This is a genomic window from Exiguobacterium sp. s35, assembly GCF_018617535.1.
In the GTDB taxonomy this organism is placed as follows: domain Bacteria; phylum Bacillota; class Bacilli; order Exiguobacteriales; family Exiguobacteriaceae; genus Exiguobacterium; species Exiguobacterium aestuarii.
On sequence record NZ_JACSKI010000001.1, the window covers coordinates 518,926 to 980,298 of the forward strand.

The 461,373-nt window shown below is 46.7% G+C and carries 483 protein-coding genes, 2 tRNA genes, 1 other RNA gene, 3 pseudogenes, 4 riboswitches and 1 other annotated feature (2 of these 494 cut by a window edge); of the genes and pseudogenes, 277 read left to right on the forward strand and 212 right to left on the reverse strand.

Annotated elements, in window-relative coordinates; genetic code table 11:
* The 14 genes from KNO75_RS02670 to KNO75_RS02735 all read left to right on the forward strand — a co-directional run.
* A protein-coding gene (locus KNO75_RS02670) for a bifunctional riboflavin kinase/FAD synthetase (RefSeq protein WP_214794039.1) crosses the window boundary here: on the forward strand, positions 1-665 show its 3' portion. It extends 262 nt beyond the left edge of the window; 665 of the gene's 927 nt are visible here — the last part of the coding sequence; its start codon lies beyond the left edge, outside the window; its stop codon occupies positions 663-665.
* Positions 666-789: 124 nt separating this feature from the next.
* Positions 790-1,059 (forward strand): 30S ribosomal protein S15, encoded by a 270-nt coding sequence (gene rpsO, locus KNO75_RS02675; protein ID WP_074034662.1) that lies wholly within the window; start codon positions 790-792, stop codon positions 1,057-1,059.
* A 128-nt stretch (positions 1,060-1,187) separates the two neighbouring features.
* Positions 1,188-3,404, forward strand: a complete 2,217-nt coding sequence (gene pnp / locus KNO75_RS02680) for a polyribonucleotide nucleotidyltransferase (RefSeq protein WP_214819678.1) — start codon at positions 1,188-1,190, stop codon at positions 3,402-3,404.
* A gap of 51 nt (positions 3,405-3,455) precedes the next feature.
* Entirely contained in the window at positions 3,456-4,673 is a 1,218-nt protein-coding gene (locus KNO75_RS02685) for a M16 family metallopeptidase (protein ID WP_214788709.1), read from the forward strand.
* An 84-nt stretch (positions 4,674-4,757) separates the two neighbouring features.
* Positions 4,758-6,218 (forward strand): UDP-N-acetylmuramoyl-L-alanyl-D-glutamate--2,6-diaminopimelate ligase, encoded by a 1,461-nt coding sequence (locus tag KNO75_RS02690; protein WP_251126021.1) that lies wholly within the window; start codon positions 4,758-4,760, stop codon positions 6,216-6,218.
* A 3-nt stretch (positions 6,219-6,221) separates the two neighbouring features.
* A complete protein-coding gene (locus tag KNO75_RS02695) occupies positions 6,222-7,475 on the forward strand; it encodes a lipid II:glycine glycyltransferase FemX (RefSeq protein ID WP_214788706.1) in 1,254 nt (417 codons plus the stop codon).
* Complete coding sequence (locus KNO75_RS02700; protein WP_214788703.1) at positions 7,472-8,125, forward strand: M15 family metallopeptidase; 654 nt, start codon at positions 7,472-7,474, stop codon at positions 8,123-8,125. The genes KNO75_RS02695 and KNO75_RS02700 overlap by 4 nt, the downstream gene beginning before the upstream one ends.
* Positions 8,126-8,219: 94 nt before the next feature.
* Entirely contained in the window at positions 8,220-9,887 is a 1,668-nt protein-coding gene (locus tag KNO75_RS02705) for a ribonuclease J (RefSeq protein ID WP_074034657.1), read from the forward strand.
* Positions 9,888-9,948: 61 nt separating this feature from the next.
* Positions 9,949-12,153 carry an FtsK/SpoIIIE family DNA translocase gene (locus tag KNO75_RS02710; RefSeq protein ID WP_214819680.1) on the forward strand — a complete coding sequence of 735 codons (2,205 nt, stop codon included), beginning with the start codon at positions 9,949-9,951 and terminating at the stop codon, positions 12,151-12,153.
* 401 nt (positions 12,154-12,554) lie between these two features.
* Positions 12,555-13,274, forward strand: coding sequence for a GntR family transcriptional regulator (locus tag KNO75_RS02715; RefSeq protein WP_074034655.1), 720 nt, complete (start codon positions 12,555-12,557; stop codon positions 13,272-13,274).
* Between the two features lie 130 nt (positions 13,275-13,404).
* Entirely contained in the window at positions 13,405-14,493 is a 1,089-nt protein-coding gene (locus KNO75_RS02720; RefSeq protein WP_214789852.1) for a BMP family lipoprotein, read from the forward strand.
* A 63-nt stretch (positions 14,494-14,556) separates the two neighbouring features.
* On the forward strand, positions 14,557-16,083 hold the full coding sequence (locus KNO75_RS02725; RefSeq protein WP_214794030.1) for an ABC transporter ATP-binding protein: 1,527 nt from the start codon (positions 14,557-14,559) through the stop codon (positions 16,081-16,083).
* Entirely contained in the window at positions 16,080-17,144 is a 1,065-nt protein-coding gene (locus KNO75_RS02730; RefSeq protein WP_214788691.1) for an ABC transporter permease, read from the forward strand. Before KNO75_RS02725 ends, KNO75_RS02730 begins: the two co-directional genes overlap by 4 nt.
* Entirely contained in the window at positions 17,141-18,100 is a 960-nt protein-coding gene (locus KNO75_RS02735; RefSeq protein WP_214745401.1) for an ABC transporter permease, read from the forward strand. Before KNO75_RS02730 ends, KNO75_RS02735 begins: the two co-directional genes overlap by 4 nt.
* 162 nt (positions 18,101-18,262) lie before the next feature.
* Here the strand turns inward: KNO75_RS02735 and KNO75_RS02740 are convergent, their stop codons facing one another.
* Entirely contained in the window at positions 18,263-18,511 is a 249-nt protein-coding gene (locus KNO75_RS02740; protein WP_214740203.1) for a ferredoxin, read from the reverse strand.
* 142 nt (positions 18,512-18,653) lie between these two features.
* Here KNO75_RS02740 and KNO75_RS02745 point away from each other — a divergent pair, with 142 nt between their 5' ends.
* From KNO75_RS02745 to KNO75_RS02775, 7 genes are all read left to right on the forward strand, one after another.
* A complete protein-coding gene (locus KNO75_RS02745) occupies positions 18,654-19,676 on the forward strand; it encodes a YpbB family protein (protein ID WP_214819682.1) in 1,023 nt (340 codons plus the stop codon).
* Positions 19,660-21,087: a RecQ family ATP-dependent DNA helicase gene (locus KNO75_RS02750; protein ID WP_353047451.1), complete on the forward strand. Its 1,428-nt coding sequence runs from the start codon at positions 19,660-19,662 to the stop codon at positions 21,085-21,087. The genes KNO75_RS02745 and KNO75_RS02750 overlap by 17 nt, the downstream gene beginning before the upstream one ends.
* A 41-nt stretch (positions 21,088-21,128) precedes the next feature.
* Complete coding sequence (locus KNO75_RS02755; protein WP_074034648.1) at positions 21,129-21,329, forward strand: hypothetical protein; 201 nt, start codon at positions 21,129-21,131, stop codon at positions 21,327-21,329.
* A gap of 130 nt (positions 21,330-21,459) precedes the next feature.
* A complete protein-coding gene (locus tag KNO75_RS02760; protein ID WP_214815942.1) occupies positions 21,460-22,323 on the forward strand; it encodes a MerR family transcriptional regulator in 864 nt (287 codons plus the stop codon).
* Positions 22,324-22,383: 60 nt separating this feature from the next.
* Positions 22,384-22,962 (forward strand): adaptor protein MecA, encoded by a 579-nt coding sequence (locus tag KNO75_RS02765; protein WP_214819684.1) that lies wholly within the window; start codon positions 22,384-22,386, stop codon positions 22,960-22,962.
* A gap of 97 nt (positions 22,963-23,059) precedes the next feature.
* Complete coding sequence (locus KNO75_RS02770) at positions 23,060-23,986, forward strand: D-alanine--D-alanine ligase (protein ID WP_214788675.1); 927 nt, start codon at positions 23,060-23,062, stop codon at positions 23,984-23,986.
* Between the two features lie 146 nt (positions 23,987-24,132).
* Complete coding sequence (locus tag KNO75_RS02775) at positions 24,133-25,401, forward strand: Glu/Leu/Phe/Val family dehydrogenase (protein WP_015881453.1); 1,269 nt, start codon at positions 24,133-24,135, stop codon at positions 25,399-25,401.
* Between the two features lie 40 nt (positions 25,402-25,441).
* Here the strand turns inward: KNO75_RS02775 and KNO75_RS02780 are convergent, their stop codons facing one another.
* Together KNO75_RS02780 and KNO75_RS02785 are read right to left on the reverse strand one after the other, a co-directional pair.
* The gene (locus tag KNO75_RS02780; protein ID WP_214819685.1) at positions 25,442-26,422 is read right to left on the reverse strand and encodes a YpdA family putative bacillithiol disulfide reductase; all 981 of its coding nucleotides are present in this window, start codon (positions 26,420-26,422) and stop codon (positions 25,442-25,444) included.
* Positions 26,423-26,473: 51 nt separating this feature from the next.
* Positions 26,474-27,445 (reverse strand): asparaginase, encoded by a 972-nt coding sequence (locus KNO75_RS02785; protein ID WP_214819686.1) that lies wholly within the window; start codon positions 27,443-27,445, stop codon positions 26,474-26,476.
* A 107-nt stretch (positions 27,446-27,552) separates the two neighbouring features.
* On the opposite strand from KNO75_RS02785, the gene prsW reads away from it, so the two are divergent.
* The 27 genes from prsW to KNO75_RS02920 all read left to right on the forward strand — a co-directional run bounded on the left by prsW (position 27,553) and on the right by KNO75_RS02920 (position 49,230).
* Positions 27,553-28,209 carry a glutamic-type intramembrane protease PrsW gene (prsW, locus tag KNO75_RS02790; RefSeq protein ID WP_214794009.1) on the forward strand — a complete coding sequence of 219 codons (657 nt, stop codon included), beginning with the start codon at positions 27,553-27,555 and terminating at the stop codon, positions 28,207-28,209.
* 14 nt (positions 28,210-28,223) lie between these two features.
* Positions 28,224-28,889, forward strand: coding sequence for a flagellar brake protein (locus KNO75_RS02795; protein ID WP_214819687.1), 666 nt, complete (start codon positions 28,224-28,226; stop codon positions 28,887-28,889).
* 74 nt (positions 28,890-28,963) lie between these two features.
* Positions 28,964-29,638, forward strand: a complete 675-nt coding sequence (cmk, locus tag KNO75_RS02800) for a (d)CMP kinase (RefSeq protein WP_214794003.1) — start codon at positions 28,964-28,966, stop codon at positions 29,636-29,638.
* Positions 29,635-30,258, forward strand: a complete 624-nt coding sequence (locus tag KNO75_RS02805; RefSeq protein WP_214794000.1) for a lysophospholipid acyltransferase family protein — start codon at positions 29,635-29,637, stop codon at positions 30,256-30,258. The genes cmk and KNO75_RS02805 overlap by 4 nt, the downstream gene beginning before the upstream one ends.
* 155 nt (positions 30,259-30,413) lie before the next feature.
* Positions 30,414-31,562, forward strand: a complete 1,149-nt coding sequence (gene rpsA / locus KNO75_RS02810; protein ID WP_214793997.1) for a 30S ribosomal protein S1 — start codon at positions 30,414-30,416, stop codon at positions 31,560-31,562.
* Positions 31,563-31,700: 138 nt separating this feature from the next.
* Entirely contained in the window at positions 31,701-33,011 is a 1,311-nt protein-coding gene (der, locus tag KNO75_RS02815; RefSeq protein ID WP_214788650.1) for a ribosome biogenesis GTPase Der, read from the forward strand.
* A gap of 17 nt (positions 33,012-33,028) precedes the next feature.
* Positions 33,029-34,054 carry an NAD(P)H-dependent glycerol-3-phosphate dehydrogenase gene (locus KNO75_RS02820; protein ID WP_214793994.1) on the forward strand — a complete coding sequence of 342 codons (1,026 nt, stop codon included), beginning with the start codon at positions 33,029-33,031 and terminating at the stop codon, positions 34,052-34,054.
* 94 nt (positions 34,055-34,148) lie between these two features.
* On the forward strand, positions 34,149-34,349 hold the full coding sequence (locus KNO75_RS02825; RefSeq protein ID WP_214788644.1) for a DUF2768 domain-containing protein: 201 nt from the start codon (positions 34,149-34,151) through the stop codon (positions 34,347-34,349).
* A gap of 3 nt (positions 34,350-34,352) precedes the next feature.
* Complete coding sequence (locus tag KNO75_RS02830) at positions 34,353-35,063, forward strand: hypothetical protein (protein WP_214788641.1); 711 nt, start codon at positions 34,353-34,355, stop codon at positions 35,061-35,063.
* 109 nt (positions 35,064-35,172) lie between these two features.
* Positions 35,173-35,445 (forward strand): HU family DNA-binding protein, encoded by a 273-nt coding sequence (locus tag KNO75_RS02835; RefSeq protein WP_074034634.1) that lies wholly within the window; start codon positions 35,173-35,175, stop codon positions 35,443-35,445.
* A 126-nt stretch (positions 35,446-35,571) separates the two neighbouring features.
* The gene (locus KNO75_RS02840; protein WP_214788638.1) at positions 35,572-36,144 is read left to right on the forward strand and encodes a heptaprenyl diphosphate synthase component 1; all 573 of its coding nucleotides are present in this window, start codon (positions 35,572-35,574) and stop codon (positions 36,142-36,144) included.
* A 20-nt stretch (positions 36,145-36,164) separates the two neighbouring features.
* Positions 36,165-36,866 carry a demethylmenaquinone methyltransferase gene (locus KNO75_RS02845; RefSeq protein WP_214793988.1) on the forward strand — a complete coding sequence of 234 codons (702 nt, stop codon included), beginning with the start codon at positions 36,165-36,167 and terminating at the stop codon, positions 36,864-36,866.
* Between the two features lie 3 nt (positions 36,867-36,869).
* On the forward strand, positions 36,870-37,832 hold the full coding sequence (locus tag KNO75_RS02850) for a polyprenyl synthetase family protein (protein WP_214819688.1): 963 nt from the start codon (positions 36,870-36,872) through the stop codon (positions 37,830-37,832).
* Between the two features lie 91 nt (positions 37,833-37,923).
* The gene (gene ndk / locus KNO75_RS02855) at positions 37,924-38,343 is read left to right on the forward strand and encodes a nucleoside-diphosphate kinase (RefSeq protein ID WP_214691868.1); all 420 of its coding nucleotides are present in this window, start codon (positions 37,924-37,926) and stop codon (positions 38,341-38,343) included.
* 100 nt (positions 38,344-38,443) lie between these two features.
* Positions 38,444-39,223 (forward strand): CheR family methyltransferase, encoded by a 780-nt coding sequence (locus KNO75_RS02860; RefSeq protein WP_214819689.1) that lies wholly within the window; start codon positions 38,444-38,446, stop codon positions 39,221-39,223.
* Between the two features lie 9 nt (positions 39,224-39,232).
* A complete protein-coding gene (aroC, locus tag KNO75_RS02865; RefSeq protein WP_214819691.1) occupies positions 39,233-40,396 on the forward strand; it encodes a chorismate synthase in 1,164 nt (387 codons plus the stop codon).
* Positions 40,390-41,445 carry a 3-dehydroquinate synthase gene (locus KNO75_RS02870; protein WP_214819693.1) on the forward strand — a complete coding sequence of 352 codons (1,056 nt, stop codon included), beginning with the start codon at positions 40,390-40,392 and terminating at the stop codon, positions 41,443-41,445. The genes aroC and KNO75_RS02870 overlap by 7 nt, the downstream gene beginning before the upstream one ends.
* Positions 41,442-42,692 carry a 3-phosphoshikimate 1-carboxyvinyltransferase gene (aroA, locus tag KNO75_RS02875; protein ID WP_214819694.1) on the forward strand — a complete coding sequence of 417 codons (1,251 nt, stop codon included), beginning with the start codon at positions 41,442-41,444 and terminating at the stop codon, positions 42,690-42,692. Before KNO75_RS02870 ends, aroA begins: the two co-directional genes overlap by 4 nt.
* Before the next feature lie 29 nt (positions 42,693-42,721).
* On the forward strand, positions 42,722-43,996 hold the full coding sequence (locus KNO75_RS02880; protein WP_214819697.1) for a tetratricopeptide repeat protein: 1,275 nt from the start codon (positions 42,722-42,724) through the stop codon (positions 43,994-43,996).
* A gap of 23 nt (positions 43,997-44,019) precedes the next feature.
* Positions 44,020-44,553, forward strand: coding sequence for a ReoY family proteolytic degradation factor (locus KNO75_RS02885; protein WP_214793970.1), 534 nt, complete (start codon positions 44,020-44,022; stop codon positions 44,551-44,553).
* 160 nt (positions 44,554-44,713) lie between these two features.
* Positions 44,714-45,154 (forward strand): DUF2487 family protein, encoded by a 441-nt coding sequence (locus KNO75_RS02890; RefSeq protein WP_214788617.1) that lies wholly within the window; start codon positions 44,714-44,716, stop codon positions 45,152-45,154.
* A gap of 110 nt (positions 45,155-45,264) precedes the next feature.
* Positions 45,265-45,765 carry a QcrA and Rieske domain-containing protein gene (locus KNO75_RS02895; RefSeq protein ID WP_074034622.1) on the forward strand — a complete coding sequence of 167 codons (501 nt, stop codon included), beginning with the start codon at positions 45,265-45,267 and terminating at the stop codon, positions 45,763-45,765.
* A gap of 19 nt (positions 45,766-45,784) precedes the next feature.
* Positions 45,785-46,456 carry a menaquinol-cytochrome c reductase cytochrome b subunit gene (gene qcrB / locus KNO75_RS02900; protein WP_026826162.1) on the forward strand — a complete coding sequence of 224 codons (672 nt, stop codon included), beginning with the start codon at positions 45,785-45,787 and terminating at the stop codon, positions 46,454-46,456.
* 33 nt (positions 46,457-46,489) lie between these two features.
* The gene (locus tag KNO75_RS02905) at positions 46,490-47,284 is read left to right on the forward strand and encodes a menaquinol-cytochrome c reductase cytochrome b/c subunit (RefSeq protein ID WP_214788615.1); all 795 of its coding nucleotides are present in this window, start codon (positions 46,490-46,492) and stop codon (positions 47,282-47,284) included.
* Positions 47,285-47,372: 88 nt separating this feature from the next.
* On the forward strand, positions 47,373-47,990 hold the full coding sequence (locus tag KNO75_RS02910; protein ID WP_214819699.1) for a DUF1405 domain-containing protein: 618 nt from the start codon (positions 47,373-47,375) through the stop codon (positions 47,988-47,990).
* A 38-nt stretch (positions 47,991-48,028) separates the two neighbouring features.
* Positions 48,029-48,712, forward strand: coding sequence for a zinc metallopeptidase (locus KNO75_RS02915; RefSeq protein ID WP_214745364.1), 684 nt, complete (start codon positions 48,029-48,031; stop codon positions 48,710-48,712).
* 59 nt (positions 48,713-48,771) lie between these two features.
* Positions 48,772-49,230 carry a GreA/GreB family elongation factor gene (locus KNO75_RS02920; RefSeq protein WP_214819701.1) on the forward strand — a complete coding sequence of 153 codons (459 nt, stop codon included), beginning with the start codon at positions 48,772-48,774 and terminating at the stop codon, positions 49,228-49,230.
* A gap of 39 nt (positions 49,231-49,269) precedes the next feature.
* On the opposite strand, the gene KNO75_RS02925 is transcribed toward KNO75_RS02920, so the two are convergent.
* The gene (locus KNO75_RS02925) at positions 49,270-50,145 is read right to left on the reverse strand and encodes a YitT family protein (RefSeq protein WP_214788607.1); all 876 of its coding nucleotides are present in this window, start codon (positions 50,143-50,145) and stop codon (positions 49,270-49,272) included.
* A gap of 112 nt (positions 50,146-50,257) precedes the next feature.
* Between KNO75_RS02925 and bshB1 the strand changes: the two genes are divergently transcribed.
* From bshB1 to nth, 14 genes are all read left to right on the forward strand, one after another.
* Positions 50,258-50,941, forward strand: a complete 684-nt coding sequence (gene bshB1, locus KNO75_RS02930; protein ID WP_214819703.1) for a bacillithiol biosynthesis deacetylase BshB1 — start codon at positions 50,258-50,260, stop codon at positions 50,939-50,941.
* Positions 50,938-52,059 (forward strand): N-acetyl-alpha-D-glucosaminyl L-malate synthase BshA, encoded by a 1,122-nt coding sequence (gene bshA / locus KNO75_RS02935; protein ID WP_214819705.1) that lies wholly within the window; start codon positions 50,938-50,940, stop codon positions 52,057-52,059. The genes bshB1 and bshA overlap by 4 nt, the downstream gene beginning before the upstream one ends.
* Complete coding sequence (locus KNO75_RS02940) at positions 52,056-53,195, forward strand: CCA tRNA nucleotidyltransferase (protein ID WP_214819707.1); 1,140 nt, start codon at positions 52,056-52,058, stop codon at positions 53,193-53,195. Before bshA ends, KNO75_RS02940 begins: the two co-directional genes overlap by 4 nt.
* Complete coding sequence (locus KNO75_RS02945) at positions 53,168-54,130, forward strand: biotin--[acetyl-CoA-carboxylase] ligase (protein WP_214819709.1); 963 nt, start codon at positions 53,168-53,170, stop codon at positions 54,128-54,130. The genes KNO75_RS02940 and KNO75_RS02945 overlap by 28 nt, the downstream gene beginning before the upstream one ends.
* 224 nt (positions 54,131-54,354) lie before the next feature.
* A complete protein-coding gene (gene panB, locus KNO75_RS02950) occupies positions 54,355-55,188 on the forward strand; it encodes a 3-methyl-2-oxobutanoate hydroxymethyltransferase (RefSeq protein ID WP_214793951.1) in 834 nt (277 codons plus the stop codon).
* A complete protein-coding gene (gene panC / locus KNO75_RS02955) occupies positions 55,188-56,018 on the forward strand; it encodes a pantoate--beta-alanine ligase (RefSeq protein ID WP_214788590.1) in 831 nt (276 codons plus the stop codon). The genes panB and panC overlap by 1 nt, the downstream gene beginning before the upstream one ends.
* Before the next feature lie 5 nt (positions 56,019-56,023).
* The gene (gene panD, locus KNO75_RS02960; RefSeq protein WP_015881490.1) at positions 56,024-56,407 is read left to right on the forward strand and encodes an aspartate 1-decarboxylase; all 384 of its coding nucleotides are present in this window, start codon (positions 56,024-56,026) and stop codon (positions 56,405-56,407) included.
* 107 nt (positions 56,408-56,514) lie between these two features.
* Positions 56,515-59,325 (forward strand): ATP-dependent DNA helicase DinG, encoded by a 2,811-nt coding sequence (dinG, locus tag KNO75_RS02965; protein WP_214793947.1) that lies wholly within the window; start codon positions 56,515-56,517, stop codon positions 59,323-59,325.
* 64 nt (positions 59,326-59,389) lie between these two features.
* The gene (locus tag KNO75_RS02970; RefSeq protein ID WP_015881492.1) at positions 59,390-59,575 is read left to right on the forward strand and encodes a YpmA family protein; all 186 of its coding nucleotides are present in this window, start codon (positions 59,390-59,392) and stop codon (positions 59,573-59,575) included.
* Between the two features lie 29 nt (positions 59,576-59,604).
* On the forward strand, positions 59,605-60,057 hold the full coding sequence (locus KNO75_RS02975; RefSeq protein WP_353047562.1) for a hypothetical protein: 453 nt from the start codon (positions 59,605-59,607) through the stop codon (positions 60,055-60,057).
* A 20-nt stretch (positions 60,058-60,077) separates the two neighbouring features.
* Entirely contained in the window at positions 60,078-61,265 is a 1,188-nt protein-coding gene (locus KNO75_RS02980) for a pyridoxal phosphate-dependent aminotransferase (RefSeq protein WP_214819713.1), read from the forward strand.
* A 20-nt stretch (positions 61,266-61,285) separates the two neighbouring features.
* Complete coding sequence (gene asnS, locus KNO75_RS02985; protein WP_214788579.1) at positions 61,286-62,587, forward strand: asparagine--tRNA ligase; 1,302 nt, start codon at positions 61,286-61,288, stop codon at positions 62,585-62,587.
* A 62-nt stretch (positions 62,588-62,649) separates the two neighbouring features.
* Positions 62,650-63,234 carry a DnaD domain-containing protein gene (locus tag KNO75_RS02990; protein ID WP_214819715.1) on the forward strand — a complete coding sequence of 195 codons (585 nt, stop codon included), beginning with the start codon at positions 62,650-62,652 and terminating at the stop codon, positions 63,232-63,234.
* Positions 63,234-63,893: an endonuclease III gene (nth, locus tag KNO75_RS02995; RefSeq protein WP_214793940.1), complete on the forward strand. Its 660-nt coding sequence runs from the start codon at positions 63,234-63,236 to the stop codon at positions 63,891-63,893. Before KNO75_RS02990 ends, nth begins: the two co-directional genes overlap by 1 nt.
* A gap of 38 nt (positions 63,894-63,931) precedes the next feature.
* On the opposite strand, the gene KNO75_RS03000 is transcribed toward nth, so the two are convergent.
* Positions 63,932-64,783, reverse strand: a complete 852-nt coding sequence (locus tag KNO75_RS03000; RefSeq protein WP_251126025.1) for a DUF3800 domain-containing protein — start codon at positions 64,781-64,783, stop codon at positions 63,932-63,934.
* Between the two features lie 356 nt (positions 64,784-65,139).
* Here KNO75_RS03000 and recU point away from each other — a divergent pair, with 356 nt between their 5' ends.
* The 8 genes from recU to KNO75_RS03040 all read left to right on the forward strand — a co-directional run bounded on the left by recU (position 65,140) and on the right by KNO75_RS03040 (position 73,918).
* The gene (gene recU, locus KNO75_RS03005) at positions 65,140-65,766 is read left to right on the forward strand and encodes a Holliday junction resolvase RecU (RefSeq protein ID WP_214788568.1); all 627 of its coding nucleotides are present in this window, start codon (positions 65,140-65,142) and stop codon (positions 65,764-65,766) included.
* A gap of 20 nt (positions 65,767-65,786) precedes the next feature.
* On the forward strand, positions 65,787-68,411 hold the full coding sequence (locus KNO75_RS03010) for a transglycosylase domain-containing protein (RefSeq protein ID WP_214819717.1): 2,625 nt from the start codon (positions 65,787-65,789) through the stop codon (positions 68,409-68,411).
* Between the two features lie 80 nt (positions 68,412-68,491).
* Positions 68,492-69,052, forward strand: a complete 561-nt coding sequence (locus KNO75_RS03015; RefSeq protein ID WP_214788562.1) for a hypothetical protein — start codon at positions 68,492-68,494, stop codon at positions 69,050-69,052.
* A gap of 17 nt (positions 69,053-69,069) precedes the next feature.
* Entirely contained in the window at positions 69,070-71,319 is a 2,250-nt protein-coding gene (locus KNO75_RS03020) for a DEAD/DEAH box helicase (protein ID WP_214819719.1), read from the forward strand.
* The gene (locus KNO75_RS03025; RefSeq protein ID WP_214819721.1) at positions 71,316-72,479 is read left to right on the forward strand and encodes a ribonuclease H-like domain-containing protein; all 1,164 of its coding nucleotides are present in this window, start codon (positions 71,316-71,318) and stop codon (positions 72,477-72,479) included. Before KNO75_RS03020 ends, KNO75_RS03025 begins: the two co-directional genes overlap by 4 nt.
* On the forward strand, positions 72,476-73,021 hold the full coding sequence (locus KNO75_RS03030) for an SLOG family protein (protein ID WP_214788552.1): 546 nt from the start codon (positions 72,476-72,478) through the stop codon (positions 73,019-73,021). Before KNO75_RS03025 ends, KNO75_RS03030 begins: the two co-directional genes overlap by 4 nt.
* A 4-nt stretch (positions 73,022-73,025) precedes the next feature.
* On the forward strand, positions 73,026-73,322 hold the full coding sequence (gene gpsB / locus KNO75_RS03035) for a cell division regulator GpsB (protein ID WP_214793934.1): 297 nt from the start codon (positions 73,026-73,028) through the stop codon (positions 73,320-73,322).
* Positions 73,323-73,342: 20 nt separating this feature from the next.
* On the forward strand, positions 73,343-73,918 hold the full coding sequence (locus KNO75_RS03040) for an NERD domain-containing protein (protein ID WP_214788546.1): 576 nt from the start codon (positions 73,343-73,345) through the stop codon (positions 73,916-73,918).
* 34 nt (positions 73,919-73,952) lie between these two features.
* Here KNO75_RS03040 and KNO75_RS03045 read toward each other — a convergent pair whose 3' ends face one another.
* Positions 73,953-74,240, reverse strand: a complete 288-nt coding sequence (locus KNO75_RS03045; RefSeq protein WP_074034596.1) for a hypothetical protein — start codon at positions 74,238-74,240, stop codon at positions 73,953-73,955.
* A gap of 96 nt (positions 74,241-74,336) precedes the next feature.
* Between KNO75_RS03045 and KNO75_RS03050 the strand changes: the two genes are divergently transcribed.
* Positions 74,337-74,588: a hypothetical protein gene (locus tag KNO75_RS03050; protein WP_214691944.1), complete on the forward strand. Its 252-nt coding sequence runs from the start codon at positions 74,337-74,339 to the stop codon at positions 74,586-74,588.
* 50 nt (positions 74,589-74,638) lie between these two features.
* On the opposite strand, the gene KNO75_RS03055 is transcribed toward KNO75_RS03050, so the two are convergent.
* Positions 74,639-76,177 (reverse strand): FAD-dependent monooxygenase, encoded by a 1,539-nt coding sequence (locus KNO75_RS03055; RefSeq protein ID WP_214819723.1) that lies wholly within the window; start codon positions 76,175-76,177, stop codon positions 74,639-74,641.
* 112 nt (positions 76,178-76,289) lie between these two features.
* On the opposite strand from KNO75_RS03055, the gene KNO75_RS03060 reads away from it, so the two are divergent.
* From KNO75_RS03060 to KNO75_RS03120, 13 genes and pseudogenes are all read left to right on the forward strand, one after another.
* Positions 76,290-76,913 (forward strand): NUDIX hydrolase, encoded by a 624-nt coding sequence (locus tag KNO75_RS03060; RefSeq protein ID WP_353047547.1) that lies wholly within the window; start codon positions 76,290-76,292, stop codon positions 76,911-76,913.
* A gap of 40 nt (positions 76,914-76,953) precedes the next feature.
* Positions 76,954-77,154, forward strand: a complete 201-nt coding sequence (locus KNO75_RS03065; protein ID WP_214788531.1) for a DUF2187 family protein — start codon at positions 76,954-76,956, stop codon at positions 77,152-77,154.
* Positions 77,155-77,171: 17 nt separating this feature from the next.
* Entirely contained in the window at positions 77,172-78,356 is a 1,185-nt protein-coding gene (locus KNO75_RS03070; RefSeq protein WP_214815997.1) for a DUF2157 domain-containing protein, read from the forward strand.
* Positions 78,353-78,805 (forward strand): GDYXXLXY domain-containing protein, encoded by a 453-nt coding sequence (locus KNO75_RS03075; RefSeq protein WP_214788525.1) that lies wholly within the window; start codon positions 78,353-78,355, stop codon positions 78,803-78,805. Before KNO75_RS03070 ends, KNO75_RS03075 begins: the two co-directional genes overlap by 4 nt.
* Positions 78,806-79,043: 238 nt before the next feature.
* Complete coding sequence (locus KNO75_RS03080; RefSeq protein ID WP_251126026.1) at positions 79,044-79,775, forward strand: 3D domain-containing protein; 732 nt, start codon at positions 79,044-79,046, stop codon at positions 79,773-79,775.
* A gap of 106 nt (positions 79,776-79,881) precedes the next feature.
* Positions 79,882-80,598: pseudogene (locus KNO75_RS03085) on the forward strand (ABC transporter ATP-binding protein); the annotation flags it as partial.
* A gap of 10 nt (positions 80,599-80,608) precedes the next feature.
* Positions 80,609-82,114 (forward strand): ABC transporter permease/substrate-binding protein, encoded by a 1,506-nt coding sequence (locus tag KNO75_RS03090; RefSeq protein WP_214788519.1) that lies wholly within the window; start codon positions 80,609-80,611, stop codon positions 82,112-82,114.
* Positions 82,111-82,983 carry a diacylglycerol/lipid kinase family protein gene (locus KNO75_RS03095; protein ID WP_214788516.1) on the forward strand — a complete coding sequence of 291 codons (873 nt, stop codon included), beginning with the start codon at positions 82,111-82,113 and terminating at the stop codon, positions 82,981-82,983. The genes KNO75_RS03090 and KNO75_RS03095 overlap by 4 nt, the downstream gene beginning before the upstream one ends.
* Positions 82,984-83,105: 122 nt before the next feature.
* On the forward strand, positions 83,106-84,470 hold the full coding sequence (locus KNO75_RS03100) for a sodium-dependent transporter (RefSeq protein WP_214819727.1): 1,365 nt from the start codon (positions 83,106-83,108) through the stop codon (positions 84,468-84,470).
* A gap of 196 nt (positions 84,471-84,666) precedes the next feature.
* Entirely contained in the window at positions 84,667-85,389 is a 723-nt protein-coding gene (locus tag KNO75_RS03105) for a 5-bromo-4-chloroindolyl phosphate hydrolysis family protein (RefSeq protein WP_214788511.1), read from the forward strand.
* Positions 85,373-86,602, forward strand: coding sequence for a toxic anion resistance protein (locus tag KNO75_RS03110; protein ID WP_074034586.1), 1,230 nt, complete (start codon positions 85,373-85,375; stop codon positions 86,600-86,602). Before KNO75_RS03105 ends, KNO75_RS03110 begins: the two co-directional genes overlap by 17 nt.
* Before the next feature lie 51 nt (positions 86,603-86,653).
* Positions 86,654-87,229 (forward strand): deoxycytidylate deaminase, encoded by a 576-nt coding sequence (locus tag KNO75_RS03115; RefSeq protein ID WP_214793923.1) that lies wholly within the window; start codon positions 86,654-86,656, stop codon positions 87,227-87,229.
* A 198-nt stretch (positions 87,230-87,427) separates the two neighbouring features.
* Positions 87,428-87,778 carry a hypothetical protein gene (locus KNO75_RS03120; RefSeq protein WP_214788506.1) on the forward strand — a complete coding sequence of 117 codons (351 nt, stop codon included), beginning with the start codon at positions 87,428-87,430 and terminating at the stop codon, positions 87,776-87,778.
* Between the two features lie 151 nt (positions 87,779-87,929).
* Here KNO75_RS03120 and hisJ read toward each other — a convergent pair whose 3' ends face one another.
* Complete coding sequence (gene hisJ, locus KNO75_RS03125) at positions 87,930-88,748, reverse strand: histidinol-phosphatase HisJ (protein ID WP_214816003.1); 819 nt, start codon at positions 88,746-88,748, stop codon at positions 87,930-87,932.
* 110 nt (positions 88,749-88,858) lie between these two features.
* On the opposite strand from hisJ, the gene KNO75_RS03130 reads away from it, so the two are divergent.
* The 9 genes and pseudogenes from KNO75_RS03130 to hisIE all read left to right on the forward strand — a co-directional run bounded on the left by KNO75_RS03130 (position 88,859) and on the right by hisIE (position 95,809).
* Positions 88,859-89,782 (forward strand): ATP phosphoribosyltransferase regulatory subunit, encoded by a 924-nt coding sequence (locus KNO75_RS03130; RefSeq protein WP_214788501.1) that lies wholly within the window; start codon positions 88,859-88,861, stop codon positions 89,780-89,782.
* Positions 89,779-90,387: an ATP phosphoribosyltransferase gene (hisG, locus tag KNO75_RS03135; protein WP_214793917.1), complete on the forward strand. Its 609-nt coding sequence runs from the start codon at positions 89,779-89,781 to the stop codon at positions 90,385-90,387. The genes KNO75_RS03130 and hisG overlap by 4 nt, the downstream gene beginning before the upstream one ends.
* Positions 90,384-91,601 carry a histidinol dehydrogenase gene (hisD, locus tag KNO75_RS03140; protein ID WP_214793914.1) on the forward strand — a complete coding sequence of 406 codons (1,218 nt, stop codon included), beginning with the start codon at positions 90,384-90,386 and terminating at the stop codon, positions 91,599-91,601. Before hisG ends, hisD begins: the two co-directional genes overlap by 4 nt.
* Positions 91,598-92,614, forward strand: a complete 1,017-nt coding sequence (locus tag KNO75_RS03145) for a pyridoxal phosphate-dependent aminotransferase (protein ID WP_214819729.1) — start codon at positions 91,598-91,600, stop codon at positions 92,612-92,614. The genes hisD and KNO75_RS03145 overlap by 4 nt, the downstream gene beginning before the upstream one ends.
* Positions 92,601-93,188, forward strand: a complete 588-nt coding sequence (hisB, locus tag KNO75_RS03150) for an imidazoleglycerol-phosphate dehydratase HisB (protein ID WP_214816009.1) — start codon at positions 92,601-92,603, stop codon at positions 93,186-93,188. Before KNO75_RS03145 ends, hisB begins: the two co-directional genes overlap by 14 nt.
* Positions 93,185-93,772: an imidazole glycerol phosphate synthase subunit HisH gene (gene hisH, locus KNO75_RS03155; protein ID WP_214793906.1), complete on the forward strand. Its 588-nt coding sequence runs from the start codon at positions 93,185-93,187 to the stop codon at positions 93,770-93,772. Before hisB ends, hisH begins: the two co-directional genes overlap by 4 nt.
* Positions 93,750-94,463, forward strand: a complete 714-nt coding sequence (hisA, locus tag KNO75_RS03160) for a 1-(5-phosphoribosyl)-5-[(5-phosphoribosylamino)methylideneamino]imidazole-4-carboxamide isomerase (protein WP_214816012.1) — start codon at positions 93,750-93,752, stop codon at positions 94,461-94,463. Before hisH ends, hisA begins: the two co-directional genes overlap by 23 nt.
* Positions 94,456-95,223: an imidazole glycerol phosphate synthase subunit HisF gene (gene hisF / locus KNO75_RS03165; protein ID WP_214819731.1), complete on the forward strand. Its 768-nt coding sequence runs from the start codon at positions 94,456-94,458 to the stop codon at positions 95,221-95,223. The genes hisA and hisF overlap by 8 nt, the downstream gene beginning before the upstream one ends.
* A pseudogene (hisIE, locus tag KNO75_RS15005) lies at positions 95,172-95,809 on the forward strand (bifunctional phosphoribosyl-AMP cyclohydrolase/phosphoribosyl-ATP diphosphatase HisIE). The gene hisF and the pseudogene hisIE overlap by 52 nt, the downstream one beginning before the upstream one ends.
* A 39-nt stretch (positions 95,810-95,848) precedes the next feature.
* Here the strand turns inward: hisIE and KNO75_RS03180 are convergent.
* Positions 95,849-96,772 carry a DUF7916 family protein gene (locus tag KNO75_RS03180; protein WP_214788471.1) on the reverse strand — a complete coding sequence of 308 codons (924 nt, stop codon included), beginning with the start codon at positions 96,770-96,772 and terminating at the stop codon, positions 95,849-95,851.
* An 85-nt stretch (positions 96,773-96,857) separates the two neighbouring features.
* Here KNO75_RS03180 and KNO75_RS03185 point away from each other — a divergent pair, with 85 nt between their 5' ends.
* Positions 96,858-97,412, forward strand: a complete 555-nt coding sequence (locus KNO75_RS03185) for a maltose acetyltransferase domain-containing protein (protein WP_285800641.1) — start codon at positions 96,858-96,860, stop codon at positions 97,410-97,412.
* Positions 97,413-97,434: 22 nt separating this feature from the next.
* On the opposite strand, the gene KNO75_RS03190 is transcribed toward KNO75_RS03185, so the two are convergent.
* The 6 genes from KNO75_RS03190 to KNO75_RS03215 form a co-directional block, all read right to left on the reverse strand.
* A complete protein-coding gene (locus KNO75_RS03190) occupies positions 97,435-98,448 on the reverse strand; it encodes a pyridoxal phosphate-dependent aminotransferase (protein ID WP_214819736.1) in 1,014 nt (337 codons plus the stop codon).
* On the reverse strand, positions 98,445-99,212 hold the full coding sequence (locus KNO75_RS03195) for a transporter substrate-binding domain-containing protein (RefSeq protein WP_214819738.1): 768 nt from the start codon (positions 99,210-99,212) through the stop codon (positions 98,445-98,447). Before KNO75_RS03195 ends, KNO75_RS03190 begins: the two co-directional genes overlap by 4 nt.
* A gap of 230 nt (positions 99,213-99,442) precedes the next feature.
* On the reverse strand, positions 99,443-99,811 hold the full coding sequence (locus KNO75_RS03200) for a hypothetical protein (RefSeq protein ID WP_251126027.1): 369 nt from the start codon (positions 99,809-99,811) through the stop codon (positions 99,443-99,445).
* A gap of 177 nt (positions 99,812-99,988) precedes the next feature.
* Positions 99,989-100,339: a VOC family protein gene (locus KNO75_RS03205; RefSeq protein WP_214819740.1), complete on the reverse strand. Its 351-nt coding sequence runs from the start codon at positions 100,337-100,339 to the stop codon at positions 99,989-99,991.
* An 8-nt stretch (positions 100,340-100,347) separates the two neighbouring features.
* On the reverse strand, positions 100,348-100,857 hold the full coding sequence (locus KNO75_RS03210; RefSeq protein WP_214821665.1) for a DNA topology modulation protein: 510 nt from the start codon (positions 100,855-100,857) through the stop codon (positions 100,348-100,350).
* Between the two features lie 33 nt (positions 100,858-100,890).
* Complete coding sequence (locus KNO75_RS03215; protein WP_251126028.1) at positions 100,891-101,391, reverse strand: hypothetical protein; 501 nt, start codon at positions 101,389-101,391, stop codon at positions 100,891-100,893.
* A gap of 143 nt (positions 101,392-101,534) precedes the next feature.
* On the opposite strand from KNO75_RS03215, the gene KNO75_RS03220 reads away from it, so the two are divergent.
* From KNO75_RS03220 to nhaC, 19 genes are all read left to right on the forward strand, one after another.
* Positions 101,535-103,001: a phytoene desaturase family protein gene (locus KNO75_RS03220; RefSeq protein ID WP_214819742.1), complete on the forward strand. Its 1,467-nt coding sequence runs from the start codon at positions 101,535-101,537 to the stop codon at positions 102,999-103,001.
* Positions 103,002-103,012: 11 nt separating this feature from the next.
* On the forward strand, positions 103,013-103,471 hold the full coding sequence (locus tag KNO75_RS03225) for a GNAT family N-acetyltransferase (protein ID WP_214819744.1): 459 nt from the start codon (positions 103,013-103,015) through the stop codon (positions 103,469-103,471).
* Positions 103,472-103,529: 58 nt separating this feature from the next.
* Positions 103,530-103,961 (forward strand): YlbF/YmcA family competence regulator, encoded by a 432-nt coding sequence (locus KNO75_RS03230; RefSeq protein ID WP_012726155.1) that lies wholly within the window; start codon positions 103,530-103,532, stop codon positions 103,959-103,961.
* 53 nt (positions 103,962-104,014) lie between these two features.
* Positions 104,015-106,543: a DNA mismatch repair protein MutS gene (mutS, locus tag KNO75_RS03235; RefSeq protein WP_214793876.1), complete on the forward strand. Its 2,529-nt coding sequence runs from the start codon at positions 104,015-104,017 to the stop codon at positions 106,541-106,543.
* Positions 106,544-106,547: 4 nt separating this feature from the next.
* Complete coding sequence (gene mutL / locus KNO75_RS03240) at positions 106,548-108,365, forward strand: DNA mismatch repair endonuclease MutL (RefSeq protein ID WP_214819746.1); 1,818 nt, start codon at positions 106,548-106,550, stop codon at positions 108,363-108,365.
* 165 nt (positions 108,366-108,530) lie between these two features.
* The gene (locus KNO75_RS03245) at positions 108,531-109,181 is read left to right on the forward strand and encodes a 50S ribosomal protein L25/general stress protein Ctc (RefSeq protein ID WP_214816029.1); all 651 of its coding nucleotides are present in this window, start codon (positions 108,531-108,533) and stop codon (positions 109,179-109,181) included.
* 236 nt (positions 109,182-109,417) lie between these two features.
* A complete protein-coding gene (locus tag KNO75_RS03250; protein ID WP_214793866.1) occupies positions 109,418-109,768 on the forward strand; it encodes a cupin in 351 nt (116 codons plus the stop codon).
* A gap of 51 nt (positions 109,769-109,819) precedes the next feature.
* Positions 109,820-110,092: a barstar family protein gene (locus KNO75_RS03255; RefSeq protein WP_214819748.1), complete on the forward strand. Its 273-nt coding sequence runs from the start codon at positions 109,820-109,822 to the stop codon at positions 110,090-110,092.
* A 169-nt stretch (positions 110,093-110,261) separates the two neighbouring features.
* A complete protein-coding gene (locus tag KNO75_RS03260) occupies positions 110,262-110,888 on the forward strand; it encodes a hypothetical protein (protein WP_214793860.1) in 627 nt (208 codons plus the stop codon).
* Between the two features lie 226 nt (positions 110,889-111,114).
* Positions 111,115-111,414: a hypothetical protein gene (locus tag KNO75_RS03265; protein ID WP_214816037.1), complete on the forward strand. Its 300-nt coding sequence runs from the start codon at positions 111,115-111,117 to the stop codon at positions 111,412-111,414.
* Positions 111,415-111,656: 242 nt separating this feature from the next.
* Positions 111,657-112,487: a formate/nitrite transporter family protein gene (locus KNO75_RS03270; protein WP_074035310.1), complete on the forward strand. Its 831-nt coding sequence runs from the start codon at positions 111,657-111,659 to the stop codon at positions 112,485-112,487.
* A gap of 191 nt (positions 112,488-112,678) precedes the next feature.
* Positions 112,679-114,529, forward strand: a complete 1,851-nt coding sequence (locus tag KNO75_RS03275) for an anaerobic ribonucleoside triphosphate reductase (RefSeq protein ID WP_214819750.1) — start codon at positions 112,679-112,681, stop codon at positions 114,527-114,529.
* Complete coding sequence (gene nrdG, locus KNO75_RS03280) at positions 114,507-115,019, forward strand: anaerobic ribonucleoside-triphosphate reductase activating protein (protein WP_214819752.1); 513 nt, start codon at positions 114,507-114,509, stop codon at positions 115,017-115,019. Before KNO75_RS03275 ends, nrdG begins: the two co-directional genes overlap by 23 nt.
* Before the next feature lie 141 nt (positions 115,020-115,160).
* Positions 115,161-116,249: an IS200/IS605 family element RNA-guided endonuclease TnpB gene (gene tnpB, locus KNO75_RS03285; protein ID WP_214820690.1), complete on the forward strand. Its 1,089-nt coding sequence runs from the start codon at positions 115,161-115,163 to the stop codon at positions 116,247-116,249.
* A 190-nt stretch (positions 116,250-116,439) separates the two neighbouring features.
* Positions 116,440-117,258: a fumarylacetoacetate hydrolase family protein gene (locus tag KNO75_RS03290; RefSeq protein ID WP_214795349.1), complete on the forward strand. Its 819-nt coding sequence runs from the start codon at positions 116,440-116,442 to the stop codon at positions 117,256-117,258.
* A 111-nt stretch (positions 117,259-117,369) separates the two neighbouring features.
* Positions 117,370-118,635 carry a S1C family serine protease gene (locus tag KNO75_RS03295; protein ID WP_214795347.1) on the forward strand — a complete coding sequence of 422 codons (1,266 nt, stop codon included), beginning with the start codon at positions 117,370-117,372 and terminating at the stop codon, positions 118,633-118,635.
* 56 nt (positions 118,636-118,691) lie between these two features.
* Positions 118,692-119,036 (forward strand): DoxX family protein, encoded by a 345-nt coding sequence (locus KNO75_RS03300; protein ID WP_078146805.1) that lies wholly within the window; start codon positions 118,692-118,694, stop codon positions 119,034-119,036.
* A 16-nt stretch (positions 119,037-119,052) separates the two neighbouring features.
* Positions 119,053-120,141 carry an amidohydrolase gene (locus KNO75_RS03305; protein WP_214819754.1) on the forward strand — a complete coding sequence of 363 codons (1,089 nt, stop codon included), beginning with the start codon at positions 119,053-119,055 and terminating at the stop codon, positions 120,139-120,141.
* A 162-nt stretch (positions 120,142-120,303) separates the two neighbouring features.
* A complete protein-coding gene (nhaC, locus tag KNO75_RS03310; protein ID WP_483298005.1) occupies positions 120,304-121,704 on the forward strand; it encodes a Na+/H+ antiporter NhaC in 1,401 nt (466 codons plus the stop codon).
* A gap of 18 nt (positions 121,705-121,722) precedes the next feature.
* On the opposite strand, the gene KNO75_RS03315 is transcribed toward nhaC, so the two are convergent.
* Positions 121,723-122,922, reverse strand: coding sequence for a helix-turn-helix domain-containing protein (locus tag KNO75_RS03315; RefSeq protein WP_214819758.1), 1,200 nt, complete (start codon positions 122,920-122,922; stop codon positions 121,723-121,725).
* 80 nt (positions 122,923-123,002) lie between these two features.
* Between KNO75_RS03315 and KNO75_RS03320 the strand changes: the two genes are divergently transcribed.
* Both KNO75_RS03320 and KNO75_RS03325 read left to right on the forward strand, forming a co-directional pair.
* On the forward strand, positions 123,003-124,133 hold the full coding sequence (locus KNO75_RS03320) for a mandelate racemase/muconate lactonizing enzyme family protein (protein ID WP_214819760.1): 1,131 nt from the start codon (positions 123,003-123,005) through the stop codon (positions 124,131-124,133).
* Positions 124,120-124,791 carry a hypothetical protein gene (locus KNO75_RS03325; protein ID WP_214795337.1) on the forward strand — a complete coding sequence of 224 codons (672 nt, stop codon included), beginning with the start codon at positions 124,120-124,122 and terminating at the stop codon, positions 124,789-124,791. Before KNO75_RS03320 ends, KNO75_RS03325 begins: the two co-directional genes overlap by 14 nt.
* A gap of 37 nt (positions 124,792-124,828) precedes the next feature.
* On the opposite strand, the gene KNO75_RS03330 is transcribed toward KNO75_RS03325, so the two are convergent.
* Positions 124,829-125,578 (reverse strand): GDSL-type esterase/lipase family protein, encoded by a 750-nt coding sequence (locus tag KNO75_RS03330; RefSeq protein WP_214795335.1) that lies wholly within the window; start codon positions 125,576-125,578, stop codon positions 124,829-124,831.
* 118 nt (positions 125,579-125,696) lie between these two features.
* Between KNO75_RS03330 and KNO75_RS03335 the strand changes: the two genes are divergently transcribed.
* From KNO75_RS03335 to hfq, 8 genes are all read left to right on the forward strand, one after another.
* Positions 125,697-126,617, forward strand: coding sequence for an ABC transporter ATP-binding protein (locus KNO75_RS03335; protein WP_214795333.1), 921 nt, complete (start codon positions 125,697-125,699; stop codon positions 126,615-126,617).
* On the forward strand, positions 126,610-127,608 hold the full coding sequence (locus KNO75_RS03340; RefSeq protein ID WP_251126029.1) for an ABC transporter permease: 999 nt from the start codon (positions 126,610-126,612) through the stop codon (positions 127,606-127,608). The genes KNO75_RS03335 and KNO75_RS03340 overlap by 8 nt, the downstream gene beginning before the upstream one ends.
* Positions 127,609-127,783: 175 nt before the next feature.
* Complete coding sequence (locus tag KNO75_RS03345; RefSeq protein ID WP_214819762.1) at positions 127,784-129,313, forward strand: M4 family metallopeptidase; 1,530 nt, start codon at positions 127,784-127,786, stop codon at positions 129,311-129,313.
* Between the two features lie 101 nt (positions 129,314-129,414).
* Entirely contained in the window at positions 129,415-130,275 is an 861-nt protein-coding gene (locus KNO75_RS03350; RefSeq protein ID WP_214819764.1) for a PPK2 family polyphosphate kinase, read from the forward strand.
* Positions 130,276-130,386: 111 nt separating this feature from the next.
* On the forward strand, positions 130,387-130,977 hold the full coding sequence (locus tag KNO75_RS03355) for an AmiS/UreI family transporter (protein ID WP_214819766.1): 591 nt from the start codon (positions 130,387-130,389) through the stop codon (positions 130,975-130,977).
* Between the two features lie 130 nt (positions 130,978-131,107).
* A complete protein-coding gene (locus KNO75_RS15010) occupies positions 131,108-131,347 on the forward strand; it encodes a hypothetical protein (RefSeq protein ID WP_251126031.1) in 240 nt (79 codons plus the stop codon).
* Between the two features lie 518 nt (positions 131,348-131,865).
* A complete protein-coding gene (gene miaA, locus KNO75_RS03365) occupies positions 131,866-132,798 on the forward strand; it encodes a tRNA (adenosine(37)-N6)-dimethylallyltransferase MiaA (RefSeq protein ID WP_483298006.1) in 933 nt (310 codons plus the stop codon).
* 27 nt (positions 132,799-132,825) lie between these two features.
* Positions 132,826-133,074, forward strand: a complete 249-nt coding sequence (gene hfq, locus KNO75_RS03370) for an RNA chaperone Hfq (protein WP_012726185.1) — start codon at positions 132,826-132,828, stop codon at positions 133,072-133,074.
* Positions 133,075-133,112: 38 nt separating this feature from the next.
* On the opposite strand, the gene KNO75_RS03375 is transcribed toward hfq, so the two are convergent.
* On the reverse strand, positions 133,113-133,625 hold the full coding sequence (locus KNO75_RS03375) for a hypothetical protein (protein ID WP_214788390.1): 513 nt from the start codon (positions 133,623-133,625) through the stop codon (positions 133,113-133,115).
* 155 nt (positions 133,626-133,780) lie between these two features.
* Here KNO75_RS03375 and KNO75_RS03380 point away from each other — a divergent pair, with 155 nt between their 5' ends.
* From KNO75_RS03380 to KNO75_RS03405, 6 genes are all read left to right on the forward strand, one after another.
* Positions 133,781-134,959 carry an HD domain-containing protein gene (locus KNO75_RS03380; RefSeq protein ID WP_214819769.1) on the forward strand — a complete coding sequence of 393 codons (1,179 nt, stop codon included), beginning with the start codon at positions 133,781-133,783 and terminating at the stop codon, positions 134,957-134,959.
* A 15-nt stretch (positions 134,960-134,974) separates the two neighbouring features.
* On the forward strand, positions 134,975-135,925 hold the full coding sequence (locus KNO75_RS03385) for a CobW family GTP-binding protein (RefSeq protein ID WP_214819771.1): 951 nt from the start codon (positions 134,975-134,977) through the stop codon (positions 135,923-135,925).
* A complete protein-coding gene (locus tag KNO75_RS03390; RefSeq protein ID WP_214819773.1) occupies positions 135,906-136,688 on the forward strand; it encodes a 5'-3' exonuclease in 783 nt (260 codons plus the stop codon). Before KNO75_RS03385 ends, KNO75_RS03390 begins: the two co-directional genes overlap by 20 nt.
* Entirely contained in the window at positions 136,669-137,061 is a 393-nt protein-coding gene (locus tag KNO75_RS03395; RefSeq protein ID WP_214819775.1) for a reverse transcriptase-like protein, read from the forward strand. Before KNO75_RS03390 ends, KNO75_RS03395 begins: the two co-directional genes overlap by 20 nt.
* A gap of 103 nt (positions 137,062-137,164) precedes the next feature.
* On the forward strand, positions 137,165-138,565 hold the full coding sequence (gene fumC, locus KNO75_RS03400; protein ID WP_214819777.1) for a class II fumarate hydratase: 1,401 nt from the start codon (positions 137,165-137,167) through the stop codon (positions 138,563-138,565).
* A gap of 168 nt (positions 138,566-138,733) precedes the next feature.
* Entirely contained in the window at positions 138,734-140,224 is a 1,491-nt protein-coding gene (locus KNO75_RS03405) for a GGDEF domain-containing protein (protein WP_214817469.1), read from the forward strand.
* Positions 140,225-140,239: 15 nt separating this feature from the next.
* Here the strand turns inward: KNO75_RS03405 and KNO75_RS03410 are convergent, their stop codons facing one another.
* Together KNO75_RS03410 and KNO75_RS03415 are read right to left on the reverse strand one after the other, a co-directional pair.
* The gene (locus KNO75_RS03410; protein WP_214819779.1) at positions 140,240-140,728 is read right to left on the reverse strand and encodes a dihydrofolate reductase; all 489 of its coding nucleotides are present in this window, start codon (positions 140,726-140,728) and stop codon (positions 140,240-140,242) included.
* Positions 140,725-141,519: a thymidylate synthase gene (locus KNO75_RS03415; RefSeq protein WP_214795310.1), complete on the reverse strand. Its 795-nt coding sequence runs from the start codon at positions 141,517-141,519 to the stop codon at positions 140,725-140,727. The genes KNO75_RS03410 and KNO75_RS03415 overlap by 4 nt, the downstream gene beginning before the upstream one ends.
* A 172-nt stretch (positions 141,520-141,691) precedes the next feature.
* On the opposite strand from KNO75_RS03415, the gene KNO75_RS03420 reads away from it, so the two are divergent.
* The 3 genes from KNO75_RS03420 (at position 141,692) to KNO75_RS03430 (ending at position 144,165) form a co-directional block, all read left to right on the forward strand.
* On the forward strand, positions 141,692-142,216 hold the full coding sequence (locus tag KNO75_RS03420; protein ID WP_214788362.1) for a type 1 glutamine amidotransferase domain-containing protein: 525 nt from the start codon (positions 141,692-141,694) through the stop codon (positions 142,214-142,216).
* 26 nt (positions 142,217-142,242) lie between these two features.
* Positions 142,243-142,977: a Bax inhibitor-1/YccA family protein gene (locus KNO75_RS03425; RefSeq protein ID WP_214819780.1), complete on the forward strand. Its 735-nt coding sequence runs from the start codon at positions 142,243-142,245 to the stop codon at positions 142,975-142,977.
* Between the two features lie 78 nt (positions 142,978-143,055).
* Positions 143,056-144,165 carry an NAD(P)/FAD-dependent oxidoreductase gene (locus KNO75_RS03430; protein ID WP_214788357.1) on the forward strand — a complete coding sequence of 370 codons (1,110 nt, stop codon included), beginning with the start codon at positions 143,056-143,058 and terminating at the stop codon, positions 144,163-144,165.
* A 36-nt stretch (positions 144,166-144,201) separates the two neighbouring features.
* Here the strand turns inward: KNO75_RS03430 and KNO75_RS03435 are convergent, their stop codons facing one another.
* Positions 144,202-144,765 carry a TetR/AcrR family transcriptional regulator gene (locus tag KNO75_RS03435; protein ID WP_214819782.1) on the reverse strand — a complete coding sequence of 188 codons (564 nt, stop codon included), beginning with the start codon at positions 144,763-144,765 and terminating at the stop codon, positions 144,202-144,204.
* A 121-nt stretch (positions 144,766-144,886) separates the two neighbouring features.
* Between KNO75_RS03435 and KNO75_RS03440 the strand changes: the two genes are divergently transcribed.
* The 6 genes from KNO75_RS03440 to KNO75_RS03465 all read left to right on the forward strand — a co-directional run bounded on the left by KNO75_RS03440 (position 144,887) and on the right by KNO75_RS03465 (position 154,444).
* Complete coding sequence (locus tag KNO75_RS03440) at positions 144,887-145,759, forward strand: ABC transporter ATP-binding protein (RefSeq protein ID WP_214819784.1); 873 nt, start codon at positions 144,887-144,889, stop codon at positions 145,757-145,759.
* The gene (locus tag KNO75_RS03445; protein ID WP_214819787.1) at positions 145,760-146,554 is read left to right on the forward strand and encodes an ABC transporter permease subunit; all 795 of its coding nucleotides are present in this window, start codon (positions 145,760-145,762) and stop codon (positions 146,552-146,554) included.
* Positions 146,555-146,619: 65 nt separating this feature from the next.
* Complete coding sequence (locus tag KNO75_RS03450; protein ID WP_214788345.1) at positions 146,620-147,432, forward strand: aldo/keto reductase; 813 nt, start codon at positions 146,620-146,622, stop codon at positions 147,430-147,432.
* A 116-nt stretch (positions 147,433-147,548) separates the two neighbouring features.
* Positions 147,549-148,301: a tryptophan-rich sensory protein gene (locus KNO75_RS03455; protein WP_214817471.1), complete on the forward strand. Its 753-nt coding sequence runs from the start codon at positions 147,549-147,551 to the stop codon at positions 148,299-148,301.
* A 255-nt stretch (positions 148,302-148,556) separates the two neighbouring features.
* Positions 148,557-152,996, forward strand: a complete 4,440-nt coding sequence (gltB, locus tag KNO75_RS03460) for a glutamate synthase large subunit (protein WP_214819789.1) — start codon at positions 148,557-148,559, stop codon at positions 152,994-152,996.
* On the forward strand, positions 152,993-154,444 hold the full coding sequence (locus KNO75_RS03465) for a glutamate synthase subunit beta (protein WP_214819791.1): 1,452 nt from the start codon (positions 152,993-152,995) through the stop codon (positions 154,442-154,444). The genes gltB and KNO75_RS03465 overlap by 4 nt, the downstream gene beginning before the upstream one ends.
* 138 nt (positions 154,445-154,582) lie before the next feature.
* Here the strand turns inward: KNO75_RS03465 and KNO75_RS03470 are convergent, their stop codons facing one another.
* The 3 genes from KNO75_RS03470 to KNO75_RS03480 form a co-directional block, all read right to left on the reverse strand.
* Positions 154,583-155,902: a Na+/H+ antiporter family protein gene (locus KNO75_RS03470; RefSeq protein ID WP_214819793.1), complete on the reverse strand. Its 1,320-nt coding sequence runs from the start codon at positions 155,900-155,902 to the stop codon at positions 154,583-154,585.
* A gap of 142 nt (positions 155,903-156,044) precedes the next feature.
* Positions 156,045-156,758 carry a YebC/PmpR family DNA-binding transcriptional regulator gene (locus KNO75_RS03475; RefSeq protein ID WP_214795291.1) on the reverse strand — a complete coding sequence of 238 codons (714 nt, stop codon included), beginning with the start codon at positions 156,756-156,758 and terminating at the stop codon, positions 156,045-156,047.
* An 80-nt stretch (positions 156,759-156,838) separates the two neighbouring features.
* Positions 156,839-157,285 carry a MarR family winged helix-turn-helix transcriptional regulator gene (locus KNO75_RS03480; protein ID WP_031423822.1) on the reverse strand — a complete coding sequence of 149 codons (447 nt, stop codon included), beginning with the start codon at positions 157,283-157,285 and terminating at the stop codon, positions 156,839-156,841.
* Between the two features lie 389 nt (positions 157,286-157,674).
* On the opposite strand from KNO75_RS03480, the gene adhE reads away from it, so the two are divergent.
* From adhE to KNO75_RS03535, 11 genes are all read left to right on the forward strand, one after another.
* A complete protein-coding gene (adhE, locus tag KNO75_RS03485) occupies positions 157,675-160,266 on the forward strand; it encodes a bifunctional acetaldehyde-CoA/alcohol dehydrogenase (RefSeq protein ID WP_214788327.1) in 2,592 nt (863 codons plus the stop codon).
* Between the two features lie 184 nt (positions 160,267-160,450).
* Positions 160,451-161,635, forward strand: a complete 1,185-nt coding sequence (locus tag KNO75_RS03490; protein ID WP_214819795.1) for a zinc-binding metallopeptidase family protein — start codon at positions 160,451-160,453, stop codon at positions 161,633-161,635.
* 88 nt (positions 161,636-161,723) lie between these two features.
* On the forward strand, positions 161,724-162,638 hold the full coding sequence (locus KNO75_RS03495; RefSeq protein WP_214819797.1) for an alpha/beta hydrolase: 915 nt from the start codon (positions 161,724-161,726) through the stop codon (positions 162,636-162,638).
* A gap of 145 nt (positions 162,639-162,783) precedes the next feature.
* Entirely contained in the window at positions 162,784-163,527 is a 744-nt protein-coding gene (locus tag KNO75_RS03500) for a DeoR/GlpR family DNA-binding transcription regulator (RefSeq protein WP_214819799.1), read from the forward strand.
* The gene (gene pfkB, locus KNO75_RS03505) at positions 163,524-164,453 is read left to right on the forward strand and encodes a 1-phosphofructokinase (RefSeq protein ID WP_214819801.1); all 930 of its coding nucleotides are present in this window, start codon (positions 163,524-163,526) and stop codon (positions 164,451-164,453) included. Before KNO75_RS03500 ends, pfkB begins: the two co-directional genes overlap by 4 nt.
* A complete protein-coding gene (locus KNO75_RS03510; RefSeq protein ID WP_214819803.1) occupies positions 164,450-166,357 on the forward strand; it encodes a PTS fructose transporter subunit IIABC in 1,908 nt (635 codons plus the stop codon). Before pfkB ends, KNO75_RS03510 begins: the two co-directional genes overlap by 4 nt.
* A gap of 142 nt (positions 166,358-166,499) precedes the next feature.
* On the forward strand, positions 166,500-167,021 hold the full coding sequence (locus KNO75_RS03515; protein ID WP_214788312.1) for a GNAT family N-acetyltransferase: 522 nt from the start codon (positions 166,500-166,502) through the stop codon (positions 167,019-167,021).
* Positions 166,966-167,610, forward strand: coding sequence for a hypothetical protein (locus KNO75_RS03520; RefSeq protein WP_214819805.1), 645 nt, complete (start codon positions 166,966-166,968; stop codon positions 167,608-167,610). Before KNO75_RS03515 ends, KNO75_RS03520 begins: the two co-directional genes overlap by 56 nt.
* A 67-nt stretch (positions 167,611-167,677) precedes the next feature.
* Positions 167,678-168,433 (forward strand): UMP kinase, encoded by a 756-nt coding sequence (gene pyrH, locus KNO75_RS03525; RefSeq protein ID WP_214819806.1) that lies wholly within the window; start codon positions 167,678-167,680, stop codon positions 168,431-168,433.
* A gap of 9 nt (positions 168,434-168,442) precedes the next feature.
* Positions 168,443-169,090 carry an alpha/beta family hydrolase gene (locus KNO75_RS03530; protein ID WP_214819808.1) on the forward strand — a complete coding sequence of 216 codons (648 nt, stop codon included), beginning with the start codon at positions 168,443-168,445 and terminating at the stop codon, positions 169,088-169,090.
* A gap of 59 nt (positions 169,091-169,149) precedes the next feature.
* Positions 169,150-169,677 (forward strand): GNAT family N-acetyltransferase, encoded by a 528-nt coding sequence (locus KNO75_RS03535; RefSeq protein WP_214819810.1) that lies wholly within the window; start codon positions 169,150-169,152, stop codon positions 169,675-169,677.
* A 62-nt stretch (positions 169,678-169,739) separates the two neighbouring features.
* Here KNO75_RS03535 and KNO75_RS03540 read toward each other — a convergent pair whose 3' ends face one another.
* On the reverse strand, positions 169,740-170,375 hold the full coding sequence (locus KNO75_RS03540; RefSeq protein WP_214819812.1) for a peroxiredoxin-like family protein: 636 nt from the start codon (positions 170,373-170,375) through the stop codon (positions 169,740-169,742).
* A gap of 241 nt (positions 170,376-170,616) precedes the next feature.
* Between KNO75_RS03540 and KNO75_RS03545 the strand changes: the two genes are divergently transcribed.
* Positions 170,617-172,590 carry a methyl-accepting chemotaxis protein gene (locus tag KNO75_RS03545; protein ID WP_214819814.1) on the forward strand — a complete coding sequence of 658 codons (1,974 nt, stop codon included), beginning with the start codon at positions 170,617-170,619 and terminating at the stop codon, positions 172,588-172,590.
* A 38-nt stretch (positions 172,591-172,628) separates the two neighbouring features.
* Here KNO75_RS03545 and cls (KNO75_RS03550) read toward each other — a convergent pair whose 3' ends face one another.
* The gene (gene cls / locus KNO75_RS03550) at positions 172,629-174,092 is read right to left on the reverse strand and encodes a cardiolipin synthase (RefSeq protein ID WP_483297997.1); all 1,464 of its coding nucleotides are present in this window, start codon (positions 174,090-174,092) and stop codon (positions 172,629-172,631) included.
* Between the two features lie 85 nt (positions 174,093-174,177).
* On the opposite strand from cls (KNO75_RS03550), the gene KNO75_RS03555 reads away from it, so the two are divergent.
* The 4 genes from KNO75_RS03555 to KNO75_RS03570 all read left to right on the forward strand — a co-directional run bounded on the left by KNO75_RS03555 (position 174,178) and on the right by KNO75_RS03570 (position 177,482).
* A complete protein-coding gene (locus tag KNO75_RS03555) occupies positions 174,178-174,612 on the forward strand; it encodes an OsmC family protein (RefSeq protein ID WP_214819817.1) in 435 nt (144 codons plus the stop codon).
* 74 nt (positions 174,613-174,686) lie between these two features.
* The gene (locus KNO75_RS03560; protein ID WP_214819819.1) at positions 174,687-175,175 is read left to right on the forward strand and encodes a GNAT family N-acetyltransferase; all 489 of its coding nucleotides are present in this window, start codon (positions 174,687-174,689) and stop codon (positions 175,173-175,175) included.
* Between the two features lie 55 nt (positions 175,176-175,230).
* Positions 175,231-176,226 (forward strand): Gfo/Idh/MocA family oxidoreductase, encoded by a 996-nt coding sequence (locus tag KNO75_RS03565; RefSeq protein ID WP_214819821.1) that lies wholly within the window; start codon positions 175,231-175,233, stop codon positions 176,224-176,226.
* Between the two features lie 215 nt (positions 176,227-176,441).
* Positions 176,442-177,482, forward strand: coding sequence for a GNAT family N-acetyltransferase (locus KNO75_RS03570; RefSeq protein WP_214795253.1), 1,041 nt, complete (start codon positions 176,442-176,444; stop codon positions 177,480-177,482).
* A 45-nt stretch (positions 177,483-177,527) separates the two neighbouring features.
* Here the strand turns inward: KNO75_RS03570 and KNO75_RS03575 are convergent, their stop codons facing one another.
* Positions 177,528-178,562, reverse strand: a complete 1,035-nt coding sequence (locus tag KNO75_RS03575; RefSeq protein ID WP_214745183.1) for a PTS sugar transporter subunit IIC — start codon at positions 178,560-178,562, stop codon at positions 177,528-177,530.
* Positions 178,563-178,826: 264 nt separating this feature from the next.
* Between KNO75_RS03575 and KNO75_RS03580 the strand changes: the two genes are divergently transcribed.
* Positions 178,827-181,490, forward strand: a complete 2,664-nt coding sequence (locus KNO75_RS03580) for a cation-transporting P-type ATPase (RefSeq protein ID WP_214788276.1) — start codon at positions 178,827-178,829, stop codon at positions 181,488-181,490.
* Between the two features lie 60 nt (positions 181,491-181,550).
* Entirely contained in the window at positions 181,551-181,679 is a 129-nt protein-coding gene (locus KNO75_RS15070) for a hypothetical protein (protein ID WP_260569900.1), read from the forward strand.
* Between the two features lie 61 nt (positions 181,680-181,740).
* On the opposite strand, the gene KNO75_RS03585 is transcribed toward KNO75_RS15070, so the two are convergent.
* From KNO75_RS03585 to KNO75_RS03595, 3 genes are all read right to left on the reverse strand, one after another.
* Complete coding sequence (locus KNO75_RS03585; protein WP_214788274.1) at positions 181,741-182,013, reverse strand: hypothetical protein; 273 nt, start codon at positions 182,011-182,013, stop codon at positions 181,741-181,743.
* A gap of 65 nt (positions 182,014-182,078) precedes the next feature.
* Positions 182,079-182,720, reverse strand: coding sequence for a hypothetical protein (locus KNO75_RS03590; RefSeq protein WP_214819823.1), 642 nt, complete (start codon positions 182,718-182,720; stop codon positions 182,079-182,081).
* A gap of 88 nt (positions 182,721-182,808) precedes the next feature.
* Positions 182,809-183,165 carry a PilZ domain-containing protein gene (locus KNO75_RS03595; protein WP_214788268.1) on the reverse strand — a complete coding sequence of 119 codons (357 nt, stop codon included), beginning with the start codon at positions 183,163-183,165 and terminating at the stop codon, positions 182,809-182,811.
* Positions 183,166-183,312: 147 nt separating this feature from the next.
* On the opposite strand from KNO75_RS03595, the gene KNO75_RS03600 reads away from it, so the two are divergent.
* On the forward strand, positions 183,313-183,561 hold the full coding sequence (locus KNO75_RS03600; RefSeq protein WP_214788265.1) for a hypothetical protein: 249 nt from the start codon (positions 183,313-183,315) through the stop codon (positions 183,559-183,561).
* 38 nt (positions 183,562-183,599) lie between these two features.
* On the opposite strand, the gene KNO75_RS03605 is transcribed toward KNO75_RS03600, so the two are convergent.
* The 6 genes from KNO75_RS03605 to KNO75_RS03630 form a co-directional block, all read right to left on the reverse strand.
* On the reverse strand, positions 183,600-184,295 hold the full coding sequence (locus KNO75_RS03605; RefSeq protein WP_214795247.1) for a queuosine precursor transporter: 696 nt from the start codon (positions 184,293-184,295) through the stop codon (positions 183,600-183,602).
* Between the two features lie 122 nt (positions 184,296-184,417).
* Positions 184,418-184,975 carry a hypothetical protein gene (locus KNO75_RS03610; protein WP_214819824.1) on the reverse strand — a complete coding sequence of 186 codons (558 nt, stop codon included), beginning with the start codon at positions 184,973-184,975 and terminating at the stop codon, positions 184,418-184,420.
* A gap of 156 nt (positions 184,976-185,131) precedes the next feature.
* Positions 185,132-185,202 (reverse strand) — tRNA-Thr (locus tag KNO75_RS03615).
* 108 nt (positions 185,203-185,310) lie between these two features.
* Positions 185,311-187,704, reverse strand: a complete 2,394-nt coding sequence (locus KNO75_RS03620; RefSeq protein WP_214819826.1) for an immune inhibitor A domain-containing protein — start codon at positions 187,702-187,704, stop codon at positions 185,311-185,313.
* Positions 187,705-187,842: 138 nt separating this feature from the next.
* Entirely contained in the window at positions 187,843-188,634 is a 792-nt protein-coding gene (locus KNO75_RS03625) for a class I SAM-dependent methyltransferase (RefSeq protein ID WP_214819828.1), read from the reverse strand.
* Positions 188,635-188,673: 39 nt separating this feature from the next.
* Positions 188,674-188,985 carry a hypothetical protein gene (locus KNO75_RS03630; protein ID WP_026826028.1) on the reverse strand — a complete coding sequence of 104 codons (312 nt, stop codon included), beginning with the start codon at positions 188,983-188,985 and terminating at the stop codon, positions 188,674-188,676.
* A 180-nt stretch (positions 188,986-189,165) separates the two neighbouring features.
* Here KNO75_RS03630 and KNO75_RS03635 point away from each other — a divergent pair, with 180 nt between their 5' ends.
* The 7 genes from KNO75_RS03635 to KNO75_RS03665 all read left to right on the forward strand — a co-directional run bounded on the left by KNO75_RS03635 (position 189,166) and on the right by KNO75_RS03665 (position 196,056).
* Positions 189,166-190,029 (forward strand): cation diffusion facilitator family transporter, encoded by an 864-nt coding sequence (locus tag KNO75_RS03635; protein ID WP_214819830.1) that lies wholly within the window; start codon positions 189,166-189,168, stop codon positions 190,027-190,029.
* Positions 190,030-190,116: 87 nt separating this feature from the next.
* A complete protein-coding gene (locus KNO75_RS03640) occupies positions 190,117-190,593 on the forward strand; it encodes an N-acetyltransferase (protein WP_214783163.1) in 477 nt (158 codons plus the stop codon).
* A gap of 47 nt (positions 190,594-190,640) precedes the next feature.
* Positions 190,641-191,630: a LacI family DNA-binding transcriptional regulator gene (locus KNO75_RS03645; protein ID WP_214819832.1), complete on the forward strand. Its 990-nt coding sequence runs from the start codon at positions 190,641-190,643 to the stop codon at positions 191,628-191,630.
* 107 nt (positions 191,631-191,737) lie between these two features.
* Entirely contained in the window at positions 191,738-192,676 is a 939-nt protein-coding gene (locus KNO75_RS03650; RefSeq protein WP_214819834.1) for a carbohydrate kinase family protein, read from the forward strand.
* Between the two features lie 2 nt (positions 192,677-192,678).
* Positions 192,679-194,109 (forward strand): sucrose-specific PTS transporter subunit IIBC, encoded by a 1,431-nt coding sequence (locus KNO75_RS03655; protein ID WP_214788236.1) that lies wholly within the window; start codon positions 192,679-192,681, stop codon positions 194,107-194,109.
* 19 nt (positions 194,110-194,128) lie between these two features.
* On the forward strand, positions 194,129-195,547 hold the full coding sequence (locus tag KNO75_RS03660) for a glycoside hydrolase family 32 protein (RefSeq protein ID WP_214819836.1): 1,419 nt from the start codon (positions 194,129-194,131) through the stop codon (positions 195,545-195,547).
* Between the two features lie 95 nt (positions 195,548-195,642).
* Positions 195,643-196,056, forward strand: coding sequence for a YhfM domain-containing protein (locus KNO75_RS03665; RefSeq protein WP_214819838.1), 414 nt, complete (start codon positions 195,643-195,645; stop codon positions 196,054-196,056).
* Positions 196,057-196,080: 24 nt separating this feature from the next.
* On the opposite strand, the gene KNO75_RS03670 is transcribed toward KNO75_RS03665, so the two are convergent.
* Positions 196,081-196,926 (reverse strand): alpha/beta fold hydrolase, encoded by an 846-nt coding sequence (locus KNO75_RS03670; RefSeq protein ID WP_214817509.1) that lies wholly within the window; start codon positions 196,924-196,926, stop codon positions 196,081-196,083.
* Between the two features lie 116 nt (positions 196,927-197,042).
* Here KNO75_RS03670 and KNO75_RS03675 point away from each other — a divergent pair, with 116 nt between their 5' ends.
* From KNO75_RS03675 to KNO75_RS03690, 4 genes are all read left to right on the forward strand, one after another.
* Complete coding sequence (locus KNO75_RS03675; protein WP_214819840.1) at positions 197,043-198,050, forward strand: helix-turn-helix transcriptional regulator; 1,008 nt, start codon at positions 197,043-197,045, stop codon at positions 198,048-198,050.
* Between the two features lie 200 nt (positions 198,051-198,250).
* On the forward strand, positions 198,251-199,111 hold the full coding sequence (locus KNO75_RS03680; protein ID WP_214819842.1) for a metal-dependent hydrolase: 861 nt from the start codon (positions 198,251-198,253) through the stop codon (positions 199,109-199,111).
* Positions 199,112-199,120: 9 nt separating this feature from the next.
* Positions 199,121-199,885 carry a DUF817 domain-containing protein gene (locus KNO75_RS03685; RefSeq protein WP_214819844.1) on the forward strand — a complete coding sequence of 255 codons (765 nt, stop codon included), beginning with the start codon at positions 199,121-199,123 and terminating at the stop codon, positions 199,883-199,885.
* Positions 199,886-199,966: 81 nt separating this feature from the next.
* On the forward strand, positions 199,967-200,410 hold the full coding sequence (locus KNO75_RS03690) for a hypothetical protein (RefSeq protein ID WP_214819846.1): 444 nt from the start codon (positions 199,967-199,969) through the stop codon (positions 200,408-200,410).
* Positions 200,411-200,429: 19 nt separating this feature from the next.
* Here the strand turns inward: KNO75_RS03690 and KNO75_RS03695 are convergent, their stop codons facing one another.
* Positions 200,430-200,744, reverse strand: coding sequence for a hypothetical protein (locus tag KNO75_RS03695; RefSeq protein WP_214819848.1), 315 nt, complete (start codon positions 200,742-200,744; stop codon positions 200,430-200,432).
* Between the two features lie 208 nt (positions 200,745-200,952).
* Here KNO75_RS03695 and KNO75_RS03700 point away from each other — a divergent pair, with 208 nt between their 5' ends.
* From KNO75_RS03700 to KNO75_RS03730, 7 genes are all read left to right on the forward strand, one after another.
* The gene (locus tag KNO75_RS03700) at positions 200,953-201,813 is read left to right on the forward strand and encodes an ABC transporter permease subunit (RefSeq protein WP_214819850.1); all 861 of its coding nucleotides are present in this window, start codon (positions 200,953-200,955) and stop codon (positions 201,811-201,813) included.
* The gene (locus KNO75_RS03705; RefSeq protein WP_214795084.1) at positions 201,813-202,853 is read left to right on the forward strand and encodes an ABC transporter permease; all 1,041 of its coding nucleotides are present in this window, start codon (positions 201,813-201,815) and stop codon (positions 202,851-202,853) included. Before KNO75_RS03700 ends, KNO75_RS03705 begins: the two co-directional genes overlap by 1 nt.
* Positions 202,854-202,956: 103 nt before the next feature.
* Entirely contained in the window at positions 202,957-203,868 is a 912-nt protein-coding gene (locus KNO75_RS03710; RefSeq protein ID WP_214819852.1) for an NAD(P)-dependent alcohol dehydrogenase, read from the forward strand.
* A 124-nt stretch (positions 203,869-203,992) separates the two neighbouring features.
* Complete coding sequence (locus KNO75_RS03715; protein WP_214819854.1) at positions 203,993-204,631, forward strand: hypothetical protein; 639 nt, start codon at positions 203,993-203,995, stop codon at positions 204,629-204,631.
* A 98-nt stretch (positions 204,632-204,729) separates the two neighbouring features.
* Entirely contained in the window at positions 204,730-205,275 is a 546-nt protein-coding gene (locus KNO75_RS03720) for a DUF2199 domain-containing protein (protein ID WP_214819856.1), read from the forward strand.
* Positions 205,272-206,015: a hypothetical protein gene (locus tag KNO75_RS03725; protein WP_214819858.1), complete on the forward strand. Its 744-nt coding sequence runs from the start codon at positions 205,272-205,274 to the stop codon at positions 206,013-206,015. The genes KNO75_RS03720 and KNO75_RS03725 overlap by 4 nt, the downstream gene beginning before the upstream one ends.
* 41 nt (positions 206,016-206,056) lie before the next feature.
* The gene (locus KNO75_RS03730) at positions 206,057-206,746 is read left to right on the forward strand and encodes a glyoxalase (RefSeq protein ID WP_214817533.1); all 690 of its coding nucleotides are present in this window, start codon (positions 206,057-206,059) and stop codon (positions 206,744-206,746) included.
* Between the two features lie 514 nt (positions 206,747-207,260).
* On the opposite strand, the gene KNO75_RS03735 is transcribed toward KNO75_RS03730, so the two are convergent.
* Positions 207,261-208,076 (reverse strand): GGDEF domain-containing protein, encoded by an 816-nt coding sequence (locus KNO75_RS03735; RefSeq protein ID WP_214819860.1) that lies wholly within the window; start codon positions 208,074-208,076, stop codon positions 207,261-207,263.
* A 218-nt stretch (positions 208,077-208,294) separates the two neighbouring features.
* Between KNO75_RS03735 and KNO75_RS03740 the strand changes: the two genes are divergently transcribed.
* From KNO75_RS03740 to KNO75_RS03750, 3 genes are read left to right on the forward strand one after another with little or no spacing between them, the layout of a single operon-like run.
* Positions 208,295-208,831: a Rossmann-fold NAD(P)-binding domain-containing protein gene (locus KNO75_RS03740; protein WP_214819862.1), complete on the forward strand. Its 537-nt coding sequence runs from the start codon at positions 208,295-208,297 to the stop codon at positions 208,829-208,831.
* Positions 208,828-209,214, forward strand: a complete 387-nt coding sequence (locus KNO75_RS03745; protein ID WP_214819864.1) for an NUDIX hydrolase — start codon at positions 208,828-208,830, stop codon at positions 209,212-209,214. Before KNO75_RS03740 ends, KNO75_RS03745 begins: the two co-directional genes overlap by 4 nt.
* 5 nt (positions 209,215-209,219) lie before the next feature.
* Positions 209,220-210,128, forward strand: coding sequence for an alpha/beta fold hydrolase (locus KNO75_RS03750; protein ID WP_251126113.1), 909 nt, complete (start codon positions 209,220-209,222; stop codon positions 210,126-210,128).
* Between the two features lies 1 nt (position 210,129).
* On the opposite strand, the gene KNO75_RS03755 is transcribed toward KNO75_RS03750, so the two are convergent.
* The 6 genes from KNO75_RS03755 to KNO75_RS03780 form a co-directional block, all read right to left on the reverse strand.
* On the reverse strand, positions 210,130-211,353 hold the full coding sequence (locus KNO75_RS03755; RefSeq protein ID WP_214819868.1) for an MFS transporter: 1,224 nt from the start codon (positions 211,351-211,353) through the stop codon (positions 210,130-210,132).
* A gap of 67 nt (positions 211,354-211,420) precedes the next feature.
* Positions 211,421-211,675: a binding site (T-box leader), on the reverse strand.
* Between the two features lie 123 nt (positions 211,676-211,798).
* Positions 211,799-212,203: a nucleoside 2-deoxyribosyltransferase gene (locus tag KNO75_RS03760; RefSeq protein WP_214819870.1), complete on the reverse strand. Its 405-nt coding sequence runs from the start codon at positions 212,201-212,203 to the stop codon at positions 211,799-211,801.
* Positions 212,204-212,221: 18 nt separating this feature from the next.
* Positions 212,222-212,506, reverse strand: a complete 285-nt coding sequence (locus KNO75_RS03765; RefSeq protein WP_214819872.1) for a hypothetical protein — start codon at positions 212,504-212,506, stop codon at positions 212,222-212,224.
* Positions 212,490-212,969 carry a helix-turn-helix transcriptional regulator gene (locus tag KNO75_RS03770; protein WP_214817550.1) on the reverse strand — a complete coding sequence of 160 codons (480 nt, stop codon included), beginning with the start codon at positions 212,967-212,969 and terminating at the stop codon, positions 212,490-212,492. Before KNO75_RS03770 ends, KNO75_RS03765 begins: the two co-directional genes overlap by 17 nt.
* 28 nt (positions 212,970-212,997) lie before the next feature.
* Positions 212,998-213,294: a hypothetical protein gene (locus tag KNO75_RS03775; RefSeq protein ID WP_214819874.1), complete on the reverse strand. Its 297-nt coding sequence runs from the start codon at positions 213,292-213,294 to the stop codon at positions 212,998-213,000.
* 99 nt (positions 213,295-213,393) lie between these two features.
* Positions 213,394-214,602 carry a cation:proton antiporter gene (locus KNO75_RS03780; protein ID WP_214819876.1) on the reverse strand — a complete coding sequence of 403 codons (1,209 nt, stop codon included), beginning with the start codon at positions 214,600-214,602 and terminating at the stop codon, positions 213,394-213,396.
* A 119-nt stretch (positions 214,603-214,721) separates the two neighbouring features.
* On the opposite strand from KNO75_RS03780, the gene KNO75_RS03785 reads away from it, so the two are divergent.
* The 5 genes from KNO75_RS03785 to KNO75_RS03805 all read left to right on the forward strand — a co-directional run bounded on the left by KNO75_RS03785 (position 214,722) and on the right by KNO75_RS03805 (position 218,484).
* On the forward strand, positions 214,722-215,090 hold the full coding sequence (locus KNO75_RS03785; RefSeq protein ID WP_031423744.1) for a PH domain-containing protein: 369 nt from the start codon (positions 214,722-214,724) through the stop codon (positions 215,088-215,090).
* Positions 215,091-215,191: 101 nt separating this feature from the next.
* On the forward strand, positions 215,192-215,872 hold the full coding sequence (locus KNO75_RS03790; RefSeq protein WP_214819878.1) for a hypothetical protein: 681 nt from the start codon (positions 215,192-215,194) through the stop codon (positions 215,870-215,872).
* Positions 215,873-215,878: 6 nt separating this feature from the next.
* Entirely contained in the window at positions 215,879-216,400 is a 522-nt protein-coding gene (locus KNO75_RS03795) for a hypothetical protein (RefSeq protein ID WP_214819880.1), read from the forward strand.
* Between the two features lie 252 nt (positions 216,401-216,652).
* Entirely contained in the window at positions 216,653-217,366 is a 714-nt protein-coding gene (locus KNO75_RS03800; protein WP_214819882.1) for a DUF2750 domain-containing protein, read from the forward strand.
* Positions 217,367-217,503: 137 nt separating this feature from the next.
* Positions 217,504-218,484 (forward strand): Gfo/Idh/MocA family protein, encoded by a 981-nt coding sequence (locus tag KNO75_RS03805; protein ID WP_214819884.1) that lies wholly within the window; start codon positions 217,504-217,506, stop codon positions 218,482-218,484.
* Between the two features lie 145 nt (positions 218,485-218,629).
* Here the strand turns inward: KNO75_RS03805 and KNO75_RS03810 are convergent, their stop codons facing one another.
* Positions 218,630-222,016 carry a dynamin family protein gene (locus KNO75_RS03810; RefSeq protein ID WP_214819886.1) on the reverse strand — a complete coding sequence of 1,129 codons (3,387 nt, stop codon included), beginning with the start codon at positions 222,014-222,016 and terminating at the stop codon, positions 218,630-218,632.
* A gap of 16 nt (positions 222,017-222,032) precedes the next feature.
* A complete protein-coding gene (locus tag KNO75_RS03815) occupies positions 222,033-222,653 on the reverse strand; it encodes an NAD(P)-dependent oxidoreductase (protein ID WP_214795043.1) in 621 nt (206 codons plus the stop codon).
* A gap of 175 nt (positions 222,654-222,828) precedes the next feature.
* Here KNO75_RS03815 and KNO75_RS03820 point away from each other — a divergent pair, with 175 nt between their 5' ends.
* The 5 genes from KNO75_RS03820 to KNO75_RS03840 all read left to right on the forward strand — a co-directional run bounded on the left by KNO75_RS03820 (position 222,829) and on the right by KNO75_RS03840 (position 227,564).
* On the forward strand, positions 222,829-223,920 hold the full coding sequence (locus tag KNO75_RS03820; RefSeq protein WP_214795041.1) for an FUSC family protein: 1,092 nt from the start codon (positions 222,829-222,831) through the stop codon (positions 223,918-223,920).
* Between the two features lie 270 nt (positions 223,921-224,190).
* Entirely contained in the window at positions 224,191-224,658 is a 468-nt protein-coding gene (locus KNO75_RS03825; protein WP_214819888.1) for a hypothetical protein, read from the forward strand.
* Positions 224,659-224,800: 142 nt separating this feature from the next.
* Entirely contained in the window at positions 224,801-225,475 is a 675-nt protein-coding gene (locus tag KNO75_RS03830; RefSeq protein WP_214819890.1) for a WGR domain-containing protein, read from the forward strand.
* A gap of 65 nt (positions 225,476-225,540) precedes the next feature.
* On the forward strand, positions 225,541-226,068 hold the full coding sequence (locus tag KNO75_RS03835) for a PH domain-containing protein (RefSeq protein ID WP_214819892.1): 528 nt from the start codon (positions 225,541-225,543) through the stop codon (positions 226,066-226,068).
* Positions 226,065-227,564, forward strand: coding sequence for a PH domain-containing protein (locus tag KNO75_RS03840; RefSeq protein WP_214819894.1), 1,500 nt, complete (start codon positions 226,065-226,067; stop codon positions 227,562-227,564). Before KNO75_RS03835 ends, KNO75_RS03840 begins: the two co-directional genes overlap by 4 nt.
* Positions 227,565-227,776: 212 nt before the next feature.
* Here KNO75_RS03840 and KNO75_RS15075 read toward each other — a convergent pair whose 3' ends face one another.
* Positions 227,777-227,899, reverse strand: a complete 123-nt coding sequence (locus KNO75_RS15075) for a hypothetical protein (protein WP_255349577.1) — start codon at positions 227,897-227,899, stop codon at positions 227,777-227,779.
* Positions 227,900-228,181: 282 nt separating this feature from the next.
* Between KNO75_RS15075 and KNO75_RS03845 the strand changes: the two genes are divergently transcribed.
* From KNO75_RS03845 to KNO75_RS03880, 8 genes are all read left to right on the forward strand, one after another.
* Entirely contained in the window at positions 228,182-229,444 is a 1,263-nt protein-coding gene (locus KNO75_RS03845; protein ID WP_214795032.1) for an NCS2 family permease, read from the forward strand.
* Between the two features lie 108 nt (positions 229,445-229,552).
* The gene (locus KNO75_RS03850) at positions 229,553-230,023 is read left to right on the forward strand and encodes a DinB family protein (protein ID WP_214819896.1); all 471 of its coding nucleotides are present in this window, start codon (positions 229,553-229,555) and stop codon (positions 230,021-230,023) included.
* Between the two features lie 204 nt (positions 230,024-230,227).
* Positions 230,228-231,151 (forward strand): hypothetical protein, encoded by a 924-nt coding sequence (locus KNO75_RS03855; RefSeq protein WP_251126034.1) that lies wholly within the window; start codon positions 230,228-230,230, stop codon positions 231,149-231,151.
* A complete protein-coding gene (locus tag KNO75_RS03860) occupies positions 231,111-231,908 on the forward strand; it encodes a DUF58 domain-containing protein (RefSeq protein ID WP_251126035.1) in 798 nt (265 codons plus the stop codon). The genes KNO75_RS03855 and KNO75_RS03860 overlap by 41 nt, the downstream gene beginning before the upstream one ends.
* Before the next feature lie 130 nt (positions 231,909-232,038).
* Entirely contained in the window at positions 232,039-232,350 is a 312-nt protein-coding gene (locus KNO75_RS03865) for a hypothetical protein (protein ID WP_214819898.1), read from the forward strand.
* A complete protein-coding gene (locus tag KNO75_RS03870; protein WP_214819900.1) occupies positions 232,311-232,757 on the forward strand; it encodes a hypothetical protein in 447 nt (148 codons plus the stop codon). The genes KNO75_RS03865 and KNO75_RS03870 overlap by 40 nt, the downstream gene beginning before the upstream one ends.
* Positions 232,758-232,879: 122 nt before the next feature.
* A complete protein-coding gene (locus KNO75_RS03875) occupies positions 232,880-233,467 on the forward strand; it encodes a hypothetical protein (RefSeq protein ID WP_214795018.1) in 588 nt (195 codons plus the stop codon).
* A 105-nt stretch (positions 233,468-233,572) separates the two neighbouring features.
* Complete coding sequence (locus KNO75_RS03880) at positions 233,573-234,124, forward strand: suppressor of fused domain protein (protein ID WP_214819902.1); 552 nt, start codon at positions 233,573-233,575, stop codon at positions 234,122-234,124.
* Between the two features lie 34 nt (positions 234,125-234,158).
* Here KNO75_RS03880 and KNO75_RS03885 read toward each other — a convergent pair whose 3' ends face one another.
* Entirely contained in the window at positions 234,159-234,869 is a 711-nt protein-coding gene (locus KNO75_RS03885; protein ID WP_214819904.1) for a GntR family transcriptional regulator, read from the reverse strand.
* 136 nt (positions 234,870-235,005) lie between these two features.
* Between KNO75_RS03885 and bglA the strand changes: the two genes are divergently transcribed.
* The 10 genes from bglA (at position 235,006) to KNO75_RS03935 (ending at position 242,361) form a co-directional block, all read left to right on the forward strand.
* Entirely contained in the window at positions 235,006-236,454 is a 1,449-nt protein-coding gene (bglA, locus tag KNO75_RS03890; RefSeq protein WP_214819906.1) for a 6-phospho-beta-glucosidase, read from the forward strand.
* 31 nt (positions 236,455-236,485) lie between these two features.
* Entirely contained in the window at positions 236,486-236,803 is a 318-nt protein-coding gene (locus tag KNO75_RS03895; RefSeq protein WP_214749121.1) for an ArsR/SmtB family transcription factor, read from the forward strand.
* A 126-nt stretch (positions 236,804-236,929) separates the two neighbouring features.
* Entirely contained in the window at positions 236,930-237,499 is a 570-nt protein-coding gene (locus tag KNO75_RS03900; RefSeq protein ID WP_214819908.1) for an NAD(P)H-dependent oxidoreductase, read from the forward strand.
* Between the two features lie 15 nt (positions 237,500-237,514).
* Positions 237,515-238,150: a peroxiredoxin-like family protein gene (locus KNO75_RS03905; protein ID WP_214819910.1), complete on the forward strand. Its 636-nt coding sequence runs from the start codon at positions 237,515-237,517 to the stop codon at positions 238,148-238,150.
* A gap of 89 nt (positions 238,151-238,239) precedes the next feature.
* The gene (locus KNO75_RS03910) at positions 238,240-239,049 is read left to right on the forward strand and encodes an MBL fold metallo-hydrolase (RefSeq protein ID WP_251126036.1); all 810 of its coding nucleotides are present in this window, start codon (positions 238,240-238,242) and stop codon (positions 239,047-239,049) included.
* Positions 239,050-239,118: 69 nt separating this feature from the next.
* A complete protein-coding gene (locus KNO75_RS03915) occupies positions 239,119-239,442 on the forward strand; it encodes an ArsR/SmtB family transcription factor (protein ID WP_214788098.1) in 324 nt (107 codons plus the stop codon).
* An 88-nt stretch (positions 239,443-239,530) separates the two neighbouring features.
* Positions 239,531-240,355, forward strand: a complete 825-nt coding sequence (locus tag KNO75_RS03920) for an SDR family oxidoreductase (protein ID WP_214819914.1) — start codon at positions 239,531-239,533, stop codon at positions 240,353-240,355.
* 149 nt (positions 240,356-240,504) lie between these two features.
* Complete coding sequence (locus KNO75_RS03925) at positions 240,505-240,729, forward strand: excalibur calcium-binding domain-containing protein (RefSeq protein WP_251126114.1); 225 nt, start codon at positions 240,505-240,507, stop codon at positions 240,727-240,729.
* Between the two features lie 131 nt (positions 240,730-240,860).
* Positions 240,861-241,415, forward strand: coding sequence for a helix-turn-helix domain-containing protein (locus KNO75_RS03930; protein WP_214819916.1), 555 nt, complete (start codon positions 240,861-240,863; stop codon positions 241,413-241,415).
* Positions 241,408-242,361: an alpha/beta hydrolase gene (locus KNO75_RS03935; protein ID WP_214819918.1), complete on the forward strand. Its 954-nt coding sequence runs from the start codon at positions 241,408-241,410 to the stop codon at positions 242,359-242,361. The genes KNO75_RS03930 and KNO75_RS03935 overlap by 8 nt, the downstream gene beginning before the upstream one ends.
* A 36-nt stretch (positions 242,362-242,397) precedes the next feature.
* Here the strand turns inward: KNO75_RS03935 and KNO75_RS03940 are convergent, their stop codons facing one another.
* Positions 242,398-243,234 (reverse strand): alpha/beta hydrolase, encoded by an 837-nt coding sequence (locus KNO75_RS03940; protein WP_214819920.1) that lies wholly within the window; start codon positions 243,232-243,234, stop codon positions 242,398-242,400.
* Between the two features lie 181 nt (positions 243,235-243,415).
* On the opposite strand from KNO75_RS03940, the gene KNO75_RS03945 reads away from it, so the two are divergent.
* On the forward strand, positions 243,416-244,174 hold the full coding sequence (locus KNO75_RS03945; protein WP_214819922.1) for a glucose 1-dehydrogenase: 759 nt from the start codon (positions 243,416-243,418) through the stop codon (positions 244,172-244,174).
* 16 nt (positions 244,175-244,190) lie between these two features.
* On the opposite strand, the gene KNO75_RS03950 is transcribed toward KNO75_RS03945, so the two are convergent.
* Together KNO75_RS03950 and KNO75_RS03955 are read right to left on the reverse strand one after the other, a co-directional pair.
* Entirely contained in the window at positions 244,191-244,976 is a 786-nt protein-coding gene (locus KNO75_RS03950) for a helix-turn-helix transcriptional regulator (RefSeq protein ID WP_251126116.1), read from the reverse strand.
* A gap of 159 nt (positions 244,977-245,135) precedes the next feature.
* Positions 245,136-245,396 (reverse strand): DUF1294 domain-containing protein, encoded by a 261-nt coding sequence (locus tag KNO75_RS03955; RefSeq protein ID WP_214794990.1) that lies wholly within the window; start codon positions 245,394-245,396, stop codon positions 245,136-245,138.
* Positions 245,397-245,604: 208 nt separating this feature from the next.
* Between KNO75_RS03955 and KNO75_RS03960 the strand changes: the two genes are divergently transcribed.
* Positions 245,605-246,387, forward strand: a complete 783-nt coding sequence (locus KNO75_RS03960; RefSeq protein ID WP_214749086.1) for a LysM peptidoglycan-binding and 3D domain-containing protein — start codon at positions 245,605-245,607, stop codon at positions 246,385-246,387.
* A gap of 47 nt (positions 246,388-246,434) precedes the next feature.
* On the opposite strand, the gene KNO75_RS03965 is transcribed toward KNO75_RS03960, so the two are convergent.
* Positions 246,435-247,655, reverse strand: coding sequence for a cation:proton antiporter (locus KNO75_RS03965; RefSeq protein ID WP_214819926.1), 1,221 nt, complete (start codon positions 247,653-247,655; stop codon positions 246,435-246,437).
* Between the two features lie 109 nt (positions 247,656-247,764).
* Between KNO75_RS03965 and cls (KNO75_RS03970) the strand changes: the two genes are divergently transcribed.
* Complete coding sequence (gene cls, locus KNO75_RS03970; RefSeq protein WP_214819928.1) at positions 247,765-249,231, forward strand: cardiolipin synthase; 1,467 nt, start codon at positions 247,765-247,767, stop codon at positions 249,229-249,231.
* A 48-nt stretch (positions 249,232-249,279) separates the two neighbouring features.
* Here cls (KNO75_RS03970) and KNO75_RS03975 read toward each other — a convergent pair whose 3' ends face one another.
* From KNO75_RS03975 to KNO75_RS03995, 5 genes are all read right to left on the reverse strand, one after another.
* Positions 249,280-250,257 (reverse strand): hypothetical protein, encoded by a 978-nt coding sequence (locus tag KNO75_RS03975; protein WP_214817616.1) that lies wholly within the window; start codon positions 250,255-250,257, stop codon positions 249,280-249,282.
* The gene (locus tag KNO75_RS03980; protein ID WP_214819929.1) at positions 250,254-251,282 is read right to left on the reverse strand and encodes a DUF58 domain-containing protein; all 1,029 of its coding nucleotides are present in this window, start codon (positions 251,280-251,282) and stop codon (positions 250,254-250,256) included. Before KNO75_RS03980 ends, KNO75_RS03975 begins: the two co-directional genes overlap by 4 nt.
* A 1-nt stretch (position 251,283) precedes the next feature.
* On the reverse strand, positions 251,284-252,192 hold the full coding sequence (locus KNO75_RS03985; protein WP_214819931.1) for an AAA family ATPase: 909 nt from the start codon (positions 252,190-252,192) through the stop codon (positions 251,284-251,286).
* Positions 252,193-252,324: 132 nt separating this feature from the next.
* The gene (locus tag KNO75_RS03990; RefSeq protein ID WP_214788057.1) at positions 252,325-253,023 is read right to left on the reverse strand and encodes an amino acid ABC transporter permease; all 699 of its coding nucleotides are present in this window, start codon (positions 253,021-253,023) and stop codon (positions 252,325-252,327) included.
* Between the two features lie 9 nt (positions 253,024-253,032).
* Complete coding sequence (locus KNO75_RS03995; protein WP_214817622.1) at positions 253,033-253,881, reverse strand: transporter substrate-binding domain-containing protein; 849 nt, start codon at positions 253,879-253,881, stop codon at positions 253,033-253,035.
* Positions 253,882-254,206: 325 nt separating this feature from the next.
* Here KNO75_RS03995 and KNO75_RS04000 point away from each other — a divergent pair, with 325 nt between their 5' ends.
* On the forward strand, positions 254,207-254,491 hold the full coding sequence (locus KNO75_RS04000; RefSeq protein WP_214819933.1) for a hypothetical protein: 285 nt from the start codon (positions 254,207-254,209) through the stop codon (positions 254,489-254,491).
* A gap of 194 nt (positions 254,492-254,685) precedes the next feature.
* On the opposite strand, the gene KNO75_RS04005 is transcribed toward KNO75_RS04000, so the two are convergent.
* The 3 genes from KNO75_RS04005 to KNO75_RS04015 are packed head-to-tail and all read right to left on the reverse strand — an operon-like array spanning position 254,686 to position 256,497.
* On the reverse strand, positions 254,686-255,138 hold the full coding sequence (locus tag KNO75_RS04005) for a GNAT family N-acetyltransferase (RefSeq protein WP_214788048.1): 453 nt from the start codon (positions 255,136-255,138) through the stop codon (positions 254,686-254,688).
* 15 nt (positions 255,139-255,153) lie between these two features.
* Positions 255,154-255,867: an MBL fold metallo-hydrolase gene (locus KNO75_RS04010; RefSeq protein ID WP_214794974.1), complete on the reverse strand. Its 714-nt coding sequence runs from the start codon at positions 255,865-255,867 to the stop codon at positions 255,154-255,156.
* Between the two features lie 12 nt (positions 255,868-255,879).
* Positions 255,880-256,497 (reverse strand): NUDIX hydrolase, encoded by a 618-nt coding sequence (locus KNO75_RS04015; RefSeq protein ID WP_214788042.1) that lies wholly within the window; start codon positions 256,495-256,497, stop codon positions 255,880-255,882.
* A gap of 131 nt (positions 256,498-256,628) precedes the next feature.
* Between KNO75_RS04015 and KNO75_RS04020 the strand changes: the two genes are divergently transcribed.
* Positions 256,629-257,135 (forward strand): DinB family protein, encoded by a 507-nt coding sequence (locus KNO75_RS04020; protein WP_214819935.1) that lies wholly within the window; start codon positions 256,629-256,631, stop codon positions 257,133-257,135.
* Between the two features lie 32 nt (positions 257,136-257,167).
* Here KNO75_RS04020 and parC read toward each other — a convergent pair whose 3' ends face one another.
* From parC to KNO75_RS04035, 3 genes are all read right to left on the reverse strand, one after another.
* The gene (gene parC / locus KNO75_RS04025) at positions 257,168-259,573 is read right to left on the reverse strand and encodes a DNA topoisomerase IV subunit A (protein WP_214794970.1); all 2,406 of its coding nucleotides are present in this window, start codon (positions 259,571-259,573) and stop codon (positions 257,168-257,170) included.
* A gap of 2 nt (positions 259,574-259,575) precedes the next feature.
* Positions 259,576-261,543 (reverse strand): DNA topoisomerase IV subunit B, encoded by a 1,968-nt coding sequence (gene parE / locus KNO75_RS04030; RefSeq protein WP_214819937.1) that lies wholly within the window; start codon positions 261,541-261,543, stop codon positions 259,576-259,578.
* 126 nt (positions 261,544-261,669) lie between these two features.
* Positions 261,670-262,074 carry a CoA-binding protein gene (locus KNO75_RS04035; RefSeq protein WP_211782816.1) on the reverse strand — a complete coding sequence of 135 codons (405 nt, stop codon included), beginning with the start codon at positions 262,072-262,074 and terminating at the stop codon, positions 261,670-261,672.
* Between the two features lie 340 nt (positions 262,075-262,414).
* On the opposite strand from KNO75_RS04035, the gene KNO75_RS15015 reads away from it, so the two are divergent.
* The 3 genes from KNO75_RS15015 to KNO75_RS04045 are packed head-to-tail and all read left to right on the forward strand — an operon-like array spanning position 262,415 to position 264,476.
* Positions 262,415-262,942, forward strand: coding sequence for a hypothetical protein (locus KNO75_RS15015; protein WP_251126038.1), 528 nt, complete (start codon positions 262,415-262,417; stop codon positions 262,940-262,942).
* The gene (locus tag KNO75_RS15020) at positions 262,939-263,466 is read left to right on the forward strand and encodes a GGDEF domain-containing protein (protein ID WP_353047549.1); all 528 of its coding nucleotides are present in this window, start codon (positions 262,939-262,941) and stop codon (positions 263,464-263,466) included. The genes KNO75_RS15015 and KNO75_RS15020 overlap by 4 nt, the downstream gene beginning before the upstream one ends.
* Complete coding sequence (locus KNO75_RS04045; RefSeq protein ID WP_214819939.1) at positions 263,463-264,476, forward strand: tyrosine-type recombinase/integrase; 1,014 nt, start codon at positions 263,463-263,465, stop codon at positions 264,474-264,476. The genes KNO75_RS15020 and KNO75_RS04045 overlap by 4 nt, the downstream gene beginning before the upstream one ends.
* 62 nt (positions 264,477-264,538) lie before the next feature.
* Here KNO75_RS04045 and KNO75_RS04050 read toward each other — a convergent pair whose 3' ends face one another.
* From KNO75_RS04050 to KNO75_RS04060, 3 genes are read right to left on the reverse strand one after another with little or no spacing between them, the layout of a single operon-like run.
* Positions 264,539-265,678, reverse strand: coding sequence for a hypothetical protein (locus KNO75_RS04050; RefSeq protein WP_214817636.1), 1,140 nt, complete (start codon positions 265,676-265,678; stop codon positions 264,539-264,541).
* Complete coding sequence (locus KNO75_RS04055; protein WP_214819941.1) at positions 265,675-266,886, reverse strand: hypothetical protein; 1,212 nt, start codon at positions 266,884-266,886, stop codon at positions 265,675-265,677. Before KNO75_RS04055 ends, KNO75_RS04050 begins: the two co-directional genes overlap by 4 nt.
* Before the next feature lie 55 nt (positions 266,887-266,941).
* The gene (locus KNO75_RS04060; protein ID WP_214819943.1) at positions 266,942-268,114 is read right to left on the reverse strand and encodes a MalY/PatB family protein; all 1,173 of its coding nucleotides are present in this window, start codon (positions 268,112-268,114) and stop codon (positions 266,942-266,944) included.
* Positions 268,115-268,229: 115 nt separating this feature from the next.
* On the opposite strand from KNO75_RS04060, the gene KNO75_RS04065 reads away from it, so the two are divergent.
* A complete protein-coding gene (locus KNO75_RS04065; RefSeq protein ID WP_214819945.1) occupies positions 268,230-268,883 on the forward strand; it encodes a M48 family metallopeptidase in 654 nt (217 codons plus the stop codon).
* A 21-nt stretch (positions 268,884-268,904) separates the two neighbouring features.
* On the opposite strand, the gene KNO75_RS15080 is transcribed toward KNO75_RS04065, so the two are convergent.
* The 4 genes from KNO75_RS15080 to KNO75_RS04085 all read right to left on the reverse strand — a co-directional run bounded on the left by KNO75_RS15080 (position 268,905) and on the right by KNO75_RS04085 (position 273,029).
* Entirely contained in the window at positions 268,905-269,810 is a 906-nt protein-coding gene (locus KNO75_RS15080; RefSeq protein ID WP_214819947.1) for a methyl-accepting chemotaxis protein, read from the reverse strand.
* Between the two features lie 157 nt (positions 269,811-269,967).
* Entirely contained in the window at positions 269,968-271,254 is a 1,287-nt protein-coding gene (locus KNO75_RS04075) for a hypothetical protein (RefSeq protein ID WP_214819949.1), read from the reverse strand.
* On the reverse strand, positions 271,251-272,546 hold the full coding sequence (locus KNO75_RS04080; protein WP_214819951.1) for a hypothetical protein: 1,296 nt from the start codon (positions 272,544-272,546) through the stop codon (positions 271,251-271,253). Before KNO75_RS04080 ends, KNO75_RS04075 begins: the two co-directional genes overlap by 4 nt.
* A gap of 99 nt (positions 272,547-272,645) precedes the next feature.
* The gene (locus KNO75_RS04085) at positions 272,646-273,029 is read right to left on the reverse strand and encodes a DUF302 domain-containing protein (RefSeq protein ID WP_214819954.1); all 384 of its coding nucleotides are present in this window, start codon (positions 273,027-273,029) and stop codon (positions 272,646-272,648) included.
* A gap of 161 nt (positions 273,030-273,190) precedes the next feature.
* Between KNO75_RS04085 and KNO75_RS04090 the strand changes: the two genes are divergently transcribed.
* Positions 273,191-273,586 carry a Spx/MgsR family RNA polymerase-binding regulatory protein gene (locus KNO75_RS04090; RefSeq protein ID WP_214692466.1) on the forward strand — a complete coding sequence of 132 codons (396 nt, stop codon included), beginning with the start codon at positions 273,191-273,193 and terminating at the stop codon, positions 273,584-273,586.
* Between the two features lie 30 nt (positions 273,587-273,616).
* Here KNO75_RS04090 and KNO75_RS04095 read toward each other — a convergent pair whose 3' ends face one another.
* From KNO75_RS04095 to KNO75_RS04115, 5 genes are all read right to left on the reverse strand, one after another.
* A complete protein-coding gene (locus KNO75_RS04095; RefSeq protein WP_214794951.1) occupies positions 273,617-274,279 on the reverse strand; it encodes a methionine ABC transporter permease in 663 nt (220 codons plus the stop codon).
* Positions 274,251-275,285 (reverse strand): methionine ABC transporter ATP-binding protein, encoded by a 1,035-nt coding sequence (locus KNO75_RS04100; protein ID WP_214819956.1) that lies wholly within the window; start codon positions 275,283-275,285, stop codon positions 274,251-274,253. Before KNO75_RS04100 ends, KNO75_RS04095 begins: the two co-directional genes overlap by 29 nt.
* An 11-nt stretch (positions 275,286-275,296) precedes the next feature.
* A complete protein-coding gene (locus KNO75_RS04105; RefSeq protein WP_214794947.1) occupies positions 275,297-276,118 on the reverse strand; it encodes a MetQ/NlpA family ABC transporter substrate-binding protein in 822 nt (273 codons plus the stop codon).
* A 73-nt stretch (positions 276,119-276,191) separates the two neighbouring features.
* Positions 276,192-276,295, reverse strand: a riboswitch (SAM riboswitch).
* Positions 276,296-276,336: 41 nt separating this feature from the next.
* On the reverse strand, positions 276,337-277,353 hold the full coding sequence (locus KNO75_RS04110; protein WP_214819957.1) for an iron-containing alcohol dehydrogenase: 1,017 nt from the start codon (positions 277,351-277,353) through the stop codon (positions 276,337-276,339).
* On the reverse strand, positions 277,350-278,525 hold the full coding sequence (locus tag KNO75_RS04115) for an aminotransferase class I/II-fold pyridoxal phosphate-dependent enzyme (protein ID WP_214819959.1): 1,176 nt from the start codon (positions 278,523-278,525) through the stop codon (positions 277,350-277,352). The genes KNO75_RS04110 and KNO75_RS04115 overlap by 4 nt, the downstream gene beginning before the upstream one ends.
* A gap of 78 nt (positions 278,526-278,603) precedes the next feature.
* Positions 278,604-278,703: riboswitch (SAM riboswitch) on the reverse strand.
* A 158-nt stretch (positions 278,704-278,861) separates the two neighbouring features.
* On the opposite strand from KNO75_RS04115, the gene KNO75_RS04120 reads away from it, so the two are divergent.
* The 3 genes from KNO75_RS04120 to KNO75_RS04130 all read left to right on the forward strand — a co-directional run bounded on the left by KNO75_RS04120 (position 278,862) and on the right by KNO75_RS04130 (position 283,112).
* Positions 278,862-279,962 (forward strand): AI-2E family transporter, encoded by a 1,101-nt coding sequence (locus KNO75_RS04120; RefSeq protein WP_214692476.1) that lies wholly within the window; start codon positions 278,862-278,864, stop codon positions 279,960-279,962.
* Positions 279,963-280,230: 268 nt separating this feature from the next.
* Positions 280,231-281,475 (forward strand): MDR family MFS transporter, encoded by a 1,245-nt coding sequence (locus tag KNO75_RS04125; protein ID WP_214819961.1) that lies wholly within the window; start codon positions 280,231-280,233, stop codon positions 281,473-281,475.
* 143 nt (positions 281,476-281,618) lie between these two features.
* Entirely contained in the window at positions 281,619-283,112 is a 1,494-nt protein-coding gene (locus tag KNO75_RS04130; protein WP_214787980.1) for a peptide MFS transporter, read from the forward strand.
* 43 nt (positions 283,113-283,155) lie between these two features.
* On the opposite strand, the gene KNO75_RS04135 is transcribed toward KNO75_RS04130, so the two are convergent.
* The gene (locus tag KNO75_RS04135) at positions 283,156-284,451 is read right to left on the reverse strand and encodes a glutamine synthetase family protein (RefSeq protein ID WP_214787979.1); all 1,296 of its coding nucleotides are present in this window, start codon (positions 284,449-284,451) and stop codon (positions 283,156-283,158) included.
* A 189-nt stretch (positions 284,452-284,640) separates the two neighbouring features.
* Between KNO75_RS04135 and KNO75_RS04140 the strand changes: the two genes are divergently transcribed.
* A complete protein-coding gene (locus KNO75_RS04140) occupies positions 284,641-285,681 on the forward strand; it encodes an SDR family oxidoreductase (RefSeq protein WP_214794938.1) in 1,041 nt (346 codons plus the stop codon).
* A gap of 28 nt (positions 285,682-285,709) precedes the next feature.
* Here KNO75_RS04140 and KNO75_RS04145 read toward each other — a convergent pair whose 3' ends face one another.
* Both KNO75_RS04145 and KNO75_RS04150 read right to left on the reverse strand, forming a co-directional pair.
* A complete protein-coding gene (locus tag KNO75_RS04145) occupies positions 285,710-286,030 on the reverse strand; it encodes a YflT domain-containing protein (RefSeq protein ID WP_214692491.1) in 321 nt (106 codons plus the stop codon).
* An 88-nt stretch (positions 286,031-286,118) separates the two neighbouring features.
* Positions 286,119-286,337, reverse strand: coding sequence for a hypothetical protein (locus KNO75_RS04150; RefSeq protein WP_214819964.1), 219 nt, complete (start codon positions 286,335-286,337; stop codon positions 286,119-286,121).
* Positions 286,338-286,421: 84 nt separating this feature from the next.
* On the opposite strand from KNO75_RS04150, the gene KNO75_RS04155 reads away from it, so the two are divergent.
* Together KNO75_RS04155 and KNO75_RS04160 are read left to right on the forward strand one after the other, a co-directional pair.
* A complete protein-coding gene (locus KNO75_RS04155) occupies positions 286,422-287,480 on the forward strand; it encodes a GTP pyrophosphokinase (RefSeq protein ID WP_224861169.1) in 1,059 nt (352 codons plus the stop codon).
* An 88-nt stretch (positions 287,481-287,568) separates the two neighbouring features.
* On the forward strand, positions 287,569-288,006 hold the full coding sequence (locus tag KNO75_RS04160; protein WP_074034413.1) for a MarR family winged helix-turn-helix transcriptional regulator: 438 nt from the start codon (positions 287,569-287,571) through the stop codon (positions 288,004-288,006).
* A gap of 91 nt (positions 288,007-288,097) precedes the next feature.
* On the opposite strand, the gene KNO75_RS04165 is transcribed toward KNO75_RS04160, so the two are convergent.
* From KNO75_RS04165 to KNO75_RS04185, 5 genes are all read right to left on the reverse strand, one after another.
* On the reverse strand, positions 288,098-288,745 hold the full coding sequence (locus KNO75_RS04165) for a class F sortase (RefSeq protein ID WP_251126039.1): 648 nt from the start codon (positions 288,743-288,745) through the stop codon (positions 288,098-288,100).
* Positions 288,690-289,487: a DUF4397 domain-containing protein gene (locus tag KNO75_RS04170; protein ID WP_074034410.1), complete on the reverse strand. Its 798-nt coding sequence runs from the start codon at positions 289,485-289,487 to the stop codon at positions 288,690-288,692. The genes KNO75_RS04165 and KNO75_RS04170 overlap by 56 nt, the downstream gene beginning before the upstream one ends.
* Positions 289,488-289,735: 248 nt before the next feature.
* Positions 289,736-290,416 (reverse strand): glycerophosphodiester phosphodiesterase, encoded by a 681-nt coding sequence (locus KNO75_RS04175; RefSeq protein WP_251126040.1) that lies wholly within the window; start codon positions 290,414-290,416, stop codon positions 289,736-289,738.
* A 23-nt stretch (positions 290,417-290,439) separates the two neighbouring features.
* A complete protein-coding gene (locus KNO75_RS04180; RefSeq protein WP_214819968.1) occupies positions 290,440-291,912 on the reverse strand; it encodes a carboxypeptidase M32 in 1,473 nt (490 codons plus the stop codon).
* A 74-nt stretch (positions 291,913-291,986) separates the two neighbouring features.
* The gene (locus tag KNO75_RS04185) at positions 291,987-293,519 is read right to left on the reverse strand and encodes an FAD-dependent oxidoreductase (RefSeq protein ID WP_214819970.1); all 1,533 of its coding nucleotides are present in this window, start codon (positions 293,517-293,519) and stop codon (positions 291,987-291,989) included.
* A gap of 195 nt (positions 293,520-293,714) precedes the next feature.
* Between KNO75_RS04185 and KNO75_RS04190 the strand changes: the two genes are divergently transcribed.
* Complete coding sequence (locus tag KNO75_RS04190) at positions 293,715-294,686, forward strand: D-alanyl-D-alanine carboxypeptidase family protein (RefSeq protein ID WP_214819972.1); 972 nt, start codon at positions 293,715-293,717, stop codon at positions 294,684-294,686.
* Positions 294,687-295,024: 338 nt separating this feature from the next.
* Positions 295,025-296,506, forward strand: a complete 1,482-nt coding sequence (gene putP, locus KNO75_RS04195; RefSeq protein WP_214787963.1) for a sodium/proline symporter PutP — start codon at positions 295,025-295,027, stop codon at positions 296,504-296,506.
* A gap of 52 nt (positions 296,507-296,558) precedes the next feature.
* Here the strand turns inward: putP (KNO75_RS04195) and KNO75_RS04200 are convergent, their stop codons facing one another.
* From KNO75_RS04200 to rnpB, 8 genes are all read right to left on the reverse strand, one after another.
* Positions 296,559-296,864, reverse strand: a complete 306-nt coding sequence (locus KNO75_RS04200; RefSeq protein WP_251126041.1) for a hypothetical protein — start codon at positions 296,862-296,864, stop codon at positions 296,559-296,561.
* Positions 296,865-296,879: 15 nt separating this feature from the next.
* A complete protein-coding gene (locus KNO75_RS04205) occupies positions 296,880-297,434 on the reverse strand; it encodes a hypothetical protein (protein ID WP_214787960.1) in 555 nt (184 codons plus the stop codon).
* 71 nt (positions 297,435-297,505) lie between these two features.
* A complete protein-coding gene (locus KNO75_RS04210; protein WP_214819974.1) occupies positions 297,506-298,336 on the reverse strand; it encodes a YihY/virulence factor BrkB family protein in 831 nt (276 codons plus the stop codon).
* A 106-nt stretch (positions 298,337-298,442) separates the two neighbouring features.
* Positions 298,443-299,861 (reverse strand): alanine/glycine:cation symporter family protein, encoded by a 1,419-nt coding sequence (locus KNO75_RS04215; protein ID WP_214819976.1) that lies wholly within the window; start codon positions 299,859-299,861, stop codon positions 298,443-298,445.
* Between the two features lie 59 nt (positions 299,862-299,920).
* Entirely contained in the window at positions 299,921-300,823 is a 903-nt protein-coding gene (locus KNO75_RS04220; protein WP_214819978.1) for a Gfo/Idh/MocA family protein, read from the reverse strand.
* A 53-nt stretch (positions 300,824-300,876) separates the two neighbouring features.
* Positions 300,877-301,059: a hypothetical protein gene (locus KNO75_RS04225; protein ID WP_074034388.1), complete on the reverse strand. Its 183-nt coding sequence runs from the start codon at positions 301,057-301,059 to the stop codon at positions 300,877-300,879.
* A 123-nt stretch (positions 301,060-301,182) separates the two neighbouring features.
* A complete protein-coding gene (locus KNO75_RS04230; protein WP_214794918.1) occupies positions 301,183-302,346 on the reverse strand; it encodes a THUMP domain-containing class I SAM-dependent RNA methyltransferase in 1,164 nt (387 codons plus the stop codon).
* Positions 302,347-302,471: 125 nt separating this feature from the next.
* Positions 302,472-302,839, reverse strand: an RNA gene (gene rnpB, locus KNO75_RS04235) — RNase P RNA component class B.
* Positions 302,840-302,959: 120 nt separating this feature from the next.
* Between rnpB and KNO75_RS04240 the strand changes: the two genes are divergently transcribed.
* The gene (locus tag KNO75_RS04240) at positions 302,960-303,364 is read left to right on the forward strand and encodes a hypothetical protein (protein WP_214817661.1); all 405 of its coding nucleotides are present in this window, start codon (positions 302,960-302,962) and stop codon (positions 303,362-303,364) included.
* Between the two features lie 44 nt (positions 303,365-303,408).
* On the opposite strand, the gene KNO75_RS04245 is transcribed toward KNO75_RS04240, so the two are convergent.
* Together KNO75_RS04245 and KNO75_RS04250 are read right to left on the reverse strand one after the other, a co-directional pair.
* Positions 303,409-304,857, reverse strand: coding sequence for a S8 family peptidase (locus tag KNO75_RS04245; RefSeq protein ID WP_214817663.1), 1,449 nt, complete (start codon positions 304,855-304,857; stop codon positions 303,409-303,411).
* A gap of 94 nt (positions 304,858-304,951) precedes the next feature.
* The gene (locus KNO75_RS04250) at positions 304,952-305,359 is read right to left on the reverse strand and encodes a type III PLP-dependent enzyme domain-containing protein (protein WP_214787908.1); all 408 of its coding nucleotides are present in this window, start codon (positions 305,357-305,359) and stop codon (positions 304,952-304,954) included.
* A gap of 169 nt (positions 305,360-305,528) precedes the next feature.
* Here KNO75_RS04250 and KNO75_RS04255 point away from each other — a divergent pair, with 169 nt between their 5' ends.
* From KNO75_RS04255 to KNO75_RS04275, 5 genes are all read left to right on the forward strand, one after another.
* Positions 305,529-306,422, forward strand: a complete 894-nt coding sequence (locus KNO75_RS04255; protein ID WP_214819979.1) for a hypothetical protein — start codon at positions 305,529-305,531, stop codon at positions 306,420-306,422.
* A gap of 71 nt (positions 306,423-306,493) precedes the next feature.
* On the forward strand, positions 306,494-307,159 hold the full coding sequence (locus tag KNO75_RS04260) for a response regulator transcription factor (RefSeq protein WP_214819981.1): 666 nt from the start codon (positions 306,494-306,496) through the stop codon (positions 307,157-307,159).
* The gene (locus tag KNO75_RS04265) at positions 307,156-308,502 is read left to right on the forward strand and encodes a sensor histidine kinase (protein WP_214819983.1); all 1,347 of its coding nucleotides are present in this window, start codon (positions 307,156-307,158) and stop codon (positions 308,500-308,502) included. Before KNO75_RS04260 ends, KNO75_RS04265 begins: the two co-directional genes overlap by 4 nt.
* A gap of 68 nt (positions 308,503-308,570) precedes the next feature.
* Complete coding sequence (locus tag KNO75_RS04270; protein ID WP_214794901.1) at positions 308,571-309,584, forward strand: FtsX-like permease family protein; 1,014 nt, start codon at positions 308,571-308,573, stop codon at positions 309,582-309,584.
* Positions 309,581-310,219 (forward strand): ABC transporter ATP-binding protein, encoded by a 639-nt coding sequence (locus KNO75_RS04275; protein ID WP_214819985.1) that lies wholly within the window; start codon positions 309,581-309,583, stop codon positions 310,217-310,219. The genes KNO75_RS04270 and KNO75_RS04275 overlap by 4 nt, the downstream gene beginning before the upstream one ends.
* On the opposite strand, the gene KNO75_RS04280 is transcribed toward KNO75_RS04275, so the two are convergent.
* Positions 310,209-310,619 carry a hypothetical protein gene (locus KNO75_RS04280; RefSeq protein ID WP_214819987.1) on the reverse strand — a complete coding sequence of 137 codons (411 nt, stop codon included), beginning with the start codon at positions 310,617-310,619 and terminating at the stop codon, positions 310,209-310,211. The two genes, KNO75_RS04275 and KNO75_RS04280, sit on opposite strands and share 11 nt — an antisense overlap.
* Before the next feature lie 178 nt (positions 310,620-310,797).
* Between KNO75_RS04280 and KNO75_RS04285 the strand changes: the two genes are divergently transcribed.
* Positions 310,798-311,721 carry an alpha/beta hydrolase gene (locus tag KNO75_RS04285; RefSeq protein ID WP_214787893.1) on the forward strand — a complete coding sequence of 308 codons (924 nt, stop codon included), beginning with the start codon at positions 310,798-310,800 and terminating at the stop codon, positions 311,719-311,721.
* On the opposite strand, the gene KNO75_RS04290 is transcribed toward KNO75_RS04285, so the two are convergent.
* Entirely contained in the window at positions 311,654-312,349 is a 696-nt protein-coding gene (locus KNO75_RS04290) for a CPBP family intramembrane glutamic endopeptidase (protein ID WP_214817678.1), read from the reverse strand. The two genes, KNO75_RS04285 and KNO75_RS04290, sit on opposite strands and share 68 nt — an antisense overlap.
* An 86-nt stretch (positions 312,350-312,435) precedes the next feature.
* On the opposite strand from KNO75_RS04290, the gene KNO75_RS04295 reads away from it, so the two are divergent.
* Positions 312,436-313,119 carry a lytic transglycosylase domain-containing protein gene (locus tag KNO75_RS04295; protein ID WP_251126120.1) on the forward strand — a complete coding sequence of 228 codons (684 nt, stop codon included), beginning with the start codon at positions 312,436-312,438 and terminating at the stop codon, positions 313,117-313,119.
* Positions 313,120-313,147: 28 nt separating this feature from the next.
* Positions 313,148-313,735: a DUF1643 domain-containing protein gene (locus KNO75_RS04300; RefSeq protein WP_214787884.1), complete on the forward strand. Its 588-nt coding sequence runs from the start codon at positions 313,148-313,150 to the stop codon at positions 313,733-313,735.
* A 193-nt stretch (positions 313,736-313,928) separates the two neighbouring features.
* Here the strand turns inward: KNO75_RS04300 and KNO75_RS04305 are convergent, their stop codons facing one another.
* The 7 genes from KNO75_RS04305 to KNO75_RS04335 form a co-directional block, all read right to left on the reverse strand.
* Positions 313,929-314,663 carry an energy-coupling factor transporter transmembrane component T family protein gene (locus KNO75_RS04305; protein ID WP_214819989.1) on the reverse strand — a complete coding sequence of 245 codons (735 nt, stop codon included), beginning with the start codon at positions 314,661-314,663 and terminating at the stop codon, positions 313,929-313,931.
* Complete coding sequence (locus tag KNO75_RS04310; RefSeq protein ID WP_214819991.1) at positions 314,645-315,988, reverse strand: ABC transporter ATP-binding protein; 1,344 nt, start codon at positions 315,986-315,988, stop codon at positions 314,645-314,647. The genes KNO75_RS04305 and KNO75_RS04310 overlap by 19 nt, the downstream gene beginning before the upstream one ends.
* On the reverse strand, positions 315,981-316,556 hold the full coding sequence (locus KNO75_RS04315; RefSeq protein ID WP_214819993.1) for an ECF transporter S component: 576 nt from the start codon (positions 316,554-316,556) through the stop codon (positions 315,981-315,983). The genes KNO75_RS04310 and KNO75_RS04315 overlap by 8 nt, the downstream gene beginning before the upstream one ends.
* Positions 316,549-317,139 (reverse strand): YkoF family thiamine/hydroxymethylpyrimidine-binding protein, encoded by a 591-nt coding sequence (locus tag KNO75_RS04320; RefSeq protein ID WP_214819995.1) that lies wholly within the window; start codon positions 317,137-317,139, stop codon positions 316,549-316,551. Before KNO75_RS04320 ends, KNO75_RS04315 begins: the two co-directional genes overlap by 8 nt.
* Before the next feature lie 82 nt (positions 317,140-317,221).
* A riboswitch (TPP riboswitch) is annotated at positions 317,222-317,322 on the reverse strand.
* Positions 317,323-317,381: 59 nt separating this feature from the next.
* Positions 317,382-318,581 (reverse strand): GTP-binding protein, encoded by a 1,200-nt coding sequence (locus KNO75_RS04325; protein ID WP_214794887.1) that lies wholly within the window; start codon positions 318,579-318,581, stop codon positions 317,382-317,384.
* 108 nt (positions 318,582-318,689) lie between these two features.
* A complete protein-coding gene (locus KNO75_RS04330) occupies positions 318,690-318,956 on the reverse strand; it encodes a hypothetical protein (protein WP_214787868.1) in 267 nt (88 codons plus the stop codon).
* 12 nt (positions 318,957-318,968) lie between these two features.
* Positions 318,969-319,850, reverse strand: a complete 882-nt coding sequence (locus KNO75_RS04335; RefSeq protein WP_214819997.1) for an SMP-30/gluconolactonase/LRE family protein — start codon at positions 319,848-319,850, stop codon at positions 318,969-318,971.
* Between the two features lie 137 nt (positions 319,851-319,987).
* On the opposite strand from KNO75_RS04335, the gene KNO75_RS04340 reads away from it, so the two are divergent.
* Positions 319,988-320,596, forward strand: a complete 609-nt coding sequence (locus KNO75_RS04340; protein ID WP_353047550.1) for a class I SAM-dependent methyltransferase — start codon at positions 319,988-319,990, stop codon at positions 320,594-320,596.
* A gap of 35 nt (positions 320,597-320,631) precedes the next feature.
* Here KNO75_RS04340 and rlmN read toward each other — a convergent pair whose 3' ends face one another.
* Positions 320,632-321,693 (reverse strand): dual-specificity RNA methyltransferase RlmN, encoded by a 1,062-nt coding sequence (rlmN, locus tag KNO75_RS04345; protein WP_214820002.1) that lies wholly within the window; start codon positions 321,691-321,693, stop codon positions 320,632-320,634.
* A 65-nt stretch (positions 321,694-321,758) separates the two neighbouring features.
* Positions 321,759-323,165, reverse strand: a complete 1,407-nt coding sequence (locus KNO75_RS04350) for an amidase family protein (protein WP_214820004.1) — start codon at positions 323,163-323,165, stop codon at positions 321,759-321,761.
* A gap of 113 nt (positions 323,166-323,278) precedes the next feature.
* Between KNO75_RS04350 and KNO75_RS04355 the strand changes: the two genes are divergently transcribed.
* From KNO75_RS04355 to KNO75_RS04370, 4 genes are all read left to right on the forward strand, one after another.
* Positions 323,279-323,440: a hypothetical protein gene (locus tag KNO75_RS04355; RefSeq protein ID WP_214692576.1), complete on the forward strand. Its 162-nt coding sequence runs from the start codon at positions 323,279-323,281 to the stop codon at positions 323,438-323,440.
* Between the two features lie 44 nt (positions 323,441-323,484).
* Positions 323,485-323,584, forward strand: a riboswitch (SAM riboswitch).
* A gap of 67 nt (positions 323,585-323,651) precedes the next feature.
* On the forward strand, positions 323,652-324,176 hold the full coding sequence (msrA, locus tag KNO75_RS04360; protein ID WP_214820006.1) for a peptide-methionine (S)-S-oxide reductase MsrA: 525 nt from the start codon (positions 323,652-323,654) through the stop codon (positions 324,174-324,176).
* A 100-nt stretch (positions 324,177-324,276) separates the two neighbouring features.
* Positions 324,277-324,798, forward strand: coding sequence for a DM13 domain-containing protein (locus tag KNO75_RS04365; protein ID WP_214820008.1), 522 nt, complete (start codon positions 324,277-324,279; stop codon positions 324,796-324,798).
* A 146-nt stretch (positions 324,799-324,944) separates the two neighbouring features.
* On the forward strand, positions 324,945-325,172 hold the full coding sequence (locus KNO75_RS04370) for a hypothetical protein (RefSeq protein ID WP_251126042.1): 228 nt from the start codon (positions 324,945-324,947) through the stop codon (positions 325,170-325,172).
* Between the two features lie 589 nt (positions 325,173-325,761).
* Here the strand turns inward: KNO75_RS04370 and KNO75_RS04375 are convergent.
* Together KNO75_RS04375 and KNO75_RS04380 are read right to left on the reverse strand one after the other, a co-directional pair.
* The gene (locus KNO75_RS04375) at positions 325,762-326,184 is read right to left on the reverse strand and encodes an SRPBCC family protein (protein ID WP_214820012.1); all 423 of its coding nucleotides are present in this window, start codon (positions 326,182-326,184) and stop codon (positions 325,762-325,764) included.
* Between the two features lie 206 nt (positions 326,185-326,390).
* Positions 326,391-327,254: a GRP family sugar transporter gene (locus tag KNO75_RS04380; protein ID WP_214782678.1), complete on the reverse strand. Its 864-nt coding sequence runs from the start codon at positions 327,252-327,254 to the stop codon at positions 326,391-326,393.
* 123 nt (positions 327,255-327,377) lie between these two features.
* Here KNO75_RS04380 and KNO75_RS04385 point away from each other — a divergent pair.
* The 3 genes from KNO75_RS04385 to KNO75_RS04395 all read left to right on the forward strand — a co-directional run bounded on the left by KNO75_RS04385 (position 327,378) and on the right by KNO75_RS04395 (position 328,522).
* Positions 327,378-327,450 (forward strand) — tRNA-Ala (locus KNO75_RS04385).
* A 112-nt stretch (positions 327,451-327,562) separates the two neighbouring features.
* Positions 327,563-327,895 carry a four-helix bundle copper-binding protein gene (locus KNO75_RS04390; RefSeq protein WP_214692613.1) on the forward strand — a complete coding sequence of 111 codons (333 nt, stop codon included), beginning with the start codon at positions 327,563-327,565 and terminating at the stop codon, positions 327,893-327,895.
* A 60-nt stretch (positions 327,896-327,955) separates the two neighbouring features.
* Positions 327,956-328,522: a 3'-5' exonuclease gene (locus KNO75_RS04395; protein ID WP_214820014.1), complete on the forward strand. Its 567-nt coding sequence runs from the start codon at positions 327,956-327,958 to the stop codon at positions 328,520-328,522.
* Between the two features lie 23 nt (positions 328,523-328,545).
* On the opposite strand, the gene KNO75_RS04400 is transcribed toward KNO75_RS04395, so the two are convergent.
* From KNO75_RS04400 to KNO75_RS04420, 5 genes are all read right to left on the reverse strand, one after another.
* Positions 328,546-329,607 (reverse strand): bifunctional glycosyltransferase family 2/GtrA family protein, encoded by a 1,062-nt coding sequence (locus KNO75_RS04400; RefSeq protein ID WP_214820016.1) that lies wholly within the window; start codon positions 329,605-329,607, stop codon positions 328,546-328,548.
* An 88-nt stretch (positions 329,608-329,695) separates the two neighbouring features.
* Positions 329,696-330,685, reverse strand: a complete 990-nt coding sequence (locus tag KNO75_RS04405; protein ID WP_214820018.1) for a sodium:calcium antiporter — start codon at positions 330,683-330,685, stop codon at positions 329,696-329,698.
* A gap of 187 nt (positions 330,686-330,872) precedes the next feature.
* On the reverse strand, positions 330,873-331,721 hold the full coding sequence (locus KNO75_RS04410; RefSeq protein ID WP_214820020.1) for an HD domain-containing protein: 849 nt from the start codon (positions 331,719-331,721) through the stop codon (positions 330,873-330,875).
* Between the two features lie 100 nt (positions 331,722-331,821).
* A complete protein-coding gene (locus tag KNO75_RS04415; protein WP_214820022.1) occupies positions 331,822-332,526 on the reverse strand; it encodes an SDR family NAD(P)-dependent oxidoreductase in 705 nt (234 codons plus the stop codon).
* 40 nt (positions 332,527-332,566) lie between these two features.
* On the reverse strand, positions 332,567-333,112 hold the full coding sequence (locus KNO75_RS04420) for a glycerol-3-phosphate responsive antiterminator (protein WP_214820024.1): 546 nt from the start codon (positions 333,110-333,112) through the stop codon (positions 332,567-332,569).
* A 115-nt stretch (positions 333,113-333,227) separates the two neighbouring features.
* Here KNO75_RS04420 and KNO75_RS04425 point away from each other — a divergent pair, with 115 nt between their 5' ends.
* Together KNO75_RS04425 and KNO75_RS04430 are read left to right on the forward strand one after the other, a co-directional pair.
* Positions 333,228-333,653 carry a GNAT family N-acetyltransferase gene (locus KNO75_RS04425; protein ID WP_214820026.1) on the forward strand — a complete coding sequence of 142 codons (426 nt, stop codon included), beginning with the start codon at positions 333,228-333,230 and terminating at the stop codon, positions 333,651-333,653.
* Between the two features lie 26 nt (positions 333,654-333,679).
* Positions 333,680-334,849, forward strand: a complete 1,170-nt coding sequence (locus KNO75_RS04430) for a cation:proton antiporter (protein ID WP_214820028.1) — start codon at positions 333,680-333,682, stop codon at positions 334,847-334,849.
* A 51-nt stretch (positions 334,850-334,900) separates the two neighbouring features.
* On the opposite strand, the gene KNO75_RS04435 is transcribed toward KNO75_RS04430, so the two are convergent.
* Positions 334,901-335,521, reverse strand: a complete 621-nt coding sequence (locus KNO75_RS04435) for a DedA family protein (RefSeq protein WP_214820030.1) — start codon at positions 335,519-335,521, stop codon at positions 334,901-334,903.
* 93 nt (positions 335,522-335,614) lie between these two features.
* Between KNO75_RS04435 and KNO75_RS04440 the strand changes: the two genes are divergently transcribed.
* The 5 genes from KNO75_RS04440 (at position 335,615) to argH (ending at position 341,760) form a co-directional block, all read left to right on the forward strand.
* A complete protein-coding gene (locus KNO75_RS04440; RefSeq protein ID WP_214820032.1) occupies positions 335,615-336,172 on the forward strand; it encodes a DNA-3-methyladenine glycosylase I in 558 nt (185 codons plus the stop codon).
* Positions 336,173-336,292: 120 nt separating this feature from the next.
* The gene (putP, locus tag KNO75_RS04445; RefSeq protein WP_214820035.1) at positions 336,293-337,780 is read left to right on the forward strand and encodes a sodium/proline symporter PutP; all 1,488 of its coding nucleotides are present in this window, start codon (positions 336,293-336,295) and stop codon (positions 337,778-337,780) included.
* A gap of 114 nt (positions 337,781-337,894) precedes the next feature.
* A complete protein-coding gene (locus KNO75_RS04450; RefSeq protein WP_214820037.1) occupies positions 337,895-339,037 on the forward strand; it encodes a CapA family protein in 1,143 nt (380 codons plus the stop codon).
* A gap of 127 nt (positions 339,038-339,164) precedes the next feature.
* Complete coding sequence (locus tag KNO75_RS04455) at positions 339,165-340,379, forward strand: argininosuccinate synthase (protein WP_214821669.1); 1,215 nt, start codon at positions 339,165-339,167, stop codon at positions 340,377-340,379.
* Positions 340,372-341,760, forward strand: a complete 1,389-nt coding sequence (argH, locus tag KNO75_RS04460; RefSeq protein WP_214820039.1) for an argininosuccinate lyase — start codon at positions 340,372-340,374, stop codon at positions 341,758-341,760. The genes KNO75_RS04455 and argH overlap by 8 nt, the downstream gene beginning before the upstream one ends.
* 45 nt (positions 341,761-341,805) lie before the next feature.
* Here the strand turns inward: argH and KNO75_RS04465 are convergent, their stop codons facing one another.
* Entirely contained in the window at positions 341,806-342,402 is a 597-nt protein-coding gene (locus tag KNO75_RS04465; protein ID WP_214820041.1) for a TetR/AcrR family transcriptional regulator, read from the reverse strand.
* A 169-nt stretch (positions 342,403-342,571) separates the two neighbouring features.
* On the opposite strand from KNO75_RS04465, the gene KNO75_RS04470 reads away from it, so the two are divergent.
* The 4 genes from KNO75_RS04470 to KNO75_RS04485 all read left to right on the forward strand — a co-directional run bounded on the left by KNO75_RS04470 (position 342,572) and on the right by KNO75_RS04485 (position 345,272).
* A complete protein-coding gene (locus KNO75_RS04470; RefSeq protein WP_214820043.1) occupies positions 342,572-343,390 on the forward strand; it encodes a hypothetical protein in 819 nt (272 codons plus the stop codon).
* Positions 343,391-343,465: 75 nt separating this feature from the next.
* Entirely contained in the window at positions 343,466-344,407 is a 942-nt protein-coding gene (locus KNO75_RS04475) for a DUF5692 family protein (protein ID WP_214794847.1), read from the forward strand.
* Between the two features lie 73 nt (positions 344,408-344,480).
* Positions 344,481-345,011, forward strand: a complete 531-nt coding sequence (locus KNO75_RS04480; protein WP_214820045.1) for a biotin transporter BioY — start codon at positions 344,481-344,483, stop codon at positions 345,009-345,011.
* A gap of 63 nt (positions 345,012-345,074) precedes the next feature.
* Complete coding sequence (locus KNO75_RS04485) at positions 345,075-345,272, forward strand: hypothetical protein (protein ID WP_214692645.1); 198 nt, start codon at positions 345,075-345,077, stop codon at positions 345,270-345,272.
* 21 nt (positions 345,273-345,293) lie between these two features.
* Here the strand turns inward: KNO75_RS04485 and KNO75_RS04490 are convergent, their stop codons facing one another.
* The 5 genes from KNO75_RS04490 to KNO75_RS04510 all read right to left on the reverse strand — a co-directional run bounded on the left by KNO75_RS04490 (position 345,294) and on the right by KNO75_RS04510 (position 352,027).
* Complete coding sequence (locus tag KNO75_RS04490; RefSeq protein WP_214820047.1) at positions 345,294-346,142, reverse strand: sulfite exporter TauE/SafE family protein; 849 nt, start codon at positions 346,140-346,142, stop codon at positions 345,294-345,296.
* Positions 346,143-346,211: 69 nt separating this feature from the next.
* On the reverse strand, positions 346,212-347,099 hold the full coding sequence (locus tag KNO75_RS04495; RefSeq protein WP_214820049.1) for an alpha/beta hydrolase: 888 nt from the start codon (positions 347,097-347,099) through the stop codon (positions 346,212-346,214).
* Positions 347,100-347,127: 28 nt separating this feature from the next.
* The gene (locus tag KNO75_RS04500) at positions 347,128-347,910 is read right to left on the reverse strand and encodes an AAC(3) family N-acetyltransferase (protein ID WP_214820051.1); all 783 of its coding nucleotides are present in this window, start codon (positions 347,908-347,910) and stop codon (positions 347,128-347,130) included.
* 5 nt (positions 347,911-347,915) lie between these two features.
* Complete coding sequence (locus KNO75_RS04505) at positions 347,916-350,924, reverse strand: AAA family ATPase (protein WP_214820053.1); 3,009 nt, start codon at positions 350,922-350,924, stop codon at positions 347,916-347,918.
* Positions 350,921-352,027 (reverse strand): exonuclease SbcCD subunit D, encoded by a 1,107-nt coding sequence (locus KNO75_RS04510; RefSeq protein ID WP_214820055.1) that lies wholly within the window; start codon positions 352,025-352,027, stop codon positions 350,921-350,923. The genes KNO75_RS04505 and KNO75_RS04510 overlap by 4 nt, the downstream gene beginning before the upstream one ends.
* Before the next feature lie 108 nt (positions 352,028-352,135).
* Here KNO75_RS04510 and KNO75_RS04515 point away from each other — a divergent pair.
* From KNO75_RS04515 to KNO75_RS04525, 3 genes and pseudogenes are all read left to right on the forward strand, one after another.
* Positions 352,136-353,620 (forward strand): annotated as a pseudogene (locus tag KNO75_RS04515) (ABC transporter ATP-binding protein); the annotation flags it as partial.
* A gap of 101 nt (positions 353,621-353,721) precedes the next feature.
* Positions 353,722-354,735: an NAD(P)-dependent oxidoreductase gene (locus KNO75_RS04520; RefSeq protein WP_353047563.1), complete on the forward strand. Its 1,014-nt coding sequence runs from the start codon at positions 353,722-353,724 to the stop codon at positions 354,733-354,735.
* Between the two features lie 45 nt (positions 354,736-354,780).
* Positions 354,781-355,008, forward strand: coding sequence for a DUF2188 domain-containing protein (locus KNO75_RS04525; RefSeq protein WP_074033180.1), 228 nt, complete (start codon positions 354,781-354,783; stop codon positions 355,006-355,008).
* Between the two features lie 19 nt (positions 355,009-355,027).
* Here KNO75_RS04525 and KNO75_RS04530 read toward each other — a convergent pair whose 3' ends face one another.
* From KNO75_RS04530 to KNO75_RS04585, 12 genes are all read right to left on the reverse strand, one after another.
* Positions 355,028-355,672: a DUF975 family protein gene (locus KNO75_RS04530; protein ID WP_214820061.1), complete on the reverse strand. Its 645-nt coding sequence runs from the start codon at positions 355,670-355,672 to the stop codon at positions 355,028-355,030.
* Positions 355,673-355,744: 72 nt separating this feature from the next.
* Positions 355,745-356,398 carry a copper homeostasis protein CutC gene (locus KNO75_RS04535; protein ID WP_214820063.1) on the reverse strand — a complete coding sequence of 218 codons (654 nt, stop codon included), beginning with the start codon at positions 356,396-356,398 and terminating at the stop codon, positions 355,745-355,747.
* Positions 356,399-356,411: 13 nt separating this feature from the next.
* Positions 356,412-357,182: a DeoR/GlpR family DNA-binding transcription regulator gene (locus KNO75_RS04540; RefSeq protein WP_074033183.1), complete on the reverse strand. Its 771-nt coding sequence runs from the start codon at positions 357,180-357,182 to the stop codon at positions 356,412-356,414.
* 173 nt (positions 357,183-357,355) lie between these two features.
* On the reverse strand, positions 357,356-357,976 hold the full coding sequence (gene plsY, locus KNO75_RS04545; RefSeq protein ID WP_483297451.1) for a glycerol-3-phosphate 1-O-acyltransferase PlsY: 621 nt from the start codon (positions 357,974-357,976) through the stop codon (positions 357,356-357,358).
* A gap of 11 nt (positions 357,977-357,987) precedes the next feature.
* Complete coding sequence (locus KNO75_RS04550) at positions 357,988-358,863, reverse strand: M15 family metallopeptidase (protein ID WP_214820065.1); 876 nt, start codon at positions 358,861-358,863, stop codon at positions 357,988-357,990.
* A 78-nt stretch (positions 358,864-358,941) separates the two neighbouring features.
* The gene (locus tag KNO75_RS04555; protein ID WP_074033186.1) at positions 358,942-359,358 is read right to left on the reverse strand and encodes an acyl-CoA thioesterase; all 417 of its coding nucleotides are present in this window, start codon (positions 359,356-359,358) and stop codon (positions 358,942-358,944) included.
* 31 nt (positions 359,359-359,389) lie between these two features.
* The gene (locus KNO75_RS04560; RefSeq protein ID WP_214820067.1) at positions 359,390-361,648 is read right to left on the reverse strand and encodes an AAA family ATPase; all 2,259 of its coding nucleotides are present in this window, start codon (positions 361,646-361,648) and stop codon (positions 359,390-359,392) included.
* Between the two features lie 56 nt (positions 361,649-361,704).
* Positions 361,705-362,382 carry a hypothetical protein gene (locus tag KNO75_RS04565; protein ID WP_214820069.1) on the reverse strand — a complete coding sequence of 226 codons (678 nt, stop codon included), beginning with the start codon at positions 362,380-362,382 and terminating at the stop codon, positions 361,705-361,707.
* Between the two features lie 102 nt (positions 362,383-362,484).
* Entirely contained in the window at positions 362,485-364,050 is a 1,566-nt protein-coding gene (locus KNO75_RS04570) for a BCCT family transporter (protein WP_214820071.1), read from the reverse strand.
* A gap of 124 nt (positions 364,051-364,174) precedes the next feature.
* Positions 364,175-364,666, reverse strand: coding sequence for a DUF3939 domain-containing protein (locus KNO75_RS04575; protein WP_214820073.1), 492 nt, complete (start codon positions 364,664-364,666; stop codon positions 364,175-364,177).
* A 116-nt stretch (positions 364,667-364,782) separates the two neighbouring features.
* Positions 364,783-367,497, reverse strand: coding sequence for an aconitate hydratase AcnA (gene acnA, locus KNO75_RS04580; protein WP_214820075.1), 2,715 nt, complete (start codon positions 367,495-367,497; stop codon positions 364,783-364,785).
* Positions 367,498-367,692: 195 nt separating this feature from the next.
* A complete protein-coding gene (locus KNO75_RS04585; protein ID WP_074033192.1) occupies positions 367,693-369,291 on the reverse strand; it encodes a peptide chain release factor 3 in 1,599 nt (532 codons plus the stop codon).
* A gap of 178 nt (positions 369,292-369,469) precedes the next feature.
* Between KNO75_RS04585 and KNO75_RS04590 the strand changes: the two genes are divergently transcribed.
* The 3 genes from KNO75_RS04590 to KNO75_RS04600 all read left to right on the forward strand — a co-directional run bounded on the left by KNO75_RS04590 (position 369,470) and on the right by KNO75_RS04600 (position 372,043).
* Complete coding sequence (locus KNO75_RS04590) at positions 369,470-369,901, forward strand: DUF2621 domain-containing protein (protein ID WP_074033193.1); 432 nt, start codon at positions 369,470-369,472, stop codon at positions 369,899-369,901.
* Between the two features lie 256 nt (positions 369,902-370,157).
* Positions 370,158-370,487, forward strand: a complete 330-nt coding sequence (locus tag KNO75_RS04595) for a DUF485 domain-containing protein (protein WP_214820076.1) — start codon at positions 370,158-370,160, stop codon at positions 370,485-370,487.
* A complete protein-coding gene (locus KNO75_RS04600; protein WP_214820078.1) occupies positions 370,484-372,043 on the forward strand; it encodes a solute symporter family protein in 1,560 nt (519 codons plus the stop codon). Before KNO75_RS04595 ends, KNO75_RS04600 begins: the two co-directional genes overlap by 4 nt.
* A 33-nt stretch (positions 372,044-372,076) precedes the next feature.
* Here KNO75_RS04600 and KNO75_RS04605 read toward each other — a convergent pair whose 3' ends face one another.
* Together KNO75_RS04605 and KNO75_RS04610 are read right to left on the reverse strand one after the other, a co-directional pair.
* Positions 372,077-372,529, reverse strand: a complete 453-nt coding sequence (locus KNO75_RS04605; RefSeq protein WP_074033875.1) for a CcdC family protein — start codon at positions 372,527-372,529, stop codon at positions 372,077-372,079.
* Between the two features lie 19 nt (positions 372,530-372,548).
* Entirely contained in the window at positions 372,549-373,247 is a 699-nt protein-coding gene (locus KNO75_RS04610) for a cytochrome c biogenesis CcdA family protein (RefSeq protein ID WP_214820081.1), read from the reverse strand.
* A gap of 188 nt (positions 373,248-373,435) precedes the next feature.
* Between KNO75_RS04610 and KNO75_RS04615 the strand changes: the two genes are divergently transcribed.
* The gene (locus KNO75_RS04615) at positions 373,436-373,618 is read left to right on the forward strand and encodes an aspartyl-phosphate phosphatase Spo0E family protein (RefSeq protein ID WP_074033196.1); all 183 of its coding nucleotides are present in this window, start codon (positions 373,436-373,438) and stop codon (positions 373,616-373,618) included.
* Positions 373,619-373,694: 76 nt separating this feature from the next.
* Here the strand turns inward: KNO75_RS04615 and KNO75_RS04620 are convergent, their stop codons facing one another.
* From KNO75_RS04620 to KNO75_RS04650, 7 genes are all read right to left on the reverse strand, one after another.
* Entirely contained in the window at positions 373,695-375,458 is a 1,764-nt protein-coding gene (locus KNO75_RS04620; RefSeq protein WP_214820083.1) for an ABC transporter ATP-binding protein, read from the reverse strand.
* Positions 375,448-377,202, reverse strand: a complete 1,755-nt coding sequence (locus KNO75_RS04625; protein WP_214821671.1) for an ABC transporter transmembrane domain-containing protein — start codon at positions 377,200-377,202, stop codon at positions 375,448-375,450. Before KNO75_RS04625 ends, KNO75_RS04620 begins: the two co-directional genes overlap by 11 nt.
* Positions 377,203-377,329: 127 nt before the next feature.
* Positions 377,330-377,563, reverse strand: a complete 234-nt coding sequence (locus KNO75_RS04630) for a YneF family protein (protein ID WP_012726454.1) — start codon at positions 377,561-377,563, stop codon at positions 377,330-377,332.
* Positions 377,564-377,688: 125 nt separating this feature from the next.
* Entirely contained in the window at positions 377,689-379,680 is a 1,992-nt protein-coding gene (gene tkt, locus KNO75_RS04635; protein WP_214820085.1) for a transketolase, read from the reverse strand.
* A 199-nt stretch (positions 379,681-379,879) separates the two neighbouring features.
* Positions 379,880-380,113, reverse strand: coding sequence for a DUF896 domain-containing protein (locus KNO75_RS04640; RefSeq protein ID WP_074033199.1), 234 nt, complete (start codon positions 380,111-380,113; stop codon positions 379,880-379,882).
* Between the two features lie 60 nt (positions 380,114-380,173).
* Entirely contained in the window at positions 380,174-380,818 is a 645-nt protein-coding gene (locus tag KNO75_RS04645) for a YneB family resolvase-like protein (protein ID WP_214821673.1), read from the reverse strand.
* A 71-nt stretch (positions 380,819-380,889) separates the two neighbouring features.
* On the reverse strand, positions 380,890-381,126 hold the full coding sequence (locus KNO75_RS04650; protein WP_214761519.1) for a hypothetical protein: 237 nt from the start codon (positions 381,124-381,126) through the stop codon (positions 380,890-380,892).
* 204 nt (positions 381,127-381,330) lie between these two features.
* Between KNO75_RS04650 and lexA the strand changes: the two genes are divergently transcribed.
* The gene (gene lexA, locus KNO75_RS04655; RefSeq protein ID WP_214820087.1) at positions 381,331-381,951 is read left to right on the forward strand and encodes a transcriptional repressor LexA; all 621 of its coding nucleotides are present in this window, start codon (positions 381,331-381,333) and stop codon (positions 381,949-381,951) included.
* Positions 381,951-382,391, forward strand: coding sequence for a metal-binding protein (locus tag KNO75_RS04660; RefSeq protein ID WP_214820090.1), 441 nt, complete (start codon positions 381,951-381,953; stop codon positions 382,389-382,391). The genes lexA and KNO75_RS04660 overlap by 1 nt, the downstream gene beginning before the upstream one ends.
* A gap of 132 nt (positions 382,392-382,523) precedes the next feature.
* On the opposite strand, the gene glnA is transcribed toward KNO75_RS04660, so the two are convergent.
* The 4 genes from glnA to hflX form a co-directional block, all read right to left on the reverse strand.
* Entirely contained in the window at positions 382,524-383,864 is a 1,341-nt protein-coding gene (gene glnA, locus KNO75_RS04665; protein WP_214692727.1) for a type I glutamate--ammonia ligase, read from the reverse strand.
* 47 nt (positions 383,865-383,911) lie between these two features.
* On the reverse strand, positions 383,912-384,316 hold the full coding sequence (locus tag KNO75_RS04670) for a MerR family transcriptional regulator (protein ID WP_214692728.1): 405 nt from the start codon (positions 384,314-384,316) through the stop codon (positions 383,912-383,914).
* Positions 384,317-384,408: 92 nt separating this feature from the next.
* A complete protein-coding gene (locus tag KNO75_RS04675; protein ID WP_214692731.1) occupies positions 384,409-385,707 on the reverse strand; it encodes a methionine gamma-lyase family protein in 1,299 nt (432 codons plus the stop codon).
* 2 nt (positions 385,708-385,709) lie between these two features.
* On the reverse strand, positions 385,710-386,957 hold the full coding sequence (gene hflX / locus KNO75_RS04680) for a GTPase HflX (protein WP_214692745.1): 1,248 nt from the start codon (positions 386,955-386,957) through the stop codon (positions 385,710-385,712).
* Positions 386,958-387,058: 101 nt separating this feature from the next.
* Here hflX and KNO75_RS04685 point away from each other — a divergent pair, with 101 nt between their 5' ends.
* On the forward strand, positions 387,059-388,063 hold the full coding sequence (locus KNO75_RS04685; RefSeq protein ID WP_214820091.1) for a tyrosine-type recombinase/integrase: 1,005 nt from the start codon (positions 387,059-387,061) through the stop codon (positions 388,061-388,063).
* Between the two features lie 39 nt (positions 388,064-388,102).
* Here the strand turns inward: KNO75_RS04685 and KNO75_RS04690 are convergent, their stop codons facing one another.
* A complete protein-coding gene (locus tag KNO75_RS04690; RefSeq protein WP_214820093.1) occupies positions 388,103-389,161 on the reverse strand; it encodes an enoyl-CoA hydratase/isomerase family protein in 1,059 nt (352 codons plus the stop codon).
* Between the two features lie 88 nt (positions 389,162-389,249).
* Positions 389,250-390,047, reverse strand: a complete 798-nt coding sequence (locus KNO75_RS04695) for an enoyl-CoA hydratase (protein ID WP_214820095.1) — start codon at positions 390,045-390,047, stop codon at positions 389,250-389,252.
* Between the two features lie 158 nt (positions 390,048-390,205).
* Between KNO75_RS04695 and KNO75_RS04700 the strand changes: the two genes are divergently transcribed.
* Positions 390,206-390,625: a MarR family winged helix-turn-helix transcriptional regulator gene (locus KNO75_RS04700; protein WP_214820097.1), complete on the forward strand. Its 420-nt coding sequence runs from the start codon at positions 390,206-390,208 to the stop codon at positions 390,623-390,625.
* 48 nt (positions 390,626-390,673) lie between these two features.
* On the opposite strand, the gene KNO75_RS04705 is transcribed toward KNO75_RS04700, so the two are convergent.
* Positions 390,674-391,222, reverse strand: a complete 549-nt coding sequence (locus KNO75_RS04705) for a GNAT family N-acetyltransferase (protein WP_214820099.1) — start codon at positions 391,220-391,222, stop codon at positions 390,674-390,676.
* A 15-nt stretch (positions 391,223-391,237) separates the two neighbouring features.
* A complete protein-coding gene (locus KNO75_RS04710; RefSeq protein WP_214820100.1) occupies positions 391,238-391,606 on the reverse strand; it encodes a hypothetical protein in 369 nt (122 codons plus the stop codon).
* A 158-nt stretch (positions 391,607-391,764) separates the two neighbouring features.
* On the opposite strand from KNO75_RS04710, the gene KNO75_RS04715 reads away from it, so the two are divergent.
* Complete coding sequence (locus tag KNO75_RS04715) at positions 391,765-392,922, forward strand: MFS transporter (protein ID WP_214820102.1); 1,158 nt, start codon at positions 391,765-391,767, stop codon at positions 392,920-392,922.
* A gap of 104 nt (positions 392,923-393,026) precedes the next feature.
* On the opposite strand, the gene KNO75_RS04720 is transcribed toward KNO75_RS04715, so the two are convergent.
* A complete protein-coding gene (locus tag KNO75_RS04720) occupies positions 393,027-393,821 on the reverse strand; it encodes a hypothetical protein (RefSeq protein ID WP_214820104.1) in 795 nt (264 codons plus the stop codon).
* 88 nt (positions 393,822-393,909) lie between these two features.
* Between KNO75_RS04720 and KNO75_RS04725 the strand changes: the two genes are divergently transcribed.
* Positions 393,910-394,458 (forward strand): DUF4256 domain-containing protein, encoded by a 549-nt coding sequence (locus KNO75_RS04725; protein ID WP_214820106.1) that lies wholly within the window; start codon positions 393,910-393,912, stop codon positions 394,456-394,458.
* 690 nt (positions 394,459-395,148) lie between these two features.
* On the opposite strand, the gene KNO75_RS04730 is transcribed toward KNO75_RS04725, so the two are convergent.
* From KNO75_RS04730 to KNO75_RS04835, 22 genes are all read right to left on the reverse strand, one after another.
* Complete coding sequence (locus tag KNO75_RS04730) at positions 395,149-396,330, reverse strand: glycine C-acetyltransferase (protein ID WP_214820108.1); 1,182 nt, start codon at positions 396,328-396,330, stop codon at positions 395,149-395,151.
* A gap of 13 nt (positions 396,331-396,343) precedes the next feature.
* Positions 396,344-397,420, reverse strand: coding sequence for an L-threonine 3-dehydrogenase (gene tdh / locus KNO75_RS04735; protein ID WP_214820110.1), 1,077 nt, complete (start codon positions 397,418-397,420; stop codon positions 396,344-396,346).
* 166 nt (positions 397,421-397,586) lie between these two features.
* Entirely contained in the window at positions 397,587-397,847 is a 261-nt protein-coding gene (locus tag KNO75_RS04740) for a stage V sporulation protein S (protein WP_012726477.1), read from the reverse strand.
* A gap of 26 nt (positions 397,848-397,873) precedes the next feature.
* Complete coding sequence (locus KNO75_RS04745) at positions 397,874-398,668, reverse strand: TIGR00282 family metallophosphoesterase (protein ID WP_214820112.1); 795 nt, start codon at positions 398,666-398,668, stop codon at positions 397,874-397,876.
* Positions 398,669-398,716: 48 nt separating this feature from the next.
* Positions 398,717-400,279, reverse strand: coding sequence for a ribonuclease Y (rny, locus tag KNO75_RS04750; protein WP_214748227.1), 1,563 nt, complete (start codon positions 400,277-400,279; stop codon positions 398,717-398,719).
* Between the two features lie 187 nt (positions 400,280-400,466).
* Positions 400,467-401,516: a recombinase RecA gene (recA, locus tag KNO75_RS04755; protein WP_074033216.1), complete on the reverse strand. Its 1,050-nt coding sequence runs from the start codon at positions 401,514-401,516 to the stop codon at positions 400,467-400,469.
* A gap of 76 nt (positions 401,517-401,592) precedes the next feature.
* Positions 401,593-402,819, reverse strand: a complete 1,227-nt coding sequence (locus tag KNO75_RS04760) for a competence/damage-inducible protein A (RefSeq protein ID WP_214820114.1) — start codon at positions 402,817-402,819, stop codon at positions 401,593-401,595.
* Positions 402,820-402,881: 62 nt separating this feature from the next.
* Entirely contained in the window at positions 402,882-403,460 is a 579-nt protein-coding gene (gene pgsA, locus KNO75_RS04765; protein WP_214692781.1) for a CDP-diacylglycerol--glycerol-3-phosphate 3-phosphatidyltransferase, read from the reverse strand.
* Between the two features lie 32 nt (positions 403,461-403,492).
* Complete coding sequence (locus tag KNO75_RS04770; RefSeq protein ID WP_214820116.1) at positions 403,493-404,365, reverse strand: helix-turn-helix domain-containing protein; 873 nt, start codon at positions 404,363-404,365, stop codon at positions 403,493-403,495.
* A 27-nt stretch (positions 404,366-404,392) separates the two neighbouring features.
* Positions 404,393-405,169, reverse strand: a complete 777-nt coding sequence (locus tag KNO75_RS04775; protein WP_214820118.1) for a YmfK family protein — start codon at positions 405,167-405,169, stop codon at positions 404,393-404,395.
* 93 nt (positions 405,170-405,262) lie between these two features.
* A complete protein-coding gene (gene ymfI / locus KNO75_RS04780) occupies positions 405,263-405,958 on the reverse strand; it encodes an elongation factor P 5-aminopentanone reductase (RefSeq protein WP_214820120.1) in 696 nt (231 codons plus the stop codon).
* The gene (yfmH, locus tag KNO75_RS04785; protein ID WP_214820122.1) at positions 405,955-407,214 is read right to left on the reverse strand and encodes an EF-P 5-aminopentanol modification-associated protein YfmH; all 1,260 of its coding nucleotides are present in this window, start codon (positions 407,212-407,214) and stop codon (positions 405,955-405,957) included. Before yfmH ends, ymfI begins: the two co-directional genes overlap by 4 nt.
* Positions 407,211-408,449, reverse strand: a complete 1,239-nt coding sequence (gene yfmF / locus KNO75_RS04790) for an EF-P 5-aminopentanol modification-associated protein YfmF (RefSeq protein WP_214820124.1) — start codon at positions 408,447-408,449, stop codon at positions 407,211-407,213. The genes yfmH and yfmF overlap by 4 nt, the downstream gene beginning before the upstream one ends.
* Positions 408,450-408,456: 7 nt before the next feature.
* The gene (locus KNO75_RS04795) at positions 408,457-409,008 is read right to left on the reverse strand and encodes a cob(I)yrinic acid a,c-diamide adenosyltransferase (protein ID WP_074033223.1); all 552 of its coding nucleotides are present in this window, start codon (positions 409,006-409,008) and stop codon (positions 408,457-408,459) included.
* A 50-nt stretch (positions 409,009-409,058) separates the two neighbouring features.
* A complete protein-coding gene (locus KNO75_RS04800) occupies positions 409,059-410,768 on the reverse strand; it encodes an ATP-binding protein (RefSeq protein ID WP_214820125.1) in 1,710 nt (569 codons plus the stop codon).
* On the reverse strand, positions 410,765-411,481 hold the full coding sequence (locus tag KNO75_RS04805; protein WP_026825821.1) for a response regulator transcription factor: 717 nt from the start codon (positions 411,479-411,481) through the stop codon (positions 410,765-410,767). The genes KNO75_RS04800 and KNO75_RS04805 overlap by 4 nt, the downstream gene beginning before the upstream one ends.
* Before the next feature lie 160 nt (positions 411,482-411,641).
* Positions 411,642-412,826, reverse strand: coding sequence for a c-type cytochrome biogenesis protein CcsB (gene ccsB / locus KNO75_RS04810; RefSeq protein WP_214692798.1), 1,185 nt, complete (start codon positions 412,824-412,826; stop codon positions 411,642-411,644).
* The gene (gene resB / locus KNO75_RS04815) at positions 412,826-414,370 is read right to left on the reverse strand and encodes a cytochrome c biogenesis protein ResB (protein ID WP_214820127.1); all 1,545 of its coding nucleotides are present in this window, start codon (positions 414,368-414,370) and stop codon (positions 412,826-412,828) included. Before resB ends, ccsB begins: the two co-directional genes overlap by 1 nt.
* Before the next feature lie 19 nt (positions 414,371-414,389).
* A complete protein-coding gene (locus KNO75_RS04820; protein WP_074033227.1) occupies positions 414,390-414,971 on the reverse strand; it encodes a redoxin domain-containing protein in 582 nt (193 codons plus the stop codon).
* A 136-nt stretch (positions 414,972-415,107) separates the two neighbouring features.
* Positions 415,108-415,866 carry a pseudouridine synthase gene (locus KNO75_RS04825; protein WP_074033228.1) on the reverse strand — a complete coding sequence of 253 codons (759 nt, stop codon included), beginning with the start codon at positions 415,864-415,866 and terminating at the stop codon, positions 415,108-415,110.
* Between the two features lie 4 nt (positions 415,867-415,870).
* Complete coding sequence (gene scpB / locus KNO75_RS04830; protein ID WP_214820129.1) at positions 415,871-416,464, reverse strand: SMC-Scp complex subunit ScpB; 594 nt, start codon at positions 416,462-416,464, stop codon at positions 415,871-415,873.
* Positions 416,442-417,209, reverse strand: coding sequence for a segregation/condensation protein A (locus tag KNO75_RS04835; protein WP_214692804.1), 768 nt, complete (start codon positions 417,207-417,209; stop codon positions 416,442-416,444). The genes scpB and KNO75_RS04835 overlap by 23 nt, the downstream gene beginning before the upstream one ends.
* Positions 417,210-417,292: 83 nt before the next feature.
* Between KNO75_RS04835 and KNO75_RS04840 the strand changes: the two genes are divergently transcribed.
* Positions 417,293-417,760: a DUF309 domain-containing protein gene (locus tag KNO75_RS04840; protein ID WP_214692805.1), complete on the forward strand. Its 468-nt coding sequence runs from the start codon at positions 417,293-417,295 to the stop codon at positions 417,758-417,760.
* 9 nt (positions 417,761-417,769) lie between these two features.
* Here KNO75_RS04840 and KNO75_RS04845 read toward each other — a convergent pair whose 3' ends face one another.
* From KNO75_RS04845 to KNO75_RS04885, 9 genes are all read right to left on the reverse strand, one after another.
* Entirely contained in the window at positions 417,770-418,072 is a 303-nt protein-coding gene (locus KNO75_RS04845) for a hypothetical protein (RefSeq protein WP_214820131.1), read from the reverse strand.
* Between the two features lie 91 nt (positions 418,073-418,163).
* A complete protein-coding gene (locus KNO75_RS04850; protein WP_031423428.1) occupies positions 418,164-418,520 on the reverse strand; it encodes a GCN5 family acetyltransferase in 357 nt (118 codons plus the stop codon).
* Positions 418,521-418,609: 89 nt separating this feature from the next.
* Entirely contained in the window at positions 418,610-419,050 is a 441-nt protein-coding gene (locus KNO75_RS04855; protein WP_074033238.1) for a peptidylprolyl isomerase, read from the reverse strand.
* 115 nt (positions 419,051-419,165) lie between these two features.
* Positions 419,166-420,467: a pyrimidine-nucleoside phosphorylase gene (locus KNO75_RS04860; protein ID WP_074033239.1), complete on the reverse strand. Its 1,302-nt coding sequence runs from the start codon at positions 420,465-420,467 to the stop codon at positions 419,166-419,168.
* Between the two features lie 28 nt (positions 420,468-420,495).
* Positions 420,496-421,305: a purine-nucleoside phosphorylase gene (locus KNO75_RS04865; RefSeq protein WP_214748190.1), complete on the reverse strand. Its 810-nt coding sequence runs from the start codon at positions 421,303-421,305 to the stop codon at positions 420,496-420,498.
* Positions 421,306-421,318: 13 nt separating this feature from the next.
* Positions 421,319-422,485, reverse strand: coding sequence for a phosphopentomutase (deoB, locus tag KNO75_RS04870; protein ID WP_214820133.1), 1,167 nt, complete (start codon positions 422,483-422,485; stop codon positions 421,319-421,321).
* Positions 422,486-422,508: 23 nt separating this feature from the next.
* Entirely contained in the window at positions 422,509-423,393 is an 885-nt protein-coding gene (gene xerD, locus KNO75_RS04875; protein WP_214820135.1) for a site-specific tyrosine recombinase XerD, read from the reverse strand.
* A 182-nt stretch (positions 423,394-423,575) separates the two neighbouring features.
* Positions 423,576-424,055, reverse strand: coding sequence for a ferric iron uptake transcriptional regulator (fur, locus tag KNO75_RS04880; RefSeq protein ID WP_012726507.1), 480 nt, complete (start codon positions 424,053-424,055; stop codon positions 423,576-423,578).
* Positions 424,056-424,167: 112 nt separating this feature from the next.
* A complete protein-coding gene (locus KNO75_RS04885; RefSeq protein ID WP_214692812.1) occupies positions 424,168-424,698 on the reverse strand; it encodes an NUDIX hydrolase in 531 nt (176 codons plus the stop codon).
* A 72-nt stretch (positions 424,699-424,770) separates the two neighbouring features.
* Here KNO75_RS04885 and KNO75_RS04890 point away from each other — a divergent pair, with 72 nt between their 5' ends.
* Positions 424,771-425,601, forward strand: a complete 831-nt coding sequence (locus KNO75_RS04890; RefSeq protein ID WP_214820137.1) for an aldo/keto reductase — start codon at positions 424,771-424,773, stop codon at positions 425,599-425,601.
* 6 nt (positions 425,602-425,607) lie between these two features.
* On the opposite strand, the gene KNO75_RS04895 is transcribed toward KNO75_RS04890, so the two are convergent.
* Positions 425,608-426,150 (reverse strand): PadR family transcriptional regulator, encoded by a 543-nt coding sequence (locus KNO75_RS04895; protein WP_214820139.1) that lies wholly within the window; start codon positions 426,148-426,150, stop codon positions 425,608-425,610.
* A 129-nt stretch (positions 426,151-426,279) separates the two neighbouring features.
* Between KNO75_RS04895 and KNO75_RS04900 the strand changes: the two genes are divergently transcribed.
* The gene (locus KNO75_RS04900) at positions 426,280-426,594 is read left to right on the forward strand and encodes a thioredoxin family protein (RefSeq protein ID WP_012726511.1); all 315 of its coding nucleotides are present in this window, start codon (positions 426,280-426,282) and stop codon (positions 426,592-426,594) included.
* A gap of 104 nt (positions 426,595-426,698) precedes the next feature.
* On the forward strand, positions 426,699-427,052 hold the full coding sequence (locus tag KNO75_RS04905; RefSeq protein ID WP_214820141.1) for a hypothetical protein: 354 nt from the start codon (positions 426,699-426,701) through the stop codon (positions 427,050-427,052).
* 16 nt (positions 427,053-427,068) lie between these two features.
* Here KNO75_RS04905 and KNO75_RS04910 read toward each other — a convergent pair whose 3' ends face one another.
* The 9 genes from KNO75_RS04910 to KNO75_RS04950 form a co-directional block, all read right to left on the reverse strand.
* Positions 427,069-427,995: an NAD(P)/FAD-dependent oxidoreductase gene (locus KNO75_RS04910; protein WP_214820143.1), complete on the reverse strand. Its 927-nt coding sequence runs from the start codon at positions 427,993-427,995 to the stop codon at positions 427,069-427,071.
* Positions 427,992-428,573, reverse strand: coding sequence for a CDP-alcohol phosphatidyltransferase family protein (locus KNO75_RS04915; protein ID WP_214692829.1), 582 nt, complete (start codon positions 428,571-428,573; stop codon positions 427,992-427,994). Before KNO75_RS04915 ends, KNO75_RS04910 begins: the two co-directional genes overlap by 4 nt.
* Positions 428,566-429,453: an ABC transporter ATP-binding protein gene (locus tag KNO75_RS04920; protein ID WP_214820144.1), complete on the reverse strand. Its 888-nt coding sequence runs from the start codon at positions 429,451-429,453 to the stop codon at positions 428,566-428,568. Before KNO75_RS04920 ends, KNO75_RS04915 begins: the two co-directional genes overlap by 8 nt.
* Positions 429,450-430,157 (reverse strand): ABC transporter permease, encoded by a 708-nt coding sequence (locus KNO75_RS04925; protein WP_214820145.1) that lies wholly within the window; start codon positions 430,155-430,157, stop codon positions 429,450-429,452. Before KNO75_RS04925 ends, KNO75_RS04920 begins: the two co-directional genes overlap by 4 nt.
* Complete coding sequence (locus tag KNO75_RS04930; protein ID WP_214820146.1) at positions 430,154-430,927, reverse strand: ABC transporter permease; 774 nt, start codon at positions 430,925-430,927, stop codon at positions 430,154-430,156. Before KNO75_RS04930 ends, KNO75_RS04925 begins: the two co-directional genes overlap by 4 nt.
* A complete protein-coding gene (locus KNO75_RS04935) occupies positions 430,914-432,089 on the reverse strand; it encodes an ABC transporter substrate-binding protein (protein ID WP_214820149.1) in 1,176 nt (391 codons plus the stop codon). Before KNO75_RS04935 ends, KNO75_RS04930 begins: the two co-directional genes overlap by 14 nt.
* Before the next feature lie 15 nt (positions 432,090-432,104).
* A complete protein-coding gene (locus tag KNO75_RS04940) occupies positions 432,105-432,848 on the reverse strand; it encodes an SDR family NAD(P)-dependent oxidoreductase (protein ID WP_214820150.1) in 744 nt (247 codons plus the stop codon).
* Positions 432,845-433,819: an MBL fold metallo-hydrolase gene (locus tag KNO75_RS04945; RefSeq protein ID WP_214820152.1), complete on the reverse strand. Its 975-nt coding sequence runs from the start codon at positions 433,817-433,819 to the stop codon at positions 432,845-432,847. Before KNO75_RS04945 ends, KNO75_RS04940 begins: the two co-directional genes overlap by 4 nt.
* 108 nt (positions 433,820-433,927) lie before the next feature.
* The gene (locus KNO75_RS04950; RefSeq protein WP_074033255.1) at positions 433,928-435,364 is read right to left on the reverse strand and encodes an NADP-dependent glyceraldehyde-3-phosphate dehydrogenase; all 1,437 of its coding nucleotides are present in this window, start codon (positions 435,362-435,364) and stop codon (positions 433,928-433,930) included.
* A 222-nt stretch (positions 435,365-435,586) separates the two neighbouring features.
* On the opposite strand from KNO75_RS04950, the gene KNO75_RS04955 reads away from it, so the two are divergent.
* The gene (locus tag KNO75_RS04955; RefSeq protein WP_214692850.1) at positions 435,587-436,468 is read left to right on the forward strand and encodes a chemotaxis protein CheV; all 882 of its coding nucleotides are present in this window, start codon (positions 435,587-435,589) and stop codon (positions 436,466-436,468) included.
* Positions 436,469-436,504: 36 nt separating this feature from the next.
* Here the strand turns inward: KNO75_RS04955 and KNO75_RS04960 are convergent, their stop codons facing one another.
* A complete protein-coding gene (locus KNO75_RS04960) occupies positions 436,505-436,867 on the reverse strand; it encodes an Hpt domain-containing protein (RefSeq protein WP_214821674.1) in 363 nt (120 codons plus the stop codon).
* A 156-nt stretch (positions 436,868-437,023) separates the two neighbouring features.
* Here KNO75_RS04960 and KNO75_RS04965 point away from each other — a divergent pair, with 156 nt between their 5' ends.
* The gene (locus KNO75_RS04965) at positions 437,024-437,959 is read left to right on the forward strand and encodes a magnesium transporter CorA family protein (RefSeq protein ID WP_074033258.1); all 936 of its coding nucleotides are present in this window, start codon (positions 437,024-437,026) and stop codon (positions 437,957-437,959) included.
* 186 nt (positions 437,960-438,145) lie between these two features.
* Here KNO75_RS04965 and KNO75_RS04970 read toward each other — a convergent pair whose 3' ends face one another.
* Together KNO75_RS04970 and KNO75_RS04975 are read right to left on the reverse strand one after the other, a co-directional pair.
* Positions 438,146-438,442 (reverse strand): transposase, encoded by a 297-nt coding sequence (locus KNO75_RS04970; protein ID WP_251126045.1) that lies wholly within the window; start codon positions 438,440-438,442, stop codon positions 438,146-438,148.
* A 193-nt stretch (positions 438,443-438,635) separates the two neighbouring features.
* Positions 438,636-439,748 carry a PP2C family protein-serine/threonine phosphatase gene (locus tag KNO75_RS04975; protein WP_214820153.1) on the reverse strand — a complete coding sequence of 371 codons (1,113 nt, stop codon included), beginning with the start codon at positions 439,746-439,748 and terminating at the stop codon, positions 438,636-438,638.
* 144 nt (positions 439,749-439,892) lie between these two features.
* Between KNO75_RS04975 and ytzI the strand changes: the two genes are divergently transcribed.
* Positions 439,893-440,084: a YtzI protein gene (gene ytzI, locus KNO75_RS04980; RefSeq protein WP_074033260.1), complete on the forward strand. Its 192-nt coding sequence runs from the start codon at positions 439,893-439,895 to the stop codon at positions 440,082-440,084.
* 15 nt (positions 440,085-440,099) lie between these two features.
* Here the strand turns inward: ytzI and KNO75_RS04985 are convergent, their stop codons facing one another.
* Positions 440,100-442,226, reverse strand: a complete 2,127-nt coding sequence (locus KNO75_RS04985) for a DNA topoisomerase III (RefSeq protein WP_214820155.1) — start codon at positions 442,224-442,226, stop codon at positions 440,100-440,102.
* 200 nt (positions 442,227-442,426) lie between these two features.
* Between KNO75_RS04985 and KNO75_RS04990 the strand changes: the two genes are divergently transcribed.
* Entirely contained in the window at positions 442,427-443,290 is an 864-nt protein-coding gene (locus KNO75_RS04990) for a DMT family transporter (RefSeq protein WP_214820157.1), read from the forward strand.
* Here the strand turns inward: KNO75_RS04990 and KNO75_RS04995 are convergent, their stop codons facing one another.
* The 3 genes from KNO75_RS04995 to KNO75_RS05005 form a co-directional block, all read right to left on the reverse strand.
* Positions 443,291-444,688 carry an MATE family efflux transporter gene (locus tag KNO75_RS04995; protein WP_214692868.1) on the reverse strand — a complete coding sequence of 466 codons (1,398 nt, stop codon included), beginning with the start codon at positions 444,686-444,688 and terminating at the stop codon, positions 443,291-443,293. It lies immediately after the preceding gene.
* Positions 444,689-444,766: 78 nt separating this feature from the next.
* Entirely contained in the window at positions 444,767-446,008 is a 1,242-nt protein-coding gene (locus tag KNO75_RS05000; RefSeq protein WP_214820159.1) for a peptidase U32 family protein, read from the reverse strand.
* Between the two features lie 9 nt (positions 446,009-446,017).
* On the reverse strand, positions 446,018-446,914 hold the full coding sequence (locus tag KNO75_RS05005; RefSeq protein ID WP_353047564.1) for a peptidase U32 family protein: 897 nt from the start codon (positions 446,912-446,914) through the stop codon (positions 446,018-446,020).
* A gap of 154 nt (positions 446,915-447,068) precedes the next feature.
* Between KNO75_RS05005 and KNO75_RS05010 the strand changes: the two genes are divergently transcribed.
* Entirely contained in the window at positions 447,069-447,860 is a 792-nt protein-coding gene (locus KNO75_RS05010; RefSeq protein WP_251126046.1) for an SDR family NAD(P)-dependent oxidoreductase, read from the forward strand.
* A gap of 31 nt (positions 447,861-447,891) precedes the next feature.
* On the opposite strand, the gene KNO75_RS05015 is transcribed toward KNO75_RS05010, so the two are convergent.
* The 7 genes from KNO75_RS05015 to rnz are packed head-to-tail and all read right to left on the reverse strand — an operon-like array spanning position 447,892 to position 452,553.
* Positions 447,892-448,224 (reverse strand): hypothetical protein, encoded by a 333-nt coding sequence (locus tag KNO75_RS05015; RefSeq protein ID WP_214748132.1) that lies wholly within the window; start codon positions 448,222-448,224, stop codon positions 447,892-447,894.
* Positions 448,225-448,265: 41 nt separating this feature from the next.
* Positions 448,266-448,811, reverse strand: coding sequence for a hypothetical protein (locus KNO75_RS05020; RefSeq protein ID WP_214820162.1), 546 nt, complete (start codon positions 448,809-448,811; stop codon positions 448,266-448,268).
* The gene (locus tag KNO75_RS05025; RefSeq protein WP_214820164.1) at positions 448,784-449,740 is read right to left on the reverse strand and encodes an ATP-binding cassette domain-containing protein; all 957 of its coding nucleotides are present in this window, start codon (positions 449,738-449,740) and stop codon (positions 448,784-448,786) included. Before KNO75_RS05025 ends, KNO75_RS05020 begins: the two co-directional genes overlap by 28 nt.
* Positions 449,718-450,404 (reverse strand): hypothetical protein, encoded by a 687-nt coding sequence (locus KNO75_RS05030; protein ID WP_251126047.1) that lies wholly within the window; start codon positions 450,402-450,404, stop codon positions 449,718-449,720. The genes KNO75_RS05025 and KNO75_RS05030 overlap by 23 nt, the downstream gene beginning before the upstream one ends.
* On the reverse strand, positions 450,355-450,762 hold the full coding sequence (locus KNO75_RS05035) for a DUF4430 domain-containing protein (RefSeq protein ID WP_074033270.1): 408 nt from the start codon (positions 450,760-450,762) through the stop codon (positions 450,355-450,357). The genes KNO75_RS05030 and KNO75_RS05035 overlap by 50 nt, the downstream gene beginning before the upstream one ends.
* Positions 450,759-451,646: a hypothetical protein gene (locus KNO75_RS05040; protein ID WP_214820166.1), complete on the reverse strand. Its 888-nt coding sequence runs from the start codon at positions 451,644-451,646 to the stop codon at positions 450,759-450,761. Before KNO75_RS05040 ends, KNO75_RS05035 begins: the two co-directional genes overlap by 4 nt.
* Before the next feature lies 1 nt (position 451,647).
* Positions 451,648-452,553: a ribonuclease Z gene (gene rnz / locus KNO75_RS05045; protein ID WP_214748118.1), complete on the reverse strand. Its 906-nt coding sequence runs from the start codon at positions 452,551-452,553 to the stop codon at positions 451,648-451,650.
* A 71-nt stretch (positions 452,554-452,624) separates the two neighbouring features.
* Between rnz and KNO75_RS05050 the strand changes: the two genes are divergently transcribed.
* Entirely contained in the window at positions 452,625-452,801 is a 177-nt protein-coding gene (locus KNO75_RS05050) for a hypothetical protein (protein WP_214821769.1), read from the forward strand.
* A gap of 454 nt (positions 452,802-453,255) precedes the next feature.
* On the opposite strand, the gene KNO75_RS05055 is transcribed toward KNO75_RS05050, so the two are convergent.
* The gene (locus KNO75_RS05055; protein ID WP_214821682.1) at positions 453,256-454,383 is read right to left on the reverse strand and encodes a M20/M25/M40 family metallo-hydrolase; all 1,128 of its coding nucleotides are present in this window, start codon (positions 454,381-454,383) and stop codon (positions 453,256-453,258) included.
* A 173-nt stretch (positions 454,384-454,556) separates the two neighbouring features.
* Positions 454,557-455,555 carry an aromatic acid exporter family protein gene (locus tag KNO75_RS05060; protein ID WP_214820168.1) on the reverse strand — a complete coding sequence of 333 codons (999 nt, stop codon included), beginning with the start codon at positions 455,553-455,555 and terminating at the stop codon, positions 454,557-454,559.
* A gap of 77 nt (positions 455,556-455,632) precedes the next feature.
* Between KNO75_RS05060 and KNO75_RS05065 the strand changes: the two genes are divergently transcribed.
* The gene (locus KNO75_RS05065) at positions 455,633-456,703 is read left to right on the forward strand and encodes an N-acetylglucosaminidase (protein WP_251126048.1); all 1,071 of its coding nucleotides are present in this window, start codon (positions 455,633-455,635) and stop codon (positions 456,701-456,703) included.
* Positions 456,704-456,741: 38 nt separating this feature from the next.
* Here KNO75_RS05065 and KNO75_RS05070 read toward each other — a convergent pair whose 3' ends face one another.
* On the reverse strand, positions 456,742-457,356 hold the full coding sequence (locus KNO75_RS05070; RefSeq protein WP_214820170.1) for a hypothetical protein: 615 nt from the start codon (positions 457,354-457,356) through the stop codon (positions 456,742-456,744).
* Between the two features lie 186 nt (positions 457,357-457,542).
* Here KNO75_RS05070 and fadH point away from each other — a divergent pair, with 186 nt between their 5' ends.
* Positions 457,543-458,313: a 2,4-dienoyl-CoA reductase gene (fadH, locus tag KNO75_RS05075; protein ID WP_353047565.1), complete on the forward strand. Its 771-nt coding sequence runs from the start codon at positions 457,543-457,545 to the stop codon at positions 458,311-458,313.
* 38 nt (positions 458,314-458,351) lie between these two features.
* On the opposite strand, the gene KNO75_RS05080 is transcribed toward fadH, so the two are convergent.
* The 5 genes in view from KNO75_RS05080 to KNO75_RS05100 are tightly spaced (at most 60 nt apart) and all read right to left on the reverse strand, a layout consistent with a single transcriptional unit that may run on beyond the window.
* A complete protein-coding gene (locus KNO75_RS05080) occupies positions 458,352-458,927 on the reverse strand; it encodes an HD domain-containing protein (RefSeq protein WP_214820175.1) in 576 nt (191 codons plus the stop codon).
* 2 nt (positions 458,928-458,929) lie between these two features.
* Positions 458,930-459,604: a metal-dependent hydrolase gene (locus tag KNO75_RS05085; RefSeq protein WP_214748101.1), complete on the reverse strand. Its 675-nt coding sequence runs from the start codon at positions 459,602-459,604 to the stop codon at positions 458,930-458,932.
* Positions 459,605-459,634: 30 nt separating this feature from the next.
* On the reverse strand, positions 459,635-460,357 hold the full coding sequence (locus tag KNO75_RS05090) for an amino acid ABC transporter ATP-binding protein (protein ID WP_074033278.1): 723 nt from the start codon (positions 460,355-460,357) through the stop codon (positions 459,635-459,637).
* A complete protein-coding gene (locus KNO75_RS05095; protein WP_012726548.1) occupies positions 460,354-461,013 on the reverse strand; it encodes an amino acid ABC transporter permease in 660 nt (219 codons plus the stop codon). The genes KNO75_RS05090 and KNO75_RS05095 overlap by 4 nt, the downstream gene beginning before the upstream one ends.
* Before the next feature lie 60 nt (positions 461,014-461,073).
* On the reverse strand, positions 461,074-461,373 hold the 3' end of the coding sequence (locus KNO75_RS05100; protein WP_214820177.1) for a transporter substrate-binding domain-containing protein. Its footprint extends 492 nt past the window's final position; only the last 300 of its 792 coding nucleotides appear in the window; its start codon lies beyond the right edge, outside the window; its stop codon occupies positions 461,074-461,076.

The window sequence follows — 461,373 nt, forward strand, 5'->3', positions numbered from 1 at the left end:
AGCGGTGTCTCGTCTTGACGTTTACGAAAGAGTTGGCTGGATTATCCCCTCAACAGTTTGTCGACGATTATTTAATTGCTGCGGGAGCCGTACATGTGACGGCAGGATTTGATTACTCGTACGGCAAGTTTGGCGAAGGGACGATGGAAACACTTCCATACCATTCGCGTGATCAGTTCACGACGTCCGTCGTTACGGAACAGACGATGGATGGAGAGAAGGTATCCTCGACTCGGATTCGTAAACTATTGGCTGAAGGTCACGTTGACGCAGCACATGAGTTACTCGGTGCCCCATATGTCATCTGCGGTGAAGTGATTCACGGAGATGCGAGAGGGCGAACGATCGGATTTCCGACTGCGAACGTGTTGATGGACGCCTCTTATGTCATGCCACGACTCGGGGTGTATGCGACACGCGTCACGCTCCCAGACGGCCGGACGTTCAAGGCGATGACAAACGTCGGACGTCGCCCGACTTTTTATGAGACGGGAGCAGTCTCTGTTGAGAGTCATCTCTTTGACTTTTCGGAGGATTTGTACGGGCAAGTGATTGAGATTGAGTGGATTCAATATATCCGCAACGAGCGAGCGTTCGATGGGTTGGATGCATTGGTCGCTCAACTAAAACAAGATGAGGTGTCGGCACGCTCAATCCTATCTTGACTTTCGGTTGCGGTTACGCTATCCTTGTCAAGTACGCAAAGTACACCGTTTCGCTTGGCTGGTCGATTCACCAACGCCGGCTCGGCAACACGGCAATTTTTTATTAAATGGAGGTGGAGAGGCAATGGCACTCTCAAAAGAACGTAAAAACGAAATTATCGCGGAATACGCGACTAAACAAGGTGACACTGGTTCACCGGAAGTACAAGTGGCAGTGTTGACTGAACAAATCAACACATTGAACGCTCACCTTCGTACACACAAGAAAGACCACCACTCACGTCGCGGTCTCTTGAAAATGGTTGGACGTCGTCGTAACTTGCTTACGTACCTTCGTAACAAGGACGTTACGCGCTACCGTGAATTGATTCAACGCCTCGGTCTCCGTCGTTAATCGATCGAGACTGTTTAACGGGCTGGGACAACGTCCTAGTCCGTTTCTTCTTTTTTAAGGAAAATGATTAGACATTCGTAAGATAGAGTTACATAATAAACTAGATAAGGTTTGAGAGGAGAATGTACATGTTAGGTACGAAACAAGTATTCTCTACAGAGTGGGGCGGACGCCCATTGTCTGTAGAGGTCGGTCAACTTGCGAAGCAAGCAAATGGATCGGCGCTCGTTCGTTATGGCGACACGGTCGTCCTTGCGACAGTTACGGCTTCAAAAGCACCAAAAGATTTAGACTTTTTCCCATTGACGGTCAACTATGAGGAAAAATTGTATTCAGTCGGTAAAATTCCAGGGGGATTCCTTCGCCGTGAAGGACGTCCGGGGGAAAATGCGATTTTGACATCACGTCTCATCGACCGTCCGATTCGTCCGCTCTTCCCAGACGGATTCCGCCATGACATCCAAGTCATGATTTACGTCATGTCGAACGACCCAGACTGCTCGGCAGAGATGGCGGGAATGCTCGGAACGTCAATCGCACTCTCGATTTCAGATGTACCGTTTGATGGTCCAATCGCAGGTGTTACGGTCGGACGTGTTGACGGCGAATTCGTCGTTAACCCAACGACGGCTCAAATGGAGAAAACGGATCTTGAGCTTCAAGTTGCAGGGACATCGACTGCCATCAACATGGTTGAAGCTGGCGCGAACGAAGTACCAGAAGATGTCATGCTTGAGTCGATCTTGTTTGGTCATGAAGAAATTCAGCGTTTGATTGCGTTCCAACAAGAAATCGTTGATGCAGTCGGCAAACCGAAGTTTGAATATACGGTCTCGAAATACGATGAGGCACTCACAGCAGAGCTTGAAGAAGCTCGTCCTGAAATCGTTGAAGCGGTTCAAGTGGAAGAGAAACATGCTCGCGATGAAGCCATCAATGAAGTGATTGCGAAATACGTGGCGATGTATGAAGAGCGCCTTGCTGATGAGCCTTCAAAACTTGGAGAAGTTTCAGGCATCTTGAACAAGTTCGTCAAAGATGAAGTTCGTCGCTTGATCACGGTCGACAAAGTGCGTCCAGACGGTCGTCGTCCGGATGTCATCCGTCCGCTCGCTTCAGAGGTCGGATTGCTTCCACGTGCACACGGTGTTGGTCTCTTCACACGTGGTCAAACACAAGTTATGTCGGTTGCGACGCTCGGTGTCATCGGTGATGCACAAATCATTGATGGAATCGGTTTAGAAGAGAATAAGCGCTTCATGCACCACTACAACTTCCCACCATTCTCGGTCGGTGAAGCACGTCCGGTCCGTGCACCAGGTCGTCGTGAAATTGGTCACGGAGCACTCGGTGAACGCGCACTCTTGCCAATCATTCCAAAAGAAGCAGATTTCCCGTATACGATTCGTCTCGTATCGGAAGTGCTTGAGTCAAACGGTTCAAGTTCACAAGCTTCAATTTGTGGATCGACGCTCGCCTTGATGGATGCTGGTGTACCAATCAAAGCGCCGGTCGCTGGGATTGCCATGGGTCTCATCATGGAAGGAGAGCACTACACGGTCTTGACAGACATTCAAGGACTCGAAGACCATCTCGGTGATATGGACTTCAAAGTTGCTGGAACGAAAGACGGGATTACTGCCCTTCAAATGGATATCAAGATTGCTGGAATCACGCGTGAAATCTTAGAAGAAGCACTCGAACAAGCTCGTGTCGGTCGTCTACACATCCTTGACCATATGCTCGAAACGTTAGACGCACCACGTACACAATTGTCGAAATATGCACCGAAAATTATCACGATGACAATCAACCCGGATAAGATCCGCGATGTGATTGGACCAGGTGGTAAGATGATCAACAGCATCATCGACCAAACAGGCGTCAAGATCGACATCGAACAAGATGGAACGGTGTTCATTGCTTCGACAGACCAAGAAGGTATCGATCTTGCGATGAAGATGATCGGGGACATCGTACGCGAAGTCGTCGTCGGTGAAGTATTTGATGCAACGGTACGCCGCATCGAGAAGTTCGGCGCGTTCGTCGAGCTCTTCAAAGGAAAAGATGCACTCGTACACGTCTCAGAATTCAGCCTAGAGCGTGTCGCGAACGTCGAAGACGTCGTGAAGCTCGGTGATACGATTCAAGTTAAAGTTACAGAAATTGATGATAAAGGTCGTGTCAACGCATCGCATAAAGCGCTCATCTTAGAAGGATTGTCTCCTGAAGAGCGTGAAGCGTATGAAGCGAAACGGAAGGCTGCACGTGAAAGCCGTCCACCTCGTGAAGGCCGTCCGCCACGTCGTGACGGGGACCGTCGTCCACCGCGCTCGACAAATTAATTATTCTGGCCATCGTCTTGGTGCGATGGCCTTTTTCATAGGAGTGAGAATATGGAATGGATGACACTACAAAACGGTGTCCGCGTCATCATCGAACCGATTGAAGGCTCTCGCAGTACGTCGACCGGTGTCTTTATTAAAGCCGGAACACGAACGGAGTCGTTTGAAAACATCGGGATCAGTCATTTGATTGAACATATGTTGTTCAAAGGGACGTCGTCGAAAAACGCGAAAGAAATTGCTTCCTTTTTTGATGAACTCGGTGGAAGCGTCAACGCCTTCACCTCGAAAGACCATACTTGTTTTTATGTGAAGACACTTGACGAACATGCGGTCATGGCGCTCGACGTCTTGACGGATATGTTATTTGACTCGGTACTTGATGAGACCGAATTAGAGAAAGAGAAACGGGTCGTCGTGGAAGAAATAAAAATGTATGAGGATACGCCAGAAGACCTCGTCCATGAACTGTTGGCGATTGCGGCATATCGTGATGATATTCTCGCACAACCAATTCTTGGAACAGAAGAAAGCGTCAATCGATTGACGCGGGATCAGCTCGTTGACTATTTACAAGAGCGATACGTGGCAGAAGAAATTGTCGTCTCCATCGCTGGACATGTCTCTGAAGAATTGATGGAGGCAGTGAAGCGTAGGTTTGCCAACATCCCTTCTAGGGAATCGTCGAAAGAACTCACTCAACCAGAACTGTTCGATGACACGTTGACGAAACGAAAGGAAACGGAACAGGCGCACCTCTGTTGGAACTACGAGGCCATTTCGGCAACGGATGACCGGTTACCCCACTTGGCACTCATGAACAATGCCATCGGTGCGACGATGTCCTCGCGCCTGTTTCAATCGATTCGTGAAGAAGAAGGATTGGCCTACTCGATTTATTCATACTACACGACGTTTGCGGATCATGGGACGTTCACCATCTATGTCGGAACGTCACCAGACACGTTGAATCAAGTCGAATTCATTTTAGAGAGAGAATTGAAGCGTCTCTTTGAAGAAGGATTGACGGATGAAGAAGTCGATAAAGGGAAACGCCAATTAAAAGGTTCACTCGTCCTAGGGAATGAAAGCTCAAGCGCACGCATGAACCGAAATGGTCGAAACTTGCTGTTACTCGATGAAGTAGAGCCGATCGAACACGTGATTCAAAAAGTGGAGCGAATCGAGCGCGATGAGGTCAATGCATTGATTCGTGAAGTATTGACACATCAACCAGCGAAGTCATACGTCCTCCCAAACGAAGCGTGACTTGAAACCGAATTGTAAGTTCTCTACACTGATTAAGAGGTATTCTTTAGTTTGGATAGGATACAGGTGAAAGAAGGGAAAGACTTGAACTTAACGGATTTAGTGAAGACGATACAACTAATTAACCAACCAAATCTTGAAGGCATCGTGGTGACTCACGTGACAACCGATTCGCGGGAAGTTGTCCCGGGGACATTGTTTGTCGCCATCAAAGGATATACGGTCGATGGACATGAATATGCGTCTCAAGCGGTAGAACGAGGGGCAGTTGCGGTTGTAAGTGAACGACCGCTCGAACTTTCCGTTCCGAACTTGATTGTGCGTGATAGTTCTCGCTCAATCGGGCTTTTGGCATCAGCATTTTATGCGTATCCTTCTGAACAGATGCGACTGTTCGGAATCACTGGAACGAACGGTAAAACGACAACGACGACGATTTTACGGGACGTCCTCGACGTCCTCGGACACTCGACCGGATTGATTGGCACAGTCGAAGTGCGAATTAATGACAAAGTCGTGCCGAGTAAAAACACGACACCTCAAAGTTCAGAACTTCAACAATTGTTGGCGCAAATGCGTGATGAAGGTGTGACAGACGTCATGATGGAAGTGTCATCGCACGGTTTAGAGCTCGGCCGCGTCATCGGAACGGATTTTGATATCGTTGGATTCACGAATTTGACGCATGATCATCTTGATTTCCACGGGACGTTCGAAAACTATGCGCGAGCGAAGGGATTGCTCTTCGCACAGCTCGGTCAAATGGCTTCACGTGGGAAAGTGGCTGTCTTGAATGCAGATGATGCACAGAGTGCCCTATATGAGACGATGACAGGTGCAAAAGTATTGACGTATGGAATCGACACGATGGCTGATTTGATGGCGTCTGAGATTGAACAGACGTTGTCTCAAACGAGCTTTGTGTTGAACTATCAAGGCACACGCCTACCGGTGACCGTTCAGTTTATCGGTCGTTTCAACGTGTATAATTTATTGCTCGCGACAGGTTGTCTCCTTGCAGCAGGATACTCATTGGAGAAAATCGCTCGAGCACTTGAAATGATTCATCCGGCCAAAGGACGCATGCAGCGCCTAGACGTTCCAGGTTACAACGTATACGCGGACTATGCCCATACTCCGGATGGGATTGAACAATGTTTAAAATCGCTCGTCGGCGTACCGAAAGAGAAGATTGTCTTTTTAATCGGTACAGGCGGTAATCGTGACGTGACGAAACGTCCGGCTATGGGAGAGATGGCATCGACTTATGCGGGGACGGTCATCATTACGACAGACGATCCTCGCTTCGAAGCGTATGAATCCATCACAAAAGGGATTGCGGCCGGAATGACGCACGATAACTACGTCGAAATCGGCGACCGGGAAGAAGCGGTCCGCTATGCGGCAAGCTTAGCCAAACCGGACAATATCATCGTGTTAGCAGGAAAAGGGCACGAAAAATATCAGATAATCGGAAACGAGAAATTGCCACTCGACGAAGAGGCGATTGTCCGATCGACCATTTTGAATACGGAGGAAGCATGATTTATGGCAGTACAACCAGTTACGTTGACAGAAAAAGAACATGACGACTTCGTCAAAAAACACGACCGTGGCGACCTATTACAACTATCAAGTTGGGGAGATGTAAAACGACAGAACGGATGGACGTCAGAACGAATCGCAGTTGCCCGCGACGGATTGACGACCGGTGTGGCTTTGTTGTTATTTAAACGTGTCCCGAAACTACCATATACGTTATGTTATGCGCCACGTGGCTTTGTCGTAGACTATGATGACGTGGCATCGCTCCAAGCGCTTGTAAAAGAAGCAAAGCGTGTCGCTGCGAACCATAAAGCAATCGTCATCAAAATCGATCCGAACATCGACCGCGATGAGATGCCGGGTCTCTTGACAGAAATGGAAGCCGTCGGATTTCGGCACAAAGGGTACGGGGGTGGCTTCGATTATGCACAACCTCGTTTCACGATGGAGACGGATTTACGTCCGAGTGAAAAAGAAATTTTTGCGAAATTCCATCATAAATTCCGCTATAACGTTCGTTTAGCAGAGAAAAAAGGAATCGTCTGTAAGGAAGTCGGTCGTGATGGATTAAAAACGTTCGCCGATCTCATGAGAGTGACGGGAGAACGTGACGGGTTTGCCATTCGCGGTCTTGATTATTTTGAGAATCTATATGATTGTCTCCAACCGAACGATGCTCGACTCTTTTTAACAAAACTCGAACCTAAAATTGCGCTCGATCAGCAACAAGCAACGCTTGAGAAAGCGAAAAAAGAGTTGGAAAAAATTGAACGTGGGTTAGAGAAGGAAACCGTCGAAAAGAAACGAACGAGCCTTCATAACCGTAAAGAACAGACGGTGGCACAAATTCAAAAAGCCGAGCAAGCGTTACCTGAGCTTGTCGAATTGAATCAGGCTTACCCGGATGGACTTGTCTTATCAGGTGGGCTTTTGACACTTGCGGGACGACGTTCTTATTACTTATATGGTGCCTCGTCAAATGAGTTCCGTGAATTCATGCCAAACCATTTGATGCAATGGACGATGATGCAAGCGGCGAAAGAGAGTGGAGCCGAGCGTTATGATTTTGGTGGCGTCTCGGGTAGCACGGATCCTGATGATGAATATGCGGGTCTCTATGCATTCAAGTCTGGATGGGGGAGCGACATGATTGAGAAAGTCGGAGAATTCGACCTCGTCTTAAATCGCCCGTTCTATATGGCACTCGAAAAAGGATTGCCCATCCTTAAAGGACTCCGTAAACGGTTAAGAAGATGAGATGGACCGGCGTGTTATCACTTGCGATGGTCGCCTTCTTGATTGGTATCATACTTGCTTACTTTTATATGCAGCCAGAACCTGTGCCATGGGTGGATGAGCCCACGTTTGAAGCGGACATGTGTGTCCGGGACGTAGGGGCGGAAAACACGATATTGGCAAGAACGAAGATTGATTTTGATCGCCTACATCCGCAAGTTGCGGAACGTGGTGCGATGTTCGTACGGTTGGCTCATTCTTGTCTCGATCTCGAAGTTCGATTGACGTCAGGGTATCGTTCAGCAAAAGAACAAAACGCTTTATATGCACAAGGGCGTTCTGAACCGGGACAAGTGGTGACGAATGCGAAAGCAGGTCAAAGCTATCACAATTATGGACTGGCGGTCGATTTTGTCATCATCCATAACAATAAGACGGACTATGACTTAAGCACGGATCGTAATCGCAACGATGTACCAGATTGGCAAGAGCTTGGGGAATTAGGAAAGGCGCTTGGTTTCGAATGGGGAGGCGACTGGAACTCATTCCCTGACTATCCGCATCTCCAGATGGACTTTGGCTTGTCAATCCGACAACTCGTCGCAGGGAAGCAACCGGACAAGAAAGCGATCGCACCGCTTGCCGATACACTAAAACCTCTACTAGATTGAACGGAAATGTTGGCAATGAAGCCGTTTTCCGATACAATATTCAGTAGCGATAAGGGACGAAACAGAATATGAAACATTTAGGAGGTTTTTGTTAGTGTCAAAAAAGAAGACAGAGAATATTAGCGTCTTTGCGCTTGGAGGCGTAGGCGAAATCGGGAAGAACATGTACGTCGTGGAGCTAGACGACGACATCTTCGTCATCGATGCCGGTCTCATGTTTCCAGGCGATGAGATGCTCGGGATTGATATTGTCATCCCAGACATCACTTATTTAAAAGAAAACAAGGATCGCGTCCGAGCGATTTTCATCACTCACGGTCACGAAGACCATATTGGTGGACTCAGTTACGTCCTACGCGATTTAAAACATGTTCCGGTATACGGGACGAAGTTGACTCTCGGATTGATTGAACTGAAATTAAAAGAGGCCGGTTTGTTGAAAGAAGTCGACCTTCGCATGATTGATGCCAAAACGAAATTGACTATCGCTGATCATCTCGTCACGTTCTTCCGCGTCAATCACTCGATTCCCGACTGCGTCGGTGTTTGTATTCAAACATCTCAAGGTGCCATCGTCCATACCGGAGATTTCAAGTTTGATTACACGCCAGTCGACGGGAAACAATCTGACTTTAACAAATTGGCGGCGATTGGGCAGCGCGGAGTACTTGCATTGCTTTCCGATTCAACAAACGCAGAGCGTCCGGGTCAAACCGGTTCAGAATCGATTGTCGGTGCTGAATTGAACGATGTGATCTATCAAGCCGAAGGTCGTGTCATCGTGGCATCATTCGCCTCGAACGTTCACCGCTTACAACAAGTCTTTGCAGCCGCAGAAGCGAATGACCGCAAAGTCGCGGTCGTTGGTCGCAGTATGGTCAACATCGTCGAAGTCGCACAAAAATTAAACTACTTACGTTTCAAAGCGAAGACACTTGTCGAGTTATCTCAAGTGAATCGTCTTCCTGACAACAAAGTCGTCATCTTGACGACGGGATCTCAAGGGGAGCCGATGGCGGCGTTGACTCGGATGGCACGTAATGCGCACAAGCAAGTAAACATTCGCTTGAACGACACGGTCGTCATTGCGGCAACTCCGATTCCGGGGAATGAGAAGTCGGTTTCGAAAACGATTGACCTATTGTTCCGTTCTGGGGCAAACGTCATTTACAACCAACGTAAAGTTCACGTATCCGGACACGGTTCGGCGGAAGAGTTGAAGTTGATGCTCAATCTCGTCAAACCGAAATATTTCTTACCGATTCACGGCGAATACCGGATGCAAATGGCACACTCGAAACTCGCTGAACAAGTAGGGGTCAAACCGAACAACATCTTCATCGTTGAAAAAGGAGATGTCGTCGAGTTCACAGGTCGTAAAGCCCGCATGAGCCGTAAAGTTCCTGCAGGTAACGTCTTGATTGATGGGATCGGTGTCGGTGACGTCGGAAATATCGTCTTACGAGACCGTCGCTTGTTATCACAAGATGGGGTCGTGCTTTGCGTGGTCACATTGAATCGGAAACAGAAGAAATTGATTTCAGGACCTGAACTCATCTCACGTGGATTCGTGTATATGCGCGAATCGGAAGAAATGATTTCAGAGGCAAACCGTATTGTCACAAAACAGATTGAAAAGAGTCTGCAAGCTGGCAGTGATTGGACCGAATTGAAATCAAATATCCGCGAGCGACTTAGCGTCTTCTTATTCGAGCAGACGAAACGTCGTCCGATGATCTTGCCGATCATCATGGAGATTTAATGGAATGAGAGTGAGGCAAAAGTCATCAGACTTTTGCCTTCTTTTTTTAGGAGGAACTGAAGTGGCTCAAAAAACGAGTAAGACACCCGTGAAGCGGAAGCGACCAGCAACGCGAAACACGAGAAAACGGAAAAAACAACCGATTGCGCCACGTACATATGGATGGGGAATTTTCGTTCTTTCCATCGTCGCATTCGTATTTGCCTTATTCGATTTCGGATGGATTGGTCGACAACTATCTGACTTGTCCGAATACCTGTTTGGTGGCTGGGGTGCGCTCACGTATCTGATGATTGCCATCTTATTATGGATTTTACTGAAACCGATGAAACCTATGGAGCGAGCTGGACTGTTCAGTATGACCGCCTCCTTTTTACTGTTTGGTGATTTACTGTGGGGAGAAGAACGAGGCGGCGTCAACGGTGCACTTTATGGCTTAAACCAATACTTATTTTCTGACTTCGGCCTCATCTTTTTAGGCATTGTCTGTCTGATTGTCGGCGTATCCCTTTATGTGCCAACGATTTGGGGAACGATTTACCATCGTCTAGAGGAATCTGTTGTGGCTGTGAAAAAGGAATGGCAGTCAAGGTCGAAAGTTGAGAAAAAACAAGAGATCAAGCAGAAGCAGGAACCGAAAGGGTCTCGTAAATCTTCGCCTAAACCGTTGCCGGTAGAAGCCGATTCGGATGTAGAATCGGAGTCAGATGTGGTCACGATGAATGATATCCCGATTGTCGGGTTCAGTGAGAAAGTGGTGGCAGAGAAAAAAGAGGAAACCAAAGCGGCACCTTCTACGGAAACAGACGCTTCCATTTCAACCGAGGAAATGATGATGACCGCGGCGCAAGACGTCTCGGACACATATGAACTCCCTCCGTTCTCCAATTTAAAAGAACCGGTAATCACCGATTTATCTGGAGAAAATGCGCGTTTAAAAGAGAATGCCGCTAAATTGGTGAAGACATTAAAGTCGTTTGGTGTAGGCGTGAAAGTATTAAAAATTCACCTTGGGCCGACCGTCACAAAGTATGAGTTACAACCGGACATTGGGGTGAAGGTCAGTCGAATCACTTCGCTTAGCGATGATCTCGCACTTGCACTTGCCGCGAAAGACATCCGAATCGAGGCACCAATCCCGGGTAAGGCGGCGATTGGAATTGAGGTACCGAACCAGGAAGTCGCTCCAGTCTGTTTACGAGAAGTGCTTGAAGCAGACCCAGTGAGACAGGACGATTCAAAGCTACTCGTCGCACTCGGACGAAGCATTAGTGGGGAGACTGTTGGCATCTCATTAAACAAAATGCCACACTTACTCGTGGCCGGATCGACAGGTTCTGGTAAATCAGTCTGTATTAATGGAATGATTGTATCCATACTGATGCGCTCTCGACCAGACGAGGTCCGTCTCATGATGATCGACCCAAAAATGGTTGAGCTGAATGTCTACAACGGCGTCCCACATTTGTTGACACCGGTCGTCACAGACCCGAAAAAAGCAGCACAGGCATTGAAACAAGTCGTCGCCGAGATGGAAAGACGATATGAGTTGTTCAGTCGCTATGGTGTCCGTAACATTGAAGGATACAATGAACTCGTCGATCAGTCCGATGATGAGGATGCGAAGCGTCTACCGTTTATTGTCGTCATTGTCGATGAGTTGGCGGATTTGATGATGGTCGCTTCAAATGACGTCGAGGACGCCATCATGCGCCTCGCACAAATGGCACGGGCCGCAGGGATTCATATGGTCTTGGCGACACAACGTCCATCTGTCGACGTCATTACAGGGGTCATTAAAGCAAACATCCCGTCTCGAATCGCGTTTGCAGTCTCTTCACAAACCGATTCCCGGACAATCTTGGACGGAGGAGGAGCAGAGAAACTACTTGGGCGTGGCGACATGCTGATGCTTGCAAACGGGATGAACAAACCAGTACGTGTCCAAGGTGCGTTCGTTTCCGATCAAGAAGTCGAAACGGTCGTCAATCATGTCATCGCCCAGCAACGAGCACAGTATGTGGAAGCGATGATGCCGAAAGAAGAAGAGGTGACGACAATCGACTCCGATGATTCATTGTTCGGAGAAGTCGTTCAATTCATCGTCACCCAAGAAACGGCTTCGACATCGATGATTCAACGAAGATTTCGAATTGGCTATAATCGGGCCGCACGCTTAATTGACTCGCTCGAAGAGGCGGGGTACGTAGGTCCGTCAGAAGGTTCAAAACCTCGAAAAGTTTTAATAAACGAACAAAATGAATAAGTGTATAAACGAACGATTGTATATCAATATATTCAATCGTTCGTTTTTTATTGCTTTTTAAACAATATGGAAATATTCGCGCAAATCAGAGAGGTTCGTTATAATATTCATGTAATATAGCACATATGACCTATATCGTTTATTAGTACATACTTTTAAAAACGTCTGAAACGCTTACATTTTTTAATAACGTTTACATTTTACAAAAGTTTTTCAAACTGAATCGAAAAGAGTAAAATGGACTCAGAGGTACGGTTCGAGATGGTTTTTTAAAATATTTCCTTGATTCCGAACAAAAAGTATTGCGTTCTAATTCTCGAATCCCTATACTTAATATTGGCAAGGACATTCATACGTCAGATGTCTGAGCACTGGTAAGTAAATTAAAGGTGGTGAGGCCAATGTCGATTAAGCTCGATCATCGATTGCTCTATCTTCGAGTGATTGAGAAAATTAAGCAAGATATCGACGCTGGTGTCTATCGTGAAGGTGAGAAATTACCTTCAGAGTTTGAGCTTTCGAAGCAACTCGGAGTCAGTCGAGCGACACTTCGTGAAGCGCTAAGAATTCTCGAAGATGAGAAATTTGTCGTGCGAAAACATGGGGTAGGGACGTTTATTAGTTCTAAACCGCCATTCACATCAGGGATCGAGGAATTATTCAGTGTTACTGATATGATCACACGTGCAAAAATGACACCAGGAACGAAAGTATTGGTGGCCGAGAAAGTGTTGGCAACAGAGAGAGAAGCCGAGCGTCTCAAGATTGAGCCGAACTCACCGATTTATCGAATCGTTCGAATTCGATATGCGGATGACACACCGGTCGTTTATTGTGTCGACAAAGTGCCGGCCCATCTCGTCTCAAATCCTGAGGCATTGACCGAAGGGAAGTCGTTGTTTGACTCTCTCGAAAAAGAGGTAGGACGTCGAGTCGCATATGCAATCACGCACATCGAACCGAGTGTCAGCTCTGAAATATCGTCACAACTTCAGACGGACCAACCGTTACTCGCATTAAAACAATTGCATTACGATGAGAGTGATTTACCATTACTCGATTCGGCCAACTTTTTCCGAGCTGATCGATTCGACTTCCATGTCGTACGTAAACGAGTGTAACCGAACAGTTTATGAACGGAAGAGTTATTTTTGGGGAACAGCGTGAAAGCGCTTTCTTATACCGGTGTAAAGACTACTGATAACATGACAACAAAATTTGTTATGAACCGAAAGGGGAAACACGACGATGATGAACAAAAAGAAAACGATTCTCTCAGCTTTAGCAGCAGGACTCACACTCTCTACAGTACTCGCAGCATGCGGTGGCGATGACAACGAAGGTGGCTCATCTTCAAACGGTGAAGGCGGAGAAGGCGGCGACTTCAAAGTAGCGATGGTTACAGATACTGGCGGTGTTGATGACAAATCATTCAACCAATCTGCTTGGGAAGGTCTCACAAAGTTCGGTCAAGACAACGACTTGACTGAAAACGAAGGATACAAATATCTTCAATCAGCTAAGCAAGCGGACTACCAGCCAAACTTGCAACAATTGGCTCGTGATAACTTCAACTTGATCTACGGAATCGGCTTCTTGATGGCTGAAGACGTACAAAAAGTTGCAGAGCAGTTCCCTGACAACAACTTCGCAATCGTCGATATGGTTGTTGATGCTCCAAACGTTGCATCGATCACGTTCAAAGAGCAAGAAGGTTCATTCCTCGTTGGTGTCATTGCCGGTCTCTCAACGACAACTGATAAAGTTGGTTTCATCGGTGGAGTAGAATCAGACTTGATCAAAAAGTTTGAAAATGGATTTAAAGCGGGTGTCATGGCTGTAAACCCAGAAGCAACAATCGACGTGAAGTATGCAGAAGACTTCAACTCGGCTGAAAAAGGAACTGCAATCGCTTCAGGTATGTACGGTTCTGGATCGGACATCATCTATCACGCAGCTGGTGGTACAGGTGTAGGGGTATTCACAGAAGCGAAAAACCGTAAGAAGAACGGCGAAGAAGTTTGGGTAATCGGGGTTGACCGTGACCAGTATGAAGAAGGTCTTCCAGAAGACGTTACACTTACGTCAATGGTCAAACGTGTAGATACAGCTACTTATGACGTATCGAAACAAACGATGGACGGAGAATTCCCAGGTGGCGAAATCATCGAGTTCGGTTTGAAAGATGACGGCGTCGGCATCGCAGAAACTTCTGATAAGCACGTTTCAAAAGAGATTCTCGATAAAGTTGAAGAATACCGTACACAATTGGTTGACGGAGAACTTACTGCACCAGCAACTGACGCTGAGTTCGAAGAGTTCATGAAAAACGTAAAATAATTCATTTGAGTGAAGGGGGGACCCATGTGGTCTCCCTTTACTTAAAGTTAGGGGTGAACTTCCTTGGAATATGTAATTGAAATGCTAAATATTCGCAAAGAGTTCGGTACGTTCGTTGCGAACGACAATATTACACTCCAATTGCGCAAAGGGGAAATCCATGCGCTTCTCGGAGAGAACGGAGCGGGGAAGTCGACGCTCATGAACGTGTTATTCGGTCTCTATCAGCCTGAAGGCGGAGAGATTCGTGTGCACGGAAAAAAAGTGGATATTGAAAACCCGAACATCGCCAACGAACTTGGGATCGGGATGGTCCACCAACACTTTATGCTTGTTGAAAAATTCACGGTCACAGAGAACATCATCCTCGGACTTGAGCCAAAGAGCGGTGTAACGATTGACCGTGCGACAGCCCGTAAAAAGGTCATGGATATTTCAGAACAGTATGGACTTAAGATTGATCCAGACGCGAAGATTGAAGATATTTCAGTCGGTATGCAACAGCGTGTAGAAATCTTGAAGACGCTCTATCGCGGGGCGGATATTTTGATCTTTGATGAACCGACGGCAGTGTTGACACCACAAGAGATTCAAGAACTTATCCAAATTATGAAACGTCTGATTGCTGAAGGTAAGTCGATCATCTTGATCACGCACAAGCTGAAGGAAATTATGCAAGTCGCAGACCGTTGTACGGTCATTCGCCGCGGACGTTATATCGGAACGGTTGAAGTCGACGAAACCGTTAACGAAGACAGTCTTGCTGAAATGATGGTCGGGCGAGAAGTCAATTTCGATGCGGAGTATTCGAAAGCCGATCCACAACAAGTTGTCCTTGACGTTCAAGGACTTGTCGTCAAAGACAGTCGTGGTTTGAAAGTCGTTGAAGGATTAGACTTACAGATTCGTGCTGGAGAAGTACTCGGGATTGCAGGAATTGACGGTAACGGTCAGACGGAACTGATTGAAGCAATCTCTGGGCTTAAAAAGCCAGAATCCGGTAAAGTTTTACTCAATGGAAAAGATGTGACGGGGCACACACCTCGTAAAATGACGGAAGCTGGCATCGGACATATTCCACAAGACCGTCATAAGCATGGGCTTGTCCTTGACTACTCGATTCGTGACAACATGGTTCTTCAAACGTACTATAAAGAACCTTTCTCGAAACGGGGTCTTATGAATTATAAAGCCGTGGCAGAGAAAGCGAAGGCGTTGATTGAGAAGTTTGACGTCCGAACTCCATCCATCGATGTGCCAGCGCGTGCCCTTTCTGGTGGTAACCAGCAGAAAGCAATTATCGCCCGTGAGGTCGACCGCTCGCCTGATTTACTCATCGCAGCACAACCAACGCGCGGTCTAGATGTCGGTGCGATTGAATTTATTCACGAACAACTCGTTAAAGAACGTGAAAAGGGCCGTGCTGTCTTGCTCATCTCGTTCGAACTTGATGAGATTTTACACGTATCCGACCGTATCGCCGTTCTTTATGAAGGAAAAATCGTAGGAATTCGTGATCCGAAAGAGACGACGGAACAAGAACTTGGCTTCTTGATGGCCGGCGGTCAGAGAGGGGACGACACAGAATGAAAAAATTAAGTTTAAACCAACTTCTCATTCCATTCCTATCCATCATTTTAGGACTTCTCGTCGGAGCCATCGTTATGTTGATTGGTGGGTACGACCCTGTTCAAGGCTTTATCTCCTTGTTTGAAGGGATGTTTGGAAGCCCGTATGCCATCGGGGAGACGTTACGTGCAGCAGCACCACTTATCTTCTCGGGTCTTGCGGTTGCCTTTGCATTCCGGACCGGGCTATTTAACATCGGGGTAGAAGGCCAAGTATTGATTGGATGGGTAGCAGCCGTTTATGTAGGGATCAACTTCGATTTGCCGATGTTTATCCATTTACCGCTTGCACTTCTTGCAGCGATGGTCGCAGCCGCAATCTGGGCTTTCGTTCCTGGTTTCTTAAAAGCGAAGTTTTACGTACACGAAGTAATCACATCAATCATGATGAACTATATCGCGCTTTACACGACGAACGCGATTTTGCGTAGCGTCATCGGTGTGACGAACGAACGTACAGACTCAATCAACGAATCGGCATCGCTTGCGTCACCATGGTTACAAGAGTTGACGACGTACTCACGTCTTCACTGGGGTGTCCTCGTTGCGGTGCTAGCAGCGATTGTATACTACTACATTCTTCAACGTACGACGCTCGGTTACGAGTTACGTGCAGTCGGGTTCAACAAACATGCTTCTCAGTACGCAGGGATGAGCGTTGACCGTAACATCGTCCTTTCGTTTGTCATCTCAGGGATGTTCGCAGGTCTCGCCGGCGCGATGGAAGGTCTCGGGACGTTCGGTAGTATGACGCTCTCGGCATCGTTCACAGGTGTTGGATTTGACGGGATTGCCGTAGCCCTCCTCGGTGCAAACACAGCGGTTGGTGTCATTCTTGCAGCGATTCTCTTTGCTGGATTGAACATCGGTGGATTGGCGATGCAACTTGGTGCGAACGTACCGTCTGAACTCGTCAAAGTCATCATCGCAGCAATCGTTATCTTTGTGGCATCTGGTTATGCCATCAACTATGTTATTGAGAAACTTAAAGGAAATCGTAAGAAAGGAGTGGAGAAAAAATGAGCTTCTTAGAAGTCCTCTATATCGTCGTACCGGTTGCACTCGCCTATGCGACTCCACTCATTATCGCAGCGCTTGGTGGGATTTTCAGTGAACGCTCGGGTGTCGTCAACATCGCACTCGAAGGAATTATGATCATCGGTGCCGCAACAGGAATCATCACAACGCTCACGTTGACAGACTTAGGAGCCGGTGCGTTTAGCCCATGGATTTCCTTGCTCGTTGCGATGGTAGTTGGAGCGTTATTCTCTCTCTTCTTAGCTGTTCCGGCCATCCTATGGCGTGCGGACCAGACGGTTCTTGGAGTAGCGATTAACATGCTTGCGATTGGTCTCGCGATTTTCGTTGTACGTGTGCTTTATAATAAAGGTCAAACTGACTTTATCGAGTATCGTATTGCGAAAGAGAACGTACCATTTTTGTCAGATATTCCTGTTCTAAAAATGTTCTTCATTAACGTTCAATATACGTCATTTGTTGCCATCGCATTAGCGTTTGTCGTCTGGTTCGTCATCTTCAAGACGCCGTTCGGACTACGTCTTCGCTCAGTCGGGGAACATCCGATGGCGGCCGATACGATGGGAATCAACGTCACAAAAATGCGCTTCATGGGCGTCATGCTCTCTGGTGCATTTGGTGGCCTTGCCGGAGCGGTATATGCCGTTACGGTTACGACAAACTTCAGCGGAACAACGATTGTTGGTCAAGGGTTCTTGGCGATTGCCGCGATGATCTTCGGGAAGTGGAATCCGCTCGGCGCACTCGGTGCCGGATTATTCTTCGGATTCGCTCAAGCACTTTCGATTATCGGAAGCAACTTGCCGGTCATCAATAACGTGCCACAGCTTCTCCTCTTGATTGCACCATATGCGCTCACGATTCTTGCGCTCGCTGGACTCGTTGGTCGTGCGGATGCACCGAAGTCAGTCGGTATTCCATATATTAAAGGAAAACGCTAATCTGGAATAGGACATATGTCCATTTTAGAAAGGTTGTTTGGTGCTTAAGCCAAACAACCTTTTTTGTTATACTTGGCTAGAGCTGTCATGATTGGAGTACGGTGGAGAAGTGAAAATGAAAAAAGACATATCGGTCAAAATGACCAATATGTCTTTCTTGGATTATTCAAACTTCAATGCATCGCCTTCGAACGATTCGTCTGCCACTTTGATTGAATCGGTTGGGCATCCTTCGAATGCATCCATCATGTCTTCGTATAACTCATCAGGAATTTCAACAGTACCTGTGTTGTCATCCATCAAGTTGAATGCGAGACCTTCATCATCGTAATCGTAAATATCTGGTGCTGCTGCACCACAAGCTCCGCATGCGATACATGTATCTTTATCGACGATAGTAAATTTTGCCATGATAATAACCCTCCAAACGGTTCGTTTCTCTTAGAAATCAATCTACTGTCTACGAGTAATTGTAGTCTACATACCCAATTATTTCAATGAGGAAACGAGTGTCTTTTTGGTAGGATAATGATTTTTTTAAGGATGTGACGACTTGGTTCATTTAGCAGACGGAGTTTTACTGCTGGCCATTAAGCGATTAAACGGAGAACGAAGTGAACGCAGCCTATTCCATGTCTTAAATGGAAAGCGTTCGGCGACAACGTTACAAGACGCGTTCTTTTATGAACTAGAACCTGTTTTTGGACAGTTTCCGCAAACAACGTATGCATATGAGTCCTTATTGAAAGGACTTGAGAAGCGGGGATGGTTAGACCGCAAACAGTTTAAACTGACAGAAGCGGGAGACATGTTGGCATCCCCTGAAGCTGTAGAGGATTTGTTCAATCGATTAGGTGGGGAGCGCCGTGATTTTAACGCGACGACATGGAAACGGCTTAGCCTTTTCGTACAGACGTTTATGTCTAAGGAACATGAACGAACATTTTATCCAGTCCAAGCCGATCGACCTGCAGAACAGTGGGTAAAGCGATTATTGCAACTCGACCGAGATTGGAAAGTGCTGATGCAATCGTTTCATCACGAAATCGAGATTGCGCTCGAAAAAATCGGAGATCCATATGCGACGGCGGTCGTCTATCGATTCACGGGAGCATTTGAAACCGGTCTGACTTATGAACAAATTGCTAGCCTACTCGATGTGGATGCCGAGACGGCTCGACTCTATTTTTTGGCTGGATGGAATGAGTTGTTGATAGCGTTACCGGAAGATGCGAAGTTACGAGGATTTACGTATGGATTGTCGACAGAGCGGATGACCTATTCGGCACGGGAATCATACGAACTCTTTTTGAAAGGGTATTCGTTCCAACAAGTTCAGTCACAACGTAGACTACGGACGAGTACGATTGAAGATCATGTGGTAGAGATGGCGATGTACTTAGACATCTTTCCCCTCGATCAGTTCGTCCCGGCCGAAGAAATTGTCACGATCGAGAGACTTCGACATCCGAACAGTTGGGCGTTGAAACCGATATTTGAAGAGATGGGAAACGTTAGCTACTTTCAAATACGTCTTGTGTTCGCAAGACTGAAACGAGGTGAGACATTTGTATGAATCGACATTGAAGCGTGTGTTCGGGTATGATACGTTCCGCCCAGGTCAGCATGAAATCATCCATTCCGTTGTAGAGGGTCAGGATGTATTGGCAGTCATGCCGACAGGGGCAGGAAAGTCGTTGACGTTTCAACTCCCCTCATATATCAAGAACGGAGGATTGACGGTCATCGTCTCACCACTGCTCTCTTTGATTGAAGACCAAATGCTTCACATTCGAGAACGTGGAGAACGAGGTGTCGCACGATTGACGTCGATGGAATCAGCAGAAGAAAAGCAAGAGATCATCAATCACTTGAAACGCTATCGCTTTCTATATTTATCACCTGAGCAGTTGGCAGTGCCATATGTCACACGAGCACTCTCGAACGTCAAGATTCAAATGCTCGTCATTGACGAGGCGCATTGTATCTCCCAATGGGGTCATGAGTTTAGACCGGAGTATGCCCGATTAGGGGAATTGCGTAAACAAATCGGAAGCCCGCAATGCATGGCGGTCACAGCGACCGCACCTGAAAGCGTGAAGCAAGACATCGTTGAAAAACTGGCACTCTTTTCACCTGAGCAGTTCGTTCATTCTGCGAATCGACCGGAAATTCGATTGATGGTCGAACGGCTCGAAAAAGAAAAGAAACTTGAACGATTAAAAGAATTGGTGCGAGACGTTCCGAAACCGGCTGTCGTCTATACGGCGACCCGTCGAGAAGCGGAAGCATTGGCGTTTGAACTAGATGATGCGTTATTTTATCACGGTGGAATGTCGACAGAAGACCGACGACTCGTGCAATCTCAATTTTTACGGAACGAAGTGTCGGTCATGGTGTGTACGAGTGCATTCGGGATGGGGGTAAACAAAGACAACGTCCGCTCCGTCATCCATTTTCAAATACCTGCAACGGTCGAAGCATATATGCAAGAGATTGGACGAGCGGGTCGTGATGGAGAGCCGGCGTTTGCTGTCCTCCTCTATGCAGACGGAGACGAGCGCATCCAACAATTTTTGATTGACGGTCAATATCCGAAAGACGAAGACATCCGTTTGGCGTATTTTGAACGCGAGAACGCCACGTCGGTTTCGCAGTTATCTCGTATATTGCGGATGAACGAAGAAGATCCGAAGTTCTTACTTTTGAAACAGTTGTTGTCTGAACGTTCGCTTCAAGAGGCGCTCGATTGGGTAAAAGAAAGAAGACGTGATCGATATCGTCAACTCGGACAGATGATGGATTATGCACTCATCCGTACGTGCCGACGTGATTATTTGCTTCGCTATTTTTCGGAGTCGACAATCGACCAAGAAGAATGTTGTGACCAATGTGGGGCGATTGAGTTTCCGGAGACAACACGAATCGTCCGAAAAAATGTGACAGAATGGAAAATACGGTTGACGCAAATCTTTTCCTTTGAATAATATCATAGTAAAATGATAAAAAAGGTAAAGGAGGGCATACGTTGCGACATCGGAATCAGGCAGATTCTTTACGCGAGCAGTTGGCGGATACGTTGCCGTCTCGATCGGAGAGGCAAGAACATGAACGGAAGAGAAAGTTGAACGATAACTTGATGAAGCGCCCGTTGGCGATGACATTGACCTTCGCCATGTTAGCGATTATTCTCATTTTCATATATATCGGGCGAGATGCCATATTTTAAGGTGAGGTGCGGACGATGTTCGCGCCTTTTTTTTATTTTTGAAAAATACTGGATTGCACAATAAAAGGGGTAAACCTTTTCAATTGAGGATATACTTATGTCATAGAACGAATAGGAGAGGAGGGCGGAGATGCCGAAATACTCCATTAAGACCGTGGCGACGTTGACCGGTGTCAATCCAACGACCATTCGTGCCTGGGAACGTCGATACCAATTTATCGTACCGAGCCGGACCGAATCAGGTCACCGCCTGTATTCAGATCAAGATGTCGAAAAAATCAAATGGGTGGTAGAGAAGCAAAGAGAAGGGTTATCCGTCTCACAAGCGATTCAACAGCTCCATCAGGCACCTGAACCGGAACCGACGTCTGCCAAGCTTTACGATGAGGAATTAAAGGACGGCTTGCTTCAGGCGTTGCTTTCCTTTGATGAGCGGACCGCACATGATTTGATCAATCGTGCTTTTAATACGTTTAGCTTTGAAAAGGTGACGAAAGACATCATTGGACCGCTTCTGATGGATATCGGCTCTCAATGGGAGCAAGGGTCGATTACAATCGCCCATGAACATTTTGCGACAGCTTTTTTACGGGCTCGTCTATCTACATTGTCACTTCAAATGCCAATGAATCCGTTCCTTCCGCGAGTCACTTGTGTCTGTGCACCCGGTGAGATGCATGAAATCGGACTTCTATTTGTCACACTTTACTTGCGCCAACATGGATACGACGTCATCTTTTTGGGAGCGGGATTCCCGAAAGAAGACTTGAGCAAGGCGCTGCATGACATCGATGCATCCTGTCTCATTTTTGCGTGCACATTGACGGATCACATTCCTCAGTTAATCGAGGCGATGGGCTATATTCAAGAAGAGCATCCTGAACTGAAGATTGGGGCCGGTGGATATGCGGTTAGCCTCGAACGTGATCGGTTCGAAGATGCATTTCTTGGCGATTCACCTGAAGAGTGGACGAAATGGTTATCAACTATTTGACACGGGATTAAAACGGGAGTAGCTTATTAGTAGGATTGAATATTCACTGGAGGTTTTCGATTGAGATTTGAAAAACAAACAAAAGAACATCTTCGTGTATATGTGACTGCGAATGAGCTTACATTACGTGGAATCGCCATCGATACGATCGTGGGGGAAAACGGTCAACAGCTGTGGAAAGAATTGCTTGAGACAGCAGAAAGTGAGTACGGATTCTCTCCGCAAGGAGCGGTTGACTTGAATGTGACGATGTTTCCTCGAGATGGCCTCGTCATTGACGTTCAAAAAGGTGAAGCCATTGCAGAGCTTGATCTCGAACAAGTTGAGATTCGCCTGACAATCGACGTCATCCATCATTTGATTTATCAGTTCGATGATCTCGAAGATGTGATTAACGCTTCGATTCGATTGTTTCCACATATACATGAAACCGAACAAGGTGGGGCACTTTATCATTATGAGGGTCGATACTATCTTCACTTCGTGGAAGTGCTTCCTGAGAAACTGGAAGAACGACTCGCCGCCATTTTGTCCGAATATGGAAAGACGACTACAGTCAGTCCGTACGTCATGATGGAATACGGAAAGACGATTCAAACTGAACATGCTGTGAAAGAGCTGTACGATGCATTCGCATAAGTACGGCTTTTTTTACTTTTCTGTTCCTATTGTTTTTAAGATGCCCGTGTTATGATTAGACATGAATTTTCAGTAGTTAGTTGAAGGAGAGATTGGAATGAAGGTCGCTGTATTGTATGGTGGAGTGTCAGGAGAGCGTGAGGTATCCCTCACAAGCGGACAAGGGATGATTGAGGCATTGACGGAACGTGGTCATGAAGTCACGGCAATCGACTTTCATCCAGAGCGCGCGAACGAGTTGTTGACGTTAAACGTCGACGTCGTCGTCAGTGCGTTACATGGGAAATACGGCGAAGATGGCCGTGTTCAATCATTACTTGAAATGGCTGGGATCCCGTACACAGGTTCAGGTGTATTGGCATCGGCTCTTGCGATGGACAAGGCAAGAGCGAAAATCATCTTCGCGGCATCGGGCATCCGTGTGGCGCGCGACGTGCTGATTGAATCTGTTGATTCGATTGATGAGAAAATAGCCGAGTGGGGAAATGAGTTCCCATGTGTCGTCAAGCCTGCCCAAGAAGGTTCGTCAAACGGTTTGACGATCGCAATGGACGAAAAGATGTTGCGTGCTGGCATTGAGAAGGCATTTCTATGTGATTCAGCGGTTTTAGTCGAGCAATACATTAAGGGGAAAGAACTGACTGTACCGGTTATCGGGAATTTTGGAAAAGAACAAGCCCTTCCGGTCATTGAGATCATTCCGAAAAATGAATTTTACGACTACGAGTCGAAGTATACAGAAGGTGGTTCGATTCACGTATGTCCTGCTGAAATTTCGGATGAATTGACGACAGAAGTGCAACAGGCGGCTGTCATGGCGCATCGCGCGCTCGGATGTTCAGGATACTCGCGTTCTGATTTCCTCGTATCCGAAGCAGGAGAGGCGTACATTTTAGAAACAAACACGTTACCTGGGATGACGCCGTTAAGCTTGTTCCCGGACAGCGCGAAAACAGTCGGGATTTCTTACGGTGAGCTATTAGACCGCTTTATCGAGCTCGCGCTCGAACGCGAGTCGAAGTAAGACATCTGTATCATTCCACACTTAAAGAAAACGCTTTCATTATTTTTGTAAAACCCTTTCAAATTGAGCGCGTATCGGCTATACTTTTAAACGAATACGAGGTTAATTCTTGGGGGAGAATTGACAATTTAGGGGAGGAAACCTTCATGATTACGGATCAAGAAAAAGGTCATCAAAAACGAAAAAACATCTTGGAATCGACACAAGAGGTAATTCACGAAGCATTAGATAAGCTCGGCTATCCAGACGAGATGTACGAGTTGTTGAAAGAACCGCTTCGCATGCTGACCGTTCGGATCCCAGTTCGCATGGATGATGGCTCGACAAAAATCTTTACGGGTTATCGCGCTCAACATAACGATGCGGTCGGACCGACAAAAGGGGGAATTCGGTTCCACCCGAGCGTAACTGAGGTAGAAGTTAAAGCACTATCTGTATGGATGAGCTTAAAAGCGGGGATTGTCGACTTGCCTTATGGTGGCGGTAAGGGCGGAATCGTCTGTGACCCACGTGAGATGAGTTTCCGTGAAATCGAACGATTGAGCCGTGGCTACGTGCGAGCGATCAGTCAGATCGTAGGACCGACAAAAGACATCCCAGCTCCAGACGTGTTCACGAACTCGCAGATCATGGCTTGGATGATGGATGAGTATAGCCGAATCGATGAATTCAACTCACCAGGATTCATCACAGGTAAACCACTTGTTCTTGGAGGCTCACACGGTCGCGAGACAGCGACGGCGAAAGGTGTGGCCATCATGATTCGAGAAGCGGCACTACGCCGTGGTATTGAGCTAAAAGGTGCACGTGTCGTTGTTCAAGGGTTCGGAAACGCGGGTAGTTTCCTGTCGAAGTTTATGTATGATGCGGGAGCGAAAGTGATCGCGGTCAGTGACGCTTACGGTGCCATCCATGATGAGAACGGTTTGGACATCCCTTACTTGTTAGACCGTCGCGATTCATTCGGTACGATTTCGACGCTCTTCAAAAACACGATCTCGAATAAAGAGATGTTAGAGCTCGACTGTGACATTCTCGTGCCAGCTGCCATCGAGAATCAAATCACGGAAGATAACGCCGATGCCATTAAAGCGTCCATCGTAGTGGAGGCGGCGAACGGTCCGACGACGAACGAAGCGACGAAGATTTTGACAGAACGCGGAATTCTTCTCGTGCCAGACGTGTTGGCATCGAGTGGTGGCGTCACGGTTTCGTACTTCGAGTGGGTACAAAACAACCAAGGTTACTATTGGACGGAAGAAGAAGTCGAGGAAAAACTTGAAAAAGTACTCGTTCATTCGTTCAATACGGTTTACAATACTTCTTCAGCCCGCAAGGTCGATATGCGTCTCGCGGCTTATATGGTCGGTGTTCGTAAGATGGCGGAAGCGTCACGCTTCCGTGGTTGGGTCTAAGTAAAAAAAGTTCGGTCAACACGTGTTGACCGAACTTTTTTTATACTTTAATACGGTTTGTGATTGTATCTGCGATGGCTTTCCCGTGGAATCGACCGTTCTCGATAAAAATCTTATTCGCATCGTTCCCGGCAGCGACGACGCCGGCGATGAACAGATGTTCGACATTCGTTTCGAACGTTTCCTCATCAAATGTCGGGACACCGCTCTCGTCATCGATCGTGATACCAGCATTTTCGAAAAGATGATGGTCTGGCTGATATCCGGTCATCGCGAAAATGTGATCGGCATAGACGTGTTTTTCTTCTCCATGCTGATGGTAATGGACACCGTCTTCGGTAATTCGATCAATCGTCGCCTCAAACTCCATTCGAACTTTCTCATGTCGGACGAGTGAATCGAAGTTAGGAAGAACCCACGGCTTCACGGAAGGACTATACGAGTCGCCGCGGTAAAGCACCGTTACATATGCGCCGGCCTTCTCGAGTTCGATTGCCGCATCGACAGCGGAGTTCTTCCCACCGATGATGGTGACATGTTGTCGATAGTATGGATGGGCCTCGTGGAAATAATGGTGTACGTGTGGCAACTCTTCACCAGGCACGTCGAGCAGACGAGGGCGTCCATAATACCCTGTGGCTAAGATCACATAATCCGCCTCGCGGACGGTTTCCCCACGACGCTCATGTCTTGACGTCACGATGAAACGGTCATCGATTTTTTCAACTGATTCGACGGTCTCGAACGGATAGACGTTTAGTCCGGTACGAGTGACGACTTCGCGATAGTAGACGAGTGCGTCTTGTCGCCGAGGTTTTAGATCTTTACATATAAACGGAATATCCCCGATTTCTAACAGACTCGCAGATGAAAAGAACGTTTGATGGGTCGGATAGCGATAAATCGCATCCACGATATTTCCTCGTTCAATTACGGTACAAGAAACCCCAATCTTCTCTAACTCGATGGCCGCTGATAGACCACATGGCCCGGCGCCAACGATAATGGCTTGTTTATTCACTGAAAATCACCTCTTTGCTCATTGTAGGGAAGGGGGCGCAGAAGCGCAAGGTTATTGCTGGAAGCTAAAGCTATGTTCCATGACGGATTGAGAAGACCCGGATTCGAGTTCTACGAGTAACCGCAAGCGAGCTTTTTGCGAATTTAACCCGTTCGAGAATATGATGCCCATCTCTTTTAATTGTTTCCCACCACCGTCATACCCATATACGTCTTGGACGATTCCGTTAAAGCAACGACTGACAATCACGACTGGGATTTCCTCTACTAAGCGCTCGAGAGCTGGCAAAAGTGTCGGAGGGACATTACCTTGTCCTAACACTTCGAGGACGAGTCCGTCGTATCCGAGTGTCATCACAGATTCAAGCAAATCAGGCTCCATTCCTGCAACGACTTTTAACACTGCTACCCGTTTTGAGATGGACGGAATCATTTTGGGCTGTCTTGTCGCCGGTTGACTATAGATGAGTACGTGGTCCTTTGTGACCATACCTACATTTCCAAAATGAACCGACTTAAATGTATCAACGGATGATGTGTGTGTTTTTGTGACGTTGAATGCCGAGTGAATCTCTCCATTGAACACGACGAGAACACCTTTTCCGCGAGCCGCCTCGCTTTTCGCGACTCGAAGAGCAGTGATCAAATTGAATTCTCCGTCGGATCCGACTTCGTTCGAGGAACGCATTGCTCCTGTCAATACGATCGGGACTGGTGCGCCGAGCGTGATCTGTAAGAAATATGCCGTCTCTTCTAGTGTATCGGTTCCGTGCGTAATCACGACCCCGTCATACGTGTCTTGTGTCAATTCATGTTGAATGAATTGAGCCAGTTCAAGCATTTTATCTGGTGTCATATGTGGAGATGGGATATTTGAAAAATGCTTTGTCGTAATTTGGGCGATGTCCGTCGCTTTCGGAAGTGTAGCATCAATCGGGTTCACATCGCTTGGTTCGACGTGACCTGTGCCAGATTGAGACATGGCGATCGTACCGCCTGTGTGAATGAGTAATAAATGATTCATAAATGACCTCCTAATATTTTTTAAGGATATTTCCATTTTCTAGGCGTTCTACACTTTTTCTTTCAGACAATTCAGTGTATGCTAATGAGAGAAAGGAGAGATGCGTCATGATCGCAATCGCCTTGTCTGCGGTTGCACCAGGGCTTGCCCTTCTTTCCTACTTCTATCTTCGCCATGAATTGGAAGCAGAACCGCTCGGATATGTGATTCGTTCTTTCGTGGCCGGGGCCGTTCTCGTTTTCCCGATCATGTTTATCCAATATGCGTTCGTTGAAGAAGGGGTGCTGACTGGGCCGTTTTGGCAGGCATATGTCACCACTGCCTTACTCGAAGAGTTTTTTAAATGGTTTATGATTTATTATACAATATATATACATAAAGTCTTTGATGATTACTACGACGGGATTCTCTATGCGGTCGCCTGCTCATTAGGCTTCGCGACGTTGGAGAATTTTTTATACTTATGGGTGTACGATTCATTAGAAATCGCCATTTGGCGGGCCATCTTGCCGGTGAGCGGGCATGCATTGTTTGCGGTCGTCATGGGTTATTGTTTGGGACGAGCCAAACATTCGGCACGTGAGCGGGTGTGGCTGTTTATGGCGATCTTCTCTGCGACGGTCATCCATGGGACGTTTGATTTGATTTTAATTTTAGAACCGGATCATAAGTTGCCAGCCGTGCTCTATATCGTCATTTTATGGATGGTGGCTCTATTACTCGTTCGAGCTGCCAACCTGTCCAATCGTCGTCAATTTAAATAAAGGGGAACATGCTAATGCTGAAAGAAGGACAAGAATTAAGAATTGAAGTAGAAGGACGCAACGAGGGGAAAACTAAAATTGCTGCCATCGTGGACCAAGTGGTTTGGATCGAATCTCCAAGTGACATGACGACGCTCAAAACGTTCTTTTTACATGAAGAGGAGGAGATGCGAGTCTACTTCTTCAAAGGGGATAACCAATTATTTGCATTCGATACGAAAGTTGTGAAACGAATCAGCGATGCGCAGATGACGATTCGCTATGCGTTCAAAATGCCGGATGAGAAAAAGATCAAACGGATTCAACGGCGGGAATATTTGCGCGTCCCTGAAATGATTGACGTGACAGTCGTTGCGGCTGACGGGGCGGACTTCGAATCATTCGAGACGACGTCGCTTGACGTATCAGCTGGCGGAATGAAAATCATTGCGAATCGTGCCCCGATTGAAGTGGATGAATCGCTCATCGTCGTTTTCCGAATTGAAGACGAGCAGGGGTCACCAAAGCTCTTTCGAGTGAAGAGTCGACTCGTACGGATACATAAGCAAGAAGTGAAGCAAGAACTTTCTTTAGCTTTTGAGGATTTGACGCCTCGTGACCAAGAAACGATTTTACGATACTGCTTCCGCGTTCAACTCGAAGCTCGTAAACGGACAGGGTCTGTATTTTCTTCAAGATAAAAAACTGTTATGATGTTCTCGGGATTATAGACCGAGAGGAGGAGGGTATCGGGCGCACTCGATACCCGTTTTGTATGAAAACATCGTTACAAATTGCTTTAGATGGACCGGCTGGTGCCGGGAAAAGTACAATCGCCAAATCGCTGGCGAAACAATTAGGCTATGTCTATATTGATACAGGAGCGATTTATCGAGCGGTCACATACCGCGCGTTAAACGAAGGGGTCAACCTTGAAGATGGTCCAGCTCTTGCGAAGATGATTGAGAACATGTCAATCCGTCTCGTTCCGTCAGACGAAGGGCAACGTGTATTTGATGGTGACGAGGAAGTGACCGACGTCATTCGCTCGAGTGAAGTGACGAATAATGTCAGTTTTGTCGCACGTCAACCGGAAGTGCGGGATGCGTTGATGGATTTACAACGCGATTTAGCAAAACATGGCGGTGTCGTCATGGATGGACGCGATATCGGCACACACGTGTTACCGAACGCTGATTTGAAAGTATTCATGACCGCGTCTGTCGAAGAACGAGCACGCCGCCGTCACGAGGAAAACGTATCAAAAGGAATCCCTAGCGATTACGAGCAATTGAAAGAAGAGATCGCCCTTCGCGACAAACGAGATTCAGAACGCGAAGTCGCTCCTCTCCGTCAAGCGGAAGATGCCCATTATCTTGATACGACGACGTTATCCATTGATGGGGTCGTCTTAGCGATTGAACGATTAATTGAAGAGGTGAAAGCATGAGTAAGCCGTTGAACAATGGTCCGTTTGGAATGTATCGGATGGCGAGAGGCGTCGTCAACATCATCCAACGTATATCGTTCCGTGTCGAGTTCATCGGACGCGAGCATGTCCCGAAAGATGGGTCAATCCTCGTTTGTTCGAATCACCAGTCAAACTGGGACCCGGTCCTTCTTGCATGTGCGATTCCAAAAGAGCGTCCATTGCGATTCTTTGCTAAAAAGGAATTATTTAGTGTTCCCGTACTGAAGCATATTTTGAACCGAGCGGGACAGATTCCGGTATCACGAGGGGAAGGTGACCGTCAGGCGCTACGAGTCGTTCTTCAAAAGCTGAAAGAAGAAGAGGTCATTTCGATTTTTCCTGAAGGTACACGTTCTAAAGACGGGACATTAGGAAAGGCTCAAGCTGGCGTTGGTTTCTTTGCGATGCGTTCGGATGCGCATATTTTACCGATTGCCATCATTGGTAAATATAAGTTCCGTACGAAATTGCGTGTCGTGATTGGGAAACCGATTGATTTGACTCCTTTGAAAGAACGTAAGGCGAGCGCACAAGAGGCGGCCGACTTAATCATGGATACGATCGCCGACCTTTATTTGACACATTCATTCACGAAGTAATCACGGGACTCGGGAATTGAGGTTTAAACTTCTTTCAATAGAGGTACAATCTTCATAACGCCTTGACAAATTCTCGGAATTATAAGAGATTTATACTAGGTGTAAGCGCCTCATGGCGCTCCTTTTTGTACTCATCGTGAGGGGGTAGTGTTGGAATGGTCGAAGAAATGAAAGATATGCCTGATTTTGAAATTAATCGTGGTCAGATTGTGACCGGAACAGTCGTCAAAATCGAGGACAAGCAAGCGCTGATCGATATCGGTTATAAGACCGAAGCGATTTTGCCAATTAGCGAAGTATCAAGCATGCATCTAGACGATTTAAACGAATCACTCCAAGTGAACGACGAGATTCGTGTCAAAGTTAAAAAAGTCACGGACGAAGAAGTGGTCGTTTCGAAAAAAGACGTTGATGCCGAGGCAGCATGGGATCGAATCGTCGAAAAATTCGAATCGGGTGAAGTGTTTGAAGTGATGGTGAAAGATAAGGTCAAAGGTGGTCTTGTCGTCGATATTGGAATCCGTGGATTTATCCCGGCATCTCTTGTCGAAAGTCACTTCGTAGAAGACTTCTCGTCATACTTGAACAAACCAATTACCGTAAAAGTCGTCGAGATCGATCGCGAGAAAAATCGCGTCATCTTGTCACATAAAGCAGTTGTCGAAGCAGAGATGAGCGCGAAGAAATCTGAGACGCTTGAATCACTTGAAGTCGGTCAAGTAATCGAAGGAACGGTTCAACGTTTGACAGACTTCGGTGCGTTCGTTGACATCGGTGGTGTGGATGGACTCGTCCACATCTCAGAAATGGCGCATAGCCGTGTCGAGAAGCCAAGTGATGTTGTGACTGAAGGCGACCGCGTCAAAGTGAAAGTCCTTGGTCTCGACTTAGATAATGAAAAAGTGAAGCTCTCAATTAAAGAAACACAGCCTGGCCCATGGGAGACGATTGAAGGGCAGATTCAACCAGGTGATGTGATCGAAGGAACCGTCAAACGTCTCGTGACGTTCGGTGCGTTCGTTGAGGTTGCACCGCAAGTGGAAGGTCTCCTTCATATTTCGCAAATTGCGAACCGTCACATCGCGACGCCATCTGAAGTGTTATCAGAAGGTCAAGAAGTGAAGGTGAAAGTGTTAGACGTTCATCTCGATGATAAGAAAATCTCATTGTCGATGCGTGCACTCGAATCATCTGAACCGACTCGTCAAGATGATGATCAAGCATTACTCGACGAATATAGCGACCAAGGAGGATTCTCTGTCTCTGAATTGACAGGTGATGACTCTTCGGACGACTCTAAATAAGATGATCGTTCAAGCGGGAGTCATGCTCCCGCTTCTTTTTGTATGGTCACTTAATTTTGCCTGTGATATGATAGGTGAGTTGCGTTTCGAAATGTTGAAATGATGAAATTTTGATAGAAAGATTAGTGAGGTGTTTTTATGGGAATTCCAGCAGTGGCCATCGTTGGCCGTCCGAATATCGGGAAATCCACAATTTTTAACCGCATCATCGGAGATCGTGTCTCGATCGTCGATGATAAACCGGGTGTCACACGTGACCGTATTTACGGCACAGGAGAGTGGTTAAACCGTAAGTTCCATTTGATTGATACAGGTGGGATTGAAGTAGGGGACGAGCCGTTGCTCGTTCAAATGCGTCATCAGGCTGAACTCGCCATCGATGAAGCAGATGTCATCATCTTTATGGTGAACGGTCGTGAAGGGATCACGGCAGCTGATGAAGAAGTAGCGAACTTGTTGTTCCGTTCGAACAAACCAATCGTTCTTGCCGTCAACAAAGTGGATAACTTTGAAATGCGAGATCTCATGTATGAATTTTATTCACTCGGATTCGGTGACCCGTTCCCAATCTCGGGTACACACGGTTTGGGTCTTGGAGACTTGTTGGATCAAGTATTCGAACTCGCCCCTGAAAAGGATGAATTTGAATATAACGAAGATGTCATTCAGTTCTCGTTAATCGGGCGCCCGAACGTCGGGAAGTCTAGTTTGACGAACTCGATTCTTGGAGAAGACCGTGTCATCGTCTCGAATATCGCCGGAACGACGCGTGACGCGATTGATACACCGTTCACACGTGACGGTCAAGAGTACGTCATCATCGATACGGCAGGTATGCGTAAACGCGGAAAAGTATATGAATCGACGGAACGATATAGCGTCATGCGCGCTCAAAAGGCAATCGAACGTTCGAACGTCGTTCTCGTCGTCCTCGACGGTGAGGAAGGGATTATCGAACAAGATAAACGTGTTGCCGGTCTCGCGCATGAAGCCGGGAAAGCGATTGTCATCGTCGTCAACAAGTGGGATGCAGTCGAAAAAGATGATAAGACGATGAAGAAGATGGAAGAGAAGATTCGTCAAGAATTCTTATTCCTTGATTATGCACCGATTGTCTTCTTGTCAGCACTTACGTCGAAACGGTTGCAGACATTATTGCCTGTCATCAAACAAGTGGCAGAAACACATCGCCGTCGCATCTCGACGAGCGTATTGAACGACGTCATCGTCGATGCGGTCGCGATGAACCCGACACCGACTGATAAAGGGCAACGCTTGAAGATCAACTACGCGACTCAAGTTGCGATCGAGCCGCCGACGTTCGTATTGTTCGTCAATGACCCTGAGTTGTTGCATTTCTCGTATAAACGTTATTTAGATAATCAAATTCGTAAAGCATTTGACTTCACCGGGACGCCGATTCATATCGTGGCTCGTCAGAAAAACTAATAACGGGGGTGCCACTTATGGCAAACGTAGCTGTCATCGGAGCGGGAAGTTGGGGAACGGCCATCTCGCTCGTATTAGCGGACAATGGTCATGACGTCCTGCTCTATGGACGTGAACAAGAACACGTGGATGAAATCAATTCGTCGCACACGAACTCGTTTTATTTAAAAGATGCACCGTTACCGGAATCGATTCGCGCCACGACGGATTTGAACGAAGCACTCGACGGACGTAGCATCATCTTCCTCGTCGTTCCAAGCTCGGCGATTCGTCCTGTCTCAAAACAGTTGAACACGCTGTTGAAGGAACCGGTCACCATCGTTCATGCCGCAAAAGGAATCGAACCGAAAACGCATAAGCGTCTTTCGGAGATCATCGCGGAAGAAATCGATCCATCGAAGCGTCGCGCAATCGGTGTCTTGACCGGTCCGACTCACGCAGAAGAAGTCGCTGTACGTAAACCGACGACCATCACGATCGCTTGTGAGGACCTTGATGTCGCTGACGAAGTGCAGGAGCTACTCACTAACGATCAATTCCGTGTTTACTTAAACTCGGATGTCGTTGGTGCCGAGTACGGTGGGGCGCTTAAAAATATTATTGCCCTTGCGGCAGGTATGACCGACGGGCTTGGTTATGGGGACAATGCGAAAGCTGCGCTCATGACCCGCGGGATTGTTGAAATCGCCCGTCTTGGGGTGAAACTTGGAGCGAATCCAGCTTCTTTCTCAGGATTGACTGGAATCGGTGACTTGATTGTGACGGCGACGTCACAACATAGCCGAAACTGGCGGGCCGGAAATGCAATCGGACGCGGTGAAAAGCTTGAAGACGTTCTTGGAAACATGGGAATGGTCGTTGAAGGTGTCCGCGCTTGTGAGGCAGCACACTCTCTTGCGAAAGAGGCGGGAGTCGAGATGCCAATCACAGAAGCACTCTATAACGTGTTGTTCGAAGGCAAGAGTCCTCATGATGAAGTGAAAAAACTCATGAGACGCCCACAAAAGCATGAGATGGAACAAGTGTTTCATTTTGAAGAATAATACTTCAGGGAGGAACTGACGTTTTCGTTCAGTTCCTCGCTTTTTTTTGCTACACTTGAAGTCTGGAGAACATAGAGAAAGTAGGGGGATAGACGTGACACCGTCACTCATCAAAATGTGGATTTCATTTGCAGGGATCGGTGCTTTTGCCGTTGCTGCTTTGATGGTCGCCATCAGTCACACGAAACTGACCGGATGGTTTGCGACGCTTGTGCGCCTGATTGCGTTCATCATTTTCTTATTTGGAACAGTTATTATGATTTTTGTCGTCGTCTCAGGACCGACGGGAGGATAGACCATGAAAAAAAGTATCATTGCTGTCAGCTTGGCGCTGACGACTTTGTTGGCAGGATGTATGTTTCCGGATTCGGAACGGGGCAACAATATTCCATATGAGGATCAGTTGAACACCGTGCAAAGTGCGGTCGATGCATATCGTGAACAATCTGGCGTCTTACCAATCAAAACAAAACCTGCGGAAACGCCACTTATGGAACGCTATCCAATCGAGTTTGCTCGACTCGTACCAGGATATCTAGCCGACCCTCCTGCAAATAGTTTCGAAGGCGGTGGGTTGTTCCAATACATTCTCGTAGATGTCGAAACGGAACCGACCGTCAAATTGATTGATTTACGCGTATCGGAACGGCTACAGCAACTTCAAACAAATATCACCGCGTTTCGAGCGAAAGAAGGGAAGTTCCCGTTCGATGGGTCACTCGGAAAGAATCAGTTCACGCTTGACTACGATAAACTTTTTGTCACAGAGGAACCGGTTATCCCGAGTCCTTACTCGGACCGTGAGCTCCCGATCTATGTGGACGGCACCGGACAATTATTTGTGGACTATCGAGAAGACGTGAAGGAAGCGCTTCAAAATACGGATGAGTCGCCAGTAATCGGCGAAGACATTCGTTATTTGCTGTATGAAGACGCTCCATTCGCCCCTGCTTATTCACAAGGCTATACAATAGATGAACAAGGGGAAGTCGTTTTTTTAAACAACTGAGCTTGTTTTGAAGGTGAATGTCGTGAAATCATGCAAAAAATGTTGTCATATCAACGTTTGTACGATATGATTAATCCCGTAAACTCCTAGTGAGAGGAGGTGAATCGTGATGAACAAAACTGAATTGATCCAAGCAGTAGCGGAGAAAGCAAACGTTTCGAAAAAAGAAGCTACAGTAGTTGTAGAAGCTACATTCGAATCTATCACTGAAGCACTCCAAAACGGTGAGAAAATTCAATTGATCGGTTTTGGTACTTTTGAAGTTCGTGAGCGTGCTGCCCGTAAAGGTCGCAACCCACGTACAAAAGAAGATATCGAAATCCCAGCGAGCAAAGTTCCTGCATTCAAAGCAGGTAAAGCGCTCAAAGATGCGGTCAAGTAATCTGCAATACATAAGTCGCCGAATGGCGGCTTTTTTTGTTGGGTTTGCGAGTTCGAATGACGTGAATGTGACAAAAATGTGCTATACTATGTCAGAATGACAATGAAGTGGACGAGGGGGGATAGCATGGAACAGTTGACAAATGAATTCGTTGTCACAGACCTTGCTCGTCAAATCGAACAACGTATGAATCATCCCTATTTGACGAAACACGAGGTTGTCCCAACGGTCGACATGCTGTTGCTTCGTTGGATGGTCGAGATGATTGATTTGGAATCGATTGAGCATCGACAACTCGTGATGGCAACCTATTTCGCACATCAAGCGCTCGAATTGCATGATCAAGTGAACAGCAGTCCGAAAGGGTCGCTAGAGCGCCAATTAAAAGTGCTCGCAGGTGACTTTGCCTCGGCTCAGTTTTATAAAATCTTGACGGCTTTTCCAGCGTCATATAGTGACCGATTCGGACAGTCTGTACAACGCGTCAATGCGGCGAAGTGTACATTACTGCTCGAGAAAAACGTCTCGATGAACATTTGGCTCGAAGCGAACGTCGGATTGATTCAAACACTTTCCGAGCTGATCGAACAACCTTATTTGACAACAAGTGGGAAACGAATGATTGATAAGAAAGCGACAGCGCTCAGACAAGACCAAAAGGAGCAGCTCACGAAGTTGCTCGCGCACGCGGTCGCTTAGAACGGAAAGGATGTTACACGTTGCAACCGATAGAAAAAGAGCAAAAAGTATACGAAGTATTTCAGTCCATTTCTCCGAGCTACGATACGATGAACTCGATTATCAGCTTCCGACTTCACAAGTGGTGGCGACGGACAACGATGAAGAAAATGAACGTCTTTCCGGGGGCTAAATGTCTAGATGTTTGTTGCGGGACAGCTGACTGGACAATTCAATTGGCGGAAGCTGCAGGAAACACAGGAGTCGTCAAAGGTCTCGACTTTTCAGAGAACATGCTGAAAGTGGGAGAAGAAAAAGTGAAGTCGTTGCCGACAATCGAGTTACTCCATGGTAATGCGATGGCGTTGCCGTTTGGAGACAATTCGTTCGATTACGTCACAATCGGCTTCGGACTTCGAAACGTTCCGGACTACATGACGGTTTTACGTGAAATGCATCGCGTCTTAAAACCAGGTGGGACGGTCGTTTGTCTTGAAACGAGTCAACCGACGGCACCGCTTTTCAAAGAATTGTACCGCTTCTATTTTGGGACAGTCATGCCTTTATTCGGTAAAGTATTCGCCGGTTCATACGATCAATACAAATGGTTACAAGAATCGACCGACCAGTTCCCAGACCGTTTGACGCTCAAACGTATGTTTGAAGATGCCGGGTTCGAACAAGTCGAAGTAAAGACATTCTCCGGAGGTGCATGTGCCATGCATCTAGGAAAGAAGTGGTGAAACATGTCTTTGAAGCGACTTTATCGTCATATGAACCGAGAAATTGATCAAATTGATCAATTTCTATCTAGTCGAGTCAGGACGGACCACCCTGTTATTGAATCGGCATCTCGCCAACTACTTGATGCTGGTGGTAAACGCATCCGACCGGCATTTGTTTTATTAAGCGCAGGATTCGGTGATACGAAGGATATCCGTTTGACGAAAGTTGCCTCAAGTCTTGAATTGATTCACATGGCATCACTCGTTCATGACGATGTCATCGATGATGCGATGCTCCGTAGGGGGAAACCGACCGTCATGGAGCGTTATGATGAGACCGTTGCGATGTATACCGGAAATACACTATTCGGAGAGGCGATTCGTCTCGTCTCCGAAATCGAGTCCCCCGAAGTGATGCGAATCATGGCGGATACGATGGAGCGGATTTGTGTCGGTGAAATCAATCAAATTCAGGATCAATACGAATGGGGTCAGTCGCCTAAGCGATATTTAGATCGGATAGCACGAAAGACTGCCCTTCTGATTGAAACGAGTTGTGCAGCAGGCGCTGTCATTTCAGGAGCTTCTCCTCAAGTCGTCAAACAGCTAAGTCTATTCGGATATGACATCGGGATGGCATTCCAAATGACGGATGATTTACTAGACTTTACAGCTAAGAGTTTCCAACTCGGCAAACCGGTCGGAGAAGATTTAAGACACGGTCATAAAACATTACCGCTTTTCTATTCATCGGAGGACCCAACTTTTTATGAACGTCTTCGTCAGGTGAACGCCTCGACAGACACGGATATGACGAAGTCACTCGTCCGTGAAGTGCAACGAAATGGGACGTTAGAACGTAGCCAACGTACAATTGACCGATACGTCGAACGTGCTATTCATCGACTTGATGGGTTGCCGGATGTCCCTGACAAGCGATCGTTGATTGAAATCGCACAATATATCGGGAAGCGCAAATGGTAATTGCCCATGTAACCCCTTTCAAAAAAGTGCTGGAGCGTGTACACTAAATACGTACATCGTACACATTTATTGACTTAGGGGGATTTGGGGAATGGAAAAGACATTTTTAATGGTTAAACCGGATGGGGTTAAACGTGGATTGATTGGGGAAATCATCTCACGCTTTGAAAACAAAGGATATACGTTGAACCGTCTCGAAATGGTGACTCCGTCAGTTGAGGTCGCAGAGGCACACTACGCAGAGCATAAAGAAAAACCGTTCTTTGGTGAATTGGTAGAGTTTTTGACTTCTGGTCCGGTCGTCGCGATGGAATGGGAAGGGGAAGACATCGTCGCCGTCTCTCGTCTCATGATTGGGAAGACAAAACCACTAGATGCACAACCAGGAACAATTCGTGGTGATTTTGCATCGACGATGTCACAAAACGTGATTCATGGTTCTGATAGTGTGGACAGCGCGGAACGCGAATTGGCACTTTGGTTCGCAGGAGTTGCCTCACACGTTTCATGACGAATCGAGGGACGGGGAAACCTGTCCCTTTTTGGTTCCCTTCAAAACCAAGTGGTCAGTAGAAAGAGGAAATGAGAGAGAATTGAGGTTGAAATTGGTGATGAATGATTATGCCATCTTCGTAAAAAAGTTTTATATCAAGTCTGGAATTGACTTGAATTTATATAAAGAGGCGCAAATGAAGCGTCGGATGGTCGCCTTGCGCGAGAAGAAGGGTTATGCGTCGTTTCTAGAGTATTTAAAGGCAATGGACACAGATCGTCAGCTATATGAGGAGTTCCTTGATCGGATGACCATCAACGTGAGTGAGTTTTATCGTAATCCGATGCGATGGCAACAGCTCGAGGAGGATATATTGCCTCACTTGATTCGTTCGGGTCAAGGCAAACTTCGTGTATGGAGTGCGGCGTGCTCGACAGGAGAGGAACCCTATTCTCTCGCCATGTTATTGTCCAAACATCTAGCGCCTTCTCAATTTTCAATTATGGCCACTGATTTAGATGACATTGTCATCGAAAAGGCGAAACAAGGGAAGTATCACGAACGTGCACTCATCGACTTACCAGATGAGTTTAAAAACCGTTACTTCACGCGTCGTGGAGACGATTATTTCATTTCAGATGAAATCAAACAACTGGTAACGTTCAAAAAACATAATTTGTTGGCAGATGTGTATGAACGTAACTTTGATTTAATTGTCTGTCGGAACGTATTGATTTACTTCACGGAAGAAGCAAAAGAAAAAGTATATACCTCGTTTCAACGTGCACTTCGCCCAGGAGGGATTTTATTCGTCGGTGGAACGGAACAAATCTTCCAGCCGAAGCGTTACGGGTATGCGATGAAACAAAGTTTCTTTTACGAAAAAATAGATGGATGAGGTGAGCGGATGCGCTATTTGACAGCTGGTGAATCACATGGTCCGGGACTGACGGTCATCATTGAAGGTGCCCCTGCCGGTCTAGCTATAGATTTAGATCAAATCAACATAGAATTGAAAAAGCGTCAGTCTGGATATGGACGAGGACGTCGCATGCAAATCGAATCAGACCAGGTAGATGTTCGTTCAGGTATACGACACGGTAAGACAACAGGTGCTCCGATTACATTTTGGATTGAGAATAAAGATCATACCCATTGGAAGCACGTCATGCAAGCCGAACCGATCGATGACGACCTCGAAGTCAAACGACGTGTCTCGCGGCCGAGACCAGGTCATGCCGACTTGGTCGGTGGGATGAAATATGACCATCGTGATTTACGTGACGTCTTGGAACGCTCGAGTGCAAGGGAGACGGCTGCACGTGTCGCGGTCGGTGCCTTCTGTAAACAGTTGCTCGAACAAGTCGGGGTGTCCCTCTTCAGTTATGTAAAAGTAATCGGCGGGGAAGAGGCGGAAACGCGTGCGTTCGCATCACTTCAAGAAGCAAAAGAAATCATCGATGCTTCACCTGTCCGAACGCTTGACGAGGTAGCCGCCGAGCGAATGATGCGTCGCATCGATGAAGCGAAGTCAAACGGAGACTCGATTGGCGGCATCGTCTGTACGGAAGTGCATGGTGTCGTTCCTGGACTTGGTTCCTACGTGCAATACGACCGGAAACTGGATGCGAAAATTGCGCAGGCTGTCATGAGTGTCAACGCATTTAAAGGTGTGGAGTTCGGAGACGGTTTTGACATGGCATATCGACCTGGATCAGAAGTGATGGACCCGATTGCTTACGGTGACGACGGGTATACGCGACTCAGTAATCACCTCGGGGGCTTTGAAGGCGGGATGACAACGGGAATGCCGATCCTCTGTTCAGCGGTCATGAAACCGATCCCGACGCTCTATAAACCACTTCAATCGGTCGATATTGATACGAAAGAGGCGTTCCTCGCTCAAATTGAACGGAGTGACTCATGTGCTGTTCCTGCAGCATCACTCGTCGTCGAGGCGGTCATCGCGTTCGAAATTGCGAAGGAAGTATGTGAGACGTTCGGTCACGATACGATGGAACGAATCAAACGTCGGGTCGATGAATATCGGGAGGAGTTGCGTGTATGGTGACCATTCCGATAACAGCATCGACCCCGTACAACGTCGTGGTCGACAATGAAGATCGTTGGATTGGAACAAATGATTGGTCACATGCCTCGATGCTCTGGGTCATTACGGACGAACATGTCGATTCACTTTACGGGGAATCGTTCCTCGAAAAGTTAAAACACGTTCATTCGCGCGTCGTTTGGTCTGTCGTCGAAGCCGGTGATGCGTCGAAGTCGTTATCGCGGCTCGATCAGCTTGTCTCGGAAGGATTGAGGCACGGATGTGACCGTCACACCCTGATTATTGCTTTCGGTGGCGGGATGGTTGGCGATTTAGCTGGATTTTTAGCGAGTGTCTATATGCGCGGTGTTCCTTACATACAAGTCCCGACGACGATTTTGGCTCACGATTCGGCTGTCGGAGGTAAAGTCGCCGTCAATCATCCGCTCGCGAAAAATGCGATTGGTTCTTTCTATCAACCGGTGGGCGTCTATTATAACGTCTCTCGTTTTGAAACCTTGCCGGTACAGGAAGTGCGAAGTGGCATCGGTGAACTGCTAAAACATGCGTATTTATCACGTTACGTCCTCGAATCCTCTTTCGAGGACGACTTGTTTTTCGCACTGACTGGACTTGTAAAGATAGATTGGATCACATGGCTCGCTCGCGGTATTGAAGTGAAACGAGCGATTGTCGAGACGGATGAGCGGGAACAAGGTATTCGCGCTTGGCTCAACTTCGGGCATACGTTTGGGCATGCACTAGAATCTGTCGAGGCGTATCGTATTCCTCACGGTGAAGCGGTTTTGCATGGGATGGTATTTGCTTTTTTACTATCGAATGACGAGTCGCGGGCGAGACGGTTGTTTGAGTGGATCCGTATGAACGACGTCACGCCGATTGACTGGAAACCGTTCGACCATTACGTTGAAAGAATGACTCGTGATAAAAAGAATCGACACGGAGAAATCCGATTTGTCTTGCTTCGTGACGCGATTGCCGTTGAAGCAGTAACGCTAGAGCAGATTCAACATACATTTGAACAGATGAAAGGATGGTGGGAACGATGAGTTTAAACGGTACAATCCGTGTTCCGAGTGATAAATCGATCACCCATCGTGCGCTTTTATTCGGCATGATGGCGACTGGGACGACGCGTGTATTGCATCCGCTCCTCGGTGCCGATTGTCGTTCGACACTCGACATCATTCAATTACTCGGAGCACACGTGACCGAACGACAAGACGAACTCGTCATTACGGGTGTAGAAACTCCTCGCTCGGCACGACTTGACTGTGGGAACTCGGGGACGACGATGCGCTTGTTGCTTGGGCTCTTGTCTGGATATGATGGTTCATTTGAACTCGTGGGCGATGAATCCTTATCGAAACGTCCGATGCGACGCGTCACAGCACCACTACGTGAAATGGGGGCGGCCGTAACAGGAGATGTGGCGCCTCTCGTGATCGAAGGGAAAACGCTACAATCCATCGACTATACGTTACCGGTTGCGAGTGCCCAAGTGAAATCGGCGGTCCTTCTCGCTGGGTTACGTGCTGAAGGAACGACAATTGTGCGTGAGCCGATGTTGTCTAGAGATCATACTGAGCGAATGTTGCCACTCTTTGGGGCGAACCTATCCGTTGATGAAGAAGAAAGGATACGTGTGATTCGCATTGAACCGACTCGTCTGAACGGCGCGACGGTCGATGTGCCAGCAGACCCTTCATCGGCTGCCTTTTTCTGGGCAGGAGCAGCGATCGTACCGAACAGTTCGGTCACGACGACGGACGTCTGTTTGAATGAGACAAGAATCGGATTTTTACGTACACTCGAGCGCATGGGTGCGAGTGTTGTCATTTCCAATGAACGAACTGTCGGTGAGGAAGTGGTCGGCGATGTTACCGTGACGTCGAGTGAGCTGTCTGGTACGGTCGTCGAAGGGGAAATGATCCCGTCGCAAATCGATGAATTACCGTTATTTGCGCTCGTCGCCTCACAGGCGAATTCACCATCCATCGTGAAAGACGCAGCGGAACTGAGAGTGAAAGAGACCGATCGGATTGACGTGGTCGTCTCGGAGTTACGTAAACTAGGCGTGGACATCGTTGGAAGAGAGGACGGATTTATCGTAAAACCGAGTCGTCTTCATGGCGGAAACGTCTCAACATATGGTGACCATCGTCTGTCGATGATGTTACAAATCGCATCACTCGTCACAGAGGATACCATCCAAATTGAAGGCATCGATGCGTCCGATGTCAGCTATCCCGAATTCCGTCAAGATTTACAACGGATTCAGCGTGAGATAGAATAACGACAAACCGAAGGCCAGGAGGACGAAACATGCTAGATGAAGCAGCACTAACACATATAATCGAGATGCTTGAATCAGGAGAGACTGAACATGCTCTTGCGCATATAGAAGAACTTGAAAAAGAAGGGTCCGATGACGATCGCCTCGCAATCGCCGACTTGTATTTAGAACTTGGTCTTGCCGACCGTGCGACCGACGTCCTATCAAAATTATACGTCGACTACGAAGGGGACCCGAACGTCGCTCTCTCACTCGCGGAGGCATATTTAGACAGTGACCGCGAAGAAGAGGCGATTGCAGTGTTAGAGAAGATCAAGTCAGATGACGCCGAGACGCAAGTGAGAAGTCTCGTCTTGTTAGCAGATTTGTATCAATCTCAAGGGCTCGATGAAGTAGCCGTGAAAAAACTGATGGAAGCACTTGAAAAGAACCCGGACGAACCGTTACTCATTTACGGGTTAGCGGAATTGTATGCATCGACTGGTTCGTTTGAACAAGCCATTCCGCTTTATGCGCGACTTCCGAAAATGAAATTACCGGCTGAAATTGATTACCAAGCGGATTATGCGGAAGCACTCACGATGGTCGGATCATTCGAAGAGGCGCTTGAAGAGTATGAAAAAGCAACACATCGCGATTTAAATACTGTCTTTGGACATGCCATGACAGCTCACCGGATCGGGCGAGAGGAAGTCGCTATCAAGCAATTTAAAGAGCTTCAGGCAATGGACCCGGACTTTACGTCGCTCTATCTCCCGTACACCGAAGCATTAGACGCGCTTGGACAGACGGAAGAAGCGCTTGAAATCGTAGACCAAGGAATCACGCGCGACGACTATAATGACGAACTTCGTCACGTCAAAGCGAAATTGCTCCTCAAACTCGGAAACCGTGAAGGGGCCATTAAAGAGCTTCGGGAAGCACTCGTTTTGAATCCGGAATCGCTACAAGCGACAGAATTGATCTTATCGATTTTATTCGAAGCAGGAGAAATCGATGACGTCCTCGAAACAATAGATGCACTTGAAGATCATGCGACATCGCCGCTTATGACTTGGTACAAGGCGAAAGCGAAATATGAGCTTGAAGAATATGAAGAAGCAGTCAGTTTGTATGCCTCGATTGAGCCGATGATGAAAGAGGACGTGTCATTTGTGACAGAATGGGCTACACTGTTGATAGAGGAAGGTCGTAGACAAGACGCGCGACGTGTGGTCGAGCAATCGCTTGCATTGGTGGTCGACCTTGAAGATCGCCAAGTGCTCGAAGACCAGCTCGAACAATTGTCTGATGACGTAGAATGATAAAGGGAAGGGAATGAGGTCAGATGGTCGAGCGGAAACGGAATTTTTTGAAGCGATTTGTCGCTCATCATACACTTCGGAAACGTGAAGCAAAGTGGATTCTTGACTATTGGTTGAGACATCCCGATAAGCTTGGCAACGTTCATTTCGTCACGAACGCCTCGGTCTCGCCGCGAAGTCTTGTAATGACGGCGTACGGATTTGACGGTGAACCGTTTCGATATCGACGGGGAGACCTTGTGACCATGAATCCTGAGAAGGCTTATCACGACATCCGTCTGCACGATGGGCCGATCTATGTGGAATTGAACTTCCAGGGCATGATGATTGACGAGAACTGGATCGATATCGTGGAACAGAATCCGTTTGAGCCGGTGGCAGAAGTGAAGGATGAAGTTTCTTCCTCTGCCCAGACGGTCATTCAAGCCTCGGTTGCCCAATTTGAAGAGGAGCGACTATTGATTGAAATCGATAAAGCACTCGATCGCCGAGACGAAAATCTATTTCGCAATTTGACGAGTCAGCTTCACCAAGTACGGGCATCTAAATTATTTTGAAAAAAACAAGCGCTTCCGTTCCGGTAGGCGCTTGTTTTTTGGTATATTAATAACGTAGGAATACACAATTATTTCACAGTTCGTTCATAAGTTTGAAACGTGAACGAAGTCATGTACGATACAATAGACATGATGAGATCAGTTGGAGAGGAGGGAAAAGATGAGGTTCGATAGTCAAGGGGCACTACGCTCGATTGCCGAACGACAATACGTCGATACGCTCATCGTTCCGCTCGCAGAATTGGCGTTTGGTGAGGATATGGTTCGTAAAGCCGAAAGCTATGAAGTCATTCATGCCGTTACGGTCGAGACAGAACGTCAATTATCTGGTCGAACGATGCTCAGCCCGACAATCAGTTACACCGATGTGGAAGCTGGTGTAGAATTAGCGAAAGATGTAGTGGAAAAAGCGGAAACATCCGGATTTTCTCACGTTTTGTTCATTGCATCAGACGTCCGTTTTAAGCCGTATGAATTGCCAATTTTGTTCGTGCCGCCGTTAGCGCTAGGAGCGATGACGAGCGATCAGGCGCATACGATGGTACAAAATTTTGCGACACAAGTTATCACGGAACTTTCGAGCCGTTGGATGGCGACATGAAGCGGTTGACGTAGAGGTTTTATTGATATACTATTTTGTTGAGTGAGAAATTTTTGTGAAGAATGCATAAAGAATTATGGGGTTATGCACACGAATGAGGGGGGAACGAAATGGCTCAAAATGGGTCAAAAGTCACGCGCCGTCAGTTCTTAACGTACACACTGACTGGAGTAGGTGGCTTTATGGCGGCAACATTGATCAGTCCGATGGTCAACTTTGCGATCGATCCGGTTTTGAAAAAATCTGGAGCAGGCGACAAAGTAAAAGTAATGAGTCTTGATGACATCACGACTGAGCCGCAACGTGTCGACTTTAAGAAACAAACACAAGATGCTTGGTACGAATTTGAAGAAACACTTTCAGCATGGGTATACAAAACAGAAAGTGGCGAAATCATCGCACTTTCTCCGATTTGTACACACCTTGGCTGCCAGGTAGCTTTTGCTGGTGATCCGACTCGTCCACAAGAATTCTTCTGTCCATGTCACTTAGGACGTTATGAAAAAGATGGAACGAACATTCCAGGTACACCACCAACTGCACCACTTGCACGTTATGAAAAAGAAGAAAAAGACGGCTTCCTATATTTAGGTAGTCCAGTCGCTCAGTAATGAGAGGGGGAACTAGCCGATGTTACAAAAAATTTATGATTGGGTCGATGAACGCGTAGACATCACACCGCTCTGGCGCGATATCGCAGACCATGAAGTACCGGAACACGTCAACCCTGCTCATCACTTCTCTGCATTTGTCTATTGTTTTGGCGGTTTGACATTCTTTACGATCGTCATTCAAATCCTTTCTGGGATGTTCTTGACGATGTACTATGTACCAGATATCATCAACGCGCACGCGTCGGTGTACTATTTACAAAATGAAATTGCACACGGACAAATCGTTCGTGGGATGCACCACTGGGGCGCATCCGTTGCCATCGTCATGTTATTCTTACATACGCTCCGCGTGTTCTTCACGGGATCGTATAAGAAGCCACGTGAGCTTAACTGGGTCGTCGGTGTTCTCTTGTTCTTCGTCGTCTTGGCGCTTGGACTTACAGGATACTTGCTTCCTTGGGACATGAAAGCGTTGTTCGCAACGAAAGTTACGCTTCAAATTGCTGAAAGTGTACCGGTCATCGGTGGTATTGCGAAGACACTTCTCGCCGGTGGTGAGATTGTCGGGGCGAGCACACTCGCACGATTCTTCGCGATTCACGTCTTCTTCTTACCGGCGGCATTGTTCGGATTATTAGGGGCCCACTTCTTGATGATTCGTAAACAAGGTATTTCTGGACCGCTATAAGCCGATTCGAGGAGAAAAAGGAGGAGAAACGATATGCATCGCGGTAAAGGGATGAAATTTGTAACCGACTCTCGAGTAGGAATCTCGAATCGGAAACAAAACATTGCAAAAGACTATTCAGAATATCCAGGGCGCACAGAAGCGTTTTGGCCAAACTTCTTGCTTAAAGAGTGGATGGTAGGTTCGGTCTTCTTGATCGGATTCATCGCTTTGACGATTGTCGAGGCACCACCGCTTCAAAATATCGCCGATCCAACGAACACGTCATACATTCCATTACCGGACTGGTATTTCTTGTTCTTGTATCAGTTACTCAAATATCAATTCGCTGCTGGAGACTGGATCTTACTCGGTACAGTCATTATTCCAGGTTTGGCGTTCACGGCACTTCTCATCGCACCTTGGCTTGACCAAGGTCTCGAGCGTCGCCCTGCGAAACGACCAGTCGCCATTAGTTTCATGATGCTCGGTATTCTTTCAGTCTTCTACTTGACTTGGGAATCTGTTCAAACGACACACTGGGATCAAGTTCATGCACAAGGTGAACTTCAAATTCCAGGTGAAGGTCCTGAAATTGATACAGCTGCACCAGGATATGAGATTTATTCGGCTCAATCATGTGTGAACTGTCACGGTCAAAACTTAGAAGGTGGAGCAGCTGCTCCTGCCTTGGTCGGTACGACGTACACGGCTGAAGAGATTGCAGATATTGCTGTAAACGGGATTGGGACGATGCCTGCTGGTCAGTGGGACGGCTCACCTGAAGATTTACAAGTATTATCTGAGTTCATCGCTTCATATGGTGAAGGCGGCGAAAATAACGAGTAAGCCATAAAGTGTAGCCTGAGAAACCAGGCTACACTTTTTTACTTATTTGTTCGTATTGAGATAAACTGAAGAAAAAAGGATGGAGACAATGAACCCGACGTTTTTAAAACCTTTCTTGATGCATCGAATCGTACTGACTCTTTTATTTGTCATCAACTTAGGAGGTACGATTTACGGCTATATTTGGTATGAACCTCAACTACGGGATACACCTTATGTATATTGGCCATTCGTTCCGGACAGCCCAACGGCATCCCTCTTCTTTACGATTGTGCTCGGGCTATGGATTGCGAACAAACGCTCTCCGCTGTTTGAGACGCTTGCGTTCATTACGTTGATCAAATATGGGGTATGGGCCGTCATCATGAATATCATGTTTTTAGGGACGTTACCGACTGATGCACCGACCCTCACCGTCTTAATGGCGGTCATGTTGATGGTCTCCCACGGAGCAATGGCGCTTCAGGCACTCATCTATGCACCGTTTATGAAATGGACAGTTACATCGTTTGTCTGCTCGCTCATTTGGGTAATTCATAATGACGTGGTCGATTACGTGCTCGGTCAATGGCCGCGCTATCCGTCACTCGCAGAACATATTATGTGGATCGGCTACGGCTCGTTTTGGTTAACGGGATTATGTTTTTTTATGGGATATGCGTTCGTCCTACGCCCTTCGCTTGAAAATAAGTTCATAAGAATGTAAAATCAAATTATCAAATACACGCAGAGGTGAAATAGAAAATGTCATTAGGTGGCTATATTTTCTATCTTGCACTGATTATGCTCATCCCTTTATGGGCCCAGATGCGAGTGAAAAGCACGTACAAACAGTTCTTAAAACAACCGCTTCAAAGCGGTGTCACAGGCGCACAAGTCGCTGACTTCATCATGAAACAGAACGGTGTTCACAATGTACGAATCGAAATGGTCGATGGACTCATGAGCGACCACTATGACCCAGTCAATAAAGTCGTTCGTCTGTCTCGTGAAGTATATCAAGGATCGACGATTTCATCGGCTGCGATTGCAGCTCACGAGATTGGTCACGTCATTCAAGATGCGACTGACTACAAGATGATGCGCGTTCGTCATAGTCTCGTTCCAGTCGTTAACATTACGTCGAACTTGTCGTTCCCGTTATTGCTCGGAGGCTTCTTGTTCGGCGCACTCGGGTTGGCACAACTCGGTGTCATCATGATGCTCGGTGCGGTCGTATTCCAATTGATTACGCTACCGGTCGAGTTCGATGCTTCGAAACGGGCGATGGCACAGTTGACGTCACACGGAATCGTGACGGCGACAGAAGAGTCAGGTGCACGTAAAGTATTGAATGCCGCAGCATGGACATATGTGGCTGCGACGCTCGTTGCCGTTGCCGAACTCATTCGTTTGGCACTCATCGTCTTCATGCCACGAGAAGAATAGAACGAAATCCCGTCAACCGGCGGGATTTTTTGATTTGTTGAGAGAGGGAGATGTTGTCCATGAAGCCACAATTGACAGCGATGGGTCATGATCAAGTGAAAAATAGGCTCGCGACGTTAAAGCATGCCCGGACGGTTGCACGTGAACGCATGCGGACGGCGCGAAAGTTTTGTGATTTCCGAGAAGATGTCACCTATGCCGAAGCGGTACGTGACTATGAGCGGATGGAGGCGGATATTTTAGAACTTGAACGCCTGCTTGACGACGCAACGATCGTCGAACCCAAACAAACGGACGTCGTGTCATTCGGAAACAAGGTCGTCATTCGGGAACGAAACGACGAGGAGACGGAGAGCTATCGAATCGTAAGTGAGGCCGAGGCGGACTTAGGACAAGGGAGTATTTCAAGCTCATCGCCACTCGGTCGCAATTTGATTGGTGCTACAGTTGGTCAAATCGTACACGTCGAATCGCCCGAAGGTACGCTGGCATTCGAAGTACTTAGCATTGAAGCATAAAAAATCGCCTCGTTCATCATATGAACGGGCGATTTTTGTTTACTTCAACGGAATCCGATTCTCATCGAACGTGAACCCTTCTCCGCCAACTTCATAGACGTGGTGGAACGTGACAAATGCGTGCGGATCGATCTGTTTGACGATCGTCTTCAAACGGTTCACTTCATTTCGTCCGACGACGACGTACAATACTTCAAGGTCACGATTCGAGTAGCCACCTTTGGCAAGCAACCTTGTCGTGCCGCGGTTCATCGTCGCGTGAATCCCATCAGCGATGGCGGTCCGGTGGTCACTGATGATCATCGCGGCTTTACCGGCATACGTTCCTTCTTGCATCGAGTCAATGACACGTGCCCCGATATATACAGCGAGAAGTGTATACATCGCCTCACGGTAATCGAGATACGTCAAACTAAGGACGATGACAAAGAAGTCGAAGATGAGAAACGTCTTTCCGATTGACCAACCGATATACCGTTGGACGAGACGCGCGATAATGTCGACGCCACCGGTCGTCCCGCCATTGTTGAAGATGATGCCGAGTCCGACCCCGATAAAGAGACCGGCGAATAAACTGGCGAGCACCATATCATCCGTCAGGTCGATGACGAGCGTAGAATATTTAGCGATGAGTGCATACCAAAGTGAGAATGAGAACGTCCCGATGAGTGTATAGATAAACGTCGTTCGACCTAGCAACTTGTAACTCATGAAAAAGAGCGGGATGTTTAACGCCAAGTTCGTAATGGAAGGCGAGATATCAAAGAGACCCCGAAGAATCAAGGTGATTCCGGTGAATCCACCTTCAGCCAAATTGTTTTGGACGTTGAAGTGATAAACGCCGAATGCAAAAATAAAAGAACCTATTAAAATGAATATGATATTTCGAACACGAATCGGTAATTGTACCGTCATCAGGTTCACCTCCCCTTAGATAGATTACTCGAAAAACAGTTCGATTGACTACCCTGAACATATGACATTCAGAAACGAGTCGGCTATACTTTTCAAAGAAGAGGTGATGTAGATGAAAGTAGTAGCCATCGGGGCACATCCAGATGATATCGAAATCGGGATTGCAGGGATGACCGCCCAATGGACAAAAGAGAAGATTGAGGTCGTTTACGTCGATTTGACGAGAGCGGAGCTATCTTCGAATGGTGATGTAGAAACACGACAACGAGAAGCAAGTGCGGCAGATGCTGTGCTCGGTGTCCGTCGCATAAATCTCGGCTTTAAAGACCGGGGGATAGATGGAAGCGCAGAGCAGCTCGAGGCGATTGTTTCGTTGATTCGTCGTGAACGTCCGACACACTTGATCTATCCATATGAGGTCGACCGTCATCCAGATCATGCAGCTTGTGCGTACTTGGTGACAGAGGCGCTGTTCAACGCCGGTATCCGAAAATATTTACCGGAGCTTCCGGCATATCGACCGGAAAGTGTGTACCAATATATGATCAATGCGCACGTCGAGCCAGACGTATGTGTCGATATTAGCAAGACAATTGAAGTGAAGACTCAGGCGCTGCAATGTTATGCGAGTCAATTCACGCCTGTTGACGGGGTGAAAACGCCACTCACAGACGCTTATGTAGAACGGGTGGTCGCCCGTGAACGACATTTCGGAAGTTTGATTGGCGTCTCCTATGCGGAAGGTTTGAAGCGAGTGCGACCGTATGTCGTGAAACAGGCAGGTGATCTCACATGACGTATCGGATTGGAATTCTTTGTTATCCATCGGTCGGAGGCTCAGGGATTTTAGCGACGGAACTCGGGATGAAGCTTGCAGACCGCGGACATGACGTCCACTTCATCACGAGTAGTATGCCGTTCCGTTTAAACGCCTACCACCCGAATATCACGTTCCACCAAGTCGAAATCAATCAATATTCAGTCTTTCGCTATCCGCCATACGATATGACGCTATCGGCGAAAATCGCGAGTGTCATCCAATCGTTCGGACTTGATGTCATTCATGCGCATTACGCGGTCCCACATGCTGTATGTGCTGCGCTTGGTCGGGAGATGGCCGGTGTGAAGACACCGATCGTCTCGACGTTACATGGGACCGACATCACGGTGCTCGGTGAGGATGAGGAATTGAAACCGGCGATTCTTTATGGCTTGCGCCAATCGAATGCCATCACGGCCGTCTCACATAGTTTGAAACGGGAGACAGAGGAGCGAATCGCAGGCGATTTACCGATTCAAGTGATTCACAACTTTATCGATGAGTCGGTCTATACACCTCAGATCGACCCGACACTGCGTGAAAGATACGGTCTGACGGAAGATGACCGAGTCGTCATCCACATTTCAAACTTCCGTCCCGTCAAACGTGTCGACCTTGTCCTTGAGGCGTTCGACAAGATGGAGGTACCACATAAAAAACTGTTACTCGTCGGAGATGGTCCTCTCATGGGTGCGATGCGTCGTCTCGTGACAGAGATGGGACTTGAAGACGACGTCATCTTTGCCGGGAAACAAGAGCAAGTCGCCGCACTCCTCTCCATTAGTGACGTTCATGTCCTATTGTCAGACAAAGAGGCGTTCGGTCTCGTCGCACTTGAGGCGATGGCGACGGGTGTCCCATCGGTCGTCAGTGACGCAGGCGGCTTACCGGAAGTCATCACGGACGGCGAGGACGGCTTTGTCGTTCCGCGAGGTGAGGCGACAGTCGCCGCTCTGGCGATGCAACGCATACTGACAGATACGGTACTTCAAGAGCGATTCAGACAAAATGGACTCGAAAAATCGAAGCGTTTCGCTTCGCAAGACATTGTGACACAATATGAGCGCTTGTATGAACAGGTGGTGACTTCATGACAGAGTGGGAGTATGCAAAACAAATCATCGAGACAATCGAACAACATGGCGGTGAGGCGTACATCGTCGGTGGGGCCGTTCGGGACTATGTGCTTGGAAGTTTGCCCGACGATATCGACTTGGCGACTTCTCTGTTTCCGGAGGAAGTGATGGCACTGTTCCCGAAATCGGTCCCGACCGGTATCGAGCATGGAACGGTCACGGTCATCATTGACCATCACCCGTTTGAAGTGACGACATTTCGTTCGGAAGGGTCGTATTCAGATTCAAGACGTCCGGACCATGTCGCACTCGGGGTGACACTCGAAGAGGACATGTTGCGTCGCGACTTTACGATGAACGCGATGGCGTTCCATGATGGTCAAGTCGTGGATTTATTTGGGGGTCAGCATGATTTAGAGGAACGGGTCATCCGGACGGTCGGGAGTCCTTTCGAACGGTTCGGTGAGGATGCCCTTCGGATCATGCGTGCCCTCCGTTTCATGTCTCAGCTCGATTTTACCTTACATGAGGAATTGCGCGACGCGGCGAGTGCGCTTAGCCATAAGCTCGAACAGATTGCGATGGAACGCATCGCGATCGAGTTTGAAAAGCTGTTGACCGGACCTGCCTACCGAAAAGCGTTAGCCGAGATGGTCGAGCTCGGGATCCATCGTCATTTACCGAACGTGACGACCGAATTGATGCAGCGGGTGCAACAAGATGAGCGGACTCCCGTGAACGCAGTCAGTGGCTGGGCTCTCTTCTTATATCATGCGAAAGATGAGACGTGGCTACTGCCATGGAAACGATCGAACGCGATCAAGCGGGAGGCTCGGGCGCTCGCCGAACTCTGTGAGACGGGGCTCGATGTGATGACGGTCTACATGACGGATGAAGACACGCTCTCGACTTATTTTAAAATGAATGGTGAAAAGGACCGCAGTCGAGAACTGAAACGATTGCTCCCGATCCAATCTCGTCAAGAACTGAAATTCAATGGCCGGGATGCCCTTGAACTCGGGGCGAGAGGAGAGGCAATCAAGCACCTGTTGCTCGATCTCGAACGACGTGTCATTTCACAAGACATTCCGAATCATGAGACTGTATTGAAAGAGGAGGCGAGAAGATGGCTTCAACGCGCGGGCGTGTCCTGACACTGTTACAAAATGGGGAAGTATGGAGCGGACAAGAATTGGCGCGCCAATTGAATATTTCACGTACCGCTATTTGGAAACATATCGAAACCCTTAAGCAAGACGGGTACGCGATTCATACCATTCCCCGTAAAGGATATCAACTGATCGAACAGAGCGACCGGTTGGATGAACCAGCTTTCGTCTCATTCCGAAAAGGCCGATTCGGTCAAACTGTGCATGCATATGAGCAGATTGATACGACACAACGAATCGCCCATGAGCTAGCTCAACAACATGTACCAGAAGGGACACTCGTCATCAGTGAGGAACAGACTGCAGGACGGGGACAACTCGGGCGACATTGGTATAACCCGAAACAAGTCAATATTGCGGCGAGTATCATCCTGAGACCCGATTTGCCAATTCGTGACGCGTCGAAACTGACTTTGATGGCAGCGAGCGCCTTCGCAAGAGCGCTTAATCATCGACACCTTGATGTCACGATTAAATGGCCAAACGACTTATTATTGAATGGAAAGAAAATCGGCGGTATTTTGACAGAAATGCAGACGGAAGGCGACCGTATCCAAGCTGTCATCTTAGGGTTCGGCGTGAACGTCAATGGCGAGGCGGTTCCGCAAGAGTTGGCACATCGAGCCACCTCCCTTTACCTAGAGACCGGTAAAAGATACCGTCGAAGTGAACTATTGGCTGAATTGCTAGCTGAACTTGAAATCGAATACGATCGATTCCTCGAAGCGGGGTTTGACCCGATTCGAGTAAATTGGATGCGTCATGCCGCCTATTTGAATGAAACGATCACGTTGAACGCTTCTCGTGCGTCGCGATCTGGTGTCATGCGAGGGATATCCGAAGAGGGCGCGTTGCTTCTTGAGGCAGATGGAAAGATCGAAACGATTTACTCTGCTGAGATTGCAGTGTGGAATGATTGATGAAAGCGAGACCATCGACTATACTTAATGTGTCGGACGCTATCATTTGTTGAAGTGTACCGCACTTGCAGACTGTCACAATCAGTTGTCTGCCTTGATCATTTTGACAGGGACAGAAGGACACTACTCATGAAAACCATGAACTTGTTTTTCGTGCGCCTTCTTGCCATTCGTGTAAGAAGGCGTTTATTCTTTCCTGTCTCCACGTTTAGGAGGAGAAACAGATGCACACGATGACTTCATTATTGAAAAAGATGAACGAGCAGGAAAAGCTCGTCATGTTGACGGCGTATGATTATCCGTCAGCGAAGCTGGCAGAAGCGGCAGGTGTCGATTTGATTCTGGTCGGCGATTCCCTTGGGATGGTCGTTCTTGGGTATGATTCGACAATCCCAGTGACGACGGAAGATATGCTTCACCACTCGAAAGCTGTACGCCGTGGGGCGAAAAACACGTTCGTCGTAGTGGATATGCCATTTGCGACATACCATGGTGATTTTGATCGGACGCTCCAGGCAGCGTCCCGTCTATTCCAAGAAGGACATGCGGATGCCATTAAACTAGAAGGTGCCGGCGAAGTCTTACAGACGATTGAACGTCTGACTCAGGTGGGAATGCCGTGCGTCGCCCATCTAGGGTTGACTCCGCAATCGGTCGGTGTATTAGAAGGGTACAAGGTACAAGGGAAGTCGCTAGAGGCAGCTGAAACACTACTTCAAGACAGCTTGGCTGCCGAGCGAGCGGGTGCGAAGATGCTCGTCCTCGAGTGTGTCCCTCACCAGTTAGCAAAACGAATCGCAGAAGAGTTGACAATCCCAGTCATCGGGATCGGTGCCGGGGCGGAAGTCGACGGACAAGTACTCGTCTATCACGACGTATTGAGGTACGGGGTAGACCGCTTACCTAAATTTGTTCAAGCATATGCGGATGTGAATGAAGTGGCGACAGAGGCTATCCGTTCTTATGTGGAAGAGACAAAAACTGGTCAATTTCCGCTTGAACGTCATACGTTCACGATGGATGAATCATTACTCGATTCGCTGTATGGAGGAAAATGATGAAGATTGTATCAACCGTTGAAGAGTTGCGCCACACGCTTCCGACGAACCAAACAGTTGGCTTCGTTCCCACGATGGGATATTTGCATGAAGGACATATGAGTCTCGTCGAGAACGCACGACGTGAAAATGACTTCGTTGTCATGAGTATCTTTGTCAATCCGACTCAGTTCGGCCCGAACGAAGACCTCGATCGGTATCCTCGAGATTTTGAACGAGATGAAAAGTTGGCTCGGGAAGCCGGTGTCGACCTTCTGTTCTATCCGACAACGGAGACGATGTATCCGCTTGATATGGCACGCGTCACTGTTCGCCAAGGCGCGGACGTGTTATGTGGGGCAAGTCGTCCCGGCCATTTTGATGGTGTGTTGACAATCGTCTCTAAATTATTTAACCTTGTTCAACCGACACGTGCTTATTTCGGTCTGAAAGATGCCCAGCAAGTGGCGCTGATCGAAGGATACGTCCGAGACTATTTTGTTCCGGTCGACATTCGACGCTGCCCGATTATTCGTGAGGAGACAGGATTAGCCAAGTCTTCTCGAAACGTGTATTTGTCAGATGTTGAAAAAGAAGAAGCGAGTCAAATCTTTAAAGCGTTGACGGTAGCAAGAGAAGCGCTTGAGTCAGGTCACAAGATTGAGGAAGTGAAACGACAATTGACCGAACGATTAGACGGGATTCCAAACAGTCAAATCGATTATGTCGAACTCGTGGACTATCCAACGCTCGGTGTTGCCTCAAGCGATTCGAATGAAATATTGATAGCGGTGGCCGTTCAATTCGAACGAGCCCGATTGATTGATAATGTGATTTGGAAGAAGGGATGAATCCAATGATTCGTACATTTATGCACGCGAAGCTTCATAAAGCTACAGTGACAGAAGCAAACTTACACTACGTCGGTTCGATCACAATCGATGAGGACTTGATGGATGCGGTAGGCATCATGGAAAACGAGCATGTGCACATCACGAACAACCATAACGGTGCTCGCATCGAGACGTACGTCATTAAAGGGGAACGTGGATCAGGTGTGATTTGTTTAAACGGTGCCGCAGCACGTCATTTCCAGGTCGGTGATGTTGTCATCATCATGGCGTACGGTCAAATGACAGCGGAAGAAGCGAAAACGCATCGTCCGAAAGTAGCCGTATTGAATGAGCAAAACGAGGTCGATCAACTTCTTTACGAAGAGATCGCCCATACGATTTTATAAAGTATTGTGGGGATGTCGACAAAGGCATCCCCGTTTTTTCGTCGTTCGTTCTATGGTAAGATGAGACAGATAGAAAGCACGAGCGTGCCTAAGATGGGATGGATGTTATGGACACGTATGTGATTGTGGATATAGAGACAACGGGTCATTCCGTAAAGTCCGGTGATGAACTGATTGAGTTTGCGGCGGTCGTCGTACAAGCTGGTGAAGTAATCGAGCGCTATAGCACCTTGATTCGACCTGGTCGACCAATCCCACCTTTTATTACGCAATTAACAACGATTAGCGATGATGACGTAAGTGATGCACCGACATTTGAAGAAGTGATTCCCGACATTTGGAAAATGCTAGATGGACGGGTATTTGTCGCGCATAACGTCGCATTTGATTTAACTTTTTTAAACGAGAGTCTTGAACAAGCCGGTTACCTTCCATTTCAGGGTAGAGCCATTGACACGGTTGAAATGTCGCGCATTCTTTATCCGACATTAGAGAGCCATGCCCTTGAAGCGTTATCCGACACTTTTGACCTCGTACATACTGACGCACATCGGGCCCTTAGTGATGCGGAGGCGACTGCCGAGCTCTTTATTCGAATGCTGGAGCGGTTGCGTGAGTTGCCTGTCGTGACATTGAAACGACTTCGCGACTTATCAGAGTCGTGGACGAGTCATATCGAGCCGTTACTCGATGAAATCATCGTCGAGATTGGGATTCGACCTGATGACGAAACACGTTTTGATATTCATCGTAAGATTGCTTTGCGTCGTCCGGACGATTCATTCGTACCGGCAATAGAGCGTGAGCCGTTCGAACCGTTTCTACTTCGTACGATTGAAGAGACGCTCCCGTCAATCTTTGAGCAGTTTGAGCCGAGACAAAGTCAATTTGAAATGATGCGTCACGTCTATAAAGCGTTAGATGATGAGGAAACGCTGTTAGTCGAAGCTGGGACCGGTACTGGGAAAACATTGGCGTATTTGATCCCGAGCGCGCATCATGCACTCGAGACGAAACGGCCGGTCGTCATCAGTACGCATACGATTCAATTACAGGAGCAGTTGTTGACCCGTGATTTACCGGTGCTCCAACAGATTTTTCCGGAAATTGAATTCACGCTGTTGAAAGGAAGACGGAACTATATCGATTTGCGAAAATTTGAGATGGTTCTCGACGAATCGAATGATGGACTGTTAGTTTCGATGTGTAAAGCGATGGTGCTTGTATGGTTGACTGAAACGGTGACGGGGGATTTAGAAGAACTCTCCTTCCCAGGGTCTGCGACGCAAGGTCCTGCCGCCTTCAAACGCCTGATACAAGCAGATGCTTCAAGTGAATTCGGTCGATTCGATCCATGGTATAGTCGTGACTTTTTCACAAAGGCGGTCCTACGTTCGAAAGAGGCAGACTTGATCGTGACGAACCATGCGTTGTTATTTTCTGATTTACAACATCAGGCAGGCATCTTACCGACTGATACGCCACTCGTATTAGACGAGGCGCATCAAGTCGAAGAAGTGGCCTCTCACCATTTTGGAGTGACGTTTGATGCCATCCAATTCGACCGGTTGTTTAAATGGTTTGGATATGGAGCGGATGGAAAGTTTCATTCACGAATCATCCAACTTGCCGATTTGACTTCTGTTACGGAAGAGGCGGAGGCGTTCAGCCAACAAATTGATTCTGCGCTTGCTCGGGTTGAAGAAGAGCTCGAGGACCTTTTGACTGCGTTGCAATCGTTAGGAAAGAAAAAAGAACCTCGTCAAACGGTTCGTTTCGAACGAGAAGGAGCTGCGTTCCGACCAATTCGCGAAGTGGCGAATCGATTAGAGGACAAGTTGCGAACGCTTCGGACATCGCTCAGGCACCTACACCGTCTGCTCGATGAGCGAAAAGAGCATATGACATTCAAACAACGTGCGCTCTTGAGTGATCTGAAAACATTGATTAGCGATGTTCGAGAACTCGAAAGTGTCATTTATGAGACGATGTTGACACGAGACGATGATGCGGTCAGCTGGGTCGAGTTGAATTTAGGGAACCGAAAATTGACTTCGGTGTATACACAACCTGTCGAGATTGGACCGCTGTTGCACGAACGTCTATTCAAGAAGAGACCGACGATTTTAACGTCGGCGACGATGACAGTCTCCGGTAAGTTTAGTTTCATGGAGCGTCGACTTGGACTAGAAGGAGAACCGGTGAGACGAGTCGTGCTACCATCACCATTCAACTTTAAAGAGCAGGCCAAGTTGTTTGTTCCATCAGACTTCCCGTTAATCAATGATGTCCCGCTACCGCAATTCGTCGACCAGACGGCCCAATCAATCGTTCAAATCGCGAACGTGACAAAAGGACGGATGCTCGTTCTCTTCACATCGAATGAATTGTTACGTCTCACTTACGAACAAGTGAAAGACCATCTCGACCCGTCCTACACGCTCCTTGCCCAAGGTGTCAGCGGAGGGTCGCGTAGTCGATTAACGAAGCAGTTTAAGCGGATGGAGCAGTCTATTCTTTTCGGGACCGCTAGTTTTTGGGAAGGTGTGGACATTCCGGGTGAGGCGTTGACCTGCCTTGTCATCGTACGTCTACCGTTTGCGCCACCAGATCAACCCATTATGCAAGCCCGTTCTGAAAAGATTGAATCGATGGGCAAATCCCCATTCTTTGAACTGTCACTTCCTCAAGCGGTCATTCGATTCAAGCAAGGTGTCGGTCGATTGATTCGATCGAAAGCGGACTATGGTGCGATTTTTGTATTTGACCGTCGAGTGGAGACGACTCGGTACGGGAAACAGTTTATCAACAGCTTGCCGAAGGTGGACCGGATTGAAGGGACGCTAGAAACGTCTCTATCAGAGTTGGAGTTATTCTTAGATGAAAAGGAAAACTCCGTTGCAAGAAATGATAGATAACGCTAGGCATCATGATGTTATCGTTTTATAATGATACGTATAGTGTTTTGGAGGAGGAGTCAACATGAATTCGAATATTGAGACGCTTGCGAGTGTACGCATCGAACCGACTGCGGATGTTTATAAGATTGTCGATTTATTGAATCGGACGTTAAAAAGTCAAGATTTGATGTTCGGCCTTTCGCTTGAGAAAAAAGTGAATGATCCGAAGAAGGAAGAGATGGTCTTCACCATCTATCGTACAGAATGACCAGAAAAACAAAATGGATCGTCTCATTGGTGACGGCACTAATTGGTGTCGTCCTTGTCTTTAGCGTGATGTATCGATTCACGATTGGACATACAGAAAATCAAAAAGAGCAACTCATCGAGGAAGCAACGACACGATTGAATGAGGAATCGCCAAACCTACAAGTGGGGCAAGGCGAGCTGTTCAATGGGACAGAGGCATATGTTGTTTTCCCGGAAGCGGACGGGGACTCTATCTGGTTCGTGCCATTGAATGACAAACTAGAGATTGAACAGCGTGAAATCGGTGAAGTAAATGCGAATGATGTCTGCGTTCGTTCAGTCAAGGAGACAGGCGGACAACTAGTCAGTTGTAAGTATGGTTTCGACGAGAGAGCGCTTATTGAAGTAGTCACAAAGGCAGATGCATCTTATACGTATTCGTATTACACGTTACAGACTGGAGAGTATATTCGACGCGTCCAATTGACCGATCAAATGTGACGAATTAGAGGGGGATCATGATGGAACATCTATTAGCGAAACGAGTAAAGCAACTCACACCATCGACAACATTAGCGATTACGGCTAAAGCAAAAGCGCTAAAGGCCTCAGGAAAAGATGTGATTGGACTCGGGGCAGGTGAGCCTGATTTTAATACACCAGAACGAATCATCGATGCTGCGTGCCAAGCGGCTCGTGATGGCGATACAAAGTATACACCTTCGGGCGGAACAGTCGCGTTGAAGGATGCCATCATCGAAAAAACGAAGCGAGATAGTCAGTTGACGTTTGAGCGTAATGAGGTGATGGTCGCTTCTGGTGCAAAACATGCTTTATACGCTTTATTCCAAGCAATTTTAGATGAGGGTGACGAAGTCATCGTCCCGACACCATACTGGGTCAGTTATCCAGAGCAAATTAAACTTGCGGATGGAAAGCCTGTATATGTCGATACCAATGAAGACACATCATTCAAATTGACACCAGAATTACTCGAACATGCGATCACGGACCGGACGAAGGCAGTCATTTTGAACAGCCCTTCAAATCCGACGGGAATGATTTATACGAAAGAAGAGCTACAGGCACTCGCCGATGTCGTTCTTCGACATAACCTTCTCGTCGTGAGCGATGAAATTTATGAAAAGTTGATTTATGGGGACGCAGAATTCGTATCGATTGCGACCCTACCAAACATGCGTGAACGTACGATTATCATTAATGGGGTCTCAAAGTCCCACGCGATGACAGGATGGCGAATCGGGTATGCCGTTGGTGATGCGACAATTATTAGTGCGATGACAAACTTAGCTTCTCACTCGACATCAAACCCGACATCTGTCGCTCAGGCGGCAGCAGTCGAGGCATACAATGGACCACAAGATGATGTGGAGATGATGCGTCAGTCGTTCGAAGAGCGACTTGATATCGTCTATAATCGTCTCGAACAAATTCCGGGAATCACTTGCTTGAAGCCACAAGGCGCATTTTACTTATATGCCAATGCAAAAGTTGCCGCGACCGAGAGCGGATACGACACAGTCGATGCTTGGTGCGAGGCAGTACTTGAAGAGGCGAACGTGGCACTCGTTCCAGGTTCTGGATTTGGACAGGAAGACTATGTACGATTATCATATGCAACAGAATTAAAACGCGTATTAGAAGCGCTCAATCGAGTAGAAGACTTCATTACGAAGCGCACTCGATAAGCGAAAGGATGGAAATGAATATGACAACAATTTCAATTAACCAGTTTAAAGATTATGAAGGACAAACAGTCCGCGTCGGCGCTTGGATTGCCAACAAACGTTCGAGCGGAAAAATTGCGTTTCTCCAATTACGCGACGGCAGCGGATTTGCACAAGCCGTCGTCGTGAAGGCAGACGTTTCTGAAGAATTGTTCACCCTCGCCAAAGGTGTGACACAAGAAACTTCTGTCTGGGTGACAGGTAACGTCAAATCAGATGGTGGACGCACACCACTTGGCTTTGAATTAGAAGTTACTGATTTAGAAGTGATTGCGGAATCAGTGGATTATCCAATCACACCAAAAGAGCATGGAACGGAATTCTTGATGGACAACCGTCACTTATGGCTCCGTTCACGTCGGCAACATGCGATTATGAAAGTTCGTAACGAAATTATTCGTGCGACATATGAATTCTTTAACAAAGAAGGATTCGTCAAAATCGACCCACCAATCCTGACGAGCAGTGCACCAGAAGGTACGACAGAGTTGTTCGAGACAGACTACTTCGGTCAATCTGCTTACCTCTCCCAGACGGGGCAATTGTACATGGAAGCCGCTGCGATGGCACTCGGTAAAGTATTCTCGTTCGGACCGACTTTCCGTGCAGAGAAGTCAAAAACGCGTCGTCACTTGATCGAGTTCTGGATGATCGAGCCAGAGATGGCGTTCTTCGATCACGATATGAACCTAGAAATTCAAGAGCAGTATGTTTCATACATCGCACAGTCTGCGCTTGAGAACTGTAAGAATGAACTTGAATTCCTTGGACGTGACCTAGAGAAGTTGGCGCAAGTGAAGGCACCATTCCCACGTGTCCGTTATGAAGATGCGATCAAATTCTTGAAATCTGAAGGATTCGATGATATCGAATACGGCGACGATTTCGGCGCACCACATGAGACGGCAATCGCGAACGCGCACGATCAACCGGTCTTCATCACGCACTGGCCAAAAGAAATCAAACCGTTCTATATGAAAGTGGACCCTGAAAACCCAGAGCTCGTACTCTGTGCAGATTTGATTGCACCAGAAGGGTATGGCGAGATCATCGGGGGGTCGCAACGTGAAGACGACTATGAACGTCTAAAAGAAGAAATCATCAAAGAAGGTCTTGACGAAACCGATGCGTACGATTGGTATCTCGAACTTCGTCAATACGGTTCGGTCCCACACTCTGGTTTCGGGCTCGGACTGGAGCGTACGGTTGCATGGATCAGTGGAATCGAGCACATCCGTGAAGCAATCCCGTTCCCACGTTTATTAAACCGAATCCACCCTTAACGATTAATCGGGGAAGACGTCATGTCCTCCCCGATTAATGTGTCTTAGAAAGGAAGTGCGACATGGATGCACATCAATTGATTCAATTATTCGAGCAAAGTCCGGTCGTCATTCCGCGAAAACTGTTCACTGATGCTAGACGACTCGACTTGTCACCTGTCGAATTCAGTCTCATCGTCCATCTACTTGAAATGACTGGGGAAGGCATCGTCATGCCGCTCCCGAGCGAATTAGGGAAACGATTGAATATTTCGGAGAATGAGGCACGATCTGTGCTGCTCGGTCTGTTGCAAAAAGAATTGATTGCCATTGACGCTTCGAGTAATAGCGAGCGATACAGCCTATTGCCACTGTTTGAAGCGTTACAAGGAGAAGAGAAAATCGCACCGCAACAGACGTTGAATGAAAATATCATTCATACATTTGAACGAGAATTTGGGACAATTACCCCGTTTGAGATTGAACAAATCGTTGGATGGATGACGGAAGATAACTTCAGCGAAGAGTTGATTATGGCGGCTTTGCGCGAAGCAAAACTACGGAATGTTCGAAACTTTAAATATATGGACAAAATCTTACGCGTCTGGCAGGACCATCAAGTCGAGACGCTTGAAGATGTCGTGGAATATCAACGGAGGAACAAGTGATGTTGACGAAAGTTCAGTTACAAGAAGTGTCGGACACGATGAAGCAAATGTTCCCGGATGCGCATTGTGAGTTGACCCATCAAAATCCATTCGAATTAGTGGTCGCCGTGGCGCTTTCCGCGCAAGCGACAGATGCCCTTGTCAATAAAGTGACACCAGGTCTATTTGAAGCCTTCCCGACAGTTGAAGCGATGGCTGCCGCAGACGTTTCGGAAATCGAGGCATTGATCAAGCGGATTGGCCTATACCGTAATAAAGCGAAGAACGTGAAGGCGCTCTCTGAGAAAATCGTGAACGAGCACGACGGGATTGTGCCGTCAGACCGGGCGTCTCTAGAGGCCCTTCCAGGCGTCGGTCGCAAAACGGCCAACGTTGTCTTGTCGGTCGCGTTCCATGAACCCGCTTTTGCCGTGGATACTCACGTCGAGCGCGTGTCAAAACGTCTTGGCATTTGTCGTTGGAAAGATAACGTTCGCCAAGTCGAGGATACGTTGATGAAGAAGTTCCCACGCGATGAATGGTCGCAGCTTCACCATCAATTTATCTTCTTTGGACGCTACCATTGTAAAGCGCAGCGACCTGCCTGTGAGACGTGCCCGCTTCTTCATATGTGCCGTGAAGGCAAGAAACGAATGAAATCGACGAAAGTCACTACGTAAAAATGCATCGACACGTTTTGTGTCGATGCATTTTTGGTTTAATGGTTCCAAGGATGGTCGCTCCACTCACGACGCTTTTTCGTGATGGGTACCTTTTTGAAGCCCCAGTTGCGGAAGTCTTGGTCCGGACTTTCTTTACGAATGTAAATTTTGTCCTTGATCGCTTTGAAGATTCGGTTCTCGTCCCCATAATGGACGAACCGTGGTTTTACTTCAATCACACCACGACGAACGCGTGACAGTGGGAGGCAGACGAGGTCTGCGATTTCTAATCCAGATTGATACATCGTGTTCTGCTTCTCAGAGAAAATGAAGCCTTTAATTTTTTGACGACTCTTTTCGACATCGAGGTGGACCGTACCAGAATTGAAAATATCGAAAAATGCTTTTTGGATGAGTAGGTTCTGATAATCATCTCTTGATTCGAGGACGACGCGTGCACTGACTGCCTCTGTTTCCTCTAAGAACGCATAAAAGGACTTCATCAGGTGGGCGAAAGCGACGACGTACGGATCTTTTGGCGTCGAATAAAAGTCATGTAATTTTTGCTTATCGACTTCGACACTGACGATGGTACAATCAATTCCCCGCAAAAAGTCAGGTAGTTTATCCCAAAAATCACGCAACATGTCGATCGTGATGCCGTCTTCTTTACCGTATGGATGTTCCGCCTTTAAAATTTCTTTCAAATGTAGCGGAATTTGCTCGGTTTTAAAAACGTCTCGCTTAAACGCATGAAGACGACGCTTCAACTCACAAGGTAATCCGGTTTCATCCGCGTCGATTGAATACTTGTACTCCATCAACACACCAGTCAAATTGAATTGTGTATTGCCTTTCGGTGTACCAGTCTCGTCCACGAACATGACATACTTCTTTCCACTTTCCATCCAATCCCTCCAAAACGGCTTAACAGTAACGTCTTTAAGCATCCTATTTTATTTCCAAATGGTGATTCGGTCAATCTATTGCACAGAAATTGCACACTTTTTAAAGAATGACATCAATTAGGTTTATCGATGTGTCATCTTGGATAAACACTATAGGTGCTATTATCATAAAAAAACAATCGGGTCATACATAACGAGAGCTTTTCAATTTGGATACACAATCGCTTACATACTAGTTTAACATACGGGAGTTTGGTACGATATGTGTTGCGGTAAATCCACATAAGTGTCGACCGACAGAAGTCGACAATCAGACCTGAGACGGAAGGAACGAGTGGACCGACCTGTTAATATGTATGTATGGGGTGACGACATTGTTCCATTATCCAAACGGTAAGAAAGCAAAAGTGACAAAGATAGAAAAGGGGGAAGGGATTTCGAAGGAACGATCGAATTCTCCAACCTATGCGAATCGCGGAATGAATTTGGAGACGTTGTTGAATGAAACGAATGAATTTTATCGGATTCATCAACGGGCCGTCATTCATAAGAAACCGACACCGTTACAAATCGTCAAAGTCGACTATCCGAAGCGGAGTGCCGCCAAAGTGACGGAAGCTTATTTCAAACAGGCATCCACGACCGACTATAACGGGGTGTATCGCGGCAAGTACATTGACTTTGAAGCGAAAGAAACGAATAATAAGACGTCGTTTCCGCTCGGCAATTTCCATGAACATCAAATTGAACATATGCGTGAGTGTGAACGTCACGGAGGGATTTGTTTTGTCATCATCCGCTTTAGTCGCTATAATACGCAATATGTATTGACCACCGAACAACTCGTCCAGTGGTGGGAACAACGAATGACGGGACGTAAATCGATTCCACTTCGCTTTATTGAAGAGGAAGCGATTGAAGTGCCGACGAGAGCCTTACCGTCGATTGATTATTTGACGGTGCTCGATCAATGGCTCGATTGAATAGAAGGAGTGAACCATGAATGGAGCGAAGTAGGGTCGCACGTCGACAAGATTCGACGACGAATAAACGCAAAAAAACTGGGAAACAACCAAAGAATAAGAGTAAGAAGCCGATGTGGAAACGCATCTTTTTATTAGGTTTCATGTTATTTATTGCAGCAGTCATCGCATTCGGAGCATATACCGTATATGCAATTGCGACGGCACCAGAGCTTGACGAAGAAAAACTCGTCGATACGTATCCGATTCAGCTGATCTCGGCTGAAGGCGAACCGCTCGAAGGAGCCGGTCAAATTCGGGAATACGTCTCCATTGACGATATTTCAGAAGTGATGCAACAAGCGGTCGTCTCGATTGAGGACCGTCGTTTCTATGAACACAACGGAATCGACTTACGTCGAATCGGTGGCGCGGTCGTGGCTAACTTGACTGACGGTTTCGGTGCAGAAGGTGGATCGACCATCACGCAGCAGTTGGTGAAACAATCGTTTCTTTCAACGGATAAGAAGTTGAAGCGTAAGCTTCAAGAGCAGTGGCTCGCGCTCAAACTTGAACGTGAGTATACGAAAGAACAGATTTTAGAGATGTATTTAAATAAAAACTACTACGGTAGTGGTGGATACGGTGTACAAACCGCATCAAAACGCTACTTCAACAAGCCAGTGTCTGAAGTCAACTACCAGGAGGCAGCAATCCTTGCAGGTCTTCCGCAACGTCCGAGTGCATACGACCCGATCAATGGCGACCAAGAGTTGACGCGTTATCGTCAAGAACAAGTCTTGTCTGCGATGAAACGAGACGGTCACATTTCGGAAGAACAGTATAACGAAGCGCTTGATGTTGCCATCGCTGACGTCATCTCACCTGGTGAAGAGACGGAAGAAGAGGCGTTCACACGTGCAATCTATTCACGCGTACTCAAAGAGTTAGAAGAGGATTTCGGACTTGAACAGTCAGATATCTATGGCACAGGTTTGAAAGTGTATACGTCAATCAATAAAGAGTTGCATACGAAAATTAATAGTGATATCAAATCGAATAACGTTAATCTTCAAACTAACGGATATCCAGAAGAGTTAAGAATGGGTGCGACCGTATTAAATACGAAGACAGGTGAGATTGTCGCGATTGTCGATAGTCATCAGGAAAAACAAGGTGATACGACGTACCGTGACTATTCAAACGAGAAGTATCAGATTGGTTCTACCGCGAAGCCGTTCTTTGATTACGGTCCAGGGATTGAGAACGGACAGTGGTCGACGGGGAAAGTATTGCTTGATGCGGAATTGGATGGCACATATAGTCCAAATAACTATTATCAAGGGTTCCGTGGACCAAATACGATGCGCCAATATTTGAAGATTTCAGCGAATACACCTGCAGTTCGAGCGTTCCAAGAAGTACGGGATGAGTATGGACAAGAGGCTATTGAATCGTTCGTCAAAAATGTCGGGATTGAACCTTCTTATTCTGGCGATCAATTAAATGAGTCGAATGCACTTGGTACAGCTGAGGCAAGCACGACGCAAATGGCTGCCGCATACGCGGCGCTCGGTACAAATGGCATGTATACAAAACCTCACTTGATTCAAAAGATTGAGTTCAATGACGGTTCGAGCATCAATTCGCCAGTCAAAGCGAAACAGGCGATGGAAGATTATACGGCATACATGTTGACGGATATGCTTCGTGACGTAGTGAGCGCTGAAGGTGGAACATACGTACCGGGTGCATTCCCGTGGGACGTAGCAGGTAAAACGGGTACGACCAATGAACCAAACTCAACAAATCCAAAAGATAAATGGTTTACGGGATACTCAACTGACTATTCTATTTCGGTTTGGACAGGGAAGTCGAGTGAAGCAACAAATGCTCAATTCGAGCCTGACCATGCACAATACTTCTTTGAATATATGATGCAGGAAGCGACAAAGATTACAGGTCAACCAGATCGCTTCGAGCGTCCAGACTCTGTCTTGTCTCTTGGGAATGAACTTTATGTCAAAGGGACGAAGCCAAAAGATCTTCAACCTGAGAAATTGACTGCTCCAACGGGCGCAAGCGTCAACTATGATGAAGATTCACAAGCCGGTTCTGTCTCGTGGTCATACGATTTTGATGGTGCAAAAGCAGACGGCTACTCAGACATCTCGTTCACTGTGACGCAACAGTCGGCGGATGGCGGTGAAAAAGTCGTCGGTACGACTGGAGAGACGAGTGTCGATATTGCAAACTTAGCTGAAGGGGACACGACGTTCACCATCGTTGCCAAAGCGACGAACCCATTGACGGGTGAACAGCAATCGGCACCAGCGCAAGCGAGCTACTCGATTGAACCGAAAGAAGAACCGAAGGAAGAAGAAGAAAACCCTTCTGAAGAAGAAAATAACGAAGACAACCCAGCAGATGAAAATAACGGCAATGAGGAAAATAACGGCAATGGTAACGAAACCGACAATGGAAATGGTGAAGATACGACTGACGAACAAAATCCTGATGAGCCGGCTACTGATGAAGGCACTGATGAAGGAACAGACCAACCGACGGATGGAGACGATTCAGGTGCTCCGTTAGAAGGTCAATCGAATAATGAATCGCCAAACACGGAACGTGGGAACGGCAATTCGAATAACGGAAATAACTAAGAAAGGCAGGGCGACATTGTGCGCCCTGTTTTTCGTATGACTTTGTTATAATGAAAAGAAAGGGAACAGGATGGTGACACATGGTTCAACTCTCTTTAAAGCGCAAGATGAAAGTGTTATTTGTTATGGATCGACTGCAAGACGACGATTTCGGCGTACCGCTCAGTGGACATCTCGGATTAAAGCTTTCCCATCTGCTGTTAAAAGAGTCGATTCCACTTGGTCGTCTCATCCATGATCAAACCGTCGCTGAAGCGATTGGACATGCTTACTTAAAACGAATCGGTGTCGAAACGATGTTCACGGGTGAGGAATCCTACTATCCGAATTTACTTCGTGGCAATCGTCAAACCTTATCGACAGACGAAGATTATTATAAAACGGTGCAACGCTACGCCAAGCATCTATTAGCGGTTCATTCGAAATGCACGAAGCTACATACCATTGTCTTATTCGGTCGATCGACACAACGTCTGTTTTCAGACGCGCTCATCCGCCTTGAAGAAGAGAATGCGCATGTCGCCACAACGTTTCAAAACATGACCATTTTAAAAATGCCCGCTGTATCGAGAGTGATACGAGATGAACGGATTCAATCGATCCGGCAAACCGTAGTGGAACTTGCACCTTCGAATTCATAAAAAAAGAAGGTGAACTGATGCGAAAATCACGCTCCGTCGAAGAAATGATTCAAGAATTAAAAGAAGATCCGAGCTTTGCCAAAAACGTCCGCCACTGGCATACAGTCGATGCACGTCCGGCACGATATGCACCCATTCCAGAGCAAGTACCGGAACAATTGACGAACGTCTTGAAGAGCCGGGGAATCGAACAGCTGTATACGCACCAGGCTGAAGCTGTGAAACAAACGGCAGCCGGTCACTCGACTGTCATAGTGACGCCGACCGCATCAGGAAAAACACTGTGCTATAACTTACCGGTACTTTCAAAGATGATTGAAAAACCAACAGCACGTGCGCTTTATCTTTACCCGACAAAAGCACTCGCGCAAGATCAAAATAGTGATTTGATGGAGATGGTCGAGGCACTCGAGGGGAATTTGCGATGCTTTACGTATGATGGGGATACGTCTCCCGCCGCGCGAACAAAAGTCAGGGATGCGGGAAATATCGTCATCACCAATCCGGATATGCTCCATTCCGGAATTTTACCGCACCACACGAAATGGATTCGTCTATTTGAAAATTTAGAGTATATCGTCGTCGATGAGTTGCACACGTACCGTGGTGTGTTTGGTAGCCACGTCGCAAACGTGTTTCGTCGATTGAAGCGAATTTGCGCCTATTATGGAAGTCATCCGAAATGGATCATGACTTCCGCGACGATTGCGAATCCACGTGAACTCGCTGAATTGTTGACGGAAGAGGAAGTCGTGTTAATCGACCGGAACGGGGCGCCTCAAGGGAAGAAGCATCTCGTCTTTTACAATCCCCCTGTCGTCAACGAAGCACTTGGAATTCGTAGAAGTGCAACACTCGAGACGAAACGTATCGCATCGAAGCTCGTCGAAGCAAACATTCAAACGATTGTATTCGCACGATCGCGTGTCCGCGTCGAGGTGCTTTTAACATATTTACAAGAACTGACACGACGAGAGCTTGGACCGAAGTCGATTGTCGGGTATCGAGGGGGTTATCTTCCATCGGAACGCCGCGAAATTGAACGACGGTTACGGAATGGTGAAATCAAAGCAGTCGTCTCAACGAATGCGTTAGAACTCGGCGTGGATATCGGGCAGTTACAAGCATGCGTTCTCAATGGCTACCCCGGAACCGTCGCCTCACTTTGGCAACAAGCTGGACGTGCAGGTCGTCGTCATTCCGAGTCACTCGTCGTATTCGTTGCGTCTTCGTCCTCTCTCGACCAGCTTGTCGTCGAACAACCTGATATGATTTTAGATCGTTCGCCGGAAGCTGCTCGCCTTGACCCGAATAACTTGATTATTTTAGTGGACCATATGAAGTGCGCCGCATTCGAATTACCGTTTCAAAAAGGGGAGCGATTTGGAACGGTCGACACAGAGGATATTTTAGAGTTCCTGACCGATGCGCAAGTGCTACACGAACGAGCGAATAAATACTATTGGATGACGGACTCATTCCCGGCGCATGACATCTCTCTTCGAACGAGCGACCAAGAGAATGTCGTCATCGTCGACCAAACCGCAAAACATCAAGTGATCGGTGAAATGGATACGTTTAGTGCGATGACCTTATTACATGATGAAGCAATCTATTTGCATGGCGCCGAACAATATCAAGTCGAAAAGTTAGACTTCGAAGAGAAAAAGGCGTTCGTCCGTCGTGTCGATGTCGACTACTATACGGATGCGAATTTGGCCGTAGAATTGAAAGTGCTCGAAGAAAACAAGACGGATGGTGCAAAAACGTTTGGCGAAGTATCCGTCATTGCGATGGCCACCCTCTTTAAAAAAATTAAATTTGGAACACATGAGAACATCGGGTCAGGTCCGATTCATCTCCCGGAGCGAGAATTGCATACGACGGCGACGTGGTTCACATTAGACGAACGTTATGCATACTCGGAGGCAGATCTCGAAGATCAACTTGAGGCGGTCAGTGACTTGTTTAGACGACTCGCACCGCTCTATCTCATGTGTGATACACTCGATTTATTTACGACCATTCAAATGAAGTCGACTCATACGAATAAACCGACCGTCTATTTATATGACCGCTATCCTGGTGGCATCGGTCTCAGTGAGGCGCTTTATAAAGATGCAGATATGGTACTTGAAGCAGCAGAACGGACAGTATCAGACTGTCCGTGTGAGAGCGGATGTCCTCGCTGTGTCGGTATGGTCGGATATGGGGACTTCAAACAGCAAGTCATTCGTCAGTTACAAGCATTGAAAGGATCGTTATGAAAGCAAAATTATCTAGATTAATAAAAACGAAAGAACCTGTCGAACCAGTACGCACGGCATCTCCCGACGAAGTGGAGCAGCGGAAGTGGATTGAGCAGGGTGGGGACATTTTAACGTTTGAAGAGGAGTGGTGTGTTCGAATCCGAAAGACATATCCACTAGATGAGATTTACCACGACTATGCTTTCGGAGACGCAAGTCGAATGATGCGAAAAACTGAACATCCGTTTTTTGCGGTCGACTTAGAACCAGAACAAGTACTTTTCATGGATACGGAGACGACCGGGCTACGTGGATCTGGCACATCGATTTTTTTAATCGGGTTTGCGAGAATTCGAGCAGAACACTTAGAAATGATTCAATATGTCTTGCCGCACCCTGCGTTTGAGACCGCCTTTTACTATCATTTCTTGCAAGATATCGGAGACGAGGTACGTTTCGTCACCTATAACGGGAAGTCCTTCGACTGGCCGCAAATCAAGACGAGACATACGTTTGTCAAATCTCGGGTCAAAGCGTTGCCTTCCGTCGGTCATGTCGATTTATTACATGCCGCGAGGCGATTGTTGAAACCGAGATTAGAATCGGTGTCACTTAAAGCTGTCGAAACGTATTTCGGTCATGGCCGAACAGATGACCTTCCTGGATTTTTAGCACCGATGCATTATTTCCAGTACGTCAAAGAACGGAACCCGGAGATTCTCATGCCGGTCCTCGAACACCATCATGCAGACTGTTTAAGTCTTGTCTCTCTCTACACAAGACTTAGTCAACTTGTCACGACTCCACAAACAGATTTCGGTGAAGAGCGTGCGCATTGGTTACATGACCTTGGCGAACAGGAACGGGCGCTAGAAGCGTTTGAACAGCTTTCGAGTCCTTCGAAGCGAGCCGTCATGCGGCAAGCAATGCTATTGAAGCGAACGGGACGTATGGAGCAAGCAATTCCGTTATTCGAATCATTGCATACGATCGAGGGCTATGTTGAACTCGCCAAATATGCAGAGCACAAGCAGAAGGATGTGGCACTCGCGATTGATTATACGGAACGAGCGATGGAGCTCCTCGAGCAAAAACGTACAGTGTTGCGTCAAACGATCAATCGAGAAAAGGTCGAACTAGAACATCGCCGCGCCCGTCTAGAAAGGAAGAGATCATGAAAGTTGTAGCCATCACAGGATATCGTCCTCATGAACTTGGAATTTTCAAAGCAGATCATCCCGGAATTGAAATCATTCAAGAAGCTTATCGTAAAAAAATTCTTGAAGTCATCGAACTTGGCGCTGAATGGTTCATCTTTAGTGGGACGAACGGTTGTGAATTATGGGCCGGACAAGTATTGTTAGAGTTAAGAGAAACTTATCCAATTAAAATTGCGGTATTTCCTCCGTTCTTAAATATGGACGAACGCTATAAACCGTTCGAGCAAGAATTATTTGTGCAACTGCAACTCGAAGCCGACTTCTTCGAACCGTTGACGCAACGTCCGTATGAGGATCCAAGTCAACTACGCGCAAAAACTGCATTCTTTTTAGACAAAGCAGAAGGATTGATTACCTTGTATGACGAAGAAACGGAAGGAAGTCCCCGTTTTCTAGTAGAAGGGGCACGGCGAAAGCCGAATATGGAAGTCTTTTTGATTAATCAGGAAGATTTACGTGTCATTGAGGAAGAAAAACAATGGGAACAACAATGGGAGTGATACGATGCAAACCGAACTAACGGCAGAAGCAATTTATAAACAAGAATTTAAAACAGCATTACGAGGGTATTCGCAAGAAGAAGTCGATCAATTCTTAGACGTGGTCATTCGCGATTATGAAAAGATGGCAAAAGAGATCGATCGTCTCCAAAAGGAAAATGATTCATTGCGTCGCGAATCATCACCTGCAGCGGAACCTGTCAAGCCAGCGCAGCCTGTCGCATCTAATTATGATATGTTGCGTCGCATCTCAAATCTCGAAAAAGCAGTCTTCGGAAAGCAAGTGGGACCAAGCGAATAAGGAATAGGGGGGTGGAGTGAATGTTACAAGTGTTAACGGCTACTGAGAAACAACCCGTTAAACAACAGACAAGAAAGCTGTTTCGTCCGAAAGAAGAAGTGATGAAAGCACCGACATGCTATACGGATCGTCTCGTCGAAAACATTAGACACACTTGTCGTTTTGATTGGATGATGATTGAACAAGTCGAGTTTGGGGACGATCTCGTTCATTACGTGCTCGTTGGACCTAAAGGAGTATTTTTGATTCAATTAAATCGAACTCCAGCCCCTGTCCATTTGACGAACCGCGAGTGTCGGACAGAGACGTCTATGGGATGGAAACACGTCTATCCACATCCTGTCACGGAGTTAGAGCGAATGACCAAACAAGTACGTTCACGACTGAAAAAAGAGTGTGGACAAGCGATTCCGGTTTATTCGTTTTTAATCTTCCCAGAGACGGAACAGTTGAAGCTTAAACGGATTAAGGCCAATTGTGGCGACTCTTTCAAGTTGGTCGATCAGGTCATCAGCAAAACCAATCTTGAGATGTTGACGGAGCCACTTGTTAAACAAATCGCCTACTACTGTTCTGAAAGACAAGTACATAAATAAGAAGAAGGCCAAATGATTGTATTTGGCCTTCTTCTTATTTTAATAGTTCTCTAGCTTTTGCCGCATCATCTCGATGGACGAACAGTGCGACACGGTCGTCTAAATTTTTTGCGAGCGGTTTTAACAACTTTCCGGTCGGAAGTCCTTGTTCTATCCGACAGGTGATTCCCTGTTCTGTCAGGTAATGATAGTCACCTAATAGTTCCTCGCCTTGCTTCCCAAACGCTTCACCGAAGCGAACCCATTTTAAGTTGCGAATCGTACGAATCGTGACCAAAATGACGAACAAGATGGCGAGTACAATGATGAATAATGTTTCCAACGCATTCAACCCCTTCTTTACACAAGTTTAATGGTGCGGCGAGTTGAAAGCAATATGAAGTGAACGTTATACTAAAATGGAAAAGAGGGGGATTTTATGAAAAAACCGATTCAATCGAGACGAGAGGCAATCTCGCTCCTCGAAGACCAGCAAGTACTCTACATTCGAATTCATAACGGCCAAACCGGTATGATCAAATCGACGGAAGAAGGCATCATCGTCGCCATCCCGAATGAAGAGACAGACAAAATTGATTTTCGTAAGCTCGAGGATATCGAGGCGTTTGAAGCGTTCTACGATTTGACGCTTTCAAAACCAGGTATTCTATATGTAAATGTTGAAGAATAAATGACATGGAGAGCTTCACCAATGTGGTGAAGCTCTCCATTTATACACGCTTATGTTTGCGGAAGCCAGACGGCTAACTTGTCCTGTAAAGGTTTTAGACGGACATGATGTTGCATATGCAATAAATAGCCGTCTGGACGTATGACCAATATACCGCGTTTCATAAATAGTGACTTGGCAAGTTCATTTCCTTGATCGAAAAATGGACGACTCGTCTTCGACAATGTAATGGTTTGAATGAATGGATGATGCTGATTTAAGAATTCATAAATCGCTGTCAAATCACGTTTGCCATCGTCGAACACGAGCACTTGGAAGCGTCCGTCGGCAATCTCCGAAATCTTCGTCCGAAAGCCGTCATCGGTTCGTAAAATCTCTGTCTCAGGAAAGATCTTTCCTTCGGAAACTCGTCGAAATGGCATACGCAACGCTTTCGGATAGGACAGATGAAGTTGCGAGATTCGTTCCGTTATCTTTTGATTAACGAGATTGACTCGTGTGAAGACATCAGCTCCGATGGCTTGGAACGGTAACAGCATCGGAAGGGTCGTTTGAAGCATCACGGTCGCGATATTCGTCGTCTGTAGGACATTCTTTGCAACGTGCTCGCGTTCATCCCGATACGTCGAGACGACTTGATGTGGAGCACCCGTCTTCAAATGGAGCCATAGCTTCCAACCTAAGTTGAATGCATCCGCAATCCCAGTGTTCATTCCTTGTCCACCGACCGGAGAATTGATATGAGCCGCATCGCCCATTAGAATGATGCGATTATGGATAAACGTATCGACCATCCGATTATGAACGCGAAAAAGTGAGAACCACTCGACATCGTGGATGTGAACAGGCATGTGACTACGTTGTTCAACAAATTGTTGAAGGTCCGATTCCACGAATGATTCATCGGTTCGTAAGTTTCCCGTTATCCGGATTGTTTCATCTGTGAGTGGAAATACTTCTAGCACCCCTTGATCCGAGAAGAAAATATGCACCTCTTCGCGAGAAATGGGCCAATATGCTTTCAAATCCGCTAACACCCATGCCTCTTTAAACGACTTCCCACTGAAAGGGAGGGCGAGCATTCGACGGATAGAACTGTTCGCACCATCAGCGGCGACGACATATTTGGTTTCGACTGAACGCTGGGTCCCATCTGCAGCAGTCAAATGAGCAATCGTACGTGATGGATATTGGGTGATCGACGAGAGTGATTCGCCGCGCTTCACTGCGTGACCATGTTTGTGTAGGGCGCGTTCTAAAATTTCTTCTGTTTCATTTTGTCGCAGTAGTGTCACGAAAGGATACGGAGTGACAAGCTTTGAAAACTCTAGCTTTGCCGTCCATTGACCTGAGAAATAGAGATTTCCCCGTTCAATCGTACGGGCCCGCTCGAGCACTTCTTGGGCGACATCTAAGCGAGAGAACACTTCGATTGTCCGCGGCTGTATCCCGATAGCCCGAGAATTATCCGACGGGGTCGTCTTTCGGTCGATGATTTGAAATGAAACGCCATATCTGGCTAAGGTGAGGCCGAGCGTCAGGCCGGTCGGTCCGGCTCCGACGATTAGTACATCCACTTGTTCGTCCAAAGTGATCAACTCCTATCATTAATAATGATATTTCCGACATTGGCAGCGATTAAACGAAAAGTGGGGTATAGAACGGTATAAGATATTCGATGATGGAAGGTGAGTGAACGGTGTGCAGCCATGGATCAATGAAAATCAAATTCGAAATAGCTTTACAATGGAAGAAGATTACGAACAGACAGCGGCGGTATTAATTCCGCTCGTTGAAATAGAGAAGGAATGGCATGTCGTCTTTGAAGTACGTGCCCATACGATGCGGCAGCAACCCGGGGAGATTTCTTTTCCAGGAGGTCGACTTGAAAAAGGAGAGACACCTGTCGAAGCGGCGGTGCGAGAAACGTGTGAGGAGCTCGAGATTGCGTCAACTCAAATTGAAGTCATTGGCAAATTGAGGCCGCTCGCCACACCCCATCGACAATTGATTTATCCGTTTGTCGGAATCTTATCGGAATTACCAAGTGTGAAAGAAACGGATGAGGTCGATCACTTGTTTACGGTATCGGTCTCTACATTGCTTATGATTGACCCGTTCCATGGAGAGATGGAGTGGACGATGAATCCAGATCAGAATATTCCATTAGATCGATTGGCGAATGCTAAAGCGTACAAAAAACGGGTAATTAAAATGAGAGAACCTTTCTACGAACATGAAGACTATATCATTTGGGGACTTACTGGAAAATTTTTGACACAATTTATTCAACGCATAAAAGAAAACGTATTCAAACCGACATAATTTCGTTATAATGATAGAAACAAATTTAGATTGGAAGTGAATGGGTGTGTCTGAAGAATTCCTCGTAGGTGATATCGTGAAGTCGACTCGTGAAGGATGGGTCGCAGAAGTGACCGCCGTACTGACCAATACTGTGATCGGAGACGTTTCGATCATGGAAGAGTTTCAACAACTCGGGCTCGAGTTTGAAAAACAAGTTTTATTAAAATCAGATTTGGAATTGATTGAACGCGCCAGCTGACCTTTTTTCTGAAAGGGATGATTCAGGTGTCCATTGACAAAAAAGTACGTGAATGGCAAGAGGCGGGTTTGTTAGATGAAGCGACGGGTAAAAGACTAGTCGACTATGAACATACACAACGGGCGGCTAGTGAGCGACATGATCACAAGCCGCCTGTTTTAGTTATTGTCGGCTCGATTTTACTGGCACTCAGCCTATTTAGCTTCGTTGCAGCCAATTGGCAGGCGATTCCTGACCTCTTAAAGATTGGGTTATTTCTTATTTTTATGGTTGGATTTTATGTCTTTGCCGAGCGGGTCCGCTTGAAAACGCCGAGGTACGTCACTTTATTACGCGTATTAGGATTTGTCTTTTTTGTAGCGACCATGGCGGTCATCTTTACCACGTATAATCTATCCGGGCAATTGACGTTTCTGTTTTGGATCCTCTTCACGATGGCAGTTTTGCACAGAATCATGTATGAGCACGTCATTTTTTCGATTATCTCCGCTATCACTGCATTCATGGCCGTCACGAACAGTTTCGAAGGTATAGGGTTGACGTTGATTGGATTTGCACTCGTCGTGACATGGGTATGGTTCCATTTTGTGGAGGAATCATTGGATCGGACGTTCGCATGGCTCACCTTTTACGGTATTCTCAATATCTTTGGTCAATATGTGAACTATGAAGGAAGACTATGGCCACTTTGGTCACTCGTCATTTTACATGCGTTACTTCTGATTTATCGTAAGCGGGCTGCTTGGCAAGCTGCCTATTTATTTGTCGCAGCCGTGCTTTCCATTGGCTATTTAGTGAATGTCACGGAAAGCTGGCTCTCGCAAAGACCACCTTCGATACTAGAAGCGACCCTTCTATCCATAGCACTCGTTGCCGTCTATTTGATTCATCGCCGAAACGATCTGTTGTGGGTGAGTTTGCTCGCAGTCATTCCATTTGCATTATTCGAGGATTCAGGTGTACTTCTGGCGGTATTGATTGAAGTGATTGCATTGGCATACCTCGTCCGTCAAGACATGATGAGACAACCAACCATCTTCGCCTTTATCTATTTCCTAGTTGTCCAGATGACGATTTATTTCATTTATGTATGGGACCGTCTGGATATCTCTCTCTTCTTCTTGATCGGTGCGCTCATCGTCTTCGCATTGTCACTCGGACTATGGTGGCGTAATCGTACGAGAAGGGATGTGACGACATGAAACGATTGTCCACGTGGGTCATTCCGGCCGTCCAAGTCATGATTGCCGTCCTGTTTGTCATTCTTGTCTTTGCCATCTCGTGGGTAGGGGAGACATACACGTTCAAAGGTACTTCGTATGAACCGTATGACCCGTATTTTGGAGACTCTATCTATCTGGAATATGACGAATTCGAAGGACGTCAAAATGTTGAGACGGGGACGGTTTACGTTTCGTTCGAGCAAGGGGAAGATGGATTTGCCGTCATCGACCGAGTCGAGTCAAAACCGTTTTTCGGAGGAGTACGGGCGAACTACTATGACCGCAACCTTTATATAGAAGAAATGGGGTCGTATCGTGTCCCTCAAGATGAAGTAGACAGGGTGGAAGGGGAAAAATCTTTCACGGTCCAAGTCGATGTTGCACCGTGGGGGATGCTCAGATTGCATGATTTAAAGCCAATTGAATAAATAAAACACATGACAGGAAGATTACAGGTTTGTTACATGGTTTATTGTAACGATTCTGTAATTTTTTTGTGAAACCTAGTAATAGCAACGTTTTTCGCAATTGTTACAATCTGTAACCACTTTTTACGTCATATGTCAGGAATATTTCACTTCGTTGAAACGGCTACTCCAATGTAACGTGTCGTGGTAAATTAACATCTGTTCGTTACATAACGAGAAAGGTGATGACCTTACTACGATGAAATTGATTAAATATATGATGTTATTTGGAACCGCAATGATTGGGATGTTCACATTCGTTGGTCAAGCAGATGCTGCACAGATCGGAATCGGGACAGAACAGAAAATTGTACAAAATCCAATTGAATTAGAACGACAAGCGATTGAAGAAGAACGACAGAAAGAAATCGCCCGTCAAAAGAAAATTGCCGAAGAAAAACGCATCGCTGAAGAGAAACGCATCGCTGAAGAGAAGCGTCTCGAAGCAGAACGTCTTGCTGCAGAGAAAGAGAAAGCAGAAAAGGAAAGACTTGCTAAACTTGAAGCAGAACGAAAAGCTGAAGAAGCGCGTAAAGAAGCAGAACGTGCGGCAGCAAAAAAGGCAGCGGCTTCTTCGAATAAAAAGACTACGGCGACACCAGTGTCTACGTCAGCGGGTAAAAAAGTCATTACAGTCGAATCGACTGCATATTCAAATGATGTCGCTGATAACAAGGCATATGGTGGTCGTGTCTTAACAGCAACTGGTCATGACGTGACTGATTCGATTTATTATAACGGGATGCGAATCATCGCTGTTGACCCTGCCGTCATTCCATTAGGTTCTAAAGTCCATATCCAAGGTGTCGGTGATGCGATTGCCCTTGATACAGGTGGAAGAATCAAAGGACATATCGTCGATTTACTCGTCGATTCCAAACAGGATGCGATCCAATGGGGGCGTCGTCATATCAAAGTAACGCTTTACTAATGGTCAGGTTCTCCAATAGGAGAGCCTTTTTTTGTTTAACAAAGTAGAGAAACGGGCAAAATACTATTTGAATTTCCATTTTGGAAATAGTCGAGGAGGGATCAGGTTGATTGAGTTTCGTGATGTGTCAAAACGTTATGAGGACGGGACGTTAGCCGTCAAAGAGTTAAGCTTAACAGTAGAAAAAGGAGAAATCTTTGTATTGATTGGACCTTCCGGGTGTGGAAAGACCACGACGATGAAGATGGTCAATCGCCTCATCGATCATACGGACGGTAAGATTTTAATCGATGGAAAAGAAATCTATCAATTCGATATTTTTGAGTTACGCCGTAACATCGGTTATGTGCTTCAACAAATTGCCTTATTCCCCCATCTAACAGTTGAAGAAAACATCTCTGTCGTACCGGAACTATTGAAATGGAAAAAAGAACGAACGAAAGACCGTGTGACGGAATTGATGAAAATTGCCGGTCTCGACCCGAAATTACGTTCGAAGAAGCCCTCGGAACTATCTGGTGGTCAACAACAACGGGTCGGGGTATTGCGCGCACTAGCCGCAGACCCGGACGTCATCCTGATGGACGAACCGTTCTCTGCGCTTGACCCCATTAGCCGTGGTCAATTGCAAGATGACATCAAGCGACTAAATGATGAACTCGGTAAGACGATTCTATTTGTCACACACGACATGCAAGAAGCGATGAAGCTCGGTGACCGCATCGCATTGATGCGCGACGGCGAACTCATGTTGGTCGGTACACCAGATGAAATATTGGCGAGTGAAGATCCGTTCGTCTTAGAATTCACACAACGCGGAAGAGGTGAGCTAGATGCTTGAGACGTTCCAAAATAGACAAGGTCAGCTTGTCGAGGCACTGATTGAGCACTTGCAGCTCTCTGTCGTATCGCTTTTAATTGCCGTTTTGATTGCCGTACCATTAGGGATTTGGCTGACACGTCGTAAGAAAATTGCCGAGACCGCCATTGGTGTTACAGCAATTATTCAAACAATCCCTTCGCTTGCCCTACTCGGGTTAATGATTCCACTCGTAGGAATCGGAGCATTGCCTGCCATCATCGCGCTTGTGTTATATGCGCTCCTACCAATTTTACGTAACACGTTTACTGGATTGAATGAAGTGGACAAATCGTTACTTGAAGCAGCTCGAGCTTGTGGGATGAAGCCGAATCAAAGTTTGATGAAAGTCGAACTTCCCCTTGCATTGCCGGTCATCATGGCTGGTATCCGTACAGCGATGGTCTTAATCGTCGGTACGGCAACACTCGCTGCTCTTGTCGGAGCAGGCGGACTTGGTACACTCATCTTACTTGGGATTAACCGAAACGATAATTACTTAATCTTACTGGGTGCGATCCCAGCCGCTATTTTGGCACTCCTGTTTGACTTCTTGTTGCGTCAGATGGAAGGTGCGACAGCGACTCGCAATAAGACGAAATTGATTGCTGTTTCTACCGTACTCGCCCTGGTCATCATCACGCCGCTCGCATTTGGTCGCTCTCAAGAGACAGACCTTGTCGTTGCCGGTAAACTCGGTCCAGAGCCAGAAATTCTGATGAATATGTATAAGCTATTGATTGAGGAAGAAACAGATTTGACTGTATCCGTGAAACCGAACTTCGGGGAGACGACGTTCGTATGGGGCGCACTCCAATCAGGTGACGTCGACATTTATCCGGAGTTCACAGGTACAGCACTCGCGAGTCTCGTCAAAGAGACACCTGAGTCAAACGATGCAGGTGAGGTATATGAACAAGCGAGAGAGGCACTGGCCGAAGACGGATACGTGATGCTCGAACCGATGAAGTTTAACAATACGTATGCGCTCGCGATTCCACGTGACTATGCCGAGGCAGAAGACATTACGGCTATTTCAGATTTACGGAATGTCGAGTCCGATATTAAAGCCGGTTTCACCCTCGAGTTCACCGACCGTGAAGACGGGTATCCTGGCTTACAAAACGAGTATGGGTTTGATTTCCCATCTGTCGTCTCGATGGAGCAGAAATTACGTTATCGCGCCATCGCACGAGGGGATGTCAATCTAGTCGACGCTTATGCGACGGATCCTGATATCGCCGAGAACGATCTCGTCGTATTAGAAGACGACCGACAATTCTTCCCACCTTATCAAGGCGCACCACTCATGAAAGAGGAGACGCTTGAAGAGTATCCGGAGATTGAGGATGCGCTCAACCAACTCGCCGGCAAAATTACAGACGAACAGATGTCTGAACTGAACCGACGTGTTGCCTACGGAAATGAACGTGCTTACGATGTAGCGAAAGACTTCTTAGAACAGGAAGGGTTATTATGAGAGCTTTGATTATTTCGAATCCGAAGTCCGGTACGAGCGAAACGATGCTCGGAGAGGTCATCGGAACGATTGAATCGCTCTATGAAGAATTAATTATCAAGAAAACTCAAGAAATCGGAGACGCGCTCCGATTCGCGAAAGAAAGTGGAACGTTCGACCATATGATTGTGATAGGGGGAGACGGGACCTTAAACGAAGTGGTGAATGGATTAATGACGTTAGAGCGTGAGGATCGTCCAACGGTAGGGATCATTCCTGCCGGGACATGTAATGATTTTGCGCGAGCGCTTGAACTCCCCATTCAACCGACACAAGCGGCAAGTGTCATTAAGTCGAATCATGAACAGCATGTGGACGTCATTCAAGTTGATGAGATGTATGCTCTCAATTTCGTAGGAGTCGGATTGATTGCAGACACGTCACGTCAAATCGATCCGGATGAAAAGGAAGCGTTAGGTTCAATCGGTTACTTTTTAGCGACTATCCGCCAGTTTCGTGAAGCTGACCCGTTTGAGATTCGGTTACGACGAGGAGATGAACTCCTTTACGAAGGTGATGTCAGTTTTCTATATGTAGGGAATGGGAGTTATCTCGGGACTGTACCGACGAAGCTTGAGACACAATCGTTTTCAGACGGATTGTTAGAAGTCGTTCACAGTTCGTCAATCGGATTTCCGATGATTCGACAATTGTTGGCCCAGCAACTCGGTCTTGATCAAAAATCGACGGAATGGAATCACTTTCAGGCTCCTCATGTCGAAGTCGAGTTAAATGAACCCCAAATCATCGATGTAGACGGTGAGCATTTCGAAACCGATCACTTAACGATACGAATTCGAGAGCAGGCTCTCATGTTTTTAACGCCATAAAGCATCAACAGAGAAAAGTATTCAGACTTTTCTCTGTTTTTTTGTTGTCCTGACCCTTGAACCGTGTTAGTATTTCACTATTATTATGAAAATGAAATGAAAAACAGGAAGTAGGGGTAATCATGGCGCAAAACTCATTCGCCTCAAAAATTGGATTCATTCTAGCTGCCGCAGGGTCGGCAATCGGTTTAGGTGCGATATGGAAGTTTCCATACGTCACTGGAACTAGTGGGGGCGGTGCCTTTTTACTCATGTTTTTGGCGTTCACATTATTACTCGGTCTGCCATTATTAATTGGTGAATTCATCGTTGGACGTTCTACGCAAAAGACGGCACTTCTCGCCTTCAAAAAATTAGGGCACGGTCGTTGGACCATCATCGGTTATTTAGGTGTCATCGCATGTTTCTTGTTGCTTTCCTTCTATAGTGTTATTGGAGGATGGGTTCTCATTTATATCGGGCTCGGTTTAAGTGGAACATTAAGCGGGCGTTCGGCTGACGAATTCGGGGATGTTTTCGGAAACGTCGTTTCAACACCAGGAATTGCTGTACTCGGACAATTTTTATTCCTTTTAATCACGCTCTTGATTGTATTACGTGGAGTTGAAGCAGGAATCGAACGAATGAGTAAAATTTTAATGCCACTCTTGTTCGTCAGCTTCTTAGTTCTCGTCGTCCGTTCATTGACACTTGACGGAGCGATGGAAGGGGTTCGCTTCTTCTTACAACCGGACTTCTCAGCATTAACGGGTGAATCAGTGTTGTTTGCTTTAGGTCAAGCCTTCTTCTCCTTATCGTTAGGAGTAGCGGCGATGTTGACGTATGCGTCTTACATTAAGACGAAAGGGACGTTGAATCGTTCGGCGAACATGATTGTTCTATTGAACATTGCAGTATCACTCTTAGCTGGGCTTGCCATCTTCCCGGCAGTCTTTGCATCGGGACTTGACCCGGCTGAAGGTCCGGCGCTACTGTTCGTCGTGTTACCGGCAGTCTTCAACCAAGTACCACTTGGTGGATTCTTCATGGTCTTGTTCTTCCTATTATTCGCTTTCGCATCGATCACGTCATCGATTGCCATGTTAGAAGTCGTCGTTGCAGGTGTGACGGATCGATTGAATGAAAAGAAATCGAGTTGGACGAAGAAACAAGTGACGGTAACGGCCGCTATTCTCGTCTTCGTTGTAGGAGTTCCATCCGCATTGTCGTTCGGATTATTGAGTGATGTACAATTGTTTAATGGGCTAACGTTCTTCGATACGATGGATTACCTTGTTAGCTATATCTTGATGCCGGTCGGGGCGCTCTTGACATCGATTTTTGTCGGATACGTCGTCGATCAACGTATATTGAAAGATGAGATCCAAACGTCAGAACCAGGTAAGAAACTTTATCCAATCTGGCATGCGCTCATTCGTTACGTGATTCCCGTAACGGTAGCAATTGTCATGGTATCAACGTGGTTTACAACACTTACAGCACAATAACCGAAACCGTAGGCTCTCAGAGTCTACGGTTTTTTTCGTCGCACAACGGGAAAGAAGTCGTTATAGGTAGTTGTTTCTACACCTTTGGACGGAGGATTTAGCGATTTTTATTATGCTAAAATGATAGAGATGACGAAACTTTTTTTGATAGGTTTCGTAATGTACAATAGAAGTAACATGAGATGAGGTGAAAAGAATGAAAACATGGATGAAATGGGCCCTGACAGGGGCGGTCATATACTTTGCCATCAACGTATTCGATTTCTCCTGGTTATTCATTATCGTAGGGGCGCTCGTCTTGAATGAAGTCTGGTCGACGAACAAGCGCAAAAACCGTCAACGCACACCGACAACGGTTGCGAAACGTGCCAAGAAAAAACTGTTGCTTGATGAGGACGAACCATTCACGGGTTCAAGAATCCTTAAACCGATTGAAGAGCCTGTCCCAGCACGTCAATTCGAGGCGACAGACGATTTAGAGCTTCAATTTTTGCAACGGACGATTGAACAAGGTTATGAGAAGTTGCAACAGATTGACCGTGTCCTTCCTGAAATTAAAGATGTGGAAGTACGGCGTGAAATGAAAGCTGTCTCAAAAGAAGCGCATGAATTGTTCGAAGAACTTTTCGAAAACCCGCAAGACGCGAAACATGTTCGAGACTTGTTCACATTCTACTTAGATTCCCTCGTCTCGGTCGTCTTGAAATTTAAAGAACTTGAAGGAAAACGAGTCGTTATTCAAGAAGAGACTCGAGAGCAATTAATCACGAATATGCGACTAATTGTCGATAAATTTAAAGAACAGCGCGGACGTCTTCTTGAAGATGACGCCGTAGACTTTGAACGTGAACTGATCATGATGGAGCGAGTCTTATCTGATCAGCCGGAAGGGAGAAAGAAACATGACTTCATCGAATGAAACGAACTGGCAGTCATGGCCGGAAGAAGAGCTGACATCTGATACGAAAACAAAAACCGAAACAGAGGGGTTTAGTGACCCTTCTGTGGAGTGGTCATCTGTTTCACAACCTCATGAAGTACCTGCCATTCAAGCCAAGCCAGACGTACCTCAAGAGCATCGTGAGCGAATTACGCGATTGGCGGAGTCCATCGATATTAAAAAGACGGATTCAGTCATGCTGTTCGGCTCGAATGTCCAACGTGAACTCTCACAATTCTCTGACCAGATTTTGACGGAAGTGCGTATGAAAGACGGCGGGGATGCTGGGAAATTATTGTCTGACTTGATGCAAAACGTCCGAAAGATGGATCCAGACATGCTTCAGCCGGAAAAGAAAAGTTTCATGGACAACATCCCGCTCATCGGTCGCGCAAAGAAGAAGGCTGAAAACTACAAGCTTCAATTTGAAAAAATGAACGTCTATTTGGAAGAAGTCATTCATAACCTCGATCGTGCCAAATTCGGGCTCATGAAAGACATCACGATGCTCGATCAAATGTACGACAAGAATAAGCGATATTTCGAAGAGTTGAACGTCTATATCGCTGCGGGTGAGACGAAGCTTGATCATGTACGTGAACATGAGATTGCGCCACTTCGTCAAGAAGTGGAAATTTCAAAAGATCAGTCTAAGCTTCAACAATTGAACGATATGATTCAATTGGCAGACCGTTTCGAGAAGAAGTTACATGACTTGAAATTGAGTCGTACGATCAGTCTTCAAATGGCACCACAAATTCGAGTGATTCAGCAGAATAACCAAATCCTTGCAGAGAAAATCGAATCAGCGGTCGTCAACACGATTCCTCTTTGGAAAAACCAAGTTGTCCTTGCACTCAGCTTGACCCGTCAGAAGACGGCACTTCGCATGCAACAGGATGTGACGAAGACGACCAACCAGTTGCTTGAGCAGAACTCGAAGATGTTGAAAGACTCTTCAATTGAAATTGCTCAAGAGAATGAAAAAGGGATTGTGTCGGTGGAGTCACTTAAAGTCGCCCACGAGAATTTACTCTCGACGTTGGATGAAACGTTACGCATTCAACAAGAAGGGAAACAAAAGCGTCGTGACGCTGAGCGTGAACTTGATCGGATGGAACATGAGCTTAAAGAGAAAGTCATCGAGATTGCTTCTAAAAATAAAGAACTACCTAAAGATACTGGATATTAAGAAGGGAAGTCTGAGCAATCAGACTTTCCTTTTCTACGAGGAGGGGCTTACATGGAGAAACAACGATTGTGGGACGAGACGTGGTTATTGTTTGCCGATATGATGGCTGAACGACACTCAAAGTGTGCATCTAAGAGTGTTGCCTGTGTCATCGTAAAAGATGAAAAGCCGATCTCAATTGGTCTAAACGGCACACCGTCTGGTCATACGAATTGTAATGAAATCTATATCAAGCAAGAAGATGGGTTTTATAAACATACCGACTATGTTGCGTCGACGGACCTCGATATGATCAACGAACCAGCTCGGCTCATCCGTAATGGTGTAACTTATATCAAATGTACGGACCCATATGACCATCATCACTGGTCGAAGCAACATGAGATTCATGCGGAAATCAATGCGATTGGAAAATTGGCTGCCGACTCGACGAATGCGTTCGGTGCGACGGCATATGTTACCCATTCACCTTGTCATGCCTGCTCCCTTGCGCTGATTGCAGCACGCGTTGCACGCGTCGTTTATGCGGTCGGTTATGAGCATGGTGACGGTTTAGAGTTGATGCGTGAAAGTGGGATTGAAGTGTTACATATGCCACTTGAAAAAATGTACAAAAATACATTGTAAACGTTTTCATTAGATGATATATTATTAATGTACTGCCAATGGTGTTTTACTCTTCCATTATTCGCCCCTCCTCGGAGGGGCCTTTTTTTGTTCAAAATGAAGTGAGACAAACTTTACACATAATGTTCAATATTTCACAATATACTCTTTGAAATCTCTTATATAATGAAAGTAGATTCAGGAGAGGGGAATTTGATTATGGAAAAACTCGTTCGCTTTACAGATGGTGCATATGAAGTGGAAGCGTTAATCACACTTGAAGAAGTGTGGGAAGATAAATTTGCGATTGGCATGCATCAGGAATTGGCAGTCAAATCGTTAACCATTAACGGAAATGAAGTATCAGAAATCAAACACGTTCGTGCACTCCTTCGATATTATCCGACACTTGGCGTCTCGGGAATCTTGTTGGCATTAGACAAGGCAGCCGCTGAAATCGTCGCTTTGTCGAAAGATCAAGATCCAGCACTTCAATACGTTGAACTCGTGGCACTTCAAATGGATGAAGCGGCGACGAATGACTTGAAAACTTTATACGCAGCGATGTGATTTAAATTGGGTGAACTATTTCACCCAATTTTTTATTGCATCTATTTTTTGTTATGGTATGATGTTTACAGATGAAGAAATGGAATGCCATATCGTTGTCAACCATAAGCATGGGGATCTAGATAGCTAGATCGCTGTCAAAAAGCCACGTTCATAGGAACGTGGCTTTTTTTTGTGCAATGAGGTCGAATCCGGCTGCTACATCGTTAGCGAGGTGAGCGTCTGATCCTAACGTGAAAGGGATGTTCAGTCGGTTGGCGCTCTTTGCAAGTCCTGCGACGTACGGCTCGCCACAGTCAGGCTTTCTTAATCCCGCCGTGTTGAAATCGAGTCCGAAGCCCCGATCAGCAATCGCTAGTAAGAGACGTTCCTCTTCCTCTTTTACATGTGAACGGTCCCATTCATAATTTTTTTGATATTTGATCGGTAAATCAATGTGTCCAATCCGAGCGACGTTGATGTTTTCCCATGGGAATCCAAGGCCGCGTTCGATTGACTCATAATAAGCTTTCATCACATTTTCGAATGAGCCGAGCGCTGTGACTAGCTCATCAAACGTCTCAGCAGAATAATCAATCGGCATATATATGCCATCTACATATAAGAAGTGCTGTGACAAAATGACTTCATCAAGCAATGGTGCAAAAGGTTCTAATAAAGCGATTGTCTCTTCCTCAAGGTGTGGCAACAAGTCGACTTCTAGCCCGACTTTTATATCGATGACATCTTTAAAGTGTTGTTTCATCCGCTGTAATGTATCGAGATATTCAGGAAGTAGATCGATGGACATTGCTGAGTCTTGGTTCGGGACCGGATCGATAAACGATCGTGGGAACGGCGCGTGTTCTGTGAACGTCATTGTTTGCAGGCTTTTTTCGATTCCGGCTTGAATATATAGTTCAATCGGGTCTTTTGTGCCGTGTGGACAAAATGGGGTATGCACATGACCATCATGGGTAAAGTTAAACATCCGTTACACGTCCTTTTCAGTTCAATTGGTTGACAGGTGTTGCTCTGTTTGATAAATTTAACACACTGCTTTAGTTTGGTAAAGTGATAATAAGATAAAGGGTGGTTTTCATGATTTGGTCAAATTCAAAAGGTTCGATTCCAGAAGGATGGTATGAACTTCAATCAGGAGATGTCATTCGACCAAAGCGTTGGATGCTGTCATTTTTAGAGAAGGCAGAGGCGAGCGGTTATGCCGTCATCGACCCACCGCTACTCGAATACTATTCGCATTATCAAAATTTGGCGCTCTTTGACGAGTCGGCCTACTATCGTTTATTCGGGAATGACGGGGAACTCCTTGTCATGCGCCCTGACTATACACTTCAAATTGCTAGAAAGCTAGCAGACGGTCATGAACCGATGCGTGTCGCCTACGCCGGAGCTGTCTATCGTCGGACGGTCAAGCATTCAGGTCAACCGCATGAACGCCAACAGCTTGGACTCGAGTGGGTCGACGGTGAAGAGAAAGACAGTCATCTCATTGAATCTTTTCTCGATATGACTGAAGGAGTCCTTCCAAAAGATCGTTTGACATTAAAAATCGGATCAGCGGCTGTCATCTCGTTAATCGCGAAAGAGACGGGCATACAGGAACGCACATTCCGAAAAATCTTGGCGCTTCGAAATTTAGAGTCATTACGCGAACTAGCTGAGACGTATCGGTATCCATTGATTGCGAAGCTTCCTTTTTTAATTGGGAACGCTGCACTTGAAGAATTACGTGCCGAGGCACCGGATTCTTTAAAAGATGCCATTGATGAAGTCGATGATGCCGTACAACACTTGCGCTCAATCGGACTAGAGGTGTCATATGACTTCGGTCAAACGGGAGACTTTGATTACTATTCTGGTTTGACGGTGACGGGTAGCGTTGAAGGCAAGCGAGTCCTTTCAGGTGGACGATACGATTCCCTATATGGACATTTTGGACACTCGAGACGAGCGTTCGGCATGTCACTCGATTTAGAACAGTTAGATGAGGTGATGAAATGAAGGTAGCGGTCGCAAAAGGACGAATTGAAAAAGCAGCCCGTCAATTTTTTGTAGAAAAAGATTTGCCGGTATGGCCGGAAAAGCGTGGACGTGAGCTGACGGTACAGGCAGGGGATCATGAGTTTATTTTCGTCAAAGGGGACGATGTCTATAAATATGTGATGCACGGTGCCGCAGATGTCGGAATCGTCGGGGGAGATATTCTACGAGAAAAAACACCTGGCGTGCTCGAAGTCGTCGATTTACCGTTCGGACGTTGTCGGATGGCCGTATGTGGCCCTAAAGTTCGACGTAATGGCACAAAGAAATTAAAAGTGGCCAGTAAATATCCAAACATCGCCATCTCACACTTTGCTTCGAAACGACAGAACGTTGAAATCATCGCGTTGAATGGGTCGGTCGAACTTGCTCCGCTAACCGGACTCGCTGATTGCATCGTCGATATCGTCGAGACGGGTGCGACGTTGGCAGCGAACGACTTAGAGGAGTATGAGACAATCTTTTCAATCAATGCAAAGTTCATTACGAGTGAAACGGCTTTGGCGGAACAGCCTGACGAATTGAAGGAATGGATCCGTAAGCTGAGTCAGGAGGGAGACGCATGAGCACTGAAACGAATCGATCACGTCGCGAAGCATGGGCCGAGGCCGTGAAACCAATCGTCGAATCGATTGAAACCCGTGGAGACGAAGCGCTACTTGAATGGACGCGTCAATTCGATGGCGTCGACAAAATCGAATCAGTCGATTTGTCTCGCTTCACCCCGCCGGCAGCATATGCCGAATTAACTGAAGCGCTGACATTGGCAGCAGAACGGATTCGTGCGTTCCATTCTCATCAAGTACGGCAAGATGATGTGTTTGAAGATACGATGTTCCGACTCGGTCGACGTTATATGCCACTCGATTCGGTCGGTGTCTACGTGCCAGGCGGGACAGCTGTCTATCCGTCGAGCGTCCTGATGAACATCATTCCTGCGAAAGTCGCCGGTGTCAAACGAGTGGTCATGGTCACCCCTCCAAAAGCAGATGGAATCGATATTTCGCTTTTGATCGCAGCAAAAATCGCAGGAGCTGATGAATGTTTTCTAGTAGGAGGCGCACAAGCCGTTGCTGCACTCGCATATGGGACAGAAACGATTCGCCCGGTTGATAAGATTGTAGGACCGGGCAATGCGTATGTCGCGACAGCGAAGGCACTCGTGTCGCACATCGTCGGCATCGATTCCGTTGCCGGACCGTCTGAAGTGTTAATTGTTGCCGATGAGACGGCGAATCCGAAGTGGGTCGCGGCTGACCTTCTCGCACAAGCAGAACATGACGTAGAAGCGACAGCAATCGCACTCGTCACGACAGAGACGCTTCGTGATGAAGTGGAGCGAGAACTTGAACGACAGCTCGCGCTCTTACCACGACAGGACATCGCAAGAGAAGCGTTGAAGCGTGGCGGTGTCTTGTATCGATCGCTAGAGGAAGCCATCGAGTATGCGAACACAATGGCTGCCGAGCACGTCCAGTTAGCCGTTAAAGACCCGGAGCAATTGATGAAGTCGATTCGTCACGGTGGGTCGTTCTTCCTCGGTCACGAGGCAGCTGAGGCGTTCGGAGATTATATCGCTGGACCGAATCACGTCTTACCGACGAGTGGGACAGCGCGATTCTCGAGTGGATTGTCCGTCGACGACTTTTATCGCCGTCAGACGTTCCTTGAGATGACAGAACTCGATGAGACGATTACGAAGGCGGCGATTCGAATCGCCAAACAAGAACAACTAGAAGGACATGCCCGTGCAATGGCTGTTCGGATGGAGGACGTATGAGACGAAATTATCAGAACATCCCGCGCTATGTGCCGCATGCCGTGAGTGGGTTCGCTCTCAATCAAAATGAGAGCCAATATCCGTTACCAGAACGATTGAAACAAGCGATTCGTGACGTATCACTTGAGGCACTAAGCCGTTATCCGGTCGACGAGTTGATTGCTTTAAAAGCGAGTTATGCGACCTATGCAGGAGTCGAGTCGACACAACTCATGGTCGGAAGCGGAAGCGATGAACTGTTGGCAATTTTAAGTCAGGCGATCTTAGATACAGAGGACCGTGTCCTCGCTCCGGCACCTGACTTTTCGATGTATGGCATTTATACTCAAATCGCGAGAGGCCAATTCATCCAACCTGATGCGAACGGATTGAACTATGAGACACTCGTCGAGCTCATTCAATCAATCAAACCGAAGCTCGTTCTGATTTCGAATCCAAACAACCCGACAGGCAAGATGTGGACGCTTGAACAACTTTCGGACATTGCGGCACGCGTCCCGTATCTCGTCGTGGATGAAGCGTATATCGATTTCACGATGGACGACTCATTTGTGTCTCGCTTGAACGAGCACCCGAACGTCATCATCCTACGGACGTTATCGAAGGCGTTCGGTTTAGCGAACCTTCGGATTGGTTTCATGATTGCCTCAGAGGAGATCATCGAACAAATCGACCGATTCCGCTCGCCGTTCAACGTCAGTGGACTCAGTGCCGCTGTCGCGAACGTCGTCTTACGAGATGCATCATACATTCAGGAGTCGATTCAGTTCCATACGGCGCAACGTGAGAAATTAACGGAGTTGTTACGACCAATCGGTGAGATTTTACCGAGCCGTGCCAACTTCATTTATGTCAAAGCGGATGATAGTGAAGAATGGGCATCTCGCTTCCTTGAGAATGGAGTCCATGTACGCGCGTTTCCTGATGGGCTACGTGTCAGTGCGGGAACAGACGAAGCGTATGCCTATATTCGACAAACGATTGAAGAGGTGAATTCTGTTGAGAACAGCTGAACTAAAACGTGAGACGAAAGAGACGAAAATAGACATTCAATTAAATCTAGACGGAACAGGGGAGAGTTCCATTCAGACGGGGGTCGGGTTTTTTGACCACATGTTGACGTTGCTCGCCTTTCACAGTCAGATGGACTTACACGTGAAAGTAGAAGGCGACACATGGGTCGATGCCCATCATACGGTCGAGGATGTCGGGATCGCGCTCGGGCAACTCATTGCGAAGTCTCTCGGGGACAAAGTCGGGATTCGTCGTTATGGCTCAAGCTACATGCCGATGGATGAGACGCTCGCGCGAGCGGTCGTCGATGTGTCAGGGCGCCCTTACCTTGTCTATCAGGCGGAGATTCGCAATCCGAAGCTCGGCGATTTTGACACAGAACTCGCAGAGGAGTTCTTCCGTGCCGTCGCCATGAACGGTCGACTCACGCTTCACCTCGCCGTCCTTTACGGGTCGAATTCACACCACATGATTGAAGGGTTGTTTAAGGCGTTCGGTCGGGCACTCGCCGAGGCGGTCTCGAGCGATGGGACGAACCGACTCCCTTCTACGAAAGGATGGATCGAAGGATGAAAGTAGCTGTCATCGATTATGGCATGGGAAACGTGTTCAACGTCGAACGTGCGTTACAAGCTATCGGCTGTTATGTCGTGATCACGAATGATGCGAGGCAAATTGAAGAAGCGGACGCCATTTTACTCCCTGGTGTCGGTGCTTTCCCACAAGCGATGCAATCACTCGAACAGACAGGTCTTATCCCGTTACTGCAACAAATGGCGACAGAAAAGCCGTTTTTAGGCATTTGTCTCGGGATGCAGCTCTTGTTTGACTCAAGCACGGAAGGGATGCCGACGAAAGGTCTCGGTTTGATTCCGGGAACTGTAGAACGTATGCGTGCGAAGCGGCTCCCACACGTTGGATGGAACTCGATCCTTCGGGACGAGGATGTCTATTTTGTCCACTCTTACCATGCGGTGACGGATGACGAATACATCGTGGCAGCGGCTGAATACATGGGTGAGAAAGTTCCGGCGATTGTTCAAAAAGGGCTCGTGACGGGCATGCAGTTCCACCCAGAAAAAAGTGGGACGTTCGGTCTCAGTTTACTTCAAGAATGGAAGGAGGCGGTCGAACGTGAGATTACTACCCGCCATTGATTTAATCGGAGGAAAGATTGTCCGTTTGACGGAAGGTGATTTTTCGACAGAAGAACAATATGGTGACCCGTATGAGCTACTGAAGGAATGGCAAGGAAAAGTTCCGATGATTCACTTGATTGATTTAGAAGGGGCCAAAGCAGGTGAGCCACGTCACTTAGACGTCGTTCGCTATGCAAAGTCTCTTGGATTCCTCGTTCAAACAGGGGGCGGGATTCGTTCAGAAGCCTCACTCGATGCGGTCATGGAAACTGGTGCGGACCGCGTCCTTTTAGGGACGAAGGCGTTCACGGACCCTGACTTTTTGGATCGGGCTATCGAGAAGTACGGCAATCGAGTCGCCGTGGCACTCGATGCGTATGATGGGAAAGTCGCTATCAACGGCTGGCAGGAAGCGACGAAACTCGATGATATCTCTGTCGCCCAAGACCTCGTCCAACGAGGAATCGAGACGATTTTGTATACGGACATCGGTTCTGACGGGAAACTAAACGGACCGAACGTCTCCCGCATGAAGGCGTTACGGCAAATCGTCAACGTCACCCTGATCGCTTCAGGCGGTGTGACGACGGAAGAGGACGTGAAAGAACTGAAGATGGCCAAGATTGATGAGGCGGTCGTCGGCAAAGCGCTCCTCTCCGGTAAAGTAAGTATCGATGAACTGATTGAATGGGAGGCGCGTTATGCTTAAACGCAGAATTATTCCATGTCTCGATGTGAAAGAAGGTCGTGTCGTCAAAGGGATTGAATTCGTTCAATTACGAGACATTGGCGACCCGGTCGAAATTGCGAAATATTACGATGAGTCGGGAGCAGATGAACTCGTCTTTCTCGATATCACGGCAAGTACGGAACGCCGACAGACGATGCTCGATGTCGTCAGTGCGGTTGCACGAAAAGTGTTCATTCCGTTGACGGTCGGTGGAGGGATTCGTTCGCTTGAGGATATCTCTTCACTGTTAAAAGCAGGAGCGGACAAAGTATCATTGAATACGCTCGCTGTCGAATCTCCGAGTCTCATTCGTGAAGCCGCGGATCGTTTCGGATCACAATGTATCGTCGTGGCGATCGATGTGAAGTTTGAAGACGGGGCGTACTACGTCTACACATATGGCGGTAAACAGAAAACCGAGCTGTTGGCAGTCGAATGGGCGAAACAAGTGGCCGCACTTGGAGCGGGTGAACTTCTTGTCACGTCCATGAACCAAGACGGGAAGCAGAGCGGATATGACCTGACGATTTTAGAACAACTCCGCGAAGTCGTCGATATTCCGATTATCGCTTCCGGTGGTGCAGGGAATGCCGAGCACGTAGTCGAGGCGCTTGAGAAAGTCGATGCCGCTCTTCTTGCCTCCATCTTACATGACCGAAAAACGACAGTAGAAGAGGTGAAGCACGTATGCACGAGTCACAACTTGCCGATGCGGTTCGTTTCGACGAAAATGGACTAATCCCCGCCATCATCGTTTCAGAAGAGGATGGGGAGGTCCTCATGTTAGGATATATGAACGATGAGGCAATCCGACAAACACTTCGTGAACGAGTCGTCACGTTTTGGTCCCGATCGAAAGATCGGCTGTGGATGAAGGGGGAGACGAGCGGGAATACACTTGACGTCGTCAGCATTCACGTCGACTGTGACCAGGATGCGCTTCTCGTTCGTGTCCATGCGAACGGTCCGACGTGTCATACCGGGAATCGAAGCTGTTTCTTTACGGAGGTGAGCGTATGATTCATGAATTGGAGCAATTGATTCAATCTAGAAAAGCAGAACCGAAAGAAGGTTCTTATACGACGTACTTGTTGGAACAGGGTGTTGAAAAAATCGCTAAGAAGTTTGGTGAAGAATCGTTCGAGGTTGTCATTGCTGCCATGACGGATGAAGACTTGGTCGAAGAGTCAGCAGATCTTCTGTATCACTTACTCGTCTTGTTAGCAGCCAAAGGTGTTCGTTTAGAGGATGTGGAGGCGTTACTTGCCAAGCGTCATGGAACGACGACACCGGCGAAGCCGCGTCGAGACGTCACGGAATGGTAAACGAAAAGGGAAGGAGACATGCTCCTTCCCTTTTTTGTGTTATCGATTGACCGAAGCGGCCATGCGAATGTATGTATGACGCCGTCCGCGAATGGCAATCGAGAGTGCCTGAATGTTTTCAGGTACGGCAATCCCAGATAATCCGGCATCGCCGATATGAACGATATCCGCGCCGCCTCGTTTCGAAGAGAGTGCGATGTCACGAACAGTCGCCACATCAGCTCCTTCTTGAGACGTCCCAATCGCTGCTAACGTGAGGGCCCCGAGCGCTTGCAATTCTTGTACGAGTTCGTGGAAGGAGTCTTCACGGACACCTGGTACGGTTCCTGGAGCCGGCAATAGAATGATATCTGCCCCAGCTTCGACAAAGCGAATGTATGCGTCGCGGTCCAATACGTTGCCGACACCGGCCTGATGCATTTTTCCGGCAATGATGACGCCGGCGAATTCACGACGCCCCCGGATAATGGCTTGTTCGATTGCTTCATTCGTGACCCCCGTATTCGGGTTGCCCGTCAGACAAACGAAATCGATTCCGAGTTCAGATGCTTTTTGGAACGCTTCAACTGAAGCGAGTCTGCCTCGTTTCACTTCATTCATCTCAGACGATTTCTCTGAAAAGTCGACGGGTTCCAAGTTGACACCGACCGGTAATCCAATCAGTCTTTTTAGTTCCAAAATCGGATGGTCGCTCATCTCATCACCTGGTAGATCTCCGAACAACGCATGACTTTCAAGTCCTTTAATATAAGGATGGAACACATCCAACATGTTCAATAAAATCAAGTCGGCACCGAACGCTCGCGCCAGTTCTGCGTTCGTCACTTCTGGGTAGAGCGGTTGCACGGTCGGGATGACCTCGGCCATGACCGTTCGTCCTTCTGCCTTTCGAATCGACCCGACTAAATCTTGACGATTAAATGTTATAAAATCACTTGCCCGACATTCTAAAATTCGTTTCATCACATCTTCCTCCTTCTGCTCATCTTTGTCTCTATTCCCTAAAGCCTTCAAAAATCCTCTATACTGATTTTAAGGAGGGATCATGATGACGGAAAAAGAGAAGATGATTCGTGGTGAATTATATTTAGCTGGTGATGAGACGCTCGTTAAAGATCGGAAGCATGCCCGGCGATTGATCGAGCGATTTAATCGTTCCGGGATTGATGATTTGACTGAGCGGAAAGAAATTCTTAGTGCGTTACTCGGATCGACGAAAAAGTCGTATTACATCGAACCAAACTTCAAATGTGATTATGGGTATAACATCCACTTAGGCGAACGTTTCTATGCGAATTTTGACTGTGTCTTTCTAGACATCTGTCCCATCACGTTCGGGGATGACTGTATGCTTGCACCAGGTGTACATATCTATACGGCGACACATCCGATTGATCCGATTGAGCGCATCTCTGGGTATGAGTTCGGGAAGCCGGTGACCATCGGCGACCGGGTATGGATTGGTGGAGGGGCCATCATCAATCCGGGTGTGACGATTGGTGATGAGGCCGTCATCGCATCTGGCGCAGTCGTCACAAAAGACGTTGCACCTCGTACAGTCGTTGGAGGAAATCCGGCGCGCGTGATAAAAACGATTGATTGACAAAAACTCCTGAACACGAGGTTCAGGAGTTTTTTACGTTCATCGATTCAACGTATTGCTGAATCGCTTGTTGTGTAAGCTTGAGTGCGGCCTCATCACCGATGGTCACTCGAATCCCCGTCGATTGTTTCGACGTGTGTACATTCAATGCAGTCAAATGTGACCATACGACTTCAGGCTGCCCTAACTCGACATACAAGAAGTTCGTCGAGGCAGGGAGGACTTGACCGATGGCTTCTAAAGCTACCATCCATTTCTGTCGCATCTCTTCATGCCATTCAATCGATTCTTGAAGATAATGCCCGTCTTTTAAGAAGATGTTGCAAATTTTTGCACTTACCCCGCTAATGTTAAACGGGGGAATGAATTGGCGGAAGTAATGTGCGAGTTCGCTATTTGTCACCATGAACCCGATTCGGACGTTCGCTAATCCGAACGCTTTCGACATCGTACGGAGGACGATGAGATTTGGATGCTTCGCGATAAATGGGATCATGCTGGCATCAGGTGTGAAGTCCATATACGCCTCATCCACCACGAGGTACGGCACGAGTGTGGCGAGGTGCGTCAACTCTTCAACGGTCCTCAGTTTTCCGGTTGGATTGTTCGGGTTCGATAGAAGAAGAAGTTTTGGATGATACGTCTCGATTGCCTCCAAGATGCCTTCATACGATAAATCAGCGGCTTGAACATGTTGACCGTGTGCGATTGTCGTGAAAATGGGATACATCGAAAAATCAGGGGTCGGGGACAGGACGATGTCATCTGGAGCGAGCAATGCTTGCGTTACGACATGGATCATCTCATCACTCCCACAACCGACGAGTAATTGCTCGGGTGTCACACCGACATACGTGGCGTAACGTTCAAACAACTCATTAATCGGTTCGACAGGATATTCATGTAAGTCATGATAGGTCATAGAATCCAGTTGATTTTTGATTCGGACAGGTAAAGGGAACTGGCTCTCATTTTGGTTTAACCGATGTCCCGTCGGATAGACGACGGGATAAATCGGTAGCTTGACTTGTCTCATTCAGTCGGCTCCATTGAAAACCATTTTTTCACCAATTCATCAATTTCACCAGACTCCATCATCTTGTTCAACTCTTCGTTGAATTGGTCGCGTAACTCATCATCTAATTTGAATGCCACTGCTGATCCTTTTTCGCCATCCTCTTTCAATGCGAACGTATAGAAGCTGTCATCTTGATCGAGATACTTTTGAGCGACCGTATCTTCGATGACCATCGCATCGATCCGACCCGTGTTCAACTCTTGAACGATCTCAGGAATTTTGTTCAATGATACGAGTTCGGCGTCAGGAGCCTGTTCTTTCGCGATGTTTTCTTGAATCGAAGCCGTTTGGACACCGATTTTCTTCCCAGACAAATCTTCAATCGCTTGAAGTGACTCGTCTTTCGTCATAATCAAGTTTGTCGCTGACAAGTAGATATCTGAGAAGTCGGCGTTCTCTTTACGCTCTTCAGTCGGTGTCATTCCTGCCATGACGAAGTCGACACGGCCACTATTGAGGGCCCCGAGTAAGCTACCGAAGTCCATATCTTCGATTTTCAATTCGTAGCCGAGTCGCTCTGTGATCGTTTCTGCGATTTCAATATCGAATCCGACAATCGCATCCCCATTTGCCGTATCGACGAATTCATATGGGAAGTAATCGGCACTCGTCCCCATGACGAGTGTTTTCTGTTCTGTCGCTTCACCTTCTGTTTCTTGACTACATGCACCGAGTAAAGCCGCGCTCATGATAAGTGTACCTGCTAATAACCATTTTTTCATATGTGTATAATGCCTCCCTGTAGTAGATGAGACTAAGTGTATATGCATGATTATTAATTGTAAAGTATAAAAATACAAAAACATCAAAAAAAGAAACACTTTCGAGATGAAAGCGTTTTATTCGTAGGTTCTCATAAGATACGAAACGATTCGCTCAATCGGAATCTCTCGATTGTCCATCGTATTGATTTGTAAGTAGGTATGGTTCTTAGGGCGTTTGCAGTGTTCATTCATCTTAGACCAATTCTCATACGAAACTTGATTAATTTGACTCGGTCGTCTGACACGGTTTCGAAGTCGTGCGTTAATTTCTTCGTAATCTTCATGACGACACTCGATATAACGATATGTCGCTCCGTACTTTGTGAAATCGCTATCCCTTTATCAAGCATTTCGTCATAGAGACAAGGACTGTCGAGAATGACGTTTTGTCCAAGTGATAGGTGATACTCGACGAGAGACCAATCGACATCATAGGCCATCTTCCCGATTTCTCCATCCGAGAAATTGTCGATAGGAAGCGTACGAAGCAATGCAGTTTTCGATACATCATGATCGATGACGACCGCGTGTACATGTTGGATGATTCGTTTAGCCAATGTGGATTTTCCAGATCCAGGTGTTCCAGACATTTGAAGAAAAAACAGATGATCACCTCACATCTAAATAGGAGTAAATCTTATTACTCATATAACTTGATTTACTTGTTACATTGCCTCAGTTCTTCAAGGTGGACATTCGATACAGTCGACCTGAATAACCTCATATGGCTGATTTTAGCATTTGCATACCATAATGACATTTCCATCAAGATCTTTGAAATTGAACCAATGATCGTGCTCGATCGGTGTGATGACATCAATATTTTTTTGAATCATATAAGAATAAGCTTGATGGATGTCATGTGTATTCAAGTGAAACAGTGGTGTCTGGATGATGTTATCTGTTGAGTAGATTTTGCTATCTAAAACGAGGTTGGTGCCCTCTAATGGTATGACATATAAATGGTCGAATAAGATCTCTCCTTTTATTGACAAATCGAATAAATTACAATACCAGTCACGCGCTTTTTGAATATCACTCACCGGAATAAAGATGGTGCCGATTTGGTGAAGAATAGGGTTCATAGAAGTTCCTACTTTTTCGTTTGATGAATAAAGTTTTCAACATCCTTCCGAGATTTTAACACGATGATCTGCTTCTCATGAGAAAATTGTGAGATTCGTTTGAGCATCTCAGGTCGTTGAATATCAGGAAAGTTCCACACCCATTTGAGGAATGCGAAATCAAGCTTTTCCTCACAAGATGCGCCCATATCGGGCCGTGTCGTACCACGGTAACGTATCACTCTTTTTAGAACCCGATATACGCACACGATACGTGGCAAATCAATCAAAATGACAGTGTCAGCTTCCTGTAGACGCAAGTCCAGCGTGTTCCCGAAGTTTCCGTCAATAATCCATTCGTCTTTCTTCACGAGTTGTTGTTGAATGTTGATTCGTTCTTCTCTCGGCGCCATCACCCATCCCGGTCTCCACATGAGGGCGTCTAAATGATAGACATCAAGTTGCAACTGTTCCCCGAGTTGGCGCGCGAGGGTGGATTTGCCCGCACCACCGGAACCGATAATCATGATTCGTTTCATTTTTTCATTGTTGTCATGTGGTAAGTTGTTCATTTACTCTTGCTTATCCTCCAATACGATCCATTTTTCTAATCGACCATCCTCTTCATAAATGACACGGAAATCCATCTGACCGATGACGAGGCGTTGTTCCGAACTAAACACGACAATCGGATAGTTTGTCGATACCGGTTTATCCGTCTCAAAGATGGGACTATGCGCCTGCATCGCATAATACCCGTCCGATCTCGTGTTGGCAGCCCCTGCATCGATTTGAGTCACATGTTCAAATCCTCTCAGTCTGAGCACATAACTATAAGACGTTCTCGCCCCTTGTTCGAGACGCCATTCTTCGATAATGGCTGACTTGTCGTCGATTGTTCGTTCTTCTAACACTTTCTGTGCCGTATACTCTTTTTCGTAAGGGATCATCTCTTGAATGCTGACGACGGTCATCGTCGCGAGTTTGAGCGATTCCTCGGAAGGTGGGGTAATCAGTATACCAATAAAGATGAGGATTGGAATTAATAAATAGACCATGACACGACTGCGCATTTTCATCACCTTACCTTTTCAGATGTGAACTATTTCTGCATAAGAGAATCGGTTCCCTTTAAAAGAAGTCTGGAATCTTATAAACCGATTCATTTCTTCATTTTTTTGAAGGAGTGGGTATCATACAGTTAGGAGGGATGTTCATGAAGATTGGGGTCATTGGTGGAGGCATCGCCGGCTTGACGGCAGCTGCGCTCGCGCAACAAGAAGGTCATGATGTAATTGTCTTTGAAGCGTCGCGTGAATGGGGCGGGTGTGCCGGTAAGTTTCAACGTGGAGACTACTTGTTTCCCGCTGGCGCGACACTCGGGATGGGATTTGAGCAGGGAGGGGTCCATCAGCGGGTTCTCGAGAGGCTTGGAGAAGCGGTCGAGGTCACTTTATTGGATGAAGTAATGGATATTCATCTCCCGGACCTTACCATCACCTATTATCACGACCGCGAACGTCTCCTCGAAGAGCTGAGTCGCGCGTTTCCGGAAAACCTTCATGCGATTCATGCGTTCTATCGTGAAGTGTGGGGCGATTTTGAGAAGATTCGCCCGTTGTTTCAGCAGTTGCCCGCTCTTCCATTTCGCACGGTCTCGGATATGATGTATGCACTAAAAGGCTTCCGTCCGAACCAACTCATCACGCTCATGAAACTCCAACGGCCACTTGGTGACACGTTAGCCCGTCATGGACTAAACAATACGATGTTCGAACGATTCATTGATGGCATACTGCTCGACAGTTTGCAAACCGGTGCGAAGGAAGCGAGTCATTTACTCGGTGCAGTCGCACTGTCGGTCTATCACGAAGGGGCATACTATGTAGGAGGTGGACTGTATCAATTGGCTCATGCATTAGAGCGCGCCGTCCGAACGTTTGGTGGTGTTACAAGATTAGGAAGAGATGTGCAGTCCATCGATCGTGTGTCGGATGGGTGGCTTGTCACCGATCGAAGAGGTCGGCTTGAATTGGTCGACGTGGTTGTGTCTGCCATACCGATTGAGCGGACGAGTGAACTTCTCAAAGGACAGGAACAACGACGGTTCAAACGACAGTATCGTAGGCAGTTGAAGCAGTCGCAATGGGGCACGTTCAGTCTGTATCTCGTCCTACCTGAGGACATATGCCAACAACAGCCACTTTTCCAACAAATTTATCACGAGCAATTACCGAGTGGCCATGCGTTCATATCGATGTCTGCACCAGACGATGTGTTGCGGACAGAACGTCCTGAACGAACCATCACGGTCTCCACACATATCGATTTATCAGAATGGCAGCATTGGAAAGACCGGGCAGCATATGAGAAACTAGAACAAGATTGGACCGATCGTCTCGTCGACGTCGTTGCGACTGCGTTCCCCGATTGGAATCGTGAGTCTTCACTTCTCCTTCCCGGTGGACCAGGTGCATGGGTGAAGTATACGAAACGTCCACATGGGGCAGTCGGAGGTTATTCTCAGACCCCAAGCCAGGCGCTGTTCCGTGCCGCGAGCTATCGTACAGACTTACCGAATTTTTACGTCTGTGGAGATACGATATTTCCGGGGGCGGGAACGATTGGCGCGATGACGAGTGGGTTACATGTCGCCCGGGCACTCGGGGCGACAATTGAATAGGGGGAAAACGGATGAAGAAAAAAACATTTGGTGAACTGACAACGATGGAATTGTATCGCTTACTGGCACTACGGACTGAGATTTTTGTCGTCGAACAGAGTTGTCCGTATCAAGAAATCGACGGGAAAGATGAACAGGCCGTCCATTATTGGATTGAAGAAGATGGAGAAATTGTCTCTGCTCTTCGCGTGTTGACGGAGGCGTCTCCTATTGCCATCGGACGTGTCGTCACGAAAGCCGCTCATCGAGGAAAAGGCTATTCTCGTCAGCTGATGAAAGAGGCAATCCAGGACTTTGGACATGAGACGCTATATCTTCAAGCGCAGACGTATGTGGAACCATTCTACGCATCGTTCGGATTCAAACGGACTAGTGAAATTTACAATGAGGACGGGATTCCGCATGTCGATATGTTACGGGAATCCTTAAATCCCGCTAGTACCGTTTCCGAATCGTTCATGTTAGAATGAGAAAGAACATTCACGTGCGATTCAGCACGATAACATTATAGACATAAAGGGGTTTACAATGGTGACCGATCAACAAGTAATTGCAAAAGCAAGAGAATTGGCAGACGTATTAGCACAAACACCAGAAGTGGCACGTTTCAAAGAAGCGGAAGCGAAAGTGAACGGTAGCGACCGCGTACAGACGTTGATTAAACGAATCAAGTTCTTACAAAAAGAAGCGGTCAACTGTAAGCATTATGGCAAGACCGAAGCACTTGCAAAAGTTGAGCAAAAGATTGATAAAGCGATGGAAGAGCTCGATTCGATTCCGGTCGTTCAAGCGTTCCAAGAAACTCAAGTCGAAGTGAACGACTTGCTTCAATACGTGACGGTCACGCTCGCAAACTCCGTGACGGATCGCATTATCGAATCGACGGACGGAGACGTCCTTGCAGGAAAGACAGGGAGCGGCATGGCGGCTGAACAAGCACGCGGCGGCTGCGGATACTAAAACGACACAGCTGGCCGATGGTCAGCTGTTGTACTTTCTAGAGGTGAATTAACATGCAAGAAGTCCATCAGACACCAATGATGAAACAATATTTCTCCATCAAGGCAGACTATCCGGACGCCTTTTTATTCTATCGACTCGGCGACTTTTATGAGTTGTTTTTTGAAGATGCGCAAATTGTTGCAAAGGAGTTAGAGCTCACGCTCACTTCTAAAAATGGAAAGCAGGCCGAACACCCGATCCCAATGTGTGGCGTACCTCACCATTCTGCGGCCATTTACATTGAACAATTGATTGAAAAGGGCTTCAATGTCGCCATCTGTGAACAGACGGAAGACCCGAAAGCGACGAAAGGACTCGTGAAGCGCGAAGTCATCCAAGTGATTACGCCAGGTACATACATGGCGTCACTGAGCGAGAAAGAAAACCGATATCTCGTCGCCATCTCTGACGTCGCAGGTCGTTTTGGGATTGCGCGCGGTGACGTCACGACCGGTGAGTCATGGTTGACGACGCTTTCGTCGGAAGAGGCTGTCTTGCGGGAAATCGAAGGGTTACTCCCGAACGAGGTCATCGTCGAGGACGAGCGGCTCGCTGATTTGTTACGACAGACTGGAATCCCTCTCTCGATTCAAGTGGACAAGCGGGAGAGTCCGCTCGCGCAAGGTGCGAAAGATGAGGCACAGCGTTCCGCATTTGAGTTATTGTTCGCCTATTTGACGAAAACGCAGAAACGCTCGCTCGACCACTTGCAACCGGCCGTCGCCTATGAGGTCGAACAACATATGCAACTTGACGCCAACACGGCCCGAAACCTTGAACTGTTCCGATCTGCTCGTTCTGGGGAACGAAAAGGGTCACTCTTATCGCTCCTTGATGAGACAACGACAGCGATGGGTGGCCGATTGTTAAAACGCTGGCTCGAACAGCCGCTTTACACCGAACAAGGCATCAAAGAGCGCCAAGACGCCGTGGAGAACTTAGTGGACGACTTCATGTTGCGCGATCAACTACAAGAAGAGTTAAAGCGAGTCTATGACATCGAACGCCTTGTCGCGAAAGTTGGGTACGGGACGGCGAATGCGCGAGATCTCGTCCAACTTCGCGACACGCTCGAGCGGATGCCTTCTGTCCGGTCACTCTTACAGACGGTGAAAGCGGATCGTTTGCAGCAAATCGAGCAAAAGCTTGATTCGTTTGAATCGTTAAGTGAACAGCTCCGGGCTGCCCTTGTCGATTCACCCCCGATTTCGACGAAAGAGGGCGGGATGATTCGTCACGGTTATTCGGATGAACTCGATGAACTGCTAGAGGCAAAAGCGAACGGAAAGTCGTGGATTGCCAACCTCGAACAACAGGAACGCATCGCGACCGGCATCAAGTCATTAAAGGTCGGGTATAATCGCGTCTTCGGTTACTATTTAGAAGTGACGAAAGCGAATGCGAAGCTACTCGAAGAGGGTCGCTATGAGCGGAAACAGACGTTGACGAATGCGGAGCGTTACATCACGCCAGAACTGAAAGAAAAGGAAGCCCTCATATTAGGGGCGGAAGAGAAGAGCTGTACGCTCGAGTATGACCTATTTGTCGCACTTCGCGAAGAGGTGAAGACATATACGAAGGCCCTTCAGCAGCTGGCTCGTTCACTCAGTGAATTAGATGTTCTCCTCGCTCTTGCCGTTGTGGCGGAGAAGCGGGAATATGTACGCCCTGTTACGACATCCCACGTTCAAATCGAACGTGGGCGTCACCCTGTCATTGAGACGGTCTTGCCGCGAGGCGAATATGTCGCCAATGATTTGACGCTTGACGACACACGCCAAATGTTGCTCATCACGGGTCCGAACATGTCCGGTAAATCGACATACATGCGTCAATTTGCCTTGATTGCAATCCTTCATCAAATCGGTTCATTCGTCCCGGCAGAAGCAGCGGAACTCCCGCTCTTTGACCGCATCTTTACACGAATCGGTGCGGCGGACGATTTGGTGAGCGGGCAGTCGACGTTCATGGTCGAGATGACCGAGACGAGACAAGCTGTCACTGAGGCGACGGGACATAGTTTGATTTTATTAGATGAAATCGGTCGCGGGACATCAACGTATGACGGAATGGCGCTCGCACAGGCGATCGTCGAATATATCGCCTCGTCAATCGGCGCGAAGACACTCTTCTCGACGCACTATCATGAATTGACAGTGCTCGAAGATTCGATTCCGACGCTCGAGAACGTCCATGTCCGGGCGATTGAGCGGGATGGGCGTGTCGTGTTCTTGCATGAAGTGCATCCAGGACGTGCCGATAAATCATATGGGATTCATGTGGCGGAATTGGCCGAACTCCCGGGTTCATTGATCGACCGGGCACGGACGATTCTCTCAGAACTCGAGTCAGAGGCGACGAAACCTGCTTTAAACGAGCAGGCTGTTCCAACTCCAGTGGAAGAAGTCAGCCAATTGTCGTTGTTCGAGTCGAATGACGCTGTTCGAGAACAGCTGCTCAAACTCGATTTATTGGCAATGAATCCAATCGAAGCGATGCAGGCGCTGTATGAACTGCAACAAACCGCAAAGAAAGGGTGAGTCGATGGGAATCATTCGAGAGTTACCTGAACAACTCGCGAACCGAATCGCAGCCGGGGAGGTCGTCGAACGACCTGCTTCTGTCGTCAAAGAATTAGTCGAGAATGCGATTGATGCGGGAGCGACGAAAGTAGACGTCGACTTACAAGAAGCGGGTATCCGACTCATCAAAGTGCGTGACAACGGGCACGGGTTCCATGAAGAAGACGCCGCCCGAGCCTTTTTACGACATGCGACGAGTAAAATTCGGGATGAGCACGACTTGTTCCGCATTCGGACACTCGGTTTCCGAGGAGAGGCACTCGCCTCGATTGCTTCGGTCAGTCACGTCTCATTGAAATCTAAGCGTGCGGACGAGGACGGTTTTGAGATGACGCTTGAAGGTGGAGTCGTCAAGTCGACGAATCCGGTAGCGACGAACGTCGGGACCGAAATCGCAGTCAGTCAGCTTTTCTTCAACACACCGGCCCGTCTGAAATACTTGAAGACATCGGCGACAGAACTCGCCAGCATTACCGATACGTTGAACCGATTGGCACTCTCTCATCCGGAGATTCGCTTCACGGTCTTCCATGAAGAAAAAGAATTGCTGAGAACGAACGGGAATGGAGACTTGAAACAAGTCATGCTCGCCATCTATGGTCGTCAAGTCGCCGCACAAATCGTCACGGCATCGAGTAAGACGAATGATTATACGCTGAGCGCCCATCTCGTACGTCCGGAGGTGACACGTTCGAACAAACAATATGTAACCCTCATCTTAAATGGGCGAAGCATCAAGAACTTCGCGCTGACGCAAAGCGTGCTCGAAGGCTACCATACGCTCTTACCGATCGGTCGCTATCCGATTGCCGTGCTTGAAGTGAAGATGGACCCAATGTTGATTGACGTGAACGTCCATCCGACGAAGCGTGAAGTGCGTTTGTCGAAAGAAAAAGAACTATGCCAGCTTATTCGAGAGACCGTTCAATTGACACTCCGTGAGCAACGGCTCATTCCGTCTGTGAAACAAGAGCCGAAGCCGAAACATGTGACACCGTCTGAACAGTCAAAACTCGACTTTTCGATGGAGCCACAACCTAAACAAGCAGATCCGGTCGAGTGGAACTATCCGATTCCTCGGGAACGGAAAGAGACGCTCACGTCACCTTCCCAGTGGAATCCGGCTCCGCTCGTTCATGAGCCGGAAGCAGAGATGATCGAACCAGAACAGTTTGAGGAGCCAGTACGTCAGTCGGAGCGTTTACCGGCGTTAGACGTCATCGGGCAACTGCACTCGAGTTATATCATCTGTGGAGCGGAAGACGGAATGTACGTGATGGACCAACATGCCGCTCAGGAACGAATCAAGTATGAATTGTTCTATGAGCAGTTAGGACGTCCGGAAAAAGAATATCAGCTTCTGTTGATCCCGTTAACGTTAGAGTTCACACAAGAAGAGACGCTCGCTATCGAAGAAGTGCTACCACTCCTAGCGGACGCAGGCATCACGTTAGAGCCGTTTGGGGGTAACACGTTCCTCGTCCGTGAGATTCCGACATGGTATCCGCAACATGACTTAGAAGGCACGATTCGTGACTTGGTAGAGATGGCAATTAAACAGCGCTCGATTGATCTTGCGAAATATCGCGAAGAGGCATCGATCCTCATGGCGTGTAAACGATCGATCAAAGCGAATCATCCACTTAATATGGAAATGATGCGACAATTGATTGATGATTTAGGTCGAACGACGTCTCCGTTTACTTGTCCGCACGGTCGCCCGATTCTCGTGAAGTGGAGCACGTATGAACTCGAGAAGTTGTTCAAACGCGTCATGTAATCGTCTTGTTACCTTGTTTTAACACGATGTAACGTTTATTCAATAGCCCTCATGGGAAAACTATACACATGTCACTCAACGCATCGAGGTTGAGAGGTGGCTTTTTCACTGCCTCACCCTCAAGATGTCGACATGAAATGTATATCCATGTAGGAGGAAAAGAAAATGACGAACAAACTTCAAGTATCAAAACGAGAATTACGCCCACGGTCACTGCGTACGAAGTTGCGTAAGGAAGGCAAAGCGTTAGGCGTCGTCTACGGATACAAAGTAGACAGCACTCCAATCGTATTTGACGAGATGGACCTTCGTAAAATTCTTCGAGACCACGGTGACAATGCCTTGATTGAACTCCATTTCGATGGAAACAAAATCAATACGCTCGTGCACGGATCGGAAACAGACCCGTTCACAAACTTCTATCAACACGTCGAATTCATGGCTGTGAAGATGGATGAAGAGACAGAAGTCGAAACGGATATCGTCCTTGTTGGCGACGCGAAAGGCGTCAAAGAAGGCGGATATCTCGCTCAGTCGCTCTATAAAGTGACGGTCGCTGCGACACCTGCCAACATCCCTGAACGCATCGAACTTGACGTGTCAGACCTCGAAATCGGTGACTCGGTGACGGTAGCAGATCTTCCAGAAGATAAATCGTACACGATTGTCTCGGAACCAGATATGCACATCGCCTCTGTGAATGAGCCGGTTGCTGAAGAAGAGGAAGAAGCGACTGAATCAGAGGAAGGTTCAACTGAAGAAGCTTCTGAAGAATCTTCTGAAGAAACAGAAGAATCGACTGAAGATAAAGAATAAGAGTTGCATACGTGTCTGTAACAGTGACACGACTCAATTGAGAGGAGCATTGTCCCGAGATGGGGCGATGCTCCTTTGTTTGATTGTCCAAATAAATCTGAACTTTATACTTTTAGGTCAAACGGATAAATCATAATCACTTGAACCAAAATATTACAAATTAACATTACTTCAATGTGATGATAGGTATAAATGCGGTAATACATATAAAAGTTTATTTCTTGAGAGGATGTATGATGAAGTTTTATAAAATTGATAGACAAACTGATAAACGAATTACAAAATTTAATTTGGAATTTGTGATATCACAGGTCATACAAACTGAAAAAGGGTCTAATATAGGATGTATACATTTAAAACCAGGTAGTGTCATCGGTTATCATCAAACAGTTGTACCCCAACTTACTTCTTCTCGTCATGGTGCCGAGGGTTACATTAGAGGCGAAAAAGATGAACATTTTAAGGTTCGGGCAGGAGACACAATTTTTTGGACGAAAGAGGAATGGCATGAAACGAAAGCAGGTGGAGGATTAACGGATATCGAAATTGAAGAATTAGATCCCTCAATCGATATGACTGAGATATAATTTTTATGAAACTTAGACGATTTGAGGTAAGAGTGGGGGAGAAGACTGTATATGTCACATCTATATATCGATTTAAGTAACGTTACTTCCACCAAAGAACTACATCAGTTATTAAAAGAAAGTCTTCATCTTCCTGATCATTACGGAAAAAATTGGGATGTGATTACTGATGTGGATTTTATAACTTTTCCTGAACGTATCACGTTTATCGGGTATTCTTTGCTTGAAACGAAGTTAAGTGAAGATGCTAAGTACTTAAAAATGTGCTTAGAAGAGTATGATGAAGAACATTATGTTTCACATTGTCATTTTGTTTTCTTGTAATCTAATTTGCTTACTAATATATAAAACTAGTCTATAAGAGAGTAACCATTTTACAATCACTAATTTTTCAATATAACTTTTATAGTCCCCGACCATCATAAGAATAAATAGAAAAAACAGCTGATTTAAATTACAAGGTCTTTAAACTGAAAAATCAAAGGTGATCACTATGCAGGAGCTTACAATTATTGAAAGGAAGCGTCTATTAGAGCATCTTGAAGATAATTATTTCATTATAGGTGAAATTAAAAAGGTTTATGAGATCACTAGTTATGATGATTTAACTATTAACGATAATCAAAAAGCTTTAATTGATTTTTTGGTTTACCAAAATGTATATCCAATAGTCATGACATTTATATTATCTAAAAATATAAGTCAGGATAATGAGATGGTTGAAAAAATGGATTCAAGGAAAATTAAATATTCTATGAACTATTGCTCTGAGGATGAGAATTCTTTTTATTACTGCAATGCAAAAGTAGAAAACGAAAAAGATCTAAGGTTTTTGATTAACGAAACGTACTGGATGCCTGCTCAAAATGGGTTTTATAACATTATCTTTAAAGATAAATTGAATTTCACTTTAAAAAAATATGGTAAGTGGCTGTTCTCTAGAACTCAAGTTGTACCTTCAATTGATATGAGTATACCAACTTCTTTTATTAAAATAGATGGAGATGGACTTGGGTTTATTTTATTTTCTAATGAAAAAAAATATGAATCTATTGAAGAATTGACAAAGAATTTACCTCAAAAATTTTACATTGATTATTTAAACGAAAATGAATTATGAGTGCTTCAATTTGATCATGTTTTAACGCATAGTCCTGTTACGACTGAGATTCATTTCACAAAAATTAGAATCGGAAAGGAATATCACTGATAAAATTTTTACTATGTCTTAATCGCAATCGTCGACCAAGAGACAGTTAATTAACATTTAATTGAACAATCATGGAATACAGTGATTGCAGAAGAGCATTACAAGGCAATTCATAAACTTGAGTGAGGTGTATAATATGTCATTGAAATCGATACAATCGCTTTTACCTGTTAAAGAAAAGGAAATCCTGTTGGATCAGGTCGAAGGGTTGAATAGATATCTTTGTATTCTACCGAACGATGAGTTAGAAAGTCAGTTTGGAGATTTAGAAGATTTTAAAAACCAGAGCTTTGCAGTTGTGGGCTATGAAGATATGCTAGGAGATTTTGTAGGGGTGGACTTAATGAGTGGGCAACTTTTGATTGTTAATCATGAAACGTTTCATGTAGAGGAAAGATTGAATGTAACATTTGATGAACTCATGAAGAAGGATTAATCACTTATTCGAACTATTGTTTTCTAAAGATTTGTCTTGTTATTCTCTCGAAAATCGAGAGAATTTTTGTTTGTCACAAATCCGCCATATGTAAACGATTACGATGTGAACACTCTGTCAATTCCTTCTAGAGGTGATTGCCAACAGAGACTGTACAGTTTATATTGTTAATGATTTCACATATTAGAACTGATACTTTCCTATTTAATTATTCAGAAAGAAGGGTTTGTGACATGGCATCAATGGAAATCCATGCACTCGAATCATTACGGAAAAAAGCACAGGCTTCCTCGCAAATGATTCATTATCGTCCAATGGAATACTTTTTACGGGCAATGTTAGCCGGAATCTTTATCGGCTTTGCTTCAATCTTCACGTTGAAAGTCGTCAACGGCATGTATTTAGCGGAATCACCGTTTACGACACTCATCGGGGGCTTCTCTTTCGGGATTGCGCTCGTCATGATCATTTATGGGGGAGCGGAGTTGTTCACGGGGAATACGATGTATTTCACGACGTCGACGCTTCGCGGTTATACGACGCTCAGTGATACGATGCTCGTCTGGTTGCTCTGTTTTGTCGGGAACGCACTCGGGGGAATCCTATTCGCCTTACTACTCGCACCGACTGGTGTCATCCAAGAACTTGGCATGAACAACTGGTTGTTCTCAGTCGTCGAGGGCAAAATGCATCACACGACGGTTGAAATTTTCTTCCGTGCCATCTTCTGTAACTGGATGGTCTGTCTCGCTATTTTCTTACCGAAACAAATGAAAAATGAATTCGCTCAAATCTTCTCGATGATTTTCCTTGTCGCGGTCTTCTTCGCTTCAGGATTTGACCACGTCATCGCCAACTTCGTCTTGTTCGCCTTGACGCTTGTCGTCCCACACCCTGAGACGATCAGCATGGCAGGTGCAATCCACAACTTGATTCCTGCGACGTTCGGTAACATTATCGGCGGTGCGCTCTTTATGGGAGCCATCTACACATGGCTCAACTCGAAAGGTCTTCGTGAGGCACAAGAATTAGAGGAAGAAGTCGAATTAAAAGTCGTGAAAGCTGCTAAATAAATGATGTTTGTCACATATAACGTAGAGCCTTGTCCCATCGAAGACGAGGCTCTTTTTTGTCGTATGCGCACATGTAAACTGTCACAATATTGACTCGTGACCTTCCAAAAAAAAACGTGTCATAATCTATATATAGGATTTTAAAAACAATTTAAACTGTTTTTAATCCATATATAGTGAGGTGAGGGGTATTGAAATTACTACGGTTGTATGAGGACGTATGCGTCTTACCAGACCAAGACTTAGTACAAGAGAATGCGAACGTTGACGGGAAGTCCCCGCTCGGGAAATTAGCACGACTCTCTTCAGAAGTATCGAAAGAATTGTCGCAGACATATTTGATGTCGGAACGGTCAAAGCAAGCCGTCACTGATAACTTTTTATACGTGCACGACGCGGACTATTACATCACAGGATCGACGACATGTTGTCAAATTCCACTCGGTCAATTGTTGAAAGACGGTTTCCATACAGGACATGGGACGATTCGGTCCCCGAAAGACATTCGCTCCGCCATGGCGCTCGCATCCATCATCCTACAAGCGAATCAAAATATGCAACATGGGGGGCAGGCTTTTCCGATGTTTGACGTCGACTTAGCACCGTATGTCGAGAAGACATATAAGCGTCAACTTAGCCGACTCCAATCGTTACCTGTTGACTGGGACGAGGCGCAATTGGAGACACTCGCAGAAGAAGAGACGATTTCGGCGACGTATCAGGCGTGTGAGGCGTTCATTCACAATGCGAACTCGATGCACTCACGAGGTGGCGGGCAAGTACCTTTCGTTTCAATCAATTATGGGACGGACACATCAAAGTGGGGACGTATCCTCATTCGGGAGTTACTCCGTGCCACAGAACGTGGGTTAGGGAACGGAGAGACACCGATTTTTCCGATTCAAATCTTTAAAGTGAAGGAAGGTATCAACTTCAACGATGGTGACCCGAATGTCGATCTCTTCCGTGAGGCGTGCCGCGTCACAGGCAAACGTCTCTTCCCGAACTTCTCTTTTATCGATGCCCCGTTCAATGCCACGTATTATGACGGGACACACGAATCAGAAGTGGCATACATGGGTTGTCGTACGCGAGTCATGGGAAACCGGCACGGGGAGGAGACGTCAATCGGACGAGGCAACCTGTCTTTCTCAACACTCAACCTGGTGAAGATGGCACTCGTCTCCGAGTCGCTTTCGGACTTCTATCGAATTCTCAACCGATATATCGACATCGGGATTGAACAGTTGATCGAGCGATTCGAGTATCAATGTACGCGTCGCGCTGAAGAATTTCGTTTTCTTTACACACAAGGGGTCTGGCGTGGCAGTGAGCAGTTACATATACAGGATGAAGTCCGAGACGTATTGAAACAAGGAACGCTCTCACTCGGTTTCATCGGGCTCGCTGAAACATTGAAAGTGTTGACGGGCAGTACACATGCTGAGTCCCGTGAAGCGGAGCGACTCGGTCTCGACATCGTCACCCATTTGTCCAATCGCATGCGTGAAGCAGCCGAAGCGTACGACTTGAACTTTTCGTTGCTCGCGACACCTGCAGAAGGACTATCAGGTAAATTTGTGATCCGAGACCAGGAAGAGTTCGGGATGATCGACGAGGTTACCAATCGGGCGTTTTACACGAATTCATTCCACGTGCCGGTTTATCAATCCGTCTCCATCCGAGAAAAAATCCGAATTGAGGCACCGTATCACGCGTTATGCGACGCGGGACACATCTCTTACGTCGAAGTCGATGGTTCCCTTGCCCACAATGCAGAAGCAGTAGAATCGATTGTACGCTTGATGCGTCAACATGATATCGGATATGGTTCGATCAATCATCCGGTCGACCGTTGTGGAAATTGTGGGTTAGAAGGACTGATTGACGTTGCCTGCCCGACTTGTGGTGAGGATACAAACATCGAACGAATCCGCCGCATCACCGGCTATTTAGTCGGGACGATGGACCGTTGGAATACGGCGAAACGAGAAGAAGAACGGGCGAGGGTGAAACATGATGCGCATTCTATCCGTCGTTGAAGAATCGGTCGTCGATGGACCAGGAATACGGACGGTCATCTTTACTGCCGGCTGTCCCCACCACTGTAAAGGGTGTCACAATCCTTCCTCGTGGAATCCGGCCGGTGGCGATGAAATCGAAGTAGATGAACTTGTCCATCGCATAAAAATGAGTGGTTGGGACGGGGTGACCGTCTCTGGAGGCGAACCGTTCCTGCAATCGTCAGCGTTAGCGGAACTCGTCACGGCATGTAAATCGCTCGGTAAAAACGTGTGGGTGTATACCGGTTATACAATTGAACAGTTGGAAGCGATGCACGACGAATCGGTTCAAACTGTTTTGGACCACGCTGACGTCCTCGTTGACGGACGTTTCGAGCAGTCACTACGAGACACGGGACTCCGCTTTCGGGGGTCGAGCAATCAACGAATCATCTTTTTAACTAAATCAGGCGAGAATTCTCCCTCCACTAAGCGTCTCGGGGCGAAGCCCAGCGTAGGTGGGAAATGAATCGCCCGGTCCAAAAAACTTTTCCCCCTGTGACAGATATGACGAACAAAAGTTCGTGATTCCGTCAGATTCTCCCTCCCCCTCCACGGGTATCGGATGAGGAGGACACATCACGATCTTCGGAAGGGAGGAGGGACGGACATGCTGAAAGGCTATACATACAGGCTCTACCCGACGCCGGCACAGACCGAGTTCCTCATCAAGACCATCGGCTGCGCCCGGTTCATCTACAACAAGTTGCTCGAGGACCGCATCGCCATCCGCGAGGAGGCGAAAGCGGGGAACGGAACGAGACGGAAACCGGCGACACCCGCCTCCTACAAGCCCCTGTTCCCGTTCCTCGCCGAGGCGGACAGCCTCGCGCTCGCGAACGCGAAGCTGAACCTCGACACCGCGTTCACGAAGTTCTTCGCCGGGACGGGCGGTTTCCCTGCCTTCAAATCGAGACGGCGGTCGCGCGCCTCCTACACGACGAACAACCAGCATGGCACGATCCGCATCGAGGCGGGCAAAGTCCGTCTGCCGAAGGTCGGCTTCGTGCGGTTCACACAACATCGTCCGTTCGAGGGCGTCATCCGGTCGGCGACGGTCTCGATGACGAGGACGGGCAAGTTCTTCATCTCCATCCTCGTCAAACAGGACGATGAACCACGGATTCCAGCCAAGAACAAGGTCGGGATCGATCTCGGTCTGGAGCACTTCGCGATTATGACGAATAACGAAATGGTTTCTGAGAAGATTGAAAACCCTCGTTTCCTTCGTAAGTCAGAAGAGAAGGTCAAGAAGGCGCAACGGGCGCTGTCGCGAAAGAAGATTGGAAGCAAGAATCGTGAAAAAGCCAAATTACTTTTGGCCAAGAAACACGAAAAGATCGCCAACCAACGCAAGGACTTCCTTCACAAGCTGTCGAGACGGATCGTTGACGAGAACCAAGTCATCGTCGTGGAGACATTGAAGTCGAAGGACATGATGCAAAACCATAAGCTCGCCAAGTCCATCGGGGATGTCAGCTGGTACGAGTTCGTCCGGCAACTCGAATACAAATCAAACTTCTACGGACGGACACTCATCAAGGCAGACCCCTGGTACGCATCGACGCAGATCTGTTCCACTTGCGGAGTAAAAAGCGAGAAGAAGGCGATGGATGTCCGTGAATGGACGTGTGCCTGTGGCGTGCATCATGACCGTGACATCAACGCAAGCATCAATCTGTTGATGTTGGCAAACTAAAACGAATTCCTTCAGGGCAGGGACTGCCCGACGAGCTTGGTAAACAACCGTGGCTAGTAAAAGTACGGTCTTCCCAAGAAGCTCCCACTTCAATTTGTGAAGCAAATAAGTGGCGAGTAGTTCACACAAAGTGTAATCGAGGCAGACATGTCTCGATTTTTTGTATAATGATGAAAAAGGGGGATTTTTGATGAAATGGTGTAGTTTTGACATGCAGGAAGAACAACGAGTGGGGATTGTCGAGGGCGATTTTGTCTTCGATGTTAGCAATCAAGTACATACGACAAATTTATTAGAAGTGATTGCCCGTGAGTTCGAACCAGATATTGATTTGGACGTGGCGCCGTCATACCGATTGACGGATGTGAAATTGCTCGCCCCGTATCGTCCTTTGAAAAACGTGATTTGTATCGGGAAGAACTACGAAGAACACGTGAAAGAGATGGATACAGCAGGAGCGGGAAAACTTGTCATTTTCACGAAAGCGCCGACTTCGGTGATCGGTCCGGAAGCGGTCATTGAGCGGCATCCGGATTTGACGGACAAATTAGACTACGAAGGCGAACTCGCTGTCATCATCGGTAAGTCGGGACGAGACATCGAATCGGTCGAGGAACACATTTTTGGATACACGATTCTAAATGACGTGACGGCACGAGACGTGCAAAAAGAACATGTTCAATTTTTCCGTGGGAAGTCGCTCGATACGTTCTGTCCGATGGGACCATTCATCGTGACACCGGACGAGCTACAGTTTCCACTCCGAATCAGAACGGATGTCAACGGTGAGACGCGCCAAGACGGGACGACGGCTGATATGATTCGCCCGATTGATGAGCTTATTCGTACGTTATCGAAAGGCATGACGCTCGAAGCAGGCGACATCATCGCAACAGGTACGCCAGCCGGAGTCGGTCATGGCATGACACCACCGACCTATCTTCAAACGGGAGACACCGTCGAAGTGACGATTCAAGGCCTCGGTACGCTAAGAAATGTGATTGTCTGAATGAAATGACGCAAAATGTGAAGAATCTTGTAATTCATTTATCATTTTATAAATGAGTGTTCCTCTTCGTTATAGTAAGGGTAGAAGATAACACAGAGGAGATGAATCATTATGGATCGTCACGATCAATCAAATGAACGCGATCAATTACATGAATCAGAGCAACAAAAAGATTGGTTAGATACAGAACTCGGTTCATCCAACCGAGAAGAAGCAAAAGTACGAACACAATCAAAACCGTCATTCGTCAGCCGTATGTTCCCAGGACTTGTCGGTGGGATCATCGGGGCATTGCTGACGGGCGCAATCGCTTACCCGTTCATCGACCAACCCGCTACGAGTGTGAGTGACACGAACGTGACCTCACAAGGGACTCCGGTCCAAACGTCATCAAACGTGTCCGATTCTTCAGTCACGAATGCCGTCGCGACTGCTCAACCTGCCGTCGTGACCGTGAACAACTTCGCCCAAACCGGCTTCTCGAGTGAAGCGGTCGAGGCTGGAGTCGGTTCAGGGGTCATCTACAAAAAAGAAGGCGACTCGGCATTTATCGCAACGAACCATCACGTTGTCAATGGGGCAGACAAGCTGACGGTCACGTTTAATGACGGAACGACAGCAGAAGCAACGCTCATGGGAAGTGACGCGACGTATGACTTGGCGGTCTTAAAAGTTGATGCTGACAAAGTACCAGCTGTCATCTCAATCGGAAAATCGAGCGAATTGAAACCAGGTCAAACCGTCATCGCGATCGGGAATCCGCTCGGACAATTCGAGAACTCGGTGACGCGTGGTGTCGTCTCATCGACGTCACGTCTCGTACCGGTGGATACGGATGAGAACGGTCAAGCCGACTTCAACGCTGAGGTCATTCAAACGGATGCAGCCATCAACCCAGGTAACTCGGGCGGTGCATTAATCAATGAAGAAGGACAACTCGTCGGAATCAACTCGATGAAGATTGCAACGGCAGAAGTCGAGGGAGTCGGATTCTCAATTCCAGTCGACATCGCCCTTCCACTCATCAATCAAATCGAACAAACGGGAGAAGTGAACCATCCTTCGCTCGGCGTCTCGCTACGTGATGTGTCAGAGTTCCCTCCAGGTTACTTGACGGAACAAATCAACCTGCCTGAATCGGTAACGGCTGGAACGATTATCGTGGAAGTCCAACAAAATAGTTCAGCTGCGAAAGCGGGTCTTGAAGCGCGTGACGTCATCGTGAAAATCAATGACAAAGAAGTCAGCTCGTTCATCGATCTCCGTAGTGAATTGATCCGGGATACAGATGGAACAGTCGACATCGAATATGTCCGTGACGGAAAAACAGAGACGGTTCAAGTCGAGATTCAAAATGCAAACGGTTCTGCACTGTAAAAGGTGGGCAATATGCCCGCCTTTTTTGCTATGCTTATACAAAAGGAGGATGAGATATGGTTCGAAATTTATATGGAGTGTTACTATTCGGGGCAGGGATTTTACATTTTGTCAGAGAAAAGGCGTTCATGTCGATTATTCCGAAGTCTTGGCCGTTCCGTCGATTGATGGTACAACTGAGCGGAGTCGTTGAAGTTGTCTTCGGGGCGATGCTATTACTGAACAAAGGAACGTCGTTCGTGAAACGGACGCTACCGGCATTCTTTATCGCTGTCTTCCCTGCAAATATCAATATGGCCGTGAAGCCATCTAGAATCGGTGGAAAAGTGATCCCGAAATGGATCACATGGGGACGACTCCCGCTCCAATGGGTTCTCATCAAAGGCGTCAAAAAAATATAAAGGTGTGGAGATACATATGACAAGCGTAATCAAGTGGTTTGAGCATTTCCATGCTCATCCAGAAATCAGTTGGAAAGAAGTCGAGACGACTCGAACAATCGCATCGATCTTATCAGACTGGTCGATTCCACATCGGACGTTTGAGGATGTGACCGGGGTGATTGCAGAGATCGGATCGGGTGAAGACGTAATCGCGGTCCGAGCCGATATCGATGCGTTATGGCAACAAGTGGACGGAACGTTTCAAGCGAATCATTCATGTGGACACGACGCGAACATCAGCATGGTCCTCGGCGCCCTCGAGCAGTTGAAGGACGAAACGCTACAGAAACGCATTCGTTTTATTTTCCAACCTGCTGAAGAGCAAGGGAACGGGTCGCTCGCTATGATTGAGCGAGGCGCGTTAGAAGACGTGACCCAACTTTTCGGAATTCATTTACGTCCACAAGAAGAGTTGAAGAAAGGCCAATACGCCGCGGCGATTCAGCATGGGGCAGCCTTTTTCTTAAAGGGAGAGGTGCTCGGTGATGATGCGCACGGGGCAAGACCGCATCAAGGACAGAACGCACTCGACGTCATCTTTACGATTCAACACATGCTAAAAAGCATTTATTTATCTCCGTTTGAGCCGCATTCCGTCAAATTGACGAAAGTCCACGCCGGGAGCGACAATATGAACATCATTCCGGGGAATGCGACGTTCTCGATTGACGTTCGTGCTCAACAAAATGAAGAATTGCTCGAGTTGCGTAATCGTGTCGAAGACATGTTACTTCAAGTCGGTCAACTTCATCGCGTGAAACTGCAGTGGGAATGGCAGGACTTCACACCTGGAGCCGTCGTCGGGGAACGTTCGAGCCAAATCGCCAAACGAGCGATTGAAGAACGATTTGGTGAGTCGGCTCTTGTCGAACGGATCGTCACGTCAGGTAGCGATGATTTTCATTTTTATACCGTTGAGAAACCGACGCTTGATGCGACGATGATTGGAATCGGGGCTGATTTAGGGCCGGGTCTCCATCATCCGCATATGACGTTTGATCGTGATGCGCTAGAAGATGGGGCACTACTTCTTGCAGATGCCCTCCGTATTGCCGCCACATAAGAATCGATGAGTGGGATAGACAGATGTCTGTCCACTCATTTTTTTATTGCATCAAACAAGTGTAAGCGCTATCATAACGTTATTAGCGACAATATAACGACAATTCTGAATTTTCGCTATAGGGGAGGAAGTTACATGGAAACAACGGGGAACAAGCAAGACATGAAATTGGGGTGGGCACTATTACCGCTCGGTGTGATGATCATCGTCATGCTCATCTCAATCGTCCAACTCGGACAAGGGCCACATATCCCGCTTATCGTCGGGACGGCAGTCGCCTCAATTGTCGCATGGCGTCACGGGTTTAAGTGGAAAGAGATTGAAGAGATGATGTATAAAGGAATTCGTCTCGCCTTGCCGGCTGTCGTCATCATCATTCTCGTCGGGTTGACAATCGGGGCATGGATTGGCGGAGGAATTGTCGCGACGATGATTTATTTCGGACTGAAAATCATCTCACCCGCATACTTTCTTTTAACGATTTGTCTCATCTGTGCGGTCGTCGCGCTCTCAATCGGGAGCTCATGGTCGACGATGGGAACGATTGGTGTAGCGGGGATGGGCATCGGGCTGAGTATGGGGATACCAGCGCCGATGGTTGCGGGGGCCGTCATCTCTGGTGCTTATTTCGGGGATAAGATGTCACCATTGTCAGATACGACAAACTTGGCGGCAGGATTAACACATACGAATCTATTCGTACATATCCGACACATGTTATATACGACGATTCCAGGACTAATCATCGCGTTAGGTGTATACGCATGGCTTGGTAGACGGTTTGCGGATTCGACGACGGACTCGTCAGAAATTACACAGACACTCAGTATTCTTGAAGACAGCTTTGTCATCTCTCCATGGTTACTCGTCGTACCGCTCGCGGTCATTTTACTCGTCGCGAAGAAGGTGCCGGCGATTCCTGCCCTCGTCGTCGGAATCGCACTTGGCTTCTTGGCTCAAGTGTTCATCCAAGGGGGCACGCTCGCGGACAGCGTAGGCGCTCTCCAAAGTGGCTATGTCATTGATACGGGAAATGAATTGGTTGATAACCTCTTCAGCCGAGGCGGTCTTGATGCGATGATGTATACGGTATCGATGACGATCGTTGCGATGACGTTCGGAGGAATATTAGAATATTCAGGAATGCTTCAATCAATCATGAATCAAATTCTGAAGTTAGCGAAAACAGCAGGTTCGTTGATTGCTTCCACGATTTTAGCAGGGATTGCGACAAATGCGACTTGCTCGGAGCAGTACATCTCAATTGTTGTCCCGTCACGCATGTTTGCCGGGGCTTATGAGAAAATGGGGCTGCAATCGAAGAATCTATCCCGTGCACTCGAAGACGGTGGAACATTGACGTCGGTATTTATTCCGTGGAACACGTGCGGGGTATTCATTCTCGGTACGCTCGGTGTCGGGGCGTTCGAATATGCGCCATACGCCGTCTTAAACTTCATCGTACCGGTTATTTCGATTCTGTATGCCTTTACTGGATATACGATTGAACGCATGGCGGTCATTCAACAAGAAGAACCTGTCGCTGAACAGGCGGCACAGTAAAACAAGAATTCCCGGTCGTCATTCGACCGGGAATTGAAATTTATAGACGTTGCGAGGTCGACCCTGACTGTAGCTCATCTCTTCACCAATCGCATGGATGAGTTTCGCTTCGACTAACTTTTTAATCAGTCGCTCTGTCGTACGTCGAGTCACCTGCAAATAATCGGTCAACTCTTTCGCTGTGAATTCGAGTTGATTAGCTGAGAAGTGAATGATCTTTTCGATATTGGTCGGACTCATGCCGGTTTGTTTCATCATGTGATAGACACGTGTTTGCGTGACGCGGAAATGAATCGGTGACGGTTGATTTGAGAACGTTAATCGCTTCGAATCGTCGACGATTCGTATAGCGGCATCGCCTGTTGTATGAAAGGCTAAACGAGCATGTTCGAGTGCGCGTTTATAATCTGATCCATATCCGATACCGACGTACGCAGACGAATTTTCCAATAGGATGGTTCCACTGGAGATGGCGGACTCGATTTTTCCTTTATTCGATAAAAGGACGATACCTTCTTCGTCGTAGTCTATCAATTTGCCGTCGAACAACTGTTGATTTGTCACATGTTGAAGCGTGTCTTCATTCGCATTCGAGTAGAAGAGGACAGCGAATTGTGATTGGTCTGACTTTTTCAATCGAATCTGTTGTAGAAAATCATTGAAATGATGGAGAATTCTCTCCTTTGGTTCAATCATGAGTTGACTAGCAAAACCGCTACTGATCAATCGACGGTGGACTTGCTCCACACTCGTCAAAGCAAATCGTGTCGTCCCGCTTTCTTGAAGCTGTTCATGAAAGGCAATCAAGTCTTCAAGATTCATATGGGGGTGGAGTAGCTTCACTTGTGATGAGGGTACATGATTTGGAAATGATGCGAATATCGATTCCAGTCGGGACATGTCAACGAGGTCGATCGAGATGTCTTCTAATCGCACGTATTGTGTTAACGTCATATATAAGAGTGAAGTCAATAACACGACATCATCTTGAACAACGTGATGAGCATATGGAATGTTCGCCTTCTCGGTCGCGTACGTATACGGAAATGAACCGGAGAAGAAAGCTCCGTCAAAAAACACGAGTTGATCAGCGATGTCTTCCGCCTCGCGTGGGTCATCATAAGGAAACCCTTCAATCCGGACATCCGGTAAAGAAGAATCTTTAATTATTTGTTGAATGAAAGCTGGCGAACCGACGACAGCGATATGGATGGACATCTGAAAATCCCCCTTGCAATTTAACGACTATATAACGACAATATAGAGGAAAGCGCAATCGAAGTAAAGGAGTGAGGAAAATGAATATAAAAAAGATTGAAATTTTCTCAGTTCGTTTCCCGTTAAAAGTTCCGTTTATCGTCAGTTATCATCGTTACGATGATATGCCGTCTGTCATTGTCAAGATGACCACGACTTGTGGACTTGTCGGTTATGGGGAAGCGGTGGCGGACGAGCATGTGACGGGTGAGTCGGCTGAGAGTACGATCAGTGTACTCCGTCATTTGTTAGCACCGCTATTAATCGGAAAAAATCCGTTGCACTTAGAGCGCATTCATGATGAGATGGATCGTGCAATTCGCGGGGTCCCGGCAGCAAAAGCGGCACTCGATATCGCTTGTCATGACTTGATCGGGAAAAAAATAAATCAACCGATCTATGAATGGATTGGTGGTCGGTACCATGAGTCATTCCCGGTCACACACGTCTTAAGTATCGGGGAACCAAGTCATATGGCACAAGAAGCACTCGAACAAATCAATCAAGGCTACACGGCCGTGAAGATGAAAGTCGGGGTCGATGTGCAAACGGACGTGGCACGTGTCAGAGCCGTAAGAGAAGCGGTGGGACCGGATGTTCCGATTCGAGTCGATGTCAATCAAGGCTGGGTCAATGCTGCCAACACTGTTCAGGCAATGCGTATGCTCGAGCCATATGGAATCGATTGGGTAGAACAACCGGTTCGAGCAGATGACTTTGAAGGCATGCTGGAAGTGAAGCAAAAAATTGCGGTTCCGCTCATGATGGATGAAGGTTTGAAAGACATTCACGATATGAGACGCTTGACGATGATGCAGGCGGCACATAAAGCAAACATTAAATTGATGAAGTGTGGCGGCATTTATCCGGCGAAAAAGTTGGTGCACATGGCCGAAATGTCTGGAATTGAATGTCAGATCGGGTCAATGGTCGAATCTTCGATTGCATCAAGTGCAGGTTTCCATGTCGCTTTCTCTAGTCACATCGTAAAAACGGTCGAACTGACAGGACCTCTCCGGTTCGGGAAAGATGTCGGAAACTTATCATATGATTTACCGATTATCTCATTAAATGATCAACCTGGTCTCGGAATTGACGTCGATGAAGACGTGCTACGTGAACTGACGATTGATTCATATGTGATTGGAGAAGAGTCGCATGTGGCAAGGTGACGTGAAAGATCTTTCGCTTCACGTGCACGTTCTGAGCTTGTCAGATTTACCTGAACTATTGTCTCTTCAGGAAACGGTGATTCAGGCATTGGCTGAACCAGAGCACTATCAGTCGTTATCCATTGAAGAGTTCACGAAACTGTTGACGGATCAAACGTTGGTTGGAGCAATACATGAAGGACGTCTCATTGCATTCAGAGCCATGCTCATCCCACCAATTGACGACGAACATTTAGGTCGAGATATCGGTTGGCCTGACGCTTCGCTTGAGCGTGTTCTCTATCAAGAAGTGACGAACGTCCATCCAGATTTCAGGGGATACGGGCTACAGACACACCTAGGGAAACTATTGATGGCACAGTGCGAGACCGACGACCGATTCGATGTCGTCTGCGCGACCGTCGCACCGTTCAATATTCCGAGCATGAAAGATAAGTTCACGCTCGGACTCCGAATCGGGGCATTGAAAGAAAAGTATGGTGGAAAACTCCGTTATATTTTTTATAAGGAGTTACATCGCACATGGCAACCTACTTCAGAAGCGATGGATGTGCCGATGGAAAATCAGATGAAACAAGTTGAGTTGCTACAGACAGGTTGGCGAGGGACTGGTCTCATGAAACATGGAGAACAGTGGGTCGTTCGATACGAAAAATAAAAATATCCTCGTCAGCTTATGTTGACGAGGATTTTGTTTATTCGAGAACGAAGAGTACATCATTCGCGAATTTTTCATACGTACGGTCACTCGGATGAAATTGATCGGTCGCGAGATCACGTGATAAGTCAGAGATATAAGCGAATGGATCGATTACATCAATGTTTTGCGCGTTCGCCAACTGTTTCGCGGATGCGTTCCAGTCGAGGATGAGTTGATTGAATGCTTGCCCGTTCTCATCATTTTGGAACGGATTGTAAAGACCGATATAGACGATGGTCGCCGAGTCGTTGAGCGCACGGATCTCAGAAAAAATCGTTTCGAGATTTGTCTTCGCATCCGTAACGACTTGTTGAATGTCGACAGACTCGAAATTATCAACGTTTTCCCCACGGTTGAACAAATCGTTTCCGCCGATGGTTAGTGTGATATATCGGGCGTTCTCAATCGTGCGACGCACTTCAGGTTGCTCAAGTTGAGCGAGTAAATCTTCAGTTCGTGCCCCAGACACGGCTAAGTTTTGGGTACGGAGCGATTCATCTTCCAAACCTTCACTGACAGGTTGTACATATCCTGCGCCTGATGTCGACCCGACTCCGCGAGTCAACGAATCGCCAAGCGCGACGTAGATATCTCCTTCTGGTTCAGGACGCTCGTCTTCAGAGACGGACAGTGTTCGTTCTGGCGGATTGACGATATCTTGATAACCAATCCAAAGACCGTATAACGCGATTCCCGTCAAGAGAACGGCGCCAGTTAAAAATGCATACCATTTCGACTGTTTCATGGGCTGACCTCGCTTTCTATACAAACATCATATCAAAAATGTATGGATGTGCCCTATGTGAATGTTCGAATAGGACAGATTCGATTTTGTCCGATAGAATAAGGAAAGAGGTGAGACAATGGAACCGACGTTAAAGTTACATCAACTGACAAAAGTGATTGGAAAGAAGACAATCATCGATAATATTTCGCTAGAAGTCAATCCAGGAGAAGTATTCGGTTTTTTAGGACCGAACGGGGCCGGGAAGACGACGACGATTCGGATGATTGTTGGTTTGATTAAACCGACGAAAGGAAATGTTTCCATTTGTGGCTATCGAGTCGACAAGCAATTCGTTCAAGCGATGAATCAAATTGGAGCCATCGTCGAGAATCCAGAACTGTATAAATTCTTATCCGGACGTGAAAATTTAGAAGCGTTCGCGCGCATGTTGCCTGGTGTGGATGACAAAAGGATTCAAGAAGTGATTGACCTCGTCGATTTGACCGCTCGAATCGATGACAAAGTGAAGACGTACTCGCTCGGGATGCGTCAGCGGCTCGGGATTGCTCAGGCGTTATTGAACAATCCACGTGTCCTCATTTTAGATGAGCCGACGAACGGTCTTGATCCGATGGGGATTCGGGATTTACGACTATTTATTCGTCGACTTGTTGAAGAGACTGGACTCAGTGTTCTCGTCTCGAGCCACATCTTAGCGGAAATTGAATTGTTGGCGGATCGTGTCGCCATCATGTCGAGAGGGAAGATTGTCAAAGTGGGTACAGTTCAGGCCTTAATTGAGGAACTTGCTTCGACGGTTGATTTGCATGTCACCAACAGCTTTGAAGTGTTACCAATCGTTCAAGGTTACGAGGGCATTGATCAGGCGGACGTGATCGATGAAAGGACGATTCGAATCTCGATGAACGTCGAGGAGACAGCGAAGTTGAATCGCTACTTAATGGAACGAGATGTCGACGTTTTCGGACTCGAGCGCCGAGTGCAGACGCTAGAAGATCTCTTCATCACATTGACGGGTGGTGATCACATTGCCTAATCCATCCATGCTCGGACTCATTCGGAACGAAGTACTTAAAATTCATCGGAAGCGCAGATTGATGGTCGTTTCCATCATCTTGATTGTTCTCGTCTCGATGTTCACATACGCGAACTATCGTCAAATCGAGAAACAACGTGAAGAACAAGGGACGATCGACTGGCGTGTCGACCTTCAGCAAGAGATTATCGATACACAGAACCGACTCGCTTCTGCGAACGTGCAGGACGAGTTCCGACAAATCCTTGAGTTTCGAGTCCAACAGAACCAATACTATTTAGATAATGACATCAACCCGAGCTATCCGGGTGCCCCTACGTTCATGCGCGTCTTCTTTTCACAAGGTACGACGCTCGTGCTGCCGCTCTTTATTATCGTATTGATGGCAGATATCATTAGTGGGGAACATAATGATGGGACAATCAAGACGCTGCTGTCCCGACCGGTCCGGCGTTATAAAATCTTGCTTGCCAAATGGCTGACGACGCTTTTATACACGTCGATCTTAATATTTGTGACCGCCGTCGTCAGTTATGCCATATCGGGGATTGTTCTCGGTTGGGACGGGTGGACAGCTCCGATCTTGACAGGATTCCAAGCGTCACCGACCGGCACATTCTCGACCGATTTCGTTCATACGTTGCCGATGTGGGAGTACTTGCTCATGTCGATGGGGCTATCGTGGCTTGTCGTGGCTGCTGTCGGTACAATTTCTCTCATGATCTCGGTGCTGGTGAAAAATACGGCAACTGGAATCGGCATCATGATGGCCGTCCTCATTTCCGGACCACTTTTGACATCACTCGGCTCAAATTGGGATAGCTCGAAATACCTGGTGAACGTCAACTTCGGCCTTCATACCTATTTGGAGGGACAAGCCCCTCCGATTGAGGGGATGACGTTACCATTTTCGTTACTCATCATTCTCATCTGGTCAATTGCCGCTCTGGCGTATGCGTTTTATCACTTCACGCAAAAAGATGTGTATTAATTTTTATGGTGCTACCCTCCTGGGTGGCACTTTTTTTAATGGCTAAATGATTATGAATAAGAACTAATTAGTTCTAAATACTCAATATTTAGAATTGTCAAAATAATTAAAAAGTTGGATACATTGTTTGTGGGAAACTGTGTAAAGTAAGAATCATCACAAAGGAGGCAAACACATGAAAAAAGTTGTATCTACATCATTAATCGCAGGTGTCTTACTCGTACCACAATTGGTCGGGGCGGCAGAATTGAAGTCAGGTACGTTGACGAAACCTTCTGAAAGTGCTCCGACGACAATCGTCAAAGAGTACGTGAAATCAAAAGGTGAGTTCAAAACGATCGAATCGAAGTCAGACAAACTCGGTAAAGTCGTCAAATTACAACAGACGGTCGACGGAGTACCAGTATTCGGTGGTGTTGTTGTCGGTGTGGTGGACGAAGATGGACAATTGAAGACAGTCGTAGACGATGCGAAATCGGTGAAGAATCTACATAAGTCAATCAAATTGAGCGAGAAGAAAGCCATCGCAAGCTATAAAGAGCTTGTCGGACATAAAGGCGCTTACGAGCTTGAACCGGAAGCAGAATTGGTCGTTTATCCAACAGGTGAAAAATCTGTATACGCGTATCAAGTGACCGGAACCATTCTAGATGCGGAAGAACCGTCACGTTGGACATACTTCATCGATGCGGGTACTGGAGAAGTTCTCAACAAATTCGATCAATTGGCACACGCTAAACCGACGAACGGTGTGACAGGAACTACATATACAGGAACAGGGATCGATGTTCTTGGATACAGTCAGACGTTCAAAACGACAAAGAGTGGTTCATACTACTATTTACAGGATTCGACACGTGGGAAAGGGATTTATACGTATGATGCAGCAAACCGTACACGCCTTCCAGGTTCGCTATGGGCTGACGTCGATAACGTCTTGAATACGACGTATGACCGTGCAGCAGTTTCGGCACACGTCAACGCGACGAAGACGTATGATTTCTATAAGAACACATATGGACGAAACAGTTACGATAACGCTGGTGCGGCCCTTAACTCGACGGTTCACTATAGCCGTAGCTACAACAACGCATTCTGGGACGGAAGCAAGATGGTATATGGTGACGGAGATGGTCAGACGTTCACATACCTCTCTGGCGCACTTGATGTTGTCGCGCACGAATTGACACACGCGGTCACAGAGTATACGGCAGGATTGATCTATCAAAACGAGTCGGGTGCCATCAACGAAGCGGTGTCTGATATCTTAGGTACAGTTGCGGAATACAGTGTCGGAACTAACTTCGACTGGTTGGTAGGGGAAGACATCTACACTCCAGGAGTGGCAGGAGACGGACTTCGTTCAATGTCGAACCCGGCTGCATATGGAGATCCAGATCACTACTCGAAACGTTACACAGGAACACAAGACAATGGTGGAGTTCACATCAACTCAGGTATCGTGAACAAAGCGGCATACCTCTTAGGTAACGGTGGATCGCATTACGGCGTATCTGTGCAAGGTGTAGGAGTCATGGAGATGGGTGACATCTACTACCGTGCGCTCAATGTATACTTGACGCCAACATCAAACTTCTCAAGCCTCCGTCAAGCTGTCGTTCAATCGGCGAAAGATCTTTACGGTGCGACAAGCCCACAAGCGGTATCGGCTGCGAAATCATTTGATGCTGTCGGAATCTACTAAGAATCAATTTAAGAAATCCTTTCCGAATTGTTTCGGAAAGGATTTTTTGTGTCGATTTGGGGTAAATCAAATTGGAATGCTAAGCGAAAAGGAGAACCAAGATGAATCTAAAAAAATATATGGCCGCAGCGAGCACTCAAGTTCAATTAACGGATTATTCTACCCGTGTTGACGATCGACCTGATGATTCGGAATTGACCGATGAACTGATTCCGAATAGTGTGGAACGGTTGAAAGAACTGCATTGGAGACTATATGCCGAGAGCAAGACCGGTATCGTCGTCGTCTTGCAAGCACTTGATGCAGGGGGAAAAGACGAGGCAATCAGCTATATTTTTTCAAACCTGAATGCACAAGGATTAAAGACGAATGCATTTCAGAAACCGTCTGATACGGAGAAAAAACATGACTACCTATGGCGAATGCACGATTTATTGCCAGAGCGCGGTCAAGTCGGAATCTTGAATCGTTCGCATTATGAAGAAGTGATTGCGCCTCGAGTTCATGACTTATTAGGGGACGAGGTACTTCCGGATGAGGTTGATCAAGATAAAGTGTGGGAGATGCGATATCGCCAAATTAACGATTACGAATTGTATTTAAAAGAGAACGGGTTTGAAGTCATCAAGTTCTTCTTCAACGTTTCGAAGGAAAAACAGCGCGATCGTTTGCTTGAACGATTGAAAGATCCTAAAAAAAATTGGGAATTCTCATTTAGCGATGTGGAAGAGCGTCAATATTGGGATGATTATCAAAAGATATTCGAAGAGATGATCACGCACACATCAACAGACGTTTCTCCATGGTATATCTTACCGGCCGATGATGAGTGGTACAGTCGTTACATCATTTCTTCCGTTATGATCGATGTCCTCGAACGAATTGATCCACAATATCCGACGTTTTCAGAAGAGGAGCTAGAACGCATCGATGAGGCGATACAGATGCTTGAAAATGAATAACGGATGACGTTCTCGTGAACAATCAAAAATCCCCTTGCACTGAAAGCGAATTCAAGCTAAAGTGATACAGTAGAATAGAGGTCAGACATCTGTACAAAAGGGGTAATGAGTGTGGGTAACGTAAGTTTATTATTTGGTGGCGTCGCGCTATTTTTAAATAGTCTCGTCCTTCTCGGGAAGGTTGACATGAAGAGTGCTGGTTTTTTCAGTTTGTTCACTGGAATCTTGCAAACGTTTATCGCAACATGGTTACTGATTGGGGCAAGTCCTGAAGAACAGTTCGGTCTTGCAAGCATCTATCTGTTCGCGTTCACTTATTTATACGTTGGTGTGACGTTTATTTTGAACTTAGACGGACGTGGCGTCGGCTGGTTCTCATTATTCGTTTCCATCGCAGCCGCATTTTATGGGGTAATAGCGATTGCAGCAGCCGATCCAATGGGAGCGTTGACATGGTTTTTCTGGTCACTTTTATGGGGACTCTTCTTTTTCGGGATGGGTCTTGGCAAACCGAACGAAGCCATCACGGCACGTGTCGCTCTCGTATTGTCGTGGTTGACTCTGATCGTTCCTGCGATGATTGGGATGGCCGGACTCATGAACGGATTATACGACATCATCTGGTGGGCAGCGAGTGGGACAGCAATACTCTACTTCATCGTTTCGGTCAAACGAACGAAACAGGCAGTGGAAGTGGCTTAATACTATAAAAAAATCATAGAAGGTCATCTGGTGAAGTTTTATCACATCAGATGACCTTTTTGTATAGCGTGAAATAGTTTGTTATATACTATTTTAAAGAGAAAATGTTACGCAGAAAGAGGGGTATGGATTGGAAGCCTTGCAAGCATTGAAAAGTCGACTTGTAGACAATCGATTAGAAGTACAGAGGGAAGAGGGAGAGATTGAGACTTTATTATTTTTCTTCAATCAGCCTGCGACAGAACTTGAAATCAAACGATTACCAATAAGAACACCTGAGGACATGATGCACTTTTTGAAAATGCATAATGGCGCACGACTATTTGTCCACCCGGCATATGGGGGGAATCCAACTCCTTTCTGTAGATGAAATCATCGAATATCGTGATGTATGGGAGTGTCCTGATCGTTTCATTCCCATAGGTACCGGTATGGATGGGGAATGGATTGTGTGCGAAATTGTCAACGAACATGAAAACCACATTTGGGTCGGTGAATTTTTGACTTACGAAGATGACATGGAGAAACTTCCTATGAATTATACACGTTGGCTCGACTATTTGATTGTCGCTCAAGGTGCTCATTTTTGGGATTGGTTCAGAAGGTAAGGACTGATTAGTTGTTTCTTCTATACATATGTTTTCTTGGTTGGTGCACTCTTCATGAGTGTGCTTTTTTCGCATCTAATTTGTGTCTAAAATGTGAAAAGTGGGAATGAGGAAGCTAAAGGAGGCGAAAGCAGATGAGTGATGGACTTGTGTTATTACTCGGATTACTTTTATGTGGTTGGATGCTGTTTGCCGTCGTATTTGATGATAGAATAAAAAGAAGAATTTGATGACCCGTCTCGTAAGGAGACGGGTTTTTAATTGAGGAGTGAGATGTATGATAAAAACACCTGTCGTCGTCATCGTCGGACCAACCGCGGTTGGGAAAACGAAGACGGGCATCGAACTGGCAAAAGCGTTCGACGGCGAGATCGTCTCGGGTGATTCCGTTCAAGTGTACCGCGGCATGGACATCGGTTCGGCAAAAGTAACAAAAGAGGAAGCCGAAGGAATCCCGCATCATTTAATTGATATTTGCGACCCGGATGATGCAATGAGTGTCGCGGCATTTCAACAGTTGGCGCGTGCTGCCATCGATGATATTTATGCCCGTGGCAAGCTGCCCATTATTGTCGGGGGGACAGGTTTATACATTCGTTCGATTTTATATGATTATGAATTTGTGGAACGACCTGTTGATGAGGAGCTGCGTGCTGAACTTGAACGAATGGCAGAAGTGGAGGGACGTGAAGCGCTTCATCAAAGATTGGCAAAACTCGATCCAGAACGTGCAGCGACAATTCATCCAAATAACGTCCGTCGCGTTGTCCGAGCGCTCGAAGTAGCGATGCAAGGAGATACGCAGACAACAGACAGTGCTCCTTCAGAACATTATGATTACCGACTGTTCGTCCTACACGCAGACCGTGAACTTTTATATGACCGCATCAATCAACGAGTCGACGCGATGATGGAAGCTGGGCTTGTCGAAGAAGTAGAACGTTTGATTGCTGAAGGATATCGAGATACGCAAGCGATGCGGGCCATTGGATATAAAGAAATCATTCCATATGTAGAGGGCGACATCTCGAAAGATCGGGCGACAGACTTACTGAAACAACATACAAGACAGTTCGCAAAGAGACAGTTGACGTGGTTCCGGCATCAATTTGATGGAATTTGGGTCGATATGGGGCGAAAATCATTTGAACTATCATATAAAAATATTTATGATGATGTAGAGGGGTTTTTTCGAAAATTCCGATTATTTTAAAGAGATAAAGACTAGGGGGAATCCAGCATGAAAGCAAGTTACAACATTCAAGATCATTTTTTGAATCAACTCCGAAAAGAAATGGTACCAACGACCGTCTTTTTAGTGAGCGGGTTTCAAATTCGAGGTGTCATCAAATCGTTTGATAACTTTACCGTCATCGTCGAATCGGAAGGTCGTCAACAATTGATTTATAAGCATGCGATTTCGACATTTTCACCGGCACGTAACGTGACGTTGTATGAACCAGACGCAGTCGAAGTAACAGAAGGATAAGCATAAGAAAAGGAGCGGCACGGGGACCGCTCCTTTTCTTATGCTGTTTTTGTCGTTCCAGGTTGTTTGATTGCCTCTAAAACGCGCTGGATGGCACACCCACCGAGGAGTGAATCCATTTGTCCACAAATTTGTGTCGGCGTCGAACGGTGTAACAGCGTATATGTTCGCTTCCATGCGCGCTCTGACGATTGAATCCGGACAAGTAAGTCAGCATGGCTCAATTCTTTTAATTTATCAATGTTAAGACGATTCGTACGGGCGAAAGAGGATAAGATGACTGCCTTCGCAAGTGGAGTCTGAAGCGGATAACCGGACAGTTCGAGTGCGGCCATTGCCCCTTTCATCTCGTGCTCGACGATTTTGTCGAGTGACTCATCTTTTGCATATGGATTACCGGAAAGATGAGTGAGGGACTGTTCTAAGTCCTTGATCTCTACCGGACAACTAGATGCTTGTAAAATATGTTCGATGGATTGTTGCTCTTTTGCATAACGTGTCGCTTCCCCTGAGGCGATGAAACGTTCATACGTGTCGATTAATGAAATCATTATCGTTTCCCCCTTTGTAGAACTACCTTTATCGTACCAATAATCGTAAGCGCTTTCAATATAATGAATGTGAAATCGGGACCCTACTAGAAAGTATGTTCGCCTAATGAACGGAAACACGATACAATGTCAGAAGATGCGAGGAGGGAATGTTCATGAACTATTATCAACAAATTGATCCGGTCATCGGTTCATCAACGAACCATGAAAGATTTCAAATACCGAAAGTCGAAAAATCGAAAGAGCGATTAGATCAGCTAGCAGATGGAGCTCCCGTCCAGACGAAAGCACTCGTCAGTACGGTCGAAGTCAGAGAAGGAAAAAATGGAGCGAAGTGGCTTCAATTAACTGTCACGACGGCGAACGGAATGATGCGTGCGAAGCATTGGCTCCGTGGAAATGAAAGTGAGCTACTCCCGATCTATGAATCAGGCGTCATCGAATTGTCTGGGAAAATCGATGTCTATCCAAAACCGGACGGTGCAAAATCAATCACGATTGATCGAGTTCATCCGATTTCAAAAGATGAAGCGATTTCTTTACTTCCGGGATTACCGGGTGATGAGACGATGGAACAGTTTGCAGATGAATTGTTCAGCATAATCGATACGTTGTCACCGACCTATCAACAGATCGCCTATGGCCTCCTTGATTTCGTTTGGGATGATTTCGTACTATCACCAGCTGCACTTTACCATCATCATAATTACGCTGGAGGATTGCTGAAGCATACCGTTTGCATGTTACGTCTCGGATATCGGATTCAGGAACAGGACGACTATTTGGCGATGGTATTCCGTGTGATTAAAGAAGCCGAGCAGTTGCATAAAGTTGACCTTTGGAATACGATGAACGGTGTTAAAATCGAACAAGCTTATAAAGGGACGTTCGAATCATTGTATGCGGCCTGTGAAGCAATAGCAGAACGAAAAGAACCGTTAAATTGGGATGAGCTTGCACTAGGGATCCTCTTCCATGACATCGGAAAAATATATGAATACAGCCACCTCTTGTCGAGTCCGAACCGTTTTGAGAAATTATCGCCTGTCGAAGGGACAAGTGAGACGACTGGCATCTCCATCAACCCGATCGGAACATTGATTGGGCATATGCCGTATGGTGGCCTGTTATTCGAGGAAACGCTGCGCCGTACATCCGTTCGCTTGCCGATTGATGTGCATCATCGGGTTTGGCATATGATCTTATCGCATCACGGGAAACGTGAATGGGGCTCGAGTGTTTTACCGATGACGACAGAAGCGTGGATGCTTCATTTGATCGACTTACTAGACGCGCGCTATGAGAAATGGGCTCGCGCACACGAAGATTTGTAAGAAAAGGGTGGTATTATGATTCCCGTACAATTAGTGACCGGATTTTTAGGAGCAGGAAAGACGACGTATATGAATCGTCTACTCGCTGCGACGGATGAAAAGATTTGTTTGATTGTCAACGAACTTGGGGCGGTCAATATTGATGAACAGTTGATTGTAAAAATGGATCAAGAACAAATCGAACTTTCGAATGGATGCATTTGTTGTTCGATTCAAAATGATTTGAGTAAGACGTTTTATCAACTTATTGCAAAACAGGAAACCTTCGATCGCATCATCATCGAAACGACTGGTGTTGCCGATCCGGCACCGATCATCCAGACAATCTATTATGATGAGTACTTACGTCAACATTTTAAGATGAATGCCATCTTGACTGTCGTCGATGCCAGCCAAATGGACCGTGAACTGTTCAAGGAAGGCATCCATCAAATTGCTTATGCAGATTTAATTTTATTGAACAAGACGGATTTGGTCTCGGTAGAACAATTGCATGATGCCGGTGAACGGATTACTCAAATCAATCCGACCGTCCGTATCGTGGAAACGATTCAAACGGAAGGCGACTACGAACTACTTGAAAATACATTCCAACTTTCACGAGTCGATGAAGAACAATTGAGTCGACTGACAGAAGCGACTGCATCCGTCTCATCACTTCGAGCCATCACCTTGAATGCAGATCGTCCGCTCTCGCGTGAGCGTGTGACAAGGTACGTGCGTGAGGTACTGATGCATTATGAGGATTCGATTTATCGGATGAAAGCCATCGTCCGACTAAAAGACGAGAATCGAAAATTCGTCATTCAAGCAACGAATCAGCTCATGGGCGCGACGTTTGCGAATGAGTTACATGAAGGAGACCGTTCGGTGTTCGTCTGGATTGGGAAGGAATTAGATGCCGAAGCGTTGGCACGAGGATTAAAAGCATGCGAGGTGGAGCAGGATGAAACTTATTCTAGTTGACGGATTTAACTTATTATCACGCTATTATTTTGCGACCGAGCGTCGACGGGCACTCGACCCGGACGTGACGGTGAAAGGATTACTTCGAAAAGTTGATGCTTGGACGACAGACTTTTCACATATCGCCTTCTTTTGGGACGGGACAAGAGAGTCTACTCATCGTTACGCGTTATATCCTGAATATAAAGCGACGCGCAACGGACTGCCGGAACCGCTCTTTGAAGATTATGTCAAATTAAGAGCAGCATTAGACGAACGAGGAATTTTACAGTCAGAGTTGACCGGGTATGAGGCAGACGACTTGATGGGAGCCGTTGCGACGGCGTTTCCTGGAGAAGCGTATCTCTATTCCTCTGACCGTGACTTGTTGCAATTGTTGTCACCGAACGTGTTCCAAATCATGCCGAAAAAAGGTGAGGAGCAACTCGTCAATGAAAGTTTGTTTGAATCGATGTATGGCGTGAAACCGTATCAGTTTGTCGACGTGAAAGCGTTGCAAGGTGATTCTTCGGATAATATCCCTGGCGTCCGCGGCATCGGTCCGAAGACGGCGACAATCCTGATTCAACATTACGATACAGTTGAAACACTGTACTTGCATGTGCAGAATGAAACGCTAGAGGCACCACATCAGAAATTTGCAAAAAAATTGGACGGACATGAAGAGATTGCACTCTTATCTAAACGTCTGTCACAGATTGATATCCATGCTCCGATTAATACGGACTGGGAGGCGTATCGATTTGGTTCACATTTATTTTGACGCAGCAACAAACCAGACATCTGGTGAGAACGGGATTGGTGTTTGGATCAAGTCATCAGACGGTACGGTCTCGACGTATAAGCACCAAATGCAAGGTCTATCGACTGTCCATGCGGAGTTAGCGGCTTGTGCCTATGCGCTTGAACAGGCGCATAAGATACAAGGGGAGACGTCATTTATGCTCTACTCTGATGCTGAAGTGATTGTTCGTGCATTGGAGCAACGTTTCATGAAAGATGCATCGGCGAAACCGCTCTTTCTGAAGGCATTGATTGCGTATGATGATTTACCAAACGTCTTTTTGAAATGGATTCCGCGCGCGGAAAATCGTGCGGATGTGATTGCGCGTGAGGCGTTGAATGGAACAAAGTAAGCGACTAAGATCATTCTTGGTCGCTTTTTGGATTGAGTCATTTCTTTTTAGATGGTTTTTCGCTAAAATGAAAGCGTAGTCAACTATAGAGGGGGAATTTAGCATGGATTATCGTATCGAACGGGATACAATGGGGGAAATTAAAGTTCCAGCTACAGCGAAATGGGGAGCTCAAACACAGCGTAGTCTTGAAAACTTTAAGATTGGTGCAGAGAAGATGCCGCTTGAGATTGTATATGCCTTTGCCATTTTGAAAAAAGGTGCTGCTCTTGCCAATGCTGAGCTCGGGGTACTCGAAGAAGAGAAAGCTGAAATCATCGCGGAAGTAGCGGATGAGATTCTAGCAGGAAAGCATGACGCCGAATTTCCACTCGTCGTCTGGCAAACGGGATCTGGTACTCAATCAAACATGAACGTAAACGAGGTGATTGCGCATATCGCTAATGAAAAATTGAATGCACGCAATCAATCGATCACGATTCATCCAAATGATGACGTCAACAAATCGCAGAGTTCAAATGATACGTATCCGACAGCGATGCACATTGCTGCCATCCTTTCGGTACAAGATGACGTATTGCCGGCAATCGATTCTCTTTACCAAACACTTTCGCAAAAAGCAGAAGCATATATGGACATCGTTAAGATTGGACGGACACACCTTCAAGATGCGACACCCGTTACGCTCGGACAGGAGATCAGTGGTTGGGTACGTATGCTTGAACTCTCAAAACAAATGATCGAACGGACGATTGAACCACTGACTGAGCTTGCTCTCGGTGGAACAGCTGTCGGAACGGGAATCAACGCCCATCCAGATTTCGGGGATGTCGTGGCGAAGAAGATTTCTGAAGAAACAGGTAAGCCATTCGTGACGGCCGTGAATAAGTTCCACGCTCTCACAAGTCACGATCAACTCGTCTTTACACATGGTGCTTTAAAAGCGTTAGCGATGGATGCAATGAAGATTGCGAACGACGTGCGTTGGTTGGCATCGGGTCCACGTGCGGGAATCGGTGAAATCACGATTCCTGAAAATGAGCCAGGAAGTTCGATCATGCCAGGTAAAGTCAATCCGACACAAAGTGAGGCACTCACAATGGTTGCCGCACAAGTACTCGGTAATGATGCGACGATTGGTTTCGGGGCGAGCCAAGGAAACTTTGAGTTGAACGTCTTTAAACCGGTCATCATGTATAACTTCTTGCAAACATGTCGTCTATTGACTGACAGCTTGCATTCATTCAACGACCATTGTGCGATCGGCATCGAGCCGAATCAAGACGTGATTTCTCGTAACGTTGAGCAGTCGCTCATGCTCGTCACTGCGCTCAACCCGCATATTGGATATGAGAATGCAGCGAAAATTGCCAAATTGGCACACAAAAATGGTACTTCTCTAAAAGAAGCGGCGTTGGAAACCGGTTTATTGACAGAAGAACAATTCGATCAATGGATTCGCCCGGAAGAGATGACGTCACCGAATTTAAAAGTGAAAAAATAACAGAAGGCGGTCGTAAGACCGCTTTTTGTATGTCTTTTTTAGGGCATAAGACCTATGTATATGTAAAACAATAGAAAATAAATAAGGAAATAGTTGTATTTTAACTTAATAAGTCGCATAATCGAAACATAAGAGAATTCGGGGAGTACGAACATAGGGGGGACGGATATGGAGCAAGGTCAACTCACTGAGCGTATACATATGATTTTGAAAAAAATATCAGAGTCTAGGCAAATTCCTAAAACAGATATCGAGTTTCTACTTGATTGGATGAAGAAGGAAGTACGACAACGACGTTTGATGCATCTTCTAGAAATCTTTAGTCGTGTCGAGTCTGATGCGAAGGAGTTGCCTAACGTCCTCACACAAGCAGAGGCGATGACTTTAATCTCTCCTGTGAAACGTTACATTCACACGGTTCTAGGAATCGAACAAGAAGAAGAGGACCTCGTTCTCATTTTATCTGCAAGCTTTTCGACATTCAGTCGCTATAAGTCGCGTGTAGAGAAGCTCGGGGCACGTCCCGTCTTCTTGCAAACACTCGAAGAAGCAGTCGAGTATGACTATGAGGACGTTCCGAAGGCGATCATCATGGACGTCGAACTATGGCCACAGTTTAAAGAGCGAGATATCCAATCGTTTGTGAGCAAGATGAGAAAATTATATGTTCCGCTCATCGTCATCGGAACGAATGAGCATTATCGACTCGCTGCCTATTCCTATGGATTCGATGATTATTGGGAATCGTGGGTACCGATGGAGGAGCGATTAGTCCGACTTGGGCTACATATCGAAAAGTCTCGTTTAGTTTCAAAAGCATTGCTTGTTGATGAACTGACCGGAGCGTTCAACCGTAAATATTTAAAGGCAACGTTCTCTCGCTTCATCTCGAGATTAGAACGTTCAGGCGAGAGCTTTGCCGTCGCTCTCCTCGATATCGACCACTTCAAACAATTGAACGACACGTTCGGTCATTCTTACGGAGATGACGTTCTTCATCGTGTATCCGAAGAAATTCGACACGCGATTCGTTCGAGTGATGAACTCATCCGTTATGGAGGAGAAGAATTTTTAATCCTCTTGAACGTATCAGACCGAGCAATCGTCGAATCAGTGTTAGAGCGTGTCCGTGCACGGATTGAAGAGATGGAATTCCCATACGATCATCACGTCACGGTATCAATCGGATACACTCGAGTTTGTCAGACCGGTTATACGCTTGGTGAGTGGTGTGCATATGCAGATGAGGCGTTATATAAAGCAAAACGTGATGGCCGAAATCGTGTCGTCCGCTATTCATCAGCTGTTCGCGAGGAAAAGCGGATTGCTTATGTGACCATGTCCGAGAATACATTCACATCGCTCGCGAACCGATTACCAAAAGAACATCGACGGTATGAAGTCGTGTACCGTCCTTATGAAGCATATTCTTGTAACGACAACATCGAGATGTTCGTCTTAGACGATACCCGTGCCCATGAAGCGAGAGGAACACTTTCTGCCGTAAAAGAACAGCGTGGTAAGTATAGTCACATCCTCGCGGTGTCGAAGCGAACTGCCTCCGAGCTTGAAGCGATTTATGATGACTATTCAGACGATGATCAAGATGAGGTCATTACGCAGAAAATTGAGCAGTGGTTAGAAAAACTACCTGACTAAAAAAGCAGGCATCGACTATTCATCGATGTCTGCTTTGTCGTATTGTATGAACGAAAAGGCATAGGCATGCTTGTCGTCTTGTGGGTGATTCGATTGATGCGTGATCGTCCATGAACCGATTCGTTCAGGATAAAACGTATCAGCCTCGAACGTCGATTCGACTTCAGTGGCATAGATTCGGCTCGTCACCGACATCGTTTGGTCATACAACGTGGCGCCGCCGATGACAAACCACTCCTCGTGTTGACTTTCTTCGACGAGACGTTCTAAATCATGCCATACTTCGATTTGATCTGCTTCAAACGAAGTATCAGACGTCACGACGATATTCCGTCGGTTCGGCAATGCCTTTCCGATTGATTCGAACGTTTTTCTTCCCATCACGACCGTTCCGCCAGAGGTGACGGTCTTGAAGTGCTTCAAATCATCCGGCAATCGCCATAACAAATCATTGTCTTTACCAATCTCCCGATTGAGTCCATATGCGACGACATGCGAAATCATACGCTCACTTCCCCTTTGATATGTGGATGCGGGTCATATCCGAGAATTTCAAAATCCTCAAAACGGAATGATTCGATGGAAGGAACGTCTCGAACAATTTTGAGTTGTGGTAATGGACGCGGGTCACGCGACAGTTGAAGCTCCACTTGTTCGAGGTGATTGTGATAGATATGAGCATCTCCGAGTGTATGCACGAAATCACCAACTTCGAGTCCCGTTACATGAGCGACCATATGCGTCAACAGCGCATATGATGCAATATTGAACGGAACGCCTAAAAACGTGTCGGCACTCCGTTGGTATAACTGACAAGAGAGTTTCCCGTCAGCGACGTAAAATTGGAAGAGTAAATGACACGGCGGTAGGGCCATCTCATCGAGTTGTCCAGGATTCCATGCCGAGACAATCAACCGTCTCGAGTCAGGGTTTGTCTTGATTTGTTCAATCACTTGCGCCAACTGATCGACGGACGTACCATCCGGGCGCGGGAAAGAACGCCACTGTGAACCATATACTGGCCCAAGGTTCCCGTCTTCATCTGCCCATTCGTTCCAAATGCGGACACCGTTCTCTTGTAGATAACGAATGTTGGTTTCTCCCGAGATAAACCAAAGAAGTTCGTGAATGATCGAACGAGTATGTAACTTTTTCGTCGTGATGAGGGGGAACCCCTCTTGTAAATTAAATCGCATTTGATAGCCGAAAACGCTTGTCGTTCCTGTGCCGGTACGGTCTTCTTTCACTACCCCGTTTTCGAGGATATGTCGACATAAATCGTGATATTGCTTCATAAGGTGATGAACCTCCTTCTCAATCTCCAATGACTAAAGGTATCATAACATAACACAAGATATAGTATCTAGGAGCGGATTAAATCCATATCCTGAAAAAACAATCGAGATTCTTCGTTTTCGCCACACTCGGTTTCGGGTATAATGGGGAATGAATAGAAGGAGGGGTTTGATGAAACTACAAGGAAAGAAAGTCCTTCAACTTGTCAGTGATGACTTCGAGGATTTAGAACTTTGGTATCCCGTACACCGTCTTCGTGAAGAAGGGGCGCACGTGATTTTAGCCGGAGAGAAGGCCGACCATGCGTATATCGGTAAATATGGTGTGCCAGCGAAGTCGGACGTATCATTTGATGATGTGGATATCACATCATTCGATGCGATTCTCGTACCGGGCGGCTGGTCACCTGACTTGTTGCGCCGTTTTGATTCGGTAAAAGGGTTCGTTCGTTATATGGATGAACAAAAGCGACCAATCGGTCAAATTTGTCACGCCGGATGGGTCTTGATTTCAGCAAATATTTTGGATGGTGTGAACGTTACGAGTACACCAGGAATCAAAGACGACATGGAGAACGCAGGTGCAATCTGGCATGACGAACCTGTTGTCGTTGATGGACATATCGTCTCAAGTCGTCGACCACCTGATTTACCAGACTACATGCGTGCGTTTATCGACGTATTCGCAAAACAGTAATTGACTCATAAAGGAGCTATACAACGTTGAACTTAAAATCGAATCCACTACTTCGTAAATCAATGCAGTCTACAGCTTACAGTGCCGAGCCGATGACGAAAGCAGGAACATGGTCAAAAGTGTTCACCTTGCTTCTTCTCGTGACAGCGGCAGCTGGAACGACATGGCTCGTCGTTCCTACAATCGGGGAAGGGCTCTTATTCCCGCTCATGATCGGGTCACTCATCCTCGCTTTTATCTTTGCGTTACTCATCACGTTCAAGCCGAATACGGCACCAATCGTAGCTCCTCTTTACGGAATCATCGAAGGGGTCTTCGTCGGTTCGATTTCATACTTCTTTGAAGCGATGGTCCCTGGTATCGTCGGTCGTGCCGTCATGACGACGTTCGTCGTCGCCTTTGCGATGTGGTTTGTCTATACGACAGGACTTGTCAAAGTGACGCAAAAGTTCAGAGCCGGGGTCATGGCTGCCATGTTTACAGTCATGCTGTTATATCTCGTCCAACTCGTCATGAGCCTATTCGGTTCAGGGTTGGCATTTATGACAGGTTCTAGCCCGCTTGCGATTGGTGTACAATTTGTCATTGTCATCGTCGCCTCGCTCGCACTCGTCTTAGACTTTGATTTCATCGCTCGTCAAGTCGAGGAACGGGCTCCAAAACAATTAGAATGGGTGGCGGCGTTCGGATTAATCGTCACGCTCGTCTGGTTGTATATTGAATTGTTAGACTTATTGTATCGTCTAGCGATGAGAGAATAATGATCAATCATCGATCCATCGGGTCGATGATTTTTTCACGAAAGGATGTGTTGATCTGTCTGTAAGGACAGATTCATGATGAAGAAAATTGTGATTATCGGGTCGGGAATCGTTGGTATCTCGACAGCCTATCATTTAGCTGGGAAAGCTGACGTGACGGTCATCGACCGCAAAGAAGAAGGTCGTGCGACAGATGCGGCGGCAGGCATCGTATGCCCGTGGATCGCGCAGCGCCGTAACAAAGCATGGTACGCACTTGCTAAAGGAGGTGCGAATTATTATCCTCAGGTCGTGAAAGAGTTAGAAACAGAAGGAGAGACAGAGACCGGTTACAAACGTGTCGGAACACTAGCCCTCCATGAAGAAACAAAACTCGATCAAATGATGGAGCGGACGATGATTCGTCGCGAAGAGGCACCAGAAATCGGTGAACTAGAACGATTGACCGCCGAAGAGGCGCAACGTCGTTTTCCTCCATTATCGGATGAATATGATGCGCTTCTTGTCACGGGTGGGGCACGCGTGGACGGCGGGAAGTTCCGGGCTGCACTCGAGCGAGTCGCCATGAAACGCGGTGTGACATTTGTAAACGGTTCGGCACGTTTGACTGGCGGGGATACAATTGGCGTTGAATGTGACGGGGTTGTATATGAGGCGGATGAAATCATCATTGCGGCAGGGGCGTGGCTGCCGGAACTGTTACAGCCTCTCGGATATACGGTTCGTGTCGACGGAGAGAAAGCGCAGCTCGTTCACGTCCAGTTAAAAGATACCGACGCGTCGGATTGGCCGGTCGTCATGCCGCCACGGCGCCGTTATTTACTTGGATTTGAAGACGGGAAGGTCGTCATCGGCTCCACCCACGAAAAAGGAAAAGCGTTCGATGTTCGACCGACCGCGATAGGCGTTCACGAAGTGCTAAGCAAAGGACTTGAGTCAGCACCTGGGCTTGCGGAAGCAGAACTCATCGAAACGAAAGTCGGTTTCCGTCCAGTCACCCCGAACTCGATTCCAGTGCTCGGGAGAGTTCCCGGTGCTGAAAAATTGGTTGTGGCGAACGGATTAGGGTCATCCGGTTTAACAGTTGGTCCGTTCATCGGTAAAGTGTTGAGTGACCTCGTCCTGACGGGTGATTGTGAAGTAGATCTTTCCCTTTATCCGATAGAAGATTTTATATTTAAAGCATAAGTTGAGGTGGTTGTCTGTTCATAGACAGCCACCTCTTTAGCGTTTGATGATGCCATTCAAAAAGAAATGAAAATAGTTTTCCATTGTCTCTTTCATATCCCCGATTGAAAAATGAGGATCAGATAGGATAGCCTGTTGCATCAATTGGACGTAACGTAAATAAGAACTGGTCGATAACGTGGCATCGATCGCGCCTTGTTGTTTCCCATACTCAATCAATCTAGCGAAGGATGCATAGCCACGGGACGCCAACTGTTCCCAGTTCGGATCTTGCTGAATCATCGTGGTGACGGTCTCGTCAAAAAGAACAGCTGTTTTGATTTTACGTTTCAAAATATCGATGAGTAACGTCTCAAACGGAGCGTTCGACTCAAGTTGCGCATCAATCCAATTCATTTGTTCCTCCGTCATCTGATTCAATACTTCCACCATGACTTGTTCTTTCGAACCAAAGTAATTATAGATCGACACAGGAGAGACATGTGCTTGCTTGGCGAGTTCACTTACGGTAAATCGAGATTGCTTCTCTGTCATCAAGTCATAGGCGGCACTTAAGATGGCCTGTCGTTTTTCTTCAGTGCGTTTTGCGAATCCATCCATTCGTCAGAGCGCTCCTTCCTCTAGTTTTGTAATAAATATACCATTTCCATTTCAAAAAAGAACGTGATATACTAGTTTTGTAATCATATCAATCATATATTTCAAAAAAGGAGGGTTTGTGATGATTCGGATTGAGCGATTAACAAAACGATTCGATGCAACTCACGGCATTTTTGATGTATCACTTCAAGTGTCACCGGGAACGATCTTCGGATTCATCGGACCGAACGGAGCCGGCAAATCAACAACGATTCGTCATTTGATGGGTCTGTTGAAACCAAGCGAAGGCAGAGCAACCATTAACGGGTTTGACTGCTGGAAAGAAACCGAGCAGGTCAAGCACAACGTTGGATATTTGCCGGGGGAAATCAACTACCCTCAAAATATGACCGGAGAAGAAATCATTCGATTGACGCGTCATTTACACAAGACGGATACCAAACGAGAACAACGACTTCGTGAACGTTTCGCATTCGATGAGTCGACGAAAGTCCGGAAGATGTCCAAAGGGATGAAACAAAAGCTCTCCATCATCACCTGCTTCATGAAGGAGGCGCCCGTCTATCTCCTAGATGAGCCGACGAGTGGACTCGATCCACTCATGCAGGAACGATTGATTGATTGGCTCATTGAAGAAAAACAAGCGGGAAAGGCGATTCTCATGAGTTCACACCACTTCCCGGAAATGGAGCGGACGTGCGATCGTGCCGCATTGATTAAAGACGGCCGTATCATCATCGAGGAAGATATGGAAGAGCTTCGGCAGCATAGCGTGAAACGGTATCGAATCGAATTTGCGACGGAGGATGAGGCAGTCCGATTCACTGAAACTTCTGGGACGAGAGATGGTGCACACGTTGAAGTCGCCATCACATCGCCACAAGATTTGAACAACCTGATTCGAACGCTTACCAACTTTGAAATTCGTTCATTAGAAAGTGGCGCAGACGAACTCGAACATTTATTTATGCAGTATTACGGGGAGGCGACATAAATGTTAATACACTCCATGTTTAAACAGAATCGGAGTTGGATTCTCGGTTATTCGGTCGGGACGAGTGTCTACCTATTCTTTTTGGCTGCGATTTTCCCGTCCATTCAGGAGACGGGATTAATTGAAGCAAAATTAGAGTCGCTGCCGCCTGAGTTGCTCGAAGTGTTTCAAATCGATGCGACGATGGCGATGGATAATCTACTCAACTTACTGTCGAGTAATTATTATGGATTGATTTTCTATGTACTTGCCGTATTGTTTGCGTTGACGTTTGCCTCAAAACTATTGGCAAAACCGGTCGATTCAGGGGAAATCATGTTGTATATGGCTGCCCCCATTTCTCGTGTCACGTATGTGTTGTCCACGTTTATCATCCTCATCATAGCGGTAGTTCTATTTGTCGGATTGAATGGCCTCAGTCTCATGGCAGCAGATCTATTGTTCGATTTACAAATCGACTATACGATTCTATGGATGCTTCAATTAAATGGGGCTCTCATGCTACTCGTATTAGGTGTCGTCGCCTATATGCTGGCCAGTTTGTTTGATGATAGTAGTAAATCTTATATGGTGTCCGGCGGAATCTTCACGTTCTTCTTGATGGTGAATATTATCAACGGAGTAAGTGAGCAGTTTGAATGGTTAGGAAACATCTCTTTCTTCTCTCTCTTCGATGCTCCGTCCATCATGCGTGAAGAGTTCGGTGGCGTTCACTTTATTTGGTTAATCGGCTTATTGATTGTTTTTTCATCTCTTTCATTCATCCGATTTACCCGAAAAGATTTAACGATTTAGTTTTCCGAAATAAATTGTCGGGTATGATACAATCAGCTCGTTAGAAAGAAAAGGGGATGAATGAAATGCTATATGCTACGTTACGAAACAAAGTAGAGATTCCGATGATTGGGTTTGGTGTGTGGCAAGTCGACAATGAGACGGAAGCACCAGCCGCTGTCGTCGAGGCGCTGAAGACTGGATACCGTCATATCGATACGGCTGCCATCTATAAAAACGAAGAAGGTGTCGCAAAAGGAATTAAAATCTCGGGAGTCGACCGTTCTGACCTATTCATCACATCGAAAATTTGGAATGATGATATCCGTGAAGGGAAGACGAAAGAAGCGTTTGAAGACTCATTGAAGCGCCTTGAGACAGACTATTTGGATCTTTGTCTTCTTCACTGGCCGGTAGATGGTTTCGTCGATGCATGGAAAGACCTCATCGACTTATATGAAGCAGGAAAAATCAAGGCAATTGGTGTGTCCAACTTTAAGGAACATCATCTAGAAGCGTTAAAAGAGGAAGGGTTGATGACACCACTCATCAATCAGGTAGAACTTCATCCTCAGCTTCCACAACCGGATTTATTGGACTATTGCCAAGATGAAGGCATCCAAATCGAGGCATGGAGTCCTCTTATGCAAGGTAAGTTCCTAGACATCCCAACTTTCTCTGAGATTGCAGAGAAGCACGGGAAGACACCAGCGCAAGTAGTACTTCGTTGGCATCTCGAATCGGGTCATGTGGCATTGCCAAAATCGGTGACACCGCACCGAATCCGTGAAAACTTCGATGTATTCGACTTTTCACTCGATGCGGACGATTTAGCGAAAATCGACCAAGTGGCGACAGGTGAACGCCTTGGGCCAGACCCGGATGAAATCGACTTTTAATAGAGGGGGGCTCGCATATGCGAGCCCCTTTCTACGTGTAGAGTCACATGGATGCGGGTAAAGATTGTTATGTTGCTAAAAGGAGGTGTTTGGTCTTCATTTCGAAGATCGTGCATATGGACTTATCAAAATGGCCAATTGTGAACTGGGTCGCTTTTTTGGCGACCGTCGTCATCAATTACTTTGCGAGCGGTGACAATGCCGCAGTTTCAGACCGAATCGATATCTATTTTAAACCGGCGGGTTACGCCTTCTCGATTTGGGGTGTCATCTATGTGGCGTTACTTGTATGGTTAGTCTTACAACTAAAGAAAGGAACGACGGCGAATCGGCAGGCTGAGCGCATGAAAGCAGGATTCCTCATTTCTTGTGTGTTGAACGGATTATGGCTCCTTGCATTTACGAATGAGTGGTTCGTGCTCTCCCTTGTGATTATGGTTTCGTTCCTAGCGTCTCTTTGCTGGCTGTACTACATCGCCTTCCGGACATCCACGAGCTGGCTCGACCGCTTCCCGTTCTCGATTTATATCGGTTGGGTATCGGTCGCGACAATCGTCAATACATTCGTCGTGATGAAGACGGAACGAATCACGTCGTTCTTAGGCCTTGATGAACTTGCTTGGACCTCGCTCATGCTCATGGTCGGTGTCGTTTTGGCACTTCTTTTCATGTGGTGGCATCATGATTTCATATACCCACTCGTATTCGTTTGGGCGTATATCGGTATTTTTGCGAGAATTGAAGAGGGGACATTATATGTCGTCATCGTCAGTGCGCTCGCGTTGCTCGCAATCGGGTATATCGGTTTGATCTTGTGGAAGCGTCCTAAATCGTTTCTCCATCATCCGCGAAAAACAGTACAACAATGAATAAAGAAAAGGATATCTTCATAGATATCCTTTTTTGTGTTCGTAAGAACCTATAAATAAATAATATTCGTGGATATTTATTCTTTATCTAACATAACTAAAACGATAAAACCTGTTGATATCAGTTGTGTATACGCTTTCATAGACGTTTGCAGACATTTCTATTATGCAAAAATACATACAGTCCACTTGATTTTTCAGAATATTTAGAACAGAATGTTAATTACGAAACTGTGAGTGAAAGGGGTCGATGATATGAGTCGAGTTGGACTGTATGACTCAAGATTTGAAAAAGACGCATGCGGGATTGGATTATACGTCAATCTACACGGACTAAAAAAACATGAGATTGTCCGTAAATCCCTCTCGATGTTATGCAACTTGGAGCACCGAGGAGGACAAGGTGTCATCGATGCCGGCGATGGTGCAGGTATCATGACCGAAATCCCACATGAATTGTTTACGCAAACGATGAACCTTCCGTCACTCGGTCGCTACGCTGTCGGAATGGTTTTTTTTCAGCCATCTGAAGATCGACTACAAGAAAAAATCAAATTGATGGAGCGTATGGCGGATGAATTAGACTGCTCGACCATCGAGTGGCGAGAAGTTCCCGTGGATTCGACGCAAATCGGAGAACATGCACGTGTGACACAACCAGTCATCTATCAGTGGTTTATCTCATGTCCGTTCCTCGATGAAGATGCGAATGAACGTGTGTTCTATGAACTCCGTCGAAAGATTGAAAAAGTCGAATCGTTACACTTATATATTGCAAGTCTATCGACAAAAACGATTGTTTATAAAGGGATGTTGACGCCTGTTCAAATCGACGCTTTTTATTTGGACTTGCAATCTCCACACTACAAGAGCACGTTCGGAATCGTCCATTCACGATTCTCAACAAATACGTTTCCTTCCTGGGAACGAGCCCATCCGAACCGCATGATCGTCCATAACGGAGAAATCAATACGTTACGAGGCAATATTGATGCGATGCGAGCGCGCGAAGGGGTCACATCGACAGACTTGTTTGAAGACGTGAACCATCTGTTCCCTGTCCTTCAGGAGGACGGGAGTGACTCATCGATGCTCGATAATGCCTTCGAGTTCTTCACACGTACCGGTCGTTCGATTGCGCACACAGCGATGATGTTGATTCCTGAACCGTTTGTTGAAGGAAAGATGGAGCCGTTCAAACGTGACTTCTATCAATATCACTCTTCCATCATGGAGCCGTGGGATGGTCCGACAGGGGTCGTCTTCACGGACGGGCGACAAATCGGAGCAATCTTAGACCGAAACGGGTTACGGCCGATGCGTTACGTCGAGACGTTGGATGGAGAGTTGATTCTGTCATCAGAGACAGGGGTCATCCCAGTCGACGCCGAGAACGTGAAATCAAAACAGCGATTACGACCTGGACAATTGCTTTTGATTGACTTGATCGAGAAGCGTTTGATTCCGGACGAGGAGATTAAAGAGACGATTGCGAAGTCCGAGCCGTATCATAAATGGCTCAAACAAATGATGAAAATAGAGGACAGAGGTGTTCAGGAGCAGAGTGTCTTAGAACTCGAACGTATGCAACGTGCATTCGGGTATACAAAAGAGGACATTGAACAGTATATGATTCCGTTGATCCAAGACGAGAAAGATCCAATTGGATCGATGGGACACGATCAACCGATTGCTGTTCTTTCCACACGCCCTCGATCGCTCTTCCATTACTTCAAACAACACTTCGCTCAAGTGACGAATCCGCCAATCGATGCTTTACGGGAGAAAATCGTCACGGCGACATTTACTTGGATCGGTCCGCAAGGAGATCCGGTCCATACCGGACGTGGCCATGCCAAACGAGTATGGTTGGATCATCCAATCATTGACGGTGCGACACTCAATCAAATCGATGAGCGACTCAAGCTCACACGCGTCGATACAACGTTCGAGGATGATTTAGAGGCGTCGCTTGAAGCCCTTTTACAAAACGTCAGCCAGGTCGTACGAAATGGCGCGAACGTAATCGTTCTATCTGATCGCCTCATGTCACATGACCGGATTGCCATGCCTGCGCTTCTCGTACTCAGTGCGGTGCACCAACACTTGATTCGGGAGAACTTGCGGTCGAACTGTAGTCTCGTCTGTGAGAGTGGAGAAGTTCGAGAAGTGCATCAGGCAGCGACTTTGATCGGATATGGGGCTGATGCGGTATGTCCTTACGTTGCCTATGCGACGATTCAACACTTGGTGGAGAATGAGCAGATTGCTCATTCATTTGAAGAGGCTGTTCGCTCGTACCAAAAGGCGGTCGTTGAGGGGATCGTCAAAATCATGTCAAAAATGGGAATCTCGACAATTCAAAGTTATCGCGGGGCTCAAATTTTCGAAGCTGTCGGCCTCGACCGAAATATGATTGAAACACATTTCCGGGGAACGACGTCTCAACTATCAGGGATTGGATTCATTGAATTAGAAGATGAGGCGAAAACGCTCCATAAATCTGCCTATACGACGAATCGTCCCCTTGAAGCGGGCAGTGATTTTCAGTGGCGTTCAGACGGGGAAGAACATGCGTTCAATCCGAAGACGATTCATTTGTTGCAACGCGCTTGCCGTGAAAACGAACGAAAATATTATGATGCCTACGTGAAATTGCACGAGTCTTCGGGACAGTTCATCCGTCAATTGTTCACCTTTAAAGCACAAAGTCCTGTGGCACTTGATGATGTTGAACCAATCACCGCAATTGTAAGTCGCTTTAAAACGGGAGCGATGTCGTTCGGGTCATTGTCGAAAGAAGCACACGAGACGCTCGCCATCGCGATGAACCAAATCGGTGCGAAAAGTAACTCGGGTGAGGGCGGGGAAGACCGTGCCCGCTTCGTGCCGGACGAGTTTGGAAATGAACGGATCAGTCGTATCAAACAAGTGGCGAGTGGACGTTTCGGTGTGACGGCCGAATATTTGTACCATGCCGATGAGATTCAAATCAAGATGGCCCAAGGTGCAAAACCTGGGGAAGGCGGACAACTTCCAGGGAACAAGGTGTATCCATGGGTCGCTGAAGTCCGGGGGTCGGTTCCAGGCGTCGGTCTCATTTCGCCGCCTCCGCATCACGATATTTATTCAATTGAGGATTTAGCGCAACTGATCTTTGACTTGAAGCATGTGAACCCGAATGCAAAAATCAGTGTCAAACTCGTCTCGAAATCAGGAGTTGGAACGATCGCAGCGGGCGTGGCGAAAGCGAACGCGGATACGATTGTCATTAGTGGATACGATGGCGGAACCGGTGCATCTCCGAAGACGTCCATCAAGCATACAGGACTCCCGTGGGAACTCGGTCTCCTCGAGACACATCAAACGCTCGCATTGAATGGGCTACGAGGTAGAGTCACGCTCGAGACAGACGGGAAGCTCATGACTGGCCGCGATATCGTCATGGCGGCAATCTTCGGGGCGGAAGAGTTTGCATTCGCGACAGCACCACTCGTCGTCCTCGGATGTATCATGATGCGCGCTTGTCACTTAGATACTTGCCCGGTCGGTGTCGCGACACAAGACCCCGTACTTCGTCAGAAATTTATGGGGAAACCGGAACATGTCGTCAATTTGATGACGTTCTTGGCTGAGGAAGTCAGAGAAATTTTAGCATCACTCGGTGTGACATCGCTTGACGACGTGATCGGTCGGACGGATTTACTCGAAGAAAGTGAATGGAAGACGAATCATCCGAAAGCGGGGCGTTTAGATTTGTCCCCGATGCTCTCGATGCCGACTCCGTTACCAGAACGAGAAGAACTACCGCATCCGGCATACCGCTCTTATGACCATCGCAAGCTCATCCCTGCTGTATCACGCTCCATCACTTCTACCCAACCGACGTTCTTCGTAGGGCGGGTCCGAAATACGGATCGGGCGGTCGGAACGCAGTTAGGGTTTGAAGTGACGAAAGTTCATGGTCAGGTTGGCCTACCGGACGATACGATCTCGCTTCGGCTTAGCGGATCTGCCGGACAGAGTCTAGGAGCATTTTTACCAAGCGGGATCACCATCTCTGTCATCGGGGATGCGAATGACTATATCGGCAAAGGCTTGAGTGGTGGGAAACTTGCTTTGATCGCTGAAAAGCATGCCCCGTTCGATGAAAGTGAACAAATGATTGCCGGTAACGTCTGCTTATACGGAGCGACGAGCGGTCAGGCGTTCTTTAACGGGCACGTCGGTGAGCGGTTCGCCGTTCGTAACTCTGGTGCGACGGTAGTCGTAGAAGGCGTTGGGGATCACGGGTGTGAATATATGACCGGAGGAACGGTCCTTGTACTTGGACAGATCGGACGAAATTTTGCAGCCGGTATGTCTGGTGGTACAGCTTATATTTACGGCACGCAAGCCTATGAACAACTCGTGAATAAAGAACTCGTCTCCGTCGTACAAGAACTGGATGATGAGGACATGGAACAAATTTATGCGCTTCTCGAAGCACATCAATTCCACACGGACAGTGTCAAAGCTCGGACGATTTTAGAGACATTTGAACAAGTACGTTCACACTTTGTGAAAGTCGTTCCGAGAGACTATGCGAACGTCTTAGACGTGATGCGTCAAATTGAGGCGAATCGTCCGGAATTGAGTGAGGCCGACCGAGCACTTGAATTGTTCCGTGTCGTGACTGAAGGAGGTACCGTATGAAACATAACTTTTTGAACATCGCGCGAACGACGCTGCCAGAACGTCATGTCGAGGAGCGAGTGAGGGATTATGATGAATATGCGTCTCGTATGGATGATCAATCCGTCCAACAACAAGCCGCACGCTGTATGGACTGCGGCACACCGTTCTGTCACGTCGGCGATTTGATTGGTCAGGAGACGATCGGTTGCCCGATCCACAACTATATCCCAGAATGGAACAAACTCGTCACGAAAGCGGACTGGATGGGTGCTTACCATCGATTGATGGAGACGAACAACTTCCCCGAGTTCACGGGAAGAGTTTGTCCTGCACCGTGTGAAGGATCATGTACACTCGGGATCAGTGAAGATCCGGTTGCCATCAAATCGATTGAGCGAACGATCATTGACCGGGCATTTGAAGAAGGCTGGGTAAAACCGAGACCGGTCCATCGAAAGACCGGGATGACGGTCGCCGTCATTGGAAGTGGTCCAGCCGGGTTGGCTGCAGCCGATCAATTGAATCAACTTGGGCACTCGGTCACGATTATCGAAAAGGCGGATGAAGCTGGCGGACTCCTCATGTATGGAATCCCGAACATGAAACTCGATAAAGATGTCGTAAGACGTCGTGTTCGTTTACTCGAACAAGAGGGCATCGTCATCCGGACGAACGTGGAAGTCGGTACCGACGTGACGGTCGAATCGCTTCGGAGCGATCACGATGCGGTCATCTTTGCGACAGGGGCTCAGAAACAACGCACGCTCGGGATCGACGGCGATGATGCTGTTGGCGTTGAAATGGCCATGGATTATTTGACGGCATCCATGCATGAACGTAAAGGAGCTTCTCTCGCCTCCGTTTACGATGCCAAAGATAAAAACGTCATCGTCATCGGAGGTGGAGATACAGGAGCCGATTGCGTGGCGACGGCGATTCGTCAAGGCGCAAAATCAGTCGTTCAGTTTGGGAAGCATCCATCAAAAGGGTTGCTTCGTGCCCCTGAGAAACCTTGGCCGCTTCAACCTGACACGCTTACGACCGATTATGCGTACGCTGAATCACTTGCGGTCTATGAGAAAGACCCGAGGACGTACTTGATTCGCTCCAACCAAATCGTTACGAAAGAAGGGCGAGTCACCGGAATCGAAACGGAACGAATGACGAAAGTGGTCAACCCAGATGGTCAAGCGACATTCTTCGTAGAAGAAGACTCGATGGAGATGTACCCTGCGGACCTTGTCCTCGTCGCAATCGGATTTGAGCGTCCGGAGCACGAGTTGAGAAAGATTGGTGTCGAGAAGACGAAAGATTTTCATACAGCAGTGGACAACGTCTTTGTCGCTGGGGATGCGAAACGAGGTCAAAGCTTAATCGTATGGGCAATTCGAGAAGGACGAGAAGTGGCGGAAGTGGTCGATGCGTATCTCGATACTTGCAAGACCGTCTTAAAAACCTCATCATAAAAAGGAGCGACTGCCGTCGCTCCTTATCTTTTGTTTAGGAGGAGTTTTATGTTCACCGAAATCCTCATGTATACGGGAATCTGGTTTATTCTCATCCTGATTTTATTAGGGACCATTTATTCACGACGGAAAAAATGATCAAAGCACCATCGCGGCAATCACACCGAAGATGATGAGTGGAATGTTGTAGTGTAAGAACGTTGGCCAAACAGTTTCGCGAAGGTGATCGTGTTGACCGTCAGCGTTCAATCCACTCGTAGGACCGAGTGTCGAGTCACTCGCAGGACTTCCGGCGTCACCAAGAGCACCTGCAGTCCCGATGATAGCAATCGTCGCCTCGACAGAGAAGCCGTACTGTACACAAAGCGGTACGAAGATCGCCGCAATGATTGGAACGGTTGAGAAACTCGACCCGATTCCAAGTGTGATGACGAGTCCGACGAGTAACATGACGAGAGCTGCAATCATTTTAGAATCACCCATCAAATTGCTCGCGCCATTGACAAGTGGATCGATTGCGCCTGTTTCACGAATGACAGCTGCAAATCCACTAGCGGCAATCATGACAAAACCGATAAATGCCATCATGCGCATCCCGCTCGTGAAAATGTCATCGGCTTCTGACCATGGGATGAGGCGGAAGAGAGAAAGCAAGATCAATCCTGTCACCGCCGATGCAATCATCGACTCCGTCTGCAATTGGACGATGAGGACGATTAGAACAACGACGAGCGTCATGATCATCTTGAAACCACTCATTTGACGAACTTCATAATCAGTTGGTCCTAGTGCGATTGTTTCGTACGAACGCGGTTTCCGGTAGTGAATGAACGCGGCAATCAAACCGACGACCATCCCTAACGCTGGGATTCCCATAATCGAGACGATGTTGACGTCTCCGACAGCCAAACCGTTCGCTTCGACGTTTGCAATCAAAATTTCGTTCAAGTAAATCCCGCCGAACCCGACAGGTAGCAACATATAAGGTGTCACGAGACCGAACGTCAAGATGGTTGCGACGAGACGGCGATCTAATTTCAATTCATTGAATAAGACGAGTAACGGCGGAATCACGATCGGAATAAAGGCGATGTGAATCGGAAGCACGTTCTGTGAGCTGATTGACAACAATAAGAGAAGCGACAATAAGAACGCTTTGACATAACTCACGCGTTTGCCTGATACGTCACGACCTGACATCGCGATCAACTTCTCAGCTAAGACGTCCGGTAGACCCGTCTTCGATAATCCGACGGCAAATGCACCGAGAAGTGCGTAACTAAGGGCGATGCTCGCTCCGCCGCCAAGACCGTCGCTGAAAGCGGTCAACGTATCGTTAAACCCAAGCCCTCCAACAAGCCCTCCGACTAGCGCAGCTAATATTAAGGACAATACAATGTGCACACGACTGATGGCGAGTGCAAACAAGACGATAACAGCAAGTAGTACTGCGTTCATATTGATCCAACACCTTTCACATTTTCTTTCTCTTGGTATCACTTTAATATGATAAAGACTTTTTGAAATTTAACATATGACGTGACCCTTGTCAAATCGAATATGAAAAAAGCGATAACTCGTGAAAGTTATCGCTGGCATGTTACATGTCGACGTTGTGATAGACTTGGCGCACATCTTCCAAGTCTTCGAGAACATCGATTAATTTTTCAAACTGTTCTTTCGATTCGTCATCGAGCGATACCTCATTTTGTGGAAGCATCGTCAACTCCGCCACGGCAAACTCTTCAACCCCAGCAGCCTTGAACGCAGTCTGAACAGCATGGAACGCTTCTGGCTCGGCATAGACGATGACCGTCTCATCTTCCTCGATGACGTCACGGACGTCAAGGTCGTGTTCCATCATCAGTTCAAGGACGTCATCTGCCGACATTTGGTTCACACCGATGACTGCTGTCGCATCAAACATGTACGCGACCGAACCGCTGACACCCATGTTTCCTCCGTTTTTACCGAATGCGGCACGGACTTCAGATGCTGTACGGTTCACGTTATTCGTCAACGTATCGACGATGACCATCGCACCGTTCGGTCCGAATCCTTCATAACGAAGTTCATCGAAGTTTTCCTCGTCGCCACCTTTTGCCTTATCGATGGCGCGATCGATGATTGCACGAGGCACGTTATACGTTTTCGCACGCTCCACAACGAACTTTAATGACTGGTTCAACTCAGGATCAGGTTCCCCTTGACGGGCGGCCACATAAATCTCGCGACCGAACTTCGCATAGACGCGACTCGTGTTAGCGTCCTTCGACGCCTTCTTCTCTTTAATGTTGTTCCATTTACGACCCATTACATGTCATCTCTCTTTCCATTTGTACGTAGATTCATTACAGATTATATAAGAAGTTGCGTGAATTGACGAGAGAAGTTTTACTCGTCACCTTTATCCATCTTCTCAACAATCTCGGTGAGCGTCTTCAGACTGTCAATGAGTCGATCGGTTTCATCTTCATTTAGAAAGGCGAGACGTTCCTCGAAGAGTCTGCGGAACGAGTCTCTCCGTTCGAGTAAAATACGTTCACCTTTCTCTGTCAACTGATTCCAAATGACCCGACGATCCCGTTCGTCCGGTACGCGTGTGATATAGCCCTCATTCAATAGTTTCGTGATGAGCGGGGTGACGTTCGGCGGTGCGATGGAGAGTGTCTCGCTAATTCGACCGTTCGTGACAGCCCCCTCGTCCTCAATCAACATCAATAGATGGAAATGAGAGAAGTTCAAATTCGGGATTTGTGGAAAATCAGATCGACGTAGCAGTTTACGACGAATTAAAGGGATCAGTTTGACGAACTGGTCCGCTGCATCTTGTTTCGGCATAGTAGATTCACTTCCTAGTTAGGTTCTACTTTCATTATACACGAGTTAGGTGCAGTTGAACCTAAAAACGGGTTGATGTGACGATTGATACAGCATAGAAGAGATACAACAGACACAATTGATGTAAGCGTTTACATTGATAGTGACTTACATTTTCATGAAAACGCATTCGATTTTACTGAGGACGCATATAAAAATCAAGAGCTATCAACAAAAGGCGAAAAAATATTGTGAAAGAGTTCACATTGTTGTCACCCACAAAATCTGAAAAACATTGTATTCTATGAATGTGAAGGAAAGCACAATCTCTTGAAAGCAGTCATCACATTGTGTCTTCCATCAAGTCAATATGTTCATTAAAAGCTCTCAATTATGAGGAGGAACCTAACATGGCAGTCAAAGAGAAAGCAAAAGTGGAAACTACGGCAGAACAAATGGTGGATACGCTCGTAGCGGGTGCACACGTCGCACTCGATACGTTGATGACGTTCGACCAAGAGAAAATCGATCATATCGTACAAGCGATGGCGCTCGCTGGACTTGAGCAACACGTCGCACTTGCGAAATTAGCACATACAGAAACAGGTCGCGGTGTCTTTGAAGACAAGATGATCAAAAACATCTTTGCGACAGAATATATTTACAACTCACTCCGTGGAGAAAAAACGGTTGGCGTCCTTGAAGACGATGTTCAAAACGGAATCACATACATCGCGGAACCAGTCGGTGTCGTCGCTGGGGTCACACCGGTCACAAACCCTACATCGACCACGATGTTCAAAGCAATCATCGCCATCAAGACACGTAACCCAATCATCTTCGCGTTCCACCCATCGGCTCAACAATGCTCAAGTGAAGCTGCACGTGTCCTTCGTGACGCAGCGGTAGCGGCAGGTGCTCCTGAAAACTTGATCCAATGGGTTGAAGTTCCATCGCTCGACGCAACAAAAGCACTCATGAACCACCCTGGTGTGGCAATGGTTCTTGCGACTGGTGGGGCAGCGATGGTCAAATCCGCTTACTCGACTGGTAAACCAGCACTCGGTGTCGGACCTGGTAACGTACCGGCCTATATCGACAAGACTGCGAAAGTGAAACGTGCCATCTCTGACGTCATCCTTTCAAAAACGTTCGACAACGGTATGATTTGTGCGTCGGAACAAGCGATCATCGTCGACCAGGAAGTATACGAAGAAGTGAAGGCCGAAATGACGGCACTTGGTTGCTACTTCTGCTCACCTGAAGAAAAAGCAAAACTTGAAACACTCGTAATCCGCACGGACACATGCGCGGTTAACCCGGAAATCGTAGGGAAGCCAGCAGCGTGGATCGCTGAAAAAGCAGGACTCAAAGTACCAGCTGATACGAAAATCTTGATTGCTGAACTTGAAACGGTCGGCGCAACTGAACTTCTTTCTCATGAGAAATTGAGCCCGGTTCTCGGTGCTTATAAAGTACAATCGCGTGAAGAAGGATTCGCCATCGCTGAAAAAATGCTCGAAATCGGTGGTCTTGGTCATACAGCAGTCATCCACTCAACAGATGACGATGCGATCCTCGAATTCGGTCTTCGCATGAAAGCTTGTCGCATCATCGTCAACTCACCTTCAGCACATGGTGGAATCGGTGACCTTTATAACGAAATGACACCATCACTCACGCTCGGTTGTGGGTCTTACGGTAAAAACTCCGTCTCAGAAAACGTGACGGCGAAACATCTACTCAACGTGAAAAAGGTGGCGAGACGTCGCGTGAATATGCAATGGTTCAAAGTACCTGAAAAAATCTATTTCGAGAAGAACTCAGTACAGTACCTTCAATCGCTCACAACGAAAAAACGGGCGATGATCGTCACTGATGAAATGATGGTCAAACTCGGATTCGCTGACAAAGTTATCAAAAACTTGCCTGCAGGCGTCGAGTATCGCATCTTTGACCAAGTCGAACCAGACCCATCTGTTGAGACGGTCATGAACGGTGCCGAAGCGATGCGTCACTTCCAGCCAGACATGATTATCGCACTTGGTGGAGGTTCACCGATGGATGCTGCGAAAGGGATGTGGCTCTTCTACGAACGTCCAGAAGAGAAATTCTCAAACCTTCGTCAGAAATTCATGGATATTCGTAAACGGACTTACAAGTTCCCGACACTCGGTAACAAATCAATGTTCATTGCAATTCCGACAACTTCTGGTACAGGATCTGAAGTGACACCATTCACCGTCATCACAGACAAAAAACGTAACGTGAAATATCCGATTGCTGACTACGCGATCACACCAGACGTTGCAATCGTCGACCCTGAGTTCGTCATGACCGTACCAGCATCGATTACAGCTGACACAGGAATGGACGTCATGACACACGCAATCGAAGCATACGTTTCAGTCATGGCGAACGATTACACGGACGGCCTTTGCCTCCGCGCCATCAAGATGATTTTCGACTACCTACCAAAAGCGTATGAAAACGGTAGCGACGCGGAAGCACGTCAGAAAGTGCATAACGCTTCAACGATGGCTGGTATGGCGTTTGCGAACGCGTTCCTCGGAATCAACCACTCGATCGCTCACAAAATCGGTGGAGAGTTCCACGTACCACACGGTCGTACGAACGCAATCCTTATGCCACACGTCATCCGTTACAACGCGACACGCCCATCAAAACTTGCGGCGTTCCCGAAATATGAGTCATTTATCGCAGACGAGCGTTACGCAGAAATCGCACGTTACCTCGGACTTCCAGCAAGTACGACAGCTGAAGGTGTCGAGTCACTCGTCCAAGCGATTATCGAGCTCGGTCAACGGTTGAACATCAAATTATCGTTCAAAGCGCAAGGCATCAAGAAAGCAGAACTCGATGCGAAGATTGACAAAATGGCAGTCGACGCATTCGAAGATCAATGTACGACGGCGAACCCGAAAATGCCGCTCGTTGAAGAATTGAAAGAAATTATGTACGCAGCGTACGAAGGTGTATAAGTAAAGAATCGATCAAAGTGCCCGTTCGAGAGAGCGGGCACTTTTTTATTGTTTCCTAAATACAAAAATAAATCCCAAAATTATATTGAAATTGATGAAAAATTAAATAGTCACAATATAAATAGCAATTTATAATAAAACTTGGCATACATAGCTAATTACCTTATAGAGTGGAGAATATAGAATGTTATTAATCATCGGTCTGCTACGCTCGGTAGCGACAGTATTCCTCTTTTTCAACCCGATTCATCCGACGCCGATTGAGACGGCTGAATATTTTTCGTCAATCGACCGAAGTGCAGACAGTTGGGAAAGTGCCGACTTTTTTGAAACATTAGGAACCGATTTACAGGTTGAAATGGATCGAATCGTTCACTACACAGAGCGAACGACATATTGGTCCGAACTCCTGATTGAGGGCGAGACGTTTGAAGGGTATTCGAACATGTTGTTTGAAAAACCGTTTAAAGGTAAGGTTTTACATATGCAATGGGGACAAAACATTCCCGACGTTAAAGGAAGAGTAATCGTATTACCGACGACCGAGTTTTCCTACGAAAACGGAGAAGATGCGTACACAATCGACTACTATGGAGAGATTTTGAATGACCGAGAAGCGAACGCTTATTTGTCATTACTTGCTTCAAAAGGGGCTGCTGGATACATCATCACACCGTATGAAAATGACTCATCTGATATGGGTTATTTGATTACATCATCCTATTTACCACTAGACGGTACAGGGATAGACTCGGAAACGGCAGAACAGCTGAAGGATGATCAAACCGTAAGGGTCAAACCCTACCACGAAGAAATCCCATATGTCGAATTTGTTCAAACGGGTAAGTCAGACAAGGAAATCATCATCATGTCACGACTTGATTCAACATGGCACGGCGCACATTATTTATCTACGGTCGGTCCCTCAACTGTTTTATACCACCTGATGCAGGTGATGAATGCTGAGTTGCCTGAGCACACGATTCGATATGTCTTTTTGAACGGGAATGGTAACTCGAAAGAAGCGAGTGACGATTATCTTGAACGTCTGACGAATCGAACAGAGAAAATCGATGCGGTCGTCATGCTCGATATTCTTGGAACAGGGGACGGTCCCTTGTTCGTTCGGACGAAAGGAATGAAATCTTATTCTCTGCTTGAGGAGGAGCCGTTTGAAGAATTAGAAGTTCGCTCGTTAGCGAGTTCCCCTGGCGATGCATATGATGAAGCGAAACTCACATATCTCACGTTAAGTGACTCACTTGAAGGGAGTTGGCATGTGCTGACGGAGAAAGATTCCTTTGAACGCCTTTCAGAAGAAGGAATATCCAATGCTGTCGATTTTCTTCACGCTTGGCTGACTAATTAATTACACACATAATGTCGCTGTCCGATGAGACAGCGACATATTTTTTTTGGTGGCCGGTTTCGGGTATGATAGAAGTGGAGGCGATACGATGAAACAAGAGATGACGATTACGACAGCATATGGAACGATTGCAGGAACTTTTCTTTCACATGAGGAGCCTCGGGCGACCATTGTCATGTTGAGCGGGAGCGGACCGAGTGACCGTGACGGAAATATGGGTGGCGTCGGTTTTAATACGTACGCCAAGTTAGCTGAGGCACTATACGATCATGGTTACAACGTGTTCCGATACGATAAGCAAGGAATCGGGAAGTCGGATGGTGACTTTAATAAGGTAGGTCTACATGATTTGATTAACGATGCGATTCTTGTGGTGCGAACGATTCGGCAACTAGCGGACGTGAACCATCTCTATATACTTGGCCACAGCGAGGGAGCAGTCCTCGCACCTGCCGTTCAGCTTGAAACGAAAGCGGATGGACTCATTTTATTATCAGGATTCCATGAGTCATCGAAACAGATGTTTTTGTATCAAGCAGACGCCTTAGCAAAGGATGTCGAACGGGTCAAAGGATTGAAAGGCATGTTTTACCGAGTGACAGGCGTGGCAAAAAAAGTAAGGCAACGACAGGATGATTTGCTCGAGCGATCTTTACGTACGAACGTATCCGCATTTAAATATCGGGGACAAGTCGTGAACGCGAAATGGATTCGCGAACATGCCTCGTATGACGTACGAGAGCGGTTAGAACATGTCACCGTTCCGGTCCTTGCGATTACAGGGGGACGTGACGTTCAAGTCCCACCGGAACACGTCCATATGATTCAGACGAAAGGGGAAGTTACGTCCTCTATCATCGATGACATGAATCACCTTCTCGTGGAGCGAGATTCGCCGCATTCTCTTCTGACGCTTCATAAAGAATACCGCGAGGCGATTGATGAACCAATTCATCCAAAACTCGTGCAAGAAATGGTGGAGTGGTTAAGAAAACAGTCATAAACACAAAAAACGGTCATTTATTGACCGTTTTTTGTGTTATAATTGTGACATATTGAATGTATCTGAATGTTTTTGAATGATTTTGAATGATTTTAGTTGTTTTTATAATGAAAACGCTTTATATTAGACGTATGGAGGGAACAAGATGTTAACGAAACAACGACATCAGTTGATTTTACAACGCTTATCTGAGCAGAAAGTCGTCAAATTGAAAGAGTTGGTTGATTTGACAAATTCATCGGAGTCGACGATCCGCCGTGATTTGACGGACCTCGAAGCGGAAGGATATCTGGCAAGGGTGCACGGTGGAGCGACACTCATCGCGACTCCTGACGAAGAACCGACATTTGAAGAGAAACGAGATCGTTTCGTCGATGAAAAAGTTGCGATTGCACGGAAGGCCGCAACATTCATCGAAGACGGCATGTCGATCTACTTAGATGCCGGTACAACGACGCAGGCAATGGTTCCGTTTTTAGAAGGAAAGAAAATTGTCGTCGTCACAAACAGTCTACCGATAGCGAATGAATTATTTGATCTTGATATTAAGACGTTTGTGATTGGCGGAGAATTGAAACGGTCGACTCAGGCGCTCGTCGGATACAACGCGCGTGAGAGCATGATGAACTATCGAGTTGACCTCGCTTTCCTCGGAATGAACGGAATCGACCTTGACGCAGGCTACACGACACCAGACCCAGAAGAAGCGCTTGTCAAAAAGACGGCAATTGAATTAGCACAGACGTCATACGTGCTCGCGGACGCATCGAAAATCGGGAAACGAACGTTCAGCCGAGTCGCCACGTTAGACGCTGCGCAATTGATCACATCAAGCGATGCATCAATGAGTTCCATCCAAACAATAACAAAGGTGGTGAATGCGAAATGATTTACACGTTAACACTCAACCCTTCTATTGATTACTATGTGACATTACCAGAAGTAAATTTAGGAGAAGTGAACCGAATCGAAGAAACAACCGAACGAGCAGGTGGAAAAGGGATCAACGTTTCGATCGTACTTCGAGAATATGAAAAAGAAACGAAAGCTCTTGGCTTTGTCGGTGGAACGACAGGTGACTTCATCAAAAAGTCGCTCGTCGACCATGGCGTACACACGGACTTCGTCGAAGTGAACGGAAATACCCGAATCAACGTCAAGATTCGTGCAAAAGAAGAGACCGAATTGAACGCGAGCGGACCGAACATCACGGATGGTGAACTCGAACAATTAAAAGCCAAGTTCGACCAAGTCGATGAAGGTGACATCGTCGTTCTTGCAGGGAGTATCCCAAGCAATTTACCAGACTCGTTATACCGGACAATCGCTGAATCTATTCGTGAAAAAGGTGCCGACTTCGTCGTCGATACGACGAAAGATGCCATGCTTGAAGTCCTTTCGCTCGAACCGTTGATGATCAAACCGAACCATCACGAGTTAGGTGAACTGTTTGATACAGAGATCGAGACGTTTGAGGACGCTCTTCCTTATGCGGAGCAGCTCGTCGAACGTGGCGCGAAAAACGTCATCATTTCATTTGCAGGTGATGGAGCACTACTCGTCAACAAAGACGGCGCGGTTACGGCGAACACACCGGTCGGGAAACTCGTCAACTCAGTCGGTGCCGGAGACTCACTCGTTGCCGGATTTGTCGCAAACGTCAAAGAAAAAGGCGAACAGGAGGCGTTCCGCTACGCTGTCACAACAGGTAGTGCGTCCGCATATACGTTTGGTCTTTGTTCAAAACAAGATATTGACCGATTGATCGATCAAGTACAACTTACACCACTTAAACGAATGGAGGAAACAACATGAAAATCACGGACTTGCTCCAACGCGATACGATTCAATTGAATCTTCGCGCTAGTTCTAAGCGTGAGGTCATCGAAGAACTCGTCGATGTCCTAGACCGTGCCGGCAAACTATCTGACCGTAACGGATATCGTGACGCCATTTTAAAACGTGAAAGCGAGAGCACGACAGGACTTGGAGAAGGGATTGCCATCCCCCACGCGAAAACGAGCGCCGTCAAAACACCAGCCATCGCTTTCGGTCGTTCAGAAGGCCTCGATTATGAAGCGTTAGACGGTCAACCAAGTCGTCTCTTCTTCATGATTGCAGCTGGGGAGAACGCAAATAACGAACACCTTGAAACGCTCTCTAAATTATCGGTCTACTTGATGGACCCAGCATTCCAAGAGCGCCTTTATGCAGCAACTTCTGAAAGCGATGTCCTCCGTGCCATCGAGGAGAAGGAAGCTGCTGAAGAGAAGCCAGAAGTCGTCAAACCTACGAATGAAGATGCACCATTCATCTTAGCAGTCACGGCTTGTCCGACAGGAATCGCCCATACGTATATGGCAGCGGACAGCTTGAAACAAAAGGCGGAAGCGATGGGCGTCGATATTAAAGTCGAAACGAACGGTTCTACTGGAGTGAAAAACGAACTTACACGTGCAGATATCGATCGTGCAACAGCAATCATCGTCGCAGCAGATAAAGCCGTAGAAATGGATCGTTTCGCTGGAAAGCGTGTCATTGAAGTACCGGTCGCGCAAGGAATCCGTAAACCAGAAGAACTCATCAATCGCGCCGTCAATCAAGATGCGCCGGTATATGAAGCTTCAAAAACATCTGGTGCACCGAAAGAACAACGTACAGGTATCTACAAGCACTTGATGAGCGGTGTATCTGCAATGCTCCCACTCGTTGTGGCTGGTGGTCTCTTGATCGCGATCAGCTTCTTCTGGGGCATCAACTCGGCGAACCCGGATGACCCGTCTTACAATGAATTTGCCGCCCAGTTAATGACTATCGGTGGAGCTGCCTTCGGTTTCCTCGTTCCGATTCTCGCTGGTTTCATCGCCATGTCGATTGCCGATCGTCCAGGTCTCGCGCCAGGGCTCGTCGCAGGGGTACTCGCAAGTCAAGGGAACGCCGGATTCCTCGGTGGTCTCATCGCCGGTTTCTTGGCAGGTTATGTTGTTCTCTTCTTGAAGAAGGCGCTTGCGAAGTTGCCAGCTTCACTTGAAGGAATCAAGCCGGTCCTCTTATATCCGTTACTCGGATCGTTCATTTCAGGTATGGTCATGTTGCTCGTCGTCAATGAACCGATTGCAGCACTGATGACATGGTTGATGGATACGTTGAACAGCATGAGCGGCGCAAACGCCATCCTTCTTGGTGTTATCGTCGGTGGTATGATGGCAGTCGACATGGGTGGTCCGATCAACAAGACTGCATACGTGTTCGGTACGGCAGCCCTCACAGCTGGAAACCAAGAAGTCATGGCAGCCGTCATGGCGGGTGGAATGGTGCCACCAATTCTTGTCGCACTCGCATCAACTGTATTCGCTCGTCAGAAATTCTCGAAACAAGAGCGTGAAGCAGGTAAGACTGCCTATATCATGGGAGCCTCATTCATCACAGAAGCTGCCATCCCGTTCGCTGCAGCGGATCCGATTCGCGTCTTACCATCTGCTATCCTCGGCTCTGCAATCGCAGGTGGATTGTCAGCGTTCTTCACGATTCAATTGCCAGCCCCACACGGCGGAATCTTCGTCTTCCCACTTCTTGAAGGAGCTGGAAATGTCGCGATGAGCATGGGACTCTATGCCGTTGCCATCTTGACAGGTGCCCTCGTCGGCGCATTGCTCCTTTCATTCTTGAAGAAGCCGTTAACGTCATCTACACCGATCCAATCAAAAGAAGTCGCATAAACCGAAAGAGTCGTTGCCTCAGTAGAGGTGGCGGCTCTTTTTTTTGTGGTAGAAGAACGATGAAAATTCACATAATCTCGGATTGCAAGTTGGGGATTTGTGGTAAACTATTTGTAAAGCTTCGGGTTAGGAGGGGGTCACATTGGACATTCGGGTCGCCAAACCAGATGATGTGTATGGGATTGCGAGAGTGCGTGTGAACGGATGGCGAACGACCTATCGGGGGATCGTGCCGACTGAATATTTGCTAAAAGTATCGTCCGGTTCCATCGAATGGGCAGAACGGTTGCGGACAGCGCTTCGTCAACAGGAAGTAGCCGGCTTTGTGGCGACTGTGGATGATGAGATTGTAGGCTTCGTCCTTTACGGAGAAGAGCGTACGGGTGAGTACCCGGACCACACGAACGAAGTGTATGCCATTTATATTTTGGAGAATCATCAAGGGAACGGAATCGGGTCCGCTCTCCTTGAGCACGCCGTGCAGTCGATGTGCGAAGCGGGACTTTTGATTTGGGCGCTTGAGATGAATCCGTTCCGCACATTTTATGAGCGGAAACAAGGGCAAGTCATCGACCAAAAGGATCGGGAGTTCGGGGAGTTGTTACTCCGTGAAGTGGCGTACGGCTGGGAAACGACCCGGCATGATTCGATTATGGGAGCCTGAGCTTACAGACCGTAGGGTGTTCTACGGTCTTTTTTCTGTACATTGTCACTGTTTGATTTGTGAGATTAGTGCTGAAATGGATACGCCGGAAGAAGACTATGAGAGTGCCTCTAAACACTTATTCGAAGCATTTGATAAGTTTCCGGAGCATTCGATTTTCTTCGCCCTCGGCGTATATCTTGAATCAACTTTCGTCTATCCAGTATTAGACGAAGCAAAGATTGAAGAGATCGAGTCGATGCTGAATAAAATGGATGCTAAGTCAAAAGGGATCCTCTACTATTCAATGGCCAATCTACATGAATTCGAACATCCAGAACAGTATGAATCGTATCTGTTAAAAGCGATAACGGAGTACCCAGAATTTCCTCGTTACTATCTTTGTCTTGGACGGTACTATATCTCAAACGATAATATTGAAAAGGGAAAACTGTACGTAAGAGAAGGTTTGCTAAGAGTAAAAGAGTGTCTTAATGAATCATCACTCCATGACTTTGAAATTTCTCTATATTCGTTCATTGATGAAGAAATCGGTGGACTTTATATGTTCGAGGAGTCTTATCAGGAATATAAAGAAATGTGCTCATGAATCAATTAAAAATAGTGTTGTTCCATTATTTAAACTCTTCTATACTGAATTGAACAAAAAATTCCAAATGAAGGGTTGGGAGACTTTGAAGCACCAAAAAATATGCATCAAGTTAAGTGGAGCTGCTCTAGCCGGTGATGGAACGGAAAATTTTGATGAAATGAGTCTCAGCCTGATTGCAAAGGAAATATTGTCACTCGCAAAGAGTGGGGTTGAAGTTTGCGTCATGGTCGGCGGGGGCAACCTCTTCCGAGGGAATCAAGCAGAAGCGTGGGGCATCAATCGAGTGGAAGCTGACAGCATCGGGACGCTCGGGACAGTCATGAACTCATTGATGTTGCGGGGCATCTTGAAACGAGATACCAATCGAGAAGTACGCGTCATGACGTCGATTCCAATGCCAAGCGTTGCCGAGCCATACATTCAACTTCGTGCAATCAATCATTTGAAAAAAGGATATATCGTCATTTTCGCAGGCGGTAACGGTCAACCGTTCGTTTCTTCAGACTATCCGGCCGTTCAGCGAGCCATCGAAGTGGGGTGTGATGCCTTGTTCGTCGCAAAGAACGGTGTTTCTGGCGTATTTGATCGAGACCCACGATTGGATGCAGCGGCTCGTCAATATGAAACCCTTCACTATAACGACGTCATCTCCCATGATTTGAAAGTGATGGACCAATCAGCGTTACTACTCGCAAGGGATCACGGATTGCCGATTCACTTGTTCGATTTCAAGGAGCGGAATGCGATTCAACGAATTCTCCAAGGAGAGACCATTGGAACGATGATTCATCACCATGACACGCAACTTTTGCAGAATTGAGGGGACGATATGCATGAAGTAACAGATGGTCAAGTCGTCGGGACAAACGGAATACCTGTCTCGTATTCGTTCCTGCAGCCTGATTCGTCATCCGACACCCTCGTGATCTTGTTGCCGGGATACGGATATACAAATGATTCCCCGATGTTTCGCTATACGACAGCGCTTTGTTTAGAGAATGGATTGAACGTCCTTGAGGTCAACTACAACTATCGGGATGAGCGGTATGATTCAGTCGATGTATCAGTGGCGATTGTTAACGATGTTCGGCTCGTCATCGATCAACTGCTACAATCCCATTCCTTTAATAAATACATAATCATCGGAAAATCGCTCGGTACGATTGCGATGACGAGTGAACGTGGCCGTCATGTGTTTCGCGACGCCGAACTGGTCTGGTTGACACCGTTGTTGAAACGAAATGACGTATACGAAGCGATCTTGTCTCATGAGGGAAAACAGCTCGTTCTCATGGGTACGGAAGACCAACACTACATACTTGAACGAATCAAGAATCTTGAGCATGAGGCATTGACTGAACTCGAGATTGTCGAGCAGATGAACCATAGTCTCGAGTACACAGGAGACACATACCGGTCACTACGCTTACTCGAAACACTTCTCAAACGCGTTGAGGAATTTGTCGTTATACCATAAAGTTATTAGGTTGTGAGTATTCTTACGATACTCACGACGATTTGCAAGGGGGAATCGATATGGAATTTACCACTGAACGTCTAGAAATCAGACCATTCAAGAAGGACGATCTGTATGCTACATTTGATATTTATAAAAATCCTGACGTGTGTAGATATCTCTTACATGACCCTTGGACTTCTGAGAATATGAATGAAGCGTTTGCTAAAAAATTGACCAATTCTACCCTTACCGAAACAAGTCCATTGAATTTGGCGGTTGTCCTTCAAGATGAAGTGATCGGGGATCTCACGGTTTGGTATACGGGAATGAAAGAAACTGTCGAGATTGGCTATTGCTTCGCTGATTCTCACTCTGGGAAAGGGTTCGCTACTGAAGCAGTGAGAGGATTGGTCAAAGAGTTGTTTAACGAGTTCAACATACATCGAATACAAGCCAATCTTGATGCAAGGAATGTCGCTTCCCAAAAATTATGCGAGCGAATTGGAATGAGAAAAGAAGCTCATTTCTTGAAGGACTATTGGAATAAAAATGAATGGACCGATAGCATGGTGTATGGAATACTACAAGAGGAATTCAAGAAGTGATAAGACAATCAGTAAAAAATGGTACAAGAAAAGGAGATGACACATGTCACCTCCTTTTTCGTTTATAGTTTCTCAACGACCGTTTTCGGGTCGACACGTTCTGTATAGTCAGCGGGCACATCACTGAATGAAATCGTGCCATCTGGTTGAATGATAAACGTCGCTGGCTTCGGAAGCTGCCAATCCTCATTGCCGTTATGTGCATCGACGTGGAGACCAGATGCTTCATAAATCTCAATCAAATAATCGGGCATATCAAAGACGAGGTCAAATTGACGTGCGACTTGATTATCCACGTCGCTCAACACGTAAAAATCGAGCTCATTCTTCTCTTTCGTAGATAGTGAGTAGTCCGGTGTCTCTGGGCTGATTGCCACGAGTGTGGCACCCTTTTCCTCAATTTTTACTAATTCACGCTGATACGCTCGAAGTTCGAGGTTGCAGTATGGGCACCATCCACCACGATAAAACGTGACGATGACAGGTCCTTTCTCGAGAAGTGCCTTCAAGCCGACGTTTGTACCGTCTGCATGAGGCAATTCAAACATTGGCGCTTGATCACCGACGGTTAGTCCCGATGCAATCCCTGAATCTTTCAATTCTTGCGTCGCTTGTGCCATCAATCGCTGCTTTTCGGCCGGTGCTTTTTGCTTGAATTGATTTTTGTACGCTTTAATTTCTTCCAATAATGTATTCATGCTTTTGCCCCCTTTTCCGATATGTTAACTGAATAAAATACAGATTGCGAATATAATGATTTCTTTCTATATTGATTCTTGGAGTGAAACTCCATTTCAGGTTCCGAAAAATAATTTTCGAATAATTCAATCAATGATCAACATCTATTTTTCCTAACCGATATTGTAGGTAACGAAAGGAGTGTTCGGTCTATCAGACCGATCCTTCTTCAACATTCTATTCGGGGTAAGGAGATGTTTTATGAGACAGAAACGTACCATCAGCATCAAACAAAAATTGATTGTCTTATCAGTCTTATTATTGCTCATTCCGGCGACATTGATCGGGGTCGTCGCATACGCGCAGGCAAAGCAAAAGATTGAGTCACAAATGATCCAGTCTGCCAATTCGGGAGTAGACCGGATGAACAACGAAGTGACAAATTTAATTGCGCCGATTCAAACGGACATTTCATTCTTCTCCAATCGGCTCGATGCTTCTATCTATGAAGAAGGTGAAGAAAATCAGGCGTTAGCAGAAAAGTTCACGGAGTATTTAGAAACACATCCAAAAGTGACGAACATTTATTTTGCATCAGCAGCGGGGGCGATGACGATTTATCCTGAACAGGAATTGCCTGAAGGGTATGATCCCCGTACCCGTCCTTGGTATGAGGCGGCAGAGGCAAGTGGGCAAGAGGTCGCCATCACGAATCCCTACGTCGACGCCGCCTCTCAGAAAATGATGATCACGGTCTCAAAAAAGACAGCGGACGGTCGTGGTGTCGTTGCGGTTGACGTAGACGTAAATGATATTGCTGACGTCGCATCGAGTATTCAAATCGGTCAGGAAGGATATGTGGCGATCTTTGATGAGGCACAACAAGTCGTCATTCATCCATCGATTGAAGTCGGAGAAAAGTCTACCGAGGCTTCGACAGAGTCATTATTTGCAACAGATGAGGGAATTCTATCAGTAGAGGAGAACGGAGAGGGTGTCGAGAAAGCGTTCGTGACGAACCCACTCACTGGATGGAAAATCACAGGTACACTTTATGACGGTGAGATTCAAGACGAGACTGTCGGTATTCTTTGGACGACCGTATTCGTCATCGTCGGTATGTTCGGTGTGGCAGCGGTGCTCTTGTACTTCGTGCTCCGGTCGATTTTACGCCCATTGCGCTTATTGACCGAAGGCGCAGAACGAATTAAGTCAGGAGATTTGACTGAACCGATACAAGTATTGTCGAACGATGAGATTGGGCGTGTATCCGAAAGTTTCAATGAGATGAGTGCCTCACTACGGATGGTGTTGCTACGTCTAGACGATTCAATCAGTCAAGTCGCGGCATCTTCGCAGGAATTGATGGCAAACTCCGCACACAATACCGCTGCGTCAGAACAGATTGCTCGTGCGGTCGATCAGATGGCGGTCAGTGCCGATGGTTCAAAACGTCAACTTGATGACAATGCGACATCGCTACAAGCCATCACATCCGGAATTATGCGTATCTCAGAGAGCTCGATGGACGTGTCTGAACTATCACGCGAGACGTCAAATGAAGCGGAAGATGGGTCGACGACAGTGAGAGAGAACGTCAAGCAGATGCAGGCAATTGATGCATCAGTCGTGACGTTTGAAGGCGTCATTCAATCGTTGGCACATCGCTCGAGTGAAATCGGCGAAATCGTCTCGGTCATCAACGGGATTGCGGAACAGACGAACCTGCTCGCATTGAACGCAGCGATTGAAGCGGCGCGGGCTGGCGAGAACGGGAAAGGATTCGCCGTCGTCGCGAGCGAGGTTCGGAAACTTGCGGAGCAGTCCCAACAGTCAACGAAACAAATTGCGGCATTGATTGATCGTATTAAACAGGAAACGGAGCAATCCGTTCATTTGATGCAAGAAGTATCTACCCACACGAAAGCCGGACTGATTTCTTCAGAAATGACGGCAGACCGATTTGAGAAAATTAAAGAGCGGACAGTCGCTATGACCCCGAGAATCGAAGACGTGACGGCAACTGTCGAGGAGATTGCAGCGAACGTTCAGGAAGTGGCGGCGACTGCATCTCAAATCGCGGACATCGCCGACGAGAACTCGAGTACCTCTAAGCAAGTCGCAGCAACGACAGATGATCAATTGAAATCGATTGAAGAGGTGTCACAATCGGCGAAAGCACTTGCGACGATGGCAGAGGAACTACAGGACCTTGTCTCACGATTCAAGTTATAAAATGACAAAGAAGCAGAGCGTTCAGCTCTGCTTCTTTCTTATAGAATCGGACTGAGGAGTCGTGAGACCCCTTCGCGTAAGCGAACCGTCCATTTTCGCTTTTCATAGTCTTCCATCGCATACGTTCGACTGACTGCAGTGTCTGTCTCAAATAAGGAAACAAGTTCGAGGGCGACGCGTTCATCATAAATGACTGCGTTGACTTCAAAGTTGAGACGAAAGCTTCGGGCATCCAAATTCGTCGTTCCGACCGTCGCAATCTCATCATCGACGACGAGCGTCTTCGCGTGAAGAAAACCTTCATCATACAGATAGACATTCGCCCCATAGTCGAGCAATTCTCCGAGGAAGGAGAGCGATGCCCACATGACGAACGGGTGGTCCGGTTTTCCTGGGATCATGATGTCCATTTGAACGCCGGAGTTGAGTGCCATTTTACATGCATCCATAAAACTCGTATCAGGTATGAAGTAAGGGGTTTGGATGACGACCCGTCGTTTCGCCGACATGATCATTTTAATCATCATATTTTTTAAATGTTCCGTATCCGAGTTCGGACCGCTCGTGACGATTTGCATCGGGGAGTTGTCCTTGATCTCATGTCTCGCAAAGCAGAACGTATTTTCCGGATCATGCTTGCGGTGACCTGAGTAATTCCAGTCCAGGATGAATCGGTGTTGAAGATTATAGACGACGTCTCCTTCAACACGCAAATGGGTGTCGCGCCAGTATCCGAACTTCTCAACGAGTCCGAGATATTCGGTCCCGACATTAAAGCCACCGACATAGCCGATCTTCCCATCAATGATGACGACTTTTCGGTGATTTCGGTTGTTTAACTTAAAGTTGATCATTCCGAGCGTCGGTGGGAAGAAGACACGTACCTCCCCGTCATTCGCAATCAACTCTTTAAAGTCTGAATTACGGAGACTGCGAGAACCGACCGCGTCGTAAAGAAGCCGAACTTTGACACCTGCTTTCGCTCGTTCAATCAATTCCTTTAAAAGAGCTTGTCCAAGAGCATCGCGCTGGATGATATAGTACTGGATGTTGATTTCGGTTTCGGCGGAGCGAATATCATCCATCAACGCTTTAAACTTTTGTTCGCCGTCATGTAAGATGAGGGAACGGTTATGTACACTAATCAAAGATTTTGAAGAGCGCAAATTCATTTGAAGCAGTTGATCATACTTTTCGAACAGTGGTTGCGCAAGTTGCGTCTGACGTGTGTGAATCTGTTCGAGCTGTGCTTCCACTTGTAGCGAATGAAAAGAGCGTTCTTCCACACTCAAATTGTAGAAGTTATCCTTTTTGAGTTGTCGTCCGAGGAACAGGTAAATGATAAAACCGAGCACCGGCAAGAAAAATAGGACAAGCAACCAGGCCCAGGTCGCGCCAACGTCACGTCTTTCGGCAAAAATGACGGCGAGTGCGAACAATAAGTTTAACCCGAGGACGATATATAGCCCCCAACTGAAAATAATGGACCAATCCAACAACATACACCCCTTAAAAATCGATTTGTAGCTTAATCATACATCAAATGCGGGAATAGGTTGCTATCAAATGAAATAGGGGGAGAAGACAATGAACATGGAAGTCGTATGGAAGCAAGGTATGGCATTTGAGACACATACGCCGTCGGGGCACACAGTGACACTTGACGCATCCGAGGACGTGGGCGGTCTCGACACTGGACCTCGTCCGACAGAGATGTTACTTCACGCTACCGCGTCATGCACAGGGATCGATATCGTCTCCATTTTGCATAAGATGCGTCAACCGCTAGAATCGTTCGAGATGAAAATCGACGGGGTTCGGGCAATCGATCATCCAAAACGCTTTACAGCCATTCACATCTTGTATATTCTGAAAGGCGACATGTCGGAAGAACGGGTGCGACGCGCGATTGAACTATCTGTTGAACGCTATTGTTCTGTTTCACACAGTCTCAACGCCACTTTAACTTACAGCTATCAATTGAACGATGGCGAAGTCACTGTGTTTGAACTTCAGCAGTGAGCAAGATGGTTGAAAGGCAATCAGTTCTCCGTTATATTTGTATTTCAAATACTGTATAACTAAAGGAGGACGTTATGATTCGACTCGCGACGAAGCGCGATGCCAACAACATCGCGAACCTAATCGAACAACGAGCCGTAGCGCTAAATGAACAAGGAAGCGACCAATGGACCGAATATTTGGAACAGGACCTCGTAGAGCGTGTGCGCACTGACATTGCAGAAGGCAGTGTTTATGTCTTTGAAGATGACCAACAAATTTTAGCTTCAATCGCATTGTTACCTCCAGACGCCTGGGATGATAACTTATGGGACGACAGTGAGCGTGGACAATATATCCATCGAATCGTCGTCAGCGAAAAGCTGAAAGGTCGCGGCGTCGGTCAGCAGCTCATGGAGCATGTACTAGAGGAAGCCGATGAAGATGAACCAATTCGTCTCGATTGTGTCGCTGACAATGAATTTCTAAATAGTTATTATCCACGTTTTGGTTTCGTCTTTGTCGATTCACGAAACGGGTACAATACGTTCGAATACAGATTAGATGAGAGCATGAGTGCATAAGGGTCTTTGGACCCTTTTTTTGATACAATGATAAAAGCGAAAAGGAGGAGTTTTCATGATTAAAACCATTTTGGTAGGGTTTGGATTTTCAGCGAACACATTCCATCTGCCGTTTTTAAAGACAATTGATTCATTCGATGTGAGCGGTGTCGTGTCATCACGTCCGGATGAAGTAAAGGCTGAATTACCAGGTGCCACGGTGTATGCGACATTAGACGAGGCGCTTCAAACAGATGCTTCTTTGTATGTCATTACCACACCATCACATTTACATAAAGAGATGATTATTGCCTGCCTCAAAGCTGGGAAAGACGTGTTGGTTGAAAAACCCGCATTTCTGACCACGGCAGAAGGATCTGAGTTGATGACCCTCGAAGCGGAGTCGAAAGGCATCGTCAACGTCTATCAAAACCGGCGTTATGACGGTGATTTCTTAACCATTCAGTCATTGCTTGATTCAAATATGTTAGGGGAGTGGAAAGTGATTGAATCCCGTTTTGATCGTTTCCGACCGAACGTACGGGATCGTTGGCGTGAAAATGCAGGTCCGGGATCAGGGATTTTGTTTGACTTAGGAAGTCATCTCATCGATCAGACGCTCGCCTTGTTCGGAAAACCTGACAAGATTCAAGCGGATGTGATGATTCAACGCGAGGGTGGACAGTCTGACGACGGATTCTATGTGACATTCTATTATGGAGAGAAGCGAGTTTATCTTCGCTCGAATCCATTCATCGCTGGAGAAACTCCGCGGTTCGAAGTCCATGGAACGAAAGGTAGTTTCGTGAAGTTCGGACTTGATCCTCAGGAAGAGGCACTGAAGCAAGGACAGTTTACGAGTGACGTGTTAGAGACTGGGATCTTATCGACGGATGAGGTCGAAACAATTCAAGTCGAGAAAGGTGACTATTTGATGTATTATCAACAATTAGCCGAAAGCTATCAGACACGGCAACCTGTCGTATCATTAAAAGATGCGGCACTCACGACGCAAATGATCGAACTCGCTCGACAATCGTCCGAGACGGGTCAAGTGATGTCAGTAGATTGATTTCCATAAGATTTCTAAAAGAACGAATTCGCCTGAGTGTGAGTTCGTTCTTTTTTTGAACAAAAACGTAAAAAGAAATAACGATATTTATTTCGTAAATTACTTTAAACGGATATTGATTGTTAACAACAAAAAGTTAAATTCTTCACTGGTGTGCTCATCCTTTAATGGGAAAAGTGGTTATGGAAATCACTTACTGAAAAGGGGATGAGATGATGGAATTCAAAATCATCAAAGACCAAATGGAATGGGAAAAATGGTTGGATCTAACAACATGCGATGCGTATGATCATTTTGATTATGTCAACGTGAATTGTGAATCGAACGACTCACCAGAGCTGTTTCTTGCCATCACATCGAAAGGGATGCTTGTATATCCATATATCCGTCGCCGAATCAATGAAAAATATGATGATCTTGTAACAGCTTACGGATATGGTGGTCCGTTTCGTGTTGGAACGTTCACAGATGATGAAGTGAAAGTCGCAAGGCAACATTTCATTAAACGTAAGGAGAACGAGAAAACGGTGACCGAAACGATTCGTTATCATCCATTAAGAATTGATGAGGTCATTATGGAAACATTCGGGAGAGCAGTTCCAGTACGAAAGACTGTCCATGTCCAACTAGATGAACCGTATGAATACTTGACTGAGCGGTTCCATAAAATGACGAAACGAAACGTGAAACGAGCCATCCGTGAACAGTTGACTGTTGTGCGTGGTGACGCATCTGACATTCACACATTTATGCATCTTTATGAGGCGACCATGAATCGTCGGGATGCAATTGAAGACTACTATTATCCTGATTCTTATTTCACTCAGTTACTGACGAGCGAATCATTCGAAACCGAGTTTCTATTTGCAGTTTTTGAAAATACCGTGATTGCAGGAGTATTAGTCTTATATGGTGACGAGGGAGCAAACTACCACTTAGGAGGGTCTCTCAAAGACTATTTACCTCTCCGTCCTAACCATTTCCTATTCAGTGAAATGATTCGTCGTGCGGGTGAAAAGGGTAAACTTCATCTGCATCTCGGAGGAGGGGCCGCCGGTCAAGATGCACTCTATGACTTTAAATTGAGTTTTTCCGGAGATGAGCCGCTTCCTTACTACATTGGTCAATTTGTATTCAACGAACAGGTTTATCAGCAATTAAATGCAAAGCACATTCAATTGCATGGATTATCTGATTATTTCCCAATCTATCGCACCCCTGTCAGAATAGAGGCCCCACTTCCGAAAGCAAAATAAAAATCGATGCCGCTGAACAAACCGTTCGAGCGTGCATCGATTTTTTTATGCGGCATCTTCTTCTGTTGATTCAACTTTTTCCGTATGACGGACAATCGGGAAGTTTTTAAAGAGTCGACTTCCAATCAATCCGAATCCGATTCCGAGGATGAATAAAACAACAGCTGTCAGTGTGACGGTCTGCCAGTCGTTGAAGCCATACATGACGAGTAGACCAGGAATACCCGCAGCCGACCCGGGCGCATCATTGATCATACCGGTCATCGCTACAATCAATCCTGCGATTGCACCCCCTACAAAGTTCACACTATAGATTGGGATTGGATTCGCCGAGATGAGGTCGGCCTGTGTCAACGGTTCAATGGCTACAGAAAGCTGGTCTTTTTTCGTACCGATTTTCAGTTGACGGAACAACAGGTAGTTCATCGAAATGGATGCAGTCAACGCGAGAGCGGCAATCGCCATCGGCACACCTGTCAATCCGAGCATCGCCGTCAAAGCCATTGAGCTGAGAGGTGACGTCGACACGACAGTAACGATTCCACCGAGAACGAGTCCCATGACGACCGGGTTTTGCGTCGCGGCGAGTTCGATGACTGCACCGATTTGTGCAAGTGTATTTGAAACCAGTGGGTCCACGCCAGTAGCGACGAGACGTGCGAGCGGTGCCATCACGATGACGTAGAAAATCATATCGACACCTGTCGGAAGATAGCGATTGATTCGTGTGCCAGCCAGAGCCAGGATATATCCTGCGAAAAATCCAGGAAGGATCCCGAAACCAGACACGGATAATCCGATCATTAAGCTATAGACGGGGTTGATTCCGAGTGCGATGGCAACGAGTGCCGCGGCAGCAGGACCAGATAATGAACCGGCTGCCTGCCCGACTTCTTCATATAAAGGGAGTGGCAGTAATCCGCCGATGGCATATGCGTTGAATGCTTCGACGAGGAAGCTTGCGATTGCCGCACCTGCCAATGCGCCCATCGCTTTCATTCCGAATGGCGCCTTGTAACTGAAAAGTGTGAACAAGGCGAGGATGAGCAGTAAAAGTGCAATTCCTTGAATAATGACCATAAACTCTTCCTTCTTTCTATCTATCTGTATTCATTCATAATTTCTTCTATATTCAATGATTGAAAGACTTCTGTAAAGCCATTTTCATCAGAAAAATCAAAATTGATTCATGATACCGTTTACATGAAGAAACAAAAAATCATGGGAGCGTTTTCTTTGAAAAATGACATCAATTATACAAGTTTGGACGTGTCGAGCCGCATCAGATTGGGAACAGATAGGGGATAGATGTTTTCATAAAGTATTGGTCGAGGAGGAAAGAACATGCAGAATGCAGATAGGGAGTGGCATGCACTTGAGGTAGACGAAGTTCAGTCCCATGTGGAGACGGATGTCGAGTCAGGTCTCTCGAAGCAAACGGTCACCAATCGGCAGGAGGAGTTCGGTAAGAACGTCCTACCTGAAAAGGAGAAGACGCCTGAAATCATAAAATTTTTAAGACAGTTCAATGATATCCTCGTTTATGTCCTTTTAGGAGCGGCAGTTGTCACCGGTTTTCTTGGCGAATATATCGATACGATTGTTATCGTCTTAGTCGTCACGGTAATCGGTGTTGTCGGTTATCTTCAAGAGAACAAAGCTGAGGAAGCGCTAGAAGGAATCAAAAAGTTGTTGGAAACGAAAGCGACCGTCATTCGTGACGGTAAACAATCCGAGATTGACTCAAGTGATCTTGTGGTCGGAGACGTTCTCGTGCTCGCTGCCGGTGATAAAGTGCCAGCTGATGCACGGGTCGTTCAGGCAGAAAAATTCAAAGTGGAGGAATCCGCATTGACGGGTGAAGCCACGACGGTCGAGAAAAAGCCAGACGTTGTTAAAGAAGAAGCCGTACTCGCTGATCGAAAAAACATGGTCTATTCGGGAACGAGTGTGGCGACAGGAAGTGCCAAAGCGATTGTCACAGCAATCGGAGAAGGCACTGAACTAGGTCAGATCAATGCGTCCATTTCAGAAGTGCAAACCGTGAAGACGCCGCTCATTCGTCAAACGACGAAGTTTGGACAGACGGTCTCCATCGCCATCCTAATTATCTCTGTCATTATTTATGCATTCGGTTATTTCTTGCGAGATTATGAACCAGTCGAACTTATGTTGACGACGATTGGTCTAGCCGTCGCAGCGATTCCAGAAGGATTACCAGCCGTCATTTCCATTATATTGGCGCTCGGAGTCCGGAATATGGCTGAACAAAAAGCGATTGTTCGAAGCCTACCATCTGTTGAGACGTTAGGCGCAGTATCTGTCATCTGTACCGATAAGACCGGAACGTTGACGAAAAACGAGATGACCGTCAAACAAATCGTGACGGCGAAACATGACATTGAAGTGTCAGGTAGCGGGTATGCACCGAACGGAGACTTGGAATTGAACGGTCAACCGTTTGATTTAGATGACGATGAGTCGATGATTGACCTCTTGACGGTCGGGAAGACGTGTAACGATGCACAGTTGAACGAAGAAGATGGGGATTGGGTTATCAATGGGGACCCGACCGAGGCGTGTTTATTGACCGTCGCTGAGAAAGCGGAGCGCCCGATCGAGCGTCTTAAAGTCATCTCCAAAATCCCGTTCGATTCTGAATACAAATACATGGCGACGCTCGTCGATTATAAAGGGGAGCGGATGATTTTCGTCAAGGGGGCACCTGATCGCCTGTTTGATATGGCGACAACAGACGGTTTCAAACAAGAGTATTGGGATGAAAAGCGAAAAGAGATTGCCGACCGCGGTCAGCGCGTCCTCGGTGCCGGATTGAAGCGTGTCGACAGTTCGAAACAATCCATTGATCATGAGGACGTTGAAGATGGTCTGACTTTCCTCGGTTTGTTCGGTATCGTCGATCCGCCACGTCAAGAGGCGATTGACGCAGTCGCCGCATGTCGTGATGCTGGAATCCGCATTAAAATGATTACAGGTGACCATAAGGACACGGCTGTCGCCATCGCGAAAGAGCTCGGTATGGAAGTAGAAGGGGCTCTCGAAGGTCGAGAGCTGACCGATATGTCTGATGAAGAAATCAAAGAGGCATCGATTCATAATGACGTGTTCGCCCGAACGAGCCCGAACGATAAACTTCGACTCGTTAAAGGGTTACAAGAGAACGGGTTGATTACCTCGATGACAGGAGACGGCGTGAATGACGCTCCTGCATTGAAACGTGCCGATATCGGGGTGGCGATGGGAATCAAAGGGACAGAAGTTGCAAAAGAAGCGTCTCAGATGGTTCTTGTCGATGATAACTTTAAAACAATCTACAATGCTGTCCGGGAAGGTCGCCGCGTATACGACAACCTGAAGAAAACAATCCTTTTCTTGCTTCCTACGAACGGAGGACAGGCATTACTCGTTGCGATGAGTATCTTACTCGGGGCAGCAGCTCCGCTCAGCCCTGTTCAAATCTTATGGGTCAACATGGTCGTCGCGATTACCTTGTCATTGGCAATTGCCTTTGAACCGTTAGAGGAGAGCACGATGAAGCGACCTCCAAGACCGGCCAACGTACCGCTTCTCAGCCGATATTACATCTTCCGTGTCACGTTTGTGTCAATCTTGATTGGGGGCGGTAGTTTATGGATTAACTACATGCTTGGTGATTTCGATTACTCGACCGAAAAATTACAAACAATCACCTTAAATGCGATCGTTATGGCACAGTTGTTCCACTTGTATAATTGTCGAACAGAATTGGTACCTGCATTTAATCGTCGTTTCTTCGATAATAAGATCGCGTTTCTCGTATCTGGGTTGCTTATCGCTCTTCAACTGTTCATCACGTACGTTCCGTTCATGCACACGTTGTTCGGAACTGCACCACTTACGTTAGAGGATTGGATTTACCCGGTAGCGTTTGGGGCAGTCGTGTTTATCATCGTTGAGATTGAAAAAGCGATCTCAAGACGAGTGATTGGGAATCAAAACATACACTGATACGTTTCATGAATGAGGAAAACGGATAAACTGATGGAGTAAAGATGAAGGAGGGATACGATGAAACGAGATGAATCACAACCAGGGGTTCACCCAGACCCGCTACCAGATGATGAATCGAATCCGGCACAAAAACCGGCTCCGACCCAACATCCTGATCCAAATCCCGAAGAAGAATCGGATGAATAAACGCCATGTTTATGATAAAAACCTCCCCGTCTAATAGACGAGGAGGTTTTTCATGTCGAGATTACTTATTCGTTTTAGAGGAACGGCTGTTTTGCAGACGATTAAATTTCTTTTCATCGGTATGCTCCGTGATGACAAAGTCACCGACAGGACATTCCCACTTCCCTTTCCCAACAACGCATTCACGTAACGAGACTTGATCATCATACAGATCAAGCTCTAACGTTTCTTTTAAAAATTGATCTACTTTTTGATTGGGCACTTTTACATACTCATTTAAGACAAGTTCTTCATTTTTAACAGTCACATAAGACGTGACCTGAAAATAGCGCATGTGATGATCTCCTTTAAATACAAAACTAATATCTAGTATAACGGGTTAAAAGACAAAATGGGAAATCAATGTTTCATTTCGGCGCGTTCACGTTTTGGTGGTGCTTCGTTAAAAGGTTTTTGATGACGGATCATGAGCCAGAAAATCAAGCCGAACAGTGGAATGTATGGAAGCGGCCAAAGGCTCATCTTATATCGTTTCGCATCGCGGTTCATTAACGTGATCTGAATAAATGCCAACAAGAAGAAATCGACGGTCATCGTTCGGACAAACTGATTATTCTCCACATACGACCAATATTCTGCAACATTCCCGGTATTCGCGGCAGCGATGAACAATCCAATCGTCACTATTAGCAAGACGACGCCAAGAATACGGGTCGGAAGCGGTTTGACGGGAGTCGGATAAGGTGATTGTCTTGCGAACGCCAAATAGGGAGCGAGTAAGAAGCCACCAACGAAAAAGCTACTGATGGCAGCAATGAGTGGATTCGGTTTGAGCTGGTTCACTTCTGACCAAAGAAGTGGGAACATTGCTAACGGGAACACACCTAAAATGCTGAATAAAGAGAGCGAATAGCCTTCATAGGCATCCGTGTTATACGTTATAAAATCAAGTAAGAATCGCCCGTCAAACGGTACGTTCGGGCCAAAAATAGCCAATGCAATGGCCACGCCCCATGGGATTAATAGAAATTTTCTTGTCATACGAACACCTCGCCCAATGATAGTCATAATAGTAGTATACCCTCTTTTGGAAACACGAAAAAATGAGAAGATGCAATGGCGCATGTTCTCATTTATTTTCACGTGCATACATTTTAATCATCGTGACGAGTTGCTGAGTTTCGTCCATTTTGGCATCCAGTAAAATACCATAATCATACAATGACCCTAATTGGCTGCGATGTCTGACATGACCGACCAGTTCAATAGGTTGGAGGGTCGGAACGAGATCGAGGACGAAGTGGACCTGTAAATCATCGGAAAGCGGGAAAAGATAATCTGATCGCAACTTCAGTCCATGGGAGCTCACATTCAAAAGAAGTCCCTCTCCGTCATAAAGTTCTTTCTCTTCCCAAACGAGTCGATAAGGGATCGTACGGGGATTTGGTAGAATATAGCGAAAAGTTTCCTGTCTGCGATAACGCATCAATTCACCCCATTTCTCTATTCTTTATATCGGACATTTACGATTCGAAATGAAGAGGAAATATGTATAATCTAAAAGTAAGCTCGCTTTACAAATATGAAAACGCTTTCTATAATAGGTGTACGATTTGAATAGGGAGGAGATCAGATGAATGTACATGATTTACTCCGACGTTACTCGATTCAAACACCAGTCATCTATGAAAAAAAACGTAACGGGGAGTGGGTTAAACTCGAGCGTTTGCCTGTCTATACGATTCTTGAAGTCGAAACGAACGATCAAACGATCGAAGCGGTCGCCATTGATCCGTTCAAAGCCATCACCGTCTGTCGTGAGTCGGCATCGATTGAAGAAGCCCGTCCGTATGCTGTTCGTATCCAAATAGAACGACCATGATAAAAGCCGTAACTTCAAAATTGAAGTTACGGCTTGTTTTATGCTGCATGTTGTTCGGCTTCATCTTGCGGATTCGTACGTTTCGCATAATACATGAACGGTGTCGCCATCCAAGCAATCACGAACTTCGCCACGTACGTCGTAATGAAGATATTCCACCAAATCTCCCAATCCATTCCCCAGAAAGCGATGATACAGAATGTGAACGTATCAATTAATTGTGAGAGCACAGTCGAACCTGTCGTTCTGAGCCAAAGTTTTTTCTCGCCCGTTTTGGCGCGAATCTTCGAGTAGACGAAGACGTCAAACAATTGCGAGACGAGGTAAGCAGCAAGGCTACCGAGCGTGATCAACGGAAGCATCGAGAAGAGTGCCTCAAAACTTTCGTGCATGAAGAGCGCTTCTTCGAACGGTTCATATAATAGGGCGTACTGCATAAGTACAGTCGAAACGATCAAAATGAAGAACCCGAGCCATACCCCTTTTCGAGCCGCAGCTCGTCCGTGTTTTTCGTTCAAAATGTCAGTCGCTAAATAGAGCGAACCGTAGACGATGTTACCAAGCGTAAAAATGTATCCGCCAATTACAATCTGTTGTGTGACTTGAATATTTGCGACGACCGAAGCCATCGCAATCCAAGCATATAATCCGACCCGTCCAAACAATTTGTAACTGAGGACGAGAAGACCGAGTGTAAGGATGGCAGAAGGAATCCATAACCATTCGTTTAGCATGAATCATGCTCCTTCCTCTAACTATTCAATGATTTCAACTTTTCAAGTTTATAGAGGAACGGAAATGATGTCAAGGTGATGTACGCTCAGGCTGATATATGATCCATGCGATACGAACGCAGTTATACTCCGCTCAGTTCGATGTTCAAACCTTTTACAATACTAAATGCGCTCCCGAGCACGTCTGCTTGTTCTCTCCAAGTCAACTGATGCTTCGTTTCTTTGAAGTGCTTGATCACGTCTTGCGAATAGGTTAATGATCGAAGGACGGAATCGATTTCAACGTGTTGAATATGATTGATGTCGAATTGTTTTAAGTGTTCGAGCCCAACTCGTAATTCTTCGACGTTAGTAGTGGTTTGATCCAAACGATTTTGTAGGTCGATGGATTCAGTCGAGTCAGGGTTCTCACATGTAGCTTTACATGCCCAAAGACTTTCTGATCCGTCAGCGAATGTGGCGAGCACATCACTACTTTCTGATCGTAAGTATCCCCAGAAGATATCAATTTCTTCTTGGGTTGGTTCGCCTTTAAAAAATAGAGTTAATTCTTCGACGGTTTCTTCTGATGTTTCTATGGTGTTTTCTGTAACTGGTTCAGGTTTTGAGTCCTGATTAGGACTAGGCGAACAAGCTGCTAATAAAATCATGACGGTGCCTATTCCAAGTGCTCGTTTCATCGAAACCCTCCTGTAAAAGATATGGTAATCCAAATTGTACCATTGATTGTCGTTAGAATGTTCATCAAAAACGATATAGGGAAGGGAAGTTAAAAAAAGCACCTCCTGTCATAAACAGGAAGTGCTCTAAACCGCTTCGTTGAGCGGTATGTTTGATGCCTCCGACGAGAATCGAACTCGTGCTGCAGCATTACCATTGCTGAGGTCTGCCACTAACCTACAGAGGCGTTACACCAACTATGTTACACAGGTCACTCGCGTTTTTCAAGCTTTTTCAGAATAATAAGACCTCCAATCTTCTTTACTTAGAAGACTGGAGGTCAAAGGGTAAATAATTATTTTGTGCGGATCCAAACAGCACCTGCAGAGTTGTCTTTCGCTTCACCGACAACGTCAACGACGAGTCCGTATTGCGGAAGTTTACGTCCTGCATCTGGGATGAGTGAGTTGATGTACGAATTCGCATCATTGAACTGCTTCACGCCAGCTTGTGCTTTGTAGTCATACACACCACGACTTGGTGAATCGATGTACCAAGCGAGTGTCTTATCGAGACTGAACGCAGCGTCAGCGATTTGGTAACGTGTGCTACCAGCTACCGTTTCTTGACCGTTCAAGTTTCCGATGAGAGCTTCAGGGTGAGAGTCGACGACACCGAGGAAACCTTCACCAGGGTGGACACCGACCCAGTTGTCAGTGTAAGAGTCATCACCATACCACACAACAAGACCTGTGTTGTATTTCACGCCACGACCGTTGAGAAGACCCATATCCGATCCGGCATGGTTACGCCATTCAAGGTAGTAGTAGTGCGGTTTCGAATCGTATCCGTCTGAGTTGACGAATCCATCGAGTGTCACGGCTTCAGCACCTTCCGCATCATCAGCGAAGAGTGTTGCTGACTCTGACTTGATTGACAAGTTGTCGACTGCGAAGCCTTTCATTGCGACGCCGCCGTCTGTCACGTACTCAAATACGATTTGAACATCTTGTCCAGCGAATTGTGAGAGGTCATATGATTTGTTGACCCATGCACCGTTCGTTGTCTCAGCAGGGTATCCAGCTTCGTTCTCGCCGTTGATGTCGTCACCGAATACATCGAGTACGACTTCTTTACCACCACTTACAGCTTTAATGTACAAGTAATCATAATCTGATTCGACTTCGTAGAATGAATCGAATGTGAGGACGCCATCCGCACCGAGTTTCACGCTAGGTGTTGCCATCTCTGTATGGATGTCGTCACCTTTAGTCGAGTAATAGTAGCGCTCGCCATAAGCCGGTTCGATCCCTTTAATCTTCTTATCAGGAAGGTTGACTTTGACGATTCCTGGGTTGTTCGACTTCGTTACCGATTGGTCGAGTTGTGAGACAAACCCTTGAGAGTTGATATCTTCAAGATCGACTTCTGTAATATTAGCCCAGTTTCCACCCATGATTTTTTGGAAGTACTCTTTGTTTTGTGGAGAGAAGCTTGTTGGTTCCGTACCAGCGACTTTACCAGCCCAGCTACCGCCACTCATGATTGACCATGATTGTACTGGCTCACCTTGACCTGTGTATTGTGTATCGTACTCATCTGGAAGACCGAGGTCATGACCAAATTCGTGTGCGAAGACGCCGACTGCGCCATCTTCAGGTTGAATCGTGTAATCGTACGCAGCCATTTTTCCGCCCCAGTATGGAACTGCAGCTTCTGTGTTGGCTACCGGATAAACGCCATTGAGAACCCAACGGTGTGACCATACTGCGTCGTCACCAAGTGCACCGCCACCAGCTTCTTGACCAGTACCAGCGTGGATGATCATCAAGTGGTCGACGAGGCCGTCCGGCTCATTGAAGTCACCGTCGCCATCTAAGTCGTAAAGATCGTATTGGTCATGCTCTGCAAGGTCGACTCCGGATGCGACCGCAGCGTTCAATGCATCTTTGACGAGTTGACGTGGACCAGGGCCAGCATTGTCATGACCGCCTGTTGAGCGGTCAGCGCCGTAGTCTTTCGCAGTTCCAGGAACGCTTAGCCATTCTGAAACTTCACCGTCGACCGTATAACTGCCACCCGACTGTTCTTCATAATATTGTTTGAACGTTTGAACCTTTTCTCCGTTGAAGAGTTCAAATGGTTGGTCACCAAACATATAGTTCTCATAGTGCTCTTTACTGAAGTTGTCACTATACATATAGCCGGCTTCTTGAATAATGTTATTGTGTTTGAAGTCGCTATACTCGACGAGAAGGACGAGGACTTTGTCTTCACGAACCGACCCGTTATATGCCGATTGTTGTGCCGGAGAAACCTTCACTTGACCGTTCGGTTTTCCTTTACGGTAGTTCGCTTGTCCTTTTTTCGCTTTGTCGAGAATGCGTTCTGTTTCTTTTTCGAATTGAGTATGTATCTTCTCTTTTGCTTTTGAAGCTTTCTCATTCAATTCGTCGTCATGTTTATGTGGATCTTTGGCTTCACCTTGTTTTTTCGCGATGTATGCGTCGACCGCTTTCATGCGTTCAGATGCTGACAATCCTTTTTTGATGACACCGCGTTTCTCGAGTGCTTTTGCGAGACGCTCTTCATCGATGATGTTGTGGTCGAACGGAGCGAGCTCGCTCGTTGTCGGCACAGATGGTGCAACCGATAGCGGTGCAGCACCAGCAGCCGGAACGATGCTGACTGTCATGGCAGACGTCATGAGAGCCGCGAGCGTCGTTCGACGGATGGAACGTTTTTTCATTTGTATGAACCTCCTGTTAAAAAATAATGGGAAAATGTGTGAGCTTGTTGTAAATGTACCGTTTATGTCTGATTAATGTCAATATTCAGAAAATAATAACCAGAAAAAGAGTCTAAAGACCTATTTAGTCAATATGAACTAAATAGTCTTAGACTCCAGGTCGATATATCCGTAATGGAACTTCGATGTTTTTCGCTTAATGTGAGTAAATCCATAGCGTTCGAAGGCATCGCTCTCAAAATGGGCCTTCAGGACAATTCGTTTTTTTGCTACTCGTTTTGCTTCGTCCATCAGCTCTTGCGAGAGCGGGGAAGTGTCGGCGATTGAGCGAAGTGGGTTCAGATGAACCGATTCTGAAATCGTCTTTTCGAACATCGGATCGAAGTAAATACAGTCGAATGCATTTTCCGCACACGATTTCAAATATTCGAGAGAATTGGCATGGACGACCTCAATGCGGCGCATTGCCTCATTGACTTGTTCATCTTTCTCGACCCAAACGGTTAGGCCCTCCCGAACGAGCTGTGCCGTAATGAATTGGCTTTCGAGTCCAACGATTTTTCCAGTGGGACCCACAGTGTGGCTCATGACGATGCTGTCCGAACCTAATCCGAGCGTACAATCTAAAATTTGATCACCTGGTTTGGTTTGTAAAGCGTCAATGAGCGGATCGGTTCCACCACGACTGAGTTGTTTCACCCGAAAGACCGAGCTAGAAGGGTGAAAAAAGAATGGTTCTGTACTGTGAAGTGGTGTGTACTCGACGCGTCTCTTGTCAAATACAAGTACGTCCTGGTGATGGCGCTTTTTCAGTTCGTCGATGGAATGTTTGCGTCGATCCACAAACTTCATATTGTATTCTGCGGCATGAGCATGCGCCCGAGATAACACTTCATCTGTCGGACGTAAGCAAGTGGTTACGATATACATAGTAGGGCTCCTTCACAAAAAATGAGACGCAGAGGCGTCTCATTTTTTCTTACTGAGTAAGTCTGATAGTTCATCGATCAGTGCTTTATGAGAAGCGAGTTCTTTCTTCTTCTCATCGTTCACGTTCACTGGACGTTTTGAACGGCTTTGAAGCGCTTCAAGCGTCTCGTCGATTGACGATTTCAACGTATCACGTTCTTCAGGTTTCAAAGATACTTCATGCGGATTTTCTCCAGAGGCATCTAACTCGCGAAGGCGCGCCATCAATTGTTTCGCCTCACGATTCAAATCCACTAGTAATCTGTCAATTTGTTCCAATCGTAATTTGATTCCATCTCGTTCTGTAAACATCTGTTTCACCTCTTTTGCGGTTTAACCCTAAGGTCTCTTCCTGTTTACTTTACCATAAAATTTGTTAAACGAAACTACCGGGAATATATTCCATTTATTTTGAGTATAAGAAACATTGTTTCTCTATACCCACACGAAGTTCACCTGCTATACTAACTGAGCTAATAAGGAGGTGGGCGGATGGAGACTACAAATCATCCACCAAAAGCGCTCAAGGGAGCGATTGTGTCGATCACGGCATATTTGATCTTATCTATATTAAAAGTGTTCTTCGGATACTTATATGAGTCTGAGGCAGTTTTAGCCGATGGATTCAACAATACGACGGATATTATCGCGTCGGTCGCCGTCTATATCGGAATTCGGGTTGCGGCGTTACCACGGGATGCCGAGCATAAATATGGTCACGCGAAGATGGAGACAATCTCTGCACTCATCGCTTCATTGATCATGATTGCGGTCGGTATTTTCGTCTTCTTTAATAGTCTGTCGAATTTAATCGGGGGAGAATATGCAGAACCGAACCCGCTAGCTGCGGTCGTCGCGTTCGCCAGTGCGCTCGTCATGTTCGGGGTGTATCGCTTCAACTTGAACCTCGCGAAGAAAACAAAGTCATTGGCACTTAAAGCTGCGGCGAAAGACAACTTGGCCGATGCGATGATTTCAGTTGGAGCCACACTTGGTGTGCTATTCGCTTATTTCCAACTGCCTTGGATGGACACGGTCTTGGCAATTGTTATTGCCGGCATGATCATCCGGACAGCGGTTCAAATCTTTTTAGATGCAACCCATCAGCTTTCTGACGGATTCCCTCCACACCTCGTCGAGTCTTATGAGGAAACGATTGAACAATTTGAACGTGTGAAAGAAGTTCGGGAAATTAAGGGGCGTCATCTAGGAAATCACGTGATGCTCGATGTGACGATTGCAGTTGATGGAGATTTGACCGTGGACGCGGCCCATGAATTATGTGATGAGATCGAACGAAAACTAGATGAGCAGCATGCGGTCGATTCGGTTCATATTCATATTGAGCCGATTTGACGTTCGGTTATCTTTTGCGCTTCATGATTGGATTCGTTTATAATAAGCGCAGACAGATATTGAACTACTAGTTAAGGAGGGCACGGGATGAACATCGTGCGTCAACCTATTCGCCAGATTGATGAGATCGAATATGAACACTTTCAGAAATATGGAGAAAACTCATATGGCGTTTCTGCTGAAGAGTTGAAAGGAATTCTCGAAGAAATGGGTACGGAGCAACTTTATCATGCAGAAGAGCATAGTTACGGAGAAGACTTTTATTACGACTTGATGGTCGATGACAAACTTGTCGGTAAAGTGTTGTTACTCAAGCTTGCCCGAGTTTACCAACTTGACCTGATGGTGTTCGATGCATACAAAAATAAGGGATATGCGACGGAAGGTTTACGTCTCGCCTTGTTGGACTCAAAATTGATGGATGGACAAACAGTTCGCGCCGGTATTCCACCGACAAGTCCACATCAACAAGAAATGCATCAAGTGCTCGTTCAAAACGGATTTGAAAAGCGAAACGGTCTATATTATTTAAATTTCAAGAAACGATATGTAGTAAACCATTAAGCTGACGGCGTCTCGCACGTCAGCTTTTTTCATATGGAGGGGTAAGGATGAAGCAGGTCACCATTAAAGATATCGCTGAGCTCGCAGGAGTCGCAAAGAGTACAGTCTCCCGCTATTTGAACGGTGGGTCGGTAGGGAAGGCGACGAGAGAAAAGCTCGATCGGGTCATCCGGGAAACCAATTATGAACCGAATCAATTCGCCCAAAGTCTCAAATCAAAACAGACGAAAATGATTGGGGTCATCGTTCCGCGACTTGATTCTTACGCTGCCTCGCGTACAATGATGGGAATTGATGAACGATTGACAGAACAAGGCTATCAGATGCTCGTCGTCAACACAGCGCAACAGACCGAACGAGAGATTGAACAATTATACAACCTCGCCAAACAAAAAGTCGCAGGCATCATTTGGCTCGGGACGACTGTCACCGACCGTCACCTCGAAGCAATAGAGACGATTCAAATTCCGGTGTTGTTGATTGGTCAACAGCATGACATCGTGCACAGTCTCGTCTATCCGGACTATGAAGCCGCATATGCCCTCGGTAGTGAGTTTACGAAATGGGGTCATCGGGACGTCGTCTACGTCGGTGTTTCGGAGACAGATATCGCAGTCGGACAAGATCGACGTGATGGATTTTTGAAGGCGCTTCATGAGGCGGATGCACGTGTCACAGTCGTTCAGACAACGTTTAAAATCGAGGATGCCATTCCACTCGGAGAACAATTGGCGAAACAGATTGGATCGACCTCACTCATTATTTGTGCAACAGACAATATTGCCCTTGGTGTATTAAAGGGCCTAGCGAATCAAGGCATTTCAGTTCCAAATGATGTCTCAGTTAGTGGTTTTGGCGGTTATGATTTCACGGAAGTTCTACACCCATCCATTACTACCGTCCATCTCCCGTATCGACGAACCGGGGCAAAGTCGGCTGACATGATGCTACAACTTTTACATGGTGACGACGTCCCGATGAAAACGTTCACAATTTTTGAATTAAAAGTGCGCGAGAGCGTTGACAAGATAAAATAAATCGTTTACATTTGTGTTGCGGAACCGGTTCCGCAACATTTTTTATTCTAAATTGGAACCGGTACCAATCTTGTAAAGAACTTATATGATTTATGGAGGTGGACGATATGAACACCGTACATTGTATCGGCGAACTACTGATTGACTGGGTGTGCGAGGATGCTTCGAGCGACCTCGTCAACGGAACGACGTTCGTCAAAAAAGCAGGTGGCGCACCTGCGAATGTTGCGGCAGTCGTCAGTAAGCATGGAGGACAATCCAGTTTCCTCGGTCAAGTCGGGAGTGACCCGTTCGGTCTCTTTTTAAAACAGACATTGACGGACAATGGCGTCGACACGGACAACCTCGTGGAAGCGGGGGATACGACATTCGCATTTGTGTCGATTCAAGAGGACGGGGAACGAGATTTCACGTTCCGACGCGGAAGTGACGGAGATTATGCGTTTGAATCCATCGATTTGTCATTGATTCAAAAAGGAGATCTCATTCATTTCGGTTCAGCGACAGCATTACTAGACGGAAAACTGAAAGACGCGTACTTCAAATTATTGCAATTTGCAAAACGGGATGGCTTGTTCATCTCATTCGACCCGAACTATCGGGAAGCATTGATCACGGACCTCGAGCAATTTAAACAAGATGCGAGACACTTCATCGCCGAAGCGGACTTCATTAAATTGAGCGAAGAAGAAGCACACTTGTTAACCGACGAAGAGCAACTTGAAGATGCTGTTCAGTCATTACTTCAATTAGGTGCAAAACAGATTGCGATCACACTAGGGTCTCGTGGCACGTTGATTGCGACAAACGCGCATCATGAAATCGTTCCTTCAATCTCGATTGATAGTGTCGATTCGACGGGAGCGGGAGATGCGTTCGTCGGTGCTTATTTGTATCGATTAGCGACACTCGGATTTGACCCGGAGCGCTTACGTTCCGACATTGAATATGCAAACGTCACAGGTGCATTGACTTGTACGGCATATGGAGCTATTCCAGCAATTCCATCACGACAACTTGTGAATGAAACGTTAGGAGGGAAATGAAGATGGATTACAAAAAAGAAGCAGCATCGATATTAGAAGCGATTGGTGGGAAAGAGAACGTTGCGGCAGCTGCCCACTGTGCGACTCGCCTTCGTCTCGTTTTGAACGATGAGTCAAAAGTCGATGAGAAAAAACTCGAGGAACTTGATGTTGTCAAAGGAACGTTCTCGACAGGTGGTCAGTATCAAATCATCATCGGACAAGGTACGGTAAACAAAGTATACACCGAGTTCTCACTATTGACTGGGCTTGGTGACATGTCCACGTCAGATGTGAAGTCGGCTGGGGCGAAAAAGATGAATCCGCTTCAACAATTCGTCAAAATGTTATCCGATATCTTCGTACCAATCATCCCGGCGATCGTTGCCGGCGGTCTCTTGATGGGGATCAACAACTTATTGACAGCACCTGATTTGTTCTTTGAAGGACAATCATTGATTGATCAGTATCCAGGTATGGCTGACCTTGCAGCGATGATCAATACGTTCGCAAACGCCGCCTTCGTCTTCTTACCTGTCCTCATAGGATTCTCGGCAGCTAAGAGATTCGGTGGCAACCCATATCTTGGTGCGGCCCTCGGGATGATCATGGTTCACCCGGACTTGATCAACGCGTATGCTCAGGCAACGGTTGAAGACATTCCCGTTTGGAACATTTTTGGTCTTGAGATTGAGAAGTTAGGATACCAAGGACAAGTATTACCAGTCCTCGTCTCGACATATATTTTATCGAAATTGGAAATCAACATCCGGAAGTTCATGCCGGCATCACTTGATATTTTGCTCACACCGTTACTCTCTCTCCTCTTCACAGCGTTCATCACGTTCGCGTTCGTGGGTCCAATCACACGTGAAGCAGGGAACTTGATCATCGATGGATTAGTATGGACGTATGACTCACTCGGATTCGTCGGTGGTTTGATTATGGGTCTCCTCTACGCGCCGATCGTTATCACTGGGATGCATCACAGCTTTATTGCAATCGAGACTCAACTCCTCGCTGATATCGCAGAAACAGGCGGGTCGTTCATCTTCCCAATCGCAGCGATGTCGAACGTAGCTCAAGGGGCGGCTACGCTTGCTGTCTTCTTCTTGACACGCGATAAGAAGATGAAAGGTGTCGCTTCAGCATCAGGAATCTCGGCACTACTTGGTATCACAGAGCCTGCCATGTTCGGGGTTAACTTAAAACTCCGTTATCCGTTCATCGCAGCGATCGTCGGTTCGGCCATCGCATCTGCCTTCATCGTCGGAAACGACGTATTGGCAGTAGCGCTCGGCGCAGCTGGATTACCTGGAATCATCTCGATCGCACCAGGGTCAATCATCTCGTATATCATCGGAATGGCGATTGCATTCGCTGTGACGTTCGGATTGACATTCATCCTTGCAAAACGACAAGCAAAAAAAGAAGCGGTCAAACAAGCCGCATAATGAAAAAGGAAGTGACACTATGAATTGGACGAAGGCCGAACGTTATCGTTCACTCCGTGACGTGAGCGCCCTCGAGATGGAGGTGCTCCGAACAAAGACGGCCGCATCCCCGTGGCGGTTTGGATACCATATCCAGCCGCCGACGGGCCTCCTCAACGACCCGAACGGCTTCACATATTATGATGGAGAGTACCATCTATTCTATCAATGGTTCCCGCTCGGGCCAGTTCACGGTCTCAAACATTGGTACCATGTCAGTTCTACCGATCTTGTCCATTGGACCGACCGCGGGGTGGCGTTAGTCCCTGAAACGAAGGAAGATTCCCACGGTGCCTATTCTGGAAGTGGATTCGTCTTAGACGACACCCTTCACGTGATGTATACCGGGAATCATCGGACAGACGATTGGACGCGTCACGCCTCGCAAATTATCGGTGTCCTACGTGACGGGATGATTGAACGCCGGAATGTGGCCATCCCAGATATCCCGGCTGGCTATACAGAACATTTCCGCGATCCGAAAGTGTGGGAAGTAGCTGGCACATTTTATGCGATTGTCGGAGCACAGCGCACAGATGAGACGGGCTGTGTCGTCTTATATCGTTCGACCGACTTGAACGAATGGACGTTTTTAGGTGAAGTGAAAACCGAGCTCGAGCAGTTCGGTTATATGTGGGAATGTCCGGACGTTTTCGAGATCAATGGACAGCATGTCTTGATCTTTTCTCCTCAAGGGATTGAGGCGTCAGGGCATCGCTACCATAACATCTATCAGTCTGGCTACTTGACGGGTCATCTCGACTTGAATACGAACGTATTCAGCCACGGTGCGTTCGAGGAACTGGATTTCGGGTTCGATTTTTACGCCCCGCAAACGACTGAACATGAAGGCCGTCGCATTCTAGTCGGCTGGATGGGACTACCGGAGATTGAATATCCGACAGACCGCTACGGCTGGGCGCATGCGTTGACGTTGCCACGTGAATTATCACTCGAAGATGGCATGTTGAAACAACGACCTGTTCCTGAGATGAAGAAGCTTCGACAAGGTGAATTTGTCAATGAGACAGGTGGACATATAGAAATGGGCTCACCTGAACGCTATGAGCTTGAACTATCGACGACTGGTGAAGACTTCGAGCTTGAACTGATGAAGACAGGTGATGAATCGCTTGTGATTCGGTATGAGAAAGAAACTCGCGAGTTGACGATTGATCGGACGAATGCCGGTGAACCGTTCGCAACGGAGTTCGGGACGACAAGGACAAAAGTGATTGACGTCACAATCCTTCATCTGTTTATCGACTCGTCGAGTGTCGAATGTTTCGTCAACGATGGTGACGCTGTGGCAACGCTTCGTGTCTTCCCAAGTGATAACGAGAAACGGATTCGCTATGTCGGAGCGGAAGCAAGTCTAGTTGGCTGGAAGTATGAATGAGTGTAAAAGCTGAGCGATTGCTCGGCTTTTTTATTTTCCAAATGTTGAAACCGATTCAATCGATGCGACGTATATAAGACGAGAGGGGTGAAGTAATGAATAAGTGGGTTCGTTGGGCAGCTGAAGTTCGTAAAGTGACGATGCCTTATAAAATCGATACAGAAGAGCTCGAAAGAGAAGAAATGGAACGCGTGATGGTAGCAGAGTCAAAAACACGGGAACGATTCAACTCTGAACCAGTATTGGACTTTTATGACTTAGAGCAAGTCAGAGTGTTCGCGGAAATGCTACGAAGTTCGGAAGAAATCGAAGACATTGAGATTGAAGTGGCTCCTGATTTCGATCTTACGTTTCACTATAAAGGTGGAGAACAAGAACGCTATCAGCTTTGGCTCGGTCAATCGAATCGTCCAAGTATCATCACGAAATTTGAACGAGGGGACATTGTCTGGAGGATACCGGAACATAGTACGAATCGATTAATCGAAGTCCTCGGATTAGATACGTAAAAAAGCACCTCTTTTTGAGATGCTTTACGAGTTGAAACGGATAAATCGTTCGATTTGTCGCTCTGATTTTCTCGCTTGCCGTCCGACCCAAATCAAATGACCAGGGCTGTTCAGAATCGTAAGTTGAGCATGTGGAATCAAGCGCTTCGCGTAATGTGCATGCCGAACAGGAACGGCTTTGTCGTTTTTCGAGTGAATGATATAGGTTGGGCATGACACACCGAGTAAGACCTCACTCGAGACGCGTTGTTTCAAATCGAACTGTGCGCCAAGTCCAAAAGCCATCTGATTCGCGACGCGTTTCAGAAGGAAGATGTCATAAGGTGACACCTCTTCTCGAATCGTCTCGAGTGCCAATACGCTCGTCGATTGAATCATACGGGCCGTCGCTTCGAATGGGTGTTTTTGAATCGCCCGAGCGATAAACTGTTTCATGATGTACTGCAGTGCGATAAAGGCGGGTTGGACGACATTTCTGCTGACCGTGTCCCGATATGGAAAATCGACGACACTCGTCACGGCGGCAGCGAGTGTCAAACTGAGGACACGCTGATTTTGAGAAGCAAGTTCAATCGCGGTCGGTCCTCCGGCAGAGATGCCATAAACATGATATCGATCAATTTCTAGCATTTGCATCAAATGAGCGAGTCGGGATGCAAAGAGTTGAGGAGATGCTGAAAAAGAGTAAGGTGTTTCTCCATATCCGGGTCTAGATGGGACAATGACCCGAAAACCTGACAAAATTAACTGGTCCACATGGTATGGTTCTAAACTAGATGATTGGGTCCCATGAATCAAAACAATGACAGGACCATGACCACGGTCTATATATTCTATTTTTGAGCCGTCGACGTGTGCATAATATTTCACTTCAGATGGCGCCTCCTTAAACGTTTTGTAATGGAAAATACCTTTATTTCGTGGAAATAAAATGATAATGTCTGTTTATACATATTATAGATATAGAAATGAAAGGGGATAGAACCGTGAATAACCGAGAGCGGTTACTTGAAGTTCGACGTTTTTTCGAACGTTACACGGACGAGGCAAATCCTAAGACGCTAGAAGATTTGCTCGAATACTTGTCAACGATTGGAGATACTTCTAAGTTAGCAAAAAAATCGGTGAAAGACGATATCCAGGCACTGAATAATTCGGGGTTTGAAGTGCAGGATGAATTGGAGAAGAATGGTCTCGCCAAAAAATATTGGCACTCGGCTCGTTTATTCGAGATTCATGAGCTTCGGATGATGGTCGATGCGATCGTCGCGGCCAAATTTATCTCGGAAGACGTGACAGAAGAGATTGTTGAAAAGCTTCAAATGTTGACGAGCAATCCTGAGGCGAAAACGCTACAATCGATCATTAAGACACCGAAGAAAAAACACGGACAGATTCCGTATCACATCGACCGCATTCAGCGAGCGATCCATGAACGAAAAGCCATCTCATTCCAATATACGGATGTCATCGGATTCGACGTGACAAAGCGGACATTCCCGCTCCGCCGTGACGGAGAACGATACGTCATCAATCCGATCGACTTGCATTGGAATCACGAACAATATTACTTGATTGGCATCGATGAATCGATCGGAGAGGTTCGGAACTATCGGGTCGACCGAATCGTCAACTCCGAGATTGTGGAAGACGGCACAATTCGTCCGAAACATCATCTTCCAGATGATTATTATCAAAAATCATTCAATATGTACAACGGCTTAGATGAGCAAATCGTTTTATCGGTCGACGAACGCGTTCTCCCGGTCATCTTCGATAAGTTGGGGGAAGACGTCTCCGTGTCCGAGCATGGCGAACGATTCCTCATCCGTTTTGAAGCGGCCGTATCGGACGGATTCATTTACTGGTTGCTCTCTTTAGGGGCACAAGTAGAAGTGGTCGAACCGCTCACGCTTCGCGATCATATGAAGGCGACGATCGAGAAGATGGCAACTACTTATGAGAATACAAGCATTCATTCATCCATCGAGTAATCAGATGTGCTATACTGCTTGCGACACTTAATGAAGGGGGACAGGCGGATGTTGAATTGGATGCCATTGATCATTCCGATTGTCGCTGTCATTTTCGTAACGATCGTCGCAAGACGCGCCATGAAAATGGATAAAGAGAACTAAGATGAAGAGACATCGTCCATTATTGGGAGATGTCTCTTTCACTATGGAGGTAGACAGTGGATACGATTACACATACGTTATTCGGTTTGACGCTATATGGTGCAGCCGATAAACGCGATTTACAACAACATGAAAAAAGGGCCTTGTTCGTCACGACGCTCGTCGGGAGCCAAATCCCGGACAGTGATGTGATTTCAAGACTATGGGACACGGAAGGGATGTATCAGATGTGGCATCGGGGCATCACACACTCAATCTTTCTCGTCCCGCTCTTTGCACTACTCATCTACATACTCGTTCGTCTCCTCTTTGGAGTGACGGACATCCGCTATTTTTGGTGGGCTTTATTGTCTGTGTTCATCCACAATACATCCGACTTGTTCAATGCGTGGGGGACAGGGTATTTTGAACCGATTTCGGACGTGAGAGTTACATTCGGTGTAATCCCGATTGTCGATTTTGTCTATTGGGGAATCTTCTTAGTCGCCTGGCTCGTCGCCCGCAAACAAGAAGTGCGGTATACGACGTATCGGTATGCATGGGCTGCCCTCGTTCTTTATGTCGCGATTCAAAGTGCGCAAGGCGCCTATTTATATCAGTCTTATTCAAAGGAATATGACGAAGTGGCGCTCTCGGCTTCATTTGTCCCGACTCAGTTCACGGTGATCACGAAGACTGACGAAAACGTATCGCTCTTTCAAGATTCGATATATCAAGAAGCGAACTTGCGATACGAATTGACGAGTGCCGAAAAGACGAGTCTTGAACCATTGTTTGAAGCGAATCAAGAGGCACTCACTTTGACGAAATGGTCGCCTTTCGTCGTCATCGTGGCGAATGAAGAACGGCTCGGTGTATTTGACCCACGTTTTTATGATGGGGAATCTTCCTTCTTGTACGAATATATAGAAAGGTAGGACGAATCGATGGGACGTATCCGCTATCTCTTTATTTTCGCCTATGAACAAGCACTCAGTTGTATATTCCCGGTCGCCATCTTCGGAGCGCTCGCCGTCACAAAAATTGTGGAGTTGCCGATCCCCCGTTATGACGTCTTACTCATCTGGTGTTTGTTCGTCCAGGTGATCCTCGTGAAAACAGGACTCGAAACAATCGAAGAAGTGAAAGTCATCAGCTGGTTCCATGTCATCGGTCTTGGTCTTGAACTATTCAAAGTGCAGATGGGGTCTTGGAGCTATCCGGATGAGGCGTTCACAAAAGTGTGGGGCGTCCCGCTCTATGCCGGATTTATGTATGCGAGCGTCGGGAGTTATGTCGTTCAGGCGTGGCGTCGTCTCGATTTACAGTTCACGCAAATGCCGAACCCGATCATCGCCTTCGGACTTGGCATCGCGATTTACTTCAACTTTTTTTGGCACCATGTGTGGTTAGACCTTCGGTGGCTATTGATTGCACTCATCTTTTTGGCGTTTGGCCGCTCGGTTGTCTCGTACAAACTCGATGATCGGCGATTCAACATGCCGGTCGTGCTTTCGTTCTTCTTGATTGCCTGCTTCATCTGGCTCGCTGAGAATATTGTGACCTTTTACAACGGCTGGGCGTATCCGGATCAGTTGAACGGTTGGGCCATTGTGGATTTAGGAAAACTGTCCTCATGGTTCCTACTCGTCATCATCAGCATCCTGCTTGTCGCTTGGCAAAAGCGAAAGCTGGAATATGAAACGACTTAACTCGACGTATGTCGAGTTTTTTTATGAGGAATCGCGAATCCTTTTTTGAAGAAAGTCGTATTACAGAATGAGGTGATTGGGTTGCTAGAAATTGTATTTTATTGGTTGATTGGATTATTGTGTCTAGGATCTCTTGTCATCTATTGGAGAGAGTGGAGAAAGACTCGGAATCGAGCAAAACTAGGACAAGCTTTTCTCGCGATTTTTTGCTCTGTTCTTGTACTTGGGATGGCAGGCATGGAGACGTACGACCGTATGACGACGAATTACATCGTCGAGACGGGAGAATGTTATGTCGTCGATGACCGATCATCGAAGGGTTCATCGAACGTGACGCTATGGTTCGGTGAGCGGTCATACGGCTTCAAGGAAATTCCGGACGTTGCATATGGTCCAGGACATGTGTTTACATGTCGCGCGACGATGACGAAGCAGTTTCAAAGCGGGATCGATTATGAGTTGAGGTCTGAGGAAGGCGAACTGTTGTTTTCGACTTATTCACAAGAAAGTAAACAATCCGATTGAGATGGAAGCATTCCAATAATCAATCGGATTGTTTTTTATCGGAAGAGAATCTTTTTTGCCGAATGTTCTCTAAAAATATCGGAAGTATATTCAAAAAGATTGCGGCAATCGTTAAGAACCAAAGCGCGCGTGACATGCCGGGTACGACATCTGTTATGGCACCCCAGTCCTTAACTTCTACCCAAATGTTGAGCAAGCTATATTCGGCGCATAGCGTGAGAGCGGTCAAGGACAGCGCAATCGCCATCGGTAGTTTGTAATCCTTCTCCATCATAAAGACAGTCAAGTTCAAAAGCGTGGCTCCAATCGCAGCCAGTCCCAAAACAATCCACATCTTTTCAACCTCCTAAATATTTCTATATATATATCATAGCATACATCATTCTCCATATTAATTTCTGAAAATTGTTTCTATTCACATAATAGTTATGCTAGAATCAATGGAAAGTGTCTTTGGATATAATTCCCTTTACAAAATGAAGGAATAACGTACATCCTTCCACACTTATGATTGAGATATGTCATCCAAAGGAGACGGAACTATGGCCTATATTGCACGAAAATCTGCACATCTTGTCATCGCATTCTTTGTCTTGATTGCGATCAGTGCGCTACCGACGCTCGTCGTTCAAACAGATTTTAGTCTGACGAGTTACTGGAACGGCATCCAACAACAGCTGAACCAACTCCAAAAGCTTGATGAGATTACATACTACAACGTCACCGCTCAAACAGATTTACCTTTATTACCTGCACTTGGACCGCTCGTCAAAGAGTCGGTCATCATTTTTACGACGGCGCTTGCCGTGTCGACTATACTTGGTCTCATGTATGCCTACTTCTATTATCGGAGCGGTAAACGGGTTCGTACTGTCCTGCACCAAACGAGCCAGACGCTTGAGATGGTTCCTGATTTATTTTGGTTAATCTTTTCACAATTTCTCGCCATTTCTATACATAGAGCAACGGGATTTGACCGAATCGAAGTGGCTGGTGGGTTCGCAGAATACATACGATTTCTACCGATTGTTACATTGACACTGACGACGTTGTTCTTCTTTATCAAATGGCTGACCATCCATATTCATGAACAAGAGGCCATCCCTTACCTTGAACTTGCTCAAGCGAAAGGGATTCGACCGAGAGGGCTGTTTTGGAACCATTTGTTGCCGAACATCATCTATCGGTTCTACCTCTTTTTCCGTTCAAACATCATTACCATCTTATCGACGCTTCTCATTGTCGAATATTTATTTAACGTCCAAGGGCTGTTTCGATTCGCCGTCTACAATCCACAGATGGAGATCTTACTCGTCATTTTATTTGTCATCTATATCCCGATTTTTCTGTTGGACCTATTCATTGAGTGGATTATTCCGAATGCTTGGAAAGGAGGGATTTGATGCGACGCGTATTAATGCGGGACCCGATTTTTATCTTCTGCTTTGCAATCGTAGCGGGTCTACTGTTGATGAGTTTTGGAAATACCGTATTTCGTGATGGGAACGTTGATCAAACTCTTATGCTCTACTCGGATGAGGGTAGACTCATCGGTAAACCACCACTTGAACCGTCAAAATATCAATGGCTCGGGACGGACAATGCGGGATATGATTTATTTCAGATGTTCGTCGAAGGTTTTAAGTGGACGGTCGGGATTTGTGCGATTGTCGCGCTTGGACGCATGACGATCGGTTTATTGGTTGGGATACCGCTTGCTTTCAGGGGAGCACGATTGAATCACTTCTTTAAAACGTTGCTCGATGGATTCTTGATTCTACCAATCTCTTTACTCGCATTGATGATGCTCGCGTCGACGATGATCTTTTGGGATTCGACACAAGTACCTCCACTGTGGGATCGAGTGAAGATTGAGCTGATCGTATTGGTCGTTCTCGGACTTCCTGCCGTCACGCTATATCTCATCACGGAGATTCGACAATTGCTACAACAAGAGTTCATGGTTGTTGCCGAGACGCTCGGTGGGAGTGTCTGGCATCGTGTGAGACTACATCTCTTGCCCCACTTGATTCCGACGCTTGTCATCGTCTTCATGCAACAGTTTGTACAGACGCTCATGTTGCTCATTCATCTTTCATTGTTTGGAATCTTCTTTGGGGGGACTGTTCTCTTACAAGAAGGTGTCATGCCAACGATTTATGAATGGTCTTCGATGTTCGGATACTATTTCAGACAATTCACAGCGATGACATGGATGACCAATCATCTATTCATGATCCCGGCAATCGCGCTCGCAGCGCTAATCTTTATTTTTAATGTATTGACGAGTCGACTCGAACGGGCATTCCGTCTAAGGCGTCAAGAGCCGACGGTGACCGAAATGAACGTCGCACAATCAGAAGCAGCTGCCGCATCGCTTGACAATCCGTTTTCCCTCGTCGATGTGAAAGTCTCTTTAAAGAATGGATCGGATGATCTCTAAGAAGGTCATCCGGTTTTTTATGTACCGAATCGACTGAACTGTCATGATTGCGGGAACGTGTATAACAAAATGAAGTGACAAGTCAGAAAAGGAGTGAATCGACGTGAAAGCTGCGATTTGTACCGCATATGGAGGTCCGGAAGTGCTCGTCATCCAAGAAGTGGACCGACCGAAGCCGAAAAGCAATGAGCTACTGATTCAAGTATATGCATCGGCCGTTCATTCAGGAGATCGACGTCTTCGCGCACTAGACGTTCCGACATTCGGAAAACTACCGATGCGAATGGTTGTGGGGTTCAAGGCGCCAAGACAACCGATTCTTGGTGTCGTCTTGGCAGGTATCGTCGTGGAAACAGGCAAAAGTGTGAAAAACTTTCAGGTCGGAGACAACGTCTATTCGCTCACGGGAATGCGGTTTGGCGGATATGCAGAATTCGCTTGTGTGAACGAATCGAAATGTGTTGTGAAGATGCCTGAGCATGCCAGTTTTATTGAGGCGGCGGCACTTCCGTTCGGAGGGACGACCTCGTTACATTTTTTACGGAAGGCACACATCGAACGGGCGAAGAATGTTTTGATTTATGGTGGCGCAGGTGCAGTTGGCTCCACTGCCGTACAGATTGCGAAACATTTCGGCGTACATGTCACGGCAGTTTGCCATGAGCGGAACGTGGAGCTCGTGAAGCGACTCGGGGCAGATGTGGTCATCGATTATTCGAAAGAAGGATACGACCGCGAATTGGGTACGTATGATGTGGTGTTTGATGCGTCTGGAAAAATCGAAAAGCGATTGGCTCGAAAACAGGTTGCGGAGAACGGGTCATTCCGTTCTGTTGCGGGGCAGGGGCCAGCGAGTGAACGAAAAGAGGATTTGATGTTTTTGAACGAACTGTTCGAATCAGGAGCATTGCAACCCGTCATTGATTCGGTGTATCCACTCGATGAGATTGTCGAGGCACATCGATATGTGGACCGAGGGAAAAAAGTTGGGAATGTGATCGTGACAGTCAAATAGGAATAAGTCAGATGATCGATGGTATTATGAAGAAGTATTGAATTCGTGCTTTATGGTGAGGTGCATACAATCATCTCCCATACATATGAATACTAGACGTAGTCAATGGAGCGGGGGACTAATGATGAATGTACTAATTGGACAACCAAAGATGGAACGAAATCTCGAGCAACTGAAGCTAGAGATTGAGTCGAACCCTACGGTGGACTTGATTCTCTATCCAGAGGGATATTGTACATATACAGAATTAGATGTGCTAGGTAACTTAGCGATTAAATTTAACACATCGATTGTTTTAGGGTATCGAGATGACACGAATAAAGATCGGGTCCTCATTATAAACAAGAAAGGTGAGACGTTGTTAACGCGACGGAAAACACCTGAGAATGAGCTCTTGTTCATGCCATCAAATGTCACGGATGAATTGGAAGAATACGGTTATTTACTTTGCAGGGAGATTTTTATGGGCAGTGAGGGATTAAAAACGCATGAGCAGCTATCCATCATCTTCAATCCAATCGGGGTCGGAATGTTTAGTGAAGAACAGTTCACGGAGTGGTCGGAAGAAGCGAGAAAAATTGCGATGGAACGAAAAGCGATGATCATCGGAACGAGTCATGCAGATGGGTCGTATCGAAATTGTGGATTTTCGATTCCCATCGCATATTGCTTCGATGAAAATGGGGAAGAGGTGTTTCTATCGAAAAATGATACGAGGACGCGAGTGTTAGAGACTGATTCAAGAGTTACTACATTCGTCTAACAAACTGTGACATCCTTAAATTAAAAATGAAATACGTGTAGAATGAATCTTTTTATTTCACATACCAAATTTAAAGTTGAACTAGAAAGCGAGTACTTATGAGATACCTTTTCAAACGAAAACACAACAGTGAATGCAATTGCTCGAAATGTGGCACGAAGACAGAAAGTGAAGTGGGTTTTGGATCGATTATGCCAACCATTTTAGAAGGGCTGTCGAAACGAGAGATGAAGAGGCGCGTCGTCTTGACTGATGATGTGTGTGTCCTCGATGAAACTCACTTTTTCATTTATGGATGTCTCGAGATTCCGGTCATCGGGGAAGAGGATCCATTCATCTGGAACGTCTGGGTATCACTCAGTCCGGATAACTTTTTCAAAGTCATCGATTTATGGGAAGACCCAACACGTGTTGACCTCGAACCGATGTTCGGTTGGCTATCGACAGATCTCCCGATTTACCCGGACACTATCAATCTGAAAACGAATGTTCATATGCGTGAAGTCGGACTACGTCCGTTGATCGAACTCGAACCGACGAATCATCCTCTCGCTGTCGAGCAGCGCAACGGCATCACGAGGTCGCGGATCGATGATATATTCCGATTCGTTGAACGTGACGGAAAAAGGAGGATAACAAGGTGAGTCAATGGAAGTCATTCTTGATTTTCGATTTGTATTCAGGAAATCAAGCGCTCACTTCGATTCAGCAGAAGATGTTGGAGCGAATCGAGTTACTTGTTCACGACAAACGATTCAATGAACTTGAACATTTCATGCGCGATACTCCGGATATCGAGCAGCTGTTGATTGACTATGTGTTGCTTGATCCAACCGATTCATATCGCTGGGATTTGCTGATTGGTTACGAACGGATGGATCGGATTGAAGATTATGATCGAGTGAATGCGTTTTGCCGAACAGCCTTTTCATACCATCCAGATAAACCTTTCTATTTTGCCTTGGCGTTATATGATATAGGGTGGAATGATTTCGAGATGGACGAGAAAGTCATTGAGGTGGCGAATCGATGCATAGAAGAGGCTTCAGCTGAGGTTTCTGCATTGATTTGTCTAAGCATGTCAAAAGCACTGCGTCATATGGAGCGAGAGTATCTTCTCAGGGCCATTGAGCGATGTCCATGGGCTGTTCAACCATTCTTTTCTTTAGGTGAGTATTTCAGACAGTATAATTGGAAGTTGGCCAAATCGTATATAGAGAACGGAGTGGCTCAACTGGCTTTGATTTTCGACGATTCAGGTGAAACGTCAAAGTCAGTGATGGGCTTCAACCCACACACTTGGCAGAGGGACGTTTGTAACGAGCTGTTAGGCATGGATATGAGTTCGGCAGCATATAAAAAATACAAACGAATGACCAAGTAAAGGGATGAAGAATAGTGATGAGGAATGTGAGGGAAGATTTCATGAGAATCACAGAAACGATGCTTTACACGAACCGACTTGGTGAAATGAAACGTTTCTATACAGATCAGCTTGGATTATCAGTCATTGAAGAAGACTCGACGAGTTTTCGAATCAATCTAGGTGAAGATGCGTTGGTGTTTCAAGAAGCGACGACCAATCAAGAGCGACAATATCATTTCGCCATCAACATTCCGGCCAACCGATTCAAAGAAGCGAAAGAATGGATCAAATCACGTGTCTCACTTTTACGTGAAGATGGGGAGGATGAGATTTATTTCGAAGGAATTGATGCCTCGTCACTTTATTTTTACGATGCGGACGAGAATGTCGTCGAATTGATTGCGCGACATTCAATTAATGTAGAAAGTGATGCAGATGTATTTTCTACTGATGACTTTCTTGGAATCGGCGAGATGAGCCTGACTGCAATCAATCCGCTTCATGTCGCACAAGAACTTGCGAACATCGAGATCCACCGCCGAGACGGTAACCCAATCGATGAGCGTCACCTGAATTTTTTAGGCGCACCGAATAGCGATACATACATTTTATTGGTTCCACAAGGTCGTGTGTGGCTGTTTTCACCTAAGCTGTCGATACAGAGCCCGATTCAAATGACCATCAATCGACAATACGTCATTGAAATCGATGAGAATCATAAACTTAAAATTCATACGAATAAAAAATGAGTCCAATTCTGAACTCATTTTAGCTTATCGATAAAATAACATGTTCGAACTTGTCCTTCTTTTTTCACGCTCAGATAGAGTGAAGGTCTCACACAATTCCTAGTTCGTTCTTCGAAGATTATTCAAAATATAAAATATATATGGTTCTTATTATTCCCCATAATGAGATAGATGAATAAACTGTCACCATACTCCAATACAATTTAGGATGATTCAATCTTTTAAAGTAATGTACACTTAGAGTTGTAACGCAAACCGAAAAGACCGGAGCCCAAAAAAGGGCTGAAAGTAGCAACAGTGCATAATTTTCAGTTGGAATTAGTATAATCAACTCATCTGCTAATACCCACCAAGCCGTAAAAGAAAGAAGTATAAATATAATTTTTTTCAACATAACCTCCGTATGCAAGGACATATATTCCCACTACTTCTATTTTATGAAGTAATGCCGATTTCACTGCTCGGTAAAATAATTTTTAAAGCCGATATTTTGAAAATGAGTCCATTTCTGAACTCATTTTTTTTCGTCTTCACTCAAGTACATCCGAATCTCATCCAAACTCATAAAGGAATTCTCTAAGGTCACTTCAAATGATTTGTCTAAACAATCAATCACAAGCGGTTCGCCATCAAGACGAGAGTATCCATGTAACAGTGGTTTGATGCGTTCATGAACAATTTGTGCCTTTTCGAGTGAGGTTTGTGGAAAGAGGATGGCGAACGTGTCTGTGGCAACCCGATATTTTTTATCGGTCCGTCGTGTTGCTTCATGTAACTCGTCACTGAAATAATCTAAAAACCATTCATATTCGGATAATCCGTATCGTTTTTCGAAATCGTTTAAAAGCGGCAACGAAATGAATGTGACGACGAACGTTCCACCACTTCGAATCAATCGATCCCGCTCTGCTTCAAGGTCCATGAAAAATCGATTGCGATTATCAAACCCGGTCTCCGGATCGACAGCAATCAGTTGACTGACTCTCGCTTCTGCGACGTTCAAGGCAAATTGTGAGCGGAACAGGATGAATTGAAGCAAGTAAGCTAGAAACGTCAACATCGCTACTACCAAAAGAATCAGTAGTTGAACAATAAAGGGAATCGGAGTTCCAGACATCATGATGAAAAAGTAAACACCAAATCCTATCGAGATCAGGACACCAGAAGCCCGATGGATGAGAAGTGTTGAAAGGTAGAGGACAGGGATATAGATCATCCACCAGATGGGTAGATTGTTCATCATCAGAAGAGAAGATAATAAAGTACTTATTGTCAACGACCCAACGATGAGCGCAATTAGTTGAAGTGACATGGCAGACCAATGCCGCATCTCGTCTCCTCCTCCCTAAAAGAAATAAATTGTAATAGTAACACTATTATCCATTTTCCGAAATAGTGATGGTTCAAACCGATTCGGACACTTGATTCATTATAAGTGATTCTTCAAATGAATAACGGGATATTTTTGAAAAAACGCGAATGTTTCAGAACGCTTCTTTACCGAAAGCGAATTCATTTATTGGTGTATAATGGAAATGAGGTGATGACATGAATCAAAAACATATCTTAATTGTCGGTGGTACCGGAATGTTAGCTGAAGTCACATCTTGTTTGGCAAGCGAACATCTTGTCACTGTCATCGGGCGAGACCCGGAAAGAATGGCAAAAGTCGTTCGACAAAACCCTGAAACGTGTCATCCACTAGTTGTCGATTATCGTAACGAACAGGACCTATCAAAAGGGCTTCAAGAATCAATCAAGCGACACGAACCATTTAAACAAGTCATCGCGTGGGTGCACAAGGACTCCGGGAAGGCGATGCAACTCATATTGAATCATTCTTTGCACGCAGATGTTCTACATATTCTAGGGAGTCAGGCGAACCCTGAACATGAGAAGAAGGCTTTGAACATAAGTGAACGACAATCGTATCGACAAGTTCACTTAGGTGCGAAGCAGGATGGTGAGAACTTTCGCTGGTTGACGCATGACGAAATTGTGCACGGTGTGATTGATGCGATTGAGCACTCATTCGATTATCAATTACTTGGTCAACTTGTAAATAAGAGAGGTATGAATGGATGAAACAATGGAGAGGTTCCGCTGCTTTATGCCTCAACGAAGAAAAGAAAGTCCTTCTTGTAAAGAATCGTGACGTTCAACTATGGAGTTTGCCATCAGGTGGTCTAGAAAACGGAGAAACTCTGGAACAGTGTTGTCAGCGCGAAGTGTTAGAAGAAACGGGTTATCGCATTTCTGTTAATCAACGACTACACATTAAACAAGCTATCATGTCGAACTATCAAGTCGAGACACATTATTTCTTGGCAAAGTGTGAAGAGCGGGTCGAGACCGCTAGGATTGATTCGGATATAGAGGAAGTCAATTGGTGGTCGCTTCAAGAGTTAGAACGATTAGACCATGCGTTTCCAGAGGATCTCGAATTGATTCGAAGGTGGCTTAAGTGAATAGAATGATTGAAGTCAATGGGTATGATGTTGAATATCGTTTATTCGGTTCCGGGGAACGACTGATCGTGGTCATGACAGGTATGGGAGGTTCATTCGAAGAGTGGGTTTCTCTTTCCGAGCAATTAAGTGAGTCGTATCAAATATTACTTTATCATCGCCCCGGTTATGGTGAGAGTGAGATGAACAGGCGCTCGAGTCGAACGTCATCTCACGTTTTGGAATGTACCGAATTATTGAACGCCCTTCAGCTACATCAACCGATTCTAGTAGTCGGTCATTCTTACGGTGGTTTGTGCGCGCAACACATGGCTAAAGTTTTTCCGAATAGAGTAGGAGGAGTCGTACTCGTCGATTCCACTTCCCATGATTTTTCTATATTAGATGACATAGAAACTCCGGTGATGGATCGTCAATATTCCGATGAAGATTGGCGGACGATGTGTCGTTCTTATTCAAATCTAACAAAAGAAGAATTAGAGCGTCTTCATCAACCAGAATTTTCACTCGAGCAACAAGGCTTATCATCAGATGTACTCGAACGTCTCAAGCGATTCTATCAATCTCCTCAGTTGTATAAAACGATGTTGGAAGAAGAATCGTTCTGGTATGACGATGCCTCAATCATCAAACAAATGGGCACATTTTCATCGATTCCGTTAATTGTCATCGGTCGAGATTCTGAAGCGACGATTGAAGAAGGAATAGATGGAGGGTTGCCTGAGGCTGAAATTCGATTGCTAGAAGAGACATGGTATGAACTTATCCATCAACAGTTGAGATTATCAAATCAATCGGAACTCATCATCGCGGAAAAGGCAGGACACCAAATTCATTTACAACGACCAGACACAATCATCGAAGCCATACATCGAATCGAACAAGCCGATCGCATAAAAACGACCGGCTCATGACTTAAGAAGCTTCTTCAATTGGATCGTGAGTAAAATACTCCCGTTTCGAGCGATCGCAAATGACATACATCGTATAACAACCGATGAGGAAGAAAGCAATCGAGAATGCGAGATAGACCGGACGAATCCCGACCAATTCGGCAAGGAGTCCAATCCCGAATGTCAGGACGATGACGAGTAGTGACTCTGCCACATTGATGACACCCGAGAAGCGGCCCATGATTTCGACAGGAACATGATGCTGATAGAATGACAAAAAACCGGTATTGGCAAAGGCAAGCGCGAATGTCAGGACAAAAAATCCGATGGAAGCCATCGTGAACGAGGATGAGCTTGCGAATAGGAGATAGCCGACTGGTGTCATGATGACCCCGAATCCGATACAAAATGATAAAGAAAGACGGTGACTCCACCTTGAGTTAATGAGAGACCCTCCAATAATCCCGATTCCAGCGATACTGACGAGAAAGCCGTATCGACTTTCAGACAAGTGAAGGATTTGGGTCGCGAATGACGCTTCCAACGAGTCGAGTCCAGACATGAAGATGGTCATGACGCAGAACAATCCATAGATGAGCGTAACATATCTGGCATTCGAAGCGAATCGGATGACGACCTTCCAATCGTCAATAATCATCCGCATCGAGAATGGTTCAACAGACGATTCTGTTCGAAGGTGAGACGGAAGGAGCATCAGCATGCCTACCGAGACGATGAGTGCGAAGGCGTTCACAAAAATCGCAAAGGTCGGGCTCCCGACTAGAAAGAGTAGTCCCGCAATCGTCGGACCTAAAATGAAACCGGATGACTGCACAAAGTTATTCATCGCATTGAACTTTTGACGGTTCGAGGCAGGTACGAGTTGCGTCATGTAGACCAGGCTCGATGATTCGAACAATGCACTCATCAGATTCAGGATGAAGACGACTCCGTAGATGAGCCATAAAGAATCGATCCAGCCTAAGCTGAACACGAGACATGCGCGCAGGGCATCCAGCAACATCATCAGTCGTCTCGTATCGACCCGATCAATCAGGCTACCTGACCAAAGGTTCGCCGTGATTGAAGCGAGCGGGACTAGTACATAGAGAATCGAGACGGCGAATGGAGATCCCGTCATCTCGAGGACAATCAGGTTGAGCGCGATAAAGTATACCCAGGCACCGAGGTTTGAGATTCCGACACTGACGAGCAGCAGCTTAGAGGTTTTTCGAAACGAGTTCAAGTCAATCACTCCTTCTATTTTTGATCACTTTCGGAACGCAAAAAAATCCCACCCCCAAGAACGAGTTCTTGGGGACGAGATTCTCATCGTGGTGCCACCCCTGTTCGTCCGCACGTCACCGTACGAACCTTATTCGGTACTGCCGAACGAGTCGGCCTATACCTCAACTCTATAACGGGAGTGCCCGTCGCCATATCGCTCGAGATGAGTTCCATAGCGCTGCTCGGAGTCTTGTTTCGATCCATCCTCTTTACCCTTTTTCACCGGACAGGGCTCTCTTATGAAAGATTCATGAATGTACTCTTCTCTTCATCGCGTTTGTCAGATCATTTTTGTAAGGATAGCATATTGTGAAAATATAGGAAAGATTATTTTGTATAAATATGTATCTATCTAATTCTATGCTGCACCCCGGCTCGATTTCGTGAGAATCAAGGTCATCTGCTTAAGCGTGAGTAAAGGACTGCAGATGATGATGGATTTGGCGGGGAAGGTCACTGAACGCTCCGTCACAAAAGTGTACCGCATCGACATGATAGAACGTACTCGTCTCCTCCATATTCATCATCTGATTGCCTAAATCGTATAGGAAAACGAGTTTATTCGTCCCGAGGGCAATCCCGAGCTCAACGTGTGCACCCTTTCCTCCAGGTAAGAGGATGACGACGAAGTCCGCTGTTTGAATTCCAGTAACCTCATCTTCGCCAATCGTACGTAACGCGTCCTTTGAAGTGGCGCGTTCGTTTTGTGTCCAGTCATACGTATGCGTGTGACCGAGCGCAATCAGCTGATCACGGATAAACCGTACTTCTTCGATATTCGCAAAACTTGAACCGACATAAAACCGCATTTGAACCCCTCCAATTCGTTATAGATGTTTCATCTGGTATAACGCTACGACATAAAATAGGATGATCAGCAGGCAACAGAGTACAAGGAATGCAATCATGCTAATCAGGACAAATTTCATCAAAGAAAGTGGAACGTATGATTGAATTAAGCGCGTAATCGATAAAGACGAGAGGACGAGTAAAATGATTGTGCCAACGAACCAAATGGAGTCATTCGCGATGTTTGGGATCAGCCAAAAGTAGACGATCGTTATGACGATTAGACTGAAAGCCATCATCAAATCTTTATGCTTTTGAGTCATTGGATCCCCCTCGTCGATGTTCCAACTTCAACCGCACTTGTTCGGCATCTTCCGCATCAAACGTGCTGTACCATCTCACATGATCGAGATCGATGACGCGGTAATGTCCGCTGATGATGTTCTGTTGAAGAATGAAGTGGGGACCCTCTTTGATCGCATGCCAAAAGACGCGTCCGCCGAGCGTCTTTTCTTTCGGCTCGTATGTGTTCTCGGTTGCAATCAGCTTAACGAACTCGACCGGGTCGTCACCGATTAGATGTATGAGAACCTCACTCTCATTGAATAGTGCACATAATGTCACAACCGTCGACCAACTCGCTTCATTCCGCTCCTTCTCGATTTGAATGAGCGTTTTTTTAGATATGCCAAGTAAATTGGCCATCTCTTCCTGTGAATGCTGGGATTCGATTCGAATCAGCTTGATCTTACGAGAAACTTGTCCGAGAAATTCGGATTTTTGCATATGGGTTCTTCCTTCCTATTCGTAGAACTCAAAGTGACGCCGAGCTAATGAAAATCAGTAACCATGAGATTCCGAGAAACACCGTGAACAAGAGTAGGCAGACAATGATGTAGCAACAAATGTATTGCCAATATGTGAGTCGTTTTGATTGATAGAAGTGGTATGTAAAACTGAACGTCGCAATGCCGATGACTAAGAAAGCGACGAGATCCCAGATGATTCCAACTTTTAAGAACGATGGAGTAAGGTACGATGCAACAAGAGCAAGTACAACCGTCACAACTCCAGTAGAAATGGTAGCGGATGGTGTTGAAGTGTTTTCCAACATAATAACCTCCTAATATATTACAAGTGTAATTTTACACTAAAAGTAGACAATGTCAATTTTTCAATTCGTAAAAAAAGCCCTTCTTAAGAAAGGACTCTATCTATCGTCATGCTTGTTCGTTAAATATGTCGTCAGTGGATAGACACCGATGCTTTGCAAAACAAGGGAAAGTAGAATGACAGCGAATGCGAGGGAAATCATCTCGTTCGACCCGTCGATATTCTCTGCTTCTAGCCAGAGGACGAGGGCAATCGACATCGTTCCTTTGATTCCGGACCAAGTAAGGAGAGAAGTCGCCGTTAAATCATCTTTAAATTCCTTACGCCAGACGGGGACCGAATAGACGAGGCCCCCGACGACGATGAATCGGGTCACGATTGAAAGTAGGAACAAAAGAACGGCGAGCGTCCAGAGTGATACAGACAGATAGCTGGTCGCTTCGATTCCAATCAATAAGAACAAGAGTGCTAGCAACATCGGAATGACAATGTCCCAGAAACCGTCTAGATGACGCTGGACCGATTCGTAATCCTCTTTTGTTCCGAGTTCGTGAGACAACATCATGCCGGCCGTCACCGTCGCGAGGACCCCCGATACTTCTAGCGCATCAGCGAGATAGAACGCCCCATACGCGGTGACAATCGTCAACATGACGAGCTCGTGCTTCTTAAAACTGACGATCATCAATTTCTTAAGTAGAAATCCAAAAATGAAGCCGATGCCGATTCCTCCGGCGGACACAATTAAAAATTCGGTCAAAAAGCTGAGTGTGGAGAACCGTTCTCCTGTCGCGAACATACTGAGAAAGATGGTGAAGATGACGACACTCGTTCCATCGTTCACCATCGATTCGCCTTCGACGACGTCAGCAATCCGCTTCTCCCCCTTACTTCGTTTCAAGATAGCCGTCACGGAAACGGGATCCGTCGGAATCAAGATGGACGCTAATAAAAAGGAAGCGGTCAACGTGAGCGGGGTGAAGAACTCACTGATCCAAAACGTGCCATATCCCATCAAGATAGCGGTGAAGACAAGCCCGACCGTACTCAATATAGTGATGATCCCGATATTGTCCTTCAAATCCTTATATTTGAACTGATAGGCCGATGTAAAGAGAAGTGCTGGCAGGAACACCTCGAAAATCATATCTTTTGAGATGAACACCGAATCAAAAAAGGCAATATACGAGAGACCAATCCCAATCAAAACCAAAATGACCGGGACAGGAAAGTAATTTCTTTTGGAATCAATCAAATAAATAAAATAGCCAATGAGTAGTAATGTGATCACCTGCTGCGCGATCATAACGACGTCCTCCTCCACAATCAACATGCTATACAGTATCTTCCCATTCAAGGTCTAATCAAACGAGAATTGTGGAATATAAGAGGTAGTACATTTAATATATTCAGGGAGGAATCAACATGGGAAACCCGATTGGAGATTTATCTTGGACGTTTTATTCGGAGTGTGAGGTGCCGAGTGATATCACGGAGTCATTCATCGACGGGGAGCGGGCGGTCGCGGCTTATAAGACAGTGCGTGACGTCGCTGTCTTCACGAACAAACGACTGATTGTCCGTGACGCACAAGGATTGACGGGTAAGAAGATTGAAGTCTACTCACTTCCGTACGACTCGATCAATATGTACTCGACGGAGAACGCGGGACGCATGTTCGACTTGAACTCAGAAGTCCAACTGTTCACGCGCGCCGGAACGATTAAAATCAATTTGAATAAAAAAGTGGATGTGCGCAAGTTCGACCGTCTGCTCGCAGAAGCAATTTTGTAAAACAGTGGACCGAAAAATCTTTCGGTCCTTTTATTTGGATTTTTCTGACAATCCATAATCTTGCATGATACGATAGTACATAATGTGTGACGGAGGTTACGATGAAATTTACAATCCGACTATTGATGGTCATGTTAGGTAGTTTGATGTTGGTGACTGGATTCATCTATCTGGCCCGACTGTTTTGGGACTGGTTTCATGACCCGACAAAAGGTGGGATCGTGCTTCTCTTGTCTGGAGAGGACGGAACCAGCAGTGGTGCTTATGGAGGGAAGTTTCGTCTGAAGGAAGATGAGGACTTTCAAATCTTGAATCATGTCTTTTTAGACTATACGTTCGGAACAGGTGGGACGGTAACAGAGTCGGGAAATTCAGTCTGGTTATGGTTCCTTATAGGAGGTTTGATTGTCCTCCTGATTTTGATGCTCAGCATGATCCGGAAAAGAAAGCGTGTCGCCTCGACTGTTGATTTCTCGAGTGACGTCGTAAAACGAAGAGTGCGAACGGCCAAAGCAAAAGCATTTGTGGAATTTAAAGAGATTCAATGGACCGATAGCGCGATTCGGAATGCGCTCATCCAGTTCAATCTGGATTTACCGGTTTCATTAAAACACCAATCGAATAAGACGGTGTTGGATTGGTTCAAGCGGATTGGTGTAGAAGAGGTGGACCTCTCTCCTTACTGGAGGACGAGGTATGTGGATGAAGGAGTGACTGATGTAGAATCTAGACAGTTTCGAGAGGCGTTACAGTTCATACGATTGGAAGAGGATAAGGGGTGATTGTGTATGAACGATGAAATAGAGGTGGTTGATTTCGATATGCAGAAGTCAATGGGCTCTGCTCGTTTGGTAAAGTCCAATCATCGATTCTACGTTAATTGGGATGAGCTGGTCATAGACCTTAAACAGCATGAATATGTCTCGGGTATTCGAATCATCGACGAGAATTACTTGTTCATTTGGGCGTTTACATTAGAAGGAGAACCAATCAATGCGTGGGTACTAGATACGCATGGACAGATCAATCATTCCTTTTATGCAGGAAACGCGATTACAGCAGTTGTAATGAACGATACTGGAATCTGGATTGGATATGGGGACGAGGGCATCTTTGGAGATGGGATCTCGACCGAGGCACTCGTCTGTTTCTCAAAGGAGGGAACCGTACGTTTTCGCTATAATCAAGAAGTCAGAAAGGCTCCAGTTCTTCATGATTGTGACGTGATGTACGCGTCTAAGAAGGGGGGTGTGGGTCATCTCTTCAATCGACGGTCGTCTCGTCCATGTCCAAATGAACGGACGGATTGACTCCTATCCGATGCCCCGTCATCTCCTTGAATGTTCGTCATTGATGATTGAAGACGGTGTTGCCTATGTCGAGAAAGAGGATATGATTTATCGTTGGCCGTTTAAAGAGAGAGAGCGTGCCGAACTAATTGTAAATCAAATCGAAAGATAAAGAGTATTTGAAGTATCATAAGATCATACTCTTTATAAGTTAGCGACGTTAAGAGAAGGTTAACTTAGAAAAATAGATTTTATACAAAGGACGGAGTTTATATGAGATTAGAAACTAGTTTGCCCGGCGTTTCGATTAATCAGATTGAAGAGGTAGAGGCTACTCTGAACATTCGACTACCAATTGATTTACGGGAAGCTTGGCAATATGACAACAAGTTCGAGTTGGGAGAGTGGCTTTTTTACCCGATTCGGGATGAACGCTTTTTAAATAAAACGTGGGACGACCTTATCCGAGCGAATACATCAAATCGCCCCCCACTACCGGCAGGATTTGTAACACTAGCGAACAATGGAAGTGGAGATGAATTAGGGTATTATCATAATCAAGATGATTCAATTTATATATGGTGGCATGAAACCGATGAAGTTGAACTCGTCTCAGAATCAATTGAACAATTGGTTAAGGGGTTTCAGGCTACTTTCGAAATCATCGAGCATTTCTGCGATGAAATAACAGAGAATCAACTTGTTTATGGATTATCGGAAGAAAGAGACGAAGGTTGGGCTTTTACACCGTCAATACTCGATGAAACTCGTGAAGTTTTACTTTTCTTTTCTTCGCGTGAACGTGCCGAGGCATGTCGCGTAAATGAGTGGAGTAAGTATGAGATTGTTGAATTATCATTTAACAATTTTTTTGAGGTTTGGCTTCCGCATATGATTGAAGATGAATACATGTGCGGTTTAGATTGGACTCCTGATTTAGTAGGGATTGAAGTTCAACCGGAAGAAATGCAATTGTATTTAGAATAACTAAATTTAAATATAACTTTTCAAATATCGTTAACCACATATCATCCTATTGAAATTTTCAAGTAAAAAGAATGTACGTTGATAAAAAAAATCTCAAGCGGACCCTTAATTAAAAAATAAAGAAATGAGGAATTCAAATGATCCGTTTTGGCATCATTGGTACAAACTTCATCACAGACTGGTTCATCGACACAATCAATCAGTTGGATGACGTAGAAGTGACAGCGCTCTACTCGCGCACAGAATCACGCGCTAATGAATACGCTGAACGTCATTCCATCGTACATACGTTCACGTCACTTGAAGAGATGGCACAGAGTGATGTCATCGATGCCATCTATATCGCAAGCCCGAACTCACTTCACGCCGAACAGAGCATCTTGTTCATGCAGCATGGCAAGCACGTCTTATGTGAAAAGCCGCTCGCTTCGAACGTCCAGGAAGTCACTCGTATGGTTGAAGTGGCGAAGGAGAACCAAGTCGTCTTACTTGAGGCGCTGCGAAACCTGTTCATGCCGAATCTTGGACGGATTCAACAGGCGATGGAACGAATCGCTCCGGTGCGTCGTGCTGTCTTCAATAAATCACAATATTCTTCACGGTACGACTTATATAAGAATGGGGAGAACCCGAACACGTTCAACCCTGATTTTTCGAACGGTTCATTGATGGATCTCGGTGTCTATCTTCTAGGGCCCGCTTTAAAATTGTTCGGTCAACCGAATGACGTTCAGGCGAGTGGTGTCAAACTGGAATCGGGAGTAGACGGGAGCGGAACGGTCATTCTCTCTTATGATGATCTGGATGTGATTATCATGCACTCAAAGATCCATGCGACATCGACTCCTTCTGAAATTATCGGAGAGAAGGGGCGCATCGTCATCGATGATATTGCGACGTGCGATGAAGTTCGTCTAGAGTTACGGGATGGCAAGTCAGAAATTATTTCAGAATCACAGAATGCTCCGATGTCTTATGAAATCGAAGCGTTCGTTCGTGCAATCGAAGCGCATCATCCGGAAACGATAGATCACTCAGCGACCGATATGATTCGCTTAGCTGACGTGATGACGAACGTTCGAAAACAACTCGGTGTGGTTTATTCAGCAGACAAATAAGTACAAACTTAAAACGGTCCTCGATGTCATGTGCGCATCAAGGACCGTTTCATTTATTCTTTGTTCAAATAGAGATATCTCAGAAACACTCCCAAGACAATCGTCATGACGACGGCAGGGATGAGTCCGATGAGCAGTAATGTGTTCATACCGTTTCCTTTCTGAGCGATTCGAGTCGTTCACGCATCTCATCAAAGGAATGGCTATCCGTCAACATGTTAAGTTCTGCTTCGGCAAGTTCTTTCACTTGGGTCGACCACTCTCGTTCAATCTCGACTTCAGATTTACTGATTTCCCCGTCGGCCCGCTCGACTTGTTTCGCATGAATGCGTTCAAGACGATTGCGAATCATGTCACGGAGGAGTGTCGTCAATTCATCCTTAAGTTGTGTCCGTCCGTCACCTTCAAAGAATTGGCTCGCATTCTTATAGCGCTTCAATACCGATTGATAAGGTGACGTGTCGAGATGAATCGGATCGACGCCATCCCGTAGCCATGCCACGTCGAGTTCACGATCAAATTCAAGCGTGGGAAGGAGAGACGCTTGGCGCTCCGTCTTGCGCTTAATCAATGCTGAAAATTCGCGTTGAACATACCGCTCCAGCCGATACTGGAACACTTGTAGTTCTTGCTGGATGTCGTAGGCGTATTTGTCCAATGTTCTTGCTAGTGCGCGCTCAAGGCTCTTTCTCGACCCGTCGACCTCGACCGGGTGGAATGTCTCCTTGACGAAGTCCGAGAGGCGGAGGAGCGAACGCGTCTCAAGGTGGGCGAGAAGTTCTTTCGCTTCTCGGTCAAACAAGTCGATGAGTACTGACACATCGAGTGCCGGCGGGTTGTCAAGTAAGGCAGCCAATTGCTTTCGACGTTGTTCTTTCGCCGTCTCATCTTCTTTTGCTTCGTGCAGGACGCGTTCGAACGCGTCGAGTAGAGCCGTCGTCTCATCTTGGATACGCATCGCATTCGCGAGACGAAGGTCTTTGTCGACGTAGCGTTCAAGTGTCGAGACGAACCGGTCAAATCCAGCGTCATCCCCTTGGATGGCGTTTCGACTTGAAATCGGGAGGACGGTCGGTCTCCGAACACCAAGTGCGGTCAACTGTTGCGACACATAGTCCGTGACAGCATCCCGTTCTTCTTCATCTTTCGCAAGATCAGACGCATTGACGAGGAAGAACATCTCATGGTCTCCGGTCCCTTGGACACGACCGAGCTGGATGACGAGCTCTCGGTCAGCTTCGGTGAACGCATGATTATAATAGGTGACGAACAAGACGGCGTCCGCGTCACGCATGTAGCCGAACTGGACCTCGCTATGTCGGTTGAACTGTGAATCGGCCCCTGGCGTATCAACGAAGACAATCCCACGCTGTGCCCACGGTGAGTCGAGATACAGTTCGATTTCTTTTACGATACAGCTTTTTTCTTCTTGTGCGACGAACGCGCAGAACGTGTCATAGTCGACGACTTCCGTTCGTCCGAGATACTCGAGCGGTGCCGATTTTACGGCATTGACGAACGGATGGTCGACATCGAGAGAGGCGAGGGAAGTCCCATAACCTTGTAGCTCATCCTCAAGTTCATTTCGTGATTTGAAGGTGATCATCGCTGTTCGATTCATCCGACCATCTGGCGGTACGATTTTTGTGATGGATGCCGTCAATGGATTCGGAGAGGTCGGTAGCACCGTCTCCCCGAAAAGCGCATTGAGAGTCGAGGATTTTCCGGCCGAAAACGCTCCGAAGATGGCGAACGTGTACTGTTCATGTTTCGCACGCTCGATTTTCTTGCGCAATGTCGAGACACGAGAGCGGAATAAAGGATGATTCTCTAATATTTCACATACCGTATTCTCATAAGAAAAATTAAAATCAAATAATTCATGATCATCTTCTAAGATCGACGTCGACGCAACCTCTGATTCAACAGTATTTGATTGTTTTTCAGGGAGGTATGTCGCATCGACATAGTTTCGAACTGCCAACTGATCCAATTGATTCGAATCAAGTTGTAATTCTTCATATTTTCGAATCGATTCCAGGCGGTCGGAGAGACGAATACGCAACGCTTCCGTATCAAGGGCGTCATACAATTCGTCTTCTTCAGCCGAAAACTGTTCCAAGCGCAAATCGACTTCTGCTTTCATATACGTATCCGTCGAGTGGACCCACGGTTCCGATACTTTCGTCACCCATGATGCGAGGGCGGTTTCGATATCACGGCTAAATTGTAAGACGGTGTCGCCGCTGAGTGATGCACCAGACTTCACTTGCTCGGTGATGAGTGAGTTCGGGGCAATCGGGAGAACATCTCCTTTTGGCAGCAGCGTTTCCGGAAGTTTTAAATCTCGGATGATATCTTCCGCGTACTTCACGAGATGTGGGCGCAAGTTCATGTCAATCAAACGGTTGAACTCTTTGACGGCCACTTCTTCACGGCGCGCACGTTCTTGTCTTGTTTTCTCTTTTGAGAATAAGAGACCGACCTTGAAAGATGGGTCACAACTTTCGAGGTAAGAGCGCAATAACTCACGAAATTCATAGGTCATAATCGGTGCACTTTCGACAATTGGTGCTTGATGTTTAAAGAATTCACGACGGAACGATGTCCACCATGCCCGTTTCTTCTCCAGCCGGTGTAGGCGAGATTGCATTTCCTTCGGACTCTTTTCATACGTTGGCAACTGTTCCAATGTCGACTGAATCGATGTTTCGTTGCGACGGACCAACGTGTCAATCAGAGCATCGGCGTGTTCGACTGTATGCTGTTTTGCCTCGGTGATGACCTGACGTACATAAGACCGCAAGCGCTCGACTTCGTTATGAGGGTGCTGTACATCACGAAGTGAAATATAGAATGTCTCGTTCGGAACAATATCATGATGACGGAACGCCTTTGTTAGTGACGCCTTGAAGTCCACGAAAGAGAGTTCACGCTCATCATGCTTGTCGATTTGGTTGATGATGATGGAGTAGGGCCGTCCTTCCCGGCTAAACTGTTTCATCAGCCCGATGTTTTGTTCCGATTGCACATGGTTGTAGTCCATCATGAAGAACAAGTGGTCTGCTAAGAAGAGCGAACGTTCCGTGGCTTGGCGATGGCGTTCATCCGTTGAATCAATCCCTGGTGTATCCATCAACACGACGTGCTCATCGAACGGGAATCGGTCAATCGTATACTCGACTTCCTTGATCTCCTCAACTTTGCAATAGTCACTGATGTTTGATAGGGAAGAAGAGTCTAATGAAATCCAATCTGTATCATTGATGGCGACGGCTGCCGCTGATTCTCCACCCCGCAACGTGACGATATTGGCACTTGTAGGAATCGGACTTGTCGGAAGGAATCCATCTTCTAGCCAGTCATTGAGCAATGTCGACTTCCCGGCTGAGAAGTGACCACAGACGGCAATCCACACTTCTTCATTCGTTACTTTTTGTAGGGCGGTCCGAGCGAGTCGTGCTGCGTCCGTCATTTCCTCTTGTTCAAACGTTAAAGCAAGTCGTGCTAGTTGTTCTCTTTGTGAGTGCATGTTTCCCATCCCCTAATTATGATTCCGTTGTGATGCCGACACGGTGTCCGACATATTCATCGTCCGTTAAACAAGCCATTACTAAATCGGCAACATCATCTCTCGAAATTGGACCTGAATGTTTAGTCCCCAATACCTCTTTTGATACGATGATTTCACCGTTAGAGGGTTCATTGATCAGTTGAGTCGGACAGATGACAGTGTAGGCTAAACCTGAATCCCGTAATAACTCATAAGCTCGGGCATGATCTTCTGCCGCAGTTGTCATTGAGCGCTTCGATTCTTTTGTTTGAAAGCGGTAGTTGTCACTCTCATGTGCCTGCAAGATGCCGGCGGTCCCAACTGTGATGACACGAGATACGTTGAATTGTTTCATCGCCTCGATCACGAGTGGCGTGAATGTAGACAAGACATCTTGTTTATCCGTCCCTAACGCCGAGATCACGATATCTGATGATTGAACCGTTTCGAAGACGGTCTCGCGGTCCGTCGCATCTCCAATCATTTCAATGACTCCACTGTTCGCATCGATGGAATGTCTCGTTAAAAGTCGGACAGTATGTCCACGTTCAAGTAAGCGTTCAAGTATCCGTTCCCCTGTACGGCCACTTCCGCCGAATAAAGCAATTGTTGACAAGTAAACCCCTCCCCATCAAGATGAAAGAAATATCCAACGCCATCATAACACGGAAGCGTTCACAAAACTGCCTGAAATGGTTCGATTCGGCTTGAAAAGAATGTGGTACGTTTTAGAATTGAAGAAGAAGGCAAAAAATACATATGACAAGCGCAAGAGAGGAAGGCACCACTACATGAAATTTGGGGCTAGAACTATTAAGACCGGACTGTCGGTCGCAATCGTCTTACTGATTGCCGAGGCATTTCAATTCCAACAAATCGTCGTCCCGGCACTCGCTGCGTCACTTGCACTCCTGCCGTCGGTCTATCAGACCGGGCTTCGCTTGATTGAAGAGATGAAAGGGAACTTGATTGGGGCATTGCTCTCCGTCGGGTCCTTGTTGCTCACCCCGAATCCGACACCGATTGCGATCGGATTCGTCATCATCATTGCCATCTCCATCCTTCTGTTTTTAAATTTAGAATCGACGACACGGACCGTCATCTTAACAACGATTCTCATTATGGAAGGGGCAAGTCAGTCGGATATGCCGGTTTGGGTGTTTGCAGGCGAACGTTACTTACTCATTATGATGGGGATCACGGTCGCGTTGATTGTAAATGCACTTTTGTTCCCACCACGATATGAACGGAAACTCGAAGCACAAGTAACCGATGTCTTTCAAATGGTCGTCCGAATCGCGCGCTTATTCTCAGAAACGGAAGGTGGACGCTCCTCTTTCGAGTCGTTACCAGAGACGAAGAAGTTGCATAACGATTCGAAACAGACGTACGCCTATTTCGAAGAAGAAATTAAAGCGAATCGTTGGCTTGAACAGAAAACGCCCATTTTCCGACGAGCCGTCATTAAATCTAAGATGATTGAGACGAACCGGGCAGCACTTCATGTGATTGAGAAACTCGATCATGATTTTTACACAATTGAGCAATTGCCACCACAGTTGAGAGATGAACTGTATCGGCACATTCGTCATCTATTGAGAAGACATGAGCGACTATTTTCTGCCTATGAGCTCGAGAATGAGCATCTTATCGACCGTGAAGAAGATCTCATCCATGAGAACTTTGACTTTGCGAAACTGATGATTGAGCGCATGAGAGAAGAAGAGGAAGAACTCATCTTAATCGTCGTTCCTCTCGTGGCGACAATGACCGACTGGGTCAAGGCGATGAACGAACTCGAACGCTACCTTGTGACGGAAATGAAAAAACATGGAGACAACCTAAAAGTGGAACCACGTAAGAAATGGTTCTTTGAAGATTAAAGGACGAGCAAGCCAGCAATAAAATCGAAATAACTTGTCAAAAAACCGTGATCGAGTACACAGAACCAAGTGTGCCTTCATGGTTTTTTGATGTGATATTTCTTTGATTTTCAATTGAGTATTAGAGATGGACACTGACTATAAGGCAAAGGGTTCTTAACGATGAATTTGGTAATAAACGTAAAATATGTTAGTCTGGAGAAATCGTTGACAATGCCAAGAAGTCTATCGCTATGTTGCTTTCATGACTTACTTTTTAGGGGGATAAAGATGAAAAGGGTTTTAATAATACTCTTACTGATTTTTACTATGATGATGTCGTTGATTGGTTGTGGCGCGACATCCTCAACAGAAGAAGTTGATCCTCGACCGGTTATCTCTTTTGATGCAGGAACCATTCTCGCGGATGCTCAGAATCATCAGATAAAAATGCTAATGTTATCAAGTTTACCGATGGATAACGTTGATGTGCCCGGGGCAGTCGACGAGCTAGAAGGATTCAAAGCAGAAAATGATGCCTATCTTGATGAACTGAATGAATTGAAGCATAAGGAAGCGACTTCTGAAGAGTATAAAATGTTGCTTATCGAATATCTTCAAGAGGAAAATGCCTATATCGACAAAACCATTGAGGCCGTGTACGCCAAAGAACTCTCTCGGCCCAGTCGTTTTTCATTGGAAACACTCTATGCGAGAGCGAACGAAAAAATTGCACGATTCCGTTACGAGCCGAAGTGAAAAATCTGCTCATAAACAAATTCGAGAGCAAAATGATGAAATGACCGAAGAGACGAATCGATTGGATGGTTCGTTTTTTCTGATTCATCCGAGGTACAATTGTCATATGATTGAATGCTCTGAAGACGGGAGGAAACGCTACATGATCAAGCGGTCTTTTGAACATACTACAAAGTATTGGAACATCATCGTTATGGATGATGAGTTTACTGTAAACTACGGGAAACTAGGAACCATCGGAAAAGTACAAGTGAAGTCTTTTGAATCCAATATGGAATGTACGAACGAGGTCGAGAAGCTCATTCGTCAAAAATTGAGGAAGGGGTATGTTGAGTCCTTTTTTGATTGGGACAACCATTTTTATGTGGATGACCCGGAAGTTGGACCAAGTTTCCTGACCTCGCATCCGAAATACGAGGCATATTTCAATGATGATTTTTATGTGGACTGTACGGACGAATACGCACCGTTTGGGAATGATGCCGGAGCCGATGCATTGGTTATGTACGAAGAGGTGATTCGAAAGGAGAGAGACCTTTGCTTTTTATCGTATGCGTACGCCCTAATCGAAAGTTGGATTAATCGAGATGTATATGCACCAGAAGACTGGGCCACGTATGAGTATGCCTACACATGTGACCAAGTCGTCGTCGCGGGCGCGTTTGCTTCCGTAAAAATGACCGGGAAGTTAACAGGTGACTTGAAAATGGCAGGATTAGAGGCAGTCCACCGATTAAAACAGGTTTTCGAAACAGAAGATCGGGCGATGATCGAAGGGTTATATGAGCGCTTGAGTACATTCCCGACCGAATCCTGAAACTTTTCGAGGGGAAACGCGTATACAATAAGGACAGATACATATGAACGATAGGGGGATTCATCATGTCAGAAACACCACCGACACCGGAAGAGGGTGTCACATCACAACGAATCAGCGGAACGCTTCCAATCGAGGCGCGGACTGTCTTTCGATTATCGAGCTCAATTTTTTATCTCATCGGTCTTCTCGTGACAGGAGCGCTTGTAGGGGCCTCATATTGGTTCGACTGGCCGACTTGGCTACAGATTGGCTTTATCGTGCTGCTCGTCATCGATGTCGTCTATAGCTTGATTGACATCATCTGGTTCCAAAAGTGGAAACAAGAACGATTCACATATGACGTCCAACCGCTCGAGATTCGGATCCATCATGGCATCATCACAACACATGATGTGCTCATCCCGATGACCAAAGTCCAATATGTACATGCGGCACAAGGACCGCTTCTCCGTAAATATGGGCTACAGACCATCACCATCGGGACTGCAGCAGGCTCTCATGAAATCTATGCGATTGAAGAATCCTTCGCGAAAACACTCCGCGAGCAGATTGCCATCTACGCGCGTATCGAAGAGGAGGATGTCGTATGACCGAGACTGCGTTAACGTGGCATCGACTTCCGAGTCGCGTTTTGGTGCTTCGCATTCTTGAGGTCATCAAATCATTCGCCATTCCAATCGTCCTGCTCTTTATACTCAACAATGATTGGGAATCGACGTTTGGCATCATCATCCGGGTCGGTATTTTGCTCTTTCTATTACTCGACATTGTCCAGAAGTTTTTTGGATGGTTGAACTTTCGATATGCACTCGACGAAAAGACTGTCTATGTCATCGAAGGAAACTGGTTGAAAAAAGAAAAGTCGCTCCCACTCTATAAAATTCAAAGTGTTCATTCGAACAGCCCGTTCCTTTATCGATTGTTAGGCGTCGTTGAATTGACGTTCGACACGAACGCCAACAGTGATGATGCTTCTTTTAAATTGGCTGGTGTCTTTCCGACAGAAGCCAAGCGACTTGAAGATATACTCGAGCAGGTTCGACATCGCAAACAGAACGAACAAATTGTGGATGGATCAGAAGAATCGGATGCGATTCCCGAACAGACAGAGCCGTTACCAAGCCGCCTTTTATATGCCTTGTCTACGCGCGAAATCGTGTTGGCTTCCATCACGTCGCTCTCAGTGTTCGCCATCTTTCCGGTCGCTTCGACGATTATCTCGTCAATCGACGACTTCATCAATTTGGATGGGGCATTCAACCAGGTCGAAGATTATGTCGTCCATGCGTCCATCATCGTCATCGGTCTTCTCGTCATCGGGGTATTGATGCTGTCGGTCGTGATCGGTATGGTCATCAACTTCTTGAAGTATGGGAACTTCCGACTCGAGCGGAGAGGAGAACGTATTCGTGTCGAAAAAGGACTATTGAACCGAAGCGCAAAAGAGATCCCGTATGAGAAGATTCAAGCGATTCGGATTAAAGAAACGTTTATCCGTCGCTGGTTCCACATTGTCGGTGTCGAACTCGTCGCAGCAGGGACGATGGATGAACTAAAAGATGAATCGTCGACGATTCTCCCGTTCGTCCGACGTGACCGGGCGATGCGTGTCCTACGTGAACACTTCACACATTTCGCATGGTCTGATGAATTACACCGGCTTCCGAGACGTGCGCTAGGCATCAAATTGCTGCGAATCAGCTGGTTCGGCATCATTATCTCAGGGCTCGTCCTCTACTTCTTCCGAGAGTATGCCTGGTGGCTTATCCTCTTATGGGCTGTCATCATCGGAGGACGTGTACTCAGTTACGTCACAACCAAATATGTCCGCACGGATCAATTCATCCAATTGCGCACTGGAGCATTCAACGTCCAATCGTTCTTGACGGACAAACCGAGGATTGAACAGATTCAAGTGAAGCAATCACTCTTACAACGACGTTTCGGGTTATGTACGGTGCAGTTCTCGACACGTGGAGGGTTCCTTTCAGTTGAGACGATTGATGACATTCCGAAAGAGGAAGCGGACGCGATGCTCGTCTGGTTCTCTCGTTATAACGAAATGAAAGAAAAACGCTCAGGATAAAGTTTCCTGAGCGTTTGAATTATTTGTGATTTTCGTGTCAAATGATGTTTCTCTTACTGAAAAGGCGGATAAAGTATGGTATGATGCAAGTAGAAAGAGACCGGTGCTGGACACACCGACCTCTGGCTTACAGGCTCCCACTTTAAGAGTGGTCCCAGCCGCCACAATGGTTAGTGAATCAGAAAGTGACCCATCTCATTGCGCCGAGGGGGTCATTTTTTTGTGCGTTCAGACGTTGCACGATCGGATGTTCGGTGAATCACCAAGTGAACGATGATCGGAGCGAGGATTGGGATCATGACATAATCCCCAACCCAGGTCCAAAGTTGTTCCATCCGCACCACCGCCTTCCTCCATTGTGGACTTGGCGGCTGACCCCACTATTGCTGCGTTAACCTGCCCTTTCATTATAACAGATTTGTTCGCAAAAAGTCGCTTAAAATAAGAACAAACGTTCTTGTTTTATAAAATGAATCTTTTGATGGAATCGGTCTCATGAATGGGTCCAAAGACTGAATTGAGTCGAATCGCTCTTGCTTGTTAGATGTCTGACAGGATATAATCAATCTCGTGTGTATACACGGGTGGGTGAGGGTGCCAATAAAGGATTGATTCCTATGGCAAAACAAACAGAATGGAAAACAGAAACATACGGGGGCGTGCTGAACTTCCTGGCGACAGCATATATCCCGGCCGTACATGCGGCAATTTTGACACAAGCCGGACTCCCGTTCGAGGGAGCGCTCGTCGGAGCGATTTTGACAAGCATCATCGGGACGTTGATTGCGGGATTCTTCAATCTACCGCTTCTCTTGTTACCGGGAATGGGGATTAACGCGCTATTCACGTATACGCTCGTCTTACAGATGGGATTGAGTTGGCAAAGTGCGCTCGCCGTCTCGTTCGTCTCAGGTGTACTCGTCGTCCTGTTGACGGTCACGAAAGTGGCGCGTAAATTGGCGAACGCGTTCCCGCCGATCATTCATGACGGATTGACGGTCGGTCTCGGCCTCTTCCTCATTTTGATCGGCCTCGAGGCAGCTGGGATTGTCTCAGGTGGGGGCGGGGCATTGCTCCACATCGGTGATCTCGGAGAGCGTAACGTCCAGGTGGCCTTTTTATCACTCTTCGTCGCCATCTTGCTGTTCTTGAAGATGGGACCAAGCAGCTTCCTTTGGACAATCGGTTTCGGTGTTGGACTCAGCGCCGTGATGGGAACACTGGAGTGGACAGGTAGTTTCTCGTTGACACCGTTCTTCGAGTCATTCGGCACGGTATTCGGAAACATCTCGTTCGCGGAATCTGCGTCTCCGCTCTTCTTGGTCGCGGTCGGTGTACTGACGCTCGTCTTGTTGATTGAAAACATCAGCTTGATCCAGAATCAGACACGGGCAATCGACAAAGAAAAGGATGCGCCGAAAGGTCTCGTTGCACAAGGTCTCTCGACGATGGCCGGTGCCATGTTCGGATCAAGCCCGACTGTCTCGACGGTCGAAGTGGCTGCCGGGATATCGGTCGGTGCAAGAGGCGGGATTGCTTCGTTCGTCACATCGGGATTGTATGTGGTATCACTTTTATTGCTACCACTCTTTGCCATCATCCCCGTGACGGCGATTGCACCAGTTCTCATCATCATCGGAATGATGATGTTCCAGAACGTGAAGCATTTGCCGCTCGATAACTGGGAGCATGCCTTCCCGGCGATTCTTGTCATCATCATGATTCCGTTCACGTATTCCATCGTCGATGGGATCGGACTCGGATTCATCGCATACACGATGATTGTCTTGTTCAAGAAGGGCTATCGGTCGCTCAGTCCGGTCGTCGGTGTCTTGACCGTATTGTTCTTAGTTTTCTTCTCATTACCAGTCTGGTTATAGAGACACGTGCGGCACTGTTCATGACGAACGGTGCCGTTTATTAATGATTCGGAAGGTCTAGTTCATGCTATAATCGCAGTAATTTGAAGAGAACGGGGAGGGGATTGGATGCAAGTCATTCAAGAATTCGCAGCGTACACAGAATGGCTCGATTCGTTAGAAAAGCTGAGTGAATTGGATTGGAATAAACAGATAGACTCGGAGAAGTGGTCCATAAAACAAATCATTCTACATATCGCTCATTGGGACAACCATCTGTTGAATGTCATCATCCCATCGGTGAAGAACGGGGAAGGGATGATTTTCCCTGATTTTGACTCGTTTAACGCGCGGGCGACGAAAAGGGCAGAGAAGTTGACAGGTGACGCTGTATTGAAGGAATCACTACAAAGTCGGCGAACGCTCGTCACGATGCTCGAGTCCTTAAGTGAAGAAGCACTGACTTATAAAACGACAGCGAATGGCGTCTCACATGATCCTTATCAAGGTGTCCCATATTCACTATATGTGATTATCGGAGAATTCATCGAGCATGACCGGCACCATATGCATCAAGTCGAGTCCATCCTCAAGCGATGAAAGAAGAGGAATCTAATAAGTTCATAGATCAAATGCTCGTTCAATGAACGGGCTTTTTCTGTTGTCTGAAAATAACTGAATATTCCGCTAATCCTTATGATATAATCCTTTTAATCCAATTTCCAAATAAAGGATTCACTCGATGAGAGGAGCCCTATGTCAGATGAACGCGATTAAGCCGACTATACATAAACGGAAACACACATGAAGCAAGCAAAAACAATCTTTGTATCAGGGATTCTACTCTCCTTACTACTCGTCGCCCTCATCTCCTATTCCGGTCAACTAGGATACCGCTACTACCAATCATTAGATATCTCGGGGAGCGACATCACGGGTTGGGTCACGGACTGTCATGACAAACGAAAGTTTTTAGGGATTTTCGAAGTGACGGATGTCGATTTTTGGTGTGGGGATGCGCCATATGAAGAACCGGAAGGGAACGGTCCATACGGAGCGATGATTGACTCGGAAGAGGGTTCAGGTGGCACACCGAAAGAGCGGATCAAAGATCAATCGCCTTCTTATGGCAATCCCCAATCAAATGAGTCGAACGAGATCTCCTACCTCCCGTACATCATTACCGGACTGCTCATCTTGCTCGGATGGTGGCTTTGGAAGAGACGACCCCCATCGAAGAAACAAATCGAGGAGGAAGAGTTAGATATCGAGGATCACTCGCTAGTGACCTCTGACAACTCGACGGAGCAGATAAACCGAACGCTTCATCCATTACCTGCCTCAGCTATTCGGCAACAGTTGATTCATTTCGAAGCAGCACTGCCGCCACAAAAACGTCGCCGCCCGTCCGAGACGTTGTCGACCTGGGCGAAACGAATCGAGCTCGATGCATCACTGATCACTTATTTAGAGACGCGCTATGATAACGGGGAAATCTCACCACACCGTGAAGAAGCGTTCACACGTCAACTTGACGCATACCTATTACGCATACAAAAGGAGTCGAACTACGCCGTCCATTCTTCAGGACCAACTGTGGCCTGCTTATGTCAGTCTCGGTCTTCTCGCGATGTGGATGCCTTATGTGTGGCCCATCTCTTATATATGTGGGACCTTATTAATCGTCATGTTCATCCGGAAGCGAATCATTCGAACGCTTTCAAATGAAGTCTCGTTTTCCATCCGGCAAAAAGAAGACCTCTTATTCATCGACGATGAGACGACGTGTATCATCCACATCGATGGATATGAGCGAATCATTGCACTTGGTGTTCCGTTTTTAGTCCGATTAGAGGGGAATGAACGGATTGCTTTTGAAAACGGGTCACGGGCATATGACTCACGGATTGAAGAAGACTTTCATCACGTGTCCGTCTCTGTTGTGAAGCGAGGACCCGCTTCGATTCATACATGTGTCATGCGTGTCACCTTACCGTTTCACTTGGGCACCCTCTTCTTCACGGATGAGGGGATGACGCTTCCCTCATGGATCGTGTTACCTGCCATCACGAAATCGCCGATATCCGAATCGCGCATGATTCGGATGGGTGACCGCATCGTCAAACATTCTCCACTGAAAGACCCTTTGATGATTCAAAGCGCGAAACGATATGAGAAAGAGCCGGCCAAGCATATTGACTGGGTCGCCACCTCAAAGACTGGACATGTCCAGGCGAAAGTCTACGAACGACAAAATCTCGACACGTTCACGATTTCCCTTGATTTGAGCGGTCCGCTTGGGAACGGGCTCCATGCGCAATATGAAGACTTGATTCAACAGACGGCCTATTGGGTCTCTTACTTGATCAAAGAAGATTGTAAAGTGGAGCTGTTAATCAACCGACTTGACAAAAACAACTGTTACACTGGGAGAAGGAAGAAAACAATTACGGCTCATTCTCGTCCGACTGGCGATGATTCATGAATCGAACGCGTTTGTTGCGTCATCACGTTTCACTTCATATGTCAGTCGTCACAAACAGCCGCACGCCGAATTAATTCACATCAATCACGCGATGCTGCTGAAATCTTCAGGTTGATGAAGGGAGAAACACATGCAACGAATGACGAGCTTACTTATATGTTGTGTCGGACTGCTTGCAAGCACGACGACCGTATCAGCCGAGATGACTGAATCTTCGCCGGAACGTTTTGCAGATGCATATTTTTATGACATTGTGATGGACCATATTCAGGGAGATGACCCGGCTAATTATCATATGACGGACAGTGAGAACATCACGTTCGGTCCGTTGTTGGAGACCTATATCCCGTCATCCTCTTGTTACAAGAATGGACATGTTCCTTCATCCCGACAAAAGAATTTGTGGCGACTGTCTTTCAGGACGACGAACCGGTCAACGTGATCGGGACGTATGAACAATCTGCAAATACATATGCGTTCTCAACGTTCGGTTCTGATAAAGAAACACCAAAAACGTTGATGGACGTACAAGGACATCTCGTGAAATACACAGAAAGGTCGGCATGGTTTGATTATGATGGGGACATGTTGACGGCGTTGACATCTAATTCAAAACAGATGATTAGCGGGAATGAGATTTCAACTGAGGCGTTTCAAGCCTTATTGATTGAAGAGCATGAAAGTGTTGAAGGGAATGCCGAAGAAGGAATGATGGATGGAGCGGATGGCTATTCAGACGAAGCAGAATCAAACAAGCCAACATCGAATACTATCCGATTGATTGGTTTTGCAGTGTTAGCGATGTTGCCATTCGGGTATTGGTTCCTTAAAAGACAAAAAACAACATGATGTCAAAAAAATTATACAATCAACATGAACAACTAGAAATGGTGATCATACCGAGTCATGCACTGAAAGAAGGAGAAGCAAATCGATTAATTTTTCGACATCTGAAGGATGAGGACTTTCCATTGCGCATTGAACGGAAACGAACTGTGAGAGCTACGAGAAAACATCTCTTCTCTTTTGAACGTCAAGAAGAGCATCTGACTACCAAAACCATCAAAAATCGTGAGTTATTAGAGTCGGAATTGACTCTCTCTTCGAATGAGGTCATCGTCTTACGAGGAGAGACGGACTGGATTCTGAGTTATTATGAAGACGGTTTGACACTCCAAGGGAAACAAGTAAATCGTGTCGAGACAACGGAGATAGCCAATATCGAGACATTTTTCGAATATGTCACTATGGGTGTATTCCCGATTGAGGTATCATTTTGTTTAGGTGGAACGTTTGGTTCCCGTAAGAATGTATATCGTTTCATGTTAAATGACGCAGATTGGAAGACATTGATTGTTGACGAACTATTGCCTCAGCTTCAGATTCCGAAAACGAAGAAAGTGTGGCAGTCCCTTTCATTTCCGACACACGAGCAAACAATTGAAACGTTCACTGCTGAATTTCATCCGAACATCGCAAGAAATTTTGTTTTCGCGCACGATGCCCATGATACATATTATCTCTTGGATCACGTGAATGGAGACATCAAAGTATTTTGAATGACCCAAGTAAAGAAGAAGTGAGTTTGCGTCAATCGATTGAGTCCATCAAACTCAAAACCCGAATCAAACAGTACACCAATTATGAGAAAGTAGGGATGGAATATGAACTATTTAGAACATCTAGAAAAACATTGTGGCACGTTCGTCAGCGGGTATGATATCCCTCACTTGCTAGAAGATGATGTTCAAATCATCGAACTTGAAGACGAGTCCTCTAAAATCACAAGTATTTCGACATTAGGACTACATTGGCATACACTTCAATTCGAAAATGGTTCGATCGCTCACCAAGAGTTGCTGTTCCGCTTCAATCAACAGCATGTCAAAGATGAGTTTGCTGAATTGATGTTGCAGCTGACCCTTTATGCGATTAGAACGCACAAGGCGTTCGAGTTGGGCGAACTCTACGAACTGCCAGAGGAAGTGATCGAACAATATTCATTTTCTTCGGTCTATGTGACCGCTCCTTTTTACTCAGATGAGTCGTTCCTCACGTATAAAAACAAGGAGCAGAGCGTCCTAATCGTCTGGTTTGTACCGATTTACCCTTCAGAAGAGCTGTTCATCGAAGAACACGGAACCGAACGGTTTGACGAACTCCTATATGAGACGGATCGCGAGCTATTCGATTTGAACCGAAAAGAACTTGTCTAACAAACAACCCCTCATGCGCGCATGAGGGGTTTCTTTACATATAGGGGCCGTTCGCCTGAATGACGAACTGCGAATGTGCGTAATGATAAGTGATGCGTGAGTAGTCGAATGGCTTCCCATTCGTCAGATGAAAGATTGTTTCGATACGAAGCGTCGGATCATCCTCATGCAAACCGAGGTATTCCGCTTCACTTTCAGTCAATCGACCGACCTGTAGATACATGTCAGAAAAACCAATTGTGACACCGAGCGCACTTTGGACGTAATCGAAAATGGAATCTGCCACAATCTCTCGATTCAAGTAAGGGACGATGGCTTTCACATAATACGATTCCTCATGACAAAGCACTTCGCCATCCACATACCTTACCCGTTCGACACGGTATACATCGTCAGTTACGTCAATCCCGAGGTTTTCTGCAACCATCGCGTCTGGCTTCACGACAGACATATCGAGTACATCAGAGGTCAAGATTCGATTTCCAAGGTTACTCTTGAATCCTTGAGTGGAAAAGAGACTCATATAACCGGGACGATTATGGCGTCTGACGAAAATGCCACTACCACGGAGTTGAAAGATGATACCTTTTCGTTCGAGGAGCTCTAAAGCTTTCGTGATCGTACTCTTGCTCACCGCATATTGATTCATCATCTGCTCGAGGACAGGTAATTTATCCCCTTGTTTTAAGTTTTGTTCATGGATGTATTGTTCGATTTCATTTGCGATCTGTTGGTATTTTAACATGGTTATTCCTCACTTTTTCGTCACTGATTCTATTATATCATGAAAAAACAAAATTGTTTTATTGTATCAACCTTGTTTAATTGTACCGGTACAATTATACTTGACGTGTATGATTCATGTGAAGGAGGAATAGAGGATGAAGACGTTACCGAAAAACTTTCTATGGGGAGGCGCACTTGCCGCCCATCAATTCGAGGGTGGTTGGGACGCTGACGGCAAAGGACCGAGTGTCGTCGATGTCTTGACGGCAGGTGCACATGGCGTCGCGCGTCGTATCACGGACAAGGTTGAGCCGAACGAATTCTACCCAAACCATGAGGCAATTGACTTTTATCATCGTTATAAAGAAGATGTAGCTCTTTTCGCCGAGATGGGATTGAACTGTTTACGTACATCGATCGGGTGGAGTCGCATCTTCCCGAACGGCGATGATGCAGAGCCGAACGAGGCGGGTCTTCAGTTTTATGACGACTTGTTCGATGAGCTACTCAAACACGACATCGAACCAATCATCACACTCTCTCATTTTGAGATGCCGCTCCACCTTGCTCGTGAATACGGTGGCTTCCGCAATCGTGAGGTTGTCGAGCATTTCGTCCGTTTCGCCGAGGTCTGCTTCGACCGCTACAAAGACAAGGTCAAATACTGGATGACGTTCAACGAAATCAACAACAAGATGGACGTCAACAACCCGCTCTTCTTATGGACGAATTCAGGCGTCCTCCTAGAAGAAGGCGAGAACGCGCGTGAAGTCATGTATCAGACCGGACACCATGAACTGATTGCGAGCGCCCTCGCTGTCGCCAAAGGGAAAGAAATCAATCCGGACTTTGAAATCGGGGCGATGGTGTCGCATGTCCCGATCTATCCATACTCATCGAACCCGGACGACGTCATGCTCGCCGAAGAGATGATGCGTCAACGGTATTTCTTCCCGGACGTACAAGTACGTGGCTTCTATCCGAGCTACGCCTTGAACGAGTTTGAGCGGGAAGGGTATAACATCCCGATCCTTGAAGGAGACGAAGAGATTTTACAGAACGGGAAGGTCGATTATCTCGGCTTCAGTTACTATATGTCGACGACCGTGAAAAGTGATGTCGTCGCGGACAATCACGGGGATATCGTGAACGGTGGCCTACCGAATGGTGTCGAGAATCCGTACATCCAGTCAAGTGACTGGGGATGGGCGATTGACCCGGTCGGTCTCCGCTATGTGCTCAACCGTTTATATGACCGTTATCAGATTCCGCTCTTCATCGTCGAGAATGGATTCGGTGCGGTCGATGAGATCGTCGACGGAAAGATACATGATGCGGCCCGAATCGATTATTTGAAAGCCCATATCGAACAATTGAAGCAAGCCGTTATTTATGACGGGGTCGACTTGATTGGCTACACGCCTTGGGGCATCATTGATATCGTCTCCTTTACGACAGGGGAGATGAAGAAGCGGTACGGGATGATTTATGTCGACCGTGACAACGAAGGGAACGGATCGATGGAGCGGATGAAGAAAGACTCGTTCGATTGGTATAAGCGTGTCATCGCAACGAATGGGGAAAGTCTGAACAGAGAAATTTGAGAATTTCAGAATTGATTTGTATAATGGCCTTATGAAACCATTACATCATCCATCAATCGATACCATACCGTATACGAAAGTCCTTCACGCACTGAGTGAACCGAACCGATTACGCATCATTCGATGCCTTAGAGAATCTGGTGAAAACAACTGCTCCACTTATTCGCTCGAATTGATGTTGAATAAATCAACGGTGTCCCATCATATCAAAATTTTGAGGGAAGCTGGGCTGATCAAAGGACGCATCGAAGGAAAAGAGCATTACTATTCGCTCCGAAAAGATGAGATTGAACAGAAGTTCCCTGGATTATTAAGTTCTGTGTTCGCCGTAAAAGATGAAGACTTATAAGCATGCGCTTCGAGCGCATGCTTTTTTTATGATCAAAATGCTTGCGAAGTATAACTTACGGTGATACGATACCTTTAGTTTGATGGTTATCGAACTATAAAACAATTTTCTAAGGAGTTTTGAATGATGAAAAACGTATTAGTTATCAACGGACATGAGTACTATGACTTTGCAAAGGGTGAATTGAACAAGACGATGTTCGACGAAATCGTTCAAACACTCGACGGAGCCTACGAAGTGAAAACGACGGTCATCGATGCCGGTTATGATATCAAAGAAGAGCAAGAAAAATATAAATGGGCAGACGTCGTCATCTACCAAACACCAATCTACTGGTTCTCGCTCCCGGCAAAATTCAAAAAATACATGGATGAAGTGTACGAATATGGTGTCTTCTTCGTCGGTGCTGCTGAAGGGTATGGAAAAGGTGGATTGATGAAAGGGAAGAAATATATGTTTTCGACAACATGGAACGCCCCTGTCACAGAATATAACAATGTTGAAGGGTTCTTCGCTGGTAAAGACTTTGAAGATTCAATCGCGCACCTGCACTATGCTCAGCAGTTCATCGGAATGGAACCGTTGAAGAGTTTTGGGGCGCATGACGTGATCGCGAACCCGGACATCACTCTTTATAAGCGTGAACTCCAAGCTCATTTGGAAGATGTGTTCGAAATGACAGCAAATCAGTCGTAAAAGGAGAGAGGTCACATGCTTCGGGAAGAATTAGCAGCGGTGCGGGACCGATTCTTAGGTCGTGCACCTGTCCATGTTAAACAGAGTGTTGCAGAAGCGACAGCGTCATTGATTGAATCAGGAGTCGGTCAAGGGTTACAAGTAGGGGAAAAAGCTCCTGACTTTAAGCTCGTCAACGCTACGGGTGAAAAAGTCACCTTGTCAGAATTATTGCAAGATGGAAAAGTAATTTTGAACTTTTATCGAGGGGGATGGTGCCCCTACTGTAATCTCGAATTGAAGGCGTATGAACGCATTTTGCCGAAAATCAAACAGAAAGGGGCACAACTCGTTGCCATCAGCCCTCAAATGCCAGATGAGTCCTTGTCGACGTCCGAAAAGAACAATCTGACATTTGAAGTGCTCAGTGACCCCAATCAACAGGTGGCAGAATCTTATCGCTTACTCTTCGATTTTCCAGATCACTTGATTCAAACATATGAAACGGACTTTGGACTTAAACTCGCGCATTATAATGGAGACGCGAATCCGTGGCGCCTTCCTGTACCTGCGACTTTTGTCATCGACCAGAATGGTACAATCCAATTTGCCGAGGCGGACCCTGATTATATGGTTCGACCGGATCCGGAGCGAGTGATAGCCTCTTTATAAGAAGATAAGCCAAGGAATTCTCAGAAATAAGAGATTGCTTGGCTTTTTTCGCTATAATGAAGAAAAGTGAGATATAGGAGGGACACATGATGCAAGTAAAGAACTATGGACCAGTCACGGCCGTTAGTGCCAACGTAAAGAACGGTCCATTCGAAATGTCGATGTATGTGTATTACATCGACGGCATGATCATCGATACCGGGACACGGACGATGCTACCGGCTCTCCAGTCGTTTTATAAATCGGTCCCCATCGATCTTGTCAGTATCACACACCCTCACGAAGACCATATCGGCACGGCCGCTTGGCTTGATCAAACGTACAGGGTACCGATCTACATACGTGAATCCGCGGTGGAAATGTGCCGAACGGGGCTAGACATCCCGGATTACCGGGCGCTCTTCTCCGGTGACCCGGAACCGTTTCAACCAATCGCCTATCATGACAATCAAATCACGTCGGAACATCATTCATATGAGGTGATTCACACACCCGGACATGAACCGAATCACGTCGTCTTATTCGATGAGGAGAACGGTCGACTGTTCTCCGGTGATTTGTTCGTCCATCCGTATCCGAAAGTGATGATTCCGGAGGAGTCCGTCCCCGAACAGATCCGCTCGCTCAAACGTGTCCTGAGTCTTGATTTTGAGGAAGTATATTGCCAACACGCCGGGCGTCTCGAACAGGGGAGAGAGCAACTGACCAAAAAGCTCGATTATCTAGAACGCTTGACTGATAACGTGCTATCAAAAACCGCAGCAGGCTATACGATTGACGACATCAATGCCCAGCTCTTTCCCGAACCGTCACCTCTCGTCCAAATCTCAAAGCGAGATTATGATTCGAGACATATGATTTCAAGCATTCTGCGTGAAGTGTACGAACAACTTCGTTGACAGAAGGCGGGGCACCTAGTATTCTAAATACAGGATTAAACGTTTAAACTTTTAAACGGAGTGATGGATATGAAGCAACCAGATGCTACACCTGAGTTATCGTTATCTTTATTTGAAGATGCGATCCCGTTGTTCCAAGTATTGGCCGACGTCAATCGTCAACGTATCATCGTCGAGATCGCCAAACATGAACGCTTGAACGTCAATCAGATTGATGAAAAGATCGAGCTGTCTCGACCGGCCATCTCACATCATCTCAAACTGTTGCGACAAGCGGGCATCGTCTCATCAGAGAAAGTCGGAACAGAGAACTTTTACTTCTTGACGCTCGAGGACGCGGTCGGACTGCTGAAGGCACTGACGCGCGCAATCGAAGACGAATGCATCCTTTGACCTTTCTTTTTGGAAACAAAGAGAAGGGCTTCTTTTCCACTAATTAGTTTAAAAGTTTAAACATATAAACGTTATAAGGAGAATGAATATGAAGCAGAAACAAACGATTGTCATCACAGGAGCGTCAAGCGGAATCGGTCGAGCTACCGTCGAACTGTTCAGCAAACGAGGCTGGCATGTCGCCGCGACGATGCGACAACCTGAAGACCATCAAGAATTGTCGAATTTGAAAGGTGTGTCGCTTTATCAGCTAGATGTGAAGAACGAATCGAGTATTCGTGACGCTTTTGAGCAAATCGTCTCCGATCACGGAACGATCGATGTGTTATTAAACAATGCCGGATATGGAGCAGTCGGGATTTTCGAAGAAGCCTCGCCTGAACAGATTCAGCGGCAATTTGATACGAACGTCTTCGGTGTCATGAACGTGATTCGGGCAGCGCTTCCCTATTTACGTGAACAGCGGAGCGGCCGGATTGTGACCGTGTCTTCAGTCGGTGGCCAAATCACATTCCCAATCTATAGCTTGTATCACAGTTCAAAGTGGGCGATTGAAGGATTCATCGAATCGCTTCAGTTCGAACTGGCACCGTTTAATATTGACATGAAGTTGATTGAACCGGGACCGATTAAGACAGACTTTTATAGCCGTTCCCAAGAACTCGTTCGCGATCAACCTCTTGATGTATATGATGACTATACAGAGGTCGCACTTCATAACACGAACGCAGCTGGTGCGAATGCCGAAGGGCCCGATGTTGTCGCTGAGACGATTTGGCGTGCAGCGAACGACCGGAAGAAACGACTTCGTTATCCATCGGGTAAACAGGCGGGACTACTGATCGCGCTCAAGCGTTTTCTACCGAACCGAGTGTTTTTCTCCATCGTGCGACGTGTTGTGGAGAAGAACTAACAGCAAGTACCTGTTTTGGACTTCATTCGGGTCGGAAAGAATTTTTTATCTCTTTCAATGATGAATATCACACAAATTCACCCGATATAACGGATAAGAGGAGGGATTTGATGAAAAAAATCTTACTGATACTGTCAACGTTCGTTCTCATGATTGGGTTGAGTGTAGCACCAACGGAATCGGTCGATGCAGCGGCGAAACGCTTTAAAAATTGTACGGAGCTGAACAAGGTGTATAAAGGCGGAGTGGCAAAGTCGAAGACGACGAAAAACAAAGGCGGAAAAACTCGGTATACGCCATATGTGAATAAAGCTTTGTATGATGCGAATAAATCGAAAGACCGTGATCAAGACGGGATCGCCTGTGAACGTTAATCACAAGGGATGTGTCGAATCAGCCGCCTTATGAGGGCGGCTTTTTTGTATGGACATAGACAACGATTCGACCGTATGATATTATCAAAAATAATAATATTATCAAATATGATAACATCGAGGTGAAGATAATGAATCAAGATGTTTTAAAAAGTTTGTTGAATCCGATTCGTATGAAAATCTTTCAACATGTTTTGATGAATGAAGGGGTTACGACCGCTGATTTGGCAAAAGCACTTCCAGATGTGCCTCAGGCGAGCCTCTATCGCCATATCAATAAGATGGTACAAGACGAGATCTTATCCGTCGTCAGTGAGAACAAAGTACGCGGGGTGTATGAGAAGGTATATGCGATTCAAAACAACCCGTTGACCAGTATCAATAAGATTGTCGAGGAGGAGGACCGCGAGCAACTGTACATGGTCTGCTATACGTTCACGATGTCACTGCTCATGGATTTCGGGAACTATTTGAAACGCGACTCGATCGATCTCCCGGAAGACAAAGTCGGATTCCGGAGTATCCCGCTCTACCTGTCCGATACTGAAAGTGACCGATTCTTGAGAGGTCTCTATGACTTATTGGAAGATGTGTTGGACAATGAGCCATCCAAAGAACGCACGTTACGAAAGTTCTCGTATGCGTTCATGCCCGTCGAAGAAAAGGAGGAAAAGGATGATGTATAAGCAAGAAGAGGTATTCATTCAAGGAGAATCAACCATCGCAGCTACAATGACGACTCCACACGATGGTCAGTCGCCATTTCCAGCCATCATTCTCATCGGGGGTACGGGTGGATTGGACCGCGACGGGAACGGGACCGGCTTCAAGTCGAATCTGTATAAAGATCTGGCAGAATGGCTGACGACACAAGGTTTCGTCACGTTACGCTTTGACAAACGAGGGGTCGGCAAGAGTGGAGGCAATCGAAATAGTGTCGGTCTGACAGGACTCGTAGATGACGTCGCAACGATTGTCCGTTATCTGAAATCTCGTGACCATGTCTCAGAAGACATCTTGTTGCTCGGTCATAGCGAAGGATGTATCGTTGCGACGCTCGCGGCCGAACGTGAATCCGTTTCCGGTCTCATCCTGTTGTCGGGGGCCGGTGTTGCCTTGAAGACGAGCATGCAGGAACAGGCGCATGCCTTACTCGATGAAGTGAAACGTACGAAAGGAATCAAGGGCAAACTGCTTCGACTTAGCTTGAACGAGAAGTCGGTCATCGGGAAACAACAAAAACTATTCGAACGCGTCACAGCAACGGATCAGGACACGATGCGTATCCAATTGATGAAATTCCCTGCCAAATGGTTACGGGAGCATCTTGCTTTCACGGATGAGTCGCTTCGTGAGCGACTAGTTCAGTTGCACATTCCCACGCTCGCAATGACGGGAGACCGAGACGTTCAAACGGACGCTCATCATCTTGACGAGCTCGACGCACTCCACGCGGAACAGATCGAGGTACAAAAGATTAAGGACATGGACCATATGTTGAAACATTTCGACGGTGAGATGAGTATTTTGGACGTGAAAAAGCAATATCGTTCACAACTCAGGCAGCCGCTCCATCCCGAGCTACAACACCAGCTCCACGAATGGCTCGTACGCCACAATCGGACATCATGACGAAAAAGGACAGCGGAGAAGGTTCCGCTGCCTTTTTTATGTACGTAAGAATCGCTCAACGTGTCCCATCGAGAAATGACGGCTCCACTGAACGAAGTGTCCACCTGGTACGGCAATTAATTGTACAGAGGGATGAAGTTGTCGTTCCGCTCGTTTGACATGATGAAGCGTCCGTTTCGCCTCCTTCAAATCAACACCTGTGAAGTCCGCATAATGAAGTTGCGTCGGCACTTGCACACGTTGTAACAAGTCGGTGAAATCAAGCCCGTCGTAACCGAACAACAAATGTAAGCCACCAGACGACAGACGCGCCGGTCGCTCAAAAGCTGTTCGAACGTTTGCGGTCGGTTCGACCCCGATTCGTCTACAGAACAGCTGGAACCGTTCTTCGGAAAATATAGAGTCACGTGTGCTCACTTGTGCTTCCATCCAGCTCAACAGGCGTCTTGGTGCGTTGTGATACAGTAGTCGCAGTAATGGGAAGGTGAATCCGAAGATACCATATTCACGATAAGGGAGGATGGCGTTTGGTTTATGTCCTTGATCGAGAAGAACCAATCGGCTGACCTGGTCTGGATAATGGACTGCATATGCCAAGGCGATAGCACCCCCCATCGAATGACCAATCAGCCGAACCGATTCAATTTGTCGTGAGATTCGATACGCCTCGACCCAGTCCGCGAGTACTTTCGATGTCGCATAAGTATGTAGTCCCTCACTTTCACCAAAGCCAGGTAAATCTAACAGGTGTACTTCGAAATCGTTATGTAGAGCTTCGACAAATAACTGGCCTTGTGATCCAGTGAATCCCCCACCGGGAAGGAAAAGAACAGGGTCGCCTTGACCGTGAATCGTTGCATGGAATGGTCTCACATCATCTCTCCTCTTTATATAGTCGTCTCCACTCAAGTATAAAGAGGATTGGTCATCAATTGAAGAAAATTCGCCATGTTTCTTCATGTGTACGTTAACAAATACGGGTATAGCATAGTGACAGGTAGCTTGCTGTCATCACGCTTCATGTACGTTCTTACTTGTAAAGGAGGAGTGTTCGGTGAAACTTTCAGGAAAAACGGCAATCGTTACAGGTGCTGGTTCTGGCATGGGGCGAGCCATCGCCAAACTGTTCGCGAATGAAGGTGCACGGGTCGTCGCCTTCGACTTGAATGAAGATTCTGTTCAGGCAGTGGTCGAAGAGATCAAGACGGGAGGTGGAGATGTCGTCGGCATCGCTGGTAACGTAGCGAATCAGTCAGATATCGACCGACTCGTCGATACAGCGAAAAAAACGTTTGGGTCGGTCGACATTCTTGTCAATAATGCAGGAATTATGGACAACTTCATGACCGTCGGTGAAGTGACAGATGAATTATGGGACCGTGTCCTTGCCGTCAACTTGACCGGACCGATGAAACTTTCACGTGCCGCCATTCAAGTGATGGAGAAGCAGGACCGTGGTGGCGTCATCATCAACAACGCCTCGGTCGGAGGATTGTTCGGTACACGAGGTGGTGCAGCGTATGTGGCATCCAAACATGCGTTAATCGGTTTAACGAAAAACATCGCGGCGACACATGGTACGCTCGGCAAGATTCGGGCAAACGCGATTGCACCTGGTGGCGTCAATACGAACATTGGTTCAACGATCACAGCACCAAGCGAAATGGGGATGCGTGCCATTCAAGGTGCCGGGGAAGCACCGATGGGTGAACCAGAACAAATCGCGAAAGTCGCGCTCTTTTTAGCATCGGACGATTCAAGTTTTGTAAATGGAGATGTGCTGAAAGCAGATGGCGGTTGGACGGCAAGATAAACGAAAAGAGCCGAAATCATTCGGCTCTTTTCGTTTGGTATTTTTTTCGATAGGCGAGCGGGGTGATCGAATGATGTGCTTTAAACGTCTGGACGAAGTGACTGACACTAGAGTAGCTCAGACGTTGGGCGATGTCAGCAATCGACTCCGTCGAATCCTCTAACAGGGTTGCGGCCCGGTCCATTCTTTTAAGTTGGACATACGCGAGAGGAGTCGTGTCACCGAATCGTTTAAATAAGCGGCAACATTCACTACGACTCACCTTTCCCGCGGTCGCAATTTGAGCTAACGAAAGTTTGTCTTCAAGTTGTGAATGAACACAGGAAAGCATGTTTCGGAGGCTCTCCAGTTTTTTTGAATGCTTCGTCGACAGACATTCTTGCTGAATCCAATAACGCCAGATGACCGTACATTGTAATGTCGCATCCATCATTGCGAGCGGTCCCTCTGATTCTATATATTGGATGGCACGTTCAATCGTCTGAACTAGGGAGCGTGGTGTCCGTTCCTTCTTTAAGATATGTATGGACTTGTCGAGAGTATCGTATGATTTTACATATCTCTCTGCCATATTGGGATGGAACAACTCATACGGGTCAAATTGAAGTTTTACGATTTGAGACGATTCTTTCATTCGTTGAATCACGTAACTTTGACCGTCTGTGAGCATCAATCCTTCATTAGAATCAAGTTTGATCCATTCTCCATTCACCACCAGATCGACTACTCCGGATTCAATCCATAAAATCGTGAACTGATCGGTTATCGAAAACGTTGAATCACCATGTCTTGTCAGTCTCATACTCTTCAAAGCGCATTTCCCCTCAAATTCGTAACATTTCGATATTTTGTCTCCGATTCAACGGATCAAATACTTTCGTTCTAGTAAAAACGGAGACGATTCCGACAATTCCTTACTATCTAAAAACAGATTGATTGTCGTGTTTCTTCTATATAAGGCTTAAAAGATGAGCCATCCAGTGAATGCGGCATGAACGAGAATAGCAACAGGTACCCCGATCCGGAATTTCGGCTTCAATGTCTTATGTCGGAAGATCCGCATCGCCAAATAAGCCCCGAACGCCCCACCGACCCATGCCATCGTCAGTAACGTACGCTCCGAAATCCGCCAAGCCCCGACGCGAGAACGTCGTTTATCGACAAAAAATGACACAAACGCTAGTAAATTAGTCACAATGTAATATAGCAGTAATAGTTCCAAAGACCAAAACCTCCTTATTTCATACTTTATTATATCTTAAAATGGCTCTGTAAAGCCGTTTTGATGGATTAAAACAATTTTCTGAAACCTCTCATCCTCATGAATTGTTCTGTAAATGAACTGATATCACTCTCATATCGTCCTGTAATCGCTGTGAAATATAGAGGTGTTACAGTAAGGGGGCGTTAGAAAAGGGAGGAATATTCTTATGAAAAAACCACTATTGACACTAACGGCACTCGCTGGCCTTAGTTTAGGAGTCGCTGCTCCAGCTTCGGCAGCATCAACACACACAGTTCAGTCTGGAGATACACTCTATCGTATCGCCGTGAACAACAACGTCTCTGTAAACGACATTAAACAAGCGAACGGCTTAAACTCAAATATGATTTACCCGAACCAAGTCTTGAAACTTGGAAAGGCAGAAGCAAAAGCTTCTACTGCATCTAAAACGTATACAGTTAAATCAGGTGATACACTTTATCGTATCGCATTGAACCACGGGATCTCTGTCAATCAATTGATGACTTGGAACGGTCTTGATTCAGATCTTATTTTCCCAGGACAAGAGTTCGCCGTGAAAGGTGCAGCAGCTGCATCGGTAGCGAATGATGCGAAGACATCAGCACCGAAGACTTCAACATCAACACCTGTTACGAAAACAGCATCGTCTACAACGCAAACCCAAGCTCCGGCTTCAGGTAAGACAATGACTGTTGAAGCAACAGCTTATACACCATACTGTGCTGGATGTTCTGGAATCACAGCGACAGGTATCGACGTTCGTTCGAACCCTAACCAAAAAGTCATCGCGGTCGACCCTTCTGTCATCCCGCTCGGCTCTAAAGTATGGGTTGAAGGATACGGAGAAGCAATCGCTGGAGACACTGGTGGTGCCATCAAAGGTAACAAGATCGACATCTTGATGCCGACACAAGAGCAAGCGCTCAACTTCGGTCGCAAGTCGATCACAATCAAAGTCTTGAACTAATTCAAGCTCATTTAAGACACTGCCATCGGGCGGTGTCTTTTTTGTGTTTATCCTTTCTCCCAAGGATTCTTCACTTTCGTCAAACCTAACCGTTTGGCGAGCGGTTTGATTGTCAATCCATGTAACGTGACAGACGTGACGACGAGCCCGAGGGTGATCGGCAACATCCGCTCCGCATCTTCAATCCCTAGTTCGGCAATCTCTTGGGCGAAGAATGCCGTCACCGTCATGGCGACGATTCCACGAGGGGCAATCCAGCTGATGAGTGCCCGTTCTTTCGTCGTCAAAGGTGATCCAAGTAACGACGTTTGTACTGAGACGGGACGGACGATAAATAAAATTCCAATAATCGATAAGAGGAGCGGCCAATCGAAGACGGCGAGTAAGCTATCTCGCGTCAAACTCGCGGTCAAGATGATGAATACGGTCGAGACGAGCAAGATTGAGATATTCTCTTTAAACTCACGAAGCTGTTTCAAAATATGGAGATGACCATGCTTGGAATTCGCCATCGTCAAGCCCATCGCCGTCACGGCCAACAATCCGACCTCGTGCATGACCCATTCGCTGATGGAGTAGACGAGAAGGACGCCGGAGAAGGTCAACGTCGTCCGTAAATATTCTGGCACTTTCTCATTTCCGAATAGGCGGATGAGTAAATGACCAACCGCAATCCCAAAGGCGACAGCGACGATACAAGACCAAAAGAACGGTAGATGGCTTGCGAGCCCGTCGTTCTGATACAAGATGAATCCGATCCGAACAACGAATAGGCCCATCAGAGCGCCGAGCGGGTCGACGATGATTCCTTCCCACTTCAACACTTTTGAGGGTCGAAGTGATAAGTTCGCTTGCCGTAACAGCGGAATGATCACGGTCGGTCCTGTCACGACAAAGATGGCGCCGAGTGTGAAGGCGGGTAACCAATGAAAATCACCGATAAATATCAATAATAGCGATGTCAGGATGAACGAGATGAATACGCCCACTGTGACGAGACGAAAAATCGGTCTCCTTAAATCATCAATCTCCTTAAATTCGAGACTTAAGCTTCCTTCAAATAAGATGAGGGCCACCGCAATCGAGATGAGGGGACTATAGAGGTCGCCTAATATCTGATCGGGTTCCAACCAACCGAAAATCGGACCGACCAAAATTCCGGCAACGGTCATAATCAAGATGGCCGGGAAGTCAAACCGCCATGCCAATAGCTGTGAAAGTGCACCGATAAGGACAAGTAAGCTGAACCCGATCATCATGTCTTCCATAAACTTCCCCCGTTTCATTACTTCTTCCTATATGTATACCCACATCATGAAAAATATTTGCTAACATTGCTTGATTTCGGGTAAGAATTGAATGAAAGGGAGGGATACGATGGAAGTGACTATCGGACTCATCATCGTCATATTGACATGGCTCATCTTATTACTTAATCTCACGTTCGCCATCACCATCATCTTCTTTGAAAGGCGGGATATCGGTACGACATGGGCGTGGTTACTCGTCCTCTTCTTCCTACCGCTCATCGGCTTCTTCGTCTACATCTTCTTTGGTCGACTGATCAAATCTCAAAACTTTTATGAAGTCGAAGAAGAGAAACGCGAGGCGTACCATCATCATGTCGAAGAACAGCTCGACCAACTCGACCGTACCCTCGCACCGTTCGACCATCCGCTGCTATTGAAATATCGTCGACTTGCTCGTCTGAACCTCGTGTCGACGAATGCACTGATGTCGTTCCACAACGATATCAGTGTCTTGCACGACGGAACGGAAAAATTTGATCAAATGTTTCAAGACATTGAACGAGCGACGAAAGAAGTCAATATTCAATATTACATCATCCAAAATGATGCGCTTGGCCAGTCACTCATTCGTCTGCTAACGGAGAAGGCGAAACAAGGGGTACGTATCCGTCTCCTTTATGATGCTGTCGGGTCGAGGGGACTGAGACATAAACATTTCAAGGACCTACTCGCGCACGGCGGGGAAGTCAAATCCTTCTTCCCCTCAAAACTTGGGATCAACTTCCGTGTGAACAATCGAAATCACCGAAAACTTTGTATCATCGACGGTGGACTCGGCTATATTGGCGGTTTCAACGTCGGGGATGAATATCTCGGAAAAGATGAGCACTTCGGCTATTGGCGCGATGTCCATCTGCGCATCTCTGGCGACGCCGTCAAGGAATTGCTCGAACGGTTCATCTTGGATTGGAATCGCTCAGTCCCGACGAAAACGAAGGCGCAAAAAGACGATTTCATATGGCCGGTGGAAGGAGTCTCACATCACGCTTCCCCGGTTCAAATCGTGACATCGGGACCGAACTCCTCGACGGAGCATCTGAAGAACATGCTCGTCAAAATGATCACGCAGTCGAAGGAATGTATCTACATTCAGACTCCTTACTTTATTCCGGATGCGAGCTTCCTCGATGCCTGCCGAATTGCGCTCATAGCAGGCACAAAAATCAAACTGATGATCCCGAATAAGCCGGACCATATGTTTGTCTACTGGGCGACCTATGCAAATGCGGCAGAACTCGTACGTTACGGGGCAGAGGTGTTTACGTACGAGGAAGGGTTCCTTCATGCGAAGACCCTCGTCATCGACGGAGAAGTCGCCTCGATCGGAACGACGAATATCGATGCCCGAAGCTTCCGCCTCAATTTTGAAATCTCAGCACTCGTCTTTGACCGAGATGTCGCACAATCGGTCATCGATGCATTCGAACGGGACGAGGCCCGTGCGGAGCGGTTGACGATTGAACGATATGAGTCAAGGACCCGTTGGATTCGCTTCAAGGAGAGCGTGTCACGCCTCCTCAGTCCAATTTTATAACGCAAAGCAAAACATCCGGCAGAGGGTTTCCTCATGACCGGATGTTTTTTATCGTTTCTTCAACTGTGTGACAAGACGCTCGAATGACTCATTCACGTCTTTCGGGGCTTCCTTATCTCCATACTCCGCCGCCTCTAGCCATTCAGCGTACAACGTATGGTCCGTGAACTCGATTCGCTGAAGCCAATCAGACACCGTCTCTTCGCGCAGACGTGGTTGAAGTTGCTCGAGCTTCCGACCTGTTTCGAGGAGCTGGATTTGCCGTGGCGAGCGGACGATACGTTTATCTGAAAGCGTTGGGTGGTGAATACTTTTTGGAATCATTCCACCTTCCTGGATATCTTTTCGCTTCTGTAGATAGAAGAACAAACCGACACCAATCAACAAGGTGACAACAAAGATGCCGATGAAAAACAGTGACTCGTTCGAAGCGGTCTCGAGTAGCGTCTCCTGCGATACCGTCTCTGCATCGATGTTCGGATTGTCTGGGACGAGAATGCGGTTCACTCGATCATTCGGGTCGAGTACAATTCCGTCGAACCAGCTACCGATCCATAAGAAGAAAGGGCTGATCCAGGCGATGACATTTCCGAACAACAGCTCTTTGATCGTACGCAGGATGAGAGAAACGGCTAACCCGATTCCCAGACCGAGCACAAGCATCGTCACCATACGTTTATAGTCACGACGATAATATAAGTTTCGTTGCCAAATTAAAAAGATGAACGGAAAGAGCACCATCGCGAGCGGTTGTGTCGCCGGTGGGAACAACCAGTCCGCCACTAGGAACAGGACACTCGCCATCGCGTAACGATCTGTCCAATCCAACGTTCGGATAAACGCATGCACGTATGTGAATACCAAAAGCAAGATGCTCATCTCGTATGAGAAATACAGGGCACCGATACTCATGACCGTCTGCACGATGAGTTGGGTGTTCCGAGGGAGACGAAGCGTCAATAAAAAGAGCAAAGGAAACACATGGCCGATATAAAATGCTGAAAAGACCCACCATAACCATCTCATTGACCTTCACCTCCTAGCCGTAAAATCGATTGATTCCCACTGTACTTGGCGACTTTTCGTTCGAACAACGAACGAGCCAATGGAAAATCGCTCTCTGACAGACAGGCGAACGTCGTCATAATTTTACGGAAATGGACTTCTCCACTTCCAGGCGGTAAATCGTACGTGATCCCGTCTTTCGTAAGTGTCGGGACAATCAGGCCATAACTCGCGTTCTCTTTCTCAAAATCTCGGCATAAGGCCGCAGCTTGTGAGATGAGTCGCTCCATCTGATAGGTGAGGGCACGTCCGTCTTTCGTCAACAAATCGAGGACGATGACATATTCATTCGCTTGTACAGGTTGCTCCGTACGGGCCAGCAGTTCACCTGTCTTCGCATAGGCCGACCAATACAGTTGTCGCATCGGCTGTCCGTGATAAGGTGTTACCGACTGGAACGTTTCCGGGTCACGATAGGCGCTATGGCGGACCATCTCCTCCCCAGGAAGGGTAGGCGGCCGTTTCGGGATTGGGTACGGTGAAAACTCAGGGAATACATATCCGATTCGAGGAAGCGCGTCCTCTTTGTATAAAGAGAACATCCGTAACGGGTCACGAATCTCCATCCCGATTGCCTCAAGACGGATCGGGCCGCGTTTCTTCGCATGGAGCGGGATGGTAAAGTCGACGGTTGCATTCGTCTCAACAAAATTCTCTTGTCGCCAAAACGCGTGACCTTCTGACTCTACCGTCGGATGCAGATAACCAGAGAGGCGGACGACTCCAAGTGGTACTTTTGCGGTAGATACGAGTTTTAACACATAGATGGCGTCATCGTTCGGGAACAGTTTTAGCTCCTCGGTGAGGTCGACATGCACTTGTTCCGCCAACCGAAACATGAAAGCGGGCATGACCAAGGCATAAAGACTGAACCCGATCAACAGGCTTGCAATTAAGACATTCCCATATAGCGCCGTGAAGACCCCGACGACAAACAAGAGCCACATGTATCCGGACTCGAGATAGCGTGGGCTGACTAACTGCATCTTACACCTCTGATGGGACCGGGATGGTCTCGAGTACAGATTTGATGAGTTTCGTCGGCTTCGTTTTTAAGGAAGCCTCGACCGTCAAGACGATGCGGTGTCCTAAGATAGGAAGAGCAAGTGCCCGGATGTCTTCTGGAGAAACGAAGTCCCGTCCTTCCATATAGGCATGTGCCCGAGCTGCCATCGTATAGGCAAGTGTCGCCCTTGGACTTGGACCGACCTCGATATCCCGGTGATGTCGGAGCGATTCCATCAAATCGAGGAGATAGTCCTCCATCGCCTCATGGAACTTCACATCGCGTACCTCTTGTTGCATCTTCAACAGCTCATCACGTTGCAGCGAGAACGGTTCCGTCGACAGATGCTCGTTTCGAATCAAACGACGTTCTGAATCTCGTGACAGGGGAGCAAGTGTCAATTTGAACAGGAATCGATCTAACTGGGCTTGCGGAAGCGGGAATGTCCCTTGCCCGTCGAACGGGTTTTGTGTGGCAATCATAAAGAAAGGCTCCGGTAACCGAAGTGACACTTCCCCGAGCGTCACTTGCCGCTCCTGCATCGCCTCAAGCAAGGCCGATTGTGTTCGTGGTGTTGTGCGGTTAATCTCATCGACAAGAAGGATGGATGTAAAGATTGGACCCGTCCGACGTTCGAACGCCCCCGTCGTCGGGTTGAACAGTTCCATTCCTAAAATATCGCTTGGCAATGTGTCCGGCGTACATTGTACGCGTTGGAACGCCGCTGAGACGGAACTCGCCAGACTACGCGCGAGAGTCGTTTTTCCTGTCCCAGGTCGGTCTTCGAGCAAGACGTGCCCCCCTGACAATAATGCGATCGAGGCAAGCTTGATTGCTTTTGATTGCCCGATGACTTGATCATTTAAATGTGAAACCCATGGATGCACCATTCAAAATCCCCCTATATTTTTCTGATAATTAAGAAAATCATAGCATAATCGACGATTGAGATGTGCGGAAAATCATGAATGAGTACATAATGATGAATCGATAAAAAAGACCAACCGGCGTCAGCCAGTCAGTCATCGTTTTGGAGAATCTAAATATCGTTCAAAATGACGTTCGAGCCATTCTTGGAAGAACGACATGAACGTACAAATCGCCCAGTAAATCAATGCTACGACAATGTAAACCGTCATATAATCAAATTCACGACCTCCGACGATTTTCGCCTTATTGAATATCTCAGGGACGGTGATCATCGCCGCAAGGGAACTTGCTTTGATCAAATCGAGAAAGACGTTCGAGAGCGGGGGGAGGGCAATCCGTGTCGCCTGTGGCAAGATGACTCCTTTGAGCGTCAACCATTTCCCCATCCCGAGCGAGCGGGCCGCCTCGACCTGACCATCATCAACCGCCCGAATCGAGGAGCGGATAATCTCGGCGATATAAGCGGCGGAGTTCAAACTGAATCCGAGAATCGCTGCTGTCAATGCGGCAAATTCGATGCCGATGAAGGGGAACCCCGAATAGAGGATGAACAAGATAATCAGAATGGGCACGCCACGCATGAACGAGATATAAAACGTCGACGGATAGCGAAGGAGGCGCGTTGGAGACAACTTCCCTAACGCTAACAGTAAACCGAGCACAAGACCGAAGAACATGCTCGTGAAAGAAATCCAAAGCGTATTCGGCAATCCTCCTAGCAAATAAGGAAGCGACTCGATAGCTAGGTCTACGTCAAAAATGGCGTCCCATTTGATGTCTGAGAACGTCATAGCGACCTCTTACTTCGTTTCGACGATCGTTGCGTCCACATCAGGCTCTACCGAGACGTCTGCACCGTTATAGAATTGCTCAGATAACTCTTTGACTGTACCGTCTTCGAGCATCTCGCCTAATACACGGTCGATGTTCTCTTGAAGCTCGTCATTTTCCTTATCCATCAAGAAAGCGACTTCTTGTGGATTATAGGCGATATCCGGGTGAATCGTGATATCAAACTCAGGGAAGAAGGCGAGCGCAAGTGTTTGAAGGTAGTAATCGTTCAAGATGACATCCGTACGTCCTGTCGAGACGTCACGCAAGTACTGGTCGTTCGTTGCGTTATCATAGATGACTTCTTCTGCTCCGTATTCACGTGCGACGTCCATGAAGACCGTCGTCGCTTCACCAGCGGCTTTTTTACCTTTCAAATCTTCAAGTGATTCGATGCCAGAAAGGTCACTCTTCCGAACGATCGCTGTTCCGTACGTGTACTTATACGGTTTCGAGAAAGCAAATTTCTCTTTGCGGTCTTCTGTGACCGAGATATCATTTGCTGCGACGTCGATCTGCCCGTTTTGAACACTCGTCAACATGTTGTCAAACGCCATTTCTTTGAACTCAACTTCGAGCTCGAGACGCTTCGCAATCTCTTTCATGAGTTCCACGTCAAAACCTGTCAACGTATCACTCTCTTCTTCACGGAAAGAAGCGGGGTAGAGGGTACCGGCTGTACCGATTGTCAACTTTCCTTCTTCTTGAATTTCTTCCCAACGTGTCGTATCTGCTTGATTCGTGCTATCATCACCACAAGCGGCAAGTGGGATTGCTAAGAATAATGTAGCTGCCAAACCTTTTGTTGTTCGTTTCACTAAAATTCCTCCTTAGATGCTTCATCTGTCTAAAAATAGCATGACTTGTCCAGTCAGGCAACTTTGAAGAATTGAGAAACAGTGTATTCATAACCGATGAAACAATAATTCATAAAAACGCTATCAATTAGATGAAACAGTCTATCAAGCAATTAATACAGTTAGTAAAAATGATAGAGACAGAGTTATGTGGAACAATGAAATAGCTATATGATGGGTTGTCTAAATAAAAATTAAAATAGTAGTTATTTTTTATGTAAAAAGAAAAATGCACATTCGAACAAATATGACTTGAGCTTAGATATCTTATAGGAGGTAAATCACAATGGAATTTAACGTATTGCGAGACGGGAAGACGGTTTTAACGTTTAAAAATGGTGAATTAACGAGGAAAGTCGGATCGCTTCAAACAGTTACCGAAATGCTTACTTTAGGGGATGATTACGGAACTAAATTCGGTGAGTATGATCCAATCCGCCCGGCCATTAAAGATCCATTGGCAATCCGGTTATGCTGCGAAATGTATTTAGGCAGCGTCACATTTACCGGAGACGTCCCTTTGTTCTCGGACGTGATTGAGGAAGAAGACGTTAGACGAAGGAACGAGTGAGTACAGTTATTTATATACGGCAGCATTTACTAAGATTAAGTAGCTGTGATGAGTAGAATACATCAAAAAGGGTGTTCTAAATGAATCAGATTTAAGTACATTTTTTATTAGTTTACATAACATATATTATCAGTAAAAATAAATACTCATCTCATTATCTTAGTATACTTATGATAGTGAGATGAGATAAAAAATTAAGATGAATGTGTATATCGAATTAATGTGACGCCTGGTTCTGGTTCAAATTCAGTGCTCCGCACGAATCCGAGTTTCGTATACAGACGTTTGGCCGGTCCGTTGTGTTTGCCGGTGTGTACGTATACAAGTTGGCCCTTATGAATACTCAACACATGCTCGAGTAACGTCGTTGCCAGTCTCGCCCGAAAATATGTCGGGTCAATACAAAGTTTTGTGATCTCAACCGTCTTCTCGGATGCTTCAACCGTGATAAATCCGATCAACCGCTCCTCGATATACAACCCGTAGCTCGTGCCTGGCAAGTTTTGAATGACATCAATCGTCTCATATCGAGCCGGGATTTCATCAAACCCGAGCAATTCCGCTTCAACGGCATAAGCGTTCCGTTGAATCTCAAGCATCTGCTGCGCCTGTTCGAATTGATGGATCGGGATTTCGTTTAGCTGCATCGTCTCACCCCTCCATTAACGAATAAACTTTCTCGCCTGTTTTCGCTGCGCCCGCTTCAATGCCAAATAAAGTCGATGCGTCCCTTTGAGCGGCGGACCATGCCCGACAAACGTCAGGAGTGGAGATAAATCGATTAGCCGCTCCGCACTCTCGACAGCAACGGATCGATTCCACGTTGCAAGACCAGGGAGCGGGAAAAGTGGACGGACGTCCCCTGCCACTGCAGCCCCGCCTTGTGACTGAAAAGCATCCCCAGCGAGTAATACTCGATTCGCTTCATCATAAAATGCGATTGAACCCGGCGTATGTCCACTTGCTGCAAGTACCTGTAACCCAAACAGCCGCTCCCCGGGATCTAATAGCGTGTCCGGAGTAGAATGGATTGTCGGCAAGGAACCACGAATCTTGTTCTGCTCGTCCTCATCTAATGAACGGTCCCCTGACAACAGACGGGCATCACGCCGGGAGATGAACAGTTCTGCGAGTGGGTGCTCGGCTTTGATTGCGTCCACCCCGCCGACATGGTCTCCATGGGCATGCGTCAACAAAATGGCAAGGAGCGGTTTATCAAGTTCTTCAATATACGCCAGGATGTCTGACGCATTCCGTTTTAGCGCTGTATCAATCAAGACGAGCCCAAGCTCATGTTCGATCAACTGGACGTTAATCGGAAGAACAGGAGCATAAAAGGATAATTGATGGATATGTCCGTATCGTCTCACTTTCATCGGTAGAACCTCCTAATCGAATAAAGTGGTCCAGTCATCTTCTTGCCAATGCGCGTCGAAGCACATATGAATCTGTTCGAGCGTATTACGGGCAAGGGAGAGTTCTGGTAAATGATCGCGTTCAAAGAAGCCGACATCACTCGTCTCCATACCGGCAGCCCCCTCCCCATCGCCGATCAAGGCACACTCGATGAAAAGTTTGTAGTAATGCTCAGAAAGTGGCGGGTGTGGATGTTCATGCATATCGAATAAGGCGAGGAGACGCAATGGGATCACGTCCAAGCTAGCCTCTTCCTCCACTTCTTTGATGATATTCGAAGCAGGAGAACGGTTCACTTCACAGAAGCCGCCTGGTAATGTCCACAATCCGTCTGACCGCTCCTTGACGAGTAAAAGCCGGTCTCCTTTGAAGACGACACCCCTTACGTCGAGCTTCGGTGTCGGATAGCCTTGGACATGGACCAATTGTGAGATGGCCTCGTTCGATAAGTCTGAATGCCGTTCAAACATCTCCTTTGCGATTTCTTGGAGCTCTTCATATCGTTCTCGGTCATATTGATCACGTGTGAACGTCAGACCGGCCTGAGACAGCGCCTGAATCCGTTTCGCCCACGTTAGCCATTGAGACATATAGATCCCCCTATCATTTGTCCTACATGTTTCTTTCGTCAAATCCATCCGTTCTTCCTTTTCGCTTTTCATATTCCCCATTGACTCGTATGAGTCACGTATACTGAAAGAAAATGGAGGAGGCGTCTAGCATGAAACGTTATGAACTAGACCATTACAAGGAGACACTGGCATACTATTCAGAACCCGACTTACGGTATAAATACACCCCTACTATTTGGTCAATTGGTCAGATGTACGATCATATCATTTTGGTTGCGAATGAGTATTTAGATGAAGTCGACCGTTGTCTTCAAGAAGACGGCCAACTCGGTGGTGGGAAGACGCCATTTGGAGAGAGGTTGTTTCGAGAAGGTGGGTTTCCGCCAATCAAAATCGAACTCCCACCTGAGATGAATCAACCACCGAATAATACGGATTCACACGACCGGTTACGAGAACGGTTGCTCACCTTGATTTCACGGATGGAAGCTTTAGAATCTCGTCTAGACGACGCTGGAGATAACCAAAAAACACTTCATGGCGGTTTCGGCTGGTTGAACGCGAGAGAATGGTTCGAGCTTGTCGAGATGCATACGCGGCATCATCGTCGACAACAACAAGAACTAGAAGGATGGCTAACACAAAAAGACCTGTGAGCGGCGATTATGCCGATGCACAGGTCTTATCTTTAATCGAGATAGACGTCCTCGATCTCACCGAATGAATCTTCGTCGAAGACGAACGACCCGTTGGCATAGCGATCGAGTAGCGTAAGAGTTTTTGTCTTCACTTGTTTCGCTTTCTCTTTCCCAACGATATGCAATGTCTCATCGCCATGAACCGGGAGCACACGACGGATTTGGTGCGGTTTAGATTTGACCTCACGAATGAGCATCGTTCCGCGGAGATTACGGTTCGTACAGTCGAACTGGTCTTCGAGTTTCATCTTCTTGACCGCTCCTCGCTGCGTCACGAGAACGAATAACGGTGGCGTGAAGAACGAGAAGGCGTCGGCGACGACGTCACCATCTTTCAAGTTCATCGCTTTCACACCAGCTGCCCGCTGTCCAACGACCGGTACGTCATCTTCTTTGAACCAGAGACCGTATCCACGCTCTGAGACAAGGAACAACTGCCCAGGACCATCACTAATTCCAGCGAAAACGACCTCATCGTCACCTTTTAGCTTCAAGGCCATGAGCGGTTTCGACTTCCGCTGCGCGTCATAGTCTCGTAACGGCGTACGTTTGACCATCCCATCTTTCGTCACGAAGAGGCAATGGGCATCCGTATCAAACGTCGAGACGACGTCTGCCGAGATGACCTGTTCCCCTTCGATCGGGACGAGGTTGGCGACGTGCTGGCCGGCGTCCTTCCACTTCGATTCTGGGATTTGGTGGATCGGGATGAGGAGATAGCTCCCCTTGTTCGTCCAGACGAGCAAGTGGTCCGTCGTCATCGCCTGTGTCGTGAGGAGTGGGCGGTCTTTCTCTTTCATCTCGGGTAAGACGTCACTTGACGCACCGTATGAACGCATTGAGGCACGTTTGACGTATCCGTCTCGGCTGACGAAGACCATTGTTTCCTCGACAGCAATCATGACTTCCGTCTTCAGTTTCAATTCCTCGACTTCCGACTCGATGATCGAGCGACGGTCGTCCCCGAACTCGTCACGCAATGCCGTGAGTTCTTTCACGATCAATTTTCGTTTCGTCGCGTCCACGTCGAGGATATTCGAGAGGCGGGCGATCTCTTTTTGGAGCGCCTTTGCTTCTTTTTGCAACTCGACGATGTCTGTGTTGGTGAGTCGATACAATTGGAGCATGACGACCGCTTCGGCCTGGCGTTCCGTGAACGAGAACCGCTGCATCAGTTTGTTCTTCGCGTCCGCCTTGTCTTTTGCAGAACGAATCAATTCGAGCGTCTCGTCAAGGACAGAGATAGCTTGCTCTAAGGCATCGACAATTTCGGCACGCTTTTTCGCTTGCTCGAGTTCGAACGTCGTGCGGCGTGTGACCACTTCCTCGACGTGCTTCAAATAAGCATCGATGATTGGGAGAATCCCCATCTGTTTCGGAGTCCGATTCACGATCGAAACCATATTGTAGTTATAGGCGAGCTGCAAGTCCGTATGCTTCAAGAAGAAATGGAGGACACCTTCTGCGTCCGCTTCTTTCTTCAATTCGATGACGACGCGAAGGCCGGTCCGGTCTGTCTCATCACGGACTTCCGCGACACCTTCAACCTTTTTATCAAGTCGAAGCTCTTCCATCTTTTTGACAAGGTTCGCCTTGTTCACTTCATATGGCAGTTCCGTGATGGTGATTTGTTCACGGCCACCTTTTAACTGCTCGATCTCTGACTTCGCCCGGATGATGACTTTCCCTTTACCGGTCTCAAACGCCTTTAAGATGCCGTCTTTCCCCATGACCGTTCCTCCGGTCGGGAAATCAGGACCTGTGACATACGCGAGGGCGTCTGTCGCCGAATCGACCTGACCTTTCAGACGCGCGATGGCGAGGTTGAGTACTTCCGTCAAGTTATGTGGCGGGATCTCCGTCGCATAACCTGCAGAGATTCCTGTCGTCCCATTCATGAGTAGGTTCGGGAGGAGTGACGGTAAGACGAGCGGTTCTTCTGTCGAATCGTCAAAGTTCGGTGTATAGTCGACCGTATTCTTCGCGATCGACGTCAGCATGACACCGGCGATCTTCGAGAGACGCGCTTCCGTATAACGCATGGCCGCTGCCGGGTCACCGTCCATCGATCCGTTGTTCCCATGCATGTCGATGAGTGGATAACGTAATTTCCAGTCTTGTGAGAGACGTACCATCGCCTCATAGACGGACGAGTCACCGTGCGGGTGATAGTTCCCGATGACGTTCCCGACCGTCTTCGCAGACTTCCTGTACGGCTTGTCGTTCGTGTTCCCTTCATGGTGCATCGCATATAGAATCCGACGCTGTACAGGCTTGAGCCCGTCTCGCGCATCCGGCAAGGCTCGGTCTTGAATGATATATTTCGAATATCGCCCGAACCGGTCACCAACGACCTGTTCGAGAGATAAGTTTAAAATGTGTTGAATCGTCGACATCGTTACATCACTTCCTCAATCGCTTTAGTCACATGTTCATTGGCGATGATCGAATCATCTTCCTGGAGTCCGAAGGCGACGTTCTCCTCGATCCACTCACGACGATGCGTGACGTTGTCGCCCATCAAGACCGAGACACGTTTGTCCGCGACAGCCGCATCATCAACCGTGACACGGATGAGCGTACGCGTATCCGGGTTCATCGTCGTCTCCCATAACTGATCCGCGTTCATCTCACCGAGACCTTTGTAACGCTGGAGGATATAGCCTTTCTTATACACCTTGACCAACTTCTCGAGTGCCTCTTCGTCCCAGGCGTAGTCGAACTGTTCGGATTTCCCTTTTCCTTTTGAGATACGGTAGAGCGGTGGCAAGGCGACGAACACGCGGCCTGCCTCGACGAGCGGACGCATATAACGGAAGAAGAACGTGAGCAGGAGCACTTGGATATGCGCACCGTCCGTGTCGGCATCCGTCATGATGATGACCTTGTCGAAGTTACAGTCGTCCAAGTCGAAATCGTGACCGACCCCCGCGCCGATCGCATGGATGATCGTGTTGATTTCTTCGTTTTTCATGATGTCCTGGAGCTTTGATTTCTCCGAGTTGATGACCTTCCCGCGTAATGGAAGGATTGCTTGGAACGTCCGATCACGTCCTTGTTTGGCTGAACCGCCGGCCGAGTCACCCTCGACGAGGAACAGTTCGTTCTTCGCTGCATTCTTCGATGTCGCTGGCGTCAATTTCCCGTTCAAGATGCTTGAACGTTTCTTTTTCTTGCCGTTCCGCGCCTCTTCACGTGCTTTCCGTGCCGCCTCGCGTGCCTGAGCCGCACGAATCGCTTTTTTGATGAGCATCGTGGCCATCTGTGGGTTCTCTTCTAAGAAGATCGTCAACTGTTTCGCCATGACGCTATCGGCACTCGCACGCGCCTCTGGTGAGCCGAGTTTCGACTTCGTCTGTCCTTCGAACTGAAGGAATTCCTCTGGGATCCGGACCGACACGATGAGCGTGAGTCCCTCACGGACGTCGCCACCGTCTAGGTTCTTATCCTTCTCTTTAAGCAATCCGTTCTTGCGCGCATATTCGTTCATGATGCGGGTCATTGCCGTCTTGGCACCGACCTCATGCGTCCCGCCGTCGCGCGTCCGGACGTTGTTGACGAAAGAGAGGACGTTCTCGGAATAGGCGTCCGTGAACTGGAACGCGAGTTCGATCTCAATCTCGTTCTCTGTGCCCTCGAAATAGACGATCGGATGGAGCGTTGCCTTGTCATCGTTCAAATATTGAACGAACTCGGCGATTCCTTCTTCATAATGGAACGTCTCTTGTTTATCTGTGCGCTCATCCGTGAGGGTGATCGTCAATCCTTTTAAGAGGAATGCCGATTCACGTAATCGTTCGGCGAGCGTGTCATAGTTATATGTTGTCGTCGAGAAGATGCTTGCATCCGGTTTGAAATAGACACTCGTCCCGGTCTGACGCGTCTTGCCCGTCTCGAGGAGTGTCGTCTGTGGCACACCGCCGTCCGCGAATGTCTGCTCGAACACTTTTCCGTCGCGATGGATCGTCACGACGACCTTGCTCGAGAGCGCGTTGACGACCGAGGCACCGACGCCGTGGAGACCACCCGACGTCTTGTATCCGCCTTGTCCGAACTTCCCACCTGCGTGGAGGACGGTGAAGATGACTTCAGGTGTCGGTTTTCCTGAGGCGTGCATCCCTGTCGGCATTCCGCGTCCGTGGTCACGAACCGTGATCGCATCATTTTTGTGAATCGTCACATCGATTTGACTACCGAACCCGGCGAGCGCCTCATCGATCGCATTGTCGACAATCTCATAGACGAGATGGTGAAGTCCGCGATGGTCGGTTGACCCGATGTACATCCCCGGTCGTTTTCGTACGGCCGTGAGTCCTTCGAGCACCTGGATGGCGTCTTCATTGTAATTAAATAGATCTGTTGACATAGCAGTCACCTCAATTTCGAACACACGTTCGTTTTTCTTTCCTATTGTATAGCTGTTCATCCATTCTGGCAAGCCTCCCTTGTCAGCCGTTGCTGAAAAAAAGGAGACCTACCAAGGAGGTAGGTCTTATCCGAGTAGACGAGCATGCTCCACGTACAGGCAGCGGTTCTCGATGTAATCGAGTCCGGCGTCACGTACGATTTGCTCCGCCTCAGGACTTGAGAGACCGAGCTGATTGAAGACGAGCCCGACATCCCCATGTCGTACCGCATCTTCTGCGACACCTGCTAAAAATTCGCTGCGACGGAACACGTCGACGATATCGATTCTACCCGGGATGCTCTCGACGGACGGATATGCCTTGCGACCGTTCCACTCCTCGAGCATCGGGTTGACAGGGATGACGGTATACCCGACGCGTAGCAAATACTCTGCAATCTGGTTGGCCGTCTTGTTCGGGTTGTCGGATACACCGACGACCGCGATGGTCTTCGCTTCAGACAAAAGTTGCTTCAAACGCTGATCATCCATCCAAAATCCCCCTTTGGTTTACGTTTACAGTGTAACGTTACCTTAGTTGCCGTTTCAAGTCCTATTTTCATCATAAGGTATAATGGTTCAACATTACAATTTCAAGACAAACCAATATGGTTTACATAACAAATTATTGTCTACCATTTATTTTGCAATAAAGTTAATCATTCGATTAACCAATCGACTCTAGAGCAATCGCGCAACTCATAAACGTTGCGTGAAATATCTATTTCACGCAATAATAAATACGTTTTATAAGCGTTTTTTTGAATGGTTTTGATGACTTTTATATAAAAACGATCCCTTTTTCGCTATACTGAATGAGAGGAGGTGTGAGATGGGAACAACGTATGATGCCCGTCGTGGGACGTTATATAATGAGCGCATCACTTTTTTCGGAAATGTCATCGCCTGGTTTGTTCATCTCTTGTTTTGTCTATTATTTTGGCAATTGGATGTGACCTCACTGTTCATCTCGAACGGCGTGAGCGTCTTATATTACACGATTTCGTTCTATTTTGTACATAAACGATGGTATGGGATTTTCTTCACCGGACTCTTTATCGAGGTCGTATATAACGCCATCATCTCGACGATCATTTTAGGCTGGGATGTCAACATGCATTACTTCATTCTCATGATGGCGTATAGTGTCTTTTTCATGCCGAGCGTGACAGAGAGACACCGGATTTTGACGACCACTCTCGCAATGCTGATCTACAGCATTCTCTTTATCTATGTGTCAGACGGGATTGTGGCATTGCCGCAACACATTGAACAGACGCTCGGACTTTTTTGCATCCTTTCGACGGTCATGATGATTGCCGGTCTCTCGTTTATCTTTGAGAAAGCCGTGTTGAGGTGACGGATGAACTCGAGCTGTCAAATGAGCGATTACAACGCCTTGCTTCTACGGACGGATTGACCGGGCTATTGAATCGAAAAGCCGGGCACGAGCGCGTCTCCGAAGCGATTGAACAAGCGGGGCGTGATGGTGACCCTTACGCTTTAGTGCTCTGTGATATCGACCGATTCAAATCGTTCAACGAGACGTACGGTCATGATTGCGGAGACCGCGTCATCCAACAAGTAGCGGCTACCCTATCTTCCATCGATAGCATTGTAGTCCGCTGGGGCGGCGAAGAGTTTTTACTCTTTATCTCTGAACAATCCGAAGATGTTTACGCGTCGGTCGAACAATTACGGCGTCAAATCGAGGCAACGTATCTGGAATATGAGGGTGAGCGTCTCCATGTTACGATGACGTTCGGTCTCGCGGTCCGCATGCAAGAGGACGCGTTAGAAGAGATTGTAAAAGAGGCGGATCATTATTTACGCGAAGGAAAACGAAATGGGAAGAACCAAGTCAGAATAGGAGGGGTTCGATGAGTATTTTCCGCCAACTCGGTCAACGACCGACAACCGCGACGACAAAACGATTCGAGTTGAATGGGTTGCATCGATTACCGGAATTTATCCAACATTTTTTCCATCACTTAGCCGCCAAACACTACTCGAAGCAGACGGCTCAACGATATGTCTATGATGTGTTGGACTTCTTCCGGTGGGTCGAACATGTAAGTGGGACCGAACTCGATCCTGAAACGATTGAGTTGGTCGCATTTACAGAAATTGACCATGCGGGTGCAGAAGCGTATGCGACCTATCTTGCGCTCGAGCTCGAGAATGCGCCGAGCGTTATCAATCGAAAACTCTCGACGCTGCAGTCACTTTTCAACTACTTGATTGAGACGAATCAGGCAACGGTCAATCCGTTCCAAACCGTGGAGCGTCCGAAACGGGGAAAACGGAACCCTGTCTATTTGACAGAGTCGGAATGGCTCGATTTCTCGACGCTTGTAAGAAGCAATGTCGGGATGACAAATCGTGAGGCGAGCTGGTATGAGGCAAATCGCGAACGCGACTTTCTAATCATTCAACTGCTCGGGCTAACCGGTATGCGCGTATCAGAACTCGTCGGGCTCAACTGGTCTGATATCAACTTTGAGACCGAGACAATCCGTGTCATCGGTAAAGGGAACAAAGAGCGCCTCATCCCGATTGCAGGTCCACTACAGCTCCTTCTCATCGAATATCGCCAAACGTCGAGTGAGGGAGCATTGTTTCAGAACGAGAAAGGAAAAAGAATCGCTGTCCGCACGGTTCAACACATGTTAAAAAGTCATATCGATCGGTTGAAATCGTTTCTCCCTTTCTTGACTTATAAACAAGTGACACCACATAAGCTTCGCCATACGTTCGCTTCTAGACTGGCGATGAGCGGAATCGATGTGTTGACGATTCAACAGCTGCTCGGTCATGAATCTGTGGCAACAACACAAGTGTATGCCCATATCGGTGATGAACGAAAAAAACACGCTATATCAGGTTTACAGTAATATGTTATGTAAACTATATATCCAAATATAAACACCACCTAATTAATGGGTGGTGTTTATATTTATGTGCTAGACATTGACAAGATTAAAACGGCATCATCGATGACCATATAATAGGCGTTGTCATATGCGAAGCGTTCCTCTGTCTCTAAGTCGAAAATGACGACACCACTCGTAAGACCTTCCGTGAATTCGTGGACGAGATAGCGCCGACCGATGACACGTTCAAACGGTTCCACATCTATATAACGCGCTCCAGTCGCCATATCAATGACTTCGGTGTGCATGTCGCTCTCATCGACTTTTATGAAAATTGTCGAACTGACATCATCATATGTGAAGTCGAGCGGTTCATAGGCACCCCAGTCGACCACTGCTACTTCGTGTAACACGTCAGGCGCAGTCAAATCATAGATCACTTCTTCATTCAACGAGTCGACAAACGCTGAAAATCGGAGAACGCCTTCCTTTTCACCCAAATATTGAACCGTGTCCCCTTCTCCATGTAATCGAAGAATGTCATCGAACGGTAATTCCTCTCGTTGATTAAAGACCGCCTCGACCGCCTCCTCGAGTGGACAGATGAGGAGCGCCTCCGAATGATCAATCGGATCGTCTGGGGAAATTCGCCCATTGTCGAGGGCGTCGTAGTAGTCGAATTCATCGAGTCTGGCGTTACAGACAATGTAGGAGATGCCTTCAAATGTGGTCGTGAACAAGTAAAGCTCGCGGAACCGCTCCGTCTTCCCGACTAGACGCTCGTCTCGAATGCGCTCCTGCTGACCGGTCACGCGATCATACAACCATGCTTCGTCAGACGATTCAAACGCCGTCAAAAAAAGGAAGTAACGATGATCGAGTACCCAGAATAGTGTACTGTTCCCTCGTTTTTCAAACGTCGTCACGACCTCCTCTTTCCCTGATTTATAAGAGAAAGAAATCAACTCTGTTTTGATCACGCCATCGTCACTTGGGATCTCGTTCAAGAAGTACACGACGTCTCCATCTACGAAGAGTTTCGAATATCCGTAGTCTTCATAAGGTCGTCGGTTCAACTGGGTAATCATCCCGTCCTCTTCATCAAAGCGATACAGGGAAAAAGTCGTCTGGTCTTTCTTTTCTCGATAGTAGACCGAAGACGAAGTGACTGCAATCAAGTCTTCATGATCGATCGGCATGGCACGTGCGTCAACAATTCTCATAAGGCACCTCTTTCATGTCCGGATTCGGCAGGTTCGACAGTGACAAGGCCAGGTGGTCGTTTCGGGAACGTGATGCGAAGATGGGCATACTCAATCACATTCTGGTGCGGGTGATTTTTGTCAATCCAGCGAATACGTTGCTGATTCGCCAAAGCATGACCAATCTTCTCTTCCATCTGGAATTTCGAGATATCCCGATATGCGACTTCTTGGATGTAGGTTTCTTCATCGGTCTCAAACTGTTGCCAAATCCCCATGACCAGTTGACCGAGTGCCGACACGCGGCGTTCGGGTAGCGTGATCGTCCCCAATGTTCGGCTCACTTCCTTCAGACACTCATTCGGGTCATCCGATACGGCAAACAGTCGATTCGCCGTATTGTTCATGACGCGATAGCGACGCTTGCCGCTCTCGAGCCTGAGGACTTGAGCGTATGGCTCGACCGGTACACCGTGAAAGAATGTCTCTGTCCCGCCCCAAGCAAATCCGAAGGAAGGGTCGAACTTTCGAATCGTCTGCATGAACGACATCATAAAGTCTTCAACCTCTCTCCGCTCGAGACGAAGCCACTCCGCAAGGGCGAGTGTCCCTTTGTCTTTGGAGATACGGTCGACCGGGAAGAAGAGTTCTCCGTCTGCCAAACGATGGGATTTCAATTCAACGCCATCTGCCCGATAATCAGTCGACGGTCTCCCGCCCCTACCCGCGTAAATGACCCATTCCTCGTCTGTGCTCTCGATAGCATACGCCTGATGGGCCCATGGTGGGGTCACATACAGCGCTGGATATTCTTCGAACGTGTCAAGATGGATGTAAGATCGGTCATTCCACAAGTGGGCGACGAGTCGAACAACTTCTCCCGTCTCTGAATCTTTTGGGGTGATATAGTTCCCGGTATCGCCGATGAACGTCAGTATATGAAATCCATAACCATTGTACAAATGACGCACAATCCGTTCGAACACGGCTGTTACCATTCGCTCGAATAAAGGATGGTCCTCATTTCGGTCAAGCGTCGGCGAATCGACCGTGCACATGAGCCAACCCATCCGCTCATACAATCGGACACGCAGCGGATAAGAAATCAACGGAGAAGAACTCGCATGAATCTCAGTCAAGCGAATATTGGACATATTTTCGACTTGCAAGGTGAATCCACTTCGCCTTAACTGTTCCTCCATCTTTTTCTTCCAATTGATTGTCTCCATCTCATCCACTCACTTTCTCTCATCGTCTCACTGTGAATTTTTCCCGATTCTCGTTTTACACAAACGCCTTTCGTTCCATTTGGGCGCTCAGACGATGAATCGCCTCCTCCAACAATTCTCGACGTGTCCCGATATTCATCCGTTCAAACGACTCACCTTGAGGACCGAACGGGCTTCCAGGGGATAGGAAGATTCGAACGTCTTGATGAAGCCAAGACTTCCGCTCTTCGGCAGACATCGGGAGCTTAGAAAAGTCGATCCACAATAAATAGCTCGCCTCAGGACGCGCCGTACGGAGCATTGGCAGGTTCGATTCGATTGAATCGATGACCTCGTTCATTTGTTGTTCAAGTTCTTCGCGTAACTGATCGAGCCATTGTTCCGCACGTTTATCGGTATAGGCCGCAACGATAGCCGTATTCGCAAACGGTGTCGGAAGAACGTGATGTTTATTCTGTACTTTTGTAATCTGCTTCCGCCAATCGTCGACCGGACAAATGATATATGAGGCAAATAGCCCAGCGATGTTAAACGCTTTTGAAGGTGCGCTAACTGTGATCATCCGAGGGTCAAGCGAACCGATTGCGGTATGTTTTTGGGATGGGAATGTCAAATCCGCATGAATCTCATCTGCGACGACAATCACATCATATCGATTTGCGAGTTCCACGACTCTCTCGAGTTCTGTTCTCGTCCAGACACGTCCGACCGGGTTATGTGGGGAACAGAGTAAGAAGAGAGAGGCTTGCTTCATCGCTTCTTCTAGAGCGACAAAGTCCATCTCGTACCGTCCATCGTTTTCTTTCAACGGTGCATCGAATACCTGACGTTTCGAGCCGACGACGAGTTCATGGAACGGTGGGTAAACAGGTGACTGAATGACAACACCATCCCCGACTTCAGTCAGTGCCTCAACGATATGCGTCAACGCAGGAACAACCCCACTTGAAAACAAGACATGTTTCGGGTCGACAACTAAATCGTGACGTCGCCCGTACCAAGAGCGGACCGCTTCCTGCGCTTCAGGCGCGAACAACGTGTATCCAAATTCTCCTTGAGCGGCTTTTTTGGCGAGTGCCTCCGAAATAGACGGTGCAGTACGGATATCAATATCGGCCACCCAGAGTGGCAATACATCTTCAGATAGATGGAACCAACGATCCAACCCATCCCACTTCACCGAATTCGTTCCTGTACGTTCAAGTTGTTGTTGTAAAATTGATTTCATGTTCATCCCTCCTTCCCTTACTGTATCAAAGTTAGTTCGACTGCGTGCCAAAAAAGCATGGCGGTTTCTTGCTGACTTCGATATACTCAATCGAGATATGGAGAGGAGGTTATGGATGAACGTCAACATCGTTAGACAGAAACGAAGGAAAAAAGCTGCATTTTATGTCACACCTAATGGCATCGAGCTACGCATCCCAGCGCGTTTGTCAAAACGAGTCGTCGATTGGATTTTAGAAGAACACGCAACATGGATTCGCCATACATGTCATAACCTTCCGAAACAGACGTCTGTACTCAATGAGGGGCTCGTCTTTCATGGGAAAAATTATCCGACCCAAAAAGATGATGGAACGACACTCCGATATGACGGTTCCTCTTTTTTCGTCCCGAGGGATTGGGACGAGACCACCTTAATAAGATCCTACGAAGCGTGGTTACATGAACGAGCACGTGAATATGTGATTGAACGTGCACCGATTTACGAACAGTCTTTAGGAGTTAAAGCAAAAAAGATTCGCATCGGTCACCAAAAGACACGCTGGGGATCCTGTAGTTCAACTGGGACTATCTCCATCAATGTCCGCCTCATGCTGGCACCGAAAGAGATGATGGATTACGTCATCGCTCACGAATGGACACATCTCGTCCATTTCGATCACTCAGCCTCATTTTGGGATACGTTACGAACCGTTTATCCTAAAACGGATGATGCGAAGGCGTGGTTGAAGCAAAACGGACATACGTTGCAACTCAAAAAAACCGACTGACCCGTCAAAGGGTCAATCGGTTCATAAGTTGGAAGTGAACGTGTCAGCCGTATCATGTAACTCGGCTGCCGCTTGCTCGAACGTATGGAAACGCTCCATCGTCTGTTCCATCGTCTTTGCGCTCAACTGGATCTCTTGATTGGATGCGGTGACCCCTTCTACAATCTTACGTAGCTCGACGTTCATCCCTTCCGTGTTCGAGTTGACGTCGATGACCGCTCGTTCGACCATTCGGGACAAGTTACGTACTTCCGTCGCCACGACATTGAATCCTAGCCCATGTTCACCAGCACGGGCCGCTTCAATGGCGGCATTTAAAGACAATAGATTCGTTTGTGCTGCGATCTCTTTGATGGACAAGGCGATTTTAGCGATGTCATCAGCTTGACGTCGCAAGTTCTGAAGGGCGTGAAGGTTTTCCGCTGCATCTTTGGCAAGACGTTCAATCGTTTCATTCAATACTTTTGTATCTTGCATGCCTGTCTTCGCTCGTTCGTCGAGCACATCGGTCATCGATTTGAAACGATATGCATAATCCTCAATGACTTGTTGACGCTCTGTGATATCCGATGCAATTTTGACGACACCGATTACGTCATCCCCTTCAAAGATTGGCATATACGTTGCCTCGAGCCAAATCGTCTCTCCTTTTGCGTTTTCGCGCTCCACTTTATCCGAGAAACTGAATCCGCTCCATAATTTCTCCCAAAACGCCGTGTACTCCGGGCTATTCACAAAAGAGGAAGGACAGAACAAATGGTGTTGCATGCCAATCATCTCTTCACGTCTATATTTCATCGCTTTTGCGAACGTATCGTTCACATCGACGACCCGGCGTTGCCGATCAAATCGAATCATCGCCATATTCGTCTCAATGGTACGAAATACATCATCTGAATGAATTACTTTCTGGTTCAATGTACTCATCAACTATAGCAACCTTTCTTCTTCGTAGGATATTCGTACTAAATCGTGAATCTCAGTGTAACGTATTGAGCTATTTGTCATTGCCTACTTTTTGTATAGAAGGTCAATATCTTGATTTTGAAGTATTTACCAAATGAAAAGACGCCAACTGGCGCCTTTACTCTTTTAGGTCTGGAAAGTAGCTGAAGAACGTCTCTGCACCTTTACTCGACAATTTGAACGTCTGATTTTGCTTTGTATCGGTTAAGTATACATCCACTTTTTTTGAGCGCTTCTTAAAGCTTAATTGAAACTCCTGACCGACCCATCCGTCGATGATGGTAAGAAGTGAATACTCTTCTACATCTTCTGAGCGCTTGATCGGTTCTGCCCCATCGATGGCGTCCATCAAATCAGACATGTCAATCCCTGCAGCGCGCAACACGTTCGGATAATCAATCGTTGCCTTTCCGTTTAAAGGGGTCTTATGGACGAAAACGAATGGACCACTTGGTACGGCAGGATTCGATTCGATGTCTGCTTCAATCGATTTAGCCGTCGCAAATTCGCGTTCCGTGTAGGTGATAAGGACGTCTTTCGTCACACGTTTTCCGTTCTCCACAAAAGAGAACGTGTAGAGCGGTGTCTCGACTCCGGGTTCGAGCGAGTCTGCCTGCAATACCCGCTCGACCTGTAACCCTTCAAATTGCTTTGGTTGAAAATAATCGGTTTCGGTCATCGTGACAACCGGATCGTAGGAAAGTAACCCACCTTCGGACTCTGCAAAAAAATAAGCCTTTTGGGATTGCTCGTCGTAGCCGAGTGCGATCGTCACAACTCCCATTTGCGCGTTGTAAGGTTCAATGATGGAGAGCGGAAAGATGCCTTCGTCTTCTCCGATGGTTAATGTGATGCTTCCATTCAAGGAAGGGGTCACTTGAATCATCGTTCCGTCAACTAGATGGACAGGGACTTCGAATATATCGGAATAATCGCTCCCCTTGACACTCTCTTCTTGCTCCCTCGTTGCAATCCCGATAGTCGGGACGATTGGGATGGTGACGCCTTTTGATGCTTGAACAAACGAAGGGAGTTCCTCAATCAGTCCGACTCTCATCTTTGGAGAAAAACCATCCTGACAAATGGCATAGTTCTGCTCTCCTTTTACATACGTCACTAACTTATAGGCATGTGCATCGTAGTCCGAAATCATGGCTTTTCGGTTCAATGCATACGAATGATAGACCGTGACGTCTTCATTGATTTGGGGAATCGGGTCATCGGTACATGCATGGAGTAAATCGCTCGCCCACGTCTCCGGCCCGATATCAAAGCTGTTCGAGTTCATGTCTCGTACATCCCATTGCGCTGGCATATGCTCAAGTTTGACGACACTCACTTCTTCCCCACCACAACCCGATAAAATTCCAACTGCACATAACGTGAATAGCATTCGTTTCATCATGACTCTTTGTACTCCGGGAAAATATCCAAGAACACTTCCGCTCCTTTGCTCGATAGTTTAAACGTCTGATCGAGAAGCGGATCTGTCAGATAGATATCAAGTTTTTTTGACCGCTGTTTATAGCTAATTTCAAATTCTTGCCCTTTCCATCCTTCCGTCAACGTCAAGTATCGATAGTCTGCAGGCTCACCTTTACGGCCGACCGGTTCTGCCTCCTTTAATACTTCCATGACTTGTTCAGATTCTTCTGTCGAGATTTCGATAAAATCAGGATAAGTGAGTGCATTCTCGTCAAACGGTTTACGGTGCGCAACGACTCTCGGTCCTTTTTCTGAATCATGCATCCAATCCTCATAAATAGAGGCAGGTTCTTCGCCTTCCTTTAGTAAAGTTCCAGAAATATAGCGCATCGTCATTGTTTCAGTCACGGGTTCTCCATCTTTTATGTAGTGGAATGAATATAAGGGAACCGCTTCTCCTTCCTTTAACTCTCCGGGTTCGACAATGGTATCCACGCTTAACTCCTCAAATCCTTGATTTTCCATCGACTCGTAATCATCCATATCTGCAAATTTGAAAGAGCGTTGCATGAAATATTGACGATCAAATGAGTAAAGGGTATATGGCTGAAGCGTTTTCTCATCATATCCGATGGCGAACTGCGGAGTAGGCATCTCGATTCCTCTCGGTTCAAATTGAACGATTGGATGTCTGGTTGTCTTGTCGCCAAGTTCTATTTCGAGTTCTCCAAAAAGAGCTGGTTGAATTTCAAGTAATGTATGTAAGAATGGCGTGATTCTATTTCCATCAATCTCCGCAAAATCCGCCTTCAGTAAGTTATTCTGTTCCATCGTAGCCGCCTGTTCGACTCTTGGTAAGTGTTGAACTTCAATTCCTTCGTTCGTATTCACGAAAGTTGGGAATGAATCCATCTTTTGCGCTACGAACTGATTTGTGTAGCTTTCGCGACAAACCGCATATCGTTCATCCCCCTCTAAATAGGTAACCACCTTCATCGAGTACGGATCCATGTATGGAACGACTCCCTTTCGCCCAGCAAACACTGTCTGATACACAGTGATATCTCCCTTTAGTTCAGTCGTACGTTCACCCTCACACGCCATGAGTACTTCTTTCGTCTCGTCGATTTGAACGATTTCTCCTTCTTTCGTATAACTCTCGACATTCCATTGTTTCTCGATGTAATCTAGTTGAATGACTTCTATGTCAGATGCTCCACATGCGCTTAACAAGGACGCGCCAAGTAAGATTGTCATACCACGTTTGAACATACAATCCCTCCACTTTTGATCATATTCCAATTTTACCATTATCTAACTGTCCTATACGAAAAAAATCCGCCCAAGTTTCATGAGCGGATGGTACTTCAGTTATTTACAGTGGTCGATCGCACGTTGCAGTCTAGATTCGACGTCTGCCGCGATGGCCTGTAACGATTCATCGTCAATGAGACGAATCAATGTGGTCGGTTTAGGCATGCCAATATGTGTATGATTGTCTTTTTCAAACACGGCGATTTTACATGGAAGGAAGTAACCTCCTTCTAGATGTTGCGACAGCACTTCTTTCGCCGCCTTCGGGTTGCATACTTCTAGGATGCGATACTTCCCATCGATTGCTTGACCCTTTTTCTCTAACGTTTCACTCAAATCAAAATCCCATAGCACGCCAAACGATTCTTCTTTCAACGTTTCACCTAGACGGTCGATGACGTCATCCACGGTACGTTCAGACTGTACAGTATAGTCAAACATCTTCATTCCTCCTTATGTGGTTGCTCTTGAAACCTGTACCCGTCCGAAGTCGTCTTCAATCAAAAAGAAACTGTATGTGATTTGAAACATAATCACGGTTCGTACCGTATAAAGAGAGATAATAGTTAGAACCAAACTGATGTAAAGGAGAAGTGGTTGTCGTGACGGTCACGGTATTCACGCATACGAGCTGCAGTTCTTCCAGAAAAACGATTGATTGGTTGCGGGAACAAAAGATTCCCTTCATCGAAAAGAAATTGACAGACCAAGGCCTATCCTTTGGTGAATTTAAAGAAATGTTGAGTCTGACTGAGAATGGGACGACCGACTTGTTGTCGGTACAAAAGAGTGTGTATAAGCAAGCGGCAGAGAAACTCGATGAGATGTCGATTCGTGAACTATATAGTTTTGTCGCATCAAACCCTCAAATTTTGAAAAGCCCTATCGTCTTTGACCATCATCGCATCCAAGTAGGTTTCAGTGAAAAGGAGATTCGGACGTTTATTCCTCGAAATGACCGCATCGCTGAATTAAAACGCTTGCTCCACAACGCATAAATCGTGTCGCTAAAGCGACACGATTCTTTTTTAGGCTCGTTTTAGTTTGGCTGCCAATCGGTTTCCGAATGACTGGATCGATTGAACGAGAAGGATCAGGACAAAAATCGTCACATACATGACTTCTGGTTCGAAACGAAGGTGCCCGTATTGATACGCGATATCTCCAAGCCCACCGGCTCCGACGAGACCGGCCATGGCCGTCGCGCCAATCAGACCGATCGTTGCGATCGTCAATCCGAGAACGATGGAAGAGCGTGCCTCTCGAATGAGGACGTACCAGATAATCTTTCTCGTCGAGATCCCCATCGCCTCATATGCCTCGATGACCCCGCGATCGACTTCAAGAAGAGCAGACTCCATGAGACGAGCGATATACGGCGCGGTGAAGACGATGAGTGGTAGTAGCACACCTTGTACCCCGATGGTCGTGCCCATGATGAACCGTGTGAACGGTAAGATGAAAAACAATAGAATGATGAATGGAATCGAGCGGATGACGTTGATGACGCTCGACAATCCACCATAAACGAATCGGTTCGCGAGACGCCCGTTCGGTCTCGTCAGTACGAGCAACGTCCCGAGCGGAAGTCCGATCAAGGTCGAGATAAGGAGCGCGATACTTGTCATCGTCAACGTTTGAATCGTCCCCGTCCAAATCAGGTCACCCCAGTCTGTCCAGAACTGTTGCATGGTTCGACACCTCCCTTACGTTTACGCCGCTCGTCATCAAATAACGGACAGCAAGTTCTGTTTGATCGTGATCCCCATCAAGGTGAACGAGCAGATTTCCGACAAGACCCGCTTTCAATTTCTTGATCCCGCCTCCGATGATGTTCGGTAGGATGCCGAATCGTTTCGTCAACTGGGCGAGCACAGCCTGTTCCGTCTGACTGCCGATGAACGATAGATGGACGAGTGTACCACGCGTCTGTAATTCCGACACGACTTCTTCCGGGACGTCGAGGTTCGTCTTCAAGAACCGTTGCGTCGTTTCGTGTCTTGGATTTGAAAAGACATCCAACACATTCCCTTGCTCGATGATTTCGCCGTGATCGATCACCGCAACCCTGTCACAAATTCGCTCAATCACTTCCATCTCATGCGTGATGAGAAAAATCGTCAAACCGAGCTTTCGGTTGATCTCGAGCAATAACTCTAAAATAGATTCCGTCGTCTCAGGGTCAAGCGCGCTCGTCGACTCGTCACTGAGGAGGATGTCCGGTTCATGTGCGAGCGCACGAGCAATGGCGACGCGCTGTTTTTGTCCGCCTGATAATTGTTCTGGGTAATGGTTCCGATGTTCGGATAGACCGACGATGTCGAGGTAGCGGTCGACCCGTTCACGGATGACTCCTTTCCCGAGCCCTTCGAGGCGGAGCGGGATGGCGACATTTTCTTCAACGGTCGCAGTCTTCAATAAGTTGTAATGTTGAAAGATCATCCCGATTCGCTGACGTAGCGAAGAGAGTTCTTTTTTCTTTAATTGTGTAATGTCTTGTCCCTCAATCTCAACGACACCTGTCGTCGGTCGTTCCAATAGATTGATCATCCGGATGAGTGTGCTCTTACCGGCACCGCTTCGACCGATGATGCCGAAAATCTCCCCCTTTTCGATTGTGAGGGAGACGTCTTCGAGCGCGGTAATCGTATCTCCATTGACGTGAAATTGCTTTGTGATGTGTTTCAGTTCAATCATCGAATCCCTCCTCAGAACGCTGGTACGACAGAACCATTGAATTCTTCTTCGATGAAAGTACGTACTTCATCCGAATGGTAGTATGACTTCAACGTCTCGACAACTTCATCTTCTTTATTGGCTGAACGGACAACGACATAGTTCGGGTACGGGTTATCGACCGTGTCTTCGTGGAAAAGCGCGTCTTCGTTGATTGAAAGGCCAGCTCCCATCGCGAAGTTCGTATTGATTGCTGCAAGGGCCACTTCTGGAAGCTGTGTCGGGAGCTGTGAGGCTTCGAGTTCGATAAATTCAAGGTTGAGTGGATTCTCGGCGATATCCCGTTTCGTCGCCTTATCCGTCAGACCTTCTTTCAATGTGATGAGACCAGCCGTCTCGTATAGACGGAGCGCTCGAAGTTCGTTCGCCGGGTCATTCGGTACAGCCACTTTATCCCCTTCTTTTAAATCCTTGATATCCTTCAACTTCTCAGAATACAGCCCCATCGGGAAGGCGACCGTTTTGAATACGTCGTCAATCTTGTAGCCTTTATCTGATTTTTGAAGTTCTAAGAACGAGAGCGTCTGATAACTGTTCACGTCGAGACTGCCTTCGTCGAGAGCAGTGTTCGGTGTGTTGTAATCATTGAATACTTTAATGTCGATTTCAAGCCCGTCCTCTTTCGCGAGTTCTTGCACTTTCTCTGCAATCTGCTCGTGTGGGCCACCGGTCACTCCGATCGTCAGTTCTTCCGTGCTGAGCGTCTCGCTCGCCTCGGATTGTCCACACGCGGAAAGTGCGATTGCTGCAAGGAATGACGTACCTGCCAAAAGTGTTTTTTGTTTGATATTCATGAATAGTTCCTCCTCCAAATGAAAAGCCCGCTACTCACGAAGAGCGGCGGGCACGACAAGTGAAAGTCGGACACGCTCATCTCCCAGACGTCTCGTCTGTTGGAATTAGCACCATGATCATACTGATCTGGTTGCCGGGTTTCATCGGGCCAGTCCCTCCACCACTCTTGATAAGCAATCGGTTCTATTATTTTGTTATTATATTACTGATAAAAGCATTATTTGTAAACCACTTCTTGAAGATTTATGAGAATTTCTTTTAACCGTTCTAAATCATCGAAATCACGAAATCCTTGAATCTTGATTTCTTTACGAATCAATGTGACTAATTCATCGATTTGATCAAAACGAATACCAAGTTGCGCAAGTGAAGTTGGTGCACCGATGGATTGAAGCCAGTTCTCGAGAATTACGGTGTCCTCAGATGCTACCAGTCGCTCTTGAACCACCAATCCGAACCCCACCTTATCCCCGTGTAGCCAATGATGAGTCGAGTCAAAGCGACTGAGCGCATTATGAACGGCATGCGCGACAGCAACACGTGTGCCGGCATCTCCAAACCCACCGACCGCATCACCGATTGCGAGGACGTGATCGACGATATATCGGATGTCCGTGCCGTAGCGACGGAAATCCTGTTCGCGGATCGACAGGTCCATCAACTTGCCACACTGTGCCGCGAGCGATAGCCCTGACTGAATGCCTGCATCCCTTGATGTCGTTCCGCTAATATATCGGGCCTCGTACCACTTTGCGACCGTATCGATCACGCCAGCCTTGAAATAGTCGTAAGGTGAATCACGTAACAGTCGTTCATCCGCGATGACGCGCTCGATGACGACCGGAAATGTGTCGTAACGGATATATGACCCTTCCTCAGTGTAGATGACGCTAAGCGGTGTGAAGGCGGCACAGTTTGACACGAGTGTTGGGACGACAATGAGCGGTACGCTCTGAGAAGCCGCGATTCGTTTTGCTGTATCAATCAATTTGCCGCCACCAACGGCAATCCATACGTCAGGTCGATAACCGTTCAACCGTTCAACTTCCTCGTCTGAACATTCTCCGGTAAATCGTACGCTCGGGAGATCCGCGAGGCGAGGCGACACGCGCACCGCCTTGCTATACCCCCTCTCCCCTCTCAAGACAAGCGCCTCCCGCTTCCCGATACGCGCGGGAAGATTCTCAAGTGCGTCTTTCGAATGATCGTACTCAAGTACCGCCTGACGAATCATAGATGAACCTCCTCATAAGCCGCGAACAATTTCTCGATCCGCTCTACCGCTTCATCAATCTTCTGTTCAGACGATACGAGACCGAATCGGATGTGGCGCTCCCCCTCTGTTCCGAAGAAATAGCCTGGTGTGACGGCGACGCCCGCCTCGTGGAGTAACTTTGTCGAGAAAGATTTTGCATCTCCCTCAGGCACTTTCGCCCATACAAAGAAGGAACCCTTCGGCGCCTCAATGTCCCACCCGGCACGGCGTAATCCGTCAATCAGTCGGTTTCGTCTTGTTTCATAAAGCGACGCGAGGTCGTCACGGAGTTCGCGAGGTGACTCGAGCGCCACGATGGCCGCCTCTTGAATGGCCGAGAAGACAGATACATGGACGTGGTCTTGATAGGTGTTGATTGCCTCGATAATGTCAGCATTCCCGACCGCGAACGCGACACGCCATCCTGACATATTGAATGCTTTCGACATTGTATAGACTTCGATTCCAATTTCTTTCGCCCCTTCGGCTTGAAGGAAACTCGGAGGAACGTGACTATCGAACCCGATGCTTCCATATGCAAAGTCATGGACGACCATCACATCATGTTGTTTGGCGAATGCGACGGTGTCCTCAAAAAATGCCGGTGTTGCGACAGCACCCGTCGGATTGCTCGGATAGTTCAAATACATGAGTCGAGCGTGAAGCGGATCGAGTGTCGAATAGTCCGGAAGGAAGCCGTTTTCTTCTTTTAACGTCAAATCGATGATCTCGGCACCGGCAAGACGTGCCCCCGAGATATAGTCCGGATACCCTGGGTTCGGCAGTAGGATGCCGTCACCCGGTTCGAGGAGGCATTGTGGGAGTGTGATCAGACCAGATTTACTGCCAATCAAGATAGCGACTTCCCGTTCCGGGTCGAGTTCGACACCATATTCCCGAGAATAAAATGATGCGACCGCTTCTTTTAAGCGCGCTTGTCCGCGAAACGGACCGTATTGGTGTGTCGACGGGTCCGTGATGGCACGTTCGAGCGCCTTACAGATTGGAGCGGGAGTCGGTAAGTCGGGCGTCCCTTGTCCGAGCCGGATAACGGTCTTTCCACTAGCTTCTACCGCCGCGACCTCTTCTGCTAATCCGACGAAGTGTTGGGTTGGTAAAGATTTTAATAATTGTGAACGTCTGTCTGCCATGATTCTTCCTCCTGATACGAAAAAACACCCCTTTCTGAGGAAAGGGGTGCTCAATACAGACGTATGTAGTCAACCACCTTCCCATCTCTCAAGGTCACCTTGCTGGAATTAGCACAGTATTTTGCAATCTGTTGCTGAAGCTTCATCGGGCCAGTCCCTCCGCTTCTCTTGATAGAAAGTGTTATTCGCTATGTACTTTTAGTATGTCCCTAAGTTAACCAGACATTTCCAACGGTGTCAAACATTTTTTTCAAGGTGAACATCTATTGAATCCTTTTCAAAAAACATTCATAGTAAAAGGGTAGAAAAATTATATTTGTATGAGGGGATAGAGCATTGGAGCTTAATCGTCAACTTATTTGGAAACTCAGTGTGATCGGTCTGATTTTACTCGTCTTATGGCGTGTCATCAGTGAACCGGATACCATCTCACGTGTTTTGCAGTACACGTTTCAGTTACTGACCCCGATTATCATGGGGATTGCCATCGCTTTACTACTCAACACCGTACTCTCTTATATAGAGGAACGGTTCCATTTGAAGCGGTATCAAGGTCTACTCATCGTCTATATCACGTTTATCGGGATTTTAGCGATCTCGGTCGTCACCTTGTTCCCACGGATTTACTCGAGTCTTTCATCACTTATCGAAGAGTTACCGGTCTATATCCGTCAAATCGATGCGTTTCTTGGTGATGTAAACAATTACTTGAAAGACTATAACGCTACCATCGCCCAGGCGATTGATTTTGCGCGCTTCGAGGACCGCTACTCGGGATGGGTCGAAACAGCCGTCCTCTCGTCTGTCGGTTATGTCTCAAGTTTTACGATGACATTGATCAACTTCTTGATTGGGATTGTCATCTCAATTTATCTCTTGAAAGACAAGGAAGTCTTCGCTCGTATGTTCAAGCGCCTTCTCTACGCGCTTTTACCCGTCGGTACTGCAAAGACGACCATCGATATCTTTCAGGAGATGGATTATATTTTTAAACGATACATCATCGGAAAGTCACTCGATTGTCTCATCATCGGTGTTTTGGCTGTCATCGGACTTTTGATCATCGGGGCGCCATATGCGCTACTCCTTGGTGTCATCGTCGGCGTCCTCAACTTCATCCCCTATGTCGGTCCACTACTTGGGATGATTCCTGCGTTCATCATCACATACTTCTATGACCCGTTCACCGCCGTATTGGTGCTCTTGTTCATCTTCTTGTTGCAACAATTCGATGGATTGTGGCTCGGTCCGAAAATTCTTGGTGACAGTGTCGGGATCACGCCATTTTGGGTCATCACGTCCATCATTATCGGGGGCAGCCTGTTCGGTCTCGTCGGCATGTTCGTGAGTGTCCCTATCACCGCGATGATTCAAGTCGTCTTGTCTAGACTCATTGACTATCGTTTGAATCGTAAAAATTTGAATGAGTTACTTTAAATCCCTTCATGATTCTGTTGACATATTCATGAAATGTGTCATACAGTTGAAGAGAAGAACACAATTAACAGAAAGGAGAGGTTCCCATGTCAGTAGTATCTTCGAAACCATTCACTCAAGTTCATACTGATTGGCAGGCACCTCTTCGATTGAAACAGATCTAAGACGCCTGCCTATCGAGGCATGCATAAACAACGTGGGACGTCGTATGCCTTTATGCATATGACGTCCCTTTTGTGTCTAAAATTAAATAAAGCAGGTGACCTGTATGTTTCAATCACTCAAACGGCTTGACCGCAATATTTGGATTCGTTTCTTAGGGGAGACGATTACGGGAATCATGATGTTCATGATCGCCCCATTCTTAGTCCTTTATTATAGCGACCAGTTAGATAGCTACCTTCAAGTCGGAATCATTATGGCGACTGGACCAATCATGGCGCTCCTCGGCTCGATGATTGGCGGCCGACTCGCCGATCTCTACGGGCGAAAACCGATCATGATGATTGCCATCATCGGTGACGCGCTTGCCCTCATTGGTTTTGCGTTCGCGGATTCGTTTTGGCCATTATTGTTACTAAATGCGATGCTCGGTTTGACTAACTCACTATTCCATCCCGCTGCTAGTGCGATGGTTGCTGACGTCACAGAACCCGAGCATATGAACGAAGCATTCGGCCTATTACGGATGGGGCATAACATCGGTGCTGCGTTTGGACCTCTCCTCGGGAGTGCGGTACTGTTCATCGACCGCGAGCTGATTTTCTTTGCAGCGGCGTTCATCTTCGGTCTTTATGCCCTCGCGCTCGGCTACTTCATTCGCGAATCATTGCCGGAGTTCACAGAAGATGAGACCCCGAGCAACCGGGAGGTGTTGCGCGTATTTTATAATGACCGCGTGTTTCTGATCTTCATCTTTGCGGGTATATTCATATCAATGGGATTCTCGGTCGTCGAGAGCATGTTACCGCTCTTTTTGAAAGAGTCGCTCCCGACATACACCGCACAACAGAACCCATTCCCATACCTGTTGGCACTTAATGGAATCATGGTCGTCCTCTTCCAGTTTCCAATCGCTTCGAAGCTCGGGAATAAACCGTTTGGGAAAGTCATGCTTGCCGGAGCGACCGTCTTCGGAATCGGGATGATTTTACTCGCCATCGTCCCTAGGGCTTTGTACGCACTTGATGTTCCTTACCTTCCACTCGTTGGTATCTTACTCGCCGTCTACGCGTTTTACACACTTGGCGAGATGATTATGTCGCCTGTCCAACAGACGTTCATCGCCTTAATCGCTCCAGAGAATATGCGCGGTGCCTATAATGGGGCTGCAAGTGTTCAATGGCTAATTGGCGGTGTGACGGCACCGATTATCGCAAGCGTCTTCTTCGATAATCGTGCCGGGCATATCGCACTGATTTTGATCGGCGGCGCAAGTTGCCTATCTGGCATTATTTACTGGCAACTCGGACGTCATGTCCAGGCAACGGAAGCAAAACAAAAGACAGCGTAATCACTCATCGACCACACTCTCTGCTCATGGAAGTGTGGTCTTTTCATTCTTTGCATCTTTATTAAAATTTGAAATTATCATTCAATTCACTTTACAATCATAATAATCCTTTTTATGATAAAACGGTTAAGGAGGGATCTTTCATGGAAAGGATCGATAAACAGACAATCGTGGACAGTGTTCCACAAAAAGGCTTCTTCGGACAACCGAAAGGGTTGTTCACCTTATTCTTCACTGAATTTTGGGAACGTTTCTCGTACTATGGCATGCGGGCCATCCTCGTATTCTATATGTACTATGAGGTTTCTGAAGGTGGACTCGGGCTCGATCGTAACGTCGCGCTCTCGATTATGTCCGTCTATGGTGCACTCGTTTATATGTCAGGGGTCATTGGGGGATGGCTTGCGGACAGAGTATTCGGAACGTCACGGGCGGTCTTCTACGGTGGTGTGTTCATCATGCTCGGACACATCGTCCTCTCGATTCCAGGTAGTGTCGTCTTCTTATTCATCTCGATGGCGTTGATTGTTATTGGTACGGGTTTATTGAAACCAAACGTATCAAGTATAGTCGGAGATATGTATAGTGAAACGGATCGCCGTCGTGACGCTGGATTCAGTATCTTCTACATGGGTATCAACTTGGGCGCGTTCATTTCACCGCTCATCGTTGGACAAGTTCAAAAAGATTACGGCTTCCATTGGGGCTTCGCCCTTGCTGCCATCGGGATGTTCGTTGGACTCGTCGTCTTCGTATTGACGCGTAAAACGAACCTTGGCCTTGCTGGCTCATACGTACCGAACCCGTTATCTCCTGATGAGAAAAAGAAAACGATTCGAATCGTCAGCCTTGTCACAATCGGAATCGCCATCTTACTTGCGATTTTGATCCCACTCGGCTGGTTCACGATTAACACATTCATCTCGCTCGTCGGGGTGTTCGGAATCGCAATTCCAACAGTTTACTTCATCATCATGTATCGCAGTCCAAAAACGACAGAGGTTGAGCGTTCACGCATCATTGCCTATATCCCGCTCTTCATCGCCTCCGTCATGTTCTGGGCGATTCAAGAGCAAGGGGCAACAATCCTTGCGAGTTATGCGGATACACGGACTGACCTTGAATTCTTCGGATTCACGTTGTCTCCAGCTTGGTTCCAATCGTTGAACCCGCTTTTCATCATTCTACTTGCACCGGTCTTTGCTTGGCTTTGGGTACGCCTTGGAGACCGTGAGCCAAGCATCCCGACGAAATTCGCTTTCGGGATCTTGTTTGCCGGAATCAGTTTCTTGGTCATCCTACTTCCTGCTTACTTCAGCGGTCCGGATGCCCTTGTCAACCCGCTTTGGCTCGTCTTGAGTTACTTCATCGTTGTCTTGGGAGAACTAAGTTTATCGCCGGTCGGTTTGTCGGCTACGACAAAACTTGCACCAGCAGCATTCTCCGCTCAAACGATGTCACTCTGGTTCTTGTCGAACGCTGCCGCACAAGGAATCAACGCACAGCTCGTCAAGTTCTACTCACCTGAGAACGAGATGCTCTATTTCGGGGTAATCGGTGGTGTTGCCATCGTTTTAAGCTTGATTCTGTTCGCACTCGCACCAAAAATCAAAGTATATATGCGCGGAATCCATTAATCTTTAAAAAACGCCAGCCGATTGAATCGGCTGGCGTCATTTTTTATTTGCGTACTTGAATGAGTGACAAGTAGCGATCGATCATATTGTGGTTAAAGTAATCATGGAAGTTGTCTTGTTTCAGCGATTGAATCGATTCATGGAACGTCGCAGGGAGCGAAGCGATTCCTTGGCTCTCGATTTGTTTAGCTGAATACTCAAACAAGTCGTCTTCGTTCGGCTTAGATGGTTCAAGCTTCTGCTCAATCCCTTCTAAACCAGCGTAGATGAGGGCGGCAAGTGCCAAATACGGGTTAGCACTCGGGTCAGGGTTTCGAACCTCGACACGCGTCGCGCTTCCACGGGAAGCTGGGATTCGAATCATCGAACTGCGGTTCGACGGACTCCAGCAAATATTGACCGGTGCCTCGAATCCAGGAACGAGACGCTCATATGACTCAGGCAGTGGGTTTGTAAAGATAGCCGTCGCACGGGCATGCTTTAAAATCCCTTCGATGAAATGACGTGCTGTTTGAGAAAGTCCATAATCCGCGTCGGCCTCATCAAACGCATTGTTCGTCGCTTTCCCGTCTTCGTCATTTTTCCATACCGAGATGTTCAAGTGCATCCCAGAACCGTTCACGTCACGTAACGGCTTCGGTAAGAATGAGACAGATGCCCCTTTTTCTTTTGCCGCGATTTTGACGATTTCTTTGAAGAATTGAATGTTGTCCGCCGTATGGAGCGCATCGTCGTACTTGATACCAATCTCATGTTGCGCAGGAGCAACTTCATGGTGAACCGCTTCAATATTGAATCCGACATTGCTCAATCGGTTTGCGATATGTTGACGTACTTCATAACCTTTGTCTTCTGAACGCGTCGAGAAGTAACCTGCTTCGTCATAAAACTCTCCATTTTCATCAAAGATGAAGAATTCAGGTTCTGCGCCGACGAATACCGAGTAGCCGTCTCGTGCAGCTCGTTCAAGTGCATCTTTCAACACATTCCGTGGATCATATTCATATCGTTCACCTTCTGGTGTACACACATCGCAGAAGAACGCCAAAATACTCTCATCACCATCTTGCTCATAACGTGGACGATCTAAATCCGGTCTCAAGAATAAGTCGGAGTTTTTGATGGAAGAGAATCCGTTGATTGAAGAACCATCAAACATTGTTTTTCCTTCAAAAACCTCAGGCAACAATTTTGCCGAAAGCGTCAAGAGTTTTAAATCACCGAGTACATCTGAGAAATAAAGATGGATTTGGGTAATATTTTTTTCTTGAACCGTTTTCTCAATGTCTTGTTGCTTCTTTGCTACGTCATCCTTGTCTGTTCCGAATAGATTTGCCATGATTCTAAAAAACCTCACTTCAATGGATTTGACAGGCAAGCTGTCTTTACGCACCGTTCGTACGCTTCTCTATAGTTCTTAACCGACTTCGATTTTTTTTAAACATGAATTTTTAAAAGACGCAAAGTGGCTACATCTGACGAGACTTGATATGATGGATGCAGAATGTCACAGAGAGGGAGAACGCGATTGTATATTTTTATGACTGGTGGAACAGGATTTTTAGGGGGACGACTCGCTAAAGAGTTGATCGAACGAGGGCATCGAATCTGTATGCTCGCCCGAACACCGGAGAAAGTAAACGCCCAGTTCACGGCGGAAGAAAGAAAATCAATCGATGTGTTGCCTGGCGATTTGACGGCGCGCGCACTCGGTGCCGATGAACGATTCATCGATTCACACAAGGGAAAAGTGGACTTATTCCTACACATGGCAGCACTCGTCAAATTTGACGAAGAATTAAGAGAAGAATTGTTCGAAACGAATCTAACCGGGACGAGAGAGGCCCTTCGATTGGCCAAGTTGATTGATGCACCTCGATTTTTCCATGTGAGCACCGCTTATACACTCGGGGCAAAAGAAATCGGTGGCGAGACGTTATATGATGTGTCGCAATCGTTTTTAAATCCATACGAAGAAAGCAAAGCACATGCCGAACAGGCGGTCTGGCAATCACGAGATGAGCTCGACGTCTCGATCTTTCGTCCGGCAATCATCGTCGGTGACTCTAAAACCGGAGAAGCGGATTCGAAATTCACGATGTATGGGTATATGCGTGCACTTGAATTGTTCAAACGTAAACTGGAACGGCGTGGTCATAGCGTTGAGTCAATCCGTTTAATCGGGTCAGCCACTGGTACCTCGAACCTTGTTCCGGTCGATTATGTCGCGGACGTGCTTTTAGCCGCGATCGAGCATGCAAAAGCAGATACGATTTATAACGTCACGAATGACTCGCCACCACGCAATGAGATGATGCTCGATTATATGAAAGAGTCACTCTCGTTCCCACACTTGACGATTACGGAGACACCGACAGACACACTCAGCTCTGTCGAACAGTCATTTAACGACATGGTGAAGGTATTCAATCCATACTTGAACCGGAATATCACGTTCCATGACGAGAACACAAAACAATTGTTAAAAGATGCAGGCTTTTCAAAGCTTCGTCTCGACCAGCAATCGTTGCGCCGAATCGTCAATGCCTATTATCAAACGAAGCACTAAAAAAATGGACCGGGCTACCGGTCCATTGTCATTTATCGCAGACTAATACAATTTTACCATCCTTGATTTCACGCTCGAGTGAGTCGACCATCTCTTTCGTGAGACCTAAGCTTTCCATCTGTTCCATCCGATCTTCCGAATTGCTCGTGAATTTTGAGAGCAACGACTCGAACATCCCCTTTTCCGGGATACGGTACGGTTGGACACCTGCTTCTGCCGCCAATCGAATCGTCAATTCTTCGTCTTTGGCAAATAAATAGATGTGTTCGTTCACACATCCTCCCGAAACCATCTCGTTCACTTCATGGTCCACCGTCGTCATATCATTTACTACCCTTGTTTCTAACATGCCCCATCCTCCTAAACGTTCACAGTCATATATTTCACTGTTTTTGTTATTCCCGAAAAATGAGGGTATAAACATGAATCATCACCGTTTATTCGTGGAGTGTCCACTCTTCCACATCGAAATGTTGCACGATTCCTTCGATACGTTCACGTTCACCTTCGATTGTAGCCCGCCCCTCCAAGCGCGCGGTCACGACATATTGATTCCCATCTTCTCGGATGCGGGATATCCGATAATCGGCCTGTTGTAGTAAACCTGCGATGATTTCTAGTTTTTCTCTCTCGGATGACCGGAATGTATGGTTCATCTTCATTCCCCCTCTGTACATATGCTACCATATCGTTTCGTAATGGAGATGATATACTAAAGACAGAGAAAAGGAGTGAGTTCCGTGCCGAAACAAGACTTGAACACGATCATGCTTGAATACTTGAATGAAAAAGAAGATTACGAAGCATTTGCCACTAAACTGAAGGCACTCCTCAGTGAATTATTGACGGAAGCCGGAATCCAGTTTCATTCAATAGTTGCCCGTGCTAAAGAGGCGGATAGTCTCTATGCCAAATTATCTCGTAAACCTTATCAATATCGATCGTTACGTGATGTCCAAGACCTTGCCGGGATCCGTATCGTCACATACTTTCATGATGATGTGCGAACTGTCGCACAAATATTAGAGGACGAGTTCACCATTGACCGAGAACAGTCAATTGATAAATCAACTTTGCTTGATTCCAACGAGTTCGGTTATTTGTCTGTACATTATGTCGTGGAGTTGAGTGAGAAACGACTCGCTCTCGGTGAATACCGTCGCTTTGCAGAAAAAGAAGCGGAAATTCAAGTCCGCTCGATTCTACAGCATGCTTGGGCCGAAATTGAGCATGACCTCGGTTACAAAAATCCAAATGCCGTCCCACCTGAAATCAAACGAAGTTTCAGTCGTGTCGCCGGACTGCTAGAGATTGCTGATTCTGAGTTTGTGAATATCCGGAAACAATTGCGGACATTCGAACAAGAAACTGTTGAACAAATTCTTGATTCTCCTGAGAAAGTGGCAATTACTCGAGACAATTTGAACTATTATATCGCCAACGACCAGACCGTTGAAAAACTAGACAATGCCATCTTCCAAAGTGAATGGTTGCTTGAGACCGATCTCTCGGCAATCGTTGAATTGACTCGGATGTTCCATTATGCAGACATCCGAACGTTCAAAGATTTGAACGACACGCTTTCGACTTACTATACGCAAGCCGTACAATGTGCGACACTACTCCCCTCCTCCCTCTTACCGAGACAAGGAATGGGTGTCGTATACGCTGTCCTGGCCAAACTGTTGGCAGAAGGTGATGACCCGCAAATCGAATTCTTCTTTAGACGATTTTATCCTGACTTGAAACATTATGAGGACATCATTCAACAAATCCGTGCGAAAGACGAGCCTTTATAACTTTACAGACAACATGTTTTTAATGTAGAATGTTTCTATGTTCTGAAGTATATATGAATAATATTATCACTAGGAGGTAGTTTCGAGGATGACAACACCTGTACCAACTGCTTCACGTCGTCAGCTCGTCGCTGATGCTGAACGTGGAATCCGGATGAACTATCGTGGAGTGAAAAAAAATCTCCGCTCGATGTTCTCACAATATTTGACTCGTAATGAATTCTTCATTCTACGTTCTCTTTGTCAACAGAGTCCTCAAATCGCCTCTGCTTTGTCGAATGAGTTTCAATTTTCAGCTTCGATGATCACAGCACTCGCTGATGAGTTGACGAAAAAAGGATTGATTTCTCGCGAACGCAGCGAGCGGGATCGCCGTGTCGTCGAACTTCAAGCGACAGATGAAGGTCGTGAGTTGTTCGAAACGTTAGAAAGCATGAAGATCGAATATTTGATGGATGTATTCACTGATTTCTCTGATGAAGAACTCATTTTACTCTCAAAATTATTAGACCGCATGGACGCTTAATCCATGAACAGACCTCAGCCACATTGGTTGGGGTCTATTTTTATGAGACATGAAAAAGGAGATGCAACATGTAAGTTTGCATCTCCTACTTTTATTTCGTTTCAATTAAATGTGCCGTGACGACGATACGGTCACGATACCCTAGTTTCTCATCGTATGGCCCTGCACACGTGATCAGTTGAATCCGCTTTGCTTGAGTCGCCGCAAAGATTGATGCGAGCGGGACTTGATCAAGACGATATTGTTTCACACTAGCGACTTCATACGTTGCGACTTGGTCATCCTGTTGGAGCGTCACCACTTCTCCGATTGGTAGCTGACCTAGGTTCGCAAAGATGGCTGGACCGTTCAAGTCATCGAGATGACCTGACAAGACGACGTTTCCTGTCGCGCCTGCTTTCGCCCCATATTGATACCAACCGACCTGGTTCACGTTAGAAGGCGTATCCATCCTTCCAGCCTCATCCTTCCCGACCGCTTCAATCGATGTATCGACATCGATTGAAGGAATGACGAGTCGGGATGGGACGAAACTGTTCGAATGAAACGATTGCCGATCGACTTGTTTAGAAGTCAACACGAGTGGTTCAGCGAATTCAGCCTTTGGCATGATGAACGATTTTTCTGGGGCTTCCGCTTGCGCGCTCCATACGAGAAATCCGATGGTTCCTAAGAATACAAGTTTAAGCGTCTTGCTTCTGACGACGAAAGACGTAGAATCCAGCCGCTGCCGCTCCAACTACTGCTGCTGCGAGCAACCAGTTCATTGAAGCTGTTTGAGCAAGACCACCTTGTCCTGTTTCAGGCGCCATTGCCATTTCTCCGCCATCAGCAGCAAGGAGTACTTCAAACGCTGGTTCTCCTTCAAGGAGACCGATTGCGAATGCAGTATAGTTTTTACCACCTTCGAGTGCCACACCATCAAGTGCTTTCACAACATCCGTCGCACCTGCTGGACGAACTTCAAGGTCATACGTACCAGCATCAAGTGTGCCATAATCACTCACAGCTTTGAACTCAAGGTTCGAGAAGAGTGGGTCTCCACCTTTAGGTGCGACATCCACTGCTGGTGCATCTGGTGCAAAGTGTGCGACACGAACTTTAGATTTTCCATCTTCAAAGTTCGCATCATCTTCCATTGCAGCGATTTCGATGTTTTCAAGTTGACCGATCGCAGCGGCTGTGTAGAATTTGCCTGCTTCAATTGAAAGGTCAGCTGCAACGACGACTGTTTCTGCGTCACCTGCTGGCTTGATTTCAACGTTGTAATCTCCTGCAGGAAGTGTCAAGTAATCAGTAAGGTCTTTAAACTCTGCTCCCTCGACCGCGACTTCCCCATCCACATACACGTCAACTGCCGGTGCATCAGGTGAAGCATGTAGCACACGGACCATTGCATTTTCATGTCCATCGGCGCTAACCGGTAGGATGAAAGCGAAGGCCAGTGCTAGTGTACCCAGTAAAGACATCAACTTCTTCATGTGAAATTTCCTCCTTTTGTCTACGGTAACCTACGATTTGCATACAACAAGTGTGATGCAGTGCTACATGGTGTGCTACATCTGATTGCTATGTAGCTCGGTGACATCTTAAACTTAAGACAATCCGACAGTGACGTAAAGGGGACACTATGTCCTGAATGTGCTCCGATATGTTAACGGATGAAAGCGCAACCTTTACATTATTGTAGATTCCCAATCTCGACAAAGTAAAACCCCTTAGTCTGCGACTAAAGGGTTTTACTTGCCCATTCAACATCATTGACGAATATAGCGTCGACTTGTAACACTCGGCAGCGCTCGAGTTGAGCCTTCGTCTTGATCGTGTAGGGTCTGACAGCAATATCATGTTGTTGCAACCATCGCACTTCTTCGTCCGTGATGCGCTCGATATGCGGATGGACTGAATCGGCACCTACGGATTCGAGATATCCGAGAATGTCATACAGCGGTTGAGCAAGTAAGATTGCTGCCTCGATATCTGGACGCATCTTTTTCAATCGATGAATCGTCTGATGATTGAACGATGAGAAGAGGATACGAGATGGGGCTATGCCCGAAGTCTCGATTATGTCGAGTATTCGGGACTCAATTCCAGCATATCGAAGCACATCGGTTTTCACCTCAAGATTTAATCGGATCGATTCATCCCGAACCAGTTCGAGGAGTTCTTGTAGTGTCGGGATTACTTCTTGTTGAGAATGTCGTACACCGGCGTTAAATGCTTTCAGTTCGTCAAGCGTATATGAAGATACCAAACCGTTTCCGTCAGTCGTTCGCTCCAACGTCTCATCATGGATGAGAACGAGCTCACCATCTTTGGACAAATGAACATCGGTCTCGATCCCTTCTGCCCCCGCAGAAAGCGCGAGTCTGAATGCCGACATCGTGTTCTCAGGTTGTAATGCCATCACACCTCGATGCGCGAATCGTTTCATTTGGCTACGGTCTGATACTTGTCAGTCAGATAACGGATGAGTGGTTGCACCGAGATTTCTTGTCCCGTCACTTGTTGGATGAGTTCATTCGGTGTCAGGCGTTTTCCGTATTGATGGACGTTTTCCTGTAGCCACGCTTTGATTGGTTCAATCTCACCGTCTTGAATCAATGTTTCAAACTGAGGAAGGTCTTTTTTCAAAGACTCCGTCAATTGAGCGGCATAAATCAACCCGAGCGCATAGCTTGGGAAGTAGCCGAACGAACCACCAGCCCAATGTACATCTTGGAGCACACCTTTAGCATTCGATGGCACGTCGAGACCGAGATACTCTTTATATTTCTCATTCCATGCAGCCGGGAGCTCATCGACGGATAACGTTCCTTGAATGAGCGCTTTCTCGAGCTCATAGCGGATAATGATGTGGAGACTATACGTCAACTCGTCCGCCTCGATCCGGATGAGAGAAGGTTTCGCTTCATTCACTCCACGATAGAACGTATCAAAGTCGATTTCTCCGTATGCTGGGTAAAGCTCTTGGAGTTTCGGATACACGCTACGTAAGAAGGCTTCGCTCCGACCAATAAAGTTCTCAAAGAAAAGTGACTGCGATTCATGGATTCCCATTGATGCTCCCCCGCCTAGACCGAGTTCGTCAAGCATCGGATCGATTTGTTGCTCGTACGTCGCATGTCCCGCCTCATGCATCGTTCCGAACAAGGCGTTCCGAAAATCAGTTTCATCATATTTTGTCGTGATTCGTACGTCACGACGATTGATGGTGATTTCGAACGGGTGGACGGTCGCATCGAGACGCCCACGTGATAAATCGTATGCGACGACATTCATCCAATCGTGACAAATCTTTTCCTGTACGTCTGCCGGCATTGACCAGTCCATTGAAAGTGATTCTTTTGGAAGTTGCTGAATCAGTGGTACAAGCTCATCCCGGAGCGAAGCGAATAGTTGATCGAGAAGTTCGACTGTCATCCCTGGCTCAAAATCATAAAGAAGGGCATCGTATGGATGTTTCTCATAGCCGAAATATTCCGCAAATTTCTGCTGGAATCCGATAATTTTCTTTAAATAAGGAGCGAACATGTCCCAATCATTTTGGTCTTTTGCTTTCTCCCATGCGGTTTCTGCTTCAGATACTAGCGTCACATATGCTTGATACTCATCGTGAGGAATCTTCGCATTTCGTTCATATTGAGTTTTTGCGACTTCAAGCGAACGCGCTTCGACATCAGACAGACCCTCTTCCTCAGTCATTCGTCCTAGTAAAGATGCGAACGATTCACTCGTTTGTCGTTTAAATGCCTCAGTCGACAAATAACCGATTGTTTCCGCCCGAAGCGGTGCCGACTGTTCCGGCATCTGTGTACGCATATCCCAGTATAAGAGAGAGAGTGCTTCATCGAAAGCACGTAGTTGCTTAAAATGTTCACGCCATTCTTTTGTTAGTTCCATCTGTCATTCACCCCTATAAGTTTGTCTATTCTCTTTCTACTTTATTATAGCTGTCAACCTTTGCCTATACTAGTTTACAAATCTTCTCGCTTCTTGTAGGGAAGTGGTTTTGTCGCTGGACCCTCCAGCACAGCCCCTTTTGCATCAAAACGTGACCCGTGACAAGGACAGTCCCATGTCCGTTCCGCATTATTCCATTTCACTGTACAACCGAGGTGTGTGCATGTCAGATTGACTACGTGACAATGGTTATCGAGGTCTCGATATACGCCTTTCGTCTGGTTGTCCACTTGTACGATACCACCTTCGTCTAGTTGAAGGTCCTCGACGTCCCGACGTTCGAGGACGCGATCCACGGCACCTTTCGCAAATTGTGTTGCCGTATCAAGATTGGTTTTGACAAATGGACCAACACCAGATGGTTTGACGGTTTTTCGAAGCGGAGACACCAATTCTGAAAAACGATTTGGACGACCGGTGAGCTGGTCTGCAAGTAAATTTCCCGCTGCAATCCCGTTCGTCATCCCCCATTTTAGAAATCCTGTCGCTATTAAGATGTCTGGTTTCCGTTTGAACATTTGCCCAACATACGGAAGCGAGTCCAAAGTGATAAGATCTTGAGAAGACCAACGATACGTTGCACGCATCGTTTTAAAATGGTGTTGCGCATCGCGCTCTAGACGTTCATAGCGACTTCGGGTGTCTGTCACCTGTCCCGCTGTATGGCCCTCTCCCCCGACCAACATAAAAGTTCTTCCGTTGTCTTCATATGTCCGATACGAGCGGCTGTCGCGGTCGACACTCAAATACATCCCTTTTAGCGGTGTTGCGTCCGTTTCGCAAGCGACGATATAAGATCGTTCCACTAAGAATTTTGATACGTATAAACCTCGTAAGTCATTAAAGGGATAGTGGGTTGTAATCACGACTTGATTTGCCTGCACTCTTCTTCCTGTTGAAGTCGTGACAATTGGTCGAGGACCTTGACTTACCTCGAACGCTCTCGTTTGTTCATAAATCTTTCCGCCGAGACCGACAAATCGATTTGCCAATTCACGTAAGTATTTGACCGGATGGAACTGTGCTTGATTTCGAATCACAAGCGCTTGCTCTATTTGAAAAGGCAGTGCGTCACTGACTTCATTGGTCGCCTCCCCACCATCCAGTTTTAAACGACGATAAGCATCGAGCTCTTTAGATAGTTCCTCATTTGGTTCTGTAGAGTATAAATAAGAGTCTTCAATCGAATAATCACAGTCAAATCCCTCGTCTATTTGATTTTTTAAATAGATAAGTGCCTCTGAATTAAATTCGTAGTATAGACGGGCAGTCGTTTCATCGAAGTGACTAATCAGTTTCTGATAAATCGTTCCATGTTGGACAGAGCACTTGGCCGTCGTGTGTCCTGTCGTCCCGTGACCAATCTCTAACGCTTCAAGAAGCGTGACTTGCTTCCCTCGCTTTTGAAGTTCATACGCACAGACCAGACCAGCAATACCTGCCCCAATAACGACGATTTCAGATGACTCTGAAGCCGTTAATGGTGGATATAATGTCCCGGTATCATGTTGTCGCCAGATAGAGCTCGTAAACGGATATCGATGCATGATACATTCCCCTTTCCTTTTGTGAGCATCTTTATCTCTATACCCGAAACGCATTTCTTTCATCTTGAATCATTGACCTAGTTATTTATTTTATGAGCGCAAAACATCTACAATTTCTATTATGTTTATAGAGTAACGATGAAAGGAGGGACTTTTTTGACCCGTAGAAGGAGACACCGAAGAAGAACGTACATCATGCGAAGAATGATTGCAGCAATAGTATTGCTCGGAATTGTCGCACTGATCCCGACGTTAGTCGGATTCAAACAGGATAAAGAATCGCCAGAGCCTGCAGAAGCCGCCACATTAAAAGTCGAACCGATGAAACAAGGCCCAGTGTTTCCTGAAATCGAGATGGGTACTTGGAATCCTAGTGATACGATGTTGATTGCAAACGAGGATATCCCTGTTGGCGCGATGACTTTCGTAAATGTAGACAAACAGCAAATCTTGATCGACAAAAATGCTGACGATCGTGTTTTTCCGGCCAGTACGACAAAATTGATGACGGCCCTACTCGCCTACGAAAAAGCATCGGCAGCGAACGAACTCGATCAGCCGCTCATTTCAATTCAGTCTTCGACACTCGATATCCCTTGGGATAGCCATATTGCCCACCTTGCGATTGGAGATACGTTGACGGTACGTCAAGCGCTCTATGCGACTCTTCTCGAATCAGGTAATGATGCCGCAAACAGTTTGGCAGAATACACGAGCGGGTCGACTGAGGCGTTCGTTCAATTGATGAACGAACGTGCAAACGTGTTGGAATTAACAGGTACTCACTTTGTTAATGCTCACGGCTATTCGGATCCGAACCATTATACGACGGCAAACGATATGGCCAAGATTGCCTACGCATTTAGTACATATCCCGAACTCGTTGAAATTGCCGGTACATATGAATTTAAGGCAGAATTCAATGATAAAGACGGAAATGGTAAACGACGCTGGTGGTATCACCTCGGTTCATCCGTCAATGAACGAAGTATCAACTACTCGAAGTATGTGACCGCTACGAAAACGGGCTATACTGATGAGTCGGGTTATACGATGGTGTTTATCATGCAACACAAAAATGAGACATATATTTTGGTTACAATGCAGGCGAAATCGGGGCAGACTTTCCCGACGATGCGTCTTGTCGAAGAGAAAGCTTTTCAATAATCAGGGAAGGAGCATGTGAATCATGCTCTTTCTTTTTCGTTTTTTCTGAAAAAATCAGGTCTAATATTACAGAGATGTTACACAGGGAAGTCCTCAACATTTCAAATATTCAGAATATTTAAACTTTTTTACACCTCATTTTCACTCTCATCCGTTGATACGACGGGCTTTAGAGCCATTTTTATGAAAAGGTGTCAGTTTGCAATCATTTAAATCGTTCGGTAAGGTAAGACACAAGTTCGCCTTTTCAACTTTTGCTTTTGACTGTGTGATGTCTTCACACAATCGCGAACGAGTTTGATGAAATAGATTTTCTTAACTTAATAGGAGGTAATTCAATGCTATGGCAAGAATGGGTATCAATCGCGCTTTATCTCGTGATGATGCTTCTTATCGGATACGTTGCGTATAAGCGAACGACCGATTCATCAGATTATATGTTAGGTGGCCGTAAAATGGGGCCAGGAGTTACAGCCATGTCAGCCGGAGCTTCGGATATGAGTGGTTGGATGTTAATGGGACTACCGGGTGCAATGTATGCAACTGGACTATCAGCAATTTGGTTAGCCGTTGGATTGGTCATCGGAGCTTACTTGAACTACTTGTTAGTTGCTCCACGACTTCGCGTCTTCACAGAGATGGCGAACGATTCGATTACGATTCCAGACTTCTTAGAGAATCGGTTCCGAGATCACTCGAACTGGCTACGGATCCTATCTGCATCCGTCATCATCATCTTCTTTACGTTCTATACGTCAGCCGGACTTGTTTCTGGTGGGAAGTTGTTTGAAAGCTCATTTGGATTAAACTATCAGACAGGTGTCATCGTCACAATTAGTGTCGTCATCTTGTATACCCTCTTCGGTGGGTTCACGGCAGTTAGTTGGACGGACTTCGCACAAGGTGTCATCATGTTCTTGGCACTCGTGCTCGTTCCATTTGTTGCTTTAACGGATCTCGGTGGAGTGGACACTGCTGTCAACTCTGCAACAACTATTAATGCCGACTTGTTCGATCTCTTCAAAGGGACAACGACACTCGGAATTATCGGTCTCCTCGCTTGGGGACTTGGCTACTTCGGTCAGCCGCACATCATCGTTCGCTTTATGGCAATCCGTGATGTGAAATCATTGAAAACAGCTCGCCGCATCGGAATGAGCTGGATGACAGTATCAATCATCGGTGCAGTCATGACTGGTTTCGTCGGAATCGCATACTTCCGTGGACAAGGGAATCCGCTCGGTGACCCGGAAACAGTCTTCATTCGATTCTCTGAAGTCTTGTTCCACCCGTTCATCACTGGATTCTTGTTAGCTGCGATTCTTGCAGCGGTTATGTCGACTGTATCGTCACAACTGCTCGTTACGTCGTCTGCTTTGACAGAAGACTTCTATCGCAAGTTCTTTAATAAAGAAGCAAGTGAAAAAACAATGGTACGCGCTGGTCGTATCGGTGTCTTACTCGTCGGATTTGTAGCGACACTTATGTCACTCAACCCTTCTAGTACAATCTTGACACTCGTTGGTTATGCTTGGGCCGGTTTCGGTTCTGCATTCGGACCAGCAATCCTATTGTCACTTTATTGGAACAAGATGACACGCCAAGGTGCCCTTGCTGGTATTCTTGTAGGTGCTATCACAGTTATTCTTTGGATCGTCACTGGACTCTCAACTGTCCTTTACGAAATGGTTCCTGGCTTCTTCTTAAGTATGTTGGCAATCGTACTTGTCAGTAACTTTACAAGCCAGAAAGAACAAAAACGCATCAACCGTGAATTCGGTGAAATGGAAGCCGAATTGGCAGCTGCGAAAAAAGAATAATCAAAGTTCAAAACAAAAACTCGGTTCCCTTCAAAGGGACCGAGTTTTTGCTTTACATCGTTGCTGCGATTAACCAGACACGAATCACGAATGGAACGAGTACTAATACGAGCATAGCGTTACGCATCCATTTATTTCGATTCCAATAATACGCCATCAATACGAACGGATGGAGTGCCATCAATTCATATGGGTTAAACCAGAACCATGTGATGATCATCGCGATTAGATAGTATAACACTGATTTTTCTTTCGTCGTTCGATATTCACGCCACATGTCATACGCTCCTTTGAAGAACGCAATGAATGTCGCAATCCAGAACAAAATGACAATGATATTGTCGAATCCACTAAACAACGGAGTAACCACCTTTTAAGAAGCATTTTCTACATAAAAACCGCCCCAATAAATATGACGGTACGTAAACTCTTTTCCACTCTCTACAGTAATCACTATTTCATCTTCCGTCAATACGAGGACGTGAACAGGTACCTCTCCTTGGCGCAACATCGGGCTAAACAATTGAAATTGCTTATTCAGCCATTTTCGTTCAGAGAAATTTTGATAATGATGCAATGCAAGCATCGGATGGCTCAGGTATGCTGCGCCAATGATGGCTATGGCGACCGGTGGTGCACCGATTTCCATTAAAAATGAAAAGACGAGAACGAGTGATAAAACTGAATAGCCGAACTCAACCAATTCCATGAAAGAAGCACGGCTGGCGATGACGTATTGTATCACCCGAAACATGAGATACAGGATGATACTAACGATCAGAAACTCAGAGAATGGCGAATGTCGAAACGATACGTCGAGGTAGAATAAGACAGGTAACAGAAGAACCCATTTCCACAGGTGTAAGGCGAGGTAAAACAATGATTGATCGATGAAACGACGATTGTGTACGAGCCGTTGCATATCCATGTTTCCCACCTCCGCTTAGATGATGTGACCTTACGTTACCATTCCCTATTCTTTTAAATGATAACTAGCAATTACACGTCTAATGAAGTTTTTTCTTTCCTTTCGATTAATGTCGCATTCAAGAGTCCGCCGAGCAAAATGACGGAAGCTGCAAGGTAAAACCATATTAATAAGACAATGAAGGCCCCAAGTTGACCGTAGAACTGTTCATAGTTCGCAAACTGCGAGTAGTAACTGAATACGTTAGATACGATTAAAATTCCCACAGTCGCAAATGCAGCACCGGCCCAGCTATTCTTAAATGTACCTGATATACTTGGCAACCATTTATAGACGAAGATGAATACCGTAAAGAGTAGACCCGTCCCAACAATCCATCTGAAGTAAAACCAGATTTGAGCATAGGTCGTGACAATTTCATCGATGAACAAGATGTAAGAAGACACTTCTCGAAGTGCCGTCTCAATTACCGGTACGAGTAATGAAAACGGCAGTACGAACATAAGTGCCAATGTAATCGCAATATCTTGTAAGACCCCTCTCCAAAATGCTTTATTTCGGACTGCTCGGTAAGCATCATTCAAAGCACGGACCAATGACTGTACGGCGATTGAAGAGATCCAAAGAGCGGGCAAAATGCTGAATGATGCCAATTTCAGTTTAGAGTTGTCGAAAATCGCCTCAATATTTCCTTCTAAAAGTCGATAGCTAGCTTCAGGCATGATGAGCGATAACGCTTGAATCACATCCCCGCTCGTGAATGGTAATAAGCCAACAATCCCTAAAACGAATAATAAGAACGGGAACGTGGATAGAATGAAATAATAGGCCAACATAGCCGCTTGATCAAAAAAGCGTTCTGTAAAGAAACGCTTGACGATTGTCTTCAAAACTTGTTTCATAATTACTCTCTTCTTTCATTAAATATAATTAAAATGCGGTATTTGAAATAAATAAATTGAAAAGACAAAGAGGCTTCCCTTTTCGGAAGCACTCTCGTATCTCGATTTAACTGATTTCTTCTTTTTTCGCTTCCCATGCTTCGATGTGCTCTTTTCCGGGAATGTCGACCCCTTCTTTGAAGAATTCCGGGTCTCGCCCTTCTTTCTTTTGCGCCATATAGTCATCGAGTAACGTCTTAGCGACTTTACTTAGTCGGAAGATCGCATACATGTTGACGAGCGCCATAAGGCCCATAAAGATATCAGCGATGGACCAGACTAATCCAGCCGACCGAACTGAACCAAACATGACCATTCCAATTACTGCAATTCGATAGATTATCAGATAGCGTTTCTTTTCCGAGATGAATTCAATATTTGTTTCTCCGTAATAGTAGTTGGCCAAAATGGAACTGAAGGCGAAGAGGAGAATCGCGATTGTCATAAGCGTCGTCGCAATCGGACCGATTTCAACGAGAAGTGCCTCTTGGGCAAGCTCAATCCCTTGGAACGACTCAGACCCTTCTACGCCTGAGATCAAAACAATCATCGCCGTTGCCGTACAGATGAACAACGTGTCCACAAATACGCTGAGCGATTGAATCAATCCTTGTTTGACCGGATGACTCACTTCAGCCGTAGCTGCCGCGTTTGGCGCAGATCCCATCCCAGCCTCGTTCGAGAACAGCCCTCGTCGAATCCCTTGAAGGACTGCCGCTCCGACCGCTCCACCGAACAATTGTTGGAAACTGAGTACGCCTTCAGAGAAGATCGCCGAAAAGACTTGAGGTACGACATCGAGATTTGTCAGCACGACCCAGATGGCGAGCAGAATATATCCCCCAGCCATGACCGGGACGATGATTCCTGATAACGTTGAAATCGAACGAATCCCACCAAAGATGACGATAGCGGTGACAACCGACAAAATCAACCCGACCCATACCGTGTCGATCTCAAACACATTATTGACCGAAAGGGCGATTGTGTTTGCCTGTACCGAATTGAACGCGAAACCGAACGCAAACGTAATCAAAATCGCAAATACAATCCCAAGCCAGCGTTCTCCGAGCGCTCGTTCGATGTAGTAGGCCGGTCCACCGCGCCACGCCTTGCCGTCGTGCACTTTATATACTTGGGCGAGCGTACTTTCAACAAACGCCGATGCCGCTCCAATCAGGGCAATGAGCCACATCCAGAACACGGCACCAGGACCTCCTAGTGCGATTGCGGTCGATACACCGGCTATGTTTCCCGTACCGACACGTGCCGCCGTTCCAATGGCGAACGCCTGGAAAGAAGAGACCTGACCTTTCTCGTGTTTAAGACCTTTCACAAATAGTAACTTGAACATCTCAGGTAGCATCCGAAACTGGACGAACCCCATCCGAATCGTAAAATAAAGTCCTCCTGCTATCAATACGAAGATGAGAAGGTACGACCATAAATAGTCATTGATTTGCATAATCAGTTCACGGATATCCAACGAAATCGCCTCCTTTTATCGGGTTTTTACCCGCTCTGAATCTGCGAGAAACAGCCCGTTCATTGCACGGCCTCAAGAATCTCTTCACATAGTCGATGCGTCTCTAGACTATCTTCAGCAACAACCGACCTGTTCGGTTCCCCTTTTAACAGTTTCACAAAATCTTCAATCAAGTCGATGAAACCTCGACGCTTCAAATTTGACTCCCAAGGGTCTAGCGACCATTCCGTCATCCCATCGACCCCGTATTCCATAATCCGTTCGACGTCACGCGTGACTCGTTTCACTGACGGAGACATGACCTCCATCACTTCTTCGGTGCAGCCGTTATCTCGGTTCATCCAACCGATTGCTTCGATTCCACCTGCAGTGAAGTGAATCATGACTTGTTTCAATACGTCCCCGTCGTAACGTGGAGTGACACGCAATCGTTCGACAGGTTGAAGGTCCGTTAAATAACGTAATGTATCGACGACATGTACAAAATCCTCGATGACGAATTCTCGCAGTGTGGCCGGTTTATACGTTCTATTTTTTTGAATGAACACCATATTCTTTTGCTCGACTTGTTTCAACGCCTGAGTGGCCGTCGCGAATCGACGATTGAAGCCCGTGACGAGATGGACGCCTTTCTCTTTCGCCAATGCGACAAGTCGCTCCGTCTCTTCAAGTGTAAACGTGATCGGTTTGTCAATGAAGACATGCTTTCCTTGCTCTAGACAATACTTGGCTTGCTCGTAATGAACCGCTGTCGTCGAATGAATCATGACAGCATCAATTTGAGTCATCAAAACGTCCTGAAGGTCCGTATATGCTCCTTCGAAACGATACGTCGATACGATGTCGTTCAACTTCTCTTCACTCCTTGACACGAGATACACACCAATACCTTTCAAGCCGGCATACACAGGGAGATACGCCTTTTTAGCCACATCACCAAGTCCTACTACTAAAATATTCAATCTGTCCACTCCTTTAAGTCATATGTAGAAAGCCCGAAGCAATTGCCCCGGGCTCATGTAATGGATACAATCTCAAAACTTGTAATCGGTTCCCGAATGGCGTCCGAAACGATTTGGTAGGCAGCGTTTAATTCTTCTTGGTTATTCAAGTCTGGCACCCGATCCATCTCTACCTCGACCGTTCGGGTATTCTGCTCTTTCGCATGTAACTGGTATTCGACCGTATACTTTTGCATCCTATGTCCCCCTCTTATTATACATATGATATGTATAACCTGTTCGCCCAATGATGAAACAACTGAGTTGGTTTTAGGGGAACGAGAAAAAATGACCGCTCACTAGAACGGTCATTCGATCTCTTATTCAGGTTTTGATGACGTGTCACGATCTGGTCGTGGACGACGTTTCCCAAAGAATTGGTAGTATTGGGTCTCGATATTCCCGTTGTACAACTTTCGACGTTTCGTCGCCGGACGACCGTACGCCTTCTCAAAATCTTCGTAACTCGTCAACATGTAGACGCTGTAACCAGGATATTTCGCATATTGCGCTCCAATCCGTTCATACAAGTCGATGATTTCTTCTTCTGACTGCAGTCGTTCCCCGTATGGCGGGTTACCGATGATGACACCGTACTCTTCTTTCGGCTTTAAGGCAGCCGCGTCGCTATGCACGAACGTGATCGCATCACGTACGTCAGCGAGTTCGGCGTTATCTTTCGCGAGTTTCACCATGCGCGGGTCGAGGTCGATCCCGTAGATTTTAAGCGGTTTATCCCATTCCGCCTTCTCATTCGCTTCATTAATCGCAGCATACCACGCTTTTTTCGGGATACATGTCCAGTCCTGTGCGAAGTATTCACGGTTGATCCCCGGAGCGATGTTCCGGCCGATCATCGCCGCCTCGATCGCAAGTGTCCCTGATCCCGTAAATACATCATAAAACGGCATATCCGGGCGCCAGTTCGTCAGTTGAATCATCGCTGCCGCCATCGTCTCTTTCAGCGGTGCCTGTGAATGAAGCTCACGGTACCCACGACGGTGAAGCGGACCTGACGTATCGATTGTGATTGTCGCTACGTCTTTCAACAATGCGACTTCGATTGGGAATTTCGCACCTGATTTCGGCAACCATTCCCCTTCCTTATGATAGCCGCGTTGCATCGCTTCAACGATCGCTTTCTCCGTGATCTTTTGACAGTCTCGGATTGAGAACAATTTCGATTTGACCGATCGACCGTCAACCGTGAACGCAGCATCCCACGGCATGAGGTCTGTCCATGGCAAAGCCACGACCCCGTCGAAAAGTTCTGTGAACGTTGTCGCCTTGAATTCCGCTACGACGAGTTTGACCCGGTCTGCCGTACGCAACCACATATTCAGACGTGGGATGTCCTCCATCTCTGCATCGATATACACTCGACCGTTCTCCACTTCACATGTATATCCTAAATCTCTCACTTCTTTTGCAACGAGCGCCTCGATTCCCATCGCTGCCGTCGCAATCAGTTTACGTTTTGCCATCTGCAATCGCCTTCTTTCTACATTAAATTCTCTCATTGATTCTGTAAGTTGTAAAAAAATCATGAAAAAAGGAGCTCAAGTATATGTGCTTGAACTCCTTGTCATTGTCAGTTGAGACTATGTTGTCCTGTAAGCCATGTTCTGTACTCCGGTGCTCATAGCGGTTTCCCTGGCACGATGGAGTGACAATCATCTATCTGCGCACGTCGGCGCCCTCCGTCCCGTTCGGTTCCGGTCTGGAAGTTCCCCTACCATAGTTTGGGTTTCTCGCTCGTGGGGTTTACCTCGTTCCACTCTGAACGTTTCCGATCAGACTCCGTCACTGTGGCACTTTCAAGAAGCGTATACCATATCCGTAGACTTAGGTATTTCTTCTGCCGTCAACTTGCGTTGCCTACACTTATCTTTTCGTGTAGCACGATCACTACAGCCATCACAGGCTGTGCGAGCATGGACTTTCCTCAAGACTTGCATCCCGCGATTGTCCAGACCTCATAGTCACTTCAACCATTGTAGCGGAAATTTCAATGATTGACAACTTAAATTCGAAACTTGATTTTACGTTCAGTCAGCGCTAAAATAAGGCGTGTTCATTGAATAAGGAGGGATTTTGATGCATCAAGATGCAAAAAACGGTTGGATTCAACGTCTAACCTATGTAATAGAAATCGATGACATTAAAGTGCTCCACCCGAACAACGGCGTGTTCGCCTTCTACCGAAATAATCGTCTCGTCCGAGGGTTTGAACCGTTCGATATTAAAGCACCGAACGAACTCTCAAAGCGACCTTATCATTTTGACCATCATAATTTAGCACACCTAGAAGAGCGTTTCCCAGACGCGATTCCGGTGTTCGATGAATCCCATGAAACACGTCGCGCTTGGAGCGATCGGGTTCGAGTCGGATTATGCGAGATTATCCGCGATGGTAAACTCAGTTTTGAGCATATTGACGACCAAGGAAATGTACTAGAAGCGAGTATCCGTTGGTGTGGAGAAGCCATCACCAAGAGTTAAATAAAATCAGCCGCCTCTCCTTTCGGAGGAGACGGCTTTTTTATTTACAGTGACTCGGCAACTGGCGGCTCTTCCTCAATCACAGGAGGTTCGTAAGTTGACGAAACTACTTTTTCACGCACATCTGTCGGCTTCAAAATCACTGTTAACGGTTTCGTCGTATCTCCCCTTACCGGGAACGTTCCGGCGATATGAAGGGCTTCATACATGGTGTTCCCTTCAGAATCGAGGACAGTGACAACCCCTTTCCGAGTCGTCTGTAAAGAGAACGTCTGAGCATCTGTGGCATTGACAGAGACCGCTGTTTTAACCGTATTGATATATTCAATCGTCTTACTCGTAGAACGTTTGTATTTTCCATCCGTCATTTGGGCGACAAGTCGATATTGACCGCTCGGTAACCAATCCCCGTAAGCAAACATCGTGAAATTCGAGTTTGGACTTAACGTTTTAATTTTTTTACTGCCCATATACAATCCGTAAGTCGTTTTGATCGTCGGACGTTGCATGACATCTAGTTTCACATCCGTAATATATCGTTGTTTCCATAAAGAATCTGCAGAAAGTGATAGAGGACGCGGCGTCGCCTCAAGTAACTTCAACGTATTCAACTCTGTATAAACCTTTCCTTGAGAGCGTGGCATTTTTGCGATTAAGGCATCTACTTCATCCGGAGTTAAATATGGGTTGATCGATTTGACAAGCGCGAGACTTGCGCTGACCATCGGGGCGGCCATAGAGGTACCGTCCATATAGATGAAACGATTATTGACCCCGAGCGAGAGGATGTTCACGCCTGGGGCGACGATTTTCACATTGCCATCCATATTGCTAAAGTCAGCGACACGATGACGCGAATCAATCGCACCAACAGCAATCACTTCTTTCATGTTTGCCGGAAATGATGTTTGGTTCGCCCCATCATTCCCTGAGGACGCGACAACGATGACACCTTTTGCTCTCGCTCGTTTGATGGAAGCAGCTAACCGACTATCATAGTCATCTCCACCTAAAGAGAGATTAATGATTGTCGCGCCTTTCGCTACCGCCGTATCAACTGCTTTTGCAACCGTCCATGAGTCTGTATATTCTGAGTTTCTTCCATAAAACACATTATAAAAATGGTAACGTACGTTTGGAGCAAGTCCTGCAATCCCAAACCGGTTATGTTTCCCTGCCATGATTCCGGCAGTATGAGTCCCGTGTGTATCCGCACTGTAGGGACCCTTCATCGAATTGACGACACGAGGCACATTCTTTAAATCTGTATGGTTACGATCCGCGGATGAATCGATGAGAGCCACGACAATATCTGATGCACCTCTCGTTTTACTCCAAGCCAAATCGGTTCCAATTTGATGAACGTAATATTGATTCGTGATCCGTGGCTCCGAGACCACGTATCCATGCTTTTCTAGCACGACAGGTTTCGCTGCGTCCACTCCTGCAGGTAGTAAAAGCGCAATCGCTGTCAAAAGGGCAATCTTTTTCATTCCTTCCGCTCCATTCCAAACTGATAAAGTGATTTCATTATCTCAAACTTTGGATTAGATTTCCCTTTTTTTGAATAAAAAGTTGTCGAAAAGTTTACCAATAGCTCGGTTCATCAGGATGTAACATCTCATATTCGACAATCCGTCCAATAGTCAAGTACGTATAGTACCGTGCTAGTTCGACTCGACTCGGGTCAGGTCGGAATCCTTCCAAATCTTCTCCGAGCGGTGAGCCCTCGATTGTCTCGAACTGTTGACAAAAAAAAGACTCCGTTTCCGCATCCCAGACGATACGATCTCCAATATACCCACTTCCAAAGCGAATATAGTCGATGATGGACGGTACGATGACTTCAGCTGGTAGCCGTTCACTCATCCGTCCGACTAATTCGTATCTGATTCGGTCTGCCTGATCCGCTTCTTCGAGTGAGACACATTTTAAGACTTCTTTATTGATTTCAATCAAGACAACATAATCACCTGGTTCGATGGAGAGTTTCATCGCCTCACCTCACTTTTCATTCCTTCATCCGATTCTCTACAAGTTACTATTCGTGATGCGTTGTGGGAATCCTGTCCATTCCTCATGATTTTCCAAATCTCGGTCGAATTCGCACCGATTGCATTGTTTTTGTTATACTAATCGTATGAATCTAGAGAGGAAGTGCACCATGGCCAAACGACCGTTGACCCCTCGCGAAAGTGAATTGATTGCGACTGCTTTATACGTTGTCGAAACGATTCCATACGCCGGATATATCGATCGTCTCGAATCCCTCACGTTACGCGACATCGCTGATGACTATTTGAATGGAACGCTCGCTTCCCCAGACGCGATTGATGCGCTCGATCAATACATTTTTGTACGACGCCATCGCTTCAAGAATGTGACCCCTCACAATCTTTGGACATTGGATGATCGAACCGAGCAAGAAGCATTGCGTCATATTTCAAAACGACCTGAGTTGAAAAAAGGACAGACTTTGAATAAGCGAAATCAACCGTTTCAAGTGGGACAAGACATTGAATTCAAAGTGGATAAACATGTCGATCGGGGGCAGTTCCGAATCTACATCGGAAAACAACAGGGTTATACGTGTAAAGCACAGTCAAAGGAACGGGACAAGTTGAAAGTCATCACCGGATGGGTCACCCATATCGACCCGAAAGACCGCCTGGTGTTTGTGAACGTCACAGATTTCGGACGTTTGCCGATGGAACAATCAATGAAGCAGGAACTCGAATCGATGAGTGCCTCGCTACTTGGTTGGTTCGCAACGGCAACACTCCCTTCCGAAGAAGAGGCACTTCTTGCAAAACAAATGATTGCCACTCTGCAACGACGTGACCAACCGTATTGGTTCACGCTGACAACCGCCCTCAATCACCCAAGACCAGAACACGTCAAGCGTTGGGGAACAGTCGTGAATCTGCTCGTAAAAGCAACGACAGGTGATCAAAAAGCGGTACAAACACTAGAAACCCAAGAGGATAAATACTTCAAAGACGCTTTCATCCGTGCGCTTCGCGCCTTGCATCAAGAGATGACGAAGCAATTGAACTAAATGGACTCGAGGTGGCTCTTAAAGGGTCACCTCGTTTCGCGTACGGAGTCCGAAGGAAAGGATTGATCAACATGCGTTTACTCATCGTGGAAGACGACTCTTCCATTTTACGACTCGTGAAAGAGACGTTTGAAGAAGCCGGGCATGATGTCTTGATTGCGACCAACGGCAAGACAGGAGAGGAACTATACATGAGCCAGCCAATCGATGCGGCAATCATTGATATCATGCTCCCTGGCATAGATGGTCGAGAGTTGTGTCGCCGTCTAAAAAGCGCATTCGATATTCCAGTCATCTTACTGACCGCGCTCGGCGAATGGGAGGATAAGCGTCAAGGTTTTGAACACGGGGCAGATGACTATATGACAAAACCGTTCATCCCGGAGGAGTTATTATTTCGACTGCAAGCCGTATCCCGGCGCTATGAACGTTCGTCCGCTTCGCGCATTCAGGCAGGCCCGCTTCAGTTGGATTTAAAAGAGTATGAGGTGAAACTGGAAGGCAAAATGTTCTATCTTCCAAAAAAGGAATTCGAGTTATTGTTTCAGTTGGCTTCATTTCCAGGAAGAGTATATCGCCGTGAGGAATTGATTGAACTTGTCTGGGGTTATGACTTTGAAGGCGACGAACGTACCGTCGATGTGCACATCAAACGACTTCGACACAGATTCGATCATCCTGCACTCTCTATTCGAACGGTTCGTGGCGTCGGCTATTCGTTCGAGGTAGTGAAATGAAGACGCTCTATACTCGAATCATCCTCACCATGTTTTTCATTTTACTTGTCTCTGGCGCAATCTCTCTCCTCATCAGTAATGTCGCATATTATACGTGGTGGCAACCCTCATATAGTGAGAAGACCGAATCGGTTGCAAACGAGGCATCGACTTATTTTGCTGAACATACAGATGCGGATGAAGAGGCTTTTTATACGTTTTTAGCTGCAACGGGCTACCAATTGGTCGTGATTGATTCAACCAATATGCGCTCTCGCTACGGTGGGGAATTTCGAGATGAGTCGATTCCTGAAGAAGTGATTGCATCCGTCCGTGAAGGTAGCGCTTATCAAGGAATGCGTGATTTTCCGTTTCACTTGTTCTTATTAGGCCTTTTCGATAACGAGTTGACAAATACGTACGGAATGACCCTCGAAAACGGGGACGTCGTTTTCATTCGTCCGGATTTAAGTGCCCAGATCCGAGAGCTTCACCTTTTTGTCGGCATGTTCTTCGCGCTCGTAACAATCCTTGCGTTCGGCTTGATCGCGATTTCGACACGTTCACTCATCCGGCCTTTAAAAACGCTCACTACAGCGACAACGGACGTGGCGATGCGACAGGAGCCGAAACATCTGCCTATCGAGCGAAAAGATGAAATCGGAACGTTAGCGAGACAGTTTCAAGAGATGACAACTGTCATCAATCAGACTGAGGCACGCCAACGTCGGTTCGTGTCGAACGTCTCTCATGAATTTCAATCGCCTTTGACATCACTCGTCGGTTATGCCGAGAAACTGGCAGAACGTACCGATGGTGTCTCGAATGAATACGCTCGCGTCATTGAACAGGAAACGAGACGTTTATCTCAATTGACCAAACAACTCTTACTCTTATCACGTTTAGACGAACAGCCGCCTTCCTTTGATTCAGATGTGAACGTCCTTCAATCCATCTCAGAGGTCATACAAATGAATGCTTTTCTGCTCGACCAAAAAGGACTCGCCGTCATGACCGATATCCCGACCGACATCATACTAAAAAGTGACCCGGTCCTTCTTGCCCAAGTATGGAACAATCTATTGGTGAATGCCGTTCACGCCTCTCACGAGGGCGGAACGATTCGTATCACCTGCTCCACCGACCCACGTATCACCGTTTCCTTTACCGATGAAGGGATCGGAATGGATGAAGAGACGAAACGACATTTGTTCGACCGATTCTTCAGAGGCGACGTCGCGAGGTCGAGTCAAGGAACCGGTTTAGGTCTTGCCATCACTTCAGACATCATCGCCTTACACGGTGGGCAGATCACGCTCGAATCCACAAAAGGAAAAGGGACGACGATTCATCTTCATTTTTGAAGCTGTTCATATTCTGTTCATATTAAACGATTACACTTCCTTCATAAGAACTTGAAGGAGGTTTTTTTATGCAATTAGGATGGAAAGAGATGTGGAGACAAAAACGAAAGTTTTCCATGCTCTTTGTGATTACACTTTTGATTGTTATGTTGACAACTTTGATCACTGGGCTTGCCGACGGACTCGCATACGATAATGGCTCTGCCCTGCACGAATTAAACGCTTCGACGTATCGATTAGACAAGGATTCGGATGGACAGTTGACGCGGTCCTTCTTAGACGTCCCTGCCGATTCTTCTATCGCGACGATGAGTGTACGTCCCCTCACAATCACGCTGAATGGAAAAAAGGAAGAGGTGACACTGTTTGCTCTTCCAAAAGGAAGCGATATCGGCCCAGTCGATCATCTACAAAAAGGAGAAGTCCTGTACGATTCTAGTCTTTCTGAGAACCTTCGAGCAGGTGATGTTTTGACAGACTTCGTGTCGGAATATGACTTTACAATCGCCGGTGAGTCAATCGGAAGATACAGTCATGGACCTGTTCTCTACACGACGAATGAAACGTGGTTCGACTATTTACGATATTCTGAACAACGCCCATATGTATCTGCTGAAATTGGTACAAATCACTCAGCATCCGATACGCTCATGATGAGTCAACAGGAGCTCATCGAGTCCGTTCCTGGCTATAGTGCCGAACAGAGTACCTTTACGATGATGCGAGCATTCCTACTCGTAATCGGTACATTTATTTTGACTGCTTTTTTCTATTTGTTCACCTTACAAAAACTACCGGAACTCGGTATTTTAAAAGCGATTGGTCTGTCACCTCGTATCATCGGGCAAGCTTTGCTCTTTCAGGTCATCGTAATCGTTTCATCCGCTGTTGTTACGTCTATCGGGATTATGTACATCGCTGATATAGTGATTCCGTCGTCCATGCCGTTTATCGTCGACATCGGTCACGTTTTACGATTCGGCTTCATGTTCATCATCTTATCGATTCTTGGCGCGTTGCTCCCCCTTTGGAAACTTCGCCAAGTTGACGCAATTGAAATCATAGGAGGAAAAGCATCATGAGACTACAACACGTATCCCATCAATTCGATGGTCAACTCGTTTTAAACAATATCAATTTAAACGTGTCTCCGGGAGAATGTATCGCCATTGTCGGCCCAAGTGGTAGTGGGAAAAGCACATTGTTATACATTCTCGGACTGCTTCGTAAACCGGAACATGGAACATTCTTGCTGAATGAACGAGACGTGTCTGATTTAGATGAGGAACAACGGCGTCTTCTAAGACTTCATGAGGTCGGGTTCGTATTTCAACAGGCTCATCTCATTCCCTATTTGACGGTGCTCGAGCAACTCGAACTCATTCAAGAAAACAGGAATGTCGATGCTAAAGAACTGTTACAAGAGCTCGGATTAGAACCTCGGCTGCATCATCTCCCGATGACACTGTCAGGAGGAGAAAAACAAAGAGTTGCCGTTGCAAGAGCTTTGGTCAATTCTCCACGACTGATTCTGGCAGATGAGCCAACGGCGAGCCTGGATTATGAGAACGGACGGCGAGTGATGGAATTACTGTCACAACAGGCACATCGTAAAGGGCGCAGCGTTGTCGTCATCACGCACGACGAGCGAATGCTTGATGTGTGTGACCGTGTCTTACGCGTCATTGATGGCACGCTGACCGAGATTAGAAACTAAGTATCTTCTCATGCTGACAGATTTGTTGGAGCTGATACGTGAGCCAACCGCCGAAACGTACGTTGACTCCGATTTCTCCGCTTCGAGAGATCATCGCTTCTTCGATCACCATGAACCGCTCCACTATATGATTGGATTCGAGTCGAATCCCCGAGAGACAGGCAAACGCCCGGACGACCTCTTCTGGTCTACATCCGGTTGACATTGCGATTTCCTGTACCTCGGTGGATAGACTCGTTTTGTTGTGTAAAAAATAGCGGTCTAGCAACAAATCAAACACGAGTCCGACGACTCGTATGTTTCCATCGCTTGTCCACTTAAAAGTTACTCCCCGATCAAGTGTGCCGTTTGGATTGCTCAATATGCTTTGAATCATTCGAAAGATATCCGTTCGCTCCATCGTAATTCCCACTCCCTTGTATATTGTTTACTAATCATAGCGTTGGCTCACATCTAAAACGAGTGAATATATGTTATCCAACCTAAGGAGTTATTGTGCGTATGCGTTCTTCTCATGTATGAAAATAGGACGATTTGTCTTCATTTCGGGTACAATAACGGTGAAAGGAGTCGGTATTATGCAACGGAAATGGCAAATCGGATTAGCTTCACTTTTCACAAGTTATTACGCAATCAGCTACTATGCCTTCAAACGGATGACTCGAGGGAAACGGAAAACACCGGAGATGTTACTCGCTCCGTACACAGAAGAGGATCGCGCCTTCTATCATGATGTCCCGTTCGAGCACGTCTCGATTCAGTCGAGGGACGATTATCGACTCTACGGACGGATTTATCGAAATGACGCATCGACGAAGTGGATTGTATTCGTTCATGGGTATACCGCTTCTCATAGTTTCATGGCTCCTCATCTTGCCATGTTCCATCGCCTCGGTTATAACTTGCTCGCTGTCGATTTGAGGTCTCATGGGGAATCCGAAGGGATTTATGCTTCTTACGGATATCATGAAAAAATCGATATGATTGATTGGATCGAATGGTTGAAAATAAATGAATCGGTCGACCAAATTGGTCTTCACGGAGTCTCGATGGGTGCCGCGACGGTCCTTCAGACGACCCCTCTCACAGATGTCGATTTCGTCATCGCAGAATGTCCGTTTGACGATATGGGTCACCTGATGCGATACCAGTTGAAGGAGTTACACCGGATACCGGCAGAACTTTTCCTTCCCGGCATCAATTATTTCCTATGGTCACGTGCCGGGTTCACGATGAAGCAAGTACAACCGAAAAAGGCCGTCACCGAAACGACGACCCCGATCTTATTCGTACACGGATCAAAAGATGATTTCGTCCCAACGTGGATGTCAGTCGAGATGAACGCTCTGAACCGGCAAAATGATTTGCTATTGATTGACGGGGCGGAACATACGGATTGTATGATCAAAGACGCGCCTGCATATGAAGACGCGGTCAATCGTTTTTTACGTCGACATGGATTGGTCCAGCAATCAAGTCAAGCAGTGCATGCAAGACCATGACCGGCCACAGGACACCCATCCCTAGATATAAGAGACCGAGACCGAAACCGACAATGCCTGTCGTAACGACACCTTTGATCCCTTGATAAGCATGTGCCATACCGAACAGGGCACCTCCGATCAAGGCAAGTGTCAGATTCGGTACTTCTATATAGAGGGAGATTGTGTACAAGAGCACTCCTCTGAAAATAAACTCTTCTGTCACGCCGGCCGTGACCGAGACGGCGCTCCATGCCTGCTCCTCATTCTTCGTTCTTGGCAGGAGCAGTTTTTCTAAATCGAGCTCATAATAAGGACGCAATGCTCGACGAAGTTTTGATGAGGTCTTGACCAATAAATAAAAGACGAGCGTAAATGCAACGAGGATACATGATAGGAAAAAGACTTGCCACGCCTGTTCGTTGCCCGTTTCTGGCGCAAATGTCAAACCGACTTCGGATGGCGGTACTTGAAATAAAAATATGAGGGCGACAATCAACAAGGTCAGTCCCCATGCTGATTTTACGGTTTGATCGTACACCCACGCCCGTCCCTTCGTCTCAATCAATGGACGGATCAATTTTGCGTTGAAGATTTGGACAATCAACATGTATCCAATAATTGCTGTAAAAATCAATCGTTCGAGCATCCATATCCACTCCTGTCCTTACTCTTAGCTATATGCTACACTATTCGGGTATTGTCTAAAAGCTAGGAGGCGGTATCTTGAAACGTATGATGCTGCGATTGACCGGTTTTATCATTGTGCTCGTGCTTTTGCTCGGGGCAATCGGCTGGCTCGGTCAACACGATAAAGTAAACAATGGATTGTATCGAACCTATTATGGTGAGCATGGCGTACCGAACGCTCACATCGCTGTCTATCAGGACGCTGCTGACGCATACGATGTGGACTGGCATTTGCTTGCCGCCGTACATCGCGTCGAGACGATTTTCTCTCACAGTTCTTCCATGCGCTCATCCGTTGGTGCGATCGGACCATTCCAATTCATGCCTCGTACTTGGCTCGGTTGGGAATATGATACGGATGACCAAAAAGGTGACGTCCCAGAAGACGAAGTCGATTTGACAGACCTTGCATTGATCGACCAGTACGGTGGTCTCGGTCGTGACGGGAATGGAGACGGGAAAGCAGACCCACATAGTCTTATTGATTCCGCACATACCGCGGCATATTATTTAAGTGAACACGGTGGGAAGAAAACGGATTCTACCACATCTATTCGAAATGCTATCTTCGAGTACAACCGGAGTGAGCAGTATGTTAACGATGTTATGACATACTATGAAAATTACGAAACAAACGTGACGTACATCCCTGAAGAACGGGACACAATCAGTCAACATGTCGCCTATTATACGATTCGATACATCGAGTGGTTCAAAACACTCGGCTGATGCTTACATGAAAAAGTGAGGAATGGAAATGAATACGCATGTAGAAGAAGTAACCATCCGCGTAAAATCAATCTTCAATGAAGATAAAACAAAACGCTATATGCGAACGTATGAGTTCACGGATGTGGAAGACGGGGTCATTTGTGCCGTCATCATTTATTCACCGCGAATGAGCGATGCTTTCTTATCAGGTACGACAACGCAACGTGCCTATATGTTGATGCAAAATCATTTGTCACAGCCGATTCGGGAGATGCGTGTCATCAGCCTTGTGCCGACACTTGCCATCAATGATAATCTTCCGTATGTGGAATCACAACTCGACGAGACAAACTATCACTATGTCGAAGAGACGTTGCAAGAGGTAGCAGCAAGCAATGGCATGATCATCGTCGGTTGGGGTTCACCTGGTCGATTGATGCACCATGCGACATCCTATAAGTCGCTCTTTGCCGATTACGAGTCAAACATGTACTGCATTGGTACGACGGCCAAAGGTGAACCACAACAGATCCGTATGGCCAACGAGAACACAGTGCTCGAGGCGTTCAACAATGAATCGATCAAACCAAAGTTTCGAATCGTAAAAGAAACAAAAAAAGACGACTCCGAGTGAGTCGTCACAGCTTGTTGACAAATAACATGTTCGTACTCGTCCTTTCGGCGCCCACGCTTTCCGCAGGCAATCCCGGAGCCGCATCGCGACTCAAGTCGCTGCTGGGTCTCCATCGGATTGCTTTCCTGCAGGAGTCGGGGCGCCGTGGGACGAGCCGCACGAATGGCCGCCAAAGGGGGCGGCCATTCGTTTTTTATATTCCTGCCCAGATGGCAAATCCAAACAACGCGAAAAAGACACCTGACCATATAAAATCACTTGATTTGACTTCAACCCTGTCATAAATCGTCCGTTTTCCGCCTGTAAACCCTCTCGCTTCCATCGAGAAGGCGACACGCTCCGCTCTTCGAATCGATCCGGCAAGGAGTGGCAACAGTAATTTCGGTACGTGCCGTAGACGTTCCCATCTCGTATCGAGTGGGACACCCCGTAGGCGATGTGCATATTGAAGTTGTTGCAGTTCCCGTTGTAAAAGAGGAATGAAACGGAACCCGACGAGCGTGCTATAGGCGATTGTCGGTGACAACTTCGCCTGTTGCATCAGACTCATGACGAACCGCTTTGAATCCGTCGTCAACATGAAAAGAAGCGAGAGGACCGTGAACGCCAATACGCGAAGGCTGAGGGCAATCGCGACATCCCTCTCCTCAATTGTGACTTCCTGACTCAGAATGGTCACCCATGTCTCTCCCCCGAGGTCTTTTCCGAAAACGAGCGTTGTCCAAAACGTTCCGAGCGCCGTGATGAGAAAAGGGATCAAGAAAAGTAGCCATCTTTTCCATGAGACATTGGTTGCCATCCATTGAATCAGTACCGTCCCTACTATGATCACGAGCGGGGTCCATGGATTGTAAAACAATGCGAGACCGAACATGACGAACGTCAATGTTAGAAATTTCACCGTCGGATTCATGTCATGGAGTGACATCGCGCTCTCCTCCCTTGCAACCGATAATGACGAAGTGTCTCCGTGTCCTGCCAGAGTTCATCTTTAAATGGTCCTGAAAGTTCCCCGTCCTTCATCAAATAAAACGTGTTGGCGATGCGGGCGAACGACAAGTCGTGGGTCACGAATAGAATCGTTCGACCCATTTCAGCATGTCGCTTCATCAACAGCTCGAGCGCATGCAATGACGGTTCGTCTTGACCCGCTGTCGGTTCATCGAATGCGAGCAACTGTTTGTTCGATAGCGACTGGATTGCAACTGCGAGCCTCCGTTTTTGTCCGTGACTGAGGGATAACGGATGGAGATGTCGCTGATCAAGAAGCGACATGTCAGATAAAACGCTCTCAATCGAATCTTCATGACCAAACTGTAACTCACTTTCGACAGAATTCATGAAAAATAAATGTTCCGGCGATTGCGGTACGAGCCCAACCCGTCGGTCATGTTCCGTTAAGCTTCTTAAAAACGTGGACTTCCCGCTCCCATTCGGACCAAGTATGGCAATCACTTCTCCTGCTCGGACATGAAGCTCCGATCTTTTCAGCTGAAATGAATCACGTCTGACCTCTTCAATTGTGTAGTGATAAGGATTTTTTAGCGAAGCGTTTGACTTTATAAATGCAAAGTCATCGACCGGGCAAAAGGATTCATTCCGAACGATACGCCCTCGCTCTAATTCAATATGCCAGTCAAAGTAATCACCCCATAGGTGAGGACGATGTTCAACGACGATGACGTTCAGTCCTGTCACTCGATCGAGCCATTCCACAAATTCGTACGCGGTCACCGGGTCAAGATGAGTCAACGGTTCATCGAGCAGTAGCCATTCCGGTCTTCCGACTAGAGCGCACGCAACAGCAATCCGCTGTTTCTGTCCGCCTGACAACGAATCGATTTTTCGGTTTCGATAATCACTCAACTGTAACGATTCGAGGATTTCCGTCACGCGTTGTTCGATGTCTGAGACAGGTGTCGACAAGTTCTCAAGTGTGAAGATCAGTTCTTCATCCACCCGCTCCATGACAAATTGCGTATCCGGGTCTTGAAACACCGTCCCGACCCGCTGATTGATCTCGCCAGGTGCATAGTCGTCGTATGATCGTCCAAGTAGTTCGAGTCTACCTTGGAGAATGCCGTCACAATTCTCGGGGAAGAGACGGTTGCATAACGCAAGAAAGGTCGACTTCCCGCTCCCGCTCGCCCCACTTAACATCGTACGACCTGGTCGGATCGATACGGTGACATCTTCAAGAATCGCATCTAAACTCTCTGGGAATTGAAAGTGGAGTGATTCGGTCTCAACCATGGACGTTCCCACTTCGTGAAATCGCATAGCCGCGAAGGGAACCTGTCTTTAGCAACAAATCACTAAGTAACTTTCCTCCGATTCCTGCGATAACCATCCCACTGACAGCTCGAAGTCCGAGCATCGTCGCCACATAACCTGGCTCTAACATCGCGAACCCACTCATGAAATATGTATAGACGAAACTCGTGACAGCCGACCCAAATCCGGCAAGCATGAGTACCCATAGCTCATAACGTCTGTAGCCCGTCATCGCAAAGACGGCTTCTGCCCCTAAACCTTGAACGATGCCGACCAAGATGATGCGTGGCCCAATGGCATTCCCAATCAACATCTCAATCGTCGCGGCCATCACTTCTGAGATGAATGCCGCCCCCGGTTTGCGAATGATGTATGCCGAGATAATCGATACGATAAACCAGATGCCAAAGATCCACTCGTAGGCGATGGGACCGATCAACCCTGCCCACAAGTTACCGATATGAACGAACAATAAATAGACGACCGCGAAGACAACAGATAATACGGAGACAAGGACGACTTCTTTCAATTTCCACGATTTAAGCATGTCGCCCTCCATGTGACGGACTATTTACACTGAACGTCACCGTCATGACAACATGTCGGTTCTTTTCGCGCGTCCGCTTAAAAGCCGCCTCATAGTACGAGAACACGTCATCTAAGTTCCCATGGATGCCTGATGCATAATGCATCGACTCGTTATAGACACCAGCCTGTTTTGCTTGCTCGATTTCTTCATAGATGAGTTCCATGTAATTGTCAGCACCCATCGGATAGAGTGCGAACTGCGAAGACACATACTGGTCTCTTGATGCACCGTTTGATGGTTCGCTCGGAGCCTCGAGTGCCTCATCTCCCGTTGAATCTCCTGGACAACCGACAGAGAACGTTCCGCTCATCGAAACATGCTTTCCTTCCTCTGAGGCAAGACTCAAAACTGTTCGGGCGACGTCAAATACATGCTCGGCTCGCCCACGGATGACCGTCGACACGTCATCCGTATGGCGCCACACGCCTGATAGATCCGTTCGTTTTAGTGCACCTTTGATTGTCCCGACGAAGTCGTCTGTCATCGGGCTCAGTGTGAATCGAAACCCCACGATTGGGCTCGTACCACATGATTCATTCATTTTGTTTCCCCCTCTAAATGTGTTTGCATAAAAAAAGCCGCATTCATGAGAATGCAGCAACAAAATCTATACAAACTTGCATAGAGAAAGTGCCGCACTTCCTCACGCCAGTATTACCTGGATCGAGTTATAAGGGATCGGAGCCATGCTCTCATCTCAGCCGAAGCACCCCTAGTGCAGTCATTGATATGCGGTTACTTATGCAGTCACAGTATAGCGATGTTTTAATCTTTTGTAAACGGTCAATCTGAATATGTGACGAGATGACCTGAACCCGGAAGTGGGTCATGGAACGTATCCCACGATGACGACATCTCTTCGTCCGTCAATAAACAGGCGTCAAGCGATTGCTCGACCGCTTCCCGTTCCATTCGTTGACCGATGAGCACCAACTCGTTTTGCCGATCCCCGTATGGCTCGATGTAATCCTCACGAAGCTCAGGTTCAGCTGCAAACATCTCCTCACGTTCACTTGCAGGTAACGTCGCAAGCCAACGACCTGCATGTTCGAGCGTTGATGCATACCCTGCCTGTGAAAACAGACAAGCGAGGTCGTTTCTTGTCGCAATCCATAAAAATCCTTTTGCACGGACGATTTCTTCTGGATAATGTTCCATCCAGTGCATCAAACGTTCAGGGTGGAACGGCCGACGGCGCCGGTAGACAAATGAGCTGATGCCATACTCTTCCGTTTCCGGCGTATGTTCTTCCGACTCGAGTTCTTGGATCCACCCTGCAGCGCGCATCGCCTGATCAAAATCGAATAACTGGACGTCTAGAAGGTCTTCTAACGCGACGTTCGAGTATGTCGACGTCAACAATCTCGCACTCGGGTTCAGTGTTTGGAGTAACCCCTTCATCTCCTGTAGTTCCCCTTCGGACACACGGTCCGCCTTATTCAATACGATGATATCCGCAAATTCGACTTGATCGACGAGCAAATCGACTACTTCACGGACGTCACCGGTGTCGACGGCTTGTTGACGCTCCATGAGCGATTCACCAGAATTGAAATCTTTGAAGAAACGGTACGCATCGACGACCGTGACCATCGCATCGATGTACACACGGCTCGTCAAATCAATCCCAAGAGCGTCATCGGCATACGTGAATGTCTGCGCGACAGGAATTGGTTCAGAGATTCCTGATGACTCGATGATGATCCCGTCGAGCTCACGGTCTTTTGTTAAGTCATAGACAGCCGTCAACAAATCTTCCCGCAGCGTGCAACAGATACACCCGTTCGAGAGTTCGACTAGCTTTTCATCGGTCCGCGAGAACCCGCCCTGATCAATCAGCTTCTCGTCGATATTCAACTCGCTCATATCATTCACGATGACCGCATATTTTTTATGTTCTCGGTTATGTAAGATGTGGTTGAGCAGTGTCGTCTTCCCGCTACCGAGATAACCCGAAAGTACTGTAATTGGAATTCGTTTCATGATGGACCTCCATTAAATCGTAATCATTACTCTTTGTATAATGGAGTCGTTCCTTACTTTTGTCAATAAAAAACACGCCACATGGACGTGTTTTTGAAGAACATACAATTATTCTTCCAATGCTTTTCGTTCTGCCTCCGAGCGTGGATAAGCATTCGCCTGCCATTCAGCCCGATAAATCGAATCGAGTTGAGTCAATCCGACCTCATCCTCATCTTTATCCGAATCAATACTTGGCACTTCATCCCACTTCGGATCGAGATACGAATGATCTTCTTCACGCGTTCGATTTTCTTGTAACTTTTGAATCCCAATCTTGACCGCTGCAGCAACTGCCAACCCAATTCCAGCTCGAACTAACAGTCGTTTCACCATCGTATTTCCTCCTCAGCGACCGAAACGATACAATGGCATCCCTTTCACTTCTGTGTCGACGATAAATACCGATCCCGCATCTGGATATTCGGAAAGCGCCTCCTCATCCATTCCTTCACGAGCCGTCGTGATAGCTAATCGATTGAGTCCATCTCCGATAAAGGCACATGAAGTGACATTTGGTGCGGGAACATGGACTTCAAGTAACTTTTCGCCTGTTGACGGGTCCCAACGTGACACTCGTCCACCAGCGTAATGTGCAATCCATAGACAACCTTCAGAATCGGACGTCATCCCGTCAGGAAAACCTTCTTCCTCGGAAAAATCAACGACGACCTCTCCGTTCGAGAGCGTTCCTGACTTCAAATCAAAATCATATTTCCGAATTTTCTCAGTCGGTGTATCGATATGATAGAAAACCGAATGGTCAGGTGACCATGTCAACCCGTTCGAAAGGGTCAACTCATCCATGAGTGTTGTCGTCGTTCCATCTCGATCGACTCGATACAGTTTTGCTTGGTTTTCTTCATCCTCAAGATGGAGCGTACCTGCGAAAATACGACCATATGGGTCAGCTTTCCCATCGTTAAAACGTAATCGACCATCAGGGTCATCCAACTCGACAATTTTATTTAGCTCCCGATTGATTTCATCCCATTCATAAATCCCGTCTTTTAGACCAAGGACGACACCGTCCGTCACTTTTGGAATGACGAAACCGACTTGTTTCCCGACCTCAAAAGAAGAAATCTCGTCTTCTCGCTCGTCATACCACCACAACGTATGACCTTCGATATCCACCCAATAAAAACGCTTCAACTCAGCATCCCAACAAGGACCTTCACCTAGCGTATTACGTACCCGAATCCACAACGACGCATCTACTCTCTCCATTACTTAGCCTCCACTCTATCCATTAGTTCAGAAATCTATTCCCCTCTCCCAACTGGACTAAGCATGAATTCAGAAAATCGTGAAGGATTTCCATCTGAGTCTCATTGTTTTGCTATATTTAAGGAAAAGTGAGAGGAGTGGATGGTTTGTCGAAATGGAACGAACGTTACAATACGGATGAATATGTGTATGGGACCGAGCCGAATCAATTTTTACGCGACTACATCACAACACACCAGCTTGAAGGGAGACGCGTGTTAGCCATCGCTGAAGGAGAAGGTCGGAACGCCGTGTGGCTCGCCACACTCGGATTCGACGTCGAGATGTGGGATGCTTCGAAAGTAGGACTAGAAAAAGCGGAGCGCTTGGCAACTTCGCGAAACGTCTCCCTTCAGACGAAACAGATTGACTTGAATGAAGCGGATTGGTCGCAAGATGCGTATGATGTGGTCATCTGTATCTTCGGCCACTTTCCTCAACATGTCAGAGAAAAGGTGTTCGCCGGAATTCAAAGAACGCTTCGACCTGGTGGTGTATTCCTGACCGAAGTGTACTCTACAAATCAACTCGCTTACGGGACAGGCGGACCACAAGACGTCTCATTTCTCTATTCTGAAGAATTGTTCCACCAACTAGAGGACGATTTCGTACCGCTCATCTTACATGAGGTGGTTGTATGGCGCGAAGAAGGGTCACTCCATCACGGTGACTCTTCCGTCATCCAGTATGTCGGTCAAAAAAGGTAAACAAAAGGCCTCTCCGCTATCGGAGAGGCCTCTCGTCACTTCGTACCCTCGACGTTCATATGCTTACTGCGGAGCTGACCGCAAGCTGCATCGATGTCTGTCCCGTGCTCGAGACGGACACCCGTGTTGACGCCACGTTTCTTCAAGATATCATAGAATGCCATGATATCTTCAGGTGTGCTTCGTTCATATTGAATATGCTCGTTGACCGGGTTATACGGAATCAAGTTGATGTAAGACTTGTCTTTGATGTCTTCAATCAAATCAGCCAATTCTTCCGCATGTTCCGGTAAATCATTCACTTTCGATAGCAAGATATACTCGAATGTGATCCGTTTATTCGTCTTCTCGACGTAATAGCGAATCGACGGCATGAGTTTATCAAGCGGGAACGCCCGGTTGATTTTCATGATACGTGTGCGTAATTCATCGTTTGGCGCATGCAGAGAGAGCGCCAAGTTGATGCGTAAGTCGAGGTCCGCAAACTTATAAATCTTGTCCGCAAGACCACTCGTCGACACGTTGATTTTACGTGGAGCGATTGCAAGACCACGCTCATCTTTGACGACGCGCAAGAAGTCGACCAAGTTATCGAAGTTATCGAACGGTTCACCGATTCCCATAACGACGATATGACTGACACGGTCCCCTTCTCCTTCTCCATCGAGGAAATGTTGGACAGTCATGATTTGCTCGACGACCTCACCAGCCGTCAAATCACGTGTCTTTTTCAACAAGCCGCTCGCACAGAAGCTGCAGCCGATGTTACAACCGACCTGTGTCGTCACACAGACCGACCGACCATATTTATGACGCATGAGCACCGTCTCGATATAGTGACCATCATGCAATTTAAGTAAAAATTTGACCGTCCCATCGCCCGCTTCTTGTTTGACGAACAGTTCTTGTGTCGAGATGACGTATTTCTCAGTTAAGTAATCGCGTACTTCGTCACGGACGTTCAGCGCGTCCATCGATTTGACTCGATCGATGTAGAGCGAGTCCCAGACTTGACGTGCGTGGAAGGCACCGTATCCTGCTTCCGTGCACTCGTTTGTGAGCTGATCGAACGTCAACCCGTATATAGATGATTTCATTCTAACCTGTCCTTTCTCTAATCCGCATACGTACCATTGTAGCGGACGTCAGAGACGGGTGCAACTTACGAATAATCTGGAGGCGTCGGTCGTGTGATGAACTGTTCGAACGCATAAGCGACACGAATCAAATCTCTTTCCGCAAAGCTCGTTCCCGTGAACGATAGACAGAACGGGGCCCCGCTCTCTTTTCGTTTATAAGGGACCGTGATTGTCGGGTGTCCTGCTTTCGCAGCCATGTCATAGTTCATGTCATGTGGCAGGACGATTGCGTCCAGTTTTTGCCCTTTTAATAGCTCATCCATTCCGTCCACTTTTGCGAGATGAACATCATCAATCCGACGGTCGAGATAACTAGCTTCGACGAGACGCCCTGAACGTGCATCTGACTGTTCAAAGATGGTCTGCCCGTGCGGAATCGATTCGGGGTGGTCCGCGTTCCATTCGATTAAGTCTGAAAGCGTCTTAAATGGCACAGTTGTGTTCGCAAGATACGCCTCAATCCCAAGCTTGAACTCATCAAACAAAATATCTGCCTGTTCTAATGCTGTATGCTTTGGTAACGTGATCTCGACGAGTTCAACCTCGGCTTGACGCAGCAATCGAAGTGCCTGTTCATACAAACCGACTTCTTCGTCTGAAATATTTGGCTTGATAAATCCGACACGCATCCCGACCGCTTGACGGACATCGAGACATGTCACATAAGGCGGTCCGACTGGAGTTTCCCATGTCGCAGGATCAGCCGAATCTTCACCACACATTGTCTGTAACGCAACGACCGCATCACGAAGGGTACGCGCCATCGGTCCAGCCGTATCCTGAGAACGTGAGATCGGAATGATTCCTGAACGACTGATCAAGCCGACGGTCGGCTTGATTCCGACGATACTATTATGCACACTCGGGTGTACAATCGAGCCGCTCGTCTCAGATCCAACGGCAAGGAGTGTCAAGTTCGCTGCAACCGCCGAAGCCGATCCAGAACTCGATCCCCCGACATCTAGTTGGTCCCCATACGGATTCATCGTCTGGCCACCGACGGCACTCCAACCGTTCGGCATGTCTTCTGTCAAGAAGTTGGCCCATTCGGACAGGTTTGCTTTACCGAGAATGATGGCCCCGTCAGCCCGTAACCGTTTGACGAGCTCGGCATCCCGACCTGCGAAATGATGTCGCATCGCGGCAGCACCTGCCGTTGTCCGCATCAGTCCGCCCGTTTCGATATTATCTTTGATCAATACGGGAATCCCAAGTAGTGGTTTGCGTACCCCTTTTTTATAGCCCCGGTCTGCCGCCTCTGCCTCGAAAAGTGCGTCCGGATTCACCTGGATGACGGCATGAAGTCGCTCATTATATGCAGCAATCCTTCTAAGATAATACGCTGTTATGTCTCGTGCCGTGAATTGTCCTTCTTTATATCCACGATGTGCACGTTCAATCGTCAGTTCATGTAATTGGATTTGTTCCATCCTACATTCCTCCTTTATCTCTCCCACTTTATTCGTGCTCTATGCCTGATTTCCTTTTCTTATCGCCAAGTCGATGTGTTCTTGTTACACTTAAGAAAAAACAGGAGGTTCCTATGACACGCTCCTACATATTCGTGCTTCTCGCTGTGTTCGGTCTATTTTTCTTGCAGTTATACGGCGAGAATGTGCCATATGGTCCGTTCATTTCAATCGGGTTGATCGGATTCATCATCGTCTTGACGATTTTTCAGTTGAAGCGAAAACCGAATCATTGACGAAAGTATTTTGAGGGTGGTATGATGCTCTCACCAACTACATATCGATATCAAGAGTGAACGAGAGATCTGGCTCCATGACTTCACAGCAACCTGCCACAGGCAAGGTGCTACGACCAGCAAGGGAAACCTTGGACGATATGACGAAAGCGCTCATGTCTTCCGACGTGAGCGCTTTTTTGTTGAATGACGATTTGGAGGGAACGACAGTATGGAAAAAGCAACATTCGCAGGCGGCTGTTTTTGGTGCATGGTGACACCATTTGAAGAATTACCAGGGATTGAAGGAATCGTATCTGGCTATATGGGCGGACATATCGACAATCCTACGTATGAGCAAGTCAAAACGGGAACGACTGGTCATTTAGAAGTCGTTCAGATCACATATGACCCATCTTTGTTCTCATATGAGCGTCTCCTCGAACTATATTGGATTCAGACCGACCCGACCGATGACGGTGGTCAATTCCAAGACCGCGGGCCTCAGTATGCCCCAGCCATCTTTTATCACACGGAGGAACAACGAATCGCGGCTGAAGCGAGTCGAGACGTATTGGCGGCAAGTGGTCGCTTCACGGCACCGATTGTCACAAAAATCACTCCGGCGACGACATTCTTCGAAGCGGAAGAGTATCACCAGGATTACCATAAAAAGAACCCAAAACACTATAAAGAAGACCGGGCCATCTCAGGACGGGACACGTTCATCGAAGAGAACTGGACCGAAACCGTATAACGGTCATCAGACGCGAATTTTAACATTCGCGTCTTTTATAAGCCCAATAATCGGGAAAAGGCTATTAATGGTTCATACATCCGAAAAGGAGGACTCATACATGAAAACAAGTACGAAACTCATCATCGGTGTAATCGGCGTAGCCGTGATCGCCGTCGCCTGGTGGCTCATCTCACCGCTTTTCTTGACAGAGACCGTCGATGAAGGACTACCACCGACAGCTGTTGAGACGCCTGTTCCAGAAGAAGAGACAGAGGAAGAGACAACCGAGACACCGGAAGCACAACCGAGTCAAACCGAAGTAGCAGGTGTGTTTATGGACGGGGAGAAAAATTATGAGACGACCGGCACGATTCGCTCCGTCGAGGCAGAAGACGGGACGTATCTACGATTTGAAGAGTTTGAAACGACGAACGGACCTGACTTATTTGTCTATTTGACAAAACCCGGGCAAGAGACGTCCGAAGGGATTCGACTTGGCGCACTTAAAGGGAATACAGGAAACCAAAACTATTTAGTTCCGGCAGATGTCGATCTGTCAGAATATAGCACCGTAGTGATCTGGTGCCGTGCTTTTAGTGCGACGTTCGGGACGGGTGAATTGAGCGCGTCGAATGAATAACTGATATCAAACAGCCTGGACGTTTGACGTCCTCGCTGTTTTTTTGTATGAGAAAAATTATTTCACTCAGTTCTATCTATTTATTCATACAATTCACGTGTTACAATATGGTAAAGTATGGAACTTTTTATAAGGAGGTTTTTTATTTGACTTCACATCAATCGACGTCATACAGCTCATATTTTTGGAAACGGTTTTGGATTCTTTTTCTGCCGATCGTGACGATTGGGATTTTATCTGAACCAATGATTGTAGAGAACACGTTTAAGAGTCTTGAAGATATCGGCGAGTTTGTTTTCTACTCGCTATTCTATATTGTTGTAATCGGAGGCTTTATTGCGTTTGTCATTTCTTTCGTATGGAGAAGCAAATGATTGTTCAAAAATTGATGGTAGCCTGTTTATCTTCAATTATTCTGAGTTTTTCTCTGCCAGTCTTCATACCTGTGTTTGAAGATTTTACTTATTTTCAGATTGTTTTTATGTATGTGTTTTATGCCTCACCTATTATTTTCACTTATGGAATAATGACCTCTATTTTTTAGGAGTTTCTAAGTCAACGTATGACATTCAAAATCAAAAAAATAACTTCATTTTTGATGCACTTGATGTTTGGTGCCTTTTTCGTTTTCCCTTACGGCCTTATATTCGATTTGTCAGTATTTACAGAAGGAGTCATTAATTTTGCAACTGTAACGGGAGTGTTTAGTGCTTTTATCTTTTTTGTGATAAATGTATTCATCCTTTTATATGTAAAAATGAAGAACCGATTTTAAACTATCTATTAAAATTTTCTCTAATAATTGATATCCTACAGAAACTTCAAACTGTCATACACCCTCATTAAACTTAGAGTTTTCACCCTCTATGTAATGAGTAATTTTGGATGTTTATAATGACAATCGGTAGAATCCATATCAACTTCAACATGGACCCTGCCGGTATTTAGTTTAAATTATTCGACCTACTTATTAAATTCATTCGCATACCGAGTGAAATTGTCGAGAATTGCCTGCCAGCCTTCTCTTTGCATTTCAATCGGATTCATCGACTCTGTATCAAATACCTCGATCACTTTCGTCTGATTCTCTTCTGAAGCAAATGAAATTCTAACTCTCCGTTCATCGTCAAGACGATAATGAATGAGCTCATTTACTTTAACTTCTTCATATACTCCTTCAAAATCAAAGCCCATGCTTTGATCTTTTGCTTCCATCCGACTTCGAAATTTCCCGCCAATCCGTAAGTCGTTTTCCGCTTCGGTCGTATGCCAATCGTCAGACGCATGATTCCATTGTTTAATATGATCTGGGTCTGTCCACAGTTTCCAGACTGTGTCGATTGGTGCATCGACGAGCGCTGATATCGTCACTACATTTGATTCCATGATTCGTTTCCCCTTTACTCTGCAATTTTCCGAGCAATCATGAATGTGTTACGTACCCTGTACCATGTAGATTACATGAGTAAGCATTACTTCCCTATCGGTCACATCATCTCCTGCTCTCCCTTAATATCGCTAATCAAAAAAAACCTGAATGGCACGCTAGTACGAGTGCTCATTCAAGGCTCTTATCATTTCATCATCGAAATTTAACTCTTGGCAATCCCAAGCATAAACCCGGCAACGACAATCAAGCCAATTCCCATAAAGACATAGACACGCTCTTTTGTCGTCTTCTCTTCTTTCAAGAGATAGATCCCACCGAGTGTCGCCACGACGACGTTCAATTGAGATAAAGCGAATGAAGTCGCAATTCCTACTTCTCCGCTCGAGACGAAGAGACCGAAGTTCCCGATCCCCCAGGCAATCCCGGCTAAAATATTCTTGAACGTACGTGGATCGATTTTCTTCACGTCCTTCTCACGGATACTGAAAAGAAGAGCAGCGATGAACATTCCGACAGATTGTGGAAGAATCGCGGTGATGCCTTCTACTTCAAAGTAGTTCGTCAAAACCGCATACGTGACGTAACCGATACTCGAGACGAATAGGACGAGTAATCCCTTCTTCAACGCACCGGCGCTATCTTTGTCTTTTTTCTGTTGATACGAAGTCATCGTCGCCCCGATGATAATCAAGACGAGCGCTGAAAACCCTAACCATAACTCCGTCGTCGTCTGCCAGTCACCGAGTACGATGACCCCAAAGAGAGACGTCCCGACGAGCTGCATCCCCGTACTGATCGGCATCGCTTTGGAGACGCTTAGGATTTGGAACGATTGGAACTGCAAATATTGACCGAGCGCCCAGAACGCCCCTGAGATAAATCCGGTCACGATGGCGAGTGTCGTGAACTCCGGTCGGAATACGAGGGCAATCACGGCCGCCATGATCATCGCTCCAATGGTCGTTCCGATTAACTGCTGAATCGGTTTTCCTCCCACTTTCGACACGATGAGTGGAATACTTCCCCACATGAGTGCCGGTAAGAGTGCCAAAAGAATCATTTCCATGAAGCACACCTGCTTTCTTAATATAACGTCTAACATGAAATTCCCACGTCTTCAATTTTATAAACCTAAATTGCAAAAGGGAATTGCCATGTCGAATACTACGATGATATAATGATTTTGAACGGGGCATTAGCTCAGCTGGGAGAGCGCTACGCTGGCAGCGTAGAGGTCAGGGGTTCGAGCCCCCTATGCTCCATTAATCTGTCACATCTCTTAAGAGATGTGACTTTTTTATTGGTATGGTGCGATTCAACCTTTATATGAACGGGTAATGAAAGATAGACTTTTTCATACAAGGGGGAATATTGATGGAACGCACATCTGTAGAAGAAACATTGGCGAGCGTGATTGAATGTATGCGCACATGCAACCATTGCTTCTCAAAAAGTTTACAAGAAGAGGATTTACACATGTTTACCGAATGCATTCGACTGACACGAGAATGCTCAGACATTTGTACGTTGGCTTTAAATGCCTTAGAAACAGATTCGGCCTTCTCTAAACCAATTGTCGCCTTGTGTGCTCAAGTATGTGATACATGTGCCGTCGAATGTGGCCGTCACTTGCATGACCACTGTCAGGCTTGTGCAAAAGCGTGCGAGCGCTGTGCCGAAGCTTGCCGTACCCTCGTCGCCGCTTAAGCACGACATTCGTCTAACTTTCTGTTAGACTTTTTTTATTGTGAAGAAAGAAGGTGAACCATGCAACATACCATCCTCGCTCTCGATGTGGAGACCGCTAATCGAGATAGCCGTAGCATCTGCTCAGTCGGGTGGAGCATCCTGCAAAATGGAGAAGTGATCGAAACTGATCAACGACTCGTCAATCCAGAGGAAGATTTTGATATGGGGAACATACGGGTTCATGGCATTCGTCCGAGTGACGTGTGGGATGCCCCCGCGTTACCGGAAGTCCTTGCCTCTCTTTACCCGATTTTACGAAAAGTCGACCTCGTCATCGCACATAACGCCTCATTTGATATGGGCGCCTTAAGAAAGGCGATTTTGAAATATGATTTATTCGATTTCCCTACAATTAAGTACGGATGTACCGTCAAATTATCACGTAAACTGTATCCAGGACTCCCGAACCACAAGTTGAACACGATGGCAGAATACTTGAACGTGCCGTTTATTCATCATGATGCCGCGGAAGACGCTCGCGTATGCGCTCTACTCATGCGTGATATGATGCAGAAAACCGGCATTACAAGCCCGAGAGAGCTACATCGCTATACGTCCGTCAAAACAGGAATGCTCGCATATTAAACCGGTCATGAGCCCATGACCGGTTATTTTTTGAAAATCCATCGCTTTTGGACATAATAACTGACAAAAAAGAGAAAGCTGTCGACGATAATTTTTAGGATAACTTCTCCTTGTCTAAATATAAGAAAAAGAAGATAGACCAATAATGCCGAGGTTGCCATTTGGAGAACGACGAGCGAAAAATATTTGGAAAGTGATCGTCGCGCTTTTGAATGAAAGACGACTTTCCGATTGACGAAATAATTGAATAGAGAGGAAATAATTCGAGCGATGACCGTCGCAATAACGACATGAGTCGTGTCGAAGTATGGAGATAATAAATAAATGAAGAGCGCATACATCCCGACGTCGACAAGGAACGAGGCGACGGACGATACCGAATACATTAAAAACATGCGATAGATTAAAATCGAATCTAAAATCGGTCTAAAATGCGATGAATCGTTTTCGTTTTCATATACCGTCTGGATGGTCGTCTGTTGAATCGGGACCTGTAACCGTTTCGTGAACGTCAGCATATTCATCTCGAACTCATATCGATTCCCCGGAATGTCAATCAGTTGCCGCGCGTATCGCATCGGGATGGCACGAAGTCCTGTCTGTGTATCTTTTAATTTCAATCCACTCCCGATCAACATGACGAGTCGTGTCGCCTGATTTCCGAATCGGCTTCGAAGCGGAATCGCATCTCCGCTGAAATCTCGACATCCCATGATGAGATGATGTGGTTTATTCACACCTTCCTCATACACATTAACGACATCTTCAGGTAAATGTTGTCCATCGGCGTCAACCGTGATGACACCTAACTTGTCAGGATAGGTCTCTGCAATATACTGCAGTCCAGTCTTCAGTGCTGCCCCTTTTCCTTGATTCTGTTCGTGCGTTAGCACTTGGTCAACAAATGATGCTACCTTTTCAAATGTGCCTACCGTCGACACGTCACTCCCGTCATTGACCAAAATGATGGTCGAAAATCCGCTCGCCCTCAAATTCTCTACAAGTGTGACGAGTGCTTCATCAGGATTGTAGGCCGGAATTAATATCGTATAAGCTTGACGTGTTCCCACTTCATGCATTTGCATCGCCACCCCTCCTCTCCTTTCCTCTATACCCGAAGCAACAACCTCACATTCCCATAAAAAAAGCATCAGCACGAAGCTGATGCATAAATCACCCGACGAAAATCAAATAAGACGAAACAAAGTATACGACGACGACTAGCAATGACGGAATCACATAACGCACTTTCGACGTCACATTTTGTCGGAGTACGCTATACATCACGAGAATCGATAGAATCGTAATTCCGACCGCCGATACAAGGTGTGATGTCGATACGTCCGCCAAAATCGAACCGTTGCGATAGAAGACGTCCGACATGGCGATAATGAGCATATTGAAGATATTACTTCCGAGAATCGAACCGAATGCCAAGTTGACGTTTCGGAGCTTGAGCGCCATAAACACGGCTACCGCCTCAGGTAATGATGTCGATGCGGCAATCAAGAAGCTCCCGACGAAACTAGAACCGAGTCCCGTGACGACAGCAATCTGGTCTCCGGTGATGGAGAGAGCTGTCCCGGCTGCCATTATTAAAACAGCAGCGATTAGAAAACCAAAGACAGCACGCTTCAATGTGATATCGTCATACTTACTGACAACAACTTCTTCTTCTACTTCATGCTCAGCGACAGGCTCTTTCGGTTGCTTACCGATATAGTAAATTCCAATCCCATATAGAATGGCAATTAAAAGTGCGTCGACACCGATTCCGATAAACGTCATATCGACACGGACAATCAAGGCAACTAAAGTCGTCACGGTCAGCAAAAGACCGAGACCTGCCGTATATAGATGATCACGGCTCGCGTAGTTGAATAATTGCTTTTGACGGAAATACAAATCAAACATCGCAAGAATAAAAATGTTGAACAAGTTAGAGCCCAGCATGTTTCCGATAGCGATGTCTGGATTGTCAATCATGACCGCCGATATACTTGTCGTCACTTCAGGTAGTGACGTCGCCCCTGCCAAAAGAACGGTACCAATAAGCATCCCGCCCATTTTTGACTTTTCCGTCATGACATCGGCGTATGTGGACAACTTGATTGCGGCATAGACCGTGATGGCCGCAGCTAATAAGAAATAAACAAATACCATTTTTTCTCCTCCTTGGGTAAACAAAAAAGACCTTTTTATGGACGACAAAAACGCCCATAAAAAGGTCTTGCGGACTTGTAAAAGCTCGATGGACCGAGTGATTGCACACTGTAATGACGACCCACCGACCACGATTGTGGTCGCTACTCCCCTTCTTATCTTCCTTTTGACTATAGCACGAACCTATCTAGTTGACAATCGAGCGACGCATGAGCGTGACAAAATTCGATGCGTCCATAGCAGTTCGATAACCAAGTTCTTGCATCGCGGCTAACTGAGACGGTAGCATCGGATAAGTCCAACCCGCTAGCTCTAGTTGCTGTCGAAACGCCTCAATCTCTTCATCATCCACAGCATCACGAGCAGCAATTTCCTTTAATTCATACGCGGTTTGACAGAGAGGTGCCGTTTCTTGAACCCATTCATCTTCTGTGAAACAGGTTAGGATGGATTCAAAGAGTCTCACTACTTTCTGATTTTTTACATTCTTTTCACCATAGAACAAGGAATTAAGTTCCTGCTCATACAAGCCAATCAAATCCGTCGAACTACGAAACGGTTCGAATGCATGTAACAACTGATGATAGTACCACGATTGGTCTCGCATCGGGCGTTTGAAACGTTGCCACACCGTCATCCCTTCCATCTCTAAATCATAGCGAATGGAACGAAGATTATGTAGCTTATCTGCCACGAGGAGTGCGACCTCATCGAATTGAAGCGATGAGATGTGCTCAAGTGTCTCCTGTTTTCGTTGTTCCCATGTTTGATCGCGGTTCTTCTCAGAAACGGCAAGTACAAGGCGAAGTACGTCCGGACCAAATCTAGTCAAGATTTCTTGAGGATCCGTTTTCGTATCCTCAATTAAATCGTGTAAAAGTCCTGCTGCAACGACCGTTGGTGGTTGGTGATCCGTTTCGAGCAACAATGCAACAGAAAACGGGTGTGACAAATATGGAATCGATGACCCTTTCCGGTGTTGCCCTCCATGGCGAATCGATGAAAAGCGTAGCGCTTCTTCTACAAGCGGGTTCATGTCACTTCCCCCCTTCTTCCGGATGAAAACTCTTCTAATACTTACCCGGAATTAGGCATAAATAACCTAATATTTTTCTTAATATAGGTATATAGTCGTATCACTCTTCGTAAATCATTTTCTTCGTCATCCCACCGTCGACGACGAGATTGTGACCATTGACAAAGTCGTTGTTCCGATCAATCAGATACCGTACCGCTCGGACGATGTCATCTGGTTCGCCGACACGACCTGATGGATGCTGACGATGGTCGACTTCTCGTAACACTTCATCTGATGTATGAATCCAGCCTGGGCTAATCGCATTCACAGTTACCGGTCGATCACTCAATGAGATGGCAAGCGAATGGGTCAAACCGACAATCCCGCCTTTAGAAGCCCCATACGCATCCCAGTGCGGTTCGTTTTGCATAGCACGTGTCGAAGCCATATTGACGATGCGACCATATGACTTGTCTTTGTTTAATTCCAAAAAGTATTTCGCACAAGTAAACGTTCCTACTAAATTGACGTCGATGACTCGTTTGAACGTATCGATTTCAAGTTCGTCAATCGGTTTGACGAGAGAGGCGATCCCCCCGTTGTTAATCAACACATGAGCATGTCCAAAACGTGACTTTATGTCTTCGAATACACCTTGTAGCGCTTCAGTCTTGCCAAGGTCAACTTGGTAAAAGGACACCCCTTTTATATTCGGATCTTCACCAATGTCCAAGCCAACAACTTCATATTGATTTACGAACGCATTAGCGAGCGCGTAGCCAATCCCTTGCGTGACACCTGTAATGATCATAACGTCTTTCATCTGTTCATCCCTCCTAGAAGAGTGTATACCCGAAAGTGGCTTACTCAGTCCACAGTTTGCGATTTGAGGTCGTGATGACACTTGCCCCAGCGGCAAGGGCTGCATCCACTTCTTCCGTCGTCTCAATCAACCCTCCTGCAAAAACAGGTATACCGGTTCTCTCCTGTATTCGGCGGATATACTTCGGAACGATTCCTGGAAGGACCTCGATGTAGTCTGGTTTTGATCGTTCAATATGTTTGATGCTCTTCTCCAATGATGTCGAGTCAATTAAAAACAACCTTTGTACCGTCAACACATGATTTTGTTTTGCCCGTACAATCACGTTCCCTTTCGTCGAGATGACTCCAAACGGTCGATACGTTTGACAGACATACTCAGTTGCAAATTCATCCGCTTTCATTCCTTGGATTAAGTCCATATGAATAAAGACTTTTTTCTGATGCTTTTCTAATAATTTGAAAATAGGTTCTAATCGACTCATATGAATTTCAAGTAAGACTCCTACTTCAAGTTCACTCGATAAAAATCGTTCTAAATCGCGCATATCACGTATCGCCGGCAAGATTGATTGACCCTGTATCATCCGATATTCCCCCTGTCTTCTTCCCATTATGCCGACAGCTATTTTCATAAATCAAGGTTTACTCATTCAATATAGCGGGAAAGTAATATTAAATTGTGTAGAGGGGGATTTTAGTATGGTCAATGAAGTCACTGTAAAAGTTGAGACACCTACACCGGAACAACATCAGTCGTTGCGGGTGAAGGCGGGGATGCCTCGACGCTCAGATGAAAGTACGGTCAAAGGACTTAAGAACACGCTATTTGGCGTCTGTTTATATTTAGATGATGAGATTGTCGGGATGGGGCGTGTCGTTGGGGACGGCGGAATGGTCTTTCATCTTGTCGACATCGTCGTCGATCCAGAATGCCAAGGACTTGGTCTTGGTAAATTAATCATGGAAAACTTAATGGAGTGGATTCTAAAAGAGGCAGATGAGACGGCCATTATCAGTCTGATTGCCGATATTCCTGCTGATGGCTTGTATCGTCAATTCGGCTTTGATTATTCACGGCCAGATTCAGTAGGAATGGAGTATCAGTGGAATCAAACGGAAAGCTAACACCCCTTAAGCGAAGGAGATGACTTATGGATGGATTGAACATCATCGTGTTGCTCGGACTGGCGCTCACACTCATCTCCGTCTTCAGCCTCCTGATTGAACGCCTGTACTTCCCGAGTATTTTAGCGTTCATCGCCATCGGAGTTGGGGTCGGTTTTTTCTGGGACGGGAATGAGGTATTCAAAATTGCGGGTGAAATCGGAATCATCCTTTTATTTTTCCTGCTCGGGTTAAAGTTTCCGTTACGTGAACTTTGGAAACGCATGCGAAAAGTATGGAAAGCAGGCATATTAGACATTGTCCTTTCCTTCGGCGTCTCATTCGGAATCGCTTTATTGTTTGGATTGGACTTTCCGCGCGCCTTCTTGATTGGTGCCGTTCTATATGCGACGAGCTCTTCGATTTCAGCAAAACTGCTTGAGCGCCACTCCGAAAAACATGAAGATATTAAAGAATTCGTCCTCGCTCTACTTATTTTCGAGGATATTTTTGCACCGCTGTTATTGACGATTGCGCCATTCATCATTCAAGAGGAACCGGTCGCCATGACAGATATCGGGAAAGTGTTCGCCGGATTTCTGATTTTTGGGGTACTATTGTTTATTGGATCTAGCTTTGTATCGAAACAACAGAAGTTCTCGAAACACCTATTGCGTCAGGACGATGCGAGTATCGGGCTAATCGGACTTATTCTCTTCTTCGCCGGAATCGGGATGGTATTTGGTCTATCTGAGATTTTAGGAGCGTTCATTGCCGGAATCATGCTTGCGGATATCCATGACGTTCGCCCGCTCAAACGTTTGACGGTACCCGTTCGTGACTTGTTTCTCCCAATCTTCTTTATTTCATTCGGAATTTCAATCAACTTGGAGAAAGGTGTCATCGTTAACACCTTATTCTTTGTCTTAATTGTTTGGGGGGTCTTGTCGAAGTGGATTGTCGGTCGCGTTGGAGGAAGAATTTACGGGTTATCTCGCGTCCAGGCGAATGAGGCAGGGTTTTCTCTCGCTCCGCGTGGTGAGTTCTCGATTTTGTTTACCGCCCTCTCAAACGGGGCCATCAACTTGTTTGTCGGTCTTTATATTTTCGTGTCAGCCATTGTGGGAATCATTTTATTCCGATTCTCGGAATACTTGGCCGAAAAGACAGAAAAGACGCTCACAAAAGTATTACCAGAAAAGAAAAACGAAGAGTGAACAGGCGAACCGAATTTTCGGTCCGCCTGTTTTATCGTCTCATTTATTCATTCATTCTTTTACTGCCTTTTTAGCATGTCGCTTTTTTCGCCAGATGAGGTATCCGATTAACCCAACGAGCAACAGACCGTAAATTGTATAAGAATAGGCATCTAGATAGGCAAGTATATCTTGCCAGTTCTCACCGACTTTCATTCCGACCAAGACCAAGATTGTGTTCCAAATCGCTGTTCCAGCAGTGCTGAGAAGCAAAAAATTTAAGAATGGCATATTTGACATACCTGCTGGAATTGAGATGAGGCTTCGAACGACCGGCATCAATCGACCAAAGAAGACCATCCACCCTCCGTAACGATCGAACCAGGCATCTGCCTTTTTGACATCTTGAATATCAAGACGTATCCACTTCCCGTATTTCTTCGTCCACTTCTCAATTTGCTCAACATCAAATAACAGACCTAGTCCGTATAATAAGACTGCTCCTAATATGGCTCCAACTGTCGAAGCCACGATGACGAGCGTGATGGACAAGTTCGTCTTTACAGCAAAAAAACCACCAAAGAGTAATACGACTTCAGAAGGGATTGGCGGAAAAACGTTCTCAATGAAGATCATGAACGCAATTCCTATGTATCCGTACTGTTCAATAATCGAAATCATCCAATCACTCATTATTGATGCCTCCATTCCCACACATTATACCCATCCTATCTAATCGATAACCGTTGAGACATGCTACACTTATAAAAAAAGGAGTTGATTGAGTTGGAAGTATTATTTCGTTGTCCGTGGTGCGGGTCTGACCCGCTCTACGTCCGCTATCACGATGAGGAATGGGGCAAACCTGTCCATGATGACCAAAAACATTTTGAGTGCCTGACGCTTGAGAGTGCACAAGCTGGACTTAGTTGGATTACGATTTTAAGAAAGCGCGAAAACTATCGCTCCGCGTATGCGAATTTTGAGGTAAACGAAGTGGCTCGGTTTTCAGAAGCGGATATTGAGAGACTGATGGCAAACAGTGGCATCGTCCGGAACCGCCGAAAAATCGAAGCCTCCATTAATAATGCGGAACAGTTCATAAAGATACAAGAAGAGTTCGGTTCATTCGATTCATATATTTGGTCGTTCGTTGATCATGAACCAATCATCAATGCATGGGAACGGCTTGAAGAAGTCCCCGCTACGACAGAACTGTCTGAGCGATTGAGTAAAGACTTAAAACGACGTGGATTCAAATTTTTAGGTCCGACCACGGTATATGCCCACTTACAAGCAACCGGTCTCGTCAATGACCATCTTACCTCTTGTGCATTTCGATAAGTTAAGACCAGCTATCAAAAATTTCTTTACATCTCCCCTATTGTTGTGACAATATTTTGACAAAGTGATATTCTATCACTGAAAGCGTTTTCATATTTTTTATCTTTCGGGGGGATGTTAATGAACGGAATTTTAGTGTCCATTGTCTTATACATGGCACTGATGGTCTTACTTGGGATCATCGCGTATCGAAGAACAAGTAGTATTGGCGATTATATGTTAGGTGGACGGGCTTTAGGTCCCGGCGTCGCAGCCTTATCGGCCGGCGCGTCTGACATGAGTGGATGGCTTTTGATGGGCTTACCTGGCGCGATGTATGCCACGGGAATCTCAAGCGGTTGGATTGTCATCGGGTTGACAATTGGCGCCTATTTAAACTGGTTGTTGGTCGCTCCAAGATTACGCATTTATTCTTACATATCGGATGATGCGATCACGATTCCAGACTTTTTTGAGAAGCGGTTCAAAGACTCAAAAGGGGTGTTACGTTCCTTTTCTGCGGCCGTCACCCTCATCTTCTTCACGTTGTATGCGACGAGCGGGTTCGTTGCAGGTGGTCGACTATTCAATGCCGTCTTCGACATTGAATTCGTAACGGGTGTCATTATTCTCGCCTCAATCATCATTTTGTATACGTTCATCGGTGGTTTTCTAGCCGTTAGCTGGACAGACTTTGTTCAAGGACTCATCATGCTTTTCGCACTCATATTTGTACCGGCAATCGCCATCATGGCGACAGATGGTGTGTCAAACGCTTTAGATACGGTTCGGGATATCGATGAAGCGTTACTCGACCCATGGACAGGTCAATCGCTTATTGGAATCATTTCTTTATTTGCGTGGGGTCTCGGTTATTTTGGTCAACCACACATCATCGTTCGTTTTATGGCAATTGGGAAATTGGAAGACATAAAAACGGCACGTCGTATTGGCATCTCATGGATGGTCTTCACCGTCGTCGGGGCGATGGCGACCGGATTGTTTGGTCTTGCCTACTACACGCAACAAGGACTGACAATCGATAATCCTGAAAACATTTTTATTAACCTATCGGATCTATTGTTCCCTGACCTGGTGACCGGGGTATTGTTGGCAGCTTTACTTGCTGCCATCATGTCGACGATTTCATCACAATTGCTCGTCTCTTCTAGTGCAGCAACGACGGACTTCTATCAAAAATTCTTCCGTAAGGACGCAGGAGACCGTGAGCTCGTCATGGTCGGTCGAATCACTGTTATTCTCGTATCGGTCGTATCAATTGTCCTTGCGCTCGATGCAGATGACACAATCTTGAACCTTGTCGGTTATGCTTGGGCAGGATTCGGTTCATCGTTCGGACCGCTCATCCTGTTTAGTCTCTTCTGGAAACGGACAACTCGTCAAGGCGCCCTTGCCGGGATGTTGACTGGTGCATTTGTCGTCATACTTTGGAAGAACTATGCTGCTTCATTGTTTGGAACGTTCGGAACGCTCTATGAGATGATTCCAGCATTCTTCCTGTCGGCACTCGCCATTTATGTCGTTAGTTTAATGACGCCTCCACCAAGTGAGGTCATTCAACGTGAATTCGACCAAATGCGTGACATGGTGAAAGAACATATTAAATAATCTTCTCGGCAGGTCTTCTTGACCTGCCATTTTTATGTACAAGGAGTTTTATAGATTTTTAACGAATACTATATATATATTAAGATTAATTCCATTTTGAAAAGGAGATTTTTGATGAAACCCTTTAAAACCATCTCTCATCTCACATTCGCTTCAAGCCTGATTCTATTATTCGGTTGTGGTCAATCTTCATCGACAAATCAAGAATCCCTAGTTGAAACCGAAGAGCCAATCGTCGAGACACCTGTAGAAGAGCCCCCTTCCGAACCTGAGCCAACCGTCACGACGGCATCCATCTATGCTATTGGTGATGTATTGCTACACGATTCGGTTTACAACGCAGCCCGTGTCAATGACGGCTATGATTTTGACACTTCTTTTGAACAAGTCGCGCCGATTTTAGAACGAGCGGATATCGCAATCGCTAACCAAGAGAGTATGATTGGCGGGAGCGAAATTGGGTTGTCGAGCTATCCGGCTTTTAACAGCCCATTTGAGATTGGCGATGCTTTGCAACGTGCCGGGATTGATTTAGTCACGACGGCGAACAATCATACGCTAGATCGCGGCGTTCGTGCGATTGAGAATTCGATTGGTCACTGGAATGAAATCGGAATGCCTTATACCGGTTCGTTCTTATCTGCTGAAGACAAGGCAAACATCCGAACATTGACGGCAAACGAGATTTCCTTCTCCTTTTTAGCCTATACGTATGGAACGAACGGCGTGATTCCGAAACAGCCATACCACGTCAACTATATCGATCTCGAGCAAATGCGCCCTGAAATCGAGAAAGCAGAACAAACTACCGATTTGACCGTCGTATCCTTACATTTTGGAACAGAATACGAAACGTTACCGAACGAAAGTCAAACTGAGCTTGCTCAAACTCTTTCAGATCTCGGCGTCGACATCATCATCGGTCACCATCCTCACGTCCTACAACCACCGAAGATGCTTGAGGGAGCTGATGGCAATCAAACATTCGTCGTGTATTCACTCGGTAACTTCCTATCTGGACAACAAGGCGATGATCGCAATACAGGTGGAATCATCGGGATAGACGTTGTCAAAACGACCGAAGACGATGTTTCAACGTTCGAATTGAAAAATCCGATGTTTTATCCAACATTTACACAGAAATCATCAGAAGGACATTATGAAGTCGTCCCTTTACAATCAGCAAAATCCGAGCTCTTCTCTCCTGTCAGCGAACATATGTCGCAATGGTTACCAGAGCTTACAATCGAACAATGATGACCACGAATATCTTTCGTGGTCATTTTTTATTTTCAAAAAAAGGTTGCCACATTGTGTATTATCCCTTACACTAAGTCGTATATTTATAAACAAAGATTAATAATTATTCATAAGGGGTGCTTACATTTTGAAACAGAAACTCGTATTGGCTTACTCAGGTGGACTTGATACATCGGTTGCAATCAAATGGTTGGATGAACAAGGATATGATGTCATCGCCGTATGTTTAAATGTTGGAGAAGGAAAGGACTTAGAAAAAATTCAACAAAAGGCGATGAAAGTCGGGGCTAAAAAGTCAATCGTCATCGACGCGGTCGATGAATTCGTGAGCGACTTCGCACGCTACTCGATGCAGGCGCATACGTTGTATGAAGGTGTATATCCACTCGTATCTGCTCTATCACGCCCACTTATCTCGAAGAAGTTAGTCGAAGTGGCACAAGCAGAAGGTGCAGTCGCTGTGGCACATGGATGTACAGGAAAAGGAAACGACCAAGTCCGTTTCGAAGTGTCCATCCATGCACTCGATCCGTCACTTGAAATTGTTGCACCGGTTCGGGAATGGAAATGGTCACGTGAAGAAGAGATTGCATACGCGGCAAAACACAATATCCCAATTCCAATTGTTCAAGAAGAACCTTTCTCTATTGATCAAAACATCTGGGGACGGGCGATCGAATGTGGCATCTTAGAAGACCCTTGGGCGGCACCGCCGGAAAGTGCTTATGAGTTAACAGCAGCACTTGAAGATACACCTCATGAACCGACATACCTTGAAATCGAATTTAAGACTGGGGTACCGGTAGCCATCAATGGGAAGAACCAATCGTTCACAGATATCTTAAAAGAGTTGAATATCGTCGCCGGGGCGCATGGAGTTGGTAAAATCGACCACATTGAGAACCGTGTCGTCGGTATCAAATCACGTGAAGTATATGAAGCTCCTGGTGCGATGACACTGATCACGGCCCATAAAGCCCTTGAGGCATTAACACTTGTACGTGAAGTAGCTCACTTCAAACCAATCGTCGAGCAAAAATTGACAGAGACGATTTATAACGGACTGTGGTATTCGCCTCTCACGAAAGCACTACTCGCATTCATTGATGAGACACAACAGACTGTCACGGGTACGGTTCGGATGAAACTCTATAAAGGCCAAGCAATCGTAGACGGTCGTAAGTCACCGATTTCTCTATACGATGAGGAACTTGCGACATATACATCGGCGGACACGTTTGATCAACAAGCCGCTGTCGGATTTATCAAGCTTTGGGGCTTACCAACGAAAGTACAGTCAGAGGTATTGATGGAAAAAGGAGCGTTCATTCATGAGTAAATTGTGGGGAGGACGTTTTGAGAAGACGGCAAGCGATTGGGTCGATGCTTTCGGCGCATCGATTGAATTCGACGCTCAACTCGTCCTTGAAGATTTAGTAGGTAGCATGGCGCATGTGACGATGCTTGGAGACCAAAACATCCTATCAAAAGAGGAAGTCACTCAAATCCTTGAAGGATTACAACAACTCAAGCAGAAGGCTATCGCTGGCGAGTTGGCGTTCGAAGTTTATCATGAAGACATCCATATGAATTTAGAGGCTTTGCTTCATGAAGAAATTGGACCGGTTGCCGGGAAAATGCATACGGCACGTAGTCGTAACGATCAAGTCGCGACAGATATGCACCTTTACTTAAAAGAACGTGTGAAAGAAGTGATTCAATTGATTGAGTCACTTCAAGCTGAATTGCATGCACACGCTTCAGAAAACGTAGAGACGATCATGCCTGGCTATACGCACCTCCAACGTGCACAGCCAATCTCTTTGGCACATCACTTACTCGCCTATTTTTGGATGCTCGAACGTGACAAAGAACGCTTCTCAGACAGTTTGAAACGAATCGACTGGTCTCCTCTTGGAGCCGGTGCGCTCGCTGGGACGACATTCCCGATTGACCGAGCCCGTTCGGCTGAACTTCTCGGTTTTGATCGCGTCTATCCGAACAGCTTAGACGCTGTGAGTGATCGTGATTTCATTCTCGAATTCTTGTCGAACGCATCGATGCTTATGATGCACCTCTCACGCTTTTGTGAGGAGTTAATTCTTTGGGCTAGTGAAGAATACCGCTTCATTACTGTGTCCGATACATTCTCTACCGGATCGAGTATGATGCCACAGAAGAAAAACCCAGACATGGCTGAACTCGTACGTGGAAAATCAGGACGCGTCATCGGAAACTTGATGGGATTATTGACGCTCATGAAAGGACTTCCACTCGCCTATAATAAAGATTTGCAAGAAGATAAAGAAGGCATGTTTGACACGGTTAAGACTGTTCAAGGCTCACTCAGCATCATGGCCGGGATGATGAACGAATTGACGTTCCATCCGGACACGATGAAGCAAGCAACAGAGCACGATTTTTCAAACGCCACTGAACTTGCTGATTATTTGACGGCAAAAGGTATGCCGTTCCGTGAAGCGCATGAAGTAACTGGGAAACTCGTTAAATATTGCGTAGATGAGCGTTTATATTTACGTGAGCTTCCAATGTCTGTGTTCCACACGCATTCTGACTTGATTGAAGAGGACGTGTATCACGCTTTGACCCCTGAACAAGCGGTCGCGCGTCGCAATAGTTATGGCGGTACAGGCTTTGATGCTGTTCGTGAACAGTTGAAAGAAGCTTCGGAATGTATGAGTACGATGACCCATTCTTAATCAAATCGAGCCCGTCACGTTTATGATAATCTGTGACGGGTCTTTTTATTTTCCTTGCTCATTCAAACGTTCAACGAAAGAAGGAAGTCCTTTTTCAAGTAAGAGATTGAAAACCTCCATCATCTCATCAATGGAATTTTCATTGACGTCTAGTAAATATTGCAAGACGACGCCATCGACTGAGGCAATCAGCCATGAACTGAACGCATTGTTTAGCCGAGTGTCTTCTAATCCATACAATTGAATCAGGATTTGTTCAATCTGTTTTGTCCATTCTGCATATTTGTCTTTTAATTTCAATTGTGCATCAATGTTACCTAGTAGCACTTCATGAGCAAAATGATACTGCAGGCGGTTTTCTGCATCTTTATGAAACCGCTCAGCAGTATTTCGTGCGATCTCCATTTTGATTCGTTTCTTCGAATACGAGTCGGACGTCATTTCTTTTGCAATTTGAGAAGAGACGGACAAGCTCTCATTCATTAATTCATACAATAAATCTTCTTTATTTTTGTAATGATGATAAATGGCTCCGGTCGTCATATTTGCCTCGATTGCAATAGCTCTGACAGTCGCCCCATTCACTCCACTTCGAATAATGACATTTCTCGCTGCATCTAGAATTTTATTTTTACCGTCCACTCAAATTATCTCCCTTCGAATCCATTTTAGAATAACATAGCTCCACCAATGAAATTGCTTAGAATTATGATTTGTGAATTTTTTCACATTGACTAAATCAGGTAGCCGTCATATACTAAAAACATAACAAGTGTTATTTTTGTTAAATTTAATTGAGAAGGTGAATAACATGAACGTTTGGCCGCATGTGATTTCGATGCCACTCTATTTAGGATTGTTATTAGGAATCATCGTTTTTTTCAGAAAGCACTATAAACTATCCGCCTACTTTTGGCTCGCTTCGCTATTGACCATCCCATTATGGATGATGGGGAATGTCGATGGCTGGTTTCGTTGGGCAAAAATTGTAAGCGTTATCATACCGACAATCATCGTTGGTTTCTCTCGAATCGCTATTTACGAGAACAAGCAAGGACGAATCTGGAACTTCTTAAAGCGTGACGAATTTTTATGGTTCTTCTATGCCATCTTGTTTTTAAATATCGCTGAAGCCACAATTAAAGACGTGACACTCGGCAACTACCTTAATGCCGCCTGTGGATTTTTACTCTGTGTGACGATTCCTTTCGCACCGACATTTTGGACGTTTGCGAAAGAAGGCTATGCCGACCTCGTAGCTTATACGACAGGTTCTTGGAATTTTATCTATACGTCATGGAACGCATGTTTCGTCTATGCGGAGTCTCCTACTTATTTTGCAAGCTCACTCTGTATCTTACTTGCGGCAGAACTATATCCGGTCATCAAAGGACGCCCTGAGCTATACATTACCGCTCGCATTTACACTTTGGCAGCCCATTTATTGATTCGTGCCTGCTATGACATTTTCCCACAAGTTATGAACTCTTCGACGTGGTTTAACCCTGAAGTATTGAAATCATGGGGGGTAATTAATTTTGTGATCATCGTCCCTTATGTCTTTTGGCATATGTGGCAACTTCATCACAATAAGGCCATCATCAGCTTCAAGAGAGTCAAAGTATCATGAAGGAATCGTACATGTGAACGTATGAGCCTGATTGCTCAGTAGTGAACAAATAACCAATGTAAGGAGAAGATGTGAATGGGGATCCTGTATGAACGAATCGATCTCGTCGGATGGGGAATTGGGTTATTTGTCTTGTTTTCCTTGATGGCCTTCAATGAATTCAGCCGCACGACTAAGTGGGGAGGAATAACATTATTCCTGATCGTGCCGACTATACTAACCCTCTATGTTTGGCCGACAACTGCCGCACCAGGGAATGAATATGGCACAGGTACATGGTTCAACTGGGTGAAAACTTATTCTGCTCTCGCCGGCTGTCTCGGTTTTATGGCCATTCGTTATCGTCCCTCGCTATTACGAAAGAAATGGATTTTGATTTTTCCACCTGGGATTTTAGCACTAAACATTTTAGAAGCCTGTATCCGAGACTTTCAAGTATATTTCTTTAATGTTCCTGATGGTGCTTATATCGATCACCTTTGGGTCATGTCGGGTCCTTGGAATTTGATGAACGGTTTCGCCGGATTATTAAATATTATCGCCATCTGCGGATGGATTGGAATCAATATTTCTAAAGATCAATCGAAAGACATGATTTGGCCCGATATGATTTGGCCATGGATCATAGCCTATGATCTATGGAATTTCGCTTATGTTTATAATTGTATCTCTGACCATTCGTTCTATGCGGGATTAATTCTGTTGCTTTCATGTACTATCCCTTCTTTCTTTATTAAGAGAGGGGCTTGGTTGCAACATCGTGCGCATACCTTGGCTTTATGGATTATGTTTGTCATGACAGTTCCATCGTTCGCTGACCGGTTAGCTCCCGTTCCTTCGACACATGACCCAAGAGCCTTCTTTATTGTCAGTCTACTCTCACTCTCATTCAACGTGGCTCTTGTTGCCTATCAGTTTTATCGTATCCGTCAACGACATCTCCATCCACTAAAAGATGAACTTTATGTTGAAACGAAAGCATATCAGACAGCTTTGAGTCAAAATGGTTTGTCTTGAAATAATTCTTGCCAACCCATTCTCAAAATGTTAACTTTTATATTGTTAACGTTAACTGGAAAGGGGTTTACATATGAAGATTCAAGACATGACTCAAATTGCCTTCGGGGCAGCACTCATCGCAAGTATCGGTTTCATCGAAATACCAATCGGACCCGTTCCGATTACCCTTCAAACACTGGCCATCATGACAATCGCCGGCGTATTCGGTGCACGAAAAGGATTTTTGGCAGTCATCGTATACCTCCTACTCGGCTTGATCGGTCTTCCCGTACTGAGTGGTCAAGGAGGTCTTGCTCCCTTCGTTGGACCAACCGTCGGATATTTAATTGGATTTCCAATCGCCGCTTTCTTCATTGGCTGGTTCAGCGAGCGACATCGCTCCATCCCAGCATTGATTGGCTATAACCTTTTATTCGGCCTCGGGCTTGTATACCTACTTGGAAGCATCGGGCTAGAAATCGTTCTCGGTATGTCGTTCATTGATGCGCTAAAAGTAAATATCCCTTTTATTTTTGGAGATTCACTTAAGGCCGTGCTCGCTGGAATATTAGCTGTGAAAATTTCTCAGAATGTTCAAATTCGTCGTTCCCTCGCTTCTTAAACGTTCGAACGTTTCGCCCGTTTCCATATGTGGAATAAATGAAGTATGGAAGGGGGTGTCCCTATGAGCGACTCGACGTTTAAAAAACGCTTACAAAAAGCGACCCACTTTTATCAACGCTCTGACAAAGGGCAACGTCAAGGAGTTGACAAGTCGTCTCATGAGAAACGTGACACAGAAGCATTTGAGCGCAGACTTCGCGAAGCAAAAGCGAAAGTTGGAGAGATTCAAGAAAACATTGACCATATCGCTAGACGTTAAAACCCCGTCCAAAGACGGGGTTTATTTTTTGCGTGGTCGAATGATGAGCGTGATGATAAAGAGAAGTGCTAGTGTGACGAGAAGTATAAGTGAAGCTGCATTCCATCCGACTAAATTAAGGGCCACACTAAATGCGACCGTGACATAAAAGCCACCTAATGCTTTTTTGACATGTTGTGAACTGAAACGCTGTAACTGTTTGGCTCCGAACGGAGATCCAATCATCGCACCTGCTATTAATGCGAGTCCATGCCAGTAATTCGTTTCAGCACCTGCCACGGCATAACTAATCACGCCTGATATTACGATGAGGAGAGCTGCTGAAATACTCGTTCCGACTGCACGCTTCATTTCAGTGTTCAGTAGCTTGACTTGGAGCGGCGTCAATACAAAGCCCCCACTTACCCCCATCAAAGAAGAGATAAATCCTGCAAAGACCCCGATAATCCCAAGTCGTGGTACAGAAGCTGTCCCGACACTCCCTTCGACATGCTGTTTCGACCGGAAGAATGAAATCGCAAAGTACGTAAGTAACGCGATGTAGACGAGTGAGATGATCAGTGTCGCGCCGTCCACCCCTTCTAAGTAAAAGACAAGCGGTGTGGCAATCCAAGTCCCGACAATCCCGAACACACCAATCCATAGCGCATGTGACACGTTCACGTTCCGTAAACGAATGTGCGAGATTGTTCCTGCCGCCGTCGAACCAAGCGTCAACATGAGACTAAGTGCGATCGCCGCACTCGCTTCATAACCGAAGACGAGAAGGAGTGGCGTGAGCAAGATGCCACCACCGATTCCGAAGAAGCCGCTCAATATCCCGATCAATGTACCGAGCAAGAGAAACTGTAATAGTTGTAATAAGTCCATTTTGCACCCTTCTTTCATTGTTCTCGTTTGCAATCATATCAAAAAGGGGCGCCAATTGCGCCCCTTTGCTCATAATGATCGTTCTAGAAAATCGAAAATCTTTTGACGGTATTCGGTCCGGAATGATTGATACGATCCGACATGACCATCGTTTTCCGTCACCCATAGTTCGACACCATCCTGCGCGCTTGCAAGCTTTTCACTTTCTGAGACAGGAATCGCATCGTCTCCTTTACTATGAATCAATAAAATCGGTGCTTCGATTGATTTGATATCTTGAATCGGTGAAACAACATCCGCATCCAGTCCAGTGAACCAAGGGGTCACTGTCATGATGACGGGTGTGAATGGGACGTTCGGGAGATCACTCCATACGGGGAGATTTGTCTCAAGGTAGTTCCGTAAATCACTGAACGGACTGTCTGCGATGACTGCGGCTACTTCGACATCATCTGCCGTAGAGAGGGCCGTCGCCGCTCCCATAGAAATTCCGTAAAGTACGATTGGGCCCTCTGCTCGACCTTTTGCGTATTGAATGGCAGCTTGCAAATCCGATTGTTCTTTCGCACCGACCGTTACCCGATCCCCTTCTGAAATCCCAGATCCACGAAAATCGAACGTTAAAAATTGATATCCTTGCTCATGAAACTCTGGAATCAATTCTTTTAACGGAAGATCTTCCTGTTCTCGGTTCTTTCCATACCCATGAGCAAATACGATTGTCGCACGTGGCGTAGGATGGGGAATCCACCATCCATACAAGTCGTGTCCTTCCTCTGACTGTATGGTCACGTTCTCATATTTCAATCCAAGTGACTTCGGTGTGTAGGTCAACGTCTCTCGCTCGGGTGATGTTAATTGGTCACCAATATGTGCCGAGATTCCACCGATAGCCAATCCGGCCACCAGTAAGATGACTAGAACCGCAATACTCAATAGTTTCATCCAACGATTCATCTATTTCTTCCCCTCGATTCTACATTCATTATCTTAACCAGCTTCGAAGCGCGATGAGCGCATGTTGCACTGGCTCCCACGTATTAGCTGGAATCAAATAGCATGTCGCATCATTGATGGTAAACGTATGGACATCTCTCTGTTTGACGATATTTTCGCCGATTGCACCAAATGGATCACTATTCACATCTGTATGTTCAAACGTTCGCCACACGCGTTCACCTTGTTCAATTACGGCACAACCGAACATTTTTGTAGGACCATCAATCCCATACTCCGCATAGTGCCAAAGTGTCGTCGCATCAAGTGGCGACCCGAGATGAAGAACACGTGCATTTCGTTCAATCATTCGTTCGATTGGTGAACCTGGACCGAAGCCGACGTCAATCGAATGACCAGACACAATTGTTTGCGCCTCTTCACCCCATGCGGCGACAGACCACATCGGATGTGCGCTTCGAAAAACGTTCGGATAGTTTCGGAACAGTTCGGGGACACGCCCCATTCCACGGGTTGATGTCTTTTCTTTTTCATAAGGTGGCATTTCGGCACGAATCGTCTGCCACCACTCAACCGGAACAGGCGGTGCTTCCCATTCAGCCGGATCTGAATTGTCTCCGGTTTGTGTCGCCATCATGAGAAGTCCTGATGGTCCCACCACTTCTTGCAGTGCCTCGATGACAGTCTGCGCACCTCCACATACCCATCCGAGTTTTGAAAGAGAGGTATGAACAAACAAAGACTCTCCTCGTTGAATTCCTGCTTCTTTCAAATGATTGATGAGACTTGACTTCGTCACCATCTGCTTCATTTCGATCACTCCACAATCAGCTGGATCGTTGACCCGCTTCTAGATTTTTTCACTTCGATTCGGGCATCAACGCGATCTTTCAATTCTTGAACATGACTGATGACCCCGACAAGTCGACCTGTCGCCTGAAGCGACATCAATAATTCGATTGCCTGGTCTAAAGATTCGGCATCAAGCGTCCCAAATCCTTCATCGATGAGCATCGTTTCAAGACTCACACCCCCGCTCAACTGTTGCACCACTTCTGCTAATCCAAGCGCGAGTGAGAGAGACGCTTTAAAACCTTCCCCTCCGGAAAGGTTTTGCACACGGCGTGATTGACCGGTGTACGCATCGAATACAAGGAGTTCAAGTCCGGACTTAGCATTCCCTTTTGCTGTCTCCACTTTTCGTTCTAGTCGGAACTGCCCGCTCGTCATCTGGTCCAAATGAATGTTCGCCGCATGTAAAATCTGGTCAAAGAACGCCGTTTGTACATATGTTTCAAACGTCATCTTTTGCGGATTGATGCCCTTTCCGGTTTCTGCAATCAACTTGATCGTTTCTAACTTCTGTTCTTCTCGAGCTGTCTCCTTACGAAGCGTATCCCACTCGGAGACGATTTGACGGTGTCTAGATAAGACTTCTTGTGAGGTGACCAGGTGTTCTGATGCTTGCTCGTATAGTTCCTTGGCTTCGTTCACCTTCGTTTCAATCGACTGAAGGTCAGGTTGTGCTACATTTCCTAATTTCCCCTCAATCATCTGGATGCGATGTCGCAACCGGACGCCTTCCTCTTCTTCACGTTGTAAGTTCTCACGGATATTCGCACGCTGATCGATTCGATCGGCTAGTTGTTCGTACCGCTCCTGGTTCAACTGAGCGACTTCTAATTGCTTATTCCAGGTCGTCTTTTGTGAATCATATTGCTCCATCGCCTCAGAAAGCTGTTGCCGCATTAAAGTGAGCCGCTCTTCTTCTTTCCACGTTTCCTTTTTGACAATTTCAAAGTCATGGTCGAACGCTTCAATTTTTTTCGTAAGTATGGTGAGACGATGTTGTCGGTCTGTCCGCTCGGTCTGTAATTGTTCTAACGTTGTTTCCTCTGTTTGACCGAGCGCATTCAGTTTTTGTTGTATCGCTTCAAGTTCTGTGAGGACACGTTGACGCTCTTCAAATTGGTTACGTCGCTCTTCTTCAAGTTGTCGCATTTCACCGGTGAGTTGGCGAAGCGTTCGTTCATTCTCGAGACGCGTCCGCTCTTCACGTTGTAGGCGATCCACATGCGCTTGCCATTTCTTGACTTCTTCTGATAACACTCCATCCACATGAATATCTTTAGAAACCTCATCAAATTCTCGTCGAGTCTCTTCAAGCTGCGAATGGAGCGAACGGTAATCGGATCTCGCTTCAATCAACTGAGTCGTCAATTCCTCAAGACGTGCCTTCGCCTCCCCTTCTTCTTCCATAGATTCAAGCAAGTCTTCGAACTGTGGGACATCATGGTGACGTGAACCACATACTGGGCAAGGCTCACCTTCTTGAAGGGTCTCACTGAGTTGTTTTGCCGCATTCATTTGTTCTTGTTGTTTATACTTCGCCATCACTTCTTGCTGGGTGGCATGCTGTCGCTGCACTTCTTTTCCGGACCGCTCACAAGTGGTGAGCTGATTTGATAACTCATTCACCTTTGTCTCAAGTTTGACTAAATACATCAATCGGTCGACATGTCGCTCCGCATCGACTGCACGTTCGTCAGGTTCAATCGACAACGTGTTGACTAATTGCCGCTCAAGGTCTTGAAGTTCTTGGAGCCGAGCCTCTTTGGAAAAGGTGCTTAATTCCGTCGCACGCTTCATCAATTGTTCACGTAATGTTACGTATTCTGCCCGCTCTTTCATTCGGGGTAACATCTCATCAATTAACCGAAGTCGTTCTTGAAGGGATAAGATTTCTTGTTTATTCTTTTCAATTGCAGATTGCTGCTCCGAAAGTGAAGATTGCTTTTGTTGTAATTGTTCGAGTTTTTTAGAAGAGGCTTGTTCCTCCACCGTCAGTCGATGAACATGTTTCTTCATTTCTAATAATCGGTCATAGACTGGACGAATGTTCGCTGCTGCCTCTAAACGTTGCAACAACTCATGACGTTCGTTTCGTTCTGTCTCGCCTTTTAAAAATAAATCAAGAGCTTGCAAGGTTTCTTGCTGTTCTTGAAATAAACTGACAAACGCTTTCGCTTGTTCTAATTCGGTACGCGCCTGTTCGAGCTTCTTCGAATGATCCTGTTTCTGTTCTGTTGCGGACTCAACAGTTGTAATCAAACGTTGTTCGCGCTCGTCTAGCCACTGATGGATCACATCAATCGATTTCGTCGAAATCTCTTCGATTGCTTCATCTTCGAGCTCTAGTAACTTGAGACGGGTTCGCTCGACCGCCCATTCGACTTGTTTCCGGTATGTGCTGAGACGTTCTGCCCACTTCTCCTGGAAAACACGATACGCCTCCGTCTTGAAAATAGATTGCAAGATTTGTTGTTTCTCATTTGAGTTCGAATCGAGCAATTGTCTAAATTGGTTTTGAGGGAGTAACAAGATTTGACTGAATTGTTCATATGAAAGTTGTAAAATCGACTCGACTTCCTCTTGAACCTCGTTCACTTTTGTCGCGATCGGCTTCCAACCACCTTCCCATTCATAAAGAACGGCCTCATGTGGGATCGGTGTCTTGTTTTTCGGGTGAGGTTGTTGAGGTTGTCTCACGATTCGATAGTGGTCACCGCGAATCGTAAACGAAAAGTCGACCTCCGTCTTCAACTCAGGTTGTGCGAATTGACTTCTGAAATCACTCGCATTGCGCAGCGTCCCGCTGGCCCGTCCATATAATGCGAACGTCATCGCATCAAAGATGGTCGTCTTCCCTGCACCCGTCCGACCACTCACGACAAACATCGAGCGACCAACTAATTGTCTGAAGTCAATCGTTTCTCGTTCCGCATACGGTCCGAATGCTTGAATCTTCAATTCGACCGGTCTCATCTGACATCACCTTCTTCAATCATTTGTTTGACGGCATCCGAGGCCGTTCGGTCGTGTACAGCTTCAAAGAACTGTAGATACACCTCTTCGACGGATTGTCGTTCTAGCGTTTCCCGTTCAAATGTGGACGTCTGTTCTTGGCGTCGTAACAGCTCCAGTTCAAGATGAAGAATATTCGGATAAACGGTCCGAAGCTTTGCCATCGGATCAAAAAGTGCTTTGTCATCGGTCAACACGATTTTCAAATAATCATCGGTTTGTTGTTGTTGATAAAACGAAGGTACGAGTAACTCATCCAACGTTCCTACGAGCTGTCTCATGTCCCGTTCTGGCGTCAACGTTCGACGTCTACGCTTCCAGTGTCCGTCCCATTCCAAAATATCTACCGATTTCTCATGATTGACCTCAGAGAAAGAATATTTCATGAGAGAACCACTGTATGCAATCCGTTCTGAATGGATTGCATCACGATTATGTAGATGTCCAAGAGCCGTGTATGAGAACGGGTCATAGAGCCCTTTCGCGACCTGTCCGGCGGTACCGACCGATAACTGGCGCTCCGAGTCGGTCTCAAGTCCTCCTGCGACAAAACTATGGCCCACTGAGACCGCATTCTTCTCAATCGGTCCATATGCTTCAATGACAGCCTCTAATGCGTCATGGTGCGTGCGAATCGTTTCGTTTCCTAGTATGTGCCGAACACGTGCCGGCTCAAGAAACGGGATTGGGTAAAACGGAATTCCGGCCACTTCAAGTGGACCAGCATCTGGGTTTAATTTACCGATGATATGTAATCCTACTTGTCTCAACAATTTTGAACTATATTCGAGACGCTCCGCTGAGTCATGATTTCCCGCGATAGCGACGACCGGGATTTCTCGCTTCAACACCAACTCTCGCCACATCTCATCGAGCAAATCGACAGCCTCGACGGGTGGGACGGCCCGGTCATACAAATCACCTGCAATGATGACTGCATCTGGCTTCTCCTCATCGACGATTTGTAAAAACGAATGGAATAAAATATTTCGCTGATCTTCTGTCATATGACGACCATGAACAATCTTACCTAGATGCCAATCGGCCGTGTGAATCCATTTCATCACGTATCACCTCTCTTTCTTATTCTAGCATGACTCAATCGTTCGATTCGACGTCTTGACACCCGTTTTTGAAACAGCGAAAGTAAAGAGAGAGGAGGTTTGTTCAAAATGAATTCATCAACGTGGAAAACGTTTTTCCAACTTTTTAAAATCGCGAACCCTCCTAAAGGATTGTTTGTTGGAGCTATTCTGATTTCGCTTCTTCAAGCCGTCGCATCGCTAGCGATTCCACTCATCCTGCAACGTGTCGTTGACCGTTGGAGTAGTGACCTGTTGACGCCTGAATGGATTGCATACTTTATCATTGCCTTTCTCGTCCAGGTCATCACGAGCGCGTTATCGATTTACTGGCTACATATTGTCGGTCAACGTGTCGTCGCCAATCTTAGGACGACATTGTGGGACCACCTCATCAAACTGCCCATCCCTTTTTATGATGGGATCAAATCGGGAGAACTCGTCTCCCGCTTGAACAATGACACGACGACGCTGCAACAGCTGTTGTCCGAGCAAAGTGTCCGCTTGTTGACCTCTTTCGTCTCGGTCATCGGTGCCGTCGCCATCTTGTTCACGCTCGATTGGCAAATGACACTCGTCATCTTGTTTTCAGTGCCGACGACGCTTGTCATCGTCATCCCACTCGGCCGAAAGCTTCGAGTGATTGCAAAAGAAACGCAACAGGAGCTCGGTAACCTGTCAGGATTCTTTGCGGAACTGCTCGGTGAAATCCGTCTCGTCAAATCGCAGGCGACAGAACAAATGGAAGTGCGGACCGGGAAAGTGAAAATCGAAACGTTGTTCGATTATGGTGTGAAAGAAGGACGAATTCAAGCCATTCTCATCCCTCTCCTTAACGTGACGTTGACAGGGATGTTGATTGCCATACTCGGATTTGGAGCATATCGTGTCTCGACAGGGGCCTTATCGACGGGTGAACTACTCGCATTCATGCTCTATGTATTCCAAATCATCACTCCTCTGATCACAATGAGTGAATTTTTGACGAGACTACAAAAAGCTCGTGGCGCAACTGAACGAATCGCTGAATTATTAGATGTCCGTCCTGAACCGTACAGCTCATATCAAGAATCCATCGAGCAGGCTGACCTCTCTTTCGAGAATGTGACCTTTCATTATGGGACGGAGCCCGTTCTTCAAGGACTCTCTCTTCACGTTTCACCAGGCGCAACGACCGCCATCGTCGGTCGAAGCGGCGCCGGCAAAACGACACTTTTTTCGCTCGTCGAACAATTTTACACACCAACGGAAGGATCAATCCGGTACGGTAATCGCGATATTCAAACATATGGCCGGGATACATGGCGTCAAATCGTCGGTTATGTCGCTCAAGACTCTCCCGTCTTGTCGGGTTCTGTTCGGACAAACATCGTCTATGGTCTTCAACGTGAAGTAAGTGATGAGGAAATCAAAGAGGCGTGTGAAATGGCAAACGCATGGTCATTTATCGAAGTGATGCCGAATCAGCTTGAGACGGAGATTGGAGAACGTGGTATTCGCTTGTCAGGTGGACAACGACAGCGTCTTGCGATTGCCAGGGCATTGTTACGTAATCCGCAAATTTTATTGCTCGACGAAGCGACGTCGAGTCTGGATTCAGAATCAGAACGCGTCGTCCAGGAAGCGCTCGATCGCCTGATGGTCGGGAGAACCACCCTCGTGATTGCCCACCGCTTATCGACCGTCAGACATGCCGACCAAATCGTCGTGTTAGAAGATGGACGCATCAGCGGGATTGGGAAACACGAGCAACTTTTAAACGAGAACGCCCTTTATCAGCGTCTCGTCTCACAACAATTACTAGGAGGACAATCTACATGAAAACAATCGGGTTTATCGGTCTCGGGGTCATGGGCCAATCCATGGTACGAAATTTGATGAAGCATGGCTTTGACGTAAAAGCTTATACGAGAACGAAAGAGAAGGCTGCCTCGCTATTAGAGGAAGGTGTAGTATGGTGTGAAACGATTCGAGAGGTGTGTCAAGAAGCTGATGCCGTCATCACCATTGTCGGTTATCCGTCAGATGTCGAGTCGATTTATTTCGGGGAAGGAAATATCCTTGATTCAGCAGAACCAGGTACGCTCTTGATCGATATGACAACCTCTTCACCAAAACTTGCTGAACGAATTGCCGAAACTGCCATTGAACGGAGTCTTCTTCCGCTCGATGCACCGGTCACCGGTGGAGATATTGGTGCAAAAAATGGGACACTTTCCATTTTGGTCGGCGGCGGAGAGTTCGCCTTCAATAAGGCAAAACCTTTGTTCGAAGCAATGGGACAGTCCATTGAACGGATGGGATATGCCGGGAGCGGACAATATGCGAAACTCGCCAACCAAATTGCCATTGCCGGAACGATGATGGGGAATGCGGAGATGTTAGCGTTCAGTAAACGAGCAGGACTTGACCCCGAAGCGCTCATCCGTACGATTCGTGGTGGTGCAGCCGGTAGCTGGACGCTTGAGAACTTGGTTCCACGGATGATTGTTGAAGATTATGCTCCAGGTTTCTTCATCAAACACTTTATTAAGGATATGACGCTCGCCATCGAGAGTGCAAACGAACTTCAAGTGAAATTACCTGGACTTGAGCTCGCTCATCGACTCTATTCGATTCTCGAAGAAAATGGTTACGGGGAGAACGGGACACAAGCGCTTATCGAGTATTACCTTCATCAAGACGTTTGAATCATGCCGTTTGTGGAATTAGTAGGAGTGAAGGAGGCGATTTTCGTGCCATGGAACATGAAAGATTATCCAGAATCACTGAAAAACTTCGATCCACTTGTAAAAAAGAAAGCCATTGATATTGCGAACGCACTGCTCGCACAAGGCTATTCTGAGACAAAAGCGATACCAATTGCCACTGAACAAGCGAAAAAGTGGCATGCGGATGCGTCTGAACAAGAAAAACAAGATTTTGAAGACGCCCCTAACCCGAAAAAGACAGATCAGCATTGAACGTAAACAACCGGTCGGATTATCCGACCGGTTGTTTTGCGAGATACGACGCCTTCATTTCTAGATAGAGACCTGAAATGGCCGTCTGTAAGTAGGGCGTGACAAAGATGTAAGCAAGTCCCCCAGTAAGAAGGACAAGCGCGTACCATCCGATGAAACTTGCGAATAGCTTTAACATCGTCTGTTTATGCCCTTTCATCATCAAACGACTTTTACGCATAGCTTGAAATGCTGAAAGTTCTGGTTCGTCCCGCATGATGAAAGGTGTGATGCGATACGTCAAATAAAACCAGACGCCAGGCACAATTAGGAATAACATCAACACGTTCAGTCCTAAATAAAACACCGCGTAATAAATCACCGCTCGTGAATAGTCTTTCAGTGAGCCGAACGCTTCAATCAATAAGCCAAACTTAGGCTTCTCGTCTTTAGCGACCTGAAGAAACACCCAATTCTTCCCGATCTCGATTGGCGCGAGAAGAACTGTCGCTCCGTACAAAAGTGCCACAGAAGTCATGAGAACTTCAGGGTCATTCGTTGATAGGTCAAGACGTGTCGTAATCATCGCCTGAATGACCATGACGGTCAAAACGACGAGTAATGATATGCCCCATTTTCCTGAGAGCATTCGAAGCGCATATTGTTTGTAAACGGAAGATTGCATGAGTTCACCTACACTTTGTATTTTCTTTCATTATAGCAAAAAAACAGTCTTTCGACTGTTTTCTGCTTTGACTCATCCACGAAGTTGTTTGAATTTAGCCCCATCCAACTGTCCGTTTGTTCGTACGCCATTCCCGACGTGTACCATATCGACATTGAGTCGTTCCCGTAAGGATGGCAAAGTTTCTGTCGTGATGCCGGCTCCAGGCAAAATAGTCATCTCTGCTTGCTCGTTCAGCCGAATCAATGTTTCGATACCCTCTAGCGCAGTGTTCGCACCGCCTGATGTCAATAAGATATCGATTTCTGGGAAATCATTTAAGACATCCAGCGATTCAAATACATCACGCGATGCGTCGAAGGCACGATGGAACGTTAGTGCCATCTCACCTTTATGTTTGATGACTTCTCCTAAAATCCGCTCATCGATTGCCCCGTCGTTTGTCAATGCACCAAAGACGATTCCATTCACCCCGAGTTCACGACATAGACCAATGTCTGCAAGCATCGTTTCCACATCATCTTCGTTGAAATGGAATGAACGTGTATGAGGTCGAATCATGACATGTACCGGGATAGATACATGCTCGATCACGTTCCGAATCGTCCCGAAACTTGGCGTGATCCCGCCATTTTCCATATCTGCAATCAGCTCGAGTCGATCTGCCCCGAGTTGCTCCGCCTCGATCGCTTCAGATAACGTTGTGACAATCACTTCTACTTTCATACCATCGCTCCTTTTACGGCGCGAACTTCCAGTCCACACCATGTTCGGCTAAGACGCCTTTAAATTCTTGTGGTTCCGGAAAATCTGAGATAATTGCCGTCACCTTTGAAAAGTCGCACACCCGATATCTTTTTTGTTGGTTCAACTGGGTATGGTCGGTTAATAAGAATGTCTCGCGACTTTGGGACATCACCGATTGTGTGATACTAGCGAGTCCGAAAGCATCGCACGTCAAACCAAGAGTTGAATCGACCCCCTCAACTGATAAGATGGCAAGGTCAAACATATAGGTTTGGAGTTGTGCGAGAACTTGTTCGCCTGTCGTCACGAGATGTTTCGGATCGATTGTACCACCTAACAACTGGATTTCGCCACCGAGCACACCTTTCGCCCGTTGTTCAAACAACGCTTTGGCGACCGTTAGAGATGGAGTTACCACCGTCACATTTCGTCCTCGTATACGAGACGCCACTTGTTCGGCTGCAACCCCATGACCGATATAGAGTAACGTATCGTCCGGAATCAATTGAAATGCCGTATACGCGATACGGCGGATCCCATCCATGTTGGCAATGACAATCGGCTGAAAAGACATGCTCTGATGAAGAACCGCACCCCCATAAACACGCTTGATCCGATGTTCTTTCTCTAGTTCTTCTAAATAACGTCGAATCGATTCCCCTGATACATTCAATCGTTCAATCAATTCGCTCGTCTTCACTTTACCTTCTCGTTCAATCCACTCGACAATTTTCTGTTTACGTTCTTCACCGATTAAAGACACGTCCCTGCCTCCTCCACTAAAATCTTTCCTTTTCTAGTGTAACGAACGCATGTAAATTTAACGTAAATTGAAAGTAAAGAACGAGCAAATCCAACATGATTTTGCTTCTTTTTTATGTAAATCAACAACAATGCACAAAAAAGTGCGTCTTGGTCGGACGCACCTGAAAGAAATTAAGATTTATTCTTGTTTTGAAAAAGTGGCACTTTTGGTTCTTTCCCTGCCCGTATTCGTTGCCAGTTCGTACGATGTTTAATGATGATAAACAAGGCGAGTGGAACGATGACAATGAGAGGTAGCCAATCTTTTGTCAATACACTGTACGTCGTTGCCGTCACGAGACCTACTGCAGCGGCAGCCATCGAGGAGAGGGATACCATCCGTGAAATGAGAAGTGTCACAATAAACGTGCCGACGACGACAAAGAAGAACCACGGAAACGCTGCTAGAAGTACGCCGCCGCTCGTCGCGACCGATTTTCCACCTTTAAACTTCGCAAAGATCGGATAAGAATGTCCAATGACTGCGGGAATTCCGGCAAGCAGCAGACTCATCTCACTTCCGAATAATAGAGGTAGTAGTGCTGCGACTAACCCTTTCCCCATGTCACCGAGTAGAACAAGGATTCCCGCTTTTTTTCCGAGAACTCGAAACGTGTTCGTCGTACCTAAGTTGCCACTCCCATGTTCGCGAACGTCTACTCGATAGCCGAGCTTGCCGATGATGAGCGCAAACGGAATCGCCCCGAGTAAATAACTTAAAATGATAATGATGATTTCTGTCATATAAGGCATCGCAATTCCCCTTACTTCATATATTCCTCAATATATCGGTCATATGGCTGATTCAATGTGTGTACCGCTTTCGCATGCTCAGTACCGATATAACGTAAGTGCCACGGTTCATACATATAGCCCGTCTCTTTCTCAAACGCTTTTTGATAGCGAATGATAAAGCCATACTCGTGAGCATGTTCTGCGAGCCATTTTCCTTCAACTGTTTCACCAAGGCTTTGTGTGAGTTGATAATTGACTGAAGCACTCGAGACGTCGATTGCAAGACCTGTCTGATGTTCAGAGTGTCCGGGTGGAGCGGAGTATTTCATGGCTTGTTCCTTCCCATCCCGTTCAACGTAAGCGTTGAATAATGTGACTTGATACCCGTATGAACGAAACGCGCTCGTCCCTTTCAAATCGATACCAGACGTTTTTGCGTCACTCATCAATTCTTCGATTGCACGTGCCGCCTCTTTTCGCATCATCCGCCGCTCACCGACCGCTGAATCGACAAAATCGATGTTGGCCTCAACCAAATCGCTCGGCTCATAATTAGCCGGCAATGCAATTTGTTTATTCACGAGAATCAACTCTTCTAACTCTAAGTTTGCGACACCATCGACCTCAATCGGTTGGACAGGTGTAGTCGGTTCTTCTGCTGCTGGCGGTGTCGGCTCAGCTGGTTGTTCTTCGACTTCCGGTTCAGACTCCGTTGTTTTTTCGTCTGTAGGTGACTCGGTTTCCACTTCTTGATCCGAGGTCGGTTCGTTTGGTTCTGTTTGTGGTTCATCTATTGTTGATGACTGTGTTGTTGGTTCTTTCGGTTCAACTTGCTCGTTTGTCGTACAACCGGCTAACATGAACGTCAAGGCGCCGCAAACCATCAAGACTGATGGATAACGCATGCGATTTTCCCCTTTCTAGATAACAAAAAGTACCGTCAAGATATGATACCATACTGACGGTACGAAGACAGAAGATTCTTAGACAGGATTCATGACGTTCATGTACATGTCATGCCATTTCGGGAACTCTCGATCGAGACGAATCGGTTTGAAATCTCCTCGCTTGACGACAACATGAGTCGTCTTGGCTGTTCCCACGAGCTCACCATCTTGGTTCGTCAACTCATACCCGTAAATCGTTCTGATTTTTGAGTATTGGTCGACCCATACGCGCACATGAACCGTATCACCAAACGTTACGCTTCGCTTGTAATCCATCGATACGTTCGTCACCGGCGAAACGAATCCTGCTTCTTCCATGTCTTTGTATTCGACACCGAGCTGACGTAACAGTTCGGTGCGAGCAATCTCTAGATATACTAAATAGTTGGCATGATAGACGATTCCCATCATGTCCGTTTCTTGATATCTTACTGGGATTTGAATCGTATGCATTGAATCATCCTTCTTTCCTGCTACTAGTGTATTATAGTTTACTCTTAATATCTACTACTAATAATTGTTGGAGTGATGTCTCGTTCTCTTCCTCCGACATGAGTCGGTACGATTGACGAGCGATTGACTCATCGATCACAGACAAAGCGGTCCGTGCATTTGCATGTTTGATTTCACTCAATCGAATCGATAAAGCTTCAATCGCTTGTTCGTCCAGCTCGTATCCAAATTGGTTCGCATAGTTCACAGCAATCTCGACTAGTTGTTCTTGCGAATAATCTTCAAAATGAATCGTGCGTTTCATGCGACTGCTTAGTCCAGGATTCGATTCAATCAACCGTCTCATCGGACCTTCATACCCCGCAAGGACGACAACAAGGTTTTCGCCATGTTTCGGCATTTCATCGACGAGTGTATCGATTGCCTCTCGACCGTAGTCATTCGCTCCTCCATTCAGGCTATATGCCTCATCAATGAGTAATACGCCACCGAGTGCATCACGAATCGCCGCTTTCGTTTTTTGTGCGGTCTGTCCCACATAGCCACTGACCAAATCCGCACGACTGACAACGTTGACATGTCCACGCTTCAAATAGCCTGTACGCTTCAGCATTTGGGCATACAAATATGCAAAAGTGGTTTTACCCGTTCCACTATTCCCTGTGAGTGTCATATGAAGTTGGACGGGTGCCGTCTTCAGACCGAGCGCTTTTCGTCTCTTTTGAATGTTCACGAGTGCTTCAATCTCTGCCAATTGTGCTTTGGCATCTTCCATACCGACAAGGTCGTCCAGCGATGTTGGACTCGCATCTTCTTCGGGTTGATCAAAGTCTTCTTCGGTCAAAAGTGCCATCTCGTCTAAAGGGGCATCTGCACCGAAACGAGATCCTTTTTTAAACATCGCATCGAGTAAGATGTTATGAACCGTTCGGGCGTTCCCGAACGTCGAATCGACTCGTTCACGGTCAATCCGTGTTAGAAGTGACCGCTTTGCTTCCTCCGTCAATACGTAATTGTTCTCCTGTGCCACTTTTTCACCAATTGCGACTAATTCCTCATCCCGATAGTTTGGTAACTCGTAGTGATTCGATTCTGGGAATCGTGAGCGTAAACCAGGGTTTGCAAGTAGGAAATGACGCATCTCTTCTGGATATCCGGCAAGGATAACAACAAACTTTCCGGCATATTCGCCGCTCGTCATCGCTGCGACGAGCGTGTCAATTGCAGCTTGCCCATAGTCACTGCCACTCGCATCTTGACGTTTTAGTGCATATGCCTCGTCAATGAACAAGACGCCACCTTCTGCTTCTTTCACTTTGTTCATCACTTGTTCTTCCGTCTGTCCAACGTACGCCCCGACTAGGCTTGAGCGATCTGCCTCAACGAGATCTGGACGACTGAGCAGGCCGAGTTCAAAATAAATCTCTGCCATGAGTCGAGCCAGCGTCGTTTTCCCGGTTCCCGGATTCCCCGTAAATACGAGATGAAGGGAGGGTTGGTGCTTCGATGAAAACCCTGCTTTTTCTCGTTCTTTCTGGAAGAGCAGGAAGCGGTACCATGCTTTCACACGGTCCTTAATATCGTCTAGACCAATCATTTCCTCAAGTGATTCAATGGCGCTCGAACGCGTCTCTATTTTACGTCCCGGTAACAACTGACAGATTGCATCGAGTCGCTCTTTGACGAGCACAACGCGTTCACCGAAGCGACGAAACGCTTCTCGACTGAAGTAGTTCCCTTGCATCGATGCGAGTAAAGATGCCGTATCATCCTCTAACGATGCGACTTCCTGCATCGCCTCGATGATGGCCTCGAATATCTTCTCGAGTTGCCCCCGCCATTCTGAGTCCCGCAAATCAGACTTGGCCGCCTCCACTTCATCGTGAAGTCGGTCGAGTTGGTCAAGTAGTGCAGATGTTTTTGACTCATATTCCGTCAAAATTTGTACCTTCATTGAGGCGTAATCTGCTTCGCGAAGTGTCGGCCAATCGATTTGAAGCGCTTGTTTTGAACGACGCAACTGCTCGTTCAATTGAAACAGACGTAATTCCGGAGGTAACGCATTCATCGACTCTAATTCTTTCACCCAGCGGTTCAATAACGGGTCCATCGACTCCTTCTGCTCGAGTCGATGTGTAGCAAGCAATGTCAATGAACGAATCAATTCTTCTTCATGCCCAGTCGCACGTGACCAGTGCGCATAAGATAAAAGCGCCGCCTCATTAATCTTTTCTCCAGCTTCCCAGTTCGTCAAATCCGTTTGAACTTGTTCAACTTGAATTTGTTTCATTCTGTTCTCCCTTTCAGACGAGAAGGGAGCCGACATGTTGTCTGCTCCCCATCGGATTATCTTGATTCAAAAGATGTCATCCGAATCGAATGGAACAACTTTCCGTTATTCCGCGATTCTGCCGCAAGCAAAATCCGTTCGTTCGCATCGACATAATATGTGACTGTCTCTTTATTTTCTTCTTCACTAAAAATAGATGGATAATTTTGAACCCATTCTTCAGGAACCGTTTCAGCCGCTTCAGACTTTACATAAGCTTGTGCGGTTCGACCGACTAAATCTGTCTCGCCCTCACTCGATCCGAGTGTTCCATCGTCTAGCCATTTACGAATCTGTTCGTTCGTGGCGCGGGATAGGAATGGATGCGGTGCAACCGCTCCTGAATTGGTCTCTTGTCGAAGAACCTCTTCTCCGTCCGGATTAAACTCCAAATACGTTTCTCCGTCCCACTCTGCTTTTGCACCCACGTTTGGCCCCATAACGACTTCTGAGACAAAATGTCCGTCTTCATCATACGTAACAAGGTACTCCCGTTCTTCGAGTGTTTCCCCTTCTTTCGGAAGTTTACGCTCTTGATACCCAATCACGACATTTGAGTAGAACGGTTCAACCTGTTCTTCCTCTTCACCATTCAGATTCATGAGTACGTAAAAATTATAAGCGAGTAATGCCCCGACAATGAGGATGCCGGCCAAAATGACCCAGCTCAACCGTTTTTTTATCTGTTGTTTCATAGCCTATCCTCCTCGTTTCTTCACTTACTATCCTACACTAGCTAAGAGGACAAGCAAAATATTTTTAACCGAAAAAAGGGTCTCATACGAGACCCCTCTAAATTATCCTAATTTATCTTCATCTTTCTTCTGTGCTTCGAGCCACTTATCTCGCTCGTCAGGTTCATCGGCCAAGTCTTTGAACAAGGCGACAATCATAAAGACGAGAACGAAGATGAATGGGAAGGCTGCGAGAATCGCAACAGCTTGCAGGGCATCCAATCCACCAGCGTAAAGAAGCACGGCAGCGATAGATGACTGGATCACACCCCATGTCATTTTAATACCCATCGGCGGGACAAGCTTCCCGTTTGAAGTGAGCATACCGAGTACATATGTCGCTGAGTCGGCAGATGTGATAAAGAATGTCGAGATTAGGAAAATCGCGACAATACTGAGTACTGTCCCAAAACCACCAAACGTATCGAATAACGCGAACAGCCCGACTTCTGTACCGATTTCGTTCACTTGTCCAATCAAGTCGTATCCACCGAACAAGTCAGCCCAGATAGCTGAGCCACCGAAGACGGAGAACCATAAGAGTCCGAACGATGTTGGGACGAGTAAAATCCCGATAATAAATTCACGAATCGTGCGGCCTTTAGATACGCGTGCGATGAACGTTCCGACGAATGGTGACCACGAGATCCACCATGCCCAATAGAAGATTGTCCAGCCATTGATCCACTCACGTTCAACCGGCTCGAATGCGGCCGTACGGAAACTCATACCAGGAAGTTGTTGCAAGTACGTCCCTACCGTTTGTGTGAACAAGTCGAAGATGAACGCAGTCGGTCCAGCGAACATTGTCGCGACAAGTAAGACGATTGCCAAGAAAATGTTCGTGTTACTTAAAATGCGAATCCCTTTATCAAGACCCGTTGAAGCACTGATCATGTAAAGTACCGTTACGACAGCAATGATGATCAACTGTGTCACGAAGGCGTTCGGTACCCCAGGGATGAGATAATGAAGGCCACCGGCAATCTGTTGAGCACCAAAACCGAGTGAAGTCGCTACCCCGAATGCCGTCGCAATGACCGCAAGAATATCGACCGTTTGTTTCACAGGTTGTTCGTAGCGGTTATGGACAAGCGAACCGATTGTCTCCCCAATCGTAGCAGGGCGCCCTTTTCTAAACGTTGAGTATGCGATTGCGAGTGCGATCATGGCATAAATAGCCCAAGGGTGGAAGCCCCAGTGGAAGAAGGCATAACGCATCGCAGTACGCGCGTCTCCTTCAGGTGTCAAAGCAGAGAACGGTGGTGAATGGAAATGAAGCAGCGGTTCTGCCGCTCCCCAGAAGATGAGTCCAATCCCCATTCCGGCACTGAATAACATCGCGAACCATGACAGGTAACTGAATTCAGGTCGGTCCGTATCTTTCCCAAGACGAATCGATCCATAGCGAGAAAAGATTAAAAAGATGGCGACGAGTAAGAATCCGGTCGCACTTAACAGATAGAACCAGCCCATCCCGTTTGAGAGCCAGCCTTGTAACGTACTCGTTACGTTCAATAGACTAGCATTTCCTAAGATGCTTTCGGGAAATAATCCCCAGATTGTGAATAAGCCAGTTATGATTGCAGAAATGACGAACACAGGCGTCACACGGCTTTTCCGTTCCATAAAATCACTCCTATTTAATTTTCTATTTTCATATACGTTTTCCACCCTAACATACTTTTTAAACAAGTCTCAACCCCAACTGTCCATAAATGTGTCATTTACTGAAAAATAGATAGGTGTCTTGTCAAGAAGTTGTTTCCTTCGGTTCAAGCGAGACAATCAACGTCTCATCCACCACGTAGTAAGGTCTTTTGGGCAGTGTCTTTAAGTAACCTCCCTCTCGAAGACGTGTCAAATCTAGTTGTAGTGCATTCTCAAATTTTCGCAGTGGCAATTTTTTCTCTTGGTCCATATACAAGTCTAGGGCACGCTGTACTTGGTCCATCTCATAGATGACATCACGCTCTTCTTCCGGAACGATATGAAACGTCTCTTTCGACATATAGAAACGCTGTTTTGGGATCCCAGATAAATGATGCTTCAATCGTTTTGTGTCAATCTCTTGTGTGTCATCTAGTAGGACGGTACGATTTACGCCTTTTGGCAACGTCTGTTCATACTCGTGAATCGCATGGCGCAATTCAGGTAACGTGATATCGATTTCTCGATCAGGCTCCACCTCTTTTTGCTGTGTCAAACGCTTCCACCAACTCTTACTCTTCTCTTCCCGCTCCATAAGCACACCCCTCCCTGTCTTCCTGTTCCCGATTCTTTTAAAACTTTCACCATAAATTCGCATATTCATGAAAAAAAACCTTCCTTTTTTCAAAGGAAGGTTTAATAAGCAGTGGCTTACTTAAGTTTGTTACGGAGAACCATTTGCAAGATTCCACCGTGACGGTAGTAATCAATTTCAACTTCAGAGTCGAAACGTGCGATGACTTTGAATTCTGTCACCGTTCCGTTTTCATGTGTCGCTTTTGCGTTCAAGATATCGCGTGGACGTACAGACTCATCGACTTGGATATCGATTGCTTCCTCACCAGTCAATCCGAGTGATTCTGCTGATTCACCATCTAAGAATTGAAGTGGTAGTACACCCATCATAACAAGGTTTGAACGGTGAATCCGCTCGAAACTTTGTGCGATGACTGCACGGATGCCAAGAAGGTTTGTCCCTTTCGCAGCCCAGTCACGAGACGACCCCATTCCGTAGTCGTTTCCAGCAAGGACGACAAGTCCAGTACCTTGTTCTTTATACTTCATCGCAGCATCGTACATCGGCATGATCTCACCTGTTGGCCAGTAAGTCGTGAATCCACCTTCTGTACCTGGTGCGACTTGGTTACGGATGCGAATGTTTGCGAACGTACCACGCATCATGACTTCATGGTTACCACGGCGTGAACCGTAAGAGTTGAAGTCAATCGGCTCTACCCCTTTAGAAAGGAGGTATTGACCAGCTGGTGTCGTCTTCGAGAATGATCCCGCTGGCGAGATGTGGTCAGTCGTGACCGAATCCGCGAACTTCCCGATGACGCGTAAGCCATTCAATGCATGAACTTCGCCCGCTTCTGGTTCGAGTTGTTCGAAGAACGGTGGGTTTTGGATGTATGTCGACTCATCTGAGAAGTCATACAAGTTACCTTCTGGAACGTCTAGCGCGTTCCAACGCTCGTTACCAGTGAAGACCGTTTCGTATTCTTTACGGAACGCTTCTGGTGACACGACGTCTTGTACGACCATCTTGATTTCATCGTTTGATGGCCAGATGTCTTTGAAGTACACTTCATTTCCATCTTTGTCCGTACCGAACGAATCATTCATGATGTCGAAGTTGACTGATCCTGCGAGTGCGTAAGCGACGACAAGTGGTGGTGACGCCAAGAAGTTCGCTTTCACAAGTGGGTGAACGCGTCCTTCAAAGTTACGGTTCCCAGAAAGGACAGAAGATACGAGCAAGTCGTTCTCCGTGATTGTTTCTTCGACTTCACGGTCAAGTGGACCCGAGTTTCCGATACATGTCGTACAGCCGTAACCGACTGTGTTGAAGCCGAGTTCATCCAAGTAAGAAGTCAAGCCAGCTTTGTCAAGATAGTCAGTTACGACTTTCGAACCTGGTGCGAGTGATGTCTTCACGTATTTCGGAACAGTCAAGCCGCGTTCTACCGCTTTCTTCGCAACGAGTCCGGCACCGACCATAACGTAAGGGTTTGATGTGTTCGTACAGCTTGTGATGGCAGCAATCGCGACATCTCCTGTGCTCATATCGACGGCGCCATCTTCATAGTTGACCTTCGCCTTCTTCTCGAGTTCAGAACGGTCAAGTCCAAAGCCACTGTTCCCTGCAGGAGCGCTCAAGCTATCGATGAACGATGTTTGAACGTCTGAGAGGTTGATTCGGTCTTGTGGACGTTTTGGACCTGCTAGTGAAGGTTCAACTTTTGACAAGTCGAGCGTCAACACTTTCGTGAATGTTGGATCAGCTTGGTCTGGCGTGTAGAAGAGATCGTTCGCTTTTGAGTATTCTTCAACGAGTGAGATCAACTCTTCAGAGCGGCCAGTTGTACGCATGTAGTTCAATGTTTCCGTATCGACTGGGAAGAATCCACATGTCGCGCCATATTCTGGCGCCATGTTTGCGATTGTTGCACGGTCAGAAAGCGGCATCGTGTGAAGCGACGGTCCGAAGAATTCAACGAATTTCCCGACTACTTTTTCATGACGGAGCATCTCTGTTACGACGAGTGCCACGTCTGTCGCTGTCACACCAGGGTTAACTTCACCGATGATTTTGACACCGACGACTTCTGGCACTGGGAAGTACGATGGTTGACCGAGCATACTTGCTTCTGCCTCGATTCCTCCAACGCCCCAACCAAGAACACCGAGTCCGTTGATCATCGTTGTGTGCGAATCCGTTCCGACGAGTGAATCTGGATAAGCCACAGTACCTGATGCATCGTTTTTCTCGAGGACGACAGATGCCAAGTACTCTAAGTTTACTTGGTGAACAATCCCCGTTGCAGGTGGTACGGCACGATAGTTGTCAAACGCCGTCTGAGCCCAACGTAAGAACTTATAACGCTCTTCGTTACGTTCGAATTCAATGTCCATGTTTTTCATCAATGCGCCAGCGAAACCGTACGCATCTACTTGAACAGAGTGGTCAACGACGAGGTCGACAGGGATTTCCGGGTTGATTTTGTTAGGATCTCCACCAAGGTCCGCCATTGCTTTACGAAGTGAAGCAAGGTCTACGACCGTCGGTACACCCGTGAAGTCTTGAAGTACAACGCGTGCCGGCTTGAACGGTACGTCAATGTCTTTCGAGACGTCGGCAGTACCCCATTTTGCCAAGTTCTCGACATGTTCTTTTGTAATCGCGCGACCGTCTTGTTGACGGAGTACCGATTCGAGAAGTACGCGAATCGAATAAGGTAAACGGCTGATGTTCGTTAACCCTTCTTCTTCTAATTTTTTCAATCGATAAAAATCATACGATTGCCCATTCGCCTCGAACGATGTCCGAGATGCGAACGCGTCTAAAACATTCGTCTGTTCCATTGCAATTTCCCCCTTTTTGAAAGCGCCGACCACACGACAATGCGTAATCGCTTACTTTTCACATATTTATCATAATACAAGTATAGCGTGACGTAAAATACATTCCGTCACAAATTAGTCATAAGCAAAACTTATCAATTAGTTTAAAAAGGGATAAACGATAAAAAAACACCTCAAACCTGAGGTGTTTACAAATTATTCTTCTGTTCCAATCTCTTCGTTGACATCTAAAGCCTCAACGAGAGTTAAATCGTCCGCATGACGTTCAGCGAACCGCTCATACGTGAACTCGTTCGCGAATAGGAAGACCGGACGTTCCCAGCGGTCAGTGACGAGCATGTTCCGTGAGTCTTGGAAAGGTTTCAACGCTTTCAATTCTTTATCTTTTACCCATCGTGCAACGCTGTATGATACAGGTTCCATCCGGATGTCTACGCCATACTCATTGTTTAAACGATATTCAAACACTTCGAACTGGAGTTGGCCGACCGCACCGAGATAAATCTCATTGTATTCGTTGCGATAGACTTGAATCGCCCCTTCTTGCGCGAGTTGCTCAACGCCTTTGTGGAAGTGCTTCGACTTGAGCGAGTTGACTGGCGATACACGCATAAACAACTCAGGTGGGAAAGTCGGTAATGCTTCAAAGGCGATTTTTTGTTTGGATGTCGTGATTGTATCCCCGATTTGATACGTACCTGAATCATAAATCCCGATGACATCTCCTGCGAACGCTTGGTCAACCGTCTCACGATCATTGGCCATGAGCTGCGTAGACTGGCTCAATTTTATTTTCTTACCGGTCCGGGTGAGTGTGACGTCCATTCCACGCTCGAACACACCCGAACAGATCCGGACGAATGCGATGCGGTCACGGTGCGCCGGGTTCATGTTCGCTTGAATCTTAAAGACGAACCCACTGAAATCTTCTGATGTCGGATTGATTGGACCGACGTTCGATTTACGCGCCTCTGGAGCTGGAGACATCTCCAAATAATGATTCAAGAACGCAGTCACACCAAAGTCAACGAGCGCCGTTCCAAAGAATACGGGCGTCAATTTACCGCTTTGGATCGCTTCCACATCAATCTCATTCCCCGCTCCGTCGAGAAGATCGATTTCATCGCGAAGATTCGTCAAGTTCTCTTCAGAAAGATGGTCAGCGAGCACCGGGTCGTTTACCCCGTCCTCACTTAATTGAAGGGTCGACTTGTCTCCGCGGAACAAATGAACTTCATTTTTCATTCGATCATAAACGCCTTCGAACTGCATCCCACTGCCAATCGGCCATGTGATAGCAACTGAAGGCATGCCGAGTACTTCCTCAAGTTCTTCCATCAATTCAAGCGGATCTTTTGCCTGACGGTCCAATTTGTTCATGAACGTAAAGATCGGAATACCACGCATACGACAAACTTGGAATAGTTTCTTCGTCTGCGTCTCGATCCCTTTCGCGGCATCGATGACCATGACCGCGCTGTCGACAGATGTCAATACGCGATACGTGTCCTCACCGAAATCGTTGTGACCAGGTGTATCCATGATCGACACGACTTTGTCTTGATAGATGAATTGCATGACAGACGAGGTAACCGAGATTCCACGTTGCTTCTCAATTTCCATCCAGTCTGATTTGGCATGCTTTGAATTTTTGCGCGCTTTGACGGTACCCGCTTCACGAATCGCACCACCGTGCAAAAGTAATTTCTCTGTTAATGTCGTTTTACCCGCATCCGGGTGAGAGATGATTCCGAATATTCGACGTCTCTCGACTTCTTGTTTCAATTGGCTCATATACGATAGACCTTTCCTTTCTCGACTCACTTCATGCTTATTCTCGTAGCAACGCTATCTATTCTAACGAAATCGATTGAGTTCGTCTATCCTAACGAGACGTACGCCTTTTGCAAATGGATTCTTTTTTGTATACTAACGATGACAGTAAGTGAATGTATAGAACGGGGGAAAGACGATGCCAGAAAACTTGATGATGTATTTCATTGTATTCTGGGGATTCGTCATGATCGGACTCATGACGATTGGCGGGTACTTCATGTTTCGTAAGTTTTTAAAACGAATGCCGAAAGAAGACGGGCGTTCCCTTTTAGACATTGAGGATGATTATATAGAGAGAACGCGTCACTTATGGACGCCGGAAACGCGGACCCTGTTAGATCGACTCGTTTCACCGGTTCCTGAACTATTTCGAGACGTCGCCATCCGAAAAATCGCAGGTAAAATCGGTCAGTTTGCCCTCGAATCTCGTGCAAAGAAGATGACGACCGAACTCGTTGTAAAAGGATATATTGCCGCAACGCCGAAGCGAGACCACAAATTCCTTAAAAAAGCGCTAGCCGAAGAACAAATCGACTGGACACCTTACGAACACTATTTTCAGCAGTAAACTCTTTCCATTCAGGTTAGAGTTTTTTTATTTTGTCGAATTGTGCATTTTGCCTATTGGGTCGAAAGTACCTTTTCTTCCATTTTTCATTATGTAGACATAACGTTCAATATTTAGACAATATTGAAAACGCTTACAACAAATTGGTATGACCAATATTGCAATAGTATTAGTGAATTCGACATGAAAAAAAGGCATGACTCCTCTCATTTTCACACCGCATAATGGATTTATCTTACAGCTTAGGAGGGATTTTATGCATGACGTGACGCAAGTTACCCAAACGACCAGTAGTCATTCCGCTCAGTCAATCACAGAACACGAGACGTTCCATCAACTGATGCGTGAAAAAAATCGTTTTATCGTTCCCGCTATCATCTTCTCACTTATTTTCTATTTCACGCTCCCTGTTTTGACAAGTTACACAACAATCTTGAATACAAAAATTGTTGGTGACATCACTTGGGCTTGGGCGTTCGCCTTCTCCCAGTTTATTATGACGTGGACACTGTGCGTGCTCTATAGTCGTCGTGCCCAGCGCTTTGATGCACTCGTGAGACAACTGAAGGAAGAGGTGAAATCATGAACTGGACAGCAATTGCCCTCTTTACCGCCATTGTCGGTCTCACCCTTGTCATTACATATTTCGCCGCTAGAAAAACGAAAACCGCTAGTGATTTCTACACGGCGGATGGTGGATTGACTGGTTTCCAAAACGGTCTCGCGATTGCGGGGGACTATATGTCCGCGGCTTCCTTCTTAGGGATTGCAGGCATGATCGCACTCGCTGGATTTGATGGCTTTTTCTATTCCATCGGCTTCCTCGTTGCCTATCTCGTTGTCCTCTATCTCGTCGCGGAGCCACTCCGCAATCTTGGGAAGTATACGATGGCCGACATGATTGCCGCTCGCTTCAATAAGCCACGCGTGCGTGGTGTCGCTGCAATGAATGCCATCGTCATCTCTATTTTTTATATGATTGCCCAGCTCGTCGGTGCCGGCGCATTAATTGAACTATTGCTCGGCATCCCGTATACGACAAGTGTCGTTGTCGTCGGGATATTGATGACAGTCTATGTCGTATTCGGTGGCATGACGGCGACTTCATGGGTACAGATCACAAAAGCCGTCTTATTGATGATTGGAACAGCCATCATCTCATTTCTCGTCTTTGCACGATTCGACTTCTCGATCATGACGATGTTCAATGAAGTGAGCAAAGCGACACCGCTCGGTAGTGATTTCTTGAATCCAGGCAACAAGTTCAAGCTCCCGCTCGATACAATTTCATTAAATATGGCACTCGTACTCGGTACGGCTGGTCTTCCACACATCTTGATTCGCTTCTTTACCGTCAAAGATGCACCGACGGCAAGACAATCGGTCGTATATGCGACGTGGATCATTGGGGCGTTCTACATTTTGACAATCTTCTTAGGTTTCGGGGCAGCAGCTTTTGTCGGACGAGACGCCATTCTCGCCGCGAACCCTGCAGGTAACATGGCGGCTCCTCTCCTTGCGCAAGTACTCGGTGGCGACCTCTTATTCGCATTTGTGGCAGCCATCGCATTTGCGACTATTCTAGCAGTCGTCGCCGGGCTCGTCTTGTCAGCCGCTTCTGCTTTCGCGCACGACTTCTATGGTCACATTATCCGGAAAGGGGAAGCGACAGAGAAAGAACAAGTAAAAGCCGCTCGGATTGCTTCTGTAGCCGTCGCCCTCGTCTCGATGGGGCTTGCGTTCTTCGCTCAATCGATGAACGTGGCGTTTCTCGTGTCTCTCGCCTTTGCTGTTGCGGCAAGTGCGAACTTACCAGTCATTCTCTTCACGATTTTCTGGAGACGCTTTAACACAGGTGGTGCAATCTGGGGAATGGTCGTCGGTTTGTTCTCTTCTTTAATCTTGGTCGTACTCAGTCCGAACCTTTGGGCACCGGACGGGTCAGCCATTTTCATTGGAGAAGCACTTTTCCCACTCTCAAACCCAGGAATCGTCTCAATCCCGCTCGGCTTCCTTGCAGCCATCATCGGTACACTCGTCACGAAATCCGACGAAGCCGCCGGAAACTACGAACGGATTCTCGTCAAAGCAAACACGGGAATCGATTCGGAGACGGAAGTGGCTGTCACAAAAGAATCGTAATCAAAAATGGAGCGGCCATGAGCCACTCCATTTTTACGTGATCGCAATTCGTTTATACTTTTGATACATCGCGATTCGCCATGGGACGATCATTCCCCAAGCAATCAAGTAGAACAATCCACCTGTCGAGAAGATATCGACTTCATGCCCAACCCAAACTTTCATTGCCGTACGAATCGCAAGTAGCGCGAACACGACGATGAAAAATGCTTTTGAGCGTGACAAGTACACTTCTCCATCCCGCTTTTCAAAATTCGATGTTTTGATGAGGAACAAACTAAAGATTAGCCCGACCGCTAACGCCTCAAGTACTTCGACCCACGATAAACGAAATGCAGGAATCAAGAACTGAATCATCCCAGTCGTCATCGCAAGTGGTGGAATTAAGATTTTTTTTGCATTCGTCGGTTTCGCTGATGCTTTCACACGAACGAAACTCGCCACGATACCCATCAATAACGCAACGAGAGTCGACCCCCATAACATTGACATCTCGGTCAACCCCTTAAAATCCGGTGAATCCGACAAGCTCGCTCATCCAAGCAGCGAACCGGTTCATCCCGTCAAAATATAATAATACGCCGAAAGCCATCATCAAATAGCCCCCGACTTTTGCAACTTTTGCACTGTTACGTGCTAAGTACTTGATCTTGCCTACAAACGCGACCATCACTAAGAACGGAATCGCGAAACCGATGACATACGCCAACATGTAACCGAGACCTTGGCTCGGGTTGGTTGCCGCAAGTGCAATCACACCTGCTAAAATCGGACCCGTACACGGCGTCCATCCCGCAGCAAAACCAATTCCGATTAATACGGTTCCGAAATAACCGCTTTTTCGTTCGCCAATGTTCATTTTCTTTTCGCGCATCATAAATTGCGGTTGCCATAGCCCGGCCAAAAAGACGCCGAACACGAAAATTAAAATGGCGCCGAACATCCGCAAACTATCTTTATACTGGATGAAGACGTCTGCAATTAACGAAGTCGATAATCCAAGCACAAGAAAGACAATCGAAAAGCCGAACAAGAACGAAAACGTGTGGAACCAAGCTGTACGCTGTTTCAATCCTTCATTTTTTAATTCAGATACGGAAACCCCGGTAATATACGAGAGAAACACCGGATATAACGGGAGCGTACATGGTGACAAAAACGATAAGACGCCCGCCCCAAACGCGAGCCATAATGTGACTTCCATGACGATTTCCACCTTTCACGACCATTATAGCGAAAACCTATTTAAATTGCTCGAATCTTTTCTTTCAAGGCGAAACATCATTTTGTAATTTTTGAAATGGAAATGAAACTTGTCATCTGTAAACGTAGGTGCTAAGATTTGGATATTCTAGTTCGCAAAATTCTAATTTACATGATGGGGGAACGAACGTGGCAGTCACCGCAGCAGATACACTACACCAGGCCATTGAACAGAAACGTGATGAACTGTATAAAATCGCGTCAAAGCACACTTGGACCTCACCAGAAGTCATTCTGGTCAGTCAAGAACTTGACTCTCTCATTACTCGTCATGTCCTATCAAAGCATAAAAAAGATCAGCATTCAAATTGACCTTGATGGCTCGTCACTTTCCGTGGCGAGCTTTTTTCCATGGAAAAAGGACACCCTAGTAGGTATCCCTTCCAATTCAAGACATCAGACGTTGTCCAGACTGTAATTCATACATTTTTTTGTACAGACCGTTTTGCTTCAATAACTGTTGATGATTCCCTCGCTCCACGATTTCTCCTCGATGCAGTACTAAAATCAAGTCAGCATCTTGAATCGTTGAAAGCCGGTGAGCGATGGCAATCGTTGTACGACCACGGCGCATACGGTCGAGCGCCGTCTGTACGCGTTCTTCTGTCTCGGTATCGATCGAACTCGTCGCCTCGTCGAGAATAAGTACTTTCGGATTACGGCTGACCGTTCGCGCAAATGCGAGCAATTGTCGCTCACCGCTTGAAAATGTCGCGCCACGCTCTCCGACAATATGTCCGTACCCGGCATCTAACTTCTCGATGAACGTGTGCGCCTGAACAAACTCAGCGGCTTCACGGACACGTTCTGAATCGATACTTGGATTGAATAGCTTTAAATTATCTTCAATCGTCCCAGTGAATAGAAACGGATCTTGTAGCACCAGTCCGACTTGTTGACGAAGCTCTTGCTCTTCAAATTGTTCGAGAGGCTGCCCGTCAATGGTGATACGACCCGAACCATATGGATAGAAGCGGGTCAATAAGTTGATAATCGAACTCTTCCCGCTACCTGTATGACCCACGAGCGCGACCGTCTCACCAGGTTTTGCAACGAATGAGATTTGCTTCAACACATCGACTTCCCCATCGTAGCTGAACGTCACATCCTCGAACCGCACTTCACCTTCTGTAATCCGAGCCTCGCCCGGCATTTGTTTTCCTGGTGCCGGCTCATCTGTATCCAAAATCTTAAAGACACGGTCTGCCGATACGACAGCTTGTTGGAACTCACTCAATCGCTGCATGATATCGAGAACCGGTCGGAAGATCCGTTCGATATAGCTGATGAATGCGTAGACAACCCCGACCTGTACTTGCTCACTCATCGAGAGCACCCCGTAATATCCGAGTAGACCGATGATTGAGAAAGCAAGTAAGAGCTCGATGATTGGGCGTAGCAACATACTGTCGAGCTTTAAGTTTCGATATCGTGCCTCTTGATGCGCCTCATTCGTCTCTTCAAACTGACGGATGAGCCGCTCCTCTTGACGAAACTGTTGGATGATCCCCATGCCGTTGATCGATTCATTCAACTGGGCGTTGAGCTGCGACAACAGGTCCCTCACTTGCGCAAAATATTTTGTCGAGAAACGACGATATGCCCAAATGATGAGCCAGAAGAGTGGCAATAAGACGAGTCCCATCGTCGCAAGCGGAGGTTCTAATATGTATAGGAAAATATACGTCCCAATCAATTGAACAGCCGACTGGACGAACGTACTCATCACACCGACATACAGTTCTTTGACCGCCTCGGTATCATTCGTAATCCGTGACACAAGGACGCCCGCTGGTGTTCGGTCGAAATAGGCGAGCCGCATCCCCATGACGTGACGGAAAATATCCATACGTATGTTTTGAACAATCTTCAACGCAATCTTTTGAAACGAAATCGACTGCAGATAATCAAACACGATTGCGGATACATGAAGAACCATATAGACCGCGAAGAGTGAGATGACCCAGTTCGTCGGGTAGACACCTGGCGTGACGAACTCATCGATAAACACTTTGATTAAAAACGGACCGGCCAATTTGGCACCTGTCGCAATCAACAGGAAGACGAAAGCGATACTGAGCGACTTCCCGTATCTTGTTGCATAACTGAGTAGCCGTTTAATGACCTGCCATTCTTGAACATCATGCTTCATCGTGTCCACCCCCTTCTACTATCGCCTCAAGTTGTTGACGATCATACGTCTCTCGGTACCAACCGGCTTCTTGCAGCAATTCATCATGGCGACCTCGTTGGACGATTTTGCCGTCTTCAATCACGAGAATCTCGTCTGCATGTTCGACAGCAGAGAGGCGATGCGCCACAATCACACGTGCCTGTTCAGGGTTTCCGACACGGAAGTGTTCGATGATCGACTCTTCCGTCTTCGCATCGACGGCAGATAGCGCGTCATCCAAAATCAAGACGTCCGCTTCAGTCATGAGCGCACGCGCGATGGAGATCCGTTGTTTCTGTCCTCCTGACAACGTCACACCGCGTTCCCCGACAAGCGTCGCGTATCCTTCCGGTAGCCGGATGATATCCTCATGCACTTCCGCGACTTTAGCCGCCTCGATGATTTCTTCCATGCTCGCATCGGGTCTTCCGAAAGCGATATTGTTCGCAATCGAATCGGAGAACAAAAAATGATCTTGTGGCACGACGGCAATTTTGTCCATCAATAATGATTTTTTCACTTGGCGAATATTGATGCCTCCGATTTTAATCTTTCCGTCTTTCACATCATATTCACGGGTCAACAGACGGACAATCGTCGTCTTACCCGCACCTGTCCTGCCGACAATGCCAATCGTCTTTCCGCGCTCAATCCGAAAATGGACATCACGGAGTACAACGGTTTCGTCATAGGCGAAGTGTCGCACATCGACTTCCACTTCTGAATGTGCAAGTGTCGTCGCGGCCATCCGGTCATCTTGAATCTCCGGTTTGACGGCGAGCATTCGCTCGATTCGGTCATACGATGCTCGTCCACGTTCGACAATGTTGAATAACCATCCGAACGCCAGCATCGGCCACGTCAACAACGCTAAATAGGCTGTGAAGCTGACAATTTGTCCGATCGTCAATTCACCTTGTTCAATCAAGACGGCGCCATACCCGACCGAGAGGATGTAGGACAAGCCAACAATCCCGAAGATGGTCGGATCATATAGAGCATCAATTTTGGCGACTCGTACGTTTTTTGCCATGACCTCACTCGATAAGTTCTCAAACGAATCCACGTCTCGGTCGACTTCCCCGGTCGATTTCAAGACACGAACCCCACTGACACTCTCTTGCACTTTGTCATTCAATTCTGAAAATGCTGCTTGGGCGACGCCAAAGCGGCTATGTAACATCTTCCCATACCGCGTCGTCAGAGCGACCATGATTGGCAGAGGGAGTAAAGCAACAAGTGTGAGCTTCCAACTGATCGTCGTGATCATCGTAATGATGACGAACGTTCCCAACGTCACGCTATCGACGAGTGTCAATATTCCCGCACCTGCCGTCATCGATACGGCCTGCACATCATTCGTCGCGTGGGCCATCAGGTCGCCAACACGTGACTTTTTGTAAAATCGTTGATCGAGATCGGTAAAGTGCCGATACAGTTGGCTACGTAACATTCTCCCTAGTCGAATCGAAGCGCCGAAGATGAAATAGCGCCAAAAGAAGCGGGCAACATAATTCCCGATCCCGACTGCTGCGAGACCCCCGAGTAACATCCAGAGCGTATTTGACGAGAGTGAACCACGGTTGATTTCGTCGACGATTCGACCAATGATACGCGGTGGAATCAATTCTAGCCCTGCCACGAATATGAGTAAGACGATGCCGAGTGCATACGTCTTCCATTCGAGACGCAAAAACCAGGACAATTGTTTAAATACACGAATATGAAACGCCTCCTTTGTCTTTATATGAAGATTATTCATTAATCGTAGCGAAAGTCTGTTCGATTGTCTAACAAAAAGAGGAAACAAAAAAAAAGCACTTCGGATACCGAAGTGCTCTCGTGATTGATTATGATTTCTTTTCGTTTTTCATCTGCACGTTCATGGCGCGCATCACTTGGTTAACTTTCTTCTGTGATGGCTTTTGACCCATTTGCATCATCAACGTACGAATCATATCTTCATTGATTGGCGGGTTCTGTTCAAGGTAGTTCATCATGTATTTACGCGCGATAAAGAATCCGATCGCGATACCCCCGATGAGTGCTGCCACGACAAGAAGAATCCAGAATAATGTACTCAAGGCTTTACCTCCTCTACCATATGAAACATCGTTTTTTACTATACACTAAATTGACCAACTTCGCTAGTCGTCCAGAAAAAAAGTGACGACCAAACAAATGGTCGTCACGAGATTTTCGAATTCGATTAAAGTGATTTTACTGCATTGACGACGTTGTCGACTGACATGCCGTATTCTTTCATGAGGAGGTCCCCAGGTGCAGATGCTCCGAACTTGTCGATTCCGAGTACTTTTCCACCGAATCCTACATATTTATACCAACCAAGTGTCGCACCTGCTTCAAGTGATACACGCTTCGTGATTGAAGATGGAAGGACAGACTCTTTATACTCAGCAGATTGCGCTTCAAAGAGTTCCCATGATGGCATCGATACGACTGCCGCATTCACGCCTTCAGCCGCAAGTTGCTCACGCGCTTCAACGAGAACGTGTACTTCAGAACCCGTACCGAGCAAGAGGACATCTGCATCTTTCGATTCACCTGCAACGACGTATGCTCCTTTTGCTGCCGTTTCAACCGATGTGCCTTCAAGCTCTGGTAACGCTTGACGTGTCAAGACGAGAAGTGAAGGTGTCGTTTTCGATGTTACCGCCTGTTTCCAAGCAGCGATTGTTTCTTTCCCGTCTGCCGGACGAAGAACAGAGAGGTTCGGCATCGCGCGGAAACTCATCAAATGTTCAACTGGCTCGTGTGTTGGGCCATCTTCACCAACTGCAATTGAGTCGTGCGTCAAGATGAACGTTGACGGAAGTCCCATGAGTGCAGCAAGACGAACTGCCGGGCGAAGGTAATCCGAGAAGACGAAGAATGTCGCACCGTAAGGAAGGACGCCGCCATGAAGTGCCATTCCGTTTACAGCTGCTGCCATTGCGAACTCACGAACACCAAACCAGATGTTACGTCCAGCTGGATCTTCATCGAAGTCCACTGCACCTTTAATCATCGAGTTGTTTGACCCGGCAAGGTCAGCAGATCCACCGAAGAGTGTCGGTACTGCTTTCGCGATTGCGTTTAAGACTTCGCCGCTCGTTTGACGTGTTGCTTTTTTCGAACCGATTTCGAATGTTGGCAACTCGCTGTCCCAACCTTCAGGAAGTTCGTTATTCATTGCACGCTCGAACTGTGCACCGAGTTCTGGATGTGCCGCTTTATATGCTTCTACGAGTTCGTTCCAGTCTGACTCATATTTCGCGCCAGGCTCGACAACTTTCTCGTTGAATAGGTCATATACTTCGTTTGGTACGTAGAATGGCTCGCCTTCCCATTTATAGAACTGTTTCGTCAATTCGATTTCCGCATCTCCAAGTGGAGCACCGTGTGATGCCGATTTACCTGATTTGTTCGGTGAACCGAATCCGATGACCGTTTTCACTTCGATCAATGTAGGTTTTGACGTTTCAGCTTTCGCTGCATCGATTGCTTTTGCGATCGAATCGATATCTGTTCCGTCTTCGACACGAATGACTTGCCATCCGTACGCGTTGAAACGGTCTTCTACGCTTTCAGAGAACGATTTGTGAAGATCGCCATCGAGTGAGATATCGTTTGAATCGTAAAGAACGACGAGTTTACCGAGCTTCAAGTGACCAGCGAGTGATGCCGCTTCTGCCGATACACCTTCCATCAAGTCTCCGTCTCCGCAAATCCCGAACGTGTAGTGGTCAACGACGTTGAACTCGTCGCGGTTGTAAGTCGCTTCTAAGTGCTTCTCGGCCATGGCCATCCCGACAGCCATTGCAATCCCTTGTCCAAGTGGGCCCGTCGTCGCATCTACACCAGCCGTATGACGGTATTCTGGGTGACCAGGAGTCTTCGAGTCCATTTGACGGAATGATTTAAGGTCGTCCATCGACAAATCATATCCAGACAAGTGAAGGAGCGAATACAAGAGCATCGATCCATGACCTGCCGAAAGAACGAAACGGTCACGGTTGAACCAGTTCGGGTTTTTCGGGTTGTGACGCATTTTGTCTGTCCAAAGTGTAAACGCCATAGGTGCAGCACCCATCGGCATCCCTGGGTGACCAGAGTTCGCTTTTTGGACCGCATCAATTGAGAGCGTCCGGATCGAGTTAATCGCTAATAATTCTTTAGTAGTTGTTTCCACTAATTTCATCCTCTCTGTGTTAAGAAGGTTTTCTACCCGTCATATTTTATCACACTCATTCGTGTGTCACAACTAATTAATTAGTATAACACATTTGGTGAAATCGTTTCCTTCAATTGCCTTGAAAAAACAGCAATCCGTTCGTCTGATGACAGTTCGTGTATAACAAAAATGCACATCCTATACGAAATAGGATGTGCATTCAGCATCACTCGCCACGATAGCGTTTTTGATCTTCTTTCAATTTCTCTGGTGTGACGTCGTTTCCTTCTGGATCGACGACCTTCATACCCATCATTTGCGATTTGAACGATTGACGGAACGCCTTCAAATATTCTTGGCGTAAATCTTGTTGTTCGTTCATCTCATCTTGAGACAGTCCTTCTGTCTTCGCTTTGTTGGCGAGGAAATTGATTCGCTCCAATTGTCCTGGTGCTAACATCTGACTCGCCCCCTCTCTAGTGAATTTGTTCTTATACTTTACAAAATCAGAGAGGAAGAATCAAGTTTCAGCTACTGACTGGTGCTCGAGATACCGTCGATTGACGGTCGCTTTCGACACTTCATAACCGAATCCACGGAGTGTTGCCGCAATCTCAGCAAACGTCAACCCACGCTCGCGCAGTTGGATAATCTCCTCAATCGGCACTTCGATTCGATGTCGTCCACCTTGATCATTGTTTTGAATATTACGCTGTGGATTGAATCCGTTAGCGACAGCACGGCGCATCCCGCGAGAAATTTTAGCGTTGTGAATTTTACGTTGATACTCTTCCACAACACTGACAATCTCTAATACCATTTTTTCGGCATCAGAAACGACATATTCCGACGTCGATTGCATCGTCAGCAACCGAACGTCATGCTTCATCAATGTATGCAAGATGGCAATCTTGGCATTCCCTCGTCCCAGGCGACTGTCGTCCGTGACAAGCACGGCATCCAAATCAGACATCGACACATGGTCAAGCAAATCAAGGAGCCCCTGTCGATTCACATCATATCCACTCTCTTGCTCCGTGATGATCTCTATGACTTCTGCCCCTAGTTGCGAAGCTAGATGCTGTAATTCATCGACTTGCCGACTGAGTGATGTCTCTTGGGTGGACTTGTTCGTCGATACCCGACAATAGATGACGACTCGCATCGCATCACTCCCTTTCATCGCATTCATTCCTTACGATACACAGTTCCAGAACGGTTCGCAACGATCAACAATCACTCAGCGGCATACCATTTTGTTTTTCGTTCATTATGCTCTTCTCGCTCTGCCATAATTTGCGCTTCGAGTGATTCCGCTTGGGCATAAGCGACTTCTTCTTCAATCGTACGTTCCGTAGTGACGACCGGTTCGACTACCGCCGGTTCCCCCCGCATCTCCCCTGCCAAATAAAAAGCGAACATCCCGACCAAGAGCATCCCGACTAAAATGATTCCGTTAAGTGTATCTTTCATGATTGCATTGCCTCCTGTATAAGAATATACGTTCGTTAGAACGTTTGTTCGTTTATCTGTTCTCATCATAAAACAAGAACCCGTGTTCGGTCAACACAAAAAAAACGAACGAATGTTTGTACGCTCATGTGTTCTTGTGTTACACTAGACACATAAAGAATAGGATGCGTTTGCAGGTTATTCGATTACATCGAGGTGAACATAATGAAAAAAATGTCAGCGCGACAACAACAGATTCTTGATTTCATCAAAGACGAAGTTCGGGCAAAGGGATATCCGCCTTCTGTTCGTGAAATTGGAGAAGCCGTCGGCCTTGCTTCTAGTTCGACCGTACATGGTCACTTAGATCGTTTGGAAAAACGCGGGTTGATCCGTCGAGACAAGACGAAACCTCGCGCGATTGAAATTTTGACTGAAGATATTCCTACAATGGAAGAACAAGAGTCCGTCATGTACGTACCGGTCATCGGGAAAGTCACTGCCGGGACACCGATCACCGCCATCGAGAACGTGGAAGAGCACTTCCCGCTCCCAGCACATATCGTCGGTTCAGATAATGTATACATGTTGTCTGTCTCTGGGGATTCGATGATCAACGCAGGCATTTTAGACGGAGACCGTGTGCTCGTCCGCCAGCAGAGCACGGCCGACAATGGAGAGATTGTCGTTGCTATGACGGAAGAAGGCGAAGCGACTGTGAAGCGGATTTATAAGGAAGCTTCAAAGGTCCGCCTTCAACCGGAGAACGACGAGTTAGAAGCGATGTATTTTGACAACGTCTCGATTTTAGGGAAGGTCATCGGTGTATACCGGACGATTCATTAATGGCTAGTGGCAAGACCCATACCCGAACGAATCTCGTGGCAACCGGCGCACTTGCGGTTGCCACGCCTTTTATTGAAATCGATATTCCGTTCGCATTGATCATCGGTGCGATTATCGGTACACTCTGGCTCTCCCCAGACCTTGACTTAAAATCAGACGCCTATTACCGATGGGGTCCACTTAAATTCATATGGCTCCCTTACGTAAAGCTCATGCCGCACCGTTCGCTCTTTTCGCATTTACCTGTTTTGAGTGACCTAATTCGGATTGCGTACATCGGCTTTCCACTCATTCTACTTTTGCCTTTCACGGCATATGAAACAGAAATTCGGTCGTGGGTGGACGTTCACGGCATGTCGTTCTTTTTAGGTCTCGTATTTGCAACGACGCTACACACGATGCTCGACTATACATCAACATTTTTTAAGAAAGCATTCTGAACAATTAAAAGGACCACCTGCCGATTTTTTCGCGGAGGTGGTTTTTTTTACTTAAATGGCATAGTAAATGAAAGAGCACGGAACAATCTTCAGATGAAGGTCATTCCGTGCTCTTTTTGCATATTTCTTCTATTAGTAGAGCGTCATGTACTGATCGCGTTCCCACTCCGTGACTTGCATACGGAACATATCCCACTCGATTTCTTTCAATTCGAGGAAGTGTTCGCCGATGTGCTCACCGAGTGATTCCATCACGACTTTGTCCGCACGAAGGACTTCGAGTGCGTCGAAGAGCGTTGCTGGGAGATCGTCGATTCCGTTCGCAACACGCTCTGGCTTGTCCATCACGTAAATGTTGCTGTCGATTGGTTTTGGTGCATTCAAATCTTTTTCGATTCCGTCAAGACCTGAAGCCAAGAGAGCAGCAAGTGCGAGGTACGGGTTCGCTGCTGGGTCAACCGAGCGTACTTCGATACGAGTTGAGAGACCACGTGCTGCTGGTACACGTACGAGTGGCGAACGGTTGCGTGCGCTCCATGCAACGTAGCAAGGTGCTTCGTAACCAGGTACAAGACGCTTGTAAGAGTTCACAGTCGGGTTACATACTGCTGTGAACGCACGAGCGTGCTCCAAGATACCAGCTGTGAACGCGCGAGCTGTGTCTGAAAGTTCCATGTCGCCATTCGGATCGTAGAAGACGTTTGTGTCACCTTTGAAGAGTGACATGTTCGCGTGCATTCCTGAACCGTTTACTCCAAAGAGTGGTTTTGGCATGAATGTCGCGTGAAGACCATACTTCGCAGCAATCGTCTTAACAACGAGCTTGAACGTTTGGATGTTATCTGCCGTTGTGACAGCATCTGCATACTTGAAGTCGATTTCGTGTTGTCCTGGTGCAACTTCGTGGTGTGATGCTTCGATTTCAAAGCCCATGTTTTCAAGTTCGATGACGATTTCTTTACGGCAGTTTTCACCGAGGTCAACTGGCGCCAAGTCGAAATATCCACCTTGGTCGTTAAGTTCAAGTGTCGGACGACCTGATGCGTCTTTCTTGAACAAGAAGAATTCTGGCTCTGGTCCAACGTTGAACGCTGAGAAGCCAAGTTTTTGCATTTTCTCAAGGTTACGCTTGAGTGTACCGCGCGGGTCACCACTGAATGGTGTACCGTCTGGGTTATAAATATCACAAATTAAGCGAGCGACTTTTCCGCTGCCATCTGTCCACGGGAAGACAACCCATGTGTTGAGGTCTGGATATAAGTACATGTCTGATTCCTCGATGCGGACGAATCCTTCGATTGATGATCCGTCAAACATCATCTTGTTATCAAGTGCTTTGTCCAATTGGCTGATCGGCACCTCGACGTTTTTGATTGTTCCGAGGATATCCGTGAATTGAAGACGAATAAAGCGTACGTCTTCCTCTTGTGCGATGCGTTTAATGTCTTCTTTTGTGAACGTTTTTCTGGCCATGGTAAAATGTCCCCTCTCACATTGTGTAATGGTTGATGTGTGCGGCGTTATCGATAAAAACGTGAAAGCTCGCCTTGAATGAGCGACGTCTTATTGAAACGACCGGCTTCTTGAAGCTGTGTTTTCAACAAATGATGTAACTCTTTTTCCGAAACCTTTGGTGCTTCATTGACCGGTGCGGCCGGAGCAGACGCTTCTGCTTCTTTTTCACCTTCTTGCTCTAACATGTGACGAATTGCCGCCAGATTAAAGCCTTGATCAATGTAATCCTTGATTGCGAGTAGACGTTCGACATCATTAAAGGAATAAAGCCGTCGTTTCGATTCCGTCCGACTAGGCGAAATCAGACCCTGTTCTTCATAATACCGAATCTGCCTACCAGTCAGTTGCGTCAGATCTTGGACGATTCCAATCGGAAACAACGGGTTGGAGCGACGAAATTGATCAGCCATCCTTACCCCTCCTTTTCTGTCTCACAATGTGAGAATAATACATGACAACAATCCTGTCAATAGATGTTAAGAAAGTTAACATGACAGAACGGTTACAAATGCGCTTGCTGATTTTGGTCGTTGAATTCGACCAGTCCTTTATCGTGTAATTGGCTCAACGCCAACATGAGAGCGACTTTAACATGAGCATACGTCAGACCACCTTGAACATACGCTGTGTATGGTGCTCGAAGCGGTCCATCCGCTGACAACTCGATTGATGAACCTTGAATGAACGTGCCTGCTGCCATGATGACATCATCTTCATATCCAGGCATATAGGCCGGAACAGGTAACGCATGAGCGTTTACTGGTGATGCCATTTGGATGCTTTGACAAAACGCAATCATCTTCTCACGGTCGCGGAACGTCACTGACTGAATCAAGTCCGTTCTCGGAGTCGAATAATGTGGATCAGTCTCGAATCCAATCAACGATAAAAGGCTTGCCGTCAAGTGTGCCCCTTTCAACGCTTGTGCGACAGTATGAGGAGCCATATAAAAACCTTGGTACATTTCTTGAAGCGAGTAGAGCGACGGTCCGGCTTCACTTCCAATACCTGGAGTGGTCATCCGGAACGAACAACGTTCAATCAATTCTTTCGTTCCTGCGATATACCCTCCCGTCTTCGCCAATCCGCCTCCTGGGTTTTTGATCAGAGAACCGGCCATCAAGTCGGCTCCGACGTGCGTCGGTTCAATTGTCTCGACAAATTCACCGTAGCAATTGTCCACGAACACATACACATGCGGATGCGCCGCTTTGATGCGTTCGATGGCAATCTTGATTTCTTCGACTGGAATACTGCGACGATTCGCATATCCTTTCGAGCGCTGAATCCCGACGAGTTTCGTTTCTGGACGAATTCGTTCGATGACGCGGTCGATGTCGATTTCACGTTCTTCTTTTAATTCAACAGTGTCGTAATGTACACCGAGTTCTTTTAATGAGCCGCGACCGTCTCCACGGATGCCGACGATTTCCTCCAGCGTGTCATATGGTTTCCCTGTGATATACAGCAATTCGTCACCTGGTAGAAGGACACCGAACAAGGCAATCCCAATCGCATGCGTACCCGAGATGATTTGCGGTCGGCATAATGCGAGCTCTGCTCCGAACACGTCTGCATAAATCGACTCGAGCGTGTCACGACCGAGATCATCATATCCATACCCCGTCGTCGGATTAAAATGGAAATCCGATACTTTGTGCTTTTTAAACGATTCGAGAACACGATACTGGTTGAACTCAGCCGTCTCTTCAATCTTCTCAAAAAATGGTTTCACTCGTGCCTCTGCCTTTTTCACATACGGCGCGAGTGCATCATAATGTTCAATCTTTTCTTGCCACATACTTACACCTCAAATTGTTTTAGCGTCGCATATAGACGCGTGTCTTCTCTCATATAGCCTACCAACTCGACAGAACCGTCATCCAAGAAGTTTTCTTCAAGACGGTACATCGCCTCTTTGGCTGGGTGGTAATGTTCAAAAGCCGTCACCGGTAAGACGACGTGGACTTTTGTTAAAATGTCCGAGATTTTATCTTCGAGTGCACCAATCAACTGTTCGATATCTTCTGATGCGATCGCAGAGATCAACAACGGTCCACCGACGAAGTCTTCCGTGAGCCGGTCTTTCTTATTATATACCTCGAGTTGTGGGACCTCACTTGCACCGAGTTCTTCCAATACCGCATTCGTCGTATCGATTTGGTTCAAATAATGTGGGTTCGATGCATCGATGACATGAAGGATCAAATCAGCACCGACCACTTCTTCCAAAGTTGAACGGAAAGCGGCAACGAGTTTCGTCGGTAAATCACGAATAAATCCTACCGTATCGGTAATCAACACTTTTCCACCGCGTGGAAGTTCGAGTTCACGCGTCAACGGATCAAGTGTTGCGAACAACTCATCCTGCTCATACGTATCTGCATCCGTCAATCGATTAAAGATTGTCGATTTCCCGGCATTCGTATACCCGACGAGCGCGACCTGGAAGACGCGATTTTCTTTCCGACGTTCCCGGTAGCGATCCCGGTGTGCGACCGTTCCTTCGAGTTGTTTCGTAATCTCATCGATGCGACGCTTGATGTGGCGACGGTCCGACTCAAGTTTTGTTTCACCCGGTCCACGAGTCCCGATTCCACCACCGAGTCGCGAGAGCTGTGTCCCTTGTCCAATGAGACGTGGTAGTAAATAGTTCATCTGCGCGAGTTCGACCTGCAATTTCCCTTCGCGCGATTGCGCACGGCTCGCAAAGATATCTAAGATGAGCTGCGTACGGTCAATCAGCTTCATCTCATCCGGGTCGTTCAAGGCGATGCGAATGTTCTTCGACTGCGCCGGTGTCAACTCGGCGTTAAAGATTAACAAATCCGGCTCGAACTGTTCGACGAGCATCGCGAGCTCTTCAATTTTTCCTTTCCCGATAAAGGTACGACGGTCGACTTGTTGACGTTTTTGGTCGAGTCGTGCGACGACTTCACCTTGCGCCGTATCCACGAGTTCGACGAGCTCGCCCATCGACTGTTCATATGTCCAATCATCGACATTCGGTAACTGACAGCCGACGATGACAACTTTTTCACGTTCTATCATGTAATCCCTCATTCCATAAAGTCTCACCTTTCATCTTACCACGAATCAACGTATAGAGAACGTCCGTTTGTGGTAGGATAAAAGAAGAAGGAGGCTCGACCATGACGAAACGTAGAAAAGACTATCCGCTCCCGGAATTTATCGAAACGTACTTGTATCATCTCGGAGCAAGCGGCCGTCAACCCTCGACGCTAAAACGATATCGCTACGACTTGATTGACGTGCATAAATACTTTCACGACCACAATGTCGAACTGAACGAACCGACGGACTGGTTAGACGTCCCCATCGAATCGTGGAAGACGTTTGTGAATGATTTTTTAATCGAAGAGAAGCACTATCAACAGGCGACCGTCGCCCGAATCGTCACGGTCATCAATAGCCTGACCCACTTTTTAAATCCTCTTCGGAAGAAGATGCTTGCCTACTCGCAGCCGGCGCATACATTGTCCATCGACCAGATCGCACTCGAGTCTGAATTCGACCGACTCGTTCATACGATTCGTTCGACGAGGGGATTGAGCGAGAATCAGTTGCAAGCCCACCCATATCTCGTCAATCGGAACGAATTGATTGTGACACTCTTCTATAAATACGGTTTGCGAGTCCATCACATCATTCGCTTGCGTATGAGCGACCTGCATCTGGCTGATCATACTTTTGACGTGTATGACCGTCTCGGGAACCAGTTCACGTTGAAGCTCTCGCAAGAAGACCAATCGTTACTTATGAATTATTTGGCCGACATCCCGACACCGGTACGACCACGCTGGTACTCAGAAGATCCGGTTTTCGTCTCATTCGATTTTGCACGGATGACATTCCGCTGGGTATATGCGAAAAATCAACCGAAGCAACTAACGATTGTCATGATCACGAAGATGATGCGGCAACTAAACGAACGGAGCGGGCTCGCGCGTTCTGTCACCCCGTCAATGCTTCGAAACGCCCATGTGTTAAAGACATATGCGAGCGATATGACACCATCCGAGCGGATGAACCTTACCTGTATGCATAAAGAATCTTCCTTGCGTCGCTATGAACAGGCGTACGAAGAGTTCGGAACTGAATTATTCGAGTCAGACGAAAGACCCGCCCTCTCGTGAAGGGCGGGTCTAGTTCTGTTAATGAACTTAAATATTCTATTAACATACTTGTTCAAAAAAAGATTTAACATGGAGTTCTGACACTTCGTCAAGTTTGGAAGGATTCCATTTCGGAGTACGATCTTTATCAACAAGTACCGAACGGACTCCTTCATAAAAATCATGGGATTTCATAAAATTCATTGCGAGGCTTCGTTCCATGTCAAAACACGCTTGAAGAGATTGTCCCTTCCCTTTCTGTATTTGACGAAGGGTCACCTTTAGTGAAGTCGGTGATTTGGATAAGAGTGTCTTCATCGTTCTATCAGCCCATTCATCCCCAGTTCTCGCAGCTTCATTAAGAGATGAAATGATTTCTTCAATCGTTTCAAACTGAAAGTGATGATCAATTTTGTCTTGTACCGATGATATTGACGAAGGAAGAGAAATCGGCTTTCGGAACGTCCCCAATAGCTGTTCAAGTTCCATATCAACCGAATCCGGCATCCAACGTTTTTCCATCATCTCTTCTTTTAACTTCGGCCAATCTTTGCTCTCAATAAAATAGTCAGCCGCTCCAATATAGAGTACATCGGATGCCTGAAAAACATTAGCGGTTAGAGCGAGGTATTTACCAACAAAACCAGGCATTTGATTTAAAAAATAACTTGCCCCGACATCAGGAAAAAAACCGATGTTCATTTCAGGCATTGCCCACTTTGATGATTCTGTGACAATCCGGTGCGAGGCACCAATGGATAGTCCAACACCACCTCCCATGACTATACCATCCATAAATACGACGACTGGTTTTGGATAATGATGAATCTCATAGTCTAACTCGTACTCAATCGAAAAGAACTGATTGGCGTAAGCTTCAATACCTTTTTCTTTTAGATCGTATAAGGTTCGCATATCTCCACCTGCACACAAACCTTTTTCGCCTTCTCCATAAATACATACTAATGAAACTGTGTCATCTAGCTTCCATTTTTTTAGCTGTTCATTCATCGTATCTACCATGTCAACGTTTAAAGAGTTTAACGCACGGGGGCGATTCAGCTTGATCCACCCAATTCCATTTTGAAGTTCTGCGACGACACTTTCTCGATCATCCACTATCAATCACCGCCTTGAAGATTATATTGGTTAATATAAATTAAACACGACATATACATACTGAAAACAAATTGAAATGTTCAGATCATTATTTATCTTGGAATTCTGCTTCACGTTTTTCGATAAAAGCATTGACCCCTTCTTTCATATCTTCCGTTGTAAACAACCCTGCCCAAAGGTTTGCTTCAATCGCCAGACCTTCTTCTAATGTTGTTTCCAAACCTTTATTTACCGCCTCCATCGTTGCCGCAATCGATGATCGACTCTTTTTAAGAGCAATGGTTTCGGCAAGTCGTTTCGCTTCATCCATTAATTCGACAAGGGGCACTGATTTGTTCACTAAGCCAATTGATTCCGCTTCTTTCCCACCAATGATTTTACTAGTCAAAATCATTTCAAGAGCCTTCGACTTATTCGTAAGCCGTGCCAAACGTTGCGTACCTCCAAAGCCCGGTATTAATCCTAAGTTCAGTTCAGGTTGCCCAAGCTTGGCTTCATCTGCAGCGATCCGCATATGACAACTCATTGCAAGCTCCAAACCCCCACCTAAGCAAGCTCCATTAATCGCAGCAATGACAGGTTTGTTTAATTGTTCGATTTTATTTAAGACAGATTGTGCTTCTACAGATAGAGATTTTCCTTTTTCTTCACTATCGAACGCAGATACAAATTCTTTGATATCAGCACCTGCAACGAAGAATTTCCCTTCCCCTGTAATCACGACTGCCTTTATCTCTGAATCATTCGCGACATAATCAACACAGGCTGACAATCCGCGAACCGTCTCTGAACTGATTACATTTGCTGGTGGATTATTGATGAAGAGATAGGCTACGTGATTTTCGACTTTTACATAGCAATTTGAAAATTGAATTTCATTACTCATTTTTTGTTTTCCTCCTCATTTTGCCTCACTATTAATCATGAAGTTGATTTCTAGCTGGTAAATCTTGATTCGTATATAAAATTATTCGGTACCAAAACTGTTTCACCACAGAATTTAACATGATATGATGAATAGTGTCAAGATAAGGGGAGAACGATATGGAATTGAAAGATTGTATTAACTTTTTACTAAGCGCTAGCCAGAATAAGGTTTTTAAAATTTTCAGCAAACTACTAGAAGAATATGAAGTGACTCCAGCTCAATATGGGGTATTGAATTGTTTGTGGAGGGAAGGACAGCTTTCACCGAAACAGATTGGGGAAAAGTTGTATCTAGAAGCTCCGACAATTTCAGGAATACTCGATAAAATGCAAAAATCAGGACTCATCGAGCGTTCGATTGATCCTGATAATCGTAGAAACGTATTGGTTGTACCTACTCAAAAAGCTGAAGAATTGAGAAGTGGAATCGAAGCTGCGACAGTAGAACTGAATGAAAAAGTTTTCGAAAATTTATCGCATCGAGATGTGGAAATTCTAAAAAATTCACTAGAAATAATCATCCAAACTGATTATTGACCTGCACAAAGGACATTCTCCCATCATGAGAGAATGTCCTTTCTATTTTTATCTTACCCACTCACTCCGTAGCAATCCGTAAACGACATGGTCGACATAATGATCATATAACCATTCCGCATCACGAATGGTCCCTTCATCTTTGAAGCCGAAACGTTCCGGAAGTGCCCGACTCTTCAAATTCTTTGTCGCGACTCGAATCTCAATTTTATTTAGTTTAAGGTCTCGGAATCCATACTCGATGATGGTCCCGAGTGATTGACTCATGATGCCCTTCCCTTGAAAATTTTGTCCGAGCCAATACCCAATCGTGCCACATTGGATTCCACGATCGATTTCATTAAATCCGATTGTCCCGGCAAGCACGCCTTTATAAATCACAGCGAATGATTTTGGGAATCCACCCGTCTCAATCAGTCCTTTGATTCGTCCTTCTATGTTCTGCTTTGAGTCTTCTACTGTTTCAATGTAGTCAAGCCAACCGAGCCACTCTCGCAGATAAGGTTTCGATACCATCGTTAGTTTGAATAGTGCTTCTGCATCGTCTGTATTGAACATTCTCAATGCGATCTCGTCATTTATTTTATAATCAAGCATATGGATTCATCCTTATCATTCGTTATTTATCAATTCGCCTTTATACGTCACTGCAACCTCAATTGGATTGATGACATGTGCACTTAGTCTTTCAAACGTAGCAATTAAGCTATATTGATCAATGTTCAACTCAAAAATCTCTTGTATGTATGAGGTTTGCCAACTCGCTTCAAAAAACCACTTGAAATGTTCTCTATAGTCCCAACCGTCATTTGATCCGACGATATGTAACTCTTTTTCATAGAATTGCGGAAGCTCTGCCCCAACACTAATGGCTGTAGCGATGGTTTCAATCAAAGCTTGATCTGCTTCAAGAGCTGGTACACGTGTTGTAACCCACTCCAACTTCTTTTTACCGACTAGTTTCAAAGCTTGTTGATTCATTCCCCCCTCCTAATATTTACAATTGCGATCATATGACAAGTTTACAGAATTAATCAAATTTTGTATAATTATTTTCATATTATTTTATGAAGAGGTGTAAATGTGTAAAAACGATTCTTCCAACCCACCCAATTGAATAGATTCGGAGGAGATTTGTGATGAAATCGTTTTACACATTGCTCGTTAGCCAATGGCTCGCAAACATTGGCGATGTCCTATACATCGTCGCGCTCATTGCCTCGTTGTATCAACAAACCGGGTCCGCTTTCATGGCGGCCAGCTTCCCGATTGCCGTGACTGCCGGTATGACACTCAGCGGACTCTTTTTCGCCCGTATCCTCAGCCGCTACTCGCTAGGGAAAACGCTCGTCCTGTCACAACTGATGAAGACGGTCACCCTTGTTCTCGTCCTCTTAACGGATTCAATCTTTGTTCTCGGACTTGTCGTGTTGATCGCTTTCCTCGATGGGTTCGCGCGTCCGATCCAAGCGTCATTCATCCCAAGATTGACGAAGAATCGTCAACAAGCAAACAGCCTGGTTCAAGGGTCCAACCAGTTCATCCAGCTCGCCATGTGGCCACTCGGGACGATGCTCGTCTCTTTCACGTCGAGCGCTTTCGCATTAATCGTTTCCCTCGTTCTCTTCGTCCTTTCCACGATTGTGACGATTTACTTCAATCAATCGCTTACGGAAGACATCGTCAATGATGGAGCGGAAGAATCGATTACCTTACGCGCTAGTCTTACTTATGTAAATACGTCACCATTCGCCCGTCATGTGACATGGTTTGTGACGTATGAATCATTTGTCAGCACGCTCTGGATTTCGGCATTGCTTCTCGTCTATCTCGAACGACATCTACAAGTCGATACGGGCTGGTGGGGGACGCTCAACGCAACATTTTTGATCAGTATGATTGCGGCGAGTGCCCATCTTTATCGGTCTCGACGAGCGCCATCGTTACCGTCGACCGCTATCATATCCATTGTTGCCGCCCTCTTGTTCGGCATGACTGCACATCTCGCGTTTGCGATTTTGGCGTTAGTCATTCAAGGCGCAGCTACACAAATCCGCATCATCCAGACGAACACCGTCATTCAAGAACAGATTCCGGCTACACAGCTTCCTTATGTATATAGTGTGCAACAGACAGGATACGCCCTTGCATTCAGTGTGGGGAGTTTACTGTTCGGTCTTCTCGCGGACGGACTACCGATTGATTCGGTTTACCTTCTCGGAGCACTTTTGACCCTTCCGTTGATTTGGATCGGACGATTAACTGAACAGTCAATGTTAACCGTATCATCTGTATAAGCAACAGGCGCCTTCTCTAAAAGAGGGCGCCTGTTGTATAGAATTTTCCACCGAAATAAATAGTTGGACGTTCTATTCAATTACAATCCAGTGTTTAATTTTCCCTATTCGTCACTCCCGTATTGAAATACTCCTACGCCATAGCCTTGCTTCATATCTCCTAAAATAAAAAGTGACAGAATACACGCTTCGGTCTTAATCAAAAAACGAATTCCTTCTAATTCTCCACTTGCCTCAATCATCGTAACCAATTGAAGAAGTTCAACTTCAGATACATTTGAAAAATTACAGGTCATCATATAGTCATTCGACCACATCCATTTTTCATTATGTTCAATACTGTACTCACACTTTGTCTGATCTGCCCATTTTTTGAGATCAGATAGAAATCGATTATTCTTCGACAGCACCTGAAAAGAAGAGACGTCTAGGAATGTAAATAGTCGGGAGATGAACGATGGGGCCGATGTCACTTTTGGTAACCCAAATTCCCTCCAGTTGCTGTCCGACGGTAAGTTAAACACTCTTTCACTCTTCAGTGAATACGAATCAGGATCATGAAAGTCGTGACTATGAGCACATAAGAAATCAACAGTCGAGATACTTTGTTCATTTGGATAATCGACTCGTGCATGTGTTGAATAAATCTGACGACGATACGGATCATACAAAAAGAGAAGTCGACCCTCTATATACACGCCCAACGGTAAGCTTAAATCAACGTACCGAAGTCGTCCTAATTGTGACTTTGTGACAATCACATCAAGTTCACAGTAGTCTGTGACTCGATATGAACCGACAGGCAATCGACTCAAATAGTCTGTTTTCAATGTGAACAGATCAATTGTCTGAAATGAGTTTACCTTTAGATGCTCAACGTTTATTTCATCAAAATTCAATTTGGATTCCCCTTTCTCACAATAGAATAGACAAACAGTATCGACTCATATCGTATACTAGAAGAAACAAATGATCGGAGTGATTCCCATGTCGAAGCTTTCACACGAAGAAACACTCGAGTTATTAAATACGTTAGAGTCTCGCTTTACCGAAAACGTTGAACGTCATCCTGACCTCATCTGGTCAGACGTATTGGAACGAATTCAAGTTAATCAGGACAAGTTGGCTACACTCTCCTTAATGGAACAGACCGGCGGAGAACCAGACGTGATTCGTCTCCCAAACGGAGATCTCGCTTTTTGCGACTGTTCAGTCGAGAGTCCGAGCGGTCGAAGAAGTCTCTGTTATGACGAACCCGCTCTTGAGGCACGTAAAAAGAATAAGCCCGTCGGAAGCGCGGTCGCCCTATCTGAACAGATGGGCATAACCCTTCTCGACGAAAAAACATACCGACATTTACAAACGCTCGGTCAATTCGATTTGAAGACCTCGAGTTGGATTCTGACACCGAATGAGATTCGTCAAAAAGGCGGCGCCCTGTTCTGCGACCGCCGTTATGATCACACTTTTGTCTATCACAATGGTGCAGATTCTTATTATGCGTCTCGAGGATTTAGAGGGATACTCATGATTTAAGCAAGGCAATGCGCCTTGCTTCTTTTTTATCGGATTAACCAACTAAGGAATTGCGGAATATACATGATGAAAAACAAACTGACAGGAATCATTGCAATTAATCTTAACACCCACATAATTCTACTTTTCAACTTCCGAGAGTAGAACAACAATGCACCAAACGTAATCGCATTCGCTGTCAAATTCGGTTCTTCTATCCCGTTCTCAATCCATTGCTTGAAAAAAACCTTCCATCCAGGAAAGGATTCGAGGGCGAACGACTCACTGAAACTCGGTGTAAGGTTGTATTTCAGCCTCACAAACCAGGCTCCTATATAGACAGAGATGAATAAGAGCGCGTAGCACATTAGTACAACGTTCCACAATTTCTCTTTCCAACCCTCACTCCGAAAGTACAAGACATATACCACAATCAAGACACTAAAAATCACATTTATGATGAATGGTGGTGAAATCGTTAGAATGGAAAACGTCTCTCGATCTAACACCATTCCCACTTGAAATATTCCTTGCTGAAACATAGCTTTTCCTCGCTCTTTTTGATTTATAAAAATCTAATAATACGGTAATTGAAATATCAAAGAAAATGCTACATTTCTCGTTTACCCTATCTATGCTCTATCTGAATATAATCGATTTCGTGTACAGATCCCATCAAAAAACTGCAGACAGATTGTCTGCAGTCCTCGTTTATGCGTGTAGTGTCACATTCAATTCTTCTGCGACTGTTTTGAACGCCTCAAGTGCACGTTCGAGGTCATCTCTTGTGTGCTCCGCTGTGACGATGGTCCGGATGCGTGCTTTTCCACGCTCAACCGTCGGGAAAGCGATACTCTGAGCGAATACGCCATGCTCTTTCAATTTGTCTGAGAACGTATGCGCAAGCGTCTCTTCGCCAAGCATGACCGGGGTGATTGGTGTCGTCGCATGTCCGATATCGAAACCGAGGTCACGTAGGCCGTTCTTGAAGAATTCCGTGTTCGCCCACAACTTGTCGAACAACTCTTCTTCCTCTTTCATGACACGGATCGCTTCACGGTTCGCCGCTACGACTGCCGGTGGATGTGATGTCGAGAAGAGGAACGGACGACCTTTGTGGATCAAGTAATCGCGTACGTCTTGTGAACAGGCAACATACCCGCCTAAGACACCGATTGCCTTCGAGAGCGTCCCGACCTGTAACGCGACACGTCCGTCTAAACCGAAGTGGTTGACCGTTCCGCGACCGTTCTTCCCGAGAACGCCAGATGCGTGCGCATCATCGACCATGACAGCAGCGTCATATTTCTCTGCAAGTTCGACGATTGCCGGAAGTGGTGCGATGTTCCCGTCCATCGAGAACACTCCGTCCGTCACGACGAGACGCGTTCGATAATCCTGTGTCTCTTTTAACGCCTTCTCCAAGTCTTCGAGGTCGACGTGCTTATAAATGCGTCGCGCCGCTTTCGTGAGACGAATTCCGTCGATGATTGACGCATGGTTGAGTGCGTCACTGATGACGACATCTTCCGGTCCGAGAAGTGCAGACAAGACCCCGAGGTTCGTCGCGAATCCTGATTGGAAGACGAGTGAGGCTTCCGTATGTTTGAACTCGGCGAGTTCGCGCTCGAACGCTTCGTGCATCTCGAACGTACCAGCAATCGTACGCACTGATCCTGTTCCTGCGCCGTACTCTTCGACCGCTTCAATCGCTGCCTGCTTCAAACGTGGATGATTCGCAAGTCCGAGGTAGTTGTTTGATGACAGCTGGACGAGTGACTTCCCGTCGATTGTCACTTCGTTCCCTTGTGCCGATTCGAGTGGGACAAGCTTACGGAACGTCCCCTGTTCTTTCATCTCATTGATTGCTTCTGTAATATGTTCAAATGCCATGTTGTTTCCCCCTTTAAGGTAATAAGACGACCTTCCCACATTTCCCTGCCCGCATGAGTTCGAACCCTTTTTCGAATTCTTCGAGCTTGAAAACGTGCGTAATGATCGGTTCGACATTCAACTGACCTGTCGCGAGCATCGTCGAGACTTGGCCCCACGTCTCGTACATCTTCCGTCCTGTAATACCTTGGACACGGACACCTTTAAAGACAACATCACGCGTAAGGTCGATGGCGACCGGACGAGCCGGGAGCGACAAGACGTTGACATCCCCGCCTGCCGTGACCATTTTGAACGCCTGATCGATGGCAATCGGATGACCGCTCATCTCGCAGACGACATCGATTCCGTCTCCTTCCGTCTCCCGTTCAATCAATTCGAGCGGATTCTCTTCTAAACTGTTGATGACGACATCTGCCCCCATCTCTTCTGCGAGCTTTAAGCGATACGGATTGACATCAATCGCATAGACGCGACTCGCACCAGCTGCTTTGGCAACGCCTACCGCCATGAGTCCGATTGGTCCGCATCCGACGATGGCGACCGATTTGGCAGACACGTCACTTGCTAGCACCGTGTGTACCGCGTTTCCAAGCGGTTCTTGAATGGATGCAAGTTTTGCCGGCATCGTTTCCGGGTTTACCCATAGGTTCTCTTCAGGCATAACGACGTATTCTGCAAAACAACCTTGCGTGTCCACACCGATGATTTTTGTATTTTTACAGATGTGATACTGTCCACGCAAACATTGTTTACACTGATGGCAGACGATATGAGTCTCAGCGGATACGGTCTGTCCGATTTTGATGCGTTTCGTCCCTTCCCCGAGTGCCACGACTTCTCCCGAAAATTCATGACCGAATACATACGGTGGTTTGACACGGCTTTGTGACCACTCATCCCACTCATAGATATGAACATCGGTCCCGCAAATCGATGTCGCTTTGACTTGAATGAGTACTTCTCCAGGTCCTGGCGTCGGAACTGGTACGTCGACCAGTTTTGCCCCAAAACCGGCCGTGTGTTTTTGAATCGCTTTCATTACTGGTGTCGTTGTTTCCTTCTCTGTGGTTGACACGAGTTGTTCCATTGAAAACGTCCCCCTCTTGTCTCTTATGATCGAACGATACGTTCTTTATCATCTTGTCATAAAATGACGAAACTGAGAAGACGGAACGTCCATTTTCCACAAAAAAAGAGGAGCCATCCGCGCCGATGGCTCCTCTTCACAAGAATAGGACCTATGTCCCGACCGCTCATCGTGGCTCAATGATGAGCTTGATGGCAGTACGTTCCTCTCCGTCAATCATAATATCGGTAAAGGCTGGAATGCAAATCAAATCGAGACCGCTTGGCGCGACGAAGCCTCTGGCGATCGCGACGGCTTTGATGGACTGATTCAGCGCACCTGCCCCAATCGCCTGTATCTCACACGTTCCTTTTTCACGTAGCACACCCGCTAAAGCACCCGCAACGGAGTTAGGGTTCGATTTTGCCGAAACTTTGAGTACGTCCATTCTTGTTTCCCCCTCGGGTAGGTTGTTCAATCAAACCAGACGGTCTGATCATCTAGGTGTATTCGTTCGATTTTTGTCGCTCGTTTCGTCTGATCATCGATTGTAATGAAAACTCCATTAAGTTGTTCCCGTCCCTCGGCAACTTCAAACCGAACTGGGAGTTGTGTCATAAATTTTTTTAAAACAACGGATGCATCCATCCCGAGTACCCCGTCAAGTGGACCCGTCATCCCGACGTCGGTAATATACGCTGTCCCGTTCGGCAAGACACGTTCATCTGCCGTCTGTACGTGCGTATGCGTCCCGACTACGGCTTGGACACGCCCATCAAGGTGATACCCCATCGCAATCTTTTCACTTGTCGCCTCGGCATGGACATCGACGAAGATGGCGTCTACCTCGTCACGCACTTCTTCAACGAGACGATCGACGGTACGGAACGGACAGTCAAGGGATGGCAAGAAGACATTGCCCATGACGTTGATGACGGCCAATTTCTTTCCATTTTGTTTTAACTTCATCATCCCGACTCCAGGTGTCCCGTCCGGATAGTTTGCTGGACGGACGATCCGGTCGGCATCGTCGATCCAATCAAAGATGTCACGGTTATCCCACGTATGGTTCCCCATCGTCACCCCATGGAAGCCGAGTTCTAAAAACTGTTGATAAATCTTTTTTGTGAGACCACGACCGTTTGCCGCATTCTCACCGTTGACGAGCATGAACGTCGGGTTGTATTTGTCTTTCAACCGACCAATTTGATTGCTCAAAATATCTCGTCCGGGTTTCCCGACGACATCACCGATAAATAAAATTTTCATATAAAATCCTCCCTCAAACAGAAAAAGCGGAGAAATTCTCCGCTTTGTTTACTTCGCATAATCGACGGAACGTGTTTCACGAATAACCGTCACTTTAATTTGTCCAGGATAATCGAGTTCATCCTCGATTCGTTTACAAATATCGCGTGCCATCTTACCGGCGACGACATCGTCGACGACGTCAGGGCGAACGATAATTCGAACTTCACGTCCCGCTTGAATCGCATACGATTTCTCGACACCTTCAAACGACTCACAGATTGACTCGAGTCGTTCGAGACGGCGAATGTAGCTTTCTAGCGTCTCTTGACGAGCTCCAGGGCGAGCTGCCGACAAGGCGTCAGCTGCTGCGACTAGTACTGCAATCGTCGATGTCGCCTCGACATCCCCGTGGTGGGAAGCAATCGAGTTGATAACGACCGGATGTTCCTTGTACTTCGTTGCAAGCTCTACTCCGATTTCGACGTGACTGCCCTCGACTTCGTGGTCGATCGCTTTTCCGATATCGTGCAAGAGTCCAGCTCGCTTCGCGAGTGTGACGTCTTCCCCGAGTTCGGCTGCCATCATCCCGGCAAGATGTGCCACCTCGACCGAGTGAGACAAGACGTTCTGTCCATAACTCGTACGATAGCGCATGCGACCGAGTGTCTTGACGAGGTCTGGATGGAGTCCGTGAATACCGGCTTCGAAAGTCGCTTCTTCTCCGTACTCACGAATGCGCTCATCGACTTCACGACGAGACTTCTCTACCATCTCTTCAATGCGAGCCGGGTGGATGCGCCCGTCTTGAACGAGTTTTTCAAGCGTCATTTTGGCGATTTCACGGCGAACCGGATCGAAACCTGACAAAATGACCGCTTCTGGCGTGTCATCGATGATGAGGTCAATTCCAGTCAGCGTCTCGAGCGTACGGATGTTACGTCCTTCACGCCCGATGATGCGACCTTTCATCTCATCACTCGGTAAGTTGACGACAGATACCGTCGTCTCCGCGACATGTTCAGCAGCGTATCGTTGCATCGTGAGAGATAAGAGGTGTTTCGCTTTTTTATCCGCTTCTTGTTTTGCTTTTTGCTCGATTTCTTTTTGAAGGAGAGCAGCATCGTGAAGCGCTTCCTGCTTCGCTTCGTCCATGATGATGGTACGTGCTTCATCTTTCGAGAGGGCTGCCACGCGTACAAGTTCTTGGCGTGCCTCTTCGTATAAGTCCTCCACTTTGCTTTCGAGCATTTCTGCTTCACGTTTGCGTTTTTCGAGCCCGCGCTCCTGTTCATCTAGCGAATCTTCTTTCCGCTCGAGCATATCTGCTTTGCGGTCGAGAAGCTCTTCTTTTTGAACGAGGCGATTCTCTTTCACTTTCTGGTCTTCGCGACGTTCACGCAATTCTTGTTCCGTCTCATTACGAAGTTGAATCATCTCTTCTTTTACTTCAAGCCGTGCTTCTTTTTGCATCGCTTCCGATTGTTGTTTTGCTTGTTCTACAATCTTAGTCGCTTCCGTCTCGGCACCTTGAATCTTCGCTTCGGCGATCGATTTACGCACAAAAAAACCTGCAACAAAAGCTATCGGCAAAAGGAGGATCAGAATAAGCCAGTATAGCCATTCCATCATGTTCACCTCCCTTTCGCAAGGTTATTTTATTTTTTTAATAAGTGAGTAACGCAGGCAAGCCCGCGCATAACTTTATTGTACTTATTTAAGAGAGAGAATGCAATGCACGGACAGGATAGAACTACCAATTGCCTAAAAATTATACTAAAAAAATCTCACTCGGATGATTCCGAGTGAGACCATGTGCTTATTCGTCATCAAGAAGTGAGAGAACTTCGTCGTCTTCACCTTCAACTGTGACTGTTTTTTCCCCGTTCAAGCCGTAGTGATCACGAATTTGACGTTCCACTTCGGCCGCGATGGCTGGATTTTCTTTCATGTATTGTTTCGCATTTTCACGACCTTGACCGAGACGCTCCTCGTTGAACGAGTACCATGCACCGCTCTTTTGAACGATATCGAGGTCTGCACCGATGTCGATGAGTTCCCCTTCACGTGAAATCCCTTCACCGTACATGATGTCTACTTCCGCCGTCTTGAATGGTGGTGCGATCTTATTTTTTACAATCTTGATCTTCGTACGGTTACCGACCATATCTTGACCTTGTTTGAGCGTTTCTGCACGACGTACTTCGAGGCGTACTGAAGAGTAGAACTTCAAGGCACGACCACCAGGTGTCGTTTCCGGGTTACCGAACATGATTCCAATTTTCTCACGAATTTGGTTAATGAAGATGACGATTGTTTTCGATTTGTTCGTTGCACCAGACAATTTACGAAGTGCCTGAGACATCAAACGAGCTTGAAGACCGACGTGCGAGTCCCCCATCTCCCCTTCGATTTCGGCTTTCGGTACGAGTGCTGCAACCGAGTCGACGACGAGGATATCAACTGCTCCCGAGCGAACGAGCGCTTCAGCGATCTCGAGCGCCTGTTCCCCTGTATCTGGCTGAGAGAGCAACAACTCATCGATGTTGACGCCAAGATTTTTAGCATACTTTGGATCGAGTGCATGCTCGGCATCGACAAATGCAGCTTGACCGCCACGTTTTTGAACTTCTGCAATCGCATGAAGGGCAACAGTCGTCTTACCTGAAGATTCTGGTCCGTACACTTCAATGACACGACCGCGTGGATATCCACCCGCTCCAAGTGCGACGTCGAGGGCAATCGACCCAGAAGGGATGACCGATACTTGCTGGTCTGTATTTTCACCAAGGCGCATAATCGAGCCTTTACCGAATTGTTTCTCAATTTGGCGCAATGCCATTTCTAACGCTTGTTTACGATCACTCATAGATAAATGAGCCTCCTTTAATTGATACTTTCATTATACGTGAACATATAGCGATACACAAGTTTTTTACGAACATTTATTCGCCTTTTTTAATTCGTTGTATGAGGGCCCATAGTCCATCTTTTGCAGCCCGCAGCCGAATGACGTTACGTTCTTGATGCGGATAAATACGCTCGATGACCTCGATTCCATCCGGTGTTTTCACCCCGATGTAGACGGTACCGACGGGACGTCCTGAATTTGAGGTTGGTCCAGCTTCACCGGTAAACGAAAGCGCGTAGTCCGCATTTGTTTGTTTAACTAATCCATCTACCATCTCATAAGCAACTTCTTTTGAGACGACTGAGTGCTGTTCAATTGTATCAAGAGCGACCCCTAAATACCTATTTTTTAGCTCATCTGAATAGGTGACGACCCCCCCTAAAAAGACAGCCGATGCTCCCGGAGTCGATGTGATCATCGATTGGACTTCTCCTCCGGTCAATGACTCAGCAATTGCGAGTGTTTGGTGATGACGTGTCAATGATTGCACGAGGTGTGAGGCAATCGTTTTATCATCTGACCCAAAATAATACGAACCGACACGTTGTAAGATTTCATCTTTCATTTCTTCAATCATCAGTCGTGCAGCCGTATCATCTACCGCCCGAGCACTGATTCGAAGTCTCGCTTCTCCTGTCTCAGCATAAGGTGCGACAGTCGGGTTAGACCCGTTCAACAAGTCTTTGACGGCATCATCAAGTGCCGATTCTCCAATTTCATAAAATCGTAACGATTCTGAGACGAGCGTCGCGCCTGAAAACTTTTTCGGAAACGTCGCATCGATGAGCGCCCGCATCTCGCGTGGCACACCAGGAAGTAGCATCCACGTCGTCTCCCCTTCAATCCACATACCTGGAGCCAGACCGACCGGATTTTGTAAAACGTCCGCACCTGACAAGACGTCCGCCTGACGAGCGTCCCCTTCATTCATCTCACGGTTACGTGACTGAAGAAATTGTTGAATCGTGTGAAACGCCTCTAAGTCTCGAACAATCGGGCGTTCGAGCAGATCAGACAAGACTGTCTTCGTGACATCATCTGCCGTCGGTCCAAGTCCACCCGTAACGATGACAAGGTCTGAACGACGACGCGCAATCTCGAACGTCTCCCGCATTCGTTCCGCGTTATCCCCGACAACTTGATGATACAAGACCGAGACACCGTATTTCGACAGTTGTTCCGATATGTAACTCGCATTCGTATTGACGATTTCTCCTAAGAGCAACTCGCTTCCTACCGCAATGATTTCGGCTCGTTTCATCTTATTTCCTCCTCGACTTCAAAAAAAAGACGAGCTAGATCAACCAACTCGTCTTTGTCGACTTACATCGACTTCACAATAATCTTGTAATTTTGTGCGAAATACTCGGCACCTGAGTAAATCGTGAGTGCGAGTGCCAACCACATCGCCCATTCCCCAAACGGGATGCCGACATAACTGAAAATCGGGTTACCGAATAGGAGGAAAATGATAGCGAACAGTTGCACCCATGTTTTAGCTTTGCCTGACTTACCCGCCGCGACGACAATCCCTTCGTCGGCAGCGACAAGTCGAAGACCCGTGACCGCAAACTCACGAGAAAGAATCACGACAACGACCCACGCAGCCACGAGGTCCATCTCGACGAGCAACACGAGCGCCGCTGTCACGAGTAGTTTGTCCGCGAGCGGGTCCATGAATTTCCCAAAGTTCGTGACCAAGTTGTGTTTCCGCGCCAAATGACCGTCCAACCAGTCTGTAATGGCCGCGATGGTAAAGATGACACCAGCGATAAATTGGTGTAGCGGGATCTCAGCACCTAAAAAGGCAATGTTTCCCCAATCAAAATCAACAGCGAGTAAGACGACGAATACGGGAATCAACACCACGCGTAACATCGTCAATCGGTTAGGTAGGTTCATGTAGAACGCCTCCTCTTAGAAGGAGAGTCGACTTATTCTGCGTCGACTCTCTTTACAAATATATTTTGTGTGACCGGAGACTCTTGAAGCTCGAGCTCGCGACCGTTGACGACGATTTTCTCAACACCTGCGATGAGTCCGATCCGGATTCGTAACGTGTCCGTTTCAGCATCTTCAATGACAATCGGATTCTGTTTCGATTGGTTCGGATATTCCGGCGCAAGGAATGGACCTTCAAGTGACGTATCACGAACACCGACATATGAGGCTGGCGATTCTTTCACATAAATCTCGGTCGATAGTTTATCGCTCGTCGCGAGCTCATATGTGATGTCCGCTCCGTTCGATTCCGTTACCGCAATCGGACCAGATTCTGCTGATGGTTCTTCCTCAGCAGGCTCCTCTGATGCAGGTTCTTCCTCGGCTGGTTCATCCGCTGGAACATCCTCGTTCTGGTCGAGTGTGACATTTGAACTCGGTGGTTCAGCCGGACTTGCGTCTTGTCCACCGAAATCGATGCTTCTCACGGCAAAATAGATTGCTGTAATAAGCAAGAAGACGGTGAGAGCGAGAAGTACTTTCGGAACCCATCTCGACACTCGACTCGTCGACTCGGACGCTTTTGAATACGTCTTTTTACGAGAAAGTTGAACGGATGGCTGTGCTTCGATTTTTGGTAAATCTTTTGCGTAAGTCTCATACAATTCATCCACATCGAGACCGAGTGACTCCGCATACGTTTTAATGAACGCCCGTGCATAGAAAGAGCCAGGGAGATTTTTGTAATCACCTTCCTCGATCGCGATGATATAGCGTTTTTGAATCTTCGTCGTCTGCTGGATTTGGTCGAGCGTTAATCCGCTCTCCTCACGCTTTTGTTTCAAAAAAGTCCCTAGTTCTGTCACAGGGGTCCACACCTTCCATTCACATAATTATTCAAACCATTCTGACTCACGATGCGTTTCTTGTGGGATGACAATCGTCTCATCCGGATTGTTTCTCAATTCAATAATATAATCAAAGTCTTCATACACGCAATCGGTGTTTCGGACATAAAGATCAGGGTGTTCAATGACTTTCACGGCAGGCAACCGCATGACCTCACGGATCAGTTGGCGGTGTCGCTCGTCCATCGTACGCGTAGAGACGGCTCCATCGATTATGTATACATGATCGCCTTCCCGCTCTTCTTCAAACAAAGAGGTTCGGACAGTCTGTTTCATGAGTGTCGATGACAAGAACAGCCACCGTTTGTTCGCGCACACACTGGCGGCGACGATGGATTCTGTTTTGCCAACGCGCGGATTCCCCCGAACGCCAATCAATAGATGACGTTCTTCTTTCATCAGTTCTGCTACGAAATCAACGAGAATCCCTAAGTCTTCTCGGACGAAACGGAACGTTTTCTTATCATCACTGTCGTGGTCGATGTATCGACCATGTCGGATTGCAATCCGGTCTCTTAATTTCGGACGGCGCAATTTGATGACTGCGATTGCTTCCATTCGTTTTAAAATATGCTCGAGTCGATGGACATGATCAGCGGCTGGAGCTTTGAGCAACATGCCACGGCGCTGCAGGTCGACCCCATTAATGGTGACGATGGAAATCTGAAGCATTCCCATGAGAGACGCGATGTCCCCAAGGATACCTGGTCGATTTTGACACAATTCATATTCGAGATACCACTCTTCGAATTTATGTTCCATCCCCATCCATCCTTTCGAGCGAGTTCGCTACCTTGCCTATTTTAAATTATTTTAGAAGAATTGAAAAGAACTGGTTTATGCATCATGATGAGATCATTGCCAACCGCCATCAACACGTAATACTGTGCCGGTCATATATGAAGCATCCGATGAGCATAAAAAGCGAATCGTCTTCGCCACGTCCTCAGTGGTACCAAGACGCCCAAGTGGAATATCATCCATCACGGTTTGTTTCGACTCTTCTACCGTATCATTCATTGGCGTATCAATCCACCCTGGTGTGACTGCATTGATTCGAACTTGGAACGGTCCTGCTTCACGTGCAAACGCTTTGACAAACCCTAGTTGTGCCGCTTTGACGGTAGAATAGAACACTTCGGCTGCTGCCCCGACTTCACCCCAAACGCTTGAAACGACGACAATATCTAGTCGATGGTCATACGGTTTACGCGCAACAACTGACTGAATCAACCGAACCATGGCACGTACATGCACCTCGTAAAGTCGATCCAGCTCATCTATCGATTGGTCGACGACAAGCCCATGTAGCGCGTGACCGGCGACGTATACGATGCGATCAACGGTATCGATTGACGACACCCACTTCTCTACTTCTGCTCGGTCCGATAAGTCACAGATAATCAGTTCAGCCTGCAACTTTTCCGCCTCAATCATTCGAGAAAGCGTCTCACGCCCCTGATTCGCATGTAGCAAAAGCTCATCCTCACGAAAAGCGAGCGAGACGGCACGTCCAATCGCGCCGCTCGCTCCAACAATTAACGTCTTCATGGTTTTTTGACAACGCACACTGTTCGTTGCTCACTTCGGAACAATCGCACGTATGCTTCTTGAAGTTCATCTAATGTGATGGCATCGATTAAATTCGGAATCTCGAACAAGTTTCCATCATTGAGTGCATAGCGTGAGAACTGGTTCGCGATAAACTCTGGCGAATTCAGTGCTTTTAAAAATTGTCCCTGCATCATCCGCTTCTTACGATCGAGCGTCTCTTGATCAAGATGAAGCGGACGCTCCAACGCACCCGTGACACGTTCGACAAAAGCATCGACATGGGACGTTTCCATCGACAGGGCGGCGAAGGCGAACGTCTCTTCTGACGTATAATCAAATGAGAACGCATCATCAATTAACCCTTCTGCGTACAACTCCGTGTAAAGCGGTGCTGTCGTATCGAAGAGCGCGTGCATGAGGAGTTCCACCGTCAATTCTTGTTTGAGACCAGCTTCTCCAGCTTGTGGGAGATCTTTATAGCCAATCATCACTTTCGGAACCGAGACATCCATCTCAATGACCCGTTCTGACAGACGAACCGTGGTCGGCTCTTCCACCGTCTCACGTGCGCTCAAAAGTGGCGCGTCAAAAGATTTAGTTGCCTGATTGTCACGAATCAATTCAAGCATCTCATCCGGCTCGATGTTCCCGACAACGAACAACGCCATGTTGCTCGGATGGTAGAACGCCTGATGACACGTATACAAATCTTCTGCCGTGATTTTTGAGATTGATTCGATTGTTCCGGCGATATCGATTTTGACGGGATGCGTCTCATACATCGCTTCAATCAATCCGAAATAAAGACGCCATCCCGGATTGTCTTGATACATTTGGATTTCCTGACCGATGATGCCCTTCTCTTTCTCGACTGACTCTTTTGTGAAATATGGTTCTTGAACGAAATCGAGTAGGGTTTGCACGTTTTCCGGCACATTCGATGTCGCCCCGAACAAGTATGCTGTCCGCGTGAATGAGGTGAAGGCATTCGCTGACGCCCCTTGACGACCGAACTGTTGGAAGACATCGCCATCCTCTTTTTCGAACATCTTATGCTCTAAGAAATGTGCGATTCCGTCTGGCACCTCTACCCAATCCTCTAATTTGAAGCAACGGTCAATTGAACCATATTTCGTCGTGAACGTCGCGAACGTTTTCTCATACCCAGTCTTCTTCAGCAAATACACGGAGAGGCCATTATCGAGAACGTGGTGATGTAATGTCTCTCCGACGTTTGGAAAATCTAGTTTCATGCTTCTCCTCCTTTCAAGCAATAGACAGCTTCGAGCGTGATTTCATTTGCGAGAGCGATAACATGGTCGCGTGTCGTATTTTCAATGACGGCCATCTCTTCGTCTAATGAGAATGGGCGAACGTCCGCGCCACTCATCCAAGCAATCAACTGACGAGGGCTATCTCCGAGTTGACGACGTTGGTGGAACAACATTTCTTTCGTCTGTTGTAACGTCTCGTCTTCGAATTCACCCGCCTGAAGCGCTTTTAATTGCTCTTCAATAATGTGCTCGGTCTTATGCTGATTTGATGCGTCAATCCCCGCATACACGAACAGTTTTCGACTGAGTGAACTGTATTGTGAAGCGGCGTAGTAGGCCAAACTTTCCTTTTCACGGACGTTCATGAACAGCTTCGAGTGCGGGAAACCACCAAATAATCCGTTCACGACTTGCATACGGATGGCATCTTCTGTCCGCGGGTCGACGTCAATCGCGTAGGCGAGATGAAGTTTACTTTGCTTGATGTCTTGATGCTCTTCTAAGCGTTTGAACTCACCACGGCTCGGTTCGGGCAGACGTCTCGGCTGACGCGTCCCGAGCGATTCGAGCGGGTTAAATGCCTGTTCGACTTGTTGACGGTCGACATCGCCGACGACATAAATGTCGACACGATCGTTCTGAATCATCGATTGATAAGCATCGTAAAGCGATTTGGGTGTAACGTGGTCGAGTTGTTCGAGCGTACCGAGAGACGGGATGGCGAGCTCGCCTCCGAGCATCTCTTGCAGACGCTGTTGAGCGAAACGCATCTTGTCATCATAGACTGACTCGATTCGCTGACGCTGCAATCGGCGTTCTTGCTCCACGATGAGCGGTTGAAAGGCGCCATCATAAACATTCGGACGAAGTAACACTTCCTCCAGTAATTGAATGGCCTGACTCAAGACGTCTTCACCAACAAGATTGTCATTAACGACTTCGAGTTGAAATTGAATGACATGCTCTTTCCCAATTTTTGATGCGCCTGCATACAAGTTTGTATCATATAAATCTTCTAGCGGTGTGTGAAATAACTCAATTGATGGATAAGCTTCTGTCGATTTTTCCATAATGAATGGAAGCAGTGCCCGGTCTGCCACCGTGTCCTGAGACAGCGGGGCCGCAAACGAGACGAGGCAAGTCGTCGTTTTAAATTTTTTGGTCGGATAGACCGAATAGTGCAATTGATGTTGGAACTGTTCGATTCCTTTCATCAGCCGATCACTCCTTTTTTCGTTTTGGTTGAAACACGGCAGCGCCGCGTGCATATTCTTGGTCCGGTACGCCTGCGACAACATTCGCATACCGTGCGACCGTGAAAAGATAGTCACTCAATCGGTTAAAATATGGAAGTTGTCGGTCGGCGACACCGAGTGCGGTCAAATCTCGTTCGACACGACGGCAAACGGATCGCGCCACATGAAGGCTCGCCGCTGCGACACTTCCTCCCGGTAAGATGAAACGCACAAGTTCTGGACATGATTTTTCCCATTCGTCCATCCATTGTTCAAGTTCCGTCACAATCGACAAATCGACCGTTTTCGGGGGCGCGTCCGTATACATCAGCTCCGAACCGAGGTCAAACAAGTCGTGCTGAATCTTCGTCAGCTGTTCCCGGAGCGACTCGTCGGTCTGTTGCGCAATCGCTAATCCGATGTGACTGTTCAATTCATCAAGATGCCCCATCGCTTCGATTTGAGGATGGTGTTTGTCGACACGGCTACCGATTAGAGACGTTTCACCCGTGTCACCCGTGCGTGTATATCGCTTCATTACGGCTCCCCCTTTAAAATGCCACAAATGGTGACTCAGACGAGTCACCATTATGAGATGTGTGGTTGTTCAAATGGTAAGTAAATATCAAACGTCGTCCCGACACCGAGTGTGCTCGATACGCTGACTGTACCATGGTGGGCATCGATCACATTTTTCACGATGGCTAAACCAATCCCGGTACCGGTCTTCGACCCGCTCGTCCGTGCTTTGTCGGCTTTATAGAATCGCTCAAACACGAACGGCAAGTCCTCTTTCGGGATCCCGTGTCCTGTGTCGGACAGTCGAATCTGCAACCCATCAGGCATCTCGGTCGCCTCAATTCGAATCTCTCCTGAATCGGTATGGGCAATCGCGTTGCCGATCAAGTTCGTGAATACTTGCTCGAGTCGGTCACCGTCTGCTTCAATCTGTCGATGCGGTATGTCCGTTTGTAATCGAATCTCTTTTTCAGATGCCATTTGATTGAACTTTCTCATGACACGTGGCAAGAAATCACCGATATCGAACGAACTGAATTGCATCGTTTCTTTACCCGATTCGATGCGGGCCAAATCAAGTAAGTCGTTGACGAGTCGCGCAAGTCGAAGAGATTCGTCATAAATGATTGACGCAAACTCTTTCGTCGCCTCGTCACTTTCTGTCATCCCGTCGATGATTGCCTCTGAATAACCTTGTAGCGTCACGAGCGGTGTCCGAAGTTCATGACTAATGTTCGCCACGAAATCGGTCCGCATCTTATCGAGACGGTGGCTTTCAGATGTGTCGCGAAGGACGACGACAGCTCCTTCAAAATCATCTTCTCCGATGAGCGGCGTGACCGTTAACGTATAGTAACGGTCATCTTGTTTCACTTCAATCGTCTTCTCAGCCGTCCCTTCCATCACTTCTTCATACAGTGACAGTACGACTTCATGCGGCTGACCGTCTTGAAGCAATGGACTAGCCTGTGGATTCGTGACAATTACGTTTGCGTGACGGTCAAGCGTGATGACACCGTCCGCCATCGAACGAAGAATGGAGGCAAGTTGCAGACGTTCTCGGTCTAAAGCGTCGACATATTTCGCCAACTGGCTACTCATCGCGTTGAACGAGGCGGCAAGTTCGCCGATCTCGTCTCGAGTCTTCGTCTCAAGACGCAAGTCAAATTGACCTTTCCCCGTCTTATTAACCGCATCCCGCATCGCTCGGAGCGGCGCCGTGATCCGTGTCGATAAGAAGAAAGCGAAGACGGTCGTCACGATGATGGCCGAAGCGACGGTCCAAAGAATGATTGTTCGAGCACCGGCATTCGCACTCGAAATCGCATCGAGTGGTTCAAGTAAGTAGAGTGTATATTGACCGGTCGATAACGAAAACGTCGTCCGGTAGGCAAGAGCAGCTTGGTCGTCAAAAGAAGAGAAATTACCGATGGCCGTCTCCCCGACTGCCTGATAGGTTTCCCAATCCTGACGCTCAAGTTCAACCATCAGCCCATCCACTTGATTCCCGAAATTTGAGCGCGTGGTCCCGTTTTCTAAAATATAGTTCGCGCCATATACTTCGATGATTTGATCGATTGTCTGGGACGTGTCACCTTCATTCAACAACACCGACTGAACTTGTCCGCCAAGTTTGGCGAGATGACCACGTTCTTGGTCGATGTGAAAAGAATTGAAAAATTCAAGCATCAATACCGAGACGATGAATAAGATGACGCTGACCAAAACGAGAATCGTCAGCCACAGTTTCGTGACGATGCTGTTTCGACGAATCATCATTCACTGGCAGCTTCGAACTTGTACCCGACACCCCATACAGTCGTGATCATATGAGCCGCATCAGGCGAGACACGATTCAATTTCTCACGAAGACGTTTCACATGCGTATCGACGGTCCGAAGGTCTCCGAAAAATTCATAGTTCCATACTTCTTTCAATAACTGCTCACGAGAAAAGACTTTATCAACCTGCTTCGCAAGGAAGAACAGCAATTCATATTCTTTCGGTGTGAGGGCAATCTCTTCTCCGTCGACCGTGACGCGGTGCGCATCATTGTCAATCGTCAAGTGCGGGAACACAATCAAATCTTTTGATTTCTCACTCGTTTGCATGAATTTAGTCGAGCCAGAACGACGAAGGAGTGCCTTCACGCGAAGGACAACCTCACGAGGACTGAACGGTTTCACGATGTAATCGTCTGCTCCGACTTCAAATCCTTGGACACGATCAATCTCTTCACCTTTCGCCGTAAGCATGATGACCGGTGTCGCTTTCGTTTTCCGGAGTTCTGTACATACTTCGACTCCGTCCATTTTCGGCATCATCAGATCAAGTAAGATGACGTCGTATTCGTTTTCAAGAGCGAGTGCGAGTGCTTCTTCTCCATTGACCGCTTCTTCAATCACATACTGTTCACGTTCTAAGTACATTTTCAAAAGTCGGCGAATTCTCTCTTCGTCGTCGACTACTAAAATCTTCGTTTTCTCAGCCATACTTGAAACCCTCCTAAGACCCATTACGAGTTGTAGCGAATGTTGCACAATTGTGAACATTCCACTCTCTGCCATAACTATACCACTCTATTATTTCGCTTCACAACGATGATTTGATGGACCAAATGAAAAAGAAGTCACAATTGTGACTTCTTTCGCGTCATGCATATGAATGAAGACCGGCGATGACCAAGTTGACGAAGACGAGGTTAAACATGATGATGGCAAAACCACCGACACATAACCATGCCGCTTTCGTTCCGGTCCAGCCGCGCTGGATGCGCATATGCAAGTAATAAATATAAATAAGCATCGTAATGAGAGCCCATACTTCCTTTGGATCCCAGCCCCAGAAACGGTTCCATGCAATCTGCGCCCAAATCATCGCAAAGATGAGTCCGCCGAGGATAAAGACAGGCAATCCGATTGCGACCGAGCGATAGCTGATCTCATCAGCAAGGTCGAGGTCGACCTTTTTCGCAAGCGGTTGAAGCGCTTCAGCAATGCGTTTTCGCAAAATCACGAAACGGAGCAACGCGTAAATCACGACACCACCGATGACCGACCAGATGAGCGTGTTCAACTTGAGGGTATTGATCCAATTCGGCAACTCAAGTGACAAACCGCTCGCTCCTGACAAGAGCTGTGCCCCTTCTGGTACGAATAGGATTGGCATGAAGTATTCATACGTCTCGACTTGACCGCGGTCATTCGTAAATTCGACGACTCCACCGGCACCGATTCCTTTGAAGAGCATCGACACGATGATGAACCCGAGTGTACACATGAGAACGAACATCGTCACTTCAAGCCACGTCCTTGACTTAGACTGTTCTTTCATCGATGTCTCATTCAATAAGAAAATGAGACCTGACGCAAAACTGATGGCCAAAATCCCTTGTCCGAGCGCTGCCGTCGTGACGTGGATTTTTAACCAGACACTGTTAAGTGCCGGAATGAGCGGTGCGACCTCACTTGAAAACATCGAGGCGAAAGCGATGACGAGTAACGCCACTGGCATCGCGAACAAGCCGAGTACATCATTTTTATAAATCCCGTATACGACGAGGAACCCGAGCACCATCATCATGCCGAAGAACGTCGTATATTCATATAAGTTTGATACCGGCGCATAGCCGACACCTGCCCAACGCATAAAGAAATATGTCATTTGGGCGATAAATCCGATAATTGCCAAGATGAAGGCATACTTCCCATAGGCGACACGGTTGACGTTCCGATCCTTACGCATACCACTAACGGCAATCGTAAAGAGAACCGTCGAGATCGCGTATAGGAAGAATGCGATAAACAGCATACGGCTGCTCCATTCAATCCATTCCATCAAGATTCCCCTCTTTCATCTGTTGACTCGTTCTCCGGCTTCGAAGTAAATCTCGCCTGGTCTTCCCACATCGGTAAACCGGCCTGTTCTAATAACGGCGAAACCTCTCGACGGAGCGAGGACGGGTTTTTGTTCGTAAAGCCTGCAACGAGTACCTCATCTTCATGACGACGAATCCAGACACGGCGGTGAGGCCAATACATGCCCATCACAATCCCAATCATGAAGATGGTCGCACCGACGATCAGAATCGGGTACGTCGAGTCACTCTTCACTCGAAGACCGCTCGTGCTCGCCATCTCTGTGCCCGCAAACTTTACCTCGTACCGGTTTTCTTCATCAGCGACGTTAAGTCGAATACCGATCAAGTTTGATTCCGTCTCGCCTTCAGGTGATTCGACATCGAAGAAGAAGGCAGGATTCAGTGCACGTGGTGATTTCGTGTTCGGTTGTCCATCCTTCACCTCAAAATCAGGATACAAGTCTTTCAATGTGACCGTGACACCATCTAAGTCATACGACTTTTCTGGATTTTCGAGGTCGACTTTGAACGGTCCATACTCGTCACCTGTCTGTTTATCGGCGAGCATGAACGACATTGACAAGAATTCCGGACGACTTGAATATTGCTCTTGATACACTTCATATTTTTCGAACTTAAACGGGTGGTTGACTTTCGTCGAACCGACATCGACTTGTTCGAGTTGCGGCGATCCGTCCTCGTTCGTTCCCGTCTTCTTAAATAATGTCAGTTCCGTCTCATAGTTTTTTGGAACGGCTCCGGCTTTTTCAATGGCAGCTGCGAACTTCGCATCTTCCTCATTGTTCTCCGGGTCATACATTTCAAGAATGAACTGGTCGTTCCGTAAATAGTATTCCCCATCTGTCGCCTCTAGTGAGACCGTATCTCCTTCACGAACCCACTCGAGTGTATCCGTGTGGAATGCCGGGAAGACGCGGAGCATCGCCCCGAGGAAGAAGATGACGAGGCCGACGTGGTTCACATATGGACCCCAACGACCGAAACGGTGTTTTTCAGCCAATAAGGCATCTCCGTCCCGTTTGATTTGATACCGTTTTTTCTTGAGCGACACTTCCATCTCGTCAATCTGAGCGTCTGTTCCTTCGCCTTGTCCGAAGAGGCGTTGTCCTTTCATAAAGCGCTCTGTCCGTCTAACCGGCTGATTCTTTAGCGCTTTATAGAGCGGGACACCACGGTCAATCGATACGACGATGAGCGAGAGCGTCAACATGACGATGAGACCGATATACCACCATGACGTATATAGGTTGTGGAATCCAAGTGCATAATAAATCGAACCTGGCGTCCCATATTCCTCCAAGTAATATTGCTCTGGAGGTAACTGTTGTGGGATGTACATTTCTTGAGGGAAAATCGTCCCGATTGCCGAGCCGACAATAATCAGCGCAATCAACCACAATCCCACTTTGACCGATGCGAAGAAGTTCCACACCCGATCAATGACCGATTTAGGACGACGCTTCGACCGTAAATCAGCGCCTTCGTATTTCATATCTAGCATCTGTGCGTCCCCCGTTCGCTTACAATGACTTCTCGGCTAGCTCCATCAATTTCTCTTTCGTGAGTTCACCTTCATATTTTTCGATTACGTTTCCTTCACCATCGATGACGAATGTGACAGGTAAGTTATAAATGCCATAGGCTTTCTCGACTTCACTCTTCGTGTCCATCAAGATCGGATAATCGAGACCGACACCGAGGTCGTTCACAAAGTTATCGACGCGAAGCGGCGTCTCACCGACGTTCACCGCCCAAAAATCGACACCCATGTCTTGGAGTGTTGCGTAATTTTCTTGTACGACTGGCATTTCTTTCTTACAAGGTTCACAGAAAGTACCCCAGAAGTTGAGAAGCATTCCTTTTCCTTCGTATGTGTCACGTTCATAAAGGGTCGAACCGTCGAGTGTAACGAGTTTGAAGTTCGGTGCCTCGTCACCTGCCTCGATGCGTCCGTCATTACCAGCTTGGTCGAACAATTGCATGACGGTGATGGCTCCCGCAAAGAGAACGACCGTCATAATCATCAAGCGCCAAAATGACCTCTTTTTCTTTTTCGCGACCGCTTGTTCCATGCGGTCGTCTTTGTTTTGATCTTTTGTCATCGTTTTCACACCATCCTTCAGTTGCTATTGTACTGAAAAAACATTAAAAACGCACATTAACAGACTTTTTTCATTTTTTTGTCACACAATTTACACAATCAAAAAAATCATCCTATTTCAGGACGATTTTTTGTTGTTATTTTTTCTTCTTTTTGCCTCGTGGTTTAGGTGGGACCGTCGGATTCGCGAGTTCACGAAGCTTGCTGATTTCTTTGTGTGAAAGTTCACGCCAGTCGCCAGTGTTGAGACCGTCGAGCGTCAAGAAACCGAACTGTTCACGCTTTAGTTTGATGACCTCAGAACCGATTGCTTCGACCATGCGACGGATTTGACGATTGTGTCCTTCCGAGATGACAATCTCAAGGATGGCCGTGTTCTTTTTCTGGTCGACAGACTTCATCTTCACTTTCGCACTACCCGTTTTGAATCCGTCATCGAGCTGAACACCTGACTCTAGTTGCTTGATTGCCAAGTAAGAAGGGATGTTCTTCACTTTTGCCACATAACGCTTTTGAATCTTATATTTCGGATGCGTCATCATGTTCGAGAACTCTCCATCATTCGTCAAGATGATGAGTCCTGTCGTGTTATAGTCAAGACGTCCGACCGGGAAAACACGTGCCCCTGGTGGCACGAGGTCCGTGATCACTTTACGTCCTTTATCGTCTTCTACCGTCGACACATAGCCGCTCGGTTTATAGAGCACGTAGTAGACATGCTCTTCTTGCTCGATTTTGACGCCATCGACCTCAATCTCTGACTTCGGTCCGACTTTCGTCCCGAGTTCACGTACCACTTTTCCGTTGACGCGGACGCGACCATCCAAAATCATTTCTTCCGCTTTACGACGCGAGGCGACCCCCGCTTGTGCGATTACTTTTTGCAAACGTTCCATATGATTAATCCTTCTCCAATCTCTCTTCTTGCTTCGGTGATTCCTGACCGAAGAACAAATCGCCTTCGTCTGTCAGTTCATCCTCAAATGTTAATGGTGGTAATTCCTCGAGTGAGTTAAATCCAAAATGGTCGAGGAAGTGCTCTGTCGTTCGATACAACTTGGCACGACCAATTGTTTTTGCACGGCCAGCTGATTCGATTAACCCTTTTGATAATAGTGTATGAATAACTCGCTCCACTTTGACACCGCGAACCTCTTCGATGTCCGCCCGCGTGACCGGCTGCTTATAGGCGATAATGACGAGCGTCTCCATCGCCGCTCGTGAAAGTGCCTGTTCAGCCATCGTCCCGACATACTTTTGAATGTAGGGAGACACATCTGGAACGGTCACAAGTTTGTACACACCTGCCGATTCCATCAGTTGGAACGGTCGGTTCGACGTTTTGAACGAGGCTTCTAACTTACTGAGCTGTTCTCGCGCAGCAGCCTCTGAGATGTTGAGCGTCTCTGCGAGCGCCCGGACTTCCATCCCTTCGTCCCCAACGACGAATAGCAATCCTTCGATAATCGTTTCATAGGACAGCAACCGCTTCATCCCCTTTCTTTGATGATTCGATGAACGAGATTTGAATGTCTTGGTCAAGTTGTTTCGTTTCGACGACCCGTAGCTTGATCAGCTCAAGAAGCGCCATAAACGTCACGACGAGATCTGAGACGTTCGGTCGTTCTACAAAGAAGGCGAAAAACGATGTCTGTCGCGTAGAAGAAACGTGTTCATGAAGTCTCGTCATCTGTTCCTCGAGCGTTCGCTCTTCGCGTTTAATCGTCTTTTTGCGTCGTTCTTTCCAACGTTTCCGTTCAATCATTTTAGAATAGGCATGAAGAAGGTCTGAGAAGTTCAGCGGTCCGTCGTACTTCGACACTTCCTCTGACATGTAGTTCGTCAAATCTTCTCCCGGTCGTGTATACAATTCAAGACGATGTTCTTCCTGTTCACGCATAAAAACGACTGCTTCTTTATATGCTTTGTATTCGATCAATTGACGAATGAGCCCCTCACGTGTTGGTTCTTCGCTAAAGTCTGGAACATCCTCATCCTCGACCTGAACAGGCGGTAACAACTGCTTGCTCTTTAACTGGAGCAACGTCGCCGCCATGACCAAGTATTCACTGGCCACGTCGAGTTCAAATTTTTGCATCGTGCGAATATAGCCGACATACTGGTCAGTGACTTCTGCCACGGAAATGTCGACGATATCAATCTCCATTTTTCCGATCAAATGGAGCAACAGGTCGAGTGGACCTTCGAACGTATCGATTTTAACGTTATAGGCTTCCATAGAGACACCTGCCATTTTACATTTTTGCGCTTTAGTATAACATGTTTTATAACACCGTGGACACGAAAGGAGAAAAATGATTCATGACCCCTTTTATTCATTATACGTTGCTTTTTGAATGTCATGCCGATTATTTCGAATGTCATGAGGTATTAGAAGAAGCGTGGCAGGCAGACGGACGTCGTCATCACGGCTATGCGGCACTCATCCAATACGCCGTCATTCACTATCATCTACGACGAGACAATCTCATCGGCGCGAAAAAGAGCTTGCGACTCTTACGTCGAAAGATGGACATCGCTTCCCCCTATTTACATGAGCTCGGTCTGGATGTCGACTCCTTCATCGCACAGCTTGATGAATGGCCGTTACACACGAAGCTCCCATTACAACAGGATGTTCGTGACACGGTCGAATCACTAAAACCGACGTTCCCATCGACAGACCTGTCGTTCGAGGAATTGGTCCACAAGCATCTTCACCGTGACCGGAGTGAGGTCATCACGGAACGGGAGTTGGCACTTTTAAAAAGGCAACGTGCAAGAAGTTGACGTCAAGATTCAAGACGTCTCCTTTTCATAATCAATGATGATCTTTTTTAACTTCTTAAACGCCGTCACCCAACTTTCGAGATCGCTCCGATTATGTAAATATTGGGAAGGTGTTTCAAGTAAATCCATGCCATAGATTGTTTGTAAGCAGGACCAAATCACCTCGTCGGAAGCTGTCCAATCAAAACTATCTATATTTTCATATTGTTTCATCCACTGATATGCCCAGTCAGAGAATTCTTCTCTCGTCCGTTCATGCCTGAGCACTTGCTCCAATCGATTGATCAGTTCATCAATCGTTACTCGATTCATGAATCCACCTCATTTAACGGGTTTTGTGATTTAGTCCCTGCAATATGTAAAACCCCCGTAATCACAATCGTGATTACGGGGGTTTTTGTCATCAGACGACTAGTTGATTCCATTTATCCAATAAATCGCCCGTCTTGCCTGTACCGGTTAACGTCAAATCAAGTGGAAGTACGTTTCTCACCTCGTCTAGAAGCTCGTAAGAACGTTTCTCGCCACGGAATGATGGCGACAAGGCGATATGGTCGATGACCATCGTCGTTCCTTGCTGCTCCATTCCAATGATGCCGACGAAGTCTTCACCGACTTTCCACAAATAGAGGAACTTCGACTCTTCCTCGTCATACGATCGGACGAGTTCAAGCAAGCTAAGCGGAGATTTGTCACTGCATGAGAATGCGAGTAGACCCATCGCCGTCTTTTCATAAGAACGTTTATATTTGACCAGCATCGCTGGGTTCACCACCTTTAGTCATTCAAGTTTCACGATGTGAAGACGTGAGAGACATGGTTCATTGTGCCATAACCTTCAGGCAAAAATCAATTCTCGTCCCAAACCTTCACTTCTGCCATCTTCGTTCCTTGACGAAGTTTGACGGCATGTTCAAGACCAGATGTCACTTTACCGAAAACTGTATGGACGCCATCCAAGTGTGGTTGTGGCTCATGGACGATGAAGAACTGTGAAGACCCTGTGTTACGTCCTGCGTGTGCCATCGAGAGTGATCCCGCTTCGTGTTTGTGTGGGAAAGATGTCGATGTCTCACATGGAATCGTATAACCAGCGCCACCCATTCCAGTACCATCCGGGCAACCGCCTTGGCTGACGAATCCAGGAATGACACGGTGGAATGTTAATCCGTTATAGAACCCGCTGTTCGCAAGTTTTTCAAAGTTTTCAACCGTGATTGGTGCCTCGTTGTGGAATAAATCAAATTCAATCATTTCGCCATTTTCAAGTTTCATAGAACCTTTTTTCATGTTTCAAGCAACCCCTTTATTTGAATATGTATCCTGCTGTTTTTCACTCACATTACCCATCTTATCAAAAAAACACGTCTGTCTCCACTTTTTTTGTGGAAACAGACGTTCTGCCTTATTGGATGACAGCGTGAACGAGTGGGCGAGCTTCTGGTTTCGTCGCACCGATTGTATACGCGTGATCTAAACGTTCGACAGCCGAAGACATGTCTTCCATGTTCGAGCGGAGCACGGCAATCACATCGCCCGCCTCGACACGGTCGCCAACTTTCTTCTCGAGCGTGATGCCTGCCGCGAAGTCGATCTTGTCTTCTTTCGTCGCACGACCCGCTCCGAGAAGCATCGCTGCGACACCGACTTCGTCAGCAATGATTGACTCGACATAACCTGCTTCTTTTGCGACGAATGTCGTCTCGTAGGAAGCTTGAGGTAATTTTGTCACGTCATCGACGAGCGACGCGTCTCCACCTTGTGCTTCGACGAACTTACGGAACACCTCGAGGGCATGACCGTCAGCAATTCGTTTTTCAAGGTCTGCATATGCTTCGTCAAACGTTGGATAGAAATCACCGAGTACAGCCATATGACCTGCAATCGTGAGCGCGATTGTTTTCAAGTCTTCTACTTCCTTACCTGAAAGGACTTCAATCGCTTCTTTCACTTCGTTCGCGTTCCCGATTTCAAAGCCGAGCGGTTGGTCCATGTCGGTGATGACAGCGACCGTCTTACGACCGACGTTCTTCCCGATTGCGACCATCTCTTCTGCGAGTGCTTTCGCATCATCGAACGACTTCATGAACGCACCAGAACCCGTCTTGACGTCGAGGACGATACTGTCAGCTCCTGCTGCGATCTTTTTCGACATGATTGAACTCGCGATGAGTGGAATCGACTCAACGGTAGCCGTCACATCACGTAGCGCATAAAGACGTTTGTCAGCTGGCGTCAAGTTCCCCGTCTGACCGATAATCGACATCTTAATGTCGTTTACTTGTTTCGTGAATTGTTCTTCCGTCAATTCGACGTTAAAACCTGGGAACGATTCGAGTTTATCGATCGTACCACCCGTATGTCCAAGTCCACGACCACTCATTTTCGCGACCGGGATCCCGATTGACGCGACGAGTGGTGCGACGATCAAGCTGATCTTGTCACCGACTCCGCCCGTTGAGTGCTTATCGACTTTCTTCCCTTCGATGTTCGAAAGATCGATCGTATCGCCCGACTTCACCATTTCCATCGTCAAGGCTGCCGTCTCGTTTTCAGTCATCCCGTTAAAATAGATGGCCATCGACAATGCCGACATCTGATAGTCAGGAATTGTTTCGTTCGTGAATCCTTCGACGACGAAGCGAATCTCCTCTTCGTTCAATTCTCCACCGTTACGTTTTTTCAAAATCAAATCGACCATACGCATAACTGTCGTCCTCCTAGAAATAAGTTACTTACATGCTTTTAATCGTGCCGCGCACGAGTGAAAGGAAGTCTTGACGGACACGTTCCGTCGTCTCAATGACTTCTTCATGGTTAAGTGGTTGATCTAAAATCCCTGCCGCCATGTTCGAGACACACGAAATCCCGAGAACGCGCATATCCGAGTGACGCGCGACGATGACTTCTGGTACCGTCGACATCCCGACGACGTCACCACCGAGAAGACGTGCCATTTTCACTTCTGCTGGTGTCTCGTAAGTTGGACCTGTGTTCCCGAAGTAAACCCCTTTTTGGACAGTGAGTCCGAGGTCAGAAGCGACGCGTTCTGTCAATTTCACGAGTTCTTTATCGTACGCTTCTGACATATCTGGGAAGCGAGTCCCGAATTCACTCGCATTTTTTCCGATAAGTGGGCTCGTCCCGAAGAAGTTGATGTGATCCGTGATGATCATCAAATCACCTGGGTTGAATGACTCGTTACACGCGCCTGCCGCGTTCGTGACGATGAGTGTCTCGACACCGATCAATTTGAGGACACGAACAGGGAACGTCACCTGTTCCATCGAGTATCCTTCATAGAAGTGGAACCGTCCCTGCATCGCGACGACGCGTTTTCCTTCAAGTTCCCCGAACACGAGTTGTCCTGCATGTCCTTCGACGGTCGAAACTGGGAAGTGTGGAATCTCCTCATAAGGGATTGCAACCGGATTCTCAATTTCGTCCGCAAGGACCCCAAGACCTGACCCGAGAATAAGTCCGATTTCTGGTGTATCGCCCATACGCTCCTGCAAAAACGCTTTTGTTTCGTTCCAATTTACCATGAATATTGCCTCCTCAAATTTCGTTTAAGAAACTCTTTCCGTTTGATGGTGCCACAACGTCAAAGTTGTCAGCTACTGTCGCTCCGATATCTGCGAACGTACCTCGAATACCTAGATCAACTGCTTTCGCTCCAGTGTGATGCACGATGAGCGGTACATATTCACGCGTGTGGTCTGTACCAGCATGTACTGGGTCATTCCCGTGGTCTGCCGTGATGATGAGTAAGTCGTCTTCACGGAGACGCTCCATCACTTCAGGTAGACGGGCATCATATTCTTCAAGCGCGACGGCGTAGCCTTCCGGATCACGACGATGACCGAACAATGCGTCAAAGTCGACCAAGTTTAAGAAGCAAAGCCCTTCGAAATCTTCTTCGAGTGATTCGACCAACTTGTCCATCCCGTCCATATTCGATTTCGTACGGACCGCTTTCGTCACACCTTCACCGTCGTAGATATCACTGATTTTCCCGAGAGCGATGACATCTTTCCCAGCCTCTTCGAGCGTATTCATGACTGTCTTACCGAAAGGTTTGAGTGCGTAGTCATGACGATTTGCCGTACGTACCCATGCACCCGGTGTGCCGATGAACGGACGGGCGATAATACGACCGAGCATATACGGGTCTTCACGTGTAATCTCACGCGCGTATTCACAAATCCGGTACAACTCGTCGATTGGCACAATCTCTTCGTGCGCGGCGATCTGTAAAACCGAGTCTGCTGATGTATAAACGATGAGCGCACCTGTCTCGACATGTTCTTTACCGAGCTCATCTAAGATGGCTGTACCTGATGCCGGCTTGTTTCCGATGACTTTACGGCCACTGAACTCTTCTAGACGATGAATCAAATCGTCCGGGAATTCTTCAAAAACACGGAATGGCGTCTCGATATGAAGACCCATGATTTCCCAATGACCTGTCATCGTATCTTTACCTGCCGAGATTTCTTCCATACGACCATATGCACTTGGCGTCTCCGACACGTCGATTCCTTGAATCGGTTTAATGTTCGCGAGTCCGAGTTTTCCCATATTCGGCATGTTCAATCCGTTATGTTCACGAGCGATATGTCCGAGCGTATCGGCCCCTTTGTCACCGAACTGTTCAGCATCCGGTGCTTCACCGATACCGACCGAGTCCATGACCACTAAAAAAATACGTTTAAACTTCTTCACAAAAAATTCCTCCTTTTCAATGTCTAGGCACGAGGGTGATGCTTGCGATACACATCATGTAGCCGCGACTTATTGACGTGTGTATACACTTGCGTCGTCGCTAAATCCGCATGACCGAGCATTTGTTGAATGGCACGTAAATCAGCGCCGTTCTCGAGCAAGTGTGTCGCAAAGGAATGACGGAGAACGTGAGGTGTGATCTCCTTATCAATTCCGGCAAGCTTGGCACGTCGTTTGATCATCTTCCAAAATCCTTGACGACTGAGCCGTCCACCTCTGCCGTTTAAAAAGAGCGCTTCGGTCTCTCTGCCGCCGAGTCCGTTTCGAGCTTGTTGAATATATCGCTCAACAAACCCTTGCGCGACCGACGAAACCGGAATGATTCGAGCGCGCTCGCCTTTCCCTTCACATTGTAGATACCCCAATTCGAACTGCAAATCATCCAAATCAAGACCTAAAAGTTCACTGACCCGCATTCCGGTCCCGTAAAGCAACTCGAGCATCGCACGGTCCCGAAGTGATAGGGGGTCGGATGTCGGGACGCTATCTAAGAGACGCTCGACTTCCGCTTGTGACCAAGTATCCGGAAGGTGTTTCTCTGCTTTCGGCGTCTCTAGATAAAGAGACGGATCTGTCGTCGTGACCCCGGTCATTTTTAGATGATGATGGAACATGCGGATTGAACTGACAGCCCGTCTCAAAGAAGACGAAGCACGCCCCGCCTGTGACAGCTCTTCGATATGCTTAACGATATGAGAACGTGTCACGTCGTTCCAATCCTCCACCCCCAACTGGGTCAAAGTCGATGCGTATTGCGTCAAGTCGCTCGCATACGCTTGTCTCGTGTTAGCGGACATCCGCTTTTCAACCGTCATGTACTGAAGAAATGACTCGATATGCGAACGCATCATACCCTCCTCCTTCCACATTTCGCCTGAATACGCTTACAGCATATCACTTATGTAAACCGTTGTGAAGATGTCTGACCTCATTTTTTATTCACTTTTTTGTGACAAGATTAAGTGAGCCTTTTCTTTAAAAGAACATTAGAAAAAACCATCCTTATAGAAAGAATGGTTTAAAGTAATCGTTATCCGTTAATTACTGCTTTATGACCTTCGAGCGTGACGCCTTTTGCTTGGCACACTTTACAGATGCCGTGAAACGTCAAGCGATGGTCTTTAATCAAAAATTCATATTTGCTCTCGACTTTTTTCTCAACATCGACGAGCAAGTCTTCCATGATTTCCTCAACCGATCCGCATTCGACACAGACGAGATGGTGATGCGAATGATTCGCCCCTTCTGGGCGCAAATCAAAGCGTGCGACCCCGTCACCGAAGTTGACTTTATCGACAACACCGAGCTCAGTCAATAACTCAAGTGTGCGATACACCGTTGCGAGTCCAATCTCTGGTGCGATGCTCTTGACGAGCATAAAGACGTTCTCGGCACTCAAATGGTCACTCTCATTCTCAAGTAAGATGCGAACCGTTGATTCACGTTGCGGTGTCAATTTATATCCTTTGGCGCTCAATTGCTGTTTAATTCGTTCAATTCGCGTTTCCATAAGGCGCCCCCTCTTTACATAGTTCACTACACAAAGCATACCGAAGTTTTAATCAATTTTCAATTTAAAATCATTACTATGTAAGTTTACCATATAAAATTTCAGATTAGAATTATTTTAATCTAGACAATTGCCACCATTGTATCGCCATGATTGTCTTCGCATCGGTGATGACACCTCTGTCTAACAAATCAACCGCTTCTTCAAAAGAATATCGTTTCACGTTTAAAAACTCATCCTCGTCAAGATTCATTTCACCCGCTGATAATCCTTTCGCGACAAACACATCGACTCGTTCACTGCAAAAACCTGGGGCTCCGTAGAAAGAGAAAATCTTTTCGAGCGACTCCGCCGTATATCCGGTCTCTTCAGCTAACTCACGTTCGGCACTCGATACCGGTTCTTCCCCTTTTTCAAGTTTGCCTGCTGGGATTTCAAGCGACATCGATTCAAACGCTTTTCGATACTGCTCTACCATGACAATTTTGTCCGATTCATCGATGACGAGTACGGCAACAGCACCATTGTGATAGACGAGTTCTCGCACAGACGTGTTTCCATTCGGAAGGGAGACGACATGCTTTTCCACATCGAAAATCTTACCTTCGTAGATGACTTCCCGCTCAATCGTTTTTTCTTCCATATGATTACTCCTCACTTTTCGATATACTCTGATTATGAGTCAAACCAACATTTCGAACAAGGAGGAATCCATATGAGTGAACTCGGACTCGGAACGATGACGATTTTGAAACATGGGGAGATCGAGGCGAAGAACATCCTCGAGACGGCCATTCAATCAGGGATTCGTCATATTGATACAGCAGATGTCTATGCGCGACAAGCTGTCGAGCGTGTAATCGGTGAAACGTTAGGTCAGGAACGAAAACAACTCTTTTTAGCGAGTAAAGGAGGCAATGAACTGACTGAGGACGGGATGCGTTGGAATCCTGATCCGTCCTACTTAGAGGAAGCGTTACACGGATCGCTCGAGCGATTACAAACCGATTATCTTGATTTATATTATATTCACGGCGGTACGCTCGAGGACAATCTCGACGCAACGATTGAATGGGCGCAAAAACAAAAGCGTGACGGTCTCATCCGACAAATCGGACTCTCGTCCATTCGACCGAACGTCATCAAATATTGGGTCGCTTCTGGAGCTCTCGATGTGCTCATGACGCCGTATTCCCTTCTTGACCGACGACCAGAGACGCTTGAGTTGTCGATTCCAATCGTTGGACGTGGTGTTCTTGCCAAAGGATTACTAACGGATGAATGGGAGACACGACTCGGGGATAAAGGATTTGAGTCGTGGCGAAAAGAGGAAGTTGCCAGTGAATTGGCGATGATGCCTAATCCGATTCAGGCGTATGCACTCGAAGCCGCTAAGCGGTTCTGTGACGTCGTCTTACCTGGTGCCTCTTCAGTGAAGCAATTGAACGAGACGATTCGCGCGTTCGAGACTGAAATCGATGAAGATGCGCTTGACCGACTACTCGCCCGTCTGCCGATTCATCCTTATACAAAACACGTGACCTGAACTGTTTCAGGTCACGTGTTTTTCATTACGTTCTTTAATTTGTTCGATTGCCCAGTCTGCCCATCCGGCATAGTTTTCCATCATCCGAATCGCATATTCACTCGTCAATAAATAGCCGAGCGTATCTTCATCTGATTGATGTTCTTCTTGAAACATCCGAATTTGTTGGGCAACTTGTTCGTGATGGGCTTTTGTCTCTTCGATATATCGGACCGCTTCTTCGACCGGAAGCAATTGAAGCAAACTGACTCGCAATAGGTTCTCATCTTTCATTTTTGGTTGAAACGTTGTCGGTTGACGTAGCCAGTTGATCAACTCCTCACGTCCTTGGTCCGTGATCGAGTAGATTTTCTTATCTGGCAACTCCTGTTGCGAAATATGCTCCGCTGAGACAAGGTCATCTTCTTCCATCTTTAACAGTTCCCGATAAATCTGTGTATGGTGTGCGTTCCAAAAATGAATCATCTGCGCCTTGAACGTTGCGTTCAGGGCATACCCGGTCGCAGGCTGATGGGTCAATAACCCGAGCAATGCGTGACGTAACGCCATATCCATCACCTTTTCCTTATCATGCTATTTTTATAAGTGTATCACATTCTTCTATGGATTCGAGAATGCCAATCTGTTGACGACTCGTTTAAAACCCGACAAAATAGATAGAAGAAAGGAGAGTTGTCTATGCAACCGATTCATTCATCACAACAATTTGACGAAGCCACAAAAGATCATGGAATGGTAGTCTTCACCACATCATGGTGCCCGGACTGCAAACGTCTGGACATGTATGTCGACGAGCTCGTCAAAGACTATCCACAGTTTAACTGGCATGTTGTCGACCGCGACGAACTACCAGAATTATCTGATGCTCAAGAAGTTCGCGGCATCCCTTCACTTCTTTACTATAAAGACGGGGTAAAACAAGAACACCTCCACTCGGCAAACGCCAAGACGGAGATGCAAATCCGTTCATTCCTCGATACGATTCAAGCATAACCTGATTCCTGCAGACCTATCGCGGCTGCAGGATTTTTTTGTACATGCCTGTCTCATCTCCGACTATACTGTAAGAAATAACCAAACGAGAATGGAGAATAATCATGATTCAAACTCGCCTTTTTACCGCACTTTGTTTCACCATCTTCATGTTAGTCGGTTGCAAACAACCATCCACCTCATCACCTTTGCCACCTGATGGTGAGAAAGTCATCATAAATCATGCAATTGAATATCTAAACAATATGGATTGGCTACCAACCGACGAAGATGGCAAACAGGTCACGGTTCAATCCATCACAGTCGATGATCGTTATGAATTAGTTGATTCAAGTTTTGAAGGAACACGGGCCTGGCTCGTCACGTTCCCTTCTGATTCACAACGCACGGCCGAGATTCCACAAGTGCTCGTTGAATCAAAATCGAACGAAGTGATCGGCTATATGCCAAGCGAATGACGCTTTAGACCTCCGACTACTTGTAGTGCCGGACATATCGCGAGTCAATGAAACGCTTCACATAATACGGAAGTCGTCCATGCCAGGTGAACTGTCCAAATGTCAGCAAGGCATGACCCGGTGTCGTCAATAGTATATTCATCGATTGACGTCTTCGAAATGGTTGGTTCGTCTCACCGAGTAAGCGCTTGGCGACATAGCGTCCCGACCTGACAGCATCGACGCCTCCATTTAAGCAGGATGCCATATCTCCTGTTATATATATATTTGTAAACTGATGATGACGTAAATATTCATCCGTCTCTATAAAATTGTCAGGTTTTGCAAGCCCGGATTCAGCCCACCATTCTACGGGAACAACGCCCGTCGCATCTAGCAGGAGCCCCTCCGATGCGTCATCTTGAAGCTGTTGTTTCACGACCATAATACCTGATTTGACTAAAAGACGTTCAATTTGCTTCTGTCTATAGAGCGGCACGTCTGGCAAAATCTTTTTCGCATACAGCGTTACGTCTTTCGTCCTTGCGCACGTAAACGCCAATTCTACACCGGCCTTGCCCCCACCGACGATCGTCACTACCGGACTCGAATCGATACGGCCAAGTAAAGCTTGTGACATCGGTTTAAGCGGTGTCCCAATGCCTCTACTCTTTGCACCAGTCGCCAGCACGAGTTGATCGTAGTGAAACAATCCCTGTTCTGTTTGAACGGTTTGCTGTTGAGGATCAATTGAAATAACCCTTTCTGCGACCGGTTCAAGTCGAGGCAATTGGACTGTCGCGGAGTTCATGAACCCAGCAATCACTTGTGGGAAGGCACCTGTATACACCGTCTGACGTCCTCCGATGAATTGAACTTCGTAATGCTCTCGAATCTCATCAATACGGTCCAAAATTTCAAGCTGGCCGTGACCGAGTCCTGCCAACATCAATACTGGTTTCATCGCAAAATTCTCCGCGCCTCGATGAATCGTTGCGTGATTGTCATCACTTCAAGTACTAAAAAGATGAGCGCAATCACACCGACCCAGTTCGGGAAGAGAATCATCAATGTGAACAAGATGAAGCATTCCGTTCGTTCAATGATTCCAGGCTGATAATAAAATGTCTTCTCTGATCGCCTTGAACTACTTGCACCAACAGCCAAAAATAGCGTCATCGCAATGACAAATGATCCAATCAATATGAGAAAGATTGGCATGTATTCCGGATAGCGAAGTGCGAGGGCAATCACGACCGATAATTCGACGAACCGGTCTAAGACGAGGTCGAGCACCGTTCCAAAACCAGTCGTTTTGGATTTTCGTGCCATCGTTCCATCCAAGACATCAAACAAACCGGATAGCCACAATAAGATAACGGCCGTCCAGTGCATGTCATTATAAATAAAGATTCCTGTCGAAACCCCTATGATTCCGCCTAAAATGGTTACTTCATTCGGTGTAAAGTTCCATTTGAGCAGTCGATTCGCCCCCCGTTCAATGACAGGTTGGACGTAACGACTCCCGTACGTATCAAGCATGGTATTCCTCCTTTCGTTTGATTCGATATGACATTCCGATTTGAAACCATTCATGCGTCGGTAACATGACCGACCTCCCATCCTCGAAATGATATTCTCCAAAGCACTGACCGAACCGATAAATTTTCTTCATCAATTGCACCGGTTCACCAATCGTTTCGGATATTTCCACCTCGGATAATGGTCGAAGTTTGCCATCGAGCATGACAAAGTCTCCGAATCCAGGTGCGGAGTCATACAATTCCTCTACGGTCCCTGTCTGCGTCACCTTGCCAGCTTCAAGCAGTGTCACTCGATCTGCCATGAGCATCGCCTCTTCTCGGTCATGGGTGACCAATACTGCCGTGAGGCTGAGCTCTTTGACTAAGTCACGGATGAAACGTTGCAAATCAAGTTTTAGCTTCGGGTCAAGGTTTGTGAACGGTTCATCCAATAACAGAAGTTCCGGTTCTGCTGCTAGAGCCCGGGCAAGGCTCACACGTTGCTGTTCGCCACCCGATAGTTCGTGTATTTCAGCATCGTACCGGTCAGTGAGGCGAACGACTTGTAACCAATGTTCTGCTTGTTTACGTGAACGCCCAGGTGTCGCGAGTGTGACGTTCTCCCCTACCGTCAGATGTGGGAACAACAATGCAGTCTGCGATAGCATCGTCACGCGACGTTTATGGGCAGGAATGTTGTTTAAGGAGCGATGATTCCACCACACATCACCTCCATCAGCCGTCTCGAGACCAGCGATGATTCGGAGAATTGTTGATTTCCCTGAGCCGCTCACCCCGACGATTGCATGAATGTCATGAGGTGCGACCTTAAAATCGACACCGTTTAATATTTGTCTTGATCCAAAATGTTTACGTAAATCGTGTACATTCAAACTCATTGCAAACGTCCTTTCAGCATACGCACCATCCACCGATTCCATCCAGAAAGCAGGAAATAGATGGCTACGGGGAATAAAATGAGCATCCAAGTGTTCGAGAGCGCGAGACTCCTATTGTTTCCCGCGTAAGATTGATACAATTCTGTCGTCACTGTCGGAATCAATCCTGCACCGATTAGCTGAATGAGTGCGAATTGACTAAGTAAAATGACGGTCGTGAATAACGCGATGGTCCGCATCGTTCTCGAGAAGAGCGGATATAATACATAGACGACTCGTCGACTCATCGGCAATAGTCGGGCCTGTTCTAAAAGAGGACGACCGATGACCGCCATTCCGTTATAAGCGAGACGGATTGAATATGGAATCGTCACGACGAGCAAAGCAAGTATGACTCCGACATACGTCCCAATCAGTCCCACTTCAGCCAATATGAGGTAAAGCCCAAACAGTGTGGCAAGCATCGGAATGAACAACGGTAAAAACACGAGCCATTCTATGACACTTTTCCATCTCGATTCTGTCCATAAGAGCCACCAGGCAAATGTCGTCGCTAGCCACACATTGATTCCAGATAGAATAATGGTTAATCCAACCGTATGAACAATGGACTCAACATTCCCGATTTCCATTGACGGAGCGACTAAAAATAAACTGACGAACGGGAATAACGCAATAAATAGGATGAATCCTTGAGGAATCATCGCCTCACCCCCCGTTCAATCCGTCGACGAATAGATGCGGTGATCACGTAAGACACGAATACACCGAATCCGACAAGACATGTCCAAATAAGGGCGACGGCATACGGTTCTGTCGCCTCCAAATAGAGTCCCGTAGAGAGTCGTTCGTAAGCGAGGACACCGATTAGTTTCGGATAGGTCACACCAAGCAGTGCCGGAACCTCATACGCAAATGAAATAAAAGCGATTAAAATCCAGGTCGAGTCGAGCAACGGTTTAATTAAAAATGGGAACTCTGCATGTTTGAATTGTGCAAAGGGAGAAAGTTGCAGCGTTTTCGCCGTTTCTACGTAACCCCGATTCAATTGTTCATACGTTCCAATCATCATTAAAAAGACGAACGGTGTCTCCTTCCATATGTATGTCAGGATGACCGTCACATAATCTCGCTCGTTCGTCTCAATCCCCCAAAAACTATTGGACCCACTAAATAATAGCCAAAACAAATACGCCGCTGCGATGTGAGGAACGAACATTGGGATTTTCAAGATTGTCGATGTGAATCGCCAATTTTGTTTTACAACCGTCCGTGCAACCCACGTTCCGAAGAAGAGTGATAGAGTGGTTGACACACTGACGACATAAAGCGTTGCGAACAAACTATCTCGCCACGTTTCGTCCGTCAACAGTGCGCCCCAATCCGTCCCTAGCGCCTCCATTCCTAGAAAAAGGAGGGCAGCGAGCGGCAAAAAAGATACGAGAATCGTTAACGCGACACTACTTCGCAACACGCGGCCACTCCTCGCGTACGACATCAATGATGTTCGGTCCGTAATCTGGAATCGACCGTTCGAGTAACTGTTCCGGATTCGGATACGTCACGCCGTCTCCTAGCTCTTCGAAGGCTTGTTGGTCGTTTGCGTCAAGTTTTGTCAAATCGAGTGACGTCCCATCTCCCCAATAATCAGGACCTTGTTTCACGAGCTGAGCTTCTGGCGACAACAGTTCTTGAATGAGAACGAGCGCCCCATCTGGATTTGGTGAATTGAAGGGGATAGCCAAAAAGTGCGTCGAGGCAATCGAGTGATCTAAGAGAAGTGCACGTGTCTCTTTCGGGAAAATGCCTTCCATCACTTCCGCTTCTGCTCGACGTTCATTGAAGCCCATCGTCATCCACACTTCCCCGGATGCATAGAGTTGATCGAGTTGTTCAAGCGTCTTCGGATACGTCTGTCCTTCTTTCCATAAATTCGGGGACCACGCTTTCAAATCATCCCAGAACGACTCTTCAACGTTCGCGTTTTTGTTCAATTCGTCACCGTAGCGCTCATATAAAAGATGGCGGACAAAAGCATTTCCAGTGAAATCTGTGACTTCAGGATACGTGAAACGACCTGGGTTGTCTTCGGTCCAGCGACGTAATTCCTCAAACGATTCTGGAGGATTGTCTACTTTCGCTGCATCGTAATGCAAGATAAACTGTACATTTCCCCAAGCGAGTTCCAAGTCATCTGTCGGTATACCGGCATCTGATTGTTGAGCCGTTTCATTTAATAACGTGGCATTTGGGACACGCTCCATCAGTCCATCCCGAAGGAGTTCTGCTTCTTTCGCATTTCGGAAATTGTCGCCGTTAATCCAGACGACGTCGATTGTTCCGACTTGTCTGTCCGCTTTTTTGTCGAGCGATAGCTGACGTACGAATTCAGCCGTATCCATAGCGACACGATTTAACTCGACATCGTAAGATTCCTCAAGCCGGGGTGCCACATAGTCATCAATATAGCTGTTAATTCCCTCGTCCCCACCCCACATATATAAGTTGACGGTCGATCCGTTCGCTGACTCAGCCGCAGCTTCGAATGTGTCCGAAAACTCAACTGCTTCTTCATTCCCACATGCTGCAACGAAAGTGAGCATAAGCGTTGCGAGCAATACTCTCCATTTCTTCATCGTTCTCCCCCTTTTTTACTTTTTCTCAAATCCCCGTTTTGCAAGCATTTCGAACATATTTGGGCAGATTGCATACACATTCGCACCGATATTCATCCACCACGGTGCATTTATTTCGCGTTTGCGCATAAAACTCCCTTTGACAATCGCGTCGGCTAATCGTTTCGGATTGAGCATGATTCCCTTAACACTTTGGGCATATGTACCACTCTTGTCGGCCCGATCAAAGAATGGCGTGGCAATCGGTCCCGGATTGACAGTCATAACATGGACGCCACGTGGCTTTAACTCGAGTCGAAGGGCGTTTGAGAACTGAAGAAGTGCCGCTTTCGATCCTGCGTACACGGCTGATTTTGGAGTTGGAACTTTCGCTGCTTGCGAACAAATGTTGATGATGACACCTCCACGTCCTAACACTCTGGCAGCGTTTCTCGACAACAACATCGGAGCGACGGCATTCACATGCATCGTCTCTTCCATCACATCAGTCGATTGTTCGGTCACGAAATCAAATTCAGCCATTCCTGCATTATTGACCCAAATGTCAAACTTCCCAAATCGCTCGATCACATCATCGACAAGAGCATCCGCCTTCGTGACGTCCGCGCGCATCCATCCCCCCTCACACGTGGTCGCAATGGTTTTCAAACGTTCTTCATTTCTTCCAATCAATAACACGCTACATCCTTTTTCATAAAAAGAATGCGCCAATGCGGCACCGAGTCCGCTTGACGCACCTGTAATGACTACCCGTTTCATGACATCGCTTCTTTCTTTGTATAAATCCATTTTCGGTCATCCCGGCGTCTCTCGATGTCGCCACGCTCTTCGAGTAAACTGAGTCGTGCGAACACCTCGCTAAAGACGAGTGGCATACCACTTCGCATCTTTCTCCCATATAATTTCATCGACCAATCAAAGACACTGAGTCCATCTTCCCATTCAGCGAGCAATTGTTCACTGCGTTCATACCGTTGTCGGATCCGGTTCTCAATCAAATCGTTCGGATGATGAATCGGTTCACCATGTCCACTGACGACAAGTTTCAAATCGATTCCACGCAACTTTTTAAGTGAATCGATGTAGAGAATAACCGGTGAGGCAAACCCTTCATCCTCATACGGTTGTTCAATGAGTGGATTTGGTTCGACCTTATCAATCAAGTGATCCCCCGCAATCAAAACGCCTCCAGGACCGATCAATCCGAGCTGGTCACTCGCATGTCCCGGCAAATGAATCGTTTGCCACGCCCCGTCCGGTGTCACAGCTTGTCCGTCACTAAACGTCATGGTGACGGTCGTCGGCCCAATCCAACGTAATGCTTCCCGATAGTCTGGCAATTTTTCCACGAGTGGCGCCGGTGCTCCAAATGAGAGCGCCAATTCATGTAAAAAGTGGTTGCCCCTTTTTAGAAAATTCGGGGTTTGTTCTAAGTATCGAACGAGCTTCTCGTGCCCATACACCGGAATCGAGGCATCACGAAGTCGCCACGCCTGCCCCGCATGGTCGGCATGATGATGCGTCAAAAATAAAAAGTCGATGTCAGACAACGATAGTTCAAGCTCTTCAAGTTGCCGATTCAATGAAGTCCACGCTTCTTCCGTATCTGGTCCACAGTCGACCATAAAAAAGCGATTCTTATGTTCAACGATATATACGTTCACGTTTCCAACTTCGAACGGTGTCGGAATATCGAGTCTTGCCAGTTGGCTTGAAATCCAGTTCGCCACGTCATCACCACCCCTTCTTCCTGTCTTTCTCCATTATACCCGTCTGAAAGATGCGTTTTCAATCAAACAAAAAAGAGGGGGACACCTCCCCCTCACGAATGTTGAATATTATAAGTTGATAACCGTCACTTTATCGCGCGTCATCGTCTCGAGGCTACGCCCGATTCCTTGAACGCCAAGTCCCGATTGTTTCACGCCGATGAATGGGAAGTGGTCTGGACCACGTTCCGTACGTCCGTTCACTTGGACCGTACCGACTTCTAGCTTGTCAGCGACTGTAAAGGCGCTATTCACATTTTGAGTGAAGACACTCGCTTGAAGACCGAACTCAGATTCGTTCGTGAGTTCAATCATCTCTTCGAGTGATTTCACGCGGATGACAGGAAGGACTGGTCCGAACGGCTCTTCCCATGCGACACGCATGTCTGTCGTCACATGATCGAGTAATGTCGGATAAATAAGGTTTCCTTCACGCTCATTTCCATGAACGACCGTCGCCTTTTTGTTAACCGCATCGTCAATCAAACCTTGAACGTAATCTGTCGTTTTCGCATCGACTAAAGGAACGATGAAGCTGTTCTCTTCAGGTGAACCGACCGAGAGTTTTGCGACGCGTTCTTTCAACATGCCAACGAGCTCATCCGCTTGGTCTTCGAGGACGAAGACACGTTTGATGGCTGTACAACGTTGACCTGAGTATGAGAATGCACCGCTGACAATTTGATCTGCCGCAAGTGTCAAATCTGCATCCTCAAGGACGAGAGCCGGGTCTTTCCCACCGAGTTCGAGCACGACCGGTACCATTGACGCTTGTTGTGACAAATGTTGACCTGTACCTGTTCCACCTGTGAATGTGATCATGTCGATTCCTGGGTGAGACGTCAAGTAATCTCCGATGACCGAACCGCGTCCTGTCACGAGATTCAAGAGACCTTTTGGAAGTCCTGCGTCATGAAGGGCTTCGACCATCTTGATTCCGCTGATTGCACCTTGAGTCGCCGGTTTGAAAACGACCGCATTCCCCGTGACGAGAGCTGGCGCAATTTTTGCCGCTGCCAAGTTGACCGGGTAGTTGAACGGTGAAATCGCGAGCACGACACCAAGCGCCTCTTTCTTGATGATGGCCATCTTGTTTTTCGAACCACCAGGGAACGAATCACCTTGCATGAATCCACCATTGAAACGAATGCCTTCTTCCGCTGTGTAACGGATGATTTCAGCTGTGCGAACGACTTCTTTTTTCGCGTCGTTCAAGTTTTTCCCGACTTCTTGCATGATGATTTGACCGATCTCATCGACGCGTTCTTCGAGTTTCTCTGCCCATGCATACAACAATTCAGCGCGCTTGTTGACCGGAAGCGCCGCCCATTCTTGTTGTGCACGTTTTGCGCCATGGATGGCTGCATCGACTTCGTCGCGTGACATCGCCTGAACGCGACCTACGACTTCGTCTTTATATGGTGAAACGAGTTCAATCGTTTCCTGACTTGATGATTCCTGCCATTGACCATTCAATAAATATGGATATGTGTTCATACTCATCATCTCTATCTGCCTCCTGAGTAAGCTGTAATATCTCGTTGCCAACCCCATTGTATGCAGATTTTTTTGCATTGGACAACTATAACGATTCAGTTTATAAGATGTAAACGGTTACTATGAAACTTTTTGTGAATTCTGACGACAGTTCGACAATTTTTCACTATAGATTTGATGATCTGAGACCGATAGTAAAGGAGAGAGTACGTGAAATAGGAGGGACAACCATTGAGCACTGATCATAATATTTTACTTGAGGCTGGTACGAATGAACTTGAAATCGTCATTTTCCAAGCTGGACCGTTCTTATTCGGTATCAACGTCATGAAAGTACGTGAAATCATCACGATGCTTCCATTGACACCTCTTCCGGGTACACCAGAGGCAATTATGGGACTGATCGAATTACGGGGCGAGGTCATGACCGTCATCGACCTTCCAATGGTCATCAATCACCCACGTGAGGTCGGAAGTGACGATCGATTGATTGTCTGTGAATTTAACGGGGAAAAATCAGTTCTTCGTGTCGACCAAGTGACGGAGATTAAACGCATCTCGTGGGAGCAAATTGATACGCCTTCTGACCTTGCACGCGGCGTCCAAGGGATAACAAACGGTGTCGTCAAAACAGGTGATCAAATGATTATCCTGCTCGATTATGAGCGAATCGCACTCGAACTTTCGCGTAAAGATATCATGGCCCGCGAATCGGTTAAACGTCTCGGTGCTCGTGAACGCTCAAACAAAAATATTTGGATCGCTGAAGATTCGGAAATGCTCCGGACTCTTATCCTCGATACGTTAGATGATGCCGGGTATTTCAATACGACCGTCTTCAACAACGGGAAAGAAGCACTCGATGCGTTTGAACAAGATGGTGTAGAGTGCGACCTTCTCATCACGGACATCGAGATGCCGCAGATGGATGGACTCCATTTAACGAAGCGTCTCCGGGAGATGGACCGTTACGCGTCCCTTCCAATCATTATCTTCTCGTCGCTCATCTCAGACGACTTGAAGCATAAAGGCGAGGCCGTCGGTGCGAATGCTCAAATCACAAAACCAGAAATCGGGATTTTGATTGCGACGCTCGACGAATTTGTAGGGTAACAAAAAAAGTTTGCGACTTCACGGTCGCAAACTTTTTTATGTCAACTGCTCAAAATGATTATTCCATTCGACTAAAAAGCGCTGACTATGCGACTCGATTGTCGCAAGCGTTTCATGTGCACCTTCAAGATGTGCATTCTCGCCTGCCAGTTCAAGGTCATGAAAAAGAAGCGCGGTCTGTTCCAAGCCGACCGAATAAGAGGCCCCTTTTAATAAATGGGCGAGTTGTTCGACACGTGAATAGTCGTTCGACTCGACAGCTGCGTACAATTCAGGGTATTTTTCTTCGAACTGCTTAATATATGTGGTTGCAATTTTATTCAAAAATTCCATGTTTCCATTTGCGATTTGGTGGAGCTCCGCTAATTTATCTTCATTGAACAGAGCGTCTTCGGGCATTCTTGTCAATATAACCCCTCCTCAATAAACAATCATCCGATCGTTCCCTTTCACTGTAACATGTTTTCTAGAGAAAACAAAAAATCTCCTGCTTTGGATTGCACTCTTCATTTTCGCTACCTATAATAAGATTGAGTTAAGGTAGGAGGAAGATGCATGCTGACGATTTACCGTACTGACGCATCAGGCCATGTGGATGAAATCGAAGACTTTGATAAAGGAAGCTGGATTCAACTCGTGAATCCGACAAAAGATGAGGCCGATCAAGTCATCGAGGCGTCCGGCATTCCAGAAGACTTTGTTTATGACCCACTTGATATCGAAGAAAAACCGCGTTTTGAAAAAGATGATGAGGGACTTCTCATGATCATTGACGTCCCGTACGTGGAGGAAGATGATACGGGGCGAACTTATAATACAATCCCACTTGGTATCATCGTGACTGGACGACATTTCATCACTGTCTGCTCCCGAGAGCTCGACGTTTTAAATTTATTCGCAAACGGCAAAGCACGACTGTTTCGGACAAATTATCGAAGTCGTTTCGTCTTTCAGATTTTACATCGTGTAAGCATGACGTACTTACGTTTCTTGCGACAAATCGACCGAAGAATGGATGAGCTTGAACAGGAACTACAACGTTCGATGCGAAATCAAGAGATCTTTCAGTTGATGAACCTGCAGAAATCCCTTGTTTACTTCATGACCTCTTTGAAAGCGAACGATAGTGTCTTAGACCGAATCGTCAAGACACCAAGTTTGGAGAAACATGAAGAGGACGAAGAACTATTAGAAGATGTGTTCGTCGAACACCGCCAGGCCATGGAAATGGCGTCAATTTATAATGATATCATCAGCATTAAGATGGAGGCGTTCGGGTCAATCATTTCGAACAACGTCAACTTCGTCATGAAGTTCTTGGCGTCGATTACGATTGTCCTCAGTATCCCAACGATGATTTCTGGAATCTTTGGGATGAACGTCCAAGTTCCATGGGAAGGACAGCCGTTCGGATTCATCATGGCAATCACAATGATGATCGGGTTTTCTGGTCTCGCCTTTTACATCCTATGGCGAAAGCGATATTTCTAATGAACAAGAGTATAAGACTGGATTTGTTCACTACAATTTTTCAATAAAAAGACAAACTGCTCACCGAAAATTGATGACTGGTTTGTCTTTTTATTCTTCCTTTTATTCATAGAAGATCTTCACACTAGTATGTTTTATCACAAATCAGTTCTTCTTATTTCATGTCTAGAGATGAGTAATCATTATTTATGGAAACAGATTTTCGTCTTCGATATATGCTAAAAATAAATCTTGTAAATCACCTTCAGAATCAATTGAATCCAGTAATAAAGTGGGTTCTACTTCAGCGTCTACAAGTCCTGAACTTCCATCAATAATTCCAAAAACATGCGAAATGGTATCAATCATCGTTTGTTTCATCATTAACATCAAAACTTCTTTTTGTTCACTGTTTAGTTTATTGTAGAATTCATCTTGTTTTTTCCAATAAACATCTATTTCTGATTTGCTCAATTTTGCGTGATCTAGTCTTTCTTCATACATTTCTTTATATGATGCTAAGTTGCCTTCAATAATCGTTTTATAAATCGCCTTTACAAATACTTCATTCTAACTACTCATACTTTCGCCCCATCTCCTTTTGATTTGATTATAGGATTAACAATCGTCTGGTCTGAGTAACCACTACTTAACAAACATACCAAAAAACCTGACGCATCATACGTCAGGCTCTTTGTTATGTGATCTTGACCGTGACGAGACAAAGGTCATCCTCAATTTCAATTTTCGGGACGAGTTGGTCTGCAACGTGACGACTATAGTCGAGACCGTACGAGGCGATATCCTTCTCAAGCCAGCGAATCCCATCGTCGATATCTTTGCTGTAACATTCCATGAGTCCATCCGTGTACATGTGAAGTGTCATACCCGGAGCAATATCAACTTCTTTAGACTCATAATTTGGTTCTTCGAACATGCCAACAGGCACTCCCGTCGTCTCAAGACGACAATTGCCTTCTTCTGACATCACAATGACTGGAGGATGCCCTGCATTCACATACTCGATTCGACGCTTCGTTGTATCGATATAGCAATACACCGCTGTAAAGTAACTATGCATATCGTCACCCGAGAATAAGAACGTCATCTGTCGATTCAACTCGGTCATCACGTCCACCGGATATTGAACATTTCCAACAAGTCCTGGAAGGATCGAGCGAATTCCCATCGTAATAAGTGCCGAAGAGACCCCATGTCCCATGACATCAAAGATGATGACCCCATACCGGTCCGGTGCGACCTGGAACCATGCATACATATCCCCCGCTAATTTTTTCGAAGGTAAATAGAGAGCACGCACATCAATCTCTTCGTTACTAATTGGTGGAGTGAGCGCACTTTGTTGAATTTTTTGCGCAAGATCCAAATCGTATTGGAGACGGGCCTCATAGATTTTCCGCTCATCGACGGCCGCTTTATAACGGAGAGCAGAACGGATCCGAGCGAGTAACTCCGTTACCTTGATTGGTTTCGTCGTATAATCCGACGCTCCTGCATCTAGTCCTTCTGCAATCTGCTTTTCATCTGTACGACCCGAAACCATGATGACTGGCATTTCTTCATAATCGGCCATCTGACGAATTCGGTTACATGTCTCAATCCCAGAAATTCCAGGCATCTCGACATCCAACAGGACGAGATCATACAGCGATGCGGCTTGTGGGGCCATTAATAAATCGAGCGCTTCTTCTCCGCTCGAGACCGATACCGTCTCATAGTCGTGCTGGTGAAGCAGTTGCTCGAGAACGAGCGTATTGACCGGTTCGTCGTCCACAATCAAAATCGCCATGACTATCCCTTCCTTCTCTACGTAGTGTTCTACATCGTATTGTACCATATCTTTTCAATGTGACACGAGATTACCGTCTGTTCATTCCAGTTGAAGAACCAACTCACTATTTGGCATACTGAAGAGAGAAAGTGAGGGGTTCTTATGGCCTGGATTTTTGCCGTCAGCGGTTTGATTATTTTACTCGTCCTCATTGCATCTATCGTCGTCATCCAAAAAGGATACGCCTACAAAGATAACAAAGACGACATCGTTCTCGACTATGACGAAATCAATCGTCGCATCGAGGACGACCAGAAAAGAGAGAAGACTGACAAGACAGAAGGGCCGCTCTAATTTGCGACCCTTTTTTTATTTGAATTCGAATCGGAGCGTACCTTTTTCAAGATATAAAGAAGCATTGAACGTCTTCTCCCCTTTTTTGAATGTATGCACGTTCGATTGACCTCCGTTAATCATTTGCTTCAACTCATCTTTGACAAGTCCGACGCCGAGCACCTGTTTGGAGACCGTGAAGCGACATCCTTCCCGGTAACCACTACAACCGATGAATTTCGGATGTTCGACGAGTCCTTTGCCACAATTGGGACAGACTCCGAACGACGGTTTCGGTCGAGTCGCTCCCTTTTTCCCGTAACGCTTCGCCTCAATCGTATAACCTTCCGGGTTTGCTGCCTCGACTCGTGACTTTGCCTCTTCAACCAAATGAATCGACATCTTCTTCGCTTGTTCAATGAATTCAGCTGCAGATGCCGATGCTTGGCCGATTTCGTGAAGTCGTTTCTCCCATTTCGCCGTCATGACAGGCGATGCTAAAATACTGTCGCCGAGCACATCAATCAATAGACGTCCTTTATCTGTCGGAACGAGTTCTTTTTTCTGAAGTTGAACATAGCCGCGCTTTTTCAATCCGTCGATAATGTTGGCGCGTGTCGCCTCAGTGCCGAGACCTTCGACTTCTTTCATAATGTGAATCAGCTCTTCGTCATCGAGCTGTTTTCCTGCGACTTTCATCGCCATGATCAGCGACCCTTCCGTATACCGTTTCGGCGGCTCCGTCTGTTTTGACAACACTTCAACTTTCTTCTCTTTCAATTCTTCGCCGATTGTCAATGCAGGAAGCTCGACATCTTTTGATTTCATCTCGACGACTTGACGATAGCCTGGACTCACGACGACGGTACCTTTTGCCCGATACAAATCGTTTCCATCAATCAAGTCAACTGTCGTCTTCTCGAGCTTCGCCGCAGGTGCAAATGCCGCGAGAAAACGCCGGTTGATCAAATCGTACAGCTTTGCCTCATCACCGCCGAGACGTGTGACGTCACCACAAGCTTCGGTCGGAATGATTGCGTAATGATCACTCACCTTTTTCGCATTGACGTAACGACGATTCTTTGACGGGTCCTCGGTTAAGATGTCGCGAAGACCCTCATAGGCGGCTGATTTCAGTAGTCTCGCCTTCGTCTGAGGGAACAGCGTTGCCTCATCTGGAGTGACGAAACCTGAATCCGTCCGAGGATAGCTGATCCACCCTTTCGTGTAAAGCTTTTGAGCGATATCGAGCGTCTTTTTCGCCCCAAAACCAAAACGTTTCCCTGCTTCTGCCTGAAGCCCGGATAAACTGAACCAAAATGGGGGTTGCTCAATCTTTTCTTCATTGTCGATTGTTTTGACCGTTGCGGTGCCGGAAGCTCGTTTCACGACAGCGTCTGCTTCCTCACGTGTTTTGAGCTTCGTTGTCTTTCCGAATGAATACTTCGCTTTGAACGTGCCCCGACCTTTTGCAAGTGTCGCCTCGACTTCAAAGTACGGTTCTGGCACGAACTGCTTGATTTCTCGTTCGCGATTGACAATCAAGGCGAGTGTCGGAGTCTGGACACGACCGAGCGAGAACACGTCCTCGATCCCGATTGTTTTCAACAAGGTCGTATATGCACGGGAAGCGTTCATGCCAACGAGCCAGTCGGCACATGCGCGACTCATCGCCTCATGATAATAAGGGACTGTTTGCTCACCCGGTAACAGTTGAGAGAATCCACGGTCGACCGCTTGTTCCGTCAGACTCGAAATCCATAGTCGCGCTAACGGTTTTTTGTTTCCGGCGAGCCGAAGAATTAATCGAACAATCGCCTCCCCTTCCCGCTCTGCATCCGAAGCGATAATCACATCGGTAATAGAGCGGTCATGTAGCCATTTCTTGATAGCGTAAAACGGCTTTGATTTTCCTTTCGAGATCCGATAATCGAACCGTTCCGGAACAATCGGAAGTGCCTCGTATTTCCAAGATTTCCATTCTGGACGATAGTGTGACGGTTCCTGTAGTTCGCAAAGGTGACCGACCGCCCAAACGACAATCGCCCCTTCAGGGAAACGTGAGCATGGTGAGATTTCAATCTCATCTTTTCTTTTTTTAGATGGATAGGGAGCCGCCAACTTTTGTGCTTGTGATGGCTTTTCCGCAATGATTAGTCTCATAAGAACTCCTTACTTTGCCTTAAGTTTCTTGGCAAGACGTACGTGGTGGGATTGCTTCTTCTATGTATTTTACTATACCAAGTCGAGGATGGACATATCGAGAGGGGAGCATTTGTTTGTATTCCATGAATCATAGCTTGCCACACGGCTGTTTTTCGATATGATTAACAGAGAACATACATATGTGAAGGAGTGTCGTCATGTCTTACCTCATTTTATTCGCTGCTGTTTTTTTCTTGTCGACGAGCGTCTTGTTTGTCAAATGGACGTCGGCTCCAGCCGAGACGGCTGCGTTTTACCGCATGCTGATCACATGTCTCATGCTACTTCCATTCGTCGATTTCAAATCACTCATCACAACGCGATTGATGACACGATATGCTTTGTTACTTAGCGGAACGTTGCTCGCGTTTCACTTTTGGCTCTGGTTTTTATCACTCGATTATACGACAGTAGCCAGCTCCACTCTTTTTGTCACATCGAGTCCGATTTTCGTATTAATTGGAAACGCCTTGATCTTTAGAAAGAACCCGACGCGAAAAGGATTGGCATACGCGCTCGTAGCTGTCCTCGGTGGGATGCTTGTCGCTGCAGGTGATATTCAGCTCGGACGAGAAGCACTATTGGGTGACCTGCTCGCTCTGATTGCCGCCCTCCTCATCGCAGGGTACTGGCTCGTCGGTCAACATGTCCGGACATCGATGAACACGAATACGTACTCTTTTAGCGTCTATCTCGTCGCGACGGTCGTCCTTTGCTTCATGCTCCTCGTACGCGGGACGACTTTCACGGACTTTGAAACGGTCAACTGGTGGTATTTCCTCGCCCTTGCCTTCTTCCCGACGATTTTAGGGCATAATCTGTTCAATTATGCACTCGCTCGGGTCAGTGCGACCGTCGTCAGTATTACCATCCTTGGAGAGGCCTTATGGGGAATGCTATTTGGGTACGCCTTTTTCGGTGAGCGCCTCGGTCCGTTCCAGTGGCTCGGCGCCATTGTCTTGCTTGGCGGGATTTACTTGTTCCTAAAAGAAGACGCCCGCTCGACACGAGCGGACGTTTGATTATAAGTTTGTCGCTTTCGGATTTACATCATGCGCTTCTTGATCTTCTTCTGAAGGACGGAACAATAATTTACGGTCCCAAAATGCCAAGGCGACTGCCGTCAAAAACGTCATCGCATCGGCAATCGGAAACGCCAACCAGACCCCGAACACTCCGAGGAACGACGGGAGTATAAAGACGAGCGGAATCGTATAGAGCGTCTGACGTGAAAGGGACAAGAACATGGCGACTCGCGCTTTCCCGAGTGACTGGTAAATCCCGTTGACGAGCATTTGAACACTCGGTAAAAACGAGACGGCGAACAAGATGTGAATTGCCGTCACGCCTCCTGCAATCAATGCCTCGTCCGTCGAGAACCATCCCATCAACGTATTCGGGAATACCTGCAAGATGAGCCAGATGATCACAGCGATTGCAATCCCTGCCCGCATCGCTGTCCATATGGTCTCACGCATACGATCATACCGTTCGGCACCATAGTTATATCCGACAATCGGTTGCATTCCTTGGACAATTCCCATGATTGGCATGCCGACGAGGGCCATGAACTTATTGATGATGGCGAAAATCGCCAACTCCTCTGTCCCACCGTATGTTCCGAGCATCACGTTGACGCCAACGAACAAGATGGATTGGGACACCATCATGATGAATGAAGAGGAACCGATTGCCATAATCTCTTTCATCTCATCGAATCGTATCCGGAACTGTCGCCATTTGAAGCGCAGTTCCGTTTTTGGTTTTCGGGCGAAGAAGAATCGAAGCATCAATATGGAACCGATGACTTGAGCGAGTGCCGTCGAAGTCGCTGCACCGTACATCCCCCAGTCGAACGTGAAGATGAAAAGTGGAGTCGTGACGAGATTGACGAGAACGGTCGTCAACATGACCTTCATTTGATACGGTGCCTGACCTTCGGCACGAACCATCGCACTCGAAGCAAGTGTGAACATAAAGAATGGTGAACTGATCAAAACAACTGATAAGTACTGTCTACTGAGCTCCATAATCTCGGACGTCGCCCCGAAGACCATTAAAATCTCATCCAACATAAAGAAAGCGGAACTCACCGCGAGGGCAGCAAACAATCCGACGAGGACGAGCACATTCAAAAATGTGACAGCCGCACCGGCATCGTCTCCTCTACCTAACTTCCTAGAACTGATGGAGGCGCCACCGAGACCAACAGCACTCGACACGGCCATTAAGATCATCTGTATGGGAAACGCAATCCCGATGGCAGCGACGGCCGAAGCGCCAATGCCACGAGCGACAAAAATCGTATCAATGATATTGTAGAGCGCCGTCACGAGCATCCCGATCATCGCGGGTAGCGATAACTTAAACAGGAGTCGGCCGATGGGCTCTGTCCGCAATTGCTCCGTATTTTGGTTCATCCTTCCATCCCTCCGTCTCTATCTCTTAGGGTAGCAGGATTAGACAGTTCGGGCGACTATGTTGGCTCGGTGGATGTGTCAGGCGAGGACGCGCGCCAGGACACCTTTTCGCTTGCGCATGATGTAATCGGTCGCGACGGGGTTTTCCACTTTGACTCGAATCGTCATCATCGCTTGATTGGCGGATTCAATCGGTTGACCGTCGACATCCTCAATTGTCTCGATGACTTGGGAGAAACGGACGAATCCAGGTCCGAAAAATTCAACTTCTTCACCTGTTGAGAAGTGATTTCGCTGTTCGAGTGTCGCCATCCCGGTCGACGGGTCGTATGCAATGACACGTGCGGCAAAAGCATACTGAGGAATTGAGCGCGGTTTCCCAAACAATTGTTCTTTCTCGGTCGGAATCCCGTAATAGAAACCATTCGCCAGTTCTCGTTGTGCCGCTTTCCAAATCTCTTCTTCCCAAGCAGGGTCGAAGACGAAGTTCTCAGGGTCTTCACAATATGCGTCAATCACTTGTCGATACACATTACACACGGTCGCGACGTAATGAATCGATTTCATTCGTCCTTCGACTTTCAAGCTGTCAACTCCAGCGTCCACCAAGTCAGGAATATGTCGGACCATCGATAAATCAACCGAACTCATCGAGAACGGCTCTTCATCTCGTGCCTCCATCTCTTCCGTCAAGAGATCACCCTCTTCAAAAAAGCCATATTTCCAACGGCACGACTGGGCACATCCCCCTCGGTTGGCATCACGCAATGTCATATGATTCGACAGCGTACAACGCCCTGAGTATGAGATGCACATCGCTCCATGTACAAACGTCTCAATTTCAACATCGACTTCTTGTTTCATTTGCAAAATCTCATCCATCGATACTTCACGAGCCAAAACAACCCGCTCGAGTCCTTCTTCTTTCCAAAAACGAAGCGTCTCGTAGTTCGTCGCGGAAGCTTGTGTCGACAGGTGAACCGGCAATCCTTCCGCTTCAGATAGACACGTCTCAATCATGGCAGGATCAGAGACAATGACCGCATCGATCCCGATATCGCGGAGCGTTCGGAAGAAGTCACCAGCTCCTTCGATATCTCCTTCATGCGTCACCATGTTTGCAGCGACATATACTTTTGCACCGCGAGCATGTGCGAAAGCCACACCTTCACGCATCTCGTCATAACTGAAGTTACCGGCACGCGAACGTAACCCGAATTGTTGACCGCCGATATAGACCGCATCGGCACCATAATGAATCGCCATCTTCAATTTTTCTAAGTTTCCTGCTGGCGCTAATAATTCTGGACGTTGTTTCATCTTGATCCCTCACTTGATCTCTTCTGGTTTGCGTAACAATAATCCCGTTCCGAGTCGAAACGCTTCCGGTTGTAATTCTCTGAGGCGGTGCTCCATCTCGATTCGGTCGAATCGACCATTCAATAGATTCGTCCGTGCGATGGTAAACAACTGAACGATTTCAACAAACTGTTCTCCCGCGTGCCAGCCGTCAAGTTTCCACGTATGCAGACCGTTTTTGACTAACGTCGGTAGCTGACCCATAAGCGTCAAATCTTCTGAGAAAACATGTGTGCCATTCTCGTCCTCGTAGATGGGATATCGACTCGTCTCATCTGCTGGCTCACTCATATAAAACTCACGTTGTTTCGCCTCTTCAGAAGGGCGTCCGAGTTCATTGAAATAGTTCGTCACGAGCGGTCGCTTCGAATGATGAATACACGTCGGACCGTACACTTGTACTTCTACCGGGAGACCGATTTGTTGCTGAATCAACACCAATTCCTCGAGAGTGACTTCTCGAGCGACGACCGCCCCAATAGCCTCACGTTTCCCCCAGAATTGAATCTGTTTGGCGGACGTGACGAGCGTTTGGGCATCGTACCAATATGGGATTTTCGCTTGACGGATCAAGCGGATGGCCCCGGGATCTCCAGCTGTCACATCGTCGACTCCGATTGCTTTCAACGTTTGTAAATAATCCGGCAATTCTTGAATGTGGTCGTTATGCATCAAATTGTTGACGGCCACCGTCACTTCTTTTCCGTATCGATGGGCAAGCTGTGTGACTTCCCTCACAGCATCGATTGTCCAGTCTCCCTTTTGTCGCAAGCCGAACCTAGAATTCCCGATATACAATCGGTCCGTACCCGCTTTAATTAACGCTTCTGCTTGTTCGACGCTTTGCGCCGTAGTGACGAGCTGAATCATCATATTTGTTCTTCTCCCTACTTTGTGAGTCTAATCACATTTTCTTGCTATACTTTAGCATAGGATTGAATGTGCAAACGGGGCAGGATTTTAACAACTCGTGAAGAATTCAGTAACAATGTATGACTTTTCATTAAAGGAGTGGATCACGTTGTCAAAGACAGCTTTAATTACCGGGGCCTCGATGGGCATCGGTTTAGACTTGGCCGTACTCGCCGCACGAGACGGGTACGACTGTATTCTCGTATCCCGAAACGAACCTCGCTTACACGAACTGAAAAAAGTCCTTGAAACGAGATATCGAATCAATGTACATGTCTTCGCGCTCGATTTGGCGAAACATGACGCTGCCAAACAATTGACCTCGATGATTGAAGAAGCCGGACTAACCGTCGACTTTTTAATTAACAATGCTGGATTTGGAACGTCTGGTGCGTTCGCTGATCTCGATGCTGAGACAGAGGCGGACGAAGTACGATTGAACGTCAACACATTGACCGAACTGACAAAAGCCTATTTACCGAGTATGCTCGAACGAAATCACGGCTATGTGCTAAACGTCGCTTCCGTCGCTGCGTTCCAACCCGGTCCGTACATGGCTGTTTACTATGCGACGAAGGCTTATGTCCTCTCACTTACCGAGGCGTTGCATGCCGAAGTGAAAGGGAGCGGTGTTCACGTCAGCGTCCTCTGCCCTGGTCCGACAGATACGAATTTCTTTGATCGCGCCGGTAGTGAATTATCCTTCTCAAAAATGCCATCTCACCTCGTCGCCTTCTTCGGTTATAAAGGTGTCATGAATAATAAGCGCGTGATTGTGCCTGGTCTCTCGAATCAACTCCTAGTCGGGGTGGCTAAGTTGATGCCACGTGCTCTCAGTCTCGAAGTATTGCGTCGTGTCCAAAAACCAACAGACGGGTCAGCCGCTGAATCAACGACATGAAAAAAGGAGCGACCATCGCCGGTCGCTCCTTTTAAGATTCTGAATGTAATCGCGAGACACTTACGAGCCGATGTAAAAACACACCTGCTGGAATCATCGTCATGAGCGCTGTCGAGAGGACGACCCCCCACGCAAGCACAGCATCTAGTGACCATTCACCCGAGGTCAATTGATCCATCACGCTCAACTGTTCTACTGATAGAACAATCATCAGCGCTGGCCATACACTTGCCGCTAGAATGCTTAGCATGGCGAAACGGGCCCTCGTATAACGTTTCACTAAAAGAACAAGGTTTAATAAGATAAACAACAACCCTACAAGTAGAAACATGCCGACTTCAGTAATGTTAATATATGCACTCATCCGTCGTTCACCTCACTCAATATGATAGGAATATTGTATATTTACCCGAGTTGACGAAGGAATATGCGCTCAAATAGCGGACGAATCATGATTAAAAAGACGACATTCGAAATACCGTGGGCCAGATCAAATGGAAAACTGAGTAACAACAACTTCACGACATCCGTACCGACCACTTCAATGAACGCCAAGTTTGTCGTCCACCCATATAAAAAACCTGATAGTAAACCGAGTAGTAAGAAGAGGATTGTCGATTTCAATAGAATCGGACGAAATAAACGGACGAGCACAACGACAAGAAGCCACCCTAAAAATTGAAAAAATACAAACGGACCAATCCCGAGCAATAGTCCTGACAAAATCGGGACAAAGAGCGCGAGGATGGCGGCCCCGTTCAAACTGACCAGTAAGGCCGTCAACATGATCATGGCTGTCGTCGGTTGAACATTCGGTATCGTCATAAAGAGCCAGCGTCCAATGACCGCAAGTGCTAACAATTGAACGAGTGGTTGAATCGGGATTCTAGATTTTTCGAACCGGTACAACACGACGATTGCAATCAGGATGGCGAGGACGTATGTGACCATAAGGTGCTCCGATCTTGAAAAAGGTTCCGATCGCCTTGAAAGACGACTTGACCGCTCGCTAGATAAATCACATCCGTTGCAACCTGTATGAGACCCATGTCATGTGTTGCACAGATCACGCGGGCCGACTTTGCTTTTTGTTGAAGCGCACTGAAAAACGCATCCCGCTCTCTCTTCGTCAAATCCACGGTCGGTTCATCAAGTAAAAGGACACTCGACGGATCGTGTAGGACGGATTGAAGTTGGGCGACCCGTCGCTTCCCTTCTTGTGGGAACGGACCAATTTCTGGATTGGCAGGAAGATAGACTGCTCGTTCTCCCTTTTTCACTCGTCCCTGAAGTGGACGTCTACTTCTAGCTAATAGTTCGAGTAAAGTTGACTTCCCACTCCCGTTCGTCCCGACACAAACTGTGAGTCCAGGCTCAGTCATCTGAACTGTCACATGATCAATCGCATAGGTCGAATGCAGAGGATGCCGATAAGATACGTCGGTCGCATCGATGGAAGGTGTCGTTCTCGATTCGTTGAACGTGAACGTTGCTTCTCCTGAAGGTTCTTTCGCTCGCTCGGTATAACCGATTTGTACCCCGATTCCAGAAATACGGCGGAGCAACATCTCTAAATGCTCTCTTCGAAATTGGTCTAGATGCCGAAATGGTTCAATCAGGACGATGGAGTCCGGTCGATTTAACAGGGCGTAGGCGACTCGAACAATCTGTTGTTCTCCACTCGAACATGCATCAAACCGCTTCGGATAAAGCGCGTCGATTTGTAATAGTGTAGCGAGTTCCGCCCCTCGAAAAGGGTCGACATTCGAAAGTAAGTGCCCAACCTTTCCCGAGAACGATTGCGTCATCTCAATCACAAGTGGGCGGAAACGTTCGACGTAATGCTCGAACGAACCATCAACGGTAGATAACCATTGCATCACGCATCCCTCCTTTCGTGAGATATGGATAGATTAGCCAAAGTCCGACAAACAGATGGATTGAAGCCAGACCGATCATCCCAATGAGGACGATTTGCAACAAATCCTCTAAACGAAAGCGCCGTATCGGGTCAACCGCAAACTTCGGCTCAGTTTGCTGACTTTCAATCCCGATTTGCACACCCTCTCGCCAAGATGCCCTCGGATGACTCCTGACTGCCTGACGTACCGCCTGCTCCATTGACGGAATGAGTGCCCATGCGCCGTATAAGAGTGAAGACGATCGTGGAAAGTTCGATAAGAGCGGGAGCAATCGTTCGAGACGCATGATGCGTGCAATCCATAACATCCCTAGTAAAAAGGCAGCCAATTTCAAAAGCTGACGCCATATGTATGAATAAGAAATTTCCCAACCAATCAGGATGGGCATGATTGAAATCAATCCAAACGCAATCAGTATGGATAGCATTGACCAAGGGAAACGACGTTCAATGATGAGCAGCAAGAGGAGTCCAACCACAAAAAGAGTGACGTCTTCGACATTCATTAATATGTAAAGGTGACAGAAGAGATAGAAAAGGAGCGTGACAGGATGTCTCCGCTCCCAATCTGCCTCATTCGAAGAAAGCCACTGCATCTTCTTCGAACCGCCATTGAATGACATCCGTCGATTCCACTTCTTTGGCGCCCGCACCTTCATCCCCGGGTGCACCGTTGAAAGCAAATACCCATCCTGACGATTGTCCTTCAGATTTTTCTTCGATTCCTTCGATTGCCGTCACATAGGACATATCACCGCTCCCTGTCACCTCAAGGTCGAGTCCTGTTGCTTTTAATGCATCGAGAACAGTCGCATCCTCTTCTAAGCAGACACTTTTCTCTTGATAGAGCGTTTCCTCAGTCGCTGCGTTATAGACCGAAATAGTCGGACTCACTCCGCACGATTCTTGTTGCGCCTCTTCCCCGCCACATCCGGCAAGTAGCGCCGTCGCTAGTAGAGCAATCGTTACATATGATTTCATTGGTCTGTCAAATCCTCTCGTTGGTGTATCGAATAATTGTAAAGAATCGCATAGCGTTCACCTGTACTACGACCCTCTTGCGTCAGTCCGACGAGCTGGATACTGTTAGCAAGGACGGGTTCACGTTGTAGCCAGAACTTAACGAGTTCATTGTCACGGTTGATCATGAGCATCGACTCATTCTCGAACGTATACATATCATACAGCCCATCGTAAGAGAGTTGTAAGATTGGCGCGGCTATGACATCTGTATATTCTTCCCATGAAGGTTCCCTTAAAGTAGATAACATATGGTCAAATTCGACGAGTTTTTCAAAGAATGCCTGACCTGATTCTTTTCGTAATTCATCGACCTGTTCATAAGATAATTGTCCGTCTGCATACGTCACGCGAATTTGTTGGAACGATTCGGCTCGTTCGACCATCAGCAAATATTCAATCGTTTGGACGTTCCCTTCCCGATTAATTTGAAGTTTACCTCGGTCAAGTTTGATGGAGTCACTGTTGACTCGTTGCAAAATTTTCTCTGTCATCTCGTCGAAAGATTCATCCGTGACGGAGACGACGCCAATTTGTTGCGATTCCGCACGAAACCCAGATTGGTCAAACAAGGGTACGAATAATAAGACGATAAAAAAGAAAAATCCTAAAAGCGCTCCATACCATTTATAGCGGCTGTTCTGTTTCGGGAAGAATAAAAAAGACAATAAAAACCCGATTGGGATATGAAATCCGCCGATTGGGAACGAAACGATGCCAAGCAGTGAATAAAATAAGAACTTCGGAAAGAAATTGGCTTCCGGTTCTTTCAATTGGTTCAAGCGAACACCTAACAGGACGCTGATCACTAAAAACGCGGCCCAAACATAGAGTTGAATGGTCACATCAATCCCCCACTGTATATTCTAAAAAGTCGGTCGCAACTAAACTCGATGGAAAATCCGAAACGACCTCTTGTTCAAATTCTTCCTCTCGTCCGACATAGCGAGCGGAAATATGTGTGACAATCAATTGGCCGACCGCAGACGCTTTCGCAAGTGTAGTCGCCTCACGCGTCGTCGAGTGACCATATTTTCGTGCGAGCGGTTGTTCACTTTCCATGAATGTCGCCTCATGAACGAGGAGGTCGGCTCCTTCTGCTAACAATCGCGCGTTTTCACACGGTGTTGTATCCCCAAGAATCGCAACGACTTTGCCCGGAGTCGGTTCAGTGACGTATTCTTTAGAATCGTACCATTTTCCTTCATATTCGAACCGTTCTTGTTCTTTGATTGTTTTATAGATGGGTCCACTCGGGATTCCAAGCTCTCTTACCCGATCGACGCGTAACGTTCCCGGTTTTTCCGGACCTGTGACACGAAACCCATAAGAAGGGAACCGATGCTCTAATTTTCGCACAGTGATCGTATGACCGTCTTGCTCAAATGTGTCTCCGTCCGTGAATTCAATGACGTTCAACTCATAACCGAGATGAGAACCTGTGACGCGAAGTGTCGCTTCGAGCCATTTTTTCAATCCTTTCGGACCATAAACCGTGAGAGGATCCGTTCCGTCTAGCGCAGAACGGGTCGATAAAAATCCAGGTAATCCGAACACATGGTCACCGTGCAAATGTGTCACCCATACCGCTGTCACTTTACGTGGTTTGACTTTCGTGTAGAGCATCTGATGTTGAGTCCCCTCTCCACAGTCGACCAACCAAGTGACTTTTGGCAAGACGAGCGCAAGACCTGACACGTTGCGTTGTTTCGATGGCATACCCGAACCAGTTCCTAAAAACTGTAACTTCATAAATAAATTAGTCCTTTCTTCAAGTCCGTTCCATGCTATACTTGTGGTAATCGCTGAAAAGGATGTGATTTGTGATGACCAAGGCAGAACAACCCGAATCCATTTACGAGACGATTCGAGACCGTGCGGCTTTGATAAATCGCTTGCACCAACAGGAACAAGGCACCTCTATCCGCATTCACGACATAGCGATCGAACTTCATTGCACAGACGAGTTGATTTTGGAGTCTTTGGAGTTCGCAGCATAACGAGTACGAACACATACGAAGAGCCGACGAATGGTCGGCTCTTTTTTATCAAAAATAGGCGAGAATACTTCCACTTCTAAACGTTCAGTGCAAATCCCTAGTGAAAGTGGGAGATGAATCGCCTTCAGGCAAGGTGTGTCTTGAGACACATCAATTGCCCGACAATCTCGGCTTAAAAATACTTAGAATCGGGAATAAAAGTATGTCATGTTCTTTGAAAACTGAAGATATAGGGTTGTGACAGGAAGTTCGTCTGTCACGTAAAATCTTCAACGTTCACCTTGCGGATGACCGAAGTAGCGAAAACCAAGCAGAGTAGGCATCCGCGGAAAAGAAACTGACAAGATTGACTTTCAACCGTCGGGACGACGGGGTTAGCCTGATAAGGTTCCGAACGTTAGGTCGGATAACTCAGGAATCCTCCATCTCTAAGCAAAGCGTAGGTGGAGGTAGTTCAATGCTTAGGTGATGCGACTTCTTCGACGATTGTAACGACATACTCGACGAGTTTATATAGCTCTTCAAGTGGCATCCGCTCGTTCGTCGTATGAATTTCTTCATAACCGACTGCTAAGTTGACTGTCGGAATCCCGCCACCGGCGATGACGTTCGCATCTGAACCGCCACCTGAGTGCAAGATTCGTGTCGGACGTCCGATTGTCGCCGCTGCACGTTTTGCGACCTCGACAACTTCATCGCCTTCTTCAAACTTGAATCCCGGGTACATGATATCGATATCGACTTCAGCACGACCACCGAATGACTCCGCCACTTCGATATAGGCTTGCTTCATCGTTTCCGCCTGTTTCTCCATTTTCTCATGAATGAGCGAACGAGCCTCAGCTAGTACTTCGACATAGTCACAAACGATGTTTGTGGCACGTCCCCCTTCGAAGCGTCCGATGTTCGCCGTTGTTTCTTCATCGATTCGACCGAGTGGCATCTTCGCGATGGCTTTTGCTGCGATTTGAATCGCTGAAATCCCTTTCTCAGGAGCGACACCCGCATGAGCCGTCTTGCCATAAATCTTCGCGTTCACTTTCGCTTGTGTCGGTGCCGCGACGATGATGTCGCCGACTGGACCGTCCGAGTCAAGCGCAAAACCGAACTTCGCGTCGATTTTTGATAAATCCAAGACTTTCGCCCCGACGAGTCCTGATTCTTCCCCGACCGTAATCACGAATTGAATCTGACCGTGTGGAATCTGTTTTTCGTTCAACACGCGAACAAGCTCGATCATCGCCGTGAGACCTGTCTTATCATCCGCTCCGAGAATCGTTGTACCATCCGTGACGACATAACCATCTTTGATGCTCGTCTTGATTCCCTTACCAGGTGTCACCGTATCCATGTGAGCTGTGAAGTAAATCGGATCAACATTCTCTTTCGTTGCAGGCAACGTGATGATCAAATTGTTACCAGAATGTGCTGTCTTCGTTGATGCATCGTCTTCATACACATCACATCCAAGCTCTGTGAATACCGCTTTCAAGTGTTCACAAATGACAGCTTCTTCCTTCGTTTCTGAATCGATGCCGACCAATCCTAAAAATGTGTCAAGCACACGTGTCTCGTTTACCATAAACAACATCCCTCCATCCAAACATTTCTTGACCATTATAACAAACTCCCTTAGATTGCACGAATCTTTTCCATTCTGTACAATGATGGCAAACACGTACATGGAGGCAAGTTATGAAGAAAAAGCAAAAAAGACGACAACGCATCATTCAAATTGGCGTCATCGTCATCGTCTCAATCTTTTTGATCAGCACGTTTCTCTCGAGCATGACCATGTTCTTTTAAGAGCAAAATATAGCGCTCTTTCAAGATCAAGTAACTTTTCACATCCGATAAAATATTCAACAAGGATGAGCGTACCTCAAATTCTTCACGTGTTGTGGGGAGAGGTACGTTTTTTCGATAGTGTTCAATCATTTCTTCAAGTTCTTGCAGAAAAACGGAAGCGTCCGCCTGCTCGTTCACGTGGTCCCCGACACGACGCAAAAATGTTGCAACAGGTTTTGCTTCATTAACGACCATGGTGATTTCTCTTGCGTTATCAGCGACCCGCTTCAAAATATCGTATTGTCGCTCCCGCATCCGGAAGTAGAGGTAATCCATATCTTCATTTCGTTTCCCAATGGAGTTACCCATACGTCGAAGGGCCAAATCTTTCCCTTCTTTCAAATAGTCCCGTGTCTTGATGAGCATCATCGAATGGTTGTTATACACACCGGTCTCGACACATGCCGCTACATCGTAAAAAAGTACGGCAAGCGATCGGTCGATACTATCTTTGATACGCTCGATTTCTCGATCTAGCGTCGGCATATACATGTTGACGATGAGTCCGACCCCGACACCAATCGCGATGAGCAATAACTCGTTGATGAACAATTCAAGCGAGAACTGCGCCTCGGTATAGAGATGCGTCAAGATCACGACACTCGTAATGAGTCCATCTTGCAGTTTCAGTTGTTGTACGAGCGGAATGAAGATGACAAAATAAAGTGTGAGCGTCACCGGTGAATAACCGAGTAACGTAAACATCGCGGCGCCCATCCCGATGGCGAGAAGACTCGCCATGACACGCTCATACGAGGCGCGAATAGACTTTTTCCGTGTCTCTTGAATACTCAAAATGGCGATAATAGCAGCAAATACAAAATAATCAAGATGAATCGTCTCGGAAATGAGCATTGCGATACCCGCTGCGACCGCGGTTTTTAACGTCCGCGTTCCAATTTTCATACTGATTTCCCCCTTCTCCATCAAATTGTTGACTAAATCAACTCGTTTGGCAATTCAAAAGTTTGGAAGTGATCTGATTGAAACAAAAGAAAAAACGTACGATTTGGCCGATGATTGCGACGCTTGGTCTTGCCATCGCCGCATTTTTATGGATTCAGTCTGGCCGTGAAGACACGTATATTGTCGAAACCGTCACGAACGGGGACCGTGTCACACGGTCGTTCGAATCTCTTGCTGAGGCAAAACGCTATATGGCAGCGGGAAATAACCGCACCTTATTCTCTCCTTCTGGAGAAGTTCTCGACTTCACAGGCACCGGTGTGGCCGTGACTCCAAGCGATGCCATCACGAACCTTTACGAAGATCAATCGTTTAAAAAACGTCAGTCTTATGTCGCTGGTGGTACAAGACTTCAACTCCTTGAACGAGGCGAAGACCATTTGAAAGTACGCATATCAGGCGCAGACGTCTACGTAAAACCTGATCAGATGGCATTGTTCCCAGAAGCCGTCGTGGAAAGACGTGGATATTACGAGATTCGAGATGGTGATGTGTATCATTCCGTCGAGGCGAATGCGAATCTCGCCGGCACGTTTCTTGTCGGACCGACAGAGAAGCGCTCAGAAAATCGTTTTTATACGGAACGTGTCCGAGACGTCTTCGACTCTCCCTATCAATTCGCTTCAATCCGATCATCGTCACCGTATTCCGCCAAAGCGTTCGATCAGTATTTACAATCCATCGACTCGCCTCTCGCTGGAGAGGGCGACGCCTTCAAACGTGCGGAAGAAACGTATGGAGTCAATGCCTTGTTCCTACTCGCGGTAGCCGGTCACGAGTCACGGTTTGGAACGTCCGACATCGCACGGGAAAAACGTAACTTGTTCGGATTCCGGGCAACAGATGACGACCCGAGCGGCAACGCCACAACCTTTGAGACGGTTGAAGCGAGCGTTGACGCGGCTGCCGAACTGTTCGCCACAAAATATGTAAAAGGACCATACGCACGCGGAGATTACCCTGGTAACAAACAAGAAGGAATTAACATCTTTTACGCGTCAGACCCGTATTGGGGTGAGAAGGTTGCCGGTACGATGTATGCAATCGATCGCGAACTTGGCTTGGAACAGTTAAAACAGATAAAATGAACAATAGCCCAGCTCAGTTGAGTCGGGCTATTATTCATTTATAGTGTATCACTCACTTCAATTTCGTAAAGCTCGATGAGTCGATTGTTGTCGAGCACTTTCTCACTTGCCTCTTCATACCGTTCCGTGACGAGCGGGATCAGTTTTTCCCACACGACCCACTTCATATATTGATCACGATCATAATTATGATTCAGCTCATATACACTCATTTCTTTTGCCTCGGCATACCGTCTCTGTGACTCGACTTCCTCCGCATCAGGTCCTCGTTCAATCCAACCATCGACTTCTTCATCTGTTACGACGACCCCATACTCGTCTTTCGCATGAGTCAACCAAGCACGTTCAAAATCAGCTTGCTCTGAAGCGCGCGTTATGAGCTTGTTTATATCAATACTTTCATCAAATATACTCATCTCCACGTACATTCGTTCCGCCAACTTCCGTTCGAAATCATTCTTGATTTGCGGGGCCACATCGCGTTGGAAATCAGTTAAGATACCTTTTAGTTCGCCCACAGTCATCTCAGGAGCTGTCTTTGTTTCGACTTGAGAATTCGTCACCTTTTCAATCGGTTCGGACAAATCATCATCTCTCATATTCGTAAAAACGAGCGCTATCACAACTAGAATACTGAAAATAGATATCCCCATCAGTCGCCTCATGGCTTAGCAGCTCCCTCCAATTGATTGACATCATCTTACGCACTTCAATCGTATCATATTCTATATATGCATCTTGTCGAAGAAATGATTCAACACCAAATGACATCTGATTGAAGGAATTTCAAATCAGAAGACGAATATATAGAATGAACGACCATTCATTTTCAAGGGGGAATCAATATGAAAACGATTTGGATTACCGGGGGATCGTCTGGTATGGGGAAAGCCATGGCCTTAAAATTTAAGCAAGAAGGATGGAATGTGGCGATCAGTGGTCGAAACGAGGAACGACTACTTGAAGCGATGAACGAACTGAACGCAATCGAAACAGGTCAAGCGATGAGTGTGCAGCATGATGTTCGTGATTATGAAGGATGCGCTCAAGCACTCGCTGACATCGTATCCGCTTACGGACCGGTTCACGCACTCGTCAACAACGCGGCAGGTAATTTCGTCTGTCCGACACTTGATTTGTCTCCGAACGGTTGGGCGAGCGTCATTGACATCGTCTTGAACGGCACATTCAACTGCACTCATGTTCTCGGGAAACATTGGGAAGCAGAAGAATTACGAGGCGGTTCAATCATTAACATGGTCGCCTCATATGCATGGCAAGCAGGTCCTGGTGTCGCACCGAGTGCGGCAGCGAAAGCGGGCGTCCTCAATTTGACGAGAACGCTCGCAGTTGAATGGGGCTATCAGTTCGGGGCTCGTGTCAACGCCATTAGCCCAGGACCGATTGAACGGACAGGCGGTGCGGAAAAACTCGTGTCCCATGTCAAAGAAGTAGAGCGGATTCGCCGCAATGTCCCACTAGGACGTTTTGGGACACCGGAAGAAATCGCCGACTTGGCCTTTTGGATGGCCTCTGACGAGATGCGTTATTTAAACGGGGATTGTATTTCTCTTGACGGCGGCCACTGGCTCAATAAACATCCATTTTAATCAAAAGGACGACCGAGACATATGTCTCGGTCGTCCTTTTAAATGTCTACTCCATCCCACTCTTCGTGAAATTGCACCAAAAAGCGCTCCATGAACGCATGCCGTGACATCGCCAATTGTTTCGCTTTAGCGGTATGCATCCTAGACGCCAGATTCAACAGTTTATCTTGAAAATGTTGTATTGCACTTTCTTCCGACAGATTGAGCGGTGTTCCGCGAGAACCAGCGAATTGGAATGTTCGCGCAATCCCAATGGCCCCGATGGCATCAAGACGATCGGCGTCCTGCAAAATTTCACTTTCGCGAGTCGTAGGCTGAATCCCTCTTGAGAAAGACACTTCATCGATTAAGGTCAGCACTAAGTTTGCTTGCTCTTCAGTGATTTCTAGAGAAGTCAAATGTTGTTTGACGAGCCCCTTCGGTCGACCGAGCTTATGGTCTTCCACGTCATGTAAATACGCAGCAAGGATGAGCACTGTCTCGTCGACAGGCTCATCCTTCATCAAGCGCTTCACCAGTCGGACGACGCGCTCAATATGAGCGGTGTCATGCCCTGTATGGTCTTCTGCATGAATCTGTTCGACGAACGTTTTCGTCGCTTGTATCACATCCACGCTTAAATCTCGATCGTCGTGTTCGGTTCAATCAAAAGACCACGACGATGTAACTGGTCACAGAATGCCTGAGCGTCCTGCTTGATCGGCGGGAACGTATCAAAGTGGATTGGGACGACCCGTTTGGCTTGGAGCCACTGCGCCGCGTCTAATGCATCTGCAGGTCCCATCGTAAAATTATCTCCGATTGGAAGGAATGCGACATCGATTTCGAAACGTTCTCCGTACATTTTCATATCCGAGAACAGGCTCGTATCCCCAGCGTGATAGAGCGTCAGCTCATTCGTCTCAATGATGAATCCAGCTGGCATTCCCATATAGATTGGTGTGTCACCCATATCGAAACTCGAGCTATGAAATGCTTGCGTCATCGTGACACGTCCGAACGGGAAGGCGTGTCCGCCACCGATATTCATTCCGTGTACAGAAAATCCTTTTTTCTCATAGTAGGTCGCGAGCTCATGCGTCGCCACAATCGTCGCACCCGTCTCTTTCGCGATCAATTCGACATCTTCGATATGATCAAAATGAGCGTGGGTGAGCAACAAATAGTCTGGGCGTAGTGTAGAAGGGTCTACTTCCGTATGAGGGTTACTCGTCAAAAATGGATCGATCAACACGTTTACGCCATCGATCTCAAATCCTACTGTCGCGTGTCCGTAATAAGTGATTTTCATGTGCATTCATCCTTCCTTCGTAAGTTCAGATTACAACACTTTTTCTAAGAATCGTTTCGCACGGTCTGTCTGCGGGTTCAACAATAGGTCGGCCGGTTTTCCTTCTTCCATCAGAATTCCTTCATCAAGGAAGAGGACACGGTCTGCCACTTCACGAGCAAAGCCCATTTCGTGTGTGACGACGACCATCGTCATCCCTGTCTCAGCTAACCCCTTCATGACATCGAGTACTTCGTTGACCATCTCAGGGTCAAGTGCCGATGTCGGCTCATCGAATAACATGACGTTCGGTTCCATCGCCAAAGCACGTGCAATCGCGACACGTTGTTTTTGTCCACCTGATAATTGGCTCGGGTAGGCGTCGATTTTCTCAGAGAGGCCGACACGTTCGAGCAATTTTTTCGCACGTTCAAGAGCTTCAGCCTTACTGACTTTCAAAACATTGACAGGTGCATACGTCAAATTGTCCAATACGCTCATATGCGGGAAGAGGTTGAACTGTTGGAACACCATCCCGATATTTTGGCGAGCCTTCGCGACGTTCGCCCCTTTTTTCGTAAGTTCGAATCCATCCACACTGACCGTCCCGCTCGTCGGGATTTCTAGCATGTTCAAGCAACGCAGAAATGTCGATTTACCAGACCCAGACGGTCCGATGACGGCGACCACTTCACCACGTTCAATCGTCGTCGTGATTCCCTTCAATACTTCTAAGTCACCAAATTGTTTGTGTAGGTCTTTAACTTCGATCATCTTCCATCACTCTTTCTTAACCGTTTTTCTAGACGTTGTCCAAGATACGTCAAGATCATCACTATCGTAAAGTATATCACACCGGCGAATAGAAGCGGTTCGAAGTAGATTGCCTTCTGCCCACCGACAATCTGTGCCCGGCGCATAATGTCGAGTACGCCGACCGTCGAGACGAGTGCCGACTCTTTCGTCAATGTAATCATCTCGTTGACGAGGGCGGGCAAGATATTCTTGAACGCCTGTGGCAAGATGATTGAACGTAATTGTTTGACGTATGGGACACCTAAAGCATCAGATGCTTCCCATTGGCCTTTATCGACCGCTTGAATACCAGCACGAATAATCTCTGAAATATACGCCCCTGAGTTCAATGAAAAGGCGATGACTGCCGATTGATATGGCGTCGTGATATAGCCAGTCAGTTGTGGCAACCCGAAGTGAATGATGGCAAGTTGCAAGATAAGTGGTGTCCCACGGAATACAGCCGTGTATGCATGTCCAATAAAGTTGATGAGACGATTCGGTACGATTTTCAGTGTTGCAACGACAATACCAAGTGAAATCCCGATTAATGCCGAGACGATGACCACTTGGAACATGACTGGAATCCCTTCAAGTATGTAAGGGATCGAATCATAAATCCGGCTAAAATCCATTGTAAGTTCCTCCTAAAAAAAGGCTGACCGATTCATCTTCAGTCAGCCTCGTACGATTCATTATTCGGCTGGTGCAGCCTCTTCTTCAAACCATTTTTGTGCTAACTCTTCGATTTCTCCACTGTCGATCATCTTCTTCAACTCTTCGTTGAATTGATCGCGGAGTTCATCGTCTTTACGGAAGGCAGCAGCAGAGCCCGCTTCTTCTTCGTCCACGATTTCAAATGTTGTCAATTCGCTGTCTTGCTCGAGGTATTTCTTCGCGACCGTATCTTCGATGACCATTGCGTCAATACGTCCTGTCTTGATTTCCTGGATGATCTCAGGAATCTTGTTCAATGAGACGATTTCAGCGTCTGC

Bases quoted from the DNA above. Each gene is read 5' to 3' on its own strand.
- rpsO (WP_074034662.1), top strand. From the start codon at position 790: ATGGCACTCTCAAAAGAACGTAAAAACGAAATTATCGCGGAATACGCG.
- pnp (WP_214819678.1), top strand. From the start codon at position 1,188: ATGTTAGGTACGAAACAAGTATTCTCTACAGAGTGGGGCGGACGCCCA.
- KNO75_RS02685 (WP_214788709.1), top strand. From the start codon at position 3,456: ATGGAATGGATGACACTACAAAACGGTGTCCGCGTCATCATCGAACCG.
- KNO75_RS02695 (WP_214788706.1), top strand. From the start codon at position 6,222: ATGGCAGTACAACCAGTTACGTTGACAGAAAAAGAACATGACGACTTC.
- KNO75_RS02700 (WP_214788703.1), top strand. From the start codon at position 7,472: ATGAGATGGACCGGCGTGTTATCACTTGCGATGGTCGCCTTCTTGATT.
- KNO75_RS02715 (WP_074034655.1), top strand. From the start codon at position 12,555: ATGTCGATTAAGCTCGATCATCGATTGCTCTATCTTCGAGTGATTGAG.
- KNO75_RS02720 (WP_214789852.1), top strand. From the start codon at position 13,405: ATGAACAAAAAGAAAACGATTCTCTCAGCTTTAGCAGCAGGACTCACA.
- KNO75_RS02730 (WP_214788691.1), top strand. From the start codon at position 16,080: ATGAAAAAATTAAGTTTAAACCAACTTCTCATTCCATTCCTATCCATC.
- KNO75_RS02735 (WP_214745401.1), top strand. From the start codon at position 17,141: ATGAGCTTCTTAGAAGTCCTCTATATCGTCGTACCGGTTGCACTCGCC.
- KNO75_RS02740 (WP_214740203.1), bottom strand. From the start codon at position 18,511: ATGGCAAAATTTACTATCGTCGATAAAGATACATGTATCGCATGCGGA.
- KNO75_RS02760 (WP_214815942.1), top strand. From the start codon at position 21,460: ATGCCGAAATACTCCATTAAGACCGTGGCGACGTTGACCGGTGTCAAT.
- KNO75_RS02770 (WP_214788675.1), top strand. From the start codon at position 23,060: ATGAAGGTCGCTGTATTGTATGGTGGAGTGTCAGGAGAGCGTGAGGTA.
- KNO75_RS02775 (WP_015881453.1), top strand. From the start codon at position 24,133: ATGATTACGGATCAAGAAAAAGGTCATCAAAAACGAAAAAACATCTTG.
- KNO75_RS02785 (WP_214819686.1), bottom strand. From the start codon at position 27,445: ATGAATCATTTATTACTCATTCACACAGGCGGTACGATCGCCATGTCT.
- prsW (WP_214794009.1), top strand. From the start codon at position 27,553: ATGATCGCAATCGCCTTGTCTGCGGTTGCACCAGGGCTTGCCCTTCTT.
- KNO75_RS02795 (WP_214819687.1), top strand. From the start codon at position 28,224: ATGCTGAAAGAAGGACAAGAATTAAGAATTGAAGTAGAAGGACGCAAC.
- cmk (WP_214794003.1), top strand. From the start codon at position 28,964: ATGAAAACATCGTTACAAATTGCTTTAGATGGACCGGCTGGTGCCGGG.
- KNO75_RS02805 (WP_214794000.1), top strand. From the start codon at position 29,635: ATGAGTAAGCCGTTGAACAATGGTCCGTTTGGAATGTATCGGATGGCG.
- rpsA (WP_214793997.1), top strand. From the start codon at position 30,414: ATGGTCGAAGAAATGAAAGATATGCCTGATTTTGAAATTAATCGTGGT.
- der (WP_214788650.1), top strand. From the start codon at position 31,701: ATGGGAATTCCAGCAGTGGCCATCGTTGGCCGTCCGAATATCGGGAAA.
- KNO75_RS02820 (WP_214793994.1), top strand. From the start codon at position 33,029: ATGGCAAACGTAGCTGTCATCGGAGCGGGAAGTTGGGGAACGGCCATC.
- KNO75_RS02830 (WP_214788641.1), top strand. From the start codon at position 34,353: ATGAAAAAAAGTATCATTGCTGTCAGCTTGGCGCTGACGACTTTGTTG.
- KNO75_RS02835 (WP_074034634.1), top strand. From the start codon at position 35,173: ATGAACAAAACTGAATTGATCCAAGCAGTAGCGGAGAAAGCAAACGTT.
- KNO75_RS02840 (WP_214788638.1), top strand. From the start codon at position 35,572: ATGGAACAGTTGACAAATGAATTCGTTGTCACAGACCTTGCTCGTCAA.
- KNO75_RS02850 (WP_214819688.1), top strand. From the start codon at position 36,870: ATGTCTTTGAAGCGACTTTATCGTCATATGAACCGAGAAATTGATCAA.
- ndk (WP_214691868.1), top strand. From the start codon at position 37,924: ATGGAAAAGACATTTTTAATGGTTAAACCGGATGGGGTTAAACGTGGA.
- KNO75_RS02860 (WP_214819689.1), top strand. From the start codon at position 38,444: ATGAATGATTATGCCATCTTCGTAAAAAAGTTTTATATCAAGTCTGGA.
- aroC (WP_214819691.1), top strand. From the start codon at position 39,233: ATGCGCTATTTGACAGCTGGTGAATCACATGGTCCGGGACTGACGGTC.
- KNO75_RS02870 (WP_214819693.1), top strand. From the start codon at position 40,390: ATGGTGACCATTCCGATAACAGCATCGACCCCGTACAACGTCGTGGTC.
- aroA (WP_214819694.1), top strand. From the start codon at position 41,442: ATGAGTTTAAACGGTACAATCCGTGTTCCGAGTGATAAATCGATCACC.
- KNO75_RS02880 (WP_214819697.1), top strand. From the start codon at position 42,722: ATGCTAGATGAAGCAGCACTAACACATATAATCGAGATGCTTGAATCA.
- KNO75_RS02885 (WP_214793970.1), top strand. From the start codon at position 44,020: ATGGTCGAGCGGAAACGGAATTTTTTGAAGCGATTTGTCGCTCATCAT.
- KNO75_RS02890 (WP_214788617.1), top strand. From the start codon at position 44,714: ATGAGGTTCGATAGTCAAGGGGCACTACGCTCGATTGCCGAACGACAA.
- KNO75_RS02895 (WP_074034622.1), top strand. From the start codon at position 45,265: ATGGCTCAAAATGGGTCAAAAGTCACGCGCCGTCAGTTCTTAACGTAC.
- qcrB (WP_026826162.1), top strand. From the start codon at position 45,785: ATGTTACAAAAAATTTATGATTGGGTCGATGAACGCGTAGACATCACA.
- KNO75_RS02905 (WP_214788615.1), top strand. From the start codon at position 46,490: ATGCATCGCGGTAAAGGGATGAAATTTGTAACCGACTCTCGAGTAGGA.
- KNO75_RS02910 (WP_214819699.1), top strand. From the start codon at position 47,373: ATGAACCCGACGTTTTTAAAACCTTTCTTGATGCATCGAATCGTACTG.
- KNO75_RS02915 (WP_214745364.1), top strand. From the start codon at position 48,029: ATGTCATTAGGTGGCTATATTTTCTATCTTGCACTGATTATGCTCATC.
- KNO75_RS02920 (WP_214819701.1), top strand. From the start codon at position 48,772: ATGAAGCCACAATTGACAGCGATGGGTCATGATCAAGTGAAAAATAGG.
- KNO75_RS02925 (WP_214788607.1), bottom strand. From the start codon at position 50,145: ATGACGGTACAATTACCGATTCGTGTTCGAAATATCATATTCATTTTA.
- bshB1 (WP_214819703.1), top strand. From the start codon at position 50,258: ATGAAAGTAGTAGCCATCGGGGCACATCCAGATGATATCGAAATCGGG.
- bshA (WP_214819705.1), top strand. From the start codon at position 50,938: ATGACGTATCGGATTGGAATTCTTTGTTATCCATCGGTCGGAGGCTCA.
- KNO75_RS02940 (WP_214819707.1), top strand. From the start codon at position 52,056: ATGACAGAGTGGGAGTATGCAAAACAAATCATCGAGACAATCGAACAA.
- KNO75_RS02945 (WP_214819709.1), top strand. From the start codon at position 53,168: ATGGCTTCAACGCGCGGGCGTGTCCTGACACTGTTACAAAATGGGGAA.
- panB (WP_214793951.1), top strand. From the start codon at position 54,355: ATGCACACGATGACTTCATTATTGAAAAAGATGAACGAGCAGGAAAAG.
- panC (WP_214788590.1), top strand. From the start codon at position 55,188: ATGAAGATTGTATCAACCGTTGAAGAGTTGCGCCACACGCTTCCGACG.
- panD (WP_015881490.1), top strand. From the start codon at position 56,024: ATGATTCGTACATTTATGCACGCGAAGCTTCATAAAGCTACAGTGACA.
- dinG (WP_214793947.1), top strand. From the start codon at position 56,515: ATGGACACGTATGTGATTGTGGATATAGAGACAACGGGTCATTCCGTA.
- KNO75_RS02970 (WP_015881492.1), top strand. From the start codon at position 59,390: ATGAATTCGAATATTGAGACGCTTGCGAGTGTACGCATCGAACCGACT.
- KNO75_RS02980 (WP_214819713.1), top strand. From the start codon at position 60,078: ATGGAACATCTATTAGCGAAACGAGTAAAGCAACTCACACCATCGACA.
- asnS (WP_214788579.1), top strand. From the start codon at position 61,286: ATGACAACAATTTCAATTAACCAGTTTAAAGATTATGAAGGACAAACA.
- KNO75_RS02990 (WP_214819715.1), top strand. From the start codon at position 62,650: ATGGATGCACATCAATTGATTCAATTATTCGAGCAAAGTCCGGTCGTC.
- nth (WP_214793940.1), top strand. From the start codon at position 63,234: ATGTTGACGAAAGTTCAGTTACAAGAAGTGTCGGACACGATGAAGCAA.
- KNO75_RS03000 (WP_251126025.1), bottom strand. From the start codon at position 64,783: ATGGAAAGTGGAAAGAAGTATGTCATGTTCGTGGACGAGACTGGTACA.
- recU (WP_214788568.1), top strand. From the start codon at position 65,140: ATGTATGGGGTGACGACATTGTTCCATTATCCAAACGGTAAGAAAGCA.
- KNO75_RS03010 (WP_214819717.1), top strand. From the start codon at position 65,787: ATGGAGCGAAGTAGGGTCGCACGTCGACAAGATTCGACGACGAATAAA.
- KNO75_RS03015 (WP_214788562.1), top strand. From the start codon at position 68,492: ATGGTTCAACTCTCTTTAAAGCGCAAGATGAAAGTGTTATTTGTTATG.
- KNO75_RS03020 (WP_214819719.1), top strand. From the start codon at position 69,070: ATGCGAAAATCACGCTCCGTCGAAGAAATGATTCAAGAATTAAAAGAA.
- KNO75_RS03025 (WP_214819721.1), top strand. From the start codon at position 71,316: ATGAAAGCAAAATTATCTAGATTAATAAAAACGAAAGAACCTGTCGAA.
- KNO75_RS03030 (WP_214788552.1), top strand. From the start codon at position 72,476: ATGAAAGTTGTAGCCATCACAGGATATCGTCCTCATGAACTTGGAATT.
- gpsB (WP_214793934.1), top strand. From the start codon at position 73,026: ATGCAAACCGAACTAACGGCAGAAGCAATTTATAAACAAGAATTTAAA.
- KNO75_RS03040 (WP_214788546.1), top strand. From the start codon at position 73,343: ATGTTACAAGTGTTAACGGCTACTGAGAAACAACCCGTTAAACAACAG.
- KNO75_RS03050 (WP_214691944.1), top strand. From the start codon at position 74,337: ATGAAAAAACCGATTCAATCGAGACGAGAGGCAATCTCGCTCCTCGAA.
- KNO75_RS03065 (WP_214788531.1), top strand. From the start codon at position 76,954: ATGGGTGTGTCTGAAGAATTCCTCGTAGGTGATATCGTGAAGTCGACT.
- KNO75_RS03070 (WP_214815997.1), top strand. From the start codon at position 77,172: ATGATTCAGGTGTCCATTGACAAAAAAGTACGTGAATGGCAAGAGGCG.
- KNO75_RS03075 (WP_214788525.1), top strand. From the start codon at position 78,353: ATGAAACGATTGTCCACGTGGGTCATTCCGGCCGTCCAAGTCATGATT.
- KNO75_RS03080 (WP_251126026.1), top strand. From the start codon at position 79,044: ATGAAATTGATTAAATATATGATGTTATTTGGAACCGCAATGATTGGG.
- KNO75_RS03090 (WP_214788519.1), top strand. From the start codon at position 80,609: ATGCTTGAGACGTTCCAAAATAGACAAGGTCAGCTTGTCGAGGCACTG.
- KNO75_RS03095 (WP_214788516.1), top strand. From the start codon at position 82,111: ATGAGAGCTTTGATTATTTCGAATCCGAAGTCCGGTACGAGCGAAACG.
- KNO75_RS03100 (WP_214819727.1), top strand. From the start codon at position 83,106: ATGGCGCAAAACTCATTCGCCTCAAAAATTGGATTCATTCTAGCTGCC.
- KNO75_RS03105 (WP_214788511.1), top strand. From the start codon at position 84,667: ATGAAAACATGGATGAAATGGGCCCTGACAGGGGCGGTCATATACTTT.
- KNO75_RS03110 (WP_074034586.1), top strand. From the start codon at position 85,373: ATGACTTCATCGAATGAAACGAACTGGCAGTCATGGCCGGAAGAAGAG.
- KNO75_RS03115 (WP_214793923.1), top strand. From the start codon at position 86,654: ATGGAGAAACAACGATTGTGGGACGAGACGTGGTTATTGTTTGCCGAT.
- KNO75_RS03120 (WP_214788506.1), top strand. From the start codon at position 87,428: ATGGAAAAACTCGTTCGCTTTACAGATGGTGCATATGAAGTGGAAGCG.
- hisJ (WP_214816003.1), bottom strand. From the start codon at position 88,748: ATGTTTAACTTTACCCATGATGGTCATGTGCATACCCCATTTTGTCCA.
- KNO75_RS03130 (WP_214788501.1), top strand. From the start codon at position 88,859: ATGATTTGGTCAAATTCAAAAGGTTCGATTCCAGAAGGATGGTATGAA.
- hisG (WP_214793917.1), top strand. From the start codon at position 89,779: ATGAAGGTAGCGGTCGCAAAAGGACGAATTGAAAAAGCAGCCCGTCAA.
- hisD (WP_214793914.1), top strand. From the start codon at position 90,384: ATGAGCACTGAAACGAATCGATCACGTCGCGAAGCATGGGCCGAGGCC.
- KNO75_RS03145 (WP_214819729.1), top strand. From the start codon at position 91,598: ATGAGACGAAATTATCAGAACATCCCGCGCTATGTGCCGCATGCCGTG.
- hisH (WP_214793906.1), top strand. From the start codon at position 93,185: ATGAAAGTAGCTGTCATCGATTATGGCATGGGAAACGTGTTCAACGTC.
- hisF (WP_214819731.1), top strand. From the start codon at position 94,456: ATGCTTAAACGCAGAATTATTCCATGTCTCGATGTGAAAGAAGGTCGT.
- KNO75_RS03180 (WP_214788471.1), bottom strand. From the start codon at position 96,772: ATGAAACGAATTTTAGAATGTCGGGCAAGTGATTTTATAACATTTAAT.
- KNO75_RS03185 (WP_285800641.1), top strand. From the start codon at position 96,858: ATGACGGAAAAAGAGAAGATGATTCGTGGTGAATTATATTTAGCTGGT.
- KNO75_RS03190 (WP_214819736.1), bottom strand. From the start codon at position 98,448: ATGAGACAAGTCAAGCTACCGATTTATCCCGTCGTCTATCCGACGGGA.
- KNO75_RS03195 (WP_214819738.1), bottom strand. From the start codon at position 99,212: ATGAAAAAATGGTTATTAGCAGGTACACTTATCATGAGCGCGGCTTTA.
- KNO75_RS03205 (WP_214819740.1), bottom strand. From the start codon at position 100,339: ATGAACCCTATTCTTCACCAAATCGGCACCATCTTTATTCCGGTGAGT.
- KNO75_RS03210 (WP_214821665.1), bottom strand. From the start codon at position 100,857: ATGAAACGAATCATGATTATCGGTTCCGGTGGTGCGGGCAAATCCACC.
- KNO75_RS03215 (WP_251126028.1), bottom strand. From the start codon at position 101,391: ATGCGCAGTCGTGTCATGGTCTATTTATTAATTCCAATCCTCATCTTT.
- KNO75_RS03220 (WP_214819742.1), top strand. From the start codon at position 101,535: ATGAAGATTGGGGTCATTGGTGGAGGCATCGCCGGCTTGACGGCAGCT.
- KNO75_RS03225 (WP_214819744.1), top strand. From the start codon at position 103,013: ATGAAGAAAAAAACATTTGGTGAACTGACAACGATGGAATTGTATCGC.
- KNO75_RS03230 (WP_012726155.1), top strand. From the start codon at position 103,530: ATGGTGACCGATCAACAAGTAATTGCAAAAGCAAGAGAATTGGCAGAC.
- mutS (WP_214793876.1), top strand. From the start codon at position 104,015: ATGCAAGAAGTCCATCAGACACCAATGATGAAACAATATTTCTCCATC.
- mutL (WP_214819746.1), top strand. From the start codon at position 106,548: ATGGGAATCATTCGAGAGTTACCTGAACAACTCGCGAACCGAATCGCA.
- KNO75_RS03245 (WP_214816029.1), top strand. From the start codon at position 108,531: ATGACGAACAAACTTCAAGTATCAAAACGAGAATTACGCCCACGGTCA.
- KNO75_RS03250 (WP_214793866.1), top strand. From the start codon at position 109,418: ATGAAGTTTTATAAAATTGATAGACAAACTGATAAACGAATTACAAAA.
- KNO75_RS03255 (WP_214819748.1), top strand. From the start codon at position 109,820: ATGTCACATCTATATATCGATTTAAGTAACGTTACTTCCACCAAAGAA.
- KNO75_RS03260 (WP_214793860.1), top strand. From the start codon at position 110,262: ATGCAGGAGCTTACAATTATTGAAAGGAAGCGTCTATTAGAGCATCTT.
- KNO75_RS03265 (WP_214816037.1), top strand. From the start codon at position 111,115: ATGTCATTGAAATCGATACAATCGCTTTTACCTGTTAAAGAAAAGGAA.
- KNO75_RS03270 (WP_074035310.1), top strand. From the start codon at position 111,657: ATGGAAATCCATGCACTCGAATCATTACGGAAAAAAGCACAGGCTTCC.
- nrdG (WP_214819752.1), top strand. From the start codon at position 114,507: ATGCGCATTCTATCCGTCGTTGAAGAATCGGTCGTCGATGGACCAGGA.
- tnpB (WP_214820690.1), top strand. From the start codon at position 115,161: ATGCTGAAAGGCTATACATACAGGCTCTACCCGACGCCGGCACAGACC.
- KNO75_RS03290 (WP_214795349.1), top strand. From the start codon at position 116,440: ATGAAATGGTGTAGTTTTGACATGCAGGAAGAACAACGAGTGGGGATT.
- KNO75_RS03295 (WP_214795347.1), top strand. From the start codon at position 117,370: ATGGATCGTCACGATCAATCAAATGAACGCGATCAATTACATGAATCA.
- KNO75_RS03300 (WP_078146805.1), top strand. From the start codon at position 118,692: ATGGTTCGAAATTTATATGGAGTGTTACTATTCGGGGCAGGGATTTTA.
- KNO75_RS03305 (WP_214819754.1), top strand. From the start codon at position 119,053: ATGACAAGCGTAATCAAGTGGTTTGAGCATTTCCATGCTCATCCAGAA.
- nhaC (WP_483298005.1), top strand. From the start codon at position 120,304: ATGAAATTGGGGTGGGCACTATTACCGCTCGGTGTGATGATCATCGTC.
- KNO75_RS03315 (WP_214819758.1), bottom strand. From the start codon at position 122,922: ATGTCCATCCATATCGCTGTCGTCGGTTCGCCAGCTTTCATTCAACAA.
- KNO75_RS03320 (WP_214819760.1), top strand. From the start codon at position 123,003: ATGAATATAAAAAAGATTGAAATTTTCTCAGTTCGTTTCCCGTTAAAA.
- KNO75_RS03325 (WP_214795337.1), top strand. From the start codon at position 124,120: ATGTGGCAAGGTGACGTGAAAGATCTTTCGCTTCACGTGCACGTTCTG.
- KNO75_RS03330 (WP_214795335.1), bottom strand. From the start codon at position 125,578: ATGAAACAGTCGAAATGGTATGCATTTTTAACTGGCGCCGTTCTCTTG.
- KNO75_RS03335 (WP_214795333.1), top strand. From the start codon at position 125,697: ATGGAACCGACGTTAAAGTTACATCAACTGACAAAAGTGATTGGAAAG.
- KNO75_RS03345 (WP_214819762.1), top strand. From the start codon at position 127,784: ATGAAAAAAGTTGTATCTACATCATTAATCGCAGGTGTCTTACTCGTA.
- KNO75_RS03350 (WP_214819764.1), top strand. From the start codon at position 129,415: ATGAATCTAAAAAAATATATGGCCGCAGCGAGCACTCAAGTTCAATTA.
- hfq (WP_012726185.1), top strand. From the start codon at position 132,826: ATGAAAGCAAGTTACAACATTCAAGATCATTTTTTGAATCAACTCCGA.
- KNO75_RS03375 (WP_214788390.1), bottom strand. From the start codon at position 133,625: ATGATTTCATTAATCGACACGTATGAACGTTTCATCGCCTCAGGGGAA.
- KNO75_RS03380 (WP_214819769.1), top strand. From the start codon at position 133,781: ATGAACTATTATCAACAAATTGATCCGGTCATCGGTTCATCAACGAAC.
- KNO75_RS03385 (WP_214819771.1), top strand. From the start codon at position 134,975: ATGATTCCCGTACAATTAGTGACCGGATTTTTAGGAGCAGGAAAGACG.
- KNO75_RS03390 (WP_214819773.1), top strand. From the start codon at position 135,906: ATGAAACTTATTCTAGTTGACGGATTTAACTTATTATCACGCTATTAT.
- fumC (WP_214819777.1), top strand. From the start codon at position 137,165: ATGGATTATCGTATCGAACGGGATACAATGGGGGAAATTAAAGTTCCA.
- KNO75_RS03405 (WP_214817469.1), top strand. From the start codon at position 138,734: ATGGAGCAAGGTCAACTCACTGAGCGTATACATATGATTTTGAAAAAA.
- KNO75_RS03410 (WP_214819779.1), bottom strand. From the start codon at position 140,728: ATGATTTCGCATGTCGTCGCATATGGACTCAATCGGGAGATTGGTAAA.
- KNO75_RS03415 (WP_214795310.1), bottom strand. From the start codon at position 141,519: ATGAAGCAATATCACGATTTATGTCGACATATCCTCGAAAACGGGGTA.
- KNO75_RS03420 (WP_214788362.1), top strand. From the start codon at position 141,692: ATGAAACTACAAGGAAAGAAAGTCCTTCAACTTGTCAGTGATGACTTC.
- KNO75_RS03430 (WP_214788357.1), top strand. From the start codon at position 143,056: ATGAAGAAAATTGTGATTATCGGGTCGGGAATCGTTGGTATCTCGACA.
- KNO75_RS03435 (WP_214819782.1), bottom strand. From the start codon at position 144,765: ATGGATGGATTCGCAAAACGCACTGAAGAAAAACGACAGGCCATCTTA.
- KNO75_RS03440 (WP_214819784.1), top strand. From the start codon at position 144,887: ATGATTCGGATTGAGCGATTAACAAAACGATTCGATGCAACTCACGGC.
- KNO75_RS03445 (WP_214819787.1), top strand. From the start codon at position 145,760: ATGTTAATACACTCCATGTTTAAACAGAATCGGAGTTGGATTCTCGGT.
- KNO75_RS03450 (WP_214788345.1), top strand. From the start codon at position 146,620: ATGCTATATGCTACGTTACGAAACAAAGTAGAGATTCCGATGATTGGG.
- KNO75_RS03455 (WP_214817471.1), top strand. From the start codon at position 147,549: ATGGACTTATCAAAATGGCCAATTGTGAACTGGGTCGCTTTTTTGGCG.
- gltB (WP_214819789.1), top strand. From the start codon at position 148,557: ATGAGTCGAGTTGGACTGTATGACTCAAGATTTGAAAAAGACGCATGC.
- KNO75_RS03465 (WP_214819791.1), top strand. From the start codon at position 152,993: ATGAAACATAACTTTTTGAACATCGCGCGAACGACGCTGCCAGAACGT.
- KNO75_RS03470 (WP_214819793.1), bottom strand. From the start codon at position 155,902: ATGAACGCAGTACTACTTGCTGTTATCGTCTTGTTTGCACTCGCCATC.
- KNO75_RS03475 (WP_214795291.1), bottom strand. From the start codon at position 156,758: ATGGGTCGTAAATGGAACAACATTAAAGAGAAGAAGGCGTCGAAGGAC.
- KNO75_RS03480 (WP_031423822.1), bottom strand. From the start codon at position 157,285: ATGCCGAAACAAGATGCAGCGGACCAGTTCGTCAAACTGATCCCTTTA.
- adhE (WP_214788327.1), top strand. From the start codon at position 157,675: ATGGCAGTCAAAGAGAAAGCAAAAGTGGAAACTACGGCAGAACAAATG.
- KNO75_RS03490 (WP_214819795.1), top strand. From the start codon at position 160,451: ATGTTATTAATCATCGGTCTGCTACGCTCGGTAGCGACAGTATTCCTC.
- KNO75_RS03495 (WP_214819797.1), top strand. From the start codon at position 161,724: ATGAAACAAGAGATGACGATTACGACAGCATATGGAACGATTGCAGGA.
- KNO75_RS03500 (WP_214819799.1), top strand. From the start codon at position 162,784: ATGTTAACGAAACAACGACATCAGTTGATTTTACAACGCTTATCTGAG.
- pfkB (WP_214819801.1), top strand. From the start codon at position 163,524: ATGATTTACACGTTAACACTCAACCCTTCTATTGATTACTATGTGACA.
- KNO75_RS03510 (WP_214819803.1), top strand. From the start codon at position 164,450: ATGAAAATCACGGACTTGCTCCAACGCGATACGATTCAATTGAATCTT.
- pyrH (WP_214819806.1), top strand. From the start codon at position 167,678: ATGAAGGGTTGGGAGACTTTGAAGCACCAAAAAATATGCATCAAGTTA.
- KNO75_RS03530 (WP_214819808.1), top strand. From the start codon at position 168,443: ATGCATGAAGTAACAGATGGTCAAGTCGTCGGGACAAACGGAATACCT.
- KNO75_RS03535 (WP_214819810.1), top strand. From the start codon at position 169,150: ATGGAATTTACCACTGAACGTCTAGAAATCAGACCATTCAAGAAGGAC.
- KNO75_RS03540 (WP_214819812.1), bottom strand. From the start codon at position 170,375: ATGAATACATTATTGGAAGAAATTAAAGCGTACAAAAATCAATTCAAG.
- KNO75_RS03545 (WP_214819814.1), top strand. From the start codon at position 170,617: ATGAGACAGAAACGTACCATCAGCATCAAACAAAAATTGATTGTCTTA.
- cls (WP_483297997.1), bottom strand. From the start codon at position 174,092: ATGTTGTTGGATTGGTCCATTATTTTCAGTTGGGGGCTATATATCGTC.
- KNO75_RS03555 (WP_214819817.1), top strand. From the start codon at position 174,178: ATGAACATGGAAGTCGTATGGAAGCAAGGTATGGCATTTGAGACACAT.
- KNO75_RS03560 (WP_214819819.1), top strand. From the start codon at position 174,687: ATGATTCGACTCGCGACGAAGCGCGATGCCAACAACATCGCGAACCTA.
- KNO75_RS03565 (WP_214819821.1), top strand. From the start codon at position 175,231: ATGATTAAAACCATTTTGGTAGGGTTTGGATTTTCAGCGAACACATTC.
- KNO75_RS03570 (WP_214795253.1), top strand. From the start codon at position 176,442: ATGGAATTCAAAATCATCAAAGACCAAATGGAATGGGAAAAATGGTTG.
- KNO75_RS03575 (WP_214745183.1), bottom strand. From the start codon at position 178,562: ATGGTCATTATTCAAGGAATTGCACTTTTACTGCTCATCCTCGCCTTG.
- KNO75_RS03580 (WP_214788276.1), top strand. From the start codon at position 178,827: ATGCAGAATGCAGATAGGGAGTGGCATGCACTTGAGGTAGACGAAGTT.
- KNO75_RS15070 (WP_260569900.1), top strand. From the start codon at position 181,551: ATGAAACGAGATGAATCACAACCAGGGGTTCACCCAGACCCGCTACCA.
- KNO75_RS03585 (WP_214788274.1), bottom strand. From the start codon at position 182,013: ATGCGCTATTTTCAGGTCACGTCTTATGTGACTGTTAAAAATGAAGAA.
- KNO75_RS03590 (WP_214819823.1), bottom strand. From the start codon at position 182,720: ATGACAAGAAAATTTCTATTAATCCCATGGGGCGTGGCCATTGCATTG.
- KNO75_RS03595 (WP_214788268.1), bottom strand. From the start codon at position 183,165: ATGCGTTATCGCAGACAGGAAACTTTTCGCTATATTCTACCAAATCCC.
- KNO75_RS03600 (WP_214788265.1), top strand. From the start codon at position 183,313: ATGAATGTACATGATTTACTCCGACGTTACTCGATTCAAACACCAGTC.
- KNO75_RS03605 (WP_214795247.1), bottom strand. From the start codon at position 184,295: ATGCTAAACGAATGGTTATGGATTCCTTCTGCCATCCTTACACTCGGT.
- KNO75_RS03610 (WP_214819824.1), bottom strand. From the start codon at position 184,975: ATGAAACGAGCACTTGGAATAGGCACCGTCATGATTTTATTAGCAGCT.
- KNO75_RS03620 (WP_214819826.1), bottom strand. From the start codon at position 187,704: ATGAAAAAACGTTCCATCCGTCGAACGACGCTCGCGGCTCTCATGACG.
- KNO75_RS03625 (WP_214819828.1), bottom strand. From the start codon at position 188,634: ATGTATATCGTAACCACTTGCTTACGTCCGACAGATGAAGTGTTATCT.
- KNO75_RS03630 (WP_026826028.1), bottom strand. From the start codon at position 188,985: ATGTTTACAGAACGAGATGGAATCAAATTACGATTGGAACAAATTGAC.
- KNO75_RS03635 (WP_214819830.1), top strand. From the start codon at position 189,166: ATGGAGACTACAAATCATCCACCAAAAGCGCTCAAGGGAGCGATTGTG.
- KNO75_RS03640 (WP_214783163.1), top strand. From the start codon at position 190,117: ATGAACATCGTGCGTCAACCTATTCGCCAGATTGATGAGATCGAATAT.
- KNO75_RS03645 (WP_214819832.1), top strand. From the start codon at position 190,641: ATGAAGCAGGTCACCATTAAAGATATCGCTGAGCTCGCAGGAGTCGCA.
- KNO75_RS03650 (WP_214819834.1), top strand. From the start codon at position 191,738: ATGAACACCGTACATTGTATCGGCGAACTACTGATTGACTGGGTGTGC.
- KNO75_RS03655 (WP_214788236.1), top strand. From the start codon at position 192,679: ATGGATTACAAAAAAGAAGCAGCATCGATATTAGAAGCGATTGGTGGG.
- KNO75_RS03660 (WP_214819836.1), top strand. From the start codon at position 194,129: ATGAATTGGACGAAGGCCGAACGTTATCGTTCACTCCGTGACGTGAGC.
- KNO75_RS03665 (WP_214819838.1), top strand. From the start codon at position 195,643: ATGAATAAGTGGGTTCGTTGGGCAGCTGAAGTTCGTAAAGTGACGATG.
- KNO75_RS03685 (WP_214819844.1), top strand. From the start codon at position 199,121: ATGGGACGTATCCGCTATCTCTTTATTTTCGCCTATGAACAAGCACTC.
- KNO75_RS03695 (WP_214819848.1), bottom strand. From the start codon at position 200,744: ATGTGGATTGTTTTGGGACTGGCTGCGATTGGAGCCACGCTTTTGAAC.
- KNO75_RS03700 (WP_214819850.1), top strand. From the start codon at position 200,953: ATGGCCTATATTGCACGAAAATCTGCACATCTTGTCATCGCATTCTTT.
- KNO75_RS03705 (WP_214795084.1), top strand. From the start codon at position 201,813: ATGCGACGCGTATTAATGCGGGACCCGATTTTTATCTTCTGCTTTGCA.
- KNO75_RS03715 (WP_214819854.1), top strand. From the start codon at position 203,993: ATGAATGTACTAATTGGACAACCAAAGATGGAACGAAATCTCGAGCAA.
- KNO75_RS03720 (WP_214819856.1), top strand. From the start codon at position 204,730: ATGAGATACCTTTTCAAACGAAAACACAACAGTGAATGCAATTGCTCG.
- KNO75_RS03730 (WP_214817533.1), top strand. From the start codon at position 206,057: ATGAGAATCACAGAAACGATGCTTTACACGAACCGACTTGGTGAAATG.
- KNO75_RS03735 (WP_214819860.1), bottom strand. From the start codon at position 208,076: ATGCGGCATTGGTCTGCCATGTCACTTCAACTAATTGCGCTCATCGTT.
- KNO75_RS03740 (WP_214819862.1), top strand. From the start codon at position 208,295: ATGAATCAAAAACATATCTTAATTGTCGGTGGTACCGGAATGTTAGCT.
- KNO75_RS03745 (WP_214819864.1), top strand. From the start codon at position 208,828: ATGAAACAATGGAGAGGTTCCGCTGCTTTATGCCTCAACGAAGAAAAG.
- KNO75_RS03750 (WP_251126113.1), top strand. From the start codon at position 209,220: ATGATTGAAGTCAATGGGTATGATGTTGAATATCGTTTATTCGGTTCC.
- KNO75_RS03760 (WP_214819870.1), bottom strand. From the start codon at position 212,203: ATGCGGTTTTATGTCGGTTCAAGTTTTGCGAATATCGAAGAAGTACGG.
- KNO75_RS03765 (WP_214819872.1), bottom strand. From the start codon at position 212,506: ATGACTCAAAAGCATAAAGATTTGATGATGGCTTTCAGTCTAATCGTC.
- KNO75_RS03770 (WP_214817550.1), bottom strand. From the start codon at position 212,969: ATGCAAAAATCCGAATTTCTCGGACAAGTTTCTCGTAAGATCAAGCTG.
- KNO75_RS03780 (WP_214819876.1), bottom strand. From the start codon at position 214,602: ATGATCGCGCAGCAGGTGATCACATTACTACTCATTGGCTATTTTATT.
- KNO75_RS03785 (WP_031423744.1), top strand. From the start codon at position 214,722: ATGGGAAACCCGATTGGAGATTTATCTTGGACGTTTTATTCGGAGTGT.
- KNO75_RS03790 (WP_214819878.1), top strand. From the start codon at position 215,192: ATGAAATTTACAATCCGACTATTGATGGTCATGTTAGGTAGTTTGATG.
- KNO75_RS03795 (WP_214819880.1), top strand. From the start codon at position 215,879: ATGAACGATGAAATAGAGGTGGTTGATTTCGATATGCAGAAGTCAATG.
- KNO75_RS03800 (WP_214819882.1), top strand. From the start codon at position 216,653: ATGAGATTAGAAACTAGTTTGCCCGGCGTTTCGATTAATCAGATTGAA.
- KNO75_RS03805 (WP_214819884.1), top strand. From the start codon at position 217,504: ATGATCCGTTTTGGCATCATTGGTACAAACTTCATCACAGACTGGTTC.
- KNO75_RS03810 (WP_214819886.1), bottom strand. From the start codon at position 222,016: ATGCACTCACAAAGAGAACAACTAGCACGACTTGCTTTAACGTTTGAA.
- KNO75_RS03820 (WP_214795041.1), top strand. From the start codon at position 222,829: ATGAAATTTGGGGCTAGAACTATTAAGACCGGACTGTCGGTCGCAATC.
- KNO75_RS03825 (WP_214819888.1), top strand. From the start codon at position 224,191: ATGAAAAGGGTTTTAATAATACTCTTACTGATTTTTACTATGATGATG.
- KNO75_RS03830 (WP_214819890.1), top strand. From the start codon at position 224,801: ATGATCAAGCGGTCTTTTGAACATACTACAAAGTATTGGAACATCATC.
- KNO75_RS03835 (WP_214819892.1), top strand. From the start codon at position 225,541: ATGTCAGAAACACCACCGACACCGGAAGAGGGTGTCACATCACAACGA.
- KNO75_RS03840 (WP_214819894.1), top strand. From the start codon at position 226,065: ATGACCGAGACTGCGTTAACGTGGCATCGACTTCCGAGTCGCGTTTTG.
- KNO75_RS15075 (WP_255349577.1), bottom strand. From the start codon at position 227,899: ATGGAACAACTTTGGACCTGGGTTGGGGATTATGTCATGATCCCAATC.
- KNO75_RS03845 (WP_214795032.1), top strand. From the start codon at position 228,182: ATGGCAAAACAAACAGAATGGAAAACAGAAACATACGGGGGCGTGCTG.
- KNO75_RS03850 (WP_214819896.1), top strand. From the start codon at position 229,553: ATGCAAGTCATTCAAGAATTCGCAGCGTACACAGAATGGCTCGATTCG.
- KNO75_RS03855 (WP_251126034.1), top strand. From the start codon at position 230,228: ATGAAGCAAGCAAAAACAATCTTTGTATCAGGGATTCTACTCTCCTTA.
- KNO75_RS03860 (WP_251126035.1), top strand. From the start codon at position 231,111: ATGTTCATCCGGAAGCGAATCATTCGAACGCTTTCAAATGAAGTCTCG.
- KNO75_RS03865 (WP_214819898.1), top strand. From the start codon at position 232,039: ATGCAACGAATGACGAGCTTACTTATATGTTGTGTCGGACTGCTTGCA.
- KNO75_RS03880 (WP_214819902.1), top strand. From the start codon at position 233,573: ATGAACTATTTAGAACATCTAGAAAAACATTGTGGCACGTTCGTCAGC.
- KNO75_RS03885 (WP_214819904.1), bottom strand. From the start codon at position 234,869: ATGTTAAAATACCAACAGATCGCAAATGAAATCGAACAATACATCCAT.
- bglA (WP_214819906.1), top strand. From the start codon at position 235,006: ATGAAGACGTTACCGAAAAACTTTCTATGGGGAGGCGCACTTGCCGCC.
- KNO75_RS03895 (WP_214749121.1), top strand. From the start codon at position 236,486: ATGAAACCATTACATCATCCATCAATCGATACCATACCGTATACGAAA.
- KNO75_RS03900 (WP_214819908.1), top strand. From the start codon at position 236,930: ATGAAAAACGTATTAGTTATCAACGGACATGAGTACTATGACTTTGCA.
- KNO75_RS03905 (WP_214819910.1), top strand. From the start codon at position 237,515: ATGCTTCGGGAAGAATTAGCAGCGGTGCGGGACCGATTCTTAGGTCGT.
- KNO75_RS03910 (WP_251126036.1), top strand. From the start codon at position 238,240: ATGCAAGTAAAGAACTATGGACCAGTCACGGCCGTTAGTGCCAACGTA.
- KNO75_RS03915 (WP_214788098.1), top strand. From the start codon at position 239,119: ATGAAGCAACCAGATGCTACACCTGAGTTATCGTTATCTTTATTTGAA.
- KNO75_RS03920 (WP_214819914.1), top strand. From the start codon at position 239,531: ATGAAGCAGAAACAAACGATTGTCATCACAGGAGCGTCAAGCGGAATC.
- KNO75_RS03925 (WP_251126114.1), top strand. From the start codon at position 240,505: ATGATTGGGTTGAGTGTAGCACCAACGGAATCGGTCGATGCAGCGGCG.
- KNO75_RS03930 (WP_214819916.1), top strand. From the start codon at position 240,861: ATGAATCAAGATGTTTTAAAAAGTTTGTTGAATCCGATTCGTATGAAA.
- KNO75_RS03935 (WP_214819918.1), top strand. From the start codon at position 241,408: ATGTATAAGCAAGAAGAGGTATTCATTCAAGGAGAATCAACCATCGCA.
- KNO75_RS03950 (WP_251126116.1), bottom strand. From the start codon at position 244,976: ATGAGACTGACAAGACATGGTGATTCAACGTTTTCGATAACCGATCAG.
- KNO75_RS03960 (WP_214749086.1), top strand. From the start codon at position 245,605: ATGAAAAAACCACTATTGACACTAACGGCACTCGCTGGCCTTAGTTTA.
- KNO75_RS03965 (WP_214819926.1), bottom strand. From the start codon at position 247,655: ATGGAAGACATGATGATCGGGTTCAGCTTACTTGTCCTTATCGGTGCA.
- cls (WP_214819928.1), top strand. From the start codon at position 247,765: ATGGAAGTGACTATCGGACTCATCATCGTCATATTGACATGGCTCATC.
- KNO75_RS03975 (WP_214817616.1), bottom strand. From the start codon at position 250,257: ATGAGATGGTTATGGTGGGTCTTTTCAGCATTTTATATCGGCCATGTG.
- KNO75_RS03980 (WP_214819929.1), bottom strand. From the start codon at position 251,282: ATGCAGTTAGTCAGCCCACGCTATCTCGAGTCCGGATACATGTGGCTC.
- KNO75_RS03985 (WP_214819931.1), bottom strand. From the start codon at position 252,192: ATGGTGCATCCATGGGTTTCACATTTAAATGATCAAGTCATCGGGCAA.
- KNO75_RS03990 (WP_214788057.1), bottom strand. From the start codon at position 253,023: ATGACGTTCTCAGACATCAAATGGGACGCCATTTTTGACGTAGACCTA.
- KNO75_RS04000 (WP_214819933.1), top strand. From the start codon at position 254,207: ATGGAATTTAACGTATTGCGAGACGGGAAGACGGTTTTAACGTTTAAA.
- KNO75_RS04005 (WP_214788048.1), bottom strand. From the start codon at position 255,138: ATGCAGCTAAACGAAATCCCGATCCATCAATTCGAACAGGCGCAGCAG.
- KNO75_RS04010 (WP_214794974.1), bottom strand. From the start codon at position 255,867: ATGAAAGTGAGACGATACGGACATATCCATCAATTATCCTTTTATGCT.
- KNO75_RS04015 (WP_214788042.1), bottom strand. From the start codon at position 256,497: ATGTCTCAATGGCTAACGTGGGCGAAACGGATTCAGGCGCTGTCTCAG.
- KNO75_RS04020 (WP_214819935.1), top strand. From the start codon at position 256,629: ATGAAACGTTATGAACTAGACCATTACAAGGAGACACTGGCATACTAT.
- parC (WP_214794970.1), bottom strand. From the start codon at position 259,573: ATGTCGACGATTCAACACATTTTAAACTTATCTCTCGAACAGGTCGTT.
- parE (WP_214819937.1), bottom strand. From the start codon at position 261,543: ATGTCAACAGATCTATTTAATTACAATGAAGACGCCATCCAGGTGCTC.
- KNO75_RS04035 (WP_211782816.1), bottom strand. From the start codon at position 262,074: ATGGATGATCAGCGTTTGAAGCAACTTTTGTCTGAAGCGAAGACCATC.
- KNO75_RS15015 (WP_251126038.1), top strand. From the start codon at position 262,415: ATGGGAACAACGTATGATGCCCGTCGTGGGACGTTATATAATGAGCGC.
- KNO75_RS04045 (WP_214819939.1), top strand. From the start codon at position 263,463: ATGAGTATTTTCCGCCAACTCGGTCAACGACCGACAACCGCGACGACA.
- KNO75_RS04050 (WP_214817636.1), bottom strand. From the start codon at position 265,678: ATGAGAATTGTTGACGCACGTGCCATGCCGATCGATCATGAAGACTTG.
- KNO75_RS04055 (WP_214819941.1), bottom strand. From the start codon at position 266,886: ATGGAGACAATCAATTGGAAGAAAAAGATGGAGGAACAGTTAAGGCGA.
- KNO75_RS04060 (WP_214819943.1), bottom strand. From the start codon at position 268,114: ATGAAATCAATTTTACAACAACAACTTGAACGTACAGGAACGAATTCG.
- KNO75_RS04065 (WP_214819945.1), top strand. From the start codon at position 268,230: ATGAACGTCAACATCGTTAGACAGAAACGAAGGAAAAAAGCTGCATTT.
- KNO75_RS15080 (WP_214819947.1), bottom strand. From the start codon at position 269,810: ATGAGTACATTGAACCAGAAAGTAATTCATTCAGATGATGTATTTCGT.
- KNO75_RS04075 (WP_214819949.1), bottom strand. From the start codon at position 271,254: ATGATGAAACGAATGCTATTCACGTTATGTGCAGTTGGAATTTTATCG.
- KNO75_RS04080 (WP_214819951.1), bottom strand. From the start codon at position 272,546: ATGTTCAAACGTGGTATGACAATCTTACTTGGCGCGTCCTTGTTAAGC.
- KNO75_RS04085 (WP_214819954.1), bottom strand. From the start codon at position 273,029: ATGTTTGACTATACTGTACAGTCTGAACGTACCGTGGATGACGTCATC.
- KNO75_RS04095 (WP_214794951.1), bottom strand. From the start codon at position 274,279: ATGCAACAGTTCTGGACAGACTGGGGTGACCTGATTTGGACGGGGACG.
- KNO75_RS04100 (WP_214819956.1), bottom strand. From the start codon at position 275,285: ATGATTGAACTGAAACACATCACAAAGCAATTTCACGTCAATGGAGAT.
- KNO75_RS04105 (WP_214794947.1), bottom strand. From the start codon at position 276,118: ATGAATATCAAACAAAAAACACTTTTGGCAGGTACGTCATTCCTTGCA.
- KNO75_RS04110 (WP_214819957.1), bottom strand. From the start codon at position 277,353: ATGATTCGTCAGGCGGTACTTGAGTACGATCATTCGAAAGACGCACTT.
- KNO75_RS04115 (WP_214819959.1), bottom strand. From the start codon at position 278,525: ATGGCAGACAGACGTTCACAATTATTAAAATCTTTACCAACCCAACAC.
- KNO75_RS04125 (WP_214819961.1), top strand. From the start codon at position 280,231: ATGTTTCAATCACTCAAACGGCTTGACCGCAATATTTGGATTCGTTTC.
- KNO75_RS04130 (WP_214787980.1), top strand. From the start codon at position 281,619: ATGGAAAGGATCGATAAACAGACAATCGTGGACAGTGTTCCACAAAAA.
- KNO75_RS04135 (WP_214787979.1), bottom strand. From the start codon at position 284,451: ATGGCAAATCTATTCGGAACAGACAAGGATGACGTAGCAAAGAAGCAA.
- KNO75_RS04145 (WP_214692491.1), bottom strand. From the start codon at position 286,030: ATGTTAGAAACAAGGGTAGTAAATGATATGACGACGGTGGACCATGAA.
- KNO75_RS04150 (WP_214819964.1), bottom strand. From the start codon at position 286,337: ATGAACCATACATTCCGGTCATCCGAGAGAGAAAAACTAGAAATCATC.
- KNO75_RS04160 (WP_074034413.1), top strand. From the start codon at position 287,569: ATGACAACACCTGTACCAACTGCTTCACGTCGTCAGCTCGTCGCTGAT.
- KNO75_RS04170 (WP_074034410.1), bottom strand. From the start codon at position 289,487: ATGAAGAAGTTGATGTCTTTACTGGGTACACTAGCACTGGCCTTCGCT.
- KNO75_RS04175 (WP_251126040.1), bottom strand. From the start codon at position 290,416: ATGGCATTACAACCTGAGAACACGATGTCGGCATTCAGACTCGCGCTT.
- KNO75_RS04180 (WP_214819968.1), bottom strand. From the start codon at position 291,912: ATGGAACTAACAAAAGAATGGCGTGAACATTTTAAGCAACTACGTGCT.
- KNO75_RS04185 (WP_214819970.1), bottom strand. From the start codon at position 293,519: ATGCATCGATATCCGTTTACGAGCTCTATCTGGCGACAACATGATACC.
- KNO75_RS04190 (WP_214819972.1), top strand. From the start codon at position 293,715: ATGCGAAGAATGATTGCAGCAATAGTATTGCTCGGAATTGTCGCACTG.
- putP (WP_214787963.1), top strand. From the start codon at position 295,025: ATGCTATGGCAAGAATGGGTATCAATCGCGCTTTATCTCGTGATGATG.
- KNO75_RS04205 (WP_214787960.1), bottom strand. From the start codon at position 297,434: ATGGATATGCAACGGCTCGTACACAATCGTCGTTTCATCGATCAATCA.
- KNO75_RS04210 (WP_214819974.1), bottom strand. From the start codon at position 298,336: ATGAAACAAGTTTTGAAGACAATCGTCAAGCGTTTCTTTACAGAACGC.
- KNO75_RS04225 (WP_074034388.1), bottom strand. From the start codon at position 301,059: ATGCAAAAGTATACGGTCGAATACCAGTTACATGCGAAAGAGCAGAAT.
- KNO75_RS04230 (WP_214794918.1), bottom strand. From the start codon at position 302,346: ATGGCAAAACGTAAACTGATTGCGACGGCAGCGATGGGAATCGAGGCG.
- KNO75_RS04240 (WP_214817661.1), top strand. From the start codon at position 302,960: ATGCATCAAGATGCAAAAAACGGTTGGATTCAACGTCTAACCTATGTA.
- KNO75_RS04245 (WP_214817663.1), bottom strand. From the start codon at position 304,857: ATGAAAAAGATTGCCCTTTTGACAGCGATTGCGCTTTTACTACCTGCA.
- KNO75_RS04250 (WP_214787908.1), bottom strand. From the start codon at position 305,359: ATGAAACTCTCCATCGAACCAGGTGATTATGTTGTCTTGATTGAAATC.
- KNO75_RS04255 (WP_214819979.1), top strand. From the start codon at position 305,529: ATGGCCAAACGACCGTTGACCCCTCGCGAAAGTGAATTGATTGCGACT.
- KNO75_RS04260 (WP_214819981.1), top strand. From the start codon at position 306,494: ATGCGTTTACTCATCGTGGAAGACGACTCTTCCATTTTACGACTCGTG.
- KNO75_RS04265 (WP_214819983.1), top strand. From the start codon at position 307,156: ATGAAGACGCTCTATACTCGAATCATCCTCACCATGTTTTTCATTTTA.
- KNO75_RS04270 (WP_214794901.1), top strand. From the start codon at position 308,571: ATGCAATTAGGATGGAAAGAGATGTGGAGACAAAAACGAAAGTTTTCC.
- KNO75_RS04275 (WP_214819985.1), top strand. From the start codon at position 309,581: ATGAGACTACAACACGTATCCCATCAATTCGATGGTCAACTCGTTTTA.
- KNO75_RS04280 (WP_214819987.1), bottom strand. From the start codon at position 310,619: ATGGAGCGAACGGATATCTTTCGAATGATTCAAAGCATATTGAGCAAT.
- KNO75_RS04285 (WP_214787893.1), top strand. From the start codon at position 310,798: ATGCAACGGAAATGGCAAATCGGATTAGCTTCACTTTTCACAAGTTAT.
- KNO75_RS04290 (WP_214817678.1), bottom strand. From the start codon at position 312,349: ATGCTCGAACGATTGATTTTTACAGCAATTATTGGATACATGTTGATT.
- KNO75_RS04295 (WP_251126120.1), top strand. From the start codon at position 312,436: ATGATGCTGCGATTGACCGGTTTTATCATTGTGCTCGTGCTTTTGCTC.
- KNO75_RS04300 (WP_214787884.1), top strand. From the start codon at position 313,148: ATGAATACGCATGTAGAAGAAGTAACCATCCGCGTAAAATCAATCTTC.
- KNO75_RS04305 (WP_214819989.1), bottom strand. From the start codon at position 314,663: ATGTCACTCCATGACATGAATCCGACGGTGAAATTTCTAACATTGACG.
- KNO75_RS04310 (WP_214819991.1), bottom strand. From the start codon at position 315,988: ATGGTTGAGACCGAATCACTCCACTTTCAATTCCCAGAGAGTTTAGAT.
- KNO75_RS04315 (WP_214819993.1), bottom strand. From the start codon at position 316,556: ATGCTTAAATCGTGGAAATTGAAAGAAGTCGTCCTTGTCTCCGTATTA.
- KNO75_RS04320 (WP_214819995.1), bottom strand. From the start codon at position 317,139: ATGAATGAATCATGTGGTACGAGCCCAATCGTGGGGTTTCGATTCACA.
- KNO75_RS04325 (WP_214794887.1), bottom strand. From the start codon at position 318,581: ATGAAACGAATTCCAATTACAGTACTTTCGGGTTATCTCGGTAGCGGG.
- KNO75_RS04330 (WP_214787868.1), bottom strand. From the start codon at position 318,956: ATGGTGAAACGACTGTTAGTTCGAGCTGGAATTGGGTTGGCAGTTGCT.
- KNO75_RS04335 (WP_214819997.1), bottom strand. From the start codon at position 319,850: ATGGAGAGAGTAGATGCGTCGTTGTGGATTCGGGTACGTAATACGCTA.
- rlmN (WP_214820002.1), bottom strand. From the start codon at position 321,693: ATGAAATCATCTATATACGGGTTGACGTTCGATCAGCTCACAAACGAG.
- KNO75_RS04350 (WP_214820004.1), bottom strand. From the start codon at position 323,165: ATGGAACAAATCCAATTACATGAACTGACGATTGAACGTGCACATCGT.
- KNO75_RS04355 (WP_214692576.1), top strand. From the start codon at position 323,279: ATGACACGCTCCTACATATTCGTGCTTCTCGCTGTGTTCGGTCTATTT.
- msrA (WP_214820006.1), top strand. From the start codon at position 323,652: ATGGAAAAAGCAACATTCGCAGGCGGCTGTTTTTGGTGCATGGTGACA.
- KNO75_RS04365 (WP_214820008.1), top strand. From the start codon at position 324,277: ATGAAAACAAGTACGAAACTCATCATCGGTGTAATCGGCGTAGCCGTG.
- KNO75_RS04375 (WP_214820012.1), bottom strand. From the start codon at position 326,184: ATGGAATCAAATGTAGTGACGATATCAGCGCTCGTCGATGCACCAATC.
- KNO75_RS04380 (WP_214782678.1), bottom strand. From the start codon at position 327,254: ATGGAAATGATTCTTTTGGCACTCTTACCGGCACTCATGTGGGGAAGT.
- KNO75_RS04390 (WP_214692613.1), top strand. From the start codon at position 327,563: ATGGAACGCACATCTGTAGAAGAAACATTGGCGAGCGTGATTGAATGT.
- KNO75_RS04395 (WP_214820014.1), top strand. From the start codon at position 327,956: ATGCAACATACCATCCTCGCTCTCGATGTGGAGACCGCTAATCGAGAT.
- KNO75_RS04400 (WP_214820016.1), bottom strand. From the start codon at position 329,607: ATGCAAATGCATGAAGTGGGAACACGTCAAGCTTATACGATATTAATT.
- KNO75_RS04405 (WP_214820018.1), bottom strand. From the start codon at position 330,685: ATGGTATTTGTTTATTTCTTATTAGCTGCGGCCATCACGGTCTATGCC.
- KNO75_RS04410 (WP_214820020.1), bottom strand. From the start codon at position 331,721: ATGAACCCGCTTGTAGAAGAAGCGCTACGCTTTTCATCGATTCGCCAT.
- KNO75_RS04415 (WP_214820022.1), bottom strand. From the start codon at position 332,526: ATGAAAGACGTTATGATCATTACAGGTGTCACGCAAGGGATTGGCTAC.
- KNO75_RS04420 (WP_214820024.1), bottom strand. From the start codon at position 333,112: ATGATACAGGGTCAATCAATCTTGCCGGCGATACGTGATATGCGCGAT.
- KNO75_RS04425 (WP_214820026.1), top strand. From the start codon at position 333,228: ATGGTCAATGAAGTCACTGTAAAAGTTGAGACACCTACACCGGAACAA.
- KNO75_RS04430 (WP_214820028.1), top strand. From the start codon at position 333,680: ATGGATGGATTGAACATCATCGTGTTGCTCGGACTGGCGCTCACACTC.
- KNO75_RS04435 (WP_214820030.1), bottom strand. From the start codon at position 335,521: ATGAGTGATTGGATGATTTCGATTATTGAACAGTACGGATACATAGGA.
- putP (WP_214820035.1), top strand. From the start codon at position 336,293: ATGAACGGAATTTTAGTGTCCATTGTCTTATACATGGCACTGATGGTC.
- KNO75_RS04450 (WP_214820037.1), top strand. From the start codon at position 337,895: ATGAAACCCTTTAAAACCATCTCTCATCTCACATTCGCTTCAAGCCTG.
- argH (WP_214820039.1), top strand. From the start codon at position 340,372: ATGAGTAAATTGTGGGGAGGACGTTTTGAGAAGACGGCAAGCGATTGG.
- KNO75_RS04470 (WP_214820043.1), top strand. From the start codon at position 342,572: ATGAACGTTTGGCCGCATGTGATTTCGATGCCACTCTATTTAGGATTG.
- KNO75_RS04475 (WP_214794847.1), top strand. From the start codon at position 343,466: ATGGGGATCCTGTATGAACGAATCGATCTCGTCGGATGGGGAATTGGG.
- KNO75_RS04480 (WP_214820045.1), top strand. From the start codon at position 344,481: ATGAAGATTCAAGACATGACTCAAATTGCCTTCGGGGCAGCACTCATC.
- KNO75_RS04485 (WP_214692645.1), top strand. From the start codon at position 345,075: ATGAGCGACTCGACGTTTAAAAAACGCTTACAAAAAGCGACCCACTTT.
- KNO75_RS04490 (WP_214820047.1), bottom strand. From the start codon at position 346,142: ATGGACTTATTACAACTATTACAGTTTCTCTTGCTCGGTACATTGATC.
- KNO75_RS04495 (WP_214820049.1), bottom strand. From the start codon at position 347,099: ATGAATCGTTGGATGAAACTATTGAGTATTGCGGTTCTAGTCATCTTA.
- KNO75_RS04500 (WP_214820051.1), bottom strand. From the start codon at position 347,910: ATGAAGCAGATGGTGACGAAGTCAAGTCTCATCAATCATTTGAAAGAA.
- KNO75_RS04505 (WP_214820053.1), bottom strand. From the start codon at position 350,924: ATGAGACCGGTCGAATTGAAGATTCAAGCATTCGGACCGTATGCGGAA.
- KNO75_RS04510 (WP_214820055.1), bottom strand. From the start codon at position 352,027: ATGAAATGGATTCACACGGCCGATTGGCATCTAGGTAAGATTGTTCAT.
- KNO75_RS04530 (WP_214820061.1), bottom strand. From the start codon at position 355,672: ATGCAATCTTCCGTTTACAAACAATATGCGCTTCGAATGCTCTCAGGA.
- KNO75_RS04535 (WP_214820063.1), bottom strand. From the start codon at position 356,398: ATGAAAGTAGAAGTGATTGTCACAACGTTATCTGAAGCGATCGAGGCG.
- plsY (WP_483297451.1), bottom strand. From the start codon at position 357,976: ATGCCTTATATGACAGAAATCATCATTATCATTTTAAGTTATTTACTC.
- KNO75_RS04550 (WP_214820065.1), bottom strand. From the start codon at position 358,863: ATGCGTTATCCATCAGTCTTGATGGTTTGCGGCGCCTTGACGTTCATG.
- KNO75_RS04555 (WP_074033186.1), bottom strand. From the start codon at position 359,358: ATGCATACGATTCAAATCCCAGTAAGATATCAAGAAACGGACATGATG.
- KNO75_RS04560 (WP_214820067.1), bottom strand. From the start codon at position 361,648: ATGAAACAAATTCAAGTTGAACAAGTTCAAACGGATTTGACGAACTGG.
- KNO75_RS04565 (WP_214820069.1), bottom strand. From the start codon at position 362,382: ATGAAACAACAGATAAAAAAACGGTTGAGCTGGGTCATTTTGGCCGGC.
- KNO75_RS04570 (WP_214820071.1), bottom strand. From the start codon at position 364,050: ATGGAACGGAAAAGCCGTGTGACGCCTGTGTTCGTCATTTCTGCAATC.
- KNO75_RS04575 (WP_214820073.1), bottom strand. From the start codon at position 364,666: ATGGAGCGGGAAGAGAAGAGTAAGAGTTGGTGGAAGCGTTTGACACAG.
- acnA (WP_214820075.1), bottom strand. From the start codon at position 367,497: ATGGAACAGACGAATGTTTTAGACGCGTTCGCATCTCGGACATCGTTC.
- KNO75_RS04585 (WP_074033192.1), bottom strand. From the start codon at position 369,291: ATGAGCCAATTGAAACAAGAAGTCGAGAGACGTCGAATATTCGGAATC.
- KNO75_RS04590 (WP_074033193.1), top strand. From the start codon at position 369,470: ATGCCAGAAAACTTGATGATGTATTTCATTGTATTCTGGGGATTCGTC.
- KNO75_RS04595 (WP_214820076.1), top strand. From the start codon at position 370,158: ATGCATGACGTGACGCAAGTTACCCAAACGACCAGTAGTCATTCCGCT.
- KNO75_RS04600 (WP_214820078.1), top strand. From the start codon at position 370,484: ATGAACTGGACAGCAATTGCCCTCTTTACCGCCATTGTCGGTCTCACC.
- KNO75_RS04605 (WP_074033875.1), bottom strand. From the start codon at position 372,529: ATGTTATGGGGGTCGACTCTCGTTGCGTTATTGATGGGTATCGTGGCG.
- KNO75_RS04610 (WP_214820081.1), bottom strand. From the start codon at position 373,247: ATGGAAGTCACATTATGGCTCGCGTTTGGGGCGGGCGTCTTATCGTTT.
- KNO75_RS04620 (WP_214820083.1), bottom strand. From the start codon at position 375,458: ATGAAGCATGATGTTCAAGAATGGCAGGTCATTAAACGGCTACTCAGT.
- tkt (WP_214820085.1), bottom strand. From the start codon at position 379,680: ATGAAATTAGTGGAAACAACTACTAAAGAATTATTAGCGATTAACTCG.
- KNO75_RS04640 (WP_074033199.1), bottom strand. From the start codon at position 380,113: ATGTTAGCACCAGGACAATTGGAGCGAATCAATTTCCTCGCCAACAAA.
- KNO75_RS04645 (WP_214821673.1), bottom strand. From the start codon at position 380,818: ATGCGAGTCGTCATCTATTGTCGGGTATCGACGAACAAGTCCACCCAA.
- KNO75_RS04650 (WP_214761519.1), bottom strand. From the start codon at position 381,126: ATGAAAGATACACTTAACGGAATCATTTTAGTCGGGATGCTCTTGGTC.
- lexA (WP_214820087.1), top strand. From the start codon at position 381,331: ATGAAAAAAATGTCAGCGCGACAACAACAGATTCTTGATTTCATCAAA.
- KNO75_RS04660 (WP_214820090.1), top strand. From the start codon at position 381,951: ATGGCTAGTGGCAAGACCCATACCCGAACGAATCTCGTGGCAACCGGC.
- glnA (WP_214692727.1), bottom strand. From the start codon at position 383,864: ATGGCCAGAAAAACGTTCACAAAAGAAGACATTAAACGCATCGCACAA.
- KNO75_RS04670 (WP_214692728.1), bottom strand. From the start codon at position 384,316: ATGGCTGATCAATTTCGTCGCTCCAACCCGTTGTTTCCGATTGGAATC.
- KNO75_RS04675 (WP_214692731.1), bottom strand. From the start codon at position 385,707: ATGTGGCAAGAAAAGATTGAACATTATGATGCACTCGCGCCGTATGTG.
- hflX (WP_214692745.1), bottom strand. From the start codon at position 386,957: ATGATAGAACGTGAAAAAGTTGTCATCGTCGGCTGTCAGTTACCGAAT.
- KNO75_RS04685 (WP_214820091.1), top strand. From the start codon at position 387,059: ATGACGAAACGTAGAAAAGACTATCCGCTCCCGGAATTTATCGAAACG.
- KNO75_RS04695 (WP_214820095.1), bottom strand. From the start codon at position 390,047: ATGAGTAATGAAATTCAATTTTCAAATTGCTATGTAAAAGTCGAAAAT.
- KNO75_RS04700 (WP_214820097.1), top strand. From the start codon at position 390,206: ATGGAATTGAAAGATTGTATTAACTTTTTACTAAGCGCTAGCCAGAAT.
- KNO75_RS04705 (WP_214820099.1), bottom strand. From the start codon at position 391,222: ATGCTTGATTATAAAATAAATGACGAGATCGCATTGAGAATGTTCAAT.
- KNO75_RS04710 (WP_214820100.1), bottom strand. From the start codon at position 391,606: ATGAATCAACAAGCTTTGAAACTAGTCGGTAAAAAGAAGTTGGAGTGG.
- KNO75_RS04715 (WP_214820102.1), top strand. From the start codon at position 391,765: ATGAAATCGTTTTACACATTGCTCGTTAGCCAATGGCTCGCAAACATT.
- KNO75_RS04725 (WP_214820106.1), top strand. From the start codon at position 393,910: ATGTCGAAGCTTTCACACGAAGAAACACTCGAGTTATTAAATACGTTA.
- KNO75_RS04730 (WP_214820108.1), bottom strand. From the start codon at position 396,330: ATGGCATTTGAACATATTACAGAAGCAATCAATGAGATGAAAGAACAG.
- tdh (WP_214820110.1), bottom strand. From the start codon at position 397,420: ATGGAACAACTCGTGTCAACCACAGAGAAGGAAACAACGACACCAGTA.
- KNO75_RS04740 (WP_012726477.1), bottom strand. From the start codon at position 397,847: ATGGACGTACTCAAAGTTTCGGCAAAATCGAACCCTAACTCCGTTGCG.
- KNO75_RS04745 (WP_214820112.1), bottom strand. From the start codon at position 398,668: ATGAAAATTTTATTTATCGGTGATGTCGTCGGGAAACCCGGACGAGAT.
- rny (WP_214748227.1), bottom strand. From the start codon at position 400,279: ATGATGGAATGGCTATACTGGCTTATTCTGATCCTCCTTTTGCCGATA.
- recA (WP_074033216.1), bottom strand. From the start codon at position 401,516: ATGAGTGATCGTAAACAAGCGTTAGAAATGGCATTGCGCCAAATTGAG.
- KNO75_RS04760 (WP_214820114.1), bottom strand. From the start codon at position 402,819: ATGAAACGAGCCGAAATCATTGCGGTAGGAAGCGAGTTGCTCTTAGGA.
- pgsA (WP_214692781.1), bottom strand. From the start codon at position 403,460: ATGAACCTACCTAACCGATTGACGATGTTACGCGTGGTGTTGATTCCC.
- KNO75_RS04775 (WP_214820118.1), bottom strand. From the start codon at position 405,169: ATGGAACATAAATTCGAAGAGTGGTATCTCGAATATGAATTGTGTCAA.
- ymfI (WP_214820120.1), bottom strand. From the start codon at position 405,958: ATGAAGACGTTAATTGTTGGAGCGAGCGGCGCGATTGGACGTGCCGTC.
- yfmH (WP_214820122.1), bottom strand. From the start codon at position 407,214: ATGAAACTAGATTTTCCAAACGTCGGAGAGACATTACATCACCACGTT.
- yfmF (WP_214820124.1), bottom strand. From the start codon at position 408,449: ATGAAAGGAATCGAACAGTTCCAACATCAATTGCACTATTCGGTCTAT.
- KNO75_RS04795 (WP_074033223.1), bottom strand. From the start codon at position 409,008: ATGAAGCGATATACACGCACGGGTGACACGGGTGAAACGTCTCTAATC.
- KNO75_RS04800 (WP_214820125.1), bottom strand. From the start codon at position 410,768: ATGATGATTCGTCGAAACAGCATCGTCACGAAACTGTGGCTGACGATT.
- KNO75_RS04805 (WP_026825821.1), bottom strand. From the start codon at position 411,481: ATGGCTGAGAAAACGAAGATTTTAGTAGTCGACGACGAAGAGAGAATT.
- ccsB (WP_214692798.1), bottom strand. From the start codon at position 412,826: ATGGAATGGATTGAATGGAGCAGCCGTATGCTGTTTATCGCATTCTTC.
- resB (WP_214820127.1), bottom strand. From the start codon at position 414,370: ATGCTAGATATGAAATACGAAGGCGCTGATTTACGGTCGAAGCGTCGT.
- KNO75_RS04820 (WP_074033227.1), bottom strand. From the start codon at position 414,971: ATGACAAAAGATCAAAACAAAGACGACCGCATGGAACAAGCGGTCGCG.
- KNO75_RS04825 (WP_074033228.1), bottom strand. From the start codon at position 415,866: ATGGAACGTTTGCAAAAAGTAATCGCACAAGCGGGGGTCGCCTCGCGT.
- scpB (WP_214820129.1), bottom strand. From the start codon at position 416,464: ATGAAGCGGTTGCTGTCCTATGAAACGATTATCGAAGGATTGCTATTC.
- KNO75_RS04835 (WP_214692804.1), bottom strand. From the start codon at position 417,209: ATGGAAGCCTATAACGTTAAAATCGATACGTTCGAAGGTCCACTCGAC.
- KNO75_RS04840 (WP_214692805.1), top strand. From the start codon at position 417,293: ATGACCCCTTTTATTCATTATACGTTGCTTTTTGAATGTCATGCCGAT.
- KNO75_RS04845 (WP_214820131.1), bottom strand. From the start codon at position 418,072: ATGAATCGAGTAACGATTGATGAACTGATCAATCGATTGGAGCAAGTG.
- KNO75_RS04850 (WP_031423428.1), bottom strand. From the start codon at position 418,520: ATGCTGGTCAAATATAAACGTTCTTATGAAAAGACGGCGATGGGTCTA.
- KNO75_RS04855 (WP_074033238.1), bottom strand. From the start codon at position 419,050: ATGAAAAAAGGTTCTATGAAACTTGAAAATGGCGAAATGATTGAATTT.
- KNO75_RS04860 (WP_074033239.1), bottom strand. From the start codon at position 420,467: ATGCGTATGGTCGATTTGATTTTGAAAAAACGTAACGGTGGAGAATTG.
- KNO75_RS04865 (WP_214748190.1), bottom strand. From the start codon at position 421,305: ATGGTAAATTGGAACGAAACAAAAGCGTTTTTGCAGGAGCGTATGGGC.
- xerD (WP_214820135.1), bottom strand. From the start codon at position 423,393: ATGCGTTCGCATATCGAGTCATTTCTTCAGTACATGACGGTTGAAAAG.
- fur (WP_012726507.1), bottom strand. From the start codon at position 424,055: ATGGAAACGCGAATTGAACGAATTAAACAGCAATTGAGCGCCAAAGGA.
- KNO75_RS04885 (WP_214692812.1), bottom strand. From the start codon at position 424,698: ATGGAAGAAAAAACGATTGAGCGGGAAGTCATCTACGAAGGTAAGATT.
- KNO75_RS04890 (WP_214820137.1), top strand. From the start codon at position 424,771: ATGAGTGAACTCGGACTCGGAACGATGACGATTTTGAAACATGGGGAG.
- KNO75_RS04895 (WP_214820139.1), bottom strand. From the start codon at position 426,150: ATGGCGTTACGTCACGCATTGCTCGGGTTATTGACCCATCAGCCTGCG.
- KNO75_RS04900 (WP_012726511.1), top strand. From the start codon at position 426,280: ATGCAACCGATTCATTCATCACAACAATTTGACGAAGCCACAAAAGAT.
- KNO75_RS04905 (WP_214820141.1), top strand. From the start codon at position 426,699: ATGATTCAAACTCGCCTTTTTACCGCACTTTGTTTCACCATCTTCATG.
- KNO75_RS04910 (WP_214820143.1), bottom strand. From the start codon at position 427,995: ATGAAACCAGTATTGATGTTGGCAGGACTCGGTCACGGCCAGCTTGAA.
- KNO75_RS04915 (WP_214692829.1), bottom strand. From the start codon at position 428,573: ATGCTTGATACGTACGGGAGTCGTTACGTCCAACCTGTCATTGAACGG.
- KNO75_RS04920 (WP_214820144.1), bottom strand. From the start codon at position 429,453: ATGAGTTTGAATGTACACGATTTACGTAAACATTTTGGATCAAGACAA.
- KNO75_RS04925 (WP_214820145.1), bottom strand. From the start codon at position 430,157: ATGATTCCTCAAGGATTCATCCTATTTATTGCGTTATTCCCGTTCGTC.
- KNO75_RS04935 (WP_214820149.1), bottom strand. From the start codon at position 432,089: ATGAAGAAATGGAGAGTATTGCTCGCAACGCTTATGCTCACTTTCGTT.
- KNO75_RS04940 (WP_214820150.1), bottom strand. From the start codon at position 432,848: ATGAAACGGGTAGTCATTACAGGTGCGTCAAGCGGACTCGGTGCCGCA.
- KNO75_RS04950 (WP_074033255.1), bottom strand. From the start codon at position 435,364: ATGATGAGTATGAACACATATCCATATTTATTGAATGGTCAATGGCAG.
- KNO75_RS04960 (WP_214821674.1), bottom strand. From the start codon at position 436,867: ATGCCCGAAGACGCTCTGTTCAATGAAGATAAATTAGCGGAGCTCCAC.
- KNO75_RS04965 (WP_074033258.1), top strand. From the start codon at position 437,024: ATGCTGACGATTTACCGTACTGACGCATCAGGCCATGTGGATGAAATC.
- KNO75_RS04970 (WP_251126045.1), bottom strand. From the start codon at position 438,442: ATGTATGAAGAAAGACTAGATCACGCAAAATTGAGCAAATCAGAAATA.
- KNO75_RS04975 (WP_214820153.1), bottom strand. From the start codon at position 439,748: ATGGCGATTTTGATTGTGGACGACGAACCGGTCAATACGCTCGTTCTC.
- ytzI (WP_074033260.1), top strand. From the start codon at position 439,893: ATGGCCTGGATTTTTGCCGTCAGCGGTTTGATTATTTTACTCGTCCTC.
- KNO75_RS04985 (WP_214820155.1), bottom strand. From the start codon at position 442,226: ATGAGACTAATCATTGCGGAAAAGCCATCACAAGCACAAAAGTTGGCG.
- KNO75_RS04990 (WP_214820157.1), top strand. From the start codon at position 442,427: ATGTCTTACCTCATTTTATTCGCTGCTGTTTTTTTCTTGTCGACGAGC.
- KNO75_RS04995 (WP_214692868.1), bottom strand. From the start codon at position 444,688: ATGAACCAAAATACGGAGCAATTGCGGACAGAGCCCATCGGCCGACTC.
- KNO75_RS05000 (WP_214820159.1), bottom strand. From the start codon at position 446,008: ATGAAACAACGTCCAGAATTATTAGCGCCAGCAGGAAACTTAGAAAAA.
- KNO75_RS05015 (WP_214748132.1), bottom strand. From the start codon at position 448,224: ATGAGTGCATATATTAACATTACTGAAGTCGGCATGTTTCTACTTGTA.
- KNO75_RS05020 (WP_214820162.1), bottom strand. From the start codon at position 448,811: ATGGTCACATACGTCCTCGCCATCCTGATTGCAATCGTCGTGTTGTAC.
- KNO75_RS05025 (WP_214820164.1), bottom strand. From the start codon at position 449,740: ATGCAATGGTTATCTACCGTTGATGGTTCGTTCGAGCATTACGTCGAA.
- KNO75_RS05030 (WP_251126047.1), bottom strand. From the start codon at position 450,404: ATGTCATTCAATGGCGGTTCGAAGAAGATGCAGTGGCTTTCTTCGAAT.
- KNO75_RS05035 (WP_074033270.1), bottom strand. From the start codon at position 450,762: ATGAAATCATATGTAACGATTGCTCTACTAGCGACGGCGCTACTTGCC.
- rnz (WP_214748118.1), bottom strand. From the start codon at position 452,553: ATGAAGTTACAGTTTTTAGGAACTGGTTCGGGTATGCCATCGAAACAA.
- KNO75_RS05055 (WP_214821682.1), bottom strand. From the start codon at position 454,383: ATGGTAAACGAGACACGTGTGCTTGACACATTTTTAGGATTGGTCGGC.
- KNO75_RS05060 (WP_214820168.1), bottom strand. From the start codon at position 455,555: ATGAAAATTGGAACGCGGACGTTAAAAACCGCGGTCGCAGCGGGTATC.
- KNO75_RS05070 (WP_214820170.1), bottom strand. From the start codon at position 457,356: ATGGGGATATCTATTTTCAGTATTCTAGTTGTGATAGCGCTCGTTTTT.
- KNO75_RS05085 (WP_214748101.1), bottom strand. From the start codon at position 459,604: ATGAAAATCACTTATTACGGACACGCGACAGTAGGATTTGAGATCGAT.
- KNO75_RS05090 (WP_074033278.1), bottom strand. From the start codon at position 460,357: ATGATCGAAGTTAAAGACCTACACAAACAATTTGGTGACTTAGAAGTA.
- KNO75_RS05095 (WP_012726548.1), bottom strand. From the start codon at position 461,013: ATGGATTTTAGCCGGATTTATGATTCGATCCCTTACATACTTGAAGGG.